The 443,937-nt window shown below is 35.8% G+C and carries 433 protein-coding genes, 3 pseudogenes, 6 riboswitches and 1 other annotated feature; of the genes and pseudogenes, 325 read left to right on the forward strand and 111 right to left on the reverse strand.

What is annotated here, in order from left to right; translation table 11 throughout:
- Window positions 1–499: 499 nt before the first annotated feature.
- Window positions 500–976, reverse strand: a complete 477-nt coding sequence (locus J2Z40_RS00005) for an Hsp20/alpha crystallin family protein (protein ID WP_066395089.1) — start codon at window positions 974–976, stop codon at window positions 500–502.
- A 171-nt stretch (window positions 977–1,147) separates the two neighbouring features.
- Between J2Z40_RS00005 and J2Z40_RS00010 the strand changes: the two genes are divergently transcribed.
- The 3 genes from J2Z40_RS00010 to J2Z40_RS00020 all read left to right on the forward strand — a co-directional run bounded on the left by J2Z40_RS00010 (window position 1,148) and on the right by J2Z40_RS00020 (window position 2,534).
- Window positions 1,148–1,921, forward strand: coding sequence for an SDR family oxidoreductase (locus J2Z40_RS00010; protein ID WP_066395086.1), 774 nt, complete (start codon window positions 1,148–1,150; stop codon window positions 1,919–1,921).
- A 72-nt stretch (window positions 1,922–1,993) separates the two neighbouring features.
- The gene (locus J2Z40_RS00015) at window positions 1,994–2,140 is read left to right on the forward strand and encodes a DUF2639 domain-containing protein (RefSeq protein ID WP_083953913.1); all 147 of its coding nucleotides are present in this window, start codon (window positions 1,994–1,996) and stop codon (window positions 2,138–2,140) included.
- Between the two features lie 235 nt (window positions 2,141–2,375).
- Window positions 2,376–2,534, forward strand: coding sequence for a hypothetical protein (locus J2Z40_RS00020; RefSeq protein WP_162840485.1), 159 nt, complete (start codon window positions 2,376–2,378; stop codon window positions 2,532–2,534).
- Window positions 2,535–2,608: 74 nt separating this feature from the next.
- Here J2Z40_RS00020 and J2Z40_RS00025 read toward each other — a convergent pair whose 3' ends face one another.
- From J2Z40_RS00025 to J2Z40_RS00040, 4 genes are all read right to left on the reverse strand, one after another.
- Entirely contained in the window at window positions 2,609–3,172 is a 564-nt protein-coding gene (locus tag J2Z40_RS00025; protein ID WP_066395083.1) for a GNAT family N-acetyltransferase, read from the reverse strand.
- A 311-nt stretch (window positions 3,173–3,483) separates the two neighbouring features.
- The gene (locus J2Z40_RS00030) at window positions 3,484–4,602 is read right to left on the reverse strand and encodes an amidohydrolase (protein WP_066395080.1); all 1,119 of its coding nucleotides are present in this window, start codon (window positions 4,600–4,602) and stop codon (window positions 3,484–3,486) included.
- Window positions 4,599–5,192, reverse strand: coding sequence for an undecaprenyl phosphate transporter UptA (gene uptA / locus J2Z40_RS00035; RefSeq protein ID WP_066395078.1), 594 nt, complete (start codon window positions 5,190–5,192; stop codon window positions 4,599–4,601). Before uptA ends, J2Z40_RS00030 begins: the two co-directional genes overlap by 4 nt.
- Window positions 5,193–5,217: 25 nt before the next feature.
- Entirely contained in the window at window positions 5,218–5,997 is a 780-nt protein-coding gene (locus tag J2Z40_RS00040; RefSeq protein ID WP_066395076.1) for an undecaprenyl-diphosphate phosphatase, read from the reverse strand.
- A 180-nt stretch (window positions 5,998–6,177) separates the two neighbouring features.
- On the opposite strand from J2Z40_RS00040, the gene J2Z40_RS00045 reads away from it, so the two are divergent.
- Window positions 6,178–6,501, forward strand: a complete 324-nt coding sequence (locus J2Z40_RS00045; protein ID WP_066395075.1) for a DUF4870 domain-containing protein — start codon at window positions 6,178–6,180, stop codon at window positions 6,499–6,501.
- A gap of 87 nt (window positions 6,502–6,588) precedes the next feature.
- Window positions 6,589–7,455, forward strand: a complete 867-nt coding sequence (locus tag J2Z40_RS00050) for a patatin-like phospholipase family protein (RefSeq protein ID WP_066395072.1) — start codon at window positions 6,589–6,591, stop codon at window positions 7,453–7,455.
- A 593-nt stretch (window positions 7,456–8,048) separates the two neighbouring features.
- Here the strand turns inward: J2Z40_RS00050 and J2Z40_RS00055 are convergent.
- Complete coding sequence (locus J2Z40_RS00055) at window positions 8,049–8,612, reverse strand: YdcF family protein (protein WP_066395070.1); 564 nt, start codon at window positions 8,610–8,612, stop codon at window positions 8,049–8,051.
- A 126-nt stretch (window positions 8,613–8,738) separates the two neighbouring features.
- Here J2Z40_RS00055 and J2Z40_RS00060 point away from each other — a divergent pair, with 126 nt between their 5' ends.
- Together J2Z40_RS00060 and J2Z40_RS00065 are read left to right on the forward strand one after the other, a co-directional pair.
- Window positions 8,739–9,494 (forward strand): hypothetical protein, encoded by a 756-nt coding sequence (locus tag J2Z40_RS00060; RefSeq protein WP_066395068.1) that lies wholly within the window; start codon window positions 8,739–8,741, stop codon window positions 9,492–9,494.
- 88 nt (window positions 9,495–9,582) lie between these two features.
- Window positions 9,583–10,158: a TlpA disulfide reductase family protein gene (locus J2Z40_RS00065; protein ID WP_066395066.1), complete on the forward strand. Its 576-nt coding sequence runs from the start codon at window positions 9,583–9,585 to the stop codon at window positions 10,156–10,158.
- A gap of 128 nt (window positions 10,159–10,286) precedes the next feature.
- Here the strand turns inward: J2Z40_RS00065 and J2Z40_RS00070 are convergent, their stop codons facing one another.
- Window positions 10,287–11,081, reverse strand: a complete 795-nt coding sequence (locus J2Z40_RS00070; protein ID WP_066395063.1) for an EcsC family protein — start codon at window positions 11,079–11,081, stop codon at window positions 10,287–10,289.
- 181 nt (window positions 11,082–11,262) lie between these two features.
- Between J2Z40_RS00070 and J2Z40_RS00075 the strand changes: the two genes are divergently transcribed.
- Window positions 11,263–12,564: an NCS2 family permease gene (locus J2Z40_RS00075; protein WP_066395061.1), complete on the forward strand. Its 1,302-nt coding sequence runs from the start codon at window positions 11,263–11,265 to the stop codon at window positions 12,562–12,564.
- Between the two features lie 379 nt (window positions 12,565–12,943).
- The gene (locus J2Z40_RS00080; protein WP_066395059.1) at window positions 12,944–14,179 is read left to right on the forward strand and encodes an EAL and HDOD domain-containing protein; all 1,236 of its coding nucleotides are present in this window, start codon (window positions 12,944–12,946) and stop codon (window positions 14,177–14,179) included.
- 35 nt (window positions 14,180–14,214) lie between these two features.
- Here J2Z40_RS00080 and J2Z40_RS00085 read toward each other — a convergent pair whose 3' ends face one another.
- Window positions 14,215–16,041 (reverse strand): DNA ligase D, encoded by a 1,827-nt coding sequence (locus J2Z40_RS00085; RefSeq protein WP_066395056.1) that lies wholly within the window; start codon window positions 16,039–16,041, stop codon window positions 14,215–14,217.
- Window positions 16,042–16,197: 156 nt separating this feature from the next.
- On the opposite strand from J2Z40_RS00085, the gene ku reads away from it, so the two are divergent.
- The 3 genes from ku to J2Z40_RS00100 all read left to right on the forward strand — a co-directional run bounded on the left by ku (window position 16,198) and on the right by J2Z40_RS00100 (window position 20,466).
- Complete coding sequence (gene ku / locus J2Z40_RS00090) at window positions 16,198–17,028, forward strand: non-homologous end joining protein Ku (RefSeq protein WP_066395054.1); 831 nt, start codon at window positions 16,198–16,200, stop codon at window positions 17,026–17,028.
- A gap of 127 nt (window positions 17,029–17,155) precedes the next feature.
- Window positions 17,156–18,646, forward strand: coding sequence for a glycerol kinase GlpK (gene glpK, locus J2Z40_RS00095; RefSeq protein WP_066395051.1), 1,491 nt, complete (start codon window positions 17,156–17,158; stop codon window positions 18,644–18,646).
- Window positions 18,647–18,789: 143 nt separating this feature from the next.
- The gene (locus tag J2Z40_RS00100) at window positions 18,790–20,466 is read left to right on the forward strand and encodes a glycerol-3-phosphate dehydrogenase/oxidase (RefSeq protein ID WP_066395048.1); all 1,677 of its coding nucleotides are present in this window, start codon (window positions 18,790–18,792) and stop codon (window positions 20,464–20,466) included.
- A 137-nt stretch (window positions 20,467–20,603) separates the two neighbouring features.
- Here J2Z40_RS00100 and J2Z40_RS00105 read toward each other — a convergent pair whose 3' ends face one another.
- Window positions 20,604–20,999 carry a DUF2500 domain-containing protein gene (locus J2Z40_RS00105; protein WP_209795137.1) on the reverse strand — a complete coding sequence of 132 codons (396 nt, stop codon included), beginning with the start codon at window positions 20,997–20,999 and terminating at the stop codon, window positions 20,604–20,606.
- A 902-nt stretch (window positions 21,000–21,901) separates the two neighbouring features.
- Here J2Z40_RS00105 and J2Z40_RS00110 point away from each other — a divergent pair.
- From J2Z40_RS00110 to J2Z40_RS00125, 4 genes are all read left to right on the forward strand, one after another.
- Entirely contained in the window at window positions 21,902–22,102 is a 201-nt protein-coding gene (locus tag J2Z40_RS00110) for a cold-shock protein (protein WP_053476600.1), read from the forward strand.
- A gap of 314 nt (window positions 22,103–22,416) precedes the next feature.
- Window positions 22,417–23,886: a degradosome RNA helicase CshA gene (gene cshA, locus J2Z40_RS00115; protein WP_066395046.1), complete on the forward strand. Its 1,470-nt coding sequence runs from the start codon at window positions 22,417–22,419 to the stop codon at window positions 23,884–23,886.
- Window positions 23,887–24,034: 148 nt separating this feature from the next.
- Window positions 24,035–24,235, forward strand: coding sequence for a cold-shock protein (locus J2Z40_RS00120; RefSeq protein ID WP_066395044.1), 201 nt, complete (start codon window positions 24,035–24,037; stop codon window positions 24,233–24,235).
- Window positions 24,236–24,694: 459 nt separating this feature from the next.
- Window positions 24,695–25,102 (forward strand): cytosolic protein, encoded by a 408-nt coding sequence (locus J2Z40_RS00125; RefSeq protein ID WP_066395039.1) that lies wholly within the window; start codon window positions 24,695–24,697, stop codon window positions 25,100–25,102.
- A 31-nt stretch (window positions 25,103–25,133) separates the two neighbouring features.
- On the opposite strand, the gene J2Z40_RS00130 is transcribed toward J2Z40_RS00125, so the two are convergent.
- Entirely contained in the window at window positions 25,134–25,421 is a 288-nt protein-coding gene (locus J2Z40_RS00130; protein ID WP_066395036.1) for a DUF6509 family protein, read from the reverse strand.
- A gap of 324 nt (window positions 25,422–25,745) precedes the next feature.
- Here J2Z40_RS00130 and J2Z40_RS00135 point away from each other — a divergent pair, with 324 nt between their 5' ends.
- From J2Z40_RS00135 to J2Z40_RS00150, 4 genes are all read left to right on the forward strand, one after another.
- Entirely contained in the window at window positions 25,746–25,958 is a 213-nt protein-coding gene (locus tag J2Z40_RS00135) for a cold-shock protein (protein WP_066395033.1), read from the forward strand.
- 266 nt (window positions 25,959–26,224) lie between these two features.
- A complete protein-coding gene (locus J2Z40_RS00140; protein WP_157087827.1) occupies window positions 26,225–26,995 on the forward strand; it encodes a hypothetical protein in 771 nt (256 codons plus the stop codon).
- Window positions 26,996–27,107: 112 nt separating this feature from the next.
- A complete protein-coding gene (locus J2Z40_RS00145; protein ID WP_162840484.1) occupies window positions 27,108–27,821 on the forward strand; it encodes a TVP38/TMEM64 family protein in 714 nt (237 codons plus the stop codon).
- A 238-nt stretch (window positions 27,822–28,059) separates the two neighbouring features.
- Window positions 28,060–29,727 (forward strand): peptide ABC transporter substrate-binding protein, encoded by a 1,668-nt coding sequence (locus J2Z40_RS00150; RefSeq protein ID WP_066395024.1) that lies wholly within the window; start codon window positions 28,060–28,062, stop codon window positions 29,725–29,727.
- Window positions 29,728–29,824: 97 nt separating this feature from the next.
- Here J2Z40_RS00150 and J2Z40_RS00155 read toward each other — a convergent pair whose 3' ends face one another.
- Window positions 29,825–30,331 (reverse strand): DoxX family membrane protein, encoded by a 507-nt coding sequence (locus tag J2Z40_RS00155; protein WP_066395022.1) that lies wholly within the window; start codon window positions 30,329–30,331, stop codon window positions 29,825–29,827.
- Between the two features lie 264 nt (window positions 30,332–30,595).
- On the opposite strand from J2Z40_RS00155, the gene J2Z40_RS00160 reads away from it, so the two are divergent.
- The 6 genes from J2Z40_RS00160 to J2Z40_RS00185 all read left to right on the forward strand — a co-directional run bounded on the left by J2Z40_RS00160 (window position 30,596) and on the right by J2Z40_RS00185 (window position 35,610).
- A complete protein-coding gene (locus J2Z40_RS00160) occupies window positions 30,596–30,820 on the forward strand; it encodes a hypothetical protein (protein WP_066395019.1) in 225 nt (74 codons plus the stop codon).
- A gap of 462 nt (window positions 30,821–31,282) precedes the next feature.
- The gene (locus J2Z40_RS00165) at window positions 31,283–32,395 is read left to right on the forward strand and encodes a SpoIIE family protein phosphatase (protein WP_066395015.1); all 1,113 of its coding nucleotides are present in this window, start codon (window positions 31,283–31,285) and stop codon (window positions 32,393–32,395) included.
- The gene (locus tag J2Z40_RS00170; protein WP_066395013.1) at window positions 32,388–32,840 is read left to right on the forward strand and encodes an ATP-binding protein; all 453 of its coding nucleotides are present in this window, start codon (window positions 32,388–32,390) and stop codon (window positions 32,838–32,840) included. The genes J2Z40_RS00165 and J2Z40_RS00170 overlap by 8 nt, the downstream gene beginning before the upstream one ends.
- Window positions 32,840–34,525 carry a methyl-accepting chemotaxis protein gene (locus J2Z40_RS00175; RefSeq protein ID WP_066395010.1) on the forward strand — a complete coding sequence of 562 codons (1,686 nt, stop codon included), beginning with the start codon at window positions 32,840–32,842 and terminating at the stop codon, window positions 34,523–34,525. The genes J2Z40_RS00170 and J2Z40_RS00175 overlap by 1 nt, the downstream gene beginning before the upstream one ends.
- 14 nt (window positions 34,526–34,539) lie before the next feature.
- The gene (locus tag J2Z40_RS00180; protein WP_209795138.1) at window positions 34,540–34,851 is read left to right on the forward strand and encodes an STAS domain-containing protein; all 312 of its coding nucleotides are present in this window, start codon (window positions 34,540–34,542) and stop codon (window positions 34,849–34,851) included.
- Between the two features lie 399 nt (window positions 34,852–35,250).
- A complete protein-coding gene (locus tag J2Z40_RS00185) occupies window positions 35,251–35,610 on the forward strand; it encodes a hypothetical protein (RefSeq protein ID WP_066395007.1) in 360 nt (119 codons plus the stop codon).
- 188 nt (window positions 35,611–35,798) lie between these two features.
- On the opposite strand, the gene J2Z40_RS00190 is transcribed toward J2Z40_RS00185, so the two are convergent.
- Window positions 35,799–36,497, reverse strand: coding sequence for a Crp/Fnr family transcriptional regulator (locus J2Z40_RS00190; RefSeq protein WP_066395005.1), 699 nt, complete (start codon window positions 36,495–36,497; stop codon window positions 35,799–35,801).
- Window positions 36,498–36,684: 187 nt separating this feature from the next.
- Between J2Z40_RS00190 and J2Z40_RS00195 the strand changes: the two genes are divergently transcribed.
- Complete coding sequence (locus J2Z40_RS00195; RefSeq protein WP_066395003.1) at window positions 36,685–37,887, forward strand: nitrate/nitrite transporter; 1,203 nt, start codon at window positions 36,685–36,687, stop codon at window positions 37,885–37,887.
- Window positions 37,888–38,032: 145 nt separating this feature from the next.
- On the opposite strand, the gene J2Z40_RS00200 is transcribed toward J2Z40_RS00195, so the two are convergent.
- Window positions 38,033–38,569: a CBO0543 family protein gene (locus J2Z40_RS00200; RefSeq protein ID WP_342590303.1), complete on the reverse strand. Its 537-nt coding sequence runs from the start codon at window positions 38,567–38,569 to the stop codon at window positions 38,033–38,035.
- A gap of 167 nt (window positions 38,570–38,736) precedes the next feature.
- Here J2Z40_RS00200 and J2Z40_RS00205 point away from each other — a divergent pair, with 167 nt between their 5' ends.
- Window positions 38,737–39,021 (forward strand): hypothetical protein, encoded by a 285-nt coding sequence (locus tag J2Z40_RS00205; RefSeq protein WP_066395002.1) that lies wholly within the window; start codon window positions 38,737–38,739, stop codon window positions 39,019–39,021.
- 255 nt (window positions 39,022–39,276) lie between these two features.
- Window positions 39,277–39,996 (forward strand): YebC/PmpR family DNA-binding transcriptional regulator, encoded by a 720-nt coding sequence (locus J2Z40_RS00210; protein ID WP_066395000.1) that lies wholly within the window; start codon window positions 39,277–39,279, stop codon window positions 39,994–39,996.
- A gap of 46 nt (window positions 39,997–40,042) precedes the next feature.
- Here J2Z40_RS00210 and J2Z40_RS00215 read toward each other — a convergent pair whose 3' ends face one another.
- Both J2Z40_RS00215 and J2Z40_RS00220 read right to left on the reverse strand, forming a co-directional pair.
- On the reverse strand, window positions 40,043–40,336 hold the full coding sequence (locus tag J2Z40_RS00215; RefSeq protein WP_066394998.1) for a spore coat protein: 294 nt from the start codon (window positions 40,334–40,336) through the stop codon (window positions 40,043–40,045).
- A 21-nt stretch (window positions 40,337–40,357) separates the two neighbouring features.
- The gene (locus tag J2Z40_RS00220) at window positions 40,358–40,561 is read right to left on the reverse strand and encodes a hypothetical protein (protein WP_066394997.1); all 204 of its coding nucleotides are present in this window, start codon (window positions 40,559–40,561) and stop codon (window positions 40,358–40,360) included.
- Window positions 40,562–40,743: 182 nt separating this feature from the next.
- Here J2Z40_RS00220 and J2Z40_RS00225 point away from each other — a divergent pair, with 182 nt between their 5' ends.
- Window positions 40,744–41,286 (forward strand): DUF1697 domain-containing protein, encoded by a 543-nt coding sequence (locus J2Z40_RS00225; protein ID WP_066394994.1) that lies wholly within the window; start codon window positions 40,744–40,746, stop codon window positions 41,284–41,286.
- 1,464 nt (window positions 41,287–42,750) lie between these two features.
- Here the strand turns inward: J2Z40_RS00225 and J2Z40_RS00230 are convergent.
- Complete coding sequence (locus J2Z40_RS00230) at window positions 42,751–43,662, reverse strand: nuclease-related domain-containing protein (RefSeq protein WP_066394990.1); 912 nt, start codon at window positions 43,660–43,662, stop codon at window positions 42,751–42,753.
- A 163-nt stretch (window positions 43,663–43,825) separates the two neighbouring features.
- Between J2Z40_RS00230 and J2Z40_RS00235 the strand changes: the two genes are divergently transcribed.
- The 8 genes from J2Z40_RS00235 to J2Z40_RS00270 all read left to right on the forward strand — a co-directional run bounded on the left by J2Z40_RS00235 (window position 43,826) and on the right by J2Z40_RS00270 (window position 50,869).
- Window positions 43,826–44,341, forward strand: coding sequence for a cupin domain-containing protein (locus J2Z40_RS00235; RefSeq protein ID WP_066394988.1), 516 nt, complete (start codon window positions 43,826–43,828; stop codon window positions 44,339–44,341).
- Between the two features lie 228 nt (window positions 44,342–44,569).
- On the forward strand, window positions 44,570–45,247 hold the full coding sequence (locus J2Z40_RS00240) for a PspA/IM30 family protein (protein WP_066394986.1): 678 nt from the start codon (window positions 44,570–44,572) through the stop codon (window positions 45,245–45,247).
- A gap of 78 nt (window positions 45,248–45,325) precedes the next feature.
- Window positions 45,326–46,354, forward strand: coding sequence for a TFIIB-type zinc ribbon-containing protein (locus J2Z40_RS00245; RefSeq protein ID WP_066394983.1), 1,029 nt, complete (start codon window positions 45,326–45,328; stop codon window positions 46,352–46,354).
- On the forward strand, window positions 46,318–47,151 hold the full coding sequence (locus J2Z40_RS00250; protein ID WP_083953909.1) for a TPM domain-containing protein: 834 nt from the start codon (window positions 46,318–46,320) through the stop codon (window positions 47,149–47,151). The genes J2Z40_RS00245 and J2Z40_RS00250 overlap by 37 nt, the downstream gene beginning before the upstream one ends.
- A 24-nt stretch (window positions 47,152–47,175) precedes the next feature.
- Complete coding sequence (locus J2Z40_RS00255) at window positions 47,176–48,171, forward strand: SPFH domain-containing protein (RefSeq protein WP_066394981.1); 996 nt, start codon at window positions 47,176–47,178, stop codon at window positions 48,169–48,171.
- A gap of 181 nt (window positions 48,172–48,352) precedes the next feature.
- Window positions 48,353–48,913: a dihydrofolate reductase family protein gene (locus J2Z40_RS00260; RefSeq protein WP_066394979.1), complete on the forward strand. Its 561-nt coding sequence runs from the start codon at window positions 48,353–48,355 to the stop codon at window positions 48,911–48,913.
- Between the two features lie 86 nt (window positions 48,914–48,999).
- Entirely contained in the window at window positions 49,000–49,821 is an 822-nt protein-coding gene (locus J2Z40_RS00265) for an alpha/beta fold hydrolase (RefSeq protein WP_066394976.1), read from the forward strand.
- A 163-nt stretch (window positions 49,822–49,984) separates the two neighbouring features.
- Window positions 49,985–50,869 (forward strand): GNAT family N-acetyltransferase, encoded by an 885-nt coding sequence (locus tag J2Z40_RS00270; RefSeq protein WP_066394973.1) that lies wholly within the window; start codon window positions 49,985–49,987, stop codon window positions 50,867–50,869.
- A 445-nt stretch (window positions 50,870–51,314) separates the two neighbouring features.
- On the opposite strand, the gene J2Z40_RS00275 is transcribed toward J2Z40_RS00270, so the two are convergent.
- Window positions 51,315–51,755 carry a YaiI/YqxD family protein gene (locus J2Z40_RS00275; RefSeq protein ID WP_066394968.1) on the reverse strand — a complete coding sequence of 147 codons (441 nt, stop codon included), beginning with the start codon at window positions 51,753–51,755 and terminating at the stop codon, window positions 51,315–51,317.
- 321 nt (window positions 51,756–52,076) lie between these two features.
- On the opposite strand from J2Z40_RS00275, the pseudogene J2Z40_RS00280 reads away from it, so the two are divergent.
- Window positions 52,077–52,376, forward strand: a pseudogene (locus J2Z40_RS00280) (metallophosphoesterase); the annotation flags it as partial.
- On the opposite strand, the pseudogene J2Z40_RS00285 reads toward J2Z40_RS00280, so the two are convergent.
- Window positions 52,373–52,588 (reverse strand): annotated as a pseudogene (locus tag J2Z40_RS00285) (transposase); the annotation flags it as partial. The pseudogenes J2Z40_RS00280 and J2Z40_RS00285 overlap by 4 nt on opposite strands.
- Window positions 52,589–52,930: 342 nt before the next feature.
- On the opposite strand from J2Z40_RS00285, the gene J2Z40_RS00290 reads away from it, so the two are divergent.
- The 3 genes from J2Z40_RS00290 to J2Z40_RS00300 all read left to right on the forward strand — a co-directional run bounded on the left by J2Z40_RS00290 (window position 52,931) and on the right by J2Z40_RS00300 (window position 55,391).
- Window positions 52,931–54,172, forward strand: a complete 1,242-nt coding sequence (locus J2Z40_RS00290) for a CynX/NimT family MFS transporter (RefSeq protein WP_066394965.1) — start codon at window positions 52,931–52,933, stop codon at window positions 54,170–54,172.
- A gap of 266 nt (window positions 54,173–54,438) precedes the next feature.
- Window positions 54,439–54,873 carry a DUF4181 domain-containing protein gene (locus tag J2Z40_RS00295; RefSeq protein ID WP_066394957.1) on the forward strand — a complete coding sequence of 145 codons (435 nt, stop codon included), beginning with the start codon at window positions 54,439–54,441 and terminating at the stop codon, window positions 54,871–54,873.
- A 74-nt stretch (window positions 54,874–54,947) separates the two neighbouring features.
- Window positions 54,948–55,391, forward strand: coding sequence for an SRPBCC family protein (locus J2Z40_RS00300; protein ID WP_066394953.1), 444 nt, complete (start codon window positions 54,948–54,950; stop codon window positions 55,389–55,391).
- Between the two features lie 74 nt (window positions 55,392–55,465).
- Here the strand turns inward: J2Z40_RS00300 and J2Z40_RS00305 are convergent, their stop codons facing one another.
- Entirely contained in the window at window positions 55,466–56,272 is an 807-nt protein-coding gene (locus J2Z40_RS00305; RefSeq protein WP_066394950.1) for an MBL fold metallo-hydrolase, read from the reverse strand.
- Between the two features lie 258 nt (window positions 56,273–56,530).
- Between J2Z40_RS00305 and J2Z40_RS00310 the strand changes: the two genes are divergently transcribed.
- From J2Z40_RS00310 to J2Z40_RS00365, 12 genes are all read left to right on the forward strand, one after another.
- Complete coding sequence (locus J2Z40_RS00310) at window positions 56,531–56,977, forward strand: NUDIX hydrolase (protein WP_066394948.1); 447 nt, start codon at window positions 56,531–56,533, stop codon at window positions 56,975–56,977.
- A 1,325-nt stretch (window positions 56,978–58,302) separates the two neighbouring features.
- Complete coding sequence (locus J2Z40_RS00315; RefSeq protein WP_066394942.1) at window positions 58,303–58,728, forward strand: SRPBCC family protein; 426 nt, start codon at window positions 58,303–58,305, stop codon at window positions 58,726–58,728.
- A complete protein-coding gene (locus tag J2Z40_RS00320; protein ID WP_066394941.1) occupies window positions 58,729–59,061 on the forward strand; it encodes a metalloregulator ArsR/SmtB family transcription factor in 333 nt (110 codons plus the stop codon).
- A gap of 149 nt (window positions 59,062–59,210) precedes the next feature.
- Window positions 59,211–60,239, forward strand: coding sequence for a DUF3231 family protein (locus tag J2Z40_RS00325; protein ID WP_066399340.1), 1,029 nt, complete (start codon window positions 59,211–59,213; stop codon window positions 60,237–60,239).
- A 105-nt stretch (window positions 60,240–60,344) separates the two neighbouring features.
- Complete coding sequence (locus J2Z40_RS00330) at window positions 60,345–63,560, forward strand: DEAD/DEAH box helicase (protein WP_066394940.1); 3,216 nt, start codon at window positions 60,345–60,347, stop codon at window positions 63,558–63,560.
- A gap of 35 nt (window positions 63,561–63,595) precedes the next feature.
- Window positions 63,596–64,786, forward strand: coding sequence for a DHH family phosphoesterase (locus J2Z40_RS00335; RefSeq protein ID WP_066394937.1), 1,191 nt, complete (start codon window positions 63,596–63,598; stop codon window positions 64,784–64,786).
- A 925-nt stretch (window positions 64,787–65,711) separates the two neighbouring features.
- Window positions 65,712–66,353 (forward strand): kinase, encoded by a 642-nt coding sequence (locus J2Z40_RS00340; protein WP_245349922.1) that lies wholly within the window; start codon window positions 65,712–65,714, stop codon window positions 66,351–66,353.
- 8 nt (window positions 66,354–66,361) lie between these two features.
- Entirely contained in the window at window positions 66,362–67,219 is an 858-nt protein-coding gene (locus J2Z40_RS00345) for a GNAT family N-acetyltransferase (protein WP_342590305.1), read from the forward strand.
- Window positions 67,220–67,242: 23 nt separating this feature from the next.
- The gene (locus tag J2Z40_RS00350) at window positions 67,243–67,665 is read left to right on the forward strand and encodes a DUF1801 domain-containing protein (RefSeq protein WP_066394934.1); all 423 of its coding nucleotides are present in this window, start codon (window positions 67,243–67,245) and stop codon (window positions 67,663–67,665) included.
- A 10-nt stretch (window positions 67,666–67,675) separates the two neighbouring features.
- A complete protein-coding gene (locus J2Z40_RS00355) occupies window positions 67,676–68,335 on the forward strand; it encodes a Type 1 glutamine amidotransferase-like domain-containing protein (RefSeq protein WP_066394932.1) in 660 nt (219 codons plus the stop codon).
- 258 nt (window positions 68,336–68,593) lie between these two features.
- Complete coding sequence (locus J2Z40_RS00360; RefSeq protein ID WP_066394929.1) at window positions 68,594–69,046, forward strand: GNAT family N-acetyltransferase; 453 nt, start codon at window positions 68,594–68,596, stop codon at window positions 69,044–69,046.
- Window positions 69,047–69,210: 164 nt separating this feature from the next.
- Complete coding sequence (locus tag J2Z40_RS00365; protein WP_066394927.1) at window positions 69,211–69,459, forward strand: PepSY domain-containing protein; 249 nt, start codon at window positions 69,211–69,213, stop codon at window positions 69,457–69,459.
- 386 nt (window positions 69,460–69,845) lie between these two features.
- On the opposite strand, the gene J2Z40_RS00370 is transcribed toward J2Z40_RS00365, so the two are convergent.
- The gene (locus J2Z40_RS00370; protein ID WP_066394926.1) at window positions 69,846–70,250 is read right to left on the reverse strand and encodes an HIT domain-containing protein; all 405 of its coding nucleotides are present in this window, start codon (window positions 70,248–70,250) and stop codon (window positions 69,846–69,848) included.
- A gap of 150 nt (window positions 70,251–70,400) precedes the next feature.
- Here J2Z40_RS00370 and J2Z40_RS00375 point away from each other — a divergent pair, with 150 nt between their 5' ends.
- From J2Z40_RS00375 to trhO, 7 genes are all read left to right on the forward strand, one after another.
- Window positions 70,401–71,027, forward strand: a complete 627-nt coding sequence (locus J2Z40_RS00375) for an NUDIX domain-containing protein (RefSeq protein ID WP_066394923.1) — start codon at window positions 70,401–70,403, stop codon at window positions 71,025–71,027.
- Window positions 71,028–71,036: 9 nt separating this feature from the next.
- Window positions 71,037–71,573 carry a small multi-drug export protein gene (locus J2Z40_RS00380; RefSeq protein ID WP_066394919.1) on the forward strand — a complete coding sequence of 179 codons (537 nt, stop codon included), beginning with the start codon at window positions 71,037–71,039 and terminating at the stop codon, window positions 71,571–71,573.
- Window positions 71,574–71,782: 209 nt separating this feature from the next.
- A complete protein-coding gene (locus J2Z40_RS00385; RefSeq protein WP_066394917.1) occupies window positions 71,783–72,907 on the forward strand; it encodes a serine hydrolase in 1,125 nt (374 codons plus the stop codon).
- A gap of 247 nt (window positions 72,908–73,154) precedes the next feature.
- Window positions 73,155–73,916 (forward strand): class I SAM-dependent methyltransferase, encoded by a 762-nt coding sequence (locus tag J2Z40_RS00390; RefSeq protein WP_066394914.1) that lies wholly within the window; start codon window positions 73,155–73,157, stop codon window positions 73,914–73,916.
- A 283-nt stretch (window positions 73,917–74,199) separates the two neighbouring features.
- Entirely contained in the window at window positions 74,200–74,499 is a 300-nt protein-coding gene (locus J2Z40_RS00395) for a HesB/YadR/YfhF family protein (protein WP_066394912.1), read from the forward strand.
- Between the two features lie 341 nt (window positions 74,500–74,840).
- Window positions 74,841–75,086 carry a DUF1450 domain-containing protein gene (locus J2Z40_RS00400; protein WP_083954005.1) on the forward strand — a complete coding sequence of 82 codons (246 nt, stop codon included), beginning with the start codon at window positions 74,841–74,843 and terminating at the stop codon, window positions 75,084–75,086.
- 25 nt (window positions 75,087–75,111) lie between these two features.
- Window positions 75,112–76,086 carry an oxygen-dependent tRNA uridine(34) hydroxylase TrhO gene (trhO, locus tag J2Z40_RS00405; RefSeq protein WP_066394909.1) on the forward strand — a complete coding sequence of 325 codons (975 nt, stop codon included), beginning with the start codon at window positions 75,112–75,114 and terminating at the stop codon, window positions 76,084–76,086.
- Window positions 76,087–76,134: 48 nt separating this feature from the next.
- Here trhO and J2Z40_RS00410 read toward each other — a convergent pair whose 3' ends face one another.
- Window positions 76,135–77,676 (reverse strand): sensor domain-containing diguanylate cyclase, encoded by a 1,542-nt coding sequence (locus J2Z40_RS00410; RefSeq protein ID WP_162840483.1) that lies wholly within the window; start codon window positions 77,674–77,676, stop codon window positions 76,135–76,137.
- A 256-nt stretch (window positions 77,677–77,932) separates the two neighbouring features.
- Here J2Z40_RS00410 and J2Z40_RS00415 point away from each other — a divergent pair, with 256 nt between their 5' ends.
- The 8 genes from J2Z40_RS00415 (at window position 77,933) to J2Z40_RS00450 (ending at window position 88,549) form a co-directional block, all read left to right on the forward strand.
- A complete protein-coding gene (locus J2Z40_RS00415; RefSeq protein ID WP_066394903.1) occupies window positions 77,933–79,774 on the forward strand; it encodes an SLC13 family permease in 1,842 nt (613 codons plus the stop codon).
- A gap of 165 nt (window positions 79,775–79,939) precedes the next feature.
- Window positions 79,940–80,221: a DUF1450 domain-containing protein gene (locus J2Z40_RS00420; protein ID WP_066394901.1), complete on the forward strand. Its 282-nt coding sequence runs from the start codon at window positions 79,940–79,942 to the stop codon at window positions 80,219–80,221.
- A 7-nt stretch (window positions 80,222–80,228) separates the two neighbouring features.
- Window positions 80,229–81,443, forward strand: coding sequence for a hypothetical protein (locus tag J2Z40_RS00425; protein ID WP_066394895.1), 1,215 nt, complete (start codon window positions 80,229–80,231; stop codon window positions 81,441–81,443).
- 853 nt (window positions 81,444–82,296) lie between these two features.
- Window positions 82,297–85,653 carry a 7TM diverse intracellular signaling domain-containing protein gene (locus tag J2Z40_RS00430; protein ID WP_083953908.1) on the forward strand — a complete coding sequence of 1,119 codons (3,357 nt, stop codon included), beginning with the start codon at window positions 82,297–82,299 and terminating at the stop codon, window positions 85,651–85,653.
- Between the two features lie 2 nt (window positions 85,654–85,655).
- Window positions 85,656–86,351 (forward strand): response regulator transcription factor, encoded by a 696-nt coding sequence (locus J2Z40_RS00435; protein ID WP_066394892.1) that lies wholly within the window; start codon window positions 85,656–85,658, stop codon window positions 86,349–86,351.
- Between the two features lie 262 nt (window positions 86,352–86,613).
- Window positions 86,614–86,841 carry a hypothetical protein gene (locus tag J2Z40_RS20130; RefSeq protein WP_066394890.1) on the forward strand — a complete coding sequence of 76 codons (228 nt, stop codon included), beginning with the start codon at window positions 86,614–86,616 and terminating at the stop codon, window positions 86,839–86,841.
- A gap of 14 nt (window positions 86,842–86,855) precedes the next feature.
- On the forward strand, window positions 86,856–87,821 hold the full coding sequence (gene uvsE / locus J2Z40_RS00445) for a UV DNA damage repair endonuclease UvsE (RefSeq protein WP_066394889.1): 966 nt from the start codon (window positions 86,856–86,858) through the stop codon (window positions 87,819–87,821).
- A gap of 203 nt (window positions 87,822–88,024) precedes the next feature.
- Window positions 88,025–88,549 carry a hypothetical protein gene (locus tag J2Z40_RS00450; RefSeq protein WP_066394887.1) on the forward strand — a complete coding sequence of 175 codons (525 nt, stop codon included), beginning with the start codon at window positions 88,025–88,027 and terminating at the stop codon, window positions 88,547–88,549.
- A gap of 324 nt (window positions 88,550–88,873) precedes the next feature.
- On the opposite strand, the gene J2Z40_RS00455 is transcribed toward J2Z40_RS00450, so the two are convergent.
- Complete coding sequence (locus J2Z40_RS00455; RefSeq protein ID WP_066394884.1) at window positions 88,874–89,302, reverse strand: YugN family protein; 429 nt, start codon at window positions 89,300–89,302, stop codon at window positions 88,874–88,876.
- A gap of 229 nt (window positions 89,303–89,531) precedes the next feature.
- Here J2Z40_RS00455 and J2Z40_RS00460 point away from each other — a divergent pair, with 229 nt between their 5' ends.
- The 3 genes from J2Z40_RS00460 to J2Z40_RS00470 all read left to right on the forward strand — a co-directional run bounded on the left by J2Z40_RS00460 (window position 89,532) and on the right by J2Z40_RS00470 (window position 92,823).
- A complete protein-coding gene (locus J2Z40_RS00460; protein WP_066394883.1) occupies window positions 89,532–90,083 on the forward strand; it encodes a cysteine hydrolase family protein in 552 nt (183 codons plus the stop codon).
- Window positions 90,084–90,331: 248 nt separating this feature from the next.
- Window positions 90,332–91,270, forward strand: a complete 939-nt coding sequence (locus J2Z40_RS00465) for an MBL fold metallo-hydrolase (protein ID WP_066394882.1) — start codon at window positions 90,332–90,334, stop codon at window positions 91,268–91,270.
- Between the two features lie 530 nt (window positions 91,271–91,800).
- The gene (locus J2Z40_RS00470) at window positions 91,801–92,823 is read left to right on the forward strand and encodes a polysaccharide deacetylase family protein (protein WP_083953907.1); all 1,023 of its coding nucleotides are present in this window, start codon (window positions 91,801–91,803) and stop codon (window positions 92,821–92,823) included.
- A 77-nt stretch (window positions 92,824–92,900) separates the two neighbouring features.
- Here J2Z40_RS00470 and bcbE read toward each other — a convergent pair whose 3' ends face one another.
- Entirely contained in the window at window positions 92,901–94,157 is a 1,257-nt protein-coding gene (gene bcbE, locus J2Z40_RS00475; protein WP_066394875.1) for a bacillibactin exporter BcbE, read from the reverse strand.
- A 164-nt stretch (window positions 94,158–94,321) separates the two neighbouring features.
- Here bcbE and J2Z40_RS00480 point away from each other — a divergent pair, with 164 nt between their 5' ends.
- On the forward strand, window positions 94,322–94,960 hold the full coding sequence (locus J2Z40_RS00480) for an MOSC domain-containing protein (RefSeq protein WP_066394873.1): 639 nt from the start codon (window positions 94,322–94,324) through the stop codon (window positions 94,958–94,960).
- Between the two features lie 60 nt (window positions 94,961–95,020).
- On the opposite strand, the gene J2Z40_RS00485 is transcribed toward J2Z40_RS00480, so the two are convergent.
- Window positions 95,021–95,230, reverse strand: a complete 210-nt coding sequence (locus tag J2Z40_RS00485) for a hypothetical protein (RefSeq protein ID WP_066394869.1) — start codon at window positions 95,228–95,230, stop codon at window positions 95,021–95,023.
- Between the two features lie 16 nt (window positions 95,231–95,246).
- Window positions 95,247–95,600, reverse strand: a complete 354-nt coding sequence (locus J2Z40_RS00490; protein ID WP_066394868.1) for a hypothetical protein — start codon at window positions 95,598–95,600, stop codon at window positions 95,247–95,249.
- Window positions 95,601–95,781: 181 nt separating this feature from the next.
- Here J2Z40_RS00490 and J2Z40_RS00495 point away from each other — a divergent pair, with 181 nt between their 5' ends.
- The 17 genes from J2Z40_RS00495 (at window position 95,782) to J2Z40_RS00570 (ending at window position 109,391) form a co-directional block, all read left to right on the forward strand.
- Entirely contained in the window at window positions 95,782–96,864 is a 1,083-nt protein-coding gene (locus J2Z40_RS00495; RefSeq protein WP_066394867.1) for a hypothetical protein, read from the forward strand.
- Window positions 96,851–99,028, forward strand: coding sequence for a molybdopterin oxidoreductase family protein (locus J2Z40_RS00500; protein WP_066394863.1), 2,178 nt, complete (start codon window positions 96,851–96,853; stop codon window positions 99,026–99,028). The genes J2Z40_RS00495 and J2Z40_RS00500 overlap by 14 nt, the downstream gene beginning before the upstream one ends.
- Window positions 99,029–99,589 (forward strand): 4Fe-4S dicluster domain-containing protein, encoded by a 561-nt coding sequence (locus J2Z40_RS00505; RefSeq protein ID WP_066394861.1) that lies wholly within the window; start codon window positions 99,029–99,031, stop codon window positions 99,587–99,589.
- 13 nt (window positions 99,590–99,602) lie between these two features.
- On the forward strand, window positions 99,603–100,130 hold the full coding sequence (locus J2Z40_RS00510) for a Rieske (2Fe-2S) protein (RefSeq protein ID WP_066394858.1): 528 nt from the start codon (window positions 99,603–99,605) through the stop codon (window positions 100,128–100,130).
- Window positions 100,120–100,311 carry a hypothetical protein gene (locus J2Z40_RS00515; protein WP_066394857.1) on the forward strand — a complete coding sequence of 64 codons (192 nt, stop codon included), beginning with the start codon at window positions 100,120–100,122 and terminating at the stop codon, window positions 100,309–100,311. Before J2Z40_RS00510 ends, J2Z40_RS00515 begins: the two co-directional genes overlap by 11 nt.
- 5 nt (window positions 100,312–100,316) lie before the next feature.
- Window positions 100,317–100,628 (forward strand): hypothetical protein, encoded by a 312-nt coding sequence (locus J2Z40_RS00520; protein WP_066394856.1) that lies wholly within the window; start codon window positions 100,317–100,319, stop codon window positions 100,626–100,628.
- Window positions 100,615–100,902, forward strand: coding sequence for a hypothetical protein (locus J2Z40_RS00525; protein ID WP_066394855.1), 288 nt, complete (start codon window positions 100,615–100,617; stop codon window positions 100,900–100,902). The genes J2Z40_RS00520 and J2Z40_RS00525 overlap by 14 nt, the downstream gene beginning before the upstream one ends.
- Complete coding sequence (locus J2Z40_RS00530; RefSeq protein ID WP_066394853.1) at window positions 100,895–102,391, forward strand: nitrate/nitrite transporter; 1,497 nt, start codon at window positions 100,895–100,897, stop codon at window positions 102,389–102,391. The genes J2Z40_RS00525 and J2Z40_RS00530 overlap by 8 nt, the downstream gene beginning before the upstream one ends.
- Window positions 102,392–102,421: 30 nt before the next feature.
- Entirely contained in the window at window positions 102,422–103,090 is a 669-nt protein-coding gene (locus J2Z40_RS00535) for a sensor histidine kinase (RefSeq protein WP_066394851.1), read from the forward strand.
- 72 nt (window positions 103,091–103,162) lie between these two features.
- On the forward strand, window positions 103,163–103,816 hold the full coding sequence (locus tag J2Z40_RS00540) for a response regulator (RefSeq protein ID WP_066394849.1): 654 nt from the start codon (window positions 103,163–103,165) through the stop codon (window positions 103,814–103,816).
- Between the two features lie 15 nt (window positions 103,817–103,831).
- Window positions 103,832–104,269 carry a GAF domain-containing protein gene (locus tag J2Z40_RS00545; protein ID WP_245349924.1) on the forward strand — a complete coding sequence of 146 codons (438 nt, stop codon included), beginning with the start codon at window positions 103,832–103,834 and terminating at the stop codon, window positions 104,267–104,269.
- 21 nt (window positions 104,270–104,290) lie between these two features.
- On the forward strand, window positions 104,291–105,343 hold the full coding sequence (locus J2Z40_RS00550) for a PAS domain-containing sensor histidine kinase (RefSeq protein WP_245349925.1): 1,053 nt from the start codon (window positions 104,291–104,293) through the stop codon (window positions 105,341–105,343).
- Window positions 105,344–105,646: 303 nt separating this feature from the next.
- Window positions 105,647–106,402 (forward strand): threonine/serine exporter family protein, encoded by a 756-nt coding sequence (locus tag J2Z40_RS00555; RefSeq protein WP_066394847.1) that lies wholly within the window; start codon window positions 105,647–105,649, stop codon window positions 106,400–106,402.
- Between the two features lie 14 nt (window positions 106,403–106,416).
- Window positions 106,417–106,845 carry a threonine/serine exporter family protein gene (locus tag J2Z40_RS00560; protein WP_066394844.1) on the forward strand — a complete coding sequence of 143 codons (429 nt, stop codon included), beginning with the start codon at window positions 106,417–106,419 and terminating at the stop codon, window positions 106,843–106,845.
- Between the two features lie 45 nt (window positions 106,846–106,890).
- A complete protein-coding gene (locus J2Z40_RS00565) occupies window positions 106,891–108,606 on the forward strand; it encodes an ABC transporter ATP-binding protein (RefSeq protein ID WP_066394842.1) in 1,716 nt (571 codons plus the stop codon).
- A 145-nt stretch (window positions 108,607–108,751) separates the two neighbouring features.
- Window positions 108,752–108,877, forward strand: coding sequence for a hypothetical protein (locus tag J2Z40_RS19925; protein WP_281064421.1), 126 nt, complete (start codon window positions 108,752–108,754; stop codon window positions 108,875–108,877).
- A 100-nt stretch (window positions 108,878–108,977) separates the two neighbouring features.
- Window positions 108,978–109,391 carry a hypothetical protein gene (locus J2Z40_RS00570; protein WP_066394840.1) on the forward strand — a complete coding sequence of 138 codons (414 nt, stop codon included), beginning with the start codon at window positions 108,978–108,980 and terminating at the stop codon, window positions 109,389–109,391.
- A 311-nt stretch (window positions 109,392–109,702) separates the two neighbouring features.
- On the opposite strand, the gene J2Z40_RS00575 is transcribed toward J2Z40_RS00570, so the two are convergent.
- Window positions 109,703–110,044 (reverse strand): cupin domain-containing protein, encoded by a 342-nt coding sequence (locus tag J2Z40_RS00575; RefSeq protein ID WP_066394838.1) that lies wholly within the window; start codon window positions 110,042–110,044, stop codon window positions 109,703–109,705.
- A 210-nt stretch (window positions 110,045–110,254) separates the two neighbouring features.
- On the opposite strand from J2Z40_RS00575, the gene J2Z40_RS00580 reads away from it, so the two are divergent.
- The 3 genes from J2Z40_RS00580 to J2Z40_RS00590 all read left to right on the forward strand — a co-directional run bounded on the left by J2Z40_RS00580 (window position 110,255) and on the right by J2Z40_RS00590 (window position 111,833).
- Complete coding sequence (locus J2Z40_RS00580; RefSeq protein WP_066394837.1) at window positions 110,255–110,455, forward strand: DUF1657 domain-containing protein; 201 nt, start codon at window positions 110,255–110,257, stop codon at window positions 110,453–110,455.
- Between the two features lie 295 nt (window positions 110,456–110,750).
- Complete coding sequence (locus J2Z40_RS00585) at window positions 110,751–110,957, forward strand: DUF1657 domain-containing protein (RefSeq protein WP_066394828.1); 207 nt, start codon at window positions 110,751–110,753, stop codon at window positions 110,955–110,957.
- Between the two features lie 15 nt (window positions 110,958–110,972).
- On the forward strand, window positions 110,973–111,833 hold the full coding sequence (locus tag J2Z40_RS00590) for a DUF421 domain-containing protein (protein ID WP_066394826.1): 861 nt from the start codon (window positions 110,973–110,975) through the stop codon (window positions 111,831–111,833).
- 220 nt (window positions 111,834–112,053) lie between these two features.
- Here J2Z40_RS00590 and J2Z40_RS00595 read toward each other — a convergent pair whose 3' ends face one another.
- The gene (locus J2Z40_RS00595; RefSeq protein ID WP_066394824.1) at window positions 112,054–112,569 is read right to left on the reverse strand and encodes a hypothetical protein; all 516 of its coding nucleotides are present in this window, start codon (window positions 112,567–112,569) and stop codon (window positions 112,054–112,056) included.
- Window positions 112,570–112,833: 264 nt separating this feature from the next.
- Between J2Z40_RS00595 and J2Z40_RS00600 the strand changes: the two genes are divergently transcribed.
- The 26 genes from J2Z40_RS00600 (at window position 112,834) to J2Z40_RS00730 (ending at window position 142,142) form a co-directional block, all read left to right on the forward strand.
- Window positions 112,834–114,060, forward strand: a complete 1,227-nt coding sequence (locus J2Z40_RS00600) for a C40 family peptidase (protein ID WP_066394821.1) — start codon at window positions 112,834–112,836, stop codon at window positions 114,058–114,060.
- 401 nt (window positions 114,061–114,461) lie between these two features.
- Window positions 114,462–116,636, forward strand: a complete 2,175-nt coding sequence (locus J2Z40_RS00605) for a malate synthase G (RefSeq protein ID WP_066394815.1) — start codon at window positions 114,462–114,464, stop codon at window positions 116,634–116,636.
- A 52-nt stretch (window positions 116,637–116,688) separates the two neighbouring features.
- Window positions 116,689–117,453, forward strand: a complete 765-nt coding sequence (locus tag J2Z40_RS00610; protein WP_066394813.1) for an IclR family transcriptional regulator domain-containing protein — start codon at window positions 116,689–116,691, stop codon at window positions 117,451–117,453.
- A gap of 452 nt (window positions 117,454–117,905) precedes the next feature.
- Window positions 117,906–119,969: a formate dehydrogenase subunit alpha gene (fdhF, locus tag J2Z40_RS19690; RefSeq protein WP_342590306.1), complete on the forward strand. Its 2,064-nt coding sequence runs from the start codon at window positions 117,906–117,908 to the stop codon at window positions 119,967–119,969.
- Window positions 119,970–120,186: 217 nt separating this feature from the next.
- Entirely contained in the window at window positions 120,187–120,582 is a 396-nt protein-coding gene (locus tag J2Z40_RS00625) for a GntR family transcriptional regulator (RefSeq protein ID WP_066394806.1), read from the forward strand.
- Entirely contained in the window at window positions 120,569–121,474 is a 906-nt protein-coding gene (locus tag J2Z40_RS00630; protein ID WP_066394803.1) for an ABC transporter ATP-binding protein, read from the forward strand. Before J2Z40_RS00625 ends, J2Z40_RS00630 begins: the two co-directional genes overlap by 14 nt.
- Window positions 121,449–123,398, forward strand: coding sequence for a DUF6449 domain-containing protein (locus J2Z40_RS00635; RefSeq protein WP_066394798.1), 1,950 nt, complete (start codon window positions 121,449–121,451; stop codon window positions 123,396–123,398). Before J2Z40_RS00630 ends, J2Z40_RS00635 begins: the two co-directional genes overlap by 26 nt.
- A 33-nt stretch (window positions 123,399–123,431) precedes the next feature.
- The gene (locus J2Z40_RS00640; protein WP_342590307.1) at window positions 123,432–123,953 is read left to right on the forward strand and encodes an RNA polymerase sigma factor; all 522 of its coding nucleotides are present in this window, start codon (window positions 123,432–123,434) and stop codon (window positions 123,951–123,953) included.
- Between the two features lie 127 nt (window positions 123,954–124,080).
- The gene (locus tag J2Z40_RS00645; protein ID WP_066394793.1) at window positions 124,081–124,764 is read left to right on the forward strand and encodes a response regulator transcription factor; all 684 of its coding nucleotides are present in this window, start codon (window positions 124,081–124,083) and stop codon (window positions 124,762–124,764) included.
- A gap of 1 nt (window position 124,765) precedes the next feature.
- Window positions 124,766–125,767, forward strand: a complete 1,002-nt coding sequence (locus J2Z40_RS00650) for a sensor histidine kinase (protein WP_066394790.1) — start codon at window positions 124,766–124,768, stop codon at window positions 125,765–125,767.
- Window positions 125,768–125,859: 92 nt separating this feature from the next.
- The gene (locus J2Z40_RS00655) at window positions 125,860–126,543 is read left to right on the forward strand and encodes an ABC transporter ATP-binding protein (RefSeq protein WP_066394785.1); all 684 of its coding nucleotides are present in this window, start codon (window positions 125,860–125,862) and stop codon (window positions 126,541–126,543) included.
- Entirely contained in the window at window positions 126,540–129,110 is a 2,571-nt protein-coding gene (locus tag J2Z40_RS00660; RefSeq protein ID WP_066394784.1) for an ABC transporter permease, read from the forward strand. Before J2Z40_RS00655 ends, J2Z40_RS00660 begins: the two co-directional genes overlap by 4 nt.
- Before the next feature lie 115 nt (window positions 129,111–129,225).
- Complete coding sequence (locus J2Z40_RS00665) at window positions 129,226–129,951, forward strand: (S)-benzoin forming benzil reductase (RefSeq protein ID WP_066399329.1); 726 nt, start codon at window positions 129,226–129,228, stop codon at window positions 129,949–129,951.
- 713 nt (window positions 129,952–130,664) lie between these two features.
- Window positions 130,665–131,354, forward strand: coding sequence for a sigma-70 family RNA polymerase sigma factor (locus J2Z40_RS00670; protein ID WP_066394780.1), 690 nt, complete (start codon window positions 130,665–130,667; stop codon window positions 131,352–131,354).
- 17 nt (window positions 131,355–131,371) lie between these two features.
- Complete coding sequence (gene clpP, locus J2Z40_RS00675; protein ID WP_066394779.1) at window positions 131,372–131,953, forward strand: ATP-dependent Clp endopeptidase proteolytic subunit ClpP; 582 nt, start codon at window positions 131,372–131,374, stop codon at window positions 131,951–131,953.
- 275 nt (window positions 131,954–132,228) lie between these two features.
- Complete coding sequence (locus J2Z40_RS00680; RefSeq protein WP_066394778.1) at window positions 132,229–132,552, forward strand: hypothetical protein; 324 nt, start codon at window positions 132,229–132,231, stop codon at window positions 132,550–132,552.
- 106 nt (window positions 132,553–132,658) lie between these two features.
- Window positions 132,659–133,543 (forward strand): ATP-binding cassette domain-containing protein, encoded by an 885-nt coding sequence (locus J2Z40_RS00685; RefSeq protein ID WP_083953904.1) that lies wholly within the window; start codon window positions 132,659–132,661, stop codon window positions 133,541–133,543.
- Window positions 133,540–136,089 carry an ABC transporter permease subunit gene (locus tag J2Z40_RS00690; RefSeq protein ID WP_066394775.1) on the forward strand — a complete coding sequence of 850 codons (2,550 nt, stop codon included), beginning with the start codon at window positions 133,540–133,542 and terminating at the stop codon, window positions 136,087–136,089. Before J2Z40_RS00685 ends, J2Z40_RS00690 begins: the two co-directional genes overlap by 4 nt.
- A gap of 37 nt (window positions 136,090–136,126) precedes the next feature.
- Window positions 136,127–136,696, forward strand: coding sequence for a hypothetical protein (locus J2Z40_RS00695; protein WP_066394773.1), 570 nt, complete (start codon window positions 136,127–136,129; stop codon window positions 136,694–136,696).
- A 187-nt stretch (window positions 136,697–136,883) separates the two neighbouring features.
- Window positions 136,884–137,603 carry an MOSC domain-containing protein gene (locus tag J2Z40_RS00700; protein ID WP_066394769.1) on the forward strand — a complete coding sequence of 240 codons (720 nt, stop codon included), beginning with the start codon at window positions 136,884–136,886 and terminating at the stop codon, window positions 137,601–137,603.
- A gap of 44 nt (window positions 137,604–137,647) precedes the next feature.
- Complete coding sequence (locus J2Z40_RS00705; protein WP_066394766.1) at window positions 137,648–137,827, forward strand: hypothetical protein; 180 nt, start codon at window positions 137,648–137,650, stop codon at window positions 137,825–137,827.
- A gap of 237 nt (window positions 137,828–138,064) precedes the next feature.
- A complete protein-coding gene (locus tag J2Z40_RS00710; protein ID WP_066394764.1) occupies window positions 138,065–138,745 on the forward strand; it encodes an SOS response-associated peptidase in 681 nt (226 codons plus the stop codon).
- Window positions 138,746–138,965: 220 nt separating this feature from the next.
- Entirely contained in the window at window positions 138,966–140,588 is a 1,623-nt protein-coding gene (locus J2Z40_RS00715; RefSeq protein WP_066394763.1) for a catalase, read from the forward strand.
- A 195-nt stretch (window positions 140,589–140,783) separates the two neighbouring features.
- A complete protein-coding gene (locus tag J2Z40_RS00720) occupies window positions 140,784–141,122 on the forward strand; it encodes a DnaJ family domain-containing protein (RefSeq protein ID WP_066394759.1) in 339 nt (112 codons plus the stop codon).
- Window positions 141,123–141,156: 34 nt separating this feature from the next.
- Complete coding sequence (locus J2Z40_RS00725) at window positions 141,157–141,633, forward strand: hypothetical protein (protein WP_342590308.1); 477 nt, start codon at window positions 141,157–141,159, stop codon at window positions 141,631–141,633.
- Between the two features lie 68 nt (window positions 141,634–141,701).
- A complete protein-coding gene (locus J2Z40_RS00730) occupies window positions 141,702–142,142 on the forward strand; it encodes a hypothetical protein (RefSeq protein WP_066394758.1) in 441 nt (146 codons plus the stop codon).
- A gap of 28 nt (window positions 142,143–142,170) precedes the next feature.
- Here J2Z40_RS00730 and J2Z40_RS00735 read toward each other — a convergent pair whose 3' ends face one another.
- Window positions 142,171–143,544 (reverse strand): MDR family MFS transporter, encoded by a 1,374-nt coding sequence (locus J2Z40_RS00735; protein WP_066394757.1) that lies wholly within the window; start codon window positions 143,542–143,544, stop codon window positions 142,171–142,173.
- Window positions 143,545–143,861: 317 nt separating this feature from the next.
- On the opposite strand from J2Z40_RS00735, the gene J2Z40_RS00740 reads away from it, so the two are divergent.
- The 4 genes from J2Z40_RS00740 (at window position 143,862) to J2Z40_RS00755 (ending at window position 148,532) form a co-directional block, all read left to right on the forward strand.
- Window positions 143,862–144,803, forward strand: a complete 942-nt coding sequence (locus J2Z40_RS00740; protein ID WP_066394756.1) for a DNA-binding transcriptional repressor DeoR — start codon at window positions 143,862–143,864, stop codon at window positions 144,801–144,803.
- An 880-nt stretch (window positions 144,804–145,683) separates the two neighbouring features.
- Entirely contained in the window at window positions 145,684–146,865 is a 1,182-nt protein-coding gene (locus tag J2Z40_RS00745; protein WP_066394755.1) for a NupC/NupG family nucleoside CNT transporter, read from the forward strand.
- A 104-nt stretch (window positions 146,866–146,969) separates the two neighbouring features.
- The gene (locus J2Z40_RS00750; RefSeq protein WP_066394753.1) at window positions 146,970–147,590 is read left to right on the forward strand and encodes an AmiS/UreI family transporter; all 621 of its coding nucleotides are present in this window, start codon (window positions 146,970–146,972) and stop codon (window positions 147,588–147,590) included.
- 174 nt (window positions 147,591–147,764) lie between these two features.
- Window positions 147,765–148,532 carry a 3-hydroxyacyl-CoA dehydrogenase gene (locus tag J2Z40_RS00755; RefSeq protein WP_066394750.1) on the forward strand — a complete coding sequence of 256 codons (768 nt, stop codon included), beginning with the start codon at window positions 147,765–147,767 and terminating at the stop codon, window positions 148,530–148,532.
- 80 nt (window positions 148,533–148,612) lie between these two features.
- On the opposite strand, the gene J2Z40_RS00760 is transcribed toward J2Z40_RS00755, so the two are convergent.
- On the reverse strand, window positions 148,613–149,164 hold the full coding sequence (locus J2Z40_RS00760; RefSeq protein ID WP_066394748.1) for a DUF5412 family protein: 552 nt from the start codon (window positions 149,162–149,164) through the stop codon (window positions 148,613–148,615).
- 248 nt (window positions 149,165–149,412) lie between these two features.
- Between J2Z40_RS00760 and fabG the strand changes: the two genes are divergently transcribed.
- The 6 genes from fabG to pssA all read left to right on the forward strand — a co-directional run bounded on the left by fabG (window position 149,413) and on the right by pssA (window position 156,887).
- Window positions 149,413–150,153 carry a 3-oxoacyl-ACP reductase FabG gene (fabG, locus tag J2Z40_RS00765; RefSeq protein ID WP_066394744.1) on the forward strand — a complete coding sequence of 247 codons (741 nt, stop codon included), beginning with the start codon at window positions 149,413–149,415 and terminating at the stop codon, window positions 150,151–150,153.
- A 743-nt stretch (window positions 150,154–150,896) separates the two neighbouring features.
- The gene (locus J2Z40_RS00770) at window positions 150,897–152,042 is read left to right on the forward strand and encodes an acyl-CoA dehydrogenase family protein (RefSeq protein WP_066394743.1); all 1,146 of its coding nucleotides are present in this window, start codon (window positions 150,897–150,899) and stop codon (window positions 152,040–152,042) included.
- A 15-nt stretch (window positions 152,043–152,057) separates the two neighbouring features.
- On the forward strand, window positions 152,058–153,209 hold the full coding sequence (locus tag J2Z40_RS00775) for a thiolase family protein (RefSeq protein ID WP_066394738.1): 1,152 nt from the start codon (window positions 152,058–152,060) through the stop codon (window positions 153,207–153,209).
- Window positions 153,210–153,267: 58 nt separating this feature from the next.
- Window positions 153,268–154,836, forward strand: a complete 1,569-nt coding sequence (locus tag J2Z40_RS00780; RefSeq protein WP_066394736.1) for a fatty acid--CoA ligase — start codon at window positions 153,268–153,270, stop codon at window positions 154,834–154,836.
- A gap of 106 nt (window positions 154,837–154,942) precedes the next feature.
- Window positions 154,943–156,043, forward strand: a complete 1,101-nt coding sequence (locus J2Z40_RS00785) for a CaiB/BaiF CoA transferase family protein (protein WP_066394734.1) — start codon at window positions 154,943–154,945, stop codon at window positions 156,041–156,043.
- 157 nt (window positions 156,044–156,200) lie between these two features.
- Window positions 156,201–156,887, forward strand: coding sequence for a CDP-diacylglycerol--serine O-phosphatidyltransferase (gene pssA, locus J2Z40_RS00790; protein WP_066394731.1), 687 nt, complete (start codon window positions 156,201–156,203; stop codon window positions 156,885–156,887).
- 387 nt (window positions 156,888–157,274) lie between these two features.
- Here the strand turns inward: pssA and J2Z40_RS00795 are convergent, their stop codons facing one another.
- Complete coding sequence (locus J2Z40_RS00795; protein WP_066394727.1) at window positions 157,275–157,652, reverse strand: nucleotide excision repair endonuclease; 378 nt, start codon at window positions 157,650–157,652, stop codon at window positions 157,275–157,277.
- Window positions 157,653–158,204: 552 nt separating this feature from the next.
- Between J2Z40_RS00795 and J2Z40_RS00800 the strand changes: the two genes are divergently transcribed.
- The gene (locus J2Z40_RS00800) at window positions 158,205–160,373 is read left to right on the forward strand and encodes a sensor domain-containing protein (RefSeq protein WP_162840482.1); all 2,169 of its coding nucleotides are present in this window, start codon (window positions 158,205–158,207) and stop codon (window positions 160,371–160,373) included.
- A 208-nt stretch (window positions 160,374–160,581) separates the two neighbouring features.
- Here the strand turns inward: J2Z40_RS00800 and J2Z40_RS00805 are convergent, their stop codons facing one another.
- A complete protein-coding gene (locus J2Z40_RS00805) occupies window positions 160,582–162,615 on the reverse strand; it encodes a molybdopterin-containing oxidoreductase family protein (RefSeq protein ID WP_066394724.1) in 2,034 nt (677 codons plus the stop codon).
- Window positions 162,616–162,873: 258 nt separating this feature from the next.
- Between J2Z40_RS00805 and J2Z40_RS00810 the strand changes: the two genes are divergently transcribed.
- Window positions 162,874–164,238: an MATE family efflux transporter gene (locus J2Z40_RS00810; RefSeq protein WP_066394722.1), complete on the forward strand. Its 1,365-nt coding sequence runs from the start codon at window positions 162,874–162,876 to the stop codon at window positions 164,236–164,238.
- Window positions 164,239–164,444: 206 nt separating this feature from the next.
- Window positions 164,445–164,529: riboswitch (cyclic di-GMP riboswitch) on the forward strand.
- Window positions 164,530–164,605: 76 nt separating this feature from the next.
- Entirely contained in the window at window positions 164,606–165,787 is a 1,182-nt protein-coding gene (locus tag J2Z40_RS00815; RefSeq protein WP_066394721.1) for a sensor domain-containing diguanylate cyclase, read from the forward strand.
- A 63-nt stretch (window positions 165,788–165,850) separates the two neighbouring features.
- On the opposite strand, the gene J2Z40_RS00820 is transcribed toward J2Z40_RS00815, so the two are convergent.
- Window positions 165,851–166,060 (reverse strand): methionine aminopeptidase, encoded by a 210-nt coding sequence (locus tag J2Z40_RS00820; protein ID WP_066394720.1) that lies wholly within the window; start codon window positions 166,058–166,060, stop codon window positions 165,851–165,853.
- A gap of 187 nt (window positions 166,061–166,247) precedes the next feature.
- Here J2Z40_RS00820 and J2Z40_RS00825 point away from each other — a divergent pair, with 187 nt between their 5' ends.
- The 3 genes from J2Z40_RS00825 (at window position 166,248) to J2Z40_RS00835 (ending at window position 168,686) form a co-directional block, all read left to right on the forward strand.
- Window positions 166,248–166,796, forward strand: coding sequence for an NADPH-dependent FMN reductase (locus J2Z40_RS00825; protein ID WP_066394716.1), 549 nt, complete (start codon window positions 166,248–166,250; stop codon window positions 166,794–166,796).
- Window positions 166,797–166,996: 200 nt separating this feature from the next.
- On the forward strand, window positions 166,997–167,701 hold the full coding sequence (locus tag J2Z40_RS00830) for a TerC family protein (RefSeq protein WP_245349949.1): 705 nt from the start codon (window positions 166,997–166,999) through the stop codon (window positions 167,699–167,701).
- A 166-nt stretch (window positions 167,702–167,867) separates the two neighbouring features.
- A complete protein-coding gene (locus J2Z40_RS00835) occupies window positions 167,868–168,686 on the forward strand; it encodes a squalene/phytoene synthase family protein (protein ID WP_066394707.1) in 819 nt (272 codons plus the stop codon).
- Window positions 168,687–169,304: 618 nt separating this feature from the next.
- On the opposite strand, the gene rluF is transcribed toward J2Z40_RS00835, so the two are convergent.
- Both rluF and J2Z40_RS00845 read right to left on the reverse strand, forming a co-directional pair.
- The gene (gene rluF, locus J2Z40_RS00840) at window positions 169,305–170,021 is read right to left on the reverse strand and encodes a 23S rRNA pseudouridine(2604) synthase RluF (RefSeq protein ID WP_180316776.1); all 717 of its coding nucleotides are present in this window, start codon (window positions 170,019–170,021) and stop codon (window positions 169,305–169,307) included.
- Between the two features lie 215 nt (window positions 170,022–170,236).
- Entirely contained in the window at window positions 170,237–171,076 is an 840-nt protein-coding gene (locus J2Z40_RS00845; RefSeq protein WP_066394704.1) for a formate/nitrite transporter family protein, read from the reverse strand.
- 367 nt (window positions 171,077–171,443) lie between these two features.
- Between J2Z40_RS00845 and J2Z40_RS00850 the strand changes: the two genes are divergently transcribed.
- Window positions 171,444–172,370 (forward strand): TRM11 family SAM-dependent methyltransferase, encoded by a 927-nt coding sequence (locus tag J2Z40_RS00850; protein WP_066394702.1) that lies wholly within the window; start codon window positions 171,444–171,446, stop codon window positions 172,368–172,370.
- A gap of 100 nt (window positions 172,371–172,470) precedes the next feature.
- Here the strand turns inward: J2Z40_RS00850 and J2Z40_RS00855 are convergent, their stop codons facing one another.
- A complete protein-coding gene (locus J2Z40_RS00855; protein WP_245349926.1) occupies window positions 172,471–172,686 on the reverse strand; it encodes a hypothetical protein in 216 nt (71 codons plus the stop codon).
- Between the two features lie 47 nt (window positions 172,687–172,733).
- Entirely contained in the window at window positions 172,734–174,779 is a 2,046-nt protein-coding gene (locus J2Z40_RS00860; RefSeq protein WP_066394699.1) for a bifunctional diguanylate cyclase/phosphodiesterase, read from the reverse strand.
- A gap of 134 nt (window positions 174,780–174,913) precedes the next feature.
- Here J2Z40_RS00860 and J2Z40_RS00865 point away from each other — a divergent pair, with 134 nt between their 5' ends.
- Window positions 174,914–175,114, forward strand: coding sequence for a DUF2187 family protein (locus tag J2Z40_RS00865; protein ID WP_066394698.1), 201 nt, complete (start codon window positions 174,914–174,916; stop codon window positions 175,112–175,114).
- Between the two features lie 90 nt (window positions 175,115–175,204).
- On the opposite strand, the gene J2Z40_RS00870 is transcribed toward J2Z40_RS00865, so the two are convergent.
- Window positions 175,205–175,969 (reverse strand): S1 family peptidase, encoded by a 765-nt coding sequence (locus tag J2Z40_RS00870; protein ID WP_066394694.1) that lies wholly within the window; start codon window positions 175,967–175,969, stop codon window positions 175,205–175,207.
- 200 nt (window positions 175,970–176,169) lie between these two features.
- Between J2Z40_RS00870 and J2Z40_RS00875 the strand changes: the two genes are divergently transcribed.
- From J2Z40_RS00875 to J2Z40_RS00885, 3 genes are all read left to right on the forward strand, one after another.
- Window positions 176,170–176,511, forward strand: a complete 342-nt coding sequence (locus J2Z40_RS00875) for a zinc ribbon domain-containing protein YjdM (protein ID WP_066394692.1) — start codon at window positions 176,170–176,172, stop codon at window positions 176,509–176,511.
- 227 nt (window positions 176,512–176,738) lie between these two features.
- Entirely contained in the window at window positions 176,739–177,740 is a 1,002-nt protein-coding gene (locus tag J2Z40_RS00880; RefSeq protein ID WP_066394684.1) for an LLM class flavin-dependent oxidoreductase, read from the forward strand.
- Between the two features lie 216 nt (window positions 177,741–177,956).
- Window positions 177,957–178,181, forward strand: coding sequence for a hexameric tyrosine-coordinated heme protein (locus J2Z40_RS00885; protein ID WP_066394680.1), 225 nt, complete (start codon window positions 177,957–177,959; stop codon window positions 178,179–178,181).
- 152 nt (window positions 178,182–178,333) lie between these two features.
- On the opposite strand, the gene J2Z40_RS00890 is transcribed toward J2Z40_RS00885, so the two are convergent.
- Window positions 178,334–178,486 (reverse strand): hypothetical protein, encoded by a 153-nt coding sequence (locus J2Z40_RS00890; RefSeq protein WP_157087824.1) that lies wholly within the window; start codon window positions 178,484–178,486, stop codon window positions 178,334–178,336.
- Window positions 178,487–178,729: 243 nt separating this feature from the next.
- Between J2Z40_RS00890 and J2Z40_RS00895 the strand changes: the two genes are divergently transcribed.
- The 3 genes from J2Z40_RS00895 to J2Z40_RS00905 all read left to right on the forward strand — a co-directional run bounded on the left by J2Z40_RS00895 (window position 178,730) and on the right by J2Z40_RS00905 (window position 182,069).
- Window positions 178,730–180,193 carry a protein adenylyltransferase SelO gene (locus tag J2Z40_RS00895; RefSeq protein ID WP_066394678.1) on the forward strand — a complete coding sequence of 488 codons (1,464 nt, stop codon included), beginning with the start codon at window positions 178,730–178,732 and terminating at the stop codon, window positions 180,191–180,193.
- 142 nt (window positions 180,194–180,335) lie between these two features.
- On the forward strand, window positions 180,336–181,385 hold the full coding sequence (locus J2Z40_RS00900) for an LLM class flavin-dependent oxidoreductase (protein ID WP_066394676.1): 1,050 nt from the start codon (window positions 180,336–180,338) through the stop codon (window positions 181,383–181,385).
- 57 nt (window positions 181,386–181,442) lie between these two features.
- On the forward strand, window positions 181,443–182,069 hold the full coding sequence (locus J2Z40_RS00905) for a GyrI-like domain-containing protein (protein ID WP_066394674.1): 627 nt from the start codon (window positions 181,443–181,445) through the stop codon (window positions 182,067–182,069).
- A 482-nt stretch (window positions 182,070–182,551) separates the two neighbouring features.
- Here J2Z40_RS00905 and J2Z40_RS00910 read toward each other — a convergent pair whose 3' ends face one another.
- On the reverse strand, window positions 182,552–183,100 hold the full coding sequence (locus J2Z40_RS00910; RefSeq protein ID WP_066394673.1) for a hypothetical protein: 549 nt from the start codon (window positions 183,098–183,100) through the stop codon (window positions 182,552–182,554).
- Window positions 183,101–183,329: 229 nt separating this feature from the next.
- On the opposite strand from J2Z40_RS00910, the gene J2Z40_RS00915 reads away from it, so the two are divergent.
- From J2Z40_RS00915 to J2Z40_RS00925, 3 genes are all read left to right on the forward strand, one after another.
- Window positions 183,330–184,310: a ribose-phosphate diphosphokinase gene (locus J2Z40_RS00915; RefSeq protein ID WP_066394669.1), complete on the forward strand. Its 981-nt coding sequence runs from the start codon at window positions 183,330–183,332 to the stop codon at window positions 184,308–184,310.
- Window positions 184,311–184,547: 237 nt separating this feature from the next.
- On the forward strand, window positions 184,548–185,876 hold the full coding sequence (locus J2Z40_RS00920; protein WP_066394666.1) for an aminotransferase family protein: 1,329 nt from the start codon (window positions 184,548–184,550) through the stop codon (window positions 185,874–185,876).
- A 53-nt stretch (window positions 185,877–185,929) separates the two neighbouring features.
- Window positions 185,930–187,354 carry an aldehyde dehydrogenase family protein gene (locus J2Z40_RS00925; protein WP_066394664.1) on the forward strand — a complete coding sequence of 475 codons (1,425 nt, stop codon included), beginning with the start codon at window positions 185,930–185,932 and terminating at the stop codon, window positions 187,352–187,354.
- 72 nt (window positions 187,355–187,426) lie between these two features.
- Here the strand turns inward: J2Z40_RS00925 and J2Z40_RS00930 are convergent, their stop codons facing one another.
- A complete protein-coding gene (locus J2Z40_RS00930; protein ID WP_066394662.1) occupies window positions 187,427–188,854 on the reverse strand; it encodes a hypothetical protein in 1,428 nt (475 codons plus the stop codon).
- A gap of 255 nt (window positions 188,855–189,109) precedes the next feature.
- Here J2Z40_RS00930 and J2Z40_RS00935 point away from each other — a divergent pair, with 255 nt between their 5' ends.
- The 8 genes from J2Z40_RS00935 to msrA all read left to right on the forward strand — a co-directional run bounded on the left by J2Z40_RS00935 (window position 189,110) and on the right by msrA (window position 195,718).
- Entirely contained in the window at window positions 189,110–189,787 is a 678-nt protein-coding gene (locus J2Z40_RS00935; RefSeq protein ID WP_066394659.1) for a peptidylprolyl isomerase, read from the forward strand.
- A 377-nt stretch (window positions 189,788–190,164) separates the two neighbouring features.
- A complete protein-coding gene (locus J2Z40_RS00940) occupies window positions 190,165–191,493 on the forward strand; it encodes a radical SAM/SPASM domain-containing protein (protein WP_066394657.1) in 1,329 nt (442 codons plus the stop codon).
- Between the two features lie 297 nt (window positions 191,494–191,790).
- A complete protein-coding gene (locus tag J2Z40_RS00945) occupies window positions 191,791–192,213 on the forward strand; it encodes a universal stress protein (protein WP_066394655.1) in 423 nt (140 codons plus the stop codon).
- Between the two features lie 525 nt (window positions 192,214–192,738).
- Entirely contained in the window at window positions 192,739–192,906 is a 168-nt protein-coding gene (locus tag J2Z40_RS00950; RefSeq protein WP_162840481.1) for a hypothetical protein, read from the forward strand.
- A gap of 117 nt (window positions 192,907–193,023) precedes the next feature.
- The gene (locus J2Z40_RS00955) at window positions 193,024–193,647 is read left to right on the forward strand and encodes a hypothetical protein (RefSeq protein ID WP_066394652.1); all 624 of its coding nucleotides are present in this window, start codon (window positions 193,024–193,026) and stop codon (window positions 193,645–193,647) included.
- 167 nt (window positions 193,648–193,814) lie between these two features.
- A complete protein-coding gene (locus J2Z40_RS00960; protein WP_066394650.1) occupies window positions 193,815–194,120 on the forward strand; it encodes a hypothetical protein in 306 nt (101 codons plus the stop codon).
- Window positions 194,121–194,414: 294 nt separating this feature from the next.
- The gene (locus tag J2Z40_RS00965; RefSeq protein WP_066394649.1) at window positions 194,415–194,597 is read left to right on the forward strand and encodes a hypothetical protein; all 183 of its coding nucleotides are present in this window, start codon (window positions 194,415–194,417) and stop codon (window positions 194,595–194,597) included.
- 158 nt (window positions 194,598–194,755) lie between these two features.
- Window positions 194,756–195,718, forward strand: a complete 963-nt coding sequence (gene msrA / locus J2Z40_RS00970; protein ID WP_180316775.1) for a peptide-methionine (S)-S-oxide reductase MsrA — start codon at window positions 194,756–194,758, stop codon at window positions 195,716–195,718.
- Between the two features lie 98 nt (window positions 195,719–195,816).
- Here the strand turns inward: msrA and J2Z40_RS00975 are convergent, their stop codons facing one another.
- Entirely contained in the window at window positions 195,817–196,146 is a 330-nt protein-coding gene (locus J2Z40_RS00975; protein ID WP_066394644.1) for a hypothetical protein, read from the reverse strand.
- Window positions 196,147–196,388: 242 nt separating this feature from the next.
- On the opposite strand from J2Z40_RS00975, the gene J2Z40_RS19930 reads away from it, so the two are divergent.
- The 7 genes from J2Z40_RS19930 (at window position 196,389) to J2Z40_RS01005 (ending at window position 203,442) form a co-directional block, all read left to right on the forward strand.
- Window positions 196,389–196,520 carry a hypothetical protein gene (locus tag J2Z40_RS19930; RefSeq protein WP_281064422.1) on the forward strand — a complete coding sequence of 44 codons (132 nt, stop codon included), beginning with the start codon at window positions 196,389–196,391 and terminating at the stop codon, window positions 196,518–196,520.
- Window positions 196,521–196,570: 50 nt separating this feature from the next.
- Window positions 196,571–197,320, forward strand: coding sequence for a GTP pyrophosphokinase (locus J2Z40_RS00980; protein ID WP_066394642.1), 750 nt, complete (start codon window positions 196,571–196,573; stop codon window positions 197,318–197,320).
- A 17-nt stretch (window positions 197,321–197,337) separates the two neighbouring features.
- The gene (locus J2Z40_RS00985) at window positions 197,338–197,949 is read left to right on the forward strand and encodes a TetR/AcrR family transcriptional regulator (protein WP_066394640.1); all 612 of its coding nucleotides are present in this window, start codon (window positions 197,338–197,340) and stop codon (window positions 197,947–197,949) included.
- Between the two features lie 468 nt (window positions 197,950–198,417).
- Entirely contained in the window at window positions 198,418–200,292 is a 1,875-nt protein-coding gene (gene htpG, locus J2Z40_RS00990) for a molecular chaperone HtpG (RefSeq protein WP_066394637.1), read from the forward strand.
- Window positions 200,293–200,453: 161 nt separating this feature from the next.
- Window positions 200,454–201,422 carry a bile acid:sodium symporter family protein gene (locus tag J2Z40_RS00995; protein ID WP_066394635.1) on the forward strand — a complete coding sequence of 323 codons (969 nt, stop codon included), beginning with the start codon at window positions 200,454–200,456 and terminating at the stop codon, window positions 201,420–201,422.
- A 31-nt stretch (window positions 201,423–201,453) separates the two neighbouring features.
- Window positions 201,454–202,380 carry a DMT family transporter gene (locus J2Z40_RS01000; RefSeq protein ID WP_066394632.1) on the forward strand — a complete coding sequence of 309 codons (927 nt, stop codon included), beginning with the start codon at window positions 201,454–201,456 and terminating at the stop codon, window positions 202,378–202,380.
- Between the two features lie 12 nt (window positions 202,381–202,392).
- Window positions 202,393–203,442: a P1 family peptidase gene (locus J2Z40_RS01005; protein ID WP_066394630.1), complete on the forward strand. Its 1,050-nt coding sequence runs from the start codon at window positions 202,393–202,395 to the stop codon at window positions 203,440–203,442.
- A 189-nt stretch (window positions 203,443–203,631) separates the two neighbouring features.
- Here J2Z40_RS01005 and J2Z40_RS01010 read toward each other — a convergent pair whose 3' ends face one another.
- Complete coding sequence (locus tag J2Z40_RS01010; RefSeq protein ID WP_066394627.1) at window positions 203,632–205,245, reverse strand: acyl-CoA dehydrogenase family protein; 1,614 nt, start codon at window positions 205,243–205,245, stop codon at window positions 203,632–203,634.
- 96 nt (window positions 205,246–205,341) lie between these two features.
- Here J2Z40_RS01010 and J2Z40_RS01015 point away from each other — a divergent pair, with 96 nt between their 5' ends.
- From J2Z40_RS01015 to J2Z40_RS01035, 5 genes are all read left to right on the forward strand, one after another.
- The gene (locus tag J2Z40_RS01015; RefSeq protein ID WP_066394625.1) at window positions 205,342–205,725 is read left to right on the forward strand and encodes a MerR family DNA-binding protein; all 384 of its coding nucleotides are present in this window, start codon (window positions 205,342–205,344) and stop codon (window positions 205,723–205,725) included.
- Between the two features lie 14 nt (window positions 205,726–205,739).
- The gene (locus J2Z40_RS01020) at window positions 205,740–207,227 is read left to right on the forward strand and encodes a class I adenylate-forming enzyme family protein (protein WP_066394621.1); all 1,488 of its coding nucleotides are present in this window, start codon (window positions 205,740–205,742) and stop codon (window positions 207,225–207,227) included.
- Window positions 207,228–207,457: 230 nt separating this feature from the next.
- A complete protein-coding gene (locus J2Z40_RS01025) occupies window positions 207,458–208,957 on the forward strand; it encodes a spore germination protein (protein WP_245349927.1) in 1,500 nt (499 codons plus the stop codon).
- Between the two features lie 29 nt (window positions 208,958–208,986).
- Window positions 208,987–210,084, forward strand: coding sequence for a GerAB/ArcD/ProY family transporter (locus tag J2Z40_RS01030; protein WP_162840480.1), 1,098 nt, complete (start codon window positions 208,987–208,989; stop codon window positions 210,082–210,084).
- Window positions 210,068–211,150, forward strand: a complete 1,083-nt coding sequence (locus tag J2Z40_RS01035; RefSeq protein WP_066394612.1) for a Ger(x)C family spore germination protein — start codon at window positions 210,068–210,070, stop codon at window positions 211,148–211,150. The genes J2Z40_RS01030 and J2Z40_RS01035 overlap by 17 nt, the downstream gene beginning before the upstream one ends.
- 76 nt (window positions 211,151–211,226) lie before the next feature.
- On the opposite strand, the gene J2Z40_RS01040 is transcribed toward J2Z40_RS01035, so the two are convergent.
- The 4 genes from J2Z40_RS01040 to J2Z40_RS01055 all read right to left on the reverse strand — a co-directional run bounded on the left by J2Z40_RS01040 (window position 211,227) and on the right by J2Z40_RS01055 (window position 216,629).
- Complete coding sequence (locus tag J2Z40_RS01040) at window positions 211,227–212,423, reverse strand: MFS transporter (RefSeq protein ID WP_066394609.1); 1,197 nt, start codon at window positions 212,421–212,423, stop codon at window positions 211,227–211,229.
- Window positions 212,424–212,748: 325 nt separating this feature from the next.
- The gene (locus J2Z40_RS01045) at window positions 212,749–214,002 is read right to left on the reverse strand and encodes a Ger(x)C family spore germination protein (RefSeq protein ID WP_066394606.1); all 1,254 of its coding nucleotides are present in this window, start codon (window positions 214,000–214,002) and stop codon (window positions 212,749–212,751) included.
- Window positions 213,977–215,086 carry a GerAB/ArcD/ProY family transporter gene (locus J2Z40_RS01050; protein ID WP_066394604.1) on the reverse strand — a complete coding sequence of 370 codons (1,110 nt, stop codon included), beginning with the start codon at window positions 215,084–215,086 and terminating at the stop codon, window positions 213,977–213,979. The genes J2Z40_RS01045 and J2Z40_RS01050 overlap by 26 nt, the downstream gene beginning before the upstream one ends.
- 10 nt (window positions 215,087–215,096) lie before the next feature.
- Entirely contained in the window at window positions 215,097–216,629 is a 1,533-nt protein-coding gene (locus tag J2Z40_RS01055) for a spore germination protein (protein WP_083953901.1), read from the reverse strand.
- 269 nt (window positions 216,630–216,898) lie between these two features.
- Here J2Z40_RS01055 and J2Z40_RS01060 point away from each other — a divergent pair, with 269 nt between their 5' ends.
- A complete protein-coding gene (locus J2Z40_RS01060) occupies window positions 216,899–217,159 on the forward strand; it encodes a hypothetical protein (protein WP_066394602.1) in 261 nt (86 codons plus the stop codon).
- 80 nt (window positions 217,160–217,239) lie between these two features.
- Here the strand turns inward: J2Z40_RS01060 and trhA are convergent, their stop codons facing one another.
- Window positions 217,240–217,887, reverse strand: a complete 648-nt coding sequence (gene trhA, locus J2Z40_RS01065) for a PAQR family membrane homeostasis protein TrhA (RefSeq protein ID WP_066394600.1) — start codon at window positions 217,885–217,887, stop codon at window positions 217,240–217,242.
- A 143-nt stretch (window positions 217,888–218,030) separates the two neighbouring features.
- Here trhA and J2Z40_RS01070 point away from each other — a divergent pair, with 143 nt between their 5' ends.
- From J2Z40_RS01070 to J2Z40_RS01095, 6 genes are all read left to right on the forward strand, one after another.
- A complete protein-coding gene (locus J2Z40_RS01070) occupies window positions 218,031–218,642 on the forward strand; it encodes a DUF1836 domain-containing protein (RefSeq protein ID WP_066394597.1) in 612 nt (203 codons plus the stop codon).
- 185 nt (window positions 218,643–218,827) lie between these two features.
- The gene (locus J2Z40_RS01075) at window positions 218,828–219,886 is read left to right on the forward strand and encodes a multicopper oxidase domain-containing protein (protein WP_066394594.1); all 1,059 of its coding nucleotides are present in this window, start codon (window positions 218,828–218,830) and stop codon (window positions 219,884–219,886) included.
- A gap of 165 nt (window positions 219,887–220,051) precedes the next feature.
- Window positions 220,052–221,410 carry a right-handed parallel beta-helix repeat-containing protein gene (locus J2Z40_RS01080; protein WP_066394592.1) on the forward strand — a complete coding sequence of 453 codons (1,359 nt, stop codon included), beginning with the start codon at window positions 220,052–220,054 and terminating at the stop codon, window positions 221,408–221,410.
- Window positions 221,400–221,876, forward strand: a complete 477-nt coding sequence (locus tag J2Z40_RS01085; RefSeq protein ID WP_066394591.1) for a nitrous oxide reductase accessory protein NosL — start codon at window positions 221,400–221,402, stop codon at window positions 221,874–221,876. The genes J2Z40_RS01080 and J2Z40_RS01085 overlap by 11 nt, the downstream gene beginning before the upstream one ends.
- A 34-nt stretch (window positions 221,877–221,910) precedes the next feature.
- Window positions 221,911–222,864 carry an ABC transporter permease gene (locus tag J2Z40_RS01090; protein WP_066394588.1) on the forward strand — a complete coding sequence of 318 codons (954 nt, stop codon included), beginning with the start codon at window positions 221,911–221,913 and terminating at the stop codon, window positions 222,862–222,864.
- 1 nt (window position 222,865) lies between these two features.
- Window positions 222,866–223,564, forward strand: coding sequence for an ABC transporter ATP-binding protein (locus tag J2Z40_RS01095; protein ID WP_066394587.1), 699 nt, complete (start codon window positions 222,866–222,868; stop codon window positions 223,562–223,564).
- Window positions 223,565–223,625: 61 nt separating this feature from the next.
- Here the strand turns inward: J2Z40_RS01095 and J2Z40_RS01100 are convergent, their stop codons facing one another.
- The 3 genes from J2Z40_RS01100 to J2Z40_RS01110 form a co-directional block, all read right to left on the reverse strand.
- The gene (locus J2Z40_RS01100; RefSeq protein ID WP_066394585.1) at window positions 223,626–224,879 is read right to left on the reverse strand and encodes a TolB family protein; all 1,254 of its coding nucleotides are present in this window, start codon (window positions 224,877–224,879) and stop codon (window positions 223,626–223,628) included.
- A gap of 231 nt (window positions 224,880–225,110) precedes the next feature.
- The gene (locus tag J2Z40_RS01105) at window positions 225,111–225,860 is read right to left on the reverse strand and encodes a hypothetical protein (protein WP_066394583.1); all 750 of its coding nucleotides are present in this window, start codon (window positions 225,858–225,860) and stop codon (window positions 225,111–225,113) included.
- Window positions 225,857–226,387, reverse strand: a complete 531-nt coding sequence (locus tag J2Z40_RS01110; RefSeq protein WP_083953900.1) for an RNA polymerase sigma factor — start codon at window positions 226,385–226,387, stop codon at window positions 225,857–225,859. The genes J2Z40_RS01105 and J2Z40_RS01110 overlap by 4 nt, the downstream gene beginning before the upstream one ends.
- 295 nt (window positions 226,388–226,682) lie before the next feature.
- On the opposite strand from J2Z40_RS01110, the gene J2Z40_RS01115 reads away from it, so the two are divergent.
- On the forward strand, window positions 226,683–226,943 hold the full coding sequence (locus J2Z40_RS01115; RefSeq protein ID WP_066394580.1) for a CGCGG family putative rSAM-modified RiPP protein: 261 nt from the start codon (window positions 226,683–226,685) through the stop codon (window positions 226,941–226,943).
- Window positions 226,928–227,203: a hypothetical protein gene (locus tag J2Z40_RS01120; RefSeq protein ID WP_066394578.1), complete on the forward strand. Its 276-nt coding sequence runs from the start codon at window positions 226,928–226,930 to the stop codon at window positions 227,201–227,203. Before J2Z40_RS01115 ends, J2Z40_RS01120 begins: the two co-directional genes overlap by 16 nt.
- Window positions 227,204–227,327: 124 nt before the next feature.
- Here the strand turns inward: J2Z40_RS01120 and J2Z40_RS01125 are convergent, their stop codons facing one another.
- Window positions 227,328–228,452: a CAP domain-containing protein gene (locus tag J2Z40_RS01125; protein WP_066394574.1), complete on the reverse strand. Its 1,125-nt coding sequence runs from the start codon at window positions 228,450–228,452 to the stop codon at window positions 227,328–227,330.
- A 206-nt stretch (window positions 228,453–228,658) separates the two neighbouring features.
- On the opposite strand from J2Z40_RS01125, the gene speD reads away from it, so the two are divergent.
- Window positions 228,659–229,465, forward strand: a complete 807-nt coding sequence (gene speD / locus J2Z40_RS01130) for an adenosylmethionine decarboxylase (protein ID WP_066394571.1) — start codon at window positions 228,659–228,661, stop codon at window positions 229,463–229,465.
- A gap of 122 nt (window positions 229,466–229,587) precedes the next feature.
- Here speD and J2Z40_RS01135 read toward each other — a convergent pair whose 3' ends face one another.
- Window positions 229,588–230,496, reverse strand: coding sequence for a MerR family transcriptional regulator (locus tag J2Z40_RS01135; RefSeq protein ID WP_066394565.1), 909 nt, complete (start codon window positions 230,494–230,496; stop codon window positions 229,588–229,590).
- 498 nt (window positions 230,497–230,994) lie between these two features.
- Between J2Z40_RS01135 and J2Z40_RS01140 the strand changes: the two genes are divergently transcribed.
- From J2Z40_RS01140 to narI, 7 genes are all read left to right on the forward strand, one after another.
- Window positions 230,995–231,420, forward strand: coding sequence for a hemerythrin domain-containing protein (locus J2Z40_RS01140; RefSeq protein WP_066394561.1), 426 nt, complete (start codon window positions 230,995–230,997; stop codon window positions 231,418–231,420).
- A 42-nt stretch (window positions 231,421–231,462) separates the two neighbouring features.
- Complete coding sequence (locus J2Z40_RS01145) at window positions 231,463–231,774, forward strand: hypothetical protein (protein WP_066394559.1); 312 nt, start codon at window positions 231,463–231,465, stop codon at window positions 231,772–231,774.
- A 14-nt stretch (window positions 231,775–231,788) separates the two neighbouring features.
- Window positions 231,789–232,085: a hypothetical protein gene (locus tag J2Z40_RS01150; protein ID WP_066394557.1), complete on the forward strand. Its 297-nt coding sequence runs from the start codon at window positions 231,789–231,791 to the stop codon at window positions 232,083–232,085.
- Window positions 232,066–235,749 (forward strand): nitrate reductase subunit alpha, encoded by a 3,684-nt coding sequence (locus J2Z40_RS01155; protein WP_066394555.1) that lies wholly within the window; start codon window positions 232,066–232,068, stop codon window positions 235,747–235,749. Before J2Z40_RS01150 ends, J2Z40_RS01155 begins: the two co-directional genes overlap by 20 nt.
- Window positions 235,739–237,241, forward strand: a complete 1,503-nt coding sequence (gene narH / locus J2Z40_RS01160; RefSeq protein WP_066394554.1) for a nitrate reductase subunit beta — start codon at window positions 235,739–235,741, stop codon at window positions 237,239–237,241. The genes J2Z40_RS01155 and narH overlap by 11 nt, the downstream gene beginning before the upstream one ends.
- Window positions 237,238–237,840 (forward strand): nitrate reductase molybdenum cofactor assembly chaperone, encoded by a 603-nt coding sequence (gene narJ / locus J2Z40_RS01165; protein WP_066394552.1) that lies wholly within the window; start codon window positions 237,238–237,240, stop codon window positions 237,838–237,840. Before narH ends, narJ begins: the two co-directional genes overlap by 4 nt.
- A gap of 62 nt (window positions 237,841–237,902) precedes the next feature.
- Window positions 237,903–238,589, forward strand: a complete 687-nt coding sequence (narI, locus tag J2Z40_RS01170; RefSeq protein WP_066394550.1) for a respiratory nitrate reductase subunit gamma — start codon at window positions 237,903–237,905, stop codon at window positions 238,587–238,589.
- Between the two features lie 146 nt (window positions 238,590–238,735).
- Here the strand turns inward: narI and J2Z40_RS01175 are convergent, their stop codons facing one another.
- The 3 genes from J2Z40_RS01175 to J2Z40_RS01185 all read right to left on the reverse strand — a co-directional run bounded on the left by J2Z40_RS01175 (window position 238,736) and on the right by J2Z40_RS01185 (window position 241,418).
- Window positions 238,736–240,229, reverse strand: a complete 1,494-nt coding sequence (locus tag J2Z40_RS01175; protein WP_066394539.1) for a nitrate/nitrite transporter — start codon at window positions 240,227–240,229, stop codon at window positions 238,736–238,738.
- A 106-nt stretch (window positions 240,230–240,335) separates the two neighbouring features.
- Window positions 240,336–240,764 carry a cell wall hydrolase gene (locus tag J2Z40_RS01180; protein WP_066394537.1) on the reverse strand — a complete coding sequence of 143 codons (429 nt, stop codon included), beginning with the start codon at window positions 240,762–240,764 and terminating at the stop codon, window positions 240,336–240,338.
- 207 nt (window positions 240,765–240,971) lie between these two features.
- The gene (locus J2Z40_RS01185) at window positions 240,972–241,418 is read right to left on the reverse strand and encodes an OsmC family protein (protein ID WP_066394534.1); all 447 of its coding nucleotides are present in this window, start codon (window positions 241,416–241,418) and stop codon (window positions 240,972–240,974) included.
- A 153-nt stretch (window positions 241,419–241,571) separates the two neighbouring features.
- Here J2Z40_RS01185 and J2Z40_RS01190 point away from each other — a divergent pair, with 153 nt between their 5' ends.
- The 4 genes from J2Z40_RS01190 to J2Z40_RS01205 all read left to right on the forward strand — a co-directional run bounded on the left by J2Z40_RS01190 (window position 241,572) and on the right by J2Z40_RS01205 (window position 244,384).
- Window positions 241,572–241,847 carry a hypothetical protein gene (locus tag J2Z40_RS01190; RefSeq protein WP_066394532.1) on the forward strand — a complete coding sequence of 92 codons (276 nt, stop codon included), beginning with the start codon at window positions 241,572–241,574 and terminating at the stop codon, window positions 241,845–241,847.
- 82 nt (window positions 241,848–241,929) lie between these two features.
- Window positions 241,930–242,694, forward strand: coding sequence for an exodeoxyribonuclease III (locus tag J2Z40_RS01195; RefSeq protein WP_066394531.1), 765 nt, complete (start codon window positions 241,930–241,932; stop codon window positions 242,692–242,694).
- Window positions 242,695–243,074: 380 nt separating this feature from the next.
- Complete coding sequence (locus J2Z40_RS01200; RefSeq protein ID WP_066394530.1) at window positions 243,075–243,530, forward strand: NUDIX hydrolase; 456 nt, start codon at window positions 243,075–243,077, stop codon at window positions 243,528–243,530.
- A gap of 53 nt (window positions 243,531–243,583) precedes the next feature.
- Window positions 243,584–244,384 carry an aminoglycoside adenylyltransferase domain-containing protein gene (locus J2Z40_RS01205; RefSeq protein WP_066394528.1) on the forward strand — a complete coding sequence of 267 codons (801 nt, stop codon included), beginning with the start codon at window positions 243,584–243,586 and terminating at the stop codon, window positions 244,382–244,384.
- Window positions 244,385–244,435: 51 nt separating this feature from the next.
- Here the strand turns inward: J2Z40_RS01205 and J2Z40_RS01210 are convergent, their stop codons facing one another.
- The 3 genes from J2Z40_RS01210 to guaC form a co-directional block, all read right to left on the reverse strand.
- Window positions 244,436–245,629: a chromate transporter gene (locus J2Z40_RS01210; protein WP_066394526.1), complete on the reverse strand. Its 1,194-nt coding sequence runs from the start codon at window positions 245,627–245,629 to the stop codon at window positions 244,436–244,438.
- A gap of 167 nt (window positions 245,630–245,796) precedes the next feature.
- Window positions 245,797–245,997: a hypothetical protein gene (locus J2Z40_RS01215; RefSeq protein WP_066394521.1), complete on the reverse strand. Its 201-nt coding sequence runs from the start codon at window positions 245,995–245,997 to the stop codon at window positions 245,797–245,799.
- Between the two features lie 204 nt (window positions 245,998–246,201).
- Window positions 246,202–247,185, reverse strand: coding sequence for a GMP reductase (guaC, locus tag J2Z40_RS01220; protein ID WP_066394520.1), 984 nt, complete (start codon window positions 247,183–247,185; stop codon window positions 246,202–246,204).
- Between the two features lie 365 nt (window positions 247,186–247,550).
- On the opposite strand from guaC, the gene J2Z40_RS19700 reads away from it, so the two are divergent.
- Window positions 247,551–247,643: a putative holin-like toxin gene (locus J2Z40_RS19700; RefSeq protein WP_342590309.1), complete on the forward strand. Its 93-nt coding sequence runs from the start codon at window positions 247,551–247,553 to the stop codon at window positions 247,641–247,643.
- Between the two features lie 312 nt (window positions 247,644–247,955).
- Complete coding sequence (locus tag J2Z40_RS01225; RefSeq protein WP_066394519.1) at window positions 247,956–248,366, forward strand: VWA-like domain-containing protein; 411 nt, start codon at window positions 247,956–247,958, stop codon at window positions 248,364–248,366.
- 43 nt (window positions 248,367–248,409) lie between these two features.
- Here the strand turns inward: J2Z40_RS01225 and J2Z40_RS01230 are convergent, their stop codons facing one another.
- Entirely contained in the window at window positions 248,410–249,996 is a 1,587-nt protein-coding gene (locus tag J2Z40_RS01230; protein ID WP_066394513.1) for a GNAT family N-acetyltransferase, read from the reverse strand.
- A gap of 264 nt (window positions 249,997–250,260) precedes the next feature.
- Between J2Z40_RS01230 and J2Z40_RS01235 the strand changes: the two genes are divergently transcribed.
- The 6 genes from J2Z40_RS01235 (at window position 250,261) to J2Z40_RS01260 (ending at window position 256,766) form a co-directional block, all read left to right on the forward strand.
- Complete coding sequence (locus J2Z40_RS01235; protein ID WP_066394509.1) at window positions 250,261–251,496, forward strand: dicarboxylate/amino acid:cation symporter; 1,236 nt, start codon at window positions 250,261–250,263, stop codon at window positions 251,494–251,496.
- 153 nt (window positions 251,497–251,649) lie between these two features.
- A riboswitch (guanidine-I (ykkC/yxkD leader) is annotated at window positions 251,650–251,745 on the forward strand.
- Window positions 251,746–251,832: 87 nt separating this feature from the next.
- Window positions 251,833–252,174: a DMT family transporter gene (locus J2Z40_RS01240; protein ID WP_066394507.1), complete on the forward strand. Its 342-nt coding sequence runs from the start codon at window positions 251,833–251,835 to the stop codon at window positions 252,172–252,174.
- Window positions 252,174–252,488 carry a DMT family transporter gene (locus J2Z40_RS01245; protein ID WP_066394506.1) on the forward strand — a complete coding sequence of 105 codons (315 nt, stop codon included), beginning with the start codon at window positions 252,174–252,176 and terminating at the stop codon, window positions 252,486–252,488. The genes J2Z40_RS01240 and J2Z40_RS01245 overlap by 1 nt, the downstream gene beginning before the upstream one ends.
- 708 nt (window positions 252,489–253,196) lie before the next feature.
- Window positions 253,197–254,885: a methyl-accepting chemotaxis protein gene (locus J2Z40_RS01250; RefSeq protein ID WP_245349928.1), complete on the forward strand. Its 1,689-nt coding sequence runs from the start codon at window positions 253,197–253,199 to the stop codon at window positions 254,883–254,885.
- A gap of 249 nt (window positions 254,886–255,134) precedes the next feature.
- A complete protein-coding gene (locus tag J2Z40_RS01255; protein ID WP_157087874.1) occupies window positions 255,135–256,301 on the forward strand; it encodes a TraB/GumN family protein in 1,167 nt (388 codons plus the stop codon).
- A 240-nt stretch (window positions 256,302–256,541) separates the two neighbouring features.
- Window positions 256,542–256,766 carry a hypothetical protein gene (locus J2Z40_RS01260; RefSeq protein WP_066394503.1) on the forward strand — a complete coding sequence of 75 codons (225 nt, stop codon included), beginning with the start codon at window positions 256,542–256,544 and terminating at the stop codon, window positions 256,764–256,766.
- A gap of 121 nt (window positions 256,767–256,887) precedes the next feature.
- On the opposite strand, the gene J2Z40_RS01265 is transcribed toward J2Z40_RS01260, so the two are convergent.
- From J2Z40_RS01265 to J2Z40_RS01275, 3 genes are all read right to left on the reverse strand, one after another.
- Window positions 256,888–257,085: a YwbE family protein gene (locus J2Z40_RS01265; RefSeq protein ID WP_066394501.1), complete on the reverse strand. Its 198-nt coding sequence runs from the start codon at window positions 257,083–257,085 to the stop codon at window positions 256,888–256,890.
- Window positions 257,085–257,279, reverse strand: coding sequence for a hypothetical protein (locus J2Z40_RS01270; RefSeq protein WP_066394498.1), 195 nt, complete (start codon window positions 257,277–257,279; stop codon window positions 257,085–257,087). Before J2Z40_RS01270 ends, J2Z40_RS01265 begins: the two co-directional genes overlap by 1 nt.
- A gap of 188 nt (window positions 257,280–257,467) precedes the next feature.
- The gene (locus J2Z40_RS01275; RefSeq protein ID WP_066394493.1) at window positions 257,468–258,478 is read right to left on the reverse strand and encodes an AI-2E family transporter; all 1,011 of its coding nucleotides are present in this window, start codon (window positions 258,476–258,478) and stop codon (window positions 257,468–257,470) included.
- 237 nt (window positions 258,479–258,715) lie between these two features.
- On the opposite strand from J2Z40_RS01275, the gene J2Z40_RS01280 reads away from it, so the two are divergent.
- From J2Z40_RS01280 to menC, 7 genes are all read left to right on the forward strand, one after another.
- Window positions 258,716–259,396 carry a M50 family metallopeptidase gene (locus J2Z40_RS01280; RefSeq protein ID WP_066394491.1) on the forward strand — a complete coding sequence of 227 codons (681 nt, stop codon included), beginning with the start codon at window positions 258,716–258,718 and terminating at the stop codon, window positions 259,394–259,396.
- A gap of 339 nt (window positions 259,397–259,735) precedes the next feature.
- Entirely contained in the window at window positions 259,736–260,842 is a 1,107-nt protein-coding gene (locus J2Z40_RS01285) for an ABC transporter ATP-binding protein (protein ID WP_066394486.1), read from the forward strand.
- Window positions 260,832–261,635, forward strand: coding sequence for an ABC transporter permease (locus tag J2Z40_RS01290; RefSeq protein ID WP_066394485.1), 804 nt, complete (start codon window positions 260,832–260,834; stop codon window positions 261,633–261,635). The genes J2Z40_RS01285 and J2Z40_RS01290 overlap by 11 nt, the downstream gene beginning before the upstream one ends.
- The gene (locus J2Z40_RS01295) at window positions 261,632–262,435 is read left to right on the forward strand and encodes an ABC transporter permease (RefSeq protein ID WP_066394484.1); all 804 of its coding nucleotides are present in this window, start codon (window positions 261,632–261,634) and stop codon (window positions 262,433–262,435) included. The genes J2Z40_RS01290 and J2Z40_RS01295 overlap by 4 nt, the downstream gene beginning before the upstream one ends.
- Window positions 262,432–263,505 (forward strand): ABC transporter substrate-binding protein, encoded by a 1,074-nt coding sequence (locus J2Z40_RS01300; protein WP_066394478.1) that lies wholly within the window; start codon window positions 262,432–262,434, stop codon window positions 263,503–263,505. The genes J2Z40_RS01295 and J2Z40_RS01300 overlap by 4 nt, the downstream gene beginning before the upstream one ends.
- Window positions 263,506–263,591: 86 nt before the next feature.
- The gene (locus J2Z40_RS01305) at window positions 263,592–264,359 is read left to right on the forward strand and encodes a divergent polysaccharide deacetylase family protein (protein ID WP_066394470.1); all 768 of its coding nucleotides are present in this window, start codon (window positions 263,592–263,594) and stop codon (window positions 264,357–264,359) included.
- 317 nt (window positions 264,360–264,676) lie between these two features.
- Window positions 264,677–265,783: an o-succinylbenzoate synthase gene (gene menC, locus J2Z40_RS01310; protein WP_066394462.1), complete on the forward strand. Its 1,107-nt coding sequence runs from the start codon at window positions 264,677–264,679 to the stop codon at window positions 265,781–265,783.
- A 222-nt stretch (window positions 265,784–266,005) separates the two neighbouring features.
- Here menC and J2Z40_RS01315 read toward each other — a convergent pair whose 3' ends face one another.
- Together J2Z40_RS01315 and J2Z40_RS01320 are read right to left on the reverse strand one after the other, a co-directional pair.
- The gene (locus J2Z40_RS01315; RefSeq protein WP_066394460.1) at window positions 266,006–267,238 is read right to left on the reverse strand and encodes an ATP-binding protein; all 1,233 of its coding nucleotides are present in this window, start codon (window positions 267,236–267,238) and stop codon (window positions 266,006–266,008) included.
- 165 nt (window positions 267,239–267,403) lie between these two features.
- Window positions 267,404–269,146: an AAA family ATPase gene (locus J2Z40_RS01320; protein ID WP_066394458.1), complete on the reverse strand. Its 1,743-nt coding sequence runs from the start codon at window positions 269,144–269,146 to the stop codon at window positions 267,404–267,406.
- A gap of 177 nt (window positions 269,147–269,323) precedes the next feature.
- Window positions 269,324–269,426: riboswitch (TPP riboswitch) on the forward strand.
- A 63-nt stretch (window positions 269,427–269,489) separates the two neighbouring features.
- Here J2Z40_RS01320 and thiT point away from each other — a divergent pair.
- The 5 genes from thiT (at window position 269,490) to qoxD (ending at window position 274,238) form a co-directional block, all read left to right on the forward strand.
- The gene (gene thiT / locus J2Z40_RS01325) at window positions 269,490–270,089 is read left to right on the forward strand and encodes an energy-coupled thiamine transporter ThiT (RefSeq protein WP_066394456.1); all 600 of its coding nucleotides are present in this window, start codon (window positions 269,490–269,492) and stop codon (window positions 270,087–270,089) included.
- A gap of 365 nt (window positions 270,090–270,454) precedes the next feature.
- Window positions 270,455–271,342: a cytochrome aa3 quinol oxidase subunit II gene (gene qoxA, locus J2Z40_RS01330; RefSeq protein WP_066394451.1), complete on the forward strand. Its 888-nt coding sequence runs from the start codon at window positions 270,455–270,457 to the stop codon at window positions 271,340–271,342.
- A 70-nt stretch (window positions 271,343–271,412) separates the two neighbouring features.
- Window positions 271,413–273,362: a cytochrome aa3 quinol oxidase subunit I gene (gene qoxB, locus J2Z40_RS01335; protein WP_066394449.1), complete on the forward strand. Its 1,950-nt coding sequence runs from the start codon at window positions 271,413–271,415 to the stop codon at window positions 273,360–273,362.
- Window positions 273,359–273,955 (forward strand): cytochrome aa3 quinol oxidase subunit III, encoded by a 597-nt coding sequence (gene qoxC / locus J2Z40_RS01340; RefSeq protein WP_066394447.1) that lies wholly within the window; start codon window positions 273,359–273,361, stop codon window positions 273,953–273,955. The genes qoxB and qoxC overlap by 4 nt, the downstream gene beginning before the upstream one ends.
- Before the next feature lies 1 nt (window position 273,956).
- Entirely contained in the window at window positions 273,957–274,238 is a 282-nt protein-coding gene (gene qoxD, locus J2Z40_RS01345; RefSeq protein ID WP_066394444.1) for a cytochrome aa3 quinol oxidase subunit IV, read from the forward strand.
- Between the two features lie 625 nt (window positions 274,239–274,863).
- On the opposite strand, the gene J2Z40_RS01350 is transcribed toward qoxD, so the two are convergent.
- Both J2Z40_RS01350 and J2Z40_RS01355 read right to left on the reverse strand, forming a co-directional pair.
- On the reverse strand, window positions 274,864–275,097 hold the full coding sequence (locus J2Z40_RS01350) for a hypothetical protein (protein ID WP_066394440.1): 234 nt from the start codon (window positions 275,095–275,097) through the stop codon (window positions 274,864–274,866).
- A gap of 171 nt (window positions 275,098–275,268) precedes the next feature.
- A complete protein-coding gene (locus J2Z40_RS01355; protein WP_162840479.1) occupies window positions 275,269–275,427 on the reverse strand; it encodes a YwzD family small protein in 159 nt (52 codons plus the stop codon).
- Window positions 275,428–275,668: 241 nt separating this feature from the next.
- On the opposite strand from J2Z40_RS01355, the gene J2Z40_RS19935 reads away from it, so the two are divergent.
- From J2Z40_RS19935 to J2Z40_RS01365, 3 genes are all read left to right on the forward strand, one after another.
- Entirely contained in the window at window positions 275,669–275,794 is a 126-nt protein-coding gene (locus J2Z40_RS19935) for a hypothetical protein (RefSeq protein ID WP_281064423.1), read from the forward strand.
- Window positions 275,795–275,927: 133 nt separating this feature from the next.
- Window positions 275,928–278,090 (forward strand): beta-propeller domain-containing protein, encoded by a 2,163-nt coding sequence (locus tag J2Z40_RS01360; RefSeq protein WP_066394438.1) that lies wholly within the window; start codon window positions 275,928–275,930, stop codon window positions 278,088–278,090.
- Window positions 278,091–278,201: 111 nt separating this feature from the next.
- Window positions 278,202–278,765 (forward strand): glycerol-3-phosphate acyltransferase, encoded by a 564-nt coding sequence (locus J2Z40_RS01365; RefSeq protein WP_245349929.1) that lies wholly within the window; start codon window positions 278,202–278,204, stop codon window positions 278,763–278,765.
- A gap of 23 nt (window positions 278,766–278,788) precedes the next feature.
- Here the strand turns inward: J2Z40_RS01365 and J2Z40_RS01370 are convergent, their stop codons facing one another.
- Window positions 278,789–279,181 carry a globin domain-containing protein gene (locus J2Z40_RS01370; RefSeq protein WP_066399303.1) on the reverse strand — a complete coding sequence of 131 codons (393 nt, stop codon included), beginning with the start codon at window positions 279,179–279,181 and terminating at the stop codon, window positions 278,789–278,791.
- Window positions 279,182–279,372: 191 nt separating this feature from the next.
- Here J2Z40_RS01370 and J2Z40_RS01375 point away from each other — a divergent pair, with 191 nt between their 5' ends.
- Entirely contained in the window at window positions 279,373–279,576 is a 204-nt protein-coding gene (locus tag J2Z40_RS01375) for a zinc ribbon domain-containing protein (protein ID WP_066394436.1), read from the forward strand.
- Window positions 279,577–279,613: 37 nt separating this feature from the next.
- On the opposite strand, the gene J2Z40_RS01380 is transcribed toward J2Z40_RS01375, so the two are convergent.
- Window positions 279,614–279,778, reverse strand: a complete 165-nt coding sequence (locus tag J2Z40_RS01380) for a hypothetical protein (protein WP_157087822.1) — start codon at window positions 279,776–279,778, stop codon at window positions 279,614–279,616.
- Between the two features lie 130 nt (window positions 279,779–279,908).
- On the opposite strand from J2Z40_RS01380, the gene J2Z40_RS01385 reads away from it, so the two are divergent.
- From J2Z40_RS01385 to odhB, 4 genes are all read left to right on the forward strand, one after another.
- Window positions 279,909–280,055, forward strand: coding sequence for a hypothetical protein (locus J2Z40_RS01385; protein ID WP_162840478.1), 147 nt, complete (start codon window positions 279,909–279,911; stop codon window positions 280,053–280,055).
- Window positions 280,052–280,375 (forward strand): DUF3889 domain-containing protein, encoded by a 324-nt coding sequence (locus J2Z40_RS01390; RefSeq protein ID WP_066394434.1) that lies wholly within the window; start codon window positions 280,052–280,054, stop codon window positions 280,373–280,375. The genes J2Z40_RS01385 and J2Z40_RS01390 overlap by 4 nt, the downstream gene beginning before the upstream one ends.
- A 311-nt stretch (window positions 280,376–280,686) precedes the next feature.
- On the forward strand, window positions 280,687–283,527 hold the full coding sequence (locus J2Z40_RS01395) for a 2-oxoglutarate dehydrogenase E1 component (protein WP_066394432.1): 2,841 nt from the start codon (window positions 280,687–280,689) through the stop codon (window positions 283,525–283,527).
- A 1-nt stretch (window position 283,528) separates the two neighbouring features.
- On the forward strand, window positions 283,529–284,755 hold the full coding sequence (odhB, locus tag J2Z40_RS01400; RefSeq protein WP_066394431.1) for a 2-oxoglutarate dehydrogenase complex dihydrolipoyllysine-residue succinyltransferase: 1,227 nt from the start codon (window positions 283,529–283,531) through the stop codon (window positions 284,753–284,755).
- 126 nt (window positions 284,756–284,881) lie between these two features.
- On the opposite strand, the gene sda is transcribed toward odhB, so the two are convergent.
- Window positions 284,882–285,013 carry a sporulation histidine kinase inhibitor Sda gene (sda, locus tag J2Z40_RS01405; RefSeq protein WP_066394430.1) on the reverse strand — a complete coding sequence of 44 codons (132 nt, stop codon included), beginning with the start codon at window positions 285,011–285,013 and terminating at the stop codon, window positions 284,882–284,884.
- Between the two features lie 179 nt (window positions 285,014–285,192).
- On the opposite strand from sda, the gene J2Z40_RS01410 reads away from it, so the two are divergent.
- From J2Z40_RS01410 to J2Z40_RS01435, 6 genes are all read left to right on the forward strand, one after another.
- A complete protein-coding gene (locus J2Z40_RS01410) occupies window positions 285,193–285,774 on the forward strand; it encodes a hypothetical protein (protein WP_066394427.1) in 582 nt (193 codons plus the stop codon).
- Between the two features lie 61 nt (window positions 285,775–285,835).
- Window positions 285,836–286,633, forward strand: a complete 798-nt coding sequence (locus J2Z40_RS01415) for a VOC family protein (RefSeq protein WP_066394425.1) — start codon at window positions 285,836–285,838, stop codon at window positions 286,631–286,633.
- A 137-nt stretch (window positions 286,634–286,770) separates the two neighbouring features.
- On the forward strand, window positions 286,771–288,417 hold the full coding sequence (locus J2Z40_RS01420; protein ID WP_066394423.1) for an AMP-binding protein: 1,647 nt from the start codon (window positions 286,771–286,773) through the stop codon (window positions 288,415–288,417).
- A 164-nt stretch (window positions 288,418–288,581) separates the two neighbouring features.
- Window positions 288,582–288,848: a hypothetical protein gene (locus J2Z40_RS01425; protein ID WP_066394420.1), complete on the forward strand. Its 267-nt coding sequence runs from the start codon at window positions 288,582–288,584 to the stop codon at window positions 288,846–288,848.
- A 17-nt stretch (window positions 288,849–288,865) separates the two neighbouring features.
- A complete protein-coding gene (locus J2Z40_RS01430; protein ID WP_066394419.1) occupies window positions 288,866–289,069 on the forward strand; it encodes a DUF6501 family protein in 204 nt (67 codons plus the stop codon).
- 85 nt (window positions 289,070–289,154) lie between these two features.
- The gene (locus J2Z40_RS01435; RefSeq protein ID WP_066394417.1) at window positions 289,155–289,748 is read left to right on the forward strand and encodes a GNAT family N-acetyltransferase; all 594 of its coding nucleotides are present in this window, start codon (window positions 289,155–289,157) and stop codon (window positions 289,746–289,748) included.
- A gap of 32 nt (window positions 289,749–289,780) precedes the next feature.
- Here the strand turns inward: J2Z40_RS01435 and J2Z40_RS01440 are convergent, their stop codons facing one another.
- Window positions 289,781–290,341 (reverse strand): YhcN/YlaJ family sporulation lipoprotein, encoded by a 561-nt coding sequence (locus J2Z40_RS01440; RefSeq protein ID WP_066394415.1) that lies wholly within the window; start codon window positions 290,339–290,341, stop codon window positions 289,781–289,783.
- Window positions 290,342–290,802: 461 nt separating this feature from the next.
- Here J2Z40_RS01440 and crcB (J2Z40_RS01445) point away from each other — a divergent pair, with 461 nt between their 5' ends.
- Window positions 290,803–291,183, forward strand: coding sequence for a fluoride efflux transporter CrcB (crcB, locus tag J2Z40_RS01445; RefSeq protein WP_066394411.1), 381 nt, complete (start codon window positions 290,803–290,805; stop codon window positions 291,181–291,183).
- Window positions 291,184–291,555, forward strand: a complete 372-nt coding sequence (crcB, locus tag J2Z40_RS01450) for a fluoride efflux transporter CrcB (protein ID WP_066394410.1) — start codon at window positions 291,184–291,186, stop codon at window positions 291,553–291,555.
- A gap of 19 nt (window positions 291,556–291,574) precedes the next feature.
- Here crcB (J2Z40_RS01450) and yidC read toward each other — a convergent pair whose 3' ends face one another.
- Window positions 291,575–292,342: a membrane protein insertase YidC gene (gene yidC, locus J2Z40_RS01455; protein ID WP_066394409.1), complete on the reverse strand. Its 768-nt coding sequence runs from the start codon at window positions 292,340–292,342 to the stop codon at window positions 291,575–291,577.
- Window positions 292,343–292,366: 24 nt separating this feature from the next.
- Window positions 292,367–292,663, reverse strand: a complete 297-nt coding sequence (locus J2Z40_RS01460; RefSeq protein ID WP_157087821.1) for a hypothetical protein — start codon at window positions 292,661–292,663, stop codon at window positions 292,367–292,369.
- Window positions 292,664–292,775: 112 nt separating this feature from the next.
- On the opposite strand from J2Z40_RS01460, the gene J2Z40_RS01465 reads away from it, so the two are divergent.
- On the forward strand, window positions 292,776–293,705 hold the full coding sequence (locus J2Z40_RS01465; protein ID WP_245349931.1) for a lysylphosphatidylglycerol synthase domain-containing protein: 930 nt from the start codon (window positions 292,776–292,778) through the stop codon (window positions 293,703–293,705).
- Between the two features lie 26 nt (window positions 293,706–293,731).
- On the opposite strand, the gene J2Z40_RS01470 is transcribed toward J2Z40_RS01465, so the two are convergent.
- Window positions 293,732–294,313 carry a biotin transporter BioY gene (locus tag J2Z40_RS01470; RefSeq protein ID WP_066394405.1) on the reverse strand — a complete coding sequence of 194 codons (582 nt, stop codon included), beginning with the start codon at window positions 294,311–294,313 and terminating at the stop codon, window positions 293,732–293,734.
- Window positions 294,314–294,510: 197 nt separating this feature from the next.
- On the opposite strand from J2Z40_RS01470, the gene J2Z40_RS01475 reads away from it, so the two are divergent.
- Both J2Z40_RS01475 and nadE read left to right on the forward strand, forming a co-directional pair.
- The gene (locus J2Z40_RS01475) at window positions 294,511–295,971 is read left to right on the forward strand and encodes a nicotinate phosphoribosyltransferase (RefSeq protein WP_066394403.1); all 1,461 of its coding nucleotides are present in this window, start codon (window positions 294,511–294,513) and stop codon (window positions 295,969–295,971) included.
- 26 nt (window positions 295,972–295,997) lie between these two features.
- Window positions 295,998–296,822, forward strand: a complete 825-nt coding sequence (nadE, locus tag J2Z40_RS01480; protein ID WP_066394402.1) for an ammonia-dependent NAD(+) synthetase — start codon at window positions 295,998–296,000, stop codon at window positions 296,820–296,822.
- 98 nt (window positions 296,823–296,920) lie between these two features.
- On the opposite strand, the gene J2Z40_RS01485 is transcribed toward nadE, so the two are convergent.
- Together J2Z40_RS01485 and J2Z40_RS01490 are read right to left on the reverse strand one after the other, a co-directional pair.
- The gene (locus J2Z40_RS01485) at window positions 296,921–297,175 is read right to left on the reverse strand and encodes a DUF2651 family protein (protein ID WP_342590310.1); all 255 of its coding nucleotides are present in this window, start codon (window positions 297,173–297,175) and stop codon (window positions 296,921–296,923) included.
- Between the two features lie 106 nt (window positions 297,176–297,281).
- On the reverse strand, window positions 297,282–298,013 hold the full coding sequence (locus J2Z40_RS01490) for an urease accessory protein UreH domain-containing protein (RefSeq protein ID WP_066394400.1): 732 nt from the start codon (window positions 298,011–298,013) through the stop codon (window positions 297,282–297,284).
- 234 nt (window positions 298,014–298,247) lie between these two features.
- On the opposite strand from J2Z40_RS01490, the gene safA reads away from it, so the two are divergent.
- The gene (gene safA / locus J2Z40_RS01495) at window positions 298,248–298,874 is read left to right on the forward strand and encodes a SafA/ExsA family spore coat assembly protein (protein ID WP_083954002.1); all 627 of its coding nucleotides are present in this window, start codon (window positions 298,248–298,250) and stop codon (window positions 298,872–298,874) included.
- A 583-nt stretch (window positions 298,875–299,457) separates the two neighbouring features.
- On the opposite strand, the gene J2Z40_RS01500 is transcribed toward safA, so the two are convergent.
- Window positions 299,458–299,910 carry a cupredoxin domain-containing protein gene (locus J2Z40_RS01500; RefSeq protein ID WP_066394396.1) on the reverse strand — a complete coding sequence of 151 codons (453 nt, stop codon included), beginning with the start codon at window positions 299,908–299,910 and terminating at the stop codon, window positions 299,458–299,460.
- A gap of 333 nt (window positions 299,911–300,243) precedes the next feature.
- Here J2Z40_RS01500 and J2Z40_RS01505 point away from each other — a divergent pair, with 333 nt between their 5' ends.
- From J2Z40_RS01505 to J2Z40_RS01515, 3 genes are all read left to right on the forward strand, one after another.
- Complete coding sequence (locus tag J2Z40_RS01505) at window positions 300,244–300,771, forward strand: YceI family protein (RefSeq protein ID WP_066394394.1); 528 nt, start codon at window positions 300,244–300,246, stop codon at window positions 300,769–300,771.
- 88 nt (window positions 300,772–300,859) lie between these two features.
- On the forward strand, window positions 300,860–301,294 hold the full coding sequence (locus J2Z40_RS01510) for a MarR family winged helix-turn-helix transcriptional regulator (RefSeq protein ID WP_066394392.1): 435 nt from the start codon (window positions 300,860–300,862) through the stop codon (window positions 301,292–301,294).
- Between the two features lie 50 nt (window positions 301,295–301,344).
- Entirely contained in the window at window positions 301,345–301,938 is a 594-nt protein-coding gene (locus J2Z40_RS01515) for an NADPH-dependent FMN reductase (protein ID WP_066394391.1), read from the forward strand.
- 113 nt (window positions 301,939–302,051) lie between these two features.
- On the opposite strand, the gene J2Z40_RS01520 is transcribed toward J2Z40_RS01515, so the two are convergent.
- Entirely contained in the window at window positions 302,052–302,294 is a 243-nt protein-coding gene (locus J2Z40_RS01520; protein WP_180316774.1) for a YkuS family protein, read from the reverse strand.
- 107 nt (window positions 302,295–302,401) lie between these two features.
- Between J2Z40_RS01520 and J2Z40_RS01525 the strand changes: the two genes are divergently transcribed.
- On the forward strand, window positions 302,402–302,530 hold the full coding sequence (locus tag J2Z40_RS01525; RefSeq protein WP_083953899.1) for a YuzL family protein: 129 nt from the start codon (window positions 302,402–302,404) through the stop codon (window positions 302,528–302,530).
- A gap of 100 nt (window positions 302,531–302,630) precedes the next feature.
- On the opposite strand, the gene J2Z40_RS01530 is transcribed toward J2Z40_RS01525, so the two are convergent.
- Complete coding sequence (locus J2Z40_RS01530) at window positions 302,631–304,250, reverse strand: ABC-F family ATP-binding cassette domain-containing protein (RefSeq protein WP_066394384.1); 1,620 nt, start codon at window positions 304,248–304,250, stop codon at window positions 302,631–302,633.
- Window positions 304,251–304,437: 187 nt separating this feature from the next.
- Between J2Z40_RS01530 and J2Z40_RS01535 the strand changes: the two genes are divergently transcribed.
- Together J2Z40_RS01535 and J2Z40_RS19940 are read left to right on the forward strand one after the other, a co-directional pair.
- The gene (locus tag J2Z40_RS01535) at window positions 304,438–306,804 is read left to right on the forward strand and encodes a penicillin acylase family protein (protein ID WP_066394382.1); all 2,367 of its coding nucleotides are present in this window, start codon (window positions 304,438–304,440) and stop codon (window positions 306,802–306,804) included.
- Window positions 306,805–306,998: 194 nt separating this feature from the next.
- Window positions 306,999–307,133 (forward strand): hypothetical protein, encoded by a 135-nt coding sequence (locus J2Z40_RS19940; protein WP_281064424.1) that lies wholly within the window; start codon window positions 306,999–307,001, stop codon window positions 307,131–307,133.
- 197 nt (window positions 307,134–307,330) lie between these two features.
- Here J2Z40_RS19940 and J2Z40_RS01540 read toward each other — a convergent pair whose 3' ends face one another.
- Both J2Z40_RS01540 and J2Z40_RS01545 read right to left on the reverse strand, forming a co-directional pair.
- Window positions 307,331–307,930 carry an SCO family protein gene (locus tag J2Z40_RS01540; RefSeq protein ID WP_066394379.1) on the reverse strand — a complete coding sequence of 200 codons (600 nt, stop codon included), beginning with the start codon at window positions 307,928–307,930 and terminating at the stop codon, window positions 307,331–307,333.
- 101 nt (window positions 307,931–308,031) lie between these two features.
- Window positions 308,032–308,967, reverse strand: coding sequence for a substrate-binding domain-containing protein (locus J2Z40_RS01545; RefSeq protein WP_066394376.1), 936 nt, complete (start codon window positions 308,965–308,967; stop codon window positions 308,032–308,034).
- 341 nt (window positions 308,968–309,308) lie between these two features.
- Here J2Z40_RS01545 and modA point away from each other — a divergent pair, with 341 nt between their 5' ends.
- Together modA and modB are read left to right on the forward strand one after the other, a co-directional pair.
- The gene (gene modA / locus J2Z40_RS01550; protein WP_066394374.1) at window positions 309,309–310,127 is read left to right on the forward strand and encodes a molybdate ABC transporter substrate-binding protein; all 819 of its coding nucleotides are present in this window, start codon (window positions 309,309–309,311) and stop codon (window positions 310,125–310,127) included.
- Complete coding sequence (gene modB / locus J2Z40_RS01555) at window positions 310,108–310,788, forward strand: molybdate ABC transporter permease subunit (RefSeq protein WP_066394373.1); 681 nt, start codon at window positions 310,108–310,110, stop codon at window positions 310,786–310,788. Before modA ends, modB begins: the two co-directional genes overlap by 20 nt.
- Before the next feature lie 222 nt (window positions 310,789–311,010).
- Here the strand turns inward: modB and J2Z40_RS01560 are convergent, their stop codons facing one another.
- Window positions 311,011–312,495, reverse strand: a complete 1,485-nt coding sequence (locus tag J2Z40_RS01560; protein WP_066394371.1) for an aldehyde dehydrogenase family protein — start codon at window positions 312,493–312,495, stop codon at window positions 311,011–311,013.
- A gap of 405 nt (window positions 312,496–312,900) precedes the next feature.
- On the opposite strand from J2Z40_RS01560, the gene J2Z40_RS01565 reads away from it, so the two are divergent.
- The 9 genes from J2Z40_RS01565 (at window position 312,901) to J2Z40_RS01605 (ending at window position 322,518) form a co-directional block, all read left to right on the forward strand.
- Entirely contained in the window at window positions 312,901–313,497 is a 597-nt protein-coding gene (locus J2Z40_RS01565; RefSeq protein ID WP_066394369.1) for a 4Fe-4S dicluster domain-containing protein, read from the forward strand.
- A gap of 110 nt (window positions 313,498–313,607) precedes the next feature.
- The gene (napA, locus tag J2Z40_RS01570; RefSeq protein WP_066394367.1) at window positions 313,608–316,148 is read left to right on the forward strand and encodes a nitrate reductase catalytic subunit NapA; all 2,541 of its coding nucleotides are present in this window, start codon (window positions 313,608–313,610) and stop codon (window positions 316,146–316,148) included.
- Between the two features lie 17 nt (window positions 316,149–316,165).
- The gene (locus J2Z40_RS01575) at window positions 316,166–316,573 is read left to right on the forward strand and encodes a nitrate reductase cytochrome c-type subunit (RefSeq protein WP_066394364.1); all 408 of its coding nucleotides are present in this window, start codon (window positions 316,166–316,168) and stop codon (window positions 316,571–316,573) included.
- A 352-nt stretch (window positions 316,574–316,925) separates the two neighbouring features.
- Complete coding sequence (locus J2Z40_RS01580) at window positions 316,926–317,189, forward strand: chaperone NapD (RefSeq protein WP_066394362.1); 264 nt, start codon at window positions 316,926–316,928, stop codon at window positions 317,187–317,189.
- Window positions 317,186–317,740 (forward strand): 4Fe-4S dicluster domain-containing protein, encoded by a 555-nt coding sequence (locus tag J2Z40_RS01585; RefSeq protein WP_066394361.1) that lies wholly within the window; start codon window positions 317,186–317,188, stop codon window positions 317,738–317,740. Before J2Z40_RS01580 ends, J2Z40_RS01585 begins: the two co-directional genes overlap by 4 nt.
- A 30-nt stretch (window positions 317,741–317,770) precedes the next feature.
- Window positions 317,771–318,670, forward strand: a complete 900-nt coding sequence (locus tag J2Z40_RS01590; RefSeq protein WP_066394358.1) for a NapH/MauN family ferredoxin-type protein — start codon at window positions 317,771–317,773, stop codon at window positions 318,668–318,670.
- A gap of 117 nt (window positions 318,671–318,787) precedes the next feature.
- Window positions 318,788–319,534: an ABC transporter ATP-binding protein gene (locus tag J2Z40_RS01595; protein WP_066394357.1), complete on the forward strand. Its 747-nt coding sequence runs from the start codon at window positions 318,788–318,790 to the stop codon at window positions 319,532–319,534.
- Complete coding sequence (locus tag J2Z40_RS01600) at window positions 319,531–321,231, forward strand: putative ABC transporter permease subunit (RefSeq protein ID WP_066394356.1); 1,701 nt, start codon at window positions 319,531–319,533, stop codon at window positions 321,229–321,231. The genes J2Z40_RS01595 and J2Z40_RS01600 overlap by 4 nt, the downstream gene beginning before the upstream one ends.
- A 105-nt stretch (window positions 321,232–321,336) precedes the next feature.
- The gene (locus J2Z40_RS01605) at window positions 321,337–322,518 is read left to right on the forward strand and encodes an MFS transporter (RefSeq protein ID WP_066394355.1); all 1,182 of its coding nucleotides are present in this window, start codon (window positions 321,337–321,339) and stop codon (window positions 322,516–322,518) included.
- Window positions 322,519–322,570: 52 nt separating this feature from the next.
- Here J2Z40_RS01605 and J2Z40_RS19945 read toward each other — a convergent pair whose 3' ends face one another.
- Entirely contained in the window at window positions 322,571–322,705 is a 135-nt protein-coding gene (locus tag J2Z40_RS19945; RefSeq protein ID WP_281064425.1) for a hypothetical protein, read from the reverse strand.
- 64 nt (window positions 322,706–322,769) lie between these two features.
- Between J2Z40_RS19945 and J2Z40_RS01610 the strand changes: the two genes are divergently transcribed.
- A complete protein-coding gene (locus J2Z40_RS01610; protein WP_245349932.1) occupies window positions 322,770–322,991 on the forward strand; it encodes a cold-inducible protein YdjO-related protein in 222 nt (73 codons plus the stop codon).
- A 44-nt stretch (window positions 322,992–323,035) separates the two neighbouring features.
- Here J2Z40_RS01610 and J2Z40_RS01615 read toward each other — a convergent pair whose 3' ends face one another.
- The 4 genes from J2Z40_RS01615 to J2Z40_RS01630 form a co-directional block, all read right to left on the reverse strand.
- Window positions 323,036–323,203, reverse strand: a complete 168-nt coding sequence (locus tag J2Z40_RS01615) for a hypothetical protein (protein ID WP_157087820.1) — start codon at window positions 323,201–323,203, stop codon at window positions 323,036–323,038.
- Between the two features lie 115 nt (window positions 323,204–323,318).
- Complete coding sequence (gene pepF, locus J2Z40_RS01620; protein ID WP_066394354.1) at window positions 323,319–325,133, reverse strand: oligoendopeptidase F; 1,815 nt, start codon at window positions 325,131–325,133, stop codon at window positions 323,319–323,321.
- Between the two features lie 319 nt (window positions 325,134–325,452).
- Window positions 325,453–327,045: a M2 family metallopeptidase gene (locus tag J2Z40_RS01625; protein WP_066394353.1), complete on the reverse strand. Its 1,593-nt coding sequence runs from the start codon at window positions 327,043–327,045 to the stop codon at window positions 325,453–325,455.
- A 316-nt stretch (window positions 327,046–327,361) separates the two neighbouring features.
- Window positions 327,362–328,924 (reverse strand): diguanylate cyclase, encoded by a 1,563-nt coding sequence (locus tag J2Z40_RS01630; protein ID WP_066394351.1) that lies wholly within the window; start codon window positions 328,922–328,924, stop codon window positions 327,362–327,364.
- 457 nt (window positions 328,925–329,381) lie between these two features.
- Here J2Z40_RS01630 and J2Z40_RS01635 point away from each other — a divergent pair, with 457 nt between their 5' ends.
- Window positions 329,382–329,579, forward strand: coding sequence for a hypothetical protein (locus J2Z40_RS01635; protein WP_066394348.1), 198 nt, complete (start codon window positions 329,382–329,384; stop codon window positions 329,577–329,579).
- 263 nt (window positions 329,580–329,842) lie between these two features.
- Window positions 329,843–330,400, forward strand: coding sequence for a cysteine hydrolase family protein (locus J2Z40_RS01640; protein WP_066394344.1), 558 nt, complete (start codon window positions 329,843–329,845; stop codon window positions 330,398–330,400).
- Window positions 330,401–330,641: 241 nt separating this feature from the next.
- On the opposite strand, the gene yhfH is transcribed toward J2Z40_RS01640, so the two are convergent.
- Complete coding sequence (gene yhfH / locus J2Z40_RS01645) at window positions 330,642–330,779, reverse strand: protein YhfH (protein WP_083953898.1); 138 nt, start codon at window positions 330,777–330,779, stop codon at window positions 330,642–330,644.
- Between the two features lie 243 nt (window positions 330,780–331,022).
- Here yhfH and J2Z40_RS01650 point away from each other — a divergent pair, with 243 nt between their 5' ends.
- Window positions 331,023–333,182, forward strand: coding sequence for a PAS domain-containing protein (locus J2Z40_RS01650; RefSeq protein ID WP_066394342.1), 2,160 nt, complete (start codon window positions 331,023–331,025; stop codon window positions 333,180–333,182).
- A 35-nt stretch (window positions 333,183–333,217) separates the two neighbouring features.
- On the opposite strand, the gene J2Z40_RS01655 is transcribed toward J2Z40_RS01650, so the two are convergent.
- Complete coding sequence (locus J2Z40_RS01655; protein WP_066394340.1) at window positions 333,218–333,889, reverse strand: hypothetical protein; 672 nt, start codon at window positions 333,887–333,889, stop codon at window positions 333,218–333,220.
- Window positions 333,890–334,233: 344 nt separating this feature from the next.
- On the opposite strand from J2Z40_RS01655, the gene J2Z40_RS01660 reads away from it, so the two are divergent.
- From J2Z40_RS01660 to dacB, 9 genes are all read left to right on the forward strand, one after another.
- Window positions 334,234–334,815: a TerD family protein gene (locus J2Z40_RS01660; protein ID WP_066394337.1), complete on the forward strand. Its 582-nt coding sequence runs from the start codon at window positions 334,234–334,236 to the stop codon at window positions 334,813–334,815.
- Between the two features lie 173 nt (window positions 334,816–334,988).
- Window positions 334,989–335,567, forward strand: a complete 579-nt coding sequence (locus tag J2Z40_RS01665; RefSeq protein ID WP_066394333.1) for a TerD family protein — start codon at window positions 334,989–334,991, stop codon at window positions 335,565–335,567.
- Window positions 335,568–335,679: 112 nt separating this feature from the next.
- Entirely contained in the window at window positions 335,680–336,939 is a 1,260-nt protein-coding gene (locus J2Z40_RS01670) for a glycoside hydrolase family 18 protein (RefSeq protein ID WP_066394332.1), read from the forward strand.
- 229 nt (window positions 336,940–337,168) lie between these two features.
- Window positions 337,169–339,238, forward strand: a complete 2,070-nt coding sequence (locus J2Z40_RS01675) for a transglycosylase domain-containing protein (protein ID WP_066394327.1) — start codon at window positions 337,169–337,171, stop codon at window positions 339,236–339,238.
- Between the two features lie 166 nt (window positions 339,239–339,404).
- The gene (locus J2Z40_RS01680) at window positions 339,405–339,596 is read left to right on the forward strand and encodes a hypothetical protein (protein WP_066394326.1); all 192 of its coding nucleotides are present in this window, start codon (window positions 339,405–339,407) and stop codon (window positions 339,594–339,596) included.
- Window positions 339,597–339,881: 285 nt separating this feature from the next.
- A complete protein-coding gene (locus J2Z40_RS01685) occupies window positions 339,882–340,319 on the forward strand; it encodes a peptidylprolyl isomerase (RefSeq protein WP_066394324.1) in 438 nt (145 codons plus the stop codon).
- Between the two features lie 65 nt (window positions 340,320–340,384).
- Window positions 340,385–340,903 carry a mismatch-specific DNA-glycosylase gene (locus J2Z40_RS01690; RefSeq protein ID WP_066394317.1) on the forward strand — a complete coding sequence of 173 codons (519 nt, stop codon included), beginning with the start codon at window positions 340,385–340,387 and terminating at the stop codon, window positions 340,901–340,903.
- 91 nt (window positions 340,904–340,994) lie between these two features.
- Entirely contained in the window at window positions 340,995–341,315 is a 321-nt protein-coding gene (locus J2Z40_RS01695; RefSeq protein WP_083953897.1) for an MGMT family protein, read from the forward strand.
- A gap of 66 nt (window positions 341,316–341,381) precedes the next feature.
- Window positions 341,382–342,860, forward strand: a complete 1,479-nt coding sequence (gene dacB / locus J2Z40_RS01700) for a D-alanyl-D-alanine carboxypeptidase/D-alanyl-D-alanine endopeptidase (RefSeq protein WP_066394310.1) — start codon at window positions 341,382–341,384, stop codon at window positions 342,858–342,860.
- 103 nt (window positions 342,861–342,963) lie between these two features.
- Here dacB and J2Z40_RS01705 read toward each other — a convergent pair whose 3' ends face one another.
- A complete protein-coding gene (locus J2Z40_RS01705) occupies window positions 342,964–343,494 on the reverse strand; it encodes a YceI family protein (protein ID WP_066394308.1) in 531 nt (176 codons plus the stop codon).
- Window positions 343,495–343,671: 177 nt separating this feature from the next.
- Here J2Z40_RS01705 and J2Z40_RS01710 point away from each other — a divergent pair, with 177 nt between their 5' ends.
- The gene (locus J2Z40_RS01710) at window positions 343,672–346,239 is read left to right on the forward strand and encodes a helicase-related protein (protein WP_066394306.1); all 2,568 of its coding nucleotides are present in this window, start codon (window positions 343,672–343,674) and stop codon (window positions 346,237–346,239) included.
- 135 nt (window positions 346,240–346,374) lie between these two features.
- Here J2Z40_RS01710 and J2Z40_RS01715 read toward each other — a convergent pair whose 3' ends face one another.
- On the reverse strand, window positions 346,375–347,508 hold the full coding sequence (locus J2Z40_RS01715) for a zinc-dependent alcohol dehydrogenase (RefSeq protein ID WP_066394303.1): 1,134 nt from the start codon (window positions 347,506–347,508) through the stop codon (window positions 346,375–346,377).
- Between the two features lie 149 nt (window positions 347,509–347,657).
- On the opposite strand from J2Z40_RS01715, the gene J2Z40_RS01720 reads away from it, so the two are divergent.
- The 4 genes from J2Z40_RS01720 (at window position 347,658) to J2Z40_RS01735 (ending at window position 351,316) form a co-directional block, all read left to right on the forward strand.
- A complete protein-coding gene (locus J2Z40_RS01720; protein ID WP_066394297.1) occupies window positions 347,658–348,314 on the forward strand; it encodes a spore coat protein in 657 nt (218 codons plus the stop codon).
- Window positions 348,315–348,471: 157 nt separating this feature from the next.
- A complete protein-coding gene (locus J2Z40_RS01725) occupies window positions 348,472–349,776 on the forward strand; it encodes a DEAD/DEAH box helicase (protein WP_066394294.1) in 1,305 nt (434 codons plus the stop codon).
- A 32-nt stretch (window positions 349,777–349,808) separates the two neighbouring features.
- Window positions 349,809–350,381: a hypothetical protein gene (locus J2Z40_RS01730; RefSeq protein WP_066394292.1), complete on the forward strand. Its 573-nt coding sequence runs from the start codon at window positions 349,809–349,811 to the stop codon at window positions 350,379–350,381.
- A gap of 17 nt (window positions 350,382–350,398) precedes the next feature.
- Window positions 350,399–351,316, forward strand: coding sequence for a DUF1002 domain-containing protein (locus J2Z40_RS01735; protein WP_066394290.1), 918 nt, complete (start codon window positions 350,399–350,401; stop codon window positions 351,314–351,316).
- 34 nt (window positions 351,317–351,350) lie between these two features.
- Here the strand turns inward: J2Z40_RS01735 and J2Z40_RS01740 are convergent, their stop codons facing one another.
- The gene (locus tag J2Z40_RS01740; protein ID WP_066394289.1) at window positions 351,351–351,710 is read right to left on the reverse strand and encodes an acetate and sugar kinases/Hsc70/actin family protein; all 360 of its coding nucleotides are present in this window, start codon (window positions 351,708–351,710) and stop codon (window positions 351,351–351,353) included.
- Between the two features lie 134 nt (window positions 351,711–351,844).
- Between J2Z40_RS01740 and desA the strand changes: the two genes are divergently transcribed.
- The 19 genes from desA to J2Z40_RS01835 all read left to right on the forward strand — a co-directional run bounded on the left by desA (window position 351,845) and on the right by J2Z40_RS01835 (window position 369,289).
- Window positions 351,845–352,879 carry a Delta(5) desaturase DesA gene (gene desA / locus J2Z40_RS01745; RefSeq protein ID WP_066394286.1) on the forward strand — a complete coding sequence of 345 codons (1,035 nt, stop codon included), beginning with the start codon at window positions 351,845–351,847 and terminating at the stop codon, window positions 352,877–352,879.
- A 66-nt stretch (window positions 352,880–352,945) separates the two neighbouring features.
- A complete protein-coding gene (locus J2Z40_RS01750; RefSeq protein WP_157087819.1) occupies window positions 352,946–354,082 on the forward strand; it encodes a sensor histidine kinase in 1,137 nt (378 codons plus the stop codon).
- Entirely contained in the window at window positions 354,079–354,678 is a 600-nt protein-coding gene (locus J2Z40_RS01755) for a response regulator transcription factor (RefSeq protein ID WP_066394283.1), read from the forward strand. The genes J2Z40_RS01750 and J2Z40_RS01755 overlap by 4 nt, the downstream gene beginning before the upstream one ends.
- Before the next feature lie 408 nt (window positions 354,679–355,086).
- Window positions 355,087–356,178 (forward strand): branched-chain amino acid aminotransferase, encoded by a 1,092-nt coding sequence (locus tag J2Z40_RS01760; RefSeq protein ID WP_066394281.1) that lies wholly within the window; start codon window positions 355,087–355,089, stop codon window positions 356,176–356,178.
- Between the two features lie 66 nt (window positions 356,179–356,244).
- A riboswitch (TPP riboswitch) is annotated at window positions 356,245–356,351 on the forward strand.
- A 79-nt stretch (window positions 356,352–356,430) separates the two neighbouring features.
- A riboswitch (TPP riboswitch) is annotated at window positions 356,431–356,520 on the forward strand.
- A 94-nt stretch (window positions 356,521–356,614) separates the two neighbouring features.
- Entirely contained in the window at window positions 356,615–357,304 is a 690-nt protein-coding gene (tenA, locus tag J2Z40_RS01765; protein WP_066394279.1) for a thiaminase II, read from the forward strand.
- A gap of 16 nt (window positions 357,305–357,320) precedes the next feature.
- Complete coding sequence (locus J2Z40_RS01770; RefSeq protein ID WP_066394278.1) at window positions 357,321–358,067, forward strand: ABC transporter ATP-binding protein; 747 nt, start codon at window positions 357,321–357,323, stop codon at window positions 358,065–358,067.
- Window positions 358,054–358,818 (forward strand): ABC transporter permease, encoded by a 765-nt coding sequence (locus J2Z40_RS01775; RefSeq protein ID WP_066394276.1) that lies wholly within the window; start codon window positions 358,054–358,056, stop codon window positions 358,816–358,818. Before J2Z40_RS01770 ends, J2Z40_RS01775 begins: the two co-directional genes overlap by 14 nt.
- A gap of 27 nt (window positions 358,819–358,845) precedes the next feature.
- The gene (locus J2Z40_RS01780) at window positions 358,846–359,841 is read left to right on the forward strand and encodes an ABC transporter substrate-binding protein (protein ID WP_066394275.1); all 996 of its coding nucleotides are present in this window, start codon (window positions 358,846–358,848) and stop codon (window positions 359,839–359,841) included.
- A gap of 29 nt (window positions 359,842–359,870) precedes the next feature.
- The gene (gene thiW, locus J2Z40_RS01785; RefSeq protein ID WP_066394274.1) at window positions 359,871–360,392 is read left to right on the forward strand and encodes an energy coupling factor transporter S component ThiW; all 522 of its coding nucleotides are present in this window, start codon (window positions 359,871–359,873) and stop codon (window positions 360,390–360,392) included.
- Window positions 360,361–361,167, forward strand: a complete 807-nt coding sequence (gene thiD, locus J2Z40_RS01790) for a bifunctional hydroxymethylpyrimidine kinase/phosphomethylpyrimidine kinase (protein ID WP_066394273.1) — start codon at window positions 360,361–360,363, stop codon at window positions 361,165–361,167. Before thiW ends, thiD begins: the two co-directional genes overlap by 32 nt.
- A gap of 21 nt (window positions 361,168–361,188) precedes the next feature.
- The gene (gene thiM / locus J2Z40_RS01795) at window positions 361,189–361,992 is read left to right on the forward strand and encodes a hydroxyethylthiazole kinase (protein ID WP_066394271.1); all 804 of its coding nucleotides are present in this window, start codon (window positions 361,189–361,191) and stop codon (window positions 361,990–361,992) included.
- The gene (gene thiE / locus J2Z40_RS01800; RefSeq protein WP_066394268.1) at window positions 361,989–362,609 is read left to right on the forward strand and encodes a thiamine phosphate synthase; all 621 of its coding nucleotides are present in this window, start codon (window positions 361,989–361,991) and stop codon (window positions 362,607–362,609) included. The genes thiM and thiE overlap by 4 nt, the downstream gene beginning before the upstream one ends.
- A 161-nt stretch (window positions 362,610–362,770) precedes the next feature.
- Window positions 362,771–363,616 carry a 2OG-Fe(II) oxygenase gene (locus J2Z40_RS01805; RefSeq protein WP_066394265.1) on the forward strand — a complete coding sequence of 282 codons (846 nt, stop codon included), beginning with the start codon at window positions 362,771–362,773 and terminating at the stop codon, window positions 363,614–363,616.
- A 22-nt stretch (window positions 363,617–363,638) separates the two neighbouring features.
- Complete coding sequence (locus J2Z40_RS01810) at window positions 363,639–364,019, forward strand: rhodanese-like domain-containing protein (protein WP_066394263.1); 381 nt, start codon at window positions 363,639–363,641, stop codon at window positions 364,017–364,019.
- Window positions 364,020–364,310: 291 nt separating this feature from the next.
- Window positions 364,311–365,222 (forward strand): hypothetical protein, encoded by a 912-nt coding sequence (locus tag J2Z40_RS01815; protein WP_066394261.1) that lies wholly within the window; start codon window positions 364,311–364,313, stop codon window positions 365,220–365,222.
- 15 nt (window positions 365,223–365,237) lie between these two features.
- On the forward strand, window positions 365,238–365,906 hold the full coding sequence (locus tag J2Z40_RS01820; protein ID WP_066394258.1) for a hypothetical protein: 669 nt from the start codon (window positions 365,238–365,240) through the stop codon (window positions 365,904–365,906).
- Between the two features lie 8 nt (window positions 365,907–365,914).
- Complete coding sequence (locus tag J2Z40_RS01825) at window positions 365,915–367,054, forward strand: DUF4350 domain-containing protein (protein WP_083953895.1); 1,140 nt, start codon at window positions 365,915–365,917, stop codon at window positions 367,052–367,054.
- Window positions 367,051–367,980, forward strand: a complete 930-nt coding sequence (locus J2Z40_RS01830) for an AAA family ATPase (RefSeq protein ID WP_066394256.1) — start codon at window positions 367,051–367,053, stop codon at window positions 367,978–367,980. The genes J2Z40_RS01825 and J2Z40_RS01830 overlap by 4 nt, the downstream gene beginning before the upstream one ends.
- Window positions 367,931–369,289 (forward strand): DUF58 domain-containing protein, encoded by a 1,359-nt coding sequence (locus J2Z40_RS01835; protein WP_245349933.1) that lies wholly within the window; start codon window positions 367,931–367,933, stop codon window positions 369,287–369,289. Before J2Z40_RS01830 ends, J2Z40_RS01835 begins: the two co-directional genes overlap by 50 nt.
- Here J2Z40_RS01835 and J2Z40_RS01840 read toward each other — a convergent pair.
- Complete coding sequence (locus J2Z40_RS01840; protein WP_066394253.1) at window positions 369,267–370,244, reverse strand: stage II sporulation protein M; 978 nt, start codon at window positions 370,242–370,244, stop codon at window positions 369,267–369,269. The genes J2Z40_RS01835 and J2Z40_RS01840 overlap by 23 nt on opposite strands.
- Before the next feature lie 123 nt (window positions 370,245–370,367).
- Here J2Z40_RS01840 and J2Z40_RS01845 point away from each other — a divergent pair, with 123 nt between their 5' ends.
- From J2Z40_RS01845 to J2Z40_RS01865, 5 genes are all read left to right on the forward strand, one after another.
- Complete coding sequence (locus J2Z40_RS01845; protein ID WP_066394252.1) at window positions 370,368–371,168, forward strand: RDD family protein; 801 nt, start codon at window positions 370,368–370,370, stop codon at window positions 371,166–371,168.
- A 126-nt stretch (window positions 371,169–371,294) separates the two neighbouring features.
- Window positions 371,295–371,472, forward strand: a riboswitch (cobalamin riboswitch).
- A gap of 198 nt (window positions 371,473–371,670) precedes the next feature.
- A complete protein-coding gene (locus J2Z40_RS01850; protein ID WP_066394250.1) occupies window positions 371,671–372,138 on the forward strand; it encodes an acyl-CoA thioesterase in 468 nt (155 codons plus the stop codon).
- Window positions 372,139–372,154: 16 nt separating this feature from the next.
- A complete protein-coding gene (locus J2Z40_RS01855) occupies window positions 372,155–374,437 on the forward strand; it encodes a ribonucleoside-diphosphate reductase subunit alpha (protein WP_066394244.1) in 2,283 nt (760 codons plus the stop codon).
- A gap of 28 nt (window positions 374,438–374,465) precedes the next feature.
- On the forward strand, window positions 374,466–375,509 hold the full coding sequence (locus J2Z40_RS01860; protein ID WP_066394242.1) for a ribonucleotide-diphosphate reductase subunit beta: 1,044 nt from the start codon (window positions 374,466–374,468) through the stop codon (window positions 375,507–375,509).
- Window positions 375,490–375,966, forward strand: a complete 477-nt coding sequence (locus J2Z40_RS01865; protein WP_245349934.1) for a flavodoxin domain-containing protein — start codon at window positions 375,490–375,492, stop codon at window positions 375,964–375,966. The genes J2Z40_RS01860 and J2Z40_RS01865 overlap by 20 nt, the downstream gene beginning before the upstream one ends.
- A gap of 154 nt (window positions 375,967–376,120) precedes the next feature.
- On the opposite strand, the gene J2Z40_RS01870 is transcribed toward J2Z40_RS01865, so the two are convergent.
- The gene (locus J2Z40_RS01870; RefSeq protein ID WP_066394240.1) at window positions 376,121–377,260 is read right to left on the reverse strand and encodes a glycoside hydrolase family 18 protein; all 1,140 of its coding nucleotides are present in this window, start codon (window positions 377,258–377,260) and stop codon (window positions 376,121–376,123) included.
- 110 nt (window positions 377,261–377,370) lie between these two features.
- Window positions 377,371–378,123, reverse strand: a complete 753-nt coding sequence (locus J2Z40_RS01875; RefSeq protein WP_066394238.1) for a hypothetical protein — start codon at window positions 378,121–378,123, stop codon at window positions 377,371–377,373.
- A 140-nt stretch (window positions 378,124–378,263) separates the two neighbouring features.
- Here J2Z40_RS01875 and J2Z40_RS01880 point away from each other — a divergent pair, with 140 nt between their 5' ends.
- From J2Z40_RS01880 to J2Z40_RS01945, 14 genes are all read left to right on the forward strand, one after another.
- Complete coding sequence (locus tag J2Z40_RS01880; protein ID WP_066394237.1) at window positions 378,264–380,210, forward strand: GTP-binding protein; 1,947 nt, start codon at window positions 378,264–378,266, stop codon at window positions 380,208–380,210.
- 121 nt (window positions 380,211–380,331) lie between these two features.
- A complete protein-coding gene (locus J2Z40_RS01885) occupies window positions 380,332–381,564 on the forward strand; it encodes a DUF438 domain-containing protein (protein WP_066394235.1) in 1,233 nt (410 codons plus the stop codon).
- A gap of 414 nt (window positions 381,565–381,978) precedes the next feature.
- A complete protein-coding gene (locus tag J2Z40_RS01890; protein WP_066394234.1) occupies window positions 381,979–382,869 on the forward strand; it encodes a nitrilase-related carbon-nitrogen hydrolase in 891 nt (296 codons plus the stop codon).
- Between the two features lie 66 nt (window positions 382,870–382,935).
- A complete protein-coding gene (locus J2Z40_RS01895; RefSeq protein WP_066394232.1) occupies window positions 382,936–384,309 on the forward strand; it encodes an NAD(P)-dependent oxidoreductase in 1,374 nt (457 codons plus the stop codon).
- A 37-nt stretch (window positions 384,310–384,346) separates the two neighbouring features.
- Complete coding sequence (gene preA, locus J2Z40_RS01900) at window positions 384,347–385,633, forward strand: NAD-dependent dihydropyrimidine dehydrogenase subunit PreA (RefSeq protein WP_066394230.1); 1,287 nt, start codon at window positions 384,347–384,349, stop codon at window positions 385,631–385,633.
- Between the two features lie 19 nt (window positions 385,634–385,652).
- Window positions 385,653–387,071, forward strand: a complete 1,419-nt coding sequence (gene hydA, locus J2Z40_RS01905) for a dihydropyrimidinase (RefSeq protein ID WP_066394228.1) — start codon at window positions 385,653–385,655, stop codon at window positions 387,069–387,071.
- Between the two features lie 123 nt (window positions 387,072–387,194).
- Window positions 387,195–388,664 carry an NCS1 family transporter gene (locus tag J2Z40_RS01910; protein ID WP_066394226.1) on the forward strand — a complete coding sequence of 490 codons (1,470 nt, stop codon included), beginning with the start codon at window positions 387,195–387,197 and terminating at the stop codon, window positions 388,662–388,664.
- A gap of 83 nt (window positions 388,665–388,747) precedes the next feature.
- Window positions 388,748–388,978, forward strand: coding sequence for a hypothetical protein (locus J2Z40_RS01915; RefSeq protein ID WP_066394225.1), 231 nt, complete (start codon window positions 388,748–388,750; stop codon window positions 388,976–388,978).
- A gap of 168 nt (window positions 388,979–389,146) precedes the next feature.
- Window positions 389,147–390,760 (forward strand): PucR family transcriptional regulator, encoded by a 1,614-nt coding sequence (locus J2Z40_RS01920; RefSeq protein ID WP_066394223.1) that lies wholly within the window; start codon window positions 389,147–389,149, stop codon window positions 390,758–390,760.
- A gap of 285 nt (window positions 390,761–391,045) precedes the next feature.
- Window positions 391,046–392,512 (forward strand): CoA-acylating methylmalonate-semialdehyde dehydrogenase, encoded by a 1,467-nt coding sequence (locus tag J2Z40_RS01925; protein ID WP_066394221.1) that lies wholly within the window; start codon window positions 391,046–391,048, stop codon window positions 392,510–392,512.
- Between the two features lie 23 nt (window positions 392,513–392,535).
- Window positions 392,536–393,888 carry an aspartate aminotransferase family protein gene (locus tag J2Z40_RS01930; RefSeq protein ID WP_066394219.1) on the forward strand — a complete coding sequence of 451 codons (1,353 nt, stop codon included), beginning with the start codon at window positions 392,536–392,538 and terminating at the stop codon, window positions 393,886–393,888.
- Window positions 393,889–393,969: 81 nt separating this feature from the next.
- Window positions 393,970–395,226: a M20 family metallo-hydrolase gene (locus tag J2Z40_RS01935; protein WP_066394214.1), complete on the forward strand. Its 1,257-nt coding sequence runs from the start codon at window positions 393,970–393,972 to the stop codon at window positions 395,224–395,226.
- 269 nt (window positions 395,227–395,495) lie between these two features.
- On the forward strand, window positions 395,496–396,386 hold the full coding sequence (locus J2Z40_RS01940; protein ID WP_066394212.1) for a proline iminopeptidase-family hydrolase: 891 nt from the start codon (window positions 395,496–395,498) through the stop codon (window positions 396,384–396,386).
- Between the two features lie 37 nt (window positions 396,387–396,423).
- The gene (locus J2Z40_RS01945) at window positions 396,424–397,413 is read left to right on the forward strand and encodes a 2-hydroxyacid dehydrogenase (RefSeq protein WP_083953894.1); all 990 of its coding nucleotides are present in this window, start codon (window positions 396,424–396,426) and stop codon (window positions 397,411–397,413) included.
- A 28-nt stretch (window positions 397,414–397,441) separates the two neighbouring features.
- Here the strand turns inward: J2Z40_RS01945 and J2Z40_RS01950 are convergent, their stop codons facing one another.
- Complete coding sequence (locus tag J2Z40_RS01950) at window positions 397,442–398,062, reverse strand: DUF3298 and DUF4163 domain-containing protein (protein WP_083953893.1); 621 nt, start codon at window positions 398,060–398,062, stop codon at window positions 397,442–397,444.
- A 106-nt stretch (window positions 398,063–398,168) separates the two neighbouring features.
- Between J2Z40_RS01950 and J2Z40_RS01955 the strand changes: the two are divergent.
- A pseudogene (locus J2Z40_RS01955) lies at window positions 398,169–398,419 on the forward strand (substrate-binding domain-containing protein); the annotation flags it as partial.
- Between the two features lie 122 nt (window positions 398,420–398,541).
- Here the strand turns inward: J2Z40_RS01955 and J2Z40_RS01960 are convergent.
- Complete coding sequence (locus J2Z40_RS01960; RefSeq protein WP_066394206.1) at window positions 398,542–399,132, reverse strand: guanylate kinase; 591 nt, start codon at window positions 399,130–399,132, stop codon at window positions 398,542–398,544.
- 327 nt (window positions 399,133–399,459) lie between these two features.
- Between J2Z40_RS01960 and J2Z40_RS01965 the strand changes: the two genes are divergently transcribed.
- The 10 genes from J2Z40_RS01965 to J2Z40_RS02010 all read left to right on the forward strand — a co-directional run bounded on the left by J2Z40_RS01965 (window position 399,460) and on the right by J2Z40_RS02010 (window position 411,426).
- Window positions 399,460–401,127, forward strand: a complete 1,668-nt coding sequence (locus tag J2Z40_RS01965) for a ribonuclease J (RefSeq protein ID WP_066394201.1) — start codon at window positions 399,460–399,462, stop codon at window positions 401,125–401,127.
- A 208-nt stretch (window positions 401,128–401,335) separates the two neighbouring features.
- Entirely contained in the window at window positions 401,336–402,871 is a 1,536-nt protein-coding gene (locus J2Z40_RS01970) for a spore germination protein (RefSeq protein WP_066394199.1), read from the forward strand.
- Window positions 402,868–403,959 (forward strand): endospore germination permease, encoded by a 1,092-nt coding sequence (locus tag J2Z40_RS01975; protein ID WP_083953892.1) that lies wholly within the window; start codon window positions 402,868–402,870, stop codon window positions 403,957–403,959. The genes J2Z40_RS01970 and J2Z40_RS01975 overlap by 4 nt, the downstream gene beginning before the upstream one ends.
- Window positions 403,956–405,071: a Ger(x)C family spore germination protein gene (locus J2Z40_RS01980; protein ID WP_066394197.1), complete on the forward strand. Its 1,116-nt coding sequence runs from the start codon at window positions 403,956–403,958 to the stop codon at window positions 405,069–405,071. The genes J2Z40_RS01975 and J2Z40_RS01980 overlap by 4 nt, the downstream gene beginning before the upstream one ends.
- A 190-nt stretch (window positions 405,072–405,261) precedes the next feature.
- Window positions 405,262–405,825 (forward strand): class I SAM-dependent methyltransferase, encoded by a 564-nt coding sequence (locus tag J2Z40_RS01985; protein WP_066394194.1) that lies wholly within the window; start codon window positions 405,262–405,264, stop codon window positions 405,823–405,825.
- Window positions 405,826–405,886: 61 nt separating this feature from the next.
- A complete protein-coding gene (locus J2Z40_RS01990) occupies window positions 405,887–406,237 on the forward strand; it encodes a hypothetical protein (RefSeq protein WP_066394190.1) in 351 nt (116 codons plus the stop codon).
- A 325-nt stretch (window positions 406,238–406,562) separates the two neighbouring features.
- Window positions 406,563–407,495: a D-2-hydroxyacid dehydrogenase gene (locus J2Z40_RS01995; RefSeq protein WP_066394189.1), complete on the forward strand. Its 933-nt coding sequence runs from the start codon at window positions 406,563–406,565 to the stop codon at window positions 407,493–407,495.
- A 164-nt stretch (window positions 407,496–407,659) separates the two neighbouring features.
- The gene (locus J2Z40_RS02000) at window positions 407,660–409,105 is read left to right on the forward strand and encodes a DEAD/DEAH box helicase (protein WP_066394183.1); all 1,446 of its coding nucleotides are present in this window, start codon (window positions 407,660–407,662) and stop codon (window positions 409,103–409,105) included.
- A gap of 223 nt (window positions 409,106–409,328) precedes the next feature.
- A complete protein-coding gene (locus J2Z40_RS02005; protein WP_066394180.1) occupies window positions 409,329–409,895 on the forward strand; it encodes a putative ABC transporter permease in 567 nt (188 codons plus the stop codon).
- 286 nt (window positions 409,896–410,181) lie between these two features.
- Window positions 410,182–411,426, forward strand: coding sequence for an aminopeptidase P family protein (locus tag J2Z40_RS02010; protein ID WP_066394173.1), 1,245 nt, complete (start codon window positions 410,182–410,184; stop codon window positions 411,424–411,426).
- 187 nt (window positions 411,427–411,613) lie between these two features.
- On the opposite strand, the gene proS is transcribed toward J2Z40_RS02010, so the two are convergent.
- Window positions 411,614–413,050: a proline--tRNA ligase gene (gene proS / locus J2Z40_RS02015; RefSeq protein ID WP_066394171.1), complete on the reverse strand. Its 1,437-nt coding sequence runs from the start codon at window positions 413,048–413,050 to the stop codon at window positions 411,614–411,616.
- 62 nt (window positions 413,051–413,112) lie between these two features.
- Window positions 413,113–413,330 (reverse strand) — a binding site (T-box leader).
- Between the two features lie 174 nt (window positions 413,331–413,504).
- On the opposite strand from proS, the gene J2Z40_RS02020 reads away from it, so the two are divergent.
- From J2Z40_RS02020 to J2Z40_RS02040, 5 genes are all read left to right on the forward strand, one after another.
- Complete coding sequence (locus tag J2Z40_RS02020; protein WP_066394169.1) at window positions 413,505–414,293, forward strand: class I SAM-dependent methyltransferase; 789 nt, start codon at window positions 413,505–413,507, stop codon at window positions 414,291–414,293.
- 124 nt (window positions 414,294–414,417) lie between these two features.
- A complete protein-coding gene (locus tag J2Z40_RS02025) occupies window positions 414,418–414,606 on the forward strand; it encodes a hypothetical protein (RefSeq protein WP_066394165.1) in 189 nt (62 codons plus the stop codon).
- Window positions 414,607–414,622: 16 nt separating this feature from the next.
- Window positions 414,623–414,874, forward strand: coding sequence for a spore coat protein (locus tag J2Z40_RS02030; protein WP_066399272.1), 252 nt, complete (start codon window positions 414,623–414,625; stop codon window positions 414,872–414,874).
- 184 nt (window positions 414,875–415,058) lie between these two features.
- Window positions 415,059–415,784, forward strand: coding sequence for a sulfite exporter TauE/SafE family protein (locus tag J2Z40_RS02035; RefSeq protein ID WP_066394162.1), 726 nt, complete (start codon window positions 415,059–415,061; stop codon window positions 415,782–415,784).
- 46 nt (window positions 415,785–415,830) lie between these two features.
- Window positions 415,831–416,829, forward strand: coding sequence for a glycosyltransferase (locus J2Z40_RS02040; protein WP_066394158.1), 999 nt, complete (start codon window positions 415,831–415,833; stop codon window positions 416,827–416,829).
- Window positions 416,830–417,068: 239 nt separating this feature from the next.
- Here J2Z40_RS02040 and J2Z40_RS02045 read toward each other — a convergent pair whose 3' ends face one another.
- The gene (locus J2Z40_RS02045; protein WP_066394156.1) at window positions 417,069–417,533 is read right to left on the reverse strand and encodes a hypothetical protein; all 465 of its coding nucleotides are present in this window, start codon (window positions 417,531–417,533) and stop codon (window positions 417,069–417,071) included.
- 555 nt (window positions 417,534–418,088) lie between these two features.
- Between J2Z40_RS02045 and J2Z40_RS02050 the strand changes: the two genes are divergently transcribed.
- The 7 genes from J2Z40_RS02050 to J2Z40_RS02080 all read left to right on the forward strand — a co-directional run bounded on the left by J2Z40_RS02050 (window position 418,089) and on the right by J2Z40_RS02080 (window position 425,874).
- Window positions 418,089–419,129 carry a PP2C family protein-serine/threonine phosphatase gene (locus J2Z40_RS02050; RefSeq protein WP_066394154.1) on the forward strand — a complete coding sequence of 347 codons (1,041 nt, stop codon included), beginning with the start codon at window positions 418,089–418,091 and terminating at the stop codon, window positions 419,127–419,129.
- A gap of 16 nt (window positions 419,130–419,145) precedes the next feature.
- Entirely contained in the window at window positions 419,146–420,372 is a 1,227-nt protein-coding gene (locus tag J2Z40_RS02055) for a trypsin-like peptidase domain-containing protein (protein ID WP_083953890.1), read from the forward strand.
- A gap of 2 nt (window positions 420,373–420,374) precedes the next feature.
- Window positions 420,375–421,100: a PP2C family protein-serine/threonine phosphatase gene (locus tag J2Z40_RS02060; protein WP_066394148.1), complete on the forward strand. Its 726-nt coding sequence runs from the start codon at window positions 420,375–420,377 to the stop codon at window positions 421,098–421,100.
- Between the two features lie 24 nt (window positions 421,101–421,124).
- The gene (locus tag J2Z40_RS02065) at window positions 421,125–423,578 is read left to right on the forward strand and encodes a serine/threonine protein kinase (RefSeq protein WP_066394146.1); all 2,454 of its coding nucleotides are present in this window, start codon (window positions 421,125–421,127) and stop codon (window positions 423,576–423,578) included.
- Between the two features lie 3 nt (window positions 423,579–423,581).
- Window positions 423,582–424,151, forward strand: a complete 570-nt coding sequence (locus tag J2Z40_RS02070; protein WP_066394143.1) for an FHA domain-containing protein — start codon at window positions 423,582–423,584, stop codon at window positions 424,149–424,151.
- A 535-nt stretch (window positions 424,152–424,686) separates the two neighbouring features.
- Window positions 424,687–425,469, forward strand: coding sequence for an LAGLIDADG family homing endonuclease (locus J2Z40_RS02075; protein WP_066394140.1), 783 nt, complete (start codon window positions 424,687–424,689; stop codon window positions 425,467–425,469).
- Between the two features lie 30 nt (window positions 425,470–425,499).
- A complete protein-coding gene (locus J2Z40_RS02080) occupies window positions 425,500–425,874 on the forward strand; it encodes an rRNA methyltransferase (protein ID WP_066394138.1) in 375 nt (124 codons plus the stop codon).
- Window positions 425,875–426,339: 465 nt separating this feature from the next.
- On the opposite strand, the gene J2Z40_RS02085 is transcribed toward J2Z40_RS02080, so the two are convergent.
- From J2Z40_RS02085 to J2Z40_RS02145, 13 genes are all read right to left on the reverse strand, one after another.
- A complete protein-coding gene (locus J2Z40_RS02085; protein ID WP_180316801.1) occupies window positions 426,340–426,864 on the reverse strand; it encodes a CueP family metal-binding protein in 525 nt (174 codons plus the stop codon).
- A gap of 150 nt (window positions 426,865–427,014) precedes the next feature.
- On the reverse strand, window positions 427,015–429,141 hold the full coding sequence (locus J2Z40_RS02090) for a heavy metal translocating P-type ATPase (RefSeq protein WP_066394130.1): 2,127 nt from the start codon (window positions 429,139–429,141) through the stop codon (window positions 427,015–427,017).
- Complete coding sequence (locus J2Z40_RS02095; protein WP_066394128.1) at window positions 429,122–429,517, reverse strand: ArsR/SmtB family transcription factor; 396 nt, start codon at window positions 429,515–429,517, stop codon at window positions 429,122–429,124. Before J2Z40_RS02095 ends, J2Z40_RS02090 begins: the two co-directional genes overlap by 20 nt.
- 206 nt (window positions 429,518–429,723) lie before the next feature.
- Window positions 429,724–430,662, reverse strand: a complete 939-nt coding sequence (locus J2Z40_RS02100) for a hypothetical protein (protein ID WP_066394126.1) — start codon at window positions 430,660–430,662, stop codon at window positions 429,724–429,726.
- Window positions 430,652–431,164: an RNA polymerase sigma factor gene (locus J2Z40_RS02105; RefSeq protein ID WP_066394125.1), complete on the reverse strand. Its 513-nt coding sequence runs from the start codon at window positions 431,162–431,164 to the stop codon at window positions 430,652–430,654. The genes J2Z40_RS02100 and J2Z40_RS02105 overlap by 11 nt, the downstream gene beginning before the upstream one ends.
- 119 nt (window positions 431,165–431,283) lie before the next feature.
- Window positions 431,284–431,421 (reverse strand): hypothetical protein, encoded by a 138-nt coding sequence (locus tag J2Z40_RS02110; RefSeq protein ID WP_157087818.1) that lies wholly within the window; start codon window positions 431,419–431,421, stop codon window positions 431,284–431,286.
- A 113-nt stretch (window positions 431,422–431,534) separates the two neighbouring features.
- Complete coding sequence (locus J2Z40_RS02115) at window positions 431,535–432,017, reverse strand: staygreen family protein (protein WP_245349935.1); 483 nt, start codon at window positions 432,015–432,017, stop codon at window positions 431,535–431,537.
- 118 nt (window positions 432,018–432,135) lie between these two features.
- Window positions 432,136–432,897 carry a hypothetical protein gene (locus J2Z40_RS02120; RefSeq protein ID WP_066394123.1) on the reverse strand — a complete coding sequence of 254 codons (762 nt, stop codon included), beginning with the start codon at window positions 432,895–432,897 and terminating at the stop codon, window positions 432,136–432,138.
- Window positions 432,898–433,020: 123 nt separating this feature from the next.
- A complete protein-coding gene (locus tag J2Z40_RS02125) occupies window positions 433,021–434,445 on the reverse strand; it encodes an alanine/glycine:cation symporter family protein (RefSeq protein ID WP_066394117.1) in 1,425 nt (474 codons plus the stop codon).
- Between the two features lie 304 nt (window positions 434,446–434,749).
- A complete protein-coding gene (gene parC / locus J2Z40_RS02130; RefSeq protein WP_066394115.1) occupies window positions 434,750–437,188 on the reverse strand; it encodes a DNA topoisomerase IV subunit A in 2,439 nt (812 codons plus the stop codon).
- On the reverse strand, window positions 437,185–439,164 hold the full coding sequence (gene parE, locus J2Z40_RS02135) for a DNA topoisomerase IV subunit B (RefSeq protein WP_066394113.1): 1,980 nt from the start codon (window positions 439,162–439,164) through the stop codon (window positions 437,185–437,187). The genes parC and parE overlap by 4 nt, the downstream gene beginning before the upstream one ends.
- 369 nt (window positions 439,165–439,533) lie before the next feature.
- A complete protein-coding gene (locus tag J2Z40_RS02140) occupies window positions 439,534–439,947 on the reverse strand; it encodes a CoA-binding protein (RefSeq protein WP_066394111.1) in 414 nt (137 codons plus the stop codon).
- Between the two features lie 78 nt (window positions 439,948–440,025).
- Window positions 440,026–441,750, reverse strand: coding sequence for a glycosyl hydrolase family 18 protein (locus J2Z40_RS02145; RefSeq protein ID WP_342590311.1), 1,725 nt, complete (start codon window positions 441,748–441,750; stop codon window positions 440,026–440,028).
- 342 nt (window positions 441,751–442,092) lie between these two features.
- On the opposite strand from J2Z40_RS02145, the gene plsY reads away from it, so the two are divergent.
- Both plsY and J2Z40_RS02155 read left to right on the forward strand, forming a co-directional pair.
- Window positions 442,093–442,680, forward strand: coding sequence for a glycerol-3-phosphate 1-O-acyltransferase PlsY (gene plsY, locus J2Z40_RS02150; RefSeq protein WP_066394106.1), 588 nt, complete (start codon window positions 442,093–442,095; stop codon window positions 442,678–442,680).
- A gap of 305 nt (window positions 442,681–442,985) precedes the next feature.
- Complete coding sequence (locus tag J2Z40_RS02155) at window positions 442,986–443,726, forward strand: sensor histidine kinase (protein WP_083953889.1); 741 nt, start codon at window positions 442,986–442,988, stop codon at window positions 443,724–443,726.
- Window positions 443,727–443,937 lie beyond the last annotated feature (211 nt).

Raw genomic sequence — 443,937 nt, forward strand, 5'->3', positions numbered from 1 at the left:
AGGGAAACCCTTTCAGTGGGCCTTTAAGGCCAAGGCCGGTAAGAGAGGCTTTCAGCCGCAGAGCAAACCACCAGTTCACACTGGTGGTTTTGATTAGGCTCTTTTCTAAAAGATTGTTGCTTTTTTAATCAATTCTTAGATTGAAAGTTTTACCAAATAGGTCGGTTGATTGGAGCGGAAGGTGCGAGATCCTCGAAAATGCTATCGCATTTCCTTCGTGCGGTGTGGATTCTAAGGAGCCAACTCAATGTCCTGCGGGATGCGTGGGACAGGGACAGCTGAGACCCCGCAAGAGCGTAAGCGATGAGGAGGCTCAGCGCCCACCCCGCGGAAAGGGAGCGACCTGGAGCGGAAATCAACCTTTACCAACTATGTGTTAAATAGCAACAATGTTTGCGAAAACAGCCTTTTTTTATGAAATTGCATACCTTGAATGGAGAAAGTGTAAAGAAATAAAAGAAATGGCTTATGCACGAATGCTATTCTTGAGTATCTGATATTAATACGTATCTGTAACATCAATTTCAGAAAATTGCATATCCACATTTTTAGGGATCCTTACTTCAAGTATGCCATCTTTCATCTGTGCAGTTGTTCCTTTTTTTTTCACGAGGGCTGGAAGTGTTATAATATGTTTGTCATCATAATTCGGAATATGCTCAACAATCATTTGATTAGATGTATGATAAAGTCTCATAACACTACGCCAATCTTCATTTTTGATTGGCACGCGTATATATACATAATCATGTGTTTCAAATACAGAACAAGGGAGTGAAGAAGAAGATTCTTGTGGCTGTTTTTGCTGATTATTCATGCCTTTGAACAGCTCTTGTGGGTTCAACATGCCCTGCATCTGTTCAGGCATCATTTGTCCCATCATATTTTGAACATATTTATTAATATCCTCGGGATTTAACTGCTGCATCGTTTTTTTTGCTTCTTTATGAAACGGGAAGAGATTCCAGGGGAACATAGGGCATCCTCCTTTCAAATACAGGAAAGTTCCATTTGAATGATTCATTTCATTGTATGCAAAAAGGCATTAACTAGTTAAGCTGAATTCAAACGTTTCAGTTGCTTAATGTAAAGGTTCTTACTAATATATTGGTAATACATAAAAAACTTTTAATTGTGGGGTATGCTTGTGAGAGAAAAAACAGCTCTAATTACAGGAGGGGCAACAGGAATTGGCAAACGAACAGCTTTTCTCCTTGCTGAAAAAGGCATTCATTTAGTTATTAATTACCGTAATAGCAAGGATCAGGCTGAAATGCTTGTTCGCGAATTAACAGAAAAATTTGGTACAAAAAATATTGCTGTCCAAGGTGATATTAGTAATATTGAAGATTGTCAGCAGATTGCCTCGAAAGCATTTTCAGAATTCCACACAATTGATATTCTCATTCATAATGCAGGTCCATATATTCATGAAAGAAAAGCGATGACGGAATATTCAGTTGAAAATTGGAATTATATTATAAATGGAAATTTAAATGCAGTATTTTATCTTTCTAAATTACTTATCCCGCAAATGCGTAAGCAAAATTGGGGAAGGATTATTATGATTGGTTTTGATCGAGTAGAAACAGCACCAGGCTGGATTTATCGTTCGGCATTTGCTGCAGCAAAAAGTGGATCGGTTTCATTAATGAAAACAATTGCTCTTGAAGAAGCTGAGAATGGCATCACAGCAAATATGGTCTGTCCAGGGGATATAACTGGTGAGTGGAAGGAAAAAAGAATCAACGAGGCAATTGTGAAAAGGGACAAGGAATCACCAGTAGGGCGACCAGGAACGGGGGAAGACATTGCTAGAGTCATTCATTTCCTTGTAGATGAGAAATCAGATTTTATTACAGGGAGCGTACTATCTGTAACTGGAGGAATGGATGTTTTAGGAAAAGCTTTTAGAGATTAACTATTTGGTCATGAATATTTTTCTCCTGCATATATTGTTGTAAATAGGACAAGGACATAGGAGGAAAATGAGATGGCATATAAGGGATCGAAGGGTTGGTATATCCAAAAGCTAAAGGAGGCTGGGATCAGAAAACATCCTGTAGACTTAAGAAAATTAGAGCTATACAAAACATATATCGTTAGAAATCTCTATCTTGAAATGGAAAAAAAGCAATAATGAAAAACTCCCACTGATAACTGTTCGCATTTTTTAACAGCTATCAATGGGAGTATTTTTATGTTCAGAAAGTAAATAATGGCTGTTTTTGATTATTTAGGAAATAGTTCTTACGTTTCACTCCATAAATTCGCCATAACAATTTTGCAATTGTGTGAACTTTTAAAAATTGCGAATGAAAAAAGATGTTTTTGTGAAATATATTCAGTAAACAATCTTTAAAGGAGTGAGACAAATGAACTTTGATTTAAATAGAATCAACCCAAATCAGACTCAAGTTTTTTTCCATGACGGACGATATGAAACACTTACGAATGAAGAGCTAGAGGAGCTCATGGCACAGATGGGCATCAGTGATCGACCGGATGAGTTCGAGGCAAGTGTGACAGATTAATTTACACATAATAAAAGCCAATTTGGAAAAATTGGCTTTTATTATGTGTATTTGTTGTTGGATAGTTCCTTATTTTAAGCCTCCATTAAATGAGATGCTTCTTGCACTTCATTTGTATTATTCCGTAATACATGGAGAGTATATAAGTCTTTAGGGATTTCATATAGATGATAGACAGCCCCATTTGCATTAAGCTGATCATAAATATTCTTTCGAGACTCATTTGCTTGAATGACATATGGCAATTTTTCAGCTGCTTTTTGTGAGCGAATATTTTCTTTCCTAATTCTCATGAAGATTGTTTCAATTCCATATTGATAAAAAAGCTCATCAAAAAAGGCATCTTTCGCCAATTTATTATAGCCTTTTCCGTGGTAAGGCTTTCCGAGCCATGTACCAATAAATCCAGCATTTTCTTGTATATCAAATAAATTAATTGTTCCAATCGGAGCGCCCCATTCGTCAAGAATCGTGCGAGAAATAAGTTCTTCACGTTCTTCTGCTTCGATGGTTTGCTTAGTGATAAATACGAATTCATCATACGAATATGCTTTTTGACGAACAAAAGGAAAGACATCAGGGTGCGTCATTAAATCATATAGTACATGGCATTCTTGAAAATCACGTTTCTTGAGCATAGGTTATCCCTCCATAAATGAGGACAGTCCTTACTCCATGCCAAATAGAGTCCTCGGTCCACCCTCGAAATTTTTTGTATTGCTAAAAAATTTCGGGGTGGGAATCGAACCCACTAGAACCAGTAAACTGGTGGCGCACCATTTGCCTTCCCTATTTCTAATCACTTCAATATATAATTGTCACTTGAATTTTATTAGAAAAATGATTTTACATTCGTATAATACTAAAAAACAATAAAAAAGGAAATAGTTTTTTTCACTATTTTTTTAGCTAATTTGTGTCAAAAAACAACAGCAAATTTCTACAAAATTCAGGAATCTTCATACACAAATTGTCCATTAATCATCGTCCATTTTGGTTTCGCGAGATAATGAAAGGGATGATGACTCCAAAGAACTAAGTCCGCATCTTTCCTAGGTTCGATGCTTCCTAACAGGTGATCGATTTGCAAGTTTTTTGCCGCTAGAATGGTAATGCCTTCTAGTGCCTTTTGTTCAGATAAACCTTCTCGAACAGCGATTGCAGCACAAAGATTTAAATATTGAATTGGCGTATACGGATGATCAGTAGTAATCGAAACCTCAACGCCGTTATTCGTAAGTTCTTGGTATGTTTTCCATGTTTTATTTTTTAATTCGATTTTTGAACGTCTCGTTAATGTTGGACCTACTGATACTTTTAAATCTAGTCCACTTAATTCTTCTGCAATCAGATGTCCTTCTGTACAATGTTCAATCCGCAAATCAAGATTAAATTCCTCTGCAAAGCGAATAGCTGAAATAATATCATCCGCTCGATGTGCGTGAATTCGTACAGGGATTTCACGATTTAATGCTTGGATAAATGGAGCTGTTCTTAATGATTTCGGCTGAGATCTAGCTTCATAGAATGCCTCACGAAGCATGCCCATTATGCCCATTCTCGTAATGGAATCTTTATTGCCTTGACTATGTATGCGTTTTGGATTCTCGCCTAAGGCAATTTTTAATCCAGCAGTTTCTAATAAAAGCATTTTTTTTATATTTTTTCCAGTTGTTTTAATTACAGATGTTGTTCCGCCGACTACATTCGCACTTCCTGGCATAATATGAACGGTTGTAATGCCGTGTTTAATGGCATCGGAAAAAGCGGGATCTAATGGGTGGACACCATCCAATGCACGAACATGAGGACTCATTGCTTCGACTGTTTCGTTGGCGTCATTACCTGCCCATCCTGTTCCTTCATCATACAAACCTAGATGGGTGTGAACATCAATGAATCCTGGAAATAAGAAATGGCGGTTACAATCAATGATTTTTACATTCGAATCTGTTTTTATATACTTTCCAATTGATGTAATTTTTCCGTTTTCCACTACTACATCCCCATGAAAAGCAGGGGATGTGATTGGATGAATATATGCGTCTTTTAGGAGGATTTTTGTCATAATGATCCTTTCTTTTTATGTTGGAATAATAGATAAATGCCAATGGAACTAATAGCCAGAATGATGATTGGAAAAAGGAAAGGTTTAGCATATTCCTTAATTTCCCGCCAATGATCGCCAAGTTCGATTCCCAATAATAAAAATAAGACGGTCCACGGAATCATGGCCGCAATTGTGTAAAGACAAAAGGTTGACAATGACATTCTAGCAATGCCGGCAGGGATGGAAATGGCATGACGTACAATCGGAATAAAGCGAGCAGTAAATATGACACCGGTCCCATATTTATGGAACCAATGTTCAGAAGCATCTAAATGTGACTTTTTAATAAATAGAAACTTCCCGTATTTATCCAAAAACGGTCTGCCGCCATAAAGACCTATCCAGTAAAGGAAAAGTTGGGCAAATGTTCCACCAATTACACCTGCTAGAAGAGCGCCGAGAAAATGAATTTCACCTAGACTAATTAAATAGCCACCATAGCTTAAAACAATTTCGCTAGGGATGACCTCTACCATTAATCCTAGAGCAATGCCCAAATAGCCTAACTGTGATAATGTTTCAAATATTGCATAGAGAAGCTCTTTCAACTTACTATCCCCTTTTTAAGTGAAATTAAAAGATTCCTGTCATTTGAAGAATAAGAATAACAATTCCAAGGATCCAAACATAGATAGCAAAAATCTTTAAAGATTTTCTCTTAAGAAAATTAATCATCCAAACAACTGCCATATAGCCAAATAGGGCTGATGCGAGTGTAGCGACGAATAAACTTCCAAGCGAAATGGCTTCCACATGACCAGACGCCATTTCCCCGAATTGGAGAACAATCCCCCCGGTTATGGCGGGGATTGAGAGGAGGAATGAAAAATAGGCCGCAGTTTCTCTGTCTAGTTTCCGAAATAATCCTGCTGCAATCGTGAGACCCGAACGTGAGATGGCTGGGAATATCGCTGCTGCTTGAAAACTGCCGATAAATAAGGCATCCCCATATGTAATCGTATCCATTTTTTTTCTTCCATTTTTAATGGAATCAGACATCCAGAGAATAAGTCCTGTTATCATAAATTCCCAGCCGATTGTTACTCCAGTTTTTGAAATGGAGTCAAATAAATCATTAAATAATAACCCGACAATGACAGCAGGGATTGTACCAATTACAAGCAACATCGAAAGCTTGCCAAATGGATTTTTTAAAATTTGTAATAATTCCTTTTGATAAACGACGAGAACGGCAAGTAATGTTCCTATATGTAGCATCGTATCAAGAAAGATCCCAGCCTCATCGAGACCGAATAAATGCCGTCCTAAATACAAATGTCCGGTACTTGAAATAGGTAGAAATTCGGTAAGTCCTTGAATGATTCCGAGAATAAAGGCTTCTAATTTAGACATCAAAATACATCATCCTTTTTGTCATAAAAATGGTTGTCTTTACAAAGTTTATTCAAGTTGTCCTATTCAAGAACTGAAAATTAGATGAAGGAATTAAGGAATCAAAAAAATTGTATGAAACTTTTATGACAAATTCGCGTACATAATAATAGAGAATAAATCCTTTGAAGGAGGAAAACGATGGCATCGAATGATGAAAGATTATTAGCAACAGCTATTTATGTATCAAGCTTTTTCACAACGATTATTGGTCCACTCGTGATTTGGCTATTAAAGAAGGATGAATCAGCCTATATCGACTATCACGGAAAAGAGTACTTCAATTTTATTATTTCTTATGCAGTCTATTCTGTTGTGAGTATGCTCTTAATGATTGTCTTAATTGGGTTCATTACGATTTGGATTGTGGGAGTTGCCGCCTTTGTATTTACGATTATCGCAGCTGTGAAAGCATATGAAGGGAAGGAATATCGCTTTCCGCTTGTCTTTAGAATCATTCGTTAATATTTGATGAAAAAGGGTTACCTCCTTATGGAATAGTTTGTTAAAATGACAAATATGACTATTTTAATGAGAAGGAGACGTTAGTCGATGAATGAAGTTGGACTTGTTTTAGAAGGGGGAGGGATGCGCGGTGTGTACTCTGCTGGTGTCCTTGAGTATTTTTTAGAGCAGGGAATCCAATTTCCTTATGTGATCGGAGTGTCTGCGGGTGCTGGAATGGCTGCTTCCTACTTATCGAAACAAAAAGGCCGAAATAAAGTAGTCAATATTGATTATGTGACAGATCCGCGTTATATTTCTTGGCGAAATTTCTTTAGAAATCGGCAGCTATTTGGAATGGATTTTATATTTGATGATATTCCAAATAAATTTGTTCCGTTTCATCAAGAAGAATTTTTCCAGAACAATGCGGAATTTATTATCGGTACGACTGATTGTCTGACAGGGGAACCTATCTATTATGGCAAAGAGGACTATGGCAAAGATTTGCTTAAGATTGTGAAAGCATCCAGCTCATTGCCTTTCATTGCACCTGAGATCCCATTTGCGGATCGATTATTACTTGATGGGGGCATAAGCGATCCAATACCGATTAAGAAGGCACAAAGTGATGGCTGTAAGAAATCCGTTGTGATATTAACAAGGAATAAAGGCTATAGGAAAAAGCCTTCTAAATTTCACTTCCTTGTCAAAAGAAAATACCCACATTATATTGGGCTCCAGCAAGCATTAGCTACTCGCCATCAAAAATATAATGAAACGATTGATTTTCTTGAAGAAGAAGAGAGACATGGCAGAGTGCTAATCATTCGACCACAAGAGCCATTAACAGTTGGAAGAATGGAGAGAGATCCAGCAAAGCTTGAAAAATTGTATATGATTGGATATGAAAACGCAAAGAAGCATCAGGATAAAATATACAATTGGTTAGAAACGAAAGAAGAGCGATCGTGAACATGTAAGTAGTTTGATCTATAGGAAGAACAATAAAAAGAAGCAAGCGAATATATATACCGCTTGCTTCTTTTTATTGTTTTGACAAGGGGTATTAAGATTACTTAAGAAAACAGCAACAGATGTCACATCGTTTTTAATCAATTATATTCATTATCTATGGAAGGGATGGAAAGGTGCTGATTCCCTTATCTAGACTAAATAGGTCCGGCACTTACCGGTTGGAGGTACAGGTTGACAAGTTGAGCTGATAAATAAGCGGAAAAACTCCGCTTATTTCGGAAATTTTAACAAAAATAGCGTAAATAAGCGGAGAAACTCCGTCTATTCACTCAAAAAATCCATAAAAGGGGGATATTTTATTGAATAAGCGGAAAAAATCCGCTTATTTTCTTCAAAATGAACTTCTTTTTGCAAATAGGCGGAAAATTTCCGCTTATTATTCTTTTGCTCGTGACTCTATTAAGGACAAGAGGGTATAAGAATGGCTGTTTTTTAGTAAGCATGTGATTTAGCTTGATATTGACCTTATGAAAGCAGTTTTTCTACTTCACAACTGAACTACTTACGTGAATACGATCGCTCTTCTTTTGTTACGAACCGAAGATCATCATCTTTATAACTGCTGCATACTCTCGGATGTATAAGGTAGTTTTAACAACTAATGGTGTTTCAGCTGCCAATGGATAGCCTTGAATACCTAATTTTTTAGCAAATGAAGTCGCTCGATATAAATGGAAATCATTGCTAACAATGACTGCTTCATCGATTGCATATAAATCCTTCGTAAACTTTAAATTTTCGAATGTAGATGTGGAGCGATCCTCTTTCAAAATTCGTTCCATGCTTATCTTATTTTCAATAAAGAACCGTTGAAGTGCCTCTGCTTCTGTAATCTTTTCCCCCTTGCCTTGGCCTCCGGTAACAATTACTTTTGTATCAGGATGATCATTTAAATAAGTAAGTGCTGTTTGTGCGCGATTTCGTAGACTTAATGACATTTCTTCCCCGTTCACTTTTGCTCCAAGTACGATCAGATATGGAATGGAAGCTGGAGGTGTTTGTTTTGCTGTCTGTATAATTTGTATATGAATAATGAAGATGATCAGGAGTGGGATAAGTAGAATCATACAAAAAATAAATAGATATTTTTTCATGTTTTTTCTCCTATCTATCATGTTTATCAAAGCGAAATAATAGACTTATAGTACCTCTATTAATTAATAGCATATAAATCGCAAAATAGGAATGTTTTTCCTTTTGATAGTTAGGAGTTTTAGCTAATGAATATTCAGCAATTTTATAAAAAAACAGCTTCTCTTTCATTAAGTGTTAGCCTAGGTGCACTTATTCCGCCATTTTTTCTTATTTTGTTTGGGATTATGATTATTCAAGACGGGAGAATTGTTTTGATTGCCCTTCCATTTTTATTGTATAGCTTTTTTTGCTATCAATATTATTTGATTTGCGACAAGCGTTCAACAGCGATAACTGTTAATAGTTTTGAAAGAAAGTCAGATGTGACACTTTTAGAATCAGAACAAGTGCTCATTCATTTCCTGCCATCCTTATCATTTCGAATGCTCCTTTTTGGCAATTATGGTCAGTTGCTAGGGGAAGTAAAGAATATGAATAAATGGTCAATCAGTGGGCTGCTGCCATCATTTATTAATAGGAAAAGATATGGACTTTACAATGAGTTAAATGAATTAATTGCTATTTTTCATCTGAAAAAAAATCAGATAGAAATAGAAACCAAGGAATGTACAAAAATAATGATTTGGGAACAAAAGAAAAGTCAAACAGAGCTTATTTATCAAATAAATGGGGAAACGTTAATTGTGAACCGAGCAAAATTATTTATGGACTATCAATTTCATTTGGAAAAACAAAAAATCGGCCGCCTGCAAAAAGGCTGGATGCCTGTGGAATGGAGCTCTAAATTTAAAGATCCTAATACACCAGTTTTATCGTTTATTCAAAAGGACGAACAAATTAAAATTATGATCGTCGCTCTTCTATCTAAAATCCTTCATTAATGGAGACACTGTGCAGAATGATCGATTGTGGCTATTAAGTGTAGTATGATAGGAGCAAACGGTTTCATCTGAAGAGGTGTACTTGAAAATGAAGAAGATTTTACTAGGTGTCTTTGGTTTTGTTGCCATCTTAATTCTTGTTGATCAGTTTTTCCTTCAAGATTCACGGGAGGAGGACAAAAAGCAGAAGATCGAGAAATATGAGAAAATAGCAAATGCGGAACAGCTGCTAATTGGGTTAAATGAAGGAAAGAGGGCACCAGATTTTACGCTTGAAGACTTGAATGGAAATCCCATTAAGCTAAATGATTATAAGGGAAAAGCTATTTTATTAAATTTTTGGGCAACATGGTGTCCCCCTTGTAAGGATGAAATGCCACATATGGAAAAGCTTTATCAAAAATATAACAATGATGGGTTTGAAATTTTAGCGGTGAATGTAATGACTTCAGAGAAGGATCCGAAAAATGTGAATCACTTTATAGAAGACTACCAACTAACCTTTCCAATTCCGATTGATGAAAAGGGGATTGTTTTTCACGATTATGCCATTTTAGGCTATCCTACAAGCTTTTTTATTGATTCAGATGGAGTCATTCGGAAAAAAGTGATGGGGCCAGTGAATGAAGAAGAGATGGAGATTGAAATTCTGAAATTACTATAATGGAACCAGCTATGTTCTAAAGATTATCGTGAAAAAACGACCGAAACTCCTATTTACTTGAAATCAGTTGCTGTTAAATCGATAGCAACTATGATTTCATTTTCAAAGGAATCGGTCGTTTATTTTTGTTAGTTTTCGTTCAACCGTTCTTTAATTCTTCTCTTCCGATACAGCATCATTCCCGCTTCGGCAATATCATTGACAGCCGAGCGGTTAATGAATGCCCCGAAAAGCAACCCAGCTATCGGAATCATCTGAAAGAGTTTTTTCCAGCCTACTTGATCTCGATAGGTGAAAACAACTTCTCTCCAGCCTTGTAGCTCAGAGATTGCTTCTCTCTTTGTTTCGTCCTCAGGAGAATCGATGAGTGATAGCTGCTTCAAAATCGCCCTTTTTCCGACGATATCTGAAGAAACAAATTGAAGAATCTTGACGATATAGATTCTTTCCTTTTTGTCATTTGGGTTATAGCCATAACATATGGCGATATCTTGAAGTGTTTTAAGCTGCATGCCAAGAAGCACTGGAATATCAATTGTTAGTGTAAAGATGCCACCAATTCCTGTTCCGGCGCCTTGTATCGTAGCAAGTCGTTTACGATTGGACTTAAGCTTTGTTACCGCATAATCCATTTCAGCGATTGGAATATTTGAAACATCCTCCAAATTGTCGACATTTTTGTTTGGATAGTAGGATTTGATTGAGGAGACAGAGCTCAAGTATCGTCCGCCAGATTGAATATATTGACCAAGTTCATCTAAAATATCACCGATTTTATTTTGTAAGAATGCGGGCGTGAACTTGTCTAATAACTTAAATGGAAGACGGCCGATCTTTTCCCAAAACCATAAGTCACCTTGATCCCTTTCCCAGTCCTCACTTTTTTTTAATTCTTCAATTAATTGTTCCTTCGTGTCATTCACAGTGTATGGTTCCCCCCATTTTATAAATACTATGTATACATACGAGCCAACGAACTGAAAAGTTTCAAGCCCTATTGGCAAGTACGTGATTGTTTGTTAGAATGTTTTATTGTGGCTCTCCTGAATATTCAGAGAGAGCGGGTAGGGAGAGGGCTAATTAAAATAGTTAGGTAGTATGAAAATGAAGAAAAACTGGTTTAACCATTTTTTTCAACTTGAGCAAAATCAGACGACGGTTAAACGTGAAATTTTGGCTGGATTAATAGGCTTTTTTACAATCGTATATATTATTGCCGTTAATTCACTCATTTTATCAGAGGCAGGCATTCCACTTGAAGCAGCTATTTTTGCTACAATTATCACATCTGTTGTTGGCTGTTTTTTAATGGGGTTTTGGGCGAATGTACCGATTCTTCTTGTTCCTGGAATGGGAATTAATGCCTTATTTTCCTACACGATTGTCCAATCGATGGGAATGTCTTGGCAAGAGGCATTAGCAGTAGTATTTGTTTCAGGATTGATTTTTACCTTCATAGCGTTTTCGAAGTTTTCGAAAACATTAAGTGATTCCATTCCGCAGTCATTAAAAGAGGCAATTACTGTCGGCCTTGGATTATTTTTAATGCTGATTGGACTTGAAAAGGGTGGAATCGTTGTAAAAGGAACAAATTCAATTATTGCATTAGGTTCACTTGGTGAGCCACAAGTACTTGCAACTGTTCTTACATTCTTACTTGCCATTGTTTTGTTTATGCGAAACATACCAGGGAACTTTTTGATTACAGTAATTGCAGGTACGCTAATTGCCTGGTTGTTTGGTTTGATTGATTTTCATTCAACCGAAGAAAAAGCATTTTCACTTTCGGAGTATATGGATGTTTTCGGTGCTATGTCCTTTTCAAGTATCTTTTCCATCACTTTTTGGATTGCTGTTTTTTCATTAACAATGGTGCTTGTGTTTGAAAACATTGGATTGGTTCATGGGCATGTCTCATTTATTAACCGTTCGGATAAATTTTCTCGTGCTTTTCAAGCAAACTCCATTTCAGCAATGTTATCTGGTGTATTTGGAACGAGCCCGACTGTTTCAACGGTTGAAAGCACTGCAGGCATGGCAGCAGGAGGAAGAACAGGATTAACAACAATTATTACAGGCTTGCTTTTTCTGTTATCTGCCTTTTTTATCCCAGTCATTAAACTAATTCCAAACAGTGCGATTGCCCCAATTTTAATGATCATCGGTGGATTAATGCTCCAAAATATTCGTAATCTTGATATGAATGATTTAAGTGAAAGTTTTCCAGCCATTTTTATTATTGCGCTGATCCCATTTACTTACAGTATTGCAGATGGGATTGCAGTAGGGTTTATTCTCTATCCAATTTTAAAAATTGCCACAGGAAGAGCGAAGGAAGTCTCCTTAACACTATATATTATCGCAGGACTCTTTCTTTTCAACTTTATCTTTCATGTAATCGGATAATGAAATAGATTGTAGAAGAAGTACGTTTATACGTGCTTCTTTTTTTGTTGTTTAGGAAACTAAAAATCGCGCATTGTGTATAACTTTATGAGTAGTTTAGTCTACGTCCAGCTCCGGCGCCTATCGCCTATCAAACTTCAGTACCGCTCCCTACGATAAGTCAACATCGGTTCGCTATCGCTCACCGTGTTTCCTTTATCTCAGTCGCAGTCCTTCCAGTTTGTACGGCGATGATCAAGGCGCCTGCGCATTTGTTCAGATCAGCTTTCATTTTTGTGTTTAATTTGAAAATTTATTATATTTCAACTCCGTTTATATTATTTTTCGTATATAATAAAAAAGAACTATGCGAATTGTTTTTTTTCTCGGAGGTGAAGGGATGGAAGTATTTGTCGCAAGGCAGCCGATATTTAATATAAAGGAAGAAGTGTTTGGCTATGAACTGCTTTACCGGAGTAATCAAAGAGAAAATGCTTTTCCAGATGTAGATGGGGATCAAGCAACAACTGAATTGATTATCAATAGTTTTTTAAATATAGGAATTGATAAATTATCAAGTGGCAAACCATGTTTCATTAATTTTACTGAAAATTTATTAAGTTTGCGACTGCCAACTTATTTTAGGCCGAGAGAAATTATCGTTGAAATATTAGAAACGGTTGCTCCGAGTCCGAAATTAATAGAGATTTGCATGGATTTAAAAGATCAAGGCTACCGGATCGCATTGGATGATTTTGTACTTAATGAGTTAAATCAATATACATATGAATTATTAAATTATGTTGATATTATTAAAGTTGATTTTCTAACCACACCTATACAAATGAGAGAGAAAATCGAAGCAGTTGCAAAAGATTTAAATATCATGCTGCTTGCTGAAAAGGTGGAAACAAGAGAGGGCTTTGAAGAGGCAAAAAAACATGGTTATGAATTTTTTCAAGGATATTTCTTTGCAAAACCAGTTATATTATCAACACATGATCTTCCTACCTATTATTATTCTTATTATGAGATGATTCAAAACTTGTCAATGACAGAACCTAGCATTGATCGAATTACAGAATTAATTGAGCGAGATCTTTCATTATCATACAAGCTATTAAAATTAATAAATTCACCTGCTTACCGTCCGAAACAAAAAATAAATTCCATCAGGCAAGCTGTAGTTTTACTAGGACTAATTGAGCTGCAAAAATGGATTTATGTTTTAGCTGTTCATGAATCAACAATCGGAAAAAAGAATAGCTCCAAAGAAATGATACAAATTAGTCTTATTCGTGCGAGATTATGTGAGGAAATTGAAAAACATCGGAATAAACGACCTTCAGCATCGAATTATTTTTTAACTGGGATGTTTTCTATGATGGATTCCTTAATAGGAATGCCAATGGAGAAAATTTTACACGACCTGCCACTAGATGAGGAGATTTGTGAAGCACTTATTGGAAAGAATAATCAGTTAAAGTTTGTTTTGGATCTTGTCTTAGCTGTGGAAAAGGCAGAGTGGACGTTCATCAGTCAAAAATGCAAAGAATTGAATATTGATGAAAAGCTATTATTTAAGATGTATTCTGAAGCAATTAGTTGGGCAAATGATCTTGTTCTGAATGAGTAACAAAAATAGAGAATCTGTCATCAAAGGCAGGTTCTCTATTTCTTTAAAAAATCTAATACTGGTGTAAACTTTTGGATTTCCTTTGTTTGAAAAAAGTGCTGGAAGGGGTCACCAACCTTATTTAATCTTTGGATCATCGAGGGGATTTGAAAGTCGACAATGTTTAAGTGATCATTCACTTCATCCCAATGAAGAGGAGTTGCAATTGTTGCTTCCATTGTGCCTCTAGGTGAATAGGGAGCGATAATTGTTTTTCCTTCTGCATGTTGGATATAGTCAATATAAAGTCGATCCCCACGATTTTTTTTCATCCTTTCGATTGTGAATAACCGAGGCTCCTTTGATAGTAAGTAATTGGCAACGAAGGTTGTGAATAATCTAGTATCTTCATAACTATACGTATTGTCTGGTAAAGGCAGGTAGACTTGTAGCCCTTTATTCCCAGATGTTTTCACAAAGCCGATTAATTCAAGCTGGTCGAATATTTCTTTAATATATTGTGCTGCTTTTATTGCAAGTCCAAATGCCTTTCTTGAGGGAGGGTCAAGGTCAAAGACAATTTCACTTGGGTGCTGCTGGCTATACTTTTGAAAAGGAATATGATATTCAAAAGCCAATTGATTTCCAAGCCATAGCAATGTCTTTAAATCATTGCAGACAATATATTGAATCCCATCATCCATATGGGTTTGCACAAAATCTGGTGCATATTCAGGACAATCCTTTTGGTAGAAGGACTCACCAAGTACACCGTGTGGATAGCGAATAACTGTTAATAATCGATTGTTTAGGTATGGAAGCATATAAGGAGAAATCTCCCTTAAATAATGGATGTAGTCGATTTTTTGCAGGGAGGGCGTTGCCCATAATGGCTTTTCTGGATGCGTAATCTCCACGCCGGGTGGAAGGTTTTTCTGTCCTTGAATAAAATGATTGAGTGTACAAGCCTCTGGCTTTAAATCGAATCTGAATTGATGGAAGTGCGGCTCACGCATTTGTTCCTCATACATTTCCAAATATTTTACTTCGACACAAATAGCGGGTTCGATATATATAAATTGATTGTCTTCCTCTAACATATTTTCCTTTATTATTTGAAAAAGCGCTATCTTCTCCTCAGGCTTTAAACCAAAAAGAAATTGACCAATTGGAATGATTTGATCATCCTGAAAGACACCCGCATAATAATAGCCGTTTGATTTCTCATAAGCAGTGATAAAGCAATTTACATATTTCCAATTTTTATATTTGAGCCAAAGGGATGTTCGCTTTCCTTCTTCCCATTTATTCGTTACTTGTTTGGTTACAATGCCTTCTCCATCGAACAGGATGACATTTTCCCATATTTCATTGAAATTTTGATAATAGGGGAGTAATTGAACGAGTTCTGTGCTTTTTTCATCGGGCAGAAGGGGAAGGATGCATTTTTTAAATAGTGCTGTTAATTTTTCTTTCCGTAAAAGGAAATTCTCCTCCTGTATCTTTTTTCCATTTAGCATGATTACATCGAAGATAAGTAGTTTGCATGGAGATGTGTTTGCTTTCTCAGCAATTTTCTTTTCTGAGCGCATACGTCCTCTCACCTGAATGGAATGGAAATTTGCTTTATAGGCATTTTCAAGGAAGACGAGTTCACCATCTAGTATGAATGGAAGAAAGGGGGCAAATTTCGCTTTGTTCGTCTCTAGAAAGGACTTTATTTCTGGAAATTGTTCCATTAAAGATTTGCCATTCTTGCTTTCTAATCTTATTCCTGCCGAATCCCAATATAGAATCGCTCGAAAGCCATCATACTTGACTTCATAGACCCAATCACTCCCTTTAGGGAGTTCGAATGTGAGGCTTGGCAGCATTGGCTTCATCAGAAATTCTCCTTTCGTATGCAGTCCCTTATAATTTGCCCATTTTTTAAAAAAATCCACACTTTTCATGTCCATTGGGTTTTCTGCCAGCATTTATTACGTATGAATGAATGATCGCTACATAAATTAAACAATAAAAACGATGGGAGTCCGATCATGCATACAATATGGAAAGGAAGCATTAGCTTCGGCCTCGTTAATATTCCAATTAAGCTTCATGCTGCTACAGAGGATAAGGATATAAAGCTAAGGAATTTGCATAAAGAATGTCATTCACCGATTAAGTATGAAAAGGTATGCCCAGTATGCGATGTGGAAATACAAACAACGGATATTGTAAAAGCATATGAATACACAAAAGGGAAATTTGTCATTCTTGATGAAGAGGATTTGGCGAAGCTGAAAAAAGAAAATGAAGAGAAAGCAGTTGAAATTATTGACTTTGTGAAAATAGAGCAGATTGATCCGATCTATTATGATCGAACCTATTATATGTCGCCAGGTGATAGCGGGGGGAAGGCTTATTCTCTGCTAAGGAAGGCATTAGAAGAGTCTGAAAAAGTCGGTTTAGCAAAAATTATTATCCGATCTAAGGAGCAGTTAGCAGTCTTGCGTGTATATGAAAATACATTAGTAATGGAGACGATTCATTATCCAGATGAAGTTCGTCATTCAGGGGATGTACCAAACGTCCCAGCTGATGATAAGGTGACAAAAAAGGAATTAGATACAGCCATTCTTTTAATCGATCAATTAACAACTGAATTTGAGCCTGAAAAATATACAGATGAATACCGAACAGCCCTTCTTGAGCTAATCGAATCGAAACGGACGGGGCAAGAGATTGTTACACCAGTTGATAAAGCACAAACATCCAATGTGACTGATCTAATGGCTGCACTCCAAGCATCTATTGATAAAACAAAACCGAAAAAGCCAGCAGCAAGAAAGAAAAAGACCCCAGCGAAAGCAAAAAAAGAAGCGTAGTTATTAGAAAGCCGAATTTGCCATTTAGTTGCAGATTCGGCTTTGTTTTCTATATTATTAAGATTAAAGATCATGATTATCGTTCCCTTCACGGAAGGGGGATATAGATAGAAATGGGGGAGGAAAAATGAAGACATATATTCTATCTTTAGATCAAGGGACAACTAGTTCAAGGGCCATTTTATTTAATGAGAATGGGGAAATTGTGCATTTCGCACAAAAGGAGTTTACGCAATATTTTCCTAAACCAGGCTGGGTAGAGCATAATGCAAATGAAATTTGGGGTTCGATTTTGTCTGTTATTGCAGAAGTACTTTCCGAATCCGGAGTAAAACCAGAACAAATAGCGGGAATTGGTATCACTAATCAGCGTGAAACAACGGTTGTTTGGGATAAGGAGACAGGTCAGCCTGTCTATCATGCGATTGTATGGCAATCAAGGCAAACAAGTGAAATATGTGAAGAACTGAAAGCAAATGGATATAATGATACATTCCGTGATAAAACAGGTCTGTTAATTGATGCTTATTTTTCTGGGACGAAGGTGAAATGGATCTTAGAAAATGTGGCTGGAGCAAGAGAGAAAGCGGAACAGGGGAAATTACTATTTGGTACAATCGATACTTGGCTAATATGGAAGCTTTCAGGCGAAAAAATTCATGTGACTGATTATTCAAATGCCTCACGTACATTAATGTTTAATATTTATCAATTACAATGGGACGAAGAGCTATTATCGATTCTAGATATACCCGCTTCCATGCTTCCAGAAGTGAAAGCATCATCTGGAATTTATGGATATACATCTGATGTTCATTTCTTTGGTGCGAAAGTCCCGATAGCTGGAGCGGCAGGAGATCAGCAGGCAGCATTATTCGGTCAAGCATGTTTTGAAAAAGGAATGGCGAAGAATACGTATGGTACTGGCTGTTTTATGTTAATGAATACAGGTGAAAAGGCCGTCCGTTCTGATCATGGACTATTAACAACGATTGCGTGGGGAATGAACGGAAAGATAGAGTACGCATTAGAAGGCAGTATTTTTGTTGCTGGGTCAGCAATTCAGTGGCTTCGTGATGGCATGAGAATGATAAAAAATGCTGGCGATAGTGAAGCATATGCAACAAAAGTGAACTCATCAGATGGTGTTTATATAGTGCCAGCCTTCGTTGGTCTTGGAACCCCTTATTGGGATAGTGAGGTTAGGGGGGCTGTATTTGGGTTAACGAGGGGAACGTCGAAGGAACACTTTATTCGCGCAACATTAGAATCTCTTGCATATCAGACAAAGGATGTATTATCTGCAATGGAAAGTGATTCAGGAATTGAGTTAAAGACACTACGCGTTGATGGTGGAATCGTAAAAAACAATTTTCTAATGGCCTTTCAATCCGACATATTGAATGTACCAGTTGAACGATCAATAATTAATGAAACGACTGCGCTAGGTGCAGCCTACTTGGCAGGTCTTGCCGTAGGTTATTGGCAAGATAAAGACGAGATTTCTCGCCAATGGGCTATAGACCGAACGTTTACACCGGCGATGGAAAAAAGTGCTAGTGACCAGTTGTATAGTGGCTGGAAAAAGGCAATTCAAGCAGCAATGGTTTTTAAATAATATATAATTGGACGACTAAAGAGACGGCAAATTCATTATTTTTTCAGATCATGGATTTTATCGTCTCTTTACTTATTTCAATCCCTCATTATAAGGAATATCATAAATGCATAACCTTTTCTGCAAAAGGGAGGAGTCAAGGCATGCTGTTTTCAAACCAAAGTCGAAATGAATTCGTTAACAAACTAACAAATGAAAAGTTTGATGTTCTAATTATTGGTGGTGGTATTACTGGAGCTGGTATCGCATTAGATGCCACCCTTAGAGGAATGAAAGTAGCACTTGTTGAAATGCAGGATTTTTCTTCAGGGACTTCAAGTCGTTCAACGAAACTAATTCATGGCGGCCTGCGCTATTTAAAACAATTTGAATTAAAAATGGTTGCAGAAGTAGGAAAAGAACGGGAGATTGTCTATGAAAATGGACCTCACGTCACAACCCCTGAGTGGATGCTTCTGCCGATTTATGAAGGTGGCACATTTGGAAAAATCAGCACCTCAATCGGGCTTAGAATGTATGATTTTTTAGCAGGTGTACGTAGAGCTGAGAGAAGAACGATGCTTACGGTACAAGAAGTGATTGATAAAGAGCCGCTTATTAAGAGGGTAGGATTAAAAGGAGGGGGCTATTACGTAGAATATCGTACGGATGATGCCAGATTGACAATTGAAATAATGAAATCTGCAGCATCAAAGGGAGCGACGCTGCTTAATTATACAAAGGTTGAAAATCTACGATACGAAAATGGCAAGATTGTTGGAGCATCTGTTTCTGATCAGCTCACGGAAGAAAGGTATGATATTCATGCCGAAATGGTGATCAATGCTGCCGGTCCGTGGGTCGATTCGATTCGGGAATTTGATGGCTCCAAAAAGGGGAAAATGCTGCAGTTAACGAAAGGAGTTCATTTAGTTTTTGATCAATCACAGTTCCCTTTAAAGCAGGCTGTATATTTTGATACGCCAGATTCACGTATGGTATTTGCTATTCCTAGGGATGGAAAAACATATGTAGGAACAACAGATACCTTTTACAGTGAGGATCCGAAAAGTCCAAAAATGACAGCGGAGGATCGTGCATACATTATACATGCGATTCATTACATGTTTCCTGAGGTGAAAATAACAGAGGAAGATGTTGAATCAAGCTGGGCTGGTGTACGGCCACTAATTTGGGAGGAAGGAAAGGATCCATCAGAAATTTCTCGAAAAGATGAGATATGGGAATCTGATTCGGGTTTGATTACAATCGCTGGCGGAAAGCTAACTGGCTATCGAAAAATGGCAGAGATGATCGTTGATGAAGTTATTAAAAAGTTTAATGAAGGAAAGAATCAATCTTTTGAGGAATGCCAAACGAAAGAATGGCCGATTTCTGGTGGGGATGTTGGCGGTTCAAGTAAATTTGGTGAATTTATCTTTAGGCAATCCGAAAAAGGGATGGATGCTGGCCTTACGAAAGAAGAGGCGGTTTCACTTGCAGCAATGTACGGTTCAAATGTTCCAGGTATTTATCAATTCGTTGTTGATAACGGAAAAAAAGAGGCAGAAGCAGTTGGTTTGCCGGTTAAATTATGGCTTCAATTAAAGTATGCTTTAGATGAAGAAATGGCTGCCACTCCATCAGACTTTTTTATTCGCAGAACAGGCGTCTTATTGTTTGATATCGATACAGTGAGAAAATACCAATTGGAAGTAATTGCCTATATGGCTAATTATTTTGGATGGAATCAAGTTCAGAAGGAGAAGTATTTTCAGCAATTACAGATTGAATTGAAGAACGCAACAATTCCAGTTGAAGGAAATCATGCGGGCAAATGAATGATCTGCCCGCTCATGTCCGGGTTCCTGTTTAAAGTTGCTTTTACTGCTTTTTGCATACAGCTTCTCCATAAGGTTTTTATGATCAAATCTATCAAGATAGATTATTAAAAAAGCCCATCATAATTGATGAGCCTTCATTGCCATCTTTCAAATCCAAGATAACGAGTGCCTTGGAATGTCAGTTTTCCAAAGTCACCTTCTGCGAGTTGGCCATATTCATTGCCACTCACGATAAATTCCATTCGATCTCCGCTATCTACTTCAAAAGTGGCATAATAAGTAGTTGATGAATGATGGTGTACATGATTATTATCTTGGTGAGCATTCCTATTCACCTGTGTTCGTTTTGTTATAAATTTAGCATTCACATCTAATACAGGCTGCTTATTATTATAACTCCATTGCTTTATTCCTTTAATTACTGTAAAAATAATCATGGCAAAAACAAATACAAAGATAAATGGAAAGATAAATGACATGATTGAAAACATATTAAAACCCATCCCAAATCCTGAATCGAACATCCCCATAATCTATATTCCTCCTCTATAACAAATTATACGTTTTTAAAATGATAATGTTTCAAAAAAAAATGCTATATTAATTTGACAACTCAATAATAATTAGATATAATATGGGAGTTGTATTCGAAAAGCGATGATGTAGACGTGAATGGAACAAATGATTGATTTTCTAATTGTTTGTTAAAATGCCGTCTTTTTTTATTTTATCGCAATGATAATCGTGCTCTCTAAGATTATAGCCGAGCAAAAGGTTTAGAGCTAAGAATAATTATGTGGACAACAGTTTTGTTGAATTTCTTCTTAAGTCATCATCTGAAAAACCAGAGAAGACCTCGCTTTAACACTTCTAATTTTTTTACACACTATGTGAAAGATCAAAAGAGAGTAACTTTTCCCAATTTGTATATTTTGTTATACCTGATTCTCGCTGGCACGGCCTAGGAGTCGTAAGGATGGAAGAGAGGAAGGGCTTTCATTGTTTTAGGTTAAAAGAAATGCTGAAGCGCCTTCGGAACAATCATAATAGAGATTGTTCCTTCGGGGATTACTCACAGGAGTTTCCCTTTGTCTGGCAAGCACAAGTCTAATCATCCGGAAAGATGTTTTTCTTTTCTGGAAGGATTGCTTTGTGACCTTGAGGGGCAGGCGCTGAGCTAGACAAAAAGTGAATTTTCGGATATATCGATAATCATCATGCATTCTCATGAATAAAAAAAAGAATTGACAATTGAGGTCAATGCAATTATGATTAGGTTAACGCTAAAGTACGTTATATATTTTTTGGATAAGTAGTCGTAGCTGCAATGAAATGTAGGCGATTTAATCCTCATTTTATTGCAATGCGACTTTTTTATGTTTAAGTTTATATAATCAAGACTTATAGTGAACACATTTTTGGAGGTAATCACATGAACACAGGTAAAGTAAAATGGTTTAATGCAGAAAAAGGTTTTGGATTCATCGAATCATCAGAAGGTCAAGATGTATTCGTACACTTCTCAGCTATTCAATCTGAAGGTTTCAAAACTTTAGAAGAAGGCCAAGCTGTAACTTTCGAAATCGTTGAAGGTAACCGTGGACCACAAGCTGCTAATGTAGAAAAAGCATAATCATGCGATAAATGAAGTGATGCATGTCAGTCATGCATCACTTTTTTACGTTATTTTTTCTCCACTTTGTATTCTTCATTCTTCTCCTCAAAAGAGAATCCATCCATTGTTTGCTTTTTCGGAATGATTATTTCACCTTTTCCTCGGGAGCGATTTGGAAAAAAGGCTCTAATGAACAATATCTAAATGGGAAGCAAAAGACCATTAGATCAAGTAAAAGAGATGCAAACTGGAAAACCTATTAACGTAGATAATGAATTATAGAAAACTGGAAAACCTATAGTAAGGTTATATAATAAGGAGGAACAAACACTTTGACAACTTTTTCAGATTTTAGTCTTAGTAATGAATTAGTAAAAGCACTTTCCAATATGGGGTTTGAGGAACCGACTCCAATCCAAGCACAGGCTATTCCTATTGGGTTAAAAGGAAAAGACATGATTGGTCAGGCTCAAACGGGTACAGGTAAAACGACTGCGTTTGGTGTGCCTTTATTAGAACAGATCGATAAAGAGGAAGGGATTCAAGGCCTTGTCCTAGCACCTACACGTGAACTTGCTGTTCAGGTAGCAGAAGAATTAAATCGTATCGGTCAAGTGAAGGGCATCAAAACGTTACCAATATATGGCGGACAGGATATTAATCGTCAAATTCGCGGCTTAAAAAATCGTCCTCATATCATTGCTGCTACACCAGGAAGACTTATTGATCATATTGAAAGAAAGACAATTCGTCTTAGCAATATTAAAATGGTTGTCCTTGATGAAGCAGATGAAATGTTAAATATGGGCTTTATTGAAGATATTGAGAGAATTCTTAGTGAAATTAAAGGAGAACGCCAAACAATGCTGTTCTCTGCAACAATGCCACGAAGAATCCAAACGCTTGCTGAGAAATTCATGCAAGAGCCAGAGTTAGTTAAGATTAAAGCAAAAGAAATGACAGTTACAAACATTGAACAACATTATATGGAAGTGCATGAGAAACAAAAATTTGATGTTCTCTGCAGTCTTTTAGATATTCAATCTCCTGAGCTTGCGATTGTATTCGGTCGTACAAAACGCAGAGTGGACGAAGTGGTTGAAGGTTTAATTAAACGTGGATATTCTGCAGAAGGAATACATGGCGATATCCCTCAATCAAAGCGTGATCAGGTCATCCGTCGTTTCAAAGAGCAAACCATTGATATCATGGTTGCAACAGATGTAGCAGCAAGGGGACTAGATATTAGTGGTGTATCACATGTGTATAATTTTGATATCCCTCAAGATCCTGAAAGCTATGTTCACAGAATTGGGAGAACTGGCCGTGCAGGAAACAAAGGGATTGCGGTTACGTTCGTGTCTCCAAGAGAGATTGATCATTTGAAAATTATTGAAAACGTAACAAAGAGCAAAATGGCGAAAAAACCGGTGCCATCATTTAAAGATGTGCTAATTGGTAATCAACAAGCTACAATTAATAAACTTATGGCAGTTATTGAAAATGAAGAGCATACTGACTATAAGAGAACAGCCGAAAATCTACTTGAAGATACAGATTCAGTTTCATTGTTAGCGGCTGCCTTAAAACTACTTACGAAAGATCCTGACGTAACACCTGTTAAATTAACAGCTGTTGAGCCTGTGCGTGTGAGAAAACCACGTGGGGATCGTAGTGGTAGTGGTGACAGAAAACGATACAGTGATCGTGGCAGAGATCGCAATAGAACTAGTGGTGGCGGAAGAGACAGGAATAGAGATAGAGATAGAAGAAGAAGCAATAGTCCTCGCAGCAGTAAATAAAGGATAGCCTTCGGATTCGTATGTCATCTATGAAAGAAAAATTAATTTTCTCCTAAATGTATGGATAGAATGATTTCGAATGAGCCATACTACTAGATGCAGGATATTTTATATCACTGTTAGTGATTCATATTTAGGAGGATTTGAAATGGCAACAGGTAAAGTAAAATGGTTTAACTCAGAAAAGGGCTTTGGGTTTATTGAAGTTGAAGGTGGAGAAGATGTTTTTGTTCACTATTCAGCGATTCAAACGGAAGGCTTTAAAACACTTGATGAAGGTCAGGAAGTTAATTTTGACATAGAAGAAGGCCAGCGTGGCCCTCAAGCTGTTAATGTGACGAAAGCTTAAACCATAATGAATAAAAAGAGTCCGAACAGGGCTCTTTTTATTATCAGAAAGCTGTATTTCCATTTTGTCTACTTAATCTGAGTTATGTTAGAAAAAGGCTAAATTCTAAAAGATTGTTGCTTTTGAAAGAAATGTTTGTATAGATATGGATGACAAAAAAGCTCGGTTGATTGGAGCGGAAGGTGCGAGATCCTCGAAAATGCTGTCGCATTTCCTTCGTGCGGTGTGAATTCTAAGTAGTATACTCAGCGCCCACCCCGCGGAAAGGGAGCACATGTACGCGGAAATCAACCTTTACCAACTGCATCTTAATTAGTAACAATGTTTGCAAAAACAGGATAGAAAAAAAGGAAAGCATACTTATATTCTTTTAGGAGTCAAAATAGTCTTCAATCTGGTTTTATATTAGTAGGAATGCTGGATTATTTATGGTAGATTAGTTTGGAAGGGGGAATAGAAATGAAAGAATTTACAGTTCAATTCCATAAAGAGGATCAAATTGAATCAATGAAGGTAAAAAAGTTAAGTGAAACTGATTTTGAGCGATTAACTGAAGGTGGAACAAGACATTTATTCGAATTAGATACAAATATCGGATTTTTTATTTATTTTGATGCTGTTGATGAAAATGGGGAAGAATCTTATATGGTTCTTCAATATGAGGAAGACAATGAAGATCCAACTGCATGCTATGCATTTGAATTAAAGGATTTCTATCAATTCGCTGCCCTTCATCTAAATGATCTTGAGTTTAATGAAGAAAATGAGCTCCAGGAAGAGGATGAAGAAGCTTATAGTCCGATTCATCATTTAGCTCATCTTATGTATCATATTGTTGAGGATGGAAAAGAAATCGAGGTTGAATAAGAAAATAGAGCAGGCGATGCCTGCTCTATTTCTATTCTTCGGTATGTAATAGCTGGTTGTTGCAAAAAATTGTGACCTCTTTTTCTTCTTCTTCATCAAGTGCAAATTCTAGTATTGTATCAGCAGATAAGAAGTGATAGTTCAGTATTCGGCTGTCATCTTCATTTTTATAAAAAAGAACTCGAAGCTGTACTCCGTTTTCAGAATATAATTCATCATCTTCATCCACCTCAATATCTAAAAAGAATTCAAAGCGGTCGCCAATTAATATACCTGTGGGATCAATTAATTGCTCTACAGAGAAGCTTGTGATCTTCATATGTTCCATCCTTCCGTATTAAAACATTTTCTTTCCTCAACTAAAACATTATACACTTTTCCCTTAACGATAGGATAGTATTACATAAATTCGGAAAGTTTTATCTTTCTTATATGTGAAGGCCGTTCCTTTCATCCTATTATAAGTGTAAGATTTTGACGTTTAAGAAAATTTATGTTATACTAGTTGTGATGAGTTGTATATTATTGAAAATTAGTTGCCCATAATTCACTTGTTATTTAGAGTTGATATTTTTTATGTCCTTTATGTAACAAGTGTTTTTATTTTTGAAACAGGGGTCGACTCTTTTAGGAGGTGCCTTCTATGGCAATGGGTTTTGGAAGAAAAAACACAGAAGAAATTAAATTAGAAGTGGTAAAGGTTTGGGAATGCACTTCAGAGAATTGTAATTGCTGGGTCAGAGATAATTTCAAAAGCGGTGAAAATCCAACTTGTCCAATCTGCAAAAGCGATATGGCAGAGACGACAAAAGAGCTACAGGTTGTCAATAACAATAGTATCTATTCAAACAATTGATATACAGCAGTGGAGGGCGAGATTTCGGCCCTCTTTTTTATTTCCTAAAGCTATCCATAAACTTGCTGTGTAAAGATTACTTTACTACAAATTGATCAATTAGTTCAAATGAACGCTATTCTGACTCGATCATTAAACACTTTTGGTATAGTTTTCTAGCGGTTACACAAACTAATGAATATGAATGTTAGTGGAAGTGAGTCAAATTGATCAACCTTATTTGGTATTTGATATTAGTTATTTTGAGCATTGGAATCATCCTCTTTATGTATAGAAAAAAGGATTTCAAAAAAAATCTAGCTTTGTATTTCATCGTTATTGGACTCGCATATTTATTGGAAAACGTTGTTCTTATTTATGGGAATGCTTACGCGTATTATCCAAAAGTATTTTCAGTGCAATGGTTTGACTCTATTTTTGGGGCAACTGTTTCACAAGCTGCCTTTATACCTAGTGTAATGATGGTTGTTGGTGCCTTTCAATTGACGACCAAATGGGTATTACTCATTTTAGTTGCCATTGCTTTTATTGAGGAATTATTTTTATCTATCGGGATATATGAACATTTTTGGTGGGAGACAGTATATACAATTGTTATTTTATTTATTGCTACTTTTGTGATTAAATGGTTGCGGAGAAGCTTGAACAATCCGCCTGCCTGGATTCGATATGTGACAATCTTTATGACAATCACAGCACTGATTCAATCAGCATCCTTTTATTTATCAACAATTTTTGAAATTCACTGGTTTTCAATAGGATTTTTTACTTCCATTTATCAAGATCATCTACTTGCTGATGCTATTTTTAGGGTGCTTTATACCTTTCCTTTAACGTATATTGTACTTTATTCATACAATAAATTTACACTCGTCTGCTTATTTTTTGCAGACATTCTTATCAAATTATTATTAATACAAAGTGGGATATTATCTATCATAAATTTCGGAGCACTCATTGCCTTCAGTGCATTGTTACTCATAAATATTTGGATCGTAAAAAGGGTTGAAGAATATTTATTTCCTCATTTGTCTTAGTGTATATAGATTTAAAGTTGTAGCCGCTCAGAATTGAGTGGCTATTTATTTGAAAATTTCCTTGTTCTATTGAAAAATCCTTATAATTGTTTCATGCAAATTTGATATGATAATGGAAAGGGAATTACATAATTATGGGGGTGGTGTTATTAATAAGCGGATAAAAGTAATCACCATTGTTATTTTGTTATTTATTGCTGTTATTTTACTTTTTAACTCTAATTTATACGAGATAATTAAATCTGGTGACATTGAGTCCATTCAATTATTTCTTGGGGAAAATTTATTATATACACTAGGTATAACATTTCTTATTATGATCATTCAAAACTCTTTAACATTAATTCCTCTTATTTTGATTATCTCATTAAATATTGCTATATATGGATTTGTATATGGTTTTTTATGGAGCTGGATGACAAGTGTTTTTTCGAGTATGTTAGTATTTTTAGTTATCCGATCTGGATTTCAAGAATGGTTATTGAAAAAAATAAACTTAAATATTTTATCTAATGGGGATAAGCAGGGCTTCACATATGTTCTTCAAGCGAGAGTTTTTCCATTTGTTCCTACAAGTTTAATCAATATTTCTGCTGCAATAAGCACGATCCGAATGAAGGATTTTATTTTAGCAACAAGTATTGGTAATTTTATTTACTTTTTTATATTAGCACTCATCCCAGCTGGATTAATCTCAGGGAAAATCAATGAGTACGTGTTAGGATTTCTTGCCTTCTTATTTATATTTCTTTTCTATTTTTTCAGGAAATATTTTATAAAACAAAAAGAAGTGAGAGAGGCTATCGTTCGGGAAGAGGAAAAATAATCAATTGAAAAAATAAAAACTACTTGCATAAAATTTTTAGACTATTTATAATAATCACAACAGATGGATTTTTACAAACACATTACAAATCTACTGGAAATGTAATGTGAATTTTACATTTATGCTTATATCTAGTAATTTAGTAGATTAAAAGTAATGTATAAAATGAATGTATAGGCATAAAGTTGTGAATGGTAGAAATGTGGCCATCTGAGATTAAAAAATAGGGGGTAAACAAATGAATAAGAAATTTTCGTTCTTTTTCAGTATGTTGCTAGTTCTTAGTATGTTCCTTGCAGCATGCAGTGGCGGCGGAAGTAGTTCAGAGCCAGCAACAAGCGAAGGTGAAACGCCAAAAGATAATGAACCTGCAGAACCTAATCCTGATGTGGCACAAAATTTAAGGATTAATATAAATACTGAGCCACCTTCTTTACATCCTGCTCTAGCAAAGGATACTACGTCTGGGGCTGTATTGCTTCAAACTTTTGAAGGCTTAACACGTATTAACCAAGATGGAACGCCTGAAGAAGCAATGGCAGAAAAAATTGCTGTTTCAGATGATCAAACGGTATATACTTTCACAATTCGTGATGCAAAATGGTCGAATGGAGATCCTGTAACAGCAAATGACTTTGAATATGCTTGGAAATGGGCATTAGATCCAAACAATCAATCAGAATATGCATACCAACTTTATTATGTTAAAGGTGCAGAAGATGCGCATGTAAATGGTGGATCTGTAGATGAAGTTGGCGTTAAAGCTTTAGATGAAAAAACACTAGAAGTTACACTTCAAAATCCAACTCCATTCTTCTTGGAGTTAACAGCATTCTATACTTATTTCCCAGTTAACAGCAAAATTGCTGAAGCAAATGCTGAATGGGCACATGACGCTGGTGAAAACTACACATCTAACGGACCTTTCGTTATGACTGAATGGTCTCACAGTGATAAAATCATTTTAGAAAAGAATGAAAATTACTGGGACGCTGACACAGTTAAATTAGAAACAATTGAAATGATCATGATCAATGATCCTAACACTGAATTATCAATGTTTGACAATGGTGAATTGGATTGGGCTGGAGCACCAACTGGTACTCTTCCAACAGATGCAATGCAAGCACTTAAGGATCAAGGACGTCTTACAACACAATCTATAGCTGGTGTGTACAACTATAAGTTCAATACAACGGTTGAACCGACTAGCAATGTGAATATTCGTAAAGCTCTTGCACATGCAATCAACCGTCAAGAATTAATTGATAATATTTTACAAGGAGAGCAAATGCCGGCAATGGGGATTGTCCCACCGTCTATGTTCCCAGAGAATGAAACAGGACATTTCCCTGATAATGATGTTGAAACTGCAAAAGAATTCTTACAAAAAGGTTTAGAAGAGCTTGGCTATAGTGACCCATCTGAACTACCTGCTATTGCACTTTCTTACAACACATCTGAAGCACATCAAAAGATTGCTCAAGCAGTTCAAGATATGTGGAAGCAAAACCTAGGTATTGAAGTTGTTCTTGATAACTCTGAGTGGGCTGTATACCTAGACAAAGTACATGCACTTGACTATCAAATTGCTCGTATGGGCTGGTTAGGCGATTTTAACGATGCGATTAACTTCCTTGAAATGTACCGTGATGCTGATGGCGGTAACAACGATACAGGTTGGGAAAGCAAAGAATATCAAGATTTACTTGCAGCATCAGCTACTGAGGGCGATGCAGATGCACGTCAACAACTATTAAAAGATGCAGAAAAAGTATTTATGGCTGATATGCCGGTTGCACCAGTTTACTTCTACACGAATAACTGGGTACAAGTAGAAAACTTAAAAGGTGTAGCTGTATCTGGTCTTGGTGATGCACAATACAAGTGGGCTTACTTCGAATAATAAGATGCATTGAATAGCAAGCAAATGAAAAGCCGAAATCACTCAAAGATTTCGGCTTTTCTAATTTAGATTTTAAAGAAAATAGTGTAAGTGCATATTAGTTTCTAATTGTATTTCCTGTTTTAATCTTCTCTGTTGTATGTTTACGGATAAAAGGAATAACAAAGCGGTCAAGCCCGATTTTTCCTGCGTTGAATCCAGCGACTAAAATAAATACTGTAAGAAGGACTAATTGAGCATTTGTGCTAACTGTACCAGAGAATAAGAATGCAAAGTTCATTGTAATCCCGAAGAAAGCAGCTGCAGTTGTAAAGCATCCAAGAATTAATCCAAGACCAACTAATAACTCACCCCAAGCAACTAGGAAGCTAAATAGTCCTGCATTTGGAAGAGCGATCCCTTCAAGGAAGCTTCCCCACCAAGCTTGTACGGTTGGACTTTCCCCTGATGCTTTTGCAATTGCTCCTTGTAAGAAGCCTGAAGCATCGAATCCGTCTGCTACTTTGTGGAAACCTGCATTTACCCAAGAATACCCAACATATAAGCGTATAATCGTAAGAAGCCAAGATGCGATCTTATTTTCTCTAAGCCATTTAACAAACATTCGAAATCTTCTCCTTTCAAAATCAAATAGATAACTACAACTAAAAGTTACCACATTGTTGTTCTTTTTAAATAAATAAGTGAGCAATTTCACTAATCCGTTGAAAAAATTTGAACAAAAAATGAAATTATTAATATAAGAAGGAATTAAATTTTTCAATAGATATATTTAAAAAGTTTTGTCTATTTTGTGATAATTATCATTGTATGTGAGGTTCAAATAGATTATAATTATTATAAATAATAATGAGAAGGAGGGAGAGGCATGGTTCGAATGACAGTAGCAGGAATTGGGGGATTTATCCTCGTTTTCATTGAATCATATATTGTAATGTTAATGAAGAGCTATCATACGATTGAATTTGGCGGCATGGCTCCTTTTATATCTGTATGGGCAATGAACTTTTTTCTACTATTTTCAATCCTCACCCACCTAAAACTATGGTATGAGGAACAGCAGACAGCTAAAGGTGAGACATCAAATTTATAAATATTAGAATGAACTGGCAAAGATACTGGTGAAAATCAGTATCTTTTTTTTGTATTGGAATTTAATTATGCATGGCATGCTGTGTAAAAGTGTAAATCTTTTGTTCTATGTCCAGCTCCACATGGATTTTTTCGGTAGTGTAAGTACCGTACGAGAAAACTTTTCTTCGTAAAGAGAGACGTTGTTTGTTCATTTCCGTTCTTCAGTATTTGCGTCAACATCGGTTCAAACACTCATCGTGTTTTCTTTCTAGAATCAGACAGTTCTAGTTTGTACGGCGATAATTTCATAGCCTATTTTTTGATATCTTCAAAAAATAGGCTATCGATTTTAGAAAAGCGAGTTATAAGCTTCCTTGTATTCGTGAAATGATTGTGAACATTTTATTGTTAAATAGGATTCGTAGGTAAATAGGCTTATAATGAAAAGGAAAAATATGTTGATGAAAGTGTGAGACACACTATGATACAGTTGAGCGAAAATAGCAAAGAAGAGATTGAAGGCTTTCATGAATTACTATTAAATACACCAAATCTATGTTATTCAATTTTTCAAAATATGACTGAAGGAATTGTCATTACAGATACGAAAGCAAATATCCTGCATGCGAATCAAGCTTATTGTTCAATATCGGGATATACATTGAAGGAATTGATTGGCAGAAATGTGAATGTTCTTAAATCGAATCTTCACGACCAATCGTTTTATCAGGGGTTTTGGAATTGTATAATTTCAAACGGGAAGTGGACGGGAGAAATTTGGAATCGACATCAAAGTGGTCGGTTATATCTTCAAAAGGTAAGTATTTTTGCAATTAGGGATGAAAAAGGAAGGGTTATACAATATGCAGCAGTAACAACTGATATATCTGAGGAAGATAAATTAAGGAAAGATATTGTCCGAACAGGAATACTTCAAAAAACATTGCTGCCATCGACGTTATGTTTACAATCGATCATTGTGGAAACAGTTTTTATGCCTTTAAATTATATTGGTGGAGACTTTTATGATTTTTATTGGGATCAGGAGAATCAAATTCTTTCAGGTTATATAATTGATATTATGGGCCATGGAGTAACCGCTGCCTTTCAAAATTCGGTTTTAAGAGTATTATTTTCGCAAAACTTTTCTCATAATAGTAGCTTAATTGACGTTCTATCAAATATAAACTGTGAATCGACGAACTATTTTTTAGAAGATACATTTGCTGCTGGTTTATGTTTTCGAATGGACATACAAAATGGGACGTTAACCTATGCATGTGCGGGGATGAATAAATTTATTAAATGTCAAGCAAATGGAGAAATGGTAATTGTAAAACAAAAAGGGCCATACCTAGGAGTAATGGAACATCCTGCTTTTACTGAACATACGATTTCAATTGCTAAAGGTGATTCCTTCTATTTCATGACTGATGGGTTTATGGATTTATTCGAAAAGGAAAATAGATTCCGTAATAATGACTTTAAGGAAAATATCAATAAATTAAGAGGAATAAATATTAATGAATTAAAAGATGATGCATCTGCTATCGGAATCTTTGTAAAAGAGGTTGGAGGAAGTAGCCATGTGTAATTATCAGCTTAGATTTAGAACAATAGAAGAATATTGTGCACTCCGATGTGCAATTAAAAAGGACATCCAGAAGATACTTGGAGAAGAGAACTCCTTTTTTATGGAAGTTGCTATTAACGAGGCTGTAAACAATGCTCTTCGTGCAAATGATTCTAAAGAAGTAATCTGTTTTAACCTTCGTGTGAGCGCTAATAATCGATTGATCATTCGAATTAAGGACCACGGAGAAGGTTTTGACGTAAATAAAGCATGGATGGAGCTCTCTAACTCAGACCTTTTCGAGGATAGGTTATTTAATGAATCAGGTAGAGGACTTTCCATTATTCATTTAGCAGTAGACAAAATGGTTTTTAATAAAAAGGGAAATGAGTTATTACTAATGAAATATATTACACCAAACATAAATAGTGTGACAAAAAAAGCAAGTATTGAGGTGTTTGCATAATGTCTAAATTAACAAAAAAATTATTAATTTCGTATTTAATTATTGTAGTGATCATGGCGGGGCTTGGTTATACAGCCGTATCGACTCTTTCTTCTGTAAATCAAAATGGAAGATCTATGCATGATGAAAGTGTTGTTCCCTTAAGTCAAATAGCTGAAATAGCAAAATACGCAGAGAATACAAGAGTTCAAATGGTGACCTCGGTAAATAGTGAAAATTCAGCGCCAACTGAAGTAGCAGAAAAAAATATAACGCATATTCGTGAATTGTTTGAAGCATATGGAAAAATGAAAATGGATGACGAATCAAAAGCTAAATTCAATGAATTACAAGGTAACTGGACTTCATTTACAGACATTGTAGCAAATAACATTCAATTCGTTCGAAATGGACAATTTGATCTAGCAAATGAGGGATTAGCAAAAGGGAAAATACCTTTTGACAAAGCGAGTGACAATTTAAGTGAATTAATCGAGTTGAATAAGCGAGTTGCTGACCATTTAATTAGTAATAATCAAAAGGAGTATGATCAATCAAGATATACACTGCTTATCATCGTTTTAATTGCAATCATCTTAGCTATTGGGATTGGATTATTTGCAGGAAAGAGCATTGCTCAACCAGTTAAGAAAATTTCGGAAAGAGCGCTTCAAATTGCAAAAGGAGATTTAACAGGCGAGTCTGTCTATGTAAAAAATAAGGATGAAATTGGTGATTTAGCAAACGCATTTAATGATATGAATGGAAGCTTGAGGCAGTTAGTTACTTCTGTTTATCGTTCATCAGATGAGTTATCAGCTGTTTCAGAAGAAATGGCTGCTTCAAGTGAACAAGTGACAGCATCTGTTTCAGAAATTTCAATTTCAATGAATCACGTTGCTGAAACTACGGATAAGGGCAATCAATCAGTTATGGATGTTACGAAAGTTTTATTAGAATTGTCCTCACTTATTCAAATTGCAAAAGGAAAGGCAACAGCAGCACTTGAAAATTCCCAGACTACATTCATTACTGCAAATGATGGCAAAGACATTGTGAATGAGTCGATTAGTAAAATGGAGTTGATTCGAAATCGAACAATTGAAACAGAGGAGCTTATACAAAGATTGGATCAATATTCTTTAGAAATTGGTCATATTACAAAAATGATTACAAATATTGCTGATCAAACAAATTTACTTGCGCTAAATGCCTCTATTGAAGCAGCACGTGCAGGCGAACATGGCCGTGGTTTTGCAGTTGTTGCTGAAGAAGTCCGTAAATTGGCAGAACAATCGAATGAAGGAGCAAATCAAGTTTCTGAACTTGTTAGGAAGATTTCTGGAAGTACAGGAGAGGCAGTACAAGCGATGCAGCAAAATCGAGTAGAAGTTGAACAAGGTGTAACTATTGTAGCAAGTGCAGGTAATGCATTGGATCGAATTCTAACAGCAGTAGCTGAAACATCGAAAGAAGTAGATGGGATTAAAAATGTGACGGATGAAGAGGTGGCAAGTTCTGAAAAAATCGTTTCACTTATAAACGAACTATCGACGGGAATGGAAAATACAACAACTAAAACAGAAGAAGTGGCGCTTGCTACAGAAGAAACAACAGCAGCAATTGAAACCGTTTCAAGTAGTGCGGAAGAAGTCAGTGCAATGGCAACGGAACTTAAGAATTCTGTGCATATTTTTAAAATATAAGGGGATTAAAAAGTATGATAAAGAAAATGGAGATCACACCAACCGAAAACAATCGAATCAACCTCATCTTAGAAGGAGATTTGTATGTTGAGCAAGCAGCAGAATTACGAGAAAGACTACTTCAAGAAATTGACAGAGGTGTTCATTATATTGATATTGACATGAATAACCTAAATTATATTGATAGTTCAGGGCTTGGTGTACTTATTGCAATCCAGAAACGTTGCATTAAAAAAGGAGGAGCCGTAATGATTTACGGTGTCCACGGGAAAATAAAGGAATTATTTGAATTAACGAGATTAAATAAAGTATTTAATATGGAATAAAATAAAAACTTGGAACAAATAGTCGTATAAAACGATCATTTATTCCAGGTTTTTTTCCATTAAGAATCACTCCAACTGATTTTGAATAGTAGCTGTACATTTATGTGAAATTTAGAATGGTATGATATCTAGTCAAAATTCCGATAAAATTGATTTTCATCTAACCTCAAAACCATGATTTTAGAGTGGGCTATACGATTATATCCAAGATATTACCATCTAAAGATCATAGGTCAATCCATTTTTATCTTATATTATGCCTTTAGCACATACCAGCGTATTCAATTTCTTATATTGGATTCATTTTGAAAAAAAGATAAATTTTTTCAAGGATTAGATGATGAGTTTTAGTAAAAATTAAACCTGTCACGTCAATAAAAGAAGTAGGAGGACAACTTCATGAAAAATAGGCTTTTGGTTTCAACAATAACAGCTGTCGTTTCATTAGGCTTTTTGTCTGCTTGTGGAGTAGATAATAATCGAATGAACGATACTGAAAATGTAAACTACAGCCCTGTTCGATATGATCGTTATGATGATGGCAATTCTAATCGAGCTAGAGGGAATAATATGAATAATAATGTTAATCCTACTCGATATCGCACAGATAATAACAATCTGAATATTGATGCGAACAGAAATAACCGGCTTAACGAAAATAATGAATGGTTTGGTACTGACAATGATGGTGTTTTTGACGATGACAGAAATAACCGCAATATTTTACCTGGAACGAATGGATCAATGACAGGCAGGTAAGTGTAGAGTTCACTTTAAAAGCGACATCGAAAAAGATGTCGCTTTTTAATATAATATTCTTAGCAAATAACGATGGAAGGTGGAACTTTTAAGTGAGAATGAAGTTGCCTGTTTCTGCAATCTGACCTTTTGGGTCACCGCTAGTCATAAAAAAGCACTACCAAGGATTTTGATAGTACTTTCATTTCTTATTCAATACTACAATAAATAACGGGGCAATTTTCACAGCCAATCTCGTCTTTCAAGTATTTCAAATTGTGAACGGTGATTTTCCCTTTTTTAATTGAGATGATCCCTTCGCGTTTTAATTCATTTAGCATTCTATTTGTGCTTTCTCTTGATGTCCCACAAAAATTACCGAGCTCCTGATTAGTCAATGGAAGGTCGATAAGTATGCCATCAGTTTTCTTAATCCCATAGCTATTTGTCATTCGAATAATTGTAGAATAGAGGGCCCCTTTTTTTCCATTTAATACAAGATCTCTGAATTTTGTTTGTGTCTTACGAAAATGGTCGCTCATCCATTTCATAAATTCAAATGCTAATGCACTGTTTTGAAAAATTTCTGTTTCGATTACTTCCTTTTTAATGACGGCTACTTCACCTTCTTCAATTACTAAGGCACTTAAAAGAAATTTAGGTGAATGAGTAAATAAGGTTAACTCACCGCAAATATCATTTTCCCCACAAATTCGCAAAGCAAGCTCACGTCCGTCTTTGTTGATTTTGCTAATTTGGATTTTTCCAGAAACAATTAAGTAAAGCTCTTCCGCTTTTTCACCTTCTTGAAAAAGATACTGACCCTTCACTGTTTTAATTGTTCGATTAGAAAGCTGAAGTAATTCTTTAATTTCAATAGAATGAGTTGGTTTCATCGGTTGAGTCATTCAAATATCACCCTTTTTTTATACACGATGTTGTTAAGTACATAATAACACATATACAGTGATAAACTCTTTCTATTTAACTGTGAATAATTTATGAACTTAAATTAAAATGTGAACTACTTCACATCTTTAAATGGCTAGATTTTTTACGATGGACTCATATAAGAGGCGAAAGGGGAACAATCAAATGAAAGCAAAAGCGATACAATTACCTCTTCAAACATTTAGTTTAATAGCAGGATTTATGGTATGGGTTATTTTATCCGCACTAATTCCATTTATTAAAGAGGAAATTCAATTATCTGCTAATCAATTAGCATTAGTAACTGCAATACCTGTTGTACTAGGTTCTATTCTTAGAATCCCAATTGGATATTGGACGAATCGATTTGGAGCAAGAAAACTTTTTTCAATAAGCTTTATTCTCTTATTATTTCCAATATACTATATAAGCATTGCCAATTCATTTATTGACTTACTTGTAGGTGGACTGTTTCTAGGGATAAGCGGAGCTGTCTTTTCAGTTGGTGTAACTTCCTTGCCAAAGTATTATCCGAAGGAAAAACATGGGTTTGTTAATGGAATCTATGGAGTAGGGAATGTCGGTACTGCAATTACAACCTTTGCTGCACCAGTGATTGCTTCACAAATTGGCTGGCAATCAACTGTACAAATTTTCTTAGTGATCGTTTTAATTGTAGCAATAGTTAACTTTTTCTTAGGAGATAAAAATGAACCAAAAGTAACGACTCCTCTGAAAGATCAAATTAAAAGTGTGTATAAAAATGAAAAACTCTGGTGTTTAAGCTTGTTCTATTTCTTAACTTTTGGTGCGTTTGTTGCATTTACAATCTATTTACCAAACTTCCTAGTTGCACATTTTGAGTTAGACAAGGTAGATGCAGGTATAAGAACAGCTGGTTTTATCGCAATTGCCACCTTCGTCCGTCCATTAGGTGGTTGGCTTGGAGACAAATTTAATTCATTCAAAATTTTAATGGTCGTTTTTACAGGTTTAACATTATCAGGGATTTTATTAGCATTTAATCCTTCGCTAGCTATTTATTCTATTGGCTGTTTGACAATTGCTTTTTGTGCAGGGATTGGAAACGGAACAATATTCAAATTAGTACCGATGTATTTCTCAAAGCAAGGCGGAATTGTCAACGGAATCGTTTCTGCAATGGGTGGTTTAGGAGGATTCTTCCCGCCATTAATGCTTTCATTTTTATTTAATCTGACTGGTCATTATGCGATTGGCTTTATGGCATTGTCACAAGTTGCACTTGCTAGCTTAATTATCGTCGTTTGGATGTATTATCAAGATAAGTTTGGATCTGCAATTCAAGAGGGCCATTCAGTAAAAGGCACAAATCAATATTCTCATTAATGTTTAATCGTTGACTATAGTAAGTTTGATCCAGTCAACTGTACAAATGAATCTTGTATTTTTGAATTACCTTGTAGCAAATAAAAGAAGCGGATTATCTTCATTAAGGTGACAATCTGCTTCTTTTTGCTATAAGTATTACTATTTATCGAAAGACACGAGATGGGATATCAAAAATATTCCATAAAAAAACAATGAAAACGATTGAAAACATCCATGCATAGAGCGGTTTGCAATGATGAATACGCAAGATTGAAAACATGACAATATTAAATAGGAATGACCAATAAAAATTCCAGCCATTTGAATGATTAATTATATTTAGTCGCAGATCAATGAATTCATTGATTGCATATATGAAAGACCATAAGAGAATAAAAAAAATTTGTTTGAATATTTTCTCCTTAGGGAAGTTTGGCAAGTACATAAGAATGGTTGCAGGGTATTTAATCGCCATAACTAATAATGAAATATGAGAATTTGTTATTCTTGTGTTTTCATTCATATCTTGTGGGGCGTATCTCCACATTGGATATATGTCTGAAAGAAGGTAAAGATATAAAAAATCTCCTATAACAAAAAACAAAAATGTAGGATAATATTTTTGCCAGTTTTTAATGTCACCCCATTTCCACATGGCAAATAACCATATAAATGCATATATTACATTAATGTTTAACACCTTCCAAAAATTCCTTTTTTTTAATATAACCAATTCATCGAAATTTATTATTCCGCAAAGGCTTTAATTGAACGGATTCACTCTTTATTAAGTGAAATGCCCACTCGTTGGATGTTTATCTTGCATACAGTACAAGAGAAAGCATTTTTTAGAGGGAGAGGAAGCAGATGAATCAAAGAAATAATTATGGAGGACATCACGGCGGTCATCATGGAGGACACCACGGTGGTCATCATGGGGGACATCACGGTGGACACCATGGAGGGCATTCTAATTCATTAGGAGTTGGGGTACCATTTCTTGGAGGTGTATTAGGTGGATTAACGGTTGGGGCATTAGCTAACCCAGGATTCAGTGGATATCCATATCCAACACCATATCCAGCACCGTATCCAGCACCAACACCATTTCCACCTTCCTATTATCCATATGGGGGCTATCCGTATTATTAATGCAACAAATTAAAAACAAATAGTATGAGGCTTTCCAAAAAGTGGCTTTTCTAACTAGCGGAAGCCTTTTTTTGATGCTATTTCTTTGAATAAAAACTTAACAAATGATTAATTTAGGTATAATATAATTTAGTAGGTACAACCTCGTGAGGACAATATGAAATGGTGTTTAATTCATTATTGTTTTTTAAAATAGTGTGTCGAAATGTCTATTTTATATTTATATTTGATTTAATGTGAAAGTGAGTGTTCATAATGGGTCGTAAGTGGAATAATATTAAAGAAAAAAAAGCAGCAAAAGATGCAAATACGAGTCGAATTTATGCAAAATTTGGCCGTGAAATTTACGTAGTAGCGAGACAAGGAGAACCCGATCCAGAAGCAAATCAGGCTTTAAAGTTTACGCTGGAACGAGCAAAGACTTATAATGTGCCAAAACATATTATCGACCGTGCTATTGAAAAAGCAAAAGGCGGCTCAGATGAAAATTTTGATGAACTTCGTTACGAAGGCTTTGGACCCAATGGTTCAATGATCATAGTTGATGCGTTGACAAATAATGTTAATCGTACGGCTGCAGATGTACGCGCTGCTTTCGGTAAAAATGGTGGAAATATGGGTGTGAGTGGATCTGTTGCATATATGTTTGATTCAACTGCTGTAATTGGACTTGAAGGGAAAACGGCAGATGAAGTACTCGAAAATTTAATGGAAGCAGATGTCGATGTACGTGACATTTTAGAAGAAGATGAAGCAGTGATCATTTATGCAGATCCAGATCAGTTCCATGCAGTGCAACAAGCACTTAAAGATGTAGGTATCAATGAATTTACCGTTGCTGAAATAACAATGCTTGCGCAAAACGATGTAGAGCTAGCAGGAGATGCAAGGGAAAAGTTTGAAAAGATGATTGATGCATTAGAGGATTTAGAAGATGTTCAGCAAGTTTATCATAATGTTGATTTAGGAGAATAATAAATTGAGCAGACCAAACGATGAGTTTAAAGGTCTGCTCTTTTCATTAAAATTGTTCATCAGGGTGTAAATTATTTTGCATAAATTCTTGTACTTTGTGGATGTCTCCAGTTGTGGCAATGTCCGTTTTATACCAGCCATTCTCATTCATTTTTTCATAAAGACTGTAATGATTATTATTGGCATTTTCAAAACATTGCTGATAAATTTCACGCAATTCATTATGGCTTGTTTCTAGCATCGTATTGCTTACACTTCGACATCTGCCTTTTTCTAATTCCAGGCATAGCTGTAGCATTTCTCGATCCGTTAAACCGCGCTTCCCAATATTATTTGGCATTGCCATACATCCCTTTCATTTTTACTGAATCATTTTTGAACGGTTAAAGTACTGTGACAGTTCAGCAATTTTTAATTGGTGACTTTCCGCTAGCTGTTCAAGCATAGCTCCTAGTTCTTGGTCGTCGCATTGTGAGGCACACCAATTCAATGTTTTTGCAGTAATCTCCTCTGCACGGATTTCATCTTCTATATAGGAAAGCTCTTTCTTCGTTAGCTGATTCATCTTCATTCACCCCCAAGAATGATTATCCTTTTCTTTCCTAGTATTTATTGAAATAATCCTTTTTATCCATCTGATAGTTAAGAAGGATTTATGGGGTTTTTATCGAACATATTTTATGAACTAGTCAGGTTTGTAATTGGTAACAATGAGTGAATAATGAAAATGTTGTTGGGAGGAGAATTATGATATATATTGCACTTCTTCGGGGGATAAATGTCGGAGGAAAGAATAAAATTGACATGAAGCTACTAAAACAAACGTTTGAACAAGTTGGAATGAATGATGTAGTGACATACATCAATACAGGTAATATTATTTTTTCATCAAAAAGCTCCAATAAAAATGAACTTTCACTTATTTTGGAAGAAGCAATCCATGGTGATTTTGGATTACCTATTAAAGTAATCGTTCGTAGTTTCAATGACGTCAGCAGAATCATTCAAGCAATTCCAGACGATTGGAGAAATGACAAAGACATGAAAAGTGATGTCATGTTTTTATGGGATGAAATTGATGATGAATCTATTCTTAAGGAGTTAGTCATTAAACCAATAGATACAGTGAAATATGTTCCTGGCGCTATTTTATGGTCCGTTGATAAAGAAAATATAACAAAAAGCGGAATGACAAAGATCATTGGATCAAAATTATACAAACAAGTGACGGTAAGAAATGTCAATACTGCTCGCAAAATATATGAACTCATGCATGGTCAAAATAATTAGCTTGCTAGATGATCATGCTAGCGGGAACGGATAGCTGGTTATAAAAGAAATAATGGTTAAACTCCAAATAACTATAATGAAAAGTACTCTGTCATATATAATAAGTAGTCCCGATCATGTCAAGATATGTAAATCCATTCGAAATTTCAAACAAAACGAATGGATTTTCTGTGTGAAAATCCATTTGTTTCAACTTGTGTGGACATTGAGTCCGTTATTAGCTAATATTTAGGTGGAATTAACGCCCTTTCAGATAAATAACGGAACGTATGTCCGATAAAAATGTGAAAGCATAATTATTGTTGCCAATAGAGGAACGTATGTCCTGTTAAGATTGCCGGAAGAGTTCATCGACTGATGGTGATGTTCAAGTGAGCTATTGAATTATAGCTCATCTAAATATTGGTTGAAATAGTTTATAGAGATTGGGATCGGTCTGTATTCTCTTTCTAGTAGTACTAATCCGAATAACTAGTGAGATTATGGACCAATCCCTTTGACAGAGAAAAGTTAATGGGATAAAACTCTTGGGAAAGCAGTGGGACTGGTTTCATAGAAGAGTGTAATGGGACAAAACCTTTGAAAAAATTGAGAGGATTGTCTCACAGAAGTGTTTCATCCGGCGAACCTTTAAAAAAACTGGGAGGCTTCTCTCGTAGAAGCAATCAATGGTACAAAACCTATGAAAAAACGAAGGAAAATGTCCCATAGAAGCAATCAATGGTACAAAACCTATGAAAAACGAAGGAACATGTCCCATAGAAGCATTCAATGGTACAAAACCCATGAAGAAACGAAGGAACTTGTCCCATAGAAGCAATCAATGGTACAAAATCCATGAAGAAACGAAGGAACTTGTCCCATAGAAGCAATCAATGGTACAAAATCCATGAGGAAACGAAGGAACATGTCCCATAGAAGCATTCAATGGTACAAAACCCTTGAAGAAACGAAGGAACATGTCCCATTAATAGAAGCAATCAATGGTACAAAACCCATAAAGAAACGAAGGAACATGTCCCATAGAAGCAATCAATGGTACAAAACCATGAAGAAACGAAGGAAAATGTCCCATAGAAGCAATCAATGGTACAAAATCCATGAAGAAACGAAGGAAAATGTCCCATAGAAGCAATCAATGGTACAAAACCCATGAAAAAACGAAGGAACATGTCCCATAGAAGCAATCAATGGTACAAAACCCATGAGGAAACGAAGGAACATGTCCCATAGAAGCAATCAATGGTACAAAACCCATGAAGAAACGAAGGAACTTGTCTCATAGAAGCAATCAATGGTACAAAACCCATGAGGAAACGAAGGAACATGTCTCATAGAAGCATTCAATGGTGCAAAATTGCTAAAAACTTAAAGTATAAGTCTCATAGTAGCAGCATTCAATTAGATAAAGTCAATAAAAATCAAAAGACTTGACTAAAGATCAAACACTTTTGGAAATGATGGTTACTCATAATAAGTTCCTCGATATTTCCCTGCAATTTTAAAGTTCTTTCTTAATATCCTACTCACTCTTTTTCTACAATTAATCAGTCCACACCATTTTATTGCCTCATTAGTGGTAATTTTCCAATTAGGATTCAATAGCTTTATTTGTTTAATCGTTCGAACAATTGCAGTTTCAACGCTTTCTTTAAATCCACAATTACTACAAATACACGATAGACCATTAACATCAATAGAGAAGGAATGACAAAATTTACAATTAACTCCGGTTTTCAGATGCTCGTATTTATAGGAAGGCAATCGTGTATATGGGGACTTTTCAATGTGAAGAGACACCAATTTATCAGCAAGAAGTCTGTCAGTACCATTGTGACTTGACATTGCAGCATCCAAGTTTCGTAAATGAGATGTTACTTGAGTTGGAAAAATAAAATGTTTATTGAGAGGAGCTTGATATAAAGTAAACTGGGGGTTGATAAAAACAACATGGGATTCAATAGGGAATTTGTGCCCAATAGTATGAAGTAATTGGCGGAGTAGGGACTTAGTACGATTCATTTGATGAAGAGGATTATTATATTCTGTCTGGGGTAATTTATATATTCTATCAGTCTCAGTATCGTATAAATAATCTCCATCATAATTCTTCACTTCGTATAAGTAGATTGTTCCGGAAATAATAATGAGTGTGTCGATTTGAAATGTCGAGTTGTTTACCTTTAACAGTAAACCATTCATTATATAGCATTCGGATTGTAGCTTGTCTGTTAACTGATCAAACAGCATTTCTCCTTCATAGCCTTTTCTAAGTCTGTAATATTGCTGGCGATCTATTTCTGATAGCGTCATTCGAGGCTTTAATGCGTTTAAAAAAGTTAATTCTTCTGGTTCCAAACGAGGTTTATAGATCATAAGGTTCATCCTTTCTTTTTATTCAATCCTATTTTATCTTAAATCTACTGTGGTTCCTATTAAAATCTAAATATTCCTTCAACTGTTTTCTGCTCATACAAGTATCATACTCTGAGCATTGCGCATAGGATAATTTAGTCTATTTATGAAGGGATTGATAAAAATGTACTATATTCCTTATCCTAATTACCCGGTGCAGCTATTTCATAGATTTCCTATTATACCGAATGAGCTTGTACAAATAAATCAATTTGGTTACTATCATCCGTCTCCACAAGGTCGCGCGATGTCAAAAGATCATGGGAAACAACCTTATGTCGTAAATATTGAGGAGGCAGCAAAGAAAAATAAAACGTTTCGTACAGCTTTATGGACAGGGAATCATTTGCAAGTTACTGTGATGAGTATACGAGTGGGCGAGGATATTGGTTTAGAAGTTCATCCTCGAACAGATCAATTTCTGCGTATTGAAGAGGGGCAAGGAATTGTTCAGATGGGAAATTCCAAGAATCATTTAGACTTTCAGAAAAGAGTTTATGAGGATGATGCCATTATGGTACCAGCAGGAAAATGGCATAATATTATCAATATCGGGAACAAACCGCTTAAGCTTTATACAATTTATGCACCACCAGAGCACCCATTTGGTACAATTCATCAAACGAAAGCTGACGAATAAGGTTAACGGGGCAGGAAACTGTCCCAATATAAGTAATCGTAGGATGCCCCCTTTTTACATACATAGCTTAATTGAATAGATTACGATTTTTCTAAAACATGAAACTTTTTTTCTAGAAAACAGTATAGTGTAGTATTGGACTTTTCTAACTATCTTCTTATAGGCAGTTAGGATTGTTTGATTTCAAAAAGGAAATCGAGTGAAACATTCAAAGGGGGAATAGTGAGTATGAGTATTATCACAAGATTTAAAGATATTATGTCAAGTAACATTCATGCGTTATTAGATAAAGCGGAGAATCCAGAGAAAATGATTGATCAGTACTTAAGAAATCTTAATCGAGATTTAGGCAAGGTTAAATCAGAAACAGCATCAGTTATGGCGGAAGAACAGCGGACAAAAAGAGAATTGAATGCATGCCAAGATGATATGGAAAAAATGGAGCGATACGCAATCAAGGCATTGGAAGCAGGAAATGAAGGGGATGCAAGAAAATTCCTGGAGAAGAAGGCCGTGTTAACAAATAATCTTGCAAATTTAGAAAGCTCTTATCAATTGGCTTCAACAAACTCCCTTCAAATGAAACAAATGCATGACAAACTTGTTGCTGATATCGGCGAATTGGAATCTCGGAGAAATATGCTAAAAGCAAAATGGTCAGTAGCAAAGACACAGGAGCGGATGAATAAGCTTGGAGCAACTGGAGTTAATTCCGGACAATCGATTTCTGCATTTGGAAGAATGGAAGATAAGGTGAACCGTGCACTTGATGAAGCGAATGCAATGGCTGAACTAAACGCTGAGCCTAAAGATGAAATCGCTGAACTAACAACTAAATATGATGAGCCGAGTAATAATAATATCGATCGCGAATTGGAAGCACTAAAAGATCGATTGAAGAAATGATGGACGAGGGGACAGAAACCAATAGTAGGCTGGACAGGGTTATAGTCCCCCTGTCTTCAAAATAGAGGTGGTTGGCATATGATTCTTCATTATAAATGTCCGAGTTGTGGAAGTGATATGAGCTTTGATTCTGAATCAGGAGAGCTAGCTTGTGATAGCTGTGGGAGACAGGATAAAATCGAAAGTTATCCTGAAGATTTAATCACAACTACATTTTCAGAAGATGAGGCGAAGGAGTACCACTGTGAGAACTGCGGAGCTGTGTTAATTACAGAGGCAGAGACAACCGCGACAAGTTGCAGTTTTTGTGGAGCTGGTGTGGTGATAGCGGATCGATTATCTGGGCATCTTGCTCCAGCAAAGGTGATTCCCTTTACAATAAGTAAGGAAGAGGCAACAAAGGCATTTCAGAAATGGTGCAGAAAAGGGCTGCTTACTCCGAAGGGTTTTATGAATGCGGATCGAATAAAAAGCATCACAGGGATGTATGTTCCTTTTTGGTTATTTGATTTAAATAGCAAGGTGCAAGTGAACGCTGTTTGTACGAAGGTAAGAATGTACACAAGGGGAGAATATATTTATACAGAAACAAAGTATTATGATGCTTTCCGTGATATAAATCTTGATTATGTGAAGATCCCTGTTGATGCATCAGAAAAAATGAATGATGGATTAATGGATAAACTAGAGCCATACCCATATGATCAATTGAAAAATTTTAAAACTCCGTATTTGGCGGGTTATATTGCGGAGAAATACAATTATACAGATGAAGAGCTCCTTCCACGGGCAAAGGATAAAATCAGCGGCTATATTGATTCCTACATTCGATCAACATTAACAGGCTATCATTCTGTAAATTATAAAGAGAAGACAATCGATACTAGAAACGTGAACAGCTACTATGTGCTGCTGCCTGTATGGATGGTCATCTATGATTATAACCAGTCCGAGCATACCTTTGCAATGAATGGCCAAACTGGAAAAGTAGTTGGTAAACCGCCAATTAGCTCAGGCAAGGTAAGTATGTGGTTTGGTGGCATTGCTGCTGGATCCTTGCTTGCATTAAAATGTGCCTCTTACTTCTTGGGAGGTGGCTTTTGGTGAGTGGTGGAAAAATAAAAAAGCAAAGTCTTTTTTTCTTATTGACTATTTTCATTCTATTTGTACCTTGGGGAATATCGGTTAACGCAGATTCTATGAATCAAAAACAGTATATATATGATTATGCTGAGCTGCTATCTGAAACAGAAGTTGAAGAGTTAGAATCTTTATCTAGTGAATTAAGTGAACAAATGAACACCGCTTTTATGGTGATCACTGTCAACGGCATGGATGGGAAGGACATTATTCCATATGTACAGGATTTCTATGATGAACATGCGCCAGGCTATGACCAGCCGCATGGAAATACTTCTATATTAACCATTGACTTACAGACTAGAGATGTGTATCTAGCAGGATTTAAAAAAGCAGAGCAATATTTAGATGATGCACGCTTAGATATGGTTCGTAATAAAATTACTCCTGATTTATCACAAGGCAACTATTTTCAAGCTTTTTCCGTATATATTCATACAGCCCATGACTATATGGGGTTTAAGCCAGGCGTTAATCCTGAAAATATATTGTTTAAATGGTGGTTCCAGCTGGCTGTATCATTAATTGTAGCTGGAATCATTGTAGCACTTATGGCCTATCGTTCTGGTGGCAGAGTCACTGTAAGTGCTCAGAATTATATGAATAACAATCAATCAGGTATACTTAATAAGTATGATAACTATATAAGACAAACTGTAACGAAGCAGAAAAAGCCATCTAGTAACACGAAAAGTGGTGGTGGAGGCGGCGGTGGAATTTCTCGAGGCGGCCACTCACATAGCGGAAGCAGAGGGAAATTTTAAAACGCAGGAAGGAGCAGGTGATCGATGTCTTTTTTTAGAAACCAATTTGCAAATGTAGTAGAATGGCAAGAATTTAGAGATGATATGATTTTCTATAAATGGAGCAATCGTGAAATTAAAAAGGGGAGCAGATTGATTATTCGTCCAGGTCAGGATGCTATATTCCTAAACAATGGAAAAATTGAAGGGGTATTTCGCGATGAAGGCGAGTATGATATTGAATCGCAAATCATTCCTTTTTTATCGACTTTAAAAGGCTTTAAGTTTGGATTCAATAGCGGAATGCGGGTAGAAGTACTCTTTGTAAACACAAAAGAGTTCATCGTCAAATGGGGAACAAAAAATGCGATTAATATCCCAGCTCCTGGGCTCCCAGGTGGAATGCCGATTCGAGCGAACGGAACGTTTAATTTTAAAGTAGATGATTATATTGCCTTAATCGATCAAATTGCCGGTGTAAGGGATCAATATGTTGTTGAAGATGTTAGAATTCGTATCACTTCCGTACTTGATCAACTTTTGATGAAATGGATAACGAGGGAAGGGAAGGATATGTTTAATCTACAATCCAATGCTTTCGAAATTTCTAAGGGGATTCAAGAGGATTTGGATATGCAAATGATCAAGAGTGGTATAACGATTACTGGCTTCAATGTCATGAGCTTCAGCTATCCGAAAGAAGTGCAGGAAATGATTACGAAAAATGCTTCACACGGAATGGTTGGCAACATTGACAGATACCAGCAAATTTCGATAACAGATGGTCTTGCTTCTGGAAAAATGAGCGGAGGCGGAACAGCATCAGATATGGCTGGGATGATGATGGGAATGAATATGGCGAATAAAATGCTGAATCAAATGAATCAGCAACAACAAAATCAACCTGCACCATCACAAAATGATGGAACAACTTCACAAATGAGGCCGTCCGAACAAAAAAGACCCAATTTTTGTCCTAACTGTGGAACAAAAACGGGTGAAGGGAATTTCTGCTCGAACTGTGGGCATAAGCTGACATAACAATGAAATCAATTATAGGTTAAAATTGATACACTTTAGAAGACGTAGATGACGGTTATCTATGTCTTCTATTGATTTAGAGAAAGACATTTATTATGATTAATAAAATTCTTAGAGACAGTTTAGTATCAAGCTGATTTTAATCATTTTTAAAACACGGAGGAAAGCAGGAGGAAAAGCAATGTCAAATAGTGATAAACAAAGAAAAGTAATTTTAGATTTAGCTGTTTCTTTAGATGGGTACATTGAAGGAAAAAACGGAGAAGTGGATTGGTGCATCATGGAGCCAGATATGGATTTCACCAAATTTTTAGATCAAATAGATACAATTTTATATGGTAGAAAAAGCTATGATTTATGGGGACAATATCTTCCAAAACCGGGGGACTCTGATACTGATAAGGAAATTTGGGAATTGGTACATAGCAAAGAAAAATATGTTTTTTCTAGAACGAAAAAAGAGACGGATCAAGCAATCTTCATAAATGATCAAATTTTTGAAGAAGTCATGAAATTGAAGAGTAAATCTGGTAAAGATATGTGGTTGTATGGTGGTGCAAGTCTTATTACAACTTTTATTAATTTAGGACTTGTGGATGAATATAGGCTGTCCATTCATCCTGTCATTTTGGGAGAGGGAAAACCGATGTTTATTGATATAAGCCAGAGGTTGAATTTAAAATTAGTTCATACAAGAACATTTACTTCTGGCGTTGTTCAACTAATCTATCATCAATTGTAGGAAATGATAAACGGTGTGCCATATCTAAGGAATTAATAGTCTTACCTTCGAATATAGTAGATAAAAATGACTAGAGGTGTGAGACGATGCCGTTATTAAATAGTAAATACATTGAGGTTGATTCAGACGTTGAGTTGTTTGTACAGGAAGCAGGCAGTGGGGAACCGATTGTTTTTATCCCGGGCTTTACTTTTACAACAGAGGTTTTTACAAAACAAATAGAGTTTTTCTCTAAAACAAATCATGTGATTGTTGTTGATCCAAGGAGTCATGGTCGTTCGACAAAGTCCATTACTGGGAATGATTATGTCACACATGGGGCCGATTTAAAAATCATACTTGATGTGTTAGAGCTTAAGAATGTTACACTAGCTGGCTGGTCCTTTGGATGTTTCAGCGTTTGGGAGTACTTGAAACAGAATGGCTTTGATCAAGTCAAATCCTTAATTTTCATTGATATGCCTCCAAAGTCTTTATCCGTTAATAAAGAGGATTGGGTAGAGGGTCCACTTGATGATATTGCAGCTATTTACAATGCGTATTTACGAAATTCTAGCGGACAAAGGGCATTCATAACGAATTATATTACTCAAGTAATGGTACAAAGAGAGCTTGAGGAAGAAGAGTTAACATGGCTTGTCGAGCAATCTTTAAAAACACCATCATACATTGCAGGACAGTTGTTCGCTTCTGGCATGTTTTCTGATTATCGAGAGCAAGCAAAAAAGGCAAGTCAAACCGTTCCTACATTAAATATTGTGGCTGAACACTGGGCAGAAACTGCAGTTACGTATACAAATCGCTTAACACCAGAAGTGAAGGTAGAGGTACTCGGGGGCCATATGATGTTCTGGGAGCATAATGAGAAGTTCAACGAGATTGTCAAAGACTACCTTAGTGAAAACTAAAATAGGCCAGAACCTGAATCCATTGGACTCAGGTTTTTATTATACCTGACAGACGTTGAAAAGTAAGAAGGAAATAGAAAAAAACAAAGGATGATTCTGAACTTTGTAGAATTTTAATTATAACTACAACAAAAATATAACTTTTTGAGAGCGGGGAAGATTGATGACGGTTGAAATAAAAAGATTAGTAGATTGTACGATTGCAGAAGGGGTAGAGGCTTGGAACATAGGCTTTGAAGGGTATTTTTTTGATGCGACTACGACCGCAGAAAAATTTATTAGCCGGTTAGTCCAAGAAGGGTTATCCCCTCATTTATCCATTGTCGCATTTATAGATAATAAACCAATCGGTATCGTTAAAAATGGCATTCGTGAATTTAACGGAAAGAAATTGGCTTGGAATGGCGGAACAGGAGTTGCCTCCGAATTGAGAAATAAAGGAATAGGAAAAATCTTAATGGATGCAACCTTAGCGATTCTTAAAGATGAACAAGTAGATTATGCAACATTAGAAGCAATCAGTGAGAACGAGAAAGCCATATCATTATATGAAAAGCTTGGCTATGAAATAGTCGATCAATTGGAATATTTAAGTTTAAAAGGGAAAAAGGAAAACACTTATGTATCTGATCATACCGGGGGTTATAAAGTAGAAAGAGCAATTCCACAGCAAGTTGGGAATCTATCCTTCTATAAAGGAATGAATCCATGGCAAACACAGTGGCAAAGTGCGAAAGAAGGAGAAGCACTCATTGTAAAGGATTCGTGTGGATGCCCACTTGGTTATGCCTATTATCGTAAAGTGTATGACACGGAAGACAAGCATATAAATACTGTATTATACCAATGTGAGGCAGAACAAGGACATGAGGATACTGAAAGGATAATAAAATGTTTATTACATGAGGTATTTGGCAATCTCATAGACGATATTAACCGAGTGATCCCTAATCTTCCTATTGAAAAAAGCAAAATCACTTATTCTATTTTAAAGGAAATGGGGTTTGATGCCATTACTAGACAAGTGTATATGATAAAAAAGATGTAAATGGAGATTTTTGTCTGAGGTTATTGATATACAATAAGAAAACGCAAGCGTTTTTCTGCATTTTTAATTCGTAGAAACTAATTTACGTCCGTTATTTTCAACACAAATACATAAAATCTGTTAATGCTTGCGTATTTGTTTTATTAAAAACAATTCTCTTATAAAAGCACCAATAGCGCCTGAAAGAAGAATAATACTTAGGATGTTTATAGATCTTATAATTATGTTTTGTGACAGTATAACCTGGATACTAGAAGTGATTATTATTATGCCAAAGAGAATGGATATTGAAATTAAAAAATTCGGGGAGTTTCCCTTCAAACTACTCACTCCTATTCTCGCAGAGATTTTCAATACTATTAAAGTAACTATTACTCGAAATAACAGACAGTACGAGGTCCATTTGCATAAAGAGCAGCTTGTTCAAAAAAGGAATATTTCTTTTTTACTGTGAAATGGCTATTTTAAAGAGTCCCTTGAACTTCTCCTTATCTTCTGTTGTAAATGGTTTTGGTCCCTTTGTCCGTTTTCCACTTTTTCGTGCCATTGCACTAAAATAGCGAGATTGCAATAATTGATCAATGTTTTCATTTGTATAGGTATACCCAGTATGGTGAAGTACCGTACACCCTTTTGCTAAACCGAGTGATGCAAGGCCGTAATCTTGCGTAACAATTATATCGCCTTTTGTTGCTAACTTCATAATCCGATAATCAGCAGCATCTGCTCCAGAATCGACATAAATCGTTTCTACTCCTGATGGTTGTTCCACATTAGAAAAATGAGAAAAACTAGTAACTAGGATCACAGGAATTGCTGCCTTCGTTCCTTCAGAGATAATGATATCTTTTACCGGACAAGCATCTGCGTCAACATAAATCTTCATGTTTCCCTCTCCCTGTAAGTTTGTTTGAGTTGATGATAATGGGAAAGTTATCCTTTGTCAAACGTTAAAGGCAGTTTACTTACAATTAATAAATAATAGTTTCTCTAAAATATGGTTTGAAATTCTTCTCATACAAGTTATCTTTTAGTATTCTCTAGTGACACCTAATCATGAATTATACTATTTGAATGAAAGGTCAAATAGGTGTAAAAGGAATTGAATGAAATGGGCAGTGTTATATAAAAAAGCATGAAGTCATTTAGTAATATGATAGAATAATTAAATTAAACTATTTTATCTGTTAATAAGGGTGTGGGATGTTTGAAAAGAATGCTAGCTATAAGTGACATTCATGGTGAAATAAAAAAGTTTGAGAGACTTTTGGAATTGGTTCAATATAACAAAGACCAAGATCAGCTGCTATTATTAGGTGATTTTGTGGATCGAGGGCCACATTCAAGAGCTGTTCTAGATAAAGTCATTCAGTTACAAAGCGATGGAGCGATCGCTTTAATTGGAAATCACGAAAAGATGATGATAGACGCTTTTTGCGGTGATCCGTTGAACTTGAAAAGATGGTATTACAATGGCGGAATCAAAACGCTTCAAAATTACAATTTTCGGAGTTCCAGCAATTCCTTTTGTTCATCTGTTAAATTGTCTTTCTCTTTAAAAGAACCTGACTTTTGACTCTGACCCACCCACTTATCTAAAGAAGAAGGAGTAAGGTCATACTCACGAATAATCTCTTTTCTTGGCTTTCCATTTTGGTACAGCTGCACCATCTGTTGCTTGAAATCTTCAGTAAATGTTCGACGTTCTCTTTTGGCCATGTAGATTCTCCTCAAATATGTTATCTGTAGTCTACTTGACCTTAAAAATTCTGTCCAACTAAGTGTAGCCTATCCAGAAGTTTTAGAGAAGATCAAGAGGTTATGATTGGGTAGGGAAAGTAAATGATTTAATTTGTTTTCAGTCAAAAGTGATCATTGAAAGTATTATGGTCAAATAGTGGAACCAGTGTCCGCTGGAGTTGAGTAAATAGTGGCTATTATCTAAATAACGGAAGAAATGTCCTTTAAATGGTGTAGGATGATATACTCTAACAAGCGGAAACCTTTAAAAATAAAGGAAAAGAAAATAAGATACTTTCCATAAGCATCAGGAGGAACAACATGAATATAACTAATCAAGATCGGATAAATCAGGATGGAAATTCATATCCTAGAGTTCAAAAATCAGCAGCCATTTGGCTTTTCATAGTAGGGATAATCTTTATTGCAACCAATTTACGTTCTCCCTTAACTTCCGTAGGACCATTAGTAGGATTTATAAGAGATCAATTACATATTTCTAATACGCTAGCTGGTATGATTACTACGCTACCATTACTAGCATTTGCCTTTTTTTCGCCGATTGTGCCTATATTAGGAAGGAAGTTTGGGGTGGAACGAATTATTCTAGTTTCCATCATTGTGCTCACTTTTGGCATTATTTTGCGTTCCCTAGCAGGTGTAACCTCTTTATATATTGGGACTGCTATCATTGGAATAGCTATTTCAATTTGTAATGTACTATTGCCAAGTTTAATTAAAAGGGAGTTTCCAAAGCGAATTGGCTTAATGACTGGTGTCTATTCCATTTCAATGAATGTATTTGGTGCCATTGCTTCAGGTATTAGTGTCCCGATTGCTATAGGATTAGGATTTGGCTGGCAAGGTGCATTGGGGATATGGGGGATTCTAAGCTTTATATCAATATTATTTTGGTTGCCTCAAATGAAACGCCATAAAGAGCATGAAGCATCTGTTCAAAATCAAACAGCGACAAGCACTGTAAATATATGGCGTTCTTCGTTAGCATGGCAAGTATCATTATTTATGGGCTTACAATCGATGGTATTTTACGTACTTATCGCTTGGCTTCCAGAAATTCTTATGCAAAAAGGACTAAGCACAGATCAATCTGGCTGGTTACTTTCTATCATGCAGTTAGCTTTGCTTCCATTTACATTTATTGTTCCAATTATCGCTGGACGTATGTCCAGTCAGCGTAAGTTAGTTTCTATTACGTCTAGTTTGTTTTTAATTGGAACACTTGGATTGCTTTATGGCAGTTCGAATTTAATTGCTTTATGGGTGATCTTACTAGGGATTGGCGGAGGTTTTGCTTTTAGTTTGGCTATGATGTTCTTTAGCTTGCGTACAGAGAATGCACAAGATGCTGCAGAGCTTTCTGGTATGGCGCAATCAGTTGGTTACCTGCTTGCTGCAACTGGGCCAGCACTCTTCGGCTATATCCATGATGTAACAAATAGCTGGACGTTCCCACTACTCATATTAGTTGGTGCGTCGGTTTTGCTCTTTATATTTGGTCAAGGGGCAGCGAGGAATCAATCTATCACATCTAATAAATAATAATTATTTGGATAGATAATAACTTTTATCGTTTCGATAACATCATAATATAGACTAGTCTTGCTATAAGATATTTAGTAAATCATAAATAGGAAGACAATTTATCACCAAACCGTAATTGATTAAGTTTAACACTTACATCAATTGCGGTTTTTTATTAATATTCAGTTTAAGTATAAGAAATAAGGATTGAACAAATAAATTAGAAAATTAATTAGTGGAGTTGGATATATGTGGTAAAATTTTAATAGGGGAGGGGAGAATCTATGTATGGGATAGAAGGAATTATTTGGCTGAAAATTATTCTTATGATCGTTATTATACTTTTTTTCTTGGTTTTATTTAATACAGTCATGAGGAAATGGCTAAAAGTAGAGAAAAAGAAACTTTTTTCACATAACTATGTGAATGAGAAACACAAAAAATTCGAATGGATAATAAGGATTTCTATAGTAGTCATGCTATTTGGATTTTTTGCTTACAGCATGAGCGATCCAGTAGGTGATGGACATTTGTATTTGAAATTTGTGTCAATTATTATGTTTATTTTTATCATTGCGATTGAAACTTTAAGAGCATTTATGGAATGGAAATATGCAGCAAATAAAAAAGCATATATTTTAACGATTAGCCAATTAGTTTTTGTCTGTATTTTACTACTATCAATAATTACGAATAACTATTTCGGCTTGTTAGATTAAAGTATCTATTGTTTGATGCCAATTTACATACGAATTTAAATTCGGGAAATTAGAAAAAGGAGAGAAAGGTCAGAATGGATAAGCACATAACGACAAAGTTTAAAATACTAAAAGCAGTAAATGAGGTATTTGAAGCGATAGTAGATCCAGCGAAAATAGGAAACTATTGGTTTTCTTCAAGTTCTGAAAGATGGGAAAAAGGTAAGACTATAACATTAAAATATGATGAATATGAAGCAGAGGGAAATATCGAAATATTAGAAATGGATACCAATAGTAAAATTGTTTTTTCATGGGGTGCTGAGAATGATGAAGTAACGCTTGTCACAATTACCTTATCAGAGTTGGATAATGAAAGTACAATTATAGAAATTACCGAATCTGGATTTAAAGAGGAAGATCCTACTATCGTAGCTAAAATGGTCGGGCAAAAAGGCGGCTGGGTATATATGCTATCTTGCCTAAAAAGTTATTTAGAAAATGGGATTAATGATTTAAGGGCATCGTTGATCCACTAAATAGTAAGCCAAAAATGGTGTTCGATCAATGAATGACAGCTAGAATTGGAACACCTTTTCTTGTTCTAACCAATTTATTTCTGGATAATCGAATTTATTATGTGCAGTGATTCCCATTCTCCTGAAGAAAGATAAGTGATGGGATACTTTTTTGGAAAAAGGATTTTGCTAATCTGATTTGGCGACAGGCCATCTTCATTTAATTTAATCACTTTTCCTTGTAGATCTAATAAATAATCTAGTTTTTTTTGTAATGCGGAGCGTCCATCCTCTAAATAACCGGCATGGCTGCAAAACACTTCCTCAAAATCATAGGTTAATACTTTCTTTAAGGAATCAATAATTGTTGGGATGCTTTCCTCACGCAAAATGACTTTAGTCTTTTCCTGGCAATACAAATCACCAGTGAATAGTTGACCTGTTTCACGATTTAAAAACGCTAAATGATCAATCGCGTGACCAGGTGTTTCAATCACATCCCATATTGAATTTCTGGATGAAAAAGTTCTACCAATTGCCACTGCATGAAAAGGTTTTCGCTTCCCCCAAAATAATTTTCGGTATAGAGGATAATCTGGTTTCTGTTTACAATAATCTAGCATCTTATCACTCATATAAATAGGTAACTTCAATTCATTCTGTAAAATGGCAGCTGTTCCAGTATGATCCTCATGAAAATGTGTAATCGCTACTTGATTGATATTCTGTTGTTTAAAAAATGGCGTAAATTGTTGCTCTAATGATTTTGCTCCTGTATCAATTAAAACCCCATCCGCAACAAAGCAATGAACATTTAATTGTACGCTTTGAAATGAAACTGTACCGTTTCCGATTTGAACCCCATTCTTCGTTTGTTGTGTGAATCTCCTCTTTAATAACATAATATCCCCCTCCGCATACAGCCGTTTGTTAAATTTTATCGCAAAATGAATGGTAATTCATTACTAATTACTTAAAATAAATAGAGGATTAAAAATGATTGGATAAATTGATAAAAGACATGAATCAATAAGTTCCTTCAATAAAGAAAATCCAATATAATTAGATAAAATTGGTAAAGCAGGGAAACAAAATTAAATGCCGAAATTAGATATATATCTTTTACTCAAATGAACAAATATTTAATGGAGGTTTTATACATGATCACACCGAAGCATATTGTTTCAGCAGCGGCGATTGTTTTGAATAATCAAGGGGAAATCTTATTAATAAAGGGGCCACGAAGAGGGTGGGAAATGCCTGGAGGACAAGTGGAAGAAGGAGAATCACTAAAGGAAGCTGCAATTAGGGAGACAAAAGAAGAATCGGGCATAGAGATTGAAGTGACAAAATTTTGTGGTATATTCCAAAACATTGATCGTTCAATCTGTAATACGTTGTTTTTGGGGAAATCCATTGGTGGAGAGCCGACGACGAGCGCTGAAAGTTTAGAGGTTGGCTTTTTTCCGATTAAACAAGCGTTAGAAATGGTAACTTGGAAAAATTTTAGACAAAGAATTGAATACTGTTTGAATGAGCGTATTCAACCATTTTATGTAGGTTTTTCAGATTGTGAAAATGAAGAGATTGTTAGTGAATGGTTATAAAAAAGAACTCGAAACAGTCAATATATTAATTGAACTATCAAAATCAGAGGTGTAAAGATGAATGTTTCTGGGATTATAATCGTGCTAATCGTTTTTAGCGGACTTTTCACATATTGTATAGTCCCTTTTCAAAGCGCTACTAACTTAATCGATCAGTCTAAAAGGCAATTAACATTTGGAATGGTTTTCAAAGAAGTTTTCCTTCGTATGATTTTTCATAAGAAAGCTGTAATTGCCTTTATCCTCGTAGTATTTACGCTATATATCACTTGGTTAGGTTATGATGCTGCTGAAGACCACATTAATTCCCATAGTGGGTATCCTCCGATTAGTGTGAATATGAATGCTTACTTTATGATGTTTACTGTTCTTTTGTATTCGATCATTCTAACTCTTCTTCTAGTTTTAATAAAGACTTTTAGAGTATTTAAGAACGTTAAAGCTAAATAGATAATTATTTACTCTTCGGTCTAAATCGAATTAAATTATATATTGTTTGGTTTGTATATTTTCTCAAAAGTTTTATGAAAGACGTAATTTAATAAGGAGTCACAAAAGACTAACAGAAAAAAATAATGGGATTTTACTTTTATTTTAAATAAATTAATTTTTTTGAAAAAGGATATGACTGGAAACGCATAGATGAAATCTGCGACCACATTGATTAGTGCATATGAGAGAAACTTTCCTTTTGATAAATAAAAGGACCAAATATTCAACACAAGATACGGACCAAAAACAAGTAGTAATGCCATATGCATCATTTCTTTTTGCTTTCCTTTTACACTCCATAGTTTATATGTAGTAAAGAAAAAAATTTCACCTAAAAGTGTCATGGAGGAAAATAAAGTAACTGGTAAGTATTTGATGAATACTTGTTTTTTATTTGGTAGTAAAAAAACAGAAAGCCACGACAGTATAAACATGGATAATTTAATACCAAGTTGTATCATTTTTTATCAATCTTTTGTTTTATAATTCGTATGAAAATGTCTTATTAGTAGATGAATGAATGAATGAACAGATTTATTATTCCCTCTAGTGAAAAAAATACTAAATAAAGATATAGGGAATTTTTGTTATTAAATTGCCAAATAATTATTGCAATTTCAATAGGTACTCTTCTTAAGAATCCAAATTTCTCTCATTACACTCATAAAAAGAGTAAAATAGATTATTTACGGGGCTGTAACTCAGCTTTGTTTTTGTGTCATTTAGGGTATGATAGTTAAATGTTGAGTAAAGTTTGACTTGAAACCAAAAGGTGTTATATTATAAATGTGAAACTAAATGGTGTTACAATTTCCACGACGAGGAGCGTCATTATGACAAATCAAAACAAAGTAAAAGATATCGAACAAAAGGTGATTATTGAAGCACCTATTCAAAAAGTGTGGGAGAAAGTTGCAAATGCGGAAGGAATTGCTTCATGGTTCATGCAAAATGATTTTCAGCCAGAAGTAGGTCATGAGTTTCATGTTCAGTCACCTTTTGGGCCCTCTCCATGCAAAGTATTAGAACTTGATGAACCACATCGACTTACTTTTTCATGGGACACAGATGGATGGATTGTGTCATTTATTTTGAAAGATCTAGGTAATCAAACAGAGTTTACTCTTATCCACGGCGGCTGGAAAGAAGATGATGTAGTCGTGCCAAAAGCGGGTGAACAAGCATCAGTTATTCGTGATCGTATGAATCAAGGCTGGGCAGGAATTGTGCTGAAGCTTCAAAAGGTTGTTGAGAACTAAGTGTCTCAAGCAGCACAGAAGCATGATGTCTTTCAAGCGATAGCAGATCCCACTCGCAGAGAGGTACTGCGATTACTTTCAGAAAATGAAATGCCCATTTCAAAAATTTCTACACATTTTCCTATGAGTAGGACAGCTATAGTTAAGCATCTTCATGTTTTAACGGAAGCAAAGCTAGTGAGCGGTCGAAAGGAAGGCAGAGAGAAGATTTATCACCTGCTGCCTGAGCCTTTGGAAGAAGTGCAACAATGGCTTTCGTATTATGAGAAATTTTGGAGCAATAAATTATCTATACTTAAATATGTTGTAGAAAATGAAGAGGAAGATAAATAAGAGGTTTCACGTACTATTTTAATAATTATAGAAGAATGGCCGACACGATGATTGTCGGTCTTTTTGTATTCATTTCTTTAAAAGCGTTATCTGTATATATTTTTGATGCGAGACAATACTATCAAAAAAATAGGCAAGGAGAGGTTATTTTGCAAACCATTAAGCCGATTAAATTAGGTTCTAATAAAACAAGCTCTAATGAAAAACTAGGATCAGCAGAAATGGGCAAACTTTGGGCAACTTATATGGGGAATAGTATGTCGAAATGTATTTTAGAATATTTTCTTCAGCATGTTGAGGATAATGATATTAAAACATTATTACAAAACGCATTAAAATTATGCGAGGAATTTATGAAAACAACGAAAGAAATATTTGAAAAGGATGGTTTTCCTATCCCAGAAGGGTTTGGTAAAGACGATGTCAATCTTGGTGCTCCAAGATTATTTCAAGATGAATACTACGTTCATTACTTAAAATATACGGCAAAAGCTGGTTTGAGTATTTATAACGTGGCCATTCCACTTGTATTTAGAAAAGACGTGAAAGAGTTTTTTATTCAATGTATGCACTCTACGATTTCCTTAATGGAGCAAGTTAAGGAAATATTAATAATTAAAGGATATATTATTAAGCCACCAATCATTCCGATACCTGAGAAGGTTGAATTTGTTCATAAGGATTTTTTAAATGGTTTTATTGGTCATGTACGGCCATTACATGCATTAGAAATTGCCCATTTTTACGATAATATTGAAAATAATGTAACGAGCAAAGCACTTATTACGGCATTTGCGCAAATTGTAAAGGATGAGAAAATCCGTGAATTGTTTGAAAAGGGGAGAGAGGGGACAGCAAAAAATCTAGATCGATATATGAAAATGTTAACGAACGAAAGCTTGCCTACACCTAGTTACCTAGATCATTTAATAACGGAATCAACCTTTTCGCCATTTTCTGATAAACTCATGCTTTTTCATAAAATGGATATGTTTACAATGAAAATTAGAGCATTCGGTAATTCATTAGCAGTAAATGGAAGACATGATATTGGGCTGCTTTACACAAATTCGTTAATGAAAGTGGCTGTTTTTGTTGAAAGCGCAGCAAAAATCATGATTGAAAAGGGTTGGATGGAACAACCCCCTAGAGCAATAGATAGAAAAAATAATAACTGAATGGATATAGTTAATATGGGAATGTAGGAAAAAAGAGTTGTACAAGATTATTTGATGGACTATTGAGGGAAATTAATAGAAAATAAATAAAAAGGGGGAGGCTAATTGAATCTTAAAATCAATCGAAAAATGATTAAAGAGCGATGTGGGATCGTCTCCTTCAAAAGAGGGGACGCTTTTTATCGTGCGAATAAAGTGAGTTTTGACTATTATGATCATAATGGTTATATCGCTATTGTTACTGGAACGGAAGATTTTCAAGTAACGATTAAAGAGAGGGAAAATGGGAACATTCATGCAGAATGCAGCTGCCCGAAGCTTGCTTCCTTTCAAAAAGATTGTCAACATATTGCAGCTGTATTAATCGCAATATTGGAACAAGAAAGCGGCAAAGATAACGCTTCAATAGTAGAAGTAAATCCATTAGAATTAGGACTTCCTCAAGGAATTACAGAGGAAATGATGCTTCTTTTTAATGAGAAACCTGTTCGTACAAGTGGTACCCAGCAGCATTTTGAAAATAGACAAGTCCTTGCTGCAACCTATCTTTGTACACCTGTTCCTATTGAGAAAGACAATTTAATCATGGGAATCGAAATATCTATCGGTTCAAACAAGGTAGAGAACATCCGTGATTTTTTAGCAAATGTGAAACAGGGCAGATCGAGCTTTCTTTCAAAAACATTCACTTACAATCCAGAATTACATTGTTTTCAAAGAGAGACAGATGAGGTTATTCGACAACTTATAGAGGTTGTACATGATGAAAATATGTATAGGAAGAGTTTATCTGATAAAGTACATGTAACTATTAGTGATCAACAATTATTGATTCCGCCAACTTCATGGGAGAAGTTGCAGAAGCTCCTAATACAAGCGCCTTTAGTCAAGCTATCATATGGAGGAAATAAGTATGAAGGCCTTCAATTATCTGACAAAAGACTACCAATCTATTTTCTCTTCGAGGGAACTGAGGATAAAGGTTATAGCTTAAAGATTAAGGGCATGAATCAATTGATTGTCCTTAAATCCTATCGTTCTGTTTTATATAGAGGGACAATTACAGAGTTGAAAAGTGATGACTGTAATCGCCTATTTGAATTGAATCAAATGCTTGAGGCTTCGGGGATTAATCATATACCAATTCAAAGAACTCAAGTTGATTTCTTTATGGAAAAAGTAGTACCAGGGTTAAAAAGACTAGGAAATGTGCAAATAAATGAATCGATTACAAAGCAATATTTAAAAACACCGTTAATCGCCAAACTGTACTTGGATCGTGTGAAAAATCGCTTACTTGCTGGACTAGAATTTCATTATGAACATATAATCGTCGATCCGCTTGATGATCGAGAAATACAAACTACCGCTCTATTTATTAGAGATCATACAAAAGAAGCGGCAATCTTGAAGTTGATGGAGGATAGTTCTTTTGCGAAAACAGAAGGTGGATATTTTTTACATAATGAGGAATTAGAGTATGAATTTTTAACCCATATGCTCCCTCAATTACAAAATCTCGTCCAAATTTTTGCAACAACGGCAGTAAGAAATCGAATTTTTAGAGAGAATACACCTCCGCGAATTCATGTCAAAATGAAAAAAGATCGGACAAACTGGCTAGAATTTAAATTTGAAATGGATGGTGTCTCTGAAAAGGAAATACGGGAGCTCTTATTCGCTTTAGAAGAGAAGCGGAAATACTATCGCTTGAGAAATGGATCACTCCTTTCTTTAGAGACGCGTGAATTTCAGGAAATACACCGTTTTCTAAATGCAGTTCCTATTCAAAATGAGGAGCTTGAAAATGAATGGAACGTTCCGATTGTGAGAGGATTACAGCTTTTTGACTCATTAGATAGCAAACTATTAACGATTGAGGATTCATTTAGAAATTTTCTTGAGTCACTACAAAATCCAGAACACTTAGATTTTGCTGTACCAGACTGTTTACAATCTAAATTACGGGATTATCAGAAGAATGGGTTTAAATGGATGAAATTACTTTCTTCCTATGGATTTGGAGGCATTCTTGCAGATAGCATGGGACTTGGGAAAACAATACAGAGCATCACCTTTATATTATCAGAGCTTCCAGTCATACGTGAAAAGAAGCAACCGGCTCTAATTGTTTGTCCATCCTCATTAACATATAACTGGTTAAATGAAATGATGAAATTTGTCCCGGATTTACAGGCGGTAGTCATTGATGGAACGAAAACAGAAAGAATTCAATTACAAAGAGATGTATTGGAAATGGATGTCGTTATTACCTCTTATCCTCTCGTAAGACGAGACATTAAATGGGTTGAGAAACAAATTTTTCATACTGTCTTTTTTGATGAGGCTCAAGCATTTAAAAATCCAATTACACAGACAGCAAGAGCAGTAAAGCGGATAAAGGCAAATCATCGTTTTGCCTTAACAGGTACACCGATCGAAAATTCGATAGAGGATTTATGGTCTATTTTTCATGTTGTTTTTCCGGAGCTTTTTCTAGGGTTGAAGGAATATAGTCATCTCACGAGAAAGACCATTGCAAGAAGAGCCAGTCCATTTTTGCTTCGTAGGAAAAAAGAGGATGTCCTATCAGAGCTTCCTGAAAAAATCGAGTCAATCGCATCTGCAGATCTTCTGCCTGAACAAAAGCAGTTATATGCCGCATACTTGGCAAAATTAAGACATGAAACATTAAAGCATTTGGACAAAGATACGTTGAGGAAAAATAAAATAAGAATTCTAGCTGGATTAACAAGATTAAGGCAGATTTGCTGTCACCCAGGATTGTTTGTTCATGGATATACGGGGAATTCGGCAAAATTAAATCAGCTCATCCAGATTATTGAGGAATCCAAGCTTTCAGGTAGAAGGGTGCTAATTTTTTCACAGTTTACGAAAATGCTTGCCTTAATTGGAAATGAATTGGCGAGAAGAGATTTGCCGTTTTTTTATCTCGACGGACAAACTCCTTCAGAGGAACGAGTGAAAATCTGTGAACGCTTTAATGAAGGGGAACGCAATTTCTTCTTGATTTCATTAAAGGCTGGAGGAACAGGACTCAATTTAACTGGTGCAGATACCGTAATCTTATATGACATTTGGTGGAACCCAGCAGTGGAGGAGCAAGCAGCAGACAGAGCTCACCGAATAGGTCAGACAAATTCGGTTCAAGTGATAAAACTTGTTGCTCGAGGGACCATCGAAGAAAAAATGAATGAGCTGCAGGATAAAAAGAAAAATATAATAGATGAGGTTATTGAATCAAAGCAGGGTTCTGCTTCTTTAACTGATGAGGATATTCGAGAAATCCTCAATATATAATCATTTCGTAATCATACTACTTTAAGGGTGATAACATGTATAAACTATTAACACATAATGATTTGGATGGAGTTGGCTGCGGGATTTTGGCTAAGCTTGCATTTGGGAATGATGTGAAGGTTCGCTATAATTCTGTATCTGCTCTCGATCGAGAAGTAGAACGGTTTTTGGAAGATGATTCGAAAGAAACGCACTTACTTATTACAGATTTATCTGTGAATGAAGCAAATGAAAAAAGACTAGAATCGTTTTACAAAGATAACGGGAAAGTACAATTAATCGATCATCATAAAACAGCTTTATCCTTAAATAATTATGAATGGGGTCAAGTGATTGTTGAAGATGAGGAAGGTAAATTAACATCAGCCACATCTTTATTATACGAATATTTGATCGATCAACAACAGTTGAATCCAACAAATGCAATCACTGAATTTGTTGAGCTTGTTAGACAATATGATACATGGGAGTGGGAGAAGAATAACAATCAGCGAGCACGTCGGCTGAATGCACTCTTTTATCTCATTTCCATTGAAGAATTTGAAGAAAAGATGATTCAACGACTACAGATAGAAGATGGTTTCTCTTTTGATGAATTCGAGAAGAAATTACTTGATATGGAAGATGACAAAATCGAACGCTACATCCGCAGAAAAAGACGTGAACTTGTTCAATCTAGGATTGGTGATCATTTCGCGGGAATCGTTTATGCGGAATCCTATCATTCGGAACTTGGAAATGAATTAGGAAAGGAATATCCACATCTTGACTATATTGCGATCGTAAATATCGGTGGAAAACGTTTGGGCTTTCGTACGATTCATGACCATATTGATTTATCAGAGGTAGCAGGACAATTTGGTGGCGGTGGACATGCAAAAGCATCAGGCTGTTCGCTGACAGATGAGACGTATAAACAATTCGTAATGGATACGTTCCATCTTGAGCCGCTGCGGGAGGATGCCCGTTATAATCGATTTAATCTCAAACAATCTACTTTCGGTTCCTTATATCAAGACCGATCAGAACACATATATCTCCTTCATCTTTTAACTAATCAAGAATGGGCAATTGATGAAAATGGTGTACAGCTAGATCAGACTTTTACAAGCTATGAGGAAGGAGAAAGCTTCTTAAAAAGAAAACATGCTGCATGGTTAGTAAAAGACGAAGTGTTCGTGAATTATTTGATGAATGAAGTGAAAATGAAAGGTGATCTTGTCTAAAATATGATTGAGTCAATTATAAGTAAAGTAGGTTAAGTAGCTGTAATAATGAAATTCTAAATGAGAGTGGCAGAGGGATTGTAGTATATATCTTTCTGCTATTTTTTTAATTATGTATGTTGGTTTATAGTTGTAAAACAAAAATATTCACCAGAAGTGAATGAAGTGACAGTCATCAAGAATATGTTGGACAAAACATGGTTGAGGAAAGCTAGAAAGGTCCATCATAAAGGGTATGAAGGACAAAACCGATTCAGGTAAAGCTAGAAAAGTCCATCATAAAGGATATGAAGGACAAAACCGATTCAGGTAAAGCCAGAAAAGTCCATCATAAAGGGTATGAAGGACAAAACCGATTCAGGTAAAGCTAGAAAAGTCCATCATACAGGGTATGAAGGACAAAACCGATTTAGGGAAAGCCAGAAAAGTCCATCATAAAGGGTATGAAGGACAAAACCAATTCAGGAAAAGCCAGAAAAGTCCATCATACAGGGTATGAAGGACAAAACCGATTTAGGGAAAGCCAGAAAAGTCCATCATAAAGGGTATGAAGGACAAAACCGATTCAGGAAAAGCTAGAAAAGTCCATCATTAAGGGTATGAAGGACAAAACCAATTCAGGAAAAGCCAGAAAAGTCCATCATAGAGGGTATGATGGACAAAACCGATTCAGGTGAAGCTAGAAAAGTCCATCATAAAGGGTATGAAGGACAAAACCAATTCAGGAAAAGCCAGAAAAGTCCATCATAAAGGGTATGATGGACAAAAACAGATTCGTAGTTTCCTTTTTTTGTAGATTCTTTTTTTAATTATTGTCATAATAAGTAAAATAACTATCAGTTCTTTGGAGTTGATCACATATCTAATTTGCTAGTGGAATACTCATAAATCTTCAAACTACTATACTATTCATAGGAAGGAGAGCATGAGTTTAATGCCATATAAAGAAATAACTAAGAGAATCCTATCCCAATATTCATCCCGAACTAGTGAGAAACGCCCATACATAGTGGCAATAGATGGTTTAAGTGGTGCAGGAAAAACAACGCTAATAAAGAGTATAGAAAATGAAATGAGTAATTATGACCAAAATGCTGTGATTATCCATATCGATGATCATATTGTTAAAAGAAATAAAAGATATAATACGGGGCATGCGGAATGGTATGAATATTATTATTTGCAATGGGATGTAGAGATGCTGGCAACTCATTTATTTAAGATTTTGCACAATAATAGTCTTGATCTTGCTTTGCCATTTTATAATCATTCAACAGATTCAGTGACAACGAGAGTAATACCTGTAGCTACAAATACGATTGTTCTTATTGAGGGGATTTTTCTTCAGAGAAAAGAATGGAAAGACTTTTATGACTATATCATCTTTTTAGACTGTCCGCGTGAAATAAGGTATTCAAGAGTGTTAGATCGAGATACTTATTTAGGAGATTACGAAGAGAGGCTTAACAAGTATAAAAAAAGGTATTGGCCAGGGGAGGATTATTATATAGAAGCAGAGAATCCAATTGGAAATGCTGCCATCGTAATCAAAAATTTGAATAATTGAAAAGGAAGGTGGAAAAACTGGAATATTCATCTATTCATTTTACCGAGCGAATGTTGAGAATTATGAAAATAGCAGAAAATGAAGCAATGGAAGACAAAATATTATTACCAATTCATCTTTTAATCGCTAGCCTTCAGGAAAAAACAGGTGTGCTCGGAGAGATTATACTTAAATCTGATATGGACGTATCGTCTTTAAGAACCATAGTTAGAAAGAAAATGGCAAATTCAAATCTATGTGTAGTTAGTGATAGACGATTCAGTATACCTGTATCTAAAGAGGTTCAAGATGTTTTTCAAGAAGCAATCAAGTTTATGAAAAACTATAATCAAGTGTTTGTAAATGAAGGGCATTTGCTCAAGGCACTACTTACAACAAATACCATTGATGAATATGTATCAGATGAAGATAAAAAAGTGATAAAGAACCTCGGCACAACAGCTAGAGATATGATCACCCATCTAGGCAATGATCAATTTCCTCAAATGGATTCAACGATTGTTCGAAAAGTAAATAAAAAGGAGTATGCGATTGTAGAACAATTTGTGGAATCAAACTTTTCATTTGAATGGTCACAAACGATTAAAGAAGGATTTTCATTAAATGATCCTCATATCTATATTGCGATTGCAGACAAAGAAATAATCGGATTTGCCGCTTTTGATGTGTATAAAGGGAAAAAATGCTATTTTGGCCCAATGGGCGTGTCTAACTCGAATCGGAAAAAGGGAGTAGGCACAATGCTTCTGCACCATTGTTTAAAAGAGATGAAAGAAATCGGCTATGAATATGCAATTATTGGGGAAGCTGGCCCGATCGAGTTTTACGAAAAAGCCTGTCATGCAGTAGTAATATCCAATTTTTAAATCAAAAAAGGAGCGGATTCAAAATGTACGAACTAAAAACAAAAGAAACCGATAACAGTGTCATAGAATTTATAGAAGCTGTAGATAATTTGAAAAAACGCGAGGATGCATATAAATTATTAGATATTTTTACAGAAACGACTGGTTATGAAGCAAAAATGTGGGGGCCAAGTATTATTGGATTTGGTTCGTATCACTACAAATATGAATCAGGGCATGAAGGAGATGCACCTCTTGTTGGTTATTCACCTAGAAAAGCGAAAATTAGTTTGTACTTTGCACCTGGTGAAACAAAACGTGAACAATTGCTGCAGAGCTTTGGCAAGCATACAACAGGGAAAGCATGCGTTTATATTAATAAACTAGCAGACGTTGATATCAATGTATTAAAAGAATTAATTATTGAATCGATAAAATTTTTGCGAGAGTCCTATCCGAAAAAGTAAAGGGGATTTTATGAATACGCATCTATTTTTATTTGGCGGCAGCCCTCCGTTTACGAAGAAAATGGCTAAATTATTTGCAGAAAAAGTCAAAGGCAGAGGCAATCCGGTCTCCATTCTTATTGTAAATAGGGTTGGATGGGAAGAATATATGCCAAAATATACAAAAGAAATTGAAGGCTATGGCATCCATCATTTTCACTATCTCCCACTTCCAACTACATCAACTGAACAGGTTATTCAGTGTATAAAAAATAGCTCAGGGATCATAATCGGTGGTGGAAATACAAATTTATATGCAGATTATCTAGTGGATACACCTATTTCGAAGACAATTAAGGAATGCTTTCATTCGGGTGTACCTGTCGCAGGATTTTCTGCTGGAGCTTTAATTAGTCCAAGCATATGCGTTATTTCCCCTAAAGATAATAAGCAGAATGAATTTCAATTTCGACAAGGGTTGGGGTTAATTACTGATCATTTACTTGCTGTCCACTTTATGGAATGGAATGATGAGGAACATTTAATGAAGGCGGTGAAAAGATTTTCTACCTCATATAACTATGGAATAAATGAGGAGTCATGTGCCTATTTTCTAGATGGCCAGCTCAAAGCGACCGAAGGGAATGGGGTTTATTCTTTTGAACAAGATCTATTAGTAGAAATCAAATAATTTGCATATGAAACTAGGCAACGTATCGCCAGACTTCATCTATATTTGAAAAATTTGCTTAATAGATAGCCACTTTAAAGTGACACATGTTATAATTTGATCGTTCAGATAGTTAATATTTCTACGAATTGTCTGAACTAAAGCTTGTTAAAGGAGGCGTTCATTTATGTTAATTAAAGAACTTGCTTTTATTGAAAAGGGGAATATGCCTAGTTAATTAACTTTGCGTTTCCCCAACATTTGAGAGGGGAAATAATTGTGAACACAGAAAATATTAAACTAATTGAATTAAACGCGGAAAATTGGTATGAATGCTGCCTATTGGACATTTCAGAAAATCAGAAGGCATTTCTTGAACCGAATGCGATCTCGATTGCACAATCTAAATTTGAACGAACATTAAAACCATATGCGATTTATCTAGAAGAGAAAGTTGTAGGCTTTCTCATGTTTAATACAGTAGTAGAAGAGCTTGATGGATATTGGGTGTATAGAATAATGATCGATGAACATTTTCAAGGCAAGAAAATTGGCAAAAAGGCAACTGAGTTAATGATAGCAGAGATGGCAAAATTGCCGAATGCCGAGAAAATAATTGTCGGTTATCATCCAGATAATTTAGGTGCACATCAATTATACGCAAGCCTAGGATTTGTGGATAATGGTGACCGTTTTGGTAAGGAAATGGCTGTTGTAAAATATATAAAATAACTGAGTGTTTTAGAGGGTGAAGCCATCGTGTTTCACCCTCTAAATTTATGTACTATTTTATTCAAAGACAAATGAGCCTTGTTCAGAAGAAAAATTACGCACCAATAAATAGATTAATACATACGTATAAATGACTTGATTTTTTTGGGGAGGGAAAATTGTCAATGTATGAAAATTTTTACCATGGGCGACCAACACAAATGTATAGACAGAGATTGACAAAACAGCAAGCACAGGAAGTGGCACTTAATCGTGTACCTGGAAAAGTGCTGCATGTAGATTTAGATTTAGAAAATGGGGTTTTAGTTTACGAGGTGTACATTTTAACAGCAAATAATCGAATATTTGAAGTAGAAATCTTTGCAAAATCTGGAAAAATCCTAAAAATTGAAGAAGAAAGTGATTTTGATTAATCTAAATTAGCAATGATTTATTCAATTGTGTTAATTAAAAAAGACAGTGAGTATAAAAACATTTAAGTTTCTTTTTTATGTGAACAAATAATAGGAATATGCTAACTACAATTACGTGAAGTGCTGACATCACTTAGAGTGCAGCATTTTTTTTATGAGAATAACCCTTCTATATGATTTACATTCGTATTATTAAATAGATTAGAAAGTTTATGTAAATGAAACGTTTTACATAACTCGTTTGTCTAACAGGTAAAAAAAGAGGTGCTGGAACTTGGTTGATAGAAAGATCTTAGCCCTTTCCAATATTGAAAAGGGTCATTTTAAAATACGTTCCCATTTATTTAGTTTCTTTCGCAGGGAATAAACGTAAAACCATCCATTCTTTACAGAGAATCGATTAATTTCAATTTTAATTGTTCAACGTCATTTTCATTTATATCATTAGTTGGTTCGATCCAAGAAAAACCATCCCCTTCAAATCTAGGGATAATATGCATATGATAATGGTTCACATCTTTGAATATGCCGTTATTTTGCATGATAGTTATGCCATCTGTATGGAGTATTTTTTCTAGTAATTGTGTTATTTTTTGAGCAATGAGAATTACTTCGGATAGACTCTTCCTATCGACCTCACTAAACTCCTGATAGTGTATTTTTGGAATAACTAAAATGTGGCCAAGATTTATTGGATACTTATCAAAGAAGCAGCAGACATAATCATTTTCATAAATGATAGAGGCTTTTTCTTTCTTTGTGAGAATTTGGCAAAAGACACATGTTTCCACTATTTCTCCTCCTAATTATATATGGTAAAACCCCTCGCTATTATCAGCTTTCTTCCTTTGATTATATTCTAGATCAATGTTGAGTTCATAAGCAATCACCTATAATATAAGAGTATGATATATAGAAATAATATATAGGATGTGGATAGAGTGGAAAATGAAATGCTGAAAATATTTGATCAACAGTACAATCAAATAGGTGTGGCCACAAGAGACGAAGTCCATCGGATTGGCCATTGGCATGAAGCTTTTCATTGTTGGTTTTTTAGCAGAAAAGGAGAAGAGGAGGTTATTTACCTTCAAATACGCAGCCAATTGAAAAAGGATTATCCAAATCTTCTCGATATAACCGCAGCAGGACATCTCTTAGCAGATGAAACAATAAAGGATGGGATTAGAGAAATTGAGGAAGAAATTGGGGTTGAAGTCTCCTTTGATGCATTAATTTCTGCTGGTGTGTACAAATATGCTGTTGAAAAAGGGAACTTTATTGACAAGGAGCTTGCACATATATACTTATTTGAAACGGATCTTCCCCTTCATGCTTTTACATTGCAAAAAGAAGAGGTGTCAGGGATTGTTCAAGTGAAATTAACTGATTTTTATGAGCTTTGGTTGGGGGAGAAGGAAGAAGTCAATGTTCAGGGCTTTGAAATAGAAAATACCGGAAATCGTATATTACTTAATAAAACTGTTAATAGAACTCATTTTGTTCCTCATGAACGGGGCTATTATGAGCATATGATAAAATCGATTCAAAAAATCAGTGCAAAGTAGGGTGATCAAATGTTGATTTCATATTTTTTAGTGTTTTTGTTAGCTGCAGTTCCATTATTTGAACTAGTTACAGTGATTCCGTTGGCCATTATCGGAGGTCTGTCGCCGATTCCGGTAGCTATTCTTGGTTTCTTAGGAAATCTATTAACGATCCTCCTTTTAATTCTTTTTGTTGATAAAATAAAACTTCTTCTAAAAACCAGAAAACAGAAAAGAGTTGCAGTCACTGAAGTTGAGGGGATGGAAGGTGAGCATACGAACGGAACTCACGCAGTACAAGATTCTAAAAAGCAAAAAAGAGCAAGAGTACTTTTTGATAAATATGGTCTGCCGGGTTTAACCATTTTTGGGCCGCTTCTAGTAGGATCTCATATTTCAGCTTTTATGGGAATGAGCTTTGGGTCTAGTAGAGGCTTAGTGACAGGATGGATGATCGCCAGTTTAGTTATTTGGACCGTTGTGGCAACTGTATTAACAAATTCAGGGGTTTCATTCCTAGCACCTGATTTGAAGGAGAATGGGTTTCTTATTCGCATATTTAAATAGAGGGATGGATGCGATTAATCGAAATCCTATTTTCTTATTGATTCGATTCCTTTATTTTGCAGTATATGTTGAAGCATAGTATGTGCTGAAAGGCAATTGCAAAAGGGATAGTAATCACTTTCATTGATTACTGTAAAATCATCAAATAAAATGAAACTTCTCCATTTTCCTTCCGTAGAGATAATAGAATTATATGACGGAGGTAAAAAATGAAAATAATTATTTGGCTGATTGCTGGGGGCGTGGTACTATCTGGAATTATTATTGGCATAGGAATTATTCAATATAAGAGAGAAGTAACTGAAACGAATCCAGATTATATTATTGAGCTAATGAAAGAAAAAGCAAAGAATAATACGATTTCTTTATCAATTAATCACAACAATGAGAACTGGGTACAAGTAAATGAGAATATTCCTCTGCCACTTGCAAGTACCGTTAAAATCATTATAGCTATTGAATATGCAAAGCAAGCCGCAGACGGTCGAGTTAATCCTAACTCCAATGTGAGTTTAAAAGATTTAGAATCTTATTTTGTTCCAAAAACAGATGGTGGAGCACATAAAGCATGGCTTGCACAATTAAAGAGAGAACAATACACAGATAAGGTCCCACTAAAAGAAGTAGCAAATGGAATGATCGCCTTTAGTTCAAATGCAAATACGGATTATTTAATTCAAGTTCTAGGACTTGATAGGATTAATCAAGTTCTTCCCCAACTTGGGATTCCAAATCATGAACCGATCTATCCACTTGTGAGCTCCCTTTTTATTCCTAGTAGATTGATGGCTGAAAAAAATATAACAAAAGAAGAGGCTTTAACTTTACTAAGAGATATGGATATGGAGGAATATCGAAATCGAGCCATTCACATCCATAAAAACTGGCATACCGAGAAACCGACAGCAAATGAGAAAAAACGTTTAATAAAAGAGTTCGATATGGAGTTTCAAAAAGTATGGTCGGATCGTTTAACTAAGGCTACGACAAAGGAATATGCTTCCTTATTGAGTAAGTTAAATCGCAAAGAGTTTTTTAATATGGATGTTCATGAGCATCTTGATCCACTCATGGAACAATTAATGAAAAATCCAAACAATCGTGAATGGCTCCTTCATGCTGGGCAAAAAGGAGGCTCGACTGCATTTGTATTTACATTAGCCATGTACGCGACAGATAAGGAAGGGAATCAAACAGAAATTGCCTTTTTTTCTAATGATTTATCTATAATCGAACAGGCAAAACTTTCGCAAGTGATGAATGCATTTCAGCTGGAGTTTCTTACGAATTCAGATTTTCGAGAATACGTAAAATCTGAATTATCACACTTGTAAAAGAGCATTGAATATGCTCTTCTTTTTATTTTCTGTTACGATAAAGGTAGATGTTTTCATGCATTTATCGGTGTTCAATAGCTTGATCATAAAAGCTTTATGGCACGGTGTTTCAGATGGGGTTGATCTATATTTAAGGTTAGAAAGTATGAGAGTCAATGTCCTGATACGGTATTTACATATTGGATAGAAGAATCTATTTTAGGCTATTTATGAAGTGAGCGCCATTTAAAAAGGAGAAGAGTATATGTTAAGTTATTATAGTAATCTTTCTTCAGAGGTTTATGATATGGACAAATATATTGGTCTTTCATTTGGGGATGTGGAATTTTATAGTGATCGATTAGCTACTTGTACAGGTTCAATCCTTGAACCAGGGGTTGGTACTGGTCGTATCATTATTCCGCTACTAGAAAGAGGATTAAAAGTTGAAGGCTTTGACCTTTCACCAGAAATGTTGAAAATTTGTCGTACAAATTGTGAAAAAAATGGACTTAATCCAAATTTATTTGAAGGGAGTATGGAGTCCGTTTCGTTAAATACAACATATGAAGCTATTATCGTACCAACTGGAACATTTCTGTTGTTGTATAAAAGAGAAGATTCGATTAAAGCTTTAAAAAATTTCTATCATGCCCTTTCAAACGGAGGAAAGCTATTGATCGATCTTTTTTTACAAACAGATATAACACTTGATAAGGGATCAACAAGAACATGGGAAACGAAAAATGGGGATATGATTACATTGGAAAGTAAAGTAGTTGAAGTAGACTATATCAACCAGTATACGATCTCACATAATCGGTATGAAAAATGGAGAAATGGTGAACTTATTCTCACAGAATTAGAACGATTTCCTCTTCGTTGGTTTGGAATTGAAGAGTTTAAAATGATCCTTGAACAAATTGGCTTTGAAAATATAGTTATATCTGCAGATTACAAGTACGGACAATACCCAACTAATTCTAGTGAAATGATCACTTTTGAGGCAAGTGTTAACAAGAAGTAATATTCGTGTTTCTAGCGAAGAGTATTGAATAACTTACACGGATGATAAAAATGAAGTAGATGTTTATACTATTAGTAGGTATGACGCATTATAACAAATTCAACATTATACAATAGCTGAAGATATGCATTTCCGAAAGAATTGGAGAGAATTTTTCTTTCTAATGGGTTTGAAATAATTAATATTTATAAAAATTGGAATGAAGATCCAGTAACAAGCGATAGCTATGAAATGATCTATGTATGTAAAAAAATAGGACCGTGCTAATTTTGGAGGTGTAATAATGATTCTTGAAGTGAGCAAAGAAGCAGCCAAATGGTATAAAGAGGAACTGGATTTAAATGAAGGGGATTATGTTCAATTTTATGTTCAATTGTATGGTGGGATTCCAACCGCTCATCCAAATTATTCGTTAGGAATGTCAATTGGCAAAGAAGGAAATATCGCAATTAAAGATGTGAAAGAAGGCATTACTTTTTACTTTAATGAGGATCATTCCTGGTTTTTGAAAGAATTTGATATGAAGGTTGTAGTAGAAAGGGAAGAGATTACATTTATTTTTGATAAAAACGATAATCAATAGTAAATATTTGCTCGACTCCACCTTAAATGCAATAACAATCACTTTTTAGATTCGTCTATCCATTCCGGAAATCATTAACAAAGTTGAAAGAATTGCGCTTCATTCCTTTTTGTTGTATCCTTTATAAGGATTAATTATACTTTTGGTATGAAATATTGTTTAATGGTAGAGTTGATTGAAAGAGAAAATAACAAACAAGATTAAAAGTTGGGTGTGAACAAAGTCATGCCTTAACTTTTTTTATTTATCTAATAAACAATATAAGCATATTATATATAGCATTTTTTGTGAGCGTATTGGTTAACCAATTAGTAAATCGAATGAAAAGGGGGGTACTTATAATAGGGATCGTTGTTGTAGAAATATGTTCAAGCAGTCTCATCAATCTACTTGATGTGGAAGCTATCATTGAAAATGAGTACCCTGAAGTGGCAGTTATTCAAAATGACTGTCTCTCTTTTTGTGGGATGTGTGCTCGTAGTCCGTATGCAATCGTAAATGGCAAGCGGATTTTTGCTAAAACGTCAGAGGAATGTTTAGAGTTAATACGTAACCATATTGAGTTGGAATTAGCATTATATAAGTAATCAATTGAATGAAGGAGAAAATAGAATGACAGCAAATAAGCCTTACAGAATACTATTGTATTATAAGTATGTTCCAATCAATAATCCAGAGGAATTCACTTCAGAACATCTTGCTTTCTGCAAAGAAATTGGGCTAAAAGGGAGAATTCTTGTTGCAGCAGAAGGGATAAATGGAACAGTATCGGGGACAGTTGAGCAAACAGACCAATACATGAAAATAATGAAAGAGGATGCTCGTTTTGCTGATATGGTCTTTAAGATCGATGATTCAGCAACACATGCCTTCAAGAAAATGCATGTGCGTCATAGAGACGAACTAGTTACATTACGCTTAGAAGATGATCTTGATCCGACAGAGGTAACGGGGAAATATTTAGAGCCAAAACAATTTTTTCAAGCAATGAATGATCCAGAAACCGTCGTAATTGATGCGAGAAATGATTATGAATACGATTTAGGTCATTTTAGAGGGGCGATTCGTCCTGATATTAAGGCGTTCCGGGAGCTGCCAGATTGGGTTAAAGAAAATAAAGATATGTTTGAAGGAAAAAAGATCCTCACTTATTGCACAGGGGGAATACGATGTGAGAAATTCTCAGGATGGCTAGTGAAAGAAGGGTTTGAAGACGTAGCACAGCTTCATGGAGGAATTGTCACATATGGGAAAGATCCTGAAGTACAAGGGCAATTATGGGATGGGCAATGCTATGTATTTGATGAAAGAATTTCAGTTGAGGTTAATCGTAAGGACCATGTAATTGTTGGGAAAGATTATTTTACTGGCGAACCTTGTGAACGCTATGTTAACTGTGCAAATCCTGAATGTAACAAACAAATTCTGTGTTCGGAAGAAAATGAAGAGAAATACTTGCGTAGTTGTACGCACGAATGTAGGGTTCATCCTAGAAATCGTTATGTAATTGAGCATCATTTAACAGAAGCTGAGTTGTTAGAACGATTACAGAAAATGGATGAGGATGTTCTAGAAAATCACTACTAAATTATAAGTGGAAAACCTGTCTTTATGAACTAAAGACAGGTTTTTTGCTTACTTTCTAGCTGCAACAATAATTCGATTTCTGCCTTCTTGCTTCGCTTGATACAAAGCTTGATCTGTAATGTCAAGAAGCTCAGAAAAATGCACAGCTGTATCTGGGATATGTCCAATGCCGATTGATACTGTTACCGGCTTACCTATCGGGCTATTCGTCGACTCAAAGGTTTGTCGTAAACGTTCGGCTACTAAAAAAGCTTGTTCCAATTCAACCTCTGGAAGAATGATGAGAAATTCTTCTCCACCCCAGCGGAAGCAAAGGTCACTCTCAAAGATGTTTTCACTAACTAATTTGGCAATGAATTTTAATACTTCATCCCCTGCAAGATGCCCGTACTGATCATTTACTCGTTTGAAATTGTCAACATCAAAAAGAATGATGGCACATTTATCAGATTTAAATGTTAATGTTTCTAAAGCCCGTCGATTGTAAAGACCTGTTAGAAAATCACGTTTCGATTCCCATTCAGCAGAATGAAGTTTTTTCTGGTAATAATCGATGGAAATTAACAAGGTTCGCTTTAATTCTTTGATTTCAAAATACCAATCAGGAATTTTATCGGTTGGAATGGATTGGTTATTCGTAATTTGCTGTGCATAAATAGCAAGATCTCTTATTGGATTAACAATTTTTATAAGCAAAATAATGGTCAGAATAAATACAAAGATTATAAATGGAATCATAACTAGGCTGATTTGCTTTCCTAGCTCCCAAGTTGGTTTTGTTACAGCCTCTTTCGGTGTTTGAGATACAATTCCCCATCCATTGGCTGTTTCAGCAACCGCGTAGCCAGCAAGCATTTTTTGACCTTTTGAATTAATCAATTCTTGACTGCCGCTATTGCCCTTTATAAGTTCCTTAACAACCTTATTCTCCTTTACGTTGTCGTTGATTCTGTTCAGCTTAGGGTGGTAAATAATTGTTCCTTGCGAATCAACAACATATACATAGGCATTACTTTGATGCTTTGGGTGTTGTCCGAGTATTGCCTTGAGACTATTTTCTTCGTGTAAATGAATAGTCCCACCAACAAAACCTAAGTACATTCCAGAATCATCAAAGACAGGTGCAGAAAGGAGAATAACAAGTTTTCCATGAATTCCAACATATGGAACAGAAACTGTGGGTCTTTTCGTTGCTAAAGCCTGGTTGACACCAACTGTATTAGCTTTTGTTCCTTCCAAATTAATATCAGGTGCCGAAGCAATCACAATTCCATTTCGATCGACAAACCAGGTACTATTATAATAAGTAGTTGAATGCATGAGCTCATATAGGTTTTGATAAATAATAGCAGGATCTATAGAGAGATAATCTTTATCTCTTGCTTTCACTTTCAAATTCGAAATCATATCTGTAAAATGCAAATTGGTAATATCCGCTAGCTTTTTTGCATAAAATTCGTTCTCTATTAAGTAATTGTTTTCAAGCGTTTTTTTGCTTACTATTTGGCTAGAAATGACACTTCCGATATATGTACCAAGCATAGCAAATGCTAGTAATCCTAAAATTAATAATTTAATACTTAATCTCATCTTACCCATCAAATCCTTAAAAAAGTGCTATCCCAAGGTGAATAACCTAAAATTGAGTATACTATTATTTTTATTAGGATATTAGGGGATATTTTAAACTATTATATGGATATAAAATCTTTTTAAACCATCCTTTTCGATAAATTTGGAGTCCAATCTTGACGATTAAAAGTTATTTTCTATTTCTGCGGAAAGATAATAATAAGGGATGCTATAATTAGTACATATAATCGTTGCAATGAAAGGGTTTACGACAATGGAACTTATTTTAACATTTATGATACTTGCTTTTACTATTTTCCTTTTTATGAGTAATCGAATTCGTGCGGATCTTGTCGGTATTTTTGCCTTACTTGCATTTGTACTTACAGGGATTTTAAAGCCAGAAGAGGCACTTGCTGGCTTCTCTAACTCGGTTGTTATAATGATAGCTGGACTATTCATTGTTGGAGCAGGAATTCTGCGGACAGGACTTGCAAAAAAGGCTAGTAACTTACTCTTGTATTGGACTGGTAATAGTGAGAAGAAATTATTTTTACTTTTGCTCGTATTGGTCGCAGCAGTAGGCGCATTCATGAGCAATACGGGAACGGTTGCCATTATGCTGCCTGTTGTCATCAGTGTTGCCTTAAGTATGAAAACAAGTTCTTCTAAATTTTTAATCCCCTTATCTTATATTGCAAGTTTATCGGGATTATTAACATTAATCGCCTCACCGCCAAACTTAATTGTTAGTCAAATTCTAATGGAAAATGGCTTTGAGCGACTACGCTTCTTTGATATTACGCCAATCGGTGTGACTGCTGTCATTATAGGAATCATTTATTTATTTGTCGTTAGAAATGTGTTATTGCCATCAAGTGATAAAAGAACGCAAATAATGAATCATCAGTTATCGCCAAAAGAGCTTATTCAAAATTATCATCTCGAGGATAATTTACATCGACTCCAAGTGCTTGATTCTTCGCCTATTGTTGATAAGCAGCTATCTGAATTGAAAATTCCAGCAAATTATCATTTATGCATTTTGAAGATTGATCGTAAGGCAGGTGAAGGAAGAAACCTTTTGCCAATTACATATCAAGAAATGGCAGGTCCAAGAAGTGTGGTTCATGGGAAGGATGTCCTCTATGTCCAAGGAGCACGAAGTCAAGTAGAGAAAATGGCGAATGACTATCAGCTAATTTTTAAAAAAGATCAAACCAAAAATGAAGAATTAGTATCAAGCCAGCTTGGAATTGCTGAAGTTCTACTTACACCAAATTCGAGTCTAATAAATGAAACCATTGGCGGGATTGGATTTCGTGAAAAATTTAATTTAAATATTATTGGCATTAATCGCAAAGGCAATTACATCTTAAAGGATATGTCAAATATTCGTCTCCGTTTTGGAGATGCACTTCTTGTTCAAGGCTCATGGGAAGAAATTGAATTATTATCAAGAGAAACAATGAATGTGGTAGTAGTCGGACAGCCGATGGAGCATGCTAGTTTTGCATCCGCAAATGGGAAGGCGCCAATTGCAGGTGGAATTATGCTTTTGATGGTTATTCTGATGATTTTTGAAGTGTTTCCAAGTGTCATTTCTGTTTTAATCGGTGCAGTATTAATGTTGATCACTGGTTGTCTACGGAATATGGATGATGCATATAGTCAAATTAATTGGGAAAGCATCGTATTGATTGCCTGCATGCTGCCGATGGCAACCGCATTGGAGAAGACCGGTGGGATGGTCATGCTATCAGAAGGAATAATTGAATTGTTAGGTGGCTATGGTCCAATTGGCGTATTAGCAGGTATATACTTTATTACAATGGTATTTGGTCAATTTATTAGCAATACGGCAACTGCCGTACTTTTTGCGCCTATTGCGATGAATGCGGCATTGGCCATTGGGGTGAGCCCATATCCATTTTTAATTACGGTTGCTGCTGCAGCAAGTATGGCATTTGCAACTCCGGTAGCATCTCCAACCAATGCGATGGTGATGACAGCAGGGGGATACAAATTCAGTGACTTTATGAAAATTGGTATTCCATTACAATTGATTATGTATTTGATTATGATGCTGATTATTCCGTTCATCTTTCCGTTTTAATGGAAAAAGGCGTATTCATTAAGTAAACGCCTTTTTGGTATTTGTGAACATTTAATGAATTTTCTTAGGGGTAATTGCTCTTTTACTAATCGAAATATTTGATTGCAATAATAAATAAACGATATATTTAAAGTGGAATGAAATTAAACAAGGAAAGTGAAGGCAATGAAATTATTTACTAATATATTTTCTAAACAGAAAAAGCTTCAAATTGATTTTTGTGAAAAGAATCTTGATCGATTTCTAACAGAGAATAACAGTCCTAATTATCAGCGTTTTCTTAATCAGAATCATATTCAATTTAAAGAATACAGCTGTCAAAGTAAGTGTGAGTTATGTAAAGAATCTCCATATGCGATTGTAAATGGGGAGGTTATCACTGCAGCAAGCTCAGACGAATTATTGGAGAGGCTTAAACAGATGGCTGCAAAGGGATTGAAGGAGTGAGTTTGTTTTGCCAAGAATATTTGTTCATTTTGCCTTTTTCTTTTTTACGATAACTGCATTGTCAGGCGTATGGATGCGCTTTGCTCCTTTCCATTCCAATGCAACAATTCCATATACAAATGTATTGCATGGGCACTCCCATCTAGCCATACTTGGATGGGCTTTTTTAGGTGTTTTCATTGTTTTCCTGACTGTTTATTGGCAGAAAATAAAACAGAAAAGACAAGCGATTGCCCTTTCTATTACGATATTTATTACGTCGATTGCGATGTTTGCTGCCTTTCTCTATCAAGGTTATGGTATTATTTCGATTGTCCTTTCAACAATACATATTTTCGTAGAATATTGGGCTGTTGCATTTATTCATCGTCATTTGAAATCACAGCATGATGCACCGAAAAGTGGAAAATTATTTATTAGAGCGGCGCTATTCACATTAGTTATTTCGTCTATTGGTCCTTTTTCACTTGGCTATATTTCAGCTAATGATTTAAAAGACTCCTTTCTTTTTGACGTAGCTATTTATTTTTACTTACATTTTCAATATAATGGTTGGCTTTATTTATTCTTGATCGGCCTATTTATTATGATCATCCATTCAAAAAAGATTGAGATTCATAGTAAATTATTAATCTATGGGTTTTGGTTCTATTTTGTTTCCTTATTCCCTGGATTTTTCTCAAATATATTATGGGTGGATTTGGGAAGCATTGGTCAAATACTAGCTACGATTGGTATAATTGGGCAATGGATTGGTGTAGTCTTTACTTTAGTTGCCTTTAAAGGAGTATGGAGTAGAATTGTCAATCAGTTCTCAAGGTTTACTGTTACTTGTCTTTTCATTACATTTATCTTGTTATTTCTAAAGAGTACAATGGAATTAGGGTTGATTTTACCGCAGTTGGCAAGTTTAATTTATGATACAAGAAGCATTGTCATTGGCTATTTGCATTTTACATTATTAGGTTTTGTTAGTATCTTTATTTTGACTCAGTACCAAATGCTGAATATCATCTCAATAAAACGCTTATCCGTAATTGGTTTTACAATCTTTTTTATTGGTTTTGTTTTTAATAAGCTATTACTATTTGGACAAGGCCTCTTACAATGGTTGGCGCTTCCAAGAATATCATTTGATACAATCGGATTGTTAATAGCGAGTGTAAGCTTATTTGTCGGAATTCTACTTATATGGATTGCTTATTTTCAGAAAAAAGGCTGAGACATCAATAGGCATAAAAAGCGGCGGACATTCATATTAAGTAGTTAAGATAACGTGGAGAAACACTAAAAATCGCATTTGAAATCGAGTATGAAAACGGAGAGGATTTATACTCGTTTTTTTGTTGATATGTAAGGGTTCCCCTTGTTTTCATTATCGAATGATCAATTGAAATAGTATACCTATTAACTAGATGACAATAACTGTTGTCAATTGACTATTTTTGATGCGATTACGGTTGTTATTTGACATTAGGAAATATAAGCGGACGTACGTTCCGTTATTTCAATAAAAACCTATGATTTTTGTAAGTAAACGGACTCACATTCCGTTATTTAGTTACTTTGAAGCTATTTTGTGTGATTTTGAATAAATAAAGGAACTGGTGTCCGCAACTGAGATGAAATAGGGGACTATTTGCAGAATAAGCGATTCTCAGTCCGCAAAATAAAATGATTCAAAAAGACAAGCTCAGAGCCATATAAGCTCTGAGCTTTATTGTGTGGATTCAAATGCTATTTATCCTGTTATGTTAGATTTTCTCTACAATAACTGAACTACTTACATTCATATGTCCCCATTTTTTTATGCCTATTGTGTATGGAAATGTGAGTCGTTTGATCTACTTCCAGCATACACGTAACACTTCTTTTGCACATTCATTGCATGCCTATGAGTGATTTTTTCTATCTCTTTATAAATTTTTGTGTTGCTTCCCACGTAGAAATGTAGGCAGTGACTAAGATGTTCTGCGTTTTATTTTATACAAACAAAGGAAATGCCTCCGTTTTTAGCGAATATTATCAGTTGATGTCAAATGTTCGAAAAGTTATGGATTAATGGAGGATGTTAGATGAGAGGTAAATGGTCGTGGTTTCTAGTCGTTTTATTATTATTGAGCTTCTTGGTGGGAAACTCCGCTAGTGCAGCTGTGACTATAGTTGAAGACCAAGATAAGTATACAATCCATGACAATATGGAAATCCTCGAAGATCAATTAGGTAACCTATCAATAGAAAATATCACCTCAGCATCTATTTCATCAAAATTTAAATTAAATGATTATGGCATTCCAAGCTTTGGATACAATATGCCTGTTTATTGGGTTCGTTTTCAAATTGATAATCCACTCGAAGAGGATGAGTTTATTATTGAGTTTCCATATGCACCACATGATTTCATCACGTTATACGAACCAGTTGGAAATAATGAATATAAGGCATACAGTAGCGGTGATTTGCTCGCCTTTACAGAAAGAACGCAAGATCATCGATATGTTAATTTTAAAATGACAGTTCCTGAAAAGACATTACGAACATTTTACATAAGATTTGAAAGTGAAGGATCTATGCAGCTTCCAGTCGTACTTTGGAAGGCAGACAACTTCGCAGGTAAAAGTACGATAGAATATCTTATATTAGGGATCTATTATGGTATCACTTTAGTGATGATTATCTATAATTTAATTTTATATTTTTCTTTACGTATTCATAGTTATTTATGGTATGTAATATTTATTATTGGGATTAGTTTGACGCATCTAACATTAAATGGTTTAGCCTATCAATTTATATGGCCTGAGAATTCATGGTGGAATAATCGCTCCATCCTTTTTTCTATGTCGATATCCAACATTGCCTGTGTATTTTTTGCGAATTCCTTTCTGGATGTCAAAAATTATGCTAGAAAAATCAGCTGGCTTTTATATTTACTAGCTATCATTAATCTGACATTAATCGGCGTATTAATGCTGAATTATAAATTTGCATTAAACCTTATTATGATTTTTACGGCAATCGGAATTATTGTTGTTTTATCTACAGCATTGCTTTGTTGGAAAAGGGGCCATAAAGCGGCAAGATATTTCTTTTTTGGCTGGTTTATTTTTTTACTATGTGTGGTCATCTCCTCATTAACTGATTCAGGCATATTGCCTGTTCATTTCATTACGACATATGCTTCACAAATCGGTTCAGCACTGGAAATTATCCTTTTTTCTTTGGCACTACTTGATAAATTAAAAATGTTTGAGCGGGAAAAAGAAAAAGCAGAGAGAATCGCAATAGAAAACAAAGAAAATGCATTAAAACAATTAAAAAAAGCGGACCGTTTAAAGGATGAATTTCTCGCTAACACAACACATGAACTTAGAACCCCGCTGTATGGGATGATTGGGATAGCTGAATCTTTACGCGATGGTGTGGCAGGAGATCTGAATGCAAATTTAAAATATAATCTATCATTAATAATTAATAGTGGACAGCGTTTATCACATTTATTAAATGATTTACTAGATTACTCAAAACTAAAGCATCAAGAAATAGAGTTAGATACTGGACCTGTTCGATTAAAAGATGCCGTCAACATTGTTTTGAGAATCAATGAACCTTTGATAACAAATAAAAAAATCCAGCTAATCAATCTAATACAAGCAGATCTCCCTTATATAGAAGCAGACGAAAATAGAGTCCAGCAAATTTTGCATAATATTATTGGAAATGCCGTGAAGTTTACAGATTACGGAAATATTACTGTTTCATCAGAGGTAAAAAAGAATGAAGTTCTTATCAAGATTACCGATACAGGAATTGGTATGAGTAATGATGATCAGTCGATAGCTTTTAATGAATTTGAGCAAGGGACGTATGCTAGAAAACGACAGCAAAGTGGAACTGGACTCGGATTAAGCATTACGAAAGATTTAGTAGAGCTTCATGGAGGGAAAATAAGTCTGGTGTCAGAGCTTGGCAAAGGTACAACTGTCAGTTTTACCTTACCAATCTATCAAGCTAAAGTGCAGAAACTGCCTTCCATTTCCCCATACTTTGAATATTTTGAAGGTTATCAGGATGTTCCAATAACAGGTGAGCATTTGTATAGAACAAATAAAAAAAATAAAGGGAAAATATTTATTGCTGATGACGATCCAGTCAATATCCAAGTTTTGTCCAATCATTTGTATTTAAATGGCTATCAGCTAGTTGTGGCAACTGATGGGGAAGAAGCAATTGAGATTTTAAAGAATGAGAGTCAATTCGACTTAGTTATTCTTGACTTAATGATGCCTAAATTATCAGGATATGAAGTATGTAAAGAACTTCGTAAGGATTATTCTTTAACAGAGCTGCCTGTTCTTGTATTAACCGCTAGGAGTCAATTAAAGGATATAGTAACTGCATTTCAAGCAGGTGCCAATGATTATTTAATCAAGCCGTATTTTAAAGAGGAGCTATTAGCTCGAGTAGAAACATTATTAACATTAAAAAAGGTGATGGAAGAAGTTCTTGAAAAAAGTCAACGATTAAATCTATTAAATAGTGAACTATATTATTTAAATGAAGAGCTTGAAGCAAGAGTGGAAAGAAGAACAAATGAGCTAAAAGAAAAGACTGAAGTACTTGAAGGGATGGAGAAATCAAGAAAACTCTTATTATCAACTATTTCTCATGATTTAGGCACACCGATGACGGCCATTCAAGGATACATTAAAGCAATGATAGATGGTGTGATTGACCAAAATAATCATTATTTTTTAGGGGTAATTTATGAGAAAACGTTATTTATTGATCGTTTAATCCAAGATTTACATGATCTTTCTATATTTGAATCAGGTCAAGCTAGATTTTATCAAGATTGGATTACTGTCCATGAGTTGATTCATGAATTTTTACCTGAATTTGAGGCAGATATTTTATCGAAAAACAGAAAGTTCATGATTCATGCTCCTCTTTCACTTAAACTTGCTGAACAGCAGCTTTATTTAGATCTTGACCGTATTAGACAAGTAGTAGGGAATCTGATCGCCAATGCAGTTAAGTATACTGAAGCACAAGACGCCATAACGATTGAAGTCATGTACAGTCAGGAATATTTTGAAAAGTATAAAGAAAAGCAGTTTCTGCTTAAGGAAATTTCCGTTGCATTAGAGGATAAGGTAAAGAGTTCTGCACGTTCTAGCTTAGTGATTGGCATTCATGATACAGGAAAGGGAATCGATTCGGAGTCCATTCCATTTATTTTTGAACGATTCTACCGGGGAGATTCGGAAAACTATGAGTCATTCAGAAATGCGGGACTGGGACTAGCAATCGCAAAGGAAATCATTGATTATCACGAAGGAATTATTTGGGTCGAAAGCGTGAAAGAAAGAGGGAGTTCTTTCTACTTCACACTACCAATATACTTAGTGAGCGAAGAGAAAGGGGATTGATCATGAATAGAGAAACCGTATTAATCGCTGAAGATGAAGAGGATATTCGCAATATCATGACACTCTATTTGAAACGAGAATACAATGTTCTTTCTTTTGCCAATGGTGAGGAAGCGTTGGCTGGAATTCGAGAGACTAAGCCAGATATTGTCCTTCTTGATATTCTTCTTCCTGGAATGAACGGTTACAAGATTTGTGAACAGCTTCGAGCAGAAAAAATCCATATTCCTGTCCTCTTTTTAAGTGCGAAAAGAGAACAAAGTGATAAAATACGCGGACTAGAGCTAGGTGCAGATGATTATATGACAAAACCCTTTGATCCAGGTGAATTAATGGCAAGAGTAAAGGCATTACTAAGGCGCAGTAAAAAACAAATGGAATTGAAAGAAAATAGGATAAATCTTATTAAACATGGTGATTTAGTTATCGACACGAATCGGTATGTTGTCACAATTAGTGGTGAACCTATTCGATTATCGACGAAGGAAATGCAGCTATTAATCTTATTGGCTACCAATCCCCAGCGGATTTATAGTACAGAACAATTATATGATTTGATATGGGGAGAGGACAATTATGGTGATTTGAAAACAGTATCCGTTCATATAAGTACATTAAGAAAAAAAATCGAAAAAAATCCCTCAAAGCCAATGTACATCATTACATTGAGAGGATTTGGCTATAAGTTCCTTGAATAAACACTCTAAAAAAAATTCCGCTTCAACTAGAAAGCGGACAAGATAAAAACGATGGAATGAGTTGGAAAGTAAACGAAAACAACATGTAGTGTATGACTGTGATTAATCATACTATATGTTGTTTTTTTGTTATTCTAGCATATTTATAATCGATCTGCAAATAATATGAATATTGTAAAATGATTAGTAAGAAAGAGGGGCAGGAAATTGCCTAGTATATTGAAAATGAACAGAATGAATTATTTGATATGAATAAAGGGGAATGTTAATAAAAATTCGATTTGGTTTTGTGGCAAATGCGGTAGGATTATGGGATGCAAGTCTATCGAAGTCATTGACGTTTACTCGTTATTCTGCACTTCCAAAAGAAGAACGGATGGGAAAACAGAAAAACCTTGCTATGCATAAGCTTGTAGAAGAAATCTCCTCCATTCGGGGTGTGAAATGTTTACAAGCTCCACTATTGAGTGATAAGAAAGTTTCAGCTTGAAAGGAAGTAAGAAAATGACGATTGTACGACTTGGCTACGTTGCCATGAGTATGGAATTGAAGAATGCATCTCCTTCAAAAACAATGACATTCGCTCAATTTCAAAAGATAGAAGATCGTGAAGCGGCTATAAATAAATTAGAACGAATTTCTATTTCCAATCTTGAAAATACGTTAAGGTTGCTAAGGCATAGTGCTGCATCTGCTATTCACTTTTATCGGTTAACATCTCGTCTGATTCCCCTAGCAAACCATGAGGCTTTACAAGATTGGGATTACATGAAACCTCTTAAGGGGCTATTAAAAGAAATTGGAGCGTTTTCTAAAGAGAATAAGATGAGGATTGATTTCCATCCTGATCATTTTGTTTTACTTAATTCCACTAAAAAAGAAATACTATTGAATTCTTTAAAAACACTAAAGATGCATTATCTTTTATTGAAGGGCATGGGGATTGATCCTACACACCGTTGTGTCATGCATGTAGGAGGAAACTATAAGGAAACGGAGCAATCCCTTGAACGATTTATAGAAAATTGGATGGATGTTCCAAAGTCAATTCAAAAAATGATCATGCTTGAAAATGATGATACAAGCTTTAATCTAGAGAATACATTGTACTTATGTGAAAAGTTAGGCATTCCACTTGTTTTTGATTATCATCATCACCTCGCTTATCATCAAAATCCGCGATGGGAGGAAAACTGGGGGAGAATTATAGAAACTTGGAAGTACTCACCCCTTCCAATTAAAATGCATATTTCAAGCCCGAAATCTGCGGAGATGTTTCGGCATCATGCTGATTATATCGATAGGGAAATGTTTTTTACTTTTTTAAAAGCGATAAAAGGATCTGTTCTGCAAATCGATTGCATGATTGAGGCAAAGAAAAAAGATCAAGCACTATTTCAATTAATGGAGGAAATAATAAAAATAGGTAATGTTGAGATAATTGATGGATCTAGTTTTAAATTATTATAATAGTCGGTGCATTGATGGATGATGGTGTTGTATACAGATGATTGTCGTAACCTAGATAATGCAAAACGCCTAGAATCTTCAGTGTATTTTGAAATTAACTTAGTCCTATTTCCGAGAAAGTGTTGTCTAATTAGCAGGTCATATCATATTTCTCCCATTCTTAGGGATACTATATTTGAGCATGCTCCTATACTGGAGGGGAAATGGTGAAATCGAAATTAATGAAATATAACAAGTTTGTATTACTAATGATGTTGGTCGTTTCTTGGCTTTCACTTCTTTTGTTTGGAAAAAGTTCCTTCAAAAGATTTATTCCAGCTGGTATATTTATCGCTTTAGTTACAGGGCTGGAAAACTATGCTGCTAAAAAAAGAACGTGGTGGTGGTGGTATGAAAAACTCCATCCGAAATTATCAGGATCAATTCCTTTTGTATTTGGCCCATTTATGATTGGTTCCATGTGGGTTCTTAAATTGACTTATGGAAAATTCAATCGATATCTAATAGTAAATTTAATCGTTGATTCATTTTTTATTTTTATACTAATTGATAAATGGTTGAAAAAATGGGGAATTGCATCATTGGTTCGAATGAAAAAAATTCAATTATCCCTTCTGTTATTTATAGATTCCTTGCTTTTATATGGATTTCAACTCCTTATAGAGAAAATAAAAGTAGTTAAATGGAAAGAGGATGACTCTGAAATTCAAAGGAAAAACATCCGATAAACTGATTTCCCATCACGATTAAAAAAACTCAAGTAATATTAAGTTTCTTATATATCGGATATAGTTTGGAAAGGCACAAGTATAAAATCAGATTTAATAAAGTCGATTTCTTTATTCGTTTAAAGGAATCGACTTTTGGTGTTTATAGAATTAAATTTCATGAACTTATGAAAATAAGCTGTTGTCCATCAACCTCTGAAAGTCATTGCTCTTTTATCACAAGTGGAAGAATTGCAGGATGTCGAGAAAGCATACGCCATGTTTGATTGCGAATTGTAGAAAAAGCTTGCCTATTACCCAAGTGTAAATATAAATACAAAGCTATTAAGAGCTTAACAGACTATCGATAGAATACATAATCGAATTAATTTTTTCTATTCCTGCCAATTCCCATCTACTTTTATCTCTTATATATCCATCTTTATCAAGAGGCTCCTGAAATTGAGTCAGCCCAGTTGTTGCAGTAAGTAAAGAATGATCATCATAGTCTAAGCCAAGATTAACTACATGTTTAATTACATAAGGTGTTCCAAATTCAATATAGGCATTCGCATGATCCAATGCCCCCTCTAAAACATTAATTGGAACTCTTAAGTAAATTGTTTCACCACCCTCGCGCCATAACACGGCATCAAACTTCCCTTGGTGGTAGTCGAAATTGCTGCAGAAACTGCATCCATTCATTTTGAATCTCTCTTTTACTATACCAAAAAAGGCCCTTTTCCCTTCAATTTCAGATTGTAACTGTATCATTTGTATATTATTCACCCCTGTCAAAATAGTTGTTATTATTCTGTCCAGAAAATGAATAAAATACTAATGAATCAGATTTATTATTTCAGTATTTAAAAAGGCTATTAAAGCAAACTATCTTTTTTGGAAGGAGGGCGGGAACGAAATATTCGGAATATATAATATAATTTGTAAAATATGAGATTATCAGTATAATCAAAAGGATAAGAGAGGGAGGGAAATATAGGAAATGGATGTAGCTGTACTAGTACTTGATATTCAAAAGGGGTTTATTAGTGATAATGCTCGAATGCCAGTAGCGAAACATCAAATTAAACCAATGTTAGAAAAAATAAATAAAATTGTAGAAAAAGCTGACAGTCGAGGAGTCCCTGTTGTATATATAGGCAATGAATATGAACCTACACAATTTATTGCAAACTTCTTAACAAAAAAATCAGCAATAAAAGGAAGCGAAGGCGCTGAATTAGATGAGCGGTTACTAAGAGTGAATGAGGTTTACTTTTCTAAAAACAAATCAAATGCATTAAGTAATTCAAACCTCGTTTCATATTTAACGGCCAACAAAATGAATCATATAGTTATTGTTGGTTTATTTGCAGAAGCTTGTGTGGCTGCAACTGCACTTGACTCCATACGTAGGAACTTCAATGTAACAATAGTAAGAGATGCAGTAGGAAGTTCAAATGATTCAAAGAGAGAGAAGTCTTTAAGATATTTAAATTCTAAAGGCATTGATATAATCGATGCTTCCCAATTAATCGAGTCGTTCTTTAACTAATAATGTAATAATTGAATCAGAAAGTGTGGTTATAGAACCATGCTTTTTGTTTATAATAGATTTGCAATTAGGTTGGAATTTTCAATGCTTAAGTAAAAAATGATATCAAACTGCTGAATCTTGCTATCATTTTATCCATTAGATTTGTGAAACTGAAACTGGATATTAAATCTACTATGTAGGATATGCATCATATTATTTGCTAAAATAGTAAAGGAATGAATTTTTAGATATGAGAGGAAAAAATAGTGAGAAAACGTTATGAAAATTTGGATGGTGTGGTGAACGACCAATCATTTAAGGCAATGTCTCAGTGGCAAAAGGAACGTCGGTCAAAAGTTAAGGATTTAACTATTCAGATTCCGCAGGCTGAAGTGAAGGAAATAGCGGCGCTTCAACAAAATCATGAGAAGGCAACTATTACTTGGATCGGTCATTCTACTTTTTTAATCCAGTTAGATGGGCTAAATATACTAACAGATCCGGTTTGGGCGAAGTGGCAGGGCACTGAAAAGCGACTAACAAAACCAGGGATTGAAATAGACGATCTTCCAGAAATTGATATTGTTGTCATATCTCATGGCCATTACGATCATTTAGATTTTGGTTCAATTCGCCGTTTAAAAGGAAATCCAATCTTTTATGTTCCTGATGGATTAAAAAAAACTTTTATAAAGAGAGGTTATAACAAAACGTTTGAGGCCAATTGGTGGGAAACATTTGAAATTCAAAATCTTAGAATTACCTTTGTCCCTGCCCAGCATTGGACACGACGCACTTTGTTTGATACGAATTCTTCACATTGGGGAGGATGGATGCTAGAGGATATTCCTTCTGAACAATCAATCTATTTTGTTGGTGATACAGGCTATTTTCGCGGGTTTAAGGAAATTGCTAAAAAGTTTAATAAAATAAATTTTGTGTTAATGCCAATCGGAGCATACGAGCCAGAGTGGTTTATGAAGATTTCCCATATCAATCCTGAAGATGCGGTTAAAGCTTTCATAGAGTTGAAAGCCACATCATTCATCCCGATGCATTACGGTGCATATCGTCTAGCTGATGATACTGGACCAGAAGCGCTTGAGCGATTGTATCGTGAGTGGGAACACCTTCAACTAAATAAAGAGCAGTTATGTGTAATTAATATTGGAGGCACCTTATGGTTAAGTGCGGATAAAGGGTAGGAATATAGATAAGTTCTATAAATGGGAGATAACCGTACACATTATCATAATCACATGAAAAATTTTACTAGAGATTAAATACATATGGAAAATAAATAGAAACCAATATTCAGAGGCAGGATTAAGCCATTTGAATATTGGTTTTTTCTTGTAATTTGATTTATTTTTACTAAAGACGCTTTTCTAAAAGTTTATTGCTTTTGAAACAAATATTTAATGTGAAAAAACCTTACCAATTGTCCTGAAGGAATTGAAAATGCGGTTAATATTATGTACAGTTAATAGAGTAGATTTGTAGCGAAATTTTAATAGTTTTGTAATATATTAAAGAAATATGACAACTTTTATTTGATTAGTTACGTCTAATTTATGACATCAAAAAATCAATGAATATATAAAACATCCAGAAAATAAAAAGGAGTGATAATAACTCGTTTTTTTAAATAAATATAATCCTGATTGACAGTGGGAATTTCATTATTATGTATTTTTACATCTTAGATCAACAAGAAATGGAAAGGTGAAGTCACGTGGAAAGAACAAGGGTTGGGAGAAAAAGAAAATTAATAAAGACAAAGGAAAAAGTAATGATTTCAGTTTTAGTATGTATCATTTTAGCAGCAGTTATCTTACAACCGGGAAGCAACAACGAAGCATTGGCCGTATCTAATTTCAAACAACCAATTAAAATGATGTATTCCTTTATGTCGCAAAGCCATTTGGACCAAGAGAATGAAATGAACGGCTCTATTTATCATTATTTTCGCTCACTTCAAATAAAGAAAAAAGAGGAAGTAAGTAAAAACGGCATTGACACGAAAGAAGAAGTTAAATCAGACAAAGAAATAGAAGCTGAATTTGAAGTTATTAACAATGAAAAAGACAAGAATAATCAAACGGATATAGAGAATGCTGACACTGATGATTCGAAACAAGAGCAAACAGATCAAAATGTAAACCTCAATAAAGTATATCTAACCTTTGACGATGGACCTTCCGCGTATACGACGAGTATTTTAGAAACGCTACAATCATTTGGGATGAAAGCAACATTTTTTATGCTTGAACCAAATATGAAGAAGTATCCCGATGAACTTAATCAAATTATTAATGAGGGGCATATACCAGCACTACACGGCGTAACCCATGAAGTTTCCAAAATTTATCAATCAGAACAAACAGTTGTTGATGAGATGAGACAGGGACAAGAAACGTTATTAGACTTAACAGGAACATTCACATCTTTAATTCGTACACCATATGGATCTGCTCCATATATGAAACCATCTTATAAAGAAGCAGTACAATCTGCTGGCTTCCAATTATGGGATTGGACTATTGATAGTCAAGATTGGAAATTTAAAAACGGTGAATATGTTGAACAAGTTATTCAACAGATGGAGAACTATCGATATAAGAGCAGCCCGATTGTCATCTTACTCCATGATCGCAAATCAACTGCTGAACATTTACCAACTCTTATGAAGTATTTACAATCAAAGGGCTACGAAATGGAAGTATTAAGTGAAAAGCTATCCGCATATAATTTTTAATTTAACCATCCTACGGCATCCATTGGAGATGTCGTTTTTTCTTTATAAACAAAAGACCGCAATAGTCCTTATTGCGGTTACTTCTTATCTGGTTTTATGGCTTTAAATGTAGCAATTGCTGCAACTAGAGCAAGGATACTCAAAATATAAAACAATGATTTTTCTGCATGTTTCATGAGTACTGCAATGGCTGGAGGGCCTGCAGCTACTCCGACAAATCTCATAGAACTATAAATAGAAGTAATCGTTCCTCGTTCCTGCCTATCAATTCCTTCTGTAATTAATGTATCAAGGCATGGCAGAGCAGAGCCGATGCCAATCCCTCCAAAAAGAAAGAGGATAATCATGAACCACAAACTATCAGAAAAACTAAGGACGGCAATTGATATAGCGGTAAGAGTGGATCCGCCAAAAATAAGCCATTTCATTAAAATTTTATTTTCCTTAATTAATTTACCAGTAATAAAAGAAGATGTACATAAAGCACCAAGTGGGATAGCAAGGAAAAATCCCTTTTTTACATTTTTTATATCGTATATTTTTTCTAGTGTATCTGATAAATAAAATAATACACCAAATAGGACAAACATTAAGATAGCGCCAATAATAAATATAGCATATAGCCATCTTCCGTTATTCTTAAATGTTTCTTTAATATTGGCAAAAAACTGTTTAAATGGAACTGGTTCGAACTCCATATTTTTAGTTTTAACAAGAAAGATCATAAGTATAATGGATAGTAAACAAAAAACTGGAAATGAAAAAAAAGGAAGAAACCAAATAAATCCAGCTAATAAAGAGCCAAGAATCGGACTTAACACTTTTCCAAAAGTATTCGATGTTTCAATAATCCCGAGAGATGTACTCATTTCATCGTCGTTTTTAAACATATCTCCAACTAAAGGCATGACAATAGGAGAGGCGCCCGCTGCCCCAATTCCTTGTATTGCTCGTCCAACTAAAATTAGCCAATAAGCATCATTCATTTTCCAAGCAGCCCAACCAGAAATAAGTCCGCCTATCCCTGCGATTATCAAACTTGGGATAATTACTTTTTTCCTCCCGATATGATCAGAAAGGATACCAGCAATAGGGATAAGTATGATAGCAACAATTGAATACACCGTTAAGATCATGCTTGTTTGAAAAGAGGAGATGTTTAATTGTTTCTCCATTGCAGGTAAGACAGGAATAAGCATTGAGTTTCCAAGTGTCATTACAAGCGGGATTGAAGCAAGAGCTAGGATTGCCCACTTATTATTTGACGTATCTCCTCCATTCTTCCCGCTTTTTGAATCCTTTTCGTTGCTCTGCAGCTTTTCAACATGCTCCATTTGCTAATCCTTCCTTAAACGTAATCAATCATATTTAATATTTGTTACTTTCCAAAAAATAAAGGCCACATTTTATGGAAATTTTTAAAAGTAAAATAAATAATTAGCTTTGAACGTAATAAAAGGATAATATATAGAGAATAATGGAAAAATGAGGTGGTTAGGTGGAGAGAAAATTGCTCTCACTAAACATTGGTAGGGCGAATTTGCATGTTTGGAAAGGAAAAACGGAAAATTCAGCCATTGGAAAAAAGGGAATAGAAGAGGCCGTTTTGAAGAAAAATGGATTTATAGGAGATTATGTTGCAAATCGCGAATTTCATGGCGGACCAGAAAGGGCAGTATGCCTCTATCCGTATGAACATTATTTGCTGTGGGAAAAGGAATACAATCAGACATTTCGCATGCCAGCTTTTGGCGAAAATATTTGTGTGGAAAACATGTTAGAAAAGGATGTTTATATCGGTGATACCTTTTCATTTGGTGATGCGATCATCCAAGTTTCCCAAGGTCGGATCCCATGTTCTACAATTTCAAAGCATAATAGGATAGATTCATTGCTTGGGAGAATCGTTGAAACAGGTTTTACGGGTTATTTCTTCAGAGTTCTCCAAGAAGGCGAAGTAACTGATAAATCTAATCTTACCTTAATTGATCGGAAACAAGAAAATTTTTCCGTTTTAAATGGCAATATGTTGATGTTCCATGATCGGAAAAATAAAAAGGCAATTGAAGAGTTCTTACAAATAGAGGAGCTTGCCATAGTATGGAGAGAGAAATTGTTAAGGATGTTAGAAGGATAATAACTATTACTTGTGCTAGTAACATTGCTTAAATCCATTTTTATTATGAAGAGAAATGAACTAACCCCCAAAAAAAACAAAAGAACCATCACTAAGGTCTTTAGACAGTGAACGGTTCTTTTGTTTTTTTTGGTCCAGTAGATCTTTTTTTGTTTTTGTTTTTCTTGTACGCATATCAGCAAATGCAAATGGGCTTCGATTTTCTTCTGGATTTCTTTTCCCTTCCCGTTTTAATTTTTCGCGAATTTTCTTAGCTTTTGATTTAGCCATGATCAAACACTCCTTCTTAATGCAAATTAGATAAAACTACCTCTGTTGGGGGAATTACATTTGTAATTAATAATACTAGGAAAATAAGTCCGACAACAAGAAAAGAGATCGAAGCAAATACAACATAGTTAAGTCGTAAAGAAAATTCCTCTCTCTTTTGGATCATTCCAGTCATCGCACTTGTTTGGCTGTCAATATGTCTAGTCATTGCTCCGCCGCTGCTTGAAAACCAGACAGTAATTGTCGAAAATACAATCCCTGTAAAAAACATGAGTTCTATGAAACGGACAGAAAATAATTTGGAAAGAATGACAGTCAGTCCTATTTCTATGATCAATGTAACACCAAATTTTACGATGTTTTTCTTCATTTTATCACCTCTTCAAATAAGGATACGAATGAGAAGTTAAAATGTTTCAAATTGTCATAAAAAGGTGATGTATTAAATATAAGGGAATTTCCCCACGAAGATAAGGAAGTTCCCCGATACATTAAATGATCCTAATCTTCTACAATAAAGATAAGTTAAAAGTGTTGAGGAGGAATATGAAATGCAGGCAAAAGCTGCTGTTAACGAAAAGCCCGTTCATTCTATTAATAATGCATTTGCTTCGAAGTTTGCTAAATCTATGTTTCTATCTGTCTGTGGACTGTTTATTCTAAGTTTCATTGGTACAAGAATGTTCACACATGTCGACTTGAATTTATACGGCTATATGGTTGGAACAATCGTCTTTCTTGGTGGATTCTTCTACCGCTTTATTGCATGGGGAGAAAGACCACCGACAAAAATAATGATCAAAAAAGGCATAAAGCTATTATTTAGAAAATCTACCCCACAAACAACTGTAGAACATTTAGCTACATACCGTTTTATCTGGAATAGGGGAATTTACCGATGGACACAGCATTTACTTATTGGTTGGGGATGCATCCTTGCATGCTGTGTAACCTTCCCGCTCGTATTCGGCTGGATGTACTTCACAATGGATGATAATGGAATGTATAATATTATCCTTTTTGGTTTGCAAATCATGACAGTACCAGCTAATGGAATTATTGCAAACCTTTCTTATAACGCACTAAATATTACTGCTGTAATGGTAATTGCAGGAGTATGTATGGTACTTTATCGTCGCTTTAAAAATATGCAAGCAAGAGCAGAACAGAAATTCATGTACGATTTCTTGCCATTAATTATGTTGCTATTAGTTAGTATTACTGGATTAGCTTTAACATTCTTGAATATGTTCATGGATGGGGAAGGCCAGCCAGCTATGTCATTAATCCATCAATGGACAGTAATAATCACATTGATTTATCTCCCATTCGGCAAGCTAGCTCATATCCCATTCCGTCCGATGAGTGTTTTTGCAAAGAACTATCGTGAACATTACGGAGAGCAATCAATGAAAAAATGTAAAGTATGTGAAACTGAATTCGTATCAACAGAACAATCAAATGATGTTGTTGATGTTCTTCATGTAAATGATATTCAATTTGAAATGGAAGAAGGATTTCACCTTGCTGAATTATGTCTTCCATGTCGAAGAAAATACCGGATTGCACAATTTTCCGGCTTCCCTACCCATGAGGTAAAAGTGAAGGAGGCAAACCAGAATGCAAAGGGATAAATTTTTCAAAGAGATAGAGAATGTAAGACATCCAAATGAAACACTCGTAAAGACACATTGCAGTTATTGTGGGATGCAATGTGGAATGAATTTACGTGTAAATACACAAACAAATAAAATTATTGGTGTTGAGCCGCGTTATGATTGGCCAGTTACAGTTGGGAAGATGTGTCCGAAAGGGGTTACTGCTTATCAGCAAACTAACCATGATGATCGTCTATTAAAACCACTTATTCGTGATGATGCTTCATTAAAAGGAACGAAAGAAGGATTTCGTGAAGCAAGCTGGGATGAAGCGTATGATTTAATCGCTAAGAAATTTACTGAAATGCAAAATCAGTATGGAAAAGACACATTATCCGTGTTCAGCGGCGTGTCAATGACGAATGAAAAATGTTACTTAACAGGGAAATTTGCACGGGTAGCTCTCGGAACGCGCTATATCGATTATAATGGCCGTTTCTGTATGTCAAGTGCAGCTGGTGGCTTCCTCCGTTCATTTGGGGTGGATCGAGGTTCAACCTTGCCTTGGACAGATATTCATGAAACAGACTGCTTATTTATTGCAGGAAGCAATACAGCGGAATGCCATCCAACGTCTATGTTCCGTGTATGGAATGTACAAGAAAGAGGCGGCTACATTATTGTTGCTGATCCGCGTGAAACACCAATTGCAAGAAGAGCAGATGTGCATCTTGATTTGAAACCAGGAACAGACCTTGCCCTTGCAAATGGGATTTTAAATCTATTAATTCAAAACGGATATGCCGACGAAGAATTTGTTAATCAGCATACGAATGGATTTGAAGAAACGAAAGAGCTTGTTAAAGAGTTTACACCAGAGTATACGAGTGAATTAACAGGAGTGGCACCTGAAAAAATCATCCGTGCAGCCGAAATTTATGGGAAATCACCGAATGCAGTTGTTATGTTTGCACGTGGAATCGAGCAGCAGCATAAGGGTGTAGATAATGTTTCTGGTTACACAAATATGGCATTAGTTACAGGTAAAATTGGACGTCCAAAATCAGGAGTTGCAACATTTACTGGTCAAGGGAATGGACAAGGCGGCCGTGAACATGGGCAAAAATCTGATTTACTTCCAGGTTACCGAAAAATTACGAATCCTGAACATGTAAAAGAAGTATGCCAAGTTTGGGGAATTACTCCAGATGAAATGCCAAAACCAGGTGTATCTGCCTATGAAATGTTTGAATTAATGGAAGAGAAAACAATTAGAGGCTTATACCTATTATGTTCGAATCCAGCTGTATCTGCACCAAACTTGAACTATGTTAGAAAACAATTAAAAGATTTAGATTTCATGGTTTGTGCTGATTTCTATCTTTCTGAATCAGCAGAATTTGCAGATGTTGTCCTCCCGGCTGTTACATGGTCAGAGGATGAGGGGACCGTTACAAATCTAGAAGGTCGTATTATTAAAATTAATAAAGCACAGGAACCATTAGGAGAATCGAAGCCGGATTGGCAAATTCAAGTAGAGCTTGCTGAGCGGTTAGGTAAAGGGAAAAACTTCTCTCATCTAAAAACAGCAAAAGATGTAGCAGATGAGTTCCGTTTAGCGAGTAAGGGCGGTTATGCTGATTACTACGGGGCAACATGGGATAAGATTGACAAACAAGATGGTGTATTCTGGCCATGTAAGGATGAAGAGGATGAAGGAACACCTCATATGTTCCTAGATAAGAAATTCTATCATCCAGACGGAAAGGCAAAAATCTGTGCACTACCGTATCGTCCACCAGCTGAAGAGCCAGATGAAAAGTTCCCGCTGCGCCTAACGACTGGACGTGTTGTCTATCACTATCTATCAGGAAACCAAACTAGAAGAATCCAGTTCCTTCATGATATGTGTCCAGAGCCATTTGTGGAGGTACATCCTGAGACAGCCTTGAAATACAAAATTTCGCATGAAGAAGAAGTTCGTTTATTTACTCGCAGAGGCGAAGCAATATATAAAGTGAAAATTACAGAAGCGATTCGAAAAGATACGGTCTTTGTTCCTTATCATTTTGGTCATGAACAATCTATTAATCTATTAACAATTGCAGCGCTTGACCCAATTTCGCGGATGCCAGAATTTAAAGCTTGTGCTGCACAAATTGAAAAAGTCGAAAATGTTGAAATGAAGAAGGTGCAATAAATGACAAAGAAAAGGTTGTATTTAGAACTAGAAAACTGTATCGGTTGTCGTTCTTGTCTTGCTGCTTGTACGCAATGTGGCGGACATGAAGAACGAAACAGAAACTATGTTTATGATGTAAATCCTCTAGTTAATAGACAAACAATGCCATTAATGTGCCTTCACTGTGTCAACCCAGCATGTGCAAGAAGCTGTCCGGCTCAGGCTATTCAAATCCATGAAACAGGCGCCGTATTGTCAGCATTAGTTGAGAAGTGTATTGGTTGTCAAAACTGTACAATTGCTTGCCCATATGGCATACCGAAATTTGATACTGAGCAAAACCTAATGTATAAATGTGATTTATGTATTGACCGAACAAAGGATGGGATTCCACCAATGTGTGCGAGTGTTTGTCCATCCAATACATTGCAATGGTTGACAGATGAAGAAATAGAAAATAAAAAGCAACAATTCAATCTAGATAATGGCAAATGGGTAACAAGCATGGCACTTGAAGGAGAAACAAACGTGAAAGTAAATCTCCCTGGAATTCTTCAGGGTGTAACTAAGCTATTTTAGGAGGGATTCGACAATGCCGTCTGATAAAAATAATAAAATTCCCTTTAATGAAGATAATTACACACATAATATTGAACGGAATAATGAAAGAAAATTAGATCGACGCGGATTTATGAAAACATTGGCTGGAGCTGCAGGAGTATTCGCAGTTTCCTCCCTTCCGTGGGGAGCTGTTGCAGCAAAAGAATTAATCGGTCTCGGTGAAAAAGAATACCCAAAGCAAAAGATTATTGATGAAAGCAAATTAGCTGTAGGAGACGCATTTGAATTTAAGTTTCCTGGTGAGCATGATGATGCAATTATCATTCGCTTAGCAGAGGATAGATATGTGGCATACCAAAATGCATGTACACATCTTCGCTGCCCAGTTTTTTGGGTGAAGGAACAAAATCAAATGGTTTGTCCTTGCCACCATGGATTTTTTGATGTAGAAACAGGTGCACCAACTGCTGGTCCACCAAGACGTCCGCTTCCTGAAATTCAAGTGAAAGTAGAAAATGGTGCAATTTACGCAGTGAGGGTGAAACGTTATGAAGCGTAGTTACGTCGGAGTTGCCGTACTTGCAGTCATTCTGTTTTTGAATATTATTTTTACCCAATATATGGTTCACCAATTCTTTTATGAAAATTATGTAAATACATTAATTTTCTGTGGATTGAATATTGTATTATTTCCAATCGCATTGTTTGCATATAAAAAGATGAAAAATGTAAAGGCGTGATTCAAATGAATAGTGAAACATACCTTGATTTCTGTTTTATTAGAAATGCATCTGGCAATTTTAAAGAGGAAATAGATCAACTTCTCTCTAAACTTTTTAAAGGAATCCGCTTAAATTGGTATTTAGATGAAACGATTGAAAATGGAATAGAAATGATTGTTGCTGAAGTCAAAGGGATGAGCAGGTGGCAATCAGAGGATGAAACGATTGAATTTATTGAAGGCCATGCGGATGAGTCTTTTTGGGAATACCTCCAAGGCTATAAAATGTTCATTTATCCTGAAAAGAGAGGATGCACAAGCTGTGGAACCAATTGAGTTAAAAACATTAGAGTCCTTTATTTCTCATCGTGCAGAAGTAGCAATATTGGATCAGCCTGGTGAAGATCAAGCCCCATTTGTGACAAAAACGATTACTAAATTAGAACTTTGTCCTGATAAAACTCATATCCGCATTTTTTTTGATGACAAGAATTTCTTTGCGATTCCATTGAATGCGGATGTTAAAGTAAATGATTTCACATGGACAGCATACGATCATGGAGCTGGATTGTATTATGTAATAAAAAGTGAGCGTGCTGTCTATGCATAAAAAAATTCAGCTCCCATTACAAACATTAAATCTTGTCGTCGGTTTCATGATTTGGGTATTAATATCTTCCTTACTTCCATTTATTAAGGAAGATATTGCAATACCAGACAACCAGCTTGCAATTGTGACGGCAGTACCTGTTATTTTAGGATCGATATTACGTGTTCCACTTGGGTATTATGCCAATCAATTTGGTGCAAGGAAAATATTTCTACTCAGCTTTGTGCTGCTATTATTCCCAGTCTATTATATTAGTGTAGCCAATTCACTGACGGATCTATTGATAGGTGGACTTTTCCTTGGTGTTGGTGGAGCTGTATTTTCAGTGGGGGTAACTTCCCTGCCGAAATACTATCCGAAAGAGAAACATGGATTTGTCAATGGAATCTATGGTGCTGGTAATCTGGGTACTGCTATCTCTGCATTTGCTGCACCTGTTGTTGCAACGAAATTTGGTTGGGAAACAACTGTCCAGCTTTATTTAATCATTCTTGCTATTTTTATCATAGCCAATTTCTTTTTAGGTGATAAACAAGAAACGAAAGTCAAAACACCACTTTTAGAACAAATAAAAGGTGTTTATAAAAATGAAAAACTATGGTTGCTTAGCCTTTTCTATTTTATTACTTTTGGATCATTTGTTGCCTTTACTATTTATTTACCGAACTTTTTAGTTGCAAATTTTGGTTTAGACAAAGTGGATGCGGGATTTCGAACAGCGGGATTTATCGTTATTGCTACATTAATGCGACCAATTGGCGGATGGCTTGCTGATCGCTTTCATTCCCTCATCTTATTAATGTTTGTTTTTGGTGTGTACACAGTCTCTGCTATGATCTTATCGTTCGCACCTACGATTGGCTGGTATACTTTTGGATGCTTAACAATCGCTCTTTGCGCAGGAATTGGGAATGGTGTAATATTTAAATTAGTGCCCATGTACTTTAGTAAACAAGCAGGAATTGTCAACGGGATTGTTTCTGCAATGGGTGGATTAGGTGGTTTTTTCCCGCCAATCATTCTAACGATCTTATTTAACGTGACTGGCCATTATGCGATTGGATTCATGGCTTTATCAGAAGTGGCGCTGGCAAGCTTAATTCTCGTTGTTTGGATGTATTTCCAAGGGAAAATGGGCTTAGCAAATGAAGTCATTAATCATACGATTGAGGGAATTATGGTTACTGATACAAATGGAAAGATTATTTCTGTTAACCCTGCTTTTTCGGAAATAACTGGCTTTGAAGCAGAAGAGGTCATTGGAAAAAATCCGAATATCCTCAAATCAAATCGACAATCCAAAGCTTTTTATGAGGAGTTATGGAAATCGATTGAGCGCAATGGCTTTTGGCAAGGAGAAATTTGGAATAGCCGAAAAGATGGGGAAGAATACCTCCAATGGCTAACAATTAGTGCATTGAAAAATGATGCTGGTGATATTGTCCAATACGCTGGGATGTTTAGTGATATATCTGATCATCGCAATTAAGTAAATCAGTAAATAGTGAGGAGGGGTGAGATGGAGACACAGCCATTAAAAAATAATATCAGCTCTTATATTATTCAATCTCAGGAAGATGAAATTAAACGCATTGCACTTGAGTTGCATGAAGGAGTTGGGCAGACCTTGTATAGCCTTTTTACTGGTCTGAAGTTCATTGAGACGACAGTAGAGCAAGAGGCTTTGAAGGGGTATGTCAGCGATATGGGGGAGCTGCTTGAGAAGACGATTCAAGAAATAAGACTCCTTGCTGTTGAACTCCATCCGCCCACACTCACAACACTTGGCCTTCTTCCAGCTGTGAAAAGCTATTTAAAGCTATATACTTCTACATACGGGATTGAAGTAGATATAGATATCACAGGGGAGGAAGTTTGCTTAAATCAGAGTGAAAGAATTACACTATTCCGCGTATGTCAAGAAGCATTGGCGAATATTGCCAGATATGCAGATATAGTAAGGGCAGTTATGTCTTTTTCGTGGAAAGAAAATGATTTAACGATTATGATAAAAGATAATGGCAAGGGCTTTGATATTGAAAAAGGTTGGGAAAAGTCAACCGGCCTTGCCGCTATGAGAGAAAGAATGTTATTTATTGGAGGAGATTGCCAGCTTTCTTCAAAGGTAGGAGAAGGGACTGTTGTCAGACTTTCTCTCCCATTAAATGATACAACCGACAAGAAGTAAGCGATCAAGGGGATTTGCGGCAGCAATCCCTATTTTGCTATAGAAATTCGAACAAGGTAAGGGGGAGTTAACATGATTAAAATTCTGCTTTGCGATGACCACGCAGTTGTACGAATGGGATTGAAAATGCTTCTAAACAACCATTCTGATTTAGAAGTGATAGGGGAAGCTTCTGAAGGAAATGAATGCATCGAATTAGCGATTGAACATAAGCCGAATGTTGTTGTTATGGATTTAAGTATGCCCCACGGGAAAGACGGGTTAACTGCAACGACAGAACTAAAAAAACTCCAGCCTGAAACAGCTATACTCATTTTAACAATGCATGATGATGAAGAATATTTATTCAGGGCCATTCAAGCAGGTGCATCAGGCTGTGTTTTAAAGAGTGCACCGCATGATGAACTTCTTTCAGCCATTCGGTCTGTAGCAACAGGAAATGCTTATTTGCACCCGTCAGCAACAAAAAGATTAATGGAAGAGTACATTGGCAATATGAAAAACGGCAATGTTGATACATTTCAGCTTCTTTCTGATCGTGAAAAAGAAGTACTTACATTGATAGCAAAAGGGTTCTCAAATAAAGAAATTGCTGAACAGCTTGTAATTAGTGTGAAAACGGTTGAAACACATAAAGGGAATGTAATGGAAAAGCTACAGATGAAAACTCGTCATGAGCTAGTTGAGATCGCTTTGAAAAAGGGGTTATTGGGGTATGGAATATAAGGGGATGATGCAATTTTGAATCGTTCAGAAGAGATTGCACATGTATGTGAATCAATTTTAGCAAATATTACTGCTGATTTTGTAGGCTTAGCTCTGCAAAATAGAGAAGGTCCAGATGTGAGATGGCATTATGCTGCTGGCAACAGCAATGAGAAATACAAACGAATATCTGTCCGTTATGGGAAAGGAATTGCAGGAAAGGTCATTTCGACAGGCAGTCCTATTACAATAAATAATTTTCCAGAGGATATTCAAGGAAAGCCACTCGAATATCCAATCATGCTAGCTGAAAAGCTTCTGTATGCCTATGCAGTCCCGATTCATTATAAGGGGGCTCCTAAAGGTGTTATATTAGTTGGAAGTAGAACGAATGACCCCATTACTGATAGTGAACAGAAGATGATTAAGCAGGCTGCATCAACAATGGAAGGGATGTTGGATAGCTTGTTTTAAATGGATTTGGGGAGGATAGAAATGGATAGAGAGAACAACCCAAGAGATAACATTGACTATGAACAAATTGTAGAGGAACTGAAGAAGTCAGTTGCTGAATTGAGTGATCTAAAGTTTGCTCTTGATGCATCTTCAATTATTGCAATAACAGATCAAAGAGGGGTCATTCATTATGTGAATGATCAATTTTGTCGGATATCTAAATATACGAAAGATGAGATAGTTGGCCGTGATCATCGGATTATTAATTCAGGCCATCATCCGAAACGTTTTTTCGCCGATTTATGGCAGACGATATCGTCAGGAAGAGTATGGAAAGGTGAGATTAAAAACCAGGCAAAAGATGGAAGCTATTACTGGGTAGACACAACGATTGTCCCATTTGTTGACGAAAATAAAAAACCATATCAGTATTTAGCAATTCGTTATGAAATAACAAGAAGAAAGAAAGTAGAAGAAGAGCTACAAGCAATGATGACAAAAATGATTGATGTGCAAGAGGATGAACGTAGACGATTATCACGTGAGTTGCATGATGGAATTGGCCAAAATTTGTATGGCCATTTAATTACGATCAATCGCCTACAATCAGAAATCAATCATCCATTACTTGATCAAATGCAAAATGAAGCAACAGAAATTATAGAAGAACTTAGAGATCTTTCATGGTCGTTACGCCCGTCTGTTCTTGATGATCTTGGATTAATTCCTGCTATTCGATCCTATTTAGTTCGATTCTCCGATCATTACCAAATTAATGTCCAATTTGATTGTTATTTACAGTCTAGATTAAGTGAAAATAAAGAAATAACCATTTATAGAATTATTCAAGAAGCTTTGACAAATATGAGAAAATACGCGGATGCTGAAGATGCTTCTGTGATCATCCGTGAATTAGAAGATGAAGTCAGAGTGGTCATAGAGGATAAAGGAAAAGGGTTTGAAATTGAGGAAATCACACGTGGGGTTGGATTATTTAGCATGGAAGAAAGAGCAAGGGCTGTCCATGGCAAGGTGACTATACAATCATCTGTACAACAAGGAACGAAAATCATTTTAGAAGTACCATTGTAGAGCTGCCTATTGGCAGCTTTTATCATTGTTAGGAAATGATCCAGCTACCTTTCATACATGATTACTGCTTCGCAATGATTGTGTTAATTCATGCTTACCGTGTTAACCTATATCAAGGTTGTCCAGCAAGACCTTAGGCGCCAGTTCTTTTGTTCGATCCTCTTTTCTTAAATGGAATATTGTAGGAATAAAATAATGAAAAAGAAACTGTATCGATAAGCCTTTTCATCATCACAATTTTCCTTTATGATGAAGAAATATAATTAGAAGTAAGACTTCTATCTTTCATAGGAGGGAAACCATATGGAGAATAAATTTCCTCAATCAATAGAAGTGATTGAATTATGCTTGCTTGCAGGGAAAATCATGCTGCAATGCGGAGCAGAAACCTATCGGGTAGAGGATACGATGATCAGAATAGCTGCATCACTTGGGATACCAGAATCGCATAGCTATGTTACCCCAACGGGAATTATCTTTTCAATTGATGGGACAGAACCAGCTAAATTTATTAGAATTTCTGAGCGCACAACAGACTTATATAAAGTGACATTAGTAAATGGTGTATCTCGAAAAATAAGCAGCGGTGAATTAACATCTCAGCAAGCCCTAATACGTTTAAAAGAAATTCAATCAGCTGATTTTACCTTTCCGATTTACCAGCAAATAATTGCAGCATCAATTGCAAGCGGATGTTTTTTATTAATGTTCTTAGGGCAGTGGGCAGACTTCATTCCAGCACTCATTGCTGGTGGGGTAGGTTTTACATGTTTTGTATATGTCCATCGCATATTGAAGGTCAAGTTTTTCTCGGAATTTATTGCATCATTTGTCATCGGTGCAATTGCTTTTCTTTTTGTATCATTAGGCATTGGGCAAGAGCTAGATAAAATTATCATCGGATCCGTAATGCCGCTAGTACCAGGACTTTTGATTACAAATGCAGTCAGAGATTTAATGGCTGGTCATCTCATTTCAGGATTGTCAAAAGGTGCTGAAGCCTTTTTAACTGCATTCGCAATCGGAACTGGGGTTGCTGTCATTATTGCATTTTTTTAGGGGGTTTTCGGTAAATGATTGTACATGTAATCACAAGTTTTATTGCTTCTGCGGCTTTCGGCGTTTTATTTAATGCACCGAAAAAATCAATCATTAAATGTGGATTAGTAGGTATGACTGGCTGGGTTGTCTACATATTACTAGTAAATAATGAGTATGAAGCTGTAGTCGCTTCATTAATTGCAGCTGTCGTTATTGCTGTTATTAGTCATATTTTTGCTAGAATATATAAAACTCCAGTCATTATTTTCAGTGTTTCTGGGATCATTCCGCTTGTGCCAGGTGGATTAGCTTATGATGCGATGCGTCATTTTGTTGTAGATGATTATAATGTTGCTGTTCAGCTTGCAGCAAAAGCGTTTATGATTTCGGGTGCCATCGCTGTTGGCCTCGTTATTTCTGAAGTTTTGTATCAATTAATATTAAAAATGAAAGTAAAATGATATAGTAGGAAAAGCATAGAATTTAGATAGATAAGGAGTAAAAATATGTTACGCCGATTTTTTTCATACTATATTCCACATAAAAAGTTGTTTACGATCGATTTTAGCTGTGCAGTAATTGTTGCAGTTTTGGAGCTTGCTTTCCCGCTCGCTGTTCAATGGTTTATCGATAGCCTATTGCCAAGTGGGAATTGGTCGATGATTGTATCTGTCAGTGCTGGCTTATTTGCTTTATATTTAATGAGTACATTTCTTCAATATATAGTGAATTATTGGGGGCATATGTTGGGAATTAACATTGAAACAGATATGAGACAGCAGTTGTTTCAGCATGTACAGCGCCAATCTTTTCGTTTCTTTGATAATACAAAGACAGGGCATATCATGAGTCGTGTAACAAATGATTTGTTTGATATAGGCGAGCTTGCTCACCATGGTCCAGAGGATTTATTTATTGCAATTATGACATTTTTTGGTGCCTTTTGGATTATGCTTTCTATAAATGTTGAGCTTGCTTTAGTTGCCATTTTAATTACGCCTATTCTTATCTGGTTGATTTCATACTGTAATATTCGTATGAATAAAGCATGGAAGAAAATGTACGGTGAAATCGCTGATGTAAATGCTCGAGTCGAAGATAGTGTTTCTGGTGTACGTGTCGTACAATCTTTTACAAATGAAGAGTATGAGATTAATCGATTCAAAACAAATAATCAAAGGTTCCGATTAGCTAAGCTTGTTGCATATAAAATTATGAGTTTCAGTTCGTCAGGTATTTACATGCTTACTCGAATGATGACATTAATTGTTCTTGTATTTGGTGCATGGCTGAGTTTTACAGGGAAACTTTCCTATGGTGAACTTGTTGGTTTTGTTCTTTATGTAAATGTACTTTTAAAACCAATCGATAAAATTAGTGCATTATTAGAGCTTTATCCGAAAGGAATGGCGGGTTTTAAACGATTCCTTGAACTAATTGATACGGAACCAGAGGTAGAGGATGTAAAAGATGCGATAGAAGTTGCAGGGCTTCGTGGGGATATTCGCTTTAATAATGTATCCTTTAGCTACGATGAACATAAGTCAGTGTTAGAAGGAATTGATCTTCAAATAAAGAAAGGTGAAACGATTGCCTTTGTTGGGCCTTCTGGAGCTGGAAAAACAACCATTTGTTCATTGATTCCGAGGTTTTATGATGTGACAAGTGGAAGTATTACTGTCGATGGGATCGATGTAAGAGATATGACAAAGCATTCCTTGCGATCACAAATTGGTATTGTCCAACAGGATGTCTTTCTATTTACAGGTACATTAAAAGAGAATATCGCTTATGGGATGCTTGGAGCAACAGATGAGCAAATTGAGACGGCAGCAAAAAGAGCTCATCTAGAAGATTTCATCGCTTCCCTTCCATTTGGGTATGAAACACAAATTGGTGAAAGAGGCTTGAAGCTTTCTGGTGGGCAGAAGCAGCGGATTGCGATTGCAAGAATGTTCTTAAAGAACCCTCCGATTCTTATTTTAGATGAGGCAACATCTGCATTAGATACAGAAACAGAGCGGATTATCCAAGCTGCTTTAAATGAGCTAGCGAAAGATCGTACGACACTTGTTATTGCTCACCGTTTGGCAACAATTCGTAATGCTGATCGTATTGTTGTCGTAACTGAAGAGGGGATCGCTGAGGAAGGGCGACATGATGAATTAATCGAAAGTGGCGGAATATTTGCCAACCTGCACAAATTACAATTTCAAAAATGATTGCCTAGCACAAGCTCGATGTAGCTTGTGCTATTTTTATGCCTATTTTATCTGATTAGGTTGTTTATATAAGCATGTCCTTTATATTTACATACAATAAATTTGTAAGGGTCCCTTAAGTTTGTGTGGGAGGGGGGGAATCGATATGTTAGTAACTCTTTTACTATTAGTCATCTTGCTCTTTGCTCTGGTCATCGCTTTCTTATTGGGGAATAGTACGCAGCAATCTGCAATCAGTGGTGCAATTACTGGACTATTACCAGTAGCATAAGAATAGACAAGCTGGGGGATTCTTTGTAATCTCCCAGTATTAAGCATTCCTATTTTTTGTTAGTGAGCAATTATTTAAATAAATGGAAGGAGGGAACAAAGTGAAAAGGAAAGAGAGGAAAGACATTTTATCAAATAATAATCAAGCAAATGATCTTGCTGCTCAGTTGTTGAAGAATCAAGATTCACTTGACTTTGGTTCTTTGATGAATATGGCGAATCATCTGTTAAAAGATGATTCGTTAATGGAAATGGTTGAAGAATTAGGAAACTCAAATCATCAAGTGCCACGTAATCAGTCAAGAAATATAAATCCAAGTACTGACTTTTCCATCTTACAACAACAAATGGATGAATTGAGAACAGAAATAACTCAAATAAAGAAAGATATAGCAGGCTTAAAAAAGCAAAACCCTTCACTCTTAGATTTAGGAATGAAAGTAGTCAATACAACTAGCGGAAATTTATTTAAGGGATTTAGCTTGCTACAAGGTGCAAGAAGCTTATTAAAATAATTTTTACTTGTATTGAGTGTTCAAAATGGAGGACAAAAAGAGTTGAGAAGTTCAAGAAGTGTGTCTTAGAGCACCGGAGCGTAATTTATTAGTATGTGAGGAGTGGATAAGCAAACTGGACGCGTGAATTAAGGCAGCTTTTTTTACCCAGACTTTCTGAACATCCTCTTGTAGGAACGATGCGGTATCTATGTATCCTCTCAGCTTAGGCAATCAATGGAAAAAATAATATGCTGCGGAAAATGAATGGGCAAAATAAAAATAGTGCTTGGAGTGCATAGTCTCCAAACACTATTTTATTTACATCTAGCTTATATTTCTTGAACATAACGTTCATCTGGAATTTTGTTCAGCATAACATACAAGCTTGTATTTTCATTTCCACTATTTGAAAAGGAGAATTCTTCTTCGCCACCAGCAACGATTACATCCTTTTCAGTTACTTCATGTGGAGTACCATCAATTGTTAGAGTCCCACCGCCTTGAATAACCATTAAGTAGACAGATGTACCAGGGTGTTTATGAGCTGGAAGTTGTTGACCAGGCATAAAGTTTAAAACAAAGACTGTACTTTCACCTTCACGAAAAAGAATCTTCTTTGTAAATTGCTTTTCACTGAATTCTTGAGCTGCTGTAACTGATTTTTTCTCCATTATTTTTCCCTCCACAATGAAAAGTATTTGCTACATATTAATGATAATCAATTTCAATTACGAGTTGTGTGATTAAAATCACCAATATATAGTATTTGTGTGAACGAGAAAGATATTTATGTTATTTTTTCCAAAAAGAACTTTTCATAATATGACTAGAAATAGAAATAATAATGCCTGTAAGTTATTTTATGAAAGAAGGAGATTAAATTGACAGTAGGTAACAATATAAAACAAACAATTGCAGGCTTAAAAAGTGCACAAGCTAGCTTCGAAACATTTGCTTTAGCAACGGATAACCAAGCAGCAAAACAGTTATATCAAGATGCCGCTCAACAAACGCAACAAATCATTGATAATGTTCAGCCACGTTTACAGCAAATACAGCAGGAAGAGCCGCAGTATAAATAGTATTCGCAAATGGGTTGGCTTATTTATTTGGCCAACCTTTTCATTATCATTCAGGATATTATAAAATCGCATGTTATGTATAACACTTTATGAGTAGTGTAGTCTACATCCAGATTCGGCGTCTACGCCTATCTAACTTCAGTACTGACTCCACAAAGATTGCGTCAATGTCGGTCTCGCTCTCACTGTGTTTTCTTTAATGGGAGGGGAAGACATCCACTTTGTAAGGCAAGATCTTTTGCGCCTGCACTTTTATTTTTTCGTTTGGAATAGAAACAAAGAGGGGATGAAAAAAATGACCATCATTTCAAATGTAAATCAATGTGTTTCAACATTAAAATCAATTGAAGCACAGCTATCTAGTTTAGCATTAAATTCCCAAACACAAGATGCTCAAAAAACGTTTCACGAAATGATGAACGTGATGAACGAGATAAGAAAGGATCTGCAATCACGCGCGAATGAAATGATACTAGAAGAACCACAATATAAAGAATCGTGAGTATGGGGTGAGATCATGTCAGAATGGAGTCATATTATCGTTCGTTCATTTTTATTGCTTTTCTTTTTATTTTTTATCACAAAAATATTAGGAAAAAAACAAATTTCACAGATTTCCTTTTTTGAGTATATCTCTGGTATAACAATCGGCAGCATTGCTGGCGAGGTAATTATGGGTATTGATAATAATATGTGGTATGGAATTGTAGCGATCCTCATATTTGGTGGTATCACATACTTAGTCGATTTATTATCTTTAAAAAGCAACTCATTTCGTGATTTTGTTGAAGGCAAGGGTACAATTTTTATTAAAGATGGGAAAATCATGGAAGATAATTTAAAGAAGGAAAAATACTCCTCTGATGAACTTGGTAGCTTACTTAGACAAAGGAATGTATTTAATGTAGCAGATGTAGAATTTGCGATTCTAGAACCATCAGGTGATTTAAGTGTTTTATTGAAGAAAGTAAATCGTCCACTCACATCTAAAGATTTAAATATAAAAGTAGCAAATGATCACGTTCCACAAATGATTATCAGAGATGGGGAGATTGTGTATGATGCATTGGCAGCTGCAGGAAAAAGTCGTAAATGGCTTGATTTAGAATTAGAGAAACAGAATGTCACATTAGATAATGTTTTCTATGGACAAGTGGATTCATATGGAGAACTAATTATCGATCTATTTGATGATAAAATTCAAGTGCCATCTCCGCAAACAAGACCACTGATCATGGCAATGCTGCGAAAATGTCAAGCAGACTTGGAGATTTTTGCATTAGAAACTGATTCTGCCGAGGCAAAAGAAATGTATAATCGAAATGCAAAAAAAATGCAGAACGCAATTAACATTCTTACTCCGTACTTATCGAACTAAAAAATAACCCCCAGCAATCATGCTAGGGGTTCATAGAAGGAGAGTTACAAAATTACGAATTATGGTCATCGACCGTCCATTGCTGTAGTTGGTAATTGATTACTGGTAAATGTGTGAATGGTTATCGGTCATCGGTTTGCCTTCACCATACAAACAGATTTGAAGTGTATCAAAAAGTTCTCCCTCTATGCCTTGAAGCAGAGTCTCACTCCTTCAAGGTTTAGAAATATTTCTCACGATCAAAATCAAGTTCAACTGCATAATTTTTTGCATTGATTAAATTGGACAACCGATTTGCCTGGCGGTCAATTTCAAGTGCTTGCAAACGATATTTTTCTGGATCAAATAAGGAAACCTTAATCATAGAGCTTGAATCACCAAGGGGATACAGAAATTCCTCTTTTGAAGCAGTGCCGAATGCTTTGTATTTACGTGCTTTTGCACGAAGCTGCGAAGCGAGCTCAATAGCCTCAACGATGGCAATTGCTTCATTATTAAAAATAACTTTATTTTCTACATTTGCTTGATACATTAATCGATCCAGGAGTCGAAAATCCATACGAACTTCTTCTATTTCTTCTTCTACTTCCTTCAATTGGCGAGCTTGAATTGGCCATTCAGTGCCTTTTTCAATTTCAATATAGGCTACGCGATCCATCTCTTCTTCTAAATCATGTATTCTTTTTGAGAGGACACTTTTTAATTTAACAGCGTCTGCTAGAGAAATCTTTGACATATTGTATCTCCCTTTTATCATTTTCTAACATAATATCAAATTTCAGCTTTTATTCATAGAATGATCTACTTCCAATTAAATGGGGTTGATTGAAATATTCTTGTAATATGAATAACATCTTCCTGTTAAATAGGGATGATATAATGCAAGAGGAGCGAAGGTACTGTCGAATAAAGTCGAAAACAATTACATATAATGACAAAATAGAAAATATTATTTACATATGAGCGAACAACTAGAGGAAAACGGAAGGCAGGCAAAATAATGAAAAAACAACTGGTGATTTTAAACACAACAATTATGCTAGGATTAGGAAGTACAATTGCAATTCCTTCTGTAAGTGCTGATTCTTTACAAAATCAAAAATCTACTATACAAAAAGAGCGCCAAGGGGTTCAATCAAACCTTTCAAAAGCGGAGCAGGAGTTAACCGCTATTCTAGAAGAGATGGCTAAATTAGATGCTCAAGTAAAAAGAATTGACCAGGCGATTCTTGATAATAATAATTTAATAGTAAAAACGGAGACAGATATTGTATCGATAAATAATGAAATAGAAGTGCTAAAAAAAGAAAAAGCTGTGATTCAAGAAAGAATTGATAAACGCAGTGAAATATTAAAGGTCCGTGCTGTTTCATATCAGGAGAATGGCAGTTCATCAATGGGCTATGTTGAGGTTCTTCTAGGTTCAACGAGCTTTGGTGATTTTATTGAAAGAGTAGGGGCAGTTACAAAAATTGTTCAAGCTGACCAAGAGATTTTAGCAGAGCATGAAGCAGATAAGAAGATCTTAGAAGAAAATCAAGCAGCAATCGAACAGAAGCTTACTGATTTACAAGATAAGAAAGTAGAGCTCGAGGGCATGCAAGCTTTAATGGAAGAGCAAAAAATTCAAAATGTTGATTTAAAGACAGAGCTTGAATCAAAAGAAAATGAAATAGTCGCTTTGAAAAATAGTCTTCAAATGAAAGATGGCGAGCTTGCTGCAAAAGAGTCGATCATTAAGCAAAGAATCGCAAGTCAATTTACACAGGAAAGCATTCCTGCAAGTGGAAATAATAGTTCATCTAAAGGGAGCAGTCCTAGTTACAATCCGCCGGTAGTTACCGGGGATATTAGTTCAATTATTTCAGCTGGGTACAAGTATATTGGAAATTCTGTTTATGTATTTGGTGGCGGTAGAACGGCTTCAGATATTGCAAACGGAAGATTTGATTGTTCTGGTTTTGTTTCATGGGCATTCGCACAAGGTGGAATCAGTTTACCTGCAAGTACTTCCTCGTTAAGAAATTCGGGATCTAAGGTTTCTGCGAGTGATTTGAAGCCAGGTGATTTAGTATTCTTTGATACATACAAGAAAGACGGTCATGTTGGCATTTATGTGGGTGGAGGAAGATTTATTGGTTCTCAAAACTCCACAGGGGTAGCAATTGCAAGTATGACAAGCGGCTATTGGAAAAATCATTTTAATGGTCATGTACGCCGTATATAATTGAAAGAACGTTCGATAAATAGATGTTGCTGCTAACGATCTAATAAAATGCCTGGCCAATAGTGGTCAGGTTTTTTTAAATTTAGGCTCTTTTCTAAAAGATTGTTGCTTTTGAATCAAATGTTTTACCAATTAAGTCGGTTGATTGGAGCACACGTACGCGGAAATCAACCATTACCAACTTTATCTTAATAAGCAACAATGTTTGCGAAAACATCCTTAATTTATGGTAGGAGATATATCCATTAAGTTATATAAATGATGCATTAGAACCTTTTTAAGTTGAATTTTTTGAAAATTATTGAAATTATAAGGTGGCATATGATATCCTTTTTATAATAAATTATGAAACAGTGTTTTGTAATAACAAACAAATAATATTATAAGGAGGAAGTCAGGAAATGGTTAAGTATCAGCAAGTCGGAAATTTATTAGTTGCAGAAGAATTACATGCATTTATTAATAATGAAGCTCTCCCTAAAACGCATTTAGAACAGGAGGATTTTTGGCGGGGGTTTGATGAACTCATACATGTTCTTTCACCGATAAACAAACAGTTATTAATAGAAAGAGATCAGTTACAGAAAAAAATCAATACTTGGCATAAAGAAAATCAAAAATTTGACAAAGTGAAGTATACCGCCTTTTTAACGGATATTGGATACCTTGAAAATGAAGGAGAATCTTTTGAAATAGGTACTGAAAATGTGGATGATGAAATTGCCATTCTGGCAGGACCCCAGCTTGTAGTACCTGTAAATAATGAGCGGTATGCATTAAATGCGGCAAATGCACGATGGGGAAGCTTGTATGATGCTCTTTATGGGACGAATGTTATTAGTGAAGAGGATGGTGCAAGTCGTGGAAGTGGCTATAATCCGATTCGCGGAGAAAAGGTCATTGCATTCGCAAGGGCATTTCTTGACCAGAAAATTCCTTTAAAAATTGGTTCCCATAAAAAGGTTGTAAAGTATCGAATTGCTGAAGGGAAATTACTTGCAACACTAAATGATGGGAAGGTTAGTGAATTACTTAATAATGATAAATTAATTGGATTTCAAGGGAATCATGAGAATCCAACGGCCATTTTATTTAAAAATAATGGATTGCATTTTGAAATTCAATTGGATCGGAATCACATGATTGGAAAAATGGATGGGGCAGGTATTAAGGATATTCTTCTTGAAGCAGCTCTAACAACGATCATGGATTGTGAGGATTCTGTTGCAGCGGTGGATGCTGAAGATAAAGTTCAAGTATATCGAAGTTGGTTAGGGCTTATGAAAGGTGATTTAACAGTTACTTTTAAAAAGGGAAACAAATTAGTTAATAGGCAGTTGAATCCAAATCGCAGCTATACTGCGCCAAATGAACAACAGTTTGAAATATCTGGTCGATCATTAATGTTGATTAGAAATGTAGGACATTTAATGACGAATCATGCCATTTTAGATAAAGATGGATTAGAGGTTTATGAGGGAATCATTGATGCAGTTGTGACGAGTTTAATTGCGAAGCATTCATTATTAGGGAATGGCCGTTATCAAAATTCAGCTAAGGGTTCCATTTATATTGTAAAGCCTAAAATGCACGGGTCAAAGGAAGTCGCATTTGCTAATCGTTTATTTGATCATGTGGAAGATCTATTGCGATTAAAACGAAATACATTAAAAATCGGTGTGATGGATGAAGAGAGAAGAACATCATTAAACCTGAAAGCTTGTATTCGTGAAGTGAAGGATCGTATTGCATTTATCAATACAGGCTTTCTTGATCGCACTGGAGATGAAATGCATACATCAATGGAAGCAGGTCTAATGGTTCGCAAAAATGAAATGAAGTCATCTACTTGGTTACAAGCTTATGAAAAATCAAATGTAAATCAAGGACTGATGGCTGGCTTCAAGGGGCGTGCCCAAATTGGCAAAGGGATGTGGGCGATGCCAGATTTAATGGCTGAAATGGTGAAGCAAAAGATCGATCATTTGAAGGCTGGGGCAAATACTGCTTGGGTACCGTCCCCAACAGCTGCTACATTACATGCTCTACATTATCATGATGTTGATGTAAAATCGATTCAGAATGACTTGATAAAGAAAATCTCATGTTTGCGCAATGAAATGCTAGAAATTCCTGTAATAGATGAACCTAAGTGGAGTCGTGAAGAAGTTCAGAATGAGCTTAATAATAATGTGCAAGGTATACTTGGCTATGTTGTTCGATGGGTTGAACAAGGAATTGGCTGTTCGAAAGTTCCAGATATAAATCATATTGGTCTAATGGAAGATCGTGCAACATTAAGAATTTCAAGTCAGCATATTGCTAACTGGCTTCATCACGGGATTTGTACGAAAGAACAGGTTCTAGAAACATTAAAGCGTATGGCTGTCATCGTTGATGAGCAAAATGCGGAAGATGCAAACTATCGCCCAATGGCCAGTAATTATGAAGATTCTATTGCCGTTCAGGCGGCATGTGAATTGATTTTTACTGGATATGATCAGCCTAGCGGCTATACAGAGCCAATTCTGCATAGAAGCAGATTGAAAGTGAAAGAAAAACTTGCGAGTAAGTGATCATTAGGGCAAGAAAATTGAATCAATCCCTTTACATTAGAGGTGAAAGATAGTGAATCGAGAAAATATGGTGAAATCAGTTGGCAGAGCATTGGATATCATCTCTATCATTAGCTCGAAAAGCGGCGGACTCGGTGTTACAGACATTTCAAAGCAAATGGATATAAATAAAAGCTCTGTTTATCGAATACTTTCAACACTTGTCCAATATGGTTATGTGGAGCAGGATACAGAAACCGAGCGATACAAATTAGGATATATGTTTTTAGAGATAAGCTCTAGGCTGTTGGAATCAATCGACTTGAGGACAGAAGCAAGGCCATTTCTGCTTGAGCTTGAAAAAGAAACAAATGAAGTCATCCATCTTGTCGTATATGATCAAGGGGAAGTAGTCTATATCGAAAAACTAGATGGAAATGAAGCGCTGCGGATGCATTCGAAAGTTGGAAAACGTGCACCGATGCACTGTACGTCAGTTGGCAAAGCGATTCTTTCTCATTTGCCAATGACTAATGTTGAAGAAATTCTTGAACGGAAGGGATTGCCTGTCCATACTGAACACACAATTACGGATAAAACAAACTTTCTTAATGAGCTTACCAAGATAAAGGAAAAGGGATTCGCTTTAGATTTACAAGAAAATGAGAATGGAATTACCTGTATTGCTGTTCCAATTTTTGACCATTTAGGGAGAGTTGCTGCTGCTGTTAGTATTTCAGGACCTACGATGAGGATGACAGAATCAAGGCTTGTGGTTCTACAGCCAAGAATGCTTGAAATAGGTCATCAAATTTCATCAAGACTAGGGTATAAATAATGATTATGTTGCCGAAGCGCAAGTTTAAAGTGCTTCGGTTTTTTAATTAGGTTTTTTCTAAAGTTTGATGTTTTTTTAAAAACAATTGATAGAAAGGATGGTTTACTAAATAGGTCGGTTGATTGGAGCGAAAGCGACGAGGAGGCTCAAGCGGACTACCCCGCGGAAAGATAACGCACGTACGCGGAAATCAACATTTACCGAATTATGTGTAAAATAGCGACAATGTTTATGAAAGCATCTTTTATTTTGCGAATGGATTTTTTTAGTGAAAGAATTATTTAGTTCCACTTGTTTGGTTATTTGAATGGATGGACGACCGATTCGGATAACCTATTTTTAAAAGATACATAATATAGTATAATAGAATCGTGTTAAGTGAAAATTGAAATAATAAACCGCACTTTTGAAATCGCTTTCATTAATGTTCAAGCAATAAGGGAGGATGTAAAATGAGTGATCCAGTAAAGGTAAAAACCGTTTGTGGCTATTGTGGCACAGGCTGTGGGCTAGTTGTAGAAGTAGATAATAATAAAATTGTGAAAATACGTGGAGATAAGGAAGCACCCGTTAATAAAGGACAGACATGTGTAAAGGGTTCATTTGCTTATGAATATGTTCATGCAGAGAGCCGCTTAACTTCTCCATTAATTCGTAAGGCTGGAAAACTAGTTGAGACAACATGGGAAGAGGCTTATCAGTTTATTGCTCAAAAGCTAAATGGAATCAAAGAGCAATTTGGACCTGAAGCCATTACGATGTTTGCTACTGCGAGAAGTACAAATGAAGTAAACTATGTTACGCAAAAATTTATGAGAACAGTTATTGGCAGCAATAATATCGATGGCTGTAACCGAACGTGACATGCTCCGAGTGTTGCCGGTCTGGCAACTGTATTTGGTAGTGGATTTCCTACTAATAGATTAGAAGATTTTGATCATACAGAAGTTCTTTTGTTAATGGGTTCGAATACAACGGAGGCTCACCCGATCATTGCTAATCGCATGAAGAAAGCAGTGAAATCAGGATTGAAAATTATCGTGATTGACCCTCGCCGGATCGATATGGTGAAAAGTTCACATCGCCATTTGCAAATTAATGTTGGTTCAGATATCGCATTAATGAATGCAATGATTCATGTGATTATCGAGGAAGAATTATATAATCCAGCATTTATTGATCAATTTACCGTTGATTTTGATACATTAAAAGAACAAGTGAAAATGTATACTCCCGAATTTGCATCTGAGATTACCGGGGTTGCCCCGCAGGATATTATTGAAACAGCAAGAGAATATGCGACTGCAGATAAAGCAATGATCGCTTATACTTTAGGTATTACTGAGCATCATTGTGGTGTGAATAATGTGTTTGATATTGCTAATCTTGCCTTATTAACTGGCCATATAGGAAAAGAAGGAAGCGGCATTATGCCCCTTCGTGGACAAAATAATGTGCAAGGTGCAGGAGATATGGGTTGCCTTCCGAATATGATGCCTGGTGCGGTAAGTATTACAAATGATAAGTACCGCGAAAGATTTGAAGAAGCATGGAATGTGAAAATCAATCCAATTGCTGGAGATACACAAACAAGAGCATTTGAAAAAATGGAAATGGGTGGAGTGAAAGCACTTTATTGTATTGGGGAAAACCCATTAATGGCGGATGTGCATATGACTCATACACGGAAGCTACTTGAAGGTCTGGATCTGCTCATTGTACAAGATATATTCCTTACTGAAACAGCAAAGCTTGCTGATGTTGTTTTACCTGCGAGATCTTGGGGAGAAGTGGAAGGAACATATACGAATACAGACCGCAGAATTCAACGTGTAAGAAAAGCGGTAGACGCTCACCCAAATACAAAAGATGATTGGGTCATTCTTTGTGAACTATCAGAATTGATGGGTTATCAGATGAACTACAATAATAGTGAAGAAATCTGGGAGGAATTGCGTGAACTTGCATGGGAAATGTATGGTGGGATGCCATATTCAAGATTAGATAAAGAGTATAGCCTCCATTATCCATGCCCTGATGAGTCACATCCTGGTACATTCATTCTTCATGAGAGATACCATAATCACGAAATTGCAAGTGGAAAGCAATCTCCATTTGTACCAGTAACGTATACAGAGCCAGTGGAGCTTCCAGATGAAGAATATCCATTTACACTTACAACTGGTAGAAGGTATGAATCCTATAATACCCATACTCAAACGAAATTTTATGCGAGTGGTGTAAAAATCAAACAAAAAGAAGAAACCGTTGATATGCATCCTGAAGATGCAGAGAAACTTGGCGTAGAAACTGGTGATGTTGTTGAAGTCAGTTCCAGAAGGGGCAGTCTTCAGGTGAATGTAAAAGTTACCGAACAGGTTTCACCAGGTTTAGTGTTTATGAGTTTCCACTTTAGTGAAGTGCCGACGAATGTTTTAACAATTAATGAATTTGATCCGATTTCTGGAACAGCTGAATTTAAGGCATGTGCGGTGAAGATTCAATCATTAAAATAATTTCTTAAAGGAAAAGTGCTCAGCACTTTTCTTTTTTTGTCGTGAATAGGGTTCAGTTTAATAGCTAACTAGCACTTTATTAATCTTATCGAGCATTTCAAAAAAACAACTAAAGTTTAATAAAAAGGGATTGATTTCCTGTAAATTTGTATTATAATCAAACTGTATTAACTGTACTAGGTATGATAGTACACTATGTACAGATGGGAGAGTGCATATGTTTGAGTTGGATATAAGGAGCCGAAAGCCGATCTATGAACAATTGGTTGAAAAGCTTAAAGAACTCATAATAACTGAAGTGTTAAAGACCGATGAACAGTTGCCTTCCGTCCGATTGCTAGCCCAACAGTTAACGATCAATCCGAATACAATTCAAAAAGCATATCGTGAACTTGAAGTGCAAGGGTATATCTATTCAATTAAAGGAAAAGGCAGCTTTGTTAGTCCAGCAAGTGATGGATTTAATACGGAGAAGCTTCTTAAAGTGAAAAAGGACATCATGAAGCTGGTGTCAGAAGCGATGTACTTAGGTGTAACAGCTGATGAGCTAATAACAATGATAAAAGAAATAAATTTGGCCATCGGAGGAGGGATAGAAAATGATCAAAATTAGTCACGTCCGCAAGACATTTGATGGGCTAGAAGCAATAGAGAATATTAGTCTTACAGTTAATAAAGGCTCGATATACGGATTGCTCGGTTCGAACGGTGCTGGGAAAACGACTCTATTAAAGATACTATCTGGACTTTATATACAAGATGAGGGATTGATTACAATTGATGGGCAATCGGTCTTTGAGAACCCAGATGTCAAAAACAAGATCTTTTTTATCCCAGATACACCTTTTTTTCTTCCGCATTACACACTCAATCAGATGGCACAGTTTTATCAATGTAATTATCCTAGGTGGAATGACCAACGCTATCAAGAGTTAGTTGCTTTATTTCAAATAGATATACATAAGAAGCTCCACCGTTATTCAAAAGGAATCCAAAGACAAGCGGCATTTATCCTTGCTTTATCCACAGTGCCAGAAGTATTGATTCTTGATGAGCCTTTAGATGGACTGGATCCAGTCATGAGGAAAAAGGTGAAGGGACTTTTAATTGATGATGTAGCTGAAAGGGAAATGACTGTTTTAATTTCATCTCACAATTTGCGAGAAGTGGAGGACCTTTGTGATTTTGTAGGGATTATGCATAAAGGACAAATGATGATTGAAAAGGAATTAGATGATCTTAAATCTGATACTCACAAAGTGCAGATAGCCTTTAAGGGCGGTGTGCCAGTTCCACCAGCTATATTGAAATCTGTTAAAGTCCTTCATAAAGAGAAGAGGGGAAGTATTCTTTTATTAATTGTAAAAGGAAAAGAAGAGGAAATTACAGCAAATATAGAAAAATATCAACCTGTTATTTTCGATATCCTTCCACTGACACTTGAAGAAATTTTTATTTATGAAATGGAGGATGTTGGCTATGCAGTTGAAAATATCCTTGGTTAATAAAGAAATAAGAAAGATGATTATGAGAAGTGTCGGCTGGGTTGCGATTGTTCACTTTCTAGTACTAATATTTTCGGTGCCATTAGAAATTTTAATTACGACTACTGGGGAACAACGGCAATATATTAGAGCAGAAAGCCTATTCTCGTTTCACTATGAGATACAAGTCGTATTAAATATTGGTATTCCTGTCCTAATGGCTATTTTTTTATTTCGCTTCCTTCAAGTGAAGTCCTATAGTGATTTCATGCATAGTCTTTCGATAAAGAGGGAGCGACTTTTTCATCAATATGCTTTAACAGGAATCATTCTTTTAATCGTGCCGGTATTGCTGATCACTATCATCGTTTGCGCTTTGTACCAACCGCTGAACTTAGCTGAGTTTTTTTCATGGGCAGACATTTTTAAGTGGCTTGGCATCACAATTATGTTTAATCTTCTTGTCTTTTTGGCAGGGGTTTTTACCGGAATGATTTCGGGCATTTCCGTTGTTCAAGGAGCTCTCACATATGTATTTTTATTACTTCCAATTGGTTTGCTCGTTCTTTTAACAAATAATCTTCCATTTTATCTATATGGATTTGCTGATCGTTATGTGATGGAAAGTAAGGTTGAAGCATTTTCGCCATTAGTTGCACTTAGTCAAGTAAATTATAGACCATTAGGGCTAATTGAAATCATTGTTTATTGTGCACTCATCTTCATTTTATACGGTTTAGCATTATGGGTTTACAAAAACAGAAAGCTTGAAGCTGTGACACAATCACTCGTATTTCCTTTGTTAAAACCCATTTTCAAGTATGGGATGACCTTTTGTTCGATGCTTCTCGGTGGATTGTACTTTGGGATCAAGGAGGGAAATACAACTTGGCTGATTACGGGCTATGTGATTGGCGCTATCCTTGGCTACTTGCTCGCCGAGATGGTTCTACAAAAATCTTGGCGGATCATTTTTCGCATTAAAGGACTTTTTATTTATGCAGGGGCAATGGCCCTCTTGGTCATTCTTTTTCAATTCGATTTTACCCAGTTTGAAAAAAAGATGCCTAATTTAAATGAGATCGAACGAATTCATTTAAGTAATAGTAATTACATGTATAATGATGCCGAAGATCCTTTTTTCCTGACCACCGCTGAAAATATGGATTTAATTAGAAGGCTGCACAAAGATATCATTGCAAACAAAAGCAAGAATACAGTGACTAACAAGAGTGAGCATGCTTTTTTTGTTTACGAATTGAAAAATGGCAAGAAGCTTGTTCGGGATTATATGATCGACAAAAAAGAATATGCTCATTATTATAAATTGATTCATGAATCTGAAGAATATAAAAGGGTTACAAATGGGATTTTCAAAGTGAATGAGGATCAAATAGAGAAAATCACGATCAACCCTTATGGATCCATTCAGAAGAAAGCTGTCATAGTAGATCCAGCAGACTTGAAGGAAGCAATGGCCGTATTAAAAGATGAAATAAATACAGCAACCTATGAGGAAACAATCGATAATAGAGATCCTCTTGCATTCATTGAAATCATGCAAAAAAATGATAGAACGGTAGGGCTTGAATGGAGAATATCATATAAGAAGTTTGAGGAATGGCTGGACAACAAAGGGTTACTAGAACAGGCCAAAGTATCAGCAGATGATATTTCATATGCCTATATTGTTGATGCAAATGATCTTGAAATCAATTATGCACAGGGATATTCACATGAAGAGCTGTTTGAACAAATGAGTAAGATTAGCCATGCCATCAAAGTTACGAATAAAAACAGACTTGAAGAAAGCTTGATAAATGCCACCGGAATTCATGATGGGCCCTACATGATTGGATTTTATTATAAAGCGGACGGGTCCATTGAAATTAAAAGCTTTACGGGTGAGCATATTCCTGATTTCGTTCAGCAATATTTTAAATAAATCAAAGTTTAAGGATGAGAGAGGAGGATATGAGTGAATTGCTTTTGCATGGACATGAATGACATATGTAAATTGTACGGCAAACGATTATATCAAGTCACTTACTGCATTACAAGAGACTATTACTTGGCTCAAGATGCCGTACAGGAAACCTTGATAAAAGCCTATCAAAAGAGGGACACAATAGAAGATCCGGAGAAAATAGGTGCTTGGCTTTCTGCGATCGCAACAAGAACAGCCATTGACATTGTCCGGAAGGAAAGAAAATTAAATGAGCGTACGGCGAGTCATATCGAAATCGAGACGACAAATATAAAAATGGATCAAAACATTGAACAAGAAGTAGAAGTAAATCTTTTAAAAGAACAAATCTATCAAGCAATTGACTCACTTTCCCTCGATCAAAGGAAAGTGTTTCTACTAAAAATAAATAACGGATTAAAAGAAAAAGAAATAGCCATTCTATTGAAGCTGAATCAAAATACCGTAAAGACGAAAATCTATCGTGTAAGAAAGCAGCTAAAGGAAATGCTAATTGAAAGCTTGTCTGCATAATTTCAAGGGATGGAATATAGAAAGCACATGGCCGATTAGGATAGAAAGTTGCCATGTGTTTTTTTGTAATGGTGTTTATGATATTTTAAAGTAATACGAGAGACCTAAAAGACAGGATGAGTATCACATGAAAATTTTAATAGTTGAAGATGATAAAACGATTGCATCAGGGCTTGAATATTCATTGCAGCAGGATTCCTATTCTACTGTTATTTGCTTTGATGTTGCTTCTGCAAGAAAAGTTCTTTTAGAACAATCGGATCAATTGGATTTATGTTTATTCGATTTATCCCTGCCAGATGGAAGCGGATATGAATTATGTAAGATTGTAAAGGAAAGTAGCGATATACCTGTCATCTTTCTAACGGCAAATGATGATGAAATTAATGTTGTGATGGGGCTTGATATGGGGGCGGATGATTATATAACAAAGCCCTTTCGTATTCGCGAACTTCTGTCACGAATAAAGTCAGTCTTAAGGAGATACCAGAAAAGTCCACAAAAAAATTCTACTATCTACATAGAAAACATTCGAATTAATACACTTGAAGGCAAAGTGTTTAAGCAGAATGAGGAGATGACCTTAACTGCATTGGAGTACCGACTATTGCTCATTTTTGCAAATCATATCGGACAAGTACTGACAAGAAACCAGTTGTTAGAACAAATTTGGGATGTGGCGGGCGATTTTGTAAATGACAATACGTTGACCGTTTACATTAAAAGGTTGCGTGAAAAACTGGAGGATGATCCGCAAAACCCGACATTGATTAAAACGATAAGAGGATTGGGCTATAAGGTGGGTGGATAGGATGCTCCGTAATCGCGAAATAACCATTTTATTAATAGCGATGTGTACAATTAGTTTAGCTTTGATTATGATTGCAGTCTATTTTTCATACACAGCTGCTTTATTCGTATTTATTACCTCTATTCTTCTTATTGGCTGTAGCTTTATATTCACACGCTGGCGATATAAGGAAATAGAAAAGCTCTCCAGCTATCTTCGCCAAATAACTAGTGGCAATTATTCACTCGATGTCCGTGATAATCAGGAAGGGGAATTGAGTATATTGAAAAATGAGATGTATAAGGTGACACTTATGCTATCTGAACAAAAGGGAGTATTAAAGCAGGATAAAATCATGCTTACGAATGCCATCTCCGACATTTCCCATCAGCTAAAAACGCCACTCACTTCGATGATGATGATGGCTGATTTATTAAAGGATGCTAAGCTGCCAATGATAAAGAGAATGGAATTTACAAACAGTATTCTACAGCAGTTAGAGCGCATGGAGTGGCTAGTTTCCTCGTTATTAAAACTATCAAAGATTGATGCAGGTACGATTGCATTTAAACAAGAAAAAGTTTCTGTAAAGAGATTAATTGAGAAAGCATTAGAGACCGTTTTAATCCCGATGGATATTAAAGAACAAACACTTACGATTGAGGGAGAAGAAAAGGCCACCTTTGTCGGAGACCAAAATTGGACGTGTGAAGCTCTTATAAACATCCTAAAAAATTGTGTAGAGCATACACAAACTGGTGGATCACTTTCGATTTCTTTTTCAGAAAATGTTCTTTACACTGAAATATTAATAGCTGATAACGGGGAGGGAGTTGCAAAAGAGGATCTCCCGTATATTTTTAATCGTTTTTATAAAGGAAAGAATGCTGGGGAAGATAGTGTGGGGATTGGACTTGCGATGGCTCATAGTATTATTAAAAGTCAAAATGGGGATATTCATGTGCAAAGCAAGCAGAAGAAAGGCACCCAATTTCAATTGAAGTTTTATAAACAAATCATTTAATGTTAAGTGACTAAATTGTCATAATTGAAGTCACTTGATAGTCATTTTAGACAGATAAACTAGTACCATCAGCAAAATATGGAGGGATATCAATGGATATTTTAAAAATAGAGAATCTGTCTAAAATATACGGCAAAGGTGAAACAGCAGTAAAGGCGCTTGATAACGTTTCATTTTCGATCAGAAAAGGGGAATTTGTAGCAATTATTGGTCCGTCCGGTTCGGGAAAATCAACTTTGCTGCATATGCTTGGTGGAGTGGACAGGCCAACGAGCGGGAATGTGTTTGTTGATAATACGGATATTTATCAGTTAAATGAAACACAGCTAGCCATATTTAGACGAAGACAAATTGGCTTAATCTATCAGTTTTATAATCTTATTCCAGTATTGACAGTGGAAGAAAATATAACACTTCCATTGCTGCTTGATGAACATAAAGTGGATAAGCAGCAGTTTGCAGAAGTTGTGAAAATATTAAATTTGCAAAACCGCTTAAACCATCTTCCGAATCAGCTTTCAGGAGGACAGCAGCAAAGGGTTTCAATTGGCCGAGCGTTAATTAGCCATCCAGCAATAATGCTAGCCGATGAGCCAACAGGTAATCTTGATAGTAAAAACAGTAGTGAAATTATTGATCTTCTAAAAATGTTTAATAAAACATATAACCAAACACTAATCGTCATTACCCATGATGAACGAATTGCTCTGCAAGCGGATCGCGTGATCACAATTGAAGATGGGAGGATTGCTAATGATGAGGTGATTCGTCCATGAACATCATTAACAAACTAACGGTCAGACATTTAAAGCAAAACAAGAAAAGGACACTTGTTACCATTATTGGTGTCATCATTTCTGTGGCAATGGTAACGGCTGTTGCAACACTTGGGATTTCTTTTATGGATTTGATGAAAAGACAAACAATCGCGAGTGATGGGGAATGGCATGTTCAATATAAGGATGTCAATAATGAACAGCTTGAAGCAATCACGACAGATGAAGAAACGGAAAAAGTGGTCCTATCGAGGGATCTTGGTTATGCAAACTTAGAAGGAAGTCAGAATGAAAACAAGCCGTATGTTTTTGTGAAAGAATATGATGCGGAGGGTTTCAATCAGTTTCCAATTGAGTTAAGTCAGGGAAGGCTGCCAAAGGAGCCGAATGAAGTCGTTCTTTCCGAAGAGATTGCTTTAAATGGAAAAGTGGAGTTTGAAGTGGGGGATTCACTGAAGCTTGAAGTAGGTGATCGTAAAGGTCTAGGTGGCTATCTATTAACGCAGATTGACTCCTTGCAAAAAGAAAATGGAGAATTAATCGAAAGCTTGGATGGAAAGGAATTAAAAAATTATACAATTGTAGGGTTCATCAAACGTCCGACATGGGAGCCGACCTGGTCACCAGGTTATACAATACTTACTTATTTAGATGAAAAGACGATTACAGAGGATGATCCTGTTCGTGCAACCGTCGTATTAAAAAAGGTGAAGCGTTCATTGTATGAACATGCGGAGACCTTAGCAAATAAAGAAAATATCGATTTAACGTCTATTTCTTATAATAATGGATTACTGCGCTATTATGGTGTGACAAATAATGATGGATTAAAAAGCACCTTATTTTCTTTATCAGCAATTATTATCTCAATAATAATTATCGGATCGGTTTCACTTATTTATAATGCCTTTGCCATTTCAGTTTCTGAACGGGCACGTCATTTAGGCATGCTCTCAAGTGTAGGTGCAACGAAAAGACAGAAGAGAAATTCAGTGTTTTTTGAGGGCATGATTATTGGCCTTATTAGTATACCGATTGGCATTCTTAGTGGCCTAGCTGGTATTGGGATTACTTTTTTGTTCATTAATTCAATCATTCAGGGCGCTCTGGGAGTAACGGAGAAGCTAACGGTTACTGTCACGCTTGGTTCCATCTTAATTGCCTGTGGTGTATCGATCCTAACGATCTTTATATCCACCTTTGTTCCAGCAATGAAAGCTTCCAAAATCTCTGCAATTGACGCGATCAGACAAACTTCAGATGTAAAGCTATCAGGGAAACAAGTGAAAACATCGAAATTTGTTCGGATGCTATTCGGCATTGAGGCAGAAATCGGTTTAAAGAATTTAAAGAGAAACAAACGCAGATACCGGGCCACAATTTTTTCATTGGTCATTAGTATTGTTTTATTTTTATCCGTATCTTATTTTACAACGAGCTTAAAGAAATCATTGGTACTGTCACAGTCTGGTGTGGACTATGATATTCAGGTTTCTGTCAATCAAGAAAGGGATGATCTGATAAAGACAATTACTTCCCTTGAAAATGTGACAGAATTTAATGTGGTAAAAGAATTAAACGCCACTTCCTTTATAAAGGAAGTAGCGATTGCAGATGAATTGAAGGAAATGTTGGTGGCAGGGGAAAGCTCCCTTGCATATTATATAAGTATACATGCGCTAAACGAGGATAGTTTGAAGTCTTATGCAAAACGAGTCGGTACTGATTATGAACAGCTGAAAAATCCAGAGAAAATTTCTAGTATTGTTATTGATACTATTAAGTATGAAGATATGAATGCAGGAAAGTATGTTGAAACAAAAGCGATTCATACGAAAATAGGAGAAAAACTTAATGTAGTTTATGAAGATTGGGAGACAAGTGAGAAGACGGAGCTGGATCAAATTGAGATTGTGGCAACAACCGATCAATACCCGATGGGTGTTCACTCAGGCGGAGTTGGGGGATTAGATATTATTGTCTCTGAACAAGTGATGAATAAGCTGACTGAAAAAATTCCCAATCCGGAAATCGCTTCCTATATTTATTTAAAAAGCTCAGATCCAATGAAGACACAGCAAGAAATGGAAGAGATGAAGGATCATAGTTTTTCATTCTATAATGTGTATCAAGGAAGACAGCAGGAAGAGCAAATGCTCATGCTTATGTCTGTCTTTACTTATGGATTTATTGTCTTAATTACTGCAATCTCGATTGCAAATATTTTTAATACAATCTCTACAAGCATTGCTCTCCGAAAACGTGAATTTGCGATGCTGAAATCGGTAGGGATGACTCCAAACGGTTTTAATAAAATGATTAACTATGAGAGCATCTTTTATGGAATCAATTCATTACTATTTGGTCTTCCGTTAAGTATCATTGTCATGTATTTAATTTATAAGGGAACAATGAACAGCTTTTCTTATGCATTCACTCTCCCTTGGACAAGTATGCTCTATTGTCTAATTGCAGTATTTGTCATCGTTCTTTCTGCGATGCTTTACTCGAGTGGCAAGGTGAAGAAGGAAAATATTATAGATGGATTAAAACAGGAAAATATATAGATGAATTTAGAGGGGAAGAAGAATGTCTACAGGTTGTAGGATTCATCTTCCTTTTTTTGTGAGTGTTGTGTTACCTTCATTAGTAAGTACATATTGTAAAAAAGGGGAGAAGGCAATGAATGTCTATATTATTACAGGTGCATCAAAGGGAATCGGGTTTGAACTGGCAAAACAGTTGAGTGAAGAAGGACATTATGTTGTTGGTATAGCACGGACAGATTGTGAACTCGAAAACGTGAAATTCTACCGAGCGGATATATCGAAGTCGGAGAAGTTAGAATCACTATTGGCTACTATCTTGACTGCTGTTCAGTTAGATGCGAGATCAATCACACTTATTAATAACGCTGGGATGGTTGAACCAATTGGATTAATCGGCACAGTGGATGCTAAGGAAATGGCAAATGCGATGGTTGTTAATTTAACAGCACCTATGATCCTTTCCAATCTATTTATTTCAAAGCTGAAAGATTTTAAAGGGAAGAAGCGCATTGTCAATATCTCATCTGGAGCAGGGAGAAATCCATACGAAGGCTGGGGGACGTATTGCACAACAAAAGCAGGTTTAGATCATTTTTCAAGAGTCATTGCGCTTGAACAAGAAAAAGCGGAATATCCAGTTAGAATTGTTTCCATTGCTCCAGGCATTATCGATACTGGCATGCAGGAAACGATTCGTGCAAGTAGTGAAGATGCCTTCCCGCTCTTAGATCGGTTCATTGATTACAAGGAACAAGGAATGCTAGTTAGTGCGGAACAAACAGCAATGAAGCTTATTTCATTCATAGAGAATAAAGATTTTAATAAGATTGGTCCAATAGCGGACATTCGTAATTTTTGAATATATTTGTTTTTTTTGTGAATCATGGATGGAATTATTTATTGGCGGAAGTTTTATAACGCCCGAAAATTGGAGAATCAGAAAAATTAGTAGTTAAGCCAGCTTTATAACGCCCGAAAATCGGAGAATCAGAAAAATTAGTAGTTAAGCCAGCTTTATAACGCCCAAAAATTAGGGAATCAAAAAAATTGGTAGTTAAGCCAGCTTTATAACGCCCGAAAATCTGAGAATCAGAAAAATTAGTAGTTAAGCCAGCTTTATAACGCCCGAAAATTGGAGAATCAGAAAAATTAGTAGTTAAGCCAGCTTTATAACGCCCGAAAATCGGAGAATCAGAAAAATTAGTAGTTAAGCCAGCTTTATAACGCCCAAAAATCGGAGAATCAGAAAAATAGGTAGTTAAGCCAGCTTTATAACGCCCGAAAATTGGAGAATCAGAAAAAATGGTAGTTAAGCCAGCTTTATAACGCCCAAAAATCAGAGAATCAGAAAAAATGGTAGTTAAGCCAGCTTTATAACGCCCAAAAATCGGAGAATCAGAAAAAATGGTAGTTAAGCCAGTTTTATAACGCCCAAAAATCGGAGAATTAGAAAAATTGGTAGTTAAGGCCGTTTCAAACGCGTAATATATCTATAAAATTTTTTAAAACCCGTATCTTTTTATTCCACAATAACCGTTATAAATATAAGGAGGTTTAAAAGGAGTGATTAGAATGGTTAGCAGTAGAAGCTTGATTGCCAATAAAAAGGCTCAAAAAGAAGGATGTAACGAATGGAATGAACTATACCCTCGTCTTCGAAGATACTGCCATTTTCTCGCAAAAAATAAATGGGATGCAGATGATCTTGTTCAGCAGTCATTCCTAAAAGCAATACTGCATTATCAGTCATCTGATGTAAATCCAGCACTTTTGAATAAAATTGCCTATCATCAATGGATTGATACGATTAGAAAAAGAAAACAGGAAATTGTCGGTATTATTGAAGAAGAAGCTGGCAAATTGGCTGTGATTGATTCTGACAGATTACTTGATACAGTAGCGCATTTATTAAAAAATGTAACGCCAAAACAAGCGATTGTTTTTTTATTAAAAGAAGCGTTCAGTTATCAAGCGAAGGAAATTGCGGAATTACTAGATACGTCGGAAATGGCAGTTAAATCATTAATTCATCGAACGAGGAAACGGCTGGAGAAGGAAACTCAGCTTCAATCCATTGATTCTTTTTGGTGTGAAGAAGAAAGGGAATTATTGTGTAATCTCATTCATCAATCACTACACGCTGAGGACCCGGCAGTTTTGATTGATTATTTAACTGAGTTACCTTCATTGGCTGAAGTTCCAAAGAACGCTAAACAAACATATTCAAACTCTCCTCTAAACCTTTATTCCATGGCTGCATAAAACAAGGAGGAAGATAAATGGGAACGATACCTTATGTCATTGAGCAATCTAATCGTGGAGAACGATCTTATGATATTTATTCGAGATTGTTAAAGGACCGTATTATCATTATAGGTGAAGAAATTAACGAACAAGTAGCAAATAGTGTAATCGCTCAACTTTTATTTTTGGAAGCTGATAATGCGGAGAAAGACATCTCGATTTATATTAATAGCCCAGGTGGATCTACAACGGCTGGCTTTGCCATTTTCGATACGATGGAATACATTAAACCAGATGTTAGCACGATCTGTATGGGAATGGCTGCATCGTTTGGTGCGTTGCTGCTTATCGCAGGAACAAAAGGAAAAAGATATGCTCTACCAAACAGTGAAATTATGATTCACCAGCCACTTGGGGGTGCACGAGGCCAGGCGACAGAAATTGAAATTTCTGCACGTCGAATTTTAAAGCTCCGGGATCATGTGAATGAAATTATTGCGGCACGCACAGGCCAGCCTGTCGAAAAAATCGCCAAGGACAGTGATCGTGATTTCTATATGAGTGCGGAAGAAGCATTGGAATATGGGATCATTGATAAAATTATTACAAGAAAATAATGAGAAGAACGCTTTGCTTCGATTTAGAAGTGAGGCGTTATTTTTAGTCAAAAAAAGTATTGGTAGTTGTTCGGGATGATAGTCTGAAAAATGATATATATTCATAATTATATAATAGGATTTAATCAAGAAGTTTTAACTAAATTGAACAAAAATGTATATTTTCTATATTTATAGACTATTTATACTAAAATTTACAATTATTAACTTGACTAAATATTCAGTAAAATATACACTAATAGTGTAATAAATATAATTAAGGGAGTAATTTGCTTTTGAAGAAAGTTATTTTTGGACTATTGTTAATATTTACAATGTCTACCATTAACTTTGCTGTAAGTTTACCAACAAGTGCAATTTCTATGGATGGGCCCGAAGCACTAGTTGAAGACACAATTTATGTATCAGGGATTTCAACAATTAGCTCAGAAGATTGGATTTTCTATTCAATGCAATATAATGGATACCTATACCGAGGATATATAAGCAAATATTATCCTGGAGCGACAGGACCAGCTGCTTACCATGGAACTCTTTATAGAGCTCCTCTACCATATCCAACACCATTTATTGGACAGATAGAATCATCAGAATACTAAAATATGTTGAAGCTCTTTCTTTCAATTTTAGAAAGTTAAGAGCTTCTTAATACATAAATGAATAGAAATTATTGTGAGATTTATATTTATTGGAGGTCGAATTAATGTGATTCTTTCAGTAAATCAGGTTCGTAAATCATACGGAAAAACAACGGTATTAAAAGATATTTCTTTTGAAATAGATAAACCGAAAATTGTCGCTTTGGTTGGTCCGAATGGCTCTGGTAAATCGACACTGCTGAGCATTATTACAAATCTGCTTTCAGCTGAACATGGAGAAATTACCATACTAAATAAAAGTAGCAAAGACCCAACAATATTTAAAGAGATTGCTTTTATGCAAGATAATTCGGTCCTATACGACTACTTAACAGGCTATGATCATCTGCAGTTCATTGCCGATGTGCAAAAAATCTCAAAACAACAGATCTATCATACAGCAGAGAGAATTGGCATGACTGGATATTTACATAAAAAGGTTGGGAAATATTCCTTGGGAATGAAGCAGCATCTTTTACTGACCATGGCAATTTTAAATCAGCCTAAATTATTGATTCTTGATGAGCCATTGAATGGTCTTGATCCGACAAGTGCAATTAAAGTTCGAAATCTTTTATTAGCTTTATTAAAGGAAGGTACAGCTATCCTATTGTCCTCACATAATTTAGGTGAGATTGATCTCATTACCTCAAATATCCTCTTTTTAAAAGACGGGTCAATCATCCAAGAACATATTCCACAAATTGAAAGAACATATTACCAAATAATAGTAAATGATTCCCAAAAGGCGCAAACGGCATTGCAAGCAGAAAGTATACATGTAAAGCAAATAAATGAAAAGCTTATGCTGTATACGAATGGGGTGGCAATAAATAAAGTATTTCTAATTTTGCACGATCAAAATATTATGATTCTTGACATAGAGAAAAAAGTATTGGGGACTGAGGATAGATATCAACAGGTATTTGGTGAGGAAGGAAAGGCTCTATGAAGCTACTACTTTTTGAATGGAAAAAAATATGGAGGCAAAAAAAACTATTTTGGTTATTCTGCATTATTTTTCTAAGTACGATTTGGATATATCAGCAAAATTTATCAGAACAGTCAATGCGGGGCGAACGCGCTGCTGAGAAAGTAAATTTATATATTGAAGAGACAAGTAGAATAAGGGGCGAACTTGATCAGCTAAAAAGAGAAAATCAGCTTGCAGAAAATCAGGAAAAACAACTGAAAAGTGTATCCGATATGGGCAGTACACTAACCTTATGGAAGGTAGCAACGAATAATGAACAATGGGAACTGATTCCAACGTATGAACATTTATTTTGGACCCATGTAGCGGAATATGAGCAAAATGATGGTTACTTTACTGTGTTGCAAGGAGTAGAACGAGAGAAGGCCATTCAAAAAAATGAATGGATGGTAGCAAATGAACTATTTTATGATGATGAGGCGTTTCCATTATCACCGGCACTCATTTTAAAACAAAGCACAGAATGGTTATGTGGTCTTTTAGGGATTTTTATCTTGTTGCTTTTTTTCGGTACAACAGTAACGTCTGAGCGTGAACAAAATACATGGCTGACATTGAAAACGCAGCCCATACCAAAATGGAAAATATATGGTTCGAAATATATGATTTTACTAAGCATGCTAGCTATCTTTTTATTGCTTGTAGTTAGCGTTAGTTTGATTGTTCCTGTGATAATTGGAGATTACGGTCTAAATCTATCTTACCCGCAGATCATAGAAATCGATGATCAATTTAAGATTATTTCAACATTTACATATTTGAAAATTAACTTAGTCTATTTTATCAGTGCCATATTTTTTACCTTTAGTATTATTTTATTATTTAGTGTGTGGATTAAAAATCCCTTTAATACTTTAACGCTTATTAGTACAATAATATTTTTTGGTTTTATTTTGACAGACGTAAATGCTTGGTTGCAAAATGCTTTTAATCCATTTCAATTTTACCGCCTACCAGAGTTATTCAGTAATAAAGCAGAAAGTAGTGAATATCTATATCTGCTCTCGAGTATTTTTTGGAGTAGTTTTCTTTTACTGCTTTCTGTATTTTTACCTGAGAAGGATATCAGTTTCTTTCAAGGAAGAGATATTGAAAAACCGTTTAAGCAGGTGAATACACAATCAACATTATGGAAAGTAGTCCAATTTGAATGGCGGAAGATTTGGAGAAAGGGATTAATGCGGCAAGGATATATTCTACTTCTATTAATTATAGTATTTGGATATTTTCTCATTTTTCAAGAAGCAAAGGAAAAAGAAGCAAATTATATGGGGAACTTAGAAAATATGGGTGAGAACCATCCAATATTACCTTATTTAAGAGAAAATCTTGCTTCATATGAAAGAATGAAGGAGGGAAAAGAAGAAAAGCTACATCCAAATATGCCAATTGATTTGCATATCGAGGAAACGAATAAAGCAATAAGTATATTTGAAGAACAGGTGGAAAAAGCAATGCTTGCCTTTTCAGCTTATCAAGAAAGCAATTGGATTCCATTTTATGAATATCAACTGTTCGAGAATCGATTTACTAATCAGGATTTTGAATCTGGATTGTTTATAAATAATAGAATCGAAAATATTGGGAAAATGGCAGTTGATGCTAGTTTACTAGAAAAAGAATGGTTGATGGAATATAATATTCAACCTGTATTTACAGGAGAGTTTGTGACAACGATATTCCACTATTGGGGAGAAGAGAACAAAAAATCCCAAGAAGACTGGGAGGAAGCGAATAAAAAGGTTGATAGTAGTGGACTGTTCACTCTCTATCTTTATTTTCAACAACATTTTTATTTGATCCCGATGATATTATTCCTACTTCTATTTGGAGGAGGAATGGTAGTTGAAAAAGGGAAAAAATCATCAATTCGTATGTTGCTCACACAGCCTGTAACAATCAAGCAGTTTTTTTATGGAAAATGGTTGACATCGATAATGATTATATGGATAAGTAGTTTAGCAATTATTGCGATAATCTTGTTAAAAGGAATGATTTTTGACCGATTTGGTGATTGGAACTATCCAATTTTAGTCTACGACAGTGCAAGCTCAGCTTACTCACCTGATTATAGTGGATATTTGTCGCAAGGGATGGGTTTTCATTTTGTGTCTATAGGAAGTTACTTAATGCAAAGTGTTAGTTTATTTCTATTAGTCGTACTATTTCTGATTACGCTTACACATTTTTGCGCGATCTTTATTCATCATCTCTTTAGTGCCTTTTCGTTCGTGACTTTACTGGTTATTGGAGGTTATGGACTAAGTACAACCCTATTTAGTGAGCAGGCCTATTTATTGCCATTTACTTATTTAAATGTTTCGAGAATAACAAATGGAGAAATAGCTGCAGTGATCAATCATTCAGAAGTAAATTATATAACTGGGTGTATTGTTCTTGTTATTTCATCAATTATTATTATGGTGATTGGAAATGTTATTTTAACAAAAAAGAGGAGAAAGGTTTCCTTAAAACAATCTTTCACAAAAGAAGTCTCAAGTTAAATTTAAGATGGAAAGTATACGAGGGGAGGGTGTTAAAGTGACTAAAAATTATGAACCAAAGCATATTGCATTAGCAGTTGCTATTGTAATAGCTATTTTTTCATTGATTTTAATCGTATTTATTCCACAAACCGTTGCAGATATTGTTCATTATTCTACTGGTGTATGGCAAGTGTTCGTACCAAAGGAAAATTTAATCGTATATGGAATTGGATTTTTCCTTCTTTTTTTAGCTCCATTATTTTTGTTTTTTATGAACATGAATAAACGAGGAATTTATATTTGTATAGCAAGTATTTTATTAAGTTTTATTCCATTTTATATGGCTTCGCAGTCGTATCTCATATTCTCGAATGACTCGATTACGCAATCGCCAATTTTATCAACGAAAGTATCGAATTATTCGTGGAATGAAGTTCAGTCAGTTACTTTTTACGAAGCAGAGGAAGGAGAACGATCAAAATACGAATTTATTTTTCAAGACGGCCATTTGATAGCACTTGAAGATAATGCTTACTTTCAATCGATCTTGAGTAAACTGGAAAATAAATTAACAGAGGTAAAATTAAGTATAGAAAGAGTGATGCTTGATCATCATCAAGAATAAATTATGTAAGCGTTACTGGAAATTGCAGTAACGTTTTTTTTATGATTTTCCTTATTTCTCATAAAATTATGATAAAATTTTATTTGAAGAGAAAAGTATTGAAAGTCAAATGAAAACAATGATTATAGAGTGCTTCTTATTAATCTACTATTATAATTACTAATTCATAATGGGGGATGTGAAATCAATGGAACAACAGCCATATTTGGAAAAGATATTTATTGGTAAGGTAAAAACGATTGGGAATGCAAATGCGACCACAACAATGGAGAAAGTGTGGAAAAGTGGAATGTTTAAAGAGCCTGTTAGAGACTCAACTTGGTTAGGGAAAGTGAATCTGGATGGGGATGAACAGGCAGATTTAAAACATCATGGGGGACCTGAAAAAGCTGTAATGGCTTATGCACAAAAGCATTATATCGATTGGGGCAGAGAACTAAATAATAGTCAGATACAAGCAGGGGCAATGGGAGAAAACTTCTCAGTCATCAATATGGATGAAGAGACGGTTTGTATTGGTGACATATATGAGATTGGGGAGGCAGTCATTCAAGTTTCTCAGCCTCGGCAGCCTTGCTGGAAGCCTGCACGCCGTTTTAAAACGATTGACTTTGCATTACGGATACAAAAGAGTGGAAGAACAGGATGGTATTTTCGCGTATTGAAGGAAGGATTTGTGAAGGAACAAACAGCAATCAAATTAATTGATCGGCCATATCCAGAATGGACAATTGCTAAATGCAATGAAGTCATGCATGAACATAAAACAGATTTGGATCGTTCCGCACAATTAGCTGCTTGTCGTTACTTAGCAATCAACTGGAGAGAAACGTTAACAAAACGAGTCCAAGGACAAGAGGCTCCAAGTATTGCAGAAAGAGTGTATGGGCCGAATGTAGAAAAATGATTGGTGATTAGTACCTACTATATATAAGAAGGATGTGTGAATAGATGATCGAACTCCTTTTACTCGTTGTCCCTTTATTAGGAGTATTATGGTTCATAAATCTTACTACTTTTTTAAAAAAGTTAAAGGATGGCAAAGATACACATAATCAAAATGTATTAGGAGCTGTTTATACCTTTTTTCTTCTCCTTGCTCTTATGCTTTTTTTTCCTGGTTTCCAATAATATAAGGATGACTGCAATCATGTAATACGATAAATTATAGTATAATACTTGGGAGAATTAATTAGGTTATAAGTCCATTCATTATTGATGATGGATTACTAGTTTATTCGTGTTGTATTTTATTATTACAACCGTACTATAGCAAGCCTTTGAAAAAAATCTAATGTGACTTCGTATAGCAAGTCATTATTAGCTGATTTTAGATACTGAATAATATAAAGGATGGGAGGTGCTTCCATGTGCGGTAGATTCACACTAACTGCCACATTTTCAGAAATCATTGATCGCTTTAACATTCAAGCTGCCATTGAAGAGCAATTATATGAGCCAAGTTACAATGTTGCACCTTCTCAATCTGTGTTAGCTGTTATTAATGATGGGAAGAAAAATCGTTTAGGCTATTTGCGTTGGGGGCTTATTCCTCCATGGGCAAAGGATACGAAAATGGGCCATAAAATGATTAATGCAAGAGCAGAGACCATTTTTGAAAAACCAAGTTTTCGTCAAGCTTTCCAAAAGAAGCGCTGCATAATTATTGCTGATTCTTTTTATGAGTGGAAAAGACACGGTGACCAAACGAAAACTCCGATGAGAATTAAGCTTGCGAATAATCGTTTATTTGCAATGGCAGGATTGTGGGAAACATGGAAATCGAAAGACGGGCAGCCAATTCATACCTGTACTGTCATCACAACAAATCCAAATGATCTTGTGAAAAATATTCATGACCGTATGCCAGTTATTCTAAATCCAGAAGATGAGAAAATATGGCTGAATCCAATGATAAATGATACGGAAACTTTATTAAATTTACTGAAGCCATTTCCGGAAGATTTAATGGCCTCACATGAAGTTTCATCACTTGTTAACTCACCGAAAAATAACTCCATTGAGCTTATACGTGATATTTGTTCGTAATAATTCTTTCTATCTACTAATTTAAGTAAGTAGGAATAGGTAAGATCGTATGCTCTTTCCTTTTCACCTCAAAATATGCATGAATTAATTAAGAACTGTTAAAGCAGTTCTTTTTTCATCCCTTTTTAAGATGAAAGTAATGGAATATTTTTGTTAATAAAATGCAACGATAATATAAGGCAATAATTTAAAAAATGTTTGGGAAAGTAGGAGTATACAAATGGAAAAGGATCCATCTGACAAAGGGACAAATCAAACAAATTTTGAGAATGATGATACGCTTACGAATCGTCAAGGTCATCCTGTTACAAACAACCAAAATATTCGAACGGTTGGCAATCGCGGACCAGCCACACTAGAAAATTATGATTTCATTGAAAAAATCAGTCATTTTGATCGAGAAAAAGTTCCTGAACGGATTGTTCATGCAAGAGGTGCTGGGGCTCACGGCTATTTTGAAGCATATGGCACTGCTGGGGACGAACCTATTTCAAAATATACAAGGGCAAAGCTTTTTCAAGAAAAGGGAAAACAAACACCAGTATTTGTTCGTTTTTCAACAGTTGTGAATGGCTTGCATTCACCAGAAACTGTCCGAGATCCACGTGGATTTGCCGTGAAATTTTATACAGAGGATGGAAACTGGGATTTAGTCGGAAATAATTTAAAAATATTCTTTATCCGTGATGCGATGAAATTTCCAGATATGATTCATGCATTCAGACCTGATCCAGTTACGAATATACAAGACCCAAGAAGATTTTTCGACTTTTGTGCGAATTCCCCAGAATCCTTTCACATGGTGACATTAATCTATTCTCCATGGGGAATTCCAGCGAACTACCGAATGATGCAAGGCTCTGGTGTGAACACGTATAAATGGGTGAATAATGACGGAAAAGCAGTCCTTGTGAAATATCATTGGGAGCCAAAGCAAGGAATAAAAAATTTAACTGTAAAAGAAGCAGCAGAAATTCAAGGCAAAAACTTTAGTCATGCGACCCAAGATTTATATGAGTCAATCGAAAAAGGAGATTATCCTGAGTGGGAATTGCTCGTGCAAATCATGGAGGATGGGCCACATCCTGAGCTGGATTTTGATCCGTTAGATGATACGAAGCTATGGCCAAATGATCAATTTCCATGGATTCCTGTTGGCCGGTTAGTCCTAAATAAAAATCCTGAGAATTTCTTTAATGAAGTGGAGCAAGTGGCGTTTGGAACAGGGGTCCTTGTCGATGGTCTTGATTTCTCAGATGATAAGATGCTGCAAGGAAGAACATTCTCATACTCTGATACACAACGATATCGAATTGGTGCGAATTATTTACAGCTACCAATTAATGCTGCTAAAAAGCGAGTGGCGACAAATCAAGAAGGCGGGAACTTACGTTATTATAATGACAAAGCTCCTGGCCAAAATCCTCATGTGAATTATGAACCATCAAGTATGGGCGGGTTAAAGGAGGCTGTGCAGGCTGGGAAAGAATATACCCCTCATTTTGAAGGGAATTTAGTTCGTGAATCCATTGATAGAAATGACAATACAAAGCAGGCTGGTGAAACATATCGTGGATTTGATCAGTGGGAAAAGGATGAATTGATAAATAACTTAGTCAATGATCTGACCATATGTCCAAGTGATATTCGCGAGAAAATGATTGCACTTGCTGAGCAAGCGGATGATGAATATGGCCGCCGTCTAAAAGAAGGATTAGCTGAAAAAAGTAAAAATGATATGAATATGGAAATTGGTGAAGAAATGCGCCCTCTTAGCTTTGAGCATGCTCACGATGCAGTAAAAGAGGCTGTAGAAAAGGGCAGAGAAACTGATTCGTATTAAATAAGTTAAAAACTCGGCATTTTTTGATGGCGAGTTTTTTGTTTCCTTTTGAAAAATAAACGATTTGGAATTGTGGTAAAATTAAGACATATATAATGAAATGTATTTTATAATAGTTAAGAATAGGAGAATTTAAAGACATATGATAAAAGAACAAATGAAATGTGATGATTCATTACATATAAGGAGGACGTCATGGAAAGAGAATATAATGATCTAATCGGCGATATAATGAAACAGGCTGGTGAAAAAGATAATTTACAATTAAAAGGGATGGGAAAGCCTTTATCAAAAGATTATTTACAAATGGATACATTCCAACACTTTCAAAAAATTGCTAAGGATGCTGGTTATTTGCCAGAATGGATAAAACTACAAAAGGAAATCTCTCAATTAGTCCATTCCTGTAGCTCGGAAAAAGACGTGGAAGTAATAAATAAAAGAATAAAAAAATATAACAAAATTTGTCCCCATCAATTACAGAAGGCTCCGATCAGTTTAGAACATCTGAATAAATATAAGAAGGTTTGGTGAAATTTTGGGTTTATCTAGTAAAGGAGGGGAATGGGTGATAAAGATCTTTTTTATGTGGATGATAAGTTTTATCCTTTCATTACTAGGGTTTTACCTCATTGAATCTAAATTCACGATTCATCCAGCAGTCATTTCAGGTAATGGAAATCTTGCCATTATTATTATTCTATTATTTTCTCCTGTTTTTATAGCAAGCTACTTTTACACATTTAAATTAGTAAGAATGCATTTGAAAAATAGTAGAAGCATCATTTTCCCTGTCATTCTATTATTTTTATCTATTATTAGTTGTATATACTTAATTGGTTTAATTGCCGATTATGCAAACGAGTTAATTATAGATTTAGGAGGAACACCATCGAATCCTCAATCAAGAATTTATCGATTTGGCTGGTTTAATCAATATACAAATAGCCTATTTTTTAATAATTATAGTTTTATACTCACACAACTATTGGCTGTAATTGTCGGGGTACTAACTATCATATTTAAGCCATTTCTAAATAAATGACATAAAATTGGTTATGGTTGAATAAAGTAGAGTTTGAATCACAATTTCCTATAAAAGGGGGACGCCATTTGAAATTAAATGTTAGAAGCAGTTTATGGTACCTCGCTTTTACTGTCGGCTTCATTATTTTGTTGCTTCTGATTAGCAGATGGACTTTTTATTTTGAAACGATGTTCCGAAATACATTTCAAATGTATCCATGGATTATCTATATCATCCTATTGAATATCCCCATTGGTATATACCTTGGTATTCCATCCTTTTTTAATGAATTAAAGAAACAAGGAAGATGGCGTGTAAATATTGGCAAGCTTCTTTTTATCGGATTGCCAATGGCTCTTCTTGCATTTTTTATGTACTTCCCCATGTTCAACCAATTACCAGAGTTTCTAGTGAAATTAGTGGCTAATCCTAATACAATGATCTATTTTAGATTAGGTACGATTGTAACAGGCTATATCCTCATTACTAGTTTAATAAAGGAAGAAAAAAGTGCACTCACTGTATGAATGCACTTTTTTTACTATTTATGCGTTTTTAACTTAAGCCAAGTTCACTTTCCTTTGCGCGCAGTAAAATGGCAGTAACTAGGAAAGCACTAATGGCAAGAATGAAGAGGATAATGAATACGGAATGAAGACTCGATTCTAGTGCGTATCCTTTCAGCTCATCACTTAGCCATAGGCCAGAAACGGAAATGCCAATTGTTTGACCAAGGTTTTTCATTAAATTATGAGAACCCATAGCCGCACCGCGTAATTGCCAATTTACTGCAGATTGGACTGCAACTGTAAATACGGTGAAAGCTAAACCAAATCCAAATCCAATAATTGCCGTAACAGCCATCATCATTGCAATTGTTGTGTTTGTTTGAAAGAATAATAACCCAATACAACCAAGGGCAATGATAAAAATGCCAAGAAGCGATATTTGAGCAAGTGATTTAGTATTTACCAATTTTCCTGAATAGACTGCACCGAACAACCAGGTGAGAGACATAGGTAACATGGCGATCCCTGAATAAGTTGCATTTAAATTCGTAACCCCCTGTACCCATAAAGGGATATAAAAGGTAACCGTAACTAGAATAAAACCTAATAAAAAACCTGCAATATTAGAAATCGTAATAAACTTATTTTTAAATAATGTCAGAGGAAGCATTGGTTCTTTACCTTTTGCTTCAATCCAAATAAATAAGCAAAGTCCAATAAATGCAAGAATGAACATGAAAGATATGCTAGTTGTTAATTGCTTCTGCTCCTTTAGTAATGTTAAGGCATATAAAAAAGAGGTCATACATAATGCAAAAGTAAATATTCCAGCATAGTCGATAATTTGTTTCTTCTTTTCCACTTCTTCCTTTAATGCAACCCATAAGAGAATTAAGGAAATAATTCCAAAAGGAAGATTCATGAAGAAAATCCAGTGCCAGGAAATCGTATCAACAATAAATCCGCCAACAAGCGGACCTGCAATGCCGGCAATTCCCCACACACTGCTTATCCATCCTTGAATTTTTGCTCGCTGCTTAAATTCAAATACATCACCAATAATTGTAAAAGGAAGAGTCGTTAATGCACCCGCACCAATTCCTTGAATCAACCGGAACAAAACAAGCTGTTCCATCGTTTGCGAAATACCAGAAAGCATCGATCCTAGTAAAAAGATAATTGTCCCAATGACAAACATCATTTTTCTTCCATAAAGATCAGCAAGTTTTCCGAAGATAGGTGTGCTAATTACAGTAGCTAATAAGTATACAGAAATGACCCATGTATATAATTCGCTTCCACCTAGATCATCAACAATCTTTGGCATTGCCGTACTGACGATTGTTCCTTCAATGGCAGTCAAGAATGTTGCAATGATTAAAGCGAATATGACTGTTTTCTTTTTTGTTTCTGTTTTCAAAAAATATCTCCTCGTTTCTGTTAAGCAATTGAAAATGCAGAAAACCTCCCAATTGTCGTTTATTGGAAGGTGGGCAATAGACTCTATCAGTATAGCATGATTTGTGAGGAAATTAATATGCAAATTCAAATCCCTCTGATATGATTTATTTGATGTATAATTATAAAATTAAGGACTTTGATTAATATTTAATTTTTGTTCCCATATTTTTATGATTGCAAGTCTATGTGAATATACAATAAATAGTAAGACGATGTTTCTACGTATATTACTGATAATAATGCTCCCGAGCTTTTCTTACTCATGAGGTGATTTAAATGGATAAAAGAAAAACAAAGAAAATTGTAGATGTAGCAAAGATGTATTATTTACTTGATTTTACACAGAGTGAGATTGCTGAGAAGATGGGGATATCTAGACCAACTGTTTCTAGGCTTTTGCAATTGGCCAAAAGTGAGGGGATTGTCAAAATTGATATTATGGACCCATCTGAGGATAGTGTAGACTTCGCCAAACAGCTTGAACAAAAGTTTGGACTCAAAAAAGCAATTATTGCATCAATTCCCCAGTACGAAGATCATATTATCAAAAATTATATTGGTGAGAAAGCAGCCATTTACTTAAATGAAATTGTTAAAGACAATGATATTATTGGTGTTACATGGGGAACAACGCTCTACCATATTGCAATTGAGTTAAAGCAAAAGTTTGTGAAAGATGTCAACGTGATTCAATTAAAGGGTGGGGTGAGCCACTCAGAAACGAACACATATGCTTCAGAAATTTTATATTTATTTGGAAAAGCATTTAATACAGTGCCACGGCATTTGCCGCTTCCTGCTATTGTTGATCATGTTCTTGTAAAACAAGCAATGGAAGCGGATCGTCATATCCAAAAGATACTCGATCTGGGGAAGGAAGCAAATATTGCTCTATTTACTTCAGGACCTGTAAAGGATGAATCACTTTTATTCCAGCTAGGTTATTTTACAGAAGAAGATTTGGAGATGCTCCAAGAGAAAGCGGTTGGTGATATTTGTGCCAGGTTTTTTGATATTAATGGAGAGCTCTGCAATCGTAATTTAAATGACAGAACACTAGGTGTTTCATTGGAAGATCTAAAAACAAAAGAATATTCTATTCTATGTGCAGGCGGTGCACAAAAAATTGATGGAATTTATGGTGCTCTAAAAGGAAAGTACGCGAATGTGTTAATAACCGATCAATATACTGCACAATTTCTGCTTGCGAAAGATTGAAAGCGCTTTTTTGATTAATACGAGCCCATTCGTATTTAGAAAATGATTGAAAATGAATATCAAAACAAATTTTATAAAAAACTGCATCCAAAATTGTTGAAAAATATCTAACAATTTTGGATGCAGTTTTTTTTATTTTGGGTGTTTTCGCAAATATTATTGCTATTTTACACATAATTTTGGTAAAGGTTGATTTCCGCTCCAGCTTGCTCCCTTTCCGCGGGGTAGGCGCTGAGCCTCCTCGGAGCAATCGCTACTGTGGAGTCTCAGCTGTCCTACACATCCCGCAGGACATTGAGTAGGCTTCTTGGAATTCACACCGCACGAAGGAAATGCGACAGCATTTTTGAGGATCTCGCACCTTCCGCTCCAATCAACCGACCTAGTTGGTAAAGCATTCATTCTAACAATTGATTTAAAAACAACAATCTTTTAGAAAAGAGCCTTATTTTTACAAAATCTATATGGATACTGATGAAAAAGTTGTTTTTTCTAAAGGATGAATTTTCGAAATTTGTAATTATTCATTTTGACAAATGTTCATTATTTGATAAAAATAGAAAAAAATAGCAATATTTTATCAACTTTACAACAAATTTAAGAACACAAATTAACTTTTGTTCATTTACAGATGTACAAAAGTTCAATTTCTTGTTATAGTTTCTTTACACTCATTATTGAAGTAATGAAAGGAAGATAGAATGGAATAGATTAGGACAACATGACTGGCTACATAAATACCGAGAGTAAAGGAATATGTAAAGAATTATATATGTATCTGATTTTGTGACTTCATTTTGGGTACACTATTACCTGAACATAGAAATGTAAGCGGAATCTAAAATCATTCATATCAACTGGTTTATACGGAGGCTTTAAAATGAAATATATTATAGCAATTATTGGTTTGCTCGTTGTTATCGGTCTTGCAGCTCTTGCAAGTAGTAACCGGAGAAAAATCAAATACAAACCAATCATCACAATGATCATCATTCAGTTAGTTTTATCCTATTTACTACTTAATACAAAATTTGGTCTTGTTGTTGTAAAGGGAATTGCCAACGTATTTGGAAGATTGCTCGAATACGCAGGTGAAGGGATTTCCTTTGTATTTGGCGGACTTGCAAATGAAGGGGAAGCACCATTCTTCATTACGGTTTTATTACCAATTGTCTTTATTTCTGTATTAATTGGGATTTTTCAACACTTCAAAATTCTTCCGGTTGTCATGAGAGGCATCGGATTTGTCTTGAGTAAAGTGAATGGAATGGGGAAATTGGAATCGTATAATGCGGTTGCTTCTGCTGTAATTGGACAGTCTGAAGTATTTATTACCGTGAAAAAACAGCTCGGTCAGTTGCCTCCTCATCGGATGTATACACTTTGTGCTTCTGCAATGTCAACGGTTTCAATGTCAATTGTTGGTGCTTATATGACAATGATTAAACCAGAGTATGTTGTTACAGCACTTGTACTTAATCTTTTTGGTGGTTTTATCATCGCTTCGATTATTAATCCATATACAGTGGACGAAAATGAAGATATGCTTGTTGTGCAAGAGGGAGACAAGCAATCGTTTTTTGAAATGCTTGGTGAATATATATTAGACGGGTTTAAAGTGGCTATCGTTGTTGCTGCCATGTTAATTGGTTTTGTTGCTTTAATTGCTGCAATTAATAATGTGTTTGATTTAATATTCGGCATCACATTCCAACAAATTTTGGGCTATATTTTTGCACCATTTGCTTTCATTATGGGTATTCCTATTTCAGAACTTGTTACTGCTGGCGGAATTATGGCTACGAAATTAGTGACGAATGAATTCGTTGCGATGATTCAATTAACTGAATTAGAGCATGTATTAAGTGAGCGTACACTTGGGATCATTTCGGTGTTCCTTGTATCTTTTGCTAATTTCTCTTCTATCGGAATCATTTCTGGTGCGGTTAAAGGATTACACGAGAAGCAAGGAAATACAGTTGCACGTTTTGGATTGAAGCTTTTGTTTGGTGCAACACTCGTTAGCGTCTTGACATCAATTATTGTCAGTATTATTCTTTAGTTTTTCTTAAAAAAGGCTCTTCACCTTTGAAGGTGAATTGCTTTTTCTTTTTGGGAAAAGCTAGTACAAGCGAAGAATGACTAGAGGAGGCGAAATGTTTTAATATGGGGACGATCGGATTATTTCTCTCAGGTGCCACTCTTTTCTTAAATAGTCTAATGCTATTAGGAAAAGCAAATGGCAAAAGTGTTGCGGTATTTAATTTATTTATTGGGACTTTACAAGTAGTTACACCATTTTACTTAATCCTAGTATCAGATCAAAGCAGTTTGTCGATTTTTAATTATGGGGTTACGTACTTATTTGGTTTTACTTTTTTATACTTTGGCGTAATCACTTTAAAAGGATATGACGGAAATGGCCTCGGGTGGTTTTCGCTTTGGATTTCGATTATTACAATTGTTTATGCAATCGTTGCAATTACTAGGTCACAAGACGTTTTAGGTATGCTAACTTGGATCCACTGGTCATTTTTATGGCTATTATTCTTCTTAACTATGACAATGAAGAAGGCAATCGATAATTTTGTTGGCATGGTCGCGCAAATACAATCATGGCTTACATTGACAATTCCATCTTTATTTTCGATGTTAGGAATTATGGAAATCACATGGATTCGAAATTTGCTTATTGGTGCGTTAATTTTATCCATCTTTATTTTCATTGGATCCGCTTGGACACTAAGGAAAAAAACAGCTATTAACGCTGGTCCAGTGCATAATTAATTATTCTTCAAAAAATGTTCAGAGCATATGCTTTGGACATTTTTTTGTGTGCTTTATAACTTTGTTTCATCCATAGATTATTTACAGAAAATAAAAAATAAATAGATTTAAGCAGGATAATTAATATCTAAAGGGGAAGTCAGTGAATGAATAATTTATATAGGGGGTTCATTCATGAATATAAAAGATTGTCGAGCAATTATTACAGGGGGAGCTTCAGGCTTGGGTGAAGCTACTTTGAGAAATATTGTGAAGAATGGCGGCAAAGCATTAATTCTAGACGTATCGGAAGAACGTGCTATGAAGCTGAAAGATGAGTTGGGGGAAAACGTATTTTATAAAATTACCGATGTTACTAAGGAAGATGAAGTAAAAGGAGCGGTAGACTATGGATATGAACAACTTGGTTCGATTAATACAGTTGTCAATTGTGCTGGAATAGGGATTGCTGCAAAGCTTCTTAGCCGTAAGGGCGTCCATGGATTAGATCTATTTACAAAAGTTATTTCAATTAACTTAATTGGTACGTTTAATGTGATCCGACTAGCAGCTGAGCGGATGGTGCATAACGAGGAAAATGAGCATGGAGAAAGAGGGGTGATCATTAATACGGCATCTGTTGCAGCATTCGAAGGTCAAATTGGTCAAGTTGCATACAGTGCATCAAAAGGTGGGGTTGTTGGCATGACATTGCCGATTGCAAGAGAACTTGCTACATACGGGATTCGGGTGATGACAATTGCACCAGGGCTATTCCATACACCAATGTTTGACTCCTTACCAGAGGAAGCAAGAACTTCACTTGGCAAAATGGTTCCATTCCCTTCAAGACTAGGATTTCCAGAGGAGTATGCGATGCTAACAGAAAGTATCATTACAAATCCAATGCTAAATGGGGAAACGATCCGACTAGATGGCGGCATTCGGATGCAGCCAAGATAAGGGTGAAAGTACTCCATAATCAATGGGTAGTGAGAATCCCATTGATTATGGACGAAAGAAAACGAAGACCAGTAGTAACATTAGTATTGATAGCAGTTTTTATATTTGATTTTAAGTAATAGGCTTGTACATGCTTGACCACTTTCATGATAAATGTCTTCATTCACATTCAATACAATGCTCCTATTTGATTGTGGGTAATCTTTTTCCTCATTGATAATTGAAAGCGTTCTTTCATCCTTCCAAACCATTGAAAAGTTACTTTTGGCATCGCTATAATAAATGATTTTTGTCTGATCTTTTTCAGTATGATCCGTTATTTCCACCCAAAGATTGACTCCTCCAGCTGCACCTCCATAGGGCATAAAATAGGCATTCGCACTATACATCTTTGTTGGAGAAACAACTGGTCCTTTGTAAAACTCACCTTTAAGATGATTGAATGTAAATAAGTAATGGTTGTAAAAAAATAATCCACTCGTCAAAATGATGCCGACCAATGCCGTTATTAAATTCTTCTTAGGAAACCTATTTTGAGTAGAAAAAAATAGAAATAGCCTGATTAAGAGAATAATTACTACTAGAGAAGTCAAAAGAATAGCAAGAAAGCCAATTATATTTATATAAAGCATGTATATTCCTCCGAGCTTGCATTCTGTTTTAAACAATTAAGTGCTTCCATATTTTTCAGATTTATTACTAGCATAAGAGAAAATTTATTGATAATCAATAAATATTTAACATTATAAACCTGTGTGCAAATTTTTAAAAACTTTGATCCTTTTAAAAGTATTTTAGTAGTGAATGAGTATTCACCCATATGCTATAGTTATAATAAGTAATATTTCTGAATAATAAATTAAGATAATGGGTGATTACTATGAGATTGAAGGATAAAACAGCGATTATAACAGGTGGTGCGAATGGGATCGGACTAGAGGCAGCAAAGCGTTTTGCCAATGAAGGAGCAAATGTAGCGATAGTAGATTATAACGTAGAAGCCGGTCTGCAAGCGGAACAGGAATCACAAGAAAATGGGCAAAAAATAAAATTTTTTCAAGTAGATGTAGCGAATCGAGAAAGTGTAGATCTGATGGTAAAAGAGGTAATGGGCCATTTTGATAGCATTGACATTTTAATAAATAATGCTGGGATAACGAGAGATAAAACATTAAGAAAAATGACGGTAGAAGATTTTCAAAAAGTAATTGATGTGAATTTAACAGGTGTATTCCATTGTACGCAAGCTGTGATCCCGTATATGTTAGAAAAAGAAAAGGGGAAAATTATTAATACTTCGTCCATTGCTGGTGTTGGCGGGAATATCGGCCAATCGAATTATTCTGCAGCAAAAGCAGGGGTGATTGGACTTACAAAAACATGGGCTAAGGAGCTTGGCAAAAAAGGAATTAATGTCAACGCTGTCGCACCTGGATTTATAGAAACGGAAATGATTAAAACAATTCCAGACATGTTAATGATGCAAATAAAAATGATTACTTCAAGTCCACGTCTTGGAAAACCATCTGACATCGCAAATGCCTATTTATTTCTAGCTTCAGATGAATCCGATTTTATAAATGGACATGTATTGAATGTTGATGGGGGAATGATGAAGTAATTTAGTTGATATGAGGATAAGTATGGTGATGATTAACTAAAAAGGGGAGAGGCTCCTATAAACCTAAGTCGTTCGGTTGTAAAGTAGAAAAATTGAATTTAAAGGGTATATTATGCTAAATTGTATACTTATAAACTATAAAAATACACAGTGAAATGCAGAGGTTTCACATCCTCTGCGTTTTTTTATGATCTATCGTCTTGTACGTCAACTAACGTTTCTTTAGTTGATGAGGCATGTAAATGAATTTTGCTAAAGAATATTACTGCTTCTACCCCAATAAGATGTCTTGTTCTTAATCGAGTAGCGAGCATAAGCAAAATAAGCGGGAATTTTCCGGTTAAATGCAGAAAGCAGCTCTTTTCGGCGGTGATAAGCGGAAATTATCCGCCTATTTAATGGGAAATCCCCTATTTTTGAGTTTTTCAAGACAATAGGCGGAATTTCTCCGCTTATATGGGCTTTTTTTATTAATAATTACGAAATAAGCGGAAATTTTCCGCCTATTTATCCGATGGAGGCTCAACCTCATCCCCCAACCGATCAGTGCTGTGCCTCTCGATCCTAAGAGAGTATGAATCAACAATATTCCATCTCTTCCCTAGATCATTTTCTACCTCCAATTCTACCATTTATGTTTGAATAAAATTAACTCACTAAATGAATTCTAAATGTTCAAAAAACAATAAATATTGTACAATAGAATATAAGCATAAATATAAATACTGAAAGGGGTCATTCATTTGACATCAGCATATATAAAAGAGGAGCATGAAATATTTCGTCAGTCATTACGTAAATTTCTGGATAAGGAAGCCTATCCATTTTATGAAAAATGGGAGGAAGAACGAATGATTCCTCGTGAGTTTTGGCTGAAGATGGGGGAGCAAGGTTTTCTTTGTCCGACTATTGATGAGGACTATGGAGGCAGCGGGGTTGATTTTGGATTTGCGGTTGTTATTAATGAAGAACTGGAACGTGTTGGTTCAGGACTTGTTGGTATTGGGCTTCATAATGATATTGTCGTTCCATACATAACTGCTTATGGCACAACTGAGCAAAAACAGAAATGGCTACCAAAATGTGCAACTGGTGAAATGATCACTGCGATTGCGATGACAGAACCTGGGACAGGCTCCGATCTTGCGGGGATTAAAACAACAGCTAAATTAGAAGGCGATCATTATATTGTGAATGGACAGAAGACTTTTATTACGAATGGCATACATTCTGATCTCATTATCATAGCTTGTAAAACGGACCCTAATGCGGTTCCAGCTCATAAAGGCATCAGCCTATTAGCAGTCGAACGCAATACACAGGGCTTCTCTAGGGGGAGAAAGCTAAATAAAATTGGCCTTCATTGCCAAGATACAGCTGAATTAATTTTTGAGGACTGTAAGGTGCCAAAGGAAAATTTAATCGGAGAAGAAGGGAAGGGCTTCTTATATTTAATGGAAAAGTTGCAGCAGGAACGCCTCGTTGTTGCAATTGCAGCTCAAATTGCGGCAGAAGAAATGCTGAAGATGACCATTGATTATGTAAAATCGCGTGAAGCGTTTGGGAAATCAATTAGCCGTTTTCAGAACACACAATTTAAGATTGCCGAGATGGCAACAGACATAGAAATGGGCAGAGCCTTCCTTGATCAGCTGATTGTTGAACATATGAAAGGAAAGGATGTTGTCACAAAAGTCTCTATGGCCAAATGGAAATTAACAGAAAATGCAAGGAAAATAGCAACAGATTGTATGCAGCTTCATGGGGGATATGGCTATATGGAAGAATACGAGATTGCAAGAAGATATCGAGATATTCCGGTTGCAAGCATATATGCAGGAACGAATGAAATTATGAAAGTGATTATTGCCAAAAATCTTGGACTTTAGAAGGGAAGAATTAATATGCGTGAAGCGGTTATTGTTGAAGGCGTTCGTACACCAGTAGGCAGAAGGAATGGTGATTTAAAGGATATTCGTGCGGATGACCTTGCTGCACTAGCCTTGAAAGCATTAGTTGATCGAGCTGAAATTGATCCGGCAATCGTTGAGGATGTCATTATGGGCTGTGTATCGCAAATCGGGGAGCAAAGTGGGGATATTGCTAGGGTTGCTTCACTTATTGCAGGATTTCCTATTGAAGTGCCAGGCACGACCATTGATCGTCAGTGTGGATCAAGTCAGCAGGCTGTTCATTTTGCTGCACAAGCGATTCTTGCAGGTGATATGGATGTTGTTATTGCAGCAGGTGTGGAAAGCATGTCAAGAATTCCAATTGGCTCTAGCTATCAAGGCGTTCCTTTCAGTGATAAATTAACTAGTCAGCATGAAATTATTCATCAGGGTCTTTCAGCAGAAAGAATTGCCGAAAAATATCAATTTACTCGTGAACAATTGGATCAATTTTCATATGAAAGTCATCAAAAAGCATTAAATGCGCAAGCGGCTGGTTATTTCTCAAAAGAAATTTTTCCAATTGATGTGACATTACCTGATGGTACATCAATCAAGGTAGTGGAAGACGCTGGCCCTCGGAAGGAAACAACCGTTGAAAAGTTGGGCAGTCTGAAAACGGTGTTCAAGGAGAATGGGGTTATTCATGCGGGGAACGCGAGTCAAATTAGCGATGGAGCAGCAGCACTGCTGATTATGTCAAGAGAGAAAGCCGAAGAATTGGGGTTAAAACCAAGGTTTCGTATTTTAGCAAGAACGGTTGTTGGTTCAGATCCAACCCTAATGCTTACTGGACCGATTCCAGCAACAGAAAAGGTATTGAAAAAAGCTGGATTAACAATTGACGAGATTGATACTTTTGAAGTGAATGAAGCATTCGCGCCAGTACCGCTTGCATGGCTAAAGGAAACAGGTGCAGATCCAGCTAAATTGAATCCAAATGGTGGAGCGATTGCCTTAGGTCACCCACTTGGAGGAAGCGGGGCTCGCCTTATGGTGACAATGATGCATGAACTAGAGCGAACGGGTGGTCGTTATGGACTGCAGACAATGTGTGAGGGACATGGCATGGCGAATGCAACTATCATTGAACGATTGAACTAAGTTATATAGGAGTCTTATTTCATAATGAGACTCCTCTAAATAAAAGGAGGCATGAGAGATGACGATTACGATTGGGAAAATTTTTGATTTAACGGTGGGGAAGCATCCAAATAAAGAAGCGATATATGATGTGAGAAAGAATTTGCGTTTCACCTATAAAGAATGGAGCCTTGAAGTCGATAAGCTTGCCAATGCTCTTTTACAAGAAGGGGTAAAAAAAGGAGATATTGTATCTACCTATTTATTCAATACAGAGGAACTAGCAACAACTTTTTTTGCCTGTGCAAAATTAGGAGCCATTTTTAATCCTATTAATTTCCGCCTAATGTCTGAGGAAGTAGCATACATTTTGAATGATGCAAAGCCAAAGGTTGTCTTGATTGAACAGATGCTTGAATCGACTATTTCTCCAATTGTTAATCGTTTTCCCCATACAGCTTTTTGGATGATTGATGATGAAATTCCTGCATACGCAGCCAGCTATAAGGAGAAAGTAGCCTCAGCATCAAGAGCATCCATTAAGGCTAATGTCCAAGAAGAGGATCTTTACGCCATTATGTATACGAGTGGAACAACGGGGCGACCTAAAGGAGTACTCCATAGTCATCGTGATATGGTTGAGCAAAGCTTAATTGTCATTAGTGCTACACAACTTGATAGCAATGATAGTGGACTAGTAACGGCTCCGATGTTTCATTGTGCAGAGCTTCATTGTGCGTTCCTCCCTAGAGTCCATGTCGGAGCAAAAAATACAATCCTTCATCATTTTGAACCACAGAAAGTACTCCAATTAATCACCGAAGAGAAAATCACGAAGTTTTTTGCTGCACCTACAATGTGGAATATGCTTCTTCAAGAAAATCTTCAAGACTATCAGCTCAATAGCTTAAAAATTGGTCTGTATGGTGCTGCGCCGATGGCACCAGCACTTGTCTATGCATGTAAGGAAAAATTAGGAATATCTCTTGTACAGGCATATGGAATGACTGAAATGGGACCAGCGATTACATTTTTAACGGATGACGATCAAATTAGTAAAGCTGGCTCAGCGGGTCAGGCATGCTTGAACCATGAGATTCGTATTATCCGGCCAAATGAAAATGGGCGAACTGATCCAGATGATACAGTTCCAGCAGGAGAAACAGGAGAAATTATTGTACAAGGCCCTTGCATGATGAGCGGTTATTATAATAATGAGGAAGCAACAGCTAAATCATTGTATAAAGGCTGGTATTATTCTGGTGACATTGGCTATTTGGATGATGAGGGCTATCTTTGGGTGAAAGACCGAGTGGATGACATGATTATTAGTGGAGGAGAAAATATCTATCCCCGAGAGGTAGAGGATGTATTATATACACATAAAGGAGTTCTTGATGTAGCAGTCATTGGCCAGCCTGATGATCGCTGGGGAGAACTTGTTACTGCATTTGTTGTTAGAAAGGATCCAACCCTTAACGAAGAAATGCTTGATGAATTATGCAAAAACAGTGAAGAACTGGCCAATTATAAACGACCGCGGAAATATGTTTTCTGTGATGCATTACCTAGAAATGCAAGTGGAAAAATTCAAAAGTTCATGCTCCGTAAAAGGCTTGAGGATTTAACTCGTGTGAATGGACAGTAAGTCTGTTATAAGGAATCTTAGAGGATAAATGGAGAAAAAGAGAGGTGCGATTAACACAAAAATCGTTTCAACACAATTGTAAAATGAAGCCTAGTGGAGGAATTATATGTTAAAGGGTGTAAGAATTATTGACTTTTCAAATTATCTGCCTGGTCCTTTTGCAACGATGCGATTAGCTGAGCTAGGGGCTGAAGTGATAAAAATAGAACCTCCAGAAGGAGACCCTGCAAGAAATCTTGGGATAAAAAGAGCAGGCACAGGTGTTGTTTTTCTAGCAAATAATCGACAAAAGAAAAGCATTACACTTAACTTGAAGGAGGAAGGAGATTACGAGCTAGCCATTCAATTAATATCGACGGCAGATGCTGTTCTCGAAAGCTTCCGCCCAGGCGTGATGCAGAAATTAGGTCTTGATTATGAAACCGTAACAAAATATAAAAAAGATATTGTTTATTGCTCCTTAACAGGATATGGAGAAAAAGGACAATATCATTCATTAGGCAGCCATGACTTGAATTATATGGGAATTAGTGGGGTGCTTGCCCAATTGAAGGATGAAACAGGAAAACCTATACATCCATCAATTCAACTAGCTGATTATATGGGAGGAATGGCAGCGAGTGAAAGAATATTGGCGGCTATCCTTTCAAAAGAACAAACCGGTAAAGGAGGATATCATTGTATTTCAATGGCATCGGTGATTGCATCCATCATGGGGAATCATCTTCTGATAGAACAAGAAACAGGTGATTCTTCGGGTATTTCTTTTTTAAATGGACAGATTATATCATATGCTATTTATGAAACGAAGGACCAACGATATGTAACAATGGGTGCACTTGAAAGGAAATTTTGGGAGAACTTTTGTCATGCAATCGGAAAGAAGGAATGGACGGATGCCCATTTTTCAAAGACAGAAAATGACAATCCAATCTATATGGAAATGAAAGCTCTATTTAAAAGCCGGTACTTACAAGAGTGGGTAGATTTTGGTACAAACGTGGACTGCTGTTTAACACCAGTGCTTGAAGTGAATGAATTAAAACATTTTTCTCTCTTCAGAGATCAAGAAAGCATCTATCAGAGTACTAGTAATGGCTTGTACTCCGTCAAAATGCATGGCGATCGAATGGGTGAACCAGTTCCAGCTCCTGCAAAAAATGAGCATGGAATAGTGCCGCGAACAAATATACAAGTTAAAAAATAAACAACAAATAAAGCATCAGCTGAACCTAGCTGATGCTTTCATAAACTTTTTATTTTCTGAAAGCAATAAAATGGTATAATCCTTATATCCATTCTGTTTTGTGTGAAATACGATTTTTAACATATGCTAAGAAAATTAATAGGAGTGATAACATCACGTGAGATTAACAAAAGCAATCCCAAATATGGTCACATTAGGGAATTTATACTGCGGTTTTTTATCAATTGGTTTTGCTGCAAGTGGGGAATTTAAAAATGCAGCTGTATTAATTTTAATTGGAATGATGTTAGATAGCATGGACGGAAGACTAGCGAGAATGCTCAATGCTGATAGTACATTGGGCAAAGAACTTGATTCTCTTGCGGATATTGTCACATTTGGCGTTGCACCATCATTTTTAGTGTATTATACATATTTTTATCAATTTGGCATGTTAGGATTTGCTGTTGCAGGGTTATTTCCATTGTTCGGTGCTTATCGATTAGCACGATTTAATATTAGCTCAACAAAATCATCTATGAATTATTTTGTAGGTGTTCCAATCACCGCTGCAGGTGGGATCCTAGCAATTTTGACATTGTTTGGGGACAAAATTCCACAGATTATTACAACTGTTGTTTTCACAGGAATGTGCTTTTTAATGGTAAGTAAAATTCGTATCCCAAGTTTAAAGGAGATTCCTTTACCAAAATATGGGACAATTGTAACGATTTTTCTCGGCTGCTTGTTATATTTAATTTATAAAGGGACTTATGAAAACTTTCCTTATTTAATTTATATCGCAACACCAATTTATATTGCCTATCTCGCCTATCGTTTTGTGAAGGGGAAAAAGGTGAAATAGGATATCAATTTTACTTGTCACATCTAGTTGGAAAAGTTAATTCGAATTATTGCAAATTGCACTCATTTATACAAAAAATTACCTATCAATCATCTTTACCGTTAATAAAAAATGTCGGCTGAACAAAATTCAGCCGACATTTTTTATTGCAAAGGCAATTATAAATTTGAATGTTGTGGATATCTTTGAGACATGTTCTGCGTCTAGCTCCATAAGGAATACTTCGGCAGCATAAGCATCGCACGACTATAAGTGTATTTCTTATAGGAGGAGCGCCTACCCGCTCGAGGTCACAAGCCGATTCTCCCAGAAAGGTAAAGGTACACCTTTCCGTGAGAATCGGCTTGTGCTTGTCGGGGGCTGAACAAGGCGCTTGCGCTTTAGTTCTTAACGGTAAAATACTTTATCAATATTGTACTTAGCCTTTAATTTATTTATGATATACGTCTCATAAATTTCTCTATCCATTGGATCCTCAATAAGACAAACAGCAATTTTGGTTACTTCATCCCGATGTTTCAAAATAGGGGATACCGTATCTTCAAAATGCTTCTTAACCCTTGGTCTTAACTTCCTTGCTTTTCCTACAAATAAGAGCTCTTCCTTTTGGTTGTAAAATAAGATCAATCCACCTTTATCACGAGGAATGAGATGGTAATCGATAAAACCATATACACTACTTAGCTCTGATCCACTTGTTTCTCCTAATTGATTCCTTTTTTTCGTAATAACAACATCAGGAGACGGAATTTCAATTTTTATCATTTTTATCACTTCCTAATCTTTATAGATCGTATCACAATTTGCTAGGTGAAATCCACCATCTGGATGAATAATTGCTATTTTGAAGATAAAATATTTAAACAGAGTTATTCTGAAAGTTCCTATTATTGTTAGAGGGAAAAATTCTAATCAAAAGGGTAATCATTATTTTCGCAAGCTTGAATGGCTCAAGATTTGAAAAGTAAGTTTGATCTGCAGGTGAGCAGGAATTGATAGCAATTGCGAGAGATAAAAAGCAAAACTCAAAAGCTTTGTATTGGATTGTCTGGACCCTTTTAAGTGTTGAAATATGACAAAGTTTTCACATATTTCCGACCGATTTTTATAAATGCTTGATAATAGTACTTTTTGTATTTACACAATGAATATAATGTAAATTCGACAGATTATTGTAGGAATTGACAATTTATGATAAAAAAGAACTAACATAATAAAGCAATGCATCTTTGTGTACAAATATACAATCATTCTTACGTTTGAAAACAGAATGTTTACCTCAAAATGAATATTTATTTTGAGGAAGGGAGTGAGAAAATGTTTGAACAGGATTATGTTCAATCTTGGTTGAATTCATTACATAAAATCTTTGAGAATACCCGAACAAATTATACTAGTTTAATTGAAATGGAAAAAGATGTCCAAAAGATAAGTACTTTCATGGAGGATTACACAAATTTAAGATATGCCCTTGACGTATCTGCAATTGTTGCTGTTACAAATACAGAAGGAACTATTTTATATGCAAACGATAAATTTTGCGAGCTTTCAAAGTACTCCCGAGAAGAGCTATTAGGACAAAATCATCGAATTCTTAATTCTGGTTACCATGATAAGCATTTTTTCAAAAAAATGTGGGATACGATTAATCATGGAGATATTTGGGAGAGTGAGGTGAAGAACAAGGCAAAGGACGGAACTTATTATTGGGTAAAAACAACGATTGTCCCTTTGAAAGATCTAACAGGCAAGCCGGTCATGTATATTGCCATTCGAACAGATATTTCTGAAGGGAAGTTGGCGCAGGAAAAATTAGTAGAAGCCATGAAAAATGATTTCTCTCATGTTGTGAACTCAATGAATAATCTCATCTTCAAAGTTGCAAAAGATCAAAATGGAAGTTTTAAATACATTCTAAATGAAGGTAAGCTCTGTTATACCTTAGGATTAGAACATAATAAAATGCTTCATAAAAAGCCAGAGGAAATTTTCCCTCTAGAAATTTCTGAGATGTTAATTTGTAAATATCATCAAGCATTTGATGGCAAACCAATTACTTATAATTATGCATTTCATGATCGACAGCTCTTAACCTATTTATCTCCCATCTATCGGGATGGTGAGGTAGTAGAAATTATTGGTTGTATTAATGATATAACAGAGTTACATCATGTTCAGGAAGAAGTAGAATTTATGGCATTTCATGATCTATTGACTAGTCTACCAAATCGAAGAAAGTTTTGTGATGACTTAAATCACTTGATAAAAAAGTCGGATAAAAAAATTGCTGTGTTGTTCTTAGATTTAGATCGATTCAAACAAATTAATGATTCGCTTGGTCATACAGTAGGGGATCAATTACTTATTGAGGTTGCGAATAAATTGAAATCCTATGCCGATCATGAGGCGAAAATTTATCGTCTGGCAGGTGATGAATTTATTATTGTTTATCCGGGTATCGATAACAAAGAAATAGTCATAAAGCATGCTGAGCATCTTTTATCTATTTTTGAGGAATCCATTCAAATAAATACAAATGAAGTCTATACAACATGCAGTATGGGAGTTAGTATCTTCCCTGATCATGGAGAGGATTGTGAATCTCTTTTAAAAAAGGCGGATGTCGCCATGTATGCAGCAAAAATGAAAGGGAGAAATCATTACTGTATTTATGAGCAGGCAATGAATCAAACGACAGAAGAAGCATTATTAATCGAAAATCATTTACGAAAAGCGATTGATAATAATGAGCTTGAACTATATTTTCAGCCTAAGTTAGACCTTGTGACGAGAGAGATTAACGGGATGGAAGCTCTATTACGCTGGAATAGCCCGATATTTGGAAATGTCCCTCCAGATCGTTTTATTCCAATTGCGGAAGATACTGGACTCATTATTAAAATTGATAATTGGGTGTTGGAAGAGGCATGTGAGCAAAATAAAAAATGGAATCATTCGTGGTTTTCTACACCATTAAGAGTCGCTGTAAATATTTCGCCTCTTCATTTTCGCCTGCCTAACTTCCAGCAGGTTGTTGCAAATGTGATTGAAAAAACGGGTCTTGAGCCAAATCTGTTAGAAATCGAGATTACTGAAAATAGTTTCATCGATCATATTGATGAATGCATTGAATGTTTACAATATCTACAGAAAATGGGCATCACAGTTGCAATCGATGACTTTGGAAAGGGCTATTCCTCTCTCAATTACTTAAGAAAATTCCCAATTCAATCATTGAAGATTGATCGTAGCTTTATCCATGAAGTATCAAAGAATCGTGAAGATATTGCAATTGTGAAGGCGATTACGTATCTGGCACATGAATTAAATTTAAAGGTAGTAGCAGAAGGGATTGAATCCCGAGAAGTTTTAGATATTTTAGAAGAAATTGGCTGTGATGAGATCCAAGGATTCTACATAAGCAAACCCCTACCTAAGAAGGAATTTGAGGCTGTTTATCGCAGTTTAACTAAATCTTTAAAATAATTCAGCAAATGCAGAACAAAGCAATAGTTATTCGTCTCGTTGATCAAATGCATTCGCCCTATTAAAACTAAGTGATCATTTATAAATGTCGGTGTATCAATTCAAAATATAATAAAAAAATGTACATTAGAGGGAGTATTCTTGAACTCCCCCAATGTACATAATCATTAGTGCCCTATATCGATTGTGATACGAGGCACTTTTTAGATTAAATTTTCTCTACGGCAACTTTACCTGAGAAAAAGGTTGCGCCACCGCCCATATCTGATAGTCGATCAGGGGTTAGCGCATTCACAAATTGAGTTTGCTCATTAGCCCAAAGACCTTGGGAGACGACAACACCCTGAAGAACATTTTCTCCAATTGAAACTTTTAACTTGCACTCACCCCGAAGATTCCAAACACGAACAATATCTCCGTCCTCAATGCCTGCTTGCCTGGCATCTTCAATATGCATATGCAGCCTTGGCTCTTTTTCTAGCTTCATATGCTTTGGAATATTTGAAAAAGTAGAGTTTAAGAAATTATGATTTGGTGCTGGAACGAATGAAAATGGAAATTCGCCATCCTTCATTATTGGGACATATGTTGGCAATGGAGAATATCCATCCGTTTTCATTTTCTCAGAATACAACTCTATCTTTCCACTTGGAGTAGGAATTGCACCAGGGAAGAGTGGTTCAACATTCGCCTTCACGTAGTTGTTTGCTAGTAATGTCTCATAATTAATACTTGCTAGTGAAGGATTGCTCGGAAATGTAAGGGCGGATGCGATCATATCCGTTTCCTTCTCATCGAAAACAGGATCATCAAACCCCATTCCTTTAGCTAGCAATCTAAAAACATCCACATTTGATTTTGATTCAGCATACGGTTCAATGACGGGCTGTTGAATTTGCATATAATGATGCCAATATGAACCATAGAAGTCTGTATTTTCAAATGAAGAGGTGGAGGGGAGAATGATATCTGCATATTTAGCAGTTTCAGTCATGAATAGATCATGCACGACAAGAAATAAATCTTCACGCTCCAAGCCTTTTCTTACTAAATTCCCCTCGGGTGCAACGATTGCTGGGTTGCTGCTGTATACATACATAGAATGGATCGATGTTTCTCTCTCAAGTAACTTTCTCCCGATTTCATTCATATTGATTATTCGGGTTTGTTTATTCTTCAATAAATCAGGTCGCTGCAAGCTTTCTTCATTGTAAGCCAAATAGCTAGAATTCGATTTTATTGCTCCGCCACCTTTTACAAGCCACTGTCCTGTTAATGCAGGTAAGCAAGCAATTGTGCGTGTGCTCATTCCACCATTATCATGATGCTGCAGGCCATTTCCAATTCTAATAAATGAAGGAGATGTTTCACCGTACATTCGTGCAAGTGTATAAATATCCTCAACTCGAACGCCTGTAATTTTGGAGACAGTAGACGGGTCGTATTGTTTAACATGCTCACGAAGCATTTCATGGCCGATTGTATACGCCTGTAGAAATGACTCATCAACTAAGTTCTCTGCAAATAGGATATGCATTAATCCAAGTGCAAGCGCCCCATCAGTTCCTGGTAAAATCGGTATAAACCAATCTGCTAATCTACCGGTTTGATTTTTATGAACATCTATTACAACAATTTTTGCGCCATTTTTACGTGCTTTTAGTGCAAGTGCTACTTGATGCATATTCGTGCTGACAGCATTAATGCCCCAAAAGATAATGAGTTTTGAATGGATTGTATCCTCTGGATCTGTGCCAATATTTCCACCCATCGTATATTTATAGCCAGTTGTGCCTGCCGCTTGACAAATGGTACGATCGAGCTGTGATGAGCCTAGCCGATGGAAAAAGCGCCGATCCATCCCTTCGGCAGTCAGATTGCCCATATTTCCATAAAAACTATAAGGTAAAATACTTTCAGGTCCAGTTGAATCAATTAGTTTTTTCCAGTGGGAAGTAATCGTTTCAATCGCTTCATCCCAGCTTATTTGCTTGAATTTCCCTTCTCCTTTTGCACCTATACGCTTAAGGGGATGTTTCAAGCGTTTCTCGTCATATATTCTTTCTTTCATATTTCGAACTTTATTGCATATATTCCCTTTTGTAACAGGATGATTGGGGTCGCCCTCTACTTTTACGATTTTTCCATTTTCTTTATGAAGAAGTAGTCCACATTGATCTGGACAGTCAAGTGGACAAACAGCTGGAAAAATACCCTTCTGCTGATTCACGTAAGTCGTCATCATCGACATCCTTTACTGAGTTAATCTTGTGAAAGATTGAATTTTTAATATTGGTATTATAATAAGACAGTTTGAAATAGACCGCAATAATAAAATTTGAAACCGAATATCTAATTAGTAATTATGCTATAGTTAGTCTATTTTATATGTAGAAATTTATTAAAAAAATAATAAATCTACTTGAAAAGCTAAATGGAGAGAGTATGATAGAGTTTAATTGTTCAAAAGTGGAATACGGTATAGTTAGGAGTCCTTAAATTGAAACAAACATTTACTATTACAGATAAGTTGAAGCAAATATTTATTTTACTTATCCCTATTTTGGTTACCCAGCTTGGGATGTTTTCAATGGTGTTCTTTAATACAATCATGTCAGGAAAATATGATTCTACCGATTTGGCTGGAGTTGCTATAGGTTCATCTATTTGGAATCCAGTGTTTACAGGGTTAAGCGGCATTCTACTTGCTGTTTCTCCTATAGTTGCTCAGCTAGTTGGAGAAAAGAAATCGAAGGAAGTCACTTCCGTTGTGAAAAATGGGGTTTATTTAGCGATTATGATTGCGGCTGTTGTAATCATAATTGGCACTTTTTTGCTAGATCCATTGTTAACGATCATGAATCTGCCATCAGGTGTACAAGATACAGCTTTTAACTATTTAGTAGGACTTAGCTTCGGAGTGATTCCGCTATTTGCATTTAATGTCTTAAGGTCCTTTATTTATGCATTAGGAAAAACACGAATCGTTATGTTTATTTTGTTAGCTGCTTTGCCGATTAATTTATTTCTTAATTATGTATTGATTTTCGGTCGCTTTGGTTTTCCGGAATTAGGTGGCGCTGGCGGCGGCTATGCAACTTCTATTACTTATTGGTTTATCTTAGCTATGATTATTTTTGTTATAAAAATGGTCGCACCATTCTCTTCCTATCCTATATTTTCAAACATTAAGGATTTTTCAATAGAGAAGTGTAAAGAGATTCTGAAAATTGGTATACCAATGGGTCTATCGGTCTTTTTTGAAACAAGTATGTTTGCCATGGTTACGATTCTATTAAGTAAATTTAATGTAACGACGATTGCGGCCTATCAATCTGCACTTAATATCGTTTCATTTCTATATATGATTCCTATTAGCATATCGATGGCACAGACGGTCCTTGTCGGATTTGAAGTCGGAGCTGGACGTTATAAGGATGCAAAGGCATACAGCTGGCTCGGTATATACTTAGCCGTTGTGATTGCCCTATTTACCGGATTGATTGTCGTTTTCTTTCGATACAAGGTGGCCGGTTTTTATTCTAATGAACTTGAAGTGATATCTTTAACTGCACATTTCTTAATTTATGCGTTGTTTTTCCAAATATCTGATGCGATTCAAGTAACAGCTCAAGCGGCATTAAGAGGATATAAAGATGTCAATGTTTCCTTTATTATTACATTGATTGCCTATTGGTTAATCTGCTTGCCTTCAGGCTATTTATTAGCGCAATATACAAGCCTCGGTGCAGTTGGTTATTGGATTGGCTTAACAATGGGGTTGCTTGCAGCAGGCTTATTTTTGCTGTTAAGGTTACGATTCATTCAGAAACAGCGATTTGTACCAATGGAAATAGGAGATTAAGCAAATGGACAGCCACAATGAATGGCTGTCTATTTTTCCCCTTAAAACATTATATTGCTAGTGCAAATATCTTTTTCTTTTTCTTTTAAATGTGTATGATTGAAATGAAACTTATTTTTTGTGTTTTTTAATAGAAATGAATTGACTGTGGTAAATAAGAACTATATAGTAAGATTATAATCATTTTTGGGATTTTTCAGAATTTAATATAATATGGGCAAATTCATTGAAAAATGAGGACGCAAAGCTAAAGGGGCTAAAGTCATTCGATTATGCCAGCCAGCTACCGAATAACTTGGTTAAGTTAGATTAATCGGTATGTGGTTAATCTTTTTTTTGTGAAAATTTCTATAGTGGAAGTGTGATAATGGATAAAAATAAGGAGAGAATTCATAAGGTTTTAGGAATTATTACAAACTTATTAAAACGGATGGGTATGGAGAAAAACATCATTTCAAAAGATGTTTATCAAGAGATGATTCAAGCAATCGGTGAGAATGATGAGAAAGAAGGGATGGAGGCCTGCTTATCTCAAATTCAAAAGGTAAATATCCAAATGGAGAATATGAGTTGGTTGAATGAACATTATAAGATTTTACATGAGTTTGCCCAAGTGTGCAGCAAGACGTTAAATGAAGAAGTTCTTCTAAAAAAGGCATTTGAAATGGTGTCGCAAGTAATGCCAACAGATTCTTTCTTCATTGCATTATACGATGAAAGTGATCCACTTATCCATTTTATTTTCATGGTGGAAAACGGAATTTTCTATCCGAATGACTATATAAAATTAGGAAATAACTTTACATCAAAAGCAATACAAACAAAGGAAATCGTTCATCCTCAAAAATTGAAACAGGATCAAACGGATGCAACATTTGGTGTGACAGATTCAAAGTCGGGCATTTTTGTACCTGTTATTATTGATGATCATGTGAAAGCGGTCATATCTGCGCAAAGTGTGTCAGACTTTGCATATAGAAAAGAGCACGAAGAGTTACTTCAGATTATTGGGAATCAAGTAATAAACTCCATAGAGACAGCTAGACTATATGAGAAAATTTATTTAATGTCTCAAACGGATGAGCTAACTGGCTTGAAAAATCACCGAGCTTTTCATAATGACTTGTCCAAGTTAATTAGTAGCGGGAGCAAAAAAATCACGCTAATTATGATTGATTCAGACCGATTAAAAAAAGTAAATGACACGTTCGGTCATGACATTGGGGATTTATATTTAAAGGTATTAGCAGATGGAATTAAGAGCATTTGCGATGAACATATTATTGGCTACCGTTATGCTGGGGATGAATTTATGATTATTCTCCATTCTCCTTCAAGTGAAACTAGCGAGGGAATTCATCAAAAATTGGTGAATTATTTAAAAACTCATCCAATTATAATTGATGATAATGAAATTACGGTTAGGATTAGCTCTGGTGTTGCTGTATACCCCGAAAATGGTTCAACAGTTGACTCTCTAAAGAGAGCAGCTGACCAGGCGCAATACAGAGCTAAGAATTTAGGCGGAAGCCGATTAATTAATGCTTAAAAAGAAAGAGGTGTCTGACGAAACGGTCGACACCTCTTTGCTATAAGTAGTGAATCTTCTTAGTTAGAGTTCAGTTTCCCAATCAGTATAAACACCAGTTCCGCCACAACCAGGACATTCTACTATATTTGTATAGTAAGCGTATTCTGTTCCAGGATAGATTGGAAATCCTCTTCCATAGCATTCTGGACATTTGTTATCTGATTTCATTCGGGAGACATGCTTTTCATATCTTGTCGCCCTCCACTCATTAAATGTGTTAAGGATGCCCATATTCATCACCTCTAGCTTTTTTTTCTTATTTTTAATCGAAGGAGCTGCTTTTATACATAAGATGTTTTAATTTTCATTTATAAGGGAAAAGTGTATGATAAAATAGAAAGAGGAAGAAATGTAAACATTGTGGAAATGAGAAATATTATGTAATATTAGAACTACTTAAAAAAAGGGGATTCATAATATGAAAATGCTAGGCATTTCTGGAACGATTTTAGGGGCTAAGACGGCGATATTAGTGGAAGCTGTCTTAAAAAGAGCAAAAGAAAAAAATCCCGAAATAGAAATCGAACTGCTTGATTTAAGAGATTACCAAATAGAATTTTGTGATGGTAGAAATCCTGAATTATATAATGAGGATACGAAGAAGATGATCCAAAAGATTACAGATGCGGAACTTTATTTAGTTGGTTTTCCGATTTTCAACGGCTCATTTCCAGCACCATTGAAAAATATTTTCGATATTGTCCATCCAGCAGTTTTTCGTCATAAGGTGATGGGGTTTGTTGCAAATGGTGGGACGTATCAACATTATCTTGTTGTTGAAAATCAAGTGAAGCCAATTGCAGGTTATTTACGTTCATTTGTAGCACCAAGCTATGTGTATGCAAATGGCGCTCATTTCAATGAGGCGAATGAAATTGTAGATGAGGACGTATTAGCGCGTATTGAAGCATTGGCTGATGAGTTAGTCATCATGCAAAAAGGATTGACCATCAAAAAGTCCGAATAATGGTTATGGAGTACGATAATTGGTCATTATACAGATATAGCAGTATAATAATATTTAGATATTTTATCTGTAGAAACACAAATGGATAGCTATTGCTATCTTTTTTTAGTGGTTTCAACTAAATTTATGTAAAAGGGGTCTTTTTCGTGGAAATCCTTAACCAGTTGTTGAATACATATGCCTCCTTTTTTGATTGGGGAATGTGGGTAAATGTTTTATCTGATCCAGTATCATGGGGGTATATCGGTACATTGGTGATTTTGGAAGGATTGCTTTCTGCTGATAATGCACTTGTATTGGCTGTCATGGTTAAACATTTGCCAAAAAAACAACAGAAAAGGGCATTAACGTACGGATTATTTGGTGCTTACTTCTTCCGTTTTATTTTTATTGGTCTAGGAATGTTATTAATTAAATTCTGGTGGATAAAAATATTAGGTGCAGCATATCTTGCATGGCTTGTTATTAAACATTTTTGGAAAGGGGAAGAAGAAGGCGAAGCGAACGGAATGAAAAAGGACAGTTGGCTCATTCGGACATTTGGTGTGTTCTGGGCAACCGTTATTTCGGTTGAAATCATGGATTTAGCATTTTCAGTTGATAGTATTTTAGCTGCATTTGCTGTGTCTGAACAGGTGTGGATTTTATTAATTGGAGGAATGTTAGGGATCCTAATGATGCGAACCGTTGCAAAAGGGTTTCTTGTTCTTATTGAAAAAATTCCTGAATTAGAAAATACAGCTTTCATTCTTATTGCGATTATAGCAATAAAAATGTTCTTAAGCGTAATTGGTATTGAGATTGATCATCTCCTATTTTTCAGTATAATTATTGTGGCTTTTGCTGTTACTTTTCTTATTCATTTCTTGAAAAAGAACCGTGATGGACAAGATAAAATGGCTTAAAATGATCAATACAGTATTCTTTTTGTATAAAAATTAAGGGAAAACCTTTCATTGATTGAACTTCCCCTTATTGACAGCTGTTCACTAGTAGTGAATAGCTTCTTATATTTGCACTCTAAAACGAGGAGCTTTACAATAATAATAGTAGATAAAAGGAGGAAACAAGGTGAGTGAAACAACCGATTTACATAATGAGGCAATTGAAATATTAAAAGCAACAAGTCGTACATTCTTTATTCCTATCAGCCTTTTAACATCGGGATTAAAAGAAGCGGTTGCCTCAGCTTACTTATGTATGCGAGCGATTGACGAGATAGAAGATCATGAGGAGCTTCCATCTATTGTCAAAAGTGACCTTTTACAAGCTGTCAGCCAAATGTTGCGAACGCCAACGACTGAGCATAATTTTAATGAATTATTTAATCCTTATCATTCGAAATTGCCAGAGGTGACCTTGAGACTTTCAGATTGGGTAGCTATTTGTCCATTGCCGATTAGAAATAAGATGCTAGAGGCTACGGCTGTAATGGCAGAGGGAATGGCGAATTGGGTAACAAAAGATTGGATTATTAATGATGAAAAGGATCTGGATGATTATACTTATTATGTTGCTGGATTAGTTGGCGTTATGCTAACTGATATATGGGAATGGTATGATGGGACGAATACGGACAAAGAACTTGCCATTGCTTTTGGGCGTGGCTTGCAATCGGTTAATATTCTTCGGAATCATACAGAGGATGCAGAAAGAGGCGTTAGCTTTTATCCTAATGGATGGGGTTTCAAGGATATGCTTGCATATGCTAGACGAAATCTTGCCTTGGCAGATGAATACATAAAGGGAATTAAAACAGAAACGATCCTTCATTTCTGCCAAATTCCATTGGCACTTGCACATGGTACACTAAATGCGTTAACAGATGGCAAGGAAAAGATGAGCAGATCAGAGGTAACTGAAACGGTTAGCCGAGTTGTCGGGAAATGAAGATATGTAGAACGTATAACCACGGTGGATGGTTATGCGTTTTATTTTTAGCTTATTAATATCTGGCTAATTTTAGACAAGAGAATGAAATAGAAAAAGGAGGATTTTTATGACTTATTGCAAAAAACTCACTTACTTGTAATTAGGTTTGTCATAATGCAGCAAAATGAGGTTATCATGGAATTCTCTCTTTCTATTAAATAAGATGTATTGTCCTTAATCGAATAACGAGCAAAAGAAAAATAAGCGGAGATTTTCCGGTTAAATGCAGAATGAAGCTCATTTTTGTGAAAATTAGCGGAAATTTTCCGCTTATTCAATGTAAAATCCTCTATTTTTGAATTTTTCGCGCTAATAGGCGGAATTATTCCGTCTATTTAAGCTATTTCTATTAATAATTACAATATAAGCGGAGTTTTTCCGTCTATTTATCAGCACGGATGCTCAACCTAATTCCCAATCGATAAGTGTGGATCAACATCTAACCATCTCTTACTTAATTAATGATTATAATTAATTACACAAGTTATAACAATAAAAAGAAGCAAGCGGATGTTTATACTAATTCGCTTGCTTCTTTTTATATTACTACCTCTGCATCAAATTAATTGACAAGTCCTACCATTCTTTTGGTTCATAATTTAATTCATTAAATAATTTGGTTTTTTCCTTTTTTGTTAGATCACGCCATTGGCCAACAGGGAGATTGCCTAAGTGGATATTCATGATTCGTATACGTTGCAAACGATAGACTTCATATCCCAGTTCGGCACACATCCGGCGAATTTGTCGATTCAAGCCCTGTGTCAAGATGATTTGGAAATCAAATTTAGAAAGTTGTCTAACTTCACAAGGAAGTGTTTTTGTCCCAAGAATTTTAACACCCTCTGACATTTGCTTCAAGAATTCAGGTGTGATCGGCTTATCCACTGAAACGATGTATTCTTTCTCATGCCTATGCTCAGCTCGTAAAATTTCATTGACAATATCGCCATCATTCGTTAGAAGAATAAGGCCATCTGAATCTTTATCTAATCTGCCAATATTAAAGATTCTCAAAGGATGATTGACGAGATCAACAATATTGCCCTTCACTTTTTTTTCGGTTGTGCTCGTAATGCCAACAGGTTTATTTAAAGCAATGTAGACATAGTTCATTGCCAAACGAATCGGATTTCCGCTAACTAGAACATCATCTCCTGGTTCGACTTGGCTGCCTACTTTAGCAACTTTTCCATTAATTGTTACTCGGCCTTCACTTATTAACCGATCTGCCCCACGTCTAGAAGCATGACCAGACTCACTAATATATTTATTAATCCTCATGTTTACCAATCCTTAAGAAATGTATATTTTCTAAAGAATACATGACAAACACAATCTTTTCAAGAAAGAATATTTTAATACATAAGAAACCCAATGGGCAAAAATGATTTCTAGTTCGTTTTTATTTTATTCTTTGCACGGGTTGTTGCTATTTTACCCATCATTGGCAGAGAGTGATTTTCGCTCTAATCAATTGTAGTATCGCCTTATTTTTAGGCGAATTATTATGAGCTCTTTATTTTTAAAACAGGTTGAGTGTCAAGCTGTTCAGATGAAATCGCTTTCTTTTTATTCACTAAATGAAGTGCTAATCCTGTAAAAACAAATCCGCCAACAAAGTTTCCTATTGTTACAGGGATTTGATTCCATAACCACCAATCAGAAAAACTGATATCTGCACCCATTAGCATGGCTGTTGGAATAACAAACATATTTACGACTGCGTGCTCGAACCCATGGGCGAAAAATAAAAAGACAGGCAGCCACATAGCAGCAATTTTTCCGATAGTTGAGCTTGAGACGAATGCCATGAAGGCACCGAGGGTAACCATCCAATTACAAAGAATCGCTTTCGTTACCGCTAAAATAATCCCTTCTCCACCAAGTGCTTTATATGTAAGAGTCTTTCCTTCAGCAACAGAGATCATCTTCTCTATGATCGGTCCTTCTGTTATATGTCCGACCTTTGTAGCTGAAATATAGAATAATATCCCATAAAGTAGGGAGCCTAAAAGATTTCCTATAAATGCCCAAAAGAAATTATAACCAATATTTTTACTAGTTGTTAGCCCTCTTAACCTTGCGAGTGGAAGCATGGCAAAATTACCAGTAACAAGTTCCAATCCTAATAAGAGAATAAGGACAAAACCAATTGGAAAGACAAATGCACCAACAATATTAAGATTTGTTTCTGTCGCGGCAGTATACGCAAGTGTTGTGGCAAACCCTAAGAAGGAACCTGAAAGGATCCCTTTTATTAAAATATCTTTCACACTTAAAGTAGATTTGTAAGCACCAGCCTGTGCAACATCCTCTACTAATTGAGCTGGTTTAATATAATCCAATATAATACCTCCATTTATCCTTCATCGTAGGTTGTTATCGAGCGATCATTGAAAAGCACTAACTAATGAAATAGAATGTACGAATTTTCAATTCTTGAAAGTTGCCCAATATGTAACGAGATCCTAACTTTTTTCTATTGCTAATTGAATTTTCAATCGAGTCTAGCCAATATATATATTAATGAGTATGTTTTACACATTTCAAGCATTATTTACAAAATTATACATTTAATTATAGATATGGTAATTAACATTTAAATAGTGATTGCGGTGAAAAGATAGAAGTTATAGTTGCTTTTCTTTCGCATAAAAGCTATGGTTTGATAGGTAGAAAGAGATAATAGAGGCAAAGGAAGGGAATATTTGCATGATTCATGGATATATTTATACGTTTACATATAGAAAGGAAGAAGCATCGCTTTTTCAAATGGAGATGCGTTCATTATTTAATTCAGTGAATACATCCATTATTTTAAAAAGCAATGAAGATGTTAATCCGAGCCGCAGTCCATTTATTAAGGAGCGGATTGATATAATGTTTGAAGGGGACGATCTAGAAGAAATAATCGTTCAAGCAGAACAAATGAATCTGCATGATTCAACTTTTAAGGTTCGTTTTGTGAAATATAAAGATGTAAAGATTGGATATGATGAGCGTCTTGCAATCGAAAGAAAAGTAGGCTGGTCTATTAATGGAGAGGCAGATGTTCGAAACCCTGATCAAGTTTTTGGAATTGTGCTGTTAAATGATCGTTGGTACTTTGGAAAGTATGAAAAAAATGAAGCAGAATGGTTAAAGCATATGAAGAAACCACATACATTTTCGACTGCGCTGAGCACCCGCGTCGCCCGAGCAGTAGCTAATATTGCTGTTCCACATCCAGAAGGAGTACGAGTCATCGATCCATGCTGCGGGATTGGAACTGTATTAGTTGAAGCGCTATCGATGGGAATTGATATTACGGGTCGAGATATTAATTCGAGAGTTGTATATGGTTCAAGAAAGAATATTGCTTATTTTGGGTTTGAAGCGGAGGTCACGCTTGGTCCGATCTCGGATATTACGGAGAAGTATGATGTTACTATTATTGATTTACCGTACAATTTATATACACATGTCACACTTGATGAGCAGTTTGACATTATTAAACATGCCCGTCGGATTTCGAAAAAGGCAGTATTCATTACAATTGAAACGATTGATGATATGCTTGAAGAGGCGGGATTTGAAATCCAAGATCGCTGTGAGGCAAGAAAGGCGAATTTTAGTAGGCAGATACTTAGCTGTATTTAGTGGGATTTCTTTAGAAACAGATCAAATGCAATTAGACAAATTATGTTGGAGTATTTCATTGTCATCTAAGAAAAAAATCCTTGGCAAAATGCACAAGGATTCATGAAATATTTTCTTCAATGGGAGTAAGGGCGCCCTTCTTTAACCAATATTGAAAGCTTTCCAGTGGGAATACACCTCTGCAATCTGGATTGTTCATTTGGATAATCACACTTGATGCTGTTACTTCAATTATTTTTAAAGATTGGGACTGGCTAATATTTGGAATAAAGCTATTATTCATTTCATATTCTGCATTATTCGTAATTTTAATCATTTTTACCACACCTTTATAGTTAATTAGCTTTAGCTTTCCTATTATACTTATTTTTTATCCATATAATGGAACCCTCTTGCCCACTCAATTAATTCGGTAGCAATTAGTGGCTTAGCAAAATAATATCCTTGGAGTTGTAAAGGATAGCCTGTTGATGCAAGAAAGCTAACTTGCTCCTTCGTTTCAACCCCTTCAATAACAATTGTTAAGTTTAATGAGTGACCAAGTGCAATAATGGATTCAAGGATGGCAGAATCCTTTTCTGAGCTTGGAACCTCATCAACGAATGATTTATCAATTTTTAGTGTGGAAATAGGCATTTTTCGTAAATTCGACAAGGAGGAAATTCCTGTACCGAAGTCATCAAGTGCAACAGAAAATCCAATTTCCTTGTAAGTGCTAATTGCACGTATCGTTGAGTTGATCGATGACATTACACTTGTTTCCGTTATTTCTAATTCAATATCTGAGGGCTCGATATTATTTTTAGTTAATGCTTTTTTTAATACTTTTCTCAATCGATGTGAAGTTAAATACTCACCAGGAATATTTATGGCTACTTGAAAATGGTGGATAGCCTCCTCACGCCACTCACCAATTTGTTTACATACTGTTTTAATGATCCAATCCGTTAAATCACTAATTCGTTGGTTTTTTTCTAAAATAGGGATAAAATCTGCTGGTGAAAGAAAGCCATACTCTGGATGATTCCATCGAATAAGTGCTTCTAAGCCAACTATCTTTTTACTTTCCACATCGATTTTCGGTTGATAGACAAGGTAGAATTCATTCTTTTCCATGGATGGATTCATGCTATTTAAAATATCTTGTTCAAATGAATACGTATGCACTGATTTATCAAATCGTATAATCTCATGTTGAAACTGAATGGAGGGACTTGATAGGACAGAAAGTATATCTGAATATAATTTCTTCGGATTTTCTTGGTCAGTGACGCTTGTTATTGCACAAACTGTTTCTAAATTTATTGAATGATTATTAATCACGATTGGCTCTTTAAATTTCTGAGCAATTGATTCCATTGCAGCCAGTAATTCATCGAAGCGATTTTCTCCTTGCACGAGGAGGGCATATCGATTTCCTTCTAATTGATATAGCTCTGACATCGGTAATTTTAATGTAGACAAGCTATCCACGACGTAACGAATCACCTGGTCACCTAAGTAAAAACCATATTCCGTATTGATTTTCTCTAGGTGATGTATATGCCAAACAGCAATACTTCGGTTTATTTTCACTCCTTTATTAAGCATACGCTCATAACTACGCCTATTAGGAAGTTTTGTTAGTAAATCAAAGTAACTAACCTTAAAATCTACATAGCGATCGACAAGAGTAGACAAGAGCAAGATGCTTAATAAAAAAATAATTCCTAAGGATACACTTGAAATTAAAAATGTCGTATCCATCTTATGTTCAGGTATAAGAATATGATGGATCGGTATATAAAAAGAAGTACCTAACATGCCAATATAATGCATACTTGATATTGCTAGACCAATCAAAATGGAGACAAAAACCTTTGCAAGCTGATTTTTCATGTAGTTTAAACTGCGAGAAAAAATAATTAATGCAATGATTGAGACAAGGATGGCAATAATAATAGATATGGAAAAATACAGTGGATTGTATGTGAAAATTGCATCCATCTTCATAGAGGACATACCAATATAATGCATCGTACTAATTCCAACGCCCAAAGCAATCCCAGCTATTGAAAGACTCAATATAGATCCCTTCGATTGTTTGATGATGTAAAAGGCAAAAAAGGATGCTGCTACTGAAGGAATAATTGAAAGGAATGTTAGGAAATAATCATAATGCATTTGAACTGGCAAGGAAAGGGCTGACATGCCAACAAAGTGCATGGTCCAAATGCCAAATCCCAATGCTAACGATGCTAAGAAAAGCCAAATATTGCGATGGAAAAAGCTATTTTGATACATCCGTTCATTCATTGAAAGTGCAGTAAATGAAGCTAGACTAGCAATGAGTAACGATAAAATCACTAAAGGAATTGAATAATCTCCGTTCAATTCATAATAATAATCAAGTGATGGTGGTGAAAACAAGATCAAGACCTCTTTCTAACTAATTTGTAAATATTTTGAGTATACTCACTGATTGTAGTTCGATTGCACTATAAGGTCAATGGAAATATTGTAAAAAGATTATTCGAAAAAGACAGATAAGGGAGTGCAAGTTTATGACAGAAGAAAAAGGGAATCATGTGAAAAAAGCAAATACGGGAGATATGATTCAGATCAAAAATGGAGCAGAAAAAGGGAGGAAGGGACGAGTATTAATTTTGCGTGAAAACTCTGTCATTGTTGAAATTGGCGTAAATAAAAAAACAGAGGAACCAATAAAAACGGTAGTCAATCATAAAAATTATAAATTACTTTGAGGAAACTGAGAATAATCCCCCTGGTAGGGATTATTCTCATAGTTTAAATAGTTATGTACTTTCTAACTAGAAAGCTGTCTAATGGTTTAATTAGTTGGGCATATTTTGATGCACTTGTTCGATTGGAATTGCAAGACCTGTTTGATCTTTGATGGAGAGAGCATAAACAACACCAACGACTTCCCCGTGCCCATTAATAACAGGGCTTCCACTATTTCCTTTAAAGATCGGCGCAGAAATTCTAAGTACACCGTTCAAATTAGAGCCTTCTATTATATTTCCTTCATTGACAATTTGATGATGTAGAAGTGGATTACCGATCACATAAATCGGATCATCTATTTGCCATTCTGCATTTTTGCTTAACGTGAGATAGGGCAGATTATTACCTTGGATAGTTAAAAATGCAAGATCCAGATCGGGATTCGAATGTATAATGTTTCCATTGAATATCTCACCATTTGGAAAGGTTATTGTAATTGGGTTCATATTATCGATAACATGGTGATTTGTGATAATTAAGCCCTCTTCCGAAATATTAAAACCTGTTCCTTTTGAGTGTTGATCTTGGATAGTAACGACAGCTTCTTTATATGCTTGAATCTCTTCTAATTCTGAAAGCTCAGCTGATTTTTGTAAAAATTTAATTGAAGACATATTAAAGAGTTGTGGCCATATTTGTATGACACTGACAAGCAGAGCAAAAGCAATCCCAATAGAAATCAGCTTTTTAAAGAAAGACCTTCGTTTTTTTTGACGATCCCTCAACCAATCATCTTCTTCGTTTGGTAGAAAGTCCTCCATAGGTGGCTCATCAAAATGAACTTCATTCTCATCTCTTTCATTATAGTCCATGCAAATTGTCCCCCCCAATTAACCTTATCTCTACTATACTATCTGAACCTTCAGATTGCTATTTCTGAAATTAGCATGGTTGTTAATAGTAGTAGAGTATGTCAATATATTAATTAATGATTAAAATCCTATAACATATAGGATACAAGCTTCACATACATAGAGCATAACGAATGGAAATAGTAGGAGGTATTATTATAATGGGGAACATACCTAATTGTCCAAAATGTAATTCAGAATATACTTATGAAGATGGGAATCTGTATATTTGTCCTGAATGTGGGCATGAATGGAATCCGCAAGTAGAAAGTCAAATGAATGATGAGAAAAAAGTAGTGAAGGATGCAAATGGAAATACGTTAAATGATGGAGACACGATTACAATTATTAAGGACCTGAAAGTGAAAGGAAGTTCGTCCACTTTAAAAATAGGAACAAAGGTAAAAAATATTCGTTTAGTGGACGGGGACCATGATATTGATTGTAAAATTGAAGGTTTCGGTGCGATGAAATTAAAATCAGAATTTGTGAAGAAAGTATAGGGAATAGAGGCTGATCATATTTGATCAGTCTTTTTTTTATATATTTAGAAAAACAGAAATCTTAACTTTAGTTGTTGCAATTATTGTTTTAAGTATCAGTTTACTAATGCGTTCGTGAAAAGTTGGATGGGTCTATAATGGTCCTTTTTCTTTTTTCATGAGCATAGATTTTTGTTTCTTGAACTTAATTGGTTACTATAGTATTAAAAAAAGAAGGGAAAATTGAAATGACAAATATACAAATACCTGTGTCTGTGTTAAATCTTGCTCCTATAAGAAAAGGCTTTGACCAAAAAGAAGCAATTGATTCAATGGTTGATTTAGCACAAGCAACTGAAAAAATGGGTTATACACGCTACTGGATTGCTGAACATCACAATACACCATCATTAGTTAGTTCAGCCACTTCTATTTTAATAAAACATGCTTTAGAGCATACAGAAAAAATCCGCGTCGGCTCAGGAGGAATTATGCTTCCAAATCATTCCCCTTTAGTAGTTGCTGAACAATTTGGTACAATGGCAACGATCTATCCAGATCGTCTCGATTTAGGGCTAGGGCGTGCACCAGGAACAGATATGATGACCGCAAATGCTCTTAGAAGATCGAAGAATGACTCGGTTTATACATTTCCTGATGATGTGAAAGCTTTGCTGACGTATTTTGGCCCGGAACATACACAAGGATATGTAAGGGCATATCCAGGAGTTGATTCAAATATTCCTATTTATATTCTTGGTTCATCAACGGATTCAGCCTTTTTAGCAGCAAAATTAGGCTTGCCATATGTATTCGCATCCCATTTTGCTCCACAACAGATGGATGAAGCGATTAGAATTTATCGGGAGCGATTCCAACCATCAGATTACTTAGAAGCACCATATATGATGGTCTGTTTAAATGTGATTGCTGCTGAAAGTGATGAAGAGGCAAAGATAGAATCTACAACAATGCAGCAATTCTTTCTAAATGTTGTGCGTGGTTCACGTATGCCATTGCTTCCACCAGTTAATAATATGGATCAAGTATGGAATCAACAAGAAAAAGAGATGTCCACATCCATGTCGCGATTAACTTTACTTGGAAGCAAAGATTCGATACGGGATCAGTTAACAAAATTTCAGGAGCAATATCAAGTTGATGAAATTATGGCAGTAACATATATGTACGATCCTGCTAAACAAAAACGTTCATATGAAATTCTAAAGGAAGTTGTAGATGGAAAGTAATAGTAGAAGGGGCAGTCATCATTGACTGCCTCTTTTAATATGAACGTTAAAGGCGATTAAAGTATTTTTATTGGTAATATCCATAACATTTTATTTTTACGAATCAAAATTAGATAGGGAGGATACATTAGTAAAAGATTAATAATGCCCATTTATTTAAGGGATTTGCTTTCAATAAAATATCTCGAAATATCAACAAAAAGGGGAATGATACGTATGAATGAATGGTTAAAAAGTTTAAAAACAGGAACGCCACAAGAAGGATACGAACTAGCGATTTTATTAGCAAGAAAAGGCGTAGCCTATACACAACCAGCTGAAGACATTCGAAAAAAACTACGAACAGAGTACGATGAAAATGCAGATAGTCTTACACTTGCCTCACAAGTGATTGCGATTCATTTCCAAACAGTTGCAGCTGCAAATAATTATTGGAAATAAAATAATATATCCTGGTTATTAGAGATAATGAAGATTGGCTTATTCTGAGTATTGTAATAGTCATACTATATAAGAAATTACAGTTTATGTCCTTTACACTAATAAATAATAGAAGACTAAGAGTTTCGCTGAGGAATGAAGGATTCTTTCCTTCATTCCTTTTCAAATGTATCTATCTGCTGTTGATAGCTATGGGTCGATTTTGAACTTTGGGATAACAGCTCCTCTGGTGTGTGATTTAGTCGGTCATATGCTTGGTTTGTCAAATAGATCACCTGATTTTTACTATGTTCATTTTTTTTCATCGATCTCATCCTTTCAATAAATCTTCCTCTACTAAATATGTCTCATATGATCTTTTCTATACCTTTTATGTGTAATCAATGGTGTTCTCTCCCAAATTCCTAAAGCATTAAAAGGGGTGTCAGGCGCTATTTTTGTTTATAATAGTAAAAGGAATGATTCCCATGAATATAATTACTTAAATCCGTAAGATAATAAATGGCAATGACTTAGGTGCAATAAGACGAATTTTGAAAGGAGATACAATGAATAAAAAAGGAACAGGTTGGAATCTTGACAATAGTTATTTAAAACTTCCAAAATCATTTTTCTCCCGCATGAGTCCAAATCCTGTACGTGAGCCGAAACTTGTGATTCTTAATCGTTCTTTAGCAGCCTCACTAGGGTTTGATATAGAGGAGCTTCAATCAAAAGAAAATATTATGATATTTGCTGGGAATGCGCTTCCGGATGGTTCGTCTTCACTTGCTCAAGCATATGCAGGTCATCAATTTGGGCATTTTACGATGTTAGGTGATGGTCGAGCCATGCTAATTGGGGAGCAAATAACACCGCAAGAAGAACGTTTAGATATTCAACTCAAGGGTTCTGGCAGAACGACCTATTCACGTGGGGGAGATGGACGTGCAGCACTAGGACCAATGCTGCGTGAGTATATAATCAGTGAAGCCATGTATGGCCTGGAAATCCCGACTACACGTAGTTTAGCAGTCGTGACATCTGGTGAGTCCATTGCTCGTGAAACCTATTTACCAGGTGCGATTTTGACGAGAGTGGCTGCAAGCCATATCCGAGTAGGAACATTTCAATATGCCTCCAAAATGAGTACGCCAGAAGATCTAAAGATTCTTGCTGATTATACGATAAGACGGCATTATCCAGCAATTGAAACAGATACGAATCGTTATTTGTCATTTCTTCTGGAGGTGATAAAATGCCAGGCGAAGTTGATTGCTAAATGGCAATTAGTTGGCTTTATTCATGGAGTAATGAACACAGATAACATGACGATTAGTGGGGAAACGATTGATTATGGCCCTTGTGCCTTTATGGATACGTATAATCCTGCAACTGTCTTTAGTTCTATCGATAGGAGCGGACGCTATGCTTATGGCAATCAACCATATATTGCCTCATGGAATCTTGCTCGTTTTGCCGAAACGCTCTTGCCTTTATTGCATGAAAATGAGGAACAAGCACTTGAGATGGCCCAGCATGCGATGGCTGATTTTTCTAAATTATATCAATCGGATTGGCTTCTAGGGATGCGAGCAAAGTTAGGGCTATTTAATGAAGAAGAGCAAGATGAAATACTTGTGAAGGATCTTCTTGCGCTCATGGAGAAATATCAGGCAGACTTTACGAATACGTTTCGTTTCATAACATTAGATAGAATCGAGGATACGATCTTATCGAGCAAAAATGATTTTAAACATTGGTATGAAAGATGGCAAGCAAGACGTGGAAGGCAGCAGGAGACAGAAGATGCCTCAAGACAACTTATGAGGAAATCGAACCCAGCAGTCATCCCACGCAATCATTTAGTAGAAGAGGCACTTGATGCAGCAGTTAACAAAGGAGACTATCATGTGATGGATCAACTGCTTAACGTGCTTTCCAATCCATATGACTATTCAGAGAAAATGGAGAAATACTGTGAGACTCCTGTGCCGACAAGCCAACCGTATCGAACATTTTGTGGGACATGATCAATCAATTTAATTCTTATCCAGGATGCTTCTTGAAGCATTCTTCTTTTTGAAATTAATTTCGCCTGGGTCCAATTGTCATTTAGTAAGTAGAAATAATTTAATATATTAATCGAAATCATTGAAATAGGTGGGAGATCATATGGAAATCGGAATTAGTACATTTGTGGAAACGACTCCTGATGTGAATACTGGAGAGGTGATTAGCCATGCCCAGCGAATTCGCGATGTAGTAGAGGAAATTGTTTTAGCTGATGAGGTAGGGTTGGATGTGTTTGGAGTAGGAGAACATCATCGAATAGATTATGCAGCATCATCCCCAGCGATTATTCTAGCAGCTGCAGCATCAAGAACAAAGAAGATTAGACTTACTAGTGCGGTAACTGTCCTATCATCCGCAGATCCTGTCAGAGTGTTTCAAGATTTTGCAACAGTTGATGCAATCTCGAATGGACGGGCAGAAATCATGGCAGGTCGAGGTTCCTTTATTGAATCATTTCCGTTATTTGGGTATGACTTGAATGATTATAATGAATTATTTAAAGAAAAGTTAGACTTGTTATTAAAGATTGTTGCTTCAGAGAAGGTCACTTGGACAGGGAAGCATCGACCATCAATTGATCAACTTGGTATCTACCCACGTCCTGTTCAGGATCCATTGCCTGTATGGATTGGAAGTGGAGGCAATTCAGAATCAGTCGTGCGTGCAGGTATGTTAGGACTTCCGCTCGTACTAGCAATAATCGGTGGACGCCCGCTACAATTCTCAGCATTAGTAAAATTATATAAAAAAGCCGCAGCACATGCTGGACATGATGTGTCTAAGTTAACTATTGCTTCGCATTCACATGGATTTATTGCTGAGGACATAGAAACAGCAGCAAATAAATTTTTTCCTTCCACCCAATATGTGATGAATAAATTAGGCCGAGAACGTGGATGGGGGCCATACACTCGTTCAACTTTCGATTCTGCCCGCAGCTTAGAAGGAGCCTTATATGTTGGTGACCCTGAAACAGTAGCAGAAAAGATTATTTATTTGAGAAAAAATGTGGGCATCACGCGTTTTATGCTGCATGTCCCAGTTGGCACAATGCCACATCAAGAAGTAATGAGAGCGATTGAACTATTGGGAAAAGAAGTTGCACCTATAGTAAGGGAAGAAATTGCTAGATGGGAAATGGAAGAATAAATGAAATATAGGCATAGACTTAGTAAGTGTAGGATATTTTGAAAAGAGTGATAAATAATGAGTAAGTTTGAATGGAGAAAACAGCTGAAAGAACTCTATTTACCTAAAAATCAACCGACACAAATTGAAGTTCCAGAAATGAAGTTTATTACATTAGATGGTTGTGGAGATCCAAATAGTGAACCATTTAAAGTACATATTGAAATCCTTTATGCTTTGTCATACGCAATAAAAATGATGCCCCAAAAAGGAATAACTCCAGATGGCTATTTTGATTATACCGTTTTTCCTTTGGAAGGACATTGGGATTTAGATGAAGAAGGGAGGGAATTAGACTATTTAAACAAAGATCATTTAGTATATAAGTTAATGATCAGACAACCGAATTTTGTGACAGACGATTTGTTTCAATATGCAGTAAATAGTGTGAAGCAAAAAAAGACAAACCTTCATTTGGATCCTGTTCAATTTGAAACAATAACGGAAGGATTATGTGTTCAAGCAATGCATATTGGAAGTTATGATGATGAACCGAAAACTTTCGAACAGATGGAACATTTTTGTTTGGAAAATAATCTAAAAAGGATCGAAAAAACACATAAAGAAATATATATATCAGATACGAGGAGAACACCGACGGAAAAATTAAAGACTGTTCTGCGATTTAAAGTAGCTGAAGTTTAAAGTATCGTTTTATGCTATAGGATGTTTGGGCAGGGGATTTGGATATCACCTAACAAAATTACATAGATAGTAGATTTGAGATCACCCGAGCTGGTAAATAGACGGAGAAACTCCGCTTATTTCGTATTTATTAATAAAAAAGGCTCAAATAAACGGAGAAATTCCGCCTATTGTCTTGAAAAATTCAAAAATGAGGGATTTTGCATTGAATAAGCGGAAAATCTCCGCTTGTTTCTGCCAAAATGAGCTTAATTCTGCATTTAACCGGAATAATTCCGCTTATTTTGCTTTTGCTCGTTTCGCGATTAAGGACAAGACATCTAATTATAAGAAATGGAGATTTCCGAAAAACTCGTATGGATGCATGACGGTGAATCACATCAAAAGGTTTAAGCAAAGGCGTATTTAGCAAAGTTCATTTGCCTTATCAAATAAAGAAGTGTTAGTTGAACACTCAGGAGCGATCAAGTAAATCGTTTCTTTCAGTTATTATCTAACGGTATGCTTGTTTCCATATCACTTTGAATAATAGTGACATTCTCTATATCTCTCACTTCTTCTTTTTCCATTTGGATGACAAATGTTCTTGGAGTAGCATCAGCAGTACAGGCGCCGTCTTGTTCTGTCAAAGTTACTGTCATTGTTTTGTCATCAGAGTTGAGTTCAATATTGCCTATGTTATAAGGACAACTTCCTGATTCTTGAATGCCAATAAAGAAAGCATCGCTCTCCTTAAAGTCGACATTTACTACTTTATTTTCAAATCCAAATAAATTCCATGTTTCTACAAACTCCTTGTGATGAACTATTTTTCTTACTAAGTATTGAAAAAATGGCGATGTTTTTCTTTCAAACGCGATTTGATGAAAGCTAGTTGGCAAAGTCTTTTCACTTGCAATTATGTTATACTCCAATTGTTTATTTTTTGGATTCATTTTTGAAAATGAATTCTTATCATTTGCATCATTATTGCATCCGATTAAAAGGAAACACACCCCAACTAACGCAAGTATTGCTTTTATTCCTTTCATCGTTTATTCACCACCTTTTCATACATATTAGACGATCAGGGCTTAATAAAGTTTCTTTTAATAAATGAGAACAAGGCAGATTGTGATCATAACAAATTTTTTTGAGGAAAGTCTTATCATGCTATCCGCGTACCTCCTTTGCTTTACACGGAAAAAGAAAATCTAAATAAAGTTAAGAGTATCTTGATATCTACCTTTCATGTAAAATAGGGAATGAACTAACCTAAAAATGATTGTTATTACGCTTGGAGGAAAAATAGTGTCATATAAACTTAAAAAGAATTTCAAAATGTTTGCGCTTCAATCAAATCAAGATCTTGCTGGCGAAATGGCACAGATTTTAGGATGTGAACTTGGTAGATGCACAAGTACACAGTTTAGTGATGGAGAAATTCAAATACATATTGAAGAAAGTGTTAGGGGATGTGAAGTTTTTTTAATACAATCTGCTTCAGACCCCTCAAATGAACATATTATGGAGCTCCTCATTATGATTGATGCATTAAAAAGGGCTTCAGCTAAGATGATTAATATTGTGATGCCATACTTCAGTTATGCCCGACAAGATCGAAAAGCCCGATCTAGGGAACCGATTACGGCTAGGCTTATTGCTAACCTTTTAGAAACTGCTGGAGCAACGAGAATTTTAACGGTAGATTTTCATTCTCCTCAAACACAAGGTTTTTTTGACATACCAGTTGATCATCTAACAGGCATTCCTATTATCGCAGATTATTTTAAGAAAAAAGAGTTAGAGGATCTAGTTATTGTGGCTCCACATAATGGGGGAGTGGTTAGAGCAAGAAAAATCGCCAATTATTTAAATGTTCCTCTAGCACTGATTGACCGTCGGCGTCCAGAGCATGATGAGACAGAAATTATGCATATTATTGGAACAATTGAAGGGAAAAATGTGATTATTGTTGATGATTTAATTGACACAGGAGGAACAATTACGACGGGGGCGCATGCATTAATTGAAAATGGAGCAAAAGCGGTATATGCTTGCTGCACTCATCCAGTTCTATCAGGTCCTGCTATTCGTCGAATCGAGTCATCGGCTATCAAAGAATTAGTCGTAACGAACACCATTAAGTTGTCAGAAGAAAAAAGAATTGGAAAAATAACGGCATTATCAGTTGCACCATTACTAGTTGAAGCAATTGATCGAATTCATAATCAAAAAGCTGTTAGTCCATTATTTGAATAAAGGCTTTACAATAAGTTCGTTTCTTTAAGCTACATACAATTTCTCAGAATACCATTCACCCTAAAGATAATAGCTCAGTTATATGATTTGTATTGCACCGGACATGATGTTTTCTTCATGTCCGGTCTTTTTCATTTCTCCATCTGGATATGATCGATGTTTCATGAATAAATGGCATAAAAGTTGTATCTTGATCCTATATAAGTATAAATCTATTATTTTAGGAGGAATCCGTTCATGATAGGTAAACACAGGATTAAAGAATTAATGGATCTAGATAAGAAACATTTCCTTCATCCGACCTCTCCTATTAAACAGCAGCAGGATCAAGGCCCTTCATTCATTTTTACTGAGGGGAAAGGAATTTATCTCAAAGACATAGAAGGAAATACGGTAATTGATGGAATGTCTTCATTATGGAATGTGAATATTGGACACGGAAATGAGGAATTAGGAAAGTCGGCAATGGAGCAAATGTCAAAGCTTGCTTTTTCCTCATGTTTTGCCACCTTTAGCAATGAGCCAGCCATTCGGTTAGCAGCAAAGCTGGCTCAAGTGTCACCAGGTGATTTAAGTGCGACATTTTTTACATCTGGTGGTTCTGAGGCGAATGATACTGCGTATAAATTAGCTCGCCACTATTGGATATTAAGAGGGCAACCTAATCGCAAGAAGATTATTTCACGTACGAAATCGTATCATGGTGTTGCGATGGGATCAACAAATGCAACAGGTTTGAAGCCTTTTCGAGATTTTACAAACTCCTTTGATCCAGATTTTTGCTATGCGGATCATTTTTCAACAGAGGATTTACGCCGAGTGATTGAAGCAGAAGGACCAGAAACGATTGCAGCCTTTATTGCTGAACCAATCCAAGGAGCAGGAGGACTTCATATCGCTCCTGAAGACTACTTTAAAGAAGTAAGACGTATTTGTGACGAGTATGGCCTGTTATTTATTACAGATGAAGTGATTACCGGTTTTGGAAGAACAGGGAAATACTTTGGAATGGAACATTATCATGTTGCGCCAGATATGATGTGTTTTGCAAAGGGAGTAACGAGCGGGTATGCACAATTAGGCGGTGTGATGCTTTCGGAAAAAATTCATCAGGATTTTATGGAGCTTTCGACTGGCACCCTTTTGCATGGGTATACGTATAGTGGACACCCGATGGCTTGTGCAGTGGCATTGAAGAATATAGAATTAATTGAGCAGGAAGGGTTAATTGAAAACGCAGAGAAAATGGGAATAGAGCTACTTACAGGCTTGAAAAGAATACAAGGAGAACGAAGAATAGTAGGCAAAGTGAAAGGTCTTGGATTAATGGCTGGATTGGAATTGTTAAAGGATTGTCAGACGAAAAAGACATTTGAAAATCCTGTCTCGCCACTAATTGTTGCAGAAGCAGCGAAACGAGGACTTATTTGCCGATCTGTCGTGTTCGATGGGCAAGACGTAGTCGTATTTGCTCCGCCTCTCATTATTAAAAAGGAAGAGATAGACAAACTGATTGATATTATCAATGAATCGATTGCAGCTGTTGAAGAAGCCATTGTTAAATAGTCATTGATTGTTTTTTTCTTAATAAAGTTAAGTTTGAAAGGAGAGATTCACATATGAAAAAAAACTTATTCATAAACGGAGAATGGGTGGAAGCTAGTCAATATAACGCCCTCCATTCTCCATATAGTGAAAAAATGATTGCGGAAATCCCGGCAGCAACCATTGAAGAAGTGGAGAAGGGAATAGAAGCTGCCTATCATGCAAGAAGAATAATGGCCGCAATGCCAAGTCATCAACGAGCTTCAATCTTAGAAAAAGTGGCCTCGCTTTTAGATGAACGGATAGATGAAGCAGCAGAGATTATTGCTAATGAGGCAGCTAAGCCAATTACGGCAGCACGAGCTGAAGTTCAAAGAACGATACAAACATATAAATTTGCTGCAGAGGAGGCAAAACGGATTCATGGAGAAACGATCCCGCTTGATGCGGCTCCAGGTGGAGAAGGGCGAATGGGCTATACTGTACGTGTGCCTATTGGGGTAATTGGAGCGATCACACCTTTTAACTTTCCGATGAATTTAGTCGCTCATAAGATAGGTCCAGCAATTGCTTCTGGAAACTCTGTTATCCTGAAACCTGCGGGACAGACCCCGTTATCTGCTTTATTTATTGCTGAATTATTTCAAGAAGCACAATTGCCTGCGGGTGCGTTAAATGTGATAACTGGAAGCGGCTCACTCATTGGTGAAAAGCTGGTAACGGATGAACGGGTACAAAAGATCTCTTTTACTGGAAGTCCTGCTGTAGGTATTGGGATCCGAAATAAGGCAGGCTTAAAGCGTGTAACATTGGAGTTAGGCTCAAATGCAGCAGTGATTATTGATAAGGATACACCGATTGATACAATCATTTCACGCTGTGTAGCAGGGGCATTCGGCTTTCAAGGTCAAGTTTGCATTTCCTTGCAGCGCATTTATGTGCATGAACAACAATATGATTCATTTGTGGATCAATTTGTTTCTGCGACGAAGGAGCTTACTGTTGGTGATCCACTAGATCCAAAAACAGATGTATCAGCACTAATTACACGAAAGGATATCACCCGAACACTTGAATGGATTGAGGAAGCGAAGCAGAATGGAGCGGAAATTATGATCGGAGGAGAAGCGGAAGGGAATATTTTACTGCCGACTGTTATTGTTGGTGCGGAACCGACAATGAAGGTTTCTTGCCAGGAAGTATTTGCTCCGATTGTATTGATTAATAAAGTAAAAACAATTGAAGTAGCGATAGAGCATGTGAATGATTCACGTTATGGACTGCAAGCGGGCATTTATACAGATAATATTCATACGGCTTTAACTGCAGCAGAGAAGCTTCATGTGGGCGGGGTGTTAATCAATGACATTCCTACATTCCGAGTTGATCATATGCCATATGGGGGTGTAAAGGAAAGTGGAGTAGGCAAGGAAGGCATAAAGTATGCAATAGAAGAAATGACAGACTTGAAGCTAGTCATCTTTAATAAGAATAAATAAATTGAAGGACTGCAGGATCTTTATTTGTAAGATTCTACAGTCCTTTTTTATAAAAACACCTCAATTTACGTGCTAGAAAATAATCAGTGCAACAATTGTTGATACAATTAAGCCAAGGATCACAGGTAAGAAGCTTTTCCGAACGAGCTCCATAACAGGTACCTTTGCAAAGCCTGCAACAGCAACAAGAGATGACCAAGCTATTAATGTCCCGCCCCCAATCCATACAGAGCCCATTTGACCGATAGCGGATAGTGTGGCTACATCGACTCCAACACTATCCCCCAATGCACCTGATAAGGATCCTACTAACGGCAGACCTGAAAAGCCTGAACCATCAAGACCAGTTATTGCTCCTATTAATAAAATGCCAAATCCCGCAATAACCGTACTTTCTGGAATGAATTGCTGTCCTGCAACGACTAATTCAAATAGAAAGGATGGAGCAATGTCTGTACCTATATTTAAAATTTTTGCGGATAATTCTCCACTTCCAATAAAGAAAAATCCAGCAATCGGGATGACGGGCCCCATTGCTTTAAAGGCAAAGACAAATCCTTTAACGAGATGATCACTCACATGATTAAGCGATTCTCGAGCATTTCGAAAAATCGCTGCAGCAATAAGGAGGATGGCTGATGCGCCTCCAATTAAAGCGGCACCTGTTCCTCCCTCAATCGAGGGAATGACATTAGAAAACTTAGCGAGCACCATATAGATGATAATGATCAAAAACGTGAGTGGGACGAGTATTGCAAACAGGAAGCTGTATTTGCTTTTCTTTTGTTGCTCATACTCCTCTTCCTGTAGTTGTGTACTAGTTAGCGTATTATTTTCCCATGCAATTAAATGTTTATCGGAAGGTTTCAATATATGTTTTTTTATCATCAAATAGGCAATAACGATCGCAACAACCCCAGTAATAATAGACAAAACAAATGCTCTGTCTGCAACTGGAGCTACATCAATTCCGGCAGCTGTTGCAGTTAATGTCGGGGCAATTTGGATCACATAGTCTGAGGATAGTGCCATCCCTTGCCCAGCGAGAGAAATGGCAATAGCCGCACCAATTGGTGGGAGTCCTGATCGAATAGCCACTGGAATAAGCAAAGCTCCAACTAAAGGCACAGCTGGTGTTGGCCAAAAGAATAAAGAGATCGCATACGTAACAAAAATAATCACCCAAAACGAAATATGGCCATTTTTCATCACCTGCTGAAAAGGGGTAATCATTTGTTGATCAGACCCTAAAGTTTTCAAGGAATGGAGCAATGCGGTCATGATGGTTATAATAAGGAAAATATTGAATAACTCACCTGCTGCAACTAAACTAGCATTGAAAATAGTTTGTAATCCAGCGATAAATGATCCAGTATAAATCCACCCTACTAAAAAAGTGACGATGATGGAAGGAACAACAACATTTTGCCGAAAGAGCATTGTTAGAATGATGATGCATGTTCCAATCAAGTACATCCAATGAGCAGCTGTTAACTCCATAGAATACAACTCCTTTCATGAAAAGATAATTTGATAAATGATTTTAAAGTAAAGTATGTTGAAATATGGGCTTTGGTGAAAATAAAAAATGGGTGAGTTATGGATAGAAAAAAGTTGCTTTTCATTCCAAGTGAAAAACAACTTTTTTACAATTTCATAAATTCATTGTGATTTCATCAGTGTAAATTTGACATTAATGCTATAATTAATTAGCTTTTAATAGTAAGTCAAAATTAAGGAGGTATTGCATAAAATATGTTTTTAAGAAATAAAGCTTTCTCATTTCTCTTTCTAGCTCTAGTTGTTGTCTTTATGATGGCTGGATGTGGTTCCACGCCAGAAGAACAGCCATCAGAAAATACTGGAGATTCATCTAATCAATCAAATACAAATTCAGATTACTCATCAGATGTTGAAGAAAATCCAATTGTAACTATAACAATGGACAATGATGAGGTAATTACGCTTGAATTGTATCCGAAGACTGCACCAAATACAGTTGCAAACTACATATCTTTAATAGAAAATGGTTTTTATGATGGCTTAATCTTCCATCGAGTGATTCCCGGCTTTATGATTCAGGGTGGGGACCCGTCTGGTAATGGCACGGGTGGTCCAGGATATGCTATTTTTGGCGAATTTACAGATAATGGGTTTGAAAACCCCTTAAAGCATGAGCGTGGCGTCTTATCAATGGCCCGGACAGGTGACCCAAATTCAGCTGGCTCACAATTTTTCATTATGGTAGAGGATTCTGCTAATCTTGATGGTCAATATGCTGCTTTTGGCAAAGTACTAGAGGGTATGGAAGTCGTTGATCGAATTGTTGCTACAGAAAGAAATGGGGCAGACTTGCCACTAGAAGAGCAGCGAATGAAAACTGTAAAAGTTGACACAAAAGGGTTTGACTATCCTGATCCAACTAAACAATAAGAACTAAGGGAAATGGATTAACAATTTGTTAATCCATTTTTTTGTACATGTCTAGGGAACTATAAATCGCACGTTGTGTATAACTTCATGAGTAGTTTAGTCTACATCCAGCTTCGGCGCCTATCGCCTATCAAACTTCAGTACTACTCCCTCCGATAAGTCAAGCACGGTATCGCTCATGCTCACCGTGTTTCCTTTATCGAAAGTACCAATCCTTCCAGTTTGTACGGCGATGATCAAGTCGCCTGTGTTTTTGTTCATAAATTAAGTGAAAGTTTGATGGGAATCACAGAAAAATAATGAGTGAAGTCATATAATTGACTGTACGTCAAAAATTTCCTCAAGCAAATGGATAGGAAGGAAAAGGTAAATAAATAATGCAAGACAAGAATACATATGTTCCTTCAAGATTTAATGTTTTATCTCAAACAGATGACCATGGATTAGTCTTATATAATAGTTATAATGGGGCAATTTGTTATTTTACTGATACAGAGAAGGAAGAGGTCATCGCTTCATTAAAAAGATCAGGTGTTGAAAATCTATCAACTGAGATAAAAAAGGAATTATTTGAGAATGGATTTTTAATTTCTAATCGTATAGATGAAAATAGAAGAGCACAATTTCTCCACCAATCATTGCATCGGACCGATGTGATGCATTTAGTGCTGCTTCCAACAGAAGCATGCAATTTTCGATGTACATATTGCTATGAATCATTTCCACGCGGAAAAATGAATGTTGAGACGAAAAGTGGGTTGAAAGCGTTAGTAAAAGAAAAAGCTGCGACTCTTGCAAATTTAAATATAAGTTGGTTTGGGGGAGAGCCACTATTGGCATTGGATGTGATAGAAGAGCTTTCAACCTCATTTTTAACAACTGCAAGTAATCAAAAGCTGCAGTATTCAGCAGATCTTGTAACGAATGGATATTATTTAACAAAGGATGTTTTTCTAAAATTGTTATCCTGGGAAATTCGTCAATTGATGATTACCATCGATGGGATAGGCGAAGTGCATGACAGCCGCAGGCATCTTGCTGGTGGCGGAAAAACATTTGATAAAATTATCGAAAATCTCAAGGCTGTGAAAGAGGTTCCGGGTGAATTTAACATAACGATACGAGTGAATTTTGATGAAAGCAATTTACAAGAAACATCTAAGCTTATCGAGTTTCTAGCGGATGAATTTGCCGAAGATAAGCGATTTGGTGTCTTTTTCAGACCTGTAGGCAGATGGGGCGGTGAAAATGATGATGAACTGCCTGTATGCAGTCAAATTACGTCTAATAGAAAAATTTGGGAGTTTTCAGATGAGGCCCTAACAAAAGGGATGAGTATGAGCCCGATGATTTCTGATTCACTTATGCCAACAGCATCAGTATGTTATGCAGCAAAACCACATTCTTTAGTTGTTGGTGCAAATGGGCAGCTTTATAAGTGCACAATCTCGATGGATGAGGAAGTTAATCAAGTAGGAAAATTATTTGAGAATGGCAGCTTAATGCTTGATTATGACAAAATGGCAGCTTGGACGACATCTGGAGAAGAAACAGATTCTGTCTGTCAATCATGCTTTTACCGTCCTGTTTGTCAGGGAAACCATTGCCCATTGTACAGAATGAGAACAGGTGAAAGGCCATGTCCATTTGAAAAAAGAAAGATTAAAAAAGTATTAAATCTTATTTGGAAAAACAGTCTACATTAATATTCCCTCACTTTACATTTGAAGGGGGTGAAAGTATGCGTGTACTACGTCCTGGAACAACTCCAGTTAACACAACAAGCACAGGTAAAGTGATTAAATCTGTACCAGGTAATTTAAAATAAGTTGTAGGCCCTGCCCACATTTGCTGTTGCAAAATAGGGCAGGGCAATTTTATTTTTGTTCAGATTCATTTATCTATGATTGAATTATAACGATTTCGTGAAATATAGGGAATTTTCCTATTTCCGGAAAATATGAGAGTATACTAGTATGTATAAATGGAAGGAGTTGTTTCTAATGATTTTTTCTCATATTTTAGTCCCTTTTGATGGTTCAGAGTTATCATTAAAATCTTTAAATAAGGCAATTGAGTTTGCAAAACTAAATGAGACAATTAAGATTTCTGTTCTTCACGTTATTACATTTCCTGTAAAAAGAGGACCGGAATCTCTCTATTCACAAGTAAAAGGGATGATTGTCGAATATGGAAATGAAACGATTGAAAAAGCCTCTGTAATACTGGCAGACATTCCAAATCAATTTGAAGTTTTTGTAAAAGAAGGTTCAGCCCAGCATACAATATTACAGCAGGCAAAAGAATTGAATTGTGATTTAATTATTATGGGTAGCCGAGGATTAAGCGGGTTTAAAGAATTTCTTGGCAGTGTCAGTCACTCAATTTCTCAGCATTCTACAATTCCAGTATTGCTTATTAAATAATTGTCTTTTTCAGTAACAAATGTATATACTGAGTTTGATCCAAAGGAAGAAAATGATAAGAACAAGTTATTAAAGAGACGAATTCGCATAAGAGTTCGTCTCTTAATCTATACTGATCTGTTAGGTTTGTATACACGACTTTTAATAAGTGGCCAATAGCTACTAGAGGTGTTTGGATGGTGCCTAATCATTGTTTTGTTTTTAATTAAATAAACCTTTTTAAATCATAATGATTATCGCTATTTGAGCATATTTTTCACGATGGCTTTAATTTGTTCAGAGATAAGCGAAACTCCTTTAATACTTAGAAGTTTGATAAACTTCATCCTTATCTATTTAAACGCTTTACTTTCTGTAATATTCTAATAATGGTAGGTTTTTATGTTAAAAAATATTGTATGATTGGAAAAATTGATTATCTTCTTCAACGATTCATAAGGTATAGAGATTGGTGCAAGAAAATAATTCGAAAAATTTAAATTACTTTAATGCGGCAATCGAATTATTATAAAAGGGAGTGTTTTTATGTGGTGGTTTATGATAGTAACATTGGGAATTATATTATTTGCCTTTTTGATTGATTTCAGAAGGAAGAAAAGAAGAAATGATAAGCATACCAAGACTGTTAATCCTAGTATAAAAAAAGGGGAGGGTAGTAATTGGAATAGTGGTGATGGTCCTGCAGGATTCTAAATGTTACAACTTCATTTTTAAGTTAGCTAAGTGGAAATTATTTAATATGTGCATCCACTACTTGAACTAATAGTAGTTTTGAATACTATGTTCAACAAATAATAGAAGGAGGTTAAAATGAAAAAAATAATTATTGTATTGTTAATAGGTTTATGTTTAATTTCAGGATGCACTAATAAAGCTTTAGAACCTGTTAATGAAGAAAAAGTACAATTAACTAGCGAGATTGTAGAATTAAAGAAACTTATATCTGTAAAAGATGTGGAGATAAATAAGCTAAAAAAGGTAAATATAGATGCGAATACTAAATTAGGGGAATTAAGAGAAAGTCTAGATTTGGTAAGACTTTCATCCATCGCCAGATTAGATGATTATAATGGCACCTTTGATGATTTGGTAAAAGTTTATAGATTAAATTCTGATTATGATATTAAAGATGATTGGTATGTGATCAATGATGACTATTTCCAAATGGGATTATTAGAATATGAAAATGCTAAGAAAGTAGATTTTTATAGCTTAAGATTGGAATCAGACGAAGGTCCAACATTATTGTTTAGTGATACAAACCATAAAGATGGATGGACATATACGAATGAAAATATTAAAGAGATTATAAATAAGCAGAAGCCACCTTCTAATGGTTTTTCATTTGAGCCATTTTTTATAATTTATACAGAAGTTACGCTCGAGGATGGAAGTAGGATAAGTACATCAAAACTTCCGATATATAATAAGTGAATTATTTCGTATTCTTCTAAATTTACGGTGGTTCGCTTATCCAAAGCGAACTTATTTTTTTATAGGAAGATGGAAATGTATGCGAATATTATTAATGGATTTAAAAATGCGGTGCTTAAATTTACAAAATAGGATTTTTGAAAAATATAATGTAAAGGAGATTAGTTATGATAGGTTGGCTTAATCTTGGTAGTCTAGTACTTGGAGTAAGTGCCTGGGTTCTTCCCGCTATTAATATATTTAGATATGAAAAACAGTCCAAGAACTGGATCACTCTTACTATTATGAGTGTCAGCTTCTGTACTATTTCATTGTTTTTCCAAATTTGGAGTTTCTACGAACGTGTAAAGATAGAGGATTGGTCTGCCCTTATGGATACAGTCAGTATAATCGTTTCTATTCCAGCGGTCCTTCTCATAGGTACAATCCTATTAAATGCAATTACATTTTTTGTGTATCGTAATCGGACATGATAAATAGAATGCAAATTATTGGGGTAAGTTAGGAAGCAACTACTTAAAGTGAAATCTAGGAAATGGAAAAGGGACAGTAAATTATAAAGGCACTTTTCTTCGTTTTAGTTTTATTTCCCCCGATCAACCAGCCCTTCAATTTAAACCCACTACGTTTACTTTACGAAAAGAATAAGTATCCTCCTTCTTTTTTTTGAATAATACAAGATCTTTCTTACATAGTGTTTTTAGAGGAACTCATTTCTAGACAATGGTTGAATGTGAACGAGTTGTTTTTGAAGGGAGTTGGTTTGAATGTATAGAAATAAAAATAAAGGGATAATCCTATTATTATGTGCAATTCTGATCATATTCCTAGTTGTAAGTGCATTCCGAAATATATCTGTATATGTTGTGTATAGTTCAGGGATTGGGACATTCATTATTATTGGTTTACTCATCATGGCAATTATATTCGTGTATTTAAAGGGACTTTAAGTAAACTGTTCATTTTTGTTATTCATACATTTTCTCTTTAGCTATTTTAAATAATGAATCCATTTGTTTTTTAAATCATAAATAAAGTGGTAATCTTAATATACACACATACAGCATTTAAATCACAGTATGATTGTTAGTAAAGGGGTTGGATAGAAGTGCAAAGTCAAGATGAAAAAGCAACATTTGCAGGTGGCTGCTTTTGGTGCATGGTCTCGCCATTTGATGAGCAGCCAGGAATTAAAGAAGTGATATCAGGCTATACAGGTGGGCATACTGAAAATCCTACCTATGAGGAAGTTTGTTCGGACACAACGGGTCATTATGAAGCTGTTCAAATTACCTTTGATCCAACAATCTATCCATATGAGAAGTTACTTGGACTTTTTTGGCAGCAAATTGATCCTACTGATGCTGGTGGACAATTCAATGACCGTGGTCTTTCTTATCGGACTGCGATTTTTTACCATAATGAACAACAAAAAGAACAAGCCGAAGCTTCAAAAGAGAAGTTAATCGCAAGCGGACGTTTTCAAAAGCCGATTGTAACAGAAATCCTCCCGGCTTCCGCATTTTATCGCGCGGAGGAAAAACATCAACATTATTATAAAAAGAATGCATTCCACTACAATCTTTATAAAGAGGGGTCTGGACGCGCGCCATTCCTTCGTGAAAATTGGAAAAAAACAAAAAGTGATGAGCAATTACGCAAGGAATTAACAGAAATTCAATATGAGGTAACAAGAAATAATGCAACAGAGCCACCGTTCCGGAATGAATTTTGGAATCATGTGGAAGAAGGGATCTATGTAGACATTATCTCTGGAGAACCATTGTTTAGTTCAAAGGATAAATATGATGCTGGCTGTGGCTGGCCAAGCTTTACAAAGTCATTGCGAAAATCAGAAATAGAAGAAAAGTTGGATATGACACATGGCATGCGACGCATTGAAGTTCGTTCCAAAACATCTGACTCACATTTAGGCCATGTGTTTGATGATGGTCCTGGTCCATATTATAATCGTTATTGTATTAATTCAGCTGCTCTAAGGTTTGTGCCAAAAAGCAAACTAGAAGAAGAAGGTTACGGGGAATATATGAGTTTATTTGAAAGTAAATAGATAAGAGAGTATTGGATAAGCCCTTGTCCCCTTATATTTGAATGGGGTCAAGGGCTTATCTTAGTGTGAAAAATCGATAAATGAAGATGATAAGGGGCTTAAACTTGCTTGATTAATTTGCGGAGCTTTCTTTCATGCTGAACATTTTTAATCGTGAGATGATCGACATCTTGTTGGGTTTCAATAATTTCTACTTTTAGGGAATCAAGTTTTGTTTCGATACGGCACACTCTTTCATCCATTTGATCAAATTTTTCTTCCATCTGTTCGAGTCTTTGATCCATTTTTTCGAATCGTTGATCTACTCGTGCGAATTTTTCATCCATCCGATTTTCAAGCTGCACCTTCATATCTGTAATTTTATGATCAATATGTTTCGAATGGAGCTCTAGAGCTTTTAGGATCTCTTGAATTCCTGATTGATTCAATTCTTTCACCCCCTCCTACTTGACCTAGTATAACATCTTCGAAAAATAGTAGCTATCTTCCTATTCATTTCTAATTAGGATAAGACTGTTTGTATATAAATATGTGAAAAAAGAAGAAAGATTCAATCATAAAAAATCAACTATCTATTTTTGGGAATAGAATAAAAACTAGCAGTAATGTGACATTGTGTCATAAAAAAGATTGACATATGACACGCTGTCATATAAGATGATTATATAAGATGACACGTTGTCATATTGAGGTGAAGCAAACAATGGATATCGAAAAATTAAAGAAGCTTATCAATGAATTAAAAGCAAAAGGTATAAATGCTTCATTATGTAAAAGACCAGCAATTATTCAAAACCAATGAATAAAACGATGATTGTCATTGGAAGTTGAACACATATAAAGGAGACATATATGGAAGATAAGGCACCTAGCAATTTAACACAATTAAAATTATTTAAAACAGATCTCATTCGTTTCATGATGTCATATAAATTTGCACTAGATGAAATGAATACGAAAATTGATATATTAAAACAAGAATTTCAATATATTCACGATTATAATCCGATTGAACATGTGAAATCGAGGCTGAAATCTCCTGAAAGTATCTTAAGAAAAATAGAAAGAAAAGGATACGAGCTTTCATTGCCGTCTATTAGGGAGAACATTAGAGACATTGCAGCCATTCGCATAACTTGTTCTTTCATTTCTGATATTTATGAAATTAGTCAGATGCTTCAAAATCAAAAGGATATTACCGTTATTGATTGTAAGGATTATATAAAAAATCCAAAGGCGAATGGCTATCAAAGTTTACATCTAATTTTACAAATTCCAATCTTTATGTCCGATCGAGTAGATTATATTAATGTAGAAATTCAAATCCGAACAATCGCGATGGATTTCTGGGCTAGCTTAGAGCATAAAATTTATTACAAATATAATAGTGAAGTTCCACAATCGATCAAAGATGATCTACTGGAAGCAGCAATGACTGCTACACAATTAGATAAAAAAATGGAGAGTATTCATAATGAAATGAATAAAATCAAGGAACAGTTGAATCTTGAAGAGGATTTAAATGAACTATCAATTAACAATGAAAGATTCCGCCTCCCTGCAGACTTTTTATTGCCGATTATGAAAAAAGCGAATTTATAAGATAGGAAGCGAGTAAATTGCCGAAAATTACGTTTTTTAACTTACCTGAAGATAAGAAGGAAACATTAATCCAAGCTGTAAAAAAGGAATTTTCAAGGGTGCCTCTTTATGATGCTTCTATTACAAATATTATTAAAGAGGCAAGTATTTCTCGCGGCAGCTTTTATCAATATTTTGAAGACAAAGAGGATGCTTTTTTCTTTTTATTAAATGAACTGACAAAGGAAAATAAATATATTTTTATCCATTTATTAAGCAGAAATCATGGCAATTTATTCGAAACAATGATTGAATTTTTTCGCATCATCGTTTCTGAAGAAGAAAATTTTAACTTCTTAAAAAATACGTTTCTAAATATGACTCATCGAATTGAAAACACTTTCGCAAGGAGCTTCAGTTCAACAGATAAAAATGAAAACTTTGAAATATTTAGTTCATTAGTTGATAAGTCTAATTTAAATATTTCAAATGATAATGAATTATTTTATATTTTACAAATTATTGCAGCCGTCACATTCCGCAATTTCGTAGATAAATTTGCAAGAGATCTAACAGTTGAAGACGCAATGAATACGTATTTGATAGAAATGAATTTATTGATGAATGGACTTAAAAAATCAAATATTTAGATGGCTTGTAAACTAATTATTATTATATTTACAATAATATTTGTGAAAATAGTTTATTTTAAACCATTTATTGAAGAGGTACGGTTGCTTTAGATCAATCTGTACAATCTGTTAAAAGGGATCCCTCTTAAGTTTTGAAAGAAAAAATGAAATAAATACGCTATTCTAACACAGGAGTTTATCCAAGCGGCAGGCATTATGGTTGTTTGGATAAACTCCTTTTCTGATGCATAGTTTAATAAATGACTATTTTAAGTAAATAGAAGGGACGGCATAAAAGATAAGACATATATGAATAAAAGACAAAAACTTATTTTGTGCGTTTGCTAACAATAGTCATGGTTTCACTAAAAAAAGGTACATATATTGACTTGAAAAAAAGGATATGTTATTAAATAAATGATAGGTATTAGCACTCTTAATATGAGAGTGCTAAAATAGAGAGAAGACCTGAAAGGAGTGCTTTACATGGAAAAGAAAGAATTTCAAGCTGAATCTAAGAGACTATTAGAGATGATGATTAACTCGATTTATTCACAGAAAGAAGTGTTTTTACGTGAGTTGATCTCAAATGCAAGTGATGCAATCGATAAAATTTATTATAAGGCCCTTACAGATGAGCAATTAACGTTTGAAAAGGATAGCTACTACATAAAGGTAGTTCCAGATAAAGAAAGTCGAACATTGAAGATTATCGACACTGGAATTGGAATGACAAAAGAGGAGTTAGAAAATAACCTTGGTGTTATTGCGAAAAGTGGCTCATTAGCTTTTAAGACAGAGAATGAAATCAAAGATGGACACGATATTATTGGTCAATTCGGTGTCGGCTTTTATGCGGCATTCATGGTTGCTGATGTTGTAACTGTAATCAGTAAAGCGCATGGTAGTGATGAAGCTTACAAATGGGAATCTGAAGGTGCAGATGGCTATTCGATTGAAACTGTACGAAAAGATTCGATAGGAACAGAAATTATTTTAAAAATCAAAGAAAATACAGAGGATGACAATTATGATGAGTATTTAGAGCAATATTCAATACAAACGATCATCAAAAAATACTCTGATTTTATTCGCTACCCGATTAAGATGGAAATGAGCAGCAGCCGTCCGAAAGAAGGAAGTGAGAATGAATTTGAAGAATTTGTGGAAGAACAAACAATTAATAGTATGGTGCCAATTTGGCGAAAAAATAAAAATGAACTGACGAATGAGGATTACGATGCATTCTACATGGAAAAGCGCTATGGATTTGATAAGCCATTAAAGCATATACATGTAAGTGTAGACGGAACGATTCGATACAATGCGATTCTATATATCCCAGAAAAGATTCCATTCGATTATTATTCTAAAGAATTTGAAAAGGGATTGGAGCTTTATTCAAATGGCGTGTTAATAATGAATAAATGTGCAGATTTACTTCCTGATTATTTCGGTTTTGTTAAAGGAATGGTCGATTCTGAAGATCTTTCCCTTAACATTTCAAGAGAAATCCTGCAGCATGATCGCCAGTTAAAGTTAATTGCGAAAAATATCAGCAAGAAAATCAAAAGTGAACTGCAAAGCTTATTAAAAAATGATCGCGCAAAATATGATGAATTCTATAAATCCTTCGGTCGCCAATTGAAATTTGGCATATACAATGATTTTGGCAGCAACAAAGAAATGTTGCAGGATTTAATCATGTTCTATTCATCTAAAGAAAAGAAAATGGTCACACTTGATGAATACATTTCAAGAATGACTGAAGAGCAGAAATATATTTATTATGCTTCTGGTGATTCGATTGAAAGAATTGATAAATTGCCACAGACAGAAATGGTCGCTGATAAAGGCTATGAAATCTTATATTTCACAGAGGATATTGATGAATTTGCGATCAAAATGCTGATGACATACAAAGAGAAAGAATTTAAATCTGTATCTAGCGGTGATTTAGGCATTGAAGCAGATGAGAATGAAAAAGAGGATCAAAACGAAGAACATCAGGATTTATTTGCTGCGATGAAAGATACCTTAGCGGGAAAAGTAAAGGATGTTAGGGCTTCAAAAAGATTAAAATCACATCCTGTATGCTTATCAGCAGATGGAGAAGTAACGATTGAAATGGAAAAAGTATTAAATATGATGCCTGATAATCAAAATGTTAAGGCAGATAAAGTGTTAGAAATTAATATGAACCATGATGTATTTAAGTCATTAAAGGAAGCATTTGAACAAGATAAAGTAAAACTAAGCTTATATACGAATCTTCTTTACAATCAAGCACTCCTCATCGAAGGGTTGCCAATTCATGACCCAGTTGAATTTACAAATGATATTTGTAAGGTAATGGTATAATATAAAAGACAGCCCTACTAATTGGTTAAAGTAGGGCTGTTGTATTATCGTTTGGAGGAGCAAAAATAATCTTTCCCAATTAGGTTTTAAATAGCAGAAAACAACTTTGAGTAAAAAATCATAATCCATCAATAACAAGTAAGTGATGAGGAGAATCGGACTTGTTACAAAAATTGAACAAACAACTAGAAAGATTGATGCCTTTCATTACTCCGACAAGTGTTGTAATAGGTGTATTGCTAGCTGGTATTCTTAAAGACTATTCTTTTTTAATTCCTTGGATTTTTGCATTTATGACTTTTTCCGGCAGCCTAAGTTCTAATTTTTCTTCACTGAAACAAACGCTCAATCATCCTTTTGCTTTGGTCGTTGTTTTATTTATTTTACATATTTTGATGCCAGTATGGGCTTGGGGTGTTGGACATATCGTATTTAGTGGGGATTTGTTTACAATTACCGGGTTCATATTAGCGATGGCTATTCCTACAGGGATTTCAAGCTTTATATGGGTATCTATTTATCGGGGGAATCTTTCATTTACACTCGCAATTATATTAATTGATACATTTCTTTCCCCATTTATCGTGCCATTTACTCTATCTATTTTAGTCGGAGAGAATATAGAAATGGATGTATTTAGCATGATGAAAGGTTTACTAGGCATGATTGTAATCCCTTCCCTGTTGGGGATGTTTTTGAACCAATGGACGAAAGGAAAAGTAAAGGAAGAATGGAGTCCGCGTTTGGCCCCATTTTCAAAGATAGGCATGGGTTTTGTTGTAATGTTAAATGGTGCAGTCGTTGCTCCGTATTTGCAAGAAGTTAATATGAAACTAGTGATTATTACGATAACTGTTTTTTTCATTGCTTTTACTGGTTATTTATTTTCATTTTTAATAGGGAAATGGTTTAAATGTGATAGGGAAATGATCATCGCTCTCACCTTTACAGGGGGGATGAGGAATATTAGTGCAGGGGCAGTCATTGCTGTTTCTTACTTTCCACCACAAGTAGCGGTTCCAGTTGTGATAGGCATGCTCTTTCAACAAGTATTGGCTTCTATATATGGAATGTTAATGGAACGCCATTTTAATCGAACGAATACGGGTAACGAGAAGCAAGCCATGTAAGCAAATGTAATAAAAAAGGAAGTGGACTTGTTTGAAAAAACAACGAATTTATTTTATTTTATTTTTTGTCATGATTGCTTGGGGATTTAATGTGACGGCTACTAAAGTGTTAGTGGAGAATTTCATGCCTGTAACAATGACAGCTCTTCGGATATTCGTTTCAGGGATGAGCGTATTTTTCATTTTGTTTATCATGAAAAAGGTGCGACTGCTTACAAAGAAAGAATTCATATACGTATTTTTTGGTGGGTTATTTAATGTCGTTGCCCATCAGTATTATTTATCGACAGGACTTACACAAACCACTGCAACGAATGGGGGACTTATTCTTGGCCTCGGCCCGCTTTTAACCGCTATTTTATCTGTCATTTTTTTAGGAAGTGTTTTAACGAGTGTACGGGTGGCTGGGATTGTGATGGGGATTGCCGGAGTTTCTATCATTGTGTTTCAAGGAAGCGGTGGCATTGATGGTGTTTCAGTAGGGGATGTGTATATCTTCATTTCTATCCTTGCTCAAGCAGCAAGTTTTATCCTTATTAAAAAGGTTTCTGAGACATTGGATCCTCGGTTAATGACAGGATATATGCTTATTATGGGAGCAGTTATCCTCTTTTTTATTAGTCTATTTAAAGAGCCTGAAGGGATCGCAAGTATGGCTAATGATTCGGTCGGTTTATGGGTCGTTTTCTTTGCATCTGCTATTATTGCGACAGCTATCGGTCACATGCTCTATAATGGTGCAATTGGCAAGGTTGGAGCAGCAGAAGCTTCAATGTTTCTAAATCTGAATCCTTTTTTTGCTCTCGTTGGAGCGGCTATTTTTTTAGGAGAAAATATTGAGGTTGTACACATACTTGGGTTTATACTTATTTTGTTCGGAGTTGTTCTAGGGTCAGGTGCATTTGAGGAAATCTATCGCAAAGTAAAAAGGAAACAGAATATGCCAATTGCTAAATAGGGGGAAAATCCGGTGAAATCAAACTGTAGAAAAATAAGAGGCCATGGGGTAATCGTTGGCTCTCTAAAATCAGGTGAGAAAAATTGTATCACAGATGTTGAGGGAGTAAAGGTTGGTCATGTGACATTAGATGAGCCTTTAGAGGGAGGGGAGCGTGCATGTACAGGTGTGACAGCCATTCTTCCTCATGGAGGAAATATATTCAAAGAAAAAGTTGTCGCTGCAAGCTATGTAATCAATGGGTTTGGGAAAACAACAGGTCTAGTACAAGTAAATGAATTAGGCTTGCTTGAATCACCTATTATGTTAACAAATACATTTGCGGTGCCAGCTGTTACACAAGGTGCACTAGAATATATGCTTCAGAACAATCCTGAAATAGGAGACTCAACAGGGACGATTAATCTTGTAGTTGGTGAGTGCAATGATAGTCAATTAAATTCAATCAGGGAATTTCCAGTGAAGTCAGCTCATGCAATTGAAGCGATTCAACAGGCAACTGCGAATGTATCGCTCGAAGGAGCAGTTGGAGCAGGGAAAGGGATGGTCTGTTTCGGTTATAAAGGTGGGATCGGGTCAGCTTCAAGAGTGATTTCCGAGAATATGCATACTTTTACAATTGGCTGTTTAGTGTTAAGCAATTTTGGTGGAAAAATTGAATTTCCGTTTGATAAATATCCTGCGATTCAAACGAAAGTACAGGGAGTCAATGAGACACCTGACGGATCGATTATTATCGTTCTTGCAACAGATGCACCAGTTAGTGACAGACAATTATTACGTATGGCAAAGCGCTGTGGCATTGGTCTTGGCCGGACAGGAAGTCATTTTAGCCATGGGAGCGGGGACATCGTCATCGCTTTCTCTACAGCTCACAAAATTCCTCATAATAGTGAGGATCCTACTTTTACACATACGTACATGAGAGAGGATCACCCGTTAATGAATCAATTATTTGCTGGTGCGGCGGAAGCAACAGAAGAAGCGATTTTGAATTCTTTATCACAAGCTGTGACAACAATTGGGAGAAGGGGCCATATTGTTGAATCAATGTTCTCTTAAATTAGGAAAATGTTTTATTATTTATCATAATAATATTATGTAAACAGATAGTTTGCAGAGTGAAAGAGGATATAAGATTACTTATAAAAATATTGAACGATGTAAGTTGGACTATTATGTATTTTTGACTAAAGTAGTGCCAGTCCTATAGCATGATATATAAGGAACTGGCACATTAACTATCCAATTTTATTTAATCTCTAGTAAAGCAACTTCCTGATACGCTTTAAAAAATGAGCTGCAAAATTCATCCCACTCCATAGCAGCATTAATTGACTCATCATTTACCTCACCAAGGATTGGCCTTTGCAATAAATCTTCTAGTTTCATAGAGAAAGATTGAATCACTTCTTTCGACGCACCGTCTAATATTTCGGCAACAAAGTCTGCAGGTGCATACCAATCTGTCACTTTTTGAATATCACGATAGATTTGTGTTAGCAGAAGATTTCTTGGTCCTTCCCATTGCTCATTTACTACGACATCTCTGAAAATACGTGGCAGAGAGGAGAATTCCTCCATCACGCCATGTCCAGCGAAAATAGACATCGCCTCACGTAAAATATCTGCTCCTTCATTCGTAGCGCATATTTTTTGCAAGAGAACAAGTTCTCTTAAATTGAATAATTGTTTTCTAAGCTCAAGTGGTTTTTCAGATGCAATCCCGGGGTTTAGTGGCTGTTCTAGGCTTAGGAAAAGATCATAGATTTTAAAGGCACCAGCAGCTGTCCGCTTTGCAGCTTGATCAATTTTCTTTAATTTGCTTGCAGAAAGTGGATATTCATTCACTTTTTTACCAAAAACTTTTCGGAAATCTGCATACAAATGTGCTTCTCTAGAAGCACGTAACATAAATGCTGCGCATGCAATGCCGATTTCAAGACGTGACAGTGTTAAAACGATGCCAACTGCAACGGCAATGCCCTTATTTGCAGGACCGATTGGATAGGCTAGTGCACCGTCATATTCAATTTCTGCTGTCGGTAATTCAGCTGTGCCAAGCTTCCATTTGATGCGGTTAATGATATAGCCATTTCGCTTTTCTTTTTCTTTATCACCCGGGAGCCATGCTGGAACGATAAAAGTGGATACTTTATCTGATCCTGCTATTTTTGCTGTTACGACAGCATAATCAGCATGTGCTGCAGAGCAGAAAAATTTATTGCCATAAAGTCGATAGTTTTTGCCGTCAGGAATGGCCTCTAACATATTTGCCGGAAGATCTGAACCGCCTTGAATTTCTGACATGAACTGAGCCCCAATCGCAAAGTTCCCACTCAGTCCTTCTTTTGTATGGTTTAAGATTTCCTCTAGCTCTGGGATATCAGTAGAGGGAAATTGATCCAACAATGCGACAAGACCATGTGTGCAAGTTAATGGACATGTGACGCTTGCTTCGCCAAGTTGATGAATAATCATCCGTTTTGTAAAGCTTTCCCAAGGGTGTATCTTGCTAGAAAATAGTCCTTCACTAAAGACTGCCTGTTCAAGTTGATGTGCTTCATGTGGGCGAACAATACGATCGATGCGATGATTGAATGCATCAAAATGAAGCATATATGGACGTACTTCTGGACGGGCAATTGTTTCTGCTAAACGATTCCATTTTGATGAGACAAGTGGAGAAAGGGAAAGAACTTTTTCATTTACAGTTTCAAAATCGTTACGTGTAAAATACTTGACTGCTTTTTGTAAAAATAGATCATCTTTATACCAATCTAGTTGATCACGCTTCGAAACAAATTCATCAAATGTGTAAGGGTTTTTGCCTTTTTTCTCAATTTCTTGTGAAAGGATCGTCATTTTATCACTCCTGTTTTCTTTTTGATTGACAAGTTATAATATTCAGATTTATTATATAATTAAGTAAACGTTAACGTCAACTAGGGGGATTTTCATATGAAGACTGAACAACTTTTTTCAATTAGTGAATTAGCAGCAATGTTTGATATTAGTTCAAGAACGATTCGTTATTATGAGGAAGTCGGCTTGCTATCTTCTGAAAGCAGGGAGAGTTTAACGAAGCAGCGGACCTATACGAATCATGAGCGAAGGAGATTGAAGTTAATTCTTCGTGGGAAAAAGTTGGGATTTAGTTTGCAAGAAATTAAAGAAATGATTGATCTTTATGAATCGAATCCGGAAGGAGAGGATGAGAAAAATCGAATTATTTCATTTGCAGATCAGAAAATAGACGAGATAGAAGAACAAATTTTGCAGTTGCAATTGTTGAAAGCAGATATTCTAGCACATAAGAAAAAATATTTAGATTCAAAAGATTAAAGGAGTGATGGAGAATGGGAATAACGATACATGGGGTACTTGAACGGAATGCAAGAAAATATCCAAACAAGGAAGCATTTATTACTTCCACAAGACGATTATTTTATAAAGATATGAACCAAATTTCTAATCAAATTGCTAGGTTACTTCAGGAAAAAGGGATAAAAAAGGGAGATCGGGTGGCTATTATGGCGAGAAATAATGAGCATTTCTTCTTTGCTTATTTCTCTCTTATGAAAATTGGAGCCATTCCAATGCCAATAAATATTCGTTTAACTCCATCTGAGCTAGTAGTCATCTTCCAGAACTCCAATGCAGCAGGTGTTTTATATGAATCAGAAGTTCAAGCAACAGTTGATGCAATAGCTGATCTTTATGGATTCGCTCATCAAGTGTCCATTCAAGAAGCAGTAGAAACTTCAGCATCATATAGTGATGAGAATATTAATATCCCTATTCAATCAAGTGAGATTAGTGAAATCTTATTCACTTCAGGAACTACTGGCATTCCAAAGGGGGTTGTTTTCAATCATGATCAGCTGATTGCTTTAGCAACTACGGTTTCAATTGAATTTTCCCTTTCCAATGAAGACAAAATGCTGACCCTCATGCCTTTGACCCATTCTGCACCGATCAATACATTTTTCCTAAGTGGGCTATATTGTGGTGCATCACATGTCATTTCTGAGTTTACACCAAAAAACTTCCTCCAGTTGATTGATCAGGAGAAGCCGACGTTCGCATTTGCAGCACCTGTTGCCTATTTATTAGCATCTAAAGATCCAGAGCTTGCTACATATGATTTATCAAGTATTCGTGCATTCGCCTATGGTGGAGGGCCATTAGCGCTTGCATCGTATGAACGAGTGAAGGAAGCATTTAAGAACGAAAATTTCTATCAAGTATATGGCTTAACGGAAGCGGGTCCTAATGGCATTCTCTTACGCCCGCATGAACATTTAACGAAGGCTGGGAGCATTGGGAAGCACCCGACTGTAAGTATGGAGTTAAGAATTGTTCATGCGAATGGAGAGGAAACAGCTCCACACGAATTCGGTGAGGTTTTATTAAAAGGTGATAGTATGATGCTGGAATATGACCAAAATCCAGAGGAAACGAGTGCAACCATAAAAGATGGCTGGATTTATACAGGCGATATTGCCTATCGAGATGAAGACGGGTATATCTATATTGTTGACCGTAAAAAGGACGTCATTATTTCAGGTGGGGTGAATATTTATCCTAGAGAAATCGAAGAAGTGTTAGCAAAGCATCCTAATATTTTGGAGTCATGTGTAATTGGTGTACCGAATGAGGAATGGGGAGAAACAGTAAAAGCAGTGATTGTGGCGAAAGACGAATTAGACGAAATAGAATTACGAGAATTTGTAAGCCCTTTCTTAGCTGATTATAAAAGACCTCGTCAATACACATTTGTTGAGGAACTTCCTAGAAATGCGAGTGGGAAAATTTTGAAGCAAAAAGTAAAAACGATGGTGTGAAAATGATTGAATAAGTAGTAATAGCCCGCATGGTTGAACATTTATATAGTGATCTGAACTTTTGATCATTAAGAAAATGTGAATCCATGGGGCTTTTTTTTATTGTTTCGCTTGTTAATTTAGTTTTCTCTCTAAACTTACTATGAAGGAATGGAAAATGAATAGTTACCCATTTTTATGTAAAACTTAAATATAGGAATTTATTTATTTCGTACATAGGTGATACTAAGATGAGGATAAGAAGAAACAGCAGTAGAATGAAAAAAATAGAAAATGATAATAAAGAAGATACATCATCATTACAAGATTTGTTACAAGAATTAACAAAATCAAAGGAATTTACCCAGTTTACTTATCCAGGAAGGGACTTCACCCTTTGTTTTGGATATTATGTATCATTAATTAATTTGGAAATTCTGCATCGTGACATATTGCCATATGTGAAAGAATTGACTTCCATTTATGAATTGCCGTATGTTCTTCCGATTGAAGATATTGTGATAACATCAGATTCAAAGGAAATTCAGAACTCCCTATTAAGAGGGAGTATATTTCTATTTGATATAAATAACTTAAGTCAAGTGGGAATAGTTAAAGCTAGTTTAGAACATGTTCGGCAAGTGTCACTTCCAGAGGTGGAATTTAGTGTTGTAGGACCTAAAGAGGCATTTGTAGAATCACTTGATACGAATGTGAATCTTGTTAGAAGAAGACTCCCCATACCTGAGTTAGTAATAAAGGAAATTGAAGTTGGTCAATTATCTAAAACAAGGGTTTCTGTTCTTTATATTGATGGAATTGCTAATAATGAGAATGTGAATACCGTTATTCAGAGAATAAGTGATTTAGAAATCGCTCAGGTGAATGATAGCTCAACTATTACTCAATTGATTCAAGACAATCAGAACTCACCATTTCCACAATTGATTGATACAGAGCGACCAGATCGAATTGCCTCTGTATTGGGAGAGGGCAAGATAGCAATATTAGTTGATGGTGCGCCACATGGATTAATAGGACCAACAACGTTTTTTGAGTTTTTCTCTGCATTTGAAGACTATTTCTTAAATTGGACGATTGCTTCCTTTTTCCGTTTAGTCCGATTCTTTGCAGTGTTTTTCTCTATTTTAGTCACACCTATTTATGTGGCGGTTCTTACTTATCATTACGAATTAATACCAAAAGATATGCTGGCCACGTTAATTACCTCAAGAAATGCGATTCCATTGCCACCCATTTTGGAAGCAATTATTTTAGAATTAACGATTGAGTTATTGAGAGAAGCGGGAGCAAGATTGCCGACGAAGGTCGGGCAAACAATCGGTATCGTAGGTGGGATTGTTATTGGTACAGCATCTGTAGAAGCGGGATTGACTAGTAATGTGTTATTAATTCTTGTTGCATTAGCTGCATTAGCTTCCTTTACAACACCTGTATATCAAATGGGTAATACGATTCGATTAATACGATTCCCATTTTTATTAATGGCTCATTATATTGGGTTATTAGGTGTCGCACTAAGCTTCTGTTTTTTACTTATTCACTTATTAAGGCTATCTTCATTAGGAAGACCCTTTCTTGAACCCTTTTATCCGCTTAGACTACAGGATTTGACCGATTCTCTTGTACGCTTGCCTTTTTCTAAGCAATCGAAACGGCCAATTCTAGAGCAAACAAATGATACAGTAAAGTTTAATCAATCAAAGGCTGAGAAAAAAAATGATTTATGAAGAAATATAATAGTACAGGAGGGATTGAATTGGAAAAGAAAGAGTTACAAATATCCCCATTTCTTGTGTTCTTTTTAATCCATTCTGTACAAGTAGGGGTAGGTGTACTAGGCTTTCAGCGAGTGATTATGAAGTCTGCCGGTAATGATGCTTGGATGGCTGTAATAGCAGGGGGAATAATGGTTTCAGCCGTTATTTGGTATATGTATTTATTGCTAAATAGGCATCAGAAGAATCTAATTGATATCCACAAAATACTATTTGGAAAATGGATCGGGAATACTTTCAGTTTCATTTGGATTTGTTATTGGTTACTGAGCGGAATTGTTGTTTTGCGTTCGTATATTGAAGTCGTCGAGGTATGGGTTTTTCCGACAATCAATATTTTTATGTTTGCACTCATTTTTATGATTCTTATCTATTATTGTGTTTCTGGGGGATTTCGCATCGTTACTGGACTTAGTTTCTTTGGTGTAGTCATTCCGTTTTATATTTTCTTTACCTTTTTTTTTCCGATTGAGTATGCCCATTTCCAAAACCTCTTACCCGTTTGGAATCATACCATAAAGGAGATGTCGGTAGCTACAAAGGATATGGTATTAGGATATTTAGGTATTTCAACCTTACTAATGTATTATCCTTATATTAAACAGGCAAAAAAGTCACAAAAATGGGCTCAACTTGGTCATCTATTAACCGTCACTATTTATTTAATCATTATTATTATTTCGATCGGCTTTTATAGTGAAGAGCAAATTGCTAAGGAAATATGGGCAACATTATCTTTATGGAAAATAGTTAAAATGCCCTTTGTTGAACGATTTGAGTATATTGGGATTACATCATGGGTGATTATTATCCTTCCTAATATTTGTTTGCCGTTATGGGCTGCAACAAAGGGAATACAGCAAATATTTAATACTAAGCCAAAGAAAATTCTGATTATGTTATTGTTCATTTTATTTTGTGCAATGATTTCTATTCGAGGAAGAGATAATATCAATTTGTTAAATGAGTATATGTCTAAGTTTGGAATCATCCTTCTTTTTACGTATTTGCCATTTATTACAATCATTTCTTTTTTTGTTATGAAAAGAAGGAGGGAAAAGCTTGAGAAGAATTCGTAGTTTGTTGCTTATATTTGTAAGTATTTCTTATTTGCCAGGCTGTATGAATATTAAACAGAGAGTTCTAGATGATATTCAATTAGCGACCGCAGCAAGTTATGAGCATATTGAGGAAGACACATTACAAAATACAGTGGTGTTTCCGAACTTTCAAACAGATAAAACAGTGAAAAATGTAACATTAACAGCAAAAGCTTCATTAAGTAAAGAAATACGAGATAAGCATAGTCTACAATCTGATCGGCCAATTGTCAGTGGGAAGATAGAAGTACTTTTATATGAAAAGAAAACAGCTGAAAAAGGGATAATTAATTTACTAGACACAGTACAGCGTGATCCTTCTGTGGGATTAAATGTATATCTTGTAGTTGCTGAAAGTAATCCTAAGGAATTATTAAGCAAGCAATATGGCAATATTGATACCGGCATGTTCCTTTCTAATCTAATCGAGCAAAATATTGAAACAGGATTGATTCATAAAACAAATATTCATCAGTTCTTATATAAATATTATTCTCAAGGAATTGACCCGATGCTTCCTATGATTAAGCAAAAAGATGGGAAAATTCAACTTCATGCGATTGGACTATTTGATAATGATAAGTTAGTTGATCAAATTGATGAGGGTAAATTCTTTTTTGTAAAGATTCTAGTGGATAGCAAAAGTGAAAATGATTCTTATGAAGTGAAATTTGGTGAAGGTGAGAAAGCATCGATTTTCAATATTAACTCAAAGAGAAAGTTTGATATCCCGAAGCCAATGACAAACTCGGAAATAACGATCACTCTTAAATTAAAATCATCGATTCGTGAATATACAAATGGAAAATTAACGATGGGAAAAATGAAAGAATTAGAGCAGATATTAGAGAAAGATATTAAGAAAAAGTCTGTGGAACTGATCAAAAGGTTTCAAGAAAAGGGAATTGACCCAATTGGAATTGGCAATGCTGTAAAAACGAAGACCCGTCAGTGGGATGAAAAAAAATGGGACGAACTATATCTTTCTATCCCAATAAATGTGAACGTTAGTGTCGATATTTTGGAGTCGGGAATTATCAATTAAATCATATAGTTGACAGAAATAGTCCCTGTGAGATTGAATACTCGCAGGGATACTTGAATTCTGACTTTATTTTATTTTATGCACGCTGTAAACGACGGTTTCTACTTAAAATTCTCAGATACAAAAGAATAGAGAAAAGAACTGATATAGCAGAAGCAGCATAAATCATACTATACCCGAACCAATGAGCAATTTGACCAAAAAGTATCGCACCAATTCCAATCCCCAAATCAAAGAAGGAATAGAAGGTTGCATTTGCCATCCCTCTACGATTCGCAGGTGTTTCTTTCACAGACCAGGCTTGCAAGGCAGGTTGGACTGTCCCAAATCCTAGTCCATAAAGGATTGCTGCGATATAAAGAACAAGGTTACTTGGCAACCATGATAACAGAATCATTGAAATAATAATAAAAATTGTTCCTGGAATGAAAACAGCCTGATGTCCTTTAGTATCATAAATTTTTCCAGCAAATGTTCGACTGACCATTAATGCAAGGGCATAGAGAAGAAAATACCATTCAATTCCTTGAATACCCTTTTGGGCGGAATAAAGCGGAAGAAATGATGCGATCCCACCAAAAGTAATGGTAATAAAAAAGACGAGCATGGAGGGGGGAAGTGCTGTTTTTTCATAAATATCCCATTTCTTTGGCTGTACTGTTTGCTGTTCTACTTTTTTATACCGAATTGTTGATGAAAGAAGAAATGCTGCGAGACCAAGAATAGCGCAGATTAAAAATAACTGCTTAAATGAAACGACACCAACTAAAGCAAGTCCTAATGTTGGGCCAAAGGCGAGTGCAAGGTTTCCAGAGAGACCATAATAGCCCATTCCTTCCCCACGTCTATTGGCAGGTATTAAATCTGTTGCAATGGTTCCTGAGGCAGTCGTTGAGAAACCCCATCCAAATCCTTGAATAATTCTTACCATAAATAAAAAAGCGAGACTAGTAACAAACCCAAAGGAACCAACGGATAGCACAAAAATGCCAAGTCCTGTTAAATAGACGACACGTCTTCCTTTTGATTCAAGTGCATGTCCCGCATATGGACGAAGAAGGAGGGCGGAGAAAGTAAAAATTCCTACAACGATCCCAATCAATTGATCGTTTCCCCCGAGCTCCTCAACAAATAATGGAATGGTTGGTAATGTCATTTGAAACCCAAGAAAAATGAAAAAATTGGATAAACAAATGAGGAAAAAATCCTTTGTCCATATTTTCTCAGATGGATCATGCATTATCTGGTTATTTTTCGATGTAAGCTTGCTCATTCTTTAAATTCCTCCCCATTTACCACTCATATATATTTTTGCAATTATTTAGTGTCACTAAATATATGGTCTATTCTACAAGATATTCCAGTGAATATCTATGAAAAAAAAGTCCTGCTATTTGCCAGGGAGGAATATACTTTATTTCGACAATGATTTTTTCGTTCATTTTAGTACACTAAAAAAAGCACTGACAACAGTCGCTATTGCTAAACCAAGCACTGCAAATGAAGCCATTTTATTTTTTTCTCTCCATAACATAATAGAAAAACCGAACGTATAGAGAAAAAGGATGATTAATAGGGGCACTATAATCAATCGCAATTTAATCCCTCACATCTTTAAGTTTTGGCAAACGACTTTGTCTGCCGAAATGTCCGAATTTTATATCAATGCTAATCTGAACGTCCATCCCTGGATAGGATTTCATCCAATCAAATTTCTCATATTCCGCAATCGTTGCAAATTTTCTTCGGGCATGTAACGACCAGCCAAATGGCTCTGATTTATATTCTTCCTGTGTTTTCTTTATGAATTGATTGAACTTATCGTTAAATCGTTCAATTAAGAATTTTTTTAATTCATTCCTTTTGTCAGCATTCGATGCATAATTTACCATGCTGTGATCGGAAAGAACATCTACTTGTAGAGGAAGATGTACATGAATGGTGGTTGGCTGTTTATTTACATCCATTTTTATTTTAATATTTTTCAGTTGAGTGATTGTTATAGAAATTTTAAAGTCTTTATTAAACGGATCAGGCAAGGTCGTTAAAATATCCGGTGCTTCATCTACTGAGCTTAACAGCCTTGTAATTCTAGTTTCTTCTACTGTTAGTTGATCGATCATTTTCCCTTCCTTAAATAAAGCAGAACCAATAAATTGTGTTTTATTCGTATTCCCATTTACTTTGAGCTGGCCAGCAAAAATATTATCACTCATATCATCGCCAGATGGAGGGTCTACTTTTTCAGTTGTCCCAAATATTGCAAGAAATAGATCTGCGTCAGCCTCTGTGATACGCAAATACTTATGAAGAGATGCATCAGAAATTGTTGCCGTTTCAATTCCTCTTTTAATGATAAAATCAAAATAACGATGGGCTCTCGTCTCTAATTTCGGGCTATTATTAGTAATAAATATGCTGGCATTTTCTTTCGAAACAATCAAATAGGTGTCCCTTTTAAAGTCTTTATCTTTCGTAGCATCATACATCCAACGAATAAAGTTTTTAGTCTTTGCAAGTTTTTCTGAAACAATTAAATATTTGAGTAAATTATAAGATATTTCCTTTGCAATGACTGCATTTGCTTTATTCGTTGAAGAGATAAGATCATTTGTTTCGAATGAAATGATTTCATGTGGAGGTTCATTTGTCGAACCACCCTGTTGTTGCGTGCCAAACTCAGGATTTGCAATTAAGTAGGTAATGACTAAATTTTCATTTTCTCCCTTGTCTAAACCAATAGCAACAACATATGCCTTTTTCTCAATTTCTTTTTTGTCCCAGCACCCACTTAAAGTGGGAAGAAATATAAATACACAGAGAATTTTAATAAAAAGGTTTCGACTTTTCATTGTTCAAATCTCCTTTAAGTTTTGCAATTAACCATAATAATAATGGGAGGATAAGAAAAAAAGGTGTGGCAAAATGAAGTAATTTTTCTCTTAAATTAAAAATAACAAAAGTTGGGCTTTCAGGAATTAATCCGATGAATATAATGAGTGTTGCAAGAGTTGGGAGTAAATATTCGTACTTTTTAATTTTGAAAAGGCTACCAAAGATAATAGCAGTTAAATAGAGATAAAATGTAAACCGAATAAATGACGCAACCAACCAAAATGGATAAAAAAAGGTTTCGATATTTTCTAAAAAGCCAGCTTCAATATAGCGGATTGTTTCATGATAAGGGAAATTCATCAATCTTACCCCGATGTAATCAAATAATAATGTGTAGGCAGCAAGTGCTAATGAAAACTCAATAATAATAAAACTAAATGATATCCATATGCCTTTCTTAAAATCCAATTTACTTTTGACAAATGGAAAAATAAACCCTAGATAAAGAAAGTCTGCAAAAATAGAGGATTTTAGGATACTCCCTTTCAATAATTCCCATTGTCCATTTCCGAGTATAGGAAAAAGAAAATCAAGTTGGCCATGAAAAAAGGTGAGTACAAGTGAAATAATAAATGAAATTTTTATCCAAAATGTCATAGCCCAGGCGACAGATCCAATATGTTCAATGCCTTTCTTTGCCCCGTAAACACAAACAATCATTAATAAAGCATAAATTGCAATAGTAGGTGTTTTTGAAAAATACATTGATGTAATAATATTCGTATAGACTGCTGAATCAACAACAAGTGCAGAAAAAATGATTAACAGGAGAATGAATATCAGAATAAATCCAAAAAATTTCCCCAATAAGTGAAAAATCACTTCAGCTAAATTTTTGTTTTTATATGCACTCAAAATGCGAATAATGAGATAAATAGGAATGAACGTTATTACACCAATAATAATGGGTGCCATCCATGCAGCGCTTGCCATTTCTTTAAATAATAAGGTTGGCGTATCATCACTGAGCTTCGTGCCTGTTGATAAAATGATAATCGCAATGAATTCTCTAATTCCGATCTTTCCTTTTGATTCTTGCATTTACATTCTCCTAATTTTTTTTCATATCCTTAGGTTTCAAGTAGCCAGGCCGAAAGATTTCATTTTTTAGAAGCCTTCTAAATAACGTATCCTTTGATGATGTATATTTAGGAGTCATTGGTGATAAATAGGGTACACCAAATGATTTAAGTGAAACCATATAAAAAAGTCCCATTGTAAAAAATACAGTCATCCCGAAAAAACCAAATAGTCCTGATGCGATAATGAAACAATATCTTGATAAACGAATGGCAAAGTTCATACTTATATCTGGTACTAAGAAAGAACAAACCCCACCAAGTGCAACAACAATAACAACAATAGGACTCACGAGATTTGCTTGAACGGCTGCTTGTCCTAGAATAAGGGCACCAACAATTCCGATCGTTGGTCCAATGGATGAGGGGACACGGAGACCACCTTCACGAATAAGTCCAAACGCTAGTTCCATCAAAAGAACCTCAATAGTTGCGGGTAAGGGAACCTTTTCCCTTGTTGCTGAAATAGCGAGCAATAAATCCGGTGGAATCATTTCAGAATGGAAAGTTGTAATGCCAACATAAATAGCAGATGTAAATAAAGTGATGAAAATAGCAAGCATTCTTAATGCCCGTGTGAAATTCCCATAAATAAATCGTAAGTAATGGTCTTCAGAAATATGAAAGAAAGACCAAAAAGTCGCGGGTAATATTAAACAATCAGGTGAATTATCCATCAGTATGACAATGTATCCATCCTCAACATAGGATGAAGCACGATCAGGTCTTTCTGTATAGAGTATTGTGGGAAATAGGGATAGCTTCCTTTCTTCAATATGCTGTTCTAAAAGGGGAAGATTCTGAATTGAATCCACCTTAAGAGCTTTCACTCGATTTTTTATATTATTGAGTAGCTGCTCATTTGCTAAGTCTTTAATATAGACAAGATAAAGAACATTATGAGTTCTTAAGGAAATAGGCACAGATTCGGCAACTAGATTCTCATTCTTTATTCTTCTCCTTATTAATGAAAGATTAATGGAAGATTCTTCGGTGAATGCTTCCTTTGGCCCCTTTAGAACGATTTCATTTTCAGAAGATGTAACCCCTCTGTTGTGAATATTGGAGACACTAATACTAAGCGCATAATCGAAGCTATCAATAAATAATACAGCGCTCCCTTTGTTGATTTCATCGACTGCATGTTGAATAATCGAAACTTTAGATATAGCTTGGATAGATAGGAGTTCCTCGACTTTACCCGTAGGATTTGAATTGTTCAATAAGGGTTCGAGAACAAATTCATTAACTATTTTCATGTCAGCGATGGTATCAATGAGGATAATGGCTGCCTTTTTATTTAAACTGCGAATGTCAAATGTGCGAAAATTTACATCGTTATTAATCGGAAATGAATAAAGTTCTTTAAAAGTAGAGATTGTTTGTTCAAGGTTTGTATATATTTTTTGAGATTTGATTTCTATTTCTTTCTTATTAGATTTTTCGGGAAAACGAGGTATCTTTTTATTGGATGAATAAATTTTTTTTATTATATTTAGCAACATATTTCCCCCCCCCATTTATAAGTTGCCACTATCTGTAAAAACTTATGTGATAAAAATGGGGTCAATTAATCCTGGAGTTTTGTAAAAATAATGGAGTGAGTGTATTCGTATGAATGTATTTTAGCTTGAAAAGTTATAGATCGAGATTTAAAATTACTTTTTAGGTAGGTTGCCATAATATATGTCATATTTTCGAAAAATAAGGATACTATTTAATTGAAGCTTTCAATACATTGAAAGTGATTAAAAAGGCAGGGAGGAAGTATTTGATGGAGATATCCTTAGGCTTGCTTATATCAGTTGCGATTACGATCTATTTAGTTATCGATGCACCGAAGCACAATAAAAGCCCTGTTCTATGGGGGATACTCGGTTTTTTCCTTGGATTTTTAGGACTAGGAATATATTTAGTCGTTACAGGGAGAAAAGTTTTGGGATGGATTATTATCGCTTTATTTATCGCCTTTATCATTATTATTCTTTTATTTTTTGCCTTTATTATTACTGCGCTTTTTAATTTTGGCTATTAAATAAGCAGCGCGAGAAATGAATTCAAAAAAAGGATTTGCCCAGCTTCTGCTGTGTAAATCCTTTTTTACATTCAAAACGATTAAATTACATATAAGAATACACAAAGAAAATGTGAGAAACTCCCGAACATGATAAAGATATGGAAGATCTCATGAAACCCAAAATACTTAAATTCAAGAAATTTTGGTTTGATTGCATAGATGGCTCCACCTATTGTGTACAGCACACCACCAAGAATTAATAGACCAAGGCCTGTTGGACTTAATGTTTCTGATAGAGGAGAAAATGCAAATATAATGATCCAGCCCATTGCGATATATAGGGTAGTTGATAGCCATCTTGGACAATTAAACCAAATCATTTTAAAGAGAATACCTGAAACAGCAACGATTGTAACGATGGAAAATAATAACCATCCAGTTACACCGTTTAAAGAAATGAGACAAAATGGTGTGTAGGATCCAGCAATCAAGACAAAAATCATTGAATGATCAAGCCGTCTGAGAAAAGAGATGACCTTATCCTTAGCAATAACCATATGATAGGTCGCAGATGCTGAATATAGCAGAATCATACTAATTCCGAAAATTGTAACAGCAGTAATGACTAAGGCAGAGGTATTTGTGCTTGCCGCTTTAATAACCATAGCAAGTAAACCGATAAACGACAAAATGGCTCCAGCAAGATGTGTGAGTCCATTAATGGGCTCTCGAATATAAGATGTCATAAGTAAATCCTCCTCTAAAACTTAAGTAGTTTCGATAACTACTTGTAATCATATAACTATTTCTTTAAGTAGTCAACATTTACATTCTTGTATTTTTTAAGTAAAATTTAATAAAAGAATAATGGAGCAGAGGTTATCGATAAATGGAAAATTTACAGCAAATGATTATAGATTTAGAATTGCACAATCAAATTACATTAGAAGATATGCCTCAAATTGATTTATATATGGATCAAGTGATTCAGTTGTTTGAAAATCAATTTGGAGGAAGTAAGCGAAATGAGGATGAAAAGGTATTAACAAAAACGATGATTAATAACTATGCAAAAGGAAAATTGTTTTTCCCTATTAAGAATAAAAAGTATTCAAAAGATCATTTAATTTTAATCAGCTTAATCTATCAGTTAAAAGGGGCTTTATCGATCAATGACATTAAAGATACTCTATTACTAATTAATGAAAAAACGTTAGCATCAGATTTTGCTTTGGAGCATTTTTATGAAAGTTATCTTCAAATTGTGAAGAAAAACGTCGAGCGTTTTAATGAAAATGTATCAGTCATTTCAAGCGATGTGAAAAAAGAGATTGAAGAAATGAAAGACTTAGATCAGGATCGGCTAGAAAAGATTATGATGATTTCATCGCTATCAAATATGAGTAATTTTTATCGTAGAGCTGCGGAGAAGCTTGTGGATGAGCTAGGTGCTAATAAGGAACTAAAAGAAAAGAAAAAAAATCAGTCTGATAAGCAGTGAAATGCTTGTTAGACTGGTTTTTTTTGTACAAATATTGCTCGCAACAACTTAAATCACAATTAAGTATAGTTCTTCACAAATCCTTCACAGATTATGTATTCCTTGTGAGATATATCACCAAAATTGCGGATTAAAATCATTATTATAAAAGTATGAAATACAAACAAAAAGAGGGGGAAACACAAATGAAAAAAGGTGTAAAAATTCTTCTTACTTCAGCATTAGGAATCGGACTTTTAACTGGTTGTAATCAAGAAACAAGTACGGAAAAAGTGGATGCAGAACAAAAAGTATTAGCAGCGGAAAAAGGGGAAGTAGAGGTTATTAAACCACATCAAGGCTTAAATCAAGAGCCTATACCTTTAAAAGTTGAAAGAGTAGGTCCATCAGAGGTTAACGTAGAAATGACATCTCAAATAACAGACATTGAAATAGACAAAGGCAAAGTATACAAAGCTTGGACATTTAACGGTGAAGCACCAGGCCCAGTAGTTGTTGTAAATGAAGGAGATACAATCAACTTTACATTAAAAAACATGGATCCTGCAATTCCACATAGCATGGATTTTCACGCAGTACACGCAGCACCTTCAAAAGACTTTACAAATGTAGAGCCAGATGATACAGGAACATTTAGCTATCCAGCAAATAACCCAGGCGTATTCATGTATCACTGTGGTACCGCTCCAGTACTTTCTCATGTTGCAAACGGAATGCATGGAACAATTATTGTAAAACCAAAAGATGGCTATCCAACTGATAATGAAATAGATAAAGAGTTTGTGATTATCCAAAACGAATGGTATAAATACAATGATTTAGAAGATTTCACAAATGGAGTTCCTAGTCATGTAGTGTTTTCTGCAAAAGCATTAAAAGAAGGCGACAGAAACACAAATGGTGACACATTCTCATTAAAAGAGGAACCATTATTAGCAAAAGTTGGCGACAGAGTTAGATTCTATATCAATAACGTTGGTCCGAACGAAGTAAGCTCATTCCATGTAATTGGGACTGTCTTCGATAATGTGTATATGGACGGCAATCCATATAACCATATGAAAGGTCTCCAAACTGTATTGCTACCTGCTAGTGGTGGAGCAGTTGTAGAATTTACAGTGACACGAGAAGGAAGCTACCCGTTCGTTACTCATCAATTCAATCATTCACAAAAAGGTGCTGCAGCCATATTAAAAGTAACTAAAGATGGTAAAGATGACGGCACAGCTACAATGAGTCATTAATAAGTATGTAAACAACACAACCATATTATATATAAAATAAATGAAAATGTGAACCCTTTTTAACAAATTTAAGGGCAGTTTATTCCCCTATTAGTAATTATAGAATAATTGGGAGTACTGCCCTTTTCAACTATTGTCGAAATGTGTAGGGCGGGTGAGGCTTACATGTATAATAAAATTGTTTTTTTACTTCTCTTATTATGGGTCGGTTTTACAGGAAGAACATATGCAGAAGAACTGATTGTTAAAAATAGTTCTGAACTCGAACAAGCATTAAATACTCAAAGTGCCGAAGTTATTAAGATGGTACCTGGTATATACGAAGGCATCTTTAATATTAAGTACCCAGTTCATCTTATTGGTGAAGAGGGTGTAAAGCTAGTCGGACCGTATAATGGCGATGTTCTAACAATTGATGCGGATGATGTCGTTGTTGAAGGCCTTCATATAGAAGGCAGTGGTTCTCAAAATGCAGGAATTTATGTAAAGGGAAATCGTTCAATTATTCATCAAAATATCATCAAGAATGCTTTTCATGGCATTTATGCAAAGGAAAGCTATGGACATCGTATTGAAAACAACGTAGTCACAAGCTTTGATGACAAAAAAAAGCATAAGGGCTATGGCATTTATGTAGTAAAAGCGCCCAATTCAAGTATCGTTAGTAATTATGTATATGATACACAGGATGGCGTATATGTTTCTTATTCAGATTTCTGTGAAGTCCGAGCCAATAAAATGATAAAAGCAAGATATGGTGTTCATACGATGGATTCAAAGTCAGTCCTCATTTCACAAAATGAGGTGCGGGAAAGTGTGAATGGCCTTATGATCATGCAAAGCAATGAGGTTTCAATTATAAACAATTTCTTTTACCTAAACACGAAAATCGATGGTGCTGGGATGTTTATCTTTGATACATTTGATTCTAAGGTTTCATCAAATATGATGAATGGAAATTTTAAAGGAATTATCATGGAAAATGCAAAGCGCAATACATTGGAATTCAACACATTTATCGGAAATAATACAGGATTGGAATTAGGAGAAGCAACAGATGGGAATACAATCTATCTGAATAATTTTTACCATAATACGAGACAAATTATTTCAGAAAAGGACCAAGAGAACCAATTCAATCTTGATAATTATGGAAATTATTATGATGACCATGGGTCACTTAATTTAAATAAGGATCATCTTGTAGACTTTGCATATAAAAGTGGAGATGTGTTTTACAACATGACGAGGAAGGAACCAGTTTTGAATATTTTTTATCAAAGCCCAGCAGTTGAGCTATGGAATATGATTGAACAATATACACCGATGCCATCTGATTCCTTTATCATTGATGATTCACCATTAGTAAAGCCAGCTCCCGTGAGTTGGAATGAGCAAAAGACGGAAAAGTCTTTTCTATCCAATCCGACATTTGATTGGATACAAATCTTCTGTTTTCTAGTCATCTTAACTAGTTCTGTATATATTTTATTGAAATTTGGGAGGGAACGTCATGAAATTTAAAGGATTTTTCTTAATGATCATGCTTGCAGTCGTACTTGCAGCCTGCAGCAATTCGAAGGCTGCAGCCCCAGTTGAAATAAAGGCAAACGAAGACTCTTGTGATGCTTGTAAAATGGGGATTGAAGATTTGCAATCTGCAGGTCAAATTATTATGGATGATGGCAAACCACTTCTTTTTGATGATATCGGTTGTATGATTGATTATATACAAACACATAATCCTGCCTATGAAGCTGCTTTTGTTCATGACTATCAATCAAAGGAATGGATTGATTTTGATAAAAGTACATTTGTACAAGATTCTGGTATTGAAAGTCCTATGAGTTATGGAATTGCCGCATTTGAAGTAGAAGAAAATGCAAATGAATTTCATCAAAATCATGGGGGGATGAAGTACACCCATGATGAATTAATAAAAATTGATCTGAAAAGCATAAAAAAAGGTGACATGGAGCATGGACATTAAAAAGTTCTAGCTTGCGAGAAGGAGGCGCTGGATAATGAAGCCAACATTGTTACTATCTATGGTAAAGCATGAATTACAGCTTTTGCTTCGCAGTAAATGGCTATTGAACTTTATGATCTTGTTTATCTTTTTATCAGGATTACTTTACTTTTATGGTATTCAATCGGTTAAATCAGATCCAGTAGAGACAACGTACGGATTGGAATCTGTTAATACGAATATTGAAACAATGAATGTGAATCCAGAGTGGTATGGACTGAAGGAAATAAAAAAAGAGGTAGAGAACTCTGAGGAAATTAGTCAATCGGCTTATAATCGCTCAATTGCCATGCTAATCAATTTATCTTTATGGCTCATACCGATTATTTGTTTAATCTTAGGGGCTAACTCAATTATAGCGGATAAAGAAAGTGGCCGTTTTTCACTATTTAAAACGTATCAAATTTCTTATTGGCATTATATGGGGAGTAAATTCTTTTCATTAGTCCTTTCACTTTTTGTAGTGATGGGAATTTCTTACGGTGCATTTGGGCTTATATTGTCGCTCATTGGAAAGTCGTTTCAAGGATCGATCTATCTTGTATTTATGATTGTGAATATGCTATTGATCATTGTATTTTCTGGAGCGGCTCTCTTCATAGGTGCGATAAGTAAAACAAGGATGCAAGGATTATCCTTTGCTTTGTTTTTCTGGAGTTTCGTCGTATTTGTTTATGAATTTATTGTCTTTTCGATTATCGACTTCATCCCATATTCAATGAAGCTTGGAAGCTTGTTCTTCTTAGTTCTTTTGAATCCTGTTGAATCGATTCGTGTATGGTCCATCTCCAAATTAAATGCTGATTATGTGTTCGGACCTGAGTATTTAATGATTGAAAAATGGGCGGAGAACGGGGTATTGACTGGCGCACTTCTTTTATCTATAGCTATTCTTATCATTCTGACTATCGCAACATCTACAAATTTATTAAAAAAGCGGGGTATTTAAGATGATTTTAGAACTTAATAATATCTCAAAGAAATACAAAAATAAATTTGCCTTAAGCCCTGTTGATTTAGTGATAAATGAAGGGGAATGTATAGTATTGTGCGGCGGAAATGGAGCTGGCAAAAGCACAATGATAAAAATTTTGACAGGGATTGAAAAATCCACAACAGGGAAAGTTACCTTTCATTCAAAACGGAAGAAATCATTTGCTTACATGCCGGATTCAATGAATTTTCCACCCGAATTTACACCAATTGAAATTTTACAATATTATGGAAAGTTTTTAGACGTGAAAAAAGAAAAAATTAATCAAGTTTTGGAAGACGTTGGATTATGGGATAAAAGAAATCAAAGGGTCGGTGGTTTCTCTAAAGGGATGTCCCAGCGCTTAAATCTTGCACAATGTCTATTAGCAGACACAGATATATATATATTGGATGAGCCGACAAATGGATTGGATCCTTATTGGGTCATTCAGTTCAAGCAAGTGATTCAGCAATTAAAGGAGCAGGGCAAAACAATTATTGTTAGCAGTCATATAATGAGAGATGCGATTGAAATTGCTGATCAAGTACTCATCCTATTTAATGGAAAAGTAAAGTCATTTGGTACATTGGATCAAATATACGAAGAACATGCATGTGAATCGCTTGAAGAGGTATTCCTATCGATTCATAAAAAGGAGCAGGCAGCAGGTTAGGAGCCAGAGACGTAATGTTCCTGGCTCTTTTGAAATTGAAGTTCCTGTATTTGTGCCATACTTATTTTGGATAAATTGAATATTCCTCTACATTTTTTATCCAAACCTTTGCATTATTTCCTTTTTTATCACTTATCCACAGATCCCCATTGGTGCTTGTTAACGTGCTGCGTAACCATATGATTGTATTTGTCTCAGGTATGAAACTTGGCTTATAATCACCAATACCAATCTCAGGTGAAGTAATTTTTTCCTGTTTCAATTCATTTATGTTTATAGAGTAAAGGGATGGCTCAGGACGAAGCTTCTGATCATTCGACCACTCCGATTCAGGTACACGTGATGCAACAATTGTTTGATTATCGATCCAAGTAAACCACATATCAGCAAATTTGTCAGGTGTAAGCTTAATGGAATTATAGACAGGAAGTTCAGTTATTATTAATTTTTTATTTTTAAACCCAGCAACAATTCGACCACCGCCTGCAATATAGCCGAGGAGGTTTTTGTTTGGTGCCCATTTCGGTACATCAATATGGAGAATTGTCTCATCCAACACGGAAAAATCCTTGCCATCTAATGATAAGACACAGACCATATCACTATCCATCGACCACGATGCGGTCGGACTAACAATAAATGAAAGCCATTTTTGATTAGGAGAAAAGGCAAAATCAGTTGCATTAATTGAGATGATTGTTGCTTTTCCATTAGACAATTCTTTTGGAATCACAAATAATTGTTTCACATTTGATGAAGGATCAATTTTTTCAAAATCATTATTTAAGGCTACATTGTAAATAATAGGATTTGTCCAGCCATCTGGTCTTACAGTTGCCGATGAAGAAGCGATAAATCCATTTCCGTCTGGGGTCCATTCATAGTCATCCACACCTAATGCCGCGGTTCTTACTTCATTTAAATTTGAAATTTGTAAGATTCTATTGCTTTGAAAAGCAATTAAATTTTCAGTGGGAGACCATTTCGGATTCATTCCATCATCAACTATTTTTTTATGTTCCTTCGTTTCAAGGCTATAGACCCAAATTTCTAATTGAGGGTTTTCAGTTACATTGTTTTTAGATTTGACTTCTTTTTGATAGACAATCCATTTTCCATCAGGGGACCATTTTGGTGACTGTCGATAGACTGTTTGATCCTTGGTGATGATTTGTTCATGTCCATCAATTTTTATCCAAAGCTGTCCATCTCGGATAAATGCAGCTTTCATTGTATTTTCTCTAATTTCACCACCAAATACAATGTGAGGCATGATTAGTAATAATATGATAAGTAAATATAAATATTTTCTCATATTTGCGCTCCATTTCTAAATCCTTCATTCAAGTACTGTGATTGTTGCTGATTGATCGCCTATTTATTGTTTCCAGTAATCCATTGATTATGAAAACTATTACTCATGCCATTAATAATAGGAGCCAGTTCAGAAATGGGCGGGGAAAGATTTGCTACTTAAAGAAAATTATTATGGGGATGAAGAAAACTTCCCTTCCCAAACAAACAAATATAGAAGGGAAGCCAATAATTATTTCTCTTTTTCAACTAGATGAAACTCTTTCAGCATTTGATTTAATCTTGCTCCATGTCCTTCTTCTGCCTCTAGAAAGAAATATTGCTTAAAAACAAAACTGCCATTTTTCCCGTTGCTAATTGCTAGGTATCGAATCATTTCACTATCAGCCTCATTCCCTTTCTTCACTCTAAAAGACAAAGCATCGAAAGGATAGTCTACTTGTCTAATCTCAGAAATATCGAAGGGCTCATTTATCCAATTTGCTCTAAGTTCTTTTAAAACTTCTTCAGGCTCTTTTTCAGGAAACTGCTGTATATCCATGCCCACATCTGGATAGTTTTCCGGATGATTTTTTGCTATCACTTGATCATAGCGGTCAGATTTAATAAATGTATAACGTTCTTCATCAATGTAAATGACATAATCTGCTTCTGAGCCCTCATGTAAATTTACGGTTTCTTCTTCATTTGTACCTTCTATTAATTGAATGATCTCCTTTTCGGGTTCAAATATGATCTTCATTTGATTAATTACAGCATGACCCATTTTTGATTGTGTAGCAATAAGCAATAAAATAGCAGCAGCAAAAGCAATGAATAGCTTTCCCTTATAGCTTCTTCTTTGCTTTTTCATACGAGCTGTATTCATTCTTCCGTTGATTTGATTATTAATGTTTCTCCATATTTGATCTTTTTCTTCCTGATTTATATTCGTATGTTTTATTAATTCATTTTTGATTTGTGTGTCCATATCGTTTTTCAAAGTAAATCCTCCTTAATTAAACGATCGAAATGCTTACTGAGCTTTTTTCGTGCATGAAAAAGTCTTGATTTAACCGTATTTTGATTAAGATTCATAATCGTTGCGATTTCCTTTTCACTAAATCCATGTAAATATTTCATGACAATAGGAATGCGAAATGAATCTTTTAATGAGTAAATCGCGTGAATGAGCTCGGATCCTTCTACATTCTCATCGAAAGTTGCTTCTGTATGAAGCTCCTCTTTCCAGACAATATTTTTTTTCGTTTTTCCTTCCTTTTTAGCTATTCGCATACATTCATTATGCAAAATACGATAGAACCATGGATCGAATGGCATTGCAGCATCATACATGGAAATATATCGATAAACGCGAATAAATGTTTCTTGAACGGCATCTTTTGCCATTTCCCGATCTTTTAAGATTCCAACGGCTAGACCGAAAGCTTTTTGAATATAGTCTTCATAAAAGACTTTAAAAGCAGTTTGATCGCTAGACATAAGCCGCTTAAGTAAATTCTCATCCAATAGTTACACCTCTTTCTTGATGTCTTTCTTTAAGGCTATTTTCAAGAAGATTATTGTTTTAAAATAAATATGCATAAAAACTACGGTTGATTAGAGCGGAAGGTGTGGAACTTCTGAAGTAGATATCAACTTCTAGCATTTAAATATGAAATAACAATAATGTTTGAAAACAGCCTTCATTAAATATTACCTTCAAGAAAACAAAAAAGTTTAATTTTTTTGAAATCCATTCAATCGCCTATGATAAGATAGAATTGTTAAAATTCAAGGGGTTTTGCTATGAGGGGGAGTTAGTGTGGATAAGAATTGGTCGATGGATCTTGAACATAATGAATATGAGAAGGATGTTGATTTAATTATCGAAGATGGCATAAAAGCAGTGGAAGAAACGGCAGTAGGCTGCTATGTCAATTTAGTTACTTCAGAGAATTTCGGCAACCCAACTGATTATCTGCTTCCATTATTATCGAATGTTTTTGGTGATTCAATTAAAATGAAATATATTGATCAATGTGGCTGTGGGGGGTACGTATTACGGGTATGGAAGATAAATTAGGGAATTTGCAGGTGCTGAGACAATTTCAAAATAAACAAGTCGTTATCAATTATTATGAAAAGGATGAATTAGTTAGAAGAGAGGGTTTTTTCTTTATAAACATTGAAATGAAAGAGGGATCCATTCATTTTATAAGGGAAAAGAATAAAGATTTTATCCTTTCAATCCATGATGATTTTCAATTCACACAACAAAGTGAGTTTAAACATTATTATTTTTTAGAGAATACAGATGAACGGGTAGAATTATATTTTCCATAATGACTGGGCAGAATTTCAGCCCAGTCATTATGAGCATAAAAGAGGATTCCTATGAAACAGAGAAAACTCAGTCCACAAGGAATCCTTCGGCAGCGTACACACCGTATGAAAATAAGTACAATTTTTATTTAAAGAAGTTTTCTGTATAGTATGGGTGTGCTTCCTCATTAAAGGCAACACCTACACCTAAAAATTGATATTCAGGCTTGAGTATATTTTCTCGGTGACCTAGCGAATTCATTAGTCCTTCATGCGCATAGATACTGCTAAACTGTCCAGTTGCTAAATTTTCTCCCGCGACAGTAAAGAAAATATCATCCTCATTCATACGATCAAATGGAGAGTCTCCATCAAGATTTGTATGAGAAAAATAATTCAATTCAGCCATGTCGTTGCTATGCTTCCGTGCAGTTTCTTTCACATGATCATCCCAACCTAGTGTAGAAAGCCCATGAGTGATTCGACTCGCATTGGTTAAGTCAAATAGCTGGTACTCAAATCCCTCTTTTAATTGTGTAGTTTCATCTGTATAGAAGCTTTTTTTCCTTTTTTCGAGGTCCTCACGTATAATTTGTATCGATGTGACAACATTGCCCTCGTGTTTATCATAAAAAATAGTTATAAAACTATGATCAATGAGAAAAACATCATAATCTGTTTCCTTTGGTAATTCAAAATAGGTTAACCCTTTACGGATATGTTCCAAAGGTTTGCCTAGTTGTTGAATGACTTCATCTTTTTGACTTCCTAACTTAATTCCATAAGATGAGGAGATTAAATCTTGATTCGTATATAAGGCGTTTACTTGATTTTTTTCATCATATGCAACCATAATAAAGTTTTGATAGTTATTGTGATAGGTATGCCATTCATTTCCATATTCATTGTAAGAAGTACGCTGTGGCTGCCCTAACTGTCCTTCAACCTCTGTTTTCAGTTTTCCTAGAACGATATTATGTACAGAAAAGGCATGACCAGAAGGAATGGCTAAATCAGGCTTTTCAACCTGTTTAATTTCCTTCGAGCTATTGTTCATATCTTCATTGTTGTTACTAGTTATATCATTAACTGTATCATAAATTGAAAGAAGAGCAGCTGTTACATTAGGGTCCTCAATTATGTTACGAATTTCTGATTGGATGGACTCATATATAGGATAAAATTCAGTTTTGGCTATTTGTTTTTCGATAAATGGCCATGAAATGAATAAAATGAATAAAAAAAGTAATGATCGAATTATTTTTCTCAATGAGTTCAAACCTCCTTCGCATTACAATTTTATAATATCACATTTATCCCCTATTATTATATGTTTTATAAGAGAAAGTGAATAATAAAATCATTTTTCCAACAAATTGGATATTTGAGAGGAATGTTCCTTTGATTTTTATTATGAAATTTGGGTAATCTAACAATATTTATGAAGGAAATAAAGTGTTTGAAGGGGGAATGAAAATGAATTTAACACATGAACAAAGGATCGAGCTGCATGGATTTAATAATTTAACAAAAGCACTTAGCTTTAATATGTATGATATTTGCTATACAAGAACGAAGGAAGAACGTGAGGCTTATATTGAGTATATAGATGAAGTGTACAGTGCAGAGCGATTAACTCAAATTCTAACGAGTGTGTCTGATATTATCGGTGCGCATGTATTAAATATTGCCCAGCAAGATTATGTTCCTCAAGGAGCAAGTGTAACGATGCTTGTTTCGGAAGGGCCAGTTGTGGAGGTGCCAACCGACTCCTTTAGTGAATCTCCTGGACCACTGCCCGATTCGGTCGTCATGCAGCTAGATAAAAGTCATATTACGGTTCATACATATCCTGAATACCATCCAAATGAAGGGATTAGTACGTTTCGTGCAGATATAGATGTCTTTACTTGTGGAGAAATTTCGCCACTTAAAGCATTGAATTTCCTCATCTATTCATTTGATACGGATATAATGACAATTGATTATCGGGTTAGAGGATTTACTAGAGATAAAAATGGGAAAAAGCTTTTTATCGATCATGATATTAGTTCCATACAAAATTATATTCCCGATGAAGTGAAAAATGATTTTGATTTGATTGATGTAAACATTTATCAATCACATATTTTTCATACAAAATGTCGAATCCGGGAATTTGACTTAAATAATTATTTATTTGGCTATACAAAAGATAAACTGAAACAAGAAGAAATAGATGATATTACCGAGAAACTAACAACAGAAATGGATGAAATTTTTTATGGAACAAACATGCAATAAGGTGAAATTTTAATAAGGAAGCGAGTTCGTGCCACTGGTGGATAATAAACATTCACTTAATCAAAAAATGTCCGGCATCTTTAAAAGAGATGCCAGACATTTTTCAAAAGTATGAAAAAATTCTACTTCCAGAATTTCCACCAAGCTTCTTTATTTTCTTCAATCGCAGCTGCCGCGTTTCGGAAGCCTAGAATCATATCCTGAAACATCACTTCACGCTGATTTACATCATGCCAGTACTCTTCACGTTCCCTGTTTATTGTTTCTAGAAATATTTCTCGATCACAATTTAATGTTTCAATAAGTGCACTAATTTCAGTATGAGTGACCTCTGCAGAACTTGAAATATAGTGAATCATTGTTTTAAATTCTTCAGCTGCTGCTTCTGAAGAATCAGAGACCCGACGAGAGAGTGTGCGTATTTGTTCAGTTGTTCCTTTTGAGGTTTTGGCAATTCTTCTAGAAAGGGTGCCGATTGATTCTGCCGTATGCTCTGCTGCCGTATGTACTTGACTAGCTAGATTATCAATGTCTTCTTTTGTTTTTTCACTAGATTTATAAATTGAATCAGATAGTGTTTTTACCGTATGAACGGATCCTTTTGCGATTTCTTTTTTTACTTCTTCGATTACTTCTTTGCGAATCCCTGTTCGAATTTCATTTTTTACATCATCAATCATTTCGTCTTTCCATGATTTCATTGCAGTCAAAAATTGTTCAAGATCCTTTTGATTTTGTTCATTTTCCAGATTGTCATGAACGATAGGGACCAATGTAGCTTCAATCGGAACAATCTTTTTTAATTGAAAGTCCTTTTCAATAATTCCTCTAATCATATCTTTGCTCAAGCTTTTATCATGCATCTGTTTGACCGTTTCTAGTAAACTGATTTCATCATCTGTATAGAAGCGAGCACCTTGTTTGGAACGTGGAATGACTAATAGTCCATGCAAGTCTTTTTCCCACTGCCTTAGCTTTCCAGCAGAAACATTTAATTTTTTTGCTACCTCTTTTATTGTGTACGATTTCATATTTATTTTCCAACCCTTTCTGAATAATAAGTTATATTGTGGGATTGATGAATTTCTCATCTGTGTGTCTTATTAATTCAGCAAAGGAAACCCTATTTTCCTGCTACATGACAAAAGCTATCAAAAGAAGACTGAATTCAGCAAAAAACAGAAATATATGCAAAGTGGCTGCTTGTTCATCTATGAAAAAAAATTTGTGGATGTGCGAATTAAAACGATAATTGGTATTTTAAATAGAAATGAATATGTATGGAATGCTAATGAAATTTTGAAGGGAGTCAAATTAAACAGTTATTGGTTGGAATGTTTGCTGCATGCTTGTTTTTTAGATGAACATTATTACAACATAAATATTTCCATTGAGGAAATGTTTATTTTTTTTTTCATTTTTACAATAAATCGTTCACATTTTCAATCTTTTTGGAAGTTTACCTCCAACTATTCTGGATATGCTGTTTAATATGATTATTTATATTTTGAAAAGGACGTGTAATAACGATGTCAGGACCAAGTTTAAAAAAGCCGGATGCCCATTCATCTATTCATGAAGCAGCCTTAAATGAAGCTATGGAGTTAAGAGCTATCTATCAACAATGTTTAATAGATAACAAAAAGGAGAAAGCACTTCAGGTAGCAGAAGTGATCATTGAACACTGGGAGACAAGAACATTAAAGCATGCTGAATCAGAAGAAGAGGGTCTCTATAAAGAAATGGAAGAAGAAAAACCAGAACTCCATGATTTAGTGATTGAGCTTACACGAGATCATAACATTATGAGAAGAATTGTTGAACAAATGAAAGATATGCTAGAGAAGCAAGAAGTGGATGATCAATTCACAAGGTTAATGGATGGATTGATTGTAGTGGATCTGATTCATAATGAAGATGAAATGAATAAACTATTGCCTCATGGCAAACACTAACACAGGGAAATTAAGGAATTTAGTAGTGAGGAGGATCAGAAATTGGGAGAACATCAGCTTCAAAGAGAAGAATCATTACGAATTGCCGCGCCAGCTGTTTATAAAAAGATGGTAGAAATATTCGAACAATATCATATTCATCCATATGATATGCAGGGAATTGTATTAAGGAAAAACGATGGATTAGAAATCACGCTTAGGCTTTCACATAATTATGCTGAATTAAGCAGTACACATATTAGCTTTGATCAAGTGAAAAAACCTGATAGCAAGATCACTCAATTTTTCGAACAGGCAGCAGAAAGGTGTAAGGATCAATTAATCACAGATTACTATAAAATGATCAAACTATAGGAAGGGCTGATCACGTGTTTTCTTTTGAAACAGATTCACTATTGGTAGATGATCGGGAGGATTTACTTGCTGTCTTACGGATGCGATTTGGTTTTATCCCTGGGGAAGTAATTGAGAAGGTATATGAAATCAATGATTATAGCATCTTGCAACGTTTAATTTTGGCGGCGGCAAATGCAGCAAATTGGGATGTTTTTGTACAAGAGTTACAGGCTGGTGAAGACTCCTTTCGTCTATTAGGAGAAGAATTTAATCCACTGGGAGAAGGTTTACTTGGAAGGAGCAGAGACAATGGAGCAAAGGCAGAATAAATTAGTTCATGCATTGAGACATCTGAAGCGGGGCGAGCGCATTAATGATGGGTGGACGGAAGAAAGTCCTCGACCAAGAAACTCCGAAGATATTTACCGCAAACGGTGGCAATATGACAAAGTTGTCCGTTCTACCCATGGCGTGAACTGCACAGGTTCCTGCAGCTGGAAGATTCATGTGAAGGATGGCATTATTGCCTATGAAACTCAGCAAACAGACTATCCTTCCACAGGAGAGAATTTCCCTGATTACGAGCCAAGAGGTTGTCCACGAGGAGCTAGCTTCTCTTGGTATTCTTATAGCCCAACAAGAGTAAAGCATCCATATGTTCGAGGTGACTTATACGAATTATGGAAGAATGAGTTGCAGACAGCTGATAATCCAGTTCAAGCATGGGAGAATATTGTTTCCAACCCGGAAAAAAGAGCAAAGTATGTAAAAGCAAGAGGGAAGGGCGGTTTCGTTCGTGGGAGCTGGAAAGAGCTTTGTCAGTTAATTGCAGCCTCTACTATACATACGATAAAAAAGTACGGCCCAGACCGTATTGTCGGTTTTAGTCCGATTCCAGCCATGTCGATGGTTAGTTATGCAGGTGGCACAAGATTTATTTCCTTACTAGGAGGATCCATTCTTAGTTTCTATGATTGGTATGCAGATTTACCACCTGCTTCTCCACAAGTTTGGGGCGATCAAACAGATGTTCCAGAAAGTGGAGATTGGTATAATACGAAATACTTTATCATCTGGGGAACAAATATACCTCAAACAAGAACACCAGACGCACACTTTATGGTTGAGTCACGATATAACGGCACAAAGGTTGTTGGCGTAAGCCCGGATTATGCCGAATATGATAAATTTGCTGATATTTGGCTACCAGCAAAGCCTGGTACAGATGGGGCTCTGGCAATGGCAATGACCCATGTGATTTTAAAAGAATTTTACGTGGATAAAGAAACGCCATATTTCACTGATTATGCAAAACAATATACAGATCTTCCATTCCTAGTTGTTTTAGATAAGAAGAATGGAGAATATCGATCAGATCGCTTCTTAAGAGCATCTGATATTGACCAATCACAGGAGCTAGGAGAATGGAAGACGGTTGTTTGGGATGAAAGAACAAATAAAATGGTGATTCCTATTGGAAGTCAAGGCTTTCGTTGGGACAGCGGCAAAAAGTGGAATCTTGATTTAAAGACGGAGGATGGCCAGGAGATGAATCCTCAGCTCAGCTTTCTTCAGAAATCAGATGAAACTGTATTAGTAGACTTTCCTTATTTCGCAGAAAAAGAGGGGGGGAAAGTTGGACGAGGGGTACCTGTAAAGATTATTAAAGATCAATCAGGTAATGATTTAGTTATTACAACTGTGTTTGATTTAATGATGGCTCATACAGGTATAAATCGTGGCCTAGAGGGGGATTACCCTACTGATTATAATGATCCAAACAAGCCATATACACCTGCATGGCAGGAAAGCATCACAGGCGTAAATAAAGCCCATGTGATACAAGTGGCAAGAGAGTTTGCGCAAAACGCGGAACAAACGAATGGTAAGTCTATGATCGCGATGGGCGGGGGAACAAATCACTGGTTCCATAGTGATCAAATCTATCGTTCCATCTTAAATCTAATATTATTGACAGGCTCACAAGGAGTTAATGGCGGAGGCTGGGCTCATTATGTTGGACAAGAAAAGGTTCGTCCGATCGAAGGTTTTGGTCAAATCGCCTTTGCAAACGATTGGGTAAAATCCCCACGTTTTATGAATGGGACCTCATTTTTTTACTTTGCAACAGAGCAATTCCGATATGAATACCAAGCTGATGAGAATGATTCAGAATGGGGAAGCAAGTATAACAAAATGCATCCAGCAGATTTCAATGCATTATCGGCACGTTTAGGCTGGCTCCCAAGCTTTCCACAATGGTCTCAAAATTCACTTGATGTGATGAAAGAAGCTCGCGAGAAATTCAAAGATGATGATCAGGCAATTATAAATGATGTAGCGAAGCAGCTTGCTGATGGCAACTTGAATTATGCCATTGAAAATCCGAATGATCCAAGAAATTTTCCGCGTATCTTTTTTAATTGGCGTTCAAATTTGCTCGGTGACAGTGGGAAAGGGCATGAGTATTTTGTCAAGCACTTAATCGGTGCGGATGACTCCGTGTTAACAGATATCGATAATTCTTGGCAACCAAAAAATATTCATCTTGATGAACAGCCGCCTGAAGGAAAAACAGATCTATTTGTTGCGATGGATTTTAGAATGACAAGTTCCGGACTTTTCTCAGATATCATTTTACCAGCGGCGACATGGTACGAAAAATTTGATATAAGCACAACAGATCTCCATCCATTTGTTCATCCGTTTAATGCAGCGATTTCACCGCCATGGGAAACAAAGAGCGATTGGGATGCCTTTAGAGAAATTACAAAAGTTTTCTCAGAATTAGCAAAAGATCATCTTCCTTTGCAGGAAGATCTCGTCATGTCTCCACTTGCACATGATACGATCAATGAAATTGCTCAGCCCTTTGGGAAAGTGAAGGACTGGAGAAACGGTGAAATTGAAGCAATTCCAGGGAAATCGATGTCTAATTTCAATATTGTCAAACGGGATTATCCAAATGTCTTTAATATGTGGTCTGCAATCGGACCGAATATTCGCAATGGCTATGGAACAAAAGGGGTTAAATTAGACGGAGAAAAAACTTATCAGGAATTATTGAAGCGCTTAGGTGTATCAAAGCGTGAAGGTGTGGGCAAGGGGCATCCTGACTTATATTCTGATAAGCAAGCAATTAATGCGATCCTCCTTATGTCTGGGGCAACAAATGGCAAGCGGGCGGTAGAAGGCTGGAAGTCGATGGAAGATAAAACAGGAAAAAGTCTAGCCCATATTTCAAAAGAGCGTGAAGAAGAAGATTATACATTGGATGCATTAAGTGTTCAGCCGAGACAAACGATTTCAACACCTGTTTGGAGTGGATTAGAAAATGACAATCGACGATATTCGCCATTTACTGTCAATAAAGAATACAACATCCCATGGCATACACTTACAGGGCGCCAAAGCTTCTATCTTGACCATGAAGTAATGCTAGATTTTGGCGAAGGGCTTCCACTTTATTTGCCACCAATAAATATTGCTCCATTTTTAAAAGGGGAAAAAGAGGTGGAAAATAAAGAGAAATCACTCACGCTTCGATATATGACTCCCCACCAAAAATGGGGAATTCACACGATGTTTACAGATACGACACCAATGGTTCAGTTATTCCGAGGATGGCAAGTTGTCTGGCTGAATGAGAAAGACGCAGCAACGGTGGGCATTAAAGATAATGATTGGATTGAAGTGTATAACCGTAATGGGGTAGTAACAGCGAGAGCCATTCTTACGTATCGTCTGCCACGAGGAGTAGCCTATATGTATCATGCACAAGACCGGACGATGGGTGTGCCAGGAAACCAGATTAACAAAAAACGAGGGGGCACTCATAATAGTGTGACTAGAATTAATCCTAAAGCGACACATATGATTGGCGGCTATTCTCAGCTAAGCTACGGATTTAATTATTATGGACCAACTGGGAGCAATCGGGACACAATGACAGTGATTCGTCCATTGAAGGAGGTCGATTGGCTTGAGAATTAAGGCTCAAGTAGCGATGGTCATGCATCTAGATAAATGTATTGGCTGTCATACATGTTCTGTGACATGCAAAAATACATGGACAAACCGTCCTGGCATGGAGTATGTCTGGTATAACAATGTGGAAACCCGTCCTGGACCTGGCTATCCGAAGGAATGGGAAAATACGGACCGCTACAAGGGAGGCTGGACATTAAGAAATGGACAGCTACATTTAAGAGCAGGTGGTCCAATTTCAAAGCTAGCAAATATTTTCTACAATCCGAATATGGCGACAATCGATGACTTTTATGAACCATGGACATATGATTATCAACATCTTCAAAATGCGCCAAAGAAAGAAAGCTTACCTGTTGCTCGTCCCATTTCGATGATTACTGGCAAGTATATTGATAAACCGGAGTGGGGATCCAACTGGGATGATGATCTCGCAGGAGGAAGTGAAATTGTTCCGTTAGATCCGAATGTGCAGAAGCTTCAAGAGCATATTGCTTTAGAATATGAAAAAACATTTATGATGTATCTGCCAAGAATTTGTGAGCATTGCTTGAATCCATCCTGTGTCGCATCCTGCCCTTCAGGTGCGTTATATAAAAGGGATGAAGATGGGATTGTACTTGTTGATCAAGAAGCATGCCGCGGCTGGCGCTTTTGCATGAATGGCTGTCCTTACCATAAGGTTTATTATAATTGGAATACTCATAAAGCTGAGAAATGTAATTTCTGCTACCCAAGAACAGAAGCAGGTTTGCCAACTGTTTGTTCTGAAACATGTGTTGGGCGAATTCGTTATATTGGAGTTGTTCTTTATGATGCAGACCGGGTAAAAGAAGCCGCATCCGTTGAGGATCCTAAAGATTTATATGAAGCACAGCTTTCAGTTTTCTTAGATCCAAACGATCCAGAAGTCATTGAAAAAGCAAGAGAAGCAGGTATTAATGAAAGCTGGATTACTAGTGCGCAAGAATCACCGATTTATAAAATGGCGATGAAGTGGAAAATTGCCTTGCCGCTGCATCCGGAATACCGTACATTGCCAATGGTTTGGTATGTGCCGCCATTAAGTCCAATTATGAACCATATTACAAATGAGCAGGATTTAAGCATGGATGGATATATTCCAGCTGTTGATGATATGCGAATTCCAATGGAATATCTTGCTTCATTGTTAACGGCTGATGATACGACTGTGATCCGGCGAGTGCTTTTAAAAATGGCTGCAATGCGTGTTCATATGCGTGCGAAAACAGTTGGGGGTATGGATGAAATGAAAACAAGTAAACTCCTGAAGGAAGCAGACACAACAGTCGAAGAACTCGAGGATATGGCTCGTTTACTCGGAGTCGCAAAATATAATGAACGATTTGTCATTCCAACTGGTAGACGGGAAATGGATAATAATTTGCATTATAAACAAGGGGCATGCAGCATTGAAGATTTAGCACCAGCAGAAGGCATGGTTACTTATCCATATGAAAGAAGTGATCTTGGATGAGAACAGAAGTAGCTGAAACACTCGTTGTTCTTGCTAGATTTCTGGATTATCCTGATTCGCAATTAGTAGAGGAATGTTCAGACCTAAAAGAATATTTAAAACAGCATCTTTCATCCAAGGAAATGCAAGAGGAACTCTTTAAGCGGCTTGAACCACTTTTGAAAATAGAATTAAAGGAATTACAGGAGCTATATGTAAAAACCTTTGATTATGAAGAGAAAACCGGAATGTATTTAACGGCGCAAGAATTAGGTGATAGCCGCAGACGTGGAGATGCATTGATTCGCTTGCAGCGCTTAATTTCTGACTTAGGCTTCGAGCGAGTGGGAGTCGAATTGACTGATTTTATTCCAATGTTAATGGAGCTACTTGCGGTAGCTCCATTAACAGATGATGTGGAGCAGCTCACGAGAAGACTTTCATTTGCCATCCATCGAATTTACACACATCTACCTAATAATAATCCATATTATCATGTTTTCGATTTATTAATGTCATTTGTCTTTAAAGCGCCAAACGAAGAAGAAATCGCTCGATTAGTTAATGAACGTGAGGAAGCAGATTTGGATGAATTGCCATATCCGATGATTTATCGGTGACCTATCGTATTGTTGGATTCGCATAATCGAAACCATCTAATGGCTTACTAAGGAGGACATTCATGGGATTTTTTTGGTGGGGGATTTTCCCTTATATTGTTGGAACCATTTTGGTCGTTGCCTCGGTTTATCGCTTTGTCTTTCGAGGAAAAAGCTGGCATGCACCATCTACAGAAATTTTTGAGAAGAAATGGTTAAGTATCGGCTCAAGACTTTTTCATTGGGGTATAGTCTTCGCATTTATTGGACATGTGATGGGCGTATTAATTCCTATCAGTTTTTATGAGGCGCTTGGTATTTCTGATCACCTCTATCATGTCGGAGCAATTGCAGGAGGTGGTTTAGCTGGTTTAATGGTGGTGGTTGGCTTAATTGTGCTGCTGATCCGCAAGGTTTCAAACCCTAGATTAAGTGTACATGCTTCATTTGCAGATTATTTCACAATTATTTGGCTGTTAGTTGTTGCCGGGTTAGGAACGTACATGACACTAGTATATAATACAACTGTAGTCGCATACGAGTATCGTGTAACAATTGGACCGTGGTTTCGAAGCTTGTTCACATTACAGCCAGATGTGGAATTAATGCTGGCTGTTCCATTGCTTTTCCAATTACATGTGATTAGTTCATTTATTTTGTTTGCAGCTATTCCGTTCACACAGCTTATCCATATGTTTAGCTTTCCTGGGAGGTATCCAGCACGAGCACCACAACAGTATCGAGCACGTGATGGGTATAAAAATAATTAAAACAAAAAGGGTGTATCCAAGAAGTTATATTTTGACTTTTGGATGCACCTTTTTATATTTCAACCAAATAAAAATAATAATAAAAGTCACCCAAAAGTCGTATACACGAGTTTGGGGTGACTTTTACATGAGCATTGATCCAGAGTTTAATGATTAGTAATATCACTGAACATTGCTACATGTTGATTTGGATTACCAGAATCATCCTTTAATGTGCTAATCGTTAGCCATTCGGGATAGATTTCACCATTTTTTCGCTTATTCCAAATTTCACCTTGCCAATGTCCATGCTCTTCAATTTCTACCCACATTTGTTGATAGAAATGTTTATCATGTTTTCCTGAATGAAGGATGCTCGGCTTATTTCCCTTAGCTTCCTTTAGAGAATAACCTGTTACCTTTGTAAAGGCAGGGTTTACATACTGGATAATTCCATCGAGATCCGTCACCATAACTCCTTGACCTGTACTTTCAACGATATTGTCCTTTAATGATAATTTATCTTGATAATAAAGCCAGACAACAAGAATGCTGCTAGCTAGTGCAAATTCAGAAAGGGACATAAATCCGATCGCATAATGCCCAGTCCAATTATGCAGGATCGTCAAAATAATCGGTGGGAAGAAGCCACCAAGTCCACCCATGGCTGATACAATCCCATTGACAATTCCAGCCTGTTTTGAAAAATAAAGCGGAACAAGCTTGAAAATAACCCCATTTCCTATGCCCGCACAAATGGCTACACCTAAGCAGCCGACTGTATAAACAGGAAGAGATGGTGTAAAGGATAATAAAAAGCCTGCAAAGGTAAGACCTGAGAAAACGATAACTAAGATCATAAATGAATTAAATTTATCACCTAGCCAGCCCCCAATTGGACGCAATAATGTAGCAAGGGCGATAAAGCCTGCTGTTCGAAAGCCAGCATCTACTTTTTCTAATCCAAAATGATTAACAAGAAAGTTTGGCAAGTAAATAGTGAATGCAACAAAGGAGCCAAAGGTAATGAAATAAAACAAACTTAAAAGCCAAAGCTTTGGATTTTTATATACACTTTTAAATTGTTCGGAAAATACGGCCTGCACCTTTTTTTCCTTACGATCTCCAAGTAGAAAATTTAAAAGGGCAAATAAGATTAACAAAATAATGTAGAACTGAATGGTTAATCTCCAGCCAAAAGAGTCTGCAAGAACAGGTGCTAAAAAAGAAGTAATTGCAGTCCCGATATTCCCCGCCCCATAAATCCCATTAATAAAACCATGTTTTTCCTTTGGGTAATATTTAGGCAGTGAAGTAACCCCAACAGAAAACACGGCCCCGCCAATCCCGACTAAAAGTCCACCAAGAATTAAGGTGAAAAAGGAATTAGCTGTACTGATAATAAAAACGGGCAAAATCAAAACAATAAAGCTAATGCTAAAGAGCGTTCTTGCCCCATAGCGGTTCGTCCAAAAACCAATCGGAATTCTTAGAAGCGAACCTAGGATGACAGGTGTTGCCGTTACTAAAGTCATCTGATTAGTCGAAAGTGAAATATCCGCAGATATGTATGGCATTAAGGAAGAGAGGATAACCCAAACCATAAAGCCAAGTACAAGACTAGTCGTTTGTAAAGTTAATTGGAAATTTCCTTTTTGCATAATAGGCTCCTTTCAAAAATGGTTCTATAAGTAGTTTGTTATGGGAGAGCTTGTTTCATACAAAAAGAAAGTGCTTATCCCGAGTGAAGCGGAATAAGCAAACAACTTAAAAGGTATTATATACATTTTCACATTCGGTTGCTGAAGGTTCATAAAAACAATGAAGCCTAAACCTTCCAACTAATGGCTGATTATACCATGTTGGTGGACAATCTCCTGGTGGACGGAAATACCATAGAGAATATTTAGCTGGCCATGGCCTTTCACCTCTTACGGATCTTCTGGCCAGACGCCTTTCACTTTCTCTTGCTCTTTGATAAAAGTACCCTTTCGTTACTGCCTCAAATGCATGTGGCTGATGGATCATTTGAGGAATCGTCCGCAATCCAACAAAGTCAGAGCAATTCGCCCGGATTCGATTGATTCCAACAGCACCGACGAGCAGCATCCCTGTTTCGCCTTCCCCTTCTGCCTCTGCTCGAAGCAGTCTTGCTAACATATCTAAATCTGATGAATTATGTTTTACAACTGTCATATGAATCACCACCATCAGTATTATACAGTTAGCATATTGCGGGAATAGCATATTGATGTTTGTCTAATTAATATTCACAAACATAGTTTGAAAAATCATAAATATTGAATGAATAATTGGTGCGTGTCAATGAGATAAAGTAGAAAGTAGTTGATCAACAGAATATAATCCGCAAAAAAATAGAAAAATCAATAGGCAGAAACAAACTTATTCCTTATCTATAGACGCCTCTAATTCAATTTCTACATTTCCTTGCAATGCTCTAGAAATCATGCATGATTTTTCAGCTTTTACTGCTAACTTCAAAGCTAAATCAAAATCTTCTTTGGTTGCATTAGCTTGTAATTGTATCTTTGGTTTATGGATAATTTTCTTATAAGTAATTACACCCTTTGTTACATCTACAATTCCAACAGAATCCATTGATAAATCAGCTTTATCAAGTTTGCTCCTTTCCATCATTGCAGCAAGCGTAATAATATAGCAGGTCGATGCTGCGCCAAGGAGCATTTCATCTGGATTTGTACCAATTCCAGGCCCATCCATTTCTGGTGGAATCGAAACTTTTGATTTCAATTGTCCTGCCTCTATTTCACCAACATCATTTCGTAATCCTGGCCAATGTGCTTTTAAATGAAAATAGTGTTCCGCCATCTGTATTCCTCCTTTTATATTTTAATATAACTTTTTTTCGATCAAGCTGTATAGAAAATTGATTTAATTGTTTCCATTTTTGAAAAGTATCTGTAATATTAAAGTTGAAAGCTGTCGAAATACATAGAATATTTTAAGTCGGGTGGTGTTTGTATGGATTGGCTATTTAAAACGAAGTATCGTCTATCGGAAATATTAGCGCTTGGAGTTTGCTTATTTTTTGCATTATTCCTTCCTGGATATCTTAATTTAGATAAATGGCCCACTTTCATTTTAATCGTTGGACTGATCATCATAATGAGAGTAATCGAAATTCCAATCGCAAAATTATTAGGTAAATATGATCGAAAGGTAAAGATAAAACATTATATTTTTACGTTTGTACTTGTTCCTTTTCTTGTTATTGGAATGAGGATGCTAGGCTATTAACAGATAAAATCTGTGCAGGAAAGATCCTCGCATGTTATTCTAATCATCGAGAAGATTTTTTATTATAAGGAGTATTATTCATATGAAATTTGTTTCTTGGAATGTAAATGGACTTAGAGCCTGTGTGAAGAAGGGCTTTTTAGATTATTTTAATGAAGTAGATGCAGATATTTTCTGTATTCAAGAGTCAAAACTGCAGGAAGGTCAAATCGAGCTTGAATTGGAAGGGTATCATCAATACTGGAATTATGCTTTGAAAAAAGGTTATTCAGGAACAGCTGTATTTTCTAAGCAAAAGCCACTGTCTGTTAAGTATGGTGTAGGTGATCAGGATTCACAAGATGAAGGCAGAATCATTACGCTTGAGTTTGAGGATTTTTATTTAGTGAATGTGTATACGCCAAATTCTCAACGTGATTTAGCGAGACTTTCTTATCGATTGGAATGGGAAGAGGAGTTACGAAGCTATCTTCTTGAACTTGATCAACTGAAACCCGTTATATACACGGGTGATTTGAATGTTGCTCACACGGAGATCGATTTAAAAAATGCAAAATCTAATCATGGGAACTCTGGTTTCACGACAGAAGAACGTGAGAAAATGACCACTCTGCTGTCTTCAGGCTTTGTTGACTCTTTCAGACATGTATATCCTGATGCAGAAGGGGCATATACTTGGTGGAGCTATATGATGAAAGTAAGAGAGCGAAATATAGGCTGGCGAATTGATTATTTCCTTGTATCTGAAAGAATGAAGCAATCGATAAAATCCGCGCAAATTCATAGTGAAATTATGGGTAGCGACCATTGCCCAATCATGCTGGAGATGGATTTTATCGCAGAGTAAAAAGCACTAGTGAAAAAATTGAAAATGTAAAGAAATTCTTTGTTTCCTCATTAGCAGCTATTATTGTTTGTTTACTAAATTACAAATACATTTTAAGAAAATCAATCATTATGCAAGCGTAATTGTAAGACTAATCTCCTCGCAATTCATGAGGGAAAAGAGATTGGTCTTTTCCTATTTATTATTCTTTTTCCTTTTGTTTAATAGAATGAATCAAGTTTATTTATTTGGCATGTGGCAGGAGTTTCTTTATATGCTACGAATTATTAAAAGAGAAGAGCTGATCGAAGGGCTTGCTAAACAAAAAGGTTCAGATGATCTCTTACATAGAATAGTCTATAAAATAAGCAAATGTAAAAGGGAAATTAGGAGGTTTGAAAATGGGATATGTAGAAAATTTACGAAAGATTGTTGGCAATCAGCCATTAAATTTAGTAGGTGTGGCTGTAGCAGTTATTAATGAAAACGGGGAGTTTTTATTACAAAAGCGAAATAATAGTGTTTGGGGAGTCCCAGGTGGATTTATGGAGTTAGGAGAAGCTGCGGAAGAAACAGGGAGAAGAGAAGTATTGGAGGAGACTGGGCTTGAAATTGGCCATCTTCAATTAGTTGATGTATTTTCTGGTCAACAGTATTATGTGAAATTACCGAATGGAGATGAATTTTACCCAGTAACAATTGCTTACGTCACAAAAGAAATAAAGGGTGGTGTATTAAAAGCGGATGGGGAAGAATCAAAGGATGTTCAGTTTTTTAAAATAAATGAATTGCCAGAGGGGTTAAGTCCGTTGCTCCGTCAATTAATTGGACAGTTTTCGCGTTCCCTCTCATTATAAGTTTAAAGAAAACGCCATAGAGTAATATTCACGATCATAAGGGAGCTCTGCAAATGACTAATAGTAGCTGGGAAAGCGCATCCAATGAAATTAAATATTTTGTTAATCAAATGCTAATGAAAACAAAAGCGATTCTTGACAATCATTTTATCGGATTTTACATCCATGGTTCGTTAGCTTTAGGAGGATTTAATCCGAAAAATAGTGATATTGATATGATTGTAGTGACGAATGATTCACCTTCCTCTGATCAAAAAGGCAAGTTGGCGGATCTGTTTTTAGTATATTCAAATAATCCTTATCCAGTTGAGGTCAGCTTTCTTAATAGTCGTCAATTAAGCGAATGGCAGCATCCTTCCAAGTTCGATTTTCACTATAGTGAATACTGGAGACCATATTATTTAAGGAACCAAGGGAATGAAGCCTTTCCTAGTACGGATCCAGATTTAGCTGCACATATTACGATATTAAATCATGCTGGTATTTGTTTGGAGGGGAAACCAATTAAAGAAGTGTTCCCTCCTATTCCAGTGTCTAATTATCTTTCTTCGATTATGAATGATTTCAACGATTGCTTAGAACAAATTGAATACAATCCCATCTATTGTACGTTGAACCTAATTCGCGTTTATATGTACATAAGTGAGGGGGAAATTGTGTCTAAGTTACATGCTGGGGAATGGGGTTTGAGAAATCTCCCCAATGAGTTTATTGGCCTCATTAAAAAGGTGTTAACTGGGTATCAAAGTGAAGATAAGAATCTTTATTTAGATAAGATTCAATTGAAAGCTTTTAGCCATTATATTCATCAGAAAGTAATGGAAAGAGAACTTTCTTTATTGAAATACAACTAATATGGCAAAGAATAGGAAAGGAAGGATCCCCCTCCCATATTGCTTTCTTGATTACAATAAGGAAGTGATTGACCCAAAAAGGGCACCCGAAAGGACAATGATCCAGGGAGGGAGCTTCCAAAAAACAAGCATACTAAATAAAATAGCGGCAATTGCGAAATCAATGGAAGAAAGGATTGAGCTCGTCCAAATCGGATCATAAAAAGCAGAAATTAAAATCCCAACAACGGCAGCATTAACCCCCGATAAGGCTCCTTTCATTTTGTTATTCTTTCGTATCGTATCCCAAAAAGGAAGTGCACCTAATATGAGTAGGAATGCTGGTAGAAAAATAGCTACTGTTGCAAGTAACCCACCTATCCAGCCATTCATTACGGTACCAAGATAAGCAGCAAAAGTAAATAACGGACCTGGTACAGCTTGTGCAGCCCCGTAACCAGTTAGAAATGCACGATCACTGACCCATCCAGTTGGGACAAATTCTCGTTCAAGCAAGGGGAGGACGACATGACCGCCACCAAATACGAGTGAACCTGAACGATAGAAACTATCAAACATTGCAATCCATGATAAGGATGTGATCTCTCTTAAAATCGGTAAACATACGAGTAACCCAAAGAAGAGAGTCAAACAAACAATCCCCACTTTACGTGAAATGGGAAAATACATTTGTGATTCAATACTGTTCTCTTTTTCCTTAAATAATATGAAACCAATCAAGGCAGCAAACAGAATGACTCCAACTTGAGTAAATACACTTGGCCAAAAAAGTGTGCAAACTAATGCAAATAATGCGATGGCCTTTCTGTTTAAATCAGGAGTTAATTTTTGGCTCATCCCTATAATTGCGTGTCCAACAACGGCTACTGCGACTAATTTTAATCCATGAATCCAGCCAGCATCACCAATGTCAAACCCTTGTAGCAAAAGAGCAAAAAAAATAAGAGCAATGACAGAGGGGAGGGTAAATCCGATGAATGACACGATTCCTCCGAGTACACCTGCTCTCATAACCCCGATACCGATTCCCACCTGACTACTTGCAGGTCCAGGTAAAAACTGGCATAAGGCAACCAAATCTGCGTAGCTTTTTTCATCCATCCATTTTCTTCTACGAATATATTCTTCATGAAAGTATCCTAAATGAGCAACTGGACCTCCAAAGGAAGAAAAACCTAAACGTGTTGAAACGAGGAGGATTTCTAAAAGCGTATGAAATTGTAAAGTTCTTTTTTCTTTCTCCATACATACACCTACTTTTTCTAAACCATATTTTAATAGGAATAAGAAAAACTATACCATAAGGAAATCTTGAATTGATAATATTTACACAATATTTACATTGTAATTTAATTAAAATAAAAATAAGAGTTAGAAGCATGTTCCAACTCTCATTGAATGCCTATATTTCGTTAGGTATTTTCAAAAAACGCCCTAAATTCCTGCTCATTCGATCTCCCTTCTTGAAAGTAAGGATTATCAACCGTTGAGTCTTTTGGATCTTCATTTGTTTTAATAACTAATATTGGTTCAGTTTTACTTTTTTCAGCGATTACTCGATCATTTAATTCCTTGAAATCTGGAAGATGACGATTACCTGGTTTATTTTGCATGATTTCACTACACCTCCTTACTAGTAGCGTGTATATTAATAGCGGAATTATGTAATGGGGGCAGAAAGTATTTATTATAATCAAATTCAATAATGGATTTCAGTGAAGGCGGGAAGGGGCAGCTCATGATTTTAGAAAATAATGGTCCATTCCATCTAAGTAAAAAAGAGAGCAAGCAAAATCGATGCTCACTCCCCAAAAAAATTAATAAATCTTATCCCCATTAAAAATGGAATTCTTCACTACAACATAGTCTACATTCCGAATGGCTTCTAGCTTATTGCCTCCTGCGTAGGAAATAGAAGATTGCAGATCTTGCTCCATTTCAATCAATGTATCTTTTAATGCACCTTTGTGCTCTACATACATTTTCTTGCCTTCAACATTTTTCTTTTCACCTTTTTGAAATTCAGAAGCGGAACCAAAGTATTCCTTATAGCATTTTCCGTCTTTTTCAATTGTTTCTCCAGGGGATTCTTCATGTCCAGCAAATAGGGAGCCAATCATGACCATAGATGCACCGAAACGAACAGATTTCGCAATATCACCATGTGTACGAATTCCTCCGTCGGCAATGATCGGTTTACTTGCTGCCTTCGCGCACCATCGTAATGCTGCCAATTGCCAGCCACCTGTACCGAAGCCTGTTTTAATCTTAGTAATACAAACCTTACCTGGCCCAATGCCTACCTTTGTTGCATCTGCTCCAGCATGTTCAAGTTCTCTTACAGCTTCCGGCGTTCCAACATTTCCTGCAATTACGAAGCTATCGGGAATATGTCGTTTAATATGCTGAATCATCTCGATTACTGCATTGGAATGGCCGTGAGCAATATCAATTGTAATATAATCGGGTGTTAGCTGTTCCTCTTTTAACTGCTGAATGAAATCATATTCTTCAGCCTTAACACCCACACTAATAGAGGCGAATAATCCTCGTGTTTGCATATCTTTAATAAAATCAATTCGTTTCTCTGGTTCAAAACGATGCATAATGTAGAAATATCCATTTTCAGCTAGAGATAGGGCAATCTTTTCATCGATAATGGTCTGCATATTAGCAGGTACGACTGGAAGCTTAAATATGTGATTCCCAAACTTAATGGTTGTATCACATTCAGAACGACTGTTGACTATACATTTAGCGGGAATTAGTTGAATATCTTCATAATCAAATACATTTTCCATAGTTAGCACCTCGAAATACGAATGATATAGTTTTGTTTAGGTTTAATTGTTCGTACATTTGTTAATTTACATGATTCTATTCATTATGTCAAAGGGTTTTGTTTAACTTTCTCTTAAATACATAGTTCGTTGCTAGTAACATCTACCATTTACAATTGAACAAAACAAAGAAGCGGCTCAATTTCTAGAGATTGTAAAAAAATTTGACTATGGTTTATCGCGAACAAAAGAGGAAAATGAGTAAGAATTCACAAGAAACACGAACATACGTGTGGTATAATTGGAAGTAATAGAATAGAAAACTCGGAGGGTGGTCAGTAGTCCCTGTTAGTAATCCTTTTCATGTCGAATAAGGAGGAAGGGGGGTGCTGCTTGTGAGCGTGTTTGAATCGTTAGTTATTATGATTAGCTTTGGAACACTAATCGTAGCCGTTATCACATTAACACAAAAAAAATAAACCGCCCTTCAGCCTGCAAGCAAGTGAGCGGTTTATCCGTTTGAAGTTTGCTGATCGCCCTTGAAGCGATTCTATTTTATTTATAGGGCAGCTCGGTGGTCGCAGACCGAGCTACCTTTGTTAATGTATTCTGATCCTACCTTCATTATACCGTGTATGACTAAGAATTTTCAAGGCAGCCATGCAAATTGAGGAAGAAGAAGTCGATAAGTAAATAATTTCCTCCTTAACTAGAATTAACTAATAATAAACCATCATAAGTTAACTCAAAATAGGATGGTGTGTTTCTATTATCAAGGGGGATGACATTAAATGAAATGGCATAAAAAAATGCTTACTTTGATACAGCAGTATAAAGACAAAAAAGTCGCCTTATGTGTGGATACATCATCAGGCGACGTTCAAAAAATCCTCATCAATAATATTGTAAAGCTTTTCGAACAATTAAAACCAGATACACTCCTCGTTCAAGCTGATTTTAAAATAAGAAGCATTACACCAGTGAAGAGTGATACAATTACGTATTATACACATGGGAAAGCGTCCTATACACTAGTGCTAGAATGGGCAGAGGAACAAAAATTAGATACTCTGTTTTATATAACGGATGTAACAGGCTTTATTTCAGAAGAAATAAATAGTGTACAGTATGAATTGTTTTGGCTTGTTCCGGCTGATTTTACCCCGCATGTTCCTTTTGGGAAAATTATTAAAGTAGCATAATCGAATAGATCCCTTCACACCGTTCGTGGGGGATCTATTCGTATCATTTATTTAGTTCATGTAGTTGTTTACTAACATACTTCTTATAATTTAAATGCCATTTTCTAAATTTATTCCACGCTTTTTCGAAGTCTGGTTGAATGATTGATAGCTGTACCCAGCCTCTGTTAGCTAAATAGGCACTTTTATAATGCAATTCAAAACCCGAAAGTTCAGCATCCTCGGCCATATACGGAAAATGATCGTTTCCTTGCAATGTAACGATCATTGGATAACCTTCAGCTGTTAAAAAAGCCAGTTCATTGTCTCGTTCAACTTCGAGTAATTGGTTATAACGATTTTGTAACTCTGTGTACCGAACATCATTTTCATAAGCATTTAATGCCTGTTCAAAGCTTTTTAAAAGCTGGGAAGAGTAGGTAAATGGAATATTATCATTTGCGTATAAGCCTAGATCCATGTAACTTGGTAAGCTTTTGCTCACACCAACGATATGATTTGAAAAAACGATGGCAATTCCACTCATCGTACCTACTGCTTTTCCACTGACAGCTGTAGCTAAATAAACATTTGAAAGAGAAAAAGGAAGGGCGCCAAAAGAACTTACACAGTCAACACATAGTTTGACTTGATATCTTTCACATAGTTCCTGCACCGTCCTCAGCCGATTCAGCATGCCAGTTGAGGTTTCACCATGTGCCATTAATAACCATTCATACTCCTCATTTGCCAATTCCGCAGCAATTTGATCATAAGAAAAGGAATTGCCCCATTCGTATGCTAATACATTATACCGGAGTGCCCATCTATCTGCTTGAGCCTTTAATCTTTCCCCAAATGCCCCGTTAGTAAGAATAAGGCCTTTCCCTTTCAAACGGCTAATTTGCGCAATCATGGCCTCATTTGCAAGTGTTCCACTTCCAGCCAATAAATGAATATATTTTGCTTTGCTCATTTCTTGAAGTCGATCCTTCACTCTTCTTAATGAGACAGAGAAATCATAGGAGCGGTGTGAAATCGGCTCTTCTATTAATGCTTTTCGAATTTCCTCTGTTAATTGAACGGGACCAGGGAAGAATGAGTGACTTTTTTGTTTCAATCTTGCTGCAACTGATTGCTCGTAACGCTCCCTTGTGAGCATCATTGGGATGAATTGTGCATCGTCTGTGCCTACTGGTGGAGCAAAGGCAGTAAATCCCATTTGATCATATAATTTTTGCTCGCGTACAGTACCAGAAATAACTGCAGCACTATACCCTTTTTTATAAGCGTAATCTGATAATGCACCAGTGAGCATGAAAAAGACACGTCCATTGCGGTGCTCTTTACGAACGGCAAGCAATCGAATTTCGCACAGTTTCCCTGTTAAAGCATTCTCAGGTAGATAAGGTTCAACAGGACCTAGTTTTTTATCTAATGAAAAGGGGCGTTGATCACGTATAGCAATCATTCCAGCAAGCTCCTCATCCTTTAGAACAATTATATATTGATTTTCACTATGAAATGGATCCACACGAATCCCATTTGGATCAGGCTCATGCTGTGGGATTTCTTCGACAAATGTTTCATAGTTTAATTTAGCGATTTCTGCAAATTCCTTTTCAGTACGTGCAATTTTACACCAATACATGCTTAAAACCTCTCTTTATTAAGTGAAACTACATATATAGGGAGTCTTTATGAAATGTTTAAAACGGTAAAGAATCTTGCAAGACCTATATATCTGTATTAAAAATGTGGAATGGTTAAACCCTATTTTCGCATAATAAGTGATTTTAGGAAATACCTTTCTCCTAATAATGGAAATCTATTATCATCTTATGACGAAAGACCTATTGAATTAAATAAATGGAATATTTATAATTATCAGTATATTTATAGAAGGGGGAAAGCTATGTCTTTAACAAAAAAGATTCTTATAGGTATGGGTTTAGGAATAGTCGTTGGATTAATCTTTAACTTAGCAATACCCGGATTTTTCGATACAGTCAATTCATATGTATTCGTGCCATTAGGGAAAATATTTGTCAATCTAATTAAAATGCTTGTTGTCCCAATTGTTGTTGTTTCATTGATTTTAGGTACAGCAGGGATAAGTGATCCGAAGAAACTTGGACGTATTGGATTTAAAACGGTTTCATTTTTTCTTATTACAACTGCACTGGCAATAATTTTAGCCATTGGATTAGCATTAATCATTCAGCCAGGCTCTGGAGAATTTCAGTTAGATGGGGCTAGTTTTGAAGCAACTGAAGCTCCGCCTGTAATCGATACCTTATTAAACATGATCCCGACTAACCCTATTAATGCAATGGCACAGGAATCAATGCTTCAGATTATTGTTTTCTCGATTTTTATTGGTTATGCGATTGCAAGGCTTGGAACAAAAGTTGATGGCATCGTCCGTTTGATCGAACAGGCAAATGATGTGTTAATGTATCTCGTAAATGTTGTCATGAAATTTGCTCCTTATGGTGCATTTGCATTGATTGCAACTGCCATTGGAGGTCAAGGGTTTAGTGCTATTATGGCAATGGGTAAATATATGTTTGTCGTATTATTTGTTTTATTACTCCATTTAGTTTTTGTTTATGGTTCAGCTCTTACCTTCATTGGAAAAATGAATCCCATCAAATTTCTGAAAGGATTTTCTCCAGCAATGATTGTTGCATTCAGTACATCAAGCAGTAATGCGACTTTACCAATTTCAATGAAAGCAGCACAGAATAGTTTAAACGTTTCGAAAACAGTTAGTGGTTTCGTACAGCCGTTAGGAGCAACTATTAATATGGATGGTACGGCGATTATGCAGGGAGTTGCAACGGTCTTTATTGCCCAAATTGTAGGTGGCAATTTAACCATTGGTCAGATGCTAACTGTACTGTTAACGGCTACACTTGCTAGTATTGGCACTGCTGGTGTCCCAGGTGTCGGCTTAATCATGTTATCAATGGTATTAACTTCAGTTGGATTGCCTGTAGAAGCAATCGCATTAATTCTCGGGGTTGACCGATTACTTGATATGTGCCGAACGACTGTTAATATTACCGGGGATGCAGTATGTGCGGTCATTGTAGAAAGGACGGAAGGGGCGAACAGTGCTTTAGAGAAGGAGGAGATCAGTGCATAAGTGATAGAGAAAAGATGAAAAAGGAGATTGATAATCAATCTTCTTTTTCATGTCTCGACAAATTTAAAAAGAGAATTTTACCTGAATAAATGTCAAAATCAACTACTTGCAAGTCTGCTTTATTTTTGTATAATTAACATATTGAATTTTATATGAAATGTTTTCTAGGGTTCCGCAGTTTATACTGGTCTGGTCCGAGAGAAAACTCACAGTATTGCTGTGTCACGGAAGGATAAAAGCCTGGGAGATGACTGTTTAAACAGAAATCTTCTAGGCTTTTTTTGTTTTTCTAGGGATTCTATATGATGAAATAATTCACAAAAAGGAGAGGGAAAGATGACTTGGTTGAAAGTATTTATCGCTGCATTTTTTGAAGTGTTTTGGGTGATTGGGTTAAAACATGCTGATCAATGGTGGGAATGGATCGTGACAATTATTTCTATTATTATTAGCTTTTATCTAATGATAATGGCAGGGAAAAAGTTACCTGTAGGCACTGTATACGCTGTTTTTGTTGGGATGGGAACAGCTGGAACGATTCTTTCTGAGATTCTCTTCTTTAATGAGCCATTAAGGATTTCCAAATTAATCTTAGTCGCAGTCCTATTGATTGGGGTTCTCGGATTAAAGTTAGTATCGGAAGAAAAGGAAATTGAAGCAGAAGGAGGGGAGGGATAATGAGCTGGACATATCTTGTACTTGCAGGCATATTTGAAATGATCGGTGTTGCTATGATCAATAGTTTGCATAAAAATCGAAATTGGCAATCACTCATCCTTATGCTAGTTGGCTTTGGGCTCAGTTTTTTATTTCTTGCTCTTGCAATGGAAACATTGCCAATGGGAACTGCCTATGCTATTTGGACAGGAATTGGTGCTTCAGGTGGGGCAATTCTTGGAATGGTATTATATGGTGAACCTAAGGATTGGAAACGAATTCTCTTCATTTCAATGGTATTAGGATCAGCCATTGGGTTGAAGCTAATTTCTTAGAACTAATAGTTCATTCATTCATGCTGTGAATAGCGATCCATCATAAATAAGGAACAAACCAAAATGGATTGCTACAAATCTTTCGTAATTGTGTAATTAATAGGACTCCTGTTCCGCTATTAGCAAAAATAATTGTACTTTTGCATTGTTATCGGACATACATTCCGTTATTTGTCTGAAAGGGAGTTGTTTTCTCTTGATTATTGGCAAATAACGTACCCAGTGTCCGAAAACTCTCCAAAATAGCCTAATTTAAGTTCATAACGTACCTGGTGTCCGCAAAATAGGTTGAAACGAAATGAAATAGAATCATGCTAATATGGAATAGAATAAAACAAGTAGTACGCATGGATGTCTATACTAATCCATGCGTTTTAGCGCTTTTTTACACATTTTCCCATATTATCAGAACTATTTAACAAATGATCTCGAGCTTTTTTTTGATGAAACATCCTCGCAATCTCTCTATTCGAACATGCTGCGATAAACTCAGAAATAAATATACGGCTAGAAATTCGGTAGGATCTGTTTCCTCCTAGAATACAGCTAGAGATTGATTCAAATTGAACTTTCAGTTTTTTTGAATAGCACTTAAGATTGCGACTATTAATTTTTCTATAAAAACTTCACACTTTAGACCGATAAAAGAGAAATATGAGTTCTTACATAGTACCTACGATTTCTATATCTTTGTAAAAGGAGTGTTAAATGTTGCGCATCAAAACACGACTCATCACGATTCTCTCGATTTTAACAATGACAATTATTGGTTTAGGAAGTTTTGCAGTTTATATTATTAATACAACAATTAATCAAAATCAACTATTAAAAGATGAAATGGAACTTCAAAAAAGTGTCTTAAAGATTCAATTTAATTTAGCAGGTCTCTCTAATGATGAAAGAGCATTAATTATTACAGGTGAAGAGCAGTATAAAAATGGGATACAAAACAAAACAGCTGAAATTAAAAAAAATCTAGAAGAAGCAAAGACTCTAGATACAGAAAAAAAGTTTGCTACCTATATTTCAGAACTTGAACAAAGCTTTAATGAGTTTTGGCAGGTAAATCAGCAAGTGCTGAAAACTTTTGTAACGGATCCTTCTAGGGCTAGATCAATCCACTTTGGAGAAGAGAGAACATTAAGAAAAGAGATATTAGATCCCGCTGTAGCTGATTTAGTAGCTGTGCTTAACGCAGATGTGGAACAATTAACGGCTACGATCGAGGAAAGAGGTAAAAATAGTCAAGCTGGATTGTTAATCGTTACAATAGTGACAACAATCAGTGGTGTGATATTAGGTATTCTATTATTACGGGCAATTCTGATCCCGCTTGGGAAATTCAATAATCAATTGCGGGAAATTGCTAATGGGGAAGCGGATTTAACCAAACGTGTGCATATTAAAGGCAAGAATGAGTATGTGGAATTAGCTCATTCATTTAATTTATTCGTTGAATCTTTAAGGGGAATTATGAAACAGGTTGGCAATTCATCCGAACAAGTGGCGGCATCTTCTGAGGAGCTGACAGCAAGTGCTGAGCAATCAAAAGTAACTTCTAGTCAAGTGTCTGATTCAATGCAGGAAATTGTCGATAATAATAAACAGCAAAATGAGTTAATGGAAAACAGCTTACATGTGGTAAGGGATTCCCTAGATGACTTAAGAGCAGTTACATTAAGTGCATCAAAGGTTGCAGACGTTTCTGCTTTGATGAAGACTCAAGCAGAAAATGGGACAGAAGCAATAGAAAAAGTAGTAGAGCAAATGGAAAACATCGAGAAGTCTGTTAGTTTGACCGGTGCGGGTGTGCAATCTTTAGTAACTAGTGTCCATGAAATTAAAGAAATCTCTTCACTTATTACCGATATATCAAACCAAACAAATTTACTTGCATTAAATGCGGCTATTGAAGCGGCAAGAGCAGGTGAGCATGGCAAGGGGTTTGCCGTAGTTGCAGAAGAAGTTAGAAAACTAGCTGGTCAAACTAGCACATCATCTGTTCAAATACAAGGTTTGGTAGATGTCATTGAAAATGAATCAAATGAGACGGTTAGCAATATTCAGTATGTGAAAGACAATGTCATTTCTGGCATGAATTTATCAGAGACAACAAGGAGTAATTTTAAAGAAATTCTCGATTCCATTGAACAGGTTACAAATCAAATTCATGAAATTGCAGAGGCTTCACGTCAAGTTACTTCAGGATTTAGCGTGGTTCAAGAATCTATTGAAGATGTAACGAAGGGAACTAAGGAAACAGTTGTTAGTACAGAAAGCATTTCTGCAGCTACTGAAGAACAATTAGCAACGATGGAAGAAGTAACGTTTGCAACTACAGCATTAGCTAATTTAGCAGAAGAATTGCAAACAATGATTTCTAGATTTAAAGTGTAATTGGAAGTGTAAAATTGGATTTCGAGAGAGAAAGTTGATTGCCTTAGATATAACCCAAGTGTGTTGTCATTTCAGCATGCTTGGGTTTTTTGTTTGGTAATATGTAGGTACAAATGGATGTTTTAGATCGTCTGCTTTTTTTGAACAAGAAAATATCAGAATAACGAATTTCCTGTTATACTATTAAATATAATACGTATTCAAAATGATAAATTTTAGAAATCAGTATAAGGAAGGTACTCTATGTCACTGGAAAATGAAAATATTACAAGAATACATTTAGACAATAAAGAATACATACTAGTCGGCACTGCACACGTATCTAAGCATAGCGCAGAACTTGTGAAAGAAGTGATTGAAGCGGAAAAACCTGATTCTGTATGTATTGAATTGGATGAACAACGCTATAAGTCAATTACTGAAGGTAACAAGTGGAAAGAAATGGATATTTTTCAGGTGATTAAAGAAAAGAAAGCTACTCTGCTTCTGATGAATCTAGCTATCTCGTCCTTTCAAAATCGAATGGCAAAGCAATTTGGAATCAATGCAGGGCAGGAAATGATCCAGGGAATTGAATCAGCAAAAGAAGTAGGAGCAGATCTTGTATTTGCTGACCGTAATATCCAAATTACCTTTTCGCGTATTTGGGGTGGGATTGGTTTAAAGGGCAAATCAATGCTATTAGCTCAAGTAATTGCCAGCATCTTCAGTAAGGAGAGCATTTCAGAAGAAGAACTGGAAAAAATTAAGAATCAAGATACGATTAATGCAATTTTAAATGAATTTACAGAAGTATTTCCAAAATTAAAGAAGCCATTAATTGATGAGCGTGATCAATATTTATCCCAGAAGATTAAGGATGCACCAGGAAAAAAGATTGTAGCTGTATTAGGTGCTGCACATGTACCTGGGATAAAGGAAGAAATAAAAAAAGAGCATAATTTAGCAAGCTTAAATGAACTGCCACCTAAATCAAAGCTACCGAAAATCATTGGTTGGTCAATCCCAATTTTTATTATCGCACTTATTGCCTATACTTTCATTTCTAACCCTTCAGCAGGGCTTCAGCAAACGATTAGCTGGGTGCTTTGGAATGGTTCTCTTTCTGCAATTGGAACAGCGATCGCACTAGGACATCCACTAGCAATCGTCACTGCTTTTATTGCCGCACCAATTACATCGTTGAATCCATTGCTGGCAGCTGGGTGGTTTGTTGGATTTGTTCAAGCCTTTTTTAGCAGGCCGAATGTTAGTGATTTCGAAACATTGGCTGAGGACGTATTTAATGTGAAGGGCTTTTGGAAGAATAAAGTAACTAGAGTACTATTAGTTATTGTTTTGGCAAATATCGGAAGTTCAATTGGTACATTTGTTGGTGGAGCAGATGTTATACGATTATTCTTAGAACATTTATAATATGATATATAAAAGGTTGTAACAGAAAGTAATGAAAAGTGTTAAATAAAAACGGATGTTCTCTATTAGCAATGGATAACATCCATTTTTTTTGAATAATGATCTGGATCGATTCTCTAGCATAGTCTATAGATAAGAATTGTTTTTAGAAAATTTTTAAAAGTAATTGATGGGGGTAGGATTCTTACATCTTCATGTGTAATATTAATAATACAATAGTTTTTTTACAGGAGGGAGAATATGACTGGAACTATTGCAGTTATTATGGTTTTTTCGATACCAATCATCGCGATCGTTACTGACCATTTTCAAAAGCAATCCAAAATGAAGCATAAGATGATTCAAGATGAACTGGAACTTGAAAAGCTGAAGCATGAAAATTTTCTAATTGAAACACAGAAAATGAAAATGGAGCTTAATCAAATGCTAATTGAAGACAATAAAGATCACTCCAAGTTAATGTAAGTTTATCGAATTTCAAGAAAAAAACGATAGCCAGATGAAGGAGACACTCTCATAAAATGTCCTTCACTCGGATATCGTTTTTTTATATGAGTAACATGTAACTGCAGTTCACTTTTGGCCGTTATTTTCCATGTATTGCTTTTACACGTCCAACCTGACCGTCCGTTAGTCTAACTTTGATGCCATGAGGATGTGTTGGTGATTTGGTAAGAATATCCTTTACAACCCCACTAGTCAATTTTCCAGTTTTTTGATCAGCTTTTAAGACAATATCGACAGTGACTCCTGCCGACAGATCTTTCCGTGTTTGTCCATTCATCAGACACCCATTTTCCTACGAGTATTGCTAGGCTTTTTAGATAATTGACTTTTCATTTTCTTTGTTGAAACATCGTTATTCGTTTTGCCTTTACCAGCTGCGCCTTGGTTTTTCTTGTTGTCCAGCTGTTTTTTCATAGCCTCTTGGAGACTCATTTTCTTTTTTGGTGCTTCTGATTGATTATTTTCTGTCATAAGATTATCTCCTTTATAATATGATAGTCAGTCAAGTATAATCGATTATTAGTTATTTGTGAAATTAATTATGCGTTTTTAGCAATACACAATCTTAAATAGTTTTATTAAATGATGGTTTATGAAGATTTCGTCATTTATAGAATTCTGATTGAAAATAAAAAGGCAAGGAGAATCCTTGCCGGTTGTTACGATTTAACTTTTTTATCCCTTACTTCTAAAACATCTAATAGGAAGACAAACACTGGAATTCCGACGATTAATCCCCATACACCAAAGAAATGTTCTCCAAAAATTAGGACAATAAATGTGTAGAAAACAGGTAAATCTGTTTTTGCAGACATTAATTTTGGATTTAGAATATAGGCTTCAATTGCATGAATGACCATTATAACAATAAGGATATAGACAACCTGAATGAAGCCACCAAGTGTATAAGCTATTGTACATAGTGGAATGAGTGAAATAATGACTCCTGCAACTGGAATAAGTCCAAGTAGGAAAATTAATATAGATAAACCCATAAGTTGTGGGAAATCCATGATCCATAAAGCGGTCGTCGTTAAGAAACAATTGACTAGAGCAATAATGAATTGTGCTTCGATTACTTTTCCGAATGTAAGCACAAACTTTTTAGCAAAAAATTCAATTTCATTATAAAACGGAGCAATTTTACTATTTTTAAATTTAGCAGTAAATTCAATTAACCTTGGTTTCTCCAACAGGAAGAATAAACTTAAAATTAAGGAGAGTAAGACTTGGATAGCGATATTACTAACACCGCTAAAATATTTGAGTAAAAAGGTGAATCCTTGTTCTAAATACTTCGAGATTTGGTTTGTTTCAAGAACACTAATGACATAACTTATAATGATATTATTATGCTCTTGTGTGTAGAATACTTGCAGCTGTGTAATTAATTGTGATATTTCAGTGATGATTACAGGCAAGTACTTACTAATTCCTATTGTTAATAAGCTGATAATTAGTAAATAGGATACAAGTACAATAAGTTTACGATTTATTTTCACCTTTTTAAGCACTAGATTCACTAGTCGGTCCATTAAAAAAGAAATAATAAATGTAATCAATATTAAATTAATCATGCTTCTTAACATATATAAGATGATTAGTAAAATACTGAAAATAGCAAACCTTTTAAAACTATCTTTATTAAGTAGTGATTGAATTGTCTCCATTAATTTTTAAATTCCTCCAATACACATAGGTAAAGTACACTCTGCTTACTATCTATTTTAGTCTATTTTATTAGATAATCATAATATTATTATTCAAAAACGATAAAAAATTTAAAATCCACTGGATTTCATGATTATGTGTGAATGATTTGTGAAACCTTCTTTAATTTATATCGTATAATATTCAAAGTACGCCTACAATCCAAAAGATTATTAGTCGAAAGAGGGGATTTCTATTTGAATACCATCAAGGAAAAATTCAGCTGGACATTCATTTTGTTTATTATAATTGCTATTATTCTAACGAATATTCCTATTCTAGGAAGCTACTTTCGTGTCATCAATACAGTGATTCATGAATCTGGTCATGCTTTTATCGCCCTTTTTGGCGGGAAGGTTCATGAAATTTCCTTGTTTATGAATACAGAGGGAGTCACATATACGAGCCATTCCTCATGGTTTGGTGGATTCTTTACAGGTGGAGCAGGGTATGTATTTTCATCATTCATGGCTTTCTTGTCATTTTGGCTCATTAGCAAGAAAAAATATAAATTACTCATAACCATCTATTTGTTTTTTATCGGCTTTAATCTACTCTTTTGGGTAAGGAATTTTTATGGTGTATTTTGGTTAATCACATTTGGTGCTGGATTTTTATTTATTTTATTTAAAGGTTCATCAAAGATTGTTCAAAATTTATTGCTGTTAATAGCCAGTGTTCTATTAGTAGAATCCATCGCCTCATCCTATATAATTTTGTATTTAAGTTTTATTCAGCCGCATGCAGCTGGAGACGCGACTGGACTTTATCGTGCTACTCATTTTATTCCAGCGCAAGTTTGGGGTATTCTTTTCTTTGTTCAGGCAATCTTCTTCACGTTAATAGGATTTAAAACAAATAGTTTTAAAATTGAATAGGAAATAGAAAAGGTCAGGACTAGTTCCTGATTTTTTTTTGCTTAGAATCATTTAGAAGGGATGTCAAAATTGTTTTGCTATTACAGCTTTTTAAACAAATCTTTATCGTATCGTATAATCATGATATGGATCAATTTGGGCATAACAAGCATAATAGGAACTGTTTTTATCTGTAACAATGCAGATAAGTAATTAAAGCAGGTAATTGAACCCAAGATTTCTCAAAAAACTATCTACTTGTTAAGATTATTTATGGTATTATAACGTTTGAATGTCTATTCTAAGTTTAGATTTATTTCGACGAATTTAAATTACAATATTATGATTGAAGGAGATAAAATGAAAGATCAAACAATTATTCGTTTTGAACAAGTAACAAAACAATACGATGATGATCCCGCGGTCTTAAATGAAGTTAGCTTTGAAATTGAGCGTGGGAAATTCTATACATTACTTGGACCATCAGGTTGTGGGAAAACAACCATTCTTCGGCTTATTGCTGGCTTTATTGAACCGTCTAAAGGGAAAATCTACATAAATGAAAAAATTGTAAATGATGTGCCTGCGAATAAGCGTCAAGTGAATACTGTATTTCAGGATTATGCATTATTTCCACATTTAAATGTTTTTGAAAATGTGGCGTTTGGTTTAAGAATCAAAAAGCTAAAAAATAATGTAATTGAGCAAAAGGTAAAGGAAGCACTGCGTTTTGTCAATCTTGAAGGATATGAAAATCGAGAAATTAGAGAAATGTCTGGCGGACAGAGACAGCGTGTGGCAATTGCACGAGCAATCGTTAATGAACCTGAAGTCATTCTTCTTGATGAACCATTATCTGCACTAGATCTAAAGCTTCGTACAGAAATGCAATACGAGTTACGTGAATTGCAGCGTAGATTAGGGATCACTTTTATTTTTGTCACACATGATCAGGAAGAAGCACTTGCAATGTCTGATGAAATCTTTGTCTTAAATAATGGAATTATCGAGCAAAGTGGAACGCCTACTGATATTTATGATGAGCCAATCAACCGATTTGTTGCTGATTTTATTGGTGAATCAAATATTGTTCCGGGCATAATGGTGAAAGACTTTTCTGTTCAATTTGCTGGAAAAACATTTGAATGTGTAGATGGTGGGTTTGATCCAAATGAAGCAGTAGAAATTGTCATCCGCCCCGAAGATTTAGAAATAACGAAGCCTGAAAATGGCAAGCTGCGCGTGCATGTGGATTCCCAATTATTCCGAGGTGTACACTACGAAATTAGCTGTGATGATCAGGATGGGAATGAATGGCTTGTCCATTCAACAAGAAAGGCGATTGTAGGAGAAGAAATAGGACTTACCTTTGACCCCGAAGCGATACATGTAATGAGGCATGGAGAGACCGAAGAGGAGTTTGATAAGCGATTGGAAGCATATGAAGAGGGAAACTATGAAAACTAGATCCCGCAATATTTATTTAATTCCATATGTAATTTGGATTGCATTATTTGTTGTGACACCAATTCTACTCGTTCTATATTACTCGTTTTTTGATATCGACGGTCAATTTACATTTGAGAACTACAAGAAATTTTTTACACCTGTTTATTTGAAAATGACATTCAGTTCATTTTGGTATGCATTTTTAATTACAGTGATTACTTTATTTATTTCCTATCCGACTGCATATTTGCTTACAAAAACAAAGCATAAGCAGCTGTGGCTATTATTAATTATTATCCCGTCGTGGATTAATCTACTATTAAAGGCATATGCATTCATCGGAATTTTTGGTACGTATGGAGCAGCAAATAGTTTTTTGGGAATAATCGGAATAGGCAGCAAACAAATTTTATTTACAGATTTTAGTTTTATTTTTGTTTCTGTATATATTTTCTTGCCGTTTATGATTTTGCCTATTTTTAATGCCTTAGATGAATTAAATCCTTCTTTAGTTGATGCTTCGAATGACTTAGGTGCATCACGATGGACAACCTTTCAACGGGTCATTTTCCCTTTAACACTTGATGGAGTTAAGTCGGGGTGTCAAATTGTATTTATCCCAGCTTTATCGTTGTTTATGTTAACAAGACTGATTTCTGGAAACCGGGTAATCACGCTTGGTACTGCGATTGAACAGCATTTCCTTGTTACTCAAGACTGGGGAATGGGAGCAACGATTGCTGTCTTCCTAATTATTGCCATGGTATTGATTATGGTACTCACTGGGAAAAGAAAGCGGGGGATCTTATGAAAAAAATATCTAAACTCTCTACAATCTATTTAATCGTGATGTTTTTCATTTTGTATGCCCCTATTTTTTATTTAATGTTTTATTCCTTTAACAGTGGAGAAACGATGTATCAATTTGAGAGTTTTACACTTGATTGGTACAAGGAGCTTTTTGGTAATACGAGACTTTTAATAATAGTGCTGAATACAGCGATCATCGCTTTGCTTTCTGCAACGATTTCAACCATTCTTGGGGTAGCTGGTGCTCTAGCCATCTATTATGCAAGAAGAAGAAGAGTGAAGAATACACTGCTTTCATTAAATAATGTACTGATTGTAAGTCCAGACGTTATTATTGGGGCCTCATTTTTAATTTTATTTACAATGATTGGCATTAAGCTTGGGTTCATTTCAGTATTGCTTGCGCATATTGCCTTCAGTGTTCCAATTGTTGTTATTATGGTTTTGCCAAAAATAGAAGAAATGAATACTTCAATGATCTATGCGGCACTTGATTTAGGTGCTAGTCGCTGGAATGTATTGACAAAGGTGATCCTACCGTACATCACTCCTGGTATTTTTGCAGGGTTTTTTATGGCATTGACGTATTCATTAGATGATTTTGCTGTAACCTTTTTTGTAACAGGTAATGGATTTACTACACTTTCTGTTGAAATTTATTCTTTAGCAAGAAGAGGCGTTTCATTAAATATCAACGCTCTTTCCAGCCTGTTATTTGTTTTCACAATGCTCCTTGTAGTCGGTTATTATTTTATTACGAAACGTAATAACAGACCGAATAGATTGGGGGTAAGACAATGAAACAGCTTATTCGTGCCTTACTAGCGGTTTTGATTGTTTCGTTTGCTTTAATCGTGATTGTATATAGACTAAATACTGCCCAAGGATATACGAGTGGGAATACGTTAACGATCTTCAATTGGGGCGACTATATTGATGAAGAACTAATTGAAAAATTTGAAGAGGAAACTGGGATCAAAGTGATTTACGAAACATTTGATTCCAATGAAGCCATGTTGACAAAAATCGAACAGGGCGGTACTTCATATGATATTGCAGTTCCATCTGAGTATATTATTGATAAAATGAGAGAAGAGGATTTGCTTTTGCCGATCGATCATTCGAAGGTACCGAACCTCCAATATATTGATTCTCGCTTCTTAGATTTGCCATTCGACCATGGCAATAAATACTCTGTTCCTTATTTCTGGGGGACTGTAGGTATTCTTTATAACACAAATATTCTAGGAGATCGAGAAATTACAAGTTGGAATGATCTGTGGGATCCAGATTTTAAAAATCAAATATTGCTCGTAGATAGTGCAAGAGAAGTTATGGGCATGGCATTGAATAGTTTAGGGTATTCATTGAATGACAAAGATAAAAACCATTTACTTGAAGCAAAACAGAAAATTGATTCTTTAACACCGAATATAAAAGCAATTGTTGGTGATGAAAATCGATTATTATTACAAAATGAAGAAGCAGCAATTGGATTGGTTTGGTCAGGAACGGCTCAAGAAATTATGTGGGAAAATGAAAATGTGGAATATGTAGTACCTGAAGAAGGCTCAAATCTTTGGTTTGATAATATGGTTATCCCAAAAACGGCCAAAAATCCAGAAGCAGCCCATCAATTTATAAATTTCATGCTTGATCCTGAAGTGGCTGCGCAAAATACAGATTATGTTGGATATTCTACTCCAAATATAGAAGCATTAAAATATATGGATGAAGAGACGGTGAATGATGAACGTTTCTATCCAGATGAAGAAATGACTGCCAAACTTGAGGTATATGAAAACTTAGGGAAACGAATGCTTGCTTATTATAATGATTTGTTTTTAGAATTTAAAATGCATAAAAAGTAAGTGAAACTGACTGGCAAAAGCTGGTCAGTTTTTTTCATAAGATTTACTTGTTTAGGGTAGGTTATTGTAAAAAGGATGTGATTCATTTGAAACGCTGGTTAAGTAGTTTTGCACTTCTACTTTTACTTAATCTTCCGTCTAATGTCGAAGCAGAAATAAGAAAAGAATTAGCAATTGTAATTGACGATTTTGGTAATCATATGGAGGGAACAGAAGAGATTTTGCAATTACCGATAACGATAACCGCAGCCATTATGCCCTTTATGCCAAGTACGAAAGCAGACGCAGAAATGGCAAAGGAATTTGGTCATGACGTGATTGTTCATTTGCCAATGGAACCAAAGAAAGGGAAGAAGAGCTGGCTTGGTCCTGGTGCAATTACTACAGACTTAAGTAATGAGGAGATTCGCAAACGAGTTATTGCAGCAATTAATGATGTTCCCTATGCGGTAGGGATGAATCATCACATGGGCTCGAAGGCGACAGAAGATGTACGAGTGATGAGAATTGTACTAGAAGTATGTAAGGAGCATGGTTTATTTTATCTTGATAGTAAGACGACAGGAAAGAGTGTAGTTGGGAAAGTAGCAACGGAGTTAGGAGTTCCATATTTAGAAAATAACCTTTTCTTTGATGGCATCTACACAACTCGTCATATGATGAAACAGGCAGATTTATTAGCTGGTAAACTAAATGAAAATGAACAAATGATTGCGATTGGACATGTAGGCATTACAGGATTAAAGATGGTGGATGTTCTGAAGGCATATATCCCTGTATACAAAAATACAGCAGAGATTGTCCCATTATCAGAACTTATCCCTGGTTTTGAATTACTTGATGAAGGAGTATAAGCGGGATTGATTCAACCCAGTCGTGATAGCTGGGTTTTTTTTGTTCCTGTATTCAAAATTTATCGAGTTGAATGTTTTAATACGAAAAGATATTAGATTATGGATGCCTCGAGCTGCAACTTTTCAAATAAAAAAGCCACCCACATTCAAACTTGGTTAGTCCCGCAGTCGCTGCGTAATAGAAGTGGTGGGTGGCCGTGATGATAGTATATGAAAAAATTTTAGAAATGATACAGTTCTAACAATTTTAGATGAAATTTAGTTTGTATTACTCCGAAATATAAGATATGTTATGCTGTTCAATAGAGGTGAAAACAATGAAAATCATTCAAATTACCCTTCGCCATTTAAAAATGCGAATGAAATTCCCTTTTGTAACTAGCTTTGGCGCGATGCAAGATAAAGAATTTCTAGTAGTAGAGGCGATGGATCAAAATGGACGAATTGGGTGGGGAGAATCGGTCGCATTTGATACCCCTTGGTATACGGAAGAGACAGTGAAAACAAACTGGCATATGCTAGAGGATTTCATGATTCCAGCCATTCTGCATACAAAACTTCATCATCCAGATGAAGTTGGTCAGCATCTTGCCTATATACGCAAAAATAATATGGCAAAGTCAGCGATTGAAGGGGCTGTGTGGGATCTGTTTGCCAAAGAAAAGCGGGTTTCCCTAGCGAAATTACTTGGGGGAAATAAAGAAAAAATAGAAGTGGGCATCAGTATTGGTTTACAACAATCAATGGATGAACTCCTTCAGCTTATTCAAAGTAAACTTAATGAAGGGTATAAGCGAATTAAGATAAAAATAAAACCTGGTTATGATATTCAACTTATTCAAGAGATCCGCAAACATTTTCCAACCATTCCATTAATGGCAGATGCAAATTCAGCCTATTCACTAGAAGATATTCACTTAATTAAGGAATTAGATCAATATAATCTAATGATGATTGAGCAGCCATTGTCTGTTGATGATCTCATTGACCATGCAAAGTTACAGAAGGAAATATCAACACCTATCTGTTTAGATGAAAGTATACATACATATACAGATGCACGTACGGCAATCAAATTAAATGCCTGTAAAATCATCAATATTAAAATAGGAAGAGTTGGCGGCTTATCAGAAGCAAAGAAAATTCATGATCTTTGTATGGAAAATGGATTGGCCGTATGGTGTGGAGGAATGCTCGAAGCAGGCATTGGAAGAGCACATAATATCGCATTAACAGCACTTTCTAATTTCACTTTACCTGGAGATACTGCTGGGTCTTCGCATTATTGGGAACAAGACATCATTCAGCCAGAGGTAATTGTTGAGAATGGCTATATCGCTGTGCCAACAGCAGCTGGCATAGGCTATGAACCGAATCGAAAGACGATGGAACAATTCACCATTCGCGAAAAAATATTTACATAATAAATCTCCCAGACAATCACTTTCTGGGAGATTTATTGCGGAATTTTCAAAAAATATTTCTTGGGAAAGCGCAGATTCAGACATTTCCTGCTTGAAATCGTCAAATACAGAGAGAGAAATGTCGTTTCGTAGAAAAATCAGATAAATCACTCTCCCTTAGTGACAAGAATTAGCAAATACCGAGATAGATACAGAGGAAATAGTCGAAATTTTGCACTGTTTTTACAAAGGGAAATGCATTTTAAAACTTGTTCCGATATTTTCTTCGCTGCTAATTTGATATTCTCCATTCATCCTTTTTATAATATCAAAACAAATCATTAATCCAAGTCCTGTTCCTTTCGTTTTTGTAGAGTAATATGGTTGACCAAGTTTTTTTAGTTGATGTGGACTAAGTCCAACTCCATTATCATTGATTTCTATAATTACATTATGATCAGTTTTATAAGAGTAAATTTCAATCGTCCCACCAGTTGGCATTGCTTCAATCCCATTTTTTATGAGATTGATAAATAATTGCTTACATTCATTTATATTTCCTTTAATGAATAATTCTTTCTCGATTTCAGTAAATATATGTACATTACATATTGCTGCATATGCCTGCATGAAATTTTTAACTTCTTCTATTGTTTTTGTAAGGTGGATCATCGCACAGTCATTGTTATTTGGCCGAGCTAGTGAAAGAAAATCTCCTATAATATTTTGTGTTCTGTCAATCTCTTCTAATGAGATGGAAATAAAGGTTTCTTGTTTTTCTGACAAGTTTTCTTCTTCTTTTAAGATTTGGAGAAATCCTCGTATAGTTGTCATTGGATTCCGAATTTCATGCGCCACAGAGGCTGCTAGCTGACTTACTGCATTTAGTTTATCAGCATTTTGTAATTGTTCTCTCAGAAGTAGTTGTAAACGATTCATCTCGATTAAATAGATGATTATAAAAAGGGTCAATACAGAAACAACTGAAAATAATAAAAGATGAAGCAAATCATTATTATGTCCTGTTTGAAGTAATTCAATCATTCGTGTGACTGTGATGAATAAATAAAAAGTGATTCCAATCGATAATTTATGGATTAACTTTCCATTTAGATAATAACGATAGAAAAACCCAAACAATGGGATCATAATTAAATAGTTGATGAACAAAATGGGAAGATGAGATAGTTCACTTAGTGCATTAAGTCCTAAAATAGCGCCAATTACAATTCCTCCAGCAAGTGGGCCAATATAGAAAAAGGCAATAAATACAGGAATGAACTTCAAATCAAATTCAATCCCATCTGCAATTTGTACAGGATAAACAATCGTTAAAACTAGTGGAATGAGTAGAGCAAATAATAATAAGTAATTTGTTTTTCTTTCTATTGAATTTTTATTAATAACTATACTAATAAGAGGGATCATCATCATAATAAAAAAGTGGAAAAATAAATCTGCTACAAAATCCTTCAATCGCACCATTCCTCCATGCCAAGTTGTTCCCTAGTTAATTAAACAAAAGGGGAGAGGAATCCTTTAAATTATGTAGATAATTGTTGAAAAATTAAGAAAAATAATCTCCTATTTTCTTGCAATAATCGACAAAAAACCAGCCCTAATAAAGAGCTGGTATTAATCTTAAATAAGAATAAGTTCTTTCTCATCAACTGAGAGAGTGCTATCTGCAATTTCCTGTACTTCTGCACCTTCCAAAGTCTCTTTCTTTAAAAGGGCTTCTACTAATTTGTCAAATTGGCTGCGATTTGAACGAATCAGCATTTCTGATTTCTCAAGAGCTTTTTGGAAAAGCTCTTGCATTTTTACTTCTTTATCTGACTTGTTAAAGGTTAAAGTGAATCCATCATCAAGTAAGCCTGTATCAACCATTTGTTCAATTACCTGTTTCGCTTGCTGAACATCGCCACCCACACCAATGCTGTGCTCACCTAGAATCATTCTTTCGGCAACACCACCAGCTAAGATCATTGCTACTTGATCGAGCATATCAGTTGTGGTTGATAAATGCATTTCTTTTGGAACAGGTGCAACATAACCAAGTGCTTGTCCACGTGGAATAATAGTTGCTTTACGCACTGAACCAGGCTTTGTAATTGCCGCAACTAGAGCATGCCCTGATTCATGAATGGCCACTCGCCTTTTTGTTTCTGCATCCTGAAGTGCGCGGGTTGAACTTCCCAGTACCGTTCTATCTAATGCAAAATCAATATCTTCTTTCATAATACATTTCTGTCCATTTTGTACGGCTCTTCGGCTAGCAGTTTCAAACAATGATTGAAGATCTGCACCGGAAAAACCAGAAGTGCTTTCAGCAAGATCCTCAAGAGAACACATGACATTCTCAGCTAGTTTTCTATTTCTCGTATGAATTTCGATAATTTCTTTTCTTCCTTTCATATCTGGAAGGGGAACATGAAAAGAAAAGTCAATCCGTCCTGGACGAAGGAAGGCATCATCAAGCATATCTTTTCGATTTGTAGCAGCAATGAAAAGAATGCCATCGTTTGAATGTCCACCATCGAGCTGAACAAGAAGCTCTGTTAACGTTTTTTCACTTTCTTCACCGCCATGCTGCTTTCTTTTACCAGCCAAAGCATCGACTTCATCGATAAACACGACAGCAGGTTTCTGCTTTCTTGCATTTTGGAATAGTGTGCGTACACGGGATGCACCAACACCAACAAACATTTCGTTAAATGCTGAACCGCTCGTTGAGAAAAAGGTTGCGCCAAGTTCCTTAGCAATCGCTTGTGCAAGCAGCGTTTTCCCTGTTCCCGGAGGACCATATAATAGGATCCCTTTAGGCGGCTTCAAACCCATTTGAAGAGCACGCTCAGGTTCTTTTAAAATAGAAAGAGTTTGCATAATCTCATCTTTCATTTCACCTTGAATTCCTCCCACATCAGCTAGAGAAATAGAAGATAGAGGCTTAGCCTTAGACACACTTTGCTTCATTGTATTAGCAGCACCTAGTCCGCCTTTACCGGTTTTATATAAATAAATACCTATCGCAATAATTAATATGACAAGCCCACCTAAAATCCATGGTGTGTATGGGCTGTTTGATGAAAATGTGTATTCCACATGATAGTTTTCTACTAGTTTATCAATCATTTGACTATTTGGCGGCACATGTGAAATAAATTCACCTTCGCCTGTTATAATAGTAAGTTTTCCATTTATCTGTTCATTAATCGTAACCATTTTCCCATTTTGTGATTCGATTAATTCTTCAACAGAAGAAAAAGGGATTGTTACGGATTTATTCCCATTCTGAACTATCGTGAAAATAGCTGTTGCTATGACTAGAAGGCCTACAATAATCGGAACAATTGTTGAAGCTTTTTTTAAATTTAATTTCAACTTTTTCCCTCCTCATTGTACCTTTTCATTATAAATACGAATGATTTATGTGAATAGTGGATGATTAATGTAAAAGATAGAAAATAATGGGCAAATAGCAAAGGTATCCTAATAAGTTTAATTTCTCCTTCACAAATGTTGGAAATAAAGATATAATTACATAGGATAATAAAATAACGTAACCACAAGGGGAGCGTAAAGCTGAGAGTGAACAATTCATTGTTCTGACCCTTCGAACCTGTTAGATAATTCTAGCGCAGGAATGTGGATTGAATAGGTATGTTTGTTTTGCTTACTATTCTCCCCTTGAGGTGTCGTAACATTTGAAAAGGGGAGTTTTTTTATGAAAAAAATAAGTTTAATCGCATTAATTGAGGCTTCATTTTTTGCCGCATTTGCTATTATTTTGGATTTATTGCCTTCAATTAAGCCAACTCCAAACATATCAATCTCAATAGCTATGCTGCCCATCTTTATTCTTGCCTTTAGGTGGGGATTTCGTGTAAGTGTGATTTCTGGATTTATGTGGGGTATTCTTCAAATTGTGATGGGGGATGCCTGGATTGTCACCCCTGTACAGGCAATTATTGAGTATGTTTTAGCATTTGCATTCATCGGTTTTGCTGGTTTATTTTACAACCCAATTCAAAAACATCTTAGATATGGGAAAAAGAAAGTTGCACTTTCCTGGATTGTAGCTGCTGTATTTGTAGGAAGTCTAGCTCGTTATTTCTGGCATTTCATTGCTGGAGTATTATTTTTTGGCAGTTATGCACCTAATGGAATGTCGCCGTTTCTTTTCTCTTTTGCAGTTAATGGGGTGACCATGCTTGGTTCCTGGGTTCTATGTTCAATCGTTGTCGTATTGATTATATCAACTGCCCCACAATTAATTATAAGAAAAAATGATTCTTTAGCTATTACAGAAAATAAAGCTTCCTAAGTATATTTGATCCTCTCTTCATATGATAGAGAGGATTTTTTTTGCCAAAAATAGCTATACCTTTAGAAATTCTTACAAATATGTGAACAAATATTGAAATCGAAATTTGAAATAGTAACTTGTTTTTTCGCCTCAAATGCTGTTCTAATGCACGTTTCATGCGTGTTTTATATCCATAAAAACAGATGAACGGTTTACATATAGTAAAAATATTCCTTCGGTTATTTGTCACATTCTACACATTAACAACATGTTAATATTGTAAACATACCCACAAGAATATTTAATATCACTCACAATGAAAAAGATTGTGAAGTTAAGTACAAAATCATTTAAATGATTTCTATCAAGAAAGGAGCCCCCTAATGAAAATGAAATGGGCTGTATTAACAGTAATATTATCTATTGTAGCTGTGTTAACAGGATGCGAGCCATTGACTATTTTTGATCCGAAAGGGCCTCAAGCTGAAAGGCAAGCAAATGACATTCTCTTATCAATAGGAATTATGTCAGTAGTTGTTATCGTTGTTTTTGCTATTTTAATATACGTATTGGTGAAATTCCGTGCGTCGAAACAAAGTGATGATTATGAACCGCCGCATATGGAAGGGAACCCATGGGTTGAAGCAATATGTGTTGGAATACCTGTAATCATCGTTGCCTATCTATCATTTGTTTCTGTTCAAAGTAACTATATTGTAGAGTCAGCACCTAAAGGGTATGAAGAACAAGAGCCTTTAGTTGTCTACGCATCCTCATCAAACTGGAAATGGCATTTCAGTTATCCTGAGGAAAATATAGAAACAGTAAACTATTTATATATCCCAACAGATCGAGCACTTGAATTTAAATTATATTCATATGGTCCGATTACAAGCTTCTGGATTCCACAGTTAGGCGGTCAGAAGTATGCGATGGCAGATATGATTACAACATTGCACTTAGCTGCTGATGAATCTGGCGAATTTATGGGTCGAAATGCAAACTTTAGCGGAAAGGGATTTGCTGAGAATACCTTTAATGTGACGGCAATGTCGCAAAAAGATTTTGATGAGTGGGTAGATGAAGTAAAAGAAACAGCTGATCCACTTACCGAAGAAACTTTCAATAAATTATTGAAGCCAGGACATCTTGGTCAAATGACATTCACTGGTACTCATTTAGAATTTGCTCCACCACCTGAGCATGATCATGGTTCATCACATACTGAACCAACTGAGGAAACAGATACACATGATGGGCATGAGCATTAATTTGTTTCATATTCCAAGCTAACTTTATTGGGATGATGAATATGTCCCACTTGAGAGGAGAAATTTGAGGATGGAATTCTTTGAACGTTTTGCTGTACCACATCCAAGTCCCGCCATTTATGCATCTATGGTTGTTATTGGATTATCAGTAATCGCTATTATTGCTGGATTAACTTATTTTAAGAAATGGGGGTATCTTTGGAGAGAATGGTTAACAACCGTTGACCACAAGCGTATTGGTTTAATGTATTTAATCTCTGCATTACTAATGCTATTCCGTGGCGGTGTGGATGCAATTATGATGCGTGCACAGCTTTCTGCACCTGATAATAAGTTGCTAGATGCACAGCATTATAATGAAATTTTTACTACACATGGGGTCGTAATGATCATTTTCATGGCGATGCCTTTCATATTTGCCTTTATGAATTACGTTGTTCCATTACAAATTGGTGCACGTGACGTTGCGTTCCCGCGTTTAAATGCGATTAGTTTCTGGTTATTTTTCATGGGAGCGATGTTGTTTAATATTTCTTTCGTTCTTGGTGGTTCACCTGATGCAGGCTGGACTTCTTATTTCCCGCTGGCGGGCACTGAATTTAGTGAATCGGTAGGAACAAACTATTATATGATCGCGATTCAAATATCTGGGCTTGGCTCATTAATGACAGGTATTAATATGATCACAACGATTATTAAAATGCGTGCACCTGGCATGACTTTAATGAAAATGCCTATGTTCACTTGGTCTACTCTAGTGGCAAACTTGATCATTGTTACTGTATTTCCAGTATTAACAGTAGCATTAACGATGGGAACAATGGATCGACTTTTTGCGACTAATTTCTTTACAAGTACGAACGGCGGGATGGATATGCTTTGGGCAAACCTATTCTGGGTTTGGGGACATCCTGAGGTATATATACTGATCTTGCCAGCGTTTGGAATATACAGTGAGATCATCTCTACATTCTCTAGTAAAAATTTGTACGGATATAAATCAATGGTCGCTTCAATGGTGATTATTTCAGTCCTTTCTTGTTTAGTATGGGCTCACCATTTCTTTACAATGGGGCAAGGGGCTGCGGCTAATAGTTTCTTTTCGATCACGACGATGGCGATCGCTGTTCCAACAGGGGTGAAGATTTTCAACTGGCTATTCACCATGTGGAAAGGGAAGATTCGCTTTACTGTCCCAATGCTATATTCAGTAGGATTTATTCCATTATTTACAATTGGTGGAGTGACTGGGGTTATGCTTGCGATGTCGGCAGCAGATTATCAATACCACAATACAATGTTTTTAGTTGCTCACTTCCATAATACGATCATACCTGGTGTTGTATTTGCTATGCTTGCAGGTCTTACGTATTATTGGCCAAAAATGTTTGGATTCATGTTGAATGAAAGAATTGGGAAATGGACGTTCTGGCTGCTATCAATTGGCTTCGTTCTAGCATTCTTCCCGATGTATATTACTGGTCTAGATGGGCAAGCACGTCGGATGTACACTTATTCAGAGGCAACAGGCTTCGGTGCACTGAATATGCTTTCGTTTGTAGGAGCAGGGATTATGGCGATTGCATTTGCTTTAATCGTCTATAATGTTTATTACAGTATTCGTTATTCGCCAAGAAACATTGGATCAGATCCATGGGATGCACGTACATTAGAATGGGCGACGAATACACCAGTTCCAGAATATAACTTTGCAGTAACACCGCAAGTGAATTCTATTCAGCCTTTCTGGGATTCTAAGAAAAAGGGACATGTGTTATTCCCAGCTAAATTAGACAAAATTCATATGCCGAATAATAGCGGTATGCCATTTATTTTATGTTCAATCTTCTTTGTATGGGGCTTTTCATTTGTATTTGCCATCTGGCCGCTAGTCATTCTTTCAACAATTGGCATTTTTGCTTGCTTGGCATTACGCTCATTCGAAAAAGATCATGGTCGTTATATTTCCGTTGAAGAAATAATAGAAACAGAAGAAAAAACAGGGGGGGCTAAATTATGAAACTAGATCACTCGCAACCTCTTGAATATAGCACTGGACAAAATAATTTAAATATTTTCGGGTTCTGGATTTTCCTTGGTGCCGAAATTATGCTCTTTGCCACACTTTTTACAAGTTATTTTACTCTAGAACATCGAACAGGTAGCGGTCCTACTGGTGCTGAGATTTTTGAAATTACACCGGTTTTAATCGAAACGATTTTACTTTTAACGAGTAGCTTTGTCATTGGTTTAGGGATTCATGCCATGCGCCTAGGTAAGCAAAAGGCAATGATTAGCTTTTTTGCCATCACATTGCTATTAGGCCTAGCATTCTTAGGTGTTGAAATTTATGAGTTCGTGCATTATGTCCACATTGGAGCAGGATTGCAAACGAGTGCATTTACTGCGATTTTATTAACAACATTAGGGACACATGGACTTCACGTAACATTTGGTTTATTCTGGGGATTAGCGATTATCCTTCAAGTGAAGAAGTGTGGATTAACTCCTGAAACAGCGAATAAATCATTTATTTTCTCTCTATACTGGCATTTCCTAGATGTCGTGTGGATCTTTATTTTCAGCTTCATCTACTTGAAAGGAATGATGTAAAATGAAAGAATTATTCCCGGTTAAACAAGTGATGGGCTTTGTATTCTCTTTAATTTTTACGGCAATTGCACTTTCGGTTTACTTCTTTGATTTATCGTTTGCAGCAGGATTAACGATTCTAATCGTGACCGCATTTATTCAAGCCATCCTACAACTTGTTGTCTTTATGCATGCAGGTGAAACAAAGGATAAATGGGCTATTTATGGAAATGTTTATTTCATGATATTTATTGGATTAATTACAATTTTTGGGACACTTTTCCTCTTTATCTGGGATATGTAGCAAAAATGAAAGAAAGGAGCGTCTAGAATGTACGTAGTTCGGTTATGAAATAGAGAAATCGAATTCAAAAGGTCTAAATCTAGCTAAATCGCATACTTCTAGACTATAAGATAACACATCAAAAAGCAGAGACTTTCATCCCTCTGCTTTTTTTGTGGAATGCTTAATCCTTCATCTAACACATCTTTAGCTAATGAAGTGAATAGTGAATAAATGAATTTTGCAAAGAACGTCCTGCTTATAGACACACTTCTATATAAAGAAATTGTCAGGTATCTAATCAAGGAACGGGCAAAAATAAAATAGGCGGAGAAATTCCGCTTAAATGCAGAATGAAACTCATTTTTTGTAATATAAGCGGAATTTCTCCGCTTATTCAATGAGAAATCGTCTATTTTTTGTTTTTTTGAGTCAATAGGCGGAATTTCTCCGCTTATCTACGCTTTTTTTATTAAGAATTACGAATTAGGCGGAGTTTTTCCGTCTAATTGTTAGCCCGGCTGTTCAGTCTAATCCTTAACCAATCAATGCTAGATAATGGAATCAGCAATTTCCCAACTCTATCCCTGATAATGCTTTTAACTTATTAGCTTTCACCTTAGGTTATAACCTATTTAAGAATCATTCAATTTGAGTGTTGATTAAGATGTTCAGCGTCTTTATTCAATAATTCTTCTGTAGCAAAAAAGAAAATTCCCATTATAAAAATAAAAACTGCGCCCATAACGGTACCGATTCCAATCGGTGTTAATAGATTGACACCGCTTCCAAAAAAACCGAATAAAAAAATAATTAAGCCACAAGTAAGTAATGCTCCCCCAACATATTTAATAATCTTGAGTTTGTCATGTAGATTCAAGTGTATCATCCTCCTTGTAGTTAAATTATTCATTTTGTTCACAAAATTGTCAAACTTTTTTTAATAAACTATTATTTTTTGTGCTTAATTCTGAAAGCATAAGATTTTAATACGAATAAAAATGCTTGAAGTTTTCTTTTATAAACGAAGTCTTCAAGCATTTTTTATCGATTATTTATTTTTTTGTTTTTTAAAATGTGGACACAATTGGTTTGTAATATCTCGAAGTAATTCTTTAACAGTTAATTGATTTTCATTTTGTCCTTTAGTTAATGCAGATTGCATAACCTTTGCCATTATATTTGTATTTACTTTTGTTTTTACTTTCATCTTCAAACACCTACTACAGTTCAATTCACATATATGAAATTATGTTCCATAGTCTTGCATCCTGTTATTTTCTTATATTGTATTCCCATTCATTTATGTTTGTGAATAATGTTTTTTCGCTATAATCAGAGATTAAAATGGTTTACTAATGGGAAAATAGGGGAATAGTATAATGACCCTCATAAAAGAAAATCAAGTATCGAATGATATGGCAAGTCCTAATTAAAAAGGAGGTCTGATTATGCAAAAGAATATGGATATCGATAAGCTCTTAGATGCTACAAAGGAAATTGCTGACGATGATTTTCACTATATGATCAGACACATTGAAATTGATGTATTGCTTGAAAAGACAGAGAACTGGTAGCAGACAATTGCATCGCACATAAATAGATGATCCACTCTAGAAAATGAGAGTGGATTTTTATTTTTCAATTTTATTACAATTGTGTAACAGTATTCGATCGGGGTGCGTCAATAGCTATAAAGGAGTGATTAGAATGAAAAAGAAATGGCTATTAATTGGTGGCGTACTCATGCTAATGATCATTGTCCTTACTGGTTTTTTTGTTAATCAATTAAAAGTTGTAGGTGGAATTGATCCGGAGGAAGAACTGATCATTTTGAAAAATAAATTATGGAGAATTCACTTTTCTGACAAGCTTGATCCAGTGAGTGTTAATCAAAACACTGTGTACGTATTAAATAAAAAAAATGAAAAAGAGGAAGTAAATATCTCGTTGAGTAATGATCAAAAAACGATTCTTATCAATCCCAATGAAGATGGTTACAATAACGGGTCCTATTTATTACAACTATCAAAAGAAATTCGTTCACAAAAAGGTAAAAAACTCGTTGCTAGTGTGACTCAAAAATTTTCTGTGAAAGAAACATTGCCAGTGGCTGAATCAAAGAGCAAATTGAACGGTCATTTATTAAAACGAATGAACGAAATATGGGATCATAATAAATACAATGCTGTAGAGGAGAAAACGATGGAAGATTCTTCGGCAGCTGTAGAATCAGAGAGCTCACAAGAATATTCAGAAACAAATGTCCAAGTTAATGGCATCGATGAAGCAGATATTGTAAAAACGGATGGAACACATATTTTCCAACTCAAAGATAATACTTTGCAAATCATTAAGGCAACCCCTGCTAACAAAATGGCAGTAGAAAAAATCATTACGTATGATCACTCTTTTTACCCCTCTCAATTGTTCTTGCAGAACGATCAGTTAATCGTGATGGGTACTAGTTATAAGGGACATCAGAACGATATAAAGCCAGCTGAGATGAAAATTGCACCTGTTCATGAAACAACGAAAGCGATTGTATATAATCTTGCGGATAAAAAGAATCCTACAGTTATTAAGGAAATTGAAATAGAGGGGACACTTGTCACATCCAGATTAATGAGTGGAAAAGTATATATAATTGCCAATCAATACCCCGATTATTGGCTACTACGGGAAAATCCAGAGATTGACATACGTCCAAGATACTCAGATACTTCGGATGATTCAAAAATGAAAGCCGTAAAATACGATGAAATTCAATATTTTCCAGATTCAAAGGAAACCAATTTTACAAATATTGCTGTAATCGATTTAGAGAAACCAAATAAAAAAATAGCTCTCACCTCGTATTTAGGGAGTGGGAATCAACTATATATGTCAAAAGAAAATCTATATCTGGCCGTAACTAATTATTTGCCTATAGCTGCTGATGGAAATTATTCATTTAATCCAGATACAACTGTTTACAAATTTTCAGTCGATGGCATGAATGTTGAATTTCACAGTTCAAGCGAAATTACTGGAACGATATTAAATCAATTTTCTATGGACGAATATGATGGTTATTTCCGGATCGCTACAACAAAAGGTCAAGTATGGGATGATGAGAGGCCATCTGCTAATAATCTCTATATTCTTGATGAAAATTTAAAGCAGGTTGGCCAACTTGAAGACTTAGCAAGAGGAGAACGAATTTATTCTGCACGCTTCATGAATGAACGAATTTTCATCGTTACTTTCAAGGAAACCGATCCTCTTTTCGTCATTGACGGATCCAACCCTAAACAGCCTAAAGTGCTAGGCGAACTGAAGATTCCAGGCTTTAGTAATTATTTGCATCCATATGATGAAAATCATTTAATCGGATTTGGTCATGATACAAAGGTGTTACCTGGAAAAGGCGCAAATAGTCAGCCGATTATTTTGACAAATGGTGTGAAGCTTTCACTATTTGATATTACAGATTTATCGAACCCAAAGGAGAAATTTACTGAAATTATTGGCGGCAGAGGCACCTATTCGGCATTAAACTATGATCATAAAGCATTGCTTTTCGACAAGAAGAAAAATCTATTTGCTTTTCCAATTACTGTGTATGAAAATGAACATTCTACAAATGAATTAGAATGGAACTCTAATTTTGAATTTCAAGGAGCTTATGTATATAATATCGACTTGGATAATGGCTTCTCACTGAAAGCTAGAATGAGCCATCAAGATGCTGATGCAATTTACGAAGAATGGGTAAACAATATTCAGCGTGTGATGTATATAGGGGACAATTTGTATGCGCTATCGCCAGAGAAAATCACTTCCTATCATATACAAACATTCAAACAAGAAGGGGAACTGATGATAAAATAATTGATTTAGTACAACTTGCACCTATTTTCAGGTGCTTTTTGTATTGTTTATGAAAAAAAACTACTTCATAATAAAAGGATCGATCAAATTTATTTTGGAATGGAGTTATTTATGAATCTTATTTTGTATTTTATTTGTTCGTATTTTATTGGAAATATTTTATCTGCGCATATACTCGCCAAGCTCCTTCATAAAGGGCAGATACATGAGATGGGGTCAGGAAATCCAGGTGCAAGGAATGCAGGACGTGTATATGGGAAAAAGGCATTTGTTTTTACTTTTCTTGGCGACGCATTAAAAGGAGGAATCGTCGTTATTATTGGGCGATTGCTTGATTTTTCCGATATAGAACAATTAATTGGTGTAACGCTTGCTTTAATTGGTCATATTAAACCCATTTTATTTAAATTGAAAGGTGGGAAGGGAGTTTCTACCTTTATTGGCGGAGTAATAACTTTTGAACCATTATTAGTCATTCCAATCATACTCGCTTTTCTTGTGACCTACCCTTTTACAAAAAGCTTTACTATTTCTGGACTTGGTTCACTTTGTATTCTTCCGATAATCATCTATTATCTTCATGATTCAGTATCATCTATGTGGATGTTCATTATCCTTACACTTGTTCTTATATCGGCCCATATGAATGATTTGTTAGCAAGAAGAAAAGCCTAACAATCATGTTGTTAGGCCTTGTCTTATTCATTATCCGGTGAATTAACCATAATACCAGCAACTTGTGTTAAACGATCATAAAATGCTGGTCCTTGTGGATGTTCATCCAATCCAATTTCGTTAAATGCTTCTTTCATACAGCGCAACCAGCACTTTGCACGTTTTGGAGTAATTTCAAATGGCAAATGGCGTCTTTGCATGGCAGGAGGACCAAATTCATTACTGTATAAAGTAGGGCCTCCAGTAAATTGCGATAAAAACATTCGCTGCTTTCTCTTAATTTCTTCGATGTCCCCCTCAAATAGCGGGCTTAAATCTTTATCCGCATATACTCGTGGATAAAAGGCATTTACTAATTGATCAATTGTTTCTGCGCCACCAATTTCATCATATAAATTTTTAAATTTGAAGTCCATTTTATCACCAACCATTATTTTTTCATTGTATGTTTCATTATAAAGATATTCTATTAGTAATTTTGTGATATAAATCACGATATCGAAGGATTGATAGGGAAATATTGGTTGATTCTTTATTCCTTAATATACTAACACGAAGCAATCAATAATAAGATAAAAGAGTTCGAGTAAAAAGGGAGGATAAAAAGATGAAAAACGGATGCATAAAGTGTGGAAGTATGGATGCGGCTCAAAAGGAAGTGGCAATGACAGGCAGTGGTTTATCGAAAATGCTTGATATTCAGCATAATAAATTTCTTGTTATTTATTGTAAAAACTGTGGCTACTCAGAGTTCTATAATAAAAAATCATCAACTGCAGGAAATGTATTGGATTTGTTTTTCGGTGGGTAAGAAAATACGAAGCATTGCCAATGTCGGCAATGCTTTATTAATCCTCGAAAATGTCTCGCAATCTTTTTAAACCATTCGAAGGATACTCAGATGTTATATCTGATTCATTTACTGAATTTGTAACGATTGAATCTGTTGTATAAGCACCATTTACACTTTCAAGTAATAATGCCATTTCTGGGATATTTCTTTCAACATTCAATGTAAACACCTCCATCTATTAGATTGTGATAATAAAGAGAAATTATACGAATGATGTGAAGTTTTTTGTTTGAAAGTATAAGTCCCCATTCATTAACAAATTCTAATGAATAGAATGGAGGATTGGTTGAATGAATAAGGATAAAGAAAATGATTGCTTAGATGACCGGGATATTATGCACCATTTAATGTCTGAACAAATAGCTTATATATGTGTAGAGGAAGAGGAAGAGCGCATGCGAAAGGAAGTCAGCCAACTGAAGGAACAAAATACATGAACACGATTCAGCATCGACTTCCATTTGTCCTTCTTATACTTTCTATCTTATTTGGTTTAGTACATCCAGCTAATGCAGCCATCCCTTCATATGCAAAATGGGGACAATTAGCTGTAAAAACAGCAAAGGAAAAATACCCGAGTGCGAATATTATTGATTATTTGCATATAGGCAGGGAAGAGAAAGATAAGACATCGATTGAAAAATTTAAGCTATGGGTTGATAACAGTGGGACAGAATTTGGGTTATATATATCCATTGAATTTGATCCAAAGAATGACAGGGTCATCCAAATTCACACGAGAAAATCGGACAATTAGGGCATCGTATTTTAAACGATGCCTTATTTTGGATGAACATAATAATATTATGTAAACTAATACATATAAAAATCTAAAAACTACTAAACTATCCAAATTAATTTTATTAATATAAGTTTTTTACTGCATTTAAAAGGAAAAACATTTTTCACTATTTTCATATTAAAAACCTTTGAATTACAGTGTTCTACGTGGTAAAATGACTTTGAAAACGATTTATCCTCTGAAAAATAATATTATTCTAATAATTAAATAGATGAGGATGAGGCGTTCAGCTTATCAATACAAAATCAATATGGAGGTTATTATCCATGAAAAAGCCTAAAAATGGCGAAAAGTCTTATGCAGAAGGCTTTCATGGCCCGAACCTTGGCTATGTTATTGAACTATATGAAGCATATTTAGAAAATCCAGAATCTGTTGATCCAGAAATGAAAGCATATTTTGAATTAACAGGGTCTCCGCTTAAGGAGTCAATTCAACCAAATAAAGCAAATAAACAAATGGTTCCAACTACTGTCCCATTAGAAAAGACGTTAGCAGCTATACGTTTAGCAGATAATATTCGTACTTATGGTCATTTGGCAGCTACAATTCACCCATTAAAAGACCAGAAGCGTGAGACGGAATTATTCGAACTAACGAATTACGGCTTAGTGGAAGAGGATTTGTATGCCATTCCAGCTGGTGTGATTTGTACAGATGCTAATATTCCTCTTAGGAATGCATTTGAGGCAATTGATTACTTAAAAAAAATATATATGGACAGCATTGCATTTGAATTCCATCATGTTTATGATTCAAGTGAAAAAAACTGGCTTCGCAAAAAAGTAGAATCAGGCAGTTTGAACATTTCACTTCAAAAAGAAGAGAAAACAAAACTATTAAAAAGACTCACTGAAGTTGAAGAATTCGAAAAATTCCTTCATCGTACATTCGTTGGACAAAAGCGTTTTTCCATCGAAGGACTAGATGCGATGGTGCCACTGCTTGATGAAATTGTTGCCGAATCTGTATCCAATGGTGCTCGAACAATTAATATTGGCATGGCACATCGTGGTCGCTTAAATGTACTAGCCCATGTTCTAGGAAAACCGTATGAAATGATTTTTGCCGAATTTCAACATGCACCGAATAAAGAGCTTGTTCCATCAGAAGGATCGATTGGCATTAGTTATGGATGGACTGGGGATGTAAAATATCATCTCGGGCTTGATAAACAAATTAAAGACGAAAATACGACGGTTACACGTTTGACATTAGCAAACAATCCGAGCCATCTTGAATTTGTTGGTTCAGTTGTTGAAGGCTATACACGTGCAGCTCAAGATGATCGTTCATCAAAAGGGTATCCGAAAGAAAATCTTAGCTCGGCATTATCTATTATTATTCATGGAGATGCGGCTTTCCCTGGTCAAGGAATCGTTGCAGAAACTTTAAATCTTGGTCAATTAAAAGGATATAATACCGGTGGATCACTCCATATTATTGCGAATAATACGATTGGTTTTACAACGGAATCTAAAGATTCTCGTTCCACCCGTTATGCAAGTGATTTAGCAAAGGGATATGAAATACCGATTCTTCACGTGAACGCAGATGAACCTGAAAGCTGTTTAGCAGCAGCCAGACTTGCTTGTGAATATCGGGCAAAGTTCCAAAAAGACATATTAATTGATTTAATTGGTTATCGACGATTTGGCCATAATGAAATGGATGAACCGATGACGACAAATCCTTTAATGTATAAAATAATCAATGAACACCCGACTGTAAAAACATTCTATAAGGAAAAGTTAATCAAGCAGTCTATATTGACTAGTGCTGAAGCTGCAGAATTAGAAGAAATGATTGTAACAAAGCTGAAAGCAGCAAATAATAAAGTTCCAAAAAGGAAAAATGAGATTGAACAATTGAACCCACCTGTTCTTGTTGAAAAGCCTTTACCTAAAATAAGAACATCCGTACCAATTGAAACACTTCGAAAAATCAATCAAGAGCTATTAAAGTGGCCTGAAAACTTTACGATATTTAATAAGCTAGATAAAATTCTTAACAGACGAATGAATGCACTTAAAGAGGATGGAAGAATTGATTGGGGACTTGCGGAGACATTAGCTTTTGCGTCGATTATTGCTGATGGTGTACCTATCCGCTTAACAGGGCAGGACTCAGAGAGAGGCACATTTGCCCATCGAAATATTGTTCTACATGACAGTATTACAGGGGAATCCTACTCACCGCTTCATTTATTATCATCTGCTAAGGCATCATTTGCAGTCCATAATAGCCCGTTGTCAGAAGCTGCTGTTCTAGGCTTTGAGTATGGCTATAATGTTTTTTCTCCAGAAACACTTGTTCTCTGGGAAGCGCAATTTGGTGATTTTGCGAATTCGGCTCAAGTTATATTTGACCAATTTATAGCAGCTGGAAGAGCGAAATGGGGACAAAAGTCAGGACTTGTGATGCTGCTTCCTCATGGATACGAAGGACAAGGGCCTGAACATTCTAGTGCAAGATTAGAAAGGTTTTTAACATTAGCTGCCGAGAATAACTGGACCATTGCAAATTTAACGACCCCTGCACAATATTTCCATATTTTGCGCAGGCAGGCGGCTATTTTGAAAGGGGAAGAGGTGCGCCCACTTGTTATTATGTCGCCAAAAAGCTTGTTACGAAACCCGCTTGTTGCTTCGAATAGTCTCGACTTAAGTGAAGGGGAGTTTCAATCAATAATTGAACAGCCAGGTCTAGCTCAAAAATCAGATCAAGTTACTCGTCTAATACTAGCATCAGGGAAAATGGCGATGGATCTAGCCGATCATTTGAAACATGTAAATGATCAAGAGTGGTTCCATATCGTACGTGTTGAGGAAATTTACCCATTCCCTGAAGAACAAATTACAAATATTATTAACCGTTTTCCAAATTTAAAGGAAATGGTATGGGTACAAGAGGAACCAAAAAATATGGGTTCATGGAATTTTGTTGAACCGAGGCTGAAGCTACTAGCTAAAGACAAGCTTGAAGTCATATATTCAGGTAGACGCAGACGGTCTAGCCCTTCTGAAGGTGACCCGAATGTTCATAAAAAAGAACAAGCACGCATTATAGAATTTGCGTTCGCCGAAATGCAAGAGGGAGGAAATTAACGTGGTTGAAATAAAAGTACCAGAATTAGCAGAATCGATAACAGAAGGTACGATCGCTCAATGGCTTAAAAAACCTGGTGATTATATAAATAAAGGCGATTATGTCGTTGAACTTGAAACAGATAAAGTGAATGTTGAAATCATATCTGAGCAAAGTGGAGTCCTTAAGGAAATACATGCTCAGGAAGGTGACACAGTGACTGTCGGTGAGACCATTGCTGTAGTGGATGATAGTGGGAATGCTACTGATCCACAGCAGGAACAAGCAGAAGAAGAGAAAGCAGCAATCCCACAGCAGCCAGAGATAGAGAAGCAATCACTGGAACAAACACAAGATCGCCCGATCGCATCACCAGCTGCAAGAAAAATGGCAAGAGAGAAAGGGATCGATTTATCACAGATTCCAACTACAGATCCACTTGGGCGAGTACGTGCACAGGATGTTTCTTCTTTCAACGCGAATCAGTTGAGCACACCAGCACCAATGGCTAAAGCACCTGTTGCTCCAGTTGAACAAACCGATGGAAAAGAAGTCGAACGTATTCGAATGACACGCCGTCGTCAAACGATCGCTAGTCGCTTAGTAGAAGTGCAGCAAACAGCCGCAATGCTCACTACATTTAATGAAGTGGATATGACAAATGTAATGAACCTAAGGAAGCGCCGCAAGGATAAGTTTTTTGAGGAGAATGATGTGAAGCTTGGCTTTATGTCCTTTTTCACAAAAGCTGTTGTTGCTGCATTGAAGAAGAGCCCATTATTAAACGCAGAAATACAAGGGGATGAAATCCTTCTTAAAAAGTTCTATGATATTGGCATTGCTGTTTCTGCCAATGAAGGCCTTGTTGTCCCAGTCGTACGCGACGCAGATCGTAAAAACTTTGCAGAAATTGAAAAAGACATTTTAGAGCTTGCGGGGAAAGCAAGAAACAATAAATTAGCCCTTCAAGATCTACAAGGTGGAACATTTACGATTACAAATGGGGGCGTATTCGGTTCATTATTATCTACACCAATATTAAACGGTCCACAAGTTGGGATTTTAGGGATGCATTCTATTCAGCTTCGTCCAGTAGCAATTGATGCTGAACGAATGGAGAATCGCCCAATGATGTATATCGCATTATCTTATGACCATCGTATTGTTGATGGGAAAGAAGCGGTTACCTTCCTATTAAGAGTGAAAGAATTAATCGAAGATCCAGAATCGCTTTTATTTGAAGCGTAAATACGATTGTCATTGGATGGCAGAAGGGGGATATTTTATCTCCTTTCTTTTATTATAATTAAGGAAAATGGGATGTTTTTAGTAAAAAAAGAGCAAATGGAAATGGCCCATTTGCTCTCATGATATCTACTTTTTAAAAGGCTTTAACCCACGCTTCGTTATTTCCATTTTCAATACCCTTATCCATTCTTTCTCCGAACCAGACTTTAATGCATCACGATACGAGACGACCAATTGTTCATTACTCATAATCTTCATTCTGCATCCCTCCTGAAATGGACTTGAATAGTAAGCTTTCATTTATTTTAATGGTTTCTAATCATTTTGAAAACCCCAATTTTCAAAAAAAGGACTTTTGAACCTTAAAAATTTTATAAATAAATGGTTAACTCAACATAGGTAAAAATATGGAAAAGTATACATAGGGGGTTACAACAATGAAAATAGTAAAATGGACATTTCTTTCCGTGCTTTTGCTAATACTTACAGTTGGTTGTTCTAAGGCTGAGGAACCGACAAAGGAAAAAGTGACAGCAGATGTGAAGGATGAAGAACAACAAGAAAATGAGCAAAAAGAGGACGAGGAAGTAGAATCAGAGGAAACGAAGGAAGAACCAGTGGAGGCAGAAGTATATGAACCAGAAGAAACATTTGAAGAAATCGCTTTTCAAAATGTGGATTGGTTTTTTGGCTCTCCAGATCGACAGCCTAAAGGCGGAATTTGGTTATTTACTGCAGAGAAACATGCAGGAGAGCTAGATGATACTTTTGAATGGGAAAAGGAAGATGTTCTCCTCATACAAGTCAATGATCCAGCCTATATTAATCATGAAATGACAATTAAAGGCCTCCAAATTGTCGATGAAAAGACGGTAAAAATTGTTGCAGCATTAAAAGAAAAGAGTTCAGAAGGGGATAAAGCACCTAGAAGATATGTAAAAGTGGAGAAAGACGCACTCGCAGGAAAAGGATTTCTTCTAGAGGATGCCTTGACTGGAGAAACGATCAAGTTAAACTAAGAGAGCTGCTATTGCTCTCTTTTTTCTATTATTATTAAAGTCTTAATAAGGAGCTGATTTTATGAATATAGTACTTGACCACATTGTACATTTTGTTAAGGAACACCCGAAGATGGCTATAAAGAAATGGGAGGAACGAGGCTACCAGGCGGTAATGGGTGGCAGTCATAAAAATTGGGGAACTTTTAATAGTTTACTTTATGTTGGCGATGCTTATATTGAATATTTAGCTATTGAGAATAAACAAATAGCGGCAGCTTCTGATAATCCACTCATCGCACAATGTGTAGCAGATTTAACGAATGGTGAAGGACTCGGTCAGATTTGTTTTCGAACGGACAACATCATCCGCTTAAAAGAACAGTTAGAATCAAAGGGCTGTGTCACCTACCCAATATTTAATGGCAGTAGAAAAAGACAAGACGGCTCCATTATTAATTGGAAAATGCTCTTTATCAAGAATAGGAACAGTCTCCCCTACCCGTTTTTTATTGAATGGGAACAACCAGATAATAGCAGGATGTGCGAACTGCAAAAGCTTGGTTTCTTAGATGAAAAGCTATTGAAGCATACCATTCAGTCCATCCATATTGCTGTCCATAATTGTGAAAAAACAGCAAATGATTGGGCTGAGCTTTTTCAATTTCCGATAAGTAATTTATCAACGGAGAAGCATAGGGGATTAAAAATAGCAAAGCTGCAGGCTGGACAAGTAGAAATTATCTTCCTTGAACCATTAAACAAAGAATGTGATAGCTATTCGATTCTCAAAAGGAGAGGAGAGCGTCACTTTGAAATTAGCTTCAATCCAATGCTTGAAAATCATCCCTTTTATTTCTTAGGTGCGTATTATCAATAAATAGCTGGTGATATACGATTTGCTTTTTCGCATCCTAGTATTTGTTATTAGAAAATATTGAATATTGCGCAATCTGTGTTAACATATGATTAGCAATAAAAAATTCTATTATCAGTATACTCGGAGGGGGTTGTTTAATGACAGATTTATTAAGTTTAACTGTCGGTAAGCTATTAGAAGAGAGAGCGAATCTACATCCCGAGCATGAAGCAGTCGTCTATGCAGATCGAGGACTGCGGATGAATTATCGGGAGTTTAATGCTTATTGCCGAAAAGCCGCAAAGGGCTTAATGAAGCTAGGAATAGAAAAAGGGGAACATATTGCTGCATGGTCCACAAATACGCCTGAATGGCTAGTCACTCAATTTGCAACAGGGAAAATGGGTGCTGTGCTTGTTACCGTTAATACAAATTATCGTGCAACAGAGCTTGAATATTTGTTAAAGCAATCAGACTCCACAACCATCATTTTAATGGAGCAGTATCGAGATGCTTCTTATATAGACATGCTATATGAAATTGCCCCTGAATTAACTAGCAGTGAACCTGGCCGTCTGCAATGTGAGAGACTGCCATTTTTGAAAAATGTCATAGTACTTGGTGATCAGCATTATCCTGGAACTTATTCATGGAAGGATCTAATCACATTAGGCGAGACCGTTACGGAGGAAAGACTAGATGAACAAATGAATCTGCTGGATCCGGATGATGTGATAAATATGCAATATACGTCCGGAACAACAGGTTTTCCTAAAGGGGTTATGTTGACTCATAATAATGTTGTGAATAATGCATTCAATATTGCCCATTGTATGCGCTTGGAAAAAGAGGATAGGCTTTGTATTCCTGTGCCATTCTTTCATTGCTTCGGCTGTGTAATTGGTACGCTAGCGTGTGTTTCAGTTGGTGCGACAATGATTCCCATTCAAGAATTCAACCCCAAATTAGTATTACAAACAGTTCAAGAAGAGAAATGTACGGCCCTTCATGGTGTGCCAACTATGTTTATAGCGGAACTGAATGATCCTCATTTCGCTGACTATAATCTTTCATCTCTTAGAACAGGGGTAATGGCAGGCTCTAATTGCCCAATTGAAGTGATGAAAGATGTAATTGAAAAAATGGGTATGGCTGAAATAACTATTTGCTATGGACAAACAGAGGCATCACCAGTCATTACCCAAACAAGAACAGACGACCCGATCACATTACGGGTTGAAACAGTTGGCAAATCATTGCCAAATGTGAAAGTGAAAATTGTACAGCCTGGAACATCAATAGAAGTTCCGTATGGCATTCAAGGAGAGCTTTGTACAAAAGGCTACCATGTAATGAAAGGGTATTATAAAAATAAGGAAGCAACGAATCTTGCACTGGATGAGGAAGGGTGGCTTCATACTGGTGATCTGGCCGTTATGGATGAAAATGGCTATTGCAAGATAACAGGCCGGCTTAAAGATATGATTATTCGCGGTGGTGAAAACATTTACCCTAGGGAGATTGAAGAATTTCTTTACTCCCACCCGAGTATTCTTGATGTTCAAGTTGTAGGAATACCGGATCCAAAATATGGGGAAGAGGTCGCTGCGTGGATTATTCTTAAAGAATGGAATACTGTAACAAAGGATGAAATTCTTGACTATTGTAGGGGGAAAATTTCACGTCATAAAATCCCTAAATATATTGAATTTACGGATGCATACCCAATGACTGCATCAGGGAAAATTCAAAAGTTTCGTCTGCGTGAACAAGCAATAATGAAAGTGCAAGCATACAACATATGAAAGAAACCGAATACAAATAAACATAAATAAATTATATAGTTGCAAATAAAGCGGCAGGAACTTCATTTAGATTAATCGGTAGCCAACAAGGATGACCCATGTTTGAAACGGGCTAGGAGGGTGGTAATAAATTATTACCATCTTCTTAGAAAGAGGGTCATCTAATGAAGCATACTGAAAATGATCAGTATATTGAAGTTGTTTATGAGGATGAGACATTTGAATTTCTCGAGTTTATTCGATTGGACCATATATGCACGATTACTTACATTACTTTGATGAATGTTGTGACAAGAGAAATATTTACTTTTGAAGAAGAAAAAATCAAAACCATTCGTAAAAAATTTCATTATCAAATAAAAGCGTATTCAAAACAGAAGAATCATCTTGCGGCAAGTAGTCCGACTTCATTATACTATATAGTAGAATAGATGAAGGAGTGGCTACAATGATTCATAAGAATTGGCATGAAAAAGAAACAGTTAAAAAAGTAAAATGTGTTCACACAAATGCGGCAAAATATATTGTCAATAGAGCACTTACAGAAGGAAAAGTTTATGAAGTGAAGAACGAAACAGAAGAATTCTATTTTATTATAGATAATACCGGAAAAGTCGGCGGTTTTTATAAAGACTATTTCCAGCAAGCGTAATTGTAGAAAACTGTCGGCAAATCGCTGACAGTTTTTTTATAACGGTTACGGCAATAGATTGTTGCTATCGGGGGAGTGGATATTTATGGGTTTATGGAATGAGTTGTTTTCATTATCAGGTGATACTGTTCGGCTTGAACCATTAGAGAAAAACCATGAGAAAGAATTATGGGCAGCTTCACGTAAGAAGGAAATTTGGACATATATGGCTACACAAATTAGTTCTCAGGAAAAGTTATCTGCTGAAATTATGAAAGCTTTAGAAGAGAGAAAGCATGGTAGGCAATATCCGTTTGTAGTCATACTTAAAGAAAGAAATGAAATTGTCGGCTGTACCCGTTTCCTTGATCTTTCACCCGATAACAAAAGTGCTGAAATTGGCTTCACTTGGTTCAGCCCTTCCGTATGGGGAACAAAAGTGAATACAGAGTGTAAATTTCTAATGCTTACCCACGCCTTTGAAAATTGGCAGCTAAATCGGATTTTTTTCAAAACTGATTCAAGAAATATTCGCTCTCAGAATGCAATTGCTCGTATCGGTGCAGTTAAAGAAGGCGTGCTGCGCAAAGATAGAATCATTTCAGATGGATATGTGCGCGACACTGTTTACTACAGCATTTTGAAAGAAGAATGGCCAAATGTAAAAAAAGAGCTAATCATAAAATTGGAAAGAAAATGAGAAGAGGAGTAATCCTCTTCTCTAATCAATTTTTAACGATTATTATTCGTATTTGTTGGAAAAACTCTTCGCACTGTATCGGCAAATCCTTCAAAGAAGCCTTCAATTGGTTCCCCGTTCCGAATATGATTCGAATATGTTGCCATTCGATTATAAAAGTCTGGATTAGCTGAAACATATACATCATCTATCTGTTGATCGACAGACTTTACTTGGTCGGCTATTTTCTGTTCAACTTTTTTAGTTAATTCTACCCCATTAGATAGCTCTGCAGCTACATAAGCATTATCATTGGATACAATTACACTCACTTGTTCTACTTCAGGCATTGAAGCAATCTTGTCTGCCGCCTGATCAGCTAGTCGCATTTTTGGGGTTTCATTCACATTTCTTGCATTGTCTCGTACACGAAGCAATGGTTCACGATCAGCTAAGTTATTAGTATCAGTATGTCGATTCCTATTATTCACCCGGATTGGATCAGATACATCTTGGTTTCGTAATGCGGTATCATCCAAATTGTTATTATTATTCATTCCACAAGCGGAAAGAGTGATGGCAGTTAACACTGATAGGAAAAACAGTTTCTTCATAAGTAGACCTCCTTTAAACTTGAATTCATTAATATCATTCCTCTTTTTGATCATTTCATTCAAGTTATCTCATTAAAAAAGGCTGTTTTCGTAAACATTGTTGCTATTTTCTACATAATTTTGGTAAAGGTTGATTTCCGCGTACGTGTGCTCCCTTTCCGCGGGGTAGTCCGCTTGAGCCTCCTCGGAGCAATCGCTCCTGCTTAGGTCTCAGCTGTCCTACGCATCCCGCAGGACATTGAGTAGGCTTCTTGGAATTCACACCGCACGAAGGAAATGCGACAGCATTTTCGAGGATCTCGCACCTTCCGCTCCAATCAACCGACTTATTTGGTAAACCATTCATTCTAACAATTGTTATAAAAACAACAATCTTTTAGAAAAGAGCCTTAAAAAATAAAGCATTCTTCCATTTTAATGCTAAAATATGGAGGGAAATAAGTAGAAAGTGGGTATTATAAATGGCTTATTTTTTGATTGGAATCGGTGGAATGTTTGGCAGTATTCTTCGATATAGTTTTTCTTTCTTTAATGACAGCTTTAAAGGAGATTCTTTCCCTTTTGGAACATTAATTGCTAACATACTTGGTGCTTTTCTTCTTGGCTATTTCACAAGGAAGATGAGACAAAAGAAACAGTTGAACCAAAACCTTATTTTATTTATTAGTACTGGCTTACTTGGATCTTTTACAACCTTTTCAGCATTGAGCCTCGAAACAGTCATTCTATTCCAATCAGGTGCATACTTTTATGCATTTCTTTACGTTATGATTAGCATGATTGGTGGCTTAGCTGCTGCTTCTATTGGATATTTTGATATAAGAAGAGGAGGGAAGGTATAAATGCTTCTTCCATTCCTTCTCGTTGGAATTGGTGGCTTTTTTGGAGCAATTTGTCGGTATGTTGTAACAAATGTGATGAAAAGGCTTTTTCTCGATCAAAAACCTTATGGAACAATGGCGGTCAATTTGAGTGGGTCTTTCCTGCTAGGTCTTCTATTTGGATTGAGTGAGAGTAATGAATATAACTTGCTTCTTGGTACTGGTTTTCTTGGTGCATACACTACTTTTTCAACATTTAAGTTGGAAAGCATTCAACTTTTTGAAAAGAAAGAAAAGAATACGGCTATACTTTTTTCTCTTTTGACGTATAGTGGAGGAATTGTACTAACAACCATCGGAATAATTGGAGGGAAAATAATTAAAGGAGCATAGCTATACGCTATGCTCCCTTTTAATTATCTACGCTTTTTTCAGTTTTATAAAGCTTGCGTCCGATAAAGGTCTGGATTGTTAAAAAGATCCCACCAACCGTCCAATATAGAGGGAGGGCAGCTGGAGCATTTAGTGAAATAAAAACAATCATAATTGGAGATAGTAAACCGATAAACTTCATTTGTTGCTGTGATTGAGCGGGCATATTTGACTGTGAAACCTTAAATTGAATATAATAAACAATTCCTGCCAATGCAGTAATCCATATATCTGAATGACCAAGATTAAACCATAAAAAGGAATGTGTGGCAATCTCAGTTGATCCACGAATCGCATAGTAAAAGCCCATTAAGATTGGCATTTGAATTAAAATAGGCAGACATCCCATATTCAGTGGGTTCACGTTATGCTTCTTATAGAGCGCAAACATTTCTTGCTGAAGCTTTTGCTGCTCCTTTTGGTCTTTCGTTTCTTTTATTTTTTTCTGGATGATTTCCATTTCTGGCTTTAGTACATCCATTTTTAGTTTCATCGTTTGTTGTGTTTTCATTTGCTTCAACATAAAAGGCATCAAAATGAGTCGAATGATTATTGTGATGATGATAATGGCTATCCCATAATTATCATGAAAAAGAACAGCAACCCAATGAATTAAATTGGCGAAAGGTTCAACTAAGTATTGTTGAAAAAAACCATTTGAACTTTGCCCATTTTGTCCCTGACAACCTGATAAAAGCAAGGCAATTATTGTAATGAATACAAATAAATAACTATTTTTCTTATTCATTAATACAACTCCTTCTATTTTTAACTATTCAGTCAAAAGAGAGGAGTTAATACCTTCAGTGTCATCACCAGAATAATCCTTTTTTCGAATGCATTTCGTTATCCAGCATAATAGCGGGCTAACAAATGTATGATCAAGACTTTTCTGAAAAGCTATTTTTATCGAAGAATCGATTTCATTTTTTGTTTTTATTGTGTGAATTAAATGATAGTCAATTTTCCATACCCAAATGAATTTGCCAATTAGTCCAATTAAAAAACTAATATAAATCGTATATTCAGTTGGAATATTCGTTAGATCCATAATAATTTCAAACATCATTTCACCTCTGGTTATTAGACCAATGTATAAAATTATAGAGGACATTTGCCAATTTAGCAATTAATTGAACACATAAAGGTAGAGTACTATTATAATAGAAGGATAGAAAATATTGGAATGGTGGGGTATTTTGTTCTATAAGTATAAAAATCTTTTCACAGTATTAAAAATTGTCTTTCCAATTCTCATTTTATTCTTCCTTTTTTATGAATCGAAGGAAATTTTCAAAGATTTTGATTGGGAGATTCTTATAAGTTATACAGACAAGCTTTCACTAGTAAAAGGAATCTTCATCGTAATCCTTGGCTTAGTATCTCTTTTGCCTATGTTTTTTTATGATAAAATATTATTGCAGATTTTTGATATTCATATTCCTAAAAGAAAACTGGTCTTTTATTCGTTATCAGCCAATGCTTTTTCCAATCTCGTTGGTTTCGGCGGGATAGCAGGAGCAACCTTACGGACATATTATTATAAAAGATATGTAACGGATGACACGCCATATATTCAAATCATTGCAAAGCTGTCCTTATTTTATTTAACAGGTCTTTCCATTCTTTCTTGGTTCATTGTCTTTTCAGACTTACATGTATACGCAGAAGTAAAATTTATTAAGCTGGCGGTTTGGGCTGTGGCAGCATATGCACCGATTTTAATTGTGTTATTTATGTCAACAAACTCCTTTTGGAATTTAAAGCAATTGAAACGCGGAAACATGAGCGAACTAGTAACGATTTCTATGTTCGAATGGTTGTTTGTTGTCATTTGTATTTGGGGCATTGCTCAATTATTAGGTGTGACAGTCCCATTTTCAATCATATTTCCAATTGTAATTATTTCTGCATGTGCAGGGATTATTAGTATGATTCCTGGGGGGATCGGGTCATTTGACCTCGTATTTTTAATTGGGATGGAAACGAAGGGAGTCCCTGCTGAGCTAAGCTTACTAATCATTATGTTTTATCGCTTAAGCTATTATATAATACCTGCATTACTAGGAACACCGATTGTATTGCATCAATTTATTAATAAAAATAAGTAGAGCTGTTGCTGCAACAGCTCCATTTTTTAAAAGCTTTTTTCTTTTTCTACTGTATGAACAGGGATTAAAAGCTTTGCAGTAATAAGTCTTTGTCTAATTAGTATCCCAATCCACGAGGCAAGTGCTGCTTTAATTAGTCCTACAATAACAAAAGGGGTAAAGCCGCTGGCAAATGCAGCCATCCATGAAAGGTCTGCAGATATCTTTAACCAAGCACTGCCGAAGCTTAATGTAATCAGCATGCCAATTGTATTGGCAATCATTGCATTTTTATAGGTATATCCGGTTTTCTCCATATAATATCCGATAATAAAAACAGCTGGAATAAAACCTACTAAAAATCCGCCAGTCGGACCGATTAATTTTGAAATGCCACCAGAAAATTCTGCGAAAACAGGTACTCCTGCAGAACCAATGGCTAAATATAATAGGACAGAAATTAAGCCATACCTTGAACCAAGGATTGTTGCAGCTAATCCTATGGCTAATGTTTGTCCTGTAATTGGAACGAGTGGAAGTGGAATGATTAGCTGGGCCATAATACCGATAATTGCGGCGAATAAAGCTGTAACAATCATTGATCTTAATTTTAATTGTTCTTTTGTCATGTATGTATCTCCTTTCTATATGTTAACTAATTATTAATTATAGTTAACAATTAATAATTTAATGGTTACTTAACCTGTTGTCAATACTTTTTTGGTATTTTGAGAATTATCAGAATGTAACTCATCTATGTATGAATGGGTAATTACAAGTAACACAGGATAAAATATAGTATATTCATAAAGCAGGGGGTTCCTATATGCACACATCATTTGAAGATGACAGTCTTACATTACATACCGATTTATATCAAATAAATATGGCTGAAACATATTGGGATGATCAGATTCATGATAAAAAGGCTGTATTTGAATTATATTTTCGTAAGGTTCCTTTCGGGAACGGGTATGGGATCTTTGCCGGACTTGAAAGGGTCATTGAATATATCCAGAAGTTTCATTTTACAGATAGTGATATTGCCTATTTACGAGAGCAATTGAATTATAAGGAAGATTTCCTTTCTTACTTGAGGTCATTAACATTTACAGGTTCTATTCGCTCATTAGAAGAAGGAGAACTTGTATTTGGCAATGAGCCGATTATAAGGGTTGAGGCGCCACTGGCTCAAGCACAGTTAATTGAAACAGCCCTACTTAACATTATTAATTATCAAACCTTAATTGCTACGAAGGCAGCACGCATTAAGGAAGTAGTTGGAAAAGAAGCAGCAATGGAATTCGGTACAAGGCGTGCTCATGAAATGGATGCAGCAGTTTGGGGAGCTAGAGCAGCATTTATTGGTGGCTTTAACTCAACCTCTAATACGAGAGCAGGTAAAAAGTTTGGTATCCCTGTTTCTGGTACACATGCACATTCGCTCATCCAAGCGTATAAGGACGAATACATTGCTTTTCATAAATATGCAAGAAGACATAAAGATTGTGTTTTTCTAGTTGACACATACGATACGATAAAATCAGGCGTACCTAATGCAATAAAAGTGGCAAAAGAACTTGGAGATCAAATAAATTTTATAGGGATCCGACTTGATAGCGGTGACCTTGCCTATCTTTCGAAAGAGGCTCGAAAAATGCTTGATGATGCTGGATTCCCTGATGCAAAGATTGTTGCCTCTAATGACCTAGATGAATATACAATTTTGAACTTAAAGGGGCAGGGAGCGAAAATTGATATTTGGGGAATTGGGACAAAATTAATAACGGCATATGATCAGGCAGCACTTGGGGCCGTCTACAAGCTTGTTTCAATTGAAAATGAAGAGGGTGTGATGGTTGACACGATAAAAATCAGTGGAAATCCTGAAAAAGTGACAACACCTGGCAACAAAAAAGTGTACCGTATTATTAATAATCACTATCAAAAATCAGAAGGGGATTATATCGCTTTGCAGGATGAAAACCCTGGAGGGGAGGAACGGCTAAAGATGTTCCACCCTGTTCATACATATATTACGAAGTATGTAACGGATTTTGAAGCGAAGGAACTGCACAAGGACATTTTTATTGATGGAGAGCTCGTATATTCATTGCCTAGCCTGCCAGAAATTCAGCAATTTACAAAAGAGAATTTAAATCTGCTTTGGGATGAATACCGACGTTCACTTAATCCAGAGGAATATCCAGTAGACCTTAGTCAAAAGTGTTGGGATAACAAAATGCGGCTCATTGAAGAGGTAAAGATAAAAGTGAAAAAAATGTAGGAATTGATTGATTGGGAGGAAGAGAAATGTCTATACAGAAAGATATTATGAGAAGGTTGAATGTTAGTCCCGTGATTGATCCAAAAGTGGAAATACGAAAGCGCATTGACTTTCTTAAATCGTATGTCATTCGTACAAAATCAAATGGATATGTATTAGGGATAAGCGGAGGCCAAGATTCAACACTTGCAGGTCGACTCGCACAACTAGCTATTGAAGAACTTAGAAGTGAGGGATTTGATAATCTCCAATTTGTTGCCATTCGTTTACCCTATGGTTTACAGGCGGATGAGGACGATGCAAAATTAGCTTTATCGTTTATCCAAGCAGATCATGAATTTACATTCAATATTAAAGCAGCGGTAGATGAGGTTCAAAAGGAATACGATATGATTGTACAGGCAAAACACTTAAGTGATTATCAAAAAGGGAATGTTAAGGCTAGAATAAGAATGATTGCCCAATATGCATTTGGTGGAGAAAAGGGCTTATTAGTCATTGGCACTGATCATGCAGCAGAGGCAGTAACCGGATTCTACACAAAGTATGGAGATGGGGGAGCAGATGTTACTCCATTAACTGGATTAACGAAAAGACAGGGGAGATTACTGCTTCAAGAGCTTGGTGCAGATGAAAGACTCTATTTAAAAGTACCAACAGCTGATCTTCTAGACCAAAAACCAGGGCAAGCAGATGAAACGGAACTCGGCATTACTTATGATGAACTAGATGATTATCTTGAAGGCAAACAAGTCGGTCTTGAAGTTGCTGAAAAAATTGAAAAACGTTTTTTAATAACGGAACATAAACGACAAATCCCTGCGTCTATGTTTGATAATTGGTGGAAGTAAAATAAAATCTGCGCCTCTCTTTTTAACAAATAGAGGCGCAGATTTTTTATGTCTTTATTCAGAATGTTCAAAATGAACTTTTAATGATCCTCTCCTACTTAACTAGAAATAATATAATCCTTAACAAATTTCATCATTAAGCTAATTATGACTGAGAGAATTGTATAAACTACAACCCAAATAATGAAAGTTTCATTAAAGATAGTGAAAGTAAAGATGGTAAACACAATGAAAGTTATAAGTGGCATGACAAACCATCTTCTTACTAAAATGTACCCAATAATTGAAGTGACAGCAACTATAATAGGACATACTACTAATACCCAGATAAACTCCATTTTATCACCTTCCATTTTTGTAAACTGAACTATTTCATGCGAAGTCTTACTGAGTCATCTCATAAAACATTAAAAATTTTACGAAAAGACTCTTTATAAATGCCCCTTTATATACATTTGACTATCCCCAATAGGTGATCGTATCCATTATTCCGACAAATAAAAGGAGCAATCCTGCTATCTGCTGTACGACTTTCCCAGCTTTCCTGCTTTTTCTCATTAAAGCACCGTCGACACCAATTACAAAGATAATCATTAAAAAGACAATAAGAGGAACAGATGTGCCAATTGCAAAAATTGGAGGCAAGATTGCTCCATAAGATGAGCTCAATACAAGAGGCATGAGTCCAAAAAAGAACAACGAAAACATTGTAGGACAAAATGAAATTGAAAACATTGCGCCCATTAAAAAGGATCCTAATTTCCCACTTCCTTTAAATTCAGGGACCTTCCTGCTTATTTTTGTCACCCATTTTAATTGAATAAATCCCATTAGTACAAGCCCCATCAATATGAATAATGGCCCCATTAATTTACGAAACACAGAAAAGAATTGAGGCAACAAAAACTGCAGTTCTTGACCAAGGAGCCACACGAAAAATCCAATTCCGCTGAAAACCATTATTTTTCCTAAAATAAAGAAGAAAGCCTCAAACCATTGATTTTTCGTTTGAATGCTTTTATTTCCATAAAAGGTGATCGCACCAATGTTTCCGGTTAGCTGGCAAGGTGCTAAGGCACCTACTAATCCAAGAATAAAGGCACCAAGAAGAGGAATTTCTTTGCTTTCTTCAACAATTGAGAGAAAAGGGCTGCTGAGCATTTGTGATAGTTCACTTAATAGTTGATACATTGTTTGTCCTCCGAGTAAATGATTATCTTTATACTATCAAATATTCATGAAAGGAAATGTTACATTTTTCACAACAAATTTATATTGATTAAGCTATTTTCATAAATTTAGTGAAAAATCTAGTTGTGTTATAATTTTGATAAAAATAATTTTGAAGTGTTCAATTTTCCTAAATACTCTTACAGGTAGTAATTACCGGTTTTCTAGTTTGCTAGAATTTGTTTTAATATGAATATGAATACATTAAAAAAGATATCTCTCATTCTTATGTTGTCTGTCGCACTAGTCTTTGGAATTTCTTATGATGCAAGCGCATCGACCGTTCATACTGTAAAGTCAGGGGATACGATGTGGAAAATTGCGGTGAAATATGAAGCAGGTGTTTCTGAAATCATCAATGCAAATACGCAAATTCCTAATCCAGACTTGATTTATCCGGGACAAAAACTAAATATCCCTACTTTATCAGTCCTCACAACGAATATCGAAGAGGAGGTTGTACAACTAGTTAATCAGGAAAGAGCGAAGAACGGTCTACAGCCATTAAAATCAAATTGGGAGCTTGCTAGAGTAGCAAGATATAAATCTCAAGATATGCTAGATCGAAAATACTTCGACCATAACTCCCCAACTTATGGAACTCCATTCCAAATGATGAAGAGCTTTGGAATTACGTACCGCTCTGCTGGAGAAAATATTGCAGCCGGACAATCAACTGCTAAAGAAGTTGTTCAAGCATGGATGAACAGTGAAGGGCATAGAAAAAATATCCTTTCAAGCACCTATACTGAAATCGGTGTAGGTTATGTAAAGGGTGGATCTTACAGCCATTATTGGACCCAAATGTTTATTACTAAATAAATGAAAAAGCACTGGATTTTTCTATTAAGTAGTTCAGATAAAGTGGAGAAACACTAGAAATCACATTTGAAATCGAGTATGAAAACGGAAAGGATTTATACTCGGTTTTTTTGTTGATATGTAAGGGTTCCCCTTGTTTTCATTAACGAATGATCATTTGAAATAGTATACCTATTATCTGGATGACAATAACTGTTGTCCGTTGACTATTTTTGATGCGATTACGGTTGTTATTTGACATTAGGAAATATAAGCGGATGTACGTTCCGTTATTTCAGTAAAAACCTATGATTTTTGTAAGTAAACGGACTCACGTTCCGTTATTTAGTTACTTTGAAGCTATTTTGTGTGATTTGGAATAAATAAAGGAACTCGTGTCCGCAACTGTGATGAAATAGGAGTCTATTTGCAGAATAAGGGATTCTCAGTCCGCAAAAAAAGTATTCAAAAAAGACAAGCTCAGAGCCATATAAGCTCTGAGCTTTATTGTGTGGATTCAAATGTGTTATTTTAGATTATCTGCACAATAACTGAACTACTTATTTTTCTGTCCGGTGCTTTTTTATTTTTAGCTCAAATAGTATTAATCTACTACAATATATGCAATCATCGGCCCATTTTGATCTTTATCATGGTGGGTATGACAAATTAAGCGGTAGACGCCATCTTTTTTAAATTGCAGAGGTACGACCGTTTCTTCGCCTTTTTTCACAACTCCTTTAATATCTGTTCCTTCAATCGAAAATGGGTGCTCTGCGCCATTCACACCAGAGATCATTAAATTTACTTTTTCACCTTTTTCAACAAAAATGGTCCCTGGATCCCACCGGTATGATTCAATTTCTTTCCCATCTGCTCGAGTTGCTTTGAATTCCCCTGTAACCATATGAATCTCTCGAACTTCTCCATTTGTTTCCTGACTAAAAACGGATTCAGCTTCTTTATTCATAAATAACCAAACTGATGCGGATGCCATACCAAGAATTAAAACAAGAAACAAAATAACTGAACGCTTTTTCAATACAAAAAATGGCATTATTTCTCCCCCTTACAATTGTTTGTCCAATATTATAGATATGCAGGTAGGAGGAGGATACTTGTCTACTTTTATAAAAAAATATAAATTCTATTCAACTTCACTTTAAAAACGAAGATAGCTAGATGGTTATGCCGAAAATAAAATAGTCGTTATAAAAAAACTATAAATATATTTTTTTGAGTTGACAATTCATTAAGATATATGATAAATTTATCTCGAGTTAAAGATAAATGAATTCAAAGTATTAACGACCACTCACTTATCTTTTTTTTGACTGTATATCTCGAATTCGAGATGAAAATAATAATATTCAAATTGGAGGAAAATAAAATGGCAAAATGGACAGTAGATCAATCACACTCATTAGTAGGTTTTGAAGTAAAACACATGATGGTATCAAAAGTGAAAGGTCAATTTGAATCGTATACAGCGGATGTTGAAGCAGAAGATTTAACAAATTTAACGACAGCACAGATCGCATTTTCTTTTGATGTTGCAAGTATTAACACAAGAAATGAGGATCGTGACAATCACTTAAAATCAGCAGATTTCTTCGATGTAGAAAACAACTCTACAATTGATTTTAAATCGACAAGTATTATAGTAAATGGAGAAGACTACAAAGTAACTGGTGATTTAACGATTAAAGGTGTTACTAAGCAAGTAACATTTGATGTGGAATTTGGGGGCAAAGGAACAAACCCATGGGGAGTTGAAGTTTACGGTTTTGAAGCAGAAGCTAAAATTAACCGTGAGGAATTTGGTCTAACATGGAATGCAGCACTTGAAACAGGCGGAGTACTTGTAGGAAAAGAGATTAAAATTAAAGTTGAATTAGAAATAAATCCAGCAGCTTAACGTTCTACAAGTTTTTTAGAATGATGTTGAATTTAGAAGAAGTTAAATTTAGCATCATTCACTTGTAGTTATGAAGGGGGTTTTACGAATGGAATTAGCTAATGATGTATTAAAAGCTGTAACTGTCATTCTTCGTGCCTCCCAAGCTATTCATGAAGTCATTCGAAAAGATGTTGCAAAATATGGATTAAATCCGACGGAATTTTCTGTATTAGAACTTTTATACCATAAGGGAAATCAACCGATTCAAATGATTGGAAAGAAGGTTCTTATTTCCAGCAGCAGTATTACTTATGTTATAGACAAGTTAGAACAAAAACAGTACGTAAGGCGTGAAGGGTGTCCAGAAGACCGACGTGTCATCTATACTGTATTAACAAGTAAAGGGAAAGCATTGATGGATGAAATATTTCCGAAACATGTAATGAAAATTAGTGAAGTTTTTACTAATTTAGATAATAATCAAATGATGCAAGTAGTTACATTATTAAAACAAGTTGGTTGTAAAGCGAAACAACTGTAATTTATGGTTATATATCTTGAAATCAAGATACTTTAATTGAGGTGAAATAAATGGGTTTTTTAAATAAATTATTTGGAGTAAAAAAAGGGGAGGAAGAAACAATGACAAAATTAAACATTGGAATTGTTTTAGGTTCTACACGTGAAGGACGTGTGAGTCCACAAGTTGGGGCATGGGTGAAAGAAATTGCAGATAAACGCGGGGATGCTAACTATACAATCATTGATATTGCAGACTATAAGCTGCCATTACTTGGTGAGGCAGGTGCGGATGCATCAGGAGCAGCAGCATGGTCAGAAATAGTCGCAGCTCAAGATGGTTTTGTATTCATCGTTCAAGAATACAATCACTCGATTACAGCAGCACTAAAAAATGCTTTAGACTATTTGCGTGATGAATGGAACAATAAAGCAGCTGGAATCGTATCTTATGGTTCAGTAGGTGGGGCACGTGCAGCTGAGCATCTGCGTGGCATTCTAGGCGAATTATTAGTTGCAGACGTACGTGTTCATCCTGCATTATCATTATTTACTGATTTTGAAAATGGCACTGACTTTAAACCAAAAGCTGTGCAAGAAGACTCAGTAAATCAAATGTTAGACCAATTAATCCCATGGTCTAAAGCATTATTTACAATTAGATAATTAATCGTAAGATATTTAAATAATCAAAAACAGGTGAAGAATCAGCATAGGATTCTTCACTTGTTTGCTTAAAGAGACTTATTAAATAGTCTCTTTTAAAAAAGCCAAACGAATTATTGCAACCTCTGTTCTACCTGCTGGCAAACTTCATCCGCAGTTAGGCCGCTTGCCTCTATGACAGGTGCTTTTGTCATCGCATCCTGCATGCCCATAACGTTTGAATCTAACCCACTTACAACACAAGCAGAGCAGTTCTCCACATCAGCAGCTGATTGAAGATTTACTACATCATATCCCTTTTCACGGAGTGCCTCTGAAATATTTGTTAATGATTGTTCTACCGCTACTTTTTTCATTATCTCTTACACCTCCTCCGACATATAGATTGCCTAACAATACCTACTTTTATTCTAAGAATAAAATTGGAGAGAATATGGGAAAGTAAGGGAGGAGGTGATACATATTGAAGAAACGGAAGAAGGATCCTTCTACAGCGGGATTAAGCTCGCCAGAAGTAAAGGGTCAGGGAACAACAAATACCGAAACGGGTGGATATGCCTCATCCTCTGCAAGACATAAAAAGAAAAAATAAGATATGTAACAAGTATGGTTTGGTTGAAGAATTGTATGCTATGAGTACGGCGTCATTAAAAAAAGAAATCGGCTTAATCGCCGATTTCTTCCTATATTAATTATTTGTACATTTCCGCTACTTGTTTTTGCAAATCACTATTCTCTAAATACTCATCATATGTCATTTGCTTATCAATCATGCCATTTGGCGTTAATTCAATAATCCGATTTGCAATCGTTTGAATGAATTGATGGTCATGTGATGCAAAAATCAACGAACCTTTAAAATTAATTAAACCATTATTTAGGGCTGTAATTGATTCTAAGTCTAGGTGATTTGTTGGTTCATCAAGCATAAGGACGTTTGCTCCGCTAAGCATCATTTTTGATAGCATACAACGAACTTTTTCTCCACCGGAAAGCACGCTAGATTTCTTTAACACTTCTTCTCCTGAGAAAAGCATTCTACCAAGGAATCCTCTTAGGAAGCTTTCACTCTCATCAGCAGGGGAGAACTGGCGTAGCCAATCAACGAGGTTTAATTCACTGTTCTCAAAAAATTTTGAGTTATCATTAGGAAAATAAGCTTGTGAAGTTGTAATGCCCCATTTGAATGTTCCACTATCCGCTTCCATCTCATTCGACAAAATCTTAAATAAAGTCGTCTTTGCTAGCTCATTTGTCCCAACAAGAGCAATTTTATCGTCTTTATTCATGATGAAGCTCACATTATCAAGTACTTTAACCCCGTCAATTGTTTTACTAATCCCTTCCACACGAAGAAGATCATTGCCAATTTCACGCTCAGGTGAAAAGCCAACATATGGATAACGGCGGGAAGATGGTCTAATATCATCAAGTGAGATTTTATCAAGAAGCTTTTTACGAGATGTTGCTTGCTTTGATTTAGAAGCATTCGCACTAAAGCGAGCAATAAACGCTTGAAGCTCTTTTATTTTCTCTTCTTTTTTCTTATTCGCATCTTGAGCCATTCTAGAAGCTAATTGGCTTGACTCATACCAGAAATCATAGTTACCGACATAAACTTGAATTTTACCAAAGTCTAGATCCGCAATATGTGTACATACTTTATTTAAGAAGTGACGGTCATGGGATACGACAATTACTGTATTTTCAAAGTTAATAAGGAACTCTTCTAGCCATTGAATCGCTTTAATATCCAAGTGGTTAGTCGGCTCATCAAGTAGAAGGACATCAGGTTTACCGAATAAAGCCTGCGCAAGTAAAACTTTTACTTTATCTGAACCAGAAAGATCAGCCATCTTCTTATAATGGAATTCTTCTCCGATGCCTAGGCCTTTTAAAAGGATCGCTGCTTCAGATTCTGCTTCCCAACCATTAAGTTCAGCGAATTCACCTTCAAGCTCTGCAGCCTTCATGCCATCTTCATCAGTGAAATCAGCTTTCATATAAATAGCATCTTTCTCTTGCATTACTTCATATAAGCGGGCATGTCCCATAACGACAACCTTTAATACTTCAAAATCTTCATACTCAAAATGGTTCTGTTTTAATACAGCTAATCGTTCACCAGGTCCTAGATGAACACTGCCTGATTGGGATTCAATTTCTCCAGATAAAATTTTTAGGAATGTTGATTTCCCAGCACCGTTTGCACCAATTAAACCATAGCAGTTTCCTGGTGTAAATTTAATATTTACATCTTCAAATAGCTTGCGATCACCATAACGAAGACCGACATTACTAACAGTTATCATCTATTTATATTCCTCCAAAATACATAATCTGATTAATTATAACATTTTTAGGGTGGATTCGCTAATTTTAATAAAAGCTAATTAAAATAATAATCAGAAATTTTAGATAAAAAGAAGGATGTTCCTGAAAATAAAGCGAATAAAAAAAGATAGATTGCTTTAAAAATAGAAAGGGGATATTTCAGAGATGGAAGCAGTACAGCAAACACAAACAAAGGCAAAGGTGAATTGGAAGAAACTCTCCATATGGTCACTTGCTATTATTGGCACAATGATTCTTATTGCCATAATCGGACTCTATATATACATCTCACGTTCATTGCCGCAAACAAACGGTGAGGTGAAGATTGGTTCAATAACTTCTGCAGTAGAAATAACAAGAGATGAGGTTGGAGTGCCACATATTTTAGCTGAAAATGAACGAGACTTATATATTGCTCAAGGATATATTCAAGCACAAGACCGCCTTTTTCAAATGGATTTAAGCAGAAGGCAAGCATCAGGAAGGTTAAGTGAGGTAGTTGGTGAGGCAACGGTACATAACGATAAATATTTTCGTACACTTGGACTAAGACGTGCAGCAGAAGCTTCATATGAACAATACTCTGGTGAGGCAAAGGACATTTTAGACTGGTTTGCTGAAGGCGTAAATATTTTTATAAAAGAACTTGAGAGTAACGGAAAATGGCCAGTAGAATTTAAACTATTAGGCTATGAGCCAGAACTTTGGACACCGATTGATTCGCTCACGATTGGAAAATATATGGCGTATGACCTAGGAGGACATTGGGAAAATCAAGCATTTAGATATTATTTATTGCAGCAATTCCCAGAAGAAAAGGCATACGACCTTTTTCCTTCCTATCCAGCAGAAGCACCTTACATTATTGGCTCTGTACAGCTGGACATTGAAGCAACTCTAGCTTCAGCTATTATTCCTCCAGAATTTAATGGCAGTAATAACTGGGTAGTTAGTGGAGAAAAAACTGCATCGGGCAAGCCGCTTTTAGCAGATGATCCTCATTTGTCATTAAGCACACCATCCATTTGGTATCAAATGCATCTGCAATCACCTAATATGAATGTTAGTGGCGTCATTTTTGCTGGAATACCTGGAATTATATTAGGTCATAACGAACATGTTGCTTGGGGAGTAACAAATACTGGACCAGATGTACAAGATTTATATATTGAAAAAAGAAACCCAGATAACCCAGAGCAATTCCTTTTTAATGATAGCTGGGAGGATGCCACCGTCTTAAAAGAACCTATTCAAGTAAAGGGTGGGGAAACAATTGATTACGAGGTTACAATTACACGTCATGGACCAGTCATTTCAGAATTTGCAGAGGAAAGTGGGAAGGAAGAAGTCCTATCAATGCAGTGGACTGCATTAGAGCCTTCTGTTGAACTTGAAGCGATTATTGAAATGAATAAAGCAACAAACTGGGAGGAATTTGAAACAGCCTTAGAACTATTCCATACTCCTGCTCAAAACTTTGTATTCGCCTCACAGGATGGAACAATTGCCTATAAAGCAAACGGAAAGATTCCAATCCGTAAAAAAGGACAAGGGCTTCTACCAGTACCAGGTTGGACAGATGAATATGGATGGGAAGGATATATCCCGTATGATGAGCTGCCAAGAACAATAAATCCTGATGAAGGCTTTATTTCAACAGCAAATAACAAAGTTATGAATGAGAGCTATCCTTATCATATTAGTAATGATTGGGCGCAGCCATATAGACAAATGAGGATTCAAGAATTCCTAAAGACAGATGATAAGCTAACTGCAAATGACATGATGGACTTGCAAATGGATACGAAAAATCTTCAAGCCGAGGAATTTGTACCTATATTTGTCAGTCATCTACAATCCTCAATAAACGACGAGGAGAAAGAAGCCATCTCCATCTTAGAAAGTTGGGACTACATTGACAACAAAGGTGAAGCAGCACCACTTATTTTCAATCTATGGATGAAAAAAATAGCAGATGTCTTGTTTCAGGATGAAATAACACCAGAAATGAGAGATCTATTTAAAGGTCAAAAGCAAGCCGTTGATGAACTCATCAGAAGGGCGGACAAAGGAATGAATGGACCTTGGATCACAGAGCATGGTGGTCTTGAAAATGTCCTTCAAGAGGCCTTACAGCTGGCACTTGCTGAAGGGAAGGAACTGCAAGGCGATAAGCTCTCAAAATGGAAGTGGGGAGACTATCACCAAATTTACTTCCCACATTCATTATCAAGCATGAAACCATTGAATTATTTATTTAATAAAGAAGGGAAAATCCCAGTAGGGGGAAGCTCTGTGACCGTTCAAGCTGCAGCAAATAAAGATGATGGAACGGTCAATCATGGGGGCTCTTGGCGTTTTGTCATCGATACGTCAGATATGAATATAGGCTATCACCTTGTTGGCCCAGGACAATCAGGCCATCCTTTAAGCCAAAATTATCATAATCAAATGAACGCATGGGTTGATGGAGATTATCACGAAACGAATATAACGAAAGCAAGCGGGGATAAATTGATCCTGCAACCATAGAAAAAAGTAAATAAATGATGTAAGCATCGTTATTTACCGCATCACTTAATGAAGGAAGAATCAAAAGATTAAGATGCACTTCACATTAAAAAAAGTAAAATATTATTTAAATAAATGACTAATTGTTCATAGTTTTTTCATATTTTTCATGTACAATAAAACCATACAGGCAGGATAAAAAAGGAGTTTTTATTGTGGCCAAAAAACAGCTCGTTGAATTAGTAAACCGATTAAAACAAGCAGGGATTAATGTGAGTTTTACTAAGCCAAGATCAAAAATGATTATTACACTTCCGCAAAGTAAAAGGCTAACTACGACAACGAATTAGCAAATTATTACGGAGGATAGGTCTATCTATGAAGGCTGTGCTTGTCGTATTCTACGAGTGGCCTATCCTAGACAATGATTTCTTAAGCTAAACCATTTTCGCAAAATAAATTGATGTTTTGACCTTACAAAGAAACCGCTGAACGGATCATCGTTCAACGGTTTTTTTGTAAGGTCAAAAATTAGTCAGAAACCGTTTTAGATTTCTTTCATAATCTTTTTATAAACTTTATCTTTATCAAAATCTTCACCCATTGGGAACTTCTTAATAAATTTATTATTTTCATCTAATAAAAAGACAAAAGTACTATGAACATAAAATCCATCTCCTGGATCACGGTATTGAAATTGAAAGGATTCAGCCAATTCACGAATTTCAGCTTGGTCTTCCTTAATATTTTCTTGGTCTCCGGTGAGAAGTGTCCAATTGCCATCATCTTCAATATCGAAAGTATTCATATAATGCAGCATTTTTTCAGGTGTGTCTCGATATGGATCAATTGAAATTGTGAAAAATTCAATATTCTTTCCGAATACACCATCTGCGACTAAATCATTTTTTAATAAATTCATTCGTTGAGTGGTGGTTGGACAAATATCTGGGCAGTGAGTGTACATAAATTCAATTAGCTTAAGCTTGTTATCTGATTTTGAAAATTCATATTCCTCATTATGCATTGTAACAAGGGAAATATCCTCTGGTATTGATGATGACATATCACGTAAGATGAAGTAAGAAATACCGGCTGTAATGCCTAGAACAACGATAATTGAACAAATAATATACATTTTTTTCATTATTAACCCTCCCTTTATAAGGATAATGAAAATTTATCGAAAATCCTATGGATAATATGTGAACAAGTGATTTTAATCATACATTATTAGATAAAATCTCTTTAAGATGATTCGTATATAACCTTTCCAGTAAGACTAAGGTCATATCCATGTAATTGTTCTAATTGCGAGCGAAATTCTGTAGTGTTAACAGCTTCCTTTATTATTTTGACTAATTCATCGTTTTCTTTCGTTTTTAAAATGACTAGATCATATTGCTCCTTAATCATTGGGATAAAGTCTACATTCACCATTTTTGCTACGTTTTCAATTCCTACACCCGCATCAGCTTGCCCGCTAGCAACGGCTGATGCGATTGCAAAATGACTGGTCAATTCATTTTCATAACCTATAAGTGACCTTGGAGAGACTCCGAGCATTTTTAGCTGCTCGTCCAGTAAAACTCTTGCTCCCGAGCCCTTTTCACGATTGACGATCGTAACCTGTGTTTGAGTTAAATCATTCCAGTTTTTTATGTTCAGAGGATTTCCTTTTTTTACATATATTCCAGCATTTCTACAAACTAAATTAATTTGTATAAAAGGCTGACTTACTAAAAGGCGTTTGACATAAGGGGAATTATATTCACCTGTTTCCCCATCATATAAATGGACACTAACAACATCACATTCTTCATAATACATTGAAACAAGACTATTTAAGCTCCCATTATATAGTCTTAAAGGCGTAAGGGAAGTATGTTTCTCTATATATTTACTTAACATATCTAATACGATGTCCTGTCCGCTTATTACTACTTGTTTTGTATTCCTATTTTTAGACTCATTTTGCTTTCCTAAAATAAAGGGTTCTTCCTGTACAATTCCCGTTCTGTTTTTTATTTTATATCTTTCAAGATCATGTTGGTCCACTCTCATTTGTCTGCCAACTCTAAAGGCTACTAGCTCTTCTTTTTTGATAAGATCATAAACGGTTAATTTAGATATCTTTAGTAATTGAGATACTTCTTCGATAGTATATGATGAGTTATTATTCATGCGATCACTCCTCATTGATTATAACTAGATATGATGTTTATAGGGTAACTTTACAATGATATTATAATGGGTGATAAATAGGTATAATTATGATTGCTTTTTATCGTTTTCATACAATCGAAGTTTTAATTATAATATAGTAGAAAATGATATGAATGTATTGCCAGTGTTCCTTGATATTACTAATGCAATTCAAATCTATGTGGAATATATATTATAACATGACAATAAAGAAGATTCCTAAGGGTGAACTGAAATATATTAATTTATAGTTTATTTTTATAATTAGTTATAATAAACTATAATCAGTTATAACTAATTATATATAATGAGGTGACGGCATGTGCAAATGGGTTAAATTCGTTAGTATTCTCGTATTTTCAATGATTTTAGCAGTAGGATGTTCTAATAATGAGAATACAGACCAAGTATCAAAGAAGGAAGCAAAAACAGCATCTGACAGCAAAAAAAATGTTGAATTAACTATTTCAGCAGCGGCTAGCTTAAAGGATGCAATGGATGTTATTCAACATACATACGAAGAAAAAAATCCTGAAGTTAAGTTAAAGTTTAACTTTGGAGGGTCTGGTTCATTGCAGCAGCAAATCACTCAAGGTGCACCAGTTGATCTATTTTTTTCAGCAGCAGAAGATAAGTTTGATTTGTTGGTAGAGGAAGAATTGATTGCAAAGGAAGATGGATTAGACCTTCTTGGAAATGAACTCGTATTAGTTGTCCCAAGGGATGCTCAATCGATAAAAGGCTTCGAAGATCTTACAAAAGCAGAAGTCAGTAAAATTTCAATCGGAACACCTGAAACTGTGCCTGCGGGAAAATATGCAAAAGAATCTCTTGAAAATTCGGGGGTATGGAAAGAGGTAGAGTCAAAAATCGTTTTTGCAAAGGATGTCCGTCAAGTATTATCCTATGTAGAAACAGGGAACGTTGAAGCTGGAATTGTTTATAAAACAGACGCATTGGTTTCTGATAAAGTAGAAGTAGTCGCCTCCGCCGATACTGCCACTCACCCACCGATTATTTATCCTGTTGGCGTCATTAAGGATTCTAAACAATATGAAGCTGCAAAAGTATTTTATGATTATTTACAAAGCGCCGATGCATTAAAGGTATTTGAAGAATATGGATTTACTATTAAATAAAGAAGTTATGCAAGAGTTCTTTAGTCCAATTTGGATATCTTTGAAAATAGCTACTATATCTGGCGTGGTAGTTATAATATTAGGGACATTGGCAGGCCGAGTAATGGCTAGGAAGTCTTTTAAGGGGAAAGCGGTGTTGGAGACGTTTCTCATGCTTCCGATGGTTCTGCCTCCAACAGTTGTTGGCTTTTTTCTAATTGTAGTTTTTGGTAAAAACAGCATAGCTGGACAGTTTATTGAATGGCTTTTCAAGCAACCGATTATATTTACTTGGTGGGCTGCTGTAATAGCTGCAATCGTTGTAGCGTTTCCTCTCATGTATCAGTCAGCAAAATCAGGATTTCATGGGATAAACCATGACATTGAAGAAGCAGCAAGGGTAGATGGAGCAAGTGAATGGAGAATTTTCCTATTGATTTCTGTTCCTCTAGCTTCGAAAGCACTTATTTCTGGGAGTATTTTAAGTTTTGCGCGGGCATTGGGGGAATTTGGTGCTACCTTAATGTTTGCAGGTAATATTCCTGGGGAAACACAAACAATTCCGACAGCAATATATATAGCAATCGACTCGGGCAATATGAAAATGGCCTGGATGTGGGTGATTTCAATTGTCATTATTTCCTTTGTGATGTTGCTAACTGTCCGAACAAAACAAGAATAATACAAGTGGCAAGAGCAGATTACAATTCAGCTATTGTCCGTATGAATCAATCATTTCAAGTATCTGATGAATGGCAACGGCTTGAACTACTTATTTCTTTTATAAAAGTAAATAATCGTTTGCTTTTGTGCAATGAAAAGCCCAATTTCTCACTAGAATAGAGAAATTGGGCTTTTTAATTTCCTTTGTATTTTGTTATGCCGGTATTACGCCAGCCTCAACTTATTTCATAGAAATCCAAACACTTTTTACTTCTGTGTAATTATCAAGCGCATAGGATCCCATTTCTCGGCCCATACCTGATTGCTTATATCCACCAAATGGAGAAGCCGCATCAAAGGCATTATAGCAGTTCACCCAAACAGTTCCTGCTCGAAGCTTACTTGCTACATAATGGGCATTTGCGACATCACGTGTCCAAACGCCAGCAGCCAATCCGTATTCACTATTATTGGCACGATTAATCAATTCGTCTAGATCCTCATACGGCAATGCTGAAATAACTGGACCAAAGATCTCTTCTTTTGCAATTGTCATCTCGTCACGTACATCTGCAAAAATAGTAGGGGAGACAAAGTAGCCTTGTTCTTGAGGCTTTTCACCGCCAACTAGAAGCTGAGCACCTTCGCTGACACCTTTTTCAATATAGCCTAATACTCGTTTTTGCTGTTCGGTTGAAACTAGTGGACCAATTTCAGTATCCGCATGAATACCAGCACCTTGTTTGATATTCTTCGCATGGCTAACCATGTCAGCAACAACATTATCGAATTGTTTCTTTTGGATAAATACACGTGATCCGGCACAGCATACTTGACCTTGGTTAAACATCACTCCATTAAGAGCTCCAGGAATGGCTTTTGATAAATCAGCGTCTGGAAGAATAATATTCGGTGATTTCCCACCTAGTTCAAGTGTCACTCGTTTTAAAGTTTTAGATGCTCTTTGCATAATCATTTTGCCGACTTCAGTTGAACCTGTAAAGGCGATCTTATCGACTAATGGATGATCAACTAGCGACTGGCCAGCAGTCTCTCCGAATCCAGCTACAATATTAACAACACCTGCTGGGAATCCAGCTTCTTCAATTAATTCTGCTAAGTATAAAGCAGTAAGTGGTGTTTGTTCTGCTGGTTTAAGTACGACAGTACAGCCAGTTGCAAGGGCAGCACCTAATTTCCACATGGCCATTAGCAGAGGGAAGTTCCATGGAATGATTTGTCCAACAACCCCTACAGCTTCATGACGAGTATAGTTGAAAAATGGACCGTTTACAGGAATGGTTTGCCCAACAATTTTTGTTGACCAGCCAGCATAATAGCGCATATGTTCAACAGCAAGTGGGATATCTGCATGTGTTGTTTCACGAATTGGTTTTCCATTATCTAATGTTTCTAACTGCGCAAGCTCTGCACTATTTTCTTCCATTAAATCTGCTAACTTGTACATAAGACGGCTTCTTTTAGAGGCGCTCATTTTTGACCATGGACCCTCATCAAATGCCTTTCTAGCAGCTTTTACTGCAAGATCGATATCTTCAGGACCAGCCTCGTATACATTTGCAAGTACTTCGCCTGTGGCTGGATTATATGTTTCAAACGTTTTTTTTGACTTACTTTCAACGAATTCTCCATTAATATAAAGATGTTTGTTCCCGCTCAGAAACTTTTCTACCTTTTCTTTTAAATCTACTGTTAATTGACTCATCGTACTCCTCCTTTAAAATAGTAATCTATGTAATTCATGTTGCAAGGTGAAGAAGATTGCTATTGTGAACGCTTACAATACTATGTTAACACTATGAAAATTTGATTATCAACAACTAATTTAACAAATATTCTGACAATAATCGACAGCTATTCCTACATTTATTTTTCACTTTATACGATTTATGTCTGAAAAATGTCAAAAATAAGAACTGAATGTGAACGCTTATTTGAAATAGTGAGTAAATACCTGTGTTAATGCTGTTTCTTTATAGTTTTGAACATTCTGTGATTGAGGAAAATATCACAGAACTTCATTTTTGTTAATATTACGATAAATGTAAGATATATCCTATAAGAGCCATCAATAGAAATATGATTCTATTGTATCAAGGAGAGGGGAAAATTGAAGGGTGCAGGATTTTTCAAATTAATGATCGGCGGCTTGGCAGCCTATGAACTGCTAAACATCATGAAAGCTGGAAACAAAACAGTTCTCAGGCCTCCAGGTGCAGCAGATGAAGATGAATTCTTAGCCCTATGCGTCAGATGTGGAAAATGCAATCAAGCATGTCCATATGACTCTATAAAAATGGGCAATGAGAATTTAGGCTTAGGAATTGGAACTCCTTATATCGATGCTAGAGATAATCCTTGCCGTCTTTGTGATGACTTTCCTTGTGTGAATGTATGTCCAACAGATGCTTTAACAGGGATTCACAATGTTTATGATGTAGAAATGGGAACAGCTGTAATTGATACAGAAGCATGTATAGCATATCATGGCATGCGATGCGAAGTATGCTATCGTGAATGTCCTTTAATTGATGAAGCAATAAAGCTCAATATTTATGTAAAGCCAGATGATCCAACACATGCTGTATTCGCACCAATCATTGACCAAGAAAAGTGTGTAGGCTGTGGAATTTGTGAACAAAGATGCGTCGTTGATAATCCAGTCGCCATTCGGGTAAAGCCACGGGAAATAAAAGGATTGTTCTAACAAGATTTTTAGTGGGAAATGCAACAAAGAATACTTTAAATTGCGTACCACTTTAAATAAATAGATAAATAGAAAAAGTCTCTTCATGTTAAAAGGGAGGAAAGTAAGCTATGGAATTAACTAGAAGAACCTTACTTAAAGCGACCGCAATTTCCATGACAATGGCAGTTGCAGGCTGTAAAAAGAAGGAAGTAAAACCGGCTGGTACAGATGTAGCTTCAGCAGTCGAAACAGCAGAACCTGATGAATGGAAATCAACGGTTTGCCGTTTTTGCGGTACAGGCTGCGGTGTATTAGTAGGCATTAAGGATGGAAAAGTTGTAGCGACCAAGGGAGATCCTGATAACCGATCAAGTAAAGGATTAAATTGTATTAAAGGTTTTTACGTTGGGAAAATTTTATTTGGGAAAGATCGCTTAACAAAGCCTCTCATTCGTGAAGATAAATCCAAAAAAGGAACAATGGAAGGCTTCAGAGAAGCATCATGGGAAGAAGCATTAGATCTTGTCGCAAAGAAATTAAAGGAAAATTATGAGAAAGATCCTTCATCCATTGCATTTTGGGGATCAGGACAACAGACAATTATGGATGGCTATGTATCTGTAAAGTTATGGAAGGCTGGTCTATTAAATAATAATATTGACCCTAATGCAAGACTTTGTATGGCTAGTGCTGTTACAGGGTTTATGTCGACTTTCCAATCGGATGAACCGATGGGCTCCTATAAAGATTTAGATGAAGCAGATGTGTTTGTCACATGGGGTGCGAATATGGCTGAAATGCATCCTGTATTGTATTCGCGATTAACAGCGCGAAAGCTCGCTAACACAAGTGTCAAACATTATGATCTTACAACTCGGCATTCTAGAACATCTGAAACTGCGGATACAACAATGATCTTCAGACCTCAATCTGACTTGGCGATTGCCAATGCAATTGCTAATTATCTCATTCAAAATAATTTATATGATCAAAAATTCATTGATGATCATCTTAAATTTAAAGCAGGAACAGAAAATCTGGGGCATTCATTTAAAGATGACTATGATGTGACAGATGGGAAAGACGCGGATAAGGTTTGGGAGATTTCTTTTGAAGAATATAAACAAAGTGTAAGTGCTTATACACTTGAAAAAGCTGAAGAAATTTCTGGTGTTCCTGCAAGTGATATTGAAGCATTAGCAAAAGAATTCGGAGATCCAAAGAAAAAAATCATGTCTTTATGGACAATGGGAATGAATCAGCATACAAGAGGCACGTGGATTAATAATCTTGTCTATAATATTCATTTATTGACTGGAAAAATAAGCAAACCTGGAAATGGACCATTTTCATTAACTGGTCAGCCTAGCGCTTGTGGAACGGCAAGGGAAGTAGGTGTATTCTCACATAGACTTCCATCTGATATGGTCGTAAATAATCCGGAACATAGAAGATATACAGAAATGATTTGGAATTTACCAGCTGGGTATTTAGATCCGATTGAAAAACCTGGTTTCCATACGGTGAAAATGTTCAGGGAGTTAGGGAAGGGCAATGTAAAGTTCCTCTGGAGTATGTCAAATAACTGGGGACAAACGATGCCAAAACTAAATCGATTTAGAGGAAATGATGCCGATGGCAAGGGCGTCCTTGATGGTTTTATCGTCGTTTCAGAGGTATATCCAACAAAATCAACGGAATTAGCAGATGTTGTTTTTCCAGCAGCAATGTGGGTAGAACGAGAAGGACAATTTGGAAATGCTGAACGACGCACTTCAGTCTTTGAAAAATGTACTGAACCACCTGGTGAAGCAAAATGGGATATTTGGACACTTATCCAAATTGCCAAACGGGTGCTTGATGGCAAGAAAATCGGTGATAAACCTTCATTTGATGTTCTTTTTGGAAATGTGTGGGACTATGATAAAAATGACTTATTAGAGGATGGGCATGAGGTGAACAGTCGCCTATGGGCAGAATACCGTTCATTCACAAATCCACATGAAAGTAAAAATAAAGAAATTCAAGAATTAGGAAAAAAATTGAAATTAAAAGCGAAACAAATGGCGCCATATGAGGAATATTTCAAGCAACATGGCATATGTTGGCCAGTTCGTGAAGTGAATGGTGAATGGGTTGAGACAAATTGGCGATATGCCCATGGCAAACAAGAGGAAGGATTTGACCAATACGGAGTTGAAGAATTTGGTGAAATAGGAAAATACGATAACATTGATTTCTATAAATCAGATGACCATCGTCCAAGTGTCATTTTCCGTCCATTTGAAGACGCAGCCGAAATTCCAGATGCAGAATACCCATTCTGGCTATGTACAGGACGCGTTCTCGAGCATTGGCATAGTGGCTCGATGACGAGACGAGTACCTGAACTACACAGAGCAGTGCCTGAAGCATTATGTGAAATTCATCCCGAGGATGCACAAGCATTAGGTATTCAAAATGGTGATATGGTGAAAGTAATTTCTAAACGTGGAGAATGCGAAGTGAAAGCAACAACAAAGGGACGAGGAAATCCACCTAAAGGGCTCGTGTATGTACCGTTCTTCGCTGAAGAAACGTTAATTAATCTTGTTACATTAGATTGTTATTGTCCAATTTCAAAGCAACCAGATTATAAAAAGTGTGCAGTTAAGATTGTGAAAGCATAAGAATTGGGGTGTAAACCATGAGAAGCAAAGAATTGTTATTTGTTGTCGCATTTATCTTAGTTGTTTCGGTATCCATTGGTGCCTCAAAGTTGTATTCTAGTCAAACGGAGACACAAGAGGAAAGCACAGTACAAACGGAAAAAACGGTATCAATTCCACAACTTTCAGATGATAACAGGGAAGCATCAGCAACAATGGTACTTTTAGGTGCTCCCCCTATGCAGCCATCTGATCACATTGATCGTTGGAATCCAGAGTTGCATCATGAAAGTTGTATGACATGTCACGCAGTCCCAGAAACAGGTGCACCAACACCGCCTGCTGATCATTTTTATGATCAAGATATAAAAGGAACTGTCTTCAGAGATAATTGCCAGCAATGTCATGCAACACAAAATGATAGCAAATCCGCATTTAATGATTAAGAATAACTAGAAAAGCGGAAGCGCCTTGGTCATCGCCGTACAAACTGGAAGGTCTTCGACTGAGATAAAGGAAACACGGTGAGGAACGAACCGATGTTGACTTATCGCAGGGAGGGGACCTGAAGTTTGGTAGGCGATAGGCGCTGTAGCTAGACAAAGAAAAGCGAAAGCGCCTTGGTCTGACCCGACAAGCATAAGACGATCTGGAATGAAGGTTGTCCTTTAACCTTCAAGCCAGAACGGCTTATGAAGGGTCAATGTGCTGTATCCTATTGCTCGAAAATAGTACGTTCTAATCCAATTGGATCGTACTCTTACGGGAAGCTAATTTAAAGAAAGATGGGGATTTATTATGGTAATATCAGGTATTTACATTGAAACAGTTCCTGGAATGGCGAATGAAGCTGCAGAAGTATTAAATAAAATGGATGGGGTGGAAGTACACCACATAGAAGATGATTACAAAATCATCCTTACTGTTGAAGCAGAAACCATTCATGCTAGTTATGAAATTGCTGAAACGTTTAAGCCAATTAATGGTGTTTTAACGATTTGTTTAGCATACAGTAACTTTGAAGAGGAACCTGCTTATCAAGAAGCAGCTGTTATTCAATGAATGACAGAGTCAATCGTAGACAATTTCTCTCCATTAACTGGGAAGCAACTGTTGGCTTTTTAGGTAATTTTATTGGGACGCAACTTGAACAAGAACGAGACTTTTTTCGGCCACCCGGAGCCCGCAGCGAACTTGATTTTTTGACATCATGCAATCGGTGCGGAAAATGTAAAGAAAGCTGTCCAGAGAGTATCATTAGCTTATTCACTCTAACGGACGGTGCCAAGTTAGTGAATACCCCATACTTGAATCCGAACGAGAATCCATGTACCTTTTGCAATAAATGTATTGAAGTGTGCCCAACTGATGCCCTAAGCTTGAGCGGACGTTTGGAGATTCCTGCTATTGGCAGGGCTGTCATTCATCCTACTAGCTGTCTTGCTTTTCAAGAAGTAATGTGTGACTATTGTGTCCGTTCATGTCCTGAGGAAGGGGCACTTACATTAATAAATGGAAAACCAATGATTCAAAATGAAGCGTGCACAGGATGTGGACTATGTGTAGCAAGCTGTATTGCAGAACAGAAAGGAATTCTTATCCAATCAATTTAAGACCCGTTTGGGCAACTTTGTAGGTTAGGAATGAGCAAGATGAAAAAAATGGGTAGTTCGTTACGAAAGTGGACAGTGGCCAGAAAAATTGTCCAATTCTCAATCATTGCTCTTTTTCTCTCGCCACTTATTTTTGCTGTAGTAGAAGGAGATCATTTTTTCTTTGGTTCACTCGGATCATCTACTTTTATTGGGATTGTATTATCAGATCCATTTGCAGCTTTACAAGTAATTTTAGCTTCGAAAAAAATAAATATTGGCTATCTTTCGGGAGCAATGATTATCTTCCTTTTTTACTTTATTGTCAGCGGAAGAGTGTTCTGCAGCTGGGTTTGTCCTGTAAACACACTATTAGAACTAACTGAAAAGTTACGAAAATATATAAAGGTTCCCGACAAAATATACAATCGTCACATAAAAAAGCAGCTGGCACTTGCTGTTTTAGTATTATCATTTATTGTTGGTGTACCAGTATTTGAGCTGGTTTCTCCAATTGGTTTTACAGTAAAGAATGCATTATTCACCTTTGGTATTGGTATTTGGATCATCCTAGCAATCGTATTATTTGAATTGCTCATTTCAAAGCGAGGATGGTGTCGTTATTTTTGCCCATTAGGTGGGTTCTACCAATCATTCGGAGAAGCAGGCGTATTTAATGTAAAGTTTGATCATGATGCATGTGTTGGCTGTGATACATGTCGTTCAGTGTGCTTTGCTGATCCAGTTATTTTAGAACCAGGAATTTATAGGGAAAGTAAGTTTGTAGTTTCAGGTGATTGTAGTCTTTGTGGGGCATGTGTTGATCATTGTCCATTTAACGCACTGAAGATTACCGCTCAACTGCCAACTTCTCGTGCAAAGGAAGATAGCGAATTAAATCGGGAAAGACAGGAAAAGGAAAGATTTGCAAAATGGTATAATATTAGTTGAATCATTTTTAGGCAGAACCAATTGGTTTTGCCTTTTCTATTATAGTCTATTAAATGGGAACCTTTTTCCAACCCAGTCGTATAGGATAGTAGACAAAAATGCAAATGAGGTGGAGGAATGGATAAGACACGAATGATTAAGGTATCCAATCTATCAAAAAGATATGGCTCCTTTCATGCCGTGAAAAATGTGAATTTAGATATACAAAAAGGAGAGCTCTTTTGTTTCTTAGGCCCTAATGGGGCTGGAAAAACAACGACAATTAAAATGATGACAGGTCTCCTTGAACCAGGGAGTGGAGAGATTGAAATAGCTGGTACGAATATTTGGAAAGAACCGATTGAAGCAAAAAAGAAAATGGCGTATATTCCTGATCATCCAATTCTTTATCCAAAACTTACTGGCAGAGAGTTTTTAAAGTTTATTGGAAGTGTCTATCAAATTGACCAACAAGTCTTTGAAGAACGAGTGGAGAAGTATCTCTCATTATTTCAACTAGAGGAGAGGGCGGATGAATTAATTGAATCTTATTCACACGGAATGAAGCAAAAAATCAATCTCTGCGGTGCTTTTATCCATCAACCAGATGTCCTGTTTCTTGATGAACCAACTGTAGGATTGGATCCTAAAGGGGCAAAAACATTAAAAAACCTATTGCAATCCTTATCAAAGGAAGGCATGACTGTATTTATGTCAACACATATCCTAGAAATTGCAGAACAAATGTGTCATAGGGTAGGAATTATTAATAAAGGAGAAATCATCGCGATTGGTACGATGGATGAATTAAAGGGGGGAAAGACACAAGCTACACTTGAGGATTTATTCCTAGAACTTACAGGTGACGAGAAGGTGGAAATATGACAAGGAATCTCATGCTTCTCTATTGGAATATGGGGAAAACTCAATTTAGAACAGCCCCAGATAATACTAAAGTTGCTTTTGTTTTCATAACGATTGGTGCTTTGTTTATTACTGTCCTTTTCAGTTTTGCAATTGGTGGGATGGCTGTCTCATTGCCGCTGCATTTTTTTGAACCAATCATTCCCTATGTATTTTCTGCACTTTTGGCTTTTACTATTTTATTTGGTGTTCCACAAGTATTCAAAAATTTGTATGGCACGAATGATCTAGCATTTTTATTTACACTGCCAATAAAAACAAAAAGTATTTATTGGGTCAAATTCCTACAAAGTTTTTTAGGTGTACCAGGAATTTTATGGGTAGTATCTATTGTTCTCATAATGGTTTTTGGAATGGCTAGTCAAGCAAGCCTTATTTTCTATCCAGTAGCAATTATTGTTTCGCTTTTAATTATGCTGCTCGGTTTAAGTGTTGCTTATTTAATTAATTTGATGCTTATTCAGATTATACCTGTACATCGGGCAAAAGAATTAATGACTGCGATGAGCGCGATCGCGGGAATAATCGTGTATATTTTATTTCAACTTCCAAATTTATTGCATCAAAATAATAGAGATAATCAAATGGTAACGGAACTTCCGCAAATGCCTAAATGGCTCCCGATGGAATGGGGTGGGAGAAGCTTAATGGAAGCTCATAGTGGATCAAGTGGATTTATTCTCCCATTTATTTTGTTACTATTGTTTACAGGACTTCTGATTTTTCTATCATCTTTACTAGTTGAAAAAGGATTTAGAACAGGCTGGATAAAGATGAATGATGGAAGTCGATCGAAAAAGAAACGAAAGCGAAAGAAAGTAAATGTTCAATTAAATCATCCAATCATTGCAATCGGAATAAAAGAATGGCGTGCCATTCAAAGAGATATGCGTGAATGGGTGACATTTTTGCCTTTCCTCATTTTTATGATTTTTCCTTTTATTACAATTTTTAATAACGATGGGAGTAAAGAGTTTATTTTCAGTAATCCTGCGATATCTTGGATTGTATTACAAGGAATCTTCTTATTTATGTTCACTTTCATGACAAGTGGTTTTTCTTCATCCGCAATCGCACGAGAAGCTTATTCGATTCATCTTTTGCGTATAATGCCATTAACAGGCTGGCAAATTGCTCTAGGAAAATTTTGGATCAATTGGTTAATCCCTGTAGTCATCCTATCAGTGTTAGAAGTAGTTGGTGGATTAATTTTTCAATGGAAATTATTTGATATTTTTCTTGGCATTATCGTTGTATCAATTATGTCTTTAGGTATTACTGGCATTGGTCTTTGGATTGGTTCGATCGGTGCAAAATACAACCCAAATAATCCACAAAATAGACTAGAAACGGGTGTATCCTTTTTATTAATGATTTTATCATTTTTGTATCTATTTATAGCTGCTTTCCCGTCACTCCTTGTCTTAATCCCAACAGATACATTAAATCTATTCCAGGATGGGGAAAAGCCGATTGGAATTGTAGGCATGCTTTTTACAATGCTTAAATGGAAAGCTGCAAATATGGCCATTTTAACAGTTATTAGTGGGCTTATCACACTACTTATTTCAGTTGGAGTAGCAATATTTACATTATATTTAACTGTAATTCGTATCAATAAAGGGTTAACAATTAACTTTGTCACAAATAAAAAATAGATATGAACAAGTTAGTATAAATGTTAAAATATAGTTTGATTTAAATAGTTTTTCATTTATTGAAAAGCGATTACCAAACTATTTTTCGAAATTGAGGAAAAAGCAATGACAAAGCATATTAAAAAAAATCTACTGACAATGCAAACATTTTATCTTTTAACCTTTTTTGGTACAGGAAGTCTTTATCCACTATTAAGTGTATATTTAAGTGATGTTGAAAAGTTAAACGGATACCAAATTGGGATTATTATGTCGATTAGTCCGATTATTATGATTTTCTTTCAACCGATGTGGGGAATGTTATCGGATAAATTCAACAATCCGATTAAAATTCTTGTCTGTACAACTTTACTGGCAGGAACGTTTGGACTTGGATATATTACATTTAGCGGTTATTATTTATTATTAATCATTGCCATTTGTGTAGCGATCTTTCAAAGTGCAATCATTCCAGTTTCAGATAGCTTATCAATTAAATATACAGCTAAAGTAAAAGTGAATTATGGGAATATCCGTTTATTCGGTTCATTAGGTTTTGGTATTGCCGTATTTGTAATGGGAAGACTTTCTGAACTAAATCCAAAGATTATTTTTATTGCCTTCTTTATTTCTCTTTTACTCGGGAGTATATTTGCTTCGAAAATGCCCTCAGAAAAGAGCAGCAGAAATCAAAATATTCTTAGTGGAGTAAAAGAGGTACTTTTTCACAAAAAGTTTCTCGTTTTCCTTGTAATTACCTTTCTAGTATTTGGGCCTAATTTAGCTAATAATACATATTTTGGTCTTTTTATTGATGGAAGCGGAGGAACATATACAGGCATTGGAATTGCATTTTTGCTTGCTGTATTATCAGAAATTCCCTTTATGAAAGTAGCAGCAAGTTGGATTAGACGGATGGGCTTATTACAAGTTGCAACGATTGCAGGTGTGGTTTCACTTATCAGATGGCTTCTCTATTTTTTTGAACCGGACTTATGGATAATATACTCTACATCCATTCTGCAAGGGTTCTCGATTGGGCTCTTTATACCAGCAGGATTGCAATATATTCGTGATATTACTCCTATTCATATTACAGCTACTGCTATTACCTTATATTCAGCGATTGGAAATGGGCTCGGCAACTGGTTCTGTACATTTATTGGTGGAATCATATTTGAGGAGTTCTCAATCTTTGCTGTCTATTTATTTTTCAGTGTATTAGCATTAGTCGGTGTTCTGTTAAGTATATGGTTATTGAAAGAGGAAAAATCAATTCAGAATGCCCAGGCAATAACAAGAGGGTAGGTACGAAAAGAAGTTGCGAATCAGCAACTTCTTTTCGTATGAGGAAATTATACTATTTATTATTTATACTTTTGGCAATTAGTTCTTTTACTTGATTGTATGATAAGCCTGAATGACGATTAAGCCTCTTAACTTCTTCAATATCGGTACCAACAACAGTATATCTCTTCGATTCTTTCTTATTCATTGACAATTCCTCCAATTAATCATGTGTCTCGATATCTACAAAATGTAGGTTATTTCTTCCAAAATTGACTATACTAAGGAAAAAGGGGGCGTTTGCTATTTTTTTCAATCGTAGAAATCAGGATGATAAACCAGAAGTAGTTATGCTTGATACAGAAGTGTATGCCTGCAGCCAAGATAGCTGTAACGGTTGGATGAGAAAAGAATTTGCTTCATCAGATTTAAAATGTCCTTTATGTGGCAATGATACAACTGCAGAAATGAGGGAATTGCCACAGATTGAATAAACAGATGAGACTGTTGTCAATGATGACAGCAGTCTATTTTCTCTTTATAAATTTTCATTTTGCTGCCCTAATTCCTTTTCACTCTGAAGGACATTCGCTGTTTCGATGGAATGATGTTCATCCAGTGAGTTACCTCTGTATTTATAATCATTCGGAAAAAACTGATCTTTGCCCGTAGTCTCTTGCTGTCTTTTATTCGTTTGCTTTTTCATCGATTCATCCCCTTTTTAAAAACAACTACCTTATCAATAACATAACAAATTACTCGCTAGGTTATTCAAAAATAAAAAAATCATGCCCCTCCAAAAAATGGAGAGACATGCCTTTTTAATGATAGCTATTTTCTAATTCATCCACTAATGATCCGACATAAGCGACAGCTTTCCGGATAGGGTCTGGTTTTGTCATATCGATACCTGCATGTAGTAATAGATCTTGTGGTTTCTTTGTTCCACCAGCTTTGAGAACATTTAGCCAGCGCTCAACTGCAGGTTGCCCTTCATCCTTTATTTGCTGTGCCATTGCAGTAGAAGCTGTTAACCCAGCAGAATAAGTATAAGGATATAATCCCATATAATAGTGTGGCTGACGCATCCAAGTAAGGCTCGCATATTCATCAATCTCAATAGCATCTCCCCAGAAGGATGACAGCACATCTGCTTTTTGATCACATAAGACTTTTGCTGTAAGGGGAGTTCCTTGTTCGGCAAGAGTGTACACTCGTCGTTGGAATTCGCCTTCTAATAAATGGGTAACGAAATTATGATAATACGTTCCTAATAGTTGTAAAATAACCCAGCGCTTCATTCGTGAATCATCGGTACCTGCCATTAAGTGTTGACCTAGAAGCAATTCATTCATTGTTGATGGAGCCTCGACAAAATAGGTAGAGGGACGTGTATTCATAATCCGTTGATTTTTATTTGCTAAATAGAAATGACCAGCATGTCCTAGCTCGTGAGCAAGAACAAAGGCACCACGCATCGTATCTGTCCATGTAATCAAAATATACGGATGTGAACCATATGGACTTGCACAAAAAGCTCCTGTTGATTTTCCAATATTATCAGCTAAATCAACCCATCTTTCTGATAATCCCTTTTCCATTATTGCTGTATATTCAGGACCCATTATTTTTAGCGCTTCTAGGATCACTTTGCTTGCTTCTTCATATGTTGTCGCTGGATTGAAATCTGGATCCAAAGGTGCTTTTAAATCACAGAATTGCATGTGATCCAATCCTAATACTCGCTTTTTAAGCTTTGCAAATCTCTGCATATGTGGAGATAGTTCTTTTAAAATAATATCTAATTGATTATGATACATTTCTTTCGTTACATGCTGTGGAGCAAGCAGCATATCCGTAACTGATTCATATTTTCGAAGCTTAGCAATCGATACTTGCTTCTTAACTTCTGATGAATATACAGCAGCAAATGTATTTTTATACTGAATTAAAGAGTCTGAAAAGGAACGATAGGCATTTCTTCTTACGGTTGCATCTGCTGAAAATTCATATCTGTCTTCAAAAAGAGCAAAAGAATTAGGCAATTCATTTCCATCACCGTCAACAAAGTTAGAAAATTGCATATCTGCCAGTTTTCCGGATTGATAGATCGCATATGGCGCAGCATGAACTTCTCCCAAAGCAGCAAGTGCTTCTTCTGTTTCAGGAGAAAGCTGATGTTTTTTAGTTTGTAATAAATCATCTAATTGGTTTTTGAATGGAACTAACTGTGCATTTTCGGCTATGTATTGATCGAGCATGCCATCAGGTAAAGATAATAGCTCTGAATCAATAAAGGAAAGCGCAGCACTTGTTTTTGCTCTTAAAGAAGCAATTAGTGCCGAATTAGCTTGATTATTTGGATTTGTCCCATCTTCAGACTGACGTAAATTTGCATAAGTTCCTGCTTGAACTAGTCTTATCATGAGTTTCTCTTGTGCTAACAAACATTCAAGCAATATGGCTGAAGTATTTTTTAATTCGCCTTTAAACTTTTCAAACGAGGTTAAATCTTGTTCGATTGATTCAATTTCTCGCTTCCAGTCACTTTCATTAGCAAATAAATCGGTTACGTCCCATGTAAACTCTTCAGGTATTTCAGAACGGCTCTGTCTTTTTTCAGCAGTTTTCACCATAAATAATCCTCCTTTAAACTTTTATCATTTCGTGTCTCTAAATGATTATACAATAAAATATATACTTTTCAAAATATTTAAAATGAATTATAACATGTTAAAAAATGCGAAGAGTTTAAGATATCGGTAGAAATCTAATTGGTGATCTCTAATACATTGATCGTGAAGGGTGGAGATACTTTTGCGGGGGTAAAATCAGGCTTTATCTCTTGAAGTGTATGGAAGCGTAAAGTTAGGCCACGAACCGTTCCTGAGCTTCTAATTAATCGGTAAAAGATCGCTTAGACCATAAAATCCAAGCGATCCTTTTTTCCACTAATTAATTTTTCACCTGAGTTTTGCAATAAACATCAACAAAGTGAATAGGGTTTAATTTTTCACCCGTTACACGGCTAATTTTTTCATTCCAGTGATAAAGGGCAGCTGGTTTGAAAAATTGTTTGATGAGCATTTCTCCCGTTTCTTTTGTGAAAAATTCAGGAGAAATTTCCGTTTCAATATGACGATGAAGCTGTGCTGCCATTAATTCTCCAAGTAGATAATTTTGGTAGTAAATAGGTGCGAGTGTAAAATGAATTTTTGCAGCCCAATCGGGATTATCAGTTGAATCAGGAGGAGTGACTAGCTGAACTTCACTAACTGTTTTCCACCATAAAGCGTTTAAATCTTGATCGGGATTTTCGTACAGTTCTTTTTCAAAAAAAACAAAGGTAATAATCCATCTTACTGAAATGAGCATTTGTAACTGTTGGTACTTTTCTAATTCAGGGGCAAGCTCATTTACTGTTGCTTCATCAACTTGTAAGAAGCGCTTTAACCAACGTGGCTCTTTTCCCATTTTTCCAAATAACATCGCGATTGCTTCGGTTGTTAACGTATGACTTACTGTACGTAATCCGAATGGAAGGCTAGGGTCTACATATTTGAAATAAGCCGCATGGCCAAACTCATGCAGGTTTGTTTCCATCCAATACGCATCTTCCGTTAAATTACAAAGGACACGAACGTCACCTTCGCGATCAATATCTGTGCAAAAGGCTGTTGGGTTTTTCTTTTCTCTAGGGAACAAATCGCTTTTTGCATAGAGGTCATCTATTTCGATTCCCATAGAATTAAACGTATCTGTTGTGATTTGGACAATATCCTTCCCTTTGTAAAAAGGATCCAGATTGGTTGAATCAGATGGCGGTGCCTCTTGGAAAAAAGGATCGACATAATGCCACGGGCGTATATCCTCAGGATTAATTCCAAATTTAGTTGCTAAACGTTCATCGAGTTCTTTCTTCATCGAGCGGTAGGCTTCATCTGATTGGACAATAAGTTCGTTGAAAATAGCGAATACCTCGTCACGATCAAGTTCTTGCAGAGCAAAGCCCATTTGATGATAGTTATCAAACCCGAGTAGTTGGGCAGCTTCATTGCGCTTTTTCACAAGCTCGAGCAGGCCTTTTTCTACGACTTTACCAACTTCCTTACTTGCAAACCATACTTTTTTGCGTAATTCTTGGTCATCACTATTAACCAATATCTCTCGAATATCATTGGCAGAATACTTCTTGCCATCCACAACAGGCTCGTATGTGTTAAATAATAAATTAAGTTCAGAAGAGCGTTTTGATAAATCAGCAATCACTTCTTCAGGGAGTTGATTCCCTTCCATTGCGCTTAGTAGAAGTTGAAGCTGACGCTTTTCAATCTCGGTTACGTTTTCCGTTGCTAGAAATTGTTTTGTTTTCTCGTATGAATCTTTTGAAGAGAATAAAAGTTTGTACCTAGTTTCAGCTTCACTTAATTTAGCAGCCCATTTAGGATCCCCAGTTGTTTGAGCCATCCAGCTTGCTTGAGCTCCATCTTTAGATAATACTTGCATTTGGGCATTGATATCTTTTAGAAATGTTTGGAGTGTTTCCATTTTTATCGCTACCTTTCTATAACTAAGTATCACAATAGTAACATTATTAACAATTCGTTAAAGGTTTTCTTAAACCTTTAAAAGCTTATAAAATATTTAAAAAGTCATTTATATACGATAAGGGGAATTTAAATTAAATCAAGGAGTATTTTTATTACTTTGAAACGATATATAAAATTGTACTTTATATTACTGAATAATTTGAAGAGACAATTCGGGTATAGAAGTAATAACCTTAGTGCGGTTATATAAGAAGTAAAAAAAGCAACCAATCTTTCTAATGAATAAAAGGTGGTTGCTTTTACTGTATTTTTTATCAACATTTAATTCTGTTCTCCACACCTGTATAGACTCGGACTTGATTACGTCCTTCTCCTTTAGCTTCGTATAAAGCCTTATCTGCCTTATTCAAAAGTTGATATAGAGTTTCGTCTTTTTCTGTTGCCTCAGCAACTCCACAGCTTAAAGTAACGGAAATGTCTCCTTCTGGAGTAGGAAGGGGACGTGACTCTATAATCTTTCGTAATTGATTGGCTATTTTTTTACTCTCAGATGCTGTTCTACCCTTTAATGCGACAACAAACTCCTCACCTCCGTATCGAGCAAACAGCATCTCTTTATTCATCTGTGACTGGCATAATTTAGCAATATGAATCAATAATTGATCTCCGACTGGATGACCGTAAGTATCATTCACCTTTTTAAAATAATCAATATCCATTAAAACAACTGTATATGGAGATGATTCCTTATTCGCTGCTGCAAACTCTGCATTACATTTTTCGAAAAAAGCTCGTCTATTAAAAATCTGTGTAAGTTCATCACTGTATGCTTGTTGTTCTAATTTTACTTGTAATGTTTTAATCTCAGTGATATTCGTAAAAATGATTAATAAACCTTTACGATCTTGCAATAAAGAAGTACGGACTTGATAAATCCGTTTTTCCCGATTGTCACCTAATTGTATTTCTTGAGTTCCTATAGAATCTTCTAAATTGAAAGGAACGGATTCACCTGATATTTCAAAATAAACTTGATTAAAACCTATTCCTAGCGCTGATTTATTTAGCTTTGGAAACAACCTCTGACATGCCTGGTTAAATTCAATAAGTTGATGGGATTCATCCAAAACGATCACCCCGTCATTGATACTATTAAAAATAGCATCTTTAGCAATTGGCATGATCGTAAACATTCGAGAGGAGTTAATTGCCCATAAATATAATAACGAAGCCGACCATAAAACCATTGGAACTGGGTCAATTCCTTTAGGAGTGACTCCAATTAAATAAAGAAAAGCTGTTAGCATGGGAATCAATTGACCTAACAGTAATGCGACCAACTGCACACGATAAATCTTTGCAGTTTCTCTCCAACGGGAAAGTACGAGTAAAAAAGCAACAAACATGCAGCCAAATGTGTAAACTCCATGAATGGCATACCAAATTCCAATCTCTTGATAAATATAAGGAGCGCCTAATACCGGATCAATTTGAAATACCTTATAATGTAAATGATGAAGATCATTTGTAGCTACCATAACAAAACTAATCACAGGGATGGCAAGAATAGCGATTATTCTTATTTTTGTTAATTTCTTTCCAAGATACTGCATGATAAACAATAATCCTAGAGGAGAAGAAATAGGCATGCCGATATATTGTATGATGGTCCAAAACTTTATTTGTTCAAGTGTTGTTCCTGTTAAACCTAAAGCAGAGGCAAAACAATAAATAGCAATAAAAGAAGTATAAAAAATAAAAATATATGCAATCGTTTTATAACGATGCCTATTTATAAATACATGTATACATAAATATAGATTGAGTACTCCTGATGTACAAATTAGAGTGATATATGCGGTTAACAATGAATTCACGATGGACTCCTTCTTTTTCAATTAAAAGGTAAAAGTCGCAAATAAAAGAAAGATTACCTTCTTTTAGAATACTCCTCGTAGGTATTTTACAGGAAAAAGAAAACAATGTATATTTCTCCTATTCTATAATTGTTACAATTTTAAGAAATCTTTACTAGGTAAAGCTTTTCGGTCTAATTCAAAAATGTTCTTTATGCAGCATTCCTTGCCGGGCTATAAAACCAAAAGACAATATGAAAGAAGCCAAAAAAAATGAAGAAACTCATAATTCATTGGCTTATGTATTGAATTGACTAGATTAAAAAAATATATGTTCATTTGAAATAATTTTCTCCTATTTTGGTGTAGCTACAATCATTCGCTATAAAGATGGCTAACGGGTAGGTTTCCTAAAGAAGGTCAAGATACTGTTCAAATGGAATTAATACATATATAGGTTAAAATAGGGGGTTGTAAAATGGAATTTGAGCTAAATCTTAAAAACAAAAGAGTTAGAGTATGGTTGTGGCTAATGGTACCTGCCTTTATTTTATCGATAGCATTGTTCATTTATTTGCCTTCGGGAAATAGTGTATACGGTGCTATCCCACTTATAGTTAGTTATTTCATTTATTTCGGTTGGAGTAAGGTGAAAAATAGACAAACACAAAACTAATTATTATATAGTGATGAAGAAGGTTTATGGTAAATAGATGGATGATAGTATTCATTTCAATTTAGCAGCATCATGGATGTTTGAACCTGAATATGTTAAAATATTACTATCTAAATATTCCGATAGTAGTGTTTAGATAATATTTAACTTTGGAGGTTGATATTATGGTAAACAGAAAAAATATTGGATTGCATAATACTAGTGGGAAAACGTCTAGATACTAATAATATAGCGTTTCCCCAATTTTGAAAGGGGAAAATCATTTGAAACAAACTTTGTTAGTTATTGATGCACAACAAGATTTAATCGATGGAAATAAAGAAGAAAATGCCGTTTATAATAAGGTGGAACTGATTAAGAAAATTAATTTAGTTATTGAAAAAGCAAAAATTTCCCATGTTCCAGTTGTCTTTGTGAGGGATTTAGATGTAGCTGAAGGAATAGGGAAAGGTTTTCAGCTTCATGAAGAAATTAATATACCTCTAGATTTAAAGATTTTTGATAAATCCGCAACAAATTCTTTTTATGGGACTGGATTACTGAATTACTTAAAATCACAAAAGATTGAGCATGTAGTTATAATGGGGTGTAAAACTCAGCACTGTATAGACAGTGCTGTTAGAACAGCAACGATTAGTGGGATGGATGTTACATTAGTAGGTGATGGACATTCAACTACAGATAGTGGTGAGTTAAGTGCGGAACAAATAATCAAACATCATAATGAAACCCTTCATGGTCATTACAATGTCGATCATTTCTCAATTGTTAGAAATGCAGGGGAAGATTTGTTTCATCCAATTCATGATTCCTTTAGATGAGTTGAAAATATAGTCTAAAATAAACTACGCAAAAAACAAGTAAGCTTTAATAACTGTCATCTATATGTCGATTCTTGAGATCACAAGATAAACGCAGGGGGTGCATACAAAGCCTCTGCGTTTATTTATGTGATCTTGTTCTTGTTGCTAGGAAAATGCAACTTTTTTACTAATTTCATTCCTCTCTCTCAATCAAATAATCAAGATACCAGCCCATTGCATTTTACAAGACACTTATTTTTTATTCCCCTTTTTTTGAAAGGCAACGATCACATTCCATTAAATATGCTTCTTCCAACTCATGAGCTTTATTCCCGCATTCTGGGCAAATCCTACCTGACATTCCTTTGTACATTTCAATGGTTTGTTTAAATAACATTTTAATCCTCCTAATATGGTACAGTTTTAATAAAAAACCTTTGATATAGTACAGTATATAGGTAAATGCAGAAAATGTGTAGGTTTATATTTAGAATTTTAAAAATTTACTCTTTTTAAAAAATAAAGGGATATAAAGATATTTCTGATTTTCGCTTCCAACGAAAAGAGGTTTCGATTACAATCATAGTTGTGATATTATTTATAGTTAATTGTTTTTATAGAAGAGGGGGCCGATGACATTTTGCTCGAGATTCTTCATTTATTCAATCCAATGCTTATTTTTGTCGCGATTGTTCTGACATTCATTGCATCCTATACGGGATTGGATTTATTTTCTCTTACACGTTCAACTGAAAGAAATAAATTGTTCTTATTCCTAGGTGGCACCTTTTCACTTGGGGTTGGCATTTGGATTATGAACTTTATTGGTATGGTTGCGATTAATATGAATGGATCAGCAACTTATAATATCCCGTTAACTGTTCTGTCACTTGTATTCGGAATTACATTTACTGGAATGGCTTTCTATTGTGTAATTGATCAAAATTTAAAGTTTCGTCAGCTGCTTTTTGGCAGTTTTTTTATGACAGTTGCTGTATTATCCATTCATGTAACTGGCATGTATGCGATGAAAATGAACATTGCTTTTGATCCGATTTTATTTACAATTTCAACTTTGTTAATTTTTGGATCATTCGTTTTTTCCTATTGGATGCTTTTTTACTCAAAAAGCATAATTAAATTTAATGAGTTTTGGCTTATGCCGATTAGTGCATTTTTAATTACTAGCTCCATTGTTGAAGGATATTTGCTGCTGCTTAGAGCATCCTCATCACTAAATCGACTGGGGACTGAGCAAAGCACACCTAATCCTGAATCTTATTTGATCTATCTTGTCGTATTCGTCTCCATCTTAATTTTAAGTGGATTGATTGGATCAAGAACAATTACAGCAAAAATGCTTGCTGCTAGTAATATTAATTTACAGGATATTAAGTCAGCACTTGATGAATCCTCTATTGTCACGATTTCAAACCCTGATGGAGTCATTACGTATGTAAATGATAAATTTGTAGAGATTTCGAAATATCAAAAAGAGGATATTCTTGGTAAAACACATAATTTATTAAATTCTGGAATACATTCACCAGAATTTTTCAAGGAATTATGGGAAACAGTTACTTCAGGTGAAATTTGGAGAGGCGAGATTTGTAATCGTTCAAAAGAAGGGAAGCTTTATTGGGTAGAGACTACGATTGTCCCCTTCCTTAAAAAAGGAGGAGCTCCTTATCAATTTGTCTCCATTCGAACAGATATTACCGCATTAAAAACAACTGAAAAATATCTAAAAGAAACGCTTAAAGAAGTAAGTGATATTAAATTTGCTTTAGACCAATCCTCGATCGTTGCTTTTACAAATGAGAAGGGAATTATTACAAATGTAAATGATCGATTTTGTGAAATTTCAAAATTCAGCAGGGATGAAATTATTGGCAAGACACATTCAGTAATCAATTCTGGTTACCATCCAAGAGAGTTTTTCCTAGAATTATGGAAAACGATAGGCAGTGGAGAAGTATGGAAAGGTGAAATTCAAAATAAAGCAAAGGATGGGACTTTATATTGGGTGGATACAACGATTGTTCCATTTATTAATGAAAAAGGGAAGCCCTATCAATACTTAGCCATTCGTAATGATATCACTGAACGAAAAAAGAATGAAGAAATTATGCATAGACAGGATAAGCTTGCGACAGTTGGCCAACTTGCCGCAGGAGTAGCACATGAAATTCGTAATCCACTCACTTCAATGAGAGGGTATACAGAATTTCTGCAGCTTGATGAGACAAACACGGAACGTCAAGAATATCTAGAAATAATTCTAGATGAAATCGATCGCGTTAATAATATAGTCGAAGATTTCATGATGCTGGCGAAGCCAAAAACAGTTGTACTTGTTGAGAAAAATATTATTCCCATTTTGAAAAATGTGCTCACATTATTTGAATTCGAGGCAAGGAAGAGAAATATAAAAATAGCACTTGAATTTAATGATGATGATATTTTAGTGGAATGTGATGAAAATCGACTAAAACAAGTATTAATAAATTTTGTGAAAAATGGAATGGAAGCAATGCCAACTGGTGGAGAAATAATAATAAAGACTAGAATTGTCAATCAATCTGTTCATATATCGATTAAAGATACTGGAATCGGAATTCCACCAGAGAAGTTGAAAAGAATTGGCGAGCCTTTCTATACGACAAAGAAGAAAGGCAACGGACTCGGTTTAATGGTTAGTTTCCATATCATTGAAAGTCATGCGGGGAAAATAGATGTGGAAAGTGAGCTTAATAAAGGAACTACATTTACAATCAAACTGCCAGCAAAAATTGCATGAAAAAAGGAAGGGGAGCCCTTCCTTTTTTTGTCTGTTTATTTATTGACTTTCTGATCTTCTTTTTTTACGAAATAGCTTTGAACAGGCTTCACGATGCTCTCAAATTTCTGACTCAAAAAATCGATGCGTTCAAATAGTGAGGCTCTCAAGTGATCGAGTTGACGAATTATTTTTTGAGTAATCGCTTCCTGCTCATCCAATCGATTCATCATAGTTGTATGGTAAATCTCTTGAACCTCAAGCTGTTTAGAAATGTCATTATATTGTGTGTGTTGTTTATTTAATTGAGTTGACATATCTTCTGAGAGTAATTCAAATTGATTCATTTTCCCAGTTAACTGTTCAGTTGAACGATGTTGTACAGATACTTGATCAAGTATTGCTTGATTAATCAAGCTTTCATTTTCGATTTTTTCTACTAACAGTTGGATGATCGCTTCTTGTTTCTCGAGTTTTTTGTAGAGAGAATCAAATTGCATATTTTGCTTTACTGACGTATGGTTGATGCGATTATTTACATCGGAAAATGAATTTGATAGTAGATTTTCCATTACGGTGTATGATTCAGCTATCTGTTCGTTCATCTTATGTTGCTCTTTTAATGCCTCTTGAAGAAAATTATAGCGATAATCAACTTGATTTGGGAAATCCTCTAACTCAAGCAGATTATGAAAAAGTTTTGGTGAAACATTACGGTTGCTAAACATCTGGAATACATCACTCCTTTTTAACCTTTTAATTATTCTATGTTTATGTAGTTAAAATGGTGGCATTAATAGGCAGATACCTAATTCGCTTTGTTCTTCACTGGATAATTTGATGTTGTTTTTAAGTGCACAATAAATTAAATGATCATTGTGTTTGAAATTAACCTAATTTATAAAAACCTATCCAAAAGTTTTACAGCAATGGGAATTTTTTATTATAATAGAAGAGATAGAGTGTAATTAGTTTACGACTTAGTAGTAAAACCGTTACACTAGTAATGAAAGGGATATCTTTTATAAGTTTGTTCCTATTAAAATAATTTTTTGGGAGGATGAAAAAGATTATGGCTATTTCATTATCAAAAGGACAAAAAGTTGATTTAACAAAAACAAACCCTGGATTATCAAAAGTAATTGTAGGGCTTGGGTGGGACACAAATAAATATGACGGCGGACAAGACTTTGACTTAGATGCAAGTATTTTCTTACTTGATGCGTCTAGCAAATGTGCTTCTGATAAAGATTTTATTTTCTATAATCAATTAGAAGGCGGAAATGGATCTGTTGTACATACTGGTGATAATCGTACAGGTGAAGGAGACGGCGATGATGAGCAAGTAAAGGTTAATCTAAGCGCTGTTCCAGCTACCATTGAAAAAATCTCATTTGTTATTACGATTCATGATGCAGAAAGCCGCGGACAAAACTTCGGACAAGTTTCTAATGCATTTGTTCGTATCGTAAACGAAGAAACAAATGAAGAAGTGATCCGATATGATCTTGGAGAAGATTTCTCAATCGAAACAGCTGTTATTGTTGGTGAATTATACCGTCATAATGGTGAGTGGAAATTCTCTGCTGTTGGCTCTGGCTACCAAGGCGGATTAGCACGTATCGCTACAGACTTTGGCTTAAATGTAGGATAACCAAATTACTTTATACAACTTAAATGTGTTTTAAAGTATGTCAATGAAATCTTATTGCCATTCCTTAAAACATAGAAGCAGGGGACTTAATGTCCTTTAAACAGAGATATAAAGCCAGGTAGATTAGTCCACTGCCTGGCTAATTTTATATTTAGGTGATGGAGGGGTTATCGATGGGAATACAATTATCAAAAGGTCAAAGAATAGACTTAACAAAAACAAATCCTGGATTAACTAAGGCGATAATCGGTCTTGGCTGGGATACGAATAAGTATCAAGGTGGCCAAGATTTTGATTTAGATGCTTCAGCTTTTCTTGTTGATGCAAATAATAAATGCCAAAATGATCTTGATTTTATTTTTTATAATAATCTTCAACATCCAAGCGGATCTGTTATTCATACGGGAGATAACCGTACAGGTGAAGGGGATGGAGACGATGAGCAATTAGTAGTTGACTTCACCAAAATTCCTGCAAGTGTCCATCGCATCGGAATAACTGTAACAATCCATGATGCTGAACAACGCATGCAAAATTTTGGTCAAGTATCCAATGCATTCGTTCGCTTAGTCGATAATGCTACTAACCAAGAATTATTGCGTTTTGATTTAGGTGAAGATTTTTCAATTGAAACGGCAGTAGTCGTCTGTGAATTATATCGACATGGGAATGATTGGAAGTTTAATGCAATTGGCAGCGGATTTTCTGGTGGTTTGGCTTCATTATGCCGAAATTACGGATTACAAGTATAATTAGTGAAGGAGCCATTACAATTAAAATGGCTCCTTTTTATCTATATAAGTACTATTAAGAAGAGAATGGACCATAAACTATAAAAAGCACTGAAAAAATGAGGTGTGAAGTATGGCGATTCATATTGTGAAGCAAGGTGATTCTTTATGGTCAATCTCACAAACTTATCAAGTGTCGATTCCTACGATAATAAATACCAATCAACTGAATATGAATTTCATTATTCCTGGCTTGGCGCTATATATTCCGGATAATCGCTTACCTATTCGATCCGTTATCATTTCAAATGGAGATACGTTATCGAAATTAGCACGTAAATATTATACGACTGTAAATCTCATTCTTTTAGCTAATCCTGGGATTCATCCAAATAAACTAATGATTGGTCAAAAAATAACGATCCCGTCCCCGATAAAACCATCAATGACAACGCTTGGCTTCTTTGTTCCATATTCAACAGAAGCTTTTCTTCCACAATTCAATCAAATGGCCAATAATCTCACGTATCTAGCAGTCGTTTCCTATTCATTAACAAACGAGGGATACGTATATCAGTTATTGAATGATACGCAAATTCTAGCAACATCCAAAAATTTAAATGTTATTCCCTTATTAATGATTAGGAATTTTCTAAATGAAGAATTTAGTTCGGAGCTCATCGGGCAAGTTCTGGAGAATCCCTTTTATCGACAAAATTTGATTAATAGTTTGCTAAATTTCATTAACGAGAAAGGATATGGAGGTGTAAGCATAGATTTCGAATTTATCCCTCCCGCAAGAAGAAATGATTTCAATTTATTTCTTAATGAACTAAAAAATGCACTTGGACAGTATATCCTACATGTAAATGTCCATGCAAAAACGGAAGATATCCCAACAAATCGAATTATTGGTGCATATGATTATGAAGCAATTGGGGAAGCTGCTGATATGGTTGCAGTTATGACAATCGACTATGGATACCCAACAGGACCACCGAATCCAGTTTCGCCAATTGGGTGGATGGAGGAAGTTATAAAGTATTCGACGAGTTTAATTGAACCACAGAAATTGCAAATAGCCCTGCCTTTATATGGGTATGATTGGAGGATAAGTGATAATAAAACGAGAGCTTTTTCGCTTTTAGGTGCGCAAAATTTGGCCATCACATCAGGTTCAATCATCAGATATGACCAACAAGCTGCAACACCATGGTATACGTATTGGAATGGGACAGAAGAACATATTGTTTGGTTTGACGATATCCGCAGCTTTAGTGAAAAATATAAGCTAATTGATCAGTACAACTTATTAGGAACTACCTATTGGCAGTTAAGCCTAGCATTTCCGCAAAATTGGGCTTATATGGATAGTCAATTTACAATTTTATAAAATAATATAAAAAAGACGCCAATTAGGCGTCTTTTTACGTATTGCGGCGATTGACTGCACGCCACATCGTGCATTTCCATTTATAGGCTGTCATTCGTCTTACGCAATTAGCTCATCGCATAAATTATAATAACATATTAATTATCAATAATGCAATGAAAATGTAACCTTTTTTTATCATATCGTTTAATATATAGATAGAACGATAAGAAATAAGTAGGGAGATTTTATGGAACAACTGAAAAAAATTTGGGAAGCTATTCGACGTTTTTGGAGGAAAAGGCATCTGACGAAAATTTTGCTGCTCATTTTACTCACACTTTTATTATTTACAATCCTCTTTTTTGCTTTTATTGCTGCAACTGCAAACGTAGAAACATTAAAGGACGGATTAAAGCAATCAACCGTTATTTATGATAAAAATGAAGACGTGGCAAGTAATCTAGCTACAAACAGATCTGAAGGCATTCAGATTGAAGAACTGCCTGATTATGTAAAAAATGCGATTGTTGCGATTGAGGATGAACGCTTTTACGATCATAATGGGTTTGATATTAAGGGGATTGCACGTGCCTTTTTCAAAAATATTTTTGCTGGAAGAATTACGGGTGGCGGAAGTACGATTACCCAACAGTTGACAAAGAATGCACTGCTTTCTTCAGAAAAAACGTATCGCAGAAAAATTGAGGAGCTTTTCTTGGCAGTAGAAATTGAAAAAAACTATAAAAAAGATGAAATCCTCCAAATGTATATGAACCAGGTGTATTTCGGCAGCGGTGCATGGGGAATTGGACAAGCTGCTAATAAATACTTCAATAAAAATGCAAAAGATTTAACAATCAGTGAATCTGCTATGCTTGCTGGATTATTGCAATCCCCATCGGCAAGAGATCCCTTTAAGCATTATGATCGTGCGCTGGAACGTAGAAATGTTGTGTTAGGAAAGATGAAGGAACATAACATGATAAGTGAAAGCGAGTATGAACAAGCGATTGCTGATAAAATTCAATTGAATGAAGGCAGTGGGAGCTATATTGAAAGAAGTTACCCTTATTATGTGGATGCTGTGCTTGATGAAGCTATTAATCAATATGGACTTACCCAAGAGGAAATTTTCACTAGAGGATATCGAATCTACACTGAATTAGATCAAAATCTTCAAGAATCTTTAGAAAAAGTATATGAAAAGGATTCTCTATTTCCAAAAGGCAAAAATGGCATGCTTGTTCAGAGTGGTGCAGTGCTTTTAAATCCTCAATCTGGAGGGGTTCGTGCACTTGTCGGAGGTCGAGGAGATTATGTCTTCCGCGGATTTAATCGTGCAACTCATATTAAGGCGCAGCCTGGCTCAACATTAAAACCGCTTGCTGTGTATACTCCAGCATTGGAGGAAGGCTATGATGAATCATCCATTTTAAAGGACGAACCGATTGTATTTGATAATTATAGTCCTGAGAATGCGACAAAAGAGTATTCGGGGAATGTGACCATGTATAAAGCGATTGAGGAATCATTAAATATTCCAGCTGTATGGCTGCTCGATCAAATAGGGCTTGAAAAGGGGCTTGACGCACTTAACCGATTTGGTATTCCGCTAGAGGATGAGGATGAATATTTAGGAATTGCTTTAGGAGGCATGCATAAAGGAATTTCACCTATGAAATTAGCGGAAGCCTATTCGACTTTCCCAAATGGTGGGAAAAAGCATGATGCCCATCTGATAACAAAAATTGTTGGTCCGACAGGAAATATTATCGTTGAACGAAAGAAAAAAACTGTGAAAGTGACATCAAAAAAAGTTGCGAATCAAATGACTTCTATGTTACTTAATGTAGTTGAATCGGGTACTGGCAAAGGAACAAAGATTGATGGAGTGAATCTAGCAGGGAAAACTGGAACGACACAACTCCCATATAAAGATATCAATGGAACGAAGGATCAATGGTTTGTTGGATACACACCAAATATTGTTGGAGCAGTATGGTTAGGGTATGATCTGACCGATCGCGAACACTATTTATCTAGCAGCAGTTCAAAAACAGTTGTTCCATTGTTTAAAGAAATCATCACGCAATCATTACCTTACATTGAACAGGAGGATTTCTCTACTAAATCAATAAATGAAAAGAATGAGAGAAAGAAAACGAAAGAGGAAGTGGAGCGTACAATTAAAGATTCAGCAGAAAAGTTCCAAGAAGAACTTCCAAAATGGAAAGAGAAATTCATGGATGTAATAGAAGAAATTGATCAATTTGCTGATTTTCTTATAGAGAAATGGGGAAAAATGATAAATGATTAAATAGCTGGAGAATCAAATGTCTGCTAAGAAAGACATGATTCTCCCATTTTTTTGTGTATGTTATAATTAAAATGAACAATGATAGCACAATGTTAGCACCAGCTATCAGATTGCTATCATAATGATACACTTTACTAGCACCCTAAGAAAATAGGAGGGATAAATCATGAACGAAGAGGATAAGAAGGTCCAATTAAATGTTCGAATTTCACTTGAAACTTCAAGAATGCTTGATGAAATTGTCAATTATTATCAACAAAACACAAAGCTAGGAAGAATTTATAAAGGTGATGTTCTGACAGATATTATCGAAAAATCCTTTGCAGTAATGAAAAAGCAGCAAAATAAGAGATTCTGATTACTAATTCTCATCGGAATATTGTCAAAATTATTCGATTTCGTTACTATTCTATATAAGGATGGTGGTTCGATGCGAATAAGAACAACTAAAAAAAATCTAGATAATTTCAAGTTTGGATTAACAACCTTATTCTTAAATATTGGATTTTATAGTTTAATATTATTTATCTTATTATTTTTCATGGAACTATTTAGTTAGTGAAAATAAATAGCAATTACTTTTAATTGAGTCGGTATTAATGTTATTATTAAAGCTGATTCTTAAAAGTAGGAGATGATTGATATGGCAAAAAAGGGATACATATTGATGCAAGGCGGAGAAAAGATTGAATTTGAACTATATCCAGATGTAGCACCAGGAACAGTTGCTAACTTTGAAAAGCTTATAAATGAAGGGTTCTATAATGGATTAACATTCCACCGTGTAATTCCTGGATTTGTTAGCCAAGGCGGATGCCCAAGTGGAACAGGCACCGGCGGTCCAGGCTATACGATTAATTGTGAAACAGAAGGCAACCCTCATAAGCATGAAGCTGGTTCATTATCAATGGCACATGCAGGCAGAAATACAGGTGGAAGCCAATTCTTTATCGTTCACCAGCCACAACCTCATTTAAATGGTGTACATACGGTATTCGGTAAAGTAACATCAGGAATGGAAACTGTTTTATCAATGACAAATGGCGATGTTATGGAGAAAGTTGAAATAACAGAGGCATAATCTATTTTTGAGGAGCCATAATTGGCTCCTTTTTTGATTACCTTTAGTAGATAGGAGAATGTTCTATGAACCCGCTTCAAGATTATTTAAAAGAAAATCTTGATTTGTTATTTGTCGGCTTCAATCCTAGTATTCGCTCAGCAGAGACCGGACATCATTTCGCTAACCCAAATAATCGATTTTGGAAAATACTTTACAAGTCCGGATTAACACCAAGAATGTACAATGCTACCGAGGATTATATGCTCCCTAACATCGGGTTTGGCCTTACAAATATCGTATCAAGACCAACAAAGGCAGCTGATGAAATTACAAAAGAAGAATATCAAATCGGTAGAGAAGAATTAAAGAGGAAATTAGAATTCTACAAACCAAAGATAATTTGCTATGTGGGGAAAGGTGTATACCAAGAATTTAGCCGTAACCGAACAATCCCTTGGGGAAGGCAGGAGAATCCGGTAGTTGCTGGCATGATTGATTTCGTTGCACCCTCATCTAGTGGACTTGTGAGAATGAAGCTAGAGGATGTAATAAACATTTATGCAGAAATTCCCGTCCTTTTAAGAGAAAATCATATTGAATAAAGGATCAGAACATCTTACTTTATCCCTTTTATAGACAGTATGAACTCGCTAGTAGATTCCCATTTTTAAAGGAGAAAAGGAGCCAAGTTTATTGAAAAGTTTTACAGAAAGAGCAGTGGAAGTAATTAAAAGTATTCCTGCTGGCAAAGTAATGACATACGGACAAATTGCAAGGCTTGCAGGCAGTCCAAGAGGGGCAAGACAAGTAGTTAGAATTCTGCATTCAATGAGCGAAAAGTATCATCTCCCATGGCATCGTGTTATCAATAGTAAGGGAGAAATCGGGCTGAAAGATGATGAATTGTATTCGATTCAAAAGCTTTCACTAGAAAGTGAAGGAGTTGAAATTCAAATGGACGGGAGAATAGTGCTACAAAGATTTCAATATTTCCCTGATGAAAAGAAAAGTTAGTTATGTTTCTGCTCATACTTGACTATACTAGTTAGCCACTCCAAAATTTTGGAAGGGCTGGTTTGCATGCGGAAAAAAAGTTTTTTCATAATTTGTTCACTATTCATCTTCATCACCTGTTCATTCCCCACTTCTACTCATTTCCATGTGAAAGCAATAGAGGGAACAATCGAACTTACTCAACAATTAAATCACCTGATTAGTAATGAACCTGATTTAAAGGTTGCTATAGCAGGAATCAGTATTAGAAATGCCTCAAACGGAGAAATAATCTATTCAAAAATCGGAGATACTCGCTTAAAGCCTGCATCGAATTTAAAGCTATTTACAGCAGCAGCAGCACTCTCTGTATTAGGAGAAAAATACACATTTAAAACGGAGATATTAACTGATGGTTCGATGACAGGACGAGTGCTTAACGGCCATTTATTTTTAAAAGGAATGGGAGATCCGACTTTATTACATGCTGATTTTGACGAAATCGCAAAAGAACTAAAAAATGCAGGGATTGATCAGATTAATGGTGATCTAGTTGGAGATGATTCCTGGTATGATGACCTTCGCTATTCTAGAGATTTAACGATGAAGGATCAAATGTATTATTATGGTGGTGCTATTTCTGCTTTAACTGTATCACCTAATGAGGATTATGATGCAGGGAGCATAATTGTTGAAGTGAAACCAAGTGATGCTATAGGCAAAAAACCATCCATCAAAATGAATCCCCAGACAAATCATATGAAAGTAGAAAATCATGCGCGTACTGTTGCTGATGAGCAAAAGAAGACGATTAATATTACACGAGAGCATAATTCTAACACCGTTATCGTAACAGGGGAGATTCCCAAGAATTCCAAGCGCATAAAGGAGTGGGTTGCTGTCCTGGACCCGACTCAATATGCACTCCAGCTATTTAAACAATCACTTGAAAAACATGATATTCAATTAACCGGGGATGTCAGTACGGGGAAAACACCTGAAAAGTCTCGGATGTTAAAAAGGATTGAATCCGAACCTTTATCTGAAATTCTTATTCCTTTTATGAAATTAAGTAATAATGTAATTGGAGAAATGTTAGTGAAAGAATTAGGAAAAGTCGTCTATGGAGAAGGAAGCTGGGATAAAGGGATTAAGGTACTAAAGGCACAGTTACAAAAATTTGGTGTTCAGTCTGAATTACTCGTCCTTAGAGATGGTTCGGGATTATCACATGTGAATTTAATCCCTGCAAATGAATTATCAAGCTTTCTATTTGCTATTCAAAAAGAGGCATGGTTTCACACCTTTTTACACTCACTTCCAGTAAGCGGAGCACCTGAACGAATGCTCGGTGGGACGCTAAGAAATCGGATGATAAACACACCTGCTCAATGGCGTGTTAGAGCAAAGACAGGTTCGTTAGCAACCGTTAGTTCATTATCTGGTTATATTGATACAGAAAATGGCGAAAGACTAATTTTTTCAATTATCTTAAATAACTTATTAGAAGCGGAAAAAGGCAAAGCAATCGAAGATCGAATTGTCGTTCTCTTAGCAGAGCAATAGGCTTTTGGGGAGTCGTGAAAAATGAAAACAGCGGCTATTTTTAGCCGCTGTATTTTTGTAAAATCAATCGCATATAAGTATTTTGTGGCTTTCTACTATTTGCTTATGCCTTCGCAGCTTGAACATCTAAGCTAATTTTCACTTTATCACCAACAAGTACGCCACCAGTTTCTAGTACTGAGTTCCATGTTAAACCATAATCGCTGCGTTTAACTGCGCCATCCACTGTAAATCCAACCTTTTCATTTCCCCATGGGTCTTTTCCTGATCCTTCATAAGTAACAGTAAATGTTTCAGATTTTGTTACACCATGAATTGTTAAGTCACCAGTTAAATCATACTCATTATCCCCATTACTGACAATTTTAGTTGATTTGAATGTCATAGTTGGATGATTTTCAACATCAAAGAAGTCAGCAGATCGTAAATGGTTGTCACGATCTTCATTTCTTGTATCCACACTTGCAAGATCCACCGTAAATTCGATGTTTGCTGTCGTTAAATCTGCAGGGTTTGCTTCAATTACTGCATCAAATTTGTTGAAAGAACCTTTTACATTTGCGATCATCATATGTTTGATTGAAAAATCTACACTGCTGTGAACTGAATCAATTGCCCATTTAGTATTAGTCATTTTTCTTCCTCCATTTTGTTTGAAATCATTTTATTTGAATTCGAGATAACTTAATTCTAAATAAATTATAGGAAGGATTAATTCAATTGTCAACAAAAAATTAATAAAATCTGATTTATGATTTACTCAAGTGATACACTATAGAAGAAGCAAATGGTTTTTGAAGGAGATAAAAGAATGAAGCTAATCGAACAAATTCATAAAGATGCAATCAATCATACGAAAACAAAAATTATGGAGGATTTGAATCTTTATCTTGGCAAAAGCGAGGAAATTCCTTTAATTGAAGACTATCTATCTGAACGGCGTCACTATATTGAACAAATTTGGGTAAATGTCTGGTTAAATAAAGCAACAAATAATATTTCAAAACAAGAAAAAATTCACTACTTAAATGAAAAAGGGTTTGAAACTGAAAATGTTGCACGAAAATTAATCAACCATACCTTTCGAAATGAAATGCGTACGTATCACCCATTTAACTCATATGCTTGGATTAATGAAAAGTATAGAAATGCGAATGAAAACTGGAGGAATCAATATGAGAATGCACGAATTGATTTTCTTCGGAAAGAAAAGGAAGAATTCCTGCGAAAAGAAATGTACAGATTGCAAGATATGCTTGAAGAAACGGCAATTGAGATTATAGAAAAGAATGAAGAGCTTCTCTATTTACATATTAGACAATTTACAGGCATACAGCTTGCATCAGATATGAAATCTCGAACAAGATATGCTCCAGTTGACACATTTGCCTTAGAAGAAAGACTGGAGGAAATTGGTGCTTTCGAAAAGGACGCATTTTTAACAGTATCTAGCTTTTTTAACGAGCTTACAGGTGACATTCATAAAACGATTCATGAAGGAAGAAATTATTTTGAATATGAAACGTATTATGATCGATATGAGAGGTTGATTGCTGAATACTTAATAGAGATTCTACCGAAAATCGTCATTGAGCAACTTCCTGAAACGATTAACGATGACTATAAGAGAGTCTTTTCTGAATCTATTTCAAAGTCGATGATTGAACGTATTCTCGATTTTGAATATGGGTTCGTTGCAAATGATTTGATTGAAATCATTCAGGAGGAATATGTTTCTGATTTGCTTAAGCTATCCACGATTCCTTTTGATTTCAAAGAGCATCGTTATTTATATGAAGAGGCGCTTGCAGACAGAGAACGTAAAATAGCAGAAGAACATGCGGAAATTGAGCGTAAAAAGGCAGCAGAACAACGAATGCTTGATGATATTTTTGGTCAGGAATACCGACCGGCTGTTGAACGAAATATTCGCTACACCTTGCACATCGGAGAAACAAATACAGGAAAAACACATCATGCATTGGAACGAATGAAAGCAGCAGATAGTGGCTTGTACTTAGCCCCACTAAGGCTATTGGCACTAGAGGTATATGATAAGCTGAATCAAGAGGGAACCCCATGCTCATTAAAAACAGGGGAAGAGGAAAAGCTTGTGTCAAGCGCAAATCATATTTCGTGTACAGTTGAAATGTTTCATGAAAAGGAAATATATGATTGCATCGTTATCGATGAAGCACAAATGCTTAATGACAAAGATCGAGGATTTTCCTGGTATAAAGCTATTACAAAGGCGCATGCAAAGGAAGTACATATTATCGGCAGCTGGAGTGCGAAAGAGATGATTCTTCAGTTACTTGGAGAGGCCGATATTGAAATATTTGAATACAATCGTGACATTCCACTCGAAGTGGAGAAAAAAGAATTTAAAATTAATCAGGTGAAAAAAGGGGACGCACTCATTTGTTTTTCAAGAAAACGAGTCCTAGAAACGGCATCAAGACTTGAAAATGCCAGGTATTCTGTCAGTATGATTTATGGAAGCATGCCCCCTGAAACAAGGAAAAAACAAGTGCAGCGTTTTATAAATGGAGAAACTTCAGTCATTGTATCAACAGATGCAATCGGAATGGGCTTAAATCTGCCTATTCGCCGCATTGTTTTCCTTGAAAATGAAAAGTTCGATGGAACGAAAAGAAGGCTGCTCACCTCGCAGGAAGTAAAGCAAATTGCGGGACGAGCTGGAAGAAAGGGCATTTACGATGTTGGAAAAGTCGCTTTCATTTCTGATATTCGAACGATGAAACGTCTACTTGATGCTGAAGATAGACCCGTTCAAACCTTTTCAGTTGCTCCGACAAACACGATATTTGAACGGTTTCAGAAATATTATCATGATCTTGGTACTTTTTTTGAACTATGGGAGAAATTTGAAAGTCCGAATGGAACGAAAAAAGCTACTCTTTCTGAAGAGAGAGAGCTGTATAATCGGATTCGAGGGACTGAAATAGAAGCGAGACTCTCTATCACTGATCTATATGGATTTCTGCATCTTCCTTTTGCTAAAAAAGAAGCGGATTTAATCTGGCAATGGGAACAAACAATGTATGCAATCTTAAACAATACTGAACTCCCCGAGCCAAGAATAAAAAAACGAACGCTTGAAGAATTGGAGCTATCCTATAAAGCAATCGGCCTCCATCTATTGTTTTTATATCGTCTTGATCAGCGAGTGGAAGCACTTTACTGGGAACGGTTAAGGGAGGAAATTAGCGATCATGTACATGAAAGGTTAAAAACAGATGTGAAAAATATGACGAAGAAGTGTCGTCGATGTGGAGAAAAACTCCCATGGGAGCATGAATTCCAAATATGCGATAATTGTCACTATAGTCAATCTAGAAGAAGATACTGGGAATAAGGATAGAAAACAAAAACGGTAGCTAATCTATGGTAATTAGCTACCGTTTTTGTTGAAATTCCAAATCAAGTATCTCTTATCCATGCTATGGATTTCCGAACTTGGAAAAATGCACGACAAATTGAAAAAGCTATTTCATGGTTTTAATACAACTTTTATACAGTCATCATCATGATTATTAAAGATTTGATAGGCATGGCTTGCTTTGTCTAGAGGGAGTTTATGTGTAATGATATCTGTTGGATCAAACTCTTTATTCTTTATTTTTTCATAAAGCTTTGGCATAAAAGGAATGACTGGAGCTTGACCCATTTTTAGTGAGATATTTCTAACGAAAAATGGCCCTAGTGGGAAAAGGTTATAGTTGCCACCATACACACCGGTTAATTGAACTGTTCCAGCTTTTCTTACAGCCTTTGTTGCAATTTGAATCGGGCCTAAAGTACCGCCTTGAAGCTTTAATTTTTGTTCAAGAAATTCAAGTGGTGATTTCTTTCCATCCATCCCAACACAATCAATCACAACATCAGCACCACCATGGGTAATTTCTTTTAAATGCTCCCCCATATCAGGGTATTTTGTAAACTCAAAAATCTCGACATGATTTGTTCTCTTCGCATGATTCATTCGGTAATCAAGATAATCAATCGCAATGACACGCTCAGCACCTTGCATCCAAGCAAATTTTTGGGTCATTAAGCCAACAGGGCCACAGCCAAGTACAATAACAGTGTCTCCTTTTTTAACACCAGCATGGATCACACTCCAGTAAGCCGTAGGTAGTACATCAGATAAGAAGAGCAACGATTCGTCCTCTAATTCGCATGATTCAGGAATAAGAAATGGAGTGAAATTTCCAAAAGGAACTCTCAAATATTCAGCTTGCCCACCCGGGTAGTTACCGTATTTTTCTGAATACCCAAAATAGCCACCGGAATCATAATGAGGATTTGAATTATCACATTGACTCGTTAGGTCCTGTTCACAGTAGGCACAATGGCCACAGGATACATTAAATGGAATAACAACGCGATCTCCCTTTTTTACTTTCGTTACATCTGGGCCAACTTCCTCAACAATGCCCATCGGTTCGTGGCCGATAACATAACCAGGTGGCAACGGCATATTTCCCTGATATAAATGTAAATCGGAACCACAAATGGCTGTGGACGTTATTTTCACAATGATATCGTCATTTTTTTCGAGTTTTGGTTCTTCTATATTATCGACAACCATTTTTTTAGGTCCCTGATAAGTAACAGCCTTCATTTCCAACACTCCTATCATTCTCTTTCCAAAAATAGTATTTACCAATTACATTTCCATACACTTGAAAAATTTAGTAGGTTTTACAAAAACGAATAAATAATCATTTCATCCGCAAAATAACTATGATTTTTATTATGAGGAGGGATTATATGCAATTTCAAAACCAGCAAGGTCAAGGACCAATGCATCAAAATATGCATACTGGCACAGTCAATCAGCATCAAAACCATGGAGGACACGAACTATTTGATGTTCATGAAGTATTATCAGGTACAATTGGCACACTAGATTTGTATACGTTATTGCGTGCACATGTAAAGGATTCAGAGCTTCTTGGAATCCTTGACCGCCAATCTCAATTTATGAAAACAGAATATAATACAGTGGTTGATTGCTTCAAAACAGGACAAGATCCAGCAATTCCAACACAAAAGTATATGATGACTGAAGGAAATGATTTTGTTTATGGAATGAAACCAAGCCAACCGAAGAAACCGATTCAATCAACAGCAGAATTAACAGATGCGAATATTTCTGGCTATATGCTTGGTTCAGTAAAGGCTGGGGCTGGATCAAAAGCAATGGCAGCACTTGAAGTCACAAACCCAGTAGTTAGAAGGGTCATTGCTGATACGATTCCAAATTGCATTGAAATGGCTTATGAATTGTCTATTTATCAAAATAAACATCATTACTATCAAGTCCCACAGCTAGCGGATCAAGACATGCAGCAGTTACTAAATGCTTATGCACCAGCAACAATTCAAATGAACGGACAACCACCAAACCCAAATACTGCTCATTAAAACTATAAAAACTGAAAAAGAGTAATTAAAAAAAGGTAATTTCCTATGGTAAAGGAATTGCCTTTTTACTCATTTTCATGCATGATATAATTTGCTATTTTATAGAAAAACAAGCAAAATGAATTAAAAGCATATAGGAAAGAAAGTAGGGGTTTTTTTGCCTGATTTTTCATCACTAGGAATTTCACAGGCATTAGCAGCGATTTTACATAAATCTGCTATTGCTACACCAACACCCATTCAAATAGAAGCAATTCCAATGATTATGAATGGGACAGATTTAATTGCCCAATCTGAAACAGGGTCAGGGAAAACACTAGCTTTTGTTTTGCCGATACTTGAGAAGATTGATTCAGAAGCTTCTTATATTCAATCATTGATTGTGACACCAACGAGGGAACTCGCCTTACAAATTACGAATGAAATTGAAAAGCTCGTTCAGCATATTGATAATATAGACGTCTTAGCCGTTTATGGTGGACAGGATGTAGAAAAGCAATTAAAAAAATTAAAGAAAAATATTCAAATTGTTGTCGGCACACCTGGCCGGCTATTAGACCATATTCGAAGAAAAACAATTCAATTAGATCAAGTGTCATTTCTTATTCTAGATGAGGCTGATCAAATGCTTCATATTGGTTTTTTAAATGAGGTAGAAGAGATTATTCGTGAAACACCAACATCAAGACAGACTTTACTCTTTTCTGCGACAATACCAGCTGAAATAAAAAAGCTGGCAGCGAAACATATGAAAAAACCAGCGTATATACAAATTGAAAAGACGCAAGGACCTGCTGAAAACGTAGAACAAATAGCAATACATATGACTGACCGAGCGAAACAAGGCACACTTATTTCATTAGTGGAAACACATCAACCTTTTCTTGCCGTCATATTTTGCCGTACAAAAAGACGGGTTTCTAGACTTAATGAAATTCTTAAGGCAAATGATTTTGACAGTGACGAGTTGCATGGTGATCTGTCACAAGCAAAAAGAGAGCAAGTTATGAAGCGATTTCGTAAAGCTGATTTCCAATTACTTATCGCAACTGATGTAGCAGCTAGAGGCCTTGATATTGAAGGAGTTACTCATGTCTATAATTATGACATCCCTCAAGATGCTGAAAGCTATGTTCATCGGATCGGGAGAACGGGAAGGGCCGGGATGAAAGGACTTGCGGTCACATTTTATACAGATGATGACAAAGCAATGATTGAGTTAATAGAAAAAGAATTACAGATTACGATTCCGAAGAAAAGCATGGAGAAAAAGGAAGAGAAGCAAAAACAGAAAATAACGAGAAAAGCGACTCATTCACCAATTCAAAAAGAACGAACTTCAAATAACAGCAAGAGAAAAACACCGAGTCAATGGTCTAAAAATTCTCGAGGAAAACAAACTGAAGCATCAAAAGCGAGAAGAGGCCAAAGACAATCTGCAAGAAATGGGCGCGGAAAGTAAGGATTAGTCATAATTAAAGGAAGTGGACGAATATGTTAAAAACGAATATAAGTAAATATTTTGCAGAAGAAGTAAGTGAATCCTATAAAGAAGAAATTGATTATGCAATAAAACATGGGATAATTGAAAACAATCATTCAATTTCATTATTAAATCCAGGCAATCGATTTATGAATGCTTACATTGAACGTAGTGATAAAGAAACGGAAGAATTTCTTGCTGAGGAACAGGCGGCTTTCTTAAATCAGCCAATTAACTATTTGAAACAACATATAAATGAATTTATCTATATGGAGTCAGATTGGTTTCACATGATCCAGATAGAATCAATATGTCTTGAGGTAGATGATGTATTTGGCACATACGAAGCTATACTAGGGCTGAAACTACAAAAAAAGTATGAATCGGTAATAAAAACATTTTTAGAGAATGAATTAGTAGGAGAGCGTAAAGTAAGTTTAATGTTTAATCAGACAGATGGGTTATGGGATTTTAACTTTGCCCTAAATAATATAGAAGGATTTACTGATGAGTTAACACTTGCTGAAACAATGACTCTTGTTTACCAATTCCTTTTTAAACTAATCGAGTCAGTAGAGGCATAATAAAGGGGATGAAAAAAATGATCAAAAAATCGATGAAATGGATCGTTGCTGCAATTGTATGTTTACTTACTATTAATCTAGCAACACAAGCCTTAGCTTCAAATGGGGAGAAAGCTGAAGACAGTATTGATGAGAAATTTGGATTACCTATTGTTGTTTATGGCTCTGCATTGACACCTGCACAAAAAGAAGAAACCCGAAAACTACTTGGCGTCAAGGATCCAAGCATGGTTGAAGAGATTACGATCACTGGAGATGACTTAGAAAAATACATAAAAGGGAACAGACATTCCAATATGTATTCTTCCGCAAAAATCACCCTAAAAGATAAAGGGAAGGGACTTCACATCAACCAAGTAACACCTGAAAATATAACTGCTGTTTCAGATGAGATGTATGCAAATGCACTTTTGACTGCTGGGATTAACGATGCAGTCGTGGATGTTGCTTCTCCTGTAAAGGTTAGTGGTCATTCTGCTCTCGTTGGAATCTATAAAGCCTATGATGCAGGTGAAGGCAATGAATTGAATACAGAACATACAGAAGTTGCCAATGAAGAATTAAATCTTGCAACTCAGCTCGCTCAAAAAGAAGGATTAAATAATGATGTAATTACAGAGCTTCTAACAGAAATTAAGAAGGAAATTGCAGCTAAAAACCCTGCTACGAAAGAGGACATTGAGAAAATTATTAATGATCAATTAAAAACGCTTGAAATTCAATTAAGTCCAGAAGATCGACAACTTCTTATAGATCTTTTTGAAAAAATGCGCAGCCTTAATATTAATTTCGATAATGTCAAATCACAACTTGAAGATCTGTCAAAAGATATTAAAAATCGCATTGACGAAGCGATCGGGGACAAAGGATTCCTACAAACGATTGCAGATTTCTTTAAGAGTTTAATCGATGGAATAAAAAATCTCTTTTCATAGTTAATCAAAGCAGGGGAGCTCCCCCTGCTTTTTACTATTTTCCTTCCTTTGGAAACCGAATAGGCGTTTGTAAGCTATATTTATCACGATAGGAACGATATTGTACAATCGTTTCATTAGGAGCTTGTACGTCTACTTGCAAAATATAAGTGCCTTTCATTTCTAAATAATAGGAAACGCCTTCTAGACTCAATTGATAGAAAGAGAATGAGAAGCCAAGTAGATGTTTCTTTCCTACCTTTGTATCTGAATGCTTTTGGATAAAATCAGCAATTTCCAGTACGGTTGCTGAGGAAACTCCTGCATAAGAATACGCACGTTCCTTAATTTTTGCTGCCGTTTGATTAATCGTAACCTTCGCTTTATGCTTCAATTTGTCAAATAAATTATTCATTAAAATCCCCTCATATCAATAAAATTTCCATAAACCATGACACTTATCATGTATTGGTCATGACATGTATGTCTTAAAGTCCTATAACCACTACTGTAATATTATTATTAAAATTGTGGGAGGATATTATTATTATGACCAAACAAAAACAACTTCAATTAAAAAAGCAAATGGCTCCTTTTGAACAATCAAATACTAAAGCCAGTGTGTGGCAGCTTATTAATACAATTTTGCCATTTATTGTCTTATGGTTTTTGGCTTATAAAAGTTTATCCGTTTCCTATATTCTAACACTCCTTTTTTCAATTGTCGCAGCAGGCTTCTTAGTACGTATTTTTATTATTTTTCACGATTGCTGCCACCATTCCTTCATTAAAAATCGGCGCGCAAATAAAATTATTGGAACGATCACTGGAATTATGACCATTTTTCCATACAGCCAATGGCAGCATGATCACTCCGTTCATCACGCTACGAGCAGCAATTTAGATAAGCGTGGAGTCGGTGATATTTGGATGCTTACCGTTGATGAATACTTGGCTGCATCATTCTGGAAAAAAATTGCGTATCGAATATACAGAAATCCATTTGTCATGTTTATCCTTGGACCAATTTACGTTTTCTTAATTAAAAATCGCTTTAATCGAAAAGGTGCTCGTACGAAGGAGCGTTTGAATACGTATTTAACAAATGTTTCCATCATTGCTCTTTACGGTGTTCTTTGCTGGGCAATTGGTTGGCAGGCATTTCTAGCTGTTCAACTTCCGATTTTTCTAATCTCGGGTGCTGCAGGAATCTGGCTTTTTTATGTACAACATACGTTTGAAGATTCTTATTTCGAAGAGGATGCAGAATGGGAATACGTTAAGGCTGCCGTAGAAGGAAGCTCATTCTATAAGCTCCCCAAATTATTACAATGGCTAACAGGAAATATTGGCTATCATCATGTCCACCACCTAAGCCCACGTGTGCCAAATTATAAGCTTGAAGAGGCACATAAAAATACGGATGTTTTACAAAATGTACCAACAATTACATTGAGGACTAGTTTGCAATCTCTTAAATTTCATCTTTGGGATGAAAAAGACAAGAAGTTTGTCACATATAAGGAAATTTCGAAATATCTGCATAATGTGAAAAAAAATGAGCTTGCTTCAAGATTAAAGTAGTACAATATGGGTGATGCCTTAATACTGGGCTTCGCCTATTTTATTGAAATTAAAGAGGGTAACTATATGATTAAAAAATATTTTACTACACTCAAGAGTGGCGGTATCTCTCCATATATTTGGAGTGTATTTGCTATTTTGCCATTTTACTTTATCTTCCAATCATCCTCTACAATTGAAGTGGTTATTGGTATTTTACTAACAATTATCTTTTTTATTTCCTATCGATTAGCATTTCTTTCGAAAAAATGGCCAGTATACTTGTGGACAGGGATTCTCATCGCCATTTCAACTGCAATGACGATTCTCTTTCAATTTGTTTATTTTGCTTTCTATATCGCCTATTACAACGGGAATATTAAAAACAGGATGGCTTTTCTTACACTGTATGTTATTCACCTTGTATTTACAATCGCATCAATTAATTATAATTTAGTGCTTGGCGCACCGATGTTTTTGAAGCAATTGCCATTTGTAATTATTATAGGAATAAGTGTGATCCTACTACCATTTAATCTTTATAATAAAAAGAAGCAAGAAAAGCTGGAAGAGCAGTTGGAAGTCGCGAATCAGCGAATTGCTGAGCTTGTAAAGCAGGAAGAACGTCAGCGAATTGCAAGGGATCTTCATGATACATTAGGGCAAAAGCTTTCATTAATCGGCCTGAAAAGTGACCTTGCAAGAAGACTCGTATATAAAGATCCAGAGCAATCAAAAAGTGAAATGAAGGATGTTCAGCAAACAGCTCGAATGGCTTTAAATGAAGTCCGGAAAATGGTCTCACAAATGCGAGGAATCCGTTTGGAAGAAGAACTCATTCGTGTGAAACAAATTCTTCAAGCTGCAGAAATTTCACTTATTGTTGAAAATGACCTAAAACAATTAAATATATCCATCTTTCTAGAGAATCTTCTAAGCATGTGTATGAAGGAAGCCATAACGAATGTCGTCAAACATAGTCATGCGACCGAATGCCAAATTAGTTTTGAACAGACAAAAAATGAATTATGTATCCAAGTCAAAGACAACGGGATTGGATTTTCGGATGAATATTATTTTTCTAAAGGCAGTGGATTGTTAGGAATAAAAGAAAGACTTGATTTTGTAAATGGCAGTTTAGAAGTAAAGACGGAAAATGGAACAATCATTATGATGAAAGTGCCTAATGTCGTAAAACAAGTGGTGAAGGAGGAGCAAGAATGATACGAATTGTCATTGCTGAAGACCAGCGCATGATGCTAGGTGCATTGGGATCCCTGCTTAATCTTGAGGAAGATATGGAAGTGATTGGTAAGGCGAATAATGGAAAAGAGGCTGTTACTCTTGTAAGAAAACATCATCCAGATATTTGTATTATGGATATAGAAATGCCAGAAAAAAGTGGACTTGAAGCAGCTGAAGAGCTGAAGGGTTTAGAATGCAAAGTGATTATTTTAACAACCTTTGCTCGCTCTGGTTATTTTCAACGTGCGTTACAAGCGGGTGTACGCGGATACTTACTCAAGGATAGCCCAAGTGAGGAGTTAGCAAGCTCTATTCGAATGGTAATGAGTGGGAGAAGAATCTATGCACCTGAATTAATGGACGATGTATACAGTGAAGAAAATCCACTGACTGAACGAGAAAAAGCTGTACTCGGACTTGTTGCTGATGGGAAAAACACAAAAGAAATTGCTGATGAGTTAAAAATTAAAACAGGCACTGTTAGAAACTACATTTCACAAATCCTTGATAAGCTTGAAGTGAAAAACCGAATTGAAGCAATTACGCAATCGAAAGAAAAGGGATGGTTTAAGTAAACTGTCCTTTTTTTTGATTAGCTGATCTTTTATTTGGCTGTTTATGTACGCAAATATTGTTGTTTATTTTTTATAAGCTGATTTCCGCTTCGGGTTTCTCCCGTTACGTGGGTGCTATATACTCTCTCGCTTAAGTCTCGGCTGTCTCATACATCTGAGTACAAGTCTCCCACCGATCAACTGACTAATTCAATCAAGTGTATTTACATATTTGATAAAAATCTTATTCTTGTAAAATGGATCTTTTTATTTTTTGAATTTTTAAAAATACACTCGACAAATCTAATGAGTTGGAGGATAATTGTAAAAATATATCTATCACTTTTACTAAGTACAGCTTAAAAGTGATAGACATATGAAGTTTTCTAATCACAACAACATTATAAACAGACAGGGAGAAGAAGTAGGATGAGAGACTATCAAATTGACATGCATCTAAACACAGAAAGAAAGCAAAAGCCTGCATTTGATCAACTTCAGTTTGGAAGAAACTTTACCGATCATATGTTTATTATGGACTATTCCTCTGAAGAGGGTTGGTATGATCCAAGGATTGTTCCTTATCAACCTGTCACTTTAGATCCCGCAGCGATGATTTTTCACTATGGTCAAACAGTGTTTGAAGGGTTAAAGGCATATTTATCAAAAGAACAACAAATTCTGTTATTCAGACCTAGTAAAAACATGGCAAGACTTAACCGCTCAAATGAAAGATTATGCATTCCAAAAATAGATGAAGCTTTTGCATTACATGCATTAAAGCAATTGCTTATTGTTGAGAAGGATTGGATTCCAACAAGTGAAGGAACCTCACTATATATCCGACCTTTTATTATTTCAACAGAACCATACATAGGAGTCGCGCCATCAAACTCTTATCGATTTATGATCATTTTATCCCCTGTTGGAGCTTATTATAAAGAAGGCATAAATCCAGTGAAAATTTCTGTAGAGCAAGAATATGTTCGTGCTGTACAAGGTGGCACAGGGAATGCTAAAACAGCAGGAAACTATGCAGGCAGTTTAAAAGCACAAGAAATGGCCAATGTAGATGGGTATTCACAAGTTTTATGGCTTGATGGAAAAGAGAAAAAATATATAGAAGAAGTCGGCAGTATGAATGTCTTCTTTAAAATAAAAGGAGAAGTCATTACACCTGCTCTTAATGGCAGTATTTTAGATGGCGTGACTCGTGATTCAATCATTCAATTGCTTAACTATTGGAATCTCCCGCTTGTAGAAAAGAAAATTTCAATGGAGGAAATAGATCAAGCTCATAAAGATGGCCATTTAGAAGAAGCTTTTGGAACAGGAACAGCTGCTGTCATCTCTCCAATAGGTGAGTTATTCTGGAAAGGTGAAAAACTTAGCATTAATAATGGCGAAACTGGACCACTTTCAAGGAAATTATATGAAACAATAACAGGAATTCAAACAGGAACACTCGAAGATCCATTTGGCTGGCGTATAGAAGTGGCAAGTGAAGTCGTAAATAATTAATAAGAATCAGTTAGAAATTACTTGCAATATTCAATATTCATGATATGCTATGTATTGAATTCAAATAGTTAACACTAGGGGTGTCTTGAAAAAGACTGAGAAAGAACGGCCGTTCTAAACCCTTTGAACCTGATCTAGTTCACACTGGCGTAGGGAAGTGGCAAATGGTTGAACATGAATTGCACTCATCAACCCCCACTCTTATGTCTAGACGAGTGGGGGTTTTTTATACGTAAATACTAATTTAATAGCCATTTCTACTAGGGGCGCCTTATGGCTGAGAAGTAACCCTTTGAACCTGATCTAGATCATACTAGCGTAGGGAAGTAGGTAAGATGATTACGATAAATTATGCGTAATGATTGAACCGCTTTCCATATTCGGAGAGCGGTTTTCTTTTTGCTTACATGAAAAAAATAGCGAAGGAGTCAATAAAATGAAAACGATAAAAACAAAAAAATTTACCGAAAGACTGTTCGAAAATGTTCAGCCGATTTGGGTGAAGAATCATCATCACCCCTTTGTACAAGAGCTTGGGAAAGGGCAATTAGATGAGGAAAAATTCATTCATTACATGAAACAGGATTATGTCTATTTAATCGACTATGCAAAACTATTTGCGGTAGGTGTTCAAAAAGCACATGACCTTCATACGATGGGGAAATTTGCCCGCATTCTTCATGAAACATTAAATTTCGAAATGGAGCTTCATCGCCAGTTCGCTGCCGAATTCAGCATTACTCGTGAGGAATTAGAGGCAACTAAGCCAACTCCTGTTAATCTAGCCTATACACGTTATATGTTAAATATCGCTCAAAATGGAAGTTTAGCTGAAGTTGTTGCATGTCTCTTACCTTGTGCATGGGACTACTGGGAGATTGGAAAATTATTAAGAAAACAATATGGTGATCAGCTCGCAACAAATCGATATGCAAAATGGATTGATACATATGATTCCGATACATTTGCAGAAGGGGCAAAATGGCTGATCGAGCTAATGGATGAGTTAGCGGAAGGGAAACCTGAACGCGAACTTGCCATACTTGAAGAACATTTCCAAATGACATCAAAATACGAATACTTATTCTGGGATATGAACTATTACAAACAAGATTGGCCTATTTAAAGTAGTAGGTGAAGAGATGACACTCGTATTAAAAAATGTTTCCTACTCATTTTCGAATAAAGGAAACGAGAACAACAAAGTAATCTCACATTTAACTATGCAAGTAAATCAAGGGGAGTTCGTCTCCTTAATCGGAAAGAGCGGTACAGGGAAAAGTACGATTTTGAAGTTGATAACTGGACTTCTGAAACAAGATGAGGGCGAAATTTTGGTGAATGGAAAGTGCGTTTCACTTGGGGATGTCGGCTATATGCCTCAGCGAGATTTACTGCTCCCATGGCGTTCAATCATAGATAATATCATGATTGCTTCAGAGTTCCAAAAGGAATTAAAGATTACAAGAGAAGAAGCCAGAAAATGGCTTACTCGAGTCGGCTTAAAAGAGTATGAGAATGCCTTTCCAAATCAATTGTCTGGCGGCATGAGGCAGCGTGCTGCTTTTCTCCGCGCACTGTTGACAGACAAAGATCTGCTATTGCTTGATGAGCCATTCGGTGCTCTCGACGCTTTAACAAAGAAGGAAATGCAAGCCTGGCTACTATCATTATGGCAAGAGCTTAATAAAACAATCGTATTTATCACACATGATTTAGAGGAGGCCTGTTTTCTGAGTGACAGAATTCTCCTCCTCCAGCCAAACAAAATAATTGAAGAAATCAAGGTCGATTTGCCACGTCCACGAATGCCTAAACTATTTCACTCTATCGAATTGGTTAAAATGCGATGCGAATTGGAGAATAGGATTACAAATGAAACAGATTAAGAGATGGGTACGGACTTATAGTCTATTTATCCTTTTTGCGAGTATACTATTCTTCCTTATTGAATGGCTCGTCAAAAAAGAGATGATTCCTGCATTTATTATTCCTGCACCGACAAGCGTCATTGCGATGATTATCGAGAATTGGAAACCGTTAATATTTGAACACTTAAGTGCAACGATGCTAGAGTTTTCCATCGGATTTTTAATTTCAGTTATCGGTGGTATACTCCTTGCCGTTTGGATGTTTTTTTCAAAAACGATGGAGAAAATAGTATATCCTGCGGTCCTAGTTTCACAAATGATGCCGATCATTGCACTATCACCCATTTTTGTTCTTTGGTTCGGTTATACGATCTGGAGCAAGGTTGCTGTGACTGTGTTCATCTCATTTTTCCCCATTGTTGTAGGGGCATATGATGGACTGAAGTCTGGTGATAAAGATTATATCGAGCTACTTCGATCAATGGGTGCAACGCGATGGCATACGTTTATTAAGCTGAACATACCGATGGCTTTGCCTTCATTCTTTTCGGGATTAAAGCTTGCAACCGTCTATGCATTAGTGGGAGCAACGATTGGAGAATGGCTCGGTGCTAGTGAAGGGCTGGGGTATTACAGTCGTAGAATGTCTGGAAATTTAAATGCAGAAGGGGTCTTTGCTGCTATCACCATCTTGACGATCGTTGGCATTCTATTATTTGCATTCATATCAGCAATTGAAAAAAAAGCATTATTTTGGAAAAAATATTGAATAACAAATAACTGGAGTTGGAATTGAATGAAAAGAATTTGGTTTATCGTATTATTAGTGACAATGTTTCTTACTGCTTGTACAGAAAACACAACAAAAAACAATGCAGACAAGAAACTAGAAGATATTAGCATTATGTTGGATTGGTATCCAAATGCTGTACATTCAGCTATTTATGTTGCAAAGGAGAGAGGGTATTTTACTGATGAAGGGCTGAACGTCCATATTGAAATGCCTGCCGATACGAATGATCCGCTAAAGCTTGCTGCTACAGGAAAGGTTGACTTGGCCATCAGCTATCAAACACAGCTACTCGTATCAAGAGCGGAAGGAATACCTGTTGTCTCAATTGCAGCACTTGTCAGACATTCGCTTGATGCGATTATGTTTAAAAAAGAAAGCGGAATCGATTCACCAAAAGATTTAGAAGGGAAAAATATCGGTTATCCATCAGCATCTGTCAATGAAGCAGTTGTTTCTACGATGGTGAAAAATGATGGTGGAGATATGAGTAAAGTGAAATTAACGGATGTAGGCTGGGACTTAATGTCATCACTTGCTACCGATCATGTGGATGCGCTAACAGGTGCCTATATTAATCACGAACTTGTTCTTTTACAGAAAGATGGATTTGATATGGACACTCTTAAATTAACTGACTTTGGTGTACCAGATAATTATGAGCTTGTCGTAATTACGGGAGAAAAAACATTAGCGGAGAAAAAAACATCATTAGAAAAATTTTGGCGAGCGTTAACAAAGGCTCAGGAAGATGTTAATAAAGATCCTAAGGCTAGTCTTAAAATATTACTAGATCATGAGATTGATAGCTTTCCCCTGGATAAGGATGTAGAAACAGAAAGTTTACAAGTACTATTGCCCCTGATGAAAGAGTCTAATATCCCGTTTGGATATCAAGAGGAAGATGTTTGGAATGAAGTAGCTACTTGGCTTTATGAATCGAAGGTATTGAAAGAGAAGATAAATCCAAAAGATGCATTCATCAATATCATTTCAAAATAAATGAATGGGATATAAGGAGGGTTTTTTTAATGGACAAAACAAAAAAACTGACATTAACGGCACTTATCGCTGCTATCACAACAGTATCAAGCAGTCTCATCTATATTCCAGTCGGGTTTGCTAAGATTTTCCCGATTCAGCATTTTGCAAACGTTTTATCAGCTGTGCTTCTAGGTCCGTGGTATGCAGTGTTTCAAGCGGTTATTTCCTCAACATTAAGAAACATGCTCGGGACTGGAAGTATATTCGCTTATCCAGGGAGCGTGATCGGTGCGTTTTTGGCAGCTATTCTTTATACAAAAACGAAGAAACTTACCTTTGCTGCACTCGGTGAAGTTATTGGAACAGGGATTCTTGGCGCAATGGCTACTTACCCAATTTCGATCCTGCTATTAGGACAGGAAGCAACACTGTTTGGTTTTATCCCAGCATTTATGATCAGTTCCTTTACAGGGGCACTTATGGGCTATGGCTTACTTAAAGTATTAATTCGAAATAAAGCAATTGGAGGGATGTTAGATGAAAACAGCACTTACAATCGCGGGCTCTGATTCTGGTGGCGGTGCTGGGATACAGGCAGATTTGAAAGCGTTCTCTGCACAAGGAGTATACGGAATGTCGGTTATAACAGCAGTGACAGCCCAAAACACACAAGAGGTTCGCTCCGTTCAAGATATTGAGCTATCAATCATAAAGGATCAAATCGAGGCAGTGTTTGATGATATTCGAGTGGATGCTGTGAAAATTGGTATGTTATCATCTGCTGAAACGGCTGAGATCGTTGCTAATTCCTTACAAAAATATCAACCGAAGTTTGTTGTTGTTGATCCTGTTATGGTCTCTAAAGGGGGGCATCATCTATTACAACTTGAGGCAGTTTCGGCATTAAAAGAAAAAATAATTCCTATTGCTACGTTAATCACTCCGAATATACCTGAAGCAGAAGTACTTATAAAGGCGCCAATTCATTCAGGTGAGGATATGATGGAAGCTTGTCTTGCCATTCATGCGCTTGGTGCTCATGCTGTTCTTCTGAAGGGAGGACATTTACAGGGAGATCCAAATGATTTATTGTTCGACGGGAAAACTTTCACTTGGTTACAGGGAACCCGGATTCAGACAAAAAACACACATGGAACAGGCTGCACACTTTCATCAGCCATTGCTGCAAATTTAGCAAAGGGTGCTTCTCTAATTGAATCCGTTCAAGAAGCGAAAAAATATATCACAGTAGCCATTACACATAGTTTGAATTTGGGCAATGGCCACGGACCGACCAATCATTTCTATGAGCTTTATAACAAGGCTAATCTAGTAATAAAGTAAAAAGCCAGGAGGGAGAAGCGAATGGAAAAACAACTAATCAAGGATCTGTTCATAAAAATAAGAGAACAAAACCCATTAATCCACCATATAACAAATCAGGTAACGATTAATGATTGTGCAAATGTGACACTTGCTATTGGAGGATCACCTGTGATGGCAACAAGCATTGAAGAAGTCGAAGATATGGTGAAGCTAGCGAATGCACTCGTCATTAATTTTGGTACGATTGATGATGAAACATATGCTGCAATGGTTCTTGCTGGCCAAGCCGCAAATAGAAAAGGGATACCAGTGATTTTTGATCCTGTTGGTGTCGGAGCTACTCCATTTCGAACGAATCGTGCGAGGGATTTTTTAGAACATGTGAGTGTATCGATTGTAAGAGGAAATGCTTCCGAAGTATTTGCATTAATCGGTGGAGAGTCAAGAACAAGGGGTGTAGATTCAGGCGATCTTTCCGTCTCATCCAAGGATCTAGCTCACCAGGCTGCAATCAAACTGCACGCGATTATAGTTATAAGTGGAGAATTGGATACGATTTCAAATGGGAACGAGATTGTCCAAATCGATAATGGTGATATATGGCTAACTCGAATCACAGGAACAGGTTGTATGACTGCATCTTTAATTGCAAGCTTTGCAGGGATTACGGATGATTGGTTCACAGCCGCAGTTGCAGGGATGTCGGTTATGAGCCTGGCAGGGGAACGTGCAAAAAAGGCACTTCATGAAAATGACGGAATTGGAACATACCGGGTAAAATTAATGGATGAAATCTTCTTTATGAATGAACAAATATGGGTAGAGGAAGTGCATTTACTATGAAACCAAACTATACTTTGTATTTGGTTACCGAAGAGAGTATACCATTAGAACAACTCCTTCAAACGATTGAAGAAGCGGTTAAAGGTGGCGTAACAATCGTCCAACTTAGGGAAAAAAGCACTTCTGGGAAAAACTTTTTCCAAAAGGCAATGCGTGTAAAGGCTTTACTGAACCAGTATGAAGTTCCGTTAATTATTAATGATCGTATAGATGTTGCTATAGCGATTGAAGCAGATGGCGTTCATGTCGGACAGAGCGATCTTCCTGTTGCTGCAGTTAGAAACATCGTTCCTGCTTCGATGCTAGTTGGAGTGTCCGTTTCAACTATAGAAGAGGCAAAAGAGGCGGAGGATAATGGCGCTGATTATATCGGGGTAGGCGCAGTATTTCCGACTCATTCAAAAAAAGATGCAGAAGTTCTGCCAGAAGGAATGCTTGAGAGAATTACGAATGCTGTTACAATACCAGCTATTGCGATAGGGGGAATAACGCTTAAGCATTTACCTGCACTTCGCAGGGCGGGCATTGCTGGGGTCGCAATTGTATCTGGAATTATGAAAGCAAAAGACCCTTATGATGCAGCAATGGCTTATCAAAAGGAATGGACTATTCGTTAACTAAATTAATAAATAATGGGTTCAATCGTATGCTGAGGTCAACTGTCATTTAGTTGACCTTTTTCGATTTTTCTAGTTTGATTTATTAATGGTTTCAGAAAATCTTAAAAAGTTCTATAATTGTAGTTACTATTCATTTTAACCGATAAGGAGAATTGATCATGGAAAAGATTACCCGCATTTCAAATGAACTGAGAGATTGGATCATCCAAACATTAAAAAGCGGTGTTAATCCTGAATCTATTGTCGCCGCAATGGTCAAAAAAGGATTTGATCAAGCTTTTGCCTACTCAATCATTTTACGCATCGTTACAAATCAGTCCATCCAAACCGTTAACAGTAATCAAAGCCCATATATGTATGAATCAACGGCTATTGCTAAAAAGGGAAATATCATAAAAACAAGCGATCGTGAAATAAAAGTATTATTGAAAATGGACAAACCATACATTACATATCTTGATAATGTACTAAGTACAGACGAATGTGACCAGCTCATCCAGTTATCAAAGGATCGATTGCAGCCATCTGAAATTATCGATCCAGTAACAGGAGACAAAAAATCAGTTCCTGGCAGAACAAGCAAAGGTGCTTATTATCGATTAAACGAAACAAATCTCATCACTACAATTGAAAGAAGAATTATGGAAATAACGGATCATCCAATTGAAAATGGGGAAGGATTACAAGTTCTGAATTATGACATCGGAGAAGAATACAAAGCTCATTTTGATTATTTTCCTACCAATCAAATTGATATGACAAAAGGAGGACAAAGAGTAGCAACCTTCCTCATCTACTTAAATGATGTCGAGGCTGGTGGGGAAACTATTTTTTCAAAAGTTGGTTTATCGATTGTTCCCAAAAAAGGGACTGCTGTATATTTCCATTATGGAAATAATCATGGACAAGTCGATCGTTTGTCTTTACATAGCAGTATTCCTGTTCAAGAGGGAGAGAAATGGGTATCAACAAAATGGATTCGCCAAGAAATGATTTATCAATAAGGACATTGGAAGGAGAATACTTATGAAAATGATCACACCTGCTGAATTAGAAATGAGAATGCTCGAAAATAATGATGTGATTATCCTTGATGTACGAGCAGAAGAAAAATATTTAAATGAACATATCGCTGGAAGTATCAATATTGAAAAAACTCATATTTTAAGTGGAAATGAATCTGAAGCTATTCAGTCATTACCGAAAAATAAAGAACTGATCATCACTTGTACAACTGGAAATTCAGCAAGGAAATGTGCAGAAATTCTCACTAGTAAAGAATATAATGTAACATTGCTAGAAGGTGGAATGACTGCATGGAAAGCAAATAAGAACAAAAGCGGAAGCGCCTTGAACATCGCCGTACAAACTGGAAGGTCTCCAACTGAGATAAAGGAAACACGGTGAGTGTAAGCGAACCGATGTTGACTTATCGTAGGGAGGAGAACTGAAGTTTGATAGGCGATAGGCGCTGAAGCTGGACGTAGAAAAAACTATTCACATTTAATATACAACGTGCGATTTTATAATTTTCTAGACAATGAGGGAAAATAAGCGGCCCAGACTAGGCCGCTTATTTTTTTATCGAATGATGTTCATCTGCATTTTCTATAATTTACAAGATTTTACACAATCCTTTTCGGAAAAATGGTAAAATAGCCGATATGGCATTTATTTGATAAAGGGGGATTATATTTTTTGGATACAAAATTTAGTAAACCAAAGACATTTGGAGAAATATTGGATCATACGTTCAGTTTAAGTAAAAATCGATTTTCTGATTTTTTCTTAATTATGCTTATATTAATGGGGCCAGTCTACCTCCTGCAAGCAATCATTCAGCTTTTTTCTGGCACGAGTTTTTTTAGAGAGTTAGGCAATGGAGATATGTGGCTTGAGCAAATTATTACAAGCTTTGATGAAACAGTGATCCCGCTAGAATCATCAGTTGGAATTGAACTAGGTGTCATTCTAACAGGATTAATAGGCATTATTTTATTTCCTATCGCTGAAGCTGCAGTTATATTTGCAATCGATCATATCCGGAAAAATGAGGAATATACAGTAAGCTCTGTCATTAAAGAAGCATTTTCACGCTTTTGGCCGATCTTAGGAAGCTCCATTTTATTTGGTCTAATTGTTTTTGGGATCGTACTTGTACCGATCGTTATCGTTAGCTTAACAGGTATATTCGGTGCAGTGATTCATCCTGCTTTCGGAATTATTATGGCCATTATATTTTTCTTAGGCTTTGCAGTAGTTGTAGGTTATTTACTAACACGTTGGAGTTTTTATTTTTGTTCTGTCGTAATTGAAAAAGATTCACCAGGGTTTACAAGAAGTTGGAGACTCACTGGGAAGCGCACATGGCTCTTGATGGGGCTATACATTATTTTTTATATTATTATTGCAACGATTAGTGGGGCTATTGAACTTACTTTCGGACTCGTTTTAGGCAATAGTGTGCTGCAATCAATTATTGTGAATTTTGCAACGATATTGACCACAATGTTTCTCACTGTTGGATATGCAGTGATGTATTTTGATTTGAAAACGAGACATGATGCAGATGATATTAAAGATTTGATTGAAGATTACAAGTCTTATTAAATAGGTGATTGCTAGATGATGAATGAAAGGCAGGCAAGTGACGAGCTTGAGGCCATTTTAAATCGGAATGAGTATACGGCGTATTATGATGATTCTAAAGGATTGCTTGCTACTTGGTGGGAAAAGGCAAAGGAATGGTTTGCAGATTTGCTAAGTGATTTATTTCCTTCGATTGCCCCAACGAGTGCTGTAGCTGGTCCTATACTTATTGGAATTCTCGCAGTTGTTGTTATTACTTTATGCATCATGGCTGGCCTATTCTTCCGTAATCGAAGGAGGAGTGGCCTAGGACATGAGCATAAGCCGTTGCAAGCATTAGATGAAATTAATTGGTCTTATCAAAAACACTTATCAGAAGCCCAAGCATTGGAGGCAAGTGGCAATTACACATTATCAACTAGACACTTATTTTTAGCATTGCTGCTTTATTTTCACGAAAAGGAATGGCTAGTTGCGCGGATTTGGAAGACGAATTGGGAGTATTATGATGAGCTCCGAAAAGTAAATCATCAATGGGCTGAGCGCTTTTTCCATCTTGCCTTGCTTTTTGATGAAGTGACATATGGAGAACATATCGTTGCAATTGAGGAATTCACTCAATACAAAAGCACCATTATGAGATGGCTAAGGGAGACTGAGACTGAGACTGAGACTGAGCAATCACCAGAAGCTGAAGGGAGGTAGTCATTCATTTGGAACATTCACGAATAAGAAAACGAGCATGGATTTGGATAAGTGTTTTACTAATGATTTTCATCATCATTAGTTATTACACGAGCACACAGCAGCCAAAGCCATATCCAAATTATGTTTCTGACTCTCCCTCTCCAACTGGAATAAAAGCATTTTATACATATGTAAAGGAAAATAATATAGGAAAACAATGGTCACATTCCCCCGAAAAGCTATCAATAGGTATGAAAAATCGTTTGTTGATTATGATTGAGCCATTTTTTATTCCAAATAAAGAAGACATGCAAGCCTATATCGACTTTATGAAATCAGGAAACACGATTTTATTATTCCATCAAAATCCAAAAGGGATGTTTGATTTAGAAATTGAACATGCCACATTAGATAATGCTTTTGAAGATGGGGTGAGGATCTTAAATCAGATTGGCGCATCCTATTCAGCTGAAATAAACTCAGGCATCCGTCTACAAACAAAAAATCAAGATAAAAGACTCATTGAAGATGATGCTGGAACAATTGCCTTCAAACGTTCATTTGGAGATGGTTATTTAATCGTTTCTAATTCACCTGAATGGCTAAGAAATGACCGAATTCTTGCTAATGATCATTTGTCTTTGGTCCTTGCACTAATCAATGAATCTTCTTCTTCAACAATTCTAATTGATGAATACATCCATGGGTTACAGAATGAAGCGACTTTTATGACCGTGTATCCTAAGTGGTTTTTAATCTTGCTGCTGCAAGGAATTCTATTGGCTATTTTATGGCTATGGCATGTTGGCAAGCGATTTGGTCCCATTTTTATTCCACGAGAAGAAAGTGTTCGGTATAGTGATGAAGGCATTCTCGCATTATCTGCTTGGTACTTAAGAGGAAGACTTTATCATGAATCTTTATTGATTCAAGCTGATTATATTAAATATTTGCTGCAAGATAAATGGGGAATTCCCTATAGTAAAGAGTGGCAAGATGTATCTGAACATATAGTGCGAAGATGGACAAACGTACCTGCTTCAAATGTTCACTCTTTCATCAAAGGGTTACACATGATTTTACAAAAAGAAAAAATAAATAAACAAGAATACTTGCAATGGTCGAAAAAGCTTGACCGATTAAGGAAAGAGGTGGAGGAATCTTGAAGACAGAAATACAAGACTTACTTGAAAAATATGAAGAACGAATTTTAGGCCAAAATATGAATCTGAGACTCCTTTTATCTGCAATTTTGTCTGGGGGACATGTCCTACTCGAGGGGGTTCCAGGCACTGGAAAAACACAAATGGTTAGAACGTTGGCAAGTCTTCTCGGTGGTGACTTCAGCCGAATTCAATTTACACCTGATCTCCTTCCAAGTGATATTACGGGAAGCACAATTTATAATATGAAGGAAAATACATTTCAAACATTAAAAGGCCCCGTATTTACAAATATTCTTTTGGCTGACGAAATTAATCGGACACCAGCTAAAACGCAAGCTGCTCTTCTAGAAGCGATGGAGGAAAAGCAAGTAACGATCCAAGGGGAAACCTATCAATTGCCAGACATGTTTTTTGTTGTGGCCACACAAAATCCAATTGAATTTGAAGGGACATACCCCTTGCCTGAAGCACAGCAAGATCGTTTCCTCTTTAAATTGCATATTAATTTTCCTACATTTGAAGAAGAAAAAAACATTATCCAACAAGTAATAGAGAAGAATTTTGAAAAAAACTTGGAGACTTCTGTTCTAAGTATAAATGCGTTTTTATCGATAAGAAAAGAAATTGAAAAAGTAACAATCGGTGAAAATGTAATTGATTATATGATGAAAATAGTAAGAAGAACGAGGGAATCTGAATCCATACGCTTTGGTGCAAGTACGAGAGCTGGAATTTCAATTGGAAAAGCTGCACAAGCGTGGGCATATTTAGCAGGACGAGATTATGTGACTCCAGATGATGTGAAATTAGTTGCTAAACCCGCATTGAGACATCGAATCCAACTTTCTCCTCATGTTGAATTGGAGGGATTAACCATTGACCAAATTATTGAAGAGCTTGTGGGGGCGGTTCCTGTTCCAAGATAGTGGAATTCTGCCGACAAAACGATTGCTATTCATTTTCGTTCTGCTCTCGTTCATTTTTTTCCTTTCTTCTTTTTGGGGAATCTCATGGGAATCCATCATCGCGGTGAATTTGCTCGTATTGATTGTAAGTCTATTTGATTTATTCTTTACTCCTAAGAAAAAGGAACTTTCATTTCGTCGGTACATGCCTATAGAAATGGAAAGAGGCATTAGCTATCAAGTGCCAATCGAAATAACGAATCACTCCACTTTTTCATTTAACTTTCAGATAATTGATGCGGTACCACAATCCTTTAAGACAGCTTTTCCCCTTTATGGAAAGGCTGAAAAAGAAGCAATGGTACATACAACATATGAGGCAATTGCGCCTATAAGAGGTAAATACGAAATAAAGAAGTTATATTTTCGATATACGAGCCCACTAGGTTTGTGGGAAAAGCAGTTGACAACTGAAATGATTGATATGGTTAAGGTCATTCCAGATTTATCAGAAACAAAGCGGTATTTAGAAAATGCCCAAGCATTTTTACTACATGAGGGATTAAAAATTCGAAAACATCAAAATGGGGTAGGTGAATTTTCTAAAATTCGTAACTATGTTGTTGGAGATGATCCTCGTAAAATTAATTGGCGGCAAACTGCTAAATTGCGTGAAGTAATGACAAATGAATTCGAACCAGAACATGGAAAATATGTAACGGTACTGATTGATTGCGGTAGAATGATGGGTGCAGAGCTTAAAAAGGGAAATCGTCTAGAAAAGTCATTAGAAGCAGCACTCACAGTATCAGCAGCAGCTCTCAAAAAAGGGGACTACGTATCCGTTCTTGCCTTTTCTAAGGATGTCAGTGTTTTTGTTCCTGCTGCTAAAGGGATGGCACATCTGCAAACGATTCTCCAAGCGATTTACAATATACAAGTTGACGCTTCAGAATCAAATTATGCAGAAGTATTGCATTATCTTGAAATGGTGCAAAAGAAACGCAGCCTCATTTTATTATTTAGTGATGTTCGAACCTTTTTACATGAGGAAAATGCCTTACTGTACTTAAAAAGGATCAGACAGCGGCATTTATTTCTTATGATTGGTATTGAAGATCAAACCCTCATTAAGAGAATTGGGATGGAGCCAGATGAACTTCAAAAGGCAATGTCGAAAAGCATCGCCCAACAGCAAATGCTCATCAAAAAACGAGAAAAATTGAAATGGGAAAAACAAGGCCTCCATATGATTGAGGCCAGTGAAGAGAATTTAGCAACTTCTGCTGTATCTTATTATATTGATATTATGAATCGAAACCTTTTGTAGGACGGTTATTCAATAATATTTTTCCAATGAACACATAGAGAATTAAACCAATTACAGTAATAAAGGCAACTAGATATTTGGCCTCTAACGAAATGGCTGCTGGGGTGATAAAGCCTTCAATCACTCCAGCAATAATAAATAACGGAATCGTCCCTAATAATAATTGGACAGAGCGTTTTGCTTGCTGCTTTAATTGGAAGCCTCTTGTAAATTTTCCTGGAACGAAAAGCTTGTAACCCATTAATAGGCCGGCACCACCTGCAATAAAAATAGCGGTCAATTCAATCATTCCATGTGGAACAATGTATGCCCAAAAATCATACGTTTTCCCATGATGCCAAAATAAGGCTGCTAGTGCACCAACAATCATGCCATTATAAATTAAAATATATACGGTTAAAAGACCGAACGTGACACCACCTGCAAAAGCTAAAATAGCTACTTGAATATTGTTTGTCATAATGCTTGCTGACATAAATGAGGAATCCACTTCTCCATCACTACTGCCAAGTTGTGCAGGATCCACTCCTTGGGCAATCTCTACTGGCAGGATTGAGTACATATGGAGAGGATCCTGCACAATGGAGAAGTAACTTCCTAATCCACCAATTGTAAAGAGAAGCATTGCGGCAAGGACAAATTTCCATTGTTCTAGCAATAAACCAATAAACTTTGTACTAAAAAAGTAGCGGATTTGCTTCATACTTGAAACTTGATCTTTATATAGTAAATTATGTGATTTAGAAACGAGGCCATTCAAGAATGCGGTGACATCCTCTGCTGGAAAATATGTTTGGCTATATGAAAGATTTTGAGCAGCTTTTTGGTAAAGTCGATAGAACTGATCCATTTCACTTCCTGTTACATGATTTCGTCTTTTCTGTAAAGTAGCCACTAATTGTTCAAGCTGCTTCCATTCCTCACGGTGCAGCTTAACAAATTGCTTTATATTCACATCCACACCTTCTTACATTTATATTTAACGCATTAACATTTATCTTCATCACCTTATTATAGTAATTTTGTAGATAAATAGAAATAGATAAATGGAAATCCAACCGAAAAGCGAGGGAACGAAATGAATCAAGAAAATGTTGGCATTAAAACACCTGAATTTGTCTCCCTACAATTCCAGCTTGCAGGTCTTGGCAGCCGAACGGCAGCATTTATTATTGACCAGCTCATTTTAACAGTTATCAATATATTAATCGTGATTGCTTTACTTTTTTATATGAATGGGATGTCATTCTTCTATATGCTGGAAATGAATTCACTCCCGATTGCTATTGCAATTATCCTTATTTTCCTTATCAATTGGGGCTATTTTTTTATATTTGAGTTTTTTTCAGGTGGGAAGACGATTGGCAAAAAAATCATTGGAATCCGTGTCATTCAAGAGAATGGACATAGCATCACACTGCTTTCTAGTTTTATTAGAAATTTACTTCGAATCATTGACTCATTGCCAGCCAATTACTTTCTAGGGCTTATCATGATTTTTTTTCATTCCAAACATAAAAGAATTGGAGATTTAGTTGCTGGTACGATCGTTGTTCATGAACAAAAAACAAAACAAGCAAAGAAGCAAACAGCAATTAAAAAGGAAATTGCACAAAGAGGGCTGACTAAAGAGGGGAGCAACTTTGAAGAATGGGGGATTAATTCTTTAGGCTCAAAGGAATGGCATTTGCTTAAAACATATAGCAACCGATTTGTTCATTTGCCGTTAGAAGAAAGAGGAGAGGTAACAAGAGAAATTGCTGCCATTCTACTCTTAAAGATTGGAATAATAATTGAGGGGAAAAGTATTCGTGAATTAGAAAACATCCTTCTTACACTTTATTTGGTGATGAAGGATGAATGGGAATTCGATCTATAAGATGCAAGGCAACCAGGAACAAACAACTCCTTCTGTAAAAAGGAGTTGTCAAAGTTAAAATTGTATATTATATTTAAACACATACAGTATTTAGTATCTTTTATTCATCTACAATACTAAATATAGATAATGACCAATAATAATGGTGTCTAAATAGACTTAATAGGGAATCTGGTGAAAATCCAGAACTGTACCCGCAACTGTAAATGCTGACGAAATAAGTAGATCCACTGTCTTTGGACGGGAAGGACTTAGAGTAGGTAGAAGCATGAGTCAGGAGACCTGCCATTTTTATAACGTATTATCTTCTTCGGGAGTTGGGAAGGTATAACGAGGGTAATCTTACTATTACAGTTTATTGCTACTGTTATATAGTTTATTCCGCGTTATTACACCCATCAACTTTGATGGGTTTTTTTGTTGTTAAACATCCATTTTAGCAGTAATCCTTCCTTTTCACGAAGCTTTGTATCTAATGTAAATGAAGAAAGGAGGAACAAGTTTGGAAGAAAAATTATCTGCAAGTATTTCTAGAACGATTCAAACAAAGCTTGTTTTGCCACCTGATACGAATCATATGGGCACAATCTTTGGAGGAACAGTGCTATCCTGCATTGATGAAATTGCAGCGATTACTGCTATGAAACATAGTAAAAAGGTCGTTGTGACTGCTTCTATCGATACTGTGAATTTTTTATCATCGGCAAAAGTGGGCGATATCTTAATTTTAGAAGGAGTAGTTATTTCGACCGGTCGAACATCGATGGAGGTATATGTGAAAGTAGAATGTCAAAATTTACAAACTGGTGAAAGGACGACTACCACTACCGCTATTCTTACGATGGTTGCTGTAAATAGTGATGGCATTCCGACTCCAGTAAATGGGGTGGAACCAGAAACGGAAGAGGAAAAAAGATTATTCATTCGTGCGAAAGATAGAAAAAAGAGACGTTTGAAAATAAATGATTAATCAGAGGTGAATACATATGATCATTCAAAGTCATTCCGAGAGAGATACCCTATTATCAGTGATGAAAAGAGCATCACAAAAATATCAATTAGACATGTCACAATATTTTGAAATGGTGGCAGAGCTAGAGGAGAATTCACTGTATGATCGATCACTCCATTATGCACTCAATCAAATTTCTATAGATGAGCCTAACTGGACGTTTGCAGCAGCTAATCTGTATTTAAATGAGCTATATCGTCAAACATCAGAAAAACGTGGATATCAGCACGAGAGCAATTACGGTGATTTTTATACACTTCTTTCTGAATTAACAACTATCGGAATTTATTCAAACGAGTTATTACAAAATTATACGAAGGATGAAATTGTAAATTTAGGAAGTGTAATTGATCCTGAAAGAGATCATCTTTTTAATTATATCGGGTTATTTTTATTAGCTGATCGATACCTTGCTAAAGACTATGAAGGAAATATTTATGAGCTGCCACAAGAAAGGTTCATGATTATTGCTATGACATTAATGAAAAATGAACAAAAGGATAAACGCCTCAACTATGTAAAGGATGCATATTGGGCATTAAGCAATTTATATATGACCGTTGCTACCCCAACCTTATCCAATGCTGGAAAAAGCTTTGGACAGCTCTCTTCCTGTTTTATTGATACAGTTGAAGATTCATTAGATGGCATCTACATGAATAATTGGGATATTGCTAGATTGAGTAAAGACGGGGGAGGTTTGGGGATTTATCTAGGAAAAGTACGTGCTCTCGGTTCAGATATTAAAAGATTCAAAGGGAATTCCTCAGGTGTTGTTCCTTGGATTCGGCTGATTAATGATACAGCAGTAAGTGTAGACCAACTTGGCCAAAGACAAGGAGCTGTAGCCGTTTATTTAGATGTTTTTCATAAAGACATTATGAATGGCTTTTTAGATTTAAAAACAAATAACGGTGACGAAAGAAGAAAAGCACATGATATTTTCACAGGAGTTTCCATTCCAAATCTGTTTATGAAGCAATTAAGTGAAATAGATGAAAATGGCAGAAGTGTTGGAGAATGGCATACATTTTGTCCGCATCAAGTTAAACAAATAATGGGATGGAAAGATGAAAAAGGAATCCCGTTAGGCCTTGAAGATTTTTATGATGAAATAGACGAACCATACTTCACAGAAAAATATGAAGAAGCAGTAAATCACCCACTACTTCCTCGAAAAACATACCGAGCAATGGATATTATGACAAGGATCATGATATCTCAATTAGAAACAGGAACTCCTTATATGTTTTATAGAGACGAAGCAAATCGGCAAAATCCGAACAAACATGTAAACGGAAGTGGACGTACTTCCATTTATTGCAGTAACTTATGTACAGAGATCACACAAAATATGTCTGCTACTACAATAGTAAAAGAATATAAGGATGAGGAAGGAAATATTATCATCGTCCGTAAACCTGGTGATTTTGTAGTTTGCAATTTATCATCGGTTAACCTTCCGAAAACAGTAAGAGAAAATGTATTAGAAAAACTAATACCTATTCAAATGAGAATGCTAGATAATGTGATCGACCTTAATTCAATTTCAGTTGGACAAGCTGAAGTAACGAATAAAAAATACCGTGCAGTAGGCTTGGGAACTTTCGGTTGGCATCATCTAATTGCCTTAAAGGGAATTTATTGGGAGTCAGAGGAGGCAGTTTCCTATGCGGATAGCCTATATGAAGATATTGCTTATTATACGATTCGAGCGTCTATGGAATTAGCAAAGGAAAAAGGGGCATACAGTCAGTTTGAAGGTTCTGAATGGCATACAGGTAAATATTTTGAGCGTAAAGGATATAAAACAGAAAGATGGAAGCAATTAATAAATGATGTGTCCCAAAATGGGGTCCGAAATGGCTGGATGATGGCTATTGCACCAAACTCTTCTACCGCAAAGATTGGAGGCTCCACAGATGGGATTGATCCATTGTATGCTGTCGAATATGCAGAAGAGAAGAAAAACTTTAAATTCAAAGTGACAGCACCTGACCTAGATCATAACAGTTACAATTACTATCGTCGCACTAGGCATTCATTAGACCAAATTTGGAGCATTCGGCAAAATGCAGCACGCCAGCATCATATTGATCAATCAATAAGCTTTAATATTTATGTACAACATAATATACGAGCGAAAGACCTCTTAAATCTTCATATGGAAGCTTGGAGCCAAGGCATAAAAACGACCTATTACGTTCGAAGCACCTCACAGTCCGAACTTGAAGAATGTGAAGCATGTCATAGTTAGTCAGAATAAACAAGGAGGTTGTCACTTCATGATTCATGCACCTTTAACCAAAATTAAATTATTAAATCCTGAGCATCCGAATAAATCAACTGGAGTAATTAACGGAAAATCTTCAGGTCTTCTTAATTGGAATGATATTGCTTACCCGCAAATGTACGATTTATACCAAACGCTGCTATCCAACTTTTGGAAGGCACAGGAAATTAATATGCAGGATGATATTAAACAATGGGACTCATTGAATGATCATGAAAAAGATGCTTTTTTACGTATTAATACACAACTTGCTTCACTAGACAGCCTGCAAACTCCAACTATGAGTCAGGTAATGGATTATGTGACAGACTCTAGCTTTAAAGCGATCTTTGCAGTTATTTCTCAACAAGAAGCTGTTCATACAGAATCATACTCTTATATACTTAGCTCACTTATTCCGCTTGGTGAACAAAATCAGCGGTTTAATCAAGCAAAAAGCGATCCGATCGTTCAGAAGCGAAATCAATTAATCCTACATGCTTACGAGGAATTTAGACAGGATCCTACACCGCAATCCTTATTTAAGCTAAGTGTGAACTCTATTAATCTAGAAGGCATATATTTCTATGCGGGCTTTGCCTTCTTCTATCATTTAGCTCGTCAGCAAAAAATGCTAAAAACAAGCACAATGATTAGTTATATTCAGCGAGACGAAATGCAGCATGCCTACTTTATTGCTCAATTTATACGCATTCTTTTAACAGAAAACCCCAAGCTGAATACAGAAGAAAATATTGAATATGTATATCAAGCAATCCATGAGGCTGTCACACTTGAAAAAGAGTGGGCAAATTACATTTTAGCTAATATTAAAGGAATCGATTTAAGAGAATTCGAGGGGTATGTTGAATATCTTGCTAACAAACGGTTAAGGCAAATTGGTTTAAAGAATCTTTATGAGGAAAGAAACAATCCGATGCCATGGATTCAAGTTTTTGGCGATGAAATGATGAATGACACAAAGTCAGATTTCTTTGAGCAAAAATCTAGAACGTATTCAAAGGTGTCATCATCTAATGGGTTTGATGAATTGTAAGATGAAAGTCGCGATTGTATACACGTCAATAACAGGAAATACGAAGGAATTGGCTAAGGAAATTTACCGTATTTGCAAAAGAAATTCATTAGACATTGATCTTTATAAAATGGATGAATTTCACGAAGCTTACTTATATCACTATCATGTATTAGCAATCGGAACCTATACATGGGGAAATGGGGAAATCCCTAAGGAAATGAAGAAACTATATCATGCACTTGAAGCACTTAATAGAAAAGAATTGATTACAGCAATTTTTGGAACAGGAGATAGTTTTTATCCGAACTATTGTGGAGCGGTCGATTTGTTTCGCGACATGCTTTACGTTCAAACAAGCTTGGCCGCAACTTTAAAGGTTGAGCTCCTATTACAAAAACAAGACGATGATCGCTGTGAAAGGTTCGTTGAATCAATCGTAAGACAAGCCAAGAAGAGCTCATTAGCACCGGTTTAAAATTATAGAAGAATAGCTCAACATAATAAGCACACCTATTGAAATCGTGATTTCTATATGATTATCAAAGAAATTGCGATTTCAAAGGAGGCTTTTTAGGGGAAATCCCACATTATTAATGCCAATAATTGAGAAGCAAGTAGCATGTTAAATCTTAATTATCCTGCAAACTAGTATCCTTAGACTGAATCACTTCGGAAATTGCGGCTGTTAAACTATTTGAACCTTTTGCATCAAGCCCCATTTCCCAAAGCATCATCCCTCCAAAGCCATGATTGAGGGATACTTCTGTTTTCTTTTGCATCGTCGCTTCTCCATTATAGTGATAAATGGTTCCGTTCATATTGACAGTATCTTTAAGAGAATTCTTCGGATTATCATTAATAAGGGCGGCATATGATACTTGTTTGCTGTTCGGGTCTTCAGGCTGTGCATAAAATGGTACACCAAGGACAAGTTTTTCTCTCGGATAACCATGTTCATCAAAAAGGTTCGACCAATAGTCAACAATATTTTCAACAAATGGATATGGTGATAAATTCGCCGCTTCATACCCACCATCCCATTGGCCATCATATGCCATAATATTTACATGATCGACATACTGAAACATCAATGGATCATAGACTACCATGCCAAGCTCAGTTCCTGATTGACTATGAATCTTCGAATGAACGGCAATAGAAAGCTCCTTGTCAATTGGCTGCAGTTCTATGCTTAATTCTTTCATGAGCGCATTTAAGTATGCAGCATCTTCATCGGAACGTGGATGTTCAAAATCAATATCAATTCCATCTATACTCTCTTTTTCTATTAGAGCAATTAGTTCTTTTACAAGCTTAGTTCTAGAAGTAGATTGGGCAATCGCCTCTTTAAAATATTCATACGATTCTCCACCATTCAAATGAAACCAACCACCAACGGCTAGAAGTACTTTAGTATCATGCTTCTTTGCTTTCTCTACAACTGCACGTAAATGATTTAAAGCAGTCTCTCCATTAAGATGAATGCTTCCATCTTTCATAGGATGGGCAAAGGAGAAAATCACATGAGATAATGGACGATAATCTATTTCATCTGGATCACGAAAATCCTGAACATAGCCCATTATTACATTTGATTTTGGCTGTATGATTTTCGGTTTTTTCTTCTGTTCAACTGTTTTTGTAGACTGAGGGTTTTGACCGTTATTTTTTATATCATCCATGTTAGTATTCGAAGAGAAGAAGGAGCCTGTTATGCAGCCTGCCGTAAAAGTAATGATAATAATTAAGATCCAATAAGCTCTTTTCATTTAACCCCTCCTTATAAAACGATTAATCCTTAAAAGTGTAACAAAAAAAGGATAGGAGCAGAGGTGGTAATATTAAACAAAAAAGCTAAAAGAATGTGGACTACATTCTTTTAGCTTTTCTTTATTTTTGAAGGATTATTAATTTTATAGGACACTGGGACTGCAACAATAAATTCTTCCTCGATCTCTTTGCCACTCGGTAATTTCTTTTTAACAATTTTTCCATCAAATTCAAGCTTCTCACCAGGCTGAAGTTCAAATTTCTTTAATGTTTTTGAGTGTGCACACCAAGCGAGTCCAACTTCGAGAGAGTTTTCTTCGTGGATCATCACATTTTCTAAGACAACAACTTCATCATTTTCTTCATTAAAATGATTCCAGCTTAAAGCAAATTGCTTCACCGTTGCTGTAAAGTGTACTTTTTCTTCAGGTAACACTATTTTAGTTGGCTTTTCTTTTATTGGTGTTTCTTTCTTAACAGCTACCGGTTGTGCTGCTACTTTTTTAACTGGTGGAGGGGACGCTTCCACATTAGTGATTGGTGCCTTTCCAAAGCTTGCGGCTTGCATTTCCTTCAGATATGCAGGATGTATACAGGTTAAATGTCCATCAAGGAATTCAACAACAATTGTATTAAATTCACCTGTTGGTCCATATTCCTCATAGCCAATAATTGTTACAAGGCGCTGATGATCTTTATCCTTATACCAGAATTCTTTTTTTACATCTTTTGCTGCTGACAAACCCCATTCTCTAACCTTTTCAGCATAATGTGCTTCATCAGTGAATCGTTCAAATTCACGCTGAGGTGGCAAATATGTCGTTCGATTTGCATCTTCTATATGTGGCAAAGTGATTGCCATAGTCACACATCCTTTCATTATTATTGTATCATTTTAACAGGTTCGTTCTAGTCTTATACAGAGAATTATGAAGATGGGGTTTCCTTCTTTTGTTATAATGTATTTTATTAGTATTAGTTCCCGAGTAGAAAGGATATAACATGAACAAAACGATTGGCATTTTAGCACATGTTGATGCTGGGAAAACAACTTTTTCCGAACAGCTTCTTTACCATACAAATAGAATCAAACATAGAGGAAGAGTTGACCATCATAATGCATTTCTTGATAGTCATGAAATAGAACGGCAGCGAGGAATTACCGTATTTGCAGATCAAGCCATGCTCAACTATCATAATTCTACCTTTTATCTTATCGATACTCCAGGCCATATTGATTTTTCACCAGAAATGGAACGATCCATGCAAGTAATGGATTACGCGATTGTACTCATTAGTGCTGTAGAAGGAATTCAAGCTCATACTGAAACAGTATGGGAGTTATTAAGAAAATATCAAATCCCAACCTTTTTCTTTATTAATAAGACCGATCGAGTAGGCGCGAATATAGAAAAAATTATTGAGAGTATTCGAGATAACTTAACGGATGCTGTAGTAGAAATTACGGACTCCTTTATAGAAGGGGAAATGGGTGAATCCCTTATTGAATTTGTTGCAGAACGGAATGAAGAACTTTTGGATCGATATGTTGAATCCGGTTATGAGAAAAAGCGCTGGCAGGAAGCATTTATAGAAATGATAAAGCAAAATCAAGTATTTCCGTGTGCTTGGGGCTCGGCTCTGCAAGATATTGGCATTGTCAATTTCCTAGATGCTTTTAATAAACTAACAACTACCAATTACTCAATAAAGGAAGCATTTACTGGCCGTGTTTATAAAGTACGACATGATGAAAATGGCACGCGAATTACGTATATAAAAGCAATTAGCGGCACATTAAAAGTCAGAGATGAAATAACCTACGGGGAGATTACAGAGAAAATAACACAAATGCGCATATATAATGGAAACAAGTATACATCCGTTTCCAAAGTGGAGGCTGGTGAACTTTTTGCTGTTACTGGTTTATCTATGGCAACTGTTGGTACGGGCATAGGTTGTAGCTTAGATGCCGAATTTGGCGAAATGATTCCTACATTAAAATCAAAAGTACTTATCAAGTCAGCGATAAATATGAAAGAAGCATTACGATATTTCAACATATTAAATGCGGAGGATCCTTCTTTAAATGTCATTTGGGATGAAAGCTTACAGCAAATACATATCCATGTGATGGGGACTATTCAATTAGAAGTATTGCAACAAATGATCTTAGAACGCTTCCAATTAGAAGTTGCATTTAATGATCCAGAAATATTGTATAAAGAAACAATCGAGTCAAAAGTAATCGGCTACGGGCATTTCGAACCGTTAGGCCATTACGCCGAAGTACATCTACGAATAGAGCCTGGAGAAAGAAATACAGGAATTACATTCAATAATGCCTGTCATGCAGATGACTTATCGATAGGGCATCAGCATTTAATTCAGCAGCATCTTTTGGAACAAGATCATCATGGTTTATTAACAGGCTCTCCACTAACTGATGTAAAAATCACATTACTGACTGGACAAGCTCACAACAAGCATACATCTGGTGGAGATTTTAGAGAGGCTACTTATCGCGCATTAAGACAAGGGCTAGAAAAAGCAGCAAATTTGGTGCTTGAACCAATTTATGAATTTAAAATTATAGTCGATTTGGAACTGATAGGACGTGTAATGTCAGACATCCAAGCATCTTTTGGAAAATTTGACCCACCTAACACAGTAGGGGAGAGAGCAATAATTACAGGAACAGTGCCGGTAGCCACTTTCATGAATTACAGCACACAGCTGGCTGCTTTCACAAAAGGCAAAGGATCGATTCGTCTTGCATTTGCTGGCTATAATCACTGTCATAATCAAAAGGAAGTGATTGAACAAATTGACTATGACAAAAATGCCGACCCGAAATATACTTCCACTTCTATCTTTTGTTCAAAAGGACAGGGATATCCTGTCCCTTGGGATGAGGCTGAAAAAGAAATGCATTGTAGTAAAAAATGATTATAAACATTGCTTACAATGATTTGAATCACAAACCTTCATAGGTTTTAATGGTATTTTTATTTATGAGAAAAATTATCAATTATATAAAATTAGCCATTAATTATGAAGGAGAATCATTATGAGCGAATTCATTAATAACCGTGAATTAAAAACAACGACAAATCCAATCGAACGTTTAACTATTTTAAGACAAATTTTCAAGGATCTTTACAATGGAAAAAATATAAATGAAGTAAAAGCACATTTTGACGCCTTTATCGGAAAGGTAACTGTTGAGGAAATATCACAGCTAAAGCATGAGGAAATGCTCGATAGTGATTTACCCGTAGAAGAAATTCAAAGACTATACAGCTTACACACTGATATTTTCAGAGGTTCGATTGAAACGCCTACTCGCAATAACCGTCCAGAAGATGAGCCAGGGCACCCTGTTCATACATTTATTTTAGAAAATAAAGCAATTGATCAACTGATTCAATCAAGAGTTCAAGTGAACTATGAGAAGTTTCTACAGGAAGATAGTGAAGAAAATATCTACAAGCTACTAGAAGATATCAATCTTTTATTAGATATCGATAAACATTATAGCCGAAAAGAAAATTTAATTTTCCCGTATTTAGAGAAATACGGCATTTACGGCCCAACAAATAATATGTGGAGAATCGATGACTTTATTAGAGATTCAATTAAAGAAGCAAGACAAAAATTATCAGAATATGATGGGGATAAACAGACTATTGCAAGCGTGATGAATTTTATAATTCAAGAAGTAACGAATATGATCTATCGCGAAGAAAATATTCTTTTCCCTATGGCTTTACAGAATTTAACAGAAGATGAATGGGTGAAAATTGCTCATGAAAGCGATGAAATAGGCTTCTGTTTAACGGGACCAGCCAATGTATGGAAACCAGAACGAAATCATCTCGATGAGAAGGCCATATCTGAAGGCTATATAAAAATGGAAACAGGATTACTATCTTTAAAACAGCTAGAACTGCTATTAAATCATCTTCCTGTTGATATTACCTTCATTGACCAAGATGATGTCGTTCGCTATTTCTCACATGGGAAAGAAAGAATTTTTGCAAGAACGAAAGCAGTCATTGGACGAACTGTACAAAACTGCCACCCACCTAGAAGCGTCCATGTAGTGGAAGAACTATTAGAAGATTTTAAATCTGGGAAGAAAGATACAGAAGATTTCTATATCAAGTTCCGTGATAAATATGTATATATTCGATATTTTGCTGTAAGAGCTGAAAATGGAGAATATGTAGGTACGTTAGAATTCACACAAAATATTGATCCAATTCAAGCGATCAATGGAGAAAAACGGATCTTATCATAGGAAAGTAATCGACCTAGCACAAATTTGTGCTAGGTTATTTTTATTGTGCGATCCCCACTCTATATTTTCCTTCTGCCTGAGGTAACGTTTCCATATTACTTTTCCTCTTAATAATTTCCCAAACTATCACATTTCTACATTTTTTTTGCTGAACATATGCTAAGTTAAGAATCAAACTTCCAGATTTTTTAATAGAACACCTTTCGTGAATTATACATATTGAATAATAAGAGGACAACATCATTTAACAGTTTGTATAATGCAAACAGTTAAAGATAATAGTAGAATAAACTCAAACTTCTGATTTTTCCGTTTATTCGGAAAATAAATAACCACTTACTTCTCTTTAACTCGTTTGAAAGCGCTTCCTAACTTATTTAAGATTAGTAAATCAATATTGAAGGAGGATTATTCATGTCTGATCTAGTGAAAATTGGCTTAATACAGGCTTCCAACGATGTGGATGGAAATGAACCAGTAGAGGTTCATAAGCAAACAGCAATTGAAAAACATATAAAACTTGTTCGTGAAGCAAAAGCAAAAAGTGCTCAAATCATCTGTTTACAAGAAATATTCTATGGCCCCTATTTTTGCTCCGAGCAAAATACAAAATGGTACGATGCTGCAGAAGAAATCCCAAATGGACCAACAACGAAACTGTTTCAAGAACTTGCAAAGGAACTAGAAATCGTCATTGTGTTACCTATTTATGAGAGAGAAGGAATTGCTACATATTACAATACAGCAGCTGTCATCGATGCAGATGGTTCTTATTTAGGGAAATATCGAAAACAGCATATCCCTCATGTAGGTGTAGGAAATAAAGGCTATGGATTTTGGGAGAAGTTCTATTTTAAACCAGGAAATTTAGGCTATCCCGTTTTTGATACCGCATTTGCTAAGGTTGGCGTTTATATTTGCTATGATCGCCATTTCCCTGAAGGTGCTAGAATACTAGGTTTAAAAGGGGCAGAAGTCATATTAAATCCTTCTGCAACAGTTGCTGGACTTTCTGAATATTTATGGAAACTTGAACAGCCGGCCCATGCTGTAGCAAACGGGTACTATTTAGGCGCAATTAACCGTGTTGGAACGGAAGGACCATGGAATATGGGGGAATTTTACGGACAATCTTATCTAGTTGACCCAAGAGGGAACTTCGTTGCGATGGCAAGTCGTGATAAGGATGAAGTAATTATTGGGGAAATGAACAAGAAACTAATTAGAGAGGTTCGCGATACTTGGCAATTTTACCGTGACAGACGGCCAGAAACATATGAGGAAATGTCTGCTCTTTTACCTTAATCAAGCAACTGTCAACCAGCAAAAAATGAAGAGCAATCAAATTGCTGCCAAAGGAGGCTAACGATTATGAGTACTAGAAATCAAACATCCGGATGTGTTGAAGACTTATCAACAAATTTTCAAGAGGTATATCCTGGACTAACGAAGCAAGAAGCAATAGAAGAATCCAATCGTTGCTTGTTTTGCTATGATGCACCATGTATAACGGCTTGCCCAACAGGTATTGATATCCCTACTTTTATCAAAAAAATTGCTTCTGATAATGTGAAGGGCTCCGCGAAAACAATCATGACTGCAAACCCAATTGGAGCCAGTTGTGCGCGCGTCTGTCCAACAGAAGAATTATGTGAGGGTGCTTGTGTGCTCAATCATTCTACAAAGCCAATTATGATTGGTAATTTGCAGAGATATGCAACAGATTGGGCAATAAAAAATGAACAAGTATTATTTAAACCAGGCAAAAAGAATGGTCATACTGTTGCTATTGTTGGTGGTGGCCCAGCAGGCTTAGCTGCTGCTAGAGAGCTTGGTCTTCTAGGCTATGATGTGACAATCTTTGAAGCGGAGGAACATGCTGGTGGATTGAATACTTATGGAATTGTTTCCTTTAGATTGCCACAGGAAATTTCCTTCTGGGAGGTTGACCAAGTTAAGAGTTTAGACGTAAAAATCAAGACCAATACGAAAGTAGGCAAGGATATATCTGTAAATGAACTGCTAGAAAACTATGAAATAGTTATTCTGGCAATTGGAATGTCTAATGTTCCAGATGTAGGAATTGAAGGAGAAAATTTTGCTGGAGTTTATGATGCCATTCAATTCGTTAAGGACACAAAAACAAAACCAATCTCAGAAAAGTTCCTCGGTAAGCGTGTCGTAGTAATTGGGGCTGGAAACACAGCAATTGATGGGGCTACTTGCTCAGTTCGCCTCGGTGCTGAAAATGTGAAAATTCTTTATCGACGGACCATTGCAGAAATGACAGCATACGAATTTGAGTATGAATTTGCTAAGCAAGAAGGGGTTGAATTTCGATGGCTTACAGCTCCACAACGAATAATTGGGGATGAAAATGGCCATGTAAAGGCCATTGAATGCATCAAAATGGAATTAACTGAACCTGGAGAGGATGGCCGACGTCGCCCCGTCCCTATTGAAGGTTCTGAGTTTACTCTAGAAGTTGATGCGGTGATTAAAGCCATTGGGCAATCAAGATATATTCAACTGATAGATGATTTTGGATTAGCACATAATGATGGTGTTGTGAAAATTGATCCTCACACCTATCAAACTTCAAACAATAGAGTGTTTGCATGTGGGGATGTCATTTTTGGTAAAGGGCAAGGTGAAGCAATGGTTGTTTCTGCTGCTCAGCAAGGAAAAGATACCGCTTATGCAATCCATAAGCTTCTATCAAATTCAGTTTCAGAAACGGCTTAACCTATAAGAAATAGGAATGAAAAAGGGAGGTATGAGAATGGCAGACTTACGGATAAATTTAGCTGGAATTGAATCACCGAACCCATTTTGGTTAGCTTCTGCTCCTCCAACAAATTCGGGATATCAAGTTCAGCGTGCATTTGAGGCTGGTTGGGGTGGAGCCGTATGGAAAACATTAGGTGATCCTATATTGAATGTATCCTCTCGTTTCGCAGCAGTTAGCTTTAACGGTCAAAAGGTAGCTGGCTTCAATAATATTGAATTGATTACAGACCGACCACTTGAAGTGAATCTAAAAGAAATCTACGAAACGAAAAAGAAGTTTCCTAATCATGCAATTATTGCTTCGTTAATGGTCGAACCTAAACAAGAAAAATGGCATGAAATCGTTAAAAAAGTAGAAGCGATCGGGGTAGATGGACTAGAACTGAATTTTGGCTGTCCTCATGGCATGGCCGAGCGAGGGATGGGGGCTGCTTCTGGTCAAGTACCTGAATTAGTAGAAAAGCAAACATATTGGGTAAAAGAAGTAGCAAAAACCCCTGTCATCGTCAAACTTACTCCAAATATTACAGATATAACGGTTACAGCAGAAGCTGCTGTGAATGGTGGAGCAGATGCAATTAGCATGATTAATACGATTAATAGTTTAGCAGGGGTTGATATTCATTCCTGGGATACGATTCCACATGTTGGTGGAAAGGGAGCTCATGGGGGCTACTGTGGCCCAGCTGTCAAACCAATTGCTCTTCATATGGTTGGCGATTGTGCTAGAAACCCACGGATAAATATTCCGATTTCTGGAATTGGGGGAATTTCCAATTGGCAAAATGCGGTTGAATACATGCTGATGGGAGCAACTGGCGTACAGGTTTGTACGGCTGCCATGCACCATGGTTTCCGAATTGTCGAGGATATGATCGACGGCCTGAATAACTATTTAGATGAAAAAGGCATTGCCTCAGCGATGGATATCGTTGGAAAATCTGTCCGTAAATATTCGGATTGGGGAGATCTTGACCTTAACTATAAGATTGTTGCACAAATAAATAATGATGTTTGTATTAATTGTAATAAGTGTCATATTGCCTGTGAAGATACCTCTCATCAATGCATTGACATGCTGATGGATGAACATGGAAACAACATTTTAAGAGTTAGAGAAGAAGATTGTGTGGGCTGTAATCTATGTTCGATCGTTTGTCCAGTTGATGGTGCAATTGACATGGTTGAAATGCCATCTGGCCTTCCAGTTATGACTTGGAATGAACGTCAAGCTGCTCTAGGTGCCGTCTCATGTAGTGTAGATCCAATAAGTAAATAATCATTTCAAGGAGGTAAATATGAAAAAGATAATTAAAAATGGCACAATTGTTACTGCAACAGATACATTCCAAGCTGATATTTTAGTGAAAAATGGAGTGATCCACCTGATTGGAGAAAACCTTGTCGATCAGGACGCTGAAATTGTAGATGTAAATGGCTGTTACGTTTTTCCAGGAGGAATTGACCCACATACACATTTAGAAATGCCCTTTGGAGGGACAGTTACAAAGGATGATTTTGAGACTGGTACAATTGCAGCTGCCTTTGGCGGAACAACAACAGTTATCGATTTTTGCCTAACAAACAAAGGGGAGCCTTTACAAAACGGGATCAAAACATGGCATGCAAAGTCTAAGGAAAAGGCAGTAATTGATTACGGATTTCATCTTATGATTGGGGAGGTAAATGAAGCTGTATTAAATGAACTTCCATCCATTATTGAAAATGAAGGCATCACCTCTTTTAAAGTATTTATGGCTTACAAAAATGTATTGCAAGCGGATGATGAAACATTGTTCCAAACACTTGTTACAGCAAAGAAGCTTGGTGCACTCGTGATGGTTCATGCTGAAAATGGGGATGTTATCGATTATTTAGTTAAAAAGGCGTTAAAAGAAGGAAAAACAGATCCAATCTACCATGCGCTAACAAGGCCACAAGAAATTGAAGGAGAAGCAACTGGAAGAGCAGCAACATTTACAGGGCTAGCTAATTCTCAACTGTATGTTGTACATGTTTCATGTGCAGATGCTGCCCGAAAAATTGCAGAAGCAAGAGAAAACGGCGTGGATGTATGGGGAGAAACATGTCCACAGTATTTAGTATTAGATCAATCCTATCTTGAAAAACCAAATTTTGAAGGGGCAAAATATGTCTGGTCCCCGCCTTTACGCGAAAAATGGAATCAAGATGTTTTATGGAATGCATTAAAAACAGGACAGCTTCAAACAGTTGGATCAGATCAATGCTCATTCGATTTCAAAGGACAGAAAGATCTTGGGAAAGATGATTTTTCTAAAATTCCTAATGGGGGGCCAATCATTGAGGATCGTTTAAGTATTCTATTTTCTGAAGGGGTGAAAAAAGGCCGCATCTCATTGAACCAATTTGTTGACATTACCTCAACAAGAATTGCTAAATTGTTTGGTTTATATCCGAAAAAAGGAACAATCGCAGTTGGTGTTGATGCAGACATTGTCATCTTTGATCCATCCGTTGAGAGAACCATTTCCGCAGAAACTCATCATATGGCGGTGGACTATAGTGCTTTTGAAGGAATGAAGGTAACGGGTGAGCCTATATCTGTATTATCTAGGGGAGAATTTGTTATTAAAAATAAGCAGTTTGTTGGAAAACTTGGTGCTGGACAGTATTTAAAACGAGCAAAATATAATGAGCAGCTTCAAGTACAAGAAAATAAATCGGTTCCCATTTAAGCAATGACCTAAGATGAGGGAGGGGAGGGTGACTACTCTCATTCATCTTAGGTACTCTTTAAGAATAAGAAGTATGTAATCAATATTCAGAATATTAAAAATACAATTAAATAGGGGTGCTCAATGAAACAGAATGGAAATTATTTAAAGTCTCCTGATTTGCTGCCAATTTCTCATGGTGACCGGAAGATTAGTCCCTTTGGCTTTACTGTTATTTGGATAGGAATGGCAGTTGTTTTGGCTGCCTTTGCAATCGGTGGTGCTGGAATCCAAACATTGCCACTTGGGTGGGTCATTGTTGCCACAATTATAGGATCTGTTTTAATTGGTATTTTCATGACTATTATTGGTGATATCGGTGTTGAGCATGGACTTTCTTTTCCAGTTTATATGAGAGCCCCATTTGGTACAATAGGTACCCATATTCCATCATTAGTACGTGGGATTACCGCTTCCTGTTGGTTTGGAATCAATACTTATTTCGGGGCAACTGCAATGAATGCCATACTATTTACTCTAATTGGCTTTGATAACTGGTTTATATGCTTTCTTATTTTTGCAGCCGCACAATTAATTAATACTGCCCTTGGGATCAAGGCAATTGAGCGATTTGCAGATCTAGCCGCTCCAACAATTATTCTCATATCAGTATGGATGTATCTCTCTCTTTCAGATAAAGCTCTAGAGCAAGGAAGAGATGTTTGGACTTGGGTGGAGAATCCTGTAACAGGTGGTGCTGCTATTACTGCTTTTATGGTTGTAGTCATGAGTAATATGGGCTTTTGGGCCACTCTTGCTGCTGATATGCCTTCCTTATCAAGATTCTTTAAGGCGCCAAAAAATGAACGGAATTGGTTTAAACGGAATAAGGCACAAATTGCAGGAAGCATTATTGCCATGCCAATCGTGAACACTTTCATGGTTATTATCGGTGCTGTGTCCTATGTTGCAGTTATGAACTATGACCCTGTTGTTGGACTACAGGAAGCAGCAAGTGGAATTGTGCTTGGTGTTCTTTTGCTAATGATTGTTTTTGCACAGTGGTCAACTAATACTTCTGCCAATGTTGTACCTGCAGCTACTATTTTCTCTAATGTCGGTGGACCTAAAGTTCCATTTTGGGCAGGGGTTATTATTGCGGGTATCGTAGGGATTGTCGTTCAGCCATGGAGTTTATTTGATGTAATCATTCCTGCATTGCTCATTATTGGGGGAATTCTATCTGCTATTGTTGGAATTTTATTTACAGATTATTATGTTCTAAGAAAAAGACGGGTGAATGTCCAAGAACTATATGAAGATAATGGCCAATTTAAATACACGAATGGCGTGAACTGGGCAGGCATGATCGCTTGGATTATCGGTGGCCTTGCTGCTTATTGGTTATCTGCTTATTCTTTCTTTGTTGGCTTTGGTGTTGGAGCGATCATCTATTATTTCTTAGCAAAATACTGGTATTTCAATAAATACAAACAAGCGGAAATTGAAGATCCCAATGACGAGAAATATTTAGGAATCACTGTTGGGCGTGATTGGAAAATTGATACAACTGAAACGGTTATTATTGAAGAAACAGTCAATACGCAAATTTAAATAAAGCGATGATTCCAACAGAGGGGATTTACTTTCATTCCCTCTGGAGCTTAGTTGCATCACTCTATAAGGGGGAAACATAGATGTCGGATTATCAAACTTTTTTACAAGAGAGAGATCAAATCGATTACTTCACTCAGAAGGGATATCGAATTAAAAATATCACTGAAAATTTAAGTGGGGCATTTGTTGAATTTGAAAGAGAATCTAAAGAAAGTAAAGAATTCAATAAGGAAACTTTGCATATTTTAACGGCTGATGGAAGAAAGTATTTTTCTGTTGTGCTAATAAATCAACAAAAAGAAGGAGCATAAACAACTACTTCAACCGAATCATTTTAATAATAGCTGATAAATCTATCAACGTTTATCAGCTATTATTATTTAAAATTCAAAATATACTGATAATTATTATGCACTTTGTCCATTCTTTCCCTTATAATAGAAAATATTACAACATTAAATTGTAAGGGAGCTTCAAAATTGAAATCTTACTTAACAGTAAAAGATATTTTACAAAGAAAGCATTTTGATCATATTGAAGTGATAGCTGGAACGGAAGGACTCAATCGATTAGTTAAATGGGTACATGTTGTTGAAGTAACAAATATTCGCAATCTACTAAATGGCTATGAGCTAATTCTCACAACAGGTGTTGCTTGGAGAGAAAACAAAGATTCATTCATCTCAATTGTTCATCAATTAATTGATTCTCAGGCAGCTGGATTATGTATAGAAATCGGCACATATACATCATTAATCCCGCAAGAAATTATCGATATCGCTAACAAATTCCATTTTCCTGTTATCTTATTCCATAAGGAAGTCCCCTTTGTTGCCATTACACAAGATATCCATACTCTCCTAATCAATCAACAATATCGTATCATTTCAGACTTAGAAGAATATTCACAATCCCTAAATAAGAAATTATTAAAAATTGAACATTATAATGATATCCTCAAATGTATTCAACATTATTTACATGTTCAAGTCATTATCCATTTTAGTAACAATGATTTCCAATTTACACCAGAAATGAATGAACATGATAAACATATATTACTGGAAAAAATAGAAGGCCTTCAGGCACAAGAAAATTTTACTTCTATCGCTAGCATTCCTATTCAATTATTAGGTGATGATTATGCTGAGTTAATCATTTTTTCTGCTAATCGTTCTTTAACAGAATTTGACCAGCTAATCCTTGATCGAACAGCAACGGCACTTGCACAGTTTTTTCTAAGGGAGTTATATGTTGAAGAGAAACGAAGGGTAGAAGAAGCAGAATGGTTGAACAGCTGGCTACTAGGAGAACAAAGTGAAGACTCGATTAAGGAATTTATTACTTTTCACTCGCCAGCAGTTAAGCCGATTGGAGCTGTTGTGTGTCTTTATCAACTCGATTCTAATCGAACGTACACGAGTTTAGACTTAACATATATGAAAATTTATTTTAGATCCATTTTTGAACAAAAGGGATTTACATTATTTGCTATTGAAAAAAGGAATACGATCATTTTCATTTTTCTCAATGAACGAACGCCGTCCACATGGAAAATAAGAATCGAGGAGGGGATTTCACGTTTAAAAAGTTCCGAATCACAATCGGGAAAATTACAAGAAAACTTAGTTATTGGAATTGGCAAATATGTAGAACAACTTTCAACGATTCATAAGAGCTATCAAACTGCTGCTGAAACTTTACGTATTCAACGAAAGCTCTCAAATAAACAAGATACTCACTTCTATGATGATCTCCATATATTCAGACTCATCTCACAAATAAATCACCATCTAGACTTAAAGGAGATGGTTCTTGAATATCTAGAACCCGTTTTTGCTTACGATAAAAAATACAATGGGAAATTGATAGAAACATTGAAAATCTATTTATCTTGCAACGGTTCAAAACAAGAAACGGCAAAAAAACTCTATATTGTTAGGCAAACATTATACCATCGCATTGAAAAACTAGAAAAATTACTTGGTGATGATTTCATGAATCCGGAGAAGAGATTAGCGATCGAATTTATGATTCTAGCGTATGAATTTTTGGAGTCATCGAATCGGGTTGGTATGATTAATCGTGATTAAGAGGCACATCAAAGTGTCTCTTTTTTTTGCTCTTTTCAAAAATATTGTTGTTTATAAATCAAATATAAGAATGAATAGTTTACCATATGGGACGGTTGATTAGAGCATTCTATAGCAGAAATCAACCTGTTTTTTTAACTATTTACTTAACTTTTATTCAAAATGTGGAATCATCACTTATAGTCTTTTTACATAGTGTCTAATGAAAGCATTTTCAAAATAAGAGATAATTGACATATAATCTTTTTCTTAAAATTCTGAATAAATAGAAGGAGGAGTCAATCTATGACAATTATCAAAAATGATACTGAAGTTTTAAAAAACTATATAAATGGAAAATGGGTTGATGCGATTAGTAAAGAAACGTTAGATGTTCCAAATCCAGCAACAGGGGAATTAATCGCAAAGGTTCCGATTTCATCAAGGGATGATGTTGACCAAGCAGTAAGCGCTGCGAACGAAGCTTTTCATACTTGGAAAAAGACTCCTGTCCCAAAGCGCGCTAGAATCCTTTATAAATATCATTATTTACTAAATGAAAACCATGAGAAACTAGCTCAGCTTGTCGTTCAAGAAAATGGAAAATCATATAAAGAAGCATATGGTGAAGTACAGCGGGGAATTGAATGTGTTGAGTTTGCCGCTGGCGCTCCAACTTTAATGATGGGTGAGACATTATCTAATATTGCTGAGGATATTGATTCGGAAATGTTCCGCTATCCACTAGGTGTTGTTGGTGGCATCACACCATTTAACTTCCCAATGATGGTTCCATTGTGGATGTTCCCATTAGCCATTGCTTGTGGAAATACGTTTGTACTAAAGCCTTCTGAACGTACACCTGTTTTAGCAAATGAGCTTGTCGAATTATTCTCACAGGCTGGTGCACCAAAAGGGGTATTAAATATTGTCCATGGTGCACACGATGTTGTGAATGGACTTCTTGAGCATCAAGATGTAAAAGCGATCTCGTTTGTTGGATCTCAGCCTGTTGCGAAATATGTATATGAACGAGCAGCATCACAAGGAAAACGGGTTCAAGCTCTATCTGGTGCCAAAAATCATCACATCGTCATGCCCGATGCAGATATGAGTAAAGCAGTGGCAAATATTATTAGCTCTGCATATGGCAGTGCGGGACAACGATGCATGGCATGTAGTGCTGTCGTTGTTGTTGGTGATGGTGAGTCGTTTGTCAAAGCATTAAAAGAAAAGGCAGATGAACTGATTATTGGAAATGGAATGAATGATGAGGTCCTGCTTACGCCTGTAATAAGAGATTCACATCGTAAGAAAGTATTAGAATACATTGAAAAAGGGGTAGAGGAAGGCGCCTCATTAATACGAGATGGACGAAAAGAAATGGACGAAATGACAGAAGGCACTTTCCTTGGCGCTACGATATTCGACCATGTGACACCAGAAATGACGATTGCAAAAGACGAAATATTTGCTCCTGTGCTTAGTCTATTGCGTGCAGAAGATTTAGATGAAGGACTTGAATTCATCCGCAAATCACGATACGGAAATGGAGCAACTATTTATACGAAAGATGCGAAGGCAATCAGACAATTTAGAGAAGAAGCAGATGCAGGCATGTTAGGAATTAATGTTGGTGTGCCTGCAACCATGGCATTCTTTCCTTTCTCAGGATGGAAAGATTCCTTCTATGGCGATCTACATGTAAATGGAAAAGATGGAGTGAACTTCTTTACTCGTAAAAAGATGATAACGTCAAGGTTTGACTATTAGTAGCGGAAAAGGGAGGCCTGACAATGAAAATAATAGAAAATGAAGATATGCTTACGAAAGATAAAGAATATGTTTGGCATTCGATGAAGCCTTATAGCCCAGATTCTACAATGGTTGTTGATAAAGCTGAAGGCTCATGGGTAACGGATCATCATGGCAAAAGATATTTAGATGCGATGTCTGGCTTATGGTGTGTGAATGTTGGCTACGGAAGAAAGGAACTAGCTGAAGCGGCATATGATCAATTAAAAGAAATGGCTTATTTTCCACTTACTCAAAGTCATACACCTGCGATCAAACTAGCAGAAAAATTAAACGAAATGCTCGGTGAAGAGTATGTCATCTTTTTCTCTAATAGTGGATCTGAGGCGAATGAAACAGCCTTTAAGCTTGTCAGACAATATCATCAACAAAAAGGGGAGCATTCCCGCTACAAGTTCATTTCGAGGTATCGGGCGTACCATGGCAATTCAATGGGATCGCTCGCAGCTACTGGGCAGGCACAAAGGAAATATAAATATGAGCCATTAGCCCCTGGGTTTATTCATGTTGCCCCACCTGATTCATACCGTGCGCCTGAACGAGCAGATTGTAAGCCTGCTGAGTTACATTCCGTAAAGGACATCGATCGTGTCATGACTTGGGAACTTAGTGAAACAATAGCAGGCGTTATTATGGAGCCGATTATTACTGGTGGAGGGGTAATCGTTCCACCGGACGGGTATATGGCAGGAGTTAAAGAGGTTTGTGAAAAGCATGGCGCCCTGCTCATAGTGGATGAGGTGATTTGCGGATTCGGCCGTACAGGGAAGCCGTTTGGTTTCATGAACTATGGAGTAAAGCCAGATATTATTACAATGGCCAAAGGAATAACTAGTGCTTATTTACCTTTATCCGCCACAGCTGTAAGGAAAGAAATTTACGAAGCATTTAAAGGAACAGATGAGTATGATTATTTCCGTCATATTAATACGTTTGGAGGGAACCCTGCTGCGTGTGCACTTGCATTGAAAAATCTTGAAATAATGGAGCAGGAAAACTTAAATGAACGATCAGCAAAATTAGGTGAATATTTGAAGCAAAGCCTCTCGGCAGCACTTGATGACCATCCTTTTGTTGGGAATGTGAGAGGGAAAGGACTCCTTGTTGGAATTGAGCTTGTAAGCGATACAGCTACAAAAAATCCGCTAGAAGTTACTCTTGTTAACAAGGTGATTGCTGGCTGTAAACAAAAAGGACTAATTATCGGCAAGAATGGCGCTACCGTTGCAGGCTACAACAATGTGTTAACATTAGCTCCTCCATTAAATATCGAGGAAAAAGATCTCGAATTTCTCATCAATACATTAGTAGAAGAGTTACAAGCAATTATATAAAAACAAATTAACACTCGTAATCTCTTTATTTTTTATTTTAGATTACGAGTGTTTTAGCAATTTTATTAAGGGGGAAGAGTGATGGCAGTACAAACAGTAACAATTAATAAAAGTCGTTTAGAACAAAGAATAAATGAACTATCAGAAATAGGTAAAATTGGAGAGACCGGTGTATGCCGTCTCACTCTTTCTAGTGAGGATCGAAAAGCGGTTGAAACCGTAAAAACATGGATGGAGGAAGCAGGATTAATTGCTCGAATCGACAACTTCGGAAATTTAATAGGCCGTATAGAAGGAGAGGATCCGACTGCACCTATTTTGATGCTTGGCTCACATATTGATTCACAACCTTATGGTGGTAGATTTGATGGAGTTATTGGTGTACTAGGCGCGTTAGAAGTTGTCCAAACAATGAAAGAGAAAAACATCCTGCCTCGCATGCCAATTGAAGTAGTCGCCTTTTCAGATGAAGAAGGCTGCCGCTTTAATAAAGGACTATTTGGCGTTAGGGGCATACTTGGAGAGCTGGAAGATGGAGAACTAGAGCGAACGGATAAAAATGGCATTACTAGAAGAGAAGCATTAACTAGTTTTGGATGTGACCCGACAAAATTAAAAGAGTCAGAGTATCCTGCTAATACGATTTCTGCCTTTCTTGAAATGCATATAGAGCAAGGGCCTATTCTCGATGCAAATGATATTCCTGTTGGGATTGTTACCGGAATTTCCGGGCCATTATGGTTATCAGTAGAATTGGAAGGTTTTGCTGGTCATGCAGGTTCCGTTCCGATGCCAATGAGAAAAGATGCGCTTGTTGGTGCTGCTAAGATCATCATTGCATTAAACGAACTAGCAAGCCAAGACCCACAGGCACCAACTGTTGGAACAGTAGGAAGCCTAAATGTATTTCCAGACTCTCGAAACATCATCCCTGAGAAGGTTCAATTTACAATTGACCTACGTGACATCGATATTGAAAGACGACATCGGTTAGAGAAGCAATTAAGAACGAAAATAAAAGAAATTACAGAAGAGCATCATTTAACTTGTAAAATAACTGAAGATACAAACAGTGAACCTCGCTATTGCTCAGAGCGAATAATGAACGTGATGCGAGATGAAAGTAAGCAAATAGGGTTGAATCCATTGGAATTAATGAGCGGCCCGTTTCATGACTCTTTAGCAATGTCATATGCTTGTGAATATGGAATGATCTTTGTTCGCTGCAAAGATGGAATTAGCCATAATCCTAAGGAATTTTCTACATTCGAGGATATCTCACTTGGCACCGAATTATTGTACCGAACGACGATAAAAATGAGCAGTGATTCAAATTAATAGGGAATGGCCACAATCGATGTGGTCATTTTTTATTTTGAAAAATCTAACTCTTCTCATTTGACTAGATTTCATAGATAATAGATAAAAATACATAATAGTGCGTGTTCAAAAAGGAGGACAAAAAGAGCCGAGAAGTTCAAAGAAGTGCAGCTTAGAGCACCGGAGCGTACGTTATTGGTACGTGAGGAGCGGAAAAGCAAGCTGACGCAGAAATTCGACAGCTATTTTCCCCGGACTTTTGAACATCCTCTAGTAGGAGAGATAACATGACTATTCAAGAAGGATTTATTGAGGTAACAGGCGGGAACGTTTGGTATCAGCTGCATAATCATGAAACAAATACGATTCCCGTCATTATATTGCATGGGGGGCCAGGCTCTTCACACTATTCATTGCAGGGATTGAAAGCATTAGCAAAAGACCGTCCTGTAATATTATATGATCAATTAGGCTGTGGGAAATCAGATCGGCCATCCGATCCCTCTTTATGGAATATTTCTAGATTTGTAGAAGAATTAGAGCAAATTAGACAAGCACTTTCACTAGATCAATTACATATTCTTGGTCATTCATGGGGAACAACTTTAGCTGCTGCTTATTTGTTAACAAAGCCTGAAGGAGTAGAGAGTGTGATTTTTTCAAGCCCTTGTTTGAGTGCGCCGCTTTGGGCGGAAGACCAGGAACAGAATAGAAAACAATTGCCAGAGCATGTGCAAGCTACTTTAAAAGCATGTGAAGAAAATGGCACTACTGATTCAGAGGAATATAAAGAAGCAACCGCACAATTCAATAAACAATTTGTATGCCGACTTGATCCTATGCCAGCATTCTTAAAAAAAGGTGCACAGTATAAAAATCCAGAAGTATATAACATCATGTGGGGACCATCTGAATTTCATGTAACTGGCAATTTAAAAAGCTTTGATTGCACACCACGATTAAAGGAAATTACTGTGCCAACTTTATATACATGTGGCCGCTATGATGAAGCGACACCAAAATCGACGGAGTTATTTAGCAAACTGACCCCTAATGCATTATTCTATGTGTTTGAAAACAGTGCACATATGCCTTATCTTGAAGAAGAGAAAGAATATTTGAAAGTAGTAAGTACATTTTTCAATGAGGTCGATTCGAAGAAATCATTCTTGGACTAGGTTTATTATGTATTCGAATTTGGAAAGGAAAGCCACAATGTTGAATAAAGCTACGCTAAAACCAAAAATATTTATTACAAGAAAAATACCCACTCAGATCATAAATCAATTAGAAGAAACGTGTGATGTTTCCATTTGGGATGATGAATATTCACCTGTTCCTCAAGATGTACTTGAGGAACAGATCATTGATGCAGATGGCTTGCTTTGCTTACTGACTGAAACAATAAATAAGGAATTGCTTGAAAAGGCTACGAAGCTTAAAGTGATAAGCAATATGGCAGTAGGCTATAACAATATTGATATAGCGACTGCTTCTAAAAAAGGGATTATCATAACGAATACACCGGACGTTTTAACTGAAACAACAGCAGATCTTACATTTGCTCTTTTAATGGCTACAGCTAGAAGAATTCCTGAAGCATCGGCCTATTTAAGAGATGGAAAGTGGAGCACATGGTCTCCGATGCTACTAACAGGGCAAGATATTTATCAATCAACAATTGGAATCATTGGCTTAGGGAGAATTGGCGAAGCATTAGCTAAAAGAGCGAAAGGCTTTAATATGAATATTCTTTACCATAATCGAAATAGGAAGCCGGAAGTAGAAGTGGCACTAGGAATACAATATACATCAATAGAAGAATTGCTCAGAAATGCTGATTTTGTTTGCATTATGACCCCCTATACAACGGAAACAAAAAATATGATTCGAAAAGAGCATTTTCGGATGATGAAGAATTCGGCAATTATAATAAATACTGCACGTGGAGGCATCATTAACGAACATGACCTCTACCAGGCACTCGTTGATAAGGAGATTTGGGCAGCTGGATTAGACGTATTTGAACAAGAGCCACTGCCATTAAATCATCCATTGCTTACTTTGCCAAATGTAGTAACACTTCCTCATATCGGAAGTGCAAGCATTACAACACGAGTGAAAATGGCAGAAGTTGCTGCAACTAATCTTCATCAAGCGATTAATGGGGAGACTCCCAAAAACATGGTGAATAAGAAAGCCTAAAGAGAAACGCCAAGCTGAACGAAGACGATTAATTATTTTCTGCCATTCTTCCGAGTGGCCCGTTCTCATCAATGATATCGATAAGATCATATACTGAAATAGGGAACATTGGGAAGCCAAATACGTAAGGTGTTATTTCATAAAGCTGAAAAAAGATGACAATCGTTTTATCTGCAATATAGAAATCTTGATTCGGCTTAATCTTTGTGAAATGATCAAGCAGCATAATTTCACGATCTTTTATTTGATTCTGAATTAAGGCAGAAAGTCTTTTCACATAATTACTTCCAGGCTTAAATAAATCCTTAAGCTCACATAATCTTTCTTTTTTCTGATCAAAGGTTAAAGACTTTATTAATGTGAGCCCGTGTGCTGCTTTATCATGATACGTATAATTGGAGAGTGTGAGGCTAAGAACATCACGCTGATTATTTTTCATTTCATATGAGCCAAGCATTTCAACGACTGAAGAAGGCATTCCTTGTACTTGTTCATTTATTAATAGCTGAACCTGATGGACGATCATCTGATTCATATACTTTTGGAATTGCTGATTTTTTGCATCAATAACTTGAGGATAAAATACTTTTTTATTTTTACCATCACTTGTCTTAAGTGTATGAATATTTAGTGGCAATGAAACAGGCATATGACTTCATCCTTTGTTTTTCACTATCTTATTCATAATGAGGAATCGAGTGAATGAAGGAATTGTAAGAGCCAAGCAAGGATAGAGAAGAAATTGATTGTCACACTTTGCTCATAACGATGAAATGGCATTAGGTGCATTGGAGCTCTTCAAGCAGTTGGTTTAACGGATGTGATTGTTGTTGGATTTGATGCAACAGACGATGCGGTTAAGGCTGTAGAAAGTGGAAATATGTCAGCAACTGTTGCACAAAAGCCAATTGATATTGGTCAGCAAGGGGTATTAACTGCTTTAAAAATTGCTAATGGAGAAACTGTCGATGAGTTTATTCCTGTAGATTTAGAGCTTGTAAAATAAGTGTTAACATAATTAAAAAAAGGTATAGTCTCTCTTAATAAGAGGGATTATACCTTTTTTTCTTCAAGGGACTTTTTTCCTGCCCCCTTAAACAGCAACTCTTTGTCTAATTTACTATTAAATTAATAATCAGTAATAATAATATCGCGATCTAGTATTCCTTCAACAACTTCACTCACTTGGAAGGACACTTGTGGGGAATCATAATTTTCAAAGGCATATTCACATTTAGTTTTATAACCCATAATTTCTGTATAATGCGCCATATGTCGATTAATATCTTCTTCATTATCTTGCCTAGCTTTTTGCCTACTTATAACGGTATCCCGGTCTGCAAAAATAAAAAACCTAATGACACGATTCCCATACATCTTTTTTAATTTCTCAGTGCCTTCTGGATTTAATGTTAAATACACATAGGAGTTGGATTCAAAAATCTTAATAATATCTTCTTCTCGAATGCCGTAACAGAATCCATCAATCTCAACACTTTCAAGAAATTCATGATTGGCTTCCATCTTTTTAAATAATAACTCATCAATAAAATGATAATCTTCTCCATTTTGTTCATAATGGCGTGGGAGTCTAGTCGTATAGGAGAGAACAGTTTCCATATCAAACATAGTTGCTACCATTTTGGCAATGGTTTTCCTGCCTGATCCATCTGGACCTGTGTAAATAAATAATTTTTCTTGATCTTTGATTTCGTACATAGATTAGCCTCCTTATTTCTTTCATTTTGATGCAACGAACTATTTTCTTGCAGCAGCTTAACAAATCGAGGGTTTCTACAAATGAGGATTTCATTCAAATCAAATTTTTGAAAAAAATGAGTTGAATAGGATAATTATATCAGACTTTTAGTAAAATTTAGAGTTTTTAGACTTATTAACAAGAATTTAATTTAATTATCGGTAAAAATAATGAGTGGCATTCCTATCAAGAAGGAAATATTCCTATTTCTTATGTCGATAAGATGAAGATTACATAGTAATAACCTAGGTTATACTAAACCATATTAAAGCCTGGGAGGAATGAATATGGAATCAAAAGGGAATATGTTATCTGTATTTTCCCTTGGTGGTTTAAATGAAATCGGTAAAAATATGTATGCCATAGAATATGGTAATGATATTGTACTTATCGATTGTGGTAATAAATTTCCAGATGAAAGTTTATTAGGGATCGATTTGATTATTCCCGATTTTTCTTATTTAATCGAAAATCAGCTCCGCGTGCGTGCCTTAATTGTTACACATGGGCATGAGGATCATATTGGTGGTGTCCCATTCTTTTTGAAAAAAATAAATGTTCCAGTGTATGCGACTCGTTTTACTCTTGGACTAATTGAACTCAAATTAAAGGAACACCGAATTTTACGAGAAAGTGAACGGATAGAAGTCCATTCAGAATCGGTCGTCTCCATAGGTGAAATGGATATAAGTTTTTTCAAGGTGAATCACAGCATTCCTGATTGTTTAGGGGTTGTATTTAATACGCCAGAAGGAACGATTGTTCATACAGGAGATTTCAAGTTTGATCTGACCCCTGCGAATAATGAGCGACCAGATATACATAAAATGGCTGAAATAGGTAGTAAAGGAGTGCTGTTGCTATTATCGGAAAGTACCAACGCAGAGCGTCCTGGGTATACCCCTTCCGAACAAACGGTCGGTAAAAATATTGAACAGATCTTTATGAGGGCAAAACGAAAAGTGATTGTATCGACATTCGCTTCAAATGTGAGTCGTATCCACCAGGTTTTCAATGCAGCTATGAAAACGAATCGAAAACTCGCCTTGCTAGGTCGATCGATGGTGAATGTAGTTGGGGTTGCAATGGAGCATGGGTATCTTACAGTTCCTGAAGGGATGTTAATTAATGCCCGTGATATTAATGACATGCCTCCAGAAAAGGTGACTATTTTGTGCACGGGGAGCCAAGGAGAGACGATGGCAGCTCTTAGTCGTCTTTCTACGGGAAACTTTCGCGATGTAGAAATATTATCTGAAGATATGGTTATCCTAGCTGCGGGGCCTATTCCTGGAAATGAACGGAATATAACTAGCATTATTGACAACTTATATAAACTGGGTGCTCATGTCATTTACGGATCAGGCAGTAGTTCAGGCATGCATGTATCTGGGCATGGATATCAAGAAGATTTAAGGCTCATGCTTACCCTTATGAAACCCAAATACTTTGTTCCTATTCATGGGGAATATCGAATGCTGTATCACCACCGAATGCTTGCAGAATCGGTCGGTGTGGAAGATGGCCATACATTTATCTTGAAAAATGGAGAGGTTTTGGATATAGAGCATTCGATTGCCAAAAGTACGAGAACAATCCCAAATGGAAACACATATGTTGACGGAGTGGATGTGGGGAATATGGAATTTGTCTTACGTGACCGTAAAAAAATTTCAGAAGAAGGCATGCTTATGATTATTATCCCAATGAACAAACAGGAAGAAAAACTCCTCGCCGAACCTGAATTTATTTCTCGTGGGTTTGTCGATCAAAATTTCTCTGAACTCCGAAAAGAAATGAAACAACGAACGATGGATATAATTAACGAACTCCATGAAGCGAATCGATATTCATGGAATGTCATGAAAAAACAAATAAAAAGGGAAATCGCACAATTTGTAAAAGAACAGACGAGAAAGGAGCCGATGATTGTTCCTATATTGATGGATATTTAACTCTACAATCGTTAATCATAATTTAAAAGGCACAACAGGTAGATTGTTTCTTACTTGTTGTGCCTTTTTTGTGCTTTTTTTCTTTGTTAATTATGCCACAACTCATAAAAAAAAAGGCTGTTAATTCATAGATTATTCCTTTATTATATGCATGTTTTTCCAATTTAAGATAAAAACTAACCTATCAAATAATAGGTGGGGGCACTTAATGCTATTTTCTCGGAGATATTCGAAGAAACCTAGTCCTTCTCAACAATTTAATGATTTTGTCCATCAAGGCCAAATCAGCTCCGATTTAATGGAAAATATTACGGAAATTCAGTCCGTTTTTTGTGATACACCAGATCTCATTATTAGGAGTTTAGTAATAAAACAAACGCAGAGCCAGGCAGTCTTAGTCTACTTAAGCAGTATCGCTGATAGTAAGTCAATTTTTAATCATGTCTTGCATCCACTTTTATTTGAGGATGGTCAGGATATTAATACTGAGGCACTAAATGTATCACTTGGCCATATTAAAAAAGCAACTAGTTGGCAACAAATTGAGCGTGCGATTTTAAACGGGGCATGCATACTGTTTGTAGAAAAACAAACTGAAGCCTATATTTACGATACACCTGATTTTCCTAAAAGGGCAATTGAGGATACGACAATTGAATCATCTTTAACAGGTGCTCATATTGGATTCACAGAAACCGGAAGTGAAAATATAGCATTAATTCGAAAACAAATACACAACAGGGAACTGAAAATAAAAGAAATAACTGTTGGCAAACGGGGACAATTGCAGCTATCTATCTTATATCTAGCCGATGTCGCAAATCCAGACGTGTTGAGGGAACTTGAATACCGAATCCAGAAAGTGAATGTGGATAGCGTATTAAATGCAGGTGTGCTTGCGGAATATATTGAGGATAATCCGTACTCTCCTTTCCCTCAGCTTTTATTGACAGAGCGTCCTGATTATGCAGCTGCAGAAATTCTCCAAGGTAGATTTGTAACTGTGGTAGACCGATCGCCTAGTGTCATAATTGGCCCAGTAACCTTTGATTCTTTCTTCAAAACAATTGATGATTATAGTTCACGTTGGATGGTCGCTTCTTTTATTCGTCTAATGAGGTATTTTGGTTTTATTATCGCAATATTTCTGCCAGCGACTTATATCGCAATCATTACTTTTCATTTCGAAGTTATTCCACTAAAGCTATTATTATCCATAGGTTCATCAAGAGAACAAATTCCGTTTCCACCTTATATTGAAGCCTTTATTATGGAGCTTACTCTAGAAATGTTAAGGGAAGCAGGGATTCGACTCCCAGCTAAAATTGGACAAACAGTGGGCATTGTCGGTGGTATTGTGATTGGTCAGGCTGCTGTAGAGGCAGGCATTGTCAGTAATATAATGGTGATTGTTGTAGCTTTGACAGCTGTCGCCTCTTTTATTATTCCTAATTATGAAATGGGTTCTGCTATTCGAATCGTCCGTTTTCCAATGATGATTCTTGCTTCATTTTTTGGCTTTATAGGAATTATCGTTGGTTTCATGATTTTACTCGCTCATTTCATCGAGCTTGAATCATTAGGAACACCTTATGGCAGTCCGATCGCCCCTTTGAAAATATCTGATTGGAAAGATTTATTCATTCGATTTCCACAGTGGGCAATTGAAAGGCGTCCTTTAGGTACAAAAGCCATTCAAATGAAAAAAGCTAATGCTAATCATCAAAAGGGTGACCAACAGTGATAAAAAGTAAAATTACATTGATGCAATATATTTTTCTAATTCATGGTGTACAAATGGGGGTTGGAGTATTGACGCTCCCTCGTGAATTAGCTGAAAACTCAGGTACTGATGGTTGGATAGCAATTATTATTTGTTGGTTTCTTTCAATAGCAGCTAGTTTGGTTATTATACAGATAATGAAGAAATACCCAAATGGGACAATTCTAGATCTATTATCCCATTATTTTGGAAAATGGATAGGGAAGGCTAGTCATGTTATATTTGCATTGTATTTTGCTTTATTAGCCAATGTTATTTTTATTAGAGAAGCTCTCTTTATCCAAGCTTGGATTTTGCCACGTACAGAGATTTATATATTTATTTTGTTGTTATCAATTCCTAGCTATCTCATTGTGCGTAAAGACATTAGTATACTTGGCAGGTATTCTGAACTTATTTTTTTCATGACACTTTGGATTATTATCATTTATTTTATTCCTTTGAAACATGCCAACTGGCTTCATTTACTTCCTCTTGTTAAAGAAGGTTGGGAGCCAATTTTAAATACTGTGAAAACATCCATTTTTTCTTTTATTGGCTTCGAGATTGCGTTTTTCCTTTATCCTTTTTTACAAAGGAAGGAGAAAGCTTCTATGGGAATTGTGATTGCTAATACGATTTCTTTGCTCGCGTTCTTAATGATCACCATCGGGGCGTTTGTTTTTTATAGTCCAGATGAAATTACTCAATATAAGGAACCAACAATAAATATTTTAAAGGTTGTTGAATTTCAATTTATAGAACGTCTAGAAATTGTGTTTTTGTCAATTTATTTATTTGTGATATCTACAACAGTCCTGCCACTTATGTTTATGACTGTTTTTTGTACGAGTCAATTGGCTGGAAAGCAGGATCATAAAAGACATCTATTTTGGTTTCTGCTCGTCGAATGTATGTTTGTTGTATTGTTTCCTCCAACCTATGAGAGAAACACAATCCTTCAACAATATATTCAACAAATTGGTTTGATACTTGCGTTTGGCCTTCCACTATGTTTATGGGGATACGTTTGGTTGCATGGACTTTTTAAAAGGAGGGCAATGCAATGAAACGCCGTTGTATTTCAATTTTTGTCATTGTACTTGTTGCCTTACTTTCAAGCTGTGGAAGAAATATCCCTCTAGAGGACTTAACGATTTCTTTGATACTCGGAGTTGACCTTGATGATGAAATGAATCTAATCATTTCCGAATCGAGTCCTGTATTTAATGAAGATGCGAAGAAAAATATTGAAACCTACCAATTAAAGGCAGCAACCATACGTGATTCTAGGAAATATTTTGATGCTTTGGCAACGGGAGAGGTGACTGCTGCAAAAATTCAAGTATTACTAATAGGAAAACGTGTACTCGAACATGAAGGATGGTTTTCTATCCTAGATACGGTGTATCGGAATCCGTCATTCTCTATAAATACAAAAGTTATAGTAGTAGACGGCCCTGTATCTGAAGTGATTTTTTATGAACCGGATGATAAACCTCAAATGCCATTATATTTAAAGGAAGTCATTGATAAAAACTATATTAGAACGAGGACTGTGGAAAGCAATCTCCAGGTGCTTCATAGACAAATGTATGAAAAGGGAATGACTCCAACATTACCGAAAATAATAAAAGAAAATGATGTTAAATTTGTTGGAGTAGTATTATTAGAGGAAAATGGAAAATATGTCGATGCACTTAGTATACAAGAAACATCATTTCTACTTATTTTAATGGATAAGCAGAAGCAAGAGCTTACCCTTTCCATTCCAATAACGACATTTACTGATGAGGGAGGGATCTTTAATAAGAATATGTTGAGCATCGATATTAGTAAGGTGAAATCTAAAGTGACGACCAATTACAAACAGGGGAAATTTCATTTCAACTATAAGATTTCAATGACAGTGAATATTATCGAACGAATATTTCCCAAAGACAAGGTAAAGGAAGCAGAATTAAAAAAGCTAATTGAGAAAGAATTACTATCTCGATTTGAGGCAATTATTGAGAAAATCCAAGAAAATAAAATTGATCCAATTGGGCTCGGAATTTACGCAAGAGCCTTCCAATATGAACAATATAAAAAAGTAGAGAAGCAATGGGGGGAAGCTCTGTCAGAATCAAACATTGATATTTCCTTAGACATAGACATAAATGGAACGGGTGCAATAAAGTAACAGGTTCTAAATGATACATACCATGTTCAATATGCTAACACAGTATTCACTAATTAAATATATCGTAATAGTCGCATGAAACTTGCTTATCAGCTCACGTAATCTTGTAAAAATGAGATGGATATGAAGAATCGATACGAACAATGAAGTTGATTAATATATTCTATTAATTTATACAAAGGAGTAACAAATGAACAGTAAGACTAAGTGGAACTCTAAACACAACGAACGTATGAAGAAACTAAATAAGCCTACAGCAAACCCCAGATTAAAAAGACTCTCTCATTACCTAAATGGTGGAACTGCACTTGATCTTGCTTGTGGTCTTGGCGGTAATAGTTTGTTTTTAGCTAACTTGGGTTATCATGTCCAATCCATTGATATATCGGATGTGGCCATTGGTTATCTTAATGAACAGGCTTCAAAATATCATCTTACCATCCAACCACAGATAGCTGATCTTACAGATGCAAACTATTTTCAAGGGAAAGCTAACTGCTTTGATGTAGTTATCCTTACTTATTATCTTGACCGTTCGCTATTTCCTTTGATCAAACAAATGATCAAAGATGAGGGGTATTTGTTCATGGAAACCTTTTATCAAACATCATTAATAGACAGTCAAGGTGTTTCGGAACAATATAAATTACAATCTAAAGAGTTGTTAGCTGTATTTGGGGATTGGGATGTTCTTTTTTTTGAGGAAAATGAACAAATGGGTTGGCAATCAATTTTTTGTAAGAAAAGATCGTGAAGGGTTTTATCATACACCTCTTTAAAGTTGAATAATCATATCAAAAAGAGGTGAGTCATAAATGAATTATGAGAGAGAAAAAGCAAATATGCTGGCAGAAAACTTGAAGAGTTTTACAGATTATGTTTTGAAAAGTCATAAAGCCTATAATATTTATCTTTCAAACCAAGAAAAACTATATCGATTATCACTTCTTACGGATGAATTTGAAATTCAAATTCTTGCAGATGAATTACTCAGAATTAATCGTTTCATTTACGATGAAAAGACGACTGCCATATTAGTTGAACGTATTAGGAAGGCCCTTACTATTATTGGAGACTATATTGATAATAACTTTAATGATTTATTTATTTTTACTCCGAGACTTCATATTTTAAGGATGTTAAGCAGTTCATTTACTTACATATAAAAATAGGCTATTTAGACTATGCTTCTTCTATAGAAGCATAGTTTTTTGATGATATTTAGTCAGTACAAAAAACAATTCTTTTTAATATGACCATATCATTTCTTTGAAAAACGATAACATTATAGACTTCCAATAGGTTGTAGATTCCGATTATAGAGTAGCTGCTTCTTCTCAAACAATTTCCGGTTTACCAAACGAGGTAATTATGTATAATCATTTAAAAAGGAGTTTAGTAGAACATAAACGACCAAATCACGCTAATAGATTAATAAAGTTATCTAATAAAAGGATCTCTGTAACGATTAACCTGAATGGAGGATTTGTCATGCAAATTAAAAATATACTTGTAGCCGGTGAATATAAAGAACTTTTTCAAAATCAATTACTAACTGAGGATTCTCAAAACTTTCGGTTCATTCCTGTTGATGAAATTACAATAGAGGATTTAACATGGGCATGCGCGTATGTTGGGTTTAAGCCGTGTCCTGATTTCAATCTTACCAATCTTAAGTGGGTACACTCTTTTAATGCGGGTGTAAATAACTATCTTGAACTAGAAGGCTGGGAAGAAAATGATGTTCTGCTCACCCGCACAATTTGTTCTTTTGGCGAAAGAATAAGTGAGTATTGCCTAAGTTATATATTAAAAGATCTTCAATTTCATACATATTTTGAAGCCAAGCAGAAGGAAAAGAAATGGGCACAAAAAACACCTAAAATGGTGAAAGACCAAACATTTGTCATATTTGGGACAGGGGAAATTGGACAAGCTGTTGCAAAAACATTCAATCAATTTGGTGCAACTGTTTATGGGGTATCGCAGAGTGGAAAGCAAAAATCCTATTTCAAAAGTGTCGTGAAAACGGATGTTGCTAATTCTTTAGTCGAATGTGCGGATTGGGTTATAAGCACCTTGCCATTAACAACAGAAACAGAGCAACTTTTTAATCACGAATTATTTAGCCATTTTAACGGTGCTGCTTTTATTAATGTTGGCAGGGGTGCCACAGTAGACGAAACGGCTCTCATTGAAGGATTAAATTCGGGGAAAATTAGATACGCAGTACTAGATGTGCTATCAACTGAACCTCTCGCTGAAACCTCATCACTATGGAGGAGAAATGATCTTGTCATCACACCTCATATTTCAGCAGTTACAGATTTAAATGAAGCAATCTCATGTTTCCATGATACATTAAGAAAAATTGAAACAAACGAACCTCTATTAAATAAGGTTACTATTCATAAGGGATATTAAAGAAAAAGAAACGCCATATTAGCCAACTATTTCAGATTATGAATTTTTCCGGCATGAACATGAGTGAATCAAGTATAATAGATCTATTCAGCTTTTGGATATGATCTTTCTCCTATGAGAATCCTATTATTAAGTCGGATAATACAAATAAATGAGGTTACTACATGAATGAACACAGTTTCAAAAATTATCAATTAAGTGATGAAATAAACAGAGCACTTCACTTATTAAAGTACGATAAACCTACAGAAGTACAAAGAGAAGTCATCCCAAGAGCAATGGAAAATCAAGACCTTGTCGTTAAATCCCAAACAGGAAGTGGAAAGACGGCAGCATTTGGCATCCCAATTTGCGAAATGATTCAATGGGAGGAAAGATTGCCACAAGCATTAATTCTTACACCAACACGAGAACTTGCCGCTCAAGTTCGTGAAGATATAACGAATATTGGCAGATTCAAACGAATCAAAACGACAGCCGTTTTTGGTAAAGAACCGTTTGCAAAACAAAAAGACGAATTAAAACAAAAAACACATGTTGTTGTCGGTACACCTGGCCGAGTAATGGATCATATTGAAAGAGGTACGTTAGTTTTAGATCAAATCAAGTATTTAATTATTGATGAAGCAGACGAAATGCTAAACATGGGCTTTATTAATGAAGTAGAAGCCATTATTGAAGAAATGCCAGAGCAAAGAGTGACGATGGTTTTTTCAGCTACTATGCCTGCGAATGTAGAAAAACTCTGCCATCAGTATATGAACAATCCTGTTCCGATCGAGATTGCTTCTACAGGTGTCACAACGAATTCAATTGAACATCGTGTGATAGAGCTAAAGGAAGAAGAAAAAATGTCCATGCTCAAGGATATGACAGTCATTGAAAATCCTGACAGCTGCATTATTTTTTGCAGAACAAAGGAACATGTGGATCAAGTCTATGCTGAATTAGAAGCAGCTAGTTATACTTGTGAAAGACTTCATGGGGGCTTGGAGCAAGAGGATCGATTCGCCGTAATGAATGGCTTCAAGATGGGAAATTTCCGTTACCTTATTGCAACAGATGTAGCTGCAAGAGGAATCGATATTGATAATATCAGTCTAGTGATCAACTATGATATTCCAATGGAAAAAGAGAGCTATGTACATCGAACAGGAAGAACAGGGAGAGCTGGTAATAAAGGAAAAGCCTTAACATTTGTTACTCCTTATGAGGATAAATATCTTAGAGCGATTGAGAGATATATTGGGTTTGAAATTTCTAAAATTGAGGCACCAACACAACAAGAAGTAGCTGGAAAAAGAGAGGACTTCAATGAAAAAATAGGTGGTCGCCGAGTTGTGCGAAATAATAAAACAGCACGAATCAATAAAGAAATTATGAAGCTGCATTTTAATGGGGGAAAAAAGAAAAAGATTCGCGCAGTCGATTTCGTTGGTACAATTGCCAACATTCCAGGCGTAACTGCTGATGATATCGGAATTATTACGATCCAAGATCATTTGTCCTACGTAGATATTCTTAATGGAAAAGGCTCTTTAGTTTTAGAAGCGATGGAAAAAACGACAATTAAAGGCAAGAAACTGAAAGTGAGTATAGCAGTTAAATAATGATAATGGACGTTACTGTTTCTCTTATGTCTAAAGAGATAACAGTGACGTCCATTTTTTTATGCCACGTATGTCTGAGCGTTCAATACCAGTAAGAATAAAATCAATCGAAGTCTTAAGAACATTCATGGTGTTCCTTAAGAAAGTATAACATTGGAATTTTCTAGCATAATTAGGAGTCGTAAAGCTAAATCTATAGAAAAAAGGAAGATGTGATCACCAAATGAATAGCTTTGAGCAATTATTCTTTTTGAAAGACATACCGATGATTTTGTTCTTCTTTATAATCTACGCCTTTTTTGGCTGGTTACTTGAAAATAGCTATAATTTTATTACAAAAAGAAGATTTTTTAAACCCAATTTCTTCTTGGGGCCATTTAAACCGATGTACGGTTTTGCTCCTTTGCTATTAGTTTTCTTCATTAAGCCTGAAACAAATTGGGTAGTTGTGATTTTCTTATGCTTTTTTATTCCTACTTTTGTCGAATACGTGAGTGGGGCATTGCTGGAGAAGTTTTTCCATCAGAAATGGTGGGACTATTCGGATTTACCTCTACAAATACATGGACATATTTGTTTATCATTCTCCCTTTGTTGGATTGCTCTATCGCTTATTTGCATTCATTTTATCCACCCTGGGATTGTTTTCCTCTATGGGTTCGTTTCTTCCGCTTGGGGGCTTGTGTGGCCAATTGTTTCTATTTATCTTCTTGTGGAATTTATCTTGGCAATTAAAAAACATTCATTTCAGAGTCAACTAGTGGAAAAGCATACGAAGCCAATTCAGTAATTGAACGATTAAAAATAGTAAGATGATTTTCAAATGGTGAGACCAGACCTTTATCGGTTTTCACCATTTTTTTTCATTCTTCTTGATTAATAAGTATTATTGATAGAGTTTAAATGTTGGAACTTCTAAGCATCATGTTGTGGCAAGGGGCAATCTCCTGTCATATTTCCATAGAATACTAGTTTAACGTTATTTGTCCCTTGAAAAATAGTGTAATTATCCATCTATAATAACAACTCTTCCCTATGTTATGATATATTCATATCTTTTGAAAAGAGGGAATTATATGCACAGAGACTTTTTCGTAAATAATCGTAAAAATGTATATGAGTTACTTGAAGATCAATCTCTCCTAGTTATGTTTGCAGGGAATCCACCACATAAATCAGCAGATGAGTCTTATCCATTTGTTCCTAATCGCAATTTTTATTACTTAACAGGAATTACTGAGCCAAACGTCATATTTATTGCTCATAAAAATGGAGAAGAAACAGAAGAATATCTTTTTATCGAAAAATCAGACCCAGTATTAGAAAAGTGGGTAGGGAAATCAATCTCTATTCATGAAGCAACTGAAGCGTCTGGAGTTAAGCAAATATTGTATCTTGATCAATTTGATTCCATTGTGTCGCAAAAATTATCCCTAGTATCATCATTTCATGTCTATCTAGACTTAGAGCGGAGAGAGTTAGATACAATTACAACGAAAGCACAACAATTTGCTAGAAAACTCCAAACGAATTTTCCTTACATACAACTGAAAAATGTGTATCCAATAGTTAGCGAGCTGCGTGTTTATAAAAAACCTGAAGAAATCGAAAAAATAAAAAAGGCAATTAAAATTACTCAGGACGGCATTAGAAATATCATGCTGAATGCAAAGGCAGGGATGAAGGAGTACCAACTAGAGGCCCATTTTGACTTTATCTTACATTCTGAAGGGGTAAAGGAGCATGCATTTCCAACCATTGTAGCGAGCGGGAAAAATGGCACAATACTACATTATGAAAAAAATAATGCAACGGCTGAAGAAGGAAGCCTTGTTCTTCTTGATTTAGGAGCACAGTTTGAATATTACAATGCCGATATAAGCTACACGTTCCCAGTCAATGGCCAATTTACAGAAAAGCAAAAAACATACTACAATATTGTTTTAAAAGCATTAAAAGAAACGACTGCTTTAATAAAACCAGGAATCCCATTCGCGAAATTAAATGAACATACGAAAAAGGTACTTGCCGAGGAGTGTATCAACGTCGGCTTAATAAAAGAAGAGGCAGAAATTAGTGAATATTATTATCATGGTGTCAGTCATTTTCTTGGGTTAGATACACATGATGTCGGAAATTACAAAGATTTAATTTTACAGCCTGGAATGGTGATTACAGTAGAGCCAGGTCTTTATATCGAACAGGAAGAGATTGGAATTCGCATTGAAGATGATGTCTTAGTCACAGATGAAGGTTTTGAAGTTCTCTCAAATGATATTATCCGATCGGTTGAGGATATTGAAGCTTTTATGAAAAAATAAAAGGATTGCCGCCATTCATGCTATCTTAGTGGTGGCATTTTCATATCAAGCTAATCCTGATCTTTTTTGAAGAAGAGAATTTGTGCTAAATAATTTACGGTAAAAAAAGAATCCATTATGAGTAATCGAGTCTCAAAATGGATTCTTTTCAGTTAAAATTTACTTGTGTACTTCATAGAATAGTCAATTAGTATGCACGAGCAAACCAAACCGTATGTTTTGAATCATTTCCACAATTAAGGCATGTGTGCTTTGTTGCAGGTGGATTAAATGGAATATTTCTTGTTGTGAATTTTGTTTTTTCTTTTATACTTTCTTCACACGCATCATCTCCACACCAACCTGCTAATATCCAACCAGGAATGTTTCCATTTTGTTCGGAATCTGCTAGATATTGTTCTAATTGATCCATTGTATCAATATGTGTGTGCGAATGCTCTGCACGGAAAGCTTTTGCTTTTTCGAATAAACGAGTTTGCATTGTTTCCAGTTCTTTTTGAATGCTCTCAACAATGGATTCTAAAGGTACAGAAATTTTATCCTTTTCATCACGTGCTTTCATTAAACCTTGATTATTTTCTAAATCACGTGGCCCAAGTTCAATACGAACAGGCACACCTTTTAATTCCCATTGATTAAATTTATAGCCTGGTGATTGATCAGAATCATCAAGACGAACACGAATGCCTAACGCTTTTAAAGCGGCAAAAATTTCATCTAATTTTTCCATAATGGCAGGATTCTTTTTCCATGGACCAACTGGAATCAATACAACTTGAGTTGGAGCGATTCTTGGTGGTAAAACAAGGCCTTGTTCATCTCCATGAACCATGATGACCGATCCGATTAAACGGGTAGACGTACCCCAAGACGTTGTATGTACGTATTCATGCTTATTTTCTTTATTTAAATATTTTATATCAAAGGCTTCCGCAAACTTTGTACCTAAGTAGTGAGAGGTACCAGCTTGTACGGCTTTCCCATCTTTCATCATTGCTTCAATGGAAAATGTATCAATCGCACCAGCAAAGCGTTCTAATGGTGTCTTTTGTCCATCATAAACTGGAATCGCTAGCAAACCTTCTACGACTTCTTTATAAATCGTTAACATTTGCATTGTCTCTTTGCGAGCGTCTTCTTCATCCACATGAGCAGTATGGCCTTCTTGCCATAAAAATTCAGAAGTACGGATAAATGGAAGAGTTTTCTTTTCCCAACGGAATACATTTGCCCATTGGTTAATTAAAACTGGGAGATCTCGATAACTTTTAATCCAGTCTGAATATAAATGTCCAATCATTGTTTCTGAAGTTGGACGCAATGCTAAGCGTTCATCTAATTTTTCTCCAGCTGCTTCAGTTACCCATGGGAGTTCAGGAGAAAATCCTTCAATATGATCCTTTTCCTTTTGGAAGAAGGATTCTGGAATTAACATTGGAAAGTAGGCATTACGGTGACCCGTTTCTTTAAACCGCTTATCCATCTCTGCTTGAATATGTTCCCATAATTCATAGCCATCCGGCTTAAACGCAATACAGCCGCGAACTGGAGTGTAATCCATTAAATCCGCTTTTTGAATCGTATCAATATACCATTTTGAAAAATCATTTGTGTTTTGTGACATTGTCATTACCTCCTAAGAAATTATAGTAACTTAAAAAAGCAAAAAAGCATAAAGAGTCCTAATAAAAGGACGTCTTTATGCTAATAGACGTGGTACCACCTTAGTTCAACTTTACTAATAAATAGTAAGTCCTCTAAACGTTTGTAACGAAACGACTCGGTTAGTTTTTAACTAACATCTCCGTGGCAGGTTTCAATAAGAAGGGGTGATATAGCTTTCAGCCAAGGCTATATTTTCTGTTTCACAATTCTTATTTACTTGATCACATCATTGATAACATATTTATAAATTAATATATCAATTTGCTAAAAGGAAATCAATCATTACTATAACATATACAAAATAAAGCTACTACAAATTTAATTATGACAATACACTATTGACTTTAAGTTTTAATTATTCATATAATGTAATTGATAACAATTATCATTATCAATAAAGAAGGAGTGATTTTATGTCATCGATTACTCAAACAGATTACGATAAAATGCCTGGTCATTGGGTACTAGCAAAAATGGGAAAACGTGTATTGCGGCCAGGTGGCATTGAACTAACAAAAAAAATGCTCGAACACTTACATATTACGGCTGATGATGAGGTAGCAGAATTTGCCCCAGGATTAGGTGCAACAGCAAAGTTTGTCCTTGATATGAAGCCAAAATCGTATACAGCAATCGAACAAAATGAGGAAGCAGCTAAACAAGTGAGAAAATATTTGCCTAGCGACAATGCACAATGTATTATCGGTCATGCTCAAAATACAAATTTACCAGATCAATCTGTCGATGCATTGTACGGAGAAGCGATGCTAACGATGCAATCACCTAAACAAAAAGAGGAGATCATTGAAGAAGCTCATCGAATCTTACGCAATGGGGGACGATACGGAATTCACGAGCTTTGTTTAACTCCAAATGAAATTGATGATGAATTAAAATCCGTCATTCAAAAGGATCTAGCAAAAGTAATTCGTGTGAATGCAAAACCACTGACTGTTTTTGAATGGAAATCTCTTTTTGAACAGAAAGGGTTTTCTGTTGTTATTATTGAAATGAGGCCTATGCATTTATTAGAAAAGAAACGGATGATTCAGGATGAAGGAGTGAAAGGCTTCGCATCAATAGTCAAAAATATTGCAGTCAATCCTGATGCAAGAAAACGTATTGAAGATATGCATAGTACCTTTAAAAAATATGAAAAATATTTAGGTGCCATTAGCATAATCATGGAGAAACAACAATAAAGCTTAGAAAAAGTGAAAGTAGATCAATTGCTTTCACTTTTTCTTTTTTCACTAAACAATTAGAGAATTTCATTTACTTACATGGAGAAACTAAATTTGATAACAGTAGAAAGGAGTTGATCCAATGACACAGTCATTAACACAAACTGAAGTAGAAAATTTAAGGAGAATTATTGGTGAGCATGGAATGATCTCGAATAAATTAGAAGCTTATTCGCAATCAGCAATGGATCCTGAATTAAAGGCTATTTTGCAAAGGGATGCACAAGCTGCAAAAAGTGCACAGCAACAGCTGCTATCATTTTTACAATAAGGAGGAATACTGTATGCTGCAGGATAAAGATATTGTAAATGATTATTTAAATGGATTAAATGCCAGTCTAAAAAGCTATGCGGGCTATATTAGTGACTCCAATAACACTGAGCTTAGACAAACATTGATTCAGCTTAGAAATGCTGATGAGTCTCGCCAGCGTACGGTTTATAATTATGCTCTGCAAAAAGGCGATTATAAACCAGCTCAAGCAGCATCACAAGATGAAATTCAGCAAATCCGAACAGAGTTAACTTCAGGTCAATAAATAAGACAAATGTAAGGGGGGAAGTCCTTATCCCCCCACTTCGCATTTATTTACCTTCAGCTTATTCCTTTAATGCCTTTATTGGATGACAGAAAAGTTTGTAATCTATGTATGCGCTCACTATTCAATAGAATATACGTTATACTAAGTGTAATCTGTCATTCGAATGAAAAGGAGAGCTATTATGGAGACTGAAATCCTTTTTGTCTGTATAATACTAATCGCGTCTATTCTGCAAACAAGTACTGGGTTTGGCTTTTCCATCATGGCCACCCCCTTTCTTTTGCTATTATTCCAACCACATGAAGCGATACAAATAAACATTATCTTATCTTTAATCATATCAATCTCTCTTATTTGGAAAATAAGAACGGATATTGATCTTAAGTTACTGAAAAGATTTATTTTTGGAAGCATCGTTGGTGTCCCATTTGGAATTTTAATTTTTATAACGATTAATATCAACACGTTTAAATTAGGTATTAGCATGCTTCTCCTCATCTTAACGCTGCTACTGCTATGTAATTTTACGATTAAATCAACACCATTTAGAGATTATATCGTTGGTGGATTTTCTGGGTTATTGACAACAAGCATAGGGATGCCTGGGCCTCCATTATTGCTTTACTTTACAGGGACAAATACGGAAAAAGAGAAATTACGCGCAACTACATTAGCTTTTTATCTATTTATCTATTTTGTAAGTTTAATCACTCAAATCCTCTTTACAGGTACGAATACACTCATTTGGCAATCAAGTTTGTCAGCCGTTCCAATTGTGTTCGTTGGCTTGTTCATAGGACAAGTGATTTTTAGATGGCTGAATCAACGGATCTTTAGGATTTTTACATATATTCTATTGTGTTTTACAGCTTTATATCTTCTAATTGATGCTTTAGGTTCATTGTAAATAGGTTTAAACGTAGTGGGTAAATGAATAGAGAGGGAATATACAGATGACAAAAGTAGGATTAGTAATGAGGAAAATTCAATTTACGGAGGCACAAGGCCCACGGATTTTTGCAGAGCGGCTGAAAGCAATTGGAAAAGAGCTTGGCATTGACATTGTTTTTATTTCGCCAGAACGGCATGTGAGCGGATATGACTGGCTTCCTGGTTATGAACATGAAAAAGGGGACTTAGTAAACTACGACATCGTATTGGATCAAATTTATTCTCAAAAAATCGACCATGTGATTTACACGGTTTCTGGGTTTACTTATTTAAAAATGTTTTTAAAGAATAGTGTACTATTTCCACATAGTTTCCCTGATCCAGCCCTAACAGGGTATGAGATGATGAAGCCTTTTTATCAAATCGTGGATAAAGCAATCGTTCAAACGGAATTTTTGAAAGGGGAAATGGCACGTCATTTCGGGGTACATGATGTTACTGTTATTCCAATTGGATTCAATGAAACAATGGCAAAAAAATATTATGATCCGAAACTAGTAGTAGACAATCGAATTCTTTGGATAGGAAGAGATGAGGAAAATCGGCGACCAGACCTCGTTATTGAGTATGCTAGAAAGAATCCTGATAAAGAGGTATTTATGGTATTTGGTGGCGAACGCTATCGGGAAAGCATGAAGAAGTACCAAATTCCAAGCAATATTAAGCTCAAATTTGCCTTATCACAGGATGAAATTTTCACTTTGATGAACTCAGCAAAAGTCTATTGGAGCTGTTCCAAGTTTGATACATTTGCTATGCCTTTGACTGAAGCGTTGGCAATGGGAAAAATGGTCGTGAAGCCTGAGCATCCATGCTATGACCATATAAGTGCCAAGCATTCTTTTTCTGGAAATGAAAAGAATTGGTTTGAGCTAGTCAATATGGCTGCTTCCATCCCATTAAAGGCATCAATAGAAAATCGAGACTATGCGTTTGATGCTTTCTCGAATACAGTGATGAAAGAGGGATATCGCCAATTTTTTAATGAGTGGATTAAATGAATGAGCAAGATTTAAATAAACCAAAATTCCATATAAGAAATGGAATTTTGGTTTATTTAGTAGTAGGCGATCTTTATACTAACAATTCCGAGTCACATACCCTCACTAGACCCAGTCTTCATTATTCTCATCGACGCCAAATGTTGATGACTGATTAAATATTAGTGTATTTACACTTTCCTGAAAATAGAAATTCCGCATTAGTCTCCAATCATTATCCACTTTAATTGTAGCCCCCCTTATTTAATTAATCTTTTTTTGGATATCCATAATAAATAAATGAAAAGCCCTCCTAAAAAGTATACAGGTGCAAATAAAGGTTGCAATAAATTTCCAATAGGTAACGAAGTAATAAGAAATATTATATAGCTCAATGCCATAATTCCAATAAATAAAATAGTATTTACAATCAAAAAGCAATTTAAAATTTTTATATTTTTTCGATATCGAAAAATAATTATACTCATTGTTATAATAAATAAAGCTAAAAATGTAAATTCAAAGCTAGATGCCCACATTCCTAATCGACTAATATTTTCAACATCAACTTCTGTTAATAAACTTTTTGACAACCACAGATCCGACTTATTCAATCGTTGGTTGTCAAGAAATATAAATCCAAAATATAAAAGCAACATCAAACCAAAGTATACATATATCATAAATTCAAATTTATTTTCTCTATTTTTCAAAAACAGTTTCAAGAATTTAACCTCTTTTCCTAAAAACTGTATTTATTAAAACTACTGTAAAGGATGAGAGATAAAAGAATCATTGTAGGTTCCAATAAAATCTTCTTCATAATTCTCGCTTATTAATTTGAATATTAACACAATTCATAACACATTGCCAATTTTAACCCATTAACTTTATTATAGCTTTCTATTTTTTAACCACACGATATCTAACTGTTAATACTGTTTGCTTTATCAACAGAATTAATAGTTAGATATCTCCATAACAAATTAGAGAAAGGGAGACCCCCATTATTGGAACAATTCCAAAACCCATTAGAATATTCCAGCAAGTGGGTACATTTCATTTTTCTTCAACTAACTGTTTTCTTAGAATAACGTAGGTGGAAATAAGGAAGAAAAGGAAAAAGGATTTAACGCCTTTCCTTTCAATACTTTCCAGATGGATAAGCAATTTATGCTAAAAAAAACATACATATAGGATTAACGCTCTTTTTTGATGAGCATTGATTGAAATGAGTCGAACGCATCTTTAAATTGTTGTATGGAAGGAGTACGACAAACTTGCGATTTTGGAAAACAGCAAAAAGAAAATCACAACATCATTTGTATTCATTTTTTATACCACTTAACATCGCCATTCTGGATACTTCAGCCACTTCAACTACTATTAGTAAAACCATTCAAAGCTTCCCTTGGTGGGTATATCTTCTTTTTTCTGCCATCTTACTAACAATCTTTTATTTGATTCTCAAACATTATATACAAAAAAAAAGCAACAAAACAGAAATACTTGATGGCAGTTCTACAACTGACCCCATTACGATTCAAAAGCCAATATCCACAATGATTATACCAGGCAATGACCAGCATATCGGCACACGAGCAGAACAACAGGATGCATTTGCTTTCTCAGACCTAGATGATCAAGCTTTCATTGCTCAATATGGAGTATTAGCAGTGGTAGCAGATGGAATGGGTGGGCTGATCGGCGGAAAAGAAGCAAGTCAATTAGCAGTACATGCATTTTTAGAGCATTATCTTCATTCCGCTAAAACAGCTGCTATTCCTGAGAGACTGAGAGAAGCAGCATTCATTGCGAATGAGGCGGTCTTACAGTTTGCACGTAAAAAGCAGATGGAGGAGAGTGTTGGTACAACGCTCATTGCTACTGTCGTATTAGACAATCAGCTGTATTGGCTATCAGTCGGGGATAGTCGAATCTATTTAAAGAAGGGAGAATGTTTAACATTACTGACAACTGATCATATATATGGGAAAGAATTAGCAGAGAAAGTCGCTCGTGGTGAAATCACTGCTGAAGAGGCAGAAAATGACCCTGAAAAGGCCAGTTTAACTAGCTTTATAGGGTTGAAACAGTTAGAGATGCTAGATGTTTCGAGTGAGCCTATCCCTCTAAATAAAGGGGATTCGGTCGTGCTTTGCAGTGATGGCCTGTATGATTCTATCACGACAGATGAAATGCTTGATATTTGTCGTAACTTTTCAACGCAAGAGGCAGCAGAAGCTTTGATACAGCTAGTACTTTCAAAACAAAAGCCTAATCAAGATAATGCAACAGTAGCGCTACTAACAATTGAATAGTTAATGGAAGAGGGGAATGATGATGGTCCGTCCATTCAAAAGAAACATTCGTGTATTTCTTACTTGTTTGCTCGTTTCACTGTTATTTTTGCAAATACTTATCTCTACCAATCAAGTAAAGGCTGAAACAAGATCAATAGATGATCTTCGAAATAGTGTAGTCCGTATCCTTTGTTACGGATTAGATGGTGGATTGTATACAGGCAGCGGCTTTTCAGTAGGTATGGGTGAACCAGTTAGACATATCGTAACTAATTACCATGTTGTTGAGCCGAATCTCGAAGGTGTGACCGTTCTTCTTTCAAAAGAAGATCAAATTAATGCGGTTGTCGTTGCATATGACAAAGTAAAGGATATTGCCGTATTGGAATTAACACAGGATTTATTCAAAAGACCGCCAATGGAAATTGGTGATAGCAAAGCAGCCATTGCTAGTCAAGATGTTTATGCACTTGGTTTTCCAGGAGATGCTGATTTAATTGATGATACACCATCTGGTGATCCAGATGACGTCACAATCACTCGAGGAATCATTAGCAAAATTTCTACCCAAGGCGGACGCGGAATCTTCCAAGTAGATGTTAGCATCAATTCTGGTAACTCAGGTGGACCATTATTAAATGAAAATGGGCAAGTAATTGGCATTAATACATTTACGGTGACATCAGCTGCTGGCATTAATGGTGCTGTTAAAATTGAAGAATTAATCCCCATGTTGGAATCAAGGGGCATTGAATATTTGTCAGCAAATAACAATAAACAATCAAGCGGCAGCCTGTTTGCTTTCTCTAAAATATGGCTGATAGTAGCCATTGTTTGTTTTGTTTTCCTCCTAATTGTTGGTCTCTTGCTATTCTTCTTCATCAGAAAAAGAAAGGCTCATTCCGTTCATGTCTCTCATTCGTCCCCATATAACCAAAAACCAGTGTTGAAAGGGGTATCCGGGTATTTTGCTGGACAAACGATTGAATTGGTTGATCATGACTTGAATATCGGCCGTGACGCAAAACAATGTCAACTTGTGTTCCCACTTTCAATGGAAGAAATCAGCAGGAAACATTGTACACTTCATTTCGACAAACATGCACAAACTTTTACAATTGAAGATCATTCAACAAATGGAACGTATTTACAATCAGGTGCACGTATTCCAGCAGGGAAGATTACACAATTACGTCCAGGTGATCGATTTTACTTAAGTTCAAAGGATATTTTATTTGAAGTAAGTTGGGAGAGACGATAAAGATGCAGTTCCAAACCACAATGATTTCTAACAAAGGCGGAAGAGCAACTAATCAAGATTATGTAGCATTCAAAGAATCGTTTGATGGAGGCTGCTGGGTTCTTGCAGACGGTTTAGGAGGGTACCAAGGTGGAGAAATTGCCGCAAAGCTTGCCGTTGATACGATTCTTAAAGAATATCAACAACATCAAAGTCTGCATTGGTTAAAAAATGCCATTGATAAATCACAAGAAGCACTTCATAAGCAGCAGAAATTATCCTTACACATGAAAAAAATGAGAACAACATTAATTGCTTTAACTTGTAAAAATAATCATGCTTGCTGGGCACATATTGGTGATTCTCGATTGTACCATTTTCGTGAAGGAAAGCTGCTGTCACAAACAAAAGATCATAGTGTTTGTCAAGCACTTGTAAATGCGGGAGAGATTACAACTAGTCAAATTCGGTATCATGAAGACCGCAACCGGCTTTATCGAGTTTTAGGAACAGATGGAGCAGTAAAAGCAACGATATTGACAGAAGAAGTATCCATTCAGAAAGAGGATGCCTTCCTTTTATGCTCAGATGGATTCTGGGAAGCTGTGACAGAGGAAGAAATGGAGAATACTAGTGTAATAGCTTCTTCCCCTCATGAATGGCTACAAATGATGGAATTAATCCTCTTCGAAAGAATGAAAGCAAATCATGATAATTATAGTGCGATCGCTGTAATCGTTACAAACTAAAAATTTAATAAATGAGGTGAAATCATGGCGGATTACGACCATCTTTGTTTAGGGTGTATGGAGGATAGAGGCACAGATTCAGTCTGTCCTCATTGTGGCTGGGTTGTTGGTTCCTCCGCAGAAGCCCCACAGCATTTGCCGCCTGGATCTATTTTACAAGAGAAATACCTTCTTGGAAGGGTTCTCGGCCATGGAGGATTTGGAATAACCTATTTGGCCTATGATTTAAATCTTGATATGAAACTAGCGATTAAAGAATATATGCCACGTGATTTTGCAACTAGATCCCCCGACCAAACAATGGTCTCTGTTTTCACTGGGGATTCAGCCACCCATTTTGAGAATGGGTTAATCAACTTTTTAGATGAAGCAAAAACATTGGCACAATTTAGCAATCACCCTGGCATTGTTGGTGTGAGAGATTTTTTCAGAGAAAATGGCACAGCTTATTTAGTTATGTATTATCTTGAAGGAATTGATTTCAAACAATATTTAGAAACACAAGGCGGAAAAATCCCTTATCAAAATGCACTTATGATTATGATGCCTGTGATGGATGGATTAAGAGAAGTACATCGAACAGGCACATTACATCGAGATATTAGTCCAGATAATATTTATATAACATCTGAAGGCCAAGTGAAGATTTTGGACTTTGGTGCAGCACGCTATGCCATGACTGAATTTAGCAAAAGCATCTCCGTCATTTTAAAGCCAGGATTTGCTCCAGAGGAACAATATCGCAGCAAAGGAAAGCAAGGGCCTTGGACAGACGTATATTCAGCCGCAGCAACCTTCTATCGAGCGATAGTTGGTTATGTCCCACCCGAATCTCTTGATCGGTTAGAGGAAGATTCGATCATTCCCCCTTCGAAGCTAGGCGTTGATATTCCTGAAAAGGCAGAAGCTGCATTAATGAAAGCTTTGTCCGTTAAAGCGAGTGAGCGTTATCAGTCAATCGATGAGTTTCAACAAGACCTGTTAGTAAATATGAACGTAAGTGATTCAGCGATTTCACCATCAACAGACATAAATAGCCACGAGTCCTTACAAAAAAAGAAGACGCAGAATAAGAATCCCATCTCAAAATGGGTATGGATCGGTGGGGGAGCGACCATTGTTGCTCTTTTAACGATTGTCATTGTAGGCACAATCTTTCTGTTTAAATCAATGGCAGGAAATACACCGGATAAACCTGTAGAAAATGATACAAGAATCATTAATAAACAAGAGAATGAAAAGCAAGAAGATATAACAGAAGAGATTATTAAGGAAGTTGTCGTTCCGAATGTAATCCATCAATTAGAAGAAGATGCGAAAAAAGTATTAACGGAAGAAGGATTAAAGCTTGGTGATGTCACGTATATTGAAAGTATCTATGTGAAAAAGGGAATTGTTACAAAGCAATCTTTAACAGCAGAGGACAAAGCAAAGGAAAATGATATCGTCCATCTTGAAGTGAGTAAAGGAATTGAACTACCACTTGATGAAGAAACAATTAAAACACAGCATTTGAAAATTGTATACGAATATTGGGATAAAGGCTATGCATTGAACAAAGAAAAAGATTATTTTAATGCATTAAAGCATTATGTTCAAGCTCGAGATATGGCCGAGATCATTTTTAACACGGATGGGAATTTCGATGCTCAATACTCGATGGGCGTACTTGATCGGAACATCTCACTTACGAAGCGATCATTAGGTTATTTCGAATTTGCCTTAATTGATATAAAAAATAGTGTCATTATACTCGAAGACTTACTAACAAAAGACCCTCTTTTTCAAAAGGACCATGTTGAACTAGCTAACTCTTATGCAGATTTATCCTTCATTCAATTTTTAAATCAAATGCCAAATGATGCTGTTACTTCAGCAGAAAAAGCCATCGAATTAAATCCCAATACCCTCATTTATAAAATAAATCTGGCTCATGCCTATTTGTTCTCAGATCAATTTGATGCTGCAGTTGAATTATACACGTCGCATAGTGATGAAAAGGTAAATGACCAGCAATTATTTAAAGAATTCGTGCTAGGAGATTTCAATTACTTCAGAAAAAATAACCTTACACATCCTGATATGGAGAAAATTGAAATCATCTATTCGAATGCGGATGATGCCTACTCAGATGAAGAGGAAATTCAAAAGGCAATCTATGCTAACGGCGTGGCAATTGAGCAGGAAGATGTTGCAGGTTACATGAGTACAATTGATCCTAATTCAGGGAATTACGCTTCTACAGAAAAAGCCATCGGTGATTTATTTGCGGCATACAGTGATTTTAAACTAGTGATTGAGAGTATTGATATTCTTGAAATCAACGCAAATACTGCGAAAGCAAGAGTTTCTCAAGTCCTTTCCTATACAGATGGAACACAAAATTATGAAGGGAAATCAACCATGATCCATCATTTCGTTCAAGGCACTGGGACATACAAATGGTTAATTTCTACGACGGAAGTAGAAGGGAGCTAAATAATGAAGCGCTGTACGAATGGACATTATTACGATGAAACAAAGCATAGTCTCTGTCCACATTGTGGTGTAAATATTGATCTAAATTTAGGAATGACTATGCCCAAACGCCCTCATGGAGAGGATGCGAATCCAAATGCAGAGATTGGCAAAACGGTTGCTAAATTACCTGAAGGAAAGCGGGATCAGTCGAATGATGGCAAGACTGTTGCTGTTATCCGAAAAAAGATGGGCATTGACCCTATAGTCGGCTGGTTCGTCTGTATTGAAGGAGCAGATAAAGGGAAAGATTATAAAATTCGAAGTGAACGGAACTTTATTGGCCGCTCTGACAAAATGGATATACGGATTGCAGGGGATGAAGCTATTTCACGAGAAAACCATGCCATTGTCAGTTACAGTCCAAAGAAGAGACTTTTCCGCATCTATCCTGGTGATTCAAGAGGACTTGTCTACCTAAATGACGAGGAAGTTATCAAAGCAGATGAACTGCAACGATACGATATCGTAGAAATTGGCAAAACAAAATTAATGTTTATTCCATTTTGCAGTGATCAGTTTGATTGGGGATAAAGAAAAATGGTGGAAAGTTATTGAATACAAAAATGAAAGTTAAATAGGAGAACTGTTTTAGTTTTATAAGAAACAAATAAAAATTGCACAGCGGTTTAAGAGCTTAATCTAATTAACAGGACACACGTTCTGTTAATTGTAACAATTATTGTGCTTTTATGTTCTTATCGAATGTATGTTCCGTTATTTATCTGAAAAGATGTTGTTATTACCTAATTATTAGCTAATAACCTATTCAGTGTCCAAAAACTCTATAAAATAGCTTAATTTATAATCAATAACGTACTCAATGTCCACTAAAAAGTTAAAACGAAATATAATCGAGTAATACTAATATGAGAATGAATAAAACAAGCAAAAAAGTATGGATTCAGTGTAGGAATCCATGCTTTTTTGTTGAAATTGAAGCTGCAAATCAATAATTTCTTGATCACTACTGTAAAATCTTCTTCTTGAAAATAAGAACATTTGTTTGTATAATTAAATCGAGGATTATCATACACTATTTGAAATAATTAAGGGGAGAGTGAGAACCATGCCTAGAAATCCTGGGATGACAGATGAAGTCATCATTAGAATGTACAAAAGCGGTATGCCTTTTAAAGAGATGGTTCCAATCATTGGACTAAGTGATCGGGCCATTCGAAATGTAATTTACAAGCATGACATCGAAGTAAATCGTGAGCAATTTTCAGGGCAGCCGCGAAAGCATAAAGTAAATGAGGATTTCTTTAAAGTATGGACACATGAAATGACATGGGTACTTGGTCTTTTTATTACTGACGGTTGCATAAATAACAGCATTCACAGCATTTCCTTTTCTCAGAAAGATGAGAGCATTCTCCGTTTGATTGCAAAATATATGGAAGCTGATTACGTACTAGCTCCTATTGGTCCAACAAGCTCTACTCCTACACTAATTATAAATTCAAAAAAGATCAAAATGGATCTTGAGAAACTGGGCATAACCGCTAATAAATCATTTACAGTCCCATTTCCAAATGTTCCTGAGGAATATTTACCTTCATTTGTGAGGGGAGTGATTGATGGCGATGGATGGGTACAAAGAAAAGGGTATGTTATGAATATAACAACTTGTAGCATTCATTTTGCTGAAGGACTTTTGTCTGTATTTCAATCATGGGGGCTCAGAACTGAAATTACTGATGAATCTACCCAATTAGGTAACTTAATTTATAGGGTTTGGATAAAAGGAAAATTCGAACTTCCAAAACTGGCTAGCATTATTTATAATGAAACTTCTACTGGTTATATATCATATAAAAAAGAAAACATGACAAGACATAAAAAAATTTAATTTATAATTTTTCAAAATGGAGTGTTTAATATGTGGAAATTAGTTAATGGACATCTAGTTCAAACTACCGATCAAACTAGAGTAAAATTTAGAACGAATATAAGTAAATCCTTATTAGAAAAATTAAACAAGTTAGCCTTAGAATATGATACCCATGCAAATTATCTAATTGAAAGTGGTTTACAAACTGTCCTAACTCAAGATGTGATTCATTTTAATAAAAAAACTAGACCGAAAGATAGAATTCAATACAAAACTACATACGACAAAGAATTATTAGAGCAGGTTAAAGAGTTTGCTAAAAACCATCAATTATTTATAAATGATATTATTGAGTATAGTGTTCAATATATTGATTTCAATAATATTAAAAATAGCAACCACAAAAACAGAATAGAGCAGTAGTACTTTAATCTATTCTTGATTTAAAGAAACGCCCCGAACATAATATATATTATAGGAACTCAATTTTCAATCAAGATATCTCGTCTCAATTACAAAGTATACTTAAGATAGTGAGACGGTCTTGAAATTTTTATGTACTTTCAACTATAAATACTATGTAACAAAAATGTGCGCAAAAATTATGCATCTCGCGAAAAATCATTCATTGTCATCTGCATAGACTTTTCAAACATAACATAAACATAAAATAGAAATCCTCAATTATATATTGTTTATATTTCCTTCTTTAATTAGCAAGGTTTTCTCAGTTAATCTGCTGCATTCACTATAACTAAAATTACAGCTTTTAAGCCTGTGCTTTTTCTTCTATTATTATTATTATTATTATTATTATTATTTACGTTATTTTATTATTTTTCCAAACAGCAAGTTTACCCATAGAAAAAAGCACCTATTTAGGTGCTTTTATGTTAACTGCATAGTTGTAATACAAGTACGGTCATCCTTAAAAGTTGAGATTTCTGATTCTGATACTTGATCATCATACTTAATCGTTATTTGGTATGTTTTATCTCTTGGGAGCCATAAATCAAAAAAACCATTAGATTGGGATTTTACTTTTTCGTCTAGAATCACATTGCCTTCCGTATCTTCAATATATACATCAAATTCTTTATCAACTAATTCACCTTGACAACCTGTCAAGCTATGATTTGTTCAAGGGTGAGTTTGATCAACGTAAGGTGCAATGGAAACGAAAAAGTCTTCGTCTGATAGGTCATAGATTAACTCGTCTCCATCCTCTTTATTAACAATAAGCTCATGCGAAGTAATTGAGGCAGTCTCATTCTGAATATCCCCTGTACTGTAAGTATTTACCAGTTCTGTGATATTATCAACTTTTAAAGCAGCTTCATCGTTTGAACCGCTTTGTCCGCAACCAGCTAATACAATAGAAATAAGTGAAATAGCTAAAATAGTTACTTTCATCTTCATCCATATTCACCTCCTTATTATTCAATGATATATAGATTTTACCAAATAAATATGGATAAACTATGGATAAATAATGTACAATAACTTACATTTAATTTTGCAAAATGATCCATATAGTACGGGTAGTTTGGAAATTCCCCATGTTTATTCCTTAATCCTTAACAATCTCAATGAATTTAAAACAACAATTAATGTTGCGCCCATGTCTGCAAAGATTGCCATCCATAAAGTTAGCAATCCTGGGATAATTAAAATTAATGCTAACAATTTGAGTCCAAGTGCGAACAGAATATTTTCTTTTATAATCCTTAACGCTCTTCTGCTTAACAAAATCGTGTAAGGCAGTTTATTTAAATCATCTGCCATTAATGCAATATCAGCTGTTTCAATCGCCGTATCGGTGCCGGCACCACCCATTGCAATCCCTATATTCGCAGTTGCCAGAGCTGGTGCATCATTTACCCCATCCCCAACCATTGCTACTTTTCCATATTGTTCTCTTAATGATTTAATCGTCTCTAATTTATCTTGTGGCAATAAATCTGCCCTTACATCACTTAATCGTACTTGTTTTGCTATTGCTTGACCTGTGGCTTGATTATCACCAGTCAACATAATCATTTTTTTGATTCCAATATCAAATAATTTTTGGATCACTTTCGAACTACTGTCCCGTATTTGATCAGCTACCGCAATCATTCCAATGAGATCTTGATTAGTACCTACTAACATAACCGTTTTCCCTTGTACTTGTAATGCGTTAATTTCCTCCTCAATTGAAATAGGGAAATTAATCATTTCCTTAAATAGATTTGGACTTCCAATATAATATAAAGTACTGTTTACTATTGCTTTGGCACCTTTTCCTGTAATCGATTGAAAATCCTCCGTTTTGAAATCATTCAAAGAAATGCCCATTTCCTCTGATTTTCGAATAATTGCTGAAGCTAAGGGATGCTGTGAGAATGTCTCAATGGCCATAGAGATTCCTAAAAGTTCATTTTCTTCATGTCCATTAAAAACTTTCATGTCAGTCACTTCCGGCGTTCCTTTCGTTAATGTCCCGGTTTTATCAAAGGCAATCACTTTTAATCGACCTGCTTCTTCTAAGTGAATACCTCCTTTGATTAAAACTCCTTTTTTTGCTGCATTTCCAATAGCTGTGACAATCGCTACTGGGGTAGAAATAACCAATGCGCATGGACAGCCTACGACTAAAACAGCAAGGCCACGATAAATCCACTCAGACCAATCTCCACCAAAAAATAATGGCGGAACAATCACAATTAATAACGCAATGAACATAATAGCGGGGGTATAGTATTTCGCGAATCTATCAACAAATGCTTGCGAAGGCGCGCGTTCTGCTTGCGCTTCTTCTACTAGATGAATAATTTTTGAAATGGTTGTATCTTCTACTCTTTTAGTAACTTTTACTTCTAATGATCCTTCTTCATTGAACGTGCCTGCAAATACTTCATCCCCAATTGTCTTTAAAGCTGGAATCGACTCGCCTGTAATGGCAGCTTGATTAATGGAAGATTGCCCTTTGATAACTTCTCCATCCATTGCTAGCTTTTGTCCTGGTTTTATAATTAGTATGTCTCCTAATTCGATATCTTCAACGTCTAATTCCATTTCTTGTTTGCCACGTCTAATGAAAGCTGTTTTGGGAGCGATATCCATAAGAGAACGAATAGATTCACGTGCTTTATCCATTGAATAACTTTCTAACGCTTCACTTAATGCAAATAAGAAAACGACAACGGCTCCCTCACTCCACTCTCCTATGATGGCAGCACCAATAATCGCGATTGTCATAAGTGTTTTCATATCAAATTGAAGCTTTGTAAGATTTTTTAGCCCTACTTTAAATAGCTTAAATCCCCCAATTAAAATAGAGATTGCGAAAATAAAGATGGTTGCCCAGTGATCCTCTCCCAATGCAAAGGTGAAGGCATAGCCAGAAATTAAGAAGAAAAGAGAAGCAATTGTATTCTTATTTTCTGCCTTTTTCCAGAAAGGAATTTTCTCTTCATCTACCCTTTGATTTAAAGGCATGACTTTAATTCCATCAAACGCTCCAGCTTCTTCTAGTTGTTCAATCGATGCTTCCCCAATAACAGTTAATTTTGAAGCACCAAAATTTAATTGCACTTCACTAACAGTTTGAATCTCACGTACATTCTTTTCAAATTTCGCTGCACAGTTTGTACACGAAAGACCTTGTAGGCGGTATATTTCTTTATTCTTATGCAGTGCTTCCCCCATTACTTACACCCTCTTTAGTATGAATGATTGCGATCGATACTAATTGATGAACATGATCATCAGCTAAAGAATAAAAGACAAGTTTTCCTTCCTTTCGATGCTTAGCTAAACCCATATCACGTAATAAACGTAAATGATGGCTTGCTGTAGCAGTTGAAGAACCAATAATATTTGCAACATCACAAACACATAATTCCTCCACGATTGTTAGTGCATAAGCAATTTTAATTCGAGTAGAATCAGACAAGGCTTTAAATAATAACTCTACTCCATTTATTTCGTCTATTTGCTTTTGGACTTTATTTACCTTTTCTTCATCAAAGAAAAAAACTTCACATGCATCATTTGTATTTATATTTGAACTTTTTTGATTCATTATCACACCTCATTCAAATGATCATTTGATTGTTTATATTAGCTTATGCCATACGATGTCAATTGTCAAAAGATAAATGGATAATTAATATTTGTATATAATAAAGGCCAATTTCTGAGCACATAGCCTGAGAAATTGACCTTTTATTATCTATATTAACTATTTATATTGACCGCTCTAAATATGAATAATTGATCTTCTATCGCTTACTTATTTTCATATTTTTTAATCGTAAAAAAGTCTTCCTCATTTGAACTTTGAATGGTCATTTCTATATACTGTCCTTCCTTTTCAAATACATAATAGTTGTCCCTTTGTAATTCCTCTTTCAGTTGCCAACCCCAACTTTCAATCATTACATTGTACTCTTCTTGAATGCCTCCATTCGTACCTAATACATTATAGAGAAAGGTTTCTTGACCATCTTCACTGCTTTCAATACGTTCAGCCTCAGTTGGAATCGGAAATGCGGGAAAGGATATAGAGCTTTTGAAATTTTTATTATACAAGCGATCTTCATAAATGAGTTGAAAGTCTTTCACAACTAATTTATCGTTTTCTTTTATAAATGTGATTGTTTCCTTCGTATGATAATAGGCCGGTTCACTAGTTTGAGTCGTATATATGATATTAGCGTTCATCCCCTCGACTTCTATGTCGAAATCTACCACCCACGGACTCGATACACCAATTGTATAATTCCCGTTTTCTCCACTGCTAATTACCTGTTCTTGTATAAATTTTTCTTTCGCTGTCTCTGATAACATTTGATATCTTGGTTTGCCATCACGTAATTTTAATGCGTTTGCCCAAATTGTCGAAAGCTCCTCCAATTCTTCATGAACTTTAACCAATTCTTGTTGTCCTCCCGTTGCTGACATTGAATCATCTGGTTGATTAGACACATGGAATAGATTGAAACTATCAGTCGCTACAAATAAAAGACTTGCTAAAGCAAGCACAGCTACACCAGCAACAGGTACCGTTAATTTCTTTAAAAAGACTTTAAATCCTTGCCGCTTCTTCTTTTTTCCCTTGTTATTTATTTCTTCTTGTAGAGCAGTCTCAATTAATATTTTTGTTTCCTCATTAAGCTGATAATCTTTAGGAAAAGAATGTAATCTGTCGGATAATTTACGATTCATCAGATAGTCCTCCAATCCTATTCTCTAAAGCCTTAAGTCCACGATTATATGTAACCCTTACCTTATTTTCACTCCAATTTAGAATTTCTGCTGTTTCCTTGCTGCTCATTTCTTTGATCCCTTTTAAAATAAGGACATCACGATAGCTTTGCTTTAAAGTCTGGATCGTTTGATAAATTTCCTTATTTGTCTCAGTTAGCCGATAAATATCTTCTGGTGATTTAATCTCGTGATGTACTTGATAATGTGCAAATTTCTGTTGCTTATCTTTTTCTTTTTTCTCTTTCCTCATTTCATCGATCGCGATATTTCGAGCAATTGTAAATAACCATGTTTTTGGTCTAGATAACCGATTAAACGTATGTATTCGTCTAAATGCTCGAATATAAACCTCTTGAACCAAATCCTCTACATCCACTCTACCCGTATAGTAGATTAGGAAATTTAGAATATCATCACTATAATCATGAAACCATTCTGTTATTTCTTGTTTATCATCCAAGACCCTCTCCTCCTGCTGTTTTTCTATCCGTAAATTAGACGATTGTTTTATCGTTAAATTACAGTTTTATTCGTTTTTTTATATAAAAAAACAGGCACAATTTTGCACCTGTTTTATTCTTATTCACTATTTTGAGTGATATTAAAAAAGGTCTCTTCTGGACTTTCTCCTTTTTTCACTACTGAATCTTTCTTTTCTTTTCCCATTTTCCCATCTGATTCATAACTTAATTTTATATTATTTTCCTTTTTCTTCATTCACTTTTCACTCCTTTTTAATAGCGTCTGTCATCCGATAAATGATTATCCATTAGATTTTTAAAAAATAAAAAAGCCTAAGATGGCAACTAAATCTTAGGCTTTCAACTTATTTATGTTTCAACTGCTTGTATTGTTTCATTTAAATACTGTCGTGGAGTTTCAAAATAGATCATTTTGTTGTACTCTTCAAAATTCGATTGAAAATGAATATAAATAGGTGAATCGAGCAACCAAGGATAATTAGCAAAGAATGTACGATCCCCATTGATCATTGCCGCTAATGCCATCTTCACTTCACGTTCAAAAATCATAAAACGAATCCTTGCGTATTTTTCATCAAATGTATTATCACTAATAAACAGTTTGCCACTCAGTACGTACTGTCCCATTTGCGGAATCCACTCTGCAAGCACTTCATCACGATATTTCATATGGATAGCGTTGTAATCATATTGGTAGCCAATACTTAGGAATGATTCTTCAGTTGTTTTTGATTGAGTCCACGTATATTTTCTTCGATCTACTGGACGAAATTCAGTAGCTGGAGGCAAATAGTTAACTGATATTTTTGCTGGATCCCAATTACTCATCATTTGTGACCCCCTTTTTTACCTTCACTTACTATATTTTATGAAAATATAATAAAAACGTGACTCATGCCTATTTTCAATAATGAATGATCTAGACGGTCAAAGGGATTATCCATGGCTCTTATGATTTTGATTCCAATATTTTTGTATCTTTCAATACCCATTTTCCATTTTCATATAGCCAAATAGATTTAACAATTGCAATTCTATCCGCATGATAAGCTCCACTTATTGCTTGGTAACCGATTAAACCGTACATTTTATCATCTGTTACAAGCTTAGGCTTTAAGACAGCAAATGGATCTACCATTAGCTCTGTTGGTTCACTAAGTTTGCCATTTATATACAAACCACTTTTCTCATATTCTTTCCCTCGATTTCTTAAATCAAAAGTAACTGATTCACCTGTTTCCTGTATTGTGATAGATGCTTTATAGCCATTTTGAAATTGTCCATTAATAACAAGTGCATCTGGAACGGTTAAGTCTGTTAAATTAAAATCCTTCAGCGTATATAAATAATGATTGGTAATACCTCCGCTGCCGCCCGTGTCACTACTTACAAACATATCTTTAATTCCATCATGATTTAAGTCCAAAAACTTTATTTTTGGTGAATAGCCACCATCTAAAGCAATTGTGTAGACTTTGCCATTTGATGCATTAATTTGTAATTGGATTTCCTTCAAAAAAGAATGAGTTTCACCTTCCTCATATGGAAGCCCTTTTATTATGATTGTATCTTCTTTTTTGTCCCCGGTTACATCTTGTTTACTAGTTGAGATTGTAATCCACTTATTATCCTCTTCTCCTGCATATACTCCCGTTATTGAAAGAGTCATAAAAAATAAAGCAGCCAATGCAAAAATCATTTCTTTTCTCATTCGTTAAGCCTCCCTTAGCTTTCTTAATTTATTATGTCCCTTTATGGAAAAATTATGTAGGAATGTAAAAACAGAAACAGCCTCCTGTTCAATAAGAAACAGGAGGCTGTTTATTTTAAGTGACTATTTATCTTTTAAAGCTTCTTCTTTTGTTTCCCAGCATTCAATACCTTCTAATCCAGGAATCGAATCTGCATAGAATACAGGATCTTTCCCTTCTTTACGCTGTCCCCTGTAATCTTTCAAAGCCGCAAAGGCAATCTTTCCTAGCATAACAATGGCAACGAGATTAATTAATGCCATAACGCCCATAAATAGATCAGCTAGATTCCAGACAACCGCTAAATCAACAACTGCACCGAAAATAACCATTCCTATAACAGCTAAGCGATAGACCAATAATGCTGAACGGCTTTTTTTAATAAATTCAATATTTGTTTCCCCATAATAATAGTTTCCTATTACAGACGTAAATGCGAACAAGAAAATAGCGACAGCTACAAAAATAGAAGCCCAAGAGCCAATATGAGCACTCATTGCTGCTTGGGTAAGCTGAATACCTGTTAAATCTGATGTTGCAAAATCACCATATAAGAGAATAATAAATGCAGTAGCCGAGCAAATCAGAATGGTATCTACAAACACGCCTAAAGTTTGTATTAATCCTTGTTTGACCGGATGACTAACTGAAGCAGTTGCAGCAGCATTCGGCGCACTTCCCATTCCAGCTTCATTTGAAAATAATCCACGTTTAATGCCCATCATAATCGCCGCACCAATTGTACCGCCAATTACCTCATCCAATCCAAATGCCCCCTTCACAATCATAGTGATAAGGCTTGGAATTTCAGAAAAGTTCATAATAACAACGATAATTGCTACAATTAAATAAATAACAGCCATTATTGGAACAATCACCTGAGATACATTTGCGATTCGTTTTACTCCTCCAAAGATGATTATAGCCGTTAATACAGCTAGAATAAGTCCCATTGTTAATCGACTTGTTCCAAATGCCTCATTAAAAGCTAAAGAAATCGTATTGGATTGGACTGAGTTAAACACTAGACCAAAACAAAAGGTAATGATTATAGCAAAAACAATTCCCATCCAGCGCTTCTTAAGTCCTTTTTCCATATAATAAGCAGGGCCGCCACGGAAGGAATCTTTGTCTTTTACTTTATAAATTTGAGCAAGTGTGCTCTCAACAAAACTAGATGCTGCACCTAAAAAAGCAATCAGCCACATCCAGAATACTGCACCAGGTCCTCCAGCTGCAATTGCAGTGGCAACGCCTGCAATATTCCCAGTTCCTACTCGTGAGGCTGCACTAATACAGAATGCTTGAAATGATGATATTCCTCGTTTACCCTCTGGGGTTACCATTGCTTTATCGCCCAAAATTCGAAACATTTCCCCTAAATATCGAAATTGAACAAACTTACTTTTAAAACTGAAATAAAGACCAAAAATAATTAATAGTGCAATTAAAATATAGGTCCATAGCATATCATTTAGAAATCCAATAATTGATTCAAAAACGTTCATATTTTCCTCCAATAATATCTGAATATGCTGCTAATTTATTATCCTAAAATAATTTATTATCCTAAAATAATTTAATATCCTTTAATCTATCAAAATATCAGCATGTAAACAAGTTAAATATTATATTTCAAACAAAAAATATTCTTTGTGAGCAATTTCAAATTATCTAATTTAGACTTTTTATCATAAATTCATCCAAAATCATATCAAAGAAAATATCTCGGTAAAAATAATCAAACCTTAAACGAATGGATTAGTTACCTAAATAAAAAACAAAATCCCCTACAATTGCAGGGGATTTCACCTAGTCTTCTGAACTTACTTCCAGAATGTTTTTCCATACTTCTACAACTTGCCCGTGCACGGATTCATCAATAATAAATGAACCGTTTGAATAGCGATCATTGTATCGAATCGTTGCTGCTATTGTTGATTCAATTTGTCCTTTATCTGTTGCAATAAATATTTCGTCATTACTTGCCACAATTAAAGATCGAATCACTCGATGTGGATTTGTTTTCAATTCTCTAAGCATAACTACACCACGTTTGGCACGCGAAGTCTTTTCAAATTCAGTTAATTTCATTCTTTTAATAGAACCTCTTTGCGTAACAATTACAGCCGCTTGATCCTTAGATTGATCAATCAGCTGACCGGCAGTCACAAAGTCGTTTTCCTTTAAGTTTATTCCTTTTACTCCAGCTGCTCTTGTACCGACGATATTGATTTCTTCTTCATGGAACCAAAGGGCATATCCGTTAAATGTCGATAAAAACAGTTCCTTTTTACCATTTGTTTCATGAACATCTATAACCTCGTCCTTGCCTTTTAGATTGATAGCAACTAAAGGTTTAGAATATCGTTGAGCTTTATACTCTTTTAATTCTGTTTTCTTGACCATCCCATTTTTCGTTACAAATAGGAGGAAGGAACTCTTCTCGAAATCTTTAATTGGAAGAGCTTTCACAATGGTTTCATCCCGCTCAATCGGTATAATATTAGCAATATGCTGACCTAGATCCTTCCAGCGAATATCCGGTAGGGAATGAACCGGACAATATAAATAATTCCCCTTATTTGTGAATACAAGCAATACATCCGTTGTATTCATTTCTAGCTGTGCAAGCAAACGATCTGAATCCTTCATCCCAAAGTCCTGTCCGTTTGACGCAGCAAATGAACGCTGGCTTGTCCGCTTTACATAGCCTTCCTTCGTCACTGTTACAATTACATCCTCGCTTGCAACAAGCACTTCAAGATTGATTTTAATTTCTTCAATTTCTGCTTCAATCCTTGTTCTACGCTCATCTGCAAAACGCTTTTTCACTTCTTTAAGCTCTTTATGAATTACAGCATGCAGCTTCTTTTCACTTTCCAAAATAGCAGTCAGTTCAGCAATTTTCTTTGCTAATTCTTCCGCCTCTGCTCGTAATGCTGTAATATCTGTATTCGTTAAACGATATAGCTGTAAGGATACGATTGCTTCCGCTTGCGGCTCTGTGAAAGCAAATTTAGCAATTAAGTTGTCCTTCGCATCGCGCTTATCCTTCGATGCACGAATAGCAGCGATCACTTCATCAAGAATAGAGAGGGCTTTCATTAATCCCTCTACAATATGCTGGCGGGCATTTGCCTTTTCTAGTTCAAATTGAGATCTTCTAGTTACTACTTCTTTACGATGATTAATATACGCATCTAACAGCTCTCTAAGGCCCATCAGCTTCGGATGTCTATCAGAAATCGCAACCATATTAAAATTATATGTGATTTGTAAATCGCTATTTTTATAAAGGTAATGGAGGACGCCTTCTGGATCTGATTCTTTTTTCAGCTCAATAACAATACGCAATCCTGTACGATCCGTTTCGTCACGAACTTCTGCAATTCCTTCTACTTTACGATCTAAGCGGAATTCATCCATTTTCTTTACAAGGTTGGCTTTATTGACCTCATATGGAATTTCCGTAATAACAATCTGCTTTTTTCCACCGCGGAGATCTTCAAACTCCGCTTTTCCACGAACGATAATTTTCCCTTTTCCCGTTTCATAGGCCTTCTTTATTCCTTCTACACCTTGAATAATTCCGCCGGTAGGGAAATCTGGCCCTTTTATAAGCTCCATAAGCTCATCAACCGAACATGTTGGATTGTCCATCCGATAAATAGCCCCATCAATCACCTCATTCAAGTGATGTGGTGGAATTTCTGTGGCATAACCAGCTGATATTCCAGTTGAACCGTTTACAAGAAGATTCGGGTACATCGCAGGCAATACAGTTGGTTCTTCAGCTGTATCATCAAAGTTTGGGATAAAATCAACTGTTCTTTTTTCAATATCCTTCAGCAATTCAGCTGAAATGGCAGATAGTCTTGCTTCTGTATAACGCATCGCAGCAGGGGGATCCCCATCAATGCTTCCGTTGTTTCCATGCATCTGAACTAATACATTACGGACCTTCCAATCTTGACTTAGCCGAACCATTGCTTCATAAACGGATGTATCTCCATGAGGATGATAATTACCGATTACATTCCCTACTGTTTTCGCTGATTTCCTAAAGCCCTTATCATGTGTATTGCCTTCCACATGCATCGCATAAAGGATTCGGCGTTGAACAGGCTTCAATCCATCACGTGCATCTGGCAATGCCCGTTCTTGAATAATGTATTTACTGTATCTTCCAAAACGATCACCTAGCACATCTTCTAGTGGGAGGTCACGGAATACTTCTGAACTGCTCATGATTCATTTCCCTCCTCTAGTACTGAAATATTCTCGTTTTCTAGGATACTTCCATCCTCTTCAAGTCCAAATGCTACATTCGATTCAATCCACTTACGTCTCGGTTCTACTTTATCCCCCATAAGTGTAGTAATTCGGCGCTCAGCTCTAGCTGCATCATCAATTCTCACACGAATTAAAGTCCTTGTTTCAGGGTCCATTGTCGTATCCCAAAGCTGATCAGCATTCATTTCTCCAAGCCCTTTATAGCGCTGAAGAATATAGCCTTTTCCAACCTTCTTAATCGTATCTTGGAGATCATCATCACTCCATGCGTATTCAATTACTTCTTTTTTCCCTGCACCCTTGCTCACTTTATATAATGGAGGCAGAGCAATAAAAATTTTCCCCGCATCAAGGAGTGGTTTCATATAACGATAGAAGAATGTTAATAAGAGAACCTGTATATGAGCGCCATCAGTATCTGCATCAGTCATAATGATAATTTTATCGTAATTAATATCCTCAACATTAAAGTCAGTACCTACTCCACCGCCTACCGCATGGATAATCGTATTGATCTCTTCATTTTTGAAAATATCTACTAGCTTTGCCTTTTCTGTGTTGATTACTTTTCCTCGTAATGGAAGGACAGCTTGGAAACGGCGATCTCTTCCCTGCTTTGCGGAGCCTCCTGCAGAATCACCCTCAACTAAATACAGTTCATTTTTCTTTGGGTTTCGAGATTGTGCAGGTGTTAATTTACCTGAAAGCACTGCTTCAGAGCGTTTTCTTTTCTTGCCGCTTCTTGCATCTTCACGTGCTTTTCTTGCTGCTTCCCTTGCCTGATAGGCCTTGATTGCCTTTTTCACGAGTAGAGAACTAACGTTCGGATTTTCTTCAAGGAAATAAGAGAGTTGTTCATAGACAACTGAATCAACCGCTGACCTTGCTTCACTTGTTCCAAGCTTTCCTTTCGTTTGTCCTTCGAATTGAAGCTGATCTTCTGGCACACGTACAGAAATAATTGCTGTAAAACCTTCACGAATATCTGAACCATCAAGGTTTTTGTCCTTTTCCTTTAAAAGACTTGCCTTTCTGGCATACTCATTAAATATTCTTGTCATCCCCGTCTTTGCCCCAGCTTCATGGGTCCCGCCATCCTTTGTTCGAACATTATTTACAAAAGACAGTACATTTTCTGAGTAGCCATCATTAAATTGAAAAGCAAAATCTACTTCAATTTCATGTTGGATGCCTTCAAAGCTAACAACTGGATGGAGAACATCCTTTTCTTCATTTAAATATTCAACAAATGCTTCGATTCCGTTTTCATAGTGGAAGATTTCTTGTACACCATTTCGGTCATCAATGATTTCAATCTTCATTCCCTTCAAGAGAAATGCAGATTCACGCAAGCGCTCACATAAGGTTTCATAATTATATGTGGTAGCAGAAAAAATTGTGGGATCTGGCTTAAAATGTATCGTTGTTCCTGTCTGATTTGTTTTTCCTACTTTTTCAAGTGTCGTAACAGGAATCCCACCATTTTCAAATCGTTGTTCATATACTGTGCCATCACGCTTTATCGTTACAATTAACCACTCAGAAAGGGCATTTACAACTGATGCACCTACCCCATGCAGCCCTCCGCTTGTTTTATACCCGCCTTGGCCAAATTTTCCTCCAGCATGCAGAACAGTTAATATCACTTCAGGCGTTGGTTTTCCCATTCGATGCATGCCAGTTGGCATCCCCCGGCCTTTATCTTTTACACTAATCGAATTATCTTTATGTATTTTGACAATAATATGGTCTCCATAGCCTGCTAATGCTTCATCTACTGCATTGTCGACAATCTCATATACAAGATGGTGAAGACCTCTAGCATCTGTGCTTCCAATGTACATACCAGGGCGCTTTCTTACTGCCTCAAGCCCTTCGAGTACCTGTATGGCATCATCATTATAATCAAAAGTTTCTTGATTCCTTGCCACAAACATACCCCTTTCATTTCCCGAGAACGCATTTTACCTTTTATTTGTATATAGAATTACTTTTGTAAGAAACAATTCATTCTTCTATTTATACAATTCATACTCGTTTATGTATTCGTCTATAAATCGGTGATTCCTTTTTTTATATGAGGAAATCATGATTAAGAACGAATGTTCCATCTTATTATTTTACCATATTTTTTAATGAAGCCTAAGCTTTATTGTATCTATTTATTCCATTTTGGCAAATGGAGGAACAACTATTTTATAAATATGCTTATTGATTTTACGTGTATGAAGCCTATTCTTTCAATGTTTTATAACAATAATAAAAAAACATGAGACCAAGAAGGATCTCATGTTTCTTTATTATTTGGTTAGAGCGTGCTCCACTTTAATGCAACGATCCATAACAACTGTATTGCCCTTTTCCTTTAAGAAATGATAGGCATCCTCATTGATGCATCCTTGTTGGGCCCAAAAGATGTCAGAATCGATTTCCGCAAATTCCTCAGCAACCTGCAGTAAATGCTCAGAACGACGAAAAACATTTACGATATCAATTGGTCCTTCAATTTCTTTTAAAGATTTCACTGCTTTTACGCCTAAAACCTCATCAACCGTCGGATTAACTGGAATGATTTCATAACCAGCATCCTGCATCGCTTTTGATACCATATATGATGTTCTTTCAGGATTGCCACTAAGTCCTACTACAGCAATTCGTTTTGCTTTCTTTAAGATCAAACCAAGTTCTTCTCTGCTAGGAATATCCATTGTCATAACATATACCTCCTTCTTTTCTATCTATATTGTACCGAATATATGGGTGATTTTCTAATCATTGACAAAACCAAGCGATTATTTTTTTGTTACCTGCTTCTCCCCTAAAGAAAGAGCTAACCACGCAGATTCATCCGCAAAATATCTTGACCAGCTGGCAACTCCTGCTAAGTTATATTTCATAGCTAAATCGGCACGTTTGCTTAATGATAATTCATCTTCTAGCCATATTTTATAAGTGGTTTGTTCTTCTTCTACATATAGCTCTGCATAATTTTGTCCGCTTGCTTCATCAAAAACAGGGGTTAGGCCATTTTCTGTAAGCCATTCCTTTACTTTACTCATTGAAAGAGCCTGTGAAGAAACCTCTCCAGAATCCTTTTCAGCCCATAGTCGGGCATACAAAGGAACACCTAGAATTAGATGGTCGTTTGGAACAATCTCTAATAGTTTCTGTAAGTTTGATTCTACCCATGGCAAACTTGATACACTGCCCGCAACTGGCGAGGATCCCCAATGCTCGTCATAAGCCATAACAACCATATAATCTACAAGACTAGCTAATTTATCCCGCTCATAAAATGCTGACCAATTTCCTCCCGCAATAAAAGTAATATCCATCGAAACGAGAAGACCTGCTTCATGAAAATACGGAACCGCTTCTCGCACAAATTGTGTGACTAACGGACCATCATCTTGATTTACATTTTCAATATCAAGATTTATTCCATTTAATTGATAGATTTTACTATAGTGAAGAAGCTGTCGAATAATCTGCTGTCTTGTTTCAAAATTTTTTAAAGCCTCATGGGTAAGCTGAGGGTCAAATGCATTTGAAAACAAACCCCAAACTTGATAGCCTTGCTTTTGTGCCCATTGAGAAAATTCAAGTGAACCAAGATTTTTAATCGCTCCATCTGCAGACTCTAGTTCAAACCAGGTTGGTGAAATGACATTCACACCCGGCATTTCTGGCATATTAGCGGTGTTAGGATTTTTAGAATAGACGGCTTCCCATGTAAGATGGATCGGTCCATCAAGTTTCGGAACAATAATCGGTTCATTTTTACGAGAAATGGCAATCTTTTCAACAAGATCCTCTTTTATGACTGTATTCTTTTTTAAATAACCAGCAATTCCATTTTCTTTTCTAACAAAATAGTAATCTTCTTTTTCCCCCTCGATAAAAAGCGGTTCATCCTGAAAAGCTTGATCTACATAGGGGGATTGTAGGTCTGGATCTGTTCGTAATCGTAGTTTCTCTTCATGTACCTTATCATTCGTCACTTGCCCTTTAACGATTTCCTGTCCATCCTTCTTAATCCAAATGGCATTTGATTCAGGTAAAATGGAATATTCAATTGGATAATAGGTCAGTAATGGCTCTAGAGCAATATACTTTTCCCCATTCTTCTCTTTGAAAATAGAAAAATGCAATTGGACGGGTTCCTCATTTACATAATAGGTGAGTGATTCAGAAGGCATTTGGATAACCTTGTCTTTTGTTGTAATAATAAGTGAATTCGATTTCTCATCGTATGTGATGGAGTCATCAATATACTCTTTCATGAAGGTGTATGGCATATAGACGCTTTCCCCTTCAACAATTGATTGACCAGCCTGCTTCCCTTCGAATAAGATTGGATTTTCCCCTTCGAAATAATCAAGCTTTGAAGTTGACGCAAATGGATATAATAGGAATACGACGCTTGAAACGATTAGTAAAAATGCGAATAAAAGCCCAGCAATGATCCAGCCCATTGCATGTGACTTTTGTTTATGAAATTCAACACGAGCCATCATTCTTTCCTCCTTGAAACTATCGTAACGAATAATCCTTCATTTGGAAAGGATTATTCATAGCCATTTATAGTTGATAAAAACCAAGAATGGAGAAAATCATAAAACCTAATATAAAAATTGGTTTTTAGCCCATTTCATTACGTTTGTGCATAGAAATTTATATTTTCTTCATGGTACAATAAAGAAACAAAAACGTGAATGAGTCAGAACAACAGTTTATTCCACTAATGAGTAGTTGAACAAAAATGGATGATTGCATGCAGCAATTCTCCACTTATTCTTCTTTTCACAAGTGAGTGTTTACTGCCTATAGTCATGCATTAAGTTAGAAGGAGAGTTTTTATGGTTACATACGGAATAATTATTTTAATTGCTTACTTACTCGGTTCCATCCCCTCAGGTTTAATTATTGGAAAGCTATTTCATGGAGTGGATATTCGTGAGCATGGGAGCGGAAATTTAGGTGGGACAAACTCTTTTCGAGTTCTTGGGAAGAAAGCTGGCCTAATTGTTACAATTGCAGATATTCTTAAAGGAACAATAGCTGTGTCTCTTCCGCTTATATTTGGCTCAGAGGAGATTCATCGACTCATTCCAGGAATTTTTGCGGTCATCGGACATATGTACCCAATCTTTGCTGGCTTCAAAGGCGGAAAAGCAGTTGCCACATCTGGTGGTGTTTTATTAGGTTATGCGTATCCAATGTTCTTCATTATGTTATTAGTCTTTTTCATTTGTTTATACTTAACAAAATACGTTTCTTTAGCCTCTATGCTTGCAGCAATTGTTTCTGTCATTTATGCACTAATCGTTTGGGATCTTCCGCTTATTTTCGTCGTGCTCATATTAGCCGTTTTCGTGATTTATCGACATCGAGCAAATATCAACCGAATTATTAATAAAACAGAACCAAAAATAAAATGGCTATAGCATTCATTTTCTTAAAACAGCAGAAATAGTCTGCTGTTTTTTCTTTTCCTCCTTTTTCCCCCTCCAATTATTACAAATTTGCGAATTTAGATTCGTTCGAATTAAAAGTTGTTATTGTTCGTTATTGATAACTCCTGAGATTTTAGTATAATTGTGGTAAGAAAGTCTTATACTTCTTCACTTTCATTCCTTACAAACAATAGATTACAAGACTATACATAAATTGATTTATTTCGTCATAGATTAGATTAACAAAAGAAATCTACCTAAACACAAATCAAGAATAAAATGGTAAGGATGATTAAATGATGGATCAATCAATTTTGAAGAATACTATTTCATTTTCAGATGAGCATGCAGATCTTGCACATCACTCTCATACTTTAGAAAATATCCACACACTAGCTGCTGAAGTTGCCCATGAAATTAAAAATCCGTTAACATCTGTGAAAGGATTTCTCCAACTATTAAGACCTTATTTAATTGAAATCGGCAAAGAGCAATATGCAGATATTGCCCTTGATGAACTGAATCGAGCTCAAACATTAATTTTTGATTTTTTAAATGCTGCCAATCCACAAAGGAATAAGAAGAAACTAGTTCCATTAAATAAAATCATTAATGACATTAGGCTTTTTTATGGTGATGAAGCATCACATCAGGACATCCTTTTAAATATTACGCTTCTTGAATCCAATCCATCCATTTTTGCTGATGAGATGCAAATCAAACAAGTTCTTATTAACCTATTAAAAAATGCAATCGATGCTATTAACATGAAAAGCATCAAAACTTCTGGACAAATAGATTTAGAATTAGCTATTGAAGATCAAGCGATTGCCATAATCTTTAAAGACAATGGCTGTGGAATGTCAGATGAGACCATAAACAATATTTTTGTCCCTTTTTATACAACAAAACAAACAGGGACAGGAATTGGACTACCGATTTGCAAAAAAATAATTGAAGATCATTCAGGTCAAATAATGATCGCAAGCCTGCTAGGAATTGGCTCAACTATCAAAATCCACCTGCCACTCTATTAAAACTACTTTAACAGCCGCTAATTCGTTAATTGGCAGCTGTTTTTTTATTTCCTTGAAAAATGTATGATATTGTAATTAAATAGCGAAAAAATACGAAATTTGTATTATAGTTAATAGAAAAGCGGAAGCGCCTTGTTCACCCCCGAAAAGCACAAGACAAGATGGCTAGAAGGTTGGTTTTTAACCTTCTGGACAGATTGGCTTGTGACCT

The organism is Cytobacillus eiseniae (assembly GCF_017874625.1).
Taxonomy (GTDB): domain Bacteria; phylum Bacillota; class Bacilli; order Bacillales; family Cytobacillaceae; genus Cytobacillus; species Cytobacillus eiseniae.

Bases quoted from the DNA above. Each gene is read 5' to 3' on its own strand.
- J2Z40_RS00005 (WP_066395089.1), bottom strand. From the start codon at position 976: ATGTTCCCCTGGAATCTCTTCCCGTTTCATAAAGAAGCAAAAAAAACG.
- J2Z40_RS00015 (WP_083953913.1), top strand. From the start codon at position 1,994: ATGGCATATAAGGGATCGAAGGGTTGGTATATCCAAAAGCTAAAGGAG.
- J2Z40_RS00020 (WP_162840485.1), top strand. From the start codon at position 2,376: ATGAACTTTGATTTAAATAGAATCAACCCAAATCAGACTCAAGTTTTT.
- J2Z40_RS00025 (WP_066395083.1), bottom strand. From the start codon at position 3,172: ATGCTCAAGAAACGTGATTTTCAAGAATGCCATGTACTATATGATTTA.
- J2Z40_RS00030 (WP_066395080.1), bottom strand. From the start codon at position 4,602: ATGACAAAAATCCTCCTAAAAGACGCATATATTCATCCAATCACATCC.
- J2Z40_RS00040 (WP_066395076.1), bottom strand. From the start codon at position 5,997: ATGTCTAAATTAGAAGCCTTTATTCTCGGAATCATTCAAGGACTTACC.
- J2Z40_RS00045 (WP_066395075.1), top strand. From the start codon at position 6,178: ATGGCATCGAATGATGAAAGATTATTAGCAACAGCTATTTATGTATCA.
- J2Z40_RS00050 (WP_066395072.1), top strand. From the start codon at position 6,589: ATGAATGAAGTTGGACTTGTTTTAGAAGGGGGAGGGATGCGCGGTGTG.
- J2Z40_RS00055 (WP_066395070.1), bottom strand. From the start codon at position 8,612: ATGAAAAAATATCTATTTATTTTTTGTATGATTCTACTTATCCCACTC.
- J2Z40_RS00060 (WP_066395068.1), top strand. From the start codon at position 8,739: ATGAATATTCAGCAATTTTATAAAAAAACAGCTTCTCTTTCATTAAGT.
- J2Z40_RS00065 (WP_066395066.1), top strand. From the start codon at position 9,583: ATGAAGAAGATTTTACTAGGTGTCTTTGGTTTTGTTGCCATCTTAATT.
- J2Z40_RS00075 (WP_066395061.1), top strand. From the start codon at position 11,263: ATGAAGAAAAACTGGTTTAACCATTTTTTTCAACTTGAGCAAAATCAG.
- J2Z40_RS00080 (WP_066395059.1), top strand. From the start codon at position 12,944: ATGGAAGTATTTGTCGCAAGGCAGCCGATATTTAATATAAAGGAAGAA.
- J2Z40_RS00085 (WP_066395056.1), bottom strand. From the start codon at position 16,041: ATGAAGCCAATGCTGCCAAGCCTCACATTCGAACTCCCTAAAGGGAGT.
- ku (WP_066395054.1), top strand. From the start codon at position 16,198: ATGCATACAATATGGAAAGGAAGCATTAGCTTCGGCCTCGTTAATATT.
- glpK (WP_066395051.1), top strand. From the start codon at position 17,156: ATGAAGACATATATTCTATCTTTAGATCAAGGGACAACTAGTTCAAGG.
- J2Z40_RS00100 (WP_066395048.1), top strand. From the start codon at position 18,790: ATGCTGTTTTCAAACCAAAGTCGAAATGAATTCGTTAACAAACTAACA.
- J2Z40_RS00105 (WP_209795137.1), bottom strand. From the start codon at position 20,999: ATGGGGATGTTCGATTCAGGATTTGGGATGGGTTTTAATATGTTTTCA.
- J2Z40_RS00110 (WP_053476600.1), top strand. From the start codon at position 21,902: ATGAACACAGGTAAAGTAAAATGGTTTAATGCAGAAAAAGGTTTTGGA.
- J2Z40_RS00120 (WP_066395044.1), top strand. From the start codon at position 24,035: ATGGCAACAGGTAAAGTAAAATGGTTTAACTCAGAAAAGGGCTTTGGG.
- J2Z40_RS00125 (WP_066395039.1), top strand. From the start codon at position 24,695: ATGAAAGAATTTACAGTTCAATTCCATAAAGAGGATCAAATTGAATCA.
- J2Z40_RS00130 (WP_066395036.1), bottom strand. From the start codon at position 25,421: ATGAAGATCACAAGCTTCTCTGTAGAGCAATTAATTGATCCCACAGGT.
- J2Z40_RS00135 (WP_066395033.1), top strand. From the start codon at position 25,746: ATGGCAATGGGTTTTGGAAGAAAAAACACAGAAGAAATTAAATTAGAA.
- J2Z40_RS00140 (WP_157087827.1), top strand. From the start codon at position 26,225: ATGTATAGAAAAAAGGATTTCAAAAAAAATCTAGCTTTGTATTTCATC.
- J2Z40_RS00145 (WP_162840484.1), top strand. From the start codon at position 27,108: ATGGAAAGGGAATTACATAATTATGGGGGTGGTGTTATTAATAAGCGG.
- J2Z40_RS00150 (WP_066395024.1), top strand. From the start codon at position 28,060: ATGAATAAGAAATTTTCGTTCTTTTTCAGTATGTTGCTAGTTCTTAGT.
- J2Z40_RS00155 (WP_066395022.1), bottom strand. From the start codon at position 30,331: ATGTTTGTTAAATGGCTTAGAGAAAATAAGATCGCATCTTGGCTTCTT.
- J2Z40_RS00160 (WP_066395019.1), top strand. From the start codon at position 30,596: ATGGTTCGAATGACAGTAGCAGGAATTGGGGGATTTATCCTCGTTTTC.
- J2Z40_RS00165 (WP_066395015.1), top strand. From the start codon at position 31,283: ATGATACAGTTGAGCGAAAATAGCAAAGAAGAGATTGAAGGCTTTCAT.
- J2Z40_RS00170 (WP_066395013.1), top strand. From the start codon at position 32,388: ATGTGTAATTATCAGCTTAGATTTAGAACAATAGAAGAATATTGTGCA.
- J2Z40_RS00175 (WP_066395010.1), top strand. From the start codon at position 32,840: ATGTCTAAATTAACAAAAAAATTATTAATTTCGTATTTAATTATTGTA.
- J2Z40_RS00180 (WP_209795138.1), top strand. From the start codon at position 34,540: ATGATAAAGAAAATGGAGATCACACCAACCGAAAACAATCGAATCAAC.
- J2Z40_RS00185 (WP_066395007.1), top strand. From the start codon at position 35,251: ATGAAAAATAGGCTTTTGGTTTCAACAATAACAGCTGTCGTTTCATTA.
- J2Z40_RS00190 (WP_066395005.1), bottom strand. From the start codon at position 36,497: ATGACTCAACCGATGAAACCAACTCATTCTATTGAAATTAAAGAATTA.
- J2Z40_RS00195 (WP_066395003.1), top strand. From the start codon at position 36,685: ATGAAAGCAAAAGCGATACAATTACCTCTTCAAACATTTAGTTTAATA.
- J2Z40_RS00205 (WP_066395002.1), top strand. From the start codon at position 38,737: ATGAATCAAAGAAATAATTATGGAGGACATCACGGCGGTCATCATGGA.
- J2Z40_RS00210 (WP_066395000.1), top strand. From the start codon at position 39,277: ATGGGTCGTAAGTGGAATAATATTAAAGAAAAAAAAGCAGCAAAAGAT.
- J2Z40_RS00215 (WP_066394998.1), bottom strand. From the start codon at position 40,336: ATGCCAAATAATATTGGGAAGCGCGGTTTAACGGATCGAGAAATGCTA.
- J2Z40_RS00220 (WP_066394997.1), bottom strand. From the start codon at position 40,561: ATGAATCAGCTAACGAAGAAAGAGCTTTCCTATATAGAAGATGAAATC.
- J2Z40_RS00225 (WP_066394994.1), top strand. From the start codon at position 40,744: ATGATATATATTGCACTTCTTCGGGGGATAAATGTCGGAGGAAAGAAT.
- J2Z40_RS00230 (WP_066394990.1), bottom strand. From the start codon at position 43,662: ATGATCTATAAACCTCGTTTGGAACCAGAAGAATTAACTTTTTTAAAC.
- J2Z40_RS00235 (WP_066394988.1), top strand. From the start codon at position 43,826: ATGTACTATATTCCTTATCCTAATTACCCGGTGCAGCTATTTCATAGA.
- J2Z40_RS00240 (WP_066394986.1), top strand. From the start codon at position 44,570: ATGAGTATTATCACAAGATTTAAAGATATTATGTCAAGTAACATTCAT.
- J2Z40_RS00245 (WP_066394983.1), top strand. From the start codon at position 45,326: ATGATTCTTCATTATAAATGTCCGAGTTGTGGAAGTGATATGAGCTTT.
- J2Z40_RS00250 (WP_083953909.1), top strand. From the start codon at position 46,318: ATGTGCCTCTTACTTCTTGGGAGGTGGCTTTTGGTGAGTGGTGGAAAA.
- J2Z40_RS00255 (WP_066394981.1), top strand. From the start codon at position 47,176: ATGTCTTTTTTTAGAAACCAATTTGCAAATGTAGTAGAATGGCAAGAA.
- J2Z40_RS00260 (WP_066394979.1), top strand. From the start codon at position 48,353: ATGTCAAATAGTGATAAACAAAGAAAAGTAATTTTAGATTTAGCTGTT.
- J2Z40_RS00265 (WP_066394976.1), top strand. From the start codon at position 49,000: ATGCCGTTATTAAATAGTAAATACATTGAGGTTGATTCAGACGTTGAG.
- J2Z40_RS00270 (WP_066394973.1), top strand. From the start codon at position 49,985: ATGACGGTTGAAATAAAAAGATTAGTAGATTGTACGATTGCAGAAGGG.
- J2Z40_RS00275 (WP_066394968.1), bottom strand. From the start codon at position 51,755: ATGAAGATTTATGTTGACGCAGATGCTTGTCCGGTAAAAGATATCATT.
- J2Z40_RS00290 (WP_066394965.1), top strand. From the start codon at position 52,931: ATGAATATAACTAATCAAGATCGGATAAATCAGGATGGAAATTCATAT.
- J2Z40_RS00295 (WP_066394957.1), top strand. From the start codon at position 54,439: ATGTATGGGATAGAAGGAATTATTTGGCTGAAAATTATTCTTATGATC.
- J2Z40_RS00300 (WP_066394953.1), top strand. From the start codon at position 54,948: ATGGATAAGCACATAACGACAAAGTTTAAAATACTAAAAGCAGTAAAT.
- J2Z40_RS00305 (WP_066394950.1), bottom strand. From the start codon at position 56,272: ATGTTATTAAAGAGGAGATTCACACAACAAACGAAGAATGGGGTTCAA.
- J2Z40_RS00310 (WP_066394948.1), top strand. From the start codon at position 56,531: ATGATCACACCGAAGCATATTGTTTCAGCAGCGGCGATTGTTTTGAAT.
- J2Z40_RS00315 (WP_066394942.1), top strand. From the start codon at position 58,303: ATGACAAATCAAAACAAAGTAAAAGATATCGAACAAAAGGTGATTATT.
- J2Z40_RS00335 (WP_066394937.1), top strand. From the start codon at position 63,596: ATGTATAAACTATTAACACATAATGATTTGGATGGAGTTGGCTGCGGG.
- J2Z40_RS00340 (WP_245349922.1), top strand. From the start codon at position 65,712: ATGAGTTTAATGCCATATAAAGAAATAACTAAGAGAATCCTATCCCAA.
- J2Z40_RS00350 (WP_066394934.1), top strand. From the start codon at position 67,243: ATGTACGAACTAAAAACAAAAGAAACCGATAACAGTGTCATAGAATTT.
- J2Z40_RS00355 (WP_066394932.1), top strand. From the start codon at position 67,676: ATGAATACGCATCTATTTTTATTTGGCGGCAGCCCTCCGTTTACGAAG.
- J2Z40_RS00365 (WP_066394927.1), top strand. From the start codon at position 69,211: ATGTATGAAAATTTTTACCATGGGCGACCAACACAAATGTATAGACAG.
- J2Z40_RS00380 (WP_066394919.1), top strand. From the start codon at position 71,037: ATGTTGATTTCATATTTTTTAGTGTTTTTGTTAGCTGCAGTTCCATTA.
- J2Z40_RS00385 (WP_066394917.1), top strand. From the start codon at position 71,783: ATGAAAATAATTATTTGGCTGATTGCTGGGGGCGTGGTACTATCTGGA.
- J2Z40_RS00390 (WP_066394914.1), top strand. From the start codon at position 73,155: ATGTTAAGTTATTATAGTAATCTTTCTTCAGAGGTTTATGATATGGAC.
- J2Z40_RS00395 (WP_066394912.1), top strand. From the start codon at position 74,200: ATGATTCTTGAAGTGAGCAAAGAAGCAGCCAAATGGTATAAAGAGGAA.
- trhO (WP_066394909.1), top strand. From the start codon at position 75,112: ATGACAGCAAATAAGCCTTACAGAATACTATTGTATTATAAGTATGTT.
- J2Z40_RS00410 (WP_162840483.1), bottom strand. From the start codon at position 77,676: ATGAGATTAAGTATTAAATTATTAATTTTAGGATTACTAGCATTTGCT.
- J2Z40_RS00415 (WP_066394903.1), top strand. From the start codon at position 77,933: ATGGAACTTATTTTAACATTTATGATACTTGCTTTTACTATTTTCCTT.
- J2Z40_RS00420 (WP_066394901.1), top strand. From the start codon at position 79,940: ATGAAATTATTTACTAATATATTTTCTAAACAGAAAAAGCTTCAAATT.
- J2Z40_RS00430 (WP_083953908.1), top strand. From the start codon at position 82,297: ATGAGAGGTAAATGGTCGTGGTTTCTAGTCGTTTTATTATTATTGAGC.
- J2Z40_RS00435 (WP_066394892.1), top strand. From the start codon at position 85,656: ATGAATAGAGAAACCGTATTAATCGCTGAAGATGAAGAGGATATTCGC.
- J2Z40_RS20130 (WP_066394890.1), top strand. From the start codon at position 86,614: ATGTTAATAAAAATTCGATTTGGTTTTGTGGCAAATGCGGTAGGATTA.
- uvsE (WP_066394889.1), top strand. From the start codon at position 86,856: ATGACGATTGTACGACTTGGCTACGTTGCCATGAGTATGGAATTGAAG.
- J2Z40_RS00450 (WP_066394887.1), top strand. From the start codon at position 88,025: ATGGTGAAATCGAAATTAATGAAATATAACAAGTTTGTATTACTAATG.
- J2Z40_RS00455 (WP_066394884.1), bottom strand. From the start codon at position 89,302: ATGATACAGTTACAATCTGAAATTGAAGGGAAAAGGGCCTTTTTTGGT.
- J2Z40_RS00460 (WP_066394883.1), top strand. From the start codon at position 89,532: ATGGATGTAGCTGTACTAGTACTTGATATTCAAAAGGGGTTTATTAGT.
- bcbE (WP_066394875.1), bottom strand. From the start codon at position 94,157: ATGGAGCATGTTGAAAAGCTGCAGAGCAACGAAAAGGATTCAAAAAGC.
- J2Z40_RS00485 (WP_066394869.1), bottom strand. From the start codon at position 95,230: ATGGCTAAATCAAAAGCTAAGAAAATTCGCGAAAAATTAAAACGGGAA.
- J2Z40_RS00490 (WP_066394868.1), bottom strand. From the start codon at position 95,600: ATGAAGAAAAACATCGTAAAATTTGGTGTTACATTGATCATAGAAATA.
- J2Z40_RS00495 (WP_066394867.1), top strand. From the start codon at position 95,782: ATGCAGGCAAAAGCTGCTGTTAACGAAAAGCCCGTTCATTCTATTAAT.
- J2Z40_RS00500 (WP_066394863.1), top strand. From the start codon at position 96,851: ATGCAAAGGGATAAATTTTTCAAAGAGATAGAGAATGTAAGACATCCA.
- J2Z40_RS00505 (WP_066394861.1), top strand. From the start codon at position 99,029: ATGACAAAGAAAAGGTTGTATTTAGAACTAGAAAACTGTATCGGTTGT.
- J2Z40_RS00510 (WP_066394858.1), top strand. From the start codon at position 99,603: ATGCCGTCTGATAAAAATAATAAAATTCCCTTTAATGAAGATAATTAC.
- J2Z40_RS00515 (WP_066394857.1), top strand. From the start codon at position 100,120: ATGAAGCGTAGTTACGTCGGAGTTGCCGTACTTGCAGTCATTCTGTTT.
- J2Z40_RS00520 (WP_066394856.1), top strand. From the start codon at position 100,317: ATGAATAGTGAAACATACCTTGATTTCTGTTTTATTAGAAATGCATCT.
- J2Z40_RS00530 (WP_066394853.1), top strand. From the start codon at position 100,895: ATGCATAAAAAAATTCAGCTCCCATTACAAACATTAAATCTTGTCGTC.
- J2Z40_RS00535 (WP_066394851.1), top strand. From the start codon at position 102,422: ATGGAGACACAGCCATTAAAAAATAATATCAGCTCTTATATTATTCAA.
- J2Z40_RS00540 (WP_066394849.1), top strand. From the start codon at position 103,163: ATGATTAAAATTCTGCTTTGCGATGACCACGCAGTTGTACGAATGGGA.
- J2Z40_RS00550 (WP_245349925.1), top strand. From the start codon at position 104,291: ATGGATAGAGAGAACAACCCAAGAGATAACATTGACTATGAACAAATT.
- J2Z40_RS00555 (WP_066394847.1), top strand. From the start codon at position 105,647: ATGGAGAATAAATTTCCTCAATCAATAGAAGTGATTGAATTATGCTTG.
- J2Z40_RS00560 (WP_066394844.1), top strand. From the start codon at position 106,417: ATGATTGTACATGTAATCACAAGTTTTATTGCTTCTGCGGCTTTCGGC.
- J2Z40_RS00565 (WP_066394842.1), top strand. From the start codon at position 106,891: ATGTTACGCCGATTTTTTTCATACTATATTCCACATAAAAAGTTGTTT.
- J2Z40_RS19925 (WP_281064421.1), top strand. From the start codon at position 108,752: ATGTTAGTAACTCTTTTACTATTAGTCATCTTGCTCTTTGCTCTGGTC.
- J2Z40_RS00575 (WP_066394838.1), bottom strand. From the start codon at position 110,044: ATGGAGAAAAAATCAGTTACAGCAGCTCAAGAATTCAGTGAAAAGCAA.
- J2Z40_RS00585 (WP_066394828.1), top strand. From the start codon at position 110,751: ATGACCATCATTTCAAATGTAAATCAATGTGTTTCAACATTAAAATCA.
- J2Z40_RS00590 (WP_066394826.1), top strand. From the start codon at position 110,973: ATGTCAGAATGGAGTCATATTATCGTTCGTTCATTTTTATTGCTTTTC.
- J2Z40_RS00595 (WP_066394824.1), bottom strand. From the start codon at position 112,569: ATGTCAAAGATTTCTCTAGCAGACGCTGTTAAATTAAAAAGTGTCCTC.
- J2Z40_RS00600 (WP_066394821.1), top strand. From the start codon at position 112,834: ATGAAAAAACAACTGGTGATTTTAAACACAACAATTATGCTAGGATTA.
- J2Z40_RS00605 (WP_066394815.1), top strand. From the start codon at position 114,462: ATGGTTAAGTATCAGCAAGTCGGAAATTTATTAGTTGCAGAAGAATTA.
- J2Z40_RS00625 (WP_066394806.1), top strand. From the start codon at position 120,187: ATGTTTGAGTTGGATATAAGGAGCCGAAAGCCGATCTATGAACAATTG.
- J2Z40_RS00630 (WP_066394803.1), top strand. From the start codon at position 120,569: ATGATCAAAATTAGTCACGTCCGCAAGACATTTGATGGGCTAGAAGCA.
- J2Z40_RS00635 (WP_066394798.1), top strand. From the start codon at position 121,449: ATGCAGTTGAAAATATCCTTGGTTAATAAAGAAATAAGAAAGATGATT.
- J2Z40_RS00645 (WP_066394793.1), top strand. From the start codon at position 124,081: ATGAAAATTTTAATAGTTGAAGATGATAAAACGATTGCATCAGGGCTT.
- J2Z40_RS00650 (WP_066394790.1), top strand. From the start codon at position 124,766: ATGCTCCGTAATCGCGAAATAACCATTTTATTAATAGCGATGTGTACA.
- J2Z40_RS00655 (WP_066394785.1), top strand. From the start codon at position 125,860: ATGGATATTTTAAAAATAGAGAATCTGTCTAAAATATACGGCAAAGGT.
- J2Z40_RS00660 (WP_066394784.1), top strand. From the start codon at position 126,540: ATGAACATCATTAACAAACTAACGGTCAGACATTTAAAGCAAAACAAG.
- J2Z40_RS00665 (WP_066399329.1), top strand. From the start codon at position 129,226: ATGAATGTCTATATTATTACAGGTGCATCAAAGGGAATCGGGTTTGAA.
- J2Z40_RS00670 (WP_066394780.1), top strand. From the start codon at position 130,665: ATGGTTAGCAGTAGAAGCTTGATTGCCAATAAAAAGGCTCAAAAAGAA.
- clpP (WP_066394779.1), top strand. From the start codon at position 131,372: ATGGGAACGATACCTTATGTCATTGAGCAATCTAATCGTGGAGAACGA.
- J2Z40_RS00690 (WP_066394775.1), top strand. From the start codon at position 133,540: ATGAAGCTACTACTTTTTGAATGGAAAAAAATATGGAGGCAAAAAAAA.
- J2Z40_RS00700 (WP_066394769.1), top strand. From the start codon at position 136,884: ATGGAACAACAGCCATATTTGGAAAAGATATTTATTGGTAAGGTAAAA.
- J2Z40_RS00705 (WP_066394766.1), top strand. From the start codon at position 137,648: ATGATCGAACTCCTTTTACTCGTTGTCCCTTTATTAGGAGTATTATGG.
- J2Z40_RS00710 (WP_066394764.1), top strand. From the start codon at position 138,065: ATGTGCGGTAGATTCACACTAACTGCCACATTTTCAGAAATCATTGAT.
- J2Z40_RS00715 (WP_066394763.1), top strand. From the start codon at position 138,966: ATGGAAAAGGATCCATCTGACAAAGGGACAAATCAAACAAATTTTGAG.
- J2Z40_RS00720 (WP_066394759.1), top strand. From the start codon at position 140,784: ATGGAAAGAGAATATAATGATCTAATCGGCGATATAATGAAACAGGCT.
- J2Z40_RS00740 (WP_066394756.1), top strand. From the start codon at position 143,862: ATGGATAAAAGAAAAACAAAGAAAATTGTAGATGTAGCAAAGATGTAT.
- J2Z40_RS00745 (WP_066394755.1), top strand. From the start codon at position 145,684: ATGAAATATATTATAGCAATTATTGGTTTGCTCGTTGTTATCGGTCTT.
- J2Z40_RS00750 (WP_066394753.1), top strand. From the start codon at position 146,970: ATGGGGACGATCGGATTATTTCTCTCAGGTGCCACTCTTTTCTTAAAT.
- J2Z40_RS00755 (WP_066394750.1), top strand. From the start codon at position 147,765: ATGAATATAAAAGATTGTCGAGCAATTATTACAGGGGGAGCTTCAGGC.
- J2Z40_RS00760 (WP_066394748.1), bottom strand. From the start codon at position 149,164: ATGCTTTATATAAATATAATTGGCTTTCTTGCTATTCTTTTGACTTCT.
- fabG (WP_066394744.1), top strand. From the start codon at position 149,413: ATGAGATTGAAGGATAAAACAGCGATTATAACAGGTGGTGCGAATGGG.
- J2Z40_RS00775 (WP_066394738.1), top strand. From the start codon at position 152,058: ATGCGTGAAGCGGTTATTGTTGAAGGCGTTCGTACACCAGTAGGCAGA.
- J2Z40_RS00780 (WP_066394736.1), top strand. From the start codon at position 153,268: ATGACGATTACGATTGGGAAAATTTTTGATTTAACGGTGGGGAAGCAT.
- J2Z40_RS00785 (WP_066394734.1), top strand. From the start codon at position 154,943: ATGTTAAAGGGTGTAAGAATTATTGACTTTTCAAATTATCTGCCTGGT.
- J2Z40_RS00795 (WP_066394727.1), bottom strand. From the start codon at position 157,652: ATGATAAAAATTGAAATTCCGTCTCCTGATGTTGTTATTACGAAAAAA.
- J2Z40_RS00800 (WP_162840482.1), top strand. From the start codon at position 158,205: ATGTTTGAACAGGATTATGTTCAATCTTGGTTGAATTCATTACATAAA.
- J2Z40_RS00805 (WP_066394724.1), bottom strand. From the start codon at position 162,615: ATGACGACTTACGTGAATCAGCAGAAGGGTATTTTTCCAGCTGTTTGT.
- J2Z40_RS00815 (WP_066394721.1), top strand. From the start codon at position 164,606: ATGGATAAAAATAAGGAGAGAATTCATAAGGTTTTAGGAATTATTACA.
- J2Z40_RS00820 (WP_066394720.1), bottom strand. From the start codon at position 166,060: ATGGGCATCCTTAACACATTTAATGAGTGGAGGGCGACAAGATATGAA.
- J2Z40_RS00825 (WP_066394716.1), top strand. From the start codon at position 166,248: ATGAAAATGCTAGGCATTTCTGGAACGATTTTAGGGGCTAAGACGGCG.
- J2Z40_RS00830 (WP_245349949.1), top strand. From the start codon at position 166,997: ATGTGGGTAAATGTTTTATCTGATCCAGTATCATGGGGGTATATCGGT.
- J2Z40_RS00850 (WP_066394702.1), top strand. From the start codon at position 171,444: ATGATTCATGGATATATTTATACGTTTACATATAGAAAGGAAGAAGCA.
- J2Z40_RS00855 (WP_245349926.1), bottom strand. From the start codon at position 172,686: ATGATTAAAATTACGAATAATGCAGAATATGAAATGAATAATAGCTTT.
- J2Z40_RS00865 (WP_066394698.1), top strand. From the start codon at position 174,914: ATGACAGAAGAAAAAGGGAATCATGTGAAAAAAGCAAATACGGGAGAT.
- J2Z40_RS00870 (WP_066394694.1), bottom strand. From the start codon at position 175,969: ATGGACTATAATGAAAGAGATGAGAATGAAGTTCATTTTGATGAGCCA.
- J2Z40_RS00875 (WP_066394692.1), top strand. From the start codon at position 176,170: ATGGGGAACATACCTAATTGTCCAAAATGTAATTCAGAATATACTTAT.
- J2Z40_RS00880 (WP_066394684.1), top strand. From the start codon at position 176,739: ATGACAAATATACAAATACCTGTGTCTGTGTTAAATCTTGCTCCTATA.
- J2Z40_RS00885 (WP_066394680.1), top strand. From the start codon at position 177,957: ATGAATGAATGGTTAAAAAGTTTAAAAACAGGAACGCCACAAGAAGGA.
- J2Z40_RS00890 (WP_157087824.1), bottom strand. From the start codon at position 178,486: ATGAAAAAAAATGAACATAGTAAAAATCAGGTGATCTATTTGACAAAC.
- J2Z40_RS00895 (WP_066394678.1), top strand. From the start codon at position 178,730: ATGAATAAAAAAGGAACAGGTTGGAATCTTGACAATAGTTATTTAAAA.
- J2Z40_RS00900 (WP_066394676.1), top strand. From the start codon at position 180,336: ATGGAAATCGGAATTAGTACATTTGTGGAAACGACTCCTGATGTGAAT.
- J2Z40_RS00905 (WP_066394674.1), top strand. From the start codon at position 181,443: ATGAGTAAGTTTGAATGGAGAAAACAGCTGAAAGAACTCTATTTACCT.
- J2Z40_RS00910 (WP_066394673.1), bottom strand. From the start codon at position 183,100: ATGAAAGGAATAAAAGCAATACTTGCGTTAGTTGGGGTGTGTTTCCTT.
- J2Z40_RS00915 (WP_066394669.1), top strand. From the start codon at position 183,330: ATGATTGTTATTACGCTTGGAGGAAAAATAGTGTCATATAAACTTAAA.
- J2Z40_RS00920 (WP_066394666.1), top strand. From the start codon at position 184,548: ATGATAGGTAAACACAGGATTAAAGAATTAATGGATCTAGATAAGAAA.
- J2Z40_RS00925 (WP_066394664.1), top strand. From the start codon at position 185,930: ATGAAAAAAAACTTATTCATAAACGGAGAATGGGTGGAAGCTAGTCAA.
- J2Z40_RS00930 (WP_066394662.1), bottom strand. From the start codon at position 188,854: ATGGAGTTAACAGCTGCTCATTGGATGTACTTGATTGGAACATGCATC.
- J2Z40_RS00935 (WP_066394659.1), top strand. From the start codon at position 189,110: ATGTTTTTAAGAAATAAAGCTTTCTCATTTCTCTTTCTAGCTCTAGTT.
- J2Z40_RS00940 (WP_066394657.1), top strand. From the start codon at position 190,165: ATGCAAGACAAGAATACATATGTTCCTTCAAGATTTAATGTTTTATCT.
- J2Z40_RS00945 (WP_066394655.1), top strand. From the start codon at position 191,791: ATGATTTTTTCTCATATTTTAGTCCCTTTTGATGGTTCAGAGTTATCA.
- J2Z40_RS00950 (WP_162840481.1), top strand. From the start codon at position 192,739: ATGTGGTGGTTTATGATAGTAACATTGGGAATTATATTATTTGCCTTT.
- J2Z40_RS00955 (WP_066394652.1), top strand. From the start codon at position 193,024: ATGAAAAAAATAATTATTGTATTGTTAATAGGTTTATGTTTAATTTCA.
- J2Z40_RS00960 (WP_066394650.1), top strand. From the start codon at position 193,815: ATGATAGGTTGGCTTAATCTTGGTAGTCTAGTACTTGGAGTAAGTGCC.
- J2Z40_RS00965 (WP_066394649.1), top strand. From the start codon at position 194,415: ATGTATAGAAATAAAAATAAAGGGATAATCCTATTATTATGTGCAATT.
- J2Z40_RS19930 (WP_281064422.1), top strand. From the start codon at position 196,389: ATGACACGTTGTCATATTGAGGTGAAGCAAACAATGGATATCGAAAAA.
- J2Z40_RS00980 (WP_066394642.1), top strand. From the start codon at position 196,571: ATGGAAGATAAGGCACCTAGCAATTTAACACAATTAAAATTATTTAAA.
- htpG (WP_066394637.1), top strand. From the start codon at position 198,418: ATGGAAAAGAAAGAATTTCAAGCTGAATCTAAGAGACTATTAGAGATG.
- J2Z40_RS01010 (WP_066394627.1), bottom strand. From the start codon at position 205,245: ATGACGATCCTTTCACAAGAAATTGAGAAAAAAGGCAAAAACCCTTAC.
- J2Z40_RS01015 (WP_066394625.1), top strand. From the start codon at position 205,342: ATGAAGACTGAACAACTTTTTTCAATTAGTGAATTAGCAGCAATGTTT.
- J2Z40_RS01020 (WP_066394621.1), top strand. From the start codon at position 205,740: ATGGGAATAACGATACATGGGGTACTTGAACGGAATGCAAGAAAATAT.
- J2Z40_RS01025 (WP_245349927.1), top strand. From the start codon at position 207,458: ATGAGGATAAGAAGAAACAGCAGTAGAATGAAAAAAATAGAAAATGAT.
- J2Z40_RS01040 (WP_066394609.1), bottom strand. From the start codon at position 212,423: ATGAGCAAGCTTACATCGAAAAATAACCAGATAATGCATGATCCATCT.
- J2Z40_RS01045 (WP_066394606.1), bottom strand. From the start codon at position 214,002: ATGAAAAGTCGAAACCTTTTTATTAAAATTCTCTGTGTATTTATATTT.
- J2Z40_RS01050 (WP_066394604.1), bottom strand. From the start codon at position 215,086: ATGCAAGAATCAAAAGGAAAGATCGGAATTAGAGAATTCATTGCGATT.
- J2Z40_RS01055 (WP_083953901.1), bottom strand. From the start codon at position 216,629: ATGTTGCTAAATATAATAAAAAAAATTTATTCATCCAATAAAAAGATA.
- J2Z40_RS01060 (WP_066394602.1), top strand. From the start codon at position 216,899: ATGGAGATATCCTTAGGCTTGCTTATATCAGTTGCGATTACGATCTAT.
- trhA (WP_066394600.1), bottom strand. From the start codon at position 217,887: ATGACATCTTATATTCGAGAGCCCATTAATGGACTCACACATCTTGCT.
- J2Z40_RS01070 (WP_066394597.1), top strand. From the start codon at position 218,031: ATGGAAAATTTACAGCAAATGATTATAGATTTAGAATTGCACAATCAA.
- J2Z40_RS01075 (WP_066394594.1), top strand. From the start codon at position 218,828: ATGAAAAAAGGTGTAAAAATTCTTCTTACTTCAGCATTAGGAATCGGA.
- J2Z40_RS01080 (WP_066394592.1), top strand. From the start codon at position 220,052: ATGTATAATAAAATTGTTTTTTTACTTCTCTTATTATGGGTCGGTTTT.
- J2Z40_RS01085 (WP_066394591.1), top strand. From the start codon at position 221,400: ATGAAATTTAAAGGATTTTTCTTAATGATCATGCTTGCAGTCGTACTT.
- J2Z40_RS01090 (WP_066394588.1), top strand. From the start codon at position 221,911: ATGAAGCCAACATTGTTACTATCTATGGTAAAGCATGAATTACAGCTT.
- J2Z40_RS01095 (WP_066394587.1), top strand. From the start codon at position 222,866: ATGATTTTAGAACTTAATAATATCTCAAAGAAATACAAAAATAAATTT.
- J2Z40_RS01100 (WP_066394585.1), bottom strand. From the start codon at position 224,879: ATGAGAAAATATTTATATTTACTTATCATATTATTACTAATCATGCCT.
- J2Z40_RS01120 (WP_066394578.1), top strand. From the start codon at position 226,928: ATGGAAGATAAATTAGGGAATTTGCAGGTGCTGAGACAATTTCAAAAT.
- speD (WP_066394571.1), top strand. From the start codon at position 228,659: ATGAATTTAACACATGAACAAAGGATCGAGCTGCATGGATTTAATAAT.
- J2Z40_RS01135 (WP_066394565.1), bottom strand. From the start codon at position 230,496: ATGAAATCGTACACAATAAAAGAGGTAGCAAAAAAATTAAATGTTTCT.
- J2Z40_RS01140 (WP_066394561.1), top strand. From the start codon at position 230,995: ATGTCAGGACCAAGTTTAAAAAAGCCGGATGCCCATTCATCTATTCAT.
- J2Z40_RS01155 (WP_066394555.1), top strand. From the start codon at position 232,066: ATGGAGCAAAGGCAGAATAAATTAGTTCATGCATTGAGACATCTGAAG.
- narJ (WP_066394552.1), top strand. From the start codon at position 237,238: ATGAGAACAGAAGTAGCTGAAACACTCGTTGTTCTTGCTAGATTTCTG.
- narI (WP_066394550.1), top strand. From the start codon at position 237,903: ATGGGATTTTTTTGGTGGGGGATTTTCCCTTATATTGTTGGAACCATT.
- J2Z40_RS01175 (WP_066394539.1), bottom strand. From the start codon at position 240,229: ATGCAAAAAGGAAATTTCCAATTAACTTTACAAACGACTAGTCTTGTA.
- J2Z40_RS01180 (WP_066394537.1), bottom strand. From the start codon at position 240,764: ATGACAGTTGTAAAACATAATTCATCAGATTTAGATATGTTAGCAAGA.
- J2Z40_RS01185 (WP_066394534.1), bottom strand. From the start codon at position 241,418: ATGGCGGAACACTATTTTCATTTAAAAGCACATTGGCCAGGATTACGA.
- J2Z40_RS01190 (WP_066394532.1), top strand. From the start codon at position 241,572: ATGGATTGGCTATTTAAAACGAAGTATCGTCTATCGGAAATATTAGCG.
- J2Z40_RS01195 (WP_066394531.1), top strand. From the start codon at position 241,930: ATGAAATTTGTTTCTTGGAATGTAAATGGACTTAGAGCCTGTGTGAAG.
- J2Z40_RS01200 (WP_066394530.1), top strand. From the start codon at position 243,075: ATGGGATATGTAGAAAATTTACGAAAGATTGTTGGCAATCAGCCATTA.
- J2Z40_RS01205 (WP_066394528.1), top strand. From the start codon at position 243,584: ATGACTAATAGTAGCTGGGAAAGCGCATCCAATGAAATTAAATATTTT.
- J2Z40_RS01210 (WP_066394526.1), bottom strand. From the start codon at position 245,629: ATGGAGAAAGAAAAAAGAACTTTACAATTTCATACGCTTTTAGAAATC.
- J2Z40_RS01215 (WP_066394521.1), bottom strand. From the start codon at position 245,997: ATGCAAAATAAACCAGGTAATCGTCATCTTCCAGATTTCAAGGAATTA.
- guaC (WP_066394520.1), bottom strand. From the start codon at position 247,185: ATGGAAAATGTATTTGATTATGAAGATATTCAACTAATTCCCGCTAAA.
- J2Z40_RS01225 (WP_066394519.1), top strand. From the start codon at position 247,956: ATGAAATGGCATAAAAAAATGCTTACTTTGATACAGCAGTATAAAGAC.
- J2Z40_RS01230 (WP_066394513.1), bottom strand. From the start codon at position 249,996: ATGTATTGGTGTAAAATTGCACGTACTGAAAAGGAATTTGCAGAAATC.
- J2Z40_RS01235 (WP_066394509.1), top strand. From the start codon at position 250,261: ATGTCTTTAACAAAAAAGATTCTTATAGGTATGGGTTTAGGAATAGTC.
- J2Z40_RS01240 (WP_066394507.1), top strand. From the start codon at position 251,833: ATGACTTGGTTGAAAGTATTTATCGCTGCATTTTTTGAAGTGTTTTGG.
- J2Z40_RS01245 (WP_066394506.1), top strand. From the start codon at position 252,174: ATGAGCTGGACATATCTTGTACTTGCAGGCATATTTGAAATGATCGGT.
- J2Z40_RS01250 (WP_245349928.1), top strand. From the start codon at position 253,197: ATGTTGCGCATCAAAACACGACTCATCACGATTCTCTCGATTTTAACA.
- J2Z40_RS01260 (WP_066394503.1), top strand. From the start codon at position 256,542: ATGACTGGAACTATTGCAGTTATTATGGTTTTTTCGATACCAATCATC.
- J2Z40_RS01265 (WP_066394501.1), bottom strand. From the start codon at position 257,085: ATGAATGGACAAACACGGAAAGATCTGTCGGCAGGAGTCACTGTCGAT.
- J2Z40_RS01270 (WP_066394498.1), bottom strand. From the start codon at position 257,279: ATGACAGAAAATAATCAATCAGAAGCACCAAAAAAGAAAATGAGTCTC.
- J2Z40_RS01275 (WP_066394493.1), bottom strand. From the start codon at position 258,478: ATGGAGACAATTCAATCACTACTTAATAAAGATAGTTTTAAAAGGTTT.
- J2Z40_RS01285 (WP_066394486.1), top strand. From the start codon at position 259,736: ATGAAAGATCAAACAATTATTCGTTTTGAACAAGTAACAAAACAATAC.
- J2Z40_RS01290 (WP_066394485.1), top strand. From the start codon at position 260,832: ATGAAAACTAGATCCCGCAATATTTATTTAATTCCATATGTAATTTGG.
- J2Z40_RS01295 (WP_066394484.1), top strand. From the start codon at position 261,632: ATGAAAAAAATATCTAAACTCTCTACAATCTATTTAATCGTGATGTTT.
- J2Z40_RS01300 (WP_066394478.1), top strand. From the start codon at position 262,432: ATGAAACAGCTTATTCGTGCCTTACTAGCGGTTTTGATTGTTTCGTTT.
- menC (WP_066394462.1), top strand. From the start codon at position 264,677: ATGAAAATCATTCAAATTACCCTTCGCCATTTAAAAATGCGAATGAAA.
- thiT (WP_066394456.1), top strand. From the start codon at position 269,490: ATGAAAAAAATAAGTTTAATCGCATTAATTGAGGCTTCATTTTTTGCC.
- qoxA (WP_066394451.1), top strand. From the start codon at position 270,455: ATGAAAATGAAATGGGCTGTATTAACAGTAATATTATCTATTGTAGCT.
- qoxB (WP_066394449.1), top strand. From the start codon at position 271,413: ATGGAATTCTTTGAACGTTTTGCTGTACCACATCCAAGTCCCGCCATT.
- qoxC (WP_066394447.1), top strand. From the start codon at position 273,359: ATGAAACTAGATCACTCGCAACCTCTTGAATATAGCACTGGACAAAAT.
- qoxD (WP_066394444.1), top strand. From the start codon at position 273,957: ATGAAAGAATTATTCCCGGTTAAACAAGTGATGGGCTTTGTATTCTCT.
- J2Z40_RS01355 (WP_162840479.1), bottom strand. From the start codon at position 275,427: ATGAAAGTAAAAACAAAAGTAAATACAAATATAATGGCAAAGGTTATG.
- J2Z40_RS19935 (WP_281064423.1), top strand. From the start codon at position 275,669: ATGCAAAAGAATATGGATATCGATAAGCTCTTAGATGCTACAAAGGAA.
- J2Z40_RS01360 (WP_066394438.1), top strand. From the start codon at position 275,928: ATGAAAAAGAAATGGCTATTAATTGGTGGCGTACTCATGCTAATGATC.
- J2Z40_RS01365 (WP_245349929.1), top strand. From the start codon at position 278,202: ATGAATCTTATTTTGTATTTTATTTGTTCGTATTTTATTGGAAATATT.
- J2Z40_RS01370 (WP_066399303.1), bottom strand. From the start codon at position 279,181: ATGGACTTCAAATTTAAAAATTTATATGATGAAATTGGTGGCGCAGAA.
- J2Z40_RS01375 (WP_066394436.1), top strand. From the start codon at position 279,373: ATGAAAAACGGATGCATAAAGTGTGGAAGTATGGATGCGGCTCAAAAG.
- J2Z40_RS01385 (WP_162840478.1), top strand. From the start codon at position 279,909: ATGAATAAGGATAAAGAAAATGATTGCTTAGATGACCGGGATATTATG.
- J2Z40_RS01390 (WP_066394434.1), top strand. From the start codon at position 280,052: ATGAACACGATTCAGCATCGACTTCCATTTGTCCTTCTTATACTTTCT.
- J2Z40_RS01395 (WP_066394432.1), top strand. From the start codon at position 280,687: ATGAAAAAGCCTAAAAATGGCGAAAAGTCTTATGCAGAAGGCTTTCAT.
- sda (WP_066394430.1), bottom strand. From the start codon at position 285,013: ATGAAGATTATGAGTAATGAACAATTGGTCGTCTCGTATCGTGATGCA.
- J2Z40_RS01410 (WP_066394427.1), top strand. From the start codon at position 285,193: ATGAAAATAGTAAAATGGACATTTCTTTCCGTGCTTTTGCTAATACTT.
- J2Z40_RS01415 (WP_066394425.1), top strand. From the start codon at position 285,836: ATGAATATAGTACTTGACCACATTGTACATTTTGTTAAGGAACACCCG.
- J2Z40_RS01420 (WP_066394423.1), top strand. From the start codon at position 286,771: ATGACAGATTTATTAAGTTTAACTGTCGGTAAGCTATTAGAAGAGAGA.
- J2Z40_RS01425 (WP_066394420.1), top strand. From the start codon at position 288,582: ATGAAGCATACTGAAAATGATCAGTATATTGAAGTTGTTTATGAGGAT.
- J2Z40_RS01430 (WP_066394419.1), top strand. From the start codon at position 288,866: ATGATTCATAAGAATTGGCATGAAAAAGAAACAGTTAAAAAAGTAAAA.
- J2Z40_RS01435 (WP_066394417.1), top strand. From the start codon at position 289,155: ATGGGTTTATGGAATGAGTTGTTTTCATTATCAGGTGATACTGTTCGG.
- J2Z40_RS01440 (WP_066394415.1), bottom strand. From the start codon at position 290,341: ATGAAGAAACTGTTTTTCCTATCAGTGTTAACTGCCATCACTCTTTCC.
- crcB (WP_066394411.1), top strand. From the start codon at position 290,803: ATGGCTTATTTTTTGATTGGAATCGGTGGAATGTTTGGCAGTATTCTT.
- crcB (WP_066394410.1), top strand. From the start codon at position 291,184: ATGCTTCTTCCATTCCTTCTCGTTGGAATTGGTGGCTTTTTTGGAGCA.
- yidC (WP_066394409.1), bottom strand. From the start codon at position 292,342: ATGAATAAGAAAAATAGTTATTTATTTGTATTCATTACAATAATTGCC.
- J2Z40_RS01460 (WP_157087821.1), bottom strand. From the start codon at position 292,663: ATGATGTTTGAAATTATTATGGATCTAACGAATATTCCAACTGAATAT.
- J2Z40_RS01470 (WP_066394405.1), bottom strand. From the start codon at position 294,313: ATGACAAAAGAACAATTAAAATTAAGATCAATGATTGTTACAGCTTTA.
- J2Z40_RS01475 (WP_066394403.1), top strand. From the start codon at position 294,511: ATGCACACATCATTTGAAGATGACAGTCTTACATTACATACCGATTTA.
- nadE (WP_066394402.1), top strand. From the start codon at position 295,998: ATGTCTATACAGAAAGATATTATGAGAAGGTTGAATGTTAGTCCCGTG.
- J2Z40_RS01485 (WP_342590310.1), bottom strand. From the start codon at position 297,175: ATGGAAGGTGATAAAATGGAGTTTATCTGGGTATTAGTAGTATGTCCT.
- J2Z40_RS01490 (WP_066394400.1), bottom strand. From the start codon at position 298,013: ATGTATCAACTATTAAGTGAACTATCACAAATGCTCAGCAGCCCTTTT.
- safA (WP_083954002.1), top strand. From the start codon at position 298,248: ATGAATACATTAAAAAAGATATCTCTCATTCTTATGTTGTCTGTCGCA.
- J2Z40_RS01500 (WP_066394396.1), bottom strand. From the start codon at position 299,910: ATGCCATTTTTTGTATTGAAAAAGCGTTCAGTTATTTTGTTTCTTGTT.
- J2Z40_RS01505 (WP_066394394.1), top strand. From the start codon at position 300,244: ATGGCAAAATGGACAGTAGATCAATCACACTCATTAGTAGGTTTTGAA.
- J2Z40_RS01510 (WP_066394392.1), top strand. From the start codon at position 300,860: ATGGAATTAGCTAATGATGTATTAAAAGCTGTAACTGTCATTCTTCGT.
- J2Z40_RS01515 (WP_066394391.1), top strand. From the start codon at position 301,345: ATGGGTTTTTTAAATAAATTATTTGGAGTAAAAAAAGGGGAGGAAGAA.
- J2Z40_RS01520 (WP_180316774.1), bottom strand. From the start codon at position 302,294: ATGAAAAAAGTAGCGGTAGAACAATCATTAACAAATATTTCAGAGGCA.
- J2Z40_RS01530 (WP_066394384.1), bottom strand. From the start codon at position 304,250: ATGATAACTGTTAGTAATGTCGGTCTTCGTTATGGTGATCGCAAGCTA.
- J2Z40_RS01535 (WP_066394382.1), top strand. From the start codon at position 304,438: ATGGAAGCAGTACAGCAAACACAAACAAAGGCAAAGGTGAATTGGAAG.
- J2Z40_RS01540 (WP_066394379.1), bottom strand. From the start codon at position 307,930: ATGAAAAAAATGTATATTATTTGTTCAATTATCGTTGTTCTAGGCATT.
- J2Z40_RS01545 (WP_066394376.1), bottom strand. From the start codon at position 308,967: ATGAATAATAACTCATCATATACTATCGAAGAAGTATCTCAATTACTA.
- modA (WP_066394374.1), top strand. From the start codon at position 309,309: ATGTGCAAATGGGTTAAATTCGTTAGTATTCTCGTATTTTCAATGATT.
- modB (WP_066394373.1), top strand. From the start codon at position 310,108: ATGGATTTACTATTAAATAAAGAAGTTATGCAAGAGTTCTTTAGTCCA.
- J2Z40_RS01560 (WP_066394371.1), bottom strand. From the start codon at position 312,495: ATGAGTCAATTAACAGTAGATTTAAAAGAAAAGGTAGAAAAGTTTCTG.
- napA (WP_066394367.1), top strand. From the start codon at position 313,608: ATGGAATTAACTAGAAGAACCTTACTTAAAGCGACCGCAATTTCCATG.
- J2Z40_RS01575 (WP_066394364.1), top strand. From the start codon at position 316,166: ATGAGAAGCAAAGAATTGTTATTTGTTGTCGCATTTATCTTAGTTGTT.
- J2Z40_RS01580 (WP_066394362.1), top strand. From the start codon at position 316,926: ATGGTAATATCAGGTATTTACATTGAAACAGTTCCTGGAATGGCGAAT.
- J2Z40_RS01585 (WP_066394361.1), top strand. From the start codon at position 317,186: ATGAATGACAGAGTCAATCGTAGACAATTTCTCTCCATTAACTGGGAA.
- J2Z40_RS01590 (WP_066394358.1), top strand. From the start codon at position 317,771: ATGAGCAAGATGAAAAAAATGGGTAGTTCGTTACGAAAGTGGACAGTG.
- J2Z40_RS01595 (WP_066394357.1), top strand. From the start codon at position 318,788: ATGGATAAGACACGAATGATTAAGGTATCCAATCTATCAAAAAGATAT.
- J2Z40_RS01600 (WP_066394356.1), top strand. From the start codon at position 319,531: ATGACAAGGAATCTCATGCTTCTCTATTGGAATATGGGGAAAACTCAA.
- J2Z40_RS01605 (WP_066394355.1), top strand. From the start codon at position 321,337: ATGACAAAGCATATTAAAAAAAATCTACTGACAATGCAAACATTTTAT.
- J2Z40_RS19945 (WP_281064425.1), bottom strand. From the start codon at position 322,705: ATGAATAAGAAAGAATCGAAGAGATATACTGTTGTTGGTACCGATATT.
- J2Z40_RS01615 (WP_157087820.1), bottom strand. From the start codon at position 323,203: ATGAAAAAGCAAACGAATAAAAGACAGCAAGAGACTACGGGCAAAGAT.
- pepF (WP_066394354.1), bottom strand. From the start codon at position 325,133: ATGGTGAAAACTGCTGAAAAAAGACAGAGCCGTTCTGAAATACCTGAA.
- J2Z40_RS01625 (WP_066394353.1), bottom strand. From the start codon at position 327,045: ATGGAAACACTCCAAACATTTCTAAAAGATATCAATGCCCAAATGCAA.
- J2Z40_RS01635 (WP_066394348.1), top strand. From the start codon at position 329,382: ATGGAATTTGAGCTAAATCTTAAAAACAAAAGAGTTAGAGTATGGTTG.
- yhfH (WP_083953898.1), bottom strand. From the start codon at position 330,779: ATGTTATTTAAACAAACCATTGAAATGTACAAAGGAATGTCAGGTAGG.
- J2Z40_RS01655 (WP_066394340.1), bottom strand. From the start codon at position 333,889: ATGTTTAGCAACCGTAATGTTTCACCAAAACTTTTTCATAATCTGCTT.
- J2Z40_RS01660 (WP_066394337.1), top strand. From the start codon at position 334,234: ATGGCTATTTCATTATCAAAAGGACAAAAAGTTGATTTAACAAAAACA.
- J2Z40_RS01665 (WP_066394333.1), top strand. From the start codon at position 334,989: ATGGGAATACAATTATCAAAAGGTCAAAGAATAGACTTAACAAAAACA.
- J2Z40_RS01670 (WP_066394332.1), top strand. From the start codon at position 335,680: ATGGCGATTCATATTGTGAAGCAAGGTGATTCTTTATGGTCAATCTCA.
- J2Z40_RS01675 (WP_066394327.1), top strand. From the start codon at position 337,169: ATGGAACAACTGAAAAAAATTTGGGAAGCTATTCGACGTTTTTGGAGG.
- J2Z40_RS01680 (WP_066394326.1), top strand. From the start codon at position 339,405: ATGAACGAAGAGGATAAGAAGGTCCAATTAAATGTTCGAATTTCACTT.
- J2Z40_RS01685 (WP_066394324.1), top strand. From the start codon at position 339,882: ATGGCAAAAAAGGGATACATATTGATGCAAGGCGGAGAAAAGATTGAA.
- J2Z40_RS01690 (WP_066394317.1), top strand. From the start codon at position 340,385: ATGAACCCGCTTCAAGATTATTTAAAAGAAAATCTTGATTTGTTATTT.
- dacB (WP_066394310.1), top strand. From the start codon at position 341,382: ATGCGGAAAAAAAGTTTTTTCATAATTTGTTCACTATTCATCTTCATC.
- J2Z40_RS01705 (WP_066394308.1), bottom strand. From the start codon at position 343,494: ATGACTAATACTAAATGGGCAATTGATTCAGTTCACAGCAGTGTAGAT.
- J2Z40_RS01710 (WP_066394306.1), top strand. From the start codon at position 343,672: ATGAAGCTAATCGAACAAATTCATAAAGATGCAATCAATCATACGAAA.
- J2Z40_RS01715 (WP_066394303.1), bottom strand. From the start codon at position 347,508: ATGAAGGCTGTTACTTATCAGGGACCTAAAAAAATGGTTGTCGATAAT.
- J2Z40_RS01720 (WP_066394297.1), top strand. From the start codon at position 347,658: ATGCAATTTCAAAACCAGCAAGGTCAAGGACCAATGCATCAAAATATG.
- J2Z40_RS01730 (WP_066394292.1), top strand. From the start codon at position 349,809: ATGTTAAAAACGAATATAAGTAAATATTTTGCAGAAGAAGTAAGTGAA.
- J2Z40_RS01735 (WP_066394290.1), top strand. From the start codon at position 350,399: ATGATCAAAAAATCGATGAAATGGATCGTTGCTGCAATTGTATGTTTA.
- J2Z40_RS01740 (WP_066394289.1), bottom strand. From the start codon at position 351,710: ATGAATAATTTATTTGACAAATTGAAGCATAAAGCGAAGGTTACGATT.
- desA (WP_066394286.1), top strand. From the start codon at position 351,845: ATGACCAAACAAAAACAACTTCAATTAAAAAAGCAAATGGCTCCTTTT.
- J2Z40_RS01750 (WP_157087819.1), top strand. From the start codon at position 352,946: ATGATTAAAAAATATTTTACTACACTCAAGAGTGGCGGTATCTCTCCA.
- J2Z40_RS01755 (WP_066394283.1), top strand. From the start codon at position 354,079: ATGATACGAATTGTCATTGCTGAAGACCAGCGCATGATGCTAGGTGCA.
- J2Z40_RS01760 (WP_066394281.1), top strand. From the start codon at position 355,087: ATGAGAGACTATCAAATTGACATGCATCTAAACACAGAAAGAAAGCAA.
- tenA (WP_066394279.1), top strand. From the start codon at position 356,615: ATGAAAACGATAAAAACAAAAAAATTTACCGAAAGACTGTTCGAAAAT.
- J2Z40_RS01770 (WP_066394278.1), top strand. From the start codon at position 357,321: ATGACACTCGTATTAAAAAATGTTTCCTACTCATTTTCGAATAAAGGA.
- J2Z40_RS01775 (WP_066394276.1), top strand. From the start codon at position 358,054: ATGAAACAGATTAAGAGATGGGTACGGACTTATAGTCTATTTATCCTT.
- J2Z40_RS01780 (WP_066394275.1), top strand. From the start codon at position 358,846: ATGAAAAGAATTTGGTTTATCGTATTATTAGTGACAATGTTTCTTACT.
- thiW (WP_066394274.1), top strand. From the start codon at position 359,871: ATGGACAAAACAAAAAAACTGACATTAACGGCACTTATCGCTGCTATC.
- thiD (WP_066394273.1), top strand. From the start codon at position 360,361: ATGAAAACAGCACTTACAATCGCGGGCTCTGATTCTGGTGGCGGTGCT.
- thiM (WP_066394271.1), top strand. From the start codon at position 361,189: ATGGAAAAACAACTAATCAAGGATCTGTTCATAAAAATAAGAGAACAA.
- thiE (WP_066394268.1), top strand. From the start codon at position 361,989: ATGAAACCAAACTATACTTTGTATTTGGTTACCGAAGAGAGTATACCA.
- J2Z40_RS01805 (WP_066394265.1), top strand. From the start codon at position 362,771: ATGGAAAAGATTACCCGCATTTCAAATGAACTGAGAGATTGGATCATC.
- J2Z40_RS01810 (WP_066394263.1), top strand. From the start codon at position 363,639: ATGAAAATGATCACACCTGCTGAATTAGAAATGAGAATGCTCGAAAAT.
- J2Z40_RS01820 (WP_066394258.1), top strand. From the start codon at position 365,238: ATGATGAATGAAAGGCAGGCAAGTGACGAGCTTGAGGCCATTTTAAAT.
- J2Z40_RS01845 (WP_066394252.1), top strand. From the start codon at position 370,368: ATGAATCAAGAAAATGTTGGCATTAAAACACCTGAATTTGTCTCCCTA.
- J2Z40_RS01855 (WP_066394244.1), top strand. From the start codon at position 372,155: ATGATCATTCAAAGTCATTCCGAGAGAGATACCCTATTATCAGTGATG.
- J2Z40_RS01860 (WP_066394242.1), top strand. From the start codon at position 374,466: ATGATTCATGCACCTTTAACCAAAATTAAATTATTAAATCCTGAGCAT.
- J2Z40_RS01865 (WP_245349934.1), top strand. From the start codon at position 375,490: ATGGGTTTGATGAATTGTAAGATGAAAGTCGCGATTGTATACACGTCA.
- J2Z40_RS01870 (WP_066394240.1), bottom strand. From the start codon at position 377,260: ATGAAAAGAGCTTATTGGATCTTAATTATTATCATTACTTTTACGGCA.
- J2Z40_RS01875 (WP_066394238.1), bottom strand. From the start codon at position 378,123: ATGGCAATCACTTTGCCACATATAGAAGATGCAAATCGAACGACATAT.
- J2Z40_RS01880 (WP_066394237.1), top strand. From the start codon at position 378,264: ATGAACAAAACGATTGGCATTTTAGCACATGTTGATGCTGGGAAAACA.
- J2Z40_RS01885 (WP_066394235.1), top strand. From the start codon at position 380,332: ATGAGCGAATTCATTAATAACCGTGAATTAAAAACAACGACAAATCCA.
- J2Z40_RS01890 (WP_066394234.1), top strand. From the start codon at position 381,979: ATGTCTGATCTAGTGAAAATTGGCTTAATACAGGCTTCCAACGATGTG.
- J2Z40_RS01895 (WP_066394232.1), top strand. From the start codon at position 382,936: ATGAGTACTAGAAATCAAACATCCGGATGTGTTGAAGACTTATCAACA.
- preA (WP_066394230.1), top strand. From the start codon at position 384,347: ATGGCAGACTTACGGATAAATTTAGCTGGAATTGAATCACCGAACCCA.
- hydA (WP_066394228.1), top strand. From the start codon at position 385,653: ATGAAAAAGATAATTAAAAATGGCACAATTGTTACTGCAACAGATACA.
- J2Z40_RS01910 (WP_066394226.1), top strand. From the start codon at position 387,195: ATGAAACAGAATGGAAATTATTTAAAGTCTCCTGATTTGCTGCCAATT.
- J2Z40_RS01915 (WP_066394225.1), top strand. From the start codon at position 388,748: ATGTCGGATTATCAAACTTTTTTACAAGAGAGAGATCAAATCGATTAC.
- J2Z40_RS01925 (WP_066394221.1), top strand. From the start codon at position 391,046: ATGACAATTATCAAAAATGATACTGAAGTTTTAAAAAACTATATAAAT.
- J2Z40_RS01930 (WP_066394219.1), top strand. From the start codon at position 392,536: ATGAAAATAATAGAAAATGAAGATATGCTTACGAAAGATAAAGAATAT.
- J2Z40_RS01935 (WP_066394214.1), top strand. From the start codon at position 393,970: ATGGCAGTACAAACAGTAACAATTAATAAAAGTCGTTTAGAACAAAGA.
- J2Z40_RS01940 (WP_066394212.1), top strand. From the start codon at position 395,496: ATGACTATTCAAGAAGGATTTATTGAGGTAACAGGCGGGAACGTTTGG.
- J2Z40_RS01945 (WP_083953894.1), top strand. From the start codon at position 396,424: ATGTTGAATAAAGCTACGCTAAAACCAAAAATATTTATTACAAGAAAA.
- J2Z40_RS01950 (WP_083953893.1), bottom strand. From the start codon at position 398,062: ATGCCTGTTTCATTGCCACTAAATATTCATACACTTAAGACAAGTGAT.
- J2Z40_RS01960 (WP_066394206.1), bottom strand. From the start codon at position 399,132: ATGTACGAAATCAAAGATCAAGAAAAATTATTTATTTACACAGGTCCA.
- J2Z40_RS01965 (WP_066394201.1), top strand. From the start codon at position 399,460: ATGGAATCAAAAGGGAATATGTTATCTGTATTTTCCCTTGGTGGTTTA.
- J2Z40_RS01970 (WP_066394199.1), top strand. From the start codon at position 401,336: ATGCTATTTTCTCGGAGATATTCGAAGAAACCTAGTCCTTCTCAACAA.
- J2Z40_RS01980 (WP_066394197.1), top strand. From the start codon at position 403,956: ATGAAACGCCGTTGTATTTCAATTTTTGTCATTGTACTTGTTGCCTTA.
- J2Z40_RS01985 (WP_066394194.1), top strand. From the start codon at position 405,262: ATGAACAGTAAGACTAAGTGGAACTCTAAACACAACGAACGTATGAAG.
- J2Z40_RS01990 (WP_066394190.1), top strand. From the start codon at position 405,887: ATGAATTATGAGAGAGAAAAAGCAAATATGCTGGCAGAAAACTTGAAG.
- J2Z40_RS01995 (WP_066394189.1), top strand. From the start codon at position 406,563: ATGCAAATTAAAAATATACTTGTAGCCGGTGAATATAAAGAACTTTTT.
- J2Z40_RS02000 (WP_066394183.1), top strand. From the start codon at position 407,660: ATGAATGAACACAGTTTCAAAAATTATCAATTAAGTGATGAAATAAAC.
- J2Z40_RS02005 (WP_066394180.1), top strand. From the start codon at position 409,329: ATGAATAGCTTTGAGCAATTATTCTTTTTGAAAGACATACCGATGATT.
- J2Z40_RS02010 (WP_066394173.1), top strand. From the start codon at position 410,182: ATGCACAGAGACTTTTTCGTAAATAATCGTAAAAATGTATATGAGTTA.
- proS (WP_066394171.1), bottom strand. From the start codon at position 413,050: ATGTCACAAAACACAAATGATTTTTCAAAATGGTATATTGATACGATT.
- J2Z40_RS02020 (WP_066394169.1), top strand. From the start codon at position 413,505: ATGTCATCGATTACTCAAACAGATTACGATAAAATGCCTGGTCATTGG.
- J2Z40_RS02025 (WP_066394165.1), top strand. From the start codon at position 414,418: ATGACACAGTCATTAACACAAACTGAAGTAGAAAATTTAAGGAGAATT.
- J2Z40_RS02035 (WP_066394162.1), top strand. From the start codon at position 415,059: ATGGAGACTGAAATCCTTTTTGTCTGTATAATACTAATCGCGTCTATT.
- J2Z40_RS02040 (WP_066394158.1), top strand. From the start codon at position 415,831: ATGACAAAAGTAGGATTAGTAATGAGGAAAATTCAATTTACGGAGGCA.
- J2Z40_RS02055 (WP_083953890.1), top strand. From the start codon at position 419,146: ATGATGATGGTCCGTCCATTCAAAAGAAACATTCGTGTATTTCTTACT.
- J2Z40_RS02060 (WP_066394148.1), top strand. From the start codon at position 420,375: ATGCAGTTCCAAACCACAATGATTTCTAACAAAGGCGGAAGAGCAACT.
- J2Z40_RS02065 (WP_066394146.1), top strand. From the start codon at position 421,125: ATGGCGGATTACGACCATCTTTGTTTAGGGTGTATGGAGGATAGAGGC.
- J2Z40_RS02070 (WP_066394143.1), top strand. From the start codon at position 423,582: ATGAAGCGCTGTACGAATGGACATTATTACGATGAAACAAAGCATAGT.
- J2Z40_RS02075 (WP_066394140.1), top strand. From the start codon at position 424,687: ATGCCTAGAAATCCTGGGATGACAGATGAAGTCATCATTAGAATGTAC.
- J2Z40_RS02080 (WP_066394138.1), top strand. From the start codon at position 425,500: ATGTGGAAATTAGTTAATGGACATCTAGTTCAAACTACCGATCAAACT.
- J2Z40_RS02090 (WP_066394130.1), bottom strand. From the start codon at position 429,141: ATGGGGGAAGCACTGCATAAGAATAAAGAAATATACCGCCTACAAGGT.
- J2Z40_RS02095 (WP_066394128.1), bottom strand. From the start codon at position 429,517: ATGAATCAAAAAAGTTCAAATATAAATACAAATGATGCATGTGAAGTT.
- J2Z40_RS02100 (WP_066394126.1), bottom strand. From the start codon at position 430,662: ATGAATCGTAAATTATCCGACAGATTACATTCTTTTCCTAAAGATTAT.
- J2Z40_RS02110 (WP_157087818.1), bottom strand. From the start codon at position 431,421: ATGAAGAAAAAGGAAAATAATATAAAATTAAGTTATGAATCAGATGGG.
- J2Z40_RS02115 (WP_245349935.1), bottom strand. From the start codon at position 432,017: ATGATGAGTAATTGGGATCCAGCAAAAATATCAGTTAACTATTTGCCT.
- J2Z40_RS02120 (WP_066394123.1), bottom strand. From the start codon at position 432,897: ATGAGAAAAGAAATGATTTTTGCATTGGCTGCTTTATTTTTTATGACT.
- J2Z40_RS02125 (WP_066394117.1), bottom strand. From the start codon at position 434,445: ATGAACGTTTTTGAATCAATTATTGGATTTCTAAATGATATGCTATGG.
- parC (WP_066394115.1), bottom strand. From the start codon at position 437,188: ATGAGCAGTTCAGAAGTATTCCGTGACCTCCCACTAGAAGATGTGCTA.
- J2Z40_RS02140 (WP_066394111.1), bottom strand. From the start codon at position 439,947: ATGACAATGGATATTCCTAGCAGAGAAGAACTTGGTTTGATCTTAAAG.
- J2Z40_RS02145 (WP_342590311.1), bottom strand. From the start codon at position 441,750: ATGATGGCTCGTGTTGAATTTCATAAACAAAAGTCACATGCAATGGGC.
- plsY (WP_066394106.1), top strand. From the start codon at position 442,093: ATGGTTACATACGGAATAATTATTTTAATTGCTTACTTACTCGGTTCC.
- J2Z40_RS02155 (WP_083953889.1), top strand. From the start codon at position 442,986: ATGATGGATCAATCAATTTTGAAGAATACTATTTCATTTTCAGATGAG.